Raw genomic sequence first — 402,500 nt, 5'->3', positions numbered from 1 at the left:
CGGACGAATTCCTTGGGGGGTAGAGCACTGGATGGATGCGGGGGTCGCGAGATCTACCAATTCTAACCAAACTCCGAATACCCAAGAGAACTATCCGGCAGACACACGGCGGGTGCTAACGTCCGTCGTGAAAAGGGAAACAACCCTAACCATCATCTAAGGCCCCCAAGTCACGGCTAAGTGGGAAACGATGTGGGATTGCTTTGACAACCAGGATGTTGGCTTAGAAGCAGCCATCATTTAAAGAAAGCGTAACAGCTCACTGGTCAAGCGATCCTGCGCGGAAAATGTAACGGGGCTCAAGCCGTGCGCCGAAGGTATGGGTTTGCAGTTTACTGCAAGCGGTAGCGGAGCGTTCCGTAAGCCTGTGAAGGTCAGCTGTGAGGCTGGCTGGAGGTATCGGAAGTGAGAATGCTGACATGAGTAGCGACAAAGAGTGTGAGAGACACTCTCGCCGAAAGTCCAAGGGTTCCTGCGTAAAGCTAATCTGCGCAGGGTTAGCCGGCCCCTAAGGCGAGGCCGAAAGGCGTAGTCGATGGGAACCAGGTGAATATTCCTGGGCCAGTTGGAAGTGACGAATCCCGTAAATTGTTAGGGCTTATTGGATTGCTCCTGGCAGTGAAGGGGTTCCTGGAAATAACTCCAACGGAGACCGTACCCGAAACCGACACAGGTGGACAGGTAGAGTATACCAAGGCGCTTGAGAGAACTATGCTGAAGGAACTCGGCAAATTGCACGCGTAACTTCGGGATAAGCGTGACTCACCTTGCGCAAGCAAGACTGAGTGGCACAGGCCAGGGGGTAGCGACTGTTTATCAAAAACACAGGGCTCTGCGAAGCCGCAAGGCGACGTATAGGGTCTGACGCCTGCCCGGTGCCGGAAGGTTAAAAGGAGGGGTGCAAGCTCCGAATTGAAGCCCCGGTAAACGGCGGCCGTAACTATAACGGTCCTAAGGTAGCGAAATTCCTTGTCGGGTAAGTTCCGACCTGCACGAATGGCGTAACGACTTCCCCGCTGTCTCCAGCATAGGCTCAGCGAAATTGAATTCCCCGTGAAGATGCGGGGTTCCCGCGGTCAGACGGAAAGACCCTATGAACCTTTACTACAGCTTCGCCTTGGCGTTAGTGACAACATGTGTAGGATAGGTGGGAGGCTATGAATCCGGGGCGCCAGCTTCGGGGGAGCCAACCTTGAAATACCACCCTTGTTGTTACTGACGTCTAACCGCGGTCCGTTATCCGGATCCGGGACATGGCGTGGCGGGTAGTTTGACTGGGGCGGTCGCCTCCCAAAGTGTAACGGAGGCGCGCGATGGTGGGCTCAGAGCGGTCGGAAATCGCTCGTCGAGTGCAATGGCATAAGCCCGCCTGACTGAGAGACTGACAAGTCGATCAGAGACGAAAGTCGGCCATAGTGATCCGGTGGTTCTGCGTGGAAGGGCCATCGCTCAACGAATAAAAGGTACTCTAGGGATAACAGGCTGATTTTGCCCAAGCGTCCACAGCGACGGCAAAGTTTGGCACCTCGATGTCGGCTCATCACATCCTGGGGCTGGAGCAGGTCCCAAGGGTTCGGCTGTTCGCCGATTAAAGTGGTACGTGAGCTGGGTTCAGAACGTCGTGAGACAGTTTGGTCCCTATCTGCCGTGGGTGTACGAAGCTTGAGAGGATCTGTCCCTAGTACGAGAGGACCGGGATGGACACACCTCTGGTGGACCTGTCGTGGCGCCAGCCGCGCAGCAGGGTAGCTAAGTGTGGAATAGATAACCGCTGAAAGCATCTAAGCGGGAAACTAACCTCAAAACAAGGCTTCGCCGAGAGCCGTGGTAGACCACCACGTTGATAGGCCAGGTGTGGAAGTGCCGCGAGGCATGGAGCTTACTGGTACTAATCGCTCGATCGGCTTGATCGTTCTTATCAAAACTCATGAACTTGAGCTTTGTCCTGCCAGACATCCTGCCCAACCGCAGGAGCCGATGTCTTCACAGCGTATCGTCTTCGTTGACCTGGTGGTTTTGCCGGGGGGTCCCCACCCGATCCCATTCCGAACTCGGTCGTTAAGCCCCTCTGGGCCGATGGTACTTCGTCTTAAGGCGCGGGAGAGTAGGTCGCCGCCAGGTCTACCAAGACGATACGCATGATCATCCAACCTTCTCATCACAATCCGACCCGGTATTGCCGCGGGGTGGAGCAGTCCGGTAGCTCGTCAGGCTCATAACCTGAAGGTCACAGGTTCAAATCCTGTCCCCGCACCCAAACTTCGAACGGCCCCGCGAGCGCAAGCTCCGGGGCCGTTTTCGCGTTCCGGCTTGCGCCCTCTGCCGCGCTCCGCTGGTCGGATGCGGAGAGACGCCGCTTCCTGCGCCATCTGCGGCCCTCTGACGGCCGATGAAGCTCGACCACCGTCACTTCATGCCGGCTCAGTTGCGGAAATGTCCGCCTCTCGGTCCTGCCGCAGTTACGCCGCGTTGGCGTCGCGGCTGACGTGGAGCATGGGGACCGACATGGTCGAGACGGTGGCGTTCATCCGCAGCGCTCAGCAGGCATGGTTCGGTCGCATACGGCCCTACCTGCTCGACGCGAACCTCAACGTCGGGAGCGGGCACGGCTTCTTCTCCGACGCCGCCAGGCGGGCCGGGATTGCGATGACGTCGCTCGAGGTGGCGGTACCCGAGGGGTCGATCGAGCCGGAGCAGGTGGTGCTCTATGACGGCGCGCACATGCCGTTCGGGGATCGGGCTTTCGACGCGGCCATCGCCATGTACGTGCTGCATCACACGCCCGATCCGGCGAAGGTGCTCGGCGAGATGAAGCGCGTGTCGCGCAAGCGGATCGTCCTCGTCGAGGAACTCTACCGGCATTGGCCTGGCAAGCTCGGCCTCGCCCTGCTGGACCTGTGGGTGAACGCGAGCGGCGGTTTACGGTCGCGTATCCGCTGGGGCAGCTATCTCACCCACAGGCGACTTCGCTCGCTGGCCGAGGACGGGGGCTGGAAGGTGAGCCACACCGAAAACCGCGCCCGTCCGGGCTTTGACGAGGTGCTTTGGATCATCGATCGGGGGTGACGTTGCCGCGCTCCACCTACGCCGTCGCTGGTTCGATTTTGACCGCAGGCCGCTCCCAAACCGGGTAACGGGGCATGCTCAGGATCAGCAGCCCGCTCAACAGCGAGCCGGCGATGCCGGCGATCAGGAACGCGGTGTAGTCGCCGGTGAAGTCGTGGATCCAGCCGGCCAGCCAGGGTCCGACTCCGCTGCCCAGGGCGATCAGCGCCGCCATGACGCCGAAGATCTTCCCGAAGTTCCGCATGCCGGCGAAGCGGGTGGTGAGGTAGCCGCAGATCTGCAGCTTCGTTCCCGAGGCGTAGCCGTTGACGATCATCGCAACCACGATCAGCCCGGGCGTGCGGAACGGCTCCAGGAGCAGCAGGAAGGCGATCGCCCCGGAGCCCAGGGTCAGGCCCCCGACCCAGTTCGGCGGATAGCGATCGAGCAGGGCGCCGGTGACCAGCTTGCCGACGATGCCGGCGACGCCGCCGAGGCTGGCGAGCCAGGCGGCGTGGCCGCGGGTGACGCCAGCTTCCACCAGGATCTGGAACACGTGGACCATCAGGCCGATGGTCAGCGCCATCATCAACAGGGTGGATATGCCGACCCGCCATAGCGCCAGATCGCGCCACGCCTCGGCGACGCTCAGGCCTGGCAGATCGGGCCGGGTCTGCGCATGACCCGCCGGGCCGGCGGGCTCAAGGTGGAAGTCGCGCAGGAACGGCAGGCAGACGAGCAGGGCGAAACCCGCCCAGCCGAAGCCCAGGCACATGAAGGCGATGCGCCAGCCGAACTGGTCGATCAGCCAGTTGGCCAGGGGCGGGGTGATCGTCTGGGCGACCGCCGTGCCGGCCAGGGTCAGGCCGAGCGCCAAGCCGCGCGCCGTGGAGAAGGCGCCGGCGACCGACGCCGACCAGACGGTCGACTTCACCGACATCGAGATCACGCCATAGAGGCACCAGAGGATGATCCACTGGGTGAATGAGCCGCTGACCAGGCCGAACGACGCCACCAGCGCCCCGGTCGCGACCAGGCCCGGCAGCGCCAGTCGGCGCGTACCCCAGCGGTCGATGAGGATGCCGAAGAACGGCGAGAGCGCGGCCGAGATCAGGCCGGCGATCGATATGCCAGAGGACAGCTGCGCGCGGTCCCAGCCGAACTCATGGCCCAACGGCTCCATGAACACCCCGGCGGCGGCGCTCATGACCGAGTGGAAGGAAAAGCCGATCGAGGCGGCGAGGACCAGCGTCCAACCCCGCCGCCATTCCTGCATCGCCGACGCTTGCCCCTGGTCCAACTCTATTCCCTCATTCGCTCGGTACGCCGCCCTGGAGCCATATGCGACCAGAGTTGCAAAGAGATGCCTCAATGACTTCCAAGTCGCACAAATTTATGTAGCATGGCAATTCAAGGGGGGTGAAGAGTACCCCCTACGTGCTGCGGGAGGTCCATATGCGATGCTACGTCGCGCCATCCGACATTCGCCGGCTTGACCGGCCGGTCGCGTTCGTCGGCGTGCAGACGGGCGGCGCGGTTCCCAATGCGAACCTGTCCTGCGACGTGCCGCGGCGACGCCGGCGCGCGTAGGGCAAGCCCCGCAGGCGTCGAGCATCCGCCTGCGGGGTCTCTCTGGATGCTTGGGAAACGCCACCGACAGAAAATAACGGGGCAGGGGAAGGCACATGATGAATCTTCGTTTCGCAACGCTGGCGAGCGTCAGCGTTCTGGCGCTCGGCGAACCGGCTTGGGCGCAGAGCAGCGCGGCTCCGCCGGTGGAGGATCGCGCTGCAGCGACGATCCCGGAGCTGGTCGTGACGGCCCGGCGGCGACAGGAGTCTCTGCAGGAGGCGCCCTTGTCGATGAACCTCGTGACGAGCGAGGATCTCGAGAAGCTGAACCTTCGGAATTTCACGGAGATCACGTCCGTGATCCCCGGCTTCCAGACGGTGCCTGGCGGCGCGACCGTCCGCGGCATTGCGTTCAGCCAGGGCGCCTCAGGCAACAACCCGACGATCGGCTTCTACCTGAACGACGCGCCGGTGCCGGCGAGCGATCTGTTCCAGACGATGTTCGACATCGGCCAGATCGAGTTGCTGAGAGGCCCCCAGGGTACGCTGCGCGGCCGGGCGTCGCCTTCGGGCGCGCTGACGCTGACCACGCGTCGACCGAGCCTCCTCAGGAGTGATGGCTACGCTGAAGTGACCGGGACAGACCGCGGCGGGGTCAACCTCAACGCGGCGGTGGGCGTGCCGATCATCAATGACGTGCTCGCCGTGCGCCTCGCCGGCCTCATTGACGAGGGCGAGGGCACGGGGATCAACAGCATCCACTCGGACATCGCGCCCTACAGCCGGTCGCAGGCGATCCGCGGCACGGTCGTGTTCGAGCCGATGGACGATCTTCAGTTCATCTTCACGGCGCAGAACTATCAGAGCGCTGCGCGCTCGTTCATCCAGGCCGAGTCGACCGCGACGATTCCCGGCTTCCCGTTCATCAAAGCCAGCGACCGCGTCGGGCTCCAGGACTTCCCTGAGCAGGCGCGCGCCGAGAACACCAACTACAACCTTCAGGCCCAGTACCGCGTCGCCGGCCAACTGCTGAACTATGTCGGCCAGCGCACCCGGGTCGACACCGAAACCCTGCTCAACACGGACCTCGGGGACATTTTCGGTCCCGGCACGCCGTCGGCGCTGCAGGGCTTCGGCATGTACACCGAGACGCCGGTACGGACGTGGGCGCACGAACTCCGGCTCTCGTCGGAAGATCGGGTGTTCGGGATCTTCGATTACATCGTCGGGGTCTTCTACAACGAGCTGAAGTCGACTTCGACGATCTACAACCCGTTCGGCATCAGCTTCACGCCGCCCTCGACCGCGGCCCTGACCGTCTCGACGAGCATCCGCGACAACAAGTCCGAGGAGACGTCGTTCTTCGGCAATCTGACCGCGCATCTGGGAGAGGACACCGAGCTGTCCGGCGGCGTCCGTCACATCAACTACCAGGTGGACGCCGGGCTGTGCGCCTACGCCGACGTGCCAGGCTTCACCACGCCGGTCCGCGGGCCGATCACGCCGGCCGGATCGTGCGTCCCGCGCGCCTCCTTCGACCAGCACGAGAAGTTCAACACCTGGATCTACACGGGATCCATCAAGCACGACTTCAGCCAGGATCTGATGGCCTATGCGACCATCGGCTCGTCGTGGCGCCCCGGCATTTTTGCGGGCGGCTTCCCGGGCGCGGTGCTGACCGATCGGCAGCGCTCGTTCCTGGTGCTGCCGCCGGAGAAGTCGACGTCGTACGAGATCGGCGTCAAGTCGAGCCTGCTCGATAAGCGGATGCGGCTGAACCTGGCGGCCTTCTACCAGGATTTCAGCAACTACCCCTTCCGCCCGACCTCGCCGCTGTTCTTCGTGGCGCAGACCGCTTCCGGCAGCCTGACCCGTTTCAACCAGTCGCTGTTTGTCGCCGCCGTGCCGGCGAAGGTGCATGGGGTCGAGCTCGAGTGGGCCTTCGCCGCAAACCAGAACTGGGAGATGAGCGCCAACGTCGCCTACGCCCACAGCAAGATCAGCGACGGCACGGTCCCCTGTAATGACTACTTCGCGCCGTTCGGCTCGGCGGATCCGGGCGACCGGGTGCCGACGGCGGCCGACATCATCGCCGCGACTGGGGGGCAGAACATCGGCCAGTGCCAGCTGAGCATGTCGGCTTCCACCGCGCCGGAATGGAGCGCCAACCTCCAGTCCGAGTATCACATCCCGCTCAGCGACAGCCGGGAGGCGTTCGTTCGCGGGCTCTTCACCTGGAACGGCCACAACAGCAACGACCCGCTGAATACGATCGACTCGGTGAAGAGCTACGGCCTGCTCAACCTCTATGCCGGCCTTCGGGACGACCAGGGCGGCTGGGAGGTCATGCTGTATGGCAAGAACATCACCAATACCGAGCGCGTGCTGAGGCGCGACAGCAGTCCGTTCACGGTCACCTACGTGTCGGGTCGGACGCCGGTGACCGCCGTTGCGCCCTACCGCCGCATCGGGGTGAACGATCCGCGGGAATTCGGCCTGAACGCCCGATACCGCTTCGGCGCTCGCTGAGCCGCCGGAGACCGACCAGCCGCCGCCGTCGAACAGCGTCCGCGCGGCTGGTCCTCGCTCCCGAAGCGATGCGACGCGGTCCTCGCCGCCTCTGACTCCGTCCGCAGCGCTGCAGGAGACGCCCCGCGCTTCACCGCGTCACAACAATCTTGGAGGCAAGATGCACGAGTTGCAGCCGCGGACCCTGGAAGCCGGCGACCATCCCGCGAACGCAGGTTGCAGGCGAAGGGCGGCCGCCGGGATGCGGCCGGTCCCGCGCTTGATCATGGCGCTCGCCGTCGCGTTCATGACGGCGCAGGCCGCAGCCTGCGCGACGCCGGCGGATCAGGACGCGGGCTGGTCCGTGACGGCGGGAACGGGCCCAGGGCCGGTGATGACCCGCACGATCCCTCCGGTGACGATCTACTATCGGGTGACCGTGGACGAGTACAACCTGTTCACCCCTACGCTCACGCTCACCGTCGCCGACTGCGGGGACAAGCCGTGGTCCAAGATGGAGAGCGTCGATCCGCAGGGCGACAGCCCGGCGGCCCGCGCGGCCGAGGTGCGCGAGCTGATCTCGAAGGAACTGGCCGACGCCGCCGACCACTGCCCGCTGCCGGGCGGGATCGCCGCGCGCCTGCTGGAAGGCTTCGAGGCGGCCTACGCCCAGTTCGAAGCCTCCAAGAAGTAGGCGCGGCCGCCGGACGCCGACTAGCGTGTCACGCGCCCTTTCGCCCAAAGAGATATCTGAATGGCTTCCATGCGGGCGGGATATCTGTATCTTTCGCTTGCCTGGGAGTTGAAGAGTACTCCCTTCAATGCGGGAAGGTGATTATGCGATCGGACATCGCGCCATTCGTCGTCGGCCGGCGGAGCCTGCCGTTCAAGCTCGTGGGCATCGTGGGCGGGGCCCTTGCAATCTCCGCCAGCTCGCCGCCCTCCGACCCCCTGTGCAGCGTGGCTGCGCTGCAAGTCACCGCCCCCGCCGACACCCAGATCGTCTCGGCCGAGACGCTGCAAACGCCGGTCCCGCACTGCAAGGTCGAGGGGTACGTCACCACCAACAATCCGGGACCGAACAGGAACAATTTCCGGCTCGAGCTGCCCGCCAAGGCGAAGTGGAACGGCCGGTTCTACTTCGCCAATCAGGGCGGTTCGGGGGGCTCGGTGCCGACCGAGGCGCAGCACCCGGCCGGCAACCCGATCACGGCGGGGTTCGCCTGGGCGGGAACCGATAAGGGCCACTCCAGCGCCGGCAACGTCGGCGTTTCCGGCAGCTGGGAAAAGGACCCGGCCAAGGTGCTCGACAACGCCCATCGCGGCGCGCACGTGGTGACCGTCGCCACGCAGCAGATGACCAAGGCCTATTACGGCGCGGACAAGATGTACCGCTACGCCGGCGGCTGCTCGGGCGGGGGCGGCATGGGCCAGGCCGCAATCCAGCACTATCCCGAGGACTACGACGGCGTGATCCTCGGCGGCCAGCCGCTCGGCGTGCCGCCGGACCCGCTCAAGCGCAGGCAGTTCGAGCACGCGATCATGGTCCAGGAGTCGCTGCGCGAGCCGGGCGCCTGGATCTCGCCGGCGAAGCGCGACTTCGTCGCGAAGAAGGTGCTGGAGGATTGCGACGCGACCGACGGCGCGGTCGACGGCGTGATCTGGGATCAGCGGCTCTGCCACTTCGATTTCAGGAAGCTGCAGTGCAAGGACGCCGACGGCCCTGAGTGCGTTACGCGCCCGGAAATCACCTCGTTCGAGAACATGCTCAAGTTCTCGTACATGCCGATCTCGAACATCGACCAATGGGGCTATGTCGGCCTGATCCCGCCCGAGCAGTGGAACGACAAGAGCGGCACCCGGGCCTTCGCCTACACCCTGACCAAGGGCTGGGTCGCCACCCATCTCGGCCAGCCCGACCGCGACCTGCGCAAGCAGCCGCTGACCCGGGACGAGATGTGGAAGATCATGGTCGGCCGGGCGGCGCCGTCGGGCGCGGGCCCCTACGGCAAGGTCGGCTACGAGGGCTTCGAGAAAGCGGGCGGGAAGCTGATCTTCTTCACCGGCGAGGGCGATCCCTGCTGCTCGGCGATCATGAACGAGCAGTACTTCCGCGACACCTGGAGACAGATGGGCGGCCGGGCCAAGGTCGACAAGTTCGCGAAACTCTACGTCATCCCCGGCTGGGGCCACTGCGGCGGCGTGAGCGGCCCGGCCGACGCCGACGACCGGCTATTCAGCGCTCTCATCGACTGGGTCGAGAAGGGCCAGGCGCCGGGTCCGGTCGTCGCCGGCCGCGGCTCGCCGGAACGGACCCGGTTCGAGTTCATGGGCTTCGACGAGCGGGTCGAGCGGATCAGAACGGGCGGCCGCCTGCTGGCGAAAGGCGTAGCGCCGCCGGTCCGCGATTTCCTCCTTTGCCCGTTCCCGCTGGTGTCGGTGTTCGACAAGTCGAAGGCGAACGTCCCGGGCGCGGTGGACGACGCCAAGAACTGGTCGTGCCGAGCGTCGCGCTCCTGACTCTCGGTTGATCTCAGGCCGACCGGCCGCGCAGCTACGGTTGCGCGGCCGTTCTTTTTTTGGCGAAGCGTCGACGTTTAACGTCAGTTGTCGGTGAGCGCGGCGGCGAGGCCGCCGTCCACCAGCAGGTCCGTGCCGGAGATGAAGGAGGCGCGGTCCGACGCCAGGAATTCGATCACGTCCGCGATCTCGAGCATCGTTCCCTCGCGCCGGAGCGGGGTCTGGGCAAAGAGCTTGATCTTGTTGGGGCTCTTCTCGAACTCGCGCGCGCCTTGAGGCGTGGCGATCAGGCCGGGCGAGAGCGAGACGATGCGGGCGCCGCGCTCGCCCCAGGTCCGGGCCTGGCGGCGGCAATAGGCCATCAGCGCGTATTTCGACAGGGCGTAGGCGCGCTGAGGAGTCGCCTCGGCGTCGCCGAGCAAGGCGGCGAGCTTTTCCGGCAATGCGCGATCCTCGGGACGCCGCAACAGCTCCTCGACGGCTTCCGGCGGGCGGAAGTTGTGGGCGGCCAGCGAGGCGATGAGGATGGCCGCGGCCCCGGTCGTTGCGCGCCGCCGTAACTCCTCCGTGACGGCGACGGCGCCGACGAGGTTCACGCGCATGACGGTGTGGAAGTCGCCCATCGACGGCGAGAGGCCGGCGACATGCGCCAGCACGCGGAATCCGCCCAGCATGTCGACGGCGGCGCCCAGCGCCTGCACCGCCGCGAGATCGGTGATGTCGCAGCCCATGCCCGTGGCGTCGCCGCCCTCGGCGCATAGCGTCGCCGCGGCCTGTTCGGCCCGCGCGGCGTCGAGATCGGCGATCAGGATGCGATGGCGTTGCGACAGGCGGCGGGCGGCCGCCATGCCCATGCCGCCAGCGCTGATCACGACGGCGAGCGGCCACTCAGGGCGCGCGCTGGAGCCAATCTTCTGCATGGGAGATGTCCTTGTTGTGGCGGCCTAGCTCTCCCGGCCGCCTTAGAGTGCCCTGTTTAACGGCGTGATGGCGTTGAGCAGCTAAGGGCCTAGGGACCGAGATAGAGGGCGCTGTGCGGAGGGCTGGCTGCCTCCGAAGCTGAAGGCGCCGCCGGCTGAGCGGGAGCTCGGCGAGGGCGCCGTCCCTGCGCGCCCCTTCAGTTGACGGAGGGTCGCCTCATGTGCGGCTCGGTCGTACCGGTACTGGAGCAGGATGCCGCCCATCAGGGCGAACAGGACCACCTTCACGGCCAGGTATAGGACGGCCATGTCGAGCAGCATGGCTGTCGGCACTTCGGAACGCTCGGCGCCTTGCGGGAAGGAGACCATCGCCAGGATCATGCCCGCGCCGAGCGTGCCGAGCCCCATCGTCGCTTTGCGAACGAGGCAGTTGGCCGCGAGCAGAAGGCCCTCCGCCCTGCGGCCGGTGCGCACCTCGGCGTCCTCCACCAGATCAGCGATCATCGACGAGAGGATGACTAGCACCATGACGATCGACGTCGGCGCGAGCAGGCTCTGCAGCATCACCAGGCCGAGCAGCGCCGGGCTCTTCGGCGAGACCAGGTCGAAGGCCCGGGCCAGGATCGGCGTCGCCACCGCCGCCACATAGACCCAGCACAATGCAATCGCCGCGTTGCGCTTGCCCAGCTTCGAGCTGAGCGCCGGTGCGGCGGCCGTCAGAACCATCCCCACCGCGAGCGGCGCCACCAGCAGGGTCATCTGGGCCTGCGAGAACTGGTAGTAGTACAGCAGCCAATAGGTGCTGAGGGCGTTGCCGATCCCCGAACCGATCGAGAGGCAAACCGCCGCCGCCGCCAGCACCGCCACGTTCCGATTGTTCAGGGTTGCGGCCATTTCCTTGAACAGGGTTCCCGGCGACAGCTTTCGCCGGGGCGGAAGGATGGGCCGCGCCAATCGCCGGTGTACGCCCACCGTGCAGAGCAGCATCGTGGCGAGGATTATCCCGCCCGTCACCCAGGCGAAGGTCGGGTAGCCGTCGCGAGAAAGCAGTCCGCCTGCGCCGTCGGGTTGCTCTTTCATGAAGACGTTGTAGGCGAGGCTGATGATCGCGATGCCGCCGGCGGTTTCGAACATACTCCTGATCGTGAAGAGGCGGGTGCGCTCATGATAATCGGAGCTCAGCTCCGGGATCAGGGCGACGTGCGGCAGATCAAAGAAGGTATCGGTTAGCCGCAGGCCGATGACGCAGACCGCCAGATAGGTCAGCACCGCCCACTGTGGCCAGTCGGCGGGCGGCGTCCACAAAAGGACGAAGAAGGCGGCGACCGGCAAGGCCGAGGCGTACATGAACGGAAGCCGGCGCCCCCAACGGGATCGGCAGTTGTCCGAGATCTGTCCGACGATCGGGTCAAACACCGCATCGAACAACAAGGCGATCATCAGGACCGAAGACACCGCCAGCGCGGGCAGTCCGATCACCTGGTTGTAGTAGAGCATCAGGAAGATGTTGACCGGCGCCGTTTTCGCCGCGCTGGCGATCGCGCCGACGCCGTAGGCGAACAGGCCTGCCCAGCCGATCCGCTGCTCCGCCGCGCCGGCCACGGTCACCGCTCGGCAGCCTGACCGCGGTCGCCGGGGGCCGGACGGTGGTCTCGCGCGGCGTCGAGGCGAGGCGTGCGCCGGTGATGGCTGCGCGGCTGGCGCACTGGTCCGCTCTCCCGAGTGTCGTTCTGCTGCGACGCTAAAGAGACTCCTCTATCATCGGCCTCGAGGGCGCTCTAGAGGGCACTGTAGAGGCGAGGATCGGCGGCTTTACTCCGCCGCCTCGGCGGTCGAGCTTTGCCGGTCTGCCTCGCGGCGGGTCCACAGATTGCGCGTATGCAGGCCGGCCATCATCGCCAGGGTGGCGTCGCCTTGTGCGATCGCCTCCAGCTCCATCAGCTTCGCCTTCTTCCAATTCTGGACGAAGGGCCGCCGGCTGGCGGGTTCGGAATCATCCGTCCTGCCGCCGAAGCGCTGCCGGGAGAATGCGGCGTTGATACGGAAAATGACGTCGATGTATTGGCCGTGGATCAGCTCGAGCATCTCCGCGCGGATCAGGTGTTCGAGTTTTGCGACGTCGCTGATCGTGGCTTCCGAATCCAGCTGTTCGACCTTCTCGGAGAGCCGGTCGGCGAGGGCGCGCGTCGCGGTTCGGTCGGCCCCGGCGATTTCCCTGAGCACCCCGCTCCAGAGCGCGGTCGTGACGACGCCGACATGCCGCGCGTCCATGCCCACGGTGTCGAGGTAGGCCACCACGACGGCCTCGACCATTTCAACGCTCGGGCGGGCCGCGAAATAGCCGCCGTTGTTGCCGCGGCGGACCCGCAGCACGCCGTCGCGCTCGAGCATTCGCGCGGCCTGCCGAACGGTGACGCGGGAGACCTGGAGTTGCTGGAGCAGGTCGTCTTCGCTGCCGAGCAGGGCCCCGTCCGGTGTGGCCAGGGCGATCTCGCGCAGCCGCGCGGCCGCTGCGTCGATCGAGGATTTGGATCTGCCGTTCTCCACGCGATCGACGTAACGCGATCCGGCGGGATCCGTCTAGGACGCGCGACCTTCCGGTGCCGAGCGGCCACCCGACTTCAACTCCTGGCGCGGAGGAGGCGCTATCCGTTGCCGATCCTTGTCCCGCTTTTCGCTGGCCAGATGTTGGCGCGACGATTAACCCGGTCGCATGATCGAACCCCATCCGTCAGGCGGCTACATCCTGGATGAGCTTTTTGTCGGCATGACCGCCGAGAAGCGCATCGCTGTAACAGAGCAGCGCATCGGTCACTTCGCGGAAGCCTCGGACGATTTCAATCCCTTGCATATGGACGAGGCTTTCGCGTCCAAGACAGCTTATCGGGGCCGAATAGCTCACGGCTTGCTGTCGGCATCGTTTGGCTCCGCTGTCGTCGGCACCATCCTGCCCGGTGCAGGCGCGATTTATCTTGGTCAGACGCTGAGCTTCTACAAGCCAGTTCGTATTGGCGACGTCGTGGTGGCCCGCGTTACGGTGGCGACGATCGACGAAGCGGCTGCACGCGTTGTCTTACGGTGCGAATGCTTAGTTGAGGGCGAGGTCATCATGGATGGCGATGCAACCGTTCGCGTTCCGCGTCGCCGGCGAGTTTCGAAAGCGCTCGGGTCCAACGACTGACGATGTGCGCAGGCGTCTCGGTTCCAGCAGCTCTACGCGGGCTGCTTCGTACCGAAGCGCTCGGCGGAGCGGGCCCTGGCCTTGGCGGCCTCTTCCTCGCGGTCCTTGGGCTGGGCGGTAGTTTCCAGGCTCTCGAACAGGCGGTGGGCGACGGCGGCGACCTCGTCGACGGCGATGTCAAACGCTTCGCGGTTAGCCTTCGAAGGGGCGTTGAAGCCGGACAGTTTGCGGACAAACTGGAGCGCGGCGTCGCGGATTTCCTCATCCGTGGCCGGCGGGTCGAAGTTGAACAGTGTCTTGATGTTGCGGCACATGGGCGGGCGTCTCCCTTGCTTGGTCCCTTAGATAGGGGGCCGGAGGGCGCGCGCGACCTTATGGGGCCGCTAAGGGGCGAGCGGCGGCGAAGCTGACCTTCTGAGCGTCGCGGCGGGGTGGAAGTCGGTCCTGCGCTGCGGCAACATCCCTGATGGCCACACTCCTCGATCGCGCGCGACATCGACGTTCGGCTCGGAAAGCTGCAGGGCTAGGCGTCCTGCGCCGTCGCGCGCCAGCCGTCGTTCTGCTCGCGGCGCTCGCCGCATCCGTGACGGCGCATGCGGAAGGGCGCGACCAGGCCGAAGCGCGCCGCCAGGTCGCGGATATGGAGTTTCACCACGGCCGCCTCCTCGACGTCTTCCCGGCGCTCCAGCCCGTCGATCAGGCCATTCGCGACGACTGCGCTGCCCGGGCGCCAGCGCGAGCCAGCTCCGAGCGCTTCTGCAAGTGCGCCGTGTCCGTCGTCTTCGGACGCTGGCGCGCGAACGTGGACCCGGCGGTTCTGAAAGGGCTGCAGGAGGTCGCGCTCAGGTCGGTTCGGCACGAGCCCGCCGAGTTCGTCGCCAAGCAAGGGCCGGAGATCTACGCGGACCTCTGCTCGATCGCCGGGCGTCGCTGACGCCCGCGCCATCCGGCGGCGCGATCATCGTCAGGCGTTTGAGGCTCCGCCATCCTCGTCGGGACCCAACGCGTCAACAGCCGCGTCATACTCGTCCTGCGCCTTGTAGTAGTCGAACTGGGCTGCGGCCCTTTCGTGCTCAGGTGCTTTCCTCAGGCGTTCCCGAGCTTCGGTCAGCGCGTCATTCGCCGCGCGCCACCGCGGGTAGCCAGGGTGTTTTTCGACAGGCATCGTCTCTCCGCATCACGTTTCACCGCGCTGGCGCGGCGCTTCAGATCAGTCGAGCCAGGCCGCGATCTTCTCCGCCAGCACGCGGTCGTCGTCACTCAGCCGCGTGGGCGCCGTTTCCTGCAGCGTGTCGAACCAGCGCTTTGCGCGTCTGAGATCGTCGCTCGAAAGGGCATGGCGGCGCTGCGGCGGTTCGACGGACGGGAAGAGGCGAGCCATCGCCAGCGGGCCGAGGCCCGGAACTTGCGAGATGGCCTCTCGTCCGAGCGATCTAGCGCGCTCTATCGACGTGATCCCCGCGCGCCTAAGGGCGTTCTGCGCGTGCACCGGAAGGCCATCGAAGTCGTCCATGGCGATGGTCTATCAAGTCGCGCGCTGCATTCAATCCGCCAACTTCCGGAGCCGTCGCCCGTGGCTTGGGTTGTCCCGACAGACGCGCTGGCCAGCATCCGCTTCTGGCGTCGTTAGGCGTGCGTCGTTTCAGCGGGCCGCACAGGCAGCTCCTGGGCGTCCTGGATGGGGGCCTTGGCCCGCGCGGCGGTGTTATCGTGAACTTCCAGGACGAGGAAGCGGGCGTCGGCGCCGACGTAGGACCGATACGGTCGTAGGACGAACTGGAAGGTGCGGCGCTCGCCACTGGGCGAGAGAACGTCGGACTCGTACTCGATGTACTGGCCGCGATGGCGCGTGATCGCAGTTTCGACCTTCGCGGCCTCCTGCGGGTTCTGGGCGAACCAGGGGCTTTCCCACAGGTGCTTGCCGATAAAGGCCTCGATCTGCACGCCGATCGCGCGCAACGCGGCCTGGTTGACGTCCAGGATGATGCCGTCGGTCGTGCAGATCGACATGGGGTTCAGGGCGGAATTGAACACCGCATGGTAGCGCGCCTCGGCTTCCTCGAGCGATCTTGAGCGCTGGGCAAGTTGCTGCCGGAGCGCGGCGACTTCTCGGGCGAGGTTGGCGTCCGTCATCCACTGCTCCTTGGGCGCACTAACACCATGCGTCGGCCTTCCATAGGCGTTGGCTGGCTTCGCCGCTACGCCTTCTCCCTGGACGAAGAGTTAGCCGTGAGACCGGCGACGCGGGCTTCCGGTTCCGCGGCGCCAACGCGGCGCACCGCCAGGCGCGATCATTTCCGACAGGGGTGTCGCAAGTTCGATGGTGCTGTCGTACAATAGCACCGCGCGGCTCGCGGAAACTGTGCGAAGAAAACTGGAGGACATCGTGGGGAAACGCCTGTTCGATTGCACCGGCAAGGTCACGATGGTGACCGGCGGCAATGGCGGTATTGGCCTCGGCTTCGCGATGGGCTGCGCGAAGATGGGCGGCGACATCGCGATCTGGGCGCGAAGCGAGGCCAAGAACGCCGCCGCCAAAGCCCGGCTTCTCGAGGCGGGCGCCGGGCGGGTCGAGACCTATGTCGTCGACGTCTCGACCGAGGAGGCGGTCCTCGCCGGGTATGACCAGCTGATCAGGGATTTCGGCCGGATCGACTGCGTCTTCGCCAATTCCGGCGCCTCGCCGAAGTACAATTCGGTGTTCGAGATGCCGACGTCGCATTGGCACGAGTTCCAGGCCGTCGCCCTGCATGGCGCATTCTTCACTTTGCGCGAGGGCGCACGTCACATGAAGGCGCGGGCGGTCGCCGGCGAACGGGGCGGCAGCCTGGTCGGCTGCGGCAGCCTTTCGCTGTTCCAGGGCCTGCCTGGGAAGATGGAGTACGCCGCCTCGAAATGCGCGGTGGCGGCGGTGATCCGCGCGCTAGCCGTGGAGCTCGGAGAGTTTGGGATCCGCGCCAACGTCGTCGCGCCCGGCCTGATCATCACGCCGATGATGGGCGATTCAGACGGGCCGGCGGTAAAGCATCTCGAAGGGGTCTATGGCCCCCAGATCCCGCTGAAGCGTCTGGGCGACCCGGAGGACTTCGAAGGCGTCGGCGCTTACCTGTGCAGTGACGCGTCTTCCTTCCTGACCGGGGAGACCATCACCATCGACGGCGGCTACATGGTGCGCCCCTGAGGGGGCTGGGCGGGCGTTGCTGGCGCAGCGCTCGTTCTGTCTGAGGCTCGGACCAAGCGAGACGTAGATGGATCTTTCTCAAGCAAGGCACGTGTTCATCACGGGCGGCGCCAGCGGGATCGGCCTGGCCATCGGCGATGCGCTGGCGAGGCGCGGCCTGCGAGCGACCCTGGCGGACATCGATCAGACCAGCCTGCGGGACGTCCTCGCCGGTCGCTCGGCGCATTATCGGGGACAAGTGCTCGACACCCGCGATCGCGAAGGCTGGGCCCGCTCCAAGGCGGAAGCCGAGGCGGCCTTTGGGCCGGTCGACGTGCTCGTCAACAACGCCGGCATCGGCCCAGACGGCCGCCCCTTCGCCGATATGGATCCGGTCTCGTTCGACCGCATACTCGCGATCAATCTGATCGGGGTCTTCAACGGCGTGTCGACCTTCGCCGCCGCCATGCGCGAACGAGGGCGGGGCCATATCGTCAATACCGCCTCGACCGCCGGATTGACCTTCAGCCCCCCGGGCGCCGGCGCCTACACCGTCGCGAAGCACGGCGTGGTGTCCATGAGCGAAACCCTGCGCTCTGAAATGGCGCCGCATGGCGTAGGTGTCTCTGTGCTCTGCCCTGGGCTTGTCGCCACCAACCTGCCGCGCTCGACCGCCAGGCTGAGCGGTGTTGGAGATCTCGACGCGTCTATGCCCGATATGTCCATCGACCCTGCCATTGTCGGTGAACTGGTGGCGGACGCGATCGGCAAGGACCTACCTTATATCCTCACCCACCCGGACTATTGGCCGGCGGTCAAACAGCGGCAAAGCGCCGTGGAAGCCGCCTTCCATACCGCCGACTGAACGCCCGCGCGCCACTTCCAGCGACCGCCCGAGGTTCCGCTTCCGGCGCTGTTAGCGGCAGGCGCGGATTTGGGCCGGGTGTGGGCGGGCGGCCGGTTTCGGCGCCTCGAAGACGGCGAGGTAGCCGATGCCGCCCTTCAGCTCGGTGAACCCCGTCTGCCTGTATCCGACCGCCTCGAACTCACAGCGCAGCAGAGCCGGCGGGGTCCCGTGCCGGTCGGGACGGCGATCAAGGTCCAACACGCCCACCTTGGCGCCGGGCTTCAGCGCCTCGATCAGGCGCCAGAGCAGGGCATAGGGCTGGGCCACCTCGTGGTACATGTGGACCAGGATGGCGCGGTCGACAGAGTTCGGCGGGAGGCCCGGGTCATCCGGGCGCCCGAGCACGAAGTCCACGTTCTTGAGCCCGCGCCGCGCCGTCTCGCGTCGGAGATCGTCTAAGTAGGCGGGGGTGATGTCCTGCGCGTACACCCGCCCCGACGGGCCCACGACAGGCGAGAGGCGGACGGTGTGATAGCCCGAGCCTGCGCCGATGTCGGCGACCGCCATACCCCTCCGGACGCCGAGCAGGCGCACCAGCTGTCCGGACTCGTCGGCGGCGTCGCGATCACGGCCGCTGGACCAGGTTGGGCTCACGACTTCTGCAACGGACCGGCCGGGCGGAGGGAAGCTCGCGCGTTCGGCCGCAGGCGCTGTCAGCGCAGCTTGCGGGAGGGTCAGCGTCGCGACGCCGATGGTAAGGAGGGCAAGGACCTTCATTGAAACCTTCGTCGCTGCGCGCGATACGCAGATACAGCAACAGCCGGTCGATCGGGAGCGGTGCTGCCAGCTTGACGTCCTTGCCGGCGTTCCGTCCTGATGTCGTGGTCGGGGAACCGAGAGGAAACGCCATGACAAATATAAGCCTGCGAGCCGTCAGTATTGGGTCGCTCGCCGCGATCGGCCTGGCTGTTTCGGCACTTCCCACATTCGCTCAGGAAGGCGGGCGTCCGCTGAAGGCTTCGCTTACGGGCGCCGCCGAAAAGCCCACGGCCGGGGACCCCGACGGGGCGGGCGTCGCCGCGTTGCAGGTCAACGTTGGAAAAACGCAGATTTGCTACGATCTACAGGTAAGCGATGTCGCGGTGGCCACCATGGCTCACATCCATAAGGCTCCCGCCACGGATGCAGGTCCAGTGGTGGTTCCACTGACCGCCCCCTCCGTGGACGGCAAGAGTTCAGCGTGTGTGACGGTCGCGCAGGATCTTGCGAAGGACATCCTCCAGAACCCCGACGCCTATTATGTGAACGTGCACAACGCCGAGTTTCCGGCCGGCGCAGTAAGGGGCCAACTCTCCAAATAGCTGGACGCTCGCGCATCGCTGACGGCCTGCGGGCGACCTGGCGCTGGGGGCGCGGCCAACGTCGATGTTCGCGGCGCTCTCGGTCATTTCCCCGGTGAGGCCGGCGCATCTGTGCCTGCTACGGCCGAGAGCAGGGTCTGGGCGGCGTCGACGCAGGGCGCCAGCCGTTCGCGCGGGCCGACGCCCTGGTCCGCCAGCGAGCGCATCGGGATCTCGAGGCTGATGGGGACATCGCGGGGCAGCCGCCGCACGAACTCGCGCAGCGGGAGCTCGCCGGCGCCCGGCGGCATTCGCTCGTAGAGCGCCTCTTCCAGGTAGGTGTCGAAGCGCGCGGCCCAGGGCGCGTCGCAGAGCTGCACATATCCGATCAGCTCGGGCGCAACCGCGGCGAGCTGTTCGATCGTGTTCCCCAGCCGGAAGAAGTGCATCGCATCGATCAGCAGCGAGAAGTTCGCCGCGCCGACGCCGCGGGCGAGGGCGAGCGCCGGCTCCACCTGGGCGATCGGTCCGAGCGAGCCCATTTCGGCGCTGACCTGCAGACCGCGCTGCGCCGCCATCCCGGCGAGGACGGCGAACCCCTCGATCGTCCGCTCCAGGTCCTTGTCCAGGCTGACGACGTTGATCCGGTCTCCGCCCAGCTCGCAAACGATGTCGAGGTCGCGGTCGTAGGCGCGCACGTCGTGGTTCGGCGCAAACGCGAAGCCTTCAACGATTGAGATGGCCACGCCGCGGTCGTGCAGCGCGGAGACCATTTCGCGCCGCAGCCCGGCGTCGTCGCGCAGCGACCAGTCCGGATAGTTGTGCGGATTGTAGCCCGGCGAGGGCGCGAGGCCGATGCCGACGCCGTCGCAGCCGAGGTCGGCGGCGAGCCGCACGAACTCCACCGGCGGCATCCCGAAGACGCAGAGGCGTTCGATCCCAAGCGCGTGCACGTCGGCGATCCTGGCCGGACATCGCTGCGCTCGCAAGCGGCGGTCGTTCAGCAAGCGCCTGGCGCTTTACCTAGGCAGGCACGCTCTCAGGCCGCCTGGCGCCAATCATCGCCACCATCGGAACGACCGGCCCGATCTCGGACATGTGGCTGGTCATGGGTTCGACCGGCTTGAAGCCGAGCATGCGGTACAGCACGAGCAGCTTGGGAATGTCGAACGCGACGATGAACAACTGCTGCGTGGCGCGTCCATCCGCATTCAGCCAAGCATGGCACGCGCGCAGCAGCATGACGACGGTGTTGTTGCCGCGATGCGCCGGATCGACCGCCAGCTTGCCGATCGCGGCGACCGTCGGCAGCGGGTCCGTCTCCGGCAACATGCAGGTCCGGCGGATGAACGGCGGGATGTCGGTCGTGGCGCCGTGGTGCACGCGCACCGTACCGACCAGGACGCCGTCGACGCGCGCGGCGAAGAAGACGCCGCTGGCGTCGTCGGCGCTACGATCGAGCCGGCGCTCGTGATCGGCGATCGTCGAGCACCTCTGCTGCTCTTCCACGTACACGCGGTAGCGCAACGCGCAGCACTCTTCGCGCTCGGCGTCGGACGTGGCGACGCAGATGATCAGGCCGGCGTCTCCGGCGCTGTCGACCTTCATGTGCGTATCCTCGCCGCGCTCCAGTTCAGCCATTGCTCGGGATGACGGCGCAACAGCTCTTCGACGTGGCCGACCACGGCGTCGATCGATCCGGTATCGCTCAGCGTCGTGGGATCCAGCGCAGGGCGTGGCGTTACGACCAGGCGATCGGCCTCCCATTCATGGGTGAACGGCGCCAGCGGGATGCCCAGCGCGTGGATCTTCGCCAGCAAGGTCGTCCGGATGCCCAGCGCCGGACTGACGCCCTCGAGCGCGCGGGTACCCGGGGCGCCCGGCGCCTGGGGGCCGTCGGCCAGGATCAGCAGCCTCCGGATGGAGCCCGTCTTCAGACCCGACATGAGCTGGCGCAGCCCAGAGGGATTGGTGTTCAGCACCTGCACGGCGTCGCCGACCCAACGGTTAGCGTCGAGGCGTAACCAGGCCATGTTGCGGCCGGCGACCAGCAGGTGCAGCGGACCGACGTGCATGTCGCGCCACACCGCGCCGATCAGCACGCAGACGAGCGGGAAAGCCGCCATGTGGAAGGCGGTGCTCACCACTTGCGGCCGCGACTCCAGCGCCGCCAGCGCCGCGCGCACCCGCTCGTAGGACCACGGCATGTGTTCGCGCACGGCGGCGAAGTCCCAGGTGGCGGCGCCGAGCGCAGACGGCAGGTACAGCTGCCAGAGCGCCATCGGCGAAAGACAGTCCTGCATGCGCCGTTCGGACATGGCCATGTGCGCGGCCATCGACTGGGCGCTTTCCAGCAGGAAGCGGGGCGTCTGCGGCGATTTCGCGTAGGCCGCCTGCTGCCGCCGGCGCGCCGTGTCGATCAGCGCCGCGAAGGCGGCGGCTTCGCGCGCTTGCGCCGTTGGGGCGGCGAACGTTTCAGCCATGGTGCGGCGCCCGATGCCGCAGGGCGAGCGCCTGGTCGACCGCGTCGGCGACCGCCGTCACCTCGGTGAAGCTGCGTTGCAGGCGTGCGGCCGCGGTGTCGAATGCGGCGCGGTCGCCTTCGATGCGCGCGAGCGCCGCTGTGAGGCTCTCGATCGACACCGCATCGCGCTCGATGACGACCGCGGCGCCGAGGTTGGCCGTCTGCCTGGCGACGAGATGCTGGTCTACCGCCTGCGGGATCACGATCATCGGCACGGCATGCGACAGGGCTTCCGACACGCTGTTCATGCCGCCGTGCGTGACGAAGAGCTGGGCTTGCGCCAGCACCCCGATCTGGTCGACGAAGGCGTGCACCTGGACATGCTCCGGCCACCGCTGCTGCTGCGCCGCGGCGGCGTCGCCAAGCGAGACGATCACCTGCCAGCCGCGCGCGGCCAGCACTTCACTGATGCGCAGCAGAAGCCCGTGGTCCCGATTGAAGATCGTCCCCAGCGAGACGTAGGCCAGCGGCCTGGCGCCCGCCGCCTGCGCGCAGGCGCCATCGCGCGGGCGTCGGTCGACCAGCGGCCCGAGGAAGAGATGGCTCTCGTCGAAGAACCGGCCCGTCGGCTGGAACGCGCGGGCGGTGTAGACGAATTTCAGATCGGCGACGGGCACGACCACGTCGAGATGGTCGCGGAAGTTCGCGCCATACTCGTCGTTCAAGCGTTTGAATGCGGGCCTTGACCAAGCCGCCGGCGGCGGCGCGCCGAGCATCTGCAGCATCGTGCGGTTCAGCGCGAAGGTCGTGATCGAGGCCACGCAGGGAAGTCCGAGCCGCCGCGCGAGAATGCCGCCCCACAGCGCCGAGGCGTCGAACAGCACGAGGTCGGGACGCGGCTCGAGCGCCGCGAGCAACGGCGGCAGCATGTTTTCGGCCGCCGTCAGGATGCCTGCGAGATGTTCAGCTGAATCGACCGGCGCGGTCAGGCGTTCGCAGCCGGCGGGATAGGCGACGAACCGGGCGCCTGCACCTTCAACGAGCCCTTTGAAGGCCGGCGTCGAGTGATAGTCGACCTCGACGCCGCGGCGCACCAGCTCCGCAACGATCGGCAGGCTCGGCGTCGTATGACCGCGCAGGGGGAAACCGAAATGGACGACGCGCACGGGCCCTCTCCGTCTCGCCGCTAGGTCACAGACCCGCGGCGCTGACGCTGTTGGCCGCGAGTTCGCCGACCGTGGGATTGCTGACGATCAGTTCGACGTCGAGTTCCTGGCCGAGAACCTGGTCGAGCCCGAACTTCAGTTCGACGACCTGAAGGGAGTCGATCGCGAGATCCGCAAGCCGGCACGACACGTCGACCGGCGTATCTGGATGCAGCGCGCGGATCGACGCCAACAGGTAGGCTTCGACGCGGCGCACGCGCTCGCTCGCAGGGGTGGCTGCAAGCTGGGCGTTGGTCAGCAGCGCGGGATCTTGTTCGCTCATGATGGTCTGTCGTCTCAGGCAATGATTGAAGAAATGGCGGGCAATGGATCGCCGTATTGGGCGAGCGGTTGCAGCGTTCCGTCCGACAGGCGTCGCGCCGACAGCCGCCGCTGCAGCTTGCCGCTCGTCGTGCGGCTCAGTTTCCGCGGCCGCACGAAGGCGATCGTGCCGACGGCCAGCGAGTAGGTGGAGAAGAGGCTCGAGCGTATCGACGAGGCGACCTGCTCGGCGCTCTCGAGCGCATTCGACGGCAGCTCGGCGAGGACGGCGATATGCGTCTTGGCCCCGACCTCGACGCCGACGGCGACGCAGCCGTCGGCGGACAGCAAGGCGTGGCTCGCGGCGGCCGTCAGCTCAAGGTCGTGGCAGGCGTAGTTCTGGCCGTTGGCGATGATCAGATCCTTGAGGCGATCGACGAAGACGAGCTCCCCCGCCGCGGTGAGGAAGCCGAGGTCGCCGGTGCGCAGCCAACGACGGCCGTCCGCGACGCCGAGTTGCGCGCCAAACGGATTGTGGTCTCCTTGCCGGTTCCAATAGCCGCGCGCGACCTGCGGTCCGGCGATCCACACTTCGCCGATGCGGCCGGGCGGCAAGGAGAGGCGCTGCTCCGGGTCGACGATGCGCAGCTCCGTGCCGGTCGCCGGATAGCCGCACCCCGTCAACACGAGCCCCATCTGGTCCTGGGCGGGTTCGGCGTGGCCGTGCTGAGCCGCCTCGCGCGCCAGCATATAGGTGGTCGGCGCTGCGCCGGCGGGCTTGCAGGTGACCAGCACGGTCGCCTCCGCCATGCCGTAGCAGGGCGTCAGCGCCGAGCGCGCGAAACCCTGGGCGTGGAAGCGGTCGGCGAAAGCCTCGAGCGTCGCCATGCGGATCGGCTCGGCGCCGGCGAAGGCGCTGCGCCAACAGCTCAGGTCCAGCGCGGCCTGCTCGCCCTTGTCCGCGGCGCGCGCACAGAGGTCGTAGGCGAAGTTGGGTGCGCCGCTAATCTGGGCGCGATGGTCGGAGATGACCTGCAGCCAGCGCAGCGGCCGAAGCAGGAAGGCCTGCGGCGACATGAGGATGGACTCGCCCCCGCAGCCCATGGGCCCCAGGATGCCGGCCATCAGCCCCATGTCGTGGAAGTGCGGCAGCCACGACACGATGCGGGCCGCCCCTTCCGGCTGGAAGGCTTCCGCCAGCATGTCGAGGTTGTAGGCGATGTTCGCCTGGCTCAGCGCGACACCCTTCGGATCGGACGTCGACCCGGATGTGTACTGCAGCAGCGCGATATCCGACGGCGCCACCGGCGCCGGTTCGAACGCCGGCTCCGGGCAGTCGGCGGCGTCGGTCGTCAGCCAGGTGCAGGCGTGCAGCGGGGAGTCGGCCGGCAGTTTTGCCAGGATCTTCGCCTGCAGCTCGCCGGTGGTGAGGATCGCGCCGGGCTGACAGTCGGCCACGATGCGGCCGAGCCGGTCGAACTGCGCGGCGAACTGTGGGACCGGCGCCGGCGCCGCGATGGCCCCGGCGAGCAGGGTCCCGAGGAACGCAGGCGCGAACGCAGGGCCGGCGGCATAGAGCAGCAGCACCGGCCGTTGGCGCAGCCCGCGCGCGTCGAGCACGGCGGCGAGCGCACAAGCCCGTCGCCAGGTCTCGTCACGCGTGAGGCGGACCGGCGGTTTGTCGTCGAACGAGAGGTGCGTGTAGAGCACCTTGCCAGGATCTTCGGCCGCCATGCGCCGCAGGCGCTCGCCGACCAGCGGCGGCGCACAATCGTCTTCGATAACGGCGGCCTCGATGACGGCGGCCGTGGAGGAAGCTGTCACGCCGCGGGCGCTCCATCGTAGCCGAAGCGTTGGAGAAACGGCGCGAAGGCGTCACGGCGCACTTCGTAGGCGGCAAGCACATCCGCCGCCACTTGGCGTTCACGCGGCGCCGGCGCCAGCGCCAGCGCCGGGGAGGGCGCCTCCACGTTGAGGAACTGCGCAATGCGCGCCAAGGCCGCGCCCTGGGCGGCGCACATGTCTTCGTAGCGCAGCGTCAGGACGTTGGCGCCCGGATTGGCGTCGAGCCACTGAATGAAGCCGAGATGCGCCCGCAGAATGCTGTCGGCGAGCCAGGCGACGCCCGCAGGCGAATGCAGGAACAGGCCCTGTTGCATGCGTCGCCGCGGATCGTTGAACAGATCGCGGTAGCCCCGCTCGAGCAGCAGCAGGTACCGGTTCTTGCGCAGCACCAGCTGGCGCCAGGCATCGACCTGCGATTGCAGGGTGCGCAGCGGATGCCGCTGGATGGCGACGAAGCGCGCCTCGGGCCAGGTTTCGGCCAGCAGCGGAAGGGCGGCCGGATAGTCCGGCGGCGACTTCAGCAGCAGCGGCCGCTCGCAGCCTTCGAGAAGCGCCTTCTTCGCGCAGAGTTCGCGCAGCCGCGGCAGGGTGCGCGGCGTGGTGTCCGGCTGGTCATAGCGAAGGTCGCCCTCGCCGATGACGAGGCCGTATTCCTCGGGCGTGTCGGCGCCCGCTGGGATCGCATCGATGCCACGGTCGCCATCGCCGCCGGCAAGGCTTGCTTCGAAAGCCGCCTGCGCTTCGGCGCCGAGACCGAGCCGATGATTGTGCACGAGCGCGCCGCTGGCGTTGGCGTAGACGTCGTAGGCGCTGAGGAAGCGGAACGCCCCGCTACGGGCGAGTTGCAGGTGCAGCCACGTCGTGCCCGAGCGCTGGCAGCCGACGAGGAACACCAACGGTCCCGCGTCGCGCTCGTAAGCGCGCCACTCGTCCCGGTAGGCCGCGTCGGCGACGAGCGGATGGTGCTGGAGGGTGACCGTCATGCCAGCGGCTTCAGCCGGACCATCACCGTGTCGCGCGGGTGCATGGAGAAGGCGCCGGTCAGCTCGATCGGCGCGTCGGACACCAGTTCGAGCTCGAAACGCGAAAGCGTCATGCAGGCCACGGCGCTGATCTCCATCAGGGCGAGCCCGCGTCCCACGCAGGCGCGCATGCCGGTCCCGAACGGGATCAAGGAACGAGGCGCCACGGGGTGGCTCGCGCCCGGCAGGAAACGTTCCGGCCGGTACTGGTCGCTGTCCGGCCACAGCGTCGGCGTGCGGTGCAGCACGTAGGGACTGCACATCACGCGCGTGCCCGCCGCGATGTCGATGTCGCCCACACGCACGTCCCGGCGTGCGACCCGGCCCAGGAACCAGACCGCTGGATACAGGCGCTGGCTCTCGTTGAAGGCCGCCATCAGGAAGGGTGGCGCGTCGAACGGCACGGCGCCGCTCATGGCGGTGGTGTTCGCGGCGATCTCCGCCCGGGCGCGCTGCTGCTGGGCTGGATGCTTGGCCAGCAGGTACAGCCCCCAGAAGAGGGTCTCGCCGGTGGTGACGTAGCCGGCCGTCAGCATCGTGGAGATCTGGTCGGTCAGGAAGGCGCGCTTGCGCTCGGGCGTGAAGGCGGCGAACGCCGCCGTCGCCATGACGCCGCCGACGAAATCGTCCGGCTGCGTGGCGCGGGCGAGCCGCTCGTCGGCGATGGCCGCCGCCAGGCGCTGCATGCGCTCGATGGCCTGGGCGTAGGAACTGCGCCCAAAGCCGCCCTGGCCGCCGCCGAAGCGCTTCAGGAGATAGTGGAGACGCACGGATTCGGTGCTGTCGAGCTCGACCAGGGTCTCAAACACGGCGTCGGCGACTGCGGGGTCGGTGATGCTGAGCATGCCGGTCGCCACGATGTCGAACACCAGCCGGTTGGTGGCGGCCAGGAGGTCGACCGGCTCGCCGGCGGGAAGGGCCGCCCACGTGTCGATCTGGCGCGTCACCAGATCGGCGATGACGGGTTCGAGCTGACGCATGCGCCGGCCGGCGAACTGCGGCGCGATCATCTTCTGCTGGTCGGTCCACTCGGGGACTTCGACCATGATGATCCCGTCGTGCAGGAAGGTGCGGGGGATTTCGACCATCGCCCCCTTCTCGAAGTCGTCGAACTTGCCGTTCAGCACGGCATGGACCGCCGCCGGATCGGACAGCACGAGGAAGGTCTCGTCGCCCATCCGGAAACGCGGGTCGGCCTTGAGCGCCGTATCCAGCAGGAACTGGTGCGGCGCCGCGCAGAACGGCATGAGGCTGTCGGGCAAGGCCGCGGTCGGGCGTGCGCCCGCACCGGGAGCGACAGTCGCCTCTTCCGGCGAAGCTTCGGCGGAGCGGACGGGGCAGGAGCTGACGTAGTGATCCACGCAGGGCTGTTCCTGTACGACATGGCGATAGCCGCCGTCAGGAATCGCCGTCCGGGGAACGAGTCACCGCGCCGCCGGCGCACGCCCCCACGTCGCCTGCGGCTGGCGCGTACACGGTTGCCGTCGCTACAGCAAGGCTTTCTACGACCGGTGTTATCTGCCGCGACTGGGCTATCGATAGTTGAGCAGAAACGCCAGGATTCGCTGGAGGAGCGCGCGCATGAGTTTTCCGCAAGTCCTGCTACTTGGCCTGGCGATCGCGAACTTCGCGTCGTTCATCTGGGCGGCCGTGCGGTTTTTCCGCATGAAGGGCGAACCGGGCGTCGGCCTGCAGGTCATCAAGCGCACGTCGCCGCCGGCCTACGCCATCCTGCTGTATGCGCTGTCCAGACCGAAGGCCGCGGACGGCGTGGGCCTCTATGTCGGGATCGCCGGGTTCGTCGTCTCGCTGGCCCTGTTCTTCGCGGCGCTACGGGCCAATCGCGCCCAGCCGCTGACGCTCGCCTACGACACGGACACGCCCGAGCATCTGAACCGCAAAGGGCCTTACGCGTGCGTGCGTCACCCCTTCTACCTGGCCTATCTGCTGGCCTTCACGTCCGGCTGGATCGGCTCGGGTGAACTCGTCCTGGGGCTCGTGCCGGCGTTCTTCTTCGCGCTTTACTGGGACGCCTCGAGCCGTGAGGAAGCAAAGTTCATGCAGAGCCCGCTCGCCGGCGAGTATCGCGCCTTTCAAGCGCAGGCCGGACGCTTCTGGCCGAAATTCAGGACCTGAGCGCGCGCCGCGGGCCGCGATGACCTTCGGACCGTTTCCAAGCGGCTGAGCTTGCAGTTTCAGGAGCCGCGCCGATTTCCGCTCCTGGCGCAGCTCCACCGCGAAGCTGGAAGGTTCAGAAGTCGAATTTAATGCCGTTCCTTGGTCATCGGGCGTACCCTACAGCGACCAGTGCCGAGCCTGGCCGCAAGGGAGGGCAGTCCGATGGCGCGTGTTGGCATTATCTCCGTCGATGGACATGTGAAGGCGCCTTGGGCGCGCTACCGGGAGTACCTCGATCCGCAGTGGCGCGGCCGGTACGACGACTGGGTGAAGCCTTTCGAGCGGACGCCCGACTTCGTGCACGCTGCGCACGGCGAGGAAGCGCAGTGGGACCCGCAACGCCGGGTCGCCGCCCTTGAGGCGCAAGGCGTGGTGGCCGAGGTCGTGTTTCCCAACGGCGCCACCCCCTTCAGCGACGGCGAGCGCGACGCCGAGGCGATCCGGGCGGGCCACCGGGCCTACAATCGCTGGCTCGCTGACATCTGTTCGCAGGTCCCGGGACGGATGTTTGCGCAGGCGCTGGTGCACTTCGGCGACGTCGACGCCGCGGTGGCGGAAATCCACGCCGCGAAGAAAAACGGGTTCGTCGGCATACTGATGCCGCCGCTGGTTCCCGAGGCGCCGGGCTCCCGCTACTTCTTCGACCCTGCGCTGGACCCGATTTGGGCGGCCTGCGTCGAAACCGGGCTGCCGATCAGCCAGCACGGCGGGGTCGGCGCGCCGCACTACCGGCCGAGCGGCCTGGCCGCCTTCCTGGTGCTCGCCACCGAGCACTCGTTCTTTTCCGGGCGCTCGCTGTGGCAGCTTATCCTGGGCGGGGTGTACGATCGCTTTCCTGACCTCAAGGTGGCCTATGTGGAGACCGAGGCCTGGTGGCTGCGGCCGGTGATGGACTTGCTGGACCGGCGGGACCTTGTCGGGGACGACTGGGCTGCTGCGGCGGGGCGGGGCGGCCAGACGCGCCCTTATCGTCGCCGACCGAGCGACTACCTGCGGACCAACATCTACATGGGCGTGTCGCCGTTCCCGTACCCCCAGGGCGTCGCCGCCGCCTTCGACGACGGTCAGGAGCGCGAGCTTGTCGCCACGGGCAATGCGATGATCGGGGTCGACTACCCCCACCCGGAGACCGCTCTCTCTTGGCTGCGCGCGGCGGTCGATCAGTTCACCGGCTTGCCGAACATTACCGAGGCGGGCGCGCGCAAGGTGATCTACGGCAACGCCGCCCAGCTCTACGGGATCGATCTCGCACCGCTGCGCCCAGCGGGCTGATCGCCGCCCCGGCGGACTACGGCTTCGGCGGCTTCGGCCAGGCGTGGGTCGGCCGCGTCAGCATGGTGATGTTGCGCTCGGCGTCGCAGACCTTCGCGGCGTCCTCGACCAGCTTGAGCATCGTGGGCGAGGTCAGCGCGCGCGCGGCGTCGGCGATGCTGGGGAACCAGCATTCCTCGATCGCTTCGAACGGGAAGTCGGTCGGCGGCGCGTCGAGGGTCGAGTTGAGCGCCCAGCGTTGGGCGCCAAGCGTGTCGGCCGCCTCTTTGCACAGCCGCGCAAATTCACCCTTCAGGTGCGCATCGAAGGCCTCGCGCGAGACGTCCGCCCTGCGGCGCAGGAAGCGGAAGACCGCCGCTTCGCCGACCGGGCCGTCGAGCACCCGGGTCTCGGTGCAATAGAAGCTGAACTCGGGCGTGTAGCGGTCGAAGACGCGCAGTTCGTCCTGGTCGATCAGCACCCGCTGCTCGGGCGAGAAGCCCTTGCCCTGAAAGGTCGCAAGTTCGGGCGCTTCCGCAACGCTGACGCCGTCGTGCGCGGTCGATACGGGCAGGTCGGCGAGCGCCGGATCGTCGACGCGGGTGGTGTAGCGCATCCAGTCGATCGTCCCCGCCATCGCCGGAAACTGGCTGGCGAAGATGGCGTGCGACTTCCAGGTGCGCGGCCAGTCTTCCCAGGCGACCGTCGGCGCGCGACGCGCCAAGTAGAGCAGCTTGTAGGGCATCGGGCGGTTCCTCTCAGGCGTCGGTCAGGTCAGCTTCCCTGAACACCGGAAGCGGCGCCATTGCTTCATCATCGCGAGCGGTGCCGAAGGTGTAGCCGCCGGCGCCGGTGATATCCATGATGTGGCGCTGGGTCCCGTCCGAGCGGAGATGGCGCCTGCGGTGTTCCTTAAGAAGGCGATGGACCATGGACCTGTCATCCCATTCCAATGAGATCGATGAGCGCCGTCGCCGCCTGCTCGGCGGCGCGACGATCGCCGCCGCCGCCGCCGCCGCCGCAGCGCTCGGCGTCGGCGCGGCCCAGGCGGCCCCGCCGGCGCAGCGTCCCGCCCCTCCGGCGGCCGGGACGCCAGGCGGCGGCGGATTCGCCCCGCTCAAGCAGGTCGACGCCGGCCCCCTCAGCGTGGCCTACGCCGAGCTGGGCCCGGCCGACGGCCCGGCCGTCCTGCTGCTGCACGGCTGGCCGTACGACATCCACAGTTTCGCCGAGGTCGCGCCGCTGCTGGCCAGCCGCGGCTACCGCGTGCTGGTGCCCTATCTGCGCGGCTACGGGCCCACGCGCTTCCGGTCGGCCGACGCCGTCCGCAACGGCCAGCCCGCGGCGCTGGCGGTCGACGCCGTCGACTTCATGGACGCCCTGAAGATCAAGACCGCGATCCTCGCCGGCTTCGACTGGGGCGCGCGCACCGCCGACATCGTCGCGGCGCTGTGGCCGGAGCGCTGCAAGGGGCTGGTCTCGGTCAGCGGCTACCTGATCGGCAGCCAGCAGGCCGGTCAGGCGCCGTTGCCGCCCGAGGCCGAACTGCAGTGGTGGTACCAGTTCTACTTCGCCACCGACCGCGGCCGCGCCGGCTACGACAAGAACCGTCATGACTTCGCCAAGCTGATCTGGCGGCTCGCCTCGCCGAAGTGGAATTTCGACGACGCCACCTTCGAGCGCTCGGCCGCGGCGCTGCAGAATCCCGACCACGTGGCGATCGTCATCCATAACTACCGCTGGCGCCTGGGCCTGGCCGAGGGCGAGGCGCGCTACGACGCCCTGGAACAGCGGCTGGCGGTTGCGCCGACGATCGGCGTCCCGACCATCACCCTGGAAGGCGACGCCAACGGCGCGCCGCACCCGCCGCCCGCCGCCTACGCTAAGAAGTTCACCGGCGCCTACGTCCACCGCGTGATCGGCGGCGGCGTCGGCCACAACCTGCCGCAGGAAGCGCCCGCCGCCTTCGCCCAGGCGGTCATCGACGTCGACCGTCTCTGACGCGGCGGACAACGGAAACGGCTGTCGCGACCGATCAGACCCTGTCCCCGCACCCGCCGTTCTGCTATGGCCCTCCTGCGTAAGCAGGGCGGCCATTTCGTTTCTACGCTTATCGCCGCCTGGCCGCGGTCTTCGAGCCGCGAGCCGCCCTTGCGGCCCCCGACCAAGAGACCGCCGTCACGGCGAGTCAAAGGGCGCCGCCCTACCTCCGGAGCAAAATGTCTTTCACGACTGTTATTCGCCCCCGCGGGCGACTTCCCGTTAGCCCGCCCAAGGCTCGGCCGCTCGCGTCGTCCGCAAGGACCGGGCCGCGTCCGATCCTACATCTCAAGCCGACGACGGCGGACGTGGCGCCAGAGTCCGCCGCTGCGCCTACGCAATCGCCCGAATAGGGCGAGACCTCCGATACATGCCGATGCGCGTTTCCGCGAGGAACCGCCGGAGCGGACTGGCCGCCGGGCGTGAGCAGTGCAAGGCGCTGAACTAAATTCCAGACGGAAGGAAAACCTATGGCTCGCAAGCCGAACTACCAGTTCGAGCGGATGGAGCGCGACCGCGCCAAGGCCGCCAAGGCCGCCGAGAAGGCCGCCGCCAAGCAGCGGGAGCGCGACGAGGCCGCAGCCGCCGAGCAGCCAGCCGCGCCGTCCACCAAAGAGGAGAACTGACCGTGCAAGTCGGCGCCAGCTACAACCACCAGACCGTATCGCTGGACGGAGAGACCTTCTCCGACTGCGAATTCGCATCCTGCCGCCTGGTCTATTCCGGCGGGAAACTGCCGCAGTTCGAAGGCTGTCGCTTCAACGACTGCGAATGGAAGTTCGAAGACGCTGCGGCGCAGACCCTCTCCTATCTGAAGCTGATGTGGAACGTCGGGGCCAAGCCCGCAGTCCAGACCATGATCAAAGAGATCACGGTCGTCGGACGCTAAATTGCTCTGCGGCTCGCCTACCCCTTAGGCGAGCTTGTGAGCTCCCGCGTCTTCGACGAGCGGCGAACGACATCGCCGCTCGTCGACGCGCCGGTCAGCGGCGGTCGGCCAGAAGCTTCCGCGCCGCTTCGAGCGGACGCTCGTCGATCCACTCGTCCAGCGAGAAGTCGCTGTCGCTGAAGCCGTGGATCCAGGTGAACTTCTTCTGCTGCTCGAACAGGGCGAGACGTTCGCCGTCGAGCGTCGGGTGCAGGCTGCGCAGGGCGTCGTCGGAATAGGCCTCGCCGACGGCTGCGGCGCTGCCGCGGGTCTCGCTCTCCAGCACCGCGCGCACGCCGCCCAGATTGTCCCGCGCCCAGTCGGCCGCGCGCAGCGTCTGATAGAGGAAGCGGACCAGGACGTCGAAGTGGTCCTCGATCAGGCTTTGATGGACGGTGATCGGCCGCGGCGTGCCGTTGTTCACCCGGAAGCGCCGCTCGGGCAGCTTGTCGAGGTTGATACCGACCACGAGGCCGAGCTGCCGGGCGGCGTCGACCGCCGCGGCGCCCTTGACGTAGACCGCGTCGACGTCGCCGTCGGCCAGGGCCTGCAGCGCCCAGAGGCCGGCGTCGACCTCGACGAAGCTGACGTCGTCGAACCCGAGGCCGGCGTAGCTGAGCGCGCCCTTGTAGCCGTGCAGCGACATTCCGCGGGCGATGCTGCTGCCGCGCTGATGGCTGGGGATCGGGTGGTCGATCCAGGTCGGCAAGCCGAGCTTGCGGCCCTTGAGGTCCTTCGGCTCCAGAATGCCGCTGTCCGGCCGCACCAGGATGGCCTGGTGCTCGTCGATCCAGGTCAGGCCGACCAGGCGGGTCGGCGCCCCTTGGGCGCGGGCGCCGATCGCCAGCAGGTTGCCGCCCTCGCGGATCAGCGACGGCAGCTGGTGATCATAGTGGTGCCGGCGCAGCTCCGAGCCGGCGCGCTCCTGCAGCGTCTGCACGGGGAGCTTGTCGGTCGCAAACTCCTGCTCCAGCCAGCCGAGCTTATAGGCCAGACCGGTCGCCGTCGGGACCGGGCAGCGGGTGAACCAGACCTGGTCCAGCGCCTGGGACGGCGCGCTGTCGCGGACGGCGGGTTTGGGAGAGGTCAGGGTCGTCAAGGCGAGGTCCTCCGGGGGCGGGCGACCCAGCAGTGGTGCGCCGCGAGTTCGCCGAATAGCCGGCGCCGCGGCGCTTCTGTCCAGGCGAGCTGACCCGCGCCGCGGCCCGCAAGTCGGCCAATCCGGCGAAAAAACATCAACTAAAACATGCAGATGCTGCGTCATTAAATCCTACTAATTAGGTGGACTTAAACGTCGATTGAGCGCTGCTGCTTTGTGCCGCCGGTGGCCCAGGCCCTAGCGTCCGGGCAGCAAAAAACGGCGCTGTCCACGGGTCGAGGTTGAGCAGAGTTCAACAGCTTTCCCATCCGGGCCGGACGCCGGCATCCGAGAACTTGGGGAACCAAATGTTGCGAACGACTTTGGCGGAACGGGCCGCGATCGGCCGGTCCGTCCGGGCCCGCCGTCAGGTGCTTGTGGCCGGCCTTTCGCTCTCGACCCTGATCGCGGCCAGCGCCGCGCACGCCGCCGACGCGACCGTCGTCGATGCGGGCGCCGTCGATGCGGCGGACGGCGCCGAGGCCCTGGTGCTGGAGGACGTGGTGGTCACCGCGCGGCGCCGCGCAGAGAACGTGCAGGACGTGCCGATCGCCATCACGGCGATCTCCGGCACGGCGATCGGCAAGAGCGACCAGATCCGGCTGGCGCAGGACATCGTCGCCTTCGCGCCGAACGTCAACGCCGCGGCCACCGACGGCCGGGAACGCCCGCGCTGGTTCATCCGCGGCGTCGGCACCAACAACACCGATCCGAACGGCGTCAGCCCGGTCGGCGTCTATCGCGACGACGTCTACATCGCCAACTTCTACGCCCAGGCTTTCCCGCTGTTCGACCTGGAGCGCGTCGAGATCCTGTCGGGGCCGCAGGGCACGCTGTGGGGCAAGAACACCACCGGCGGGGCGATCAGCTACGTCTCGAAGGCGCCCAGCTTCGACACCGGCGGCTATGCGCGCGCCCTGGCCGGCAGCTTCGGCGAGTGGGGCGTGGACGGCGCCGTCAGCGGCGCGATCGTCCCGGGCCTGCTGGCCGGGCGGCTGTCGGTCTATCACAACCAGGACGACGGCTGGCAGCGCAACGTCTACGCGGGCGACGCCTCCCCGCCCAGCTTCACCGCCTGGGACAAGCGCGACGCCAAGCGGATCGGCGAGAACGACGAGACGGCGCTGCGGGCGCAGCTGCTGTTCACGCCGAACGACAATCTCGAAGTCCTGCTCAACTACCACCTCCGTCGCTACGAGGGCGACCAGACGGCGTCCTACATCCTCCCGGACCTCTACATCGCGCCGGTCAACAACCCGGTGTTCAACCAGGGTTACACCAGCCCGTCGAACCCCTTGCCCTACGGCTACTCCTGGGCGGCGAGCGTCGGCCGCCAGAAGATCGACAACGACGGCGGCTTCCTGCGGATCAACTGGAAGCTCCCGCACGACCTCCAGCTCACTTCGATCACCGCCTACGAGGCGAACAAGCTGGTGCGCTGGGCCGACGGCAACACGGCGATCCCCCTGCGCAACAACGTCTCGCGCCAGCGCACGCCGGACCGCCAGTTCAGCCAGGAAATCCGCATCGCCTCGTCGGCGGAGAACCGCTTCAACTGGATCGCCGGCGGCTACTACTTCAAGGAAGAGACCACCTCGGAGTCCTGGGCCGGGAACCTCAACGTCTACACCGCGCCGGTCGCCAGCCGCAGCTATTCGGACAACTGGACCCACACCGACACCGAGAGCTTCGCGCTGTTCGGCAGCGCCACCTACGCCTTCACCGACCGCTTCAAGCTGACGGCCGGCGGCCGCTGGACGACCGAGAAAAAGGATTTCTCGCAGTCGTTCACCGTCGGCACGGGCGCGGTGACGTTCTCGAATCCGGAGGAGTGGTGGCGCCAGACCTCGGTGTCCTCGCCGCTGGTGACCAACTCGGTCGCCAGCACCGACAAGACCTACGACAGCTTCACCTGGGACATCACCCCGCAGTACCAGTTCACCGACCGGGCGCTGGGCTACTTCCACTACAGCTACGGCTACCTGTCCGGCGGGTTCGACAACCGGCGCAACAACTCGGTGTCGCCGAACATCGTCCAGATCTTCGAGTACCAGCCGGAGAAGATCCACACCTACGAACTGGGCCTGAAGACCAGCTGGTATGACGGGCGGCTGACCGCCAACTTCGCGGCCTTCTACTACGACTATCCCAGCATCCAGGTGCTGGTGATCCTGCCGACCAGCGGCACCAACACCAACAGCACCGCCACCGTCGGCAACGGCTATTCCAACGCCGCCGGCTGGGTGAAGGGGCTGGAGGCGACCTTCGAGGCCAATCCGATCGACCCGCTGCGGCTGCGCGTCGCGGCCGGCTACCTGAGCACCAAGTACACCGACTTCCCGATCCAGACCGGGATCAACTACCCGCGGCTCGGGCTGGTGAACGCCACCATCGATCCCAGCGGCAACACCTTCACCCGCGCGCCGGAGTTCACCTTCGCCGGCGGCGGCAGCTACACCTTCGATCTGGGCACGTGGGGCGCGCTCGAGCTGAACGCCGAGTACCGCTACCTGTCGAAGCAGTACTTCAGCCCGACGCTGGAGTTCGACCACACGCTCGAACAGGGCGGCTACAGCCTGGTGAATGCGGGCGCGGCGCTGACCTTCGGGCCTGAGCGGCAGCACCGGCTGTCGGCCTCGGTCCAGAACGCCTTCGACAAGGAATACCTGATCCACGCGATCGCGCCGTCGAACAACGGCTCGGCGGCCCGGCAGGGCCGGCCGCGCAGCTGGGTCGTCTCCCTGAGTACCACCTTCTGACGGAGCGAAGGCGATGAGCATCCTCCAGGTCGATCTGCGCGCAGCCCGGGGCGTCCCCTGGTTGCGCCGCCGAGGCCCAGCGCCGGCGGCGGCTGCGCCGGCGGCGTCGGCGCGCGGCGGACGCTGGACGCTGTTCCTGCCGCCGGTGATCATCCTGGCGACCTGGACGACGCTCAGCGCCAGCGGCCTGTTCCCGGCCGAGATCGTGGTCCCGCCGCAGGTCCTGTGGCGGACCTTCCTGGATCTCTGGGCGAGCGGCGAACTGCCGGATCACCTCGCCGGCAGCCTCAGCCGGCTGGGCGTCGGCTACGCCATCGGCGCGGCGATCGGCATCTCGCTGGGCGCGCTGATGGGCCTCTCGCGCCAGGCCGAGGCCTACATCCTGCCGAGCTTCCACATCATGCGGCAGCTGCCGACGATCGCGCTGATCCCGGCCTTCATCATGATCTTCGGCGTCGGCGAGACGGTGAAGATCGTGCTGGTCGCCAAGGCCACCGCCATGCCGGTGGCGCTGGCGACGCTGGAGGGCGTGCGCGGGATCCCGAAGGTCTATTTCGACGTCGGGCGGATCTTCCGCGTCGGTCCGGTCGCGCTGCTGCTGAAGGTCGTCGCCCCGGCGGTCGTGCCGCCGGTCGTCGCCGGCCTGCGCATCGCGCTCGCCCGCTCATGGATGGTGCTCGTCGGCGCCGAGCTGCTGGTGGCCGACAGCGGCCTCGGCCAGCTGATGGAGTGGGGCCGGCAGACCTTCCGCATCGACATCGTGCTGGTCGGGGTGGTGCTCACGGGCGTCATCGGCTTCGCGCTCGACAAGGCCTTCCGGGCCGGCGAGCGGGCGCTCACGCCCGCCCGTGCGCGGTGAGGAGCGGACGATGAGCGACGCTGTCATTCATACTCATAAGACCTGGCGCGAGCGCGCCGCGGGCCTGCGCGGCCTGGTGCTGCCGCTCTTGGCGCTGACCGCCTGGAACATCCTGGCGCACCGGGACGAGGTGCACTCCTACGTCTTCGTGCCGCTCGAACAGGTGGGGCAGGGGCTGGTCGAGGCGCTGGCCAGCGGCGAGCTCTGGAGCTCGTGGGTCGCCAGCCTCGGCCGCACCGGCGTCGGGCTGTTCGTGGGGGCGCTGGCGGGCATCGCGCTGGGCGCAGTGATGGCGGTCTGGAAGCTCGCCGACGCGCTGATCAATCCGATCTACCACGCGATCCGCCAGGTGCCGGTGCTCGGCTACATCCCGCTGATCAGCCTGTGGGTCGGCAACGGCGAGTCCTCGAAGCTGTTCGTCATCTCGCTGGCGGCCTTCTACCCGACGGTGCTGAACACCTACGAGGGCGTGAAGAACGCAGACGCGCGCCATCTGGCGGTCGGTCGGATCTTCCTCGCCAGCCGCTGGCAGACCCTTCGCTACATCACCCTGCCGGGGGCGCTGCCGTCGATCATCACCGGCGTGCTGCAGGCCGTGGCCTTCGCCTGGCTGAGCTCCATCGGCAGCGAGCTGTTCTTCAACCCCGGCCCCGGCCTGGGGAACCTAATGCTGAACGGCCAGGCCGCGTTCCGCATGGACGTCGTCGTGCTGGCCGTCGCCGTGATCGGCGTCACCGGCTTCCTGACCACCAAGGTCGTCAACCTGGCGGCCAACCGCCTGCTGCGCTGGCGCAGCGTCCGATGAGCTCTCGAGGAGGTCCCATGACCGCGCTGAACATCATCGATTTCCATCCGGCGCCTGCGCCGCCGCGGCAGGAGACGCTCGCGGTCCGCAACGTCTCCAAGAACTACGTCATCGACCGCAAGCCGCTGCGGGTGCTGCAGGACGTCAACCTCGGCTTCGCGCCGGGCGAGTTCGTCAGCATCGTCGGGCGCAGCGGCTGCGGGAAGTCGACGCTGCTGCGGCTGATCGCCGGCCTCGAAGGCGGCTTCAGCGGCGAGATCAGCCTCGACGGCGAGGCGATCCGCTCCACCAGCCTCGACCGCGGCCTGATCTTCCAGGACCCGTCGCTGCTGCCGTGGATGACGGTGCGCGAGAACGTCGCCTTCGCCCTGATCAACCACGACCTGACCCGTCAGGAGAAGGCCGCGCGGGTCGCCGAGCACATCGAGCTGGTCGGCCTCAGCGGCTTCGAACAGGCCTATCCGAAGGAGCTGTCCGGCGGCATGGCCCAGCGCGCGGCGATCGCCCGCGCCCTGGTCAGCAAGCCCAAGGTGCTGCTGCTCGACGAGCCGCTCGGCGCGCTCGACGCGCTGACCCGCGTGCATCTGCAGACCGAGCTGCAGCGCATCTGGCTGCAGCAGAAGGCGACCATGATCATGGTCACCCACGACGTCGAGGAGGCGGTCTACCTCGGCGACCGGGTGGTCATCATGGACGCCCATCCCGGCCGGATCCGGCGGATCGTCGACGTGCCGTTCGCCCACCCGCGCGACCGCGCCTCGCCCGCCCTGCACGCCGTCCGCGACGAGGTGCTGGCCGACCTGATGGACGGAGCTGTCCGATGAGCGTCACCTCTTCAGGCGGCCTGCTGCGCCGCAGCGTCCTGATCGGCGGCCTGGGCCTTGGCGTCGCCGCGTGCGGCGCCGGCAAGAAGGCGGGCGATCCGAGCGGCTCGACCCTGAAGATCGCGGTCGTCTCGTCCTACGTCGGCAACCAGGTCCGGCTGTCGGGCGTCGACTACGCGATCGAGAAGCAGGGCTGGCTGCGCGAGGAGCTGGCCAAGCGCAACGTGAAGCTGGAGTGGTTCCCGGCGCCGAACGCGGCGGTGGGCCCGATCGTCAACGAGGCGTTCGCCAACCATCAGCTGCAGTTCGCCAGCTACAGCGACCTGCCGTCGATCATCCTCAACGCCAGCAACACTTCGGGAAAGACCAAGCTCGTCGTCCCCGGCAACCCGAGCGAGTCCTATCTCGTGGCGCCGAAGGGCTCGTCGGCCCGCTCGATCGAGGACCTGAAGGGCAAGCGGCTGGCGATCCACCGCGGCCGGCCGTGGGAGCTGCCGCTGCTGCGCCTGCTGGAGTCCAAGGGCCTCAGCTACAAGGACTTCCAGATCTACAACATCAATCCGGAGGCGGGGTCGGCGGCGGTCGCCACCGGCGGCGTCGACGGCCTGTTCACGATCTCGCCCTTCAGCCTCGAGGACAAGGGCGTCGCCAAGGTCATCTGGTCGACCGCCGACCAGCCGCTGAGCTGGAAGAGCTGGGGCGGCTTCTGGGCGGCGCGCCGGCACCTGGAGCAGCAGCCGGAGATCGCCCAGCTGGTGGTCAACGCCTACGTCAAGGCGGCCCACTGGGTCTCCCAGCCCGAGAACAAGGAGGAGATCATCCTCCTGGGCACCCGCAACGGCACGCCGGAGCGGATCGTCCGACGCACCTACGACGAGACCAACATCAGCTGGAAGGACCGCTGGTCGCCGCTGTTCCCACAGGAGCTCTACCAGCACTACCGCGAGGCCGTCGCCTTCGCCCGCAAGAACGGGATCATCCAGGGCGACATCGACGTCGACGCGCTGCTCGACGACAGCCTCGTGCGCAACGCGCTGAAAGAGCTTGCGCTCAACGACTACTGGACCGGCCCGAAGAGCTTCGGCGGGCCGGTCAACAACGCCACCCGAACCTCTACGGAGTCACTGACATGAGCGTCGACGTCTACTGGCGTCTGCCCGCCGACGGCGACGGACGCAGCCCCCGCAAGGCCGACTGGAGCCGCGGCGAGCATCAAGGGGTGCCCGCCAAGCCCTTCCCGGTCGCCCGCCTCGACGGGCGCGACCGCCGCTTCACCTACTTCGACCACCTGGCGCAGGTCGCCCGGGCCGCCGAGCTCGCCGGCTTCGACGGGGTGGTGATCCCGCAGACCGCCGAAGGCGAGGAGCCGCTGATCGTCGCCGGCTCGCTGGCGCGGGAGCTGCGCCGGGTGCGGCTGGCGCCGCAGCTGCCGGCTTACTTCCTGTCCGCGGTCTACACGGCGAAGATCGCCACCAGCTTCCAGCGCCTGACCGGCGGCCGGCTGGTGCTGAACTTCGCGGTCGAGGAGCCCCCGGCCGGCGCCTGGCATGGCCACAGCTGGAGCGAGGCCGAGCAGATCGCCCGGCTCGACGAGTTCCTGACCGTGCTGAAGGGCGTCTGGACCGAGGGGCCGTTCACCTACGAAGGCCAGTACTACGAGGTGCTGAACGGCGGCTTCGCCCCGCCGCTCGCCGGCCAGCCGCTGCCGGAGATCCACTTCTCCGGCGACAGCGACCTGGCGATCGAACTCAGCGCGCGGCACGCGGAGGTGCACATCTTCCAGCCCGACAGCCCGCACACGCTGGCCCGCCGGGTCGCCCAGGCGCGGGAGGCGGCGGCCGACCATGGCCGCACCTTGCGGTTCGGCCTCGAGGCCGAGCTGGTCGCCCGCCACGACCGCGACGAGGCGCTCGCCGCCGGGCTCGAACGCTGGCCGGACGGGGCGCCGGATCCGGCCCTCGTCGGCAGCTTTGCCGAGGTCGCCGAACGGCTGGGCGAATACCACGCCGCTGGCTTCACGACCTTCCTGCTGAGCGCGCGGCCGCACCTCGAGGAGGCCTACCGCGTCGCCCAGAACATCCTGCCGCGCCTGCCGGGCCGCGGCGATCGCCAGCGCAAATCAGCCTGACGCAAGAGGAGGCTCGAATGGTTCAGTTTCACTGGCGTCTGCCGACCCACGGCGATCGCGCCGACGTCGCCCTGCCGAATGACACCCGCGGCGACTGGACGGCGCTCGCGCCCGGCCACCAGGCCCCGGGTGTGCTCGACCCGTCGCCCTATCACGAACACCTGCTGGAGATCGCCCGCGCCGCCGAGATCGCCGGCTTCGACGGGGCGCTGATCCCGTCCTTCCCGCACACCGACGATCCCTGGGTGATCGCTTCGGCGATCGCCCGCTACACCAAGACCTTCCGCTTCATGGTCGCGTTCCAGCCGCCGTGGATCAATCCGGTCTACGCCGCCAAGGCGGCGGCCAGCCTGCAGCGGCTGTCCGGCGGGCGGCTGCTGTTCAACATCATCACCGGCGGCGGCGGCCCGGCGCAGCTGTGGTGGGGCGACCGCATCGCCCACGACGACCGCTATCGGCGCACCACCGAGTTCCTCGACGTGTTCGAAGGCGTGTGGAACGGCGGCCCGTTCTCCTACGAGGGCAAGTTCTACAACGTCCACGACGCCGGTCTGCCGGCGCCGTTGGCCGGCCAGGTGCGGCCCGAGCTCTACTTCGCCGGCTCGTCGGACGCCGCGCTCGCCGCCCAGGCCAGGCACGCCGACTTCAACCTGACCCACATGGAGCCGCTGGAAAAGCTCAAGGTGAAGTTCGGCCGGGTGCAGGAGCTGGCCTCCAAGGACGGCCGCGACGTGAAGCCGGCGATCCGGCTCAACGTGCTGGCGCGCCGCACCGAGGAGGAGGCCTGGGCCGAGGTCCGCCGCGGCTGGGCCAACAACGACTGGGACGCCTACGAGAAGCGCACCGCCGGCGGTCGCCGCGGCGACGCGGTCGGCTCGCCGGTCCCCGAACACCTGCGGCCGTCGCGCGACAAGGACCCCAAGGACCTGCAGATCGACGGCTTCTTCTCGGGCCTGCAGGTGCTCGGCGCCAACGGCACGCCGCTCGGCATCGTCGGCTCCTACGAGACCGCCGCCGAGCGGATCGACACCCTGATCAACCTCGGGGTGGGCGGCCTGATCCTGGCTGGCGTGCCCCACCTCGAAGAAGCGCTGCGCGTCGGCGAGGAGGTCCTGCCTCTCGTCCGCGGCCGCCGCTCTCCCCTGTCCATCGCCGCCGAATAGGCGGCCCTCCCCGGAGACCTTCCATGTCGCAACCAGGCCTTTCCCCCGACGCCCTGGCCCACGTGCTTCAGGCGCAGAAGGACGCCCGCAAGGCGTTCCGCGTGCTGCGCGAAACCCGCACCATCTCGGCCAGCGGCACCCTGTCCTTCACCCACCGGATCCCCGGTGAGGAGAAGCTGATCAACCTCGGCTACACCGGCCCGTGGGGTGACGACCTCGACGAGGTGCGCACCTCGGTCGTGGGCTTCGACGGCACGGTCTATCTCGGCAAGGGCGGTCCTGGCGGCGAAGGCCGCTACACCAAGCTGTTCCGTGAGCATCCGGACGTCACCACCATCAGCCACATCCACACGCCCTACCTCGGGGCCTACGCGCAGGCGCACAGCACGCTGCCGTTCCTGTATGTGCCGGTGCAGCGCCATCGCTTCGTGCGTGAGCTGCCGGTCTACATCGACCGCCGCCAGCCCGAGGTGGAGTTCATCCTCGACCAGCTGAAGGTCGAGGCCGAGATCCCCGGCATCGTCGAGGCCAACGGCGGCGCCACCGTCTGGGGCAAGAAAGGGCTCTTGGCGCTCGCCGACAGCATCCTGCTGCTCGAGGAGGGCGCGCAGTTCCAGGTGCTGGCCGCGGGCCTTGGCGGCTCCAAGCCGCTCGGCCCGGGCGTGCTGCAGCAACAGTGGCGGATGAGCGGCCTGGTCCCGAAGGACGCCATCGTCGATCAGGACGGCCGCATCCACCACCCGGCGGCCGCTGAGTAGCGGCGCCTCGGTCGGACGGCGTCCTCCCCGTCGTCCGACCGCATCCTTCCTGTTCAGGCCGGCCGGAAGCAGGCCGAGCCTTCTTCGGAGTCGCGTACCGCGCACATGAGCAACATCTGGAAAGTCATCCAGCTGATCCCGGAGTATCGCGGGCGGATCCTGGCGCTGATCGCCTCGAGCGCGGTGCTGGGGCTCGGCGCGACGGCGACGCCCTACATCTTCCGGCACATCGTCGACACGGTGGCCGGCCTGCACGCCCACCGCGTCACGCCGGAGCAGGCGGTGAACGCGGCGCTGTGGGCGGTCGGCCTGTTCGCCCTGGTCCGGCTGTTCGTCACCCTCGGCGGCGTCTGGCAGGAGCATCAATCCGACCAGCTGTGGCTGCACTCGATCAGCACCCTGCGTCGCCGCGTGTTCGAGACCATGACCCGGCTCTCGCTGGACTTCTACGAGCGTACCCGCACGGGCGACGTGATGGACCGCTTCGGCAACTCCATCACCATCACCCAGTGGCTGTTCCAGCTGTCGGAGGGGGCGCTCGCCAGCATCCTGCAACTGCTGTTCGGGACCATCGTGCTGCTGGTGAAGGCGCCGGTCGTGGGCCTGCTGATGCTGGCGCTGATCCCCTTCAACCTGATCTCCTCGTTCTACTCAGTGAAGAAGACCAAGCCGCTGCGCCGCAAGTGGAACAGCCTGGTCGGCAAGATGAGCGGCCTCTTGAACGAGATGGTCAGCCAGATCACCACCGTGCGCAGCTTCGCCGGGGAGCGGGCGGTCCAGCGGCGCTATGACGACGTCCAGGCCGAGTGGTGGGACGTGCGCAGCGAGGAGACCGGAATCGAGCAACGCTCCGCCGGTCTGGTCAACCTGGTCAATTCGTTGGTCGTGGTCGGCGCGATCGCCTGGGTCACCCGCGGCGCCCTGAGCGGCCAGCACACGGTGGGCGACATTCTGCTGGTGTTCGTGCTGACCCAGCAGGTGATCAACGCCATCCAGCCGATCGCGCGGTTGGTGAACAGCGCCGGCGACACCGATGCGGCGGCCGAACGCCTGGTCGAACTGCTCGATGCGCGCACGACCGTGGTCGACCTTCCCGGCGCGGTCGACGCCGGGCCGATTTCGACCGTCGAGTTCCGCAATGTGAGCTTCACCTATCCGGGACAGCGGCGTTCGGCGCTGAACAACGTGTCCTTCGTCGCCGAGGCCGGCAAGACGCTGGCGCTGGTGGGCCCGAGCGGCTCGGGGAAATCGACGATCATCAAACTGGCGATGCGGTTCTACGACCCCGGCGAGGGCCAGATCCTGATCAACGGCCAGGACATCCGCGGCTTCACCCAGGACTCGCTGCGCGGCCAGATCGGCGCGGTGCTGCAGGACATCGCCCTGTTCAACGACTCGATCGGCGACAACATCAGCTTCGCCAAGGTCGGGGCGACGCCGGAGGAAGTGATCATCGCCTCGCGCGCCTCGCACGCCGACGCCTTCATCTCGCGCATGCCGGACGGCTACGACACTCTGGTGGGCGAGCGCGGCGTGCGGCTCTCCGGCGGCGAGAAGCAGCGGATCGCCATCGCCCGGGCCATGTTGCGCGCCCCCCACCTGATCATCCTCGACGAGGCGACCAGCGCGCTGGACACCGAATCCGAGGTGCTGGTGCAGGAGGGCCTGAAGCGGCTGATGGCCGGCCGGACCTCGCTGGTGATCGCCCATCGCTTCAGCACCATCGTCGGCGCCGACAAGATCGTCGTCATGCAGGAGGGCCAGGTCCGCGAGGAAGGCGACCACGCCAGCCTCGTCGGCAAGCGCGACGGTCTCTACGCGCGGCTGCATTCCTTGCAGTCCGGGCTGGCCGAGGTCGCCTGAGGCCGACGGCGCCGGGTCAGATCCCGGCGCCGTCGGCGACGTCGCCCAGCGCTTCGGCCTTCATCCAGGCGATGAAGGCGCGCACCGGCGGCAGCAGGGTGCGGCCGCGCGGCCAGACCAGCCAGTAGACGAACTTCACCGGGGTCACGTCCGGCAGCAAGGGCGTCAGGCGGCCGGCCCCGATGTCGCGGTCGGCCAGCGTCCGCTTGACCAGGGCCACGCCTTTCCCGGCGATCGCCTCGTCGATCACCAGGCTGGCGTCGCTGTAACGCGGACCGTCGAGGCTGCGCAGGTCGTCCACGCCGCGCGTGCGGAACCAGCTGCGCCACGACGGGCAGCTGGGATCGCCGTCGGAGCCGGTGTCGTGCAGCAGGCGCGCCTGCAGCAGGTCGGCCGGCGCGCGCACCGCCAGTTCCGCCGCCAGGTCCGGCGCGGCCATCGGCACGACCGCCTCGCTGAGGATCTGCTCGGCCACCAGCCCGTCATAGCCGCCAGGCCCATAGCGCACCGCCAGGTCGACGTCGGCGGTCGAGAAGTCGATCAGCTTCATGTCGGCGGCGACCCAGACCTCGATCTCGGGGTGCAGCGCGCGGAAGCGGTCGAGCCGCGGCAGCAGCCACTTCGAGGCGAACGCCGGCGTGGTCGAGATCGAGATCACCCGCCCCTTGCGGTCCGACCCCTTCAGCAGCTGCGCGCCCTCGATGATCCGGTCGAACCCCTCGCGCAGGCTCGGCATCGCCGCTTCGGCGGCGTCGGTGGGGATGATGTAGCGGCCGGTCCGCCGGAACAGCGGCGCCCCGACCCAGGTCTCCACCGCGCGGACATGCTGGGTGATCGCGCTCGGCGTGACGCCGAGCTCCTCGGCCGCGCGGGTCAGGCTCTTCAGCCGGACGCTCGCCTCGAACGCGCGTAGCGACTGCAGGGCGGGGATCCGCTCCGCCGGCGACCTCGTGTCGGTCATGCCGCGGCCGCCGTTCGCGGGCGCGCCGGCTCGGGTCTATGGCCACGATGATGACGACGCGGGTGCGGCACGAGGAAAACTCCAGAGGTAGTTTTCCTAGCGTGGCAATAGGAATTAGGAAGGCAGATTTTCTATCGGCCGTCGTAGCGCGAGGCGTGCGGCGCCAGGCTCCCGCTCAGCCCGCCGCCGCCGGCGTGAGCGAGATATCGACCATGATCTCGGCCGAGATTTCCTCCAGCGCGGCCTGAACCGCCTCCGCCTGCAGCGTCGGCGGCAGTCGCAGACGTGCTTCCATGTGGAACAGCGGGGCGCCGGAGTGGGGCTCCACGCTGATGCGCGTGTCGAAGGCCTCGATGTTCGCGTCGAGGCCGCTCAGGATTCCCGTCACCTGGTGCACGATCCCTGGCCGGTCCTGGCCGACCAGGCTGAACTGCACCACGTCGCCCGCGGCGCCCGGCCCTTGGACCGCCGGCGCGATGCGCACCTCGAGGCCCTGGGCGTCCACATCGCGCACCGCCGCACGCAGCTTCTCAAGGCTGTCGGCCTCAAGCTCGACCAGCACCGATCCGACGTAGAGACCGCCGAGCTGGCTGAGATGGCTTTCGAGCCAGTTGCCGCCGGCCGAGAGCACCGCGGCGGCGAGCGCCTGGGTGAGGCCCGGCCGGTCGCTGCCGATTACGCTCAAGATCAACGTGGCCATAGGCGACTCTCAAAAAGACGATGCGGGCAAAAGACCGATGTGGACGGGTCGCCGGGCGTGCTGACCGGCCACCGCCGCTTCGTTTGCAGGGCAGGGGCGCGCACCGCCCGGATAGATGGGAGCGAGCCACGCGCGCCGGCCACAGTCAATCCACGCGTCGCGGCCTCAAATAAGCGCTACCGCCGCTCGAACTGCGAACCCGCGCGTTGAGTCTTGCAAGCGTGGGAGGGCAGATGGTGCGGACAGCGGGGGATTGGCGTCTTTTCTTCGTCGTGCTCGCCGCCGTCGGCGTCTCGCTCGCCTCGGCTGAGGTCGCGGCGGAACCGGCGCTCGGCTCGGCGACCGTCCTGGCGGCCGCCGGGGCGCCGCGGGGCGTCGAGGTGGACGCCAGCAGGCTCAAGGCGGCGCTCGACGCCGCGCGCCGCCGCGATGTCTACGCGACGCGTCAGTTGCAGGCGGGCCTGGTCGACCCCGTGGCGCGCAAGCTGGTCGAGTGGGCGCTGATCGACGTCATGGGCGATCAGCTGCCGGAAGCGGAGTTGCGGGCTTCCGCCCGCCGGGTCGACGACTGGCCCCGGGCCGATGCTCGGCGCCGGGCGCTCGAACGGGCGCAGCTCGGCGGCCCAATCCCCTACACGGCGCTCGATCGCGAAGGCAATCTGCAGGCGTTCTTCCGAACCCGGCGACTGCAGATGAACGAGGCGCTCCGGCGCGGCGAGGCGCGCGCCGCTTATGCGGCGATCGCCCAGCACGGCCAGTCGCCAGGAACGGTGGAGTACGCCGAAGGCGAGGCCTTCGCCGGCTGGTTGGCGCTCAACAAGCTGCGCAATCCGACCCTCGCCGAGCAACATTTCGCGCGCCTTGATGCGGCGGTGAAGAGCCCGGTCAGCAAGGCCCGGGCGGCCTATTGGCGGGGCCGCGCCGCCCAAGCCGCCGGCGACGCGGCGCGGGCGCAGAGGTTCTATGAACAGGGCGCGGCGCATCCCTCCACCTTCTATGGCCAGCTTGCGGCGCAAAGCGCCGGCCAGCGGGAGATCGTCCTCGCCCCCGATCCCGCGCCCAGCGCGAGCGACCGGTCGAGCTTCGAGCGCGCCGAACTGACCCGGGTGATCCGCCTGCTCGCGGCCGCCAGCGAACGCGGCCTCCTGCGGGTGTTCGCCCTGCATTATGGCGGCGTCACGCAGACCCGGCCCGAGCTCGCGTTGCTGGTCGACGAGCTCCGGGCGCTGGGCGAGCAGGAGCTGTCGCTGCTGGCGTATCGACGCGGCGCCCAGCAGGGCCTGATCCTGTTCGAACGGGGCTACCCGATGGTCCGCTCGCCGGTCGTCCCGGGGGGCGCAGAATCTGCGCTGGTGTTGGCCATCACCCGCCAGGAAAGCCAGTTCGATCCGCGGGTGCGATCGGCCGCCGACGCCCGCGGCATGATGCAGATCTTGCCCTCGACCGGCCGGCTGGTGGCGCGCGACATCGGAACGAACTGGTCCGAAAGCCTGCTCTGGGACGCCGAGGCCAACATGCGTCTGGGCTCGCGCTACCTGGGGCAGCTCACCGAGGAATTCCGCGGCAGCTATGTGCTGGCGGCGGCAGGGTACAACGCCGGTCCGCGCCGTCTGCCCGGGTGGATCGCCATCTGCGGCGACCCGCGATCGCCGGCGGTCGATCCCGTCGATTTCATCGAGTGCATTCCGTTCGGCGAAACGCGCAACTACGTGATGAACGTCATGGCGAACTATCAGGTGTACCGGGCGCGGCTGAACGGCGGACGGTCGCCGCTGATCGCCGAGACCAGTCTCCGTGTCGTTCGTCGGCCGTCGTAATTTTCCGGATAATTCGGCGGGCCCCTAGGGACTTCTCGGCCGCGCTCTCCGGCGCACTCCCGACTTCAAACGATCGCGGCCCCGGTAAGCTCGCGAGGCGCCCCGTCGCGAACCCTGCCATCCGGTGGGGCGCGGGGCCTCGGAGTTCGTGCGTGCGGATCGTCAGGCGGGACATCCTGCTGGCCAGCGGCGGCATATTGGCCGCGCGGGGCGTTGCGGCCGCGGCTCCCCCGCCCGCGGCTCCCCCAGCCCCGCCAGCCGCGCCAGCCGCGGTCCCGCCGCTGGCGGCCTTCGGGCCAAGCGACTGGGCCCGCGTGCGCGCCCAGTTCGATCTCGCGCGGGATCGGGTCGACATGAGCGCCATGCTGATCACCGCCCACCCGCAACCGGTGCGCGACGCGATCAGCCGCTACCGCGCGGCGCTCGACACGACGCCCATCGAATATGTCGAGATGCACAACCGCCGGCTCCAGGACCAGGCGCGCGCCGCGGTCGGGGCCTACATGGGCGCGCCGACCCAGAACGTCGCCCTCACGGACTCGACGACCATGGGCGCAGGCCTGGTCTACAACGGCCTGAAGATCAGCCCCGGCCAGGAGGTGCTGACGACGGACCGGGACTACTACGTCACGCACGAGGCCATCCGGCTGGCCGCCGCCCGCGGCCGCGGGCTCGTGCGGCGGATCCCGCTTTACACCGACGGCGCCAGCGTGACCGCGGCCGGCCTCACCCAGGCGGTGGTCGCCGAGATCCGGCCCCACACCCGGGTGGTGGCGCTGACCTGGGTGCATTCGAGCACCGGCGTGAAGCTGCCGATCTCGCAGATCTCCGCGGCGATCGCGCGGATCAACGCTTCGCGGACCGACTACAACCGCATCCTGCTGTGCGTCGACGGGGTGCACGGCTTTGGCAATCAGCCGGAGAGTTTCGCCGAGCTCGGCTGTGACTTCTTCTTCGCCGGTTGCCACAAATGGCTGTTCGGGCCGCGCGGCACCGGCGTGGTGATCGGCAGCCCGGCCGGCTGGCGGGCGATGACGCCGACCATCCCGACCTTCCTCGACAGCGCGGCCTATTCGAACTGGATCGCCGGCACCCCGGCCCCGGACTGCACCGGGGCGATCTTCACGCCGGGCGGCTTCAAGGCGTTCGAGCACGTCTGGGCGATGAGCGACGCCTTCGTGCTGCACAACTGGATCGGCAAGCGCCAGGTCGCCGACCGGACCGCCGAACTCGCCGAGCAGTTGAAGGCCGGCCTGGCCGGGATGCGGCACGTCACCCTACACACGCCGCGCTCGCGCGCGCTGTCGGCGGGGATCGTCTCCTTCGACGTGGCCGGCCTGAGCGCCGATCAGACGGTCGCCCGGCTGCGGAACTGGCGCGTGCTGGCCACAGCGGCGCCCTACGCCCGGCCGCACGCCCGGCTCGCGCCCAGCATCCGCAACACGCCCCAGGAGGTCGACTTCGTCCTGAATGCGATCCGCGGCATGGCCTGACGCGTCGCCTTCCCATCCGGTGTTTTGCGCCCGCTGCGCTAGGTCCTAAGCTCGCCCGATGTCGCAGATCAACATCGGAAGCGCGCAGATCCGCTCGGTGCTGGAGATGGCGCTCACCCGCCGGCCGATCGCCTACCTGGCGGCCGAGCCGGCGCTGATCGAGGCCAACCGGTCGTGGCTCGCGCCCCATTTCCTGGAGGAGGGCGACACCTGGAGCCTGAACTTCCAGACCTGGGTGCTGCAGGTCGACAGCAAGGTGGTGGTGGTCGATCCCTGCACCGGCAACGGCCGGCCGCATCCGATTCCGCAGTTTGACAGGCTCGAGACGCCCTACATCGAGCGGTTCTGCGCCACCGGGGTGCGGCCGGAGGACGTCGACTACGTCTTCTGCACCCACATGCACCACGACCACTGCGGCTGGAACACCCAGCTGCGCGACGGCCGCTGGGTCCCGACCTTCCCGAACGCGCGCTACCTGTTCGTCCGGCGCGAGTACGAGCGCTGGGATCCGAACGGCGCGGACTACCGGGCAGTCGACTACAACGACGGCGTCTATGAGCGCAGCATCCAGCCGATCGTCGAGGCCGGGCTCGCCGACTTGGTGATGGACCGCCACCGGGTGACGCCAAGCCTGGAGATCGAGCCGGCCCACGGCCACACGCTCGGCCACGCCATGCTGAGCCTGCAGTCCGAGGCGCAGGAGGCCTACTTCACCGGCGACGTCTTCCATCACCCGCTGCAGCTGATCCGGCCCGAGCTGCAGTTCGGCGATTGCGACGACCTCGCCCAGGCGATCGAGACGCGCCGTCGGCTGGTCGCCCGCGGGCTGGAGCGCGAGGCGCTGATCATTCCCGCCCACCTGCCGTTTCCGCATGCCGGCCGCCTGCGGCGGGACGGCGAAACCCTGGTGTTCGCGCCGGCGACGGGCGCAACCGGCTCGCAGCCGGACTAACCCTCCGTCGCCGCGCGGTCGAGGCGGGTCAGCGGATGATTGCGGGATACTGGACGCGCGGCGCCACGCCGTGCGTGTCGCGGTAGGAACTCGGCTGACGGCCGCCCTCATCCTTGATCCCGTACTTCACGGCCATCTCGGCCCCGATGACGGTCTGGCCGCTGAGCTCCATCAGCTTGGGATCGTTGTAGAGCGCCCAGATGACCTGGCCGGTGAACTCCGGCGTCTCGGCCATGGTCTCCAGGTAGCCGTACTTTTCGGGGTCCGAGGCGATCACCATCCGCAGGCGGTCGGTCCACAGCGTGCCCATCCAGATCGAGACCGCGGCGACGCCGAACTCCTGGAAGTCGACGGCCATGTCGGCGGCGAACTTGTCCATGCCGGCCTTGTGCGCGCCGTAGGCCGGGCCGAACACGTAGTGCACCGCCCCGGAAGCCGAGGTGAAGACCACTAGGCCCTTCTTCTGCGCGACCATCAGCGGCGCGGCGTAGTAGCTGGCGACGTAGCCGCTGCGCAGGCCGACATCGAGCATGTCGACGATTCCCAGCGGCTTCTCCCAAAAGTTTCCGGGCGCGGTCAGCTGATCGTGCAGCGCGCAGGCGTTGTTGACCAGGATGTCGAGCCGGCCCTGCTCGCGCTGCACCTGTTCGAACAGCGCCTTCACCTGGGCGTCGTCGGCGTGGTCGACGCGCACGGCGACGCCCTGGCCGCCGGCGGCGGTGACCGCCTCGGCGGTCTCGTAGATGGTGCCCGGCAGGGCGGCGTCGCCGGCCTTTTCCGAGCGGCCGGTGACGTAGACCGTGCAGCCGTGGCCGCCGAGCGCCAGGGCGATGCCGCGGCCGGCGCCGCGACTGGCGCCGGTGACGACCGCGACAGGTGAGGTTTGCGGCATGCGGATCTCTCGTGGCCTCGACGTGCGCCTGCTTGTCGGGCCGCCAGCGCATGTTTGTCAAGGTGTTAGCGCGGGGGGCTCCGCCGTCCGTTGACCGCGCTCCGCGGCGGCGCTAACAATATGATCAGCAGCCGCCCTTCGCGCAACGAGCGGCCGGGAGGACACCGATGGCGACGCTGAAAACGGCGCTGGTCACAGGCGGCGGATCGGGCATGGGCGAAGCTGCCTGCCACCGGCTGGCGCGCGACGGCATGGCGGTCGGCGTGCTCGACATCGACGGCCCGGCGGCGGCGCGGGTGGCGGCGGCGATCGGCGAGGCCGGGGGCCGGGCGCTCGCGGTGACGGCGGACATCTCCGTGCGGCGGCAGGTCAAGGCGGCGGCCGACCAGGTCCGCCTGGCCTTTGGCCCGATCACCGTGCTGATCAACAATGCGGCGATCGAGAGCTTCACCGCGTTCGAGGACATCGACGAGGACAGCTGGGACCGGTTGATGAGCGTCAACCTGAAGGGCGCCTACATCGTCACCCAGACGGTCCTCGCAGACATGACGACGGCGGGCTGGGGCCGGATCGTCAACATCTCGGCCATCGGCGCGCAGTCGGGCGCCACGCACATGGCGCACTACACCGCCTCGAAAGGCGGGATGATCGCGATGACCAAGTCGCTGGCGATCGAGCTGGGCGCCCAGGGCGTCACCGTGAACTCGGTCTCCCCGGGCTTCATCCTGACGCCGATGAGCCGCCGCGCCATCGAAGCCAACCTGTTCCCGGTTCCGGCGGAGCAGATCTACGGCGGCTATCCCATCCCGCGGCTTGGCCAGCCGGAGGAGATCGCCGCCGCCTGCGCGTACTTCGTCTCCGAGGAGGCCGGCTACGTGACCGGCCAGGTCCTGGCGGTGAACGGCGGCGCCTACGTCTGAGGCCGGTTCAAGTCACCCACGCCGCGCGGGCGGGAGGAAACGCTGATGAAGTTCGGGATCATCGTCTCGCAGCGGATGGTCGATCGATCGGCCGCCGAGCCGTTCGCCAAGCTCTACGACTACGTCCAGGAGATGGAGGATCTCGGCTACGATCTCGCCTGGCTGGGACACCATCGGTTTGCGCCGACAACCGCCTTCGGCGGCGCCGCGGCGGGCGAGCCGTCAGCCCCGCTGATCGTGCTGTCGGCGCTGCTGGCGCGAACCCGGCGGATGCAGATGTGCACCAACATCTTCCTGCTGCCGGCCTATCACCCGCTAGAGATCGCCGAGGAGATCAACACCCTCAGCGAGCTGTCCGGCAACCGGTTCATCCTCGGCGCCGGGATCGGCTACAAGCCCGACGAGTTCGAGACCGTCGGCTGGGGCTTCAAGACCCGGGCGAAGCGCTTCGAGGAATGCCTGGAGATCCTGCGGCTGGCGCAGGCCGGCAAGCCGTTTTCCTACGCCGGAAGCCACTTTCAGATCGCCGACTGCACCGTCGTGCCGCCGCCGCTGGCCGGCAAGCCGACGCCGCTGTGGATCGGCGCGGTCAGCGAGCCGGCGATGCTGCGCGCCGGGCGCATGGGCGACGGCTGGCTGGTCAGCTTCGCCGAACACCTGGTCGAACTGCAGGACAAGGTCGCCCGCTACAAGGCGATCGCCGCCGAGCACGGCCGCGCCTCGACGATCTGCCTGATGCGGGACCTGCACATCGCGCCAACCCGCGCGGGGCTCGATCCGGACTGGCTGCCCAACGTGGTCAAGGTCTGGCGAAGCTATGCCAATCTCGGCGCGGAGCCGGATCGCGACGAGGTCTCCAAGGACGTGGTGTTCGGCGGGAAATCCGTCTCGCTGGAAAAGTTCACGCCCAACCGGGCGATCGTCGGCGACCCGGGCGACTGCATCCGCGAGCTCGAGCGCATCCGCGCGCTGATCAATCCGGAGTATCTGCTGCTCACCCCGACCGGCGTGCCCGACCTCGAGCGGCACAGGGCCGAACTGCGCCTGTTCGCCAAGGAGGTGATGCCGCAGTTCCGGTCGTGACGGCGGCGACCGCGGCGCACGCTTGACTCTTTTTGGCGTCGCTAACACCGTGACAAACGCACATCGGCCGACAGCGCCGATCAGAATGGACGCCGCCTGCGCGGACAGGCGGCGCAAGGGAGGACTGTCATGACGGATGCGACCGCTGCGGGCTTCGAGCCCGTCGCCCGCGGGCTCTACCTCGAGGGCCTCGCCGTCGACTATGAGCGCGACGTGGTCTGGTACAGCGACGTCATCGCCGGCGGCGTCCACGGCCTGGGGCGGGACGGCCGCACCCAGACCCTCAACCCCGAGCGGATGTGGACCGGCGGGGTCATGCTCAATGCCGACGGCGCCGTGCTGTCGTCCGGCGCCGGCGGGATCATGTGGAACAACCCGGCCAACGGCAAGTCGGGCTGGCTGATCCATGAGATCGACGGCCAGGTGATCAACGGGATCAACGAGATGATGCCGGACGGGACCGGCGGCATCCTGTTCGGGACCAACGACATCGAGATGGTCATTTGCGGCGGGACGCCGCGGCCCTCGTCGATCTACCGGCTGACGGTCGAGGGGAAGCTCATCAAGCTGGCCGAGGGGATCAACTTTAGCAACGGCATCATGCTGAGCGCCGACCGCAAACAGTTCTATTGCAACGACACATTCGTCTGCACCTACGCCTTCGACGTGCAGCCGGACCTGACCCTGGCCAACAAGCGGGTGCTGCTCGACAAGGAGGACGTCGACGGCATGGCGCTGGATGCGGACGGCGTCCTGTGGGTTACCGGGTTCCGCTCGAGCGAGCTCACCCGTGTGCGCCCGGACGGGACGCGGCTGGCGCCGGTGCCGATGCCGGGCGGGGCGATCACCCAGATCCGCTTCGGCGGCGCCGACATGCGCGACGTCTACATCAACACGGTGCCGGCCGACGCCGGCGACACGCTGAAGGACGGCGGCATGCCGACTGAGCAACGCTCGGTGCTGTACCGCGGCCGCTCGGAGGTCGCCGGCATGCCGATCCCGCCGGCCCGCTTCACGCTGGGCTGAGACCACATTTCAAGGAGAACGACTGTGAGCACATCCCGCAGGCTTGACGGCAAGGTCGCGATCATCACCGGCGCGGGGCAGGGGATCGGCGAGGCGATCGCCCGGGCCTACGCCCGCGAAGGCGCTAGGGTGGTCATCACCGGCCGCACCCTGAGCAAGCTCGAGGAGGTGGCCGGCAAGATCAAGGCCGACGGCGGCGAGGCGCGCGCGCTCGACGCGCTGGCCGGCAACCAGGCCGACGCCGAGCGCACCGTGGCCGACGCGATCGCGGCCTGGGGCCGGGTCGACGTGCTGGTCAACAACGCCCACACCTTCACCGACTACCTCCCGCTGGAAGATCCGAAGATGGCGGAAAACGTCCGCGTCGACATGGAGAGCGCCTTCATCGGCTCGCTGCAGCTGATGCAGCTCTGCTTCCCGCATATGCGCGAGCAGGGCGGCGGCTCGATCATCAACATGGGCTCGTCCTACGGCATCCGCTGCGAGCCCGGCTTCCTGGCCTACGCCGCCAGCAAGGAGGCGATCCGCACCCTGACCAAGACCGGGGCGAAGGAATGGGGCCGCTACAAGATCCGGGTGAACACGATCCTGCCCTCGGCCATGTCGCCGAAGGCGCTGTGGTACCTGGAGGAGAGCAAGTCCTACGACCAGGAGCTGGCGAAGGTCGCGCTCGGCGAGTTCGGCACGCCGGACGACATCGCGCCCAGCGCCGTCTTCCTGGCCAGCGACGAGTCCCGCTACGTCACCGGCCAGACGCTCGGCGTCGACGGCGGCTCGACCATGCTGTGACGGCCTGCCGGGACGAGGGCGCAGCCTTCGTCCCGGCGAGTCCCTAGTCGGCCGGGGTGAATTCGACGTGCAGGTCCGACAGGCTGCGGAAGGTGTAGGTCGGCTCGTAGCGGTAGCGGCGGCCGCCCGGCGGGCCGTAGTGCGCCTGCGAGATCCGAATGTCGGCCAGCCGGGCGAGCAGCCGCTCGATGGCGACCTTGGCTTCCAGCCGCGCCAGCGGCGCGCCGAGGCAGAAGTGCGCGCCGCGGCTGAAGGCCATGTGGTCGCGGACATTGGCGCGGTCGATGTCGAAGCGGTCGGGCTGTTCGAAGTGGCGCGGGTCGTTGTTGCCGCCGGTCAGGCAGACGGTGACGATGGTCCCGGCCGGCACGGCGACGCCAGCGACCTCGGTGTCGGTCAGCGCCAGCCGGTAGGTCACCTTCACCGGTCCGTCGTAGCGCAGCGTCTCCTCCAGGAAGTCCGGGATGCGATCGGGCTCGCGGCGCAGGCGGGCCTGCAGCTCGGGGTCGTCACCGAGCACACGGATCGCATGGGCGACCAGACGGGAGGTGGTGTCCTGGCCGGCGCCGAACAGGAAGCGGGCGAGCTCCGACAGCGCGTCGAGGTCGGGCGCGGAGCCGTCCTTGAAGCGCGACTGCACCAGCTCCGACATCAGGTCGGTCCCGGGCTTGTCCTGCCGCCCGCGCAGGTAGCCGTCGAAGCGTTCCTTCAGGAAGATCAGCGGATCCGGCCCGACTTTGTGCACCGCGTCGCCGTCGACCTGGCTGGGCGGCGCGCCCAGCAGGGTGACGAGCTCGGCCCGGTCGGCCTCGGGAATCCCCATCAGGTCGGAGATCGCATAGGTCGCCACCGCATGGGCGTACTCGCTGGCGGCGTCGCAGCGTCCGCGCGCGATGAAGCCGTCGATCACCCGGTCGGCCAGGCCGCGCAGATAGGTCTCATTCGCCACCAGCCGCTTGTAGGTGAGCAGCACCTGCAGCAGCGCCCGGTGCTCGGTGTGTTTGTGGCCGTCGAGGGTCGCGAGGTGCCGCGACCAGGGCAGCTCGTCGCGATGGGCTTCCAGCTGTTCGTGGATGTCGGGACCCGAAGGCGCGAACGGCAGCGGCGGGATCGGCCCGACCACGGCGACCGCCGAGGAGAAGACGCTGTCCGGCCGGCTCAGGACGTCCATCGCCTCGGCGAAGCCGGTGACCATCAGCGTGCCGTGATGCGGCTCGCGGTGCACCGGGCTCTTCCCGCGCACCAGGTCGAAATAGCTGCGGGCGTCGGCGATGACCTGCGGGTCGCTGAAGAAGTCCGGTTCCACGTCCGCCATTGGTCCTCGCTCCGGCCGCGTTGGGTGCGGCCCTTCCGCGGCGAGCCTAATCCTGGCTCCGACATTTGTCACCTTGTTAGCGCGCTCTTGGCGCCTGATACTGGGATCAAACGCCGCTGCCGCAGGCGGGCAAACAGAACCTCGGAGGAAGTATGGCCATCGCTGACGTCTCGACCCGGTCGGTCGCCGAACTCATTTCGCTCGCCGGCCGCACCGCGGTGGTCACCGGCGGCGCACAGGGCCTCGGGCGGGCGATCGCGCGGCGGTTGGCGGAGGCCGGGGCCGCGGTGGTGATCGGCGATCGCAACGTCGAACTGGCGCACACGGCGGCGGCGGAGCTCGGCCAATCCGGCGGGCAGGTCATCGCCACCGGCATGGACGTGTCGGACCCGCAGTCGGTCGCCGCGGCGGCGGCGCTCGCCGTCGAGCGGTTCGGCGGGCTCGACATCTGGGTCAACAACGCCGGCGTCTATCCCAACATCCCGCTGCTGGAGATGACCGAGCAGGTCTGGGACCAGGTGATGGACGTCAACCTCAAGGGCGTCTTTCTCGGCGCCCAGACGGCGGCCCGCAAGATGATCGCCGGCGGCCGCGGCGGGGTGATCGTCAACGTCGTCTCGACCGCCGGCTTCCGGGGCGTGGCGCCCGGGGTCTCCGCCTATGTCGCCTCCAAGCACGGCGTGCGCGGCGCGACCCGGCAGATGGCGCTCGAACTCGCCCCACACGACATCCGCGTGCTCGGGGTCGCCCCGACCTTCTGCGAGACCGAAGGCAACATGGCCGCCCTGGCGGCGCTGGCCGAGCGCGACGTCGGCGCCGAAATCCCGGCGACCCTGACCAGCCTGCTGGGCCGCGTCGGCGTGCCCGACGACATCGGCCGCGTGGTGCTGTTCTGCGCCTCCGACCTGTCGATCTTCATGACCGGCAGCACCCTGCTGGCCGACGCCGGGGAGACGATCTGAGGAAGCGCTTGTCGCCTTATTAGCACAGGTGCAAGGTGGTGACAGTCCGCGAAGACGGGCGTCGTTAAAATAGGGAGTGAAGCATGGCCACGCCGGTGACCGTGATCGGATCGAGCGCCTGTCCCGACGCCGACGGCCTGATGGAGTTGGCCTACCGCCGGACCGGACTCGGCGATTTTGGCGCGCCGGCGCGCAATGCCGGCCTCCACGCCTTCGCCGCCGGGCTTCGCGGTGAGCTTTGGCAAGCCATGCCGGAGGCGGCGCGCGAGCAGGTGGTGGAATACGCCGTCCACATGCTGGCCACGCGGCTGAAGCTGATCGACGACCGCAAGCGACATCCGCAGATCGCCGCCCAGCAGATCACCCGGCCGCTGATCGTCGTCGGGCCGCCGCGCTCCGGGTCGACCTTGCTGCACACCCTGCTCAGCCTCGACCCCGAGGCCATGGCGCCGGAGCACTGGATCTGCCTCGAACCGTCGCCGCCGCTGGCGCTCGGGCCCCCGTCGCAGGCGCGGCTGGATCAGGCGGGACGGCGGATGATGAGCCTGTTCGAGCGGATCCCCGATATCTTCGTCACCCACCCCTACATGATCGAGGAGGGCTCGGGCGCGCTGGCGGAGTGCGGCAGCGACATCCTCAACATGGTCTTCAGCTGTCAGCAGCTGTGGTGCCTCTATCGCGCGGAAACCTTCCGCCGTTATCTGCTGGACGCCGACCACACCGCGGCGCTCGGCTTCCACCACGACTTCCTGCAGCACATCCAGTGGGGCGGCGCGGGCAAGCACTGGGCGCTCAAGGGCTCCGACTACCTGCTGCGGCTGGAGGAGGTCGCGGCGCAGTATCCCGACGCGACCCTGATCTGGACCCACCGCGACCTGGCGCAGCAGCTCGGCTCGCTGGCGAACATCCAGGCGATCCTCACCGGCGTCGCCGGCGAGCCGGTGTCCGGCGCGGCGCGCGAGGCGGTCGGCCGCCTGGCGATCGAGCATCAGCGCGCCTCGTTCGAGAAGGGCATGCGGGCACGCGACCGGATCGGCGAGGACCGGTTCCTCGACATCTCCTACCACGACGTGATGGCCAACCCGGTGCGCACCGTCGAGCGTATCTACGCCCGCTGCGGCCGGCAGATGAGCGAGGCGCATCGCGCCGCCATCGACGAATGGCTGAGGCAGCACCCGCAGACCAAGCACGGCGTCCACAAGTACGCGATGGACGAGTTCGGCCTGGGCCGCGAGGCCACCAACCGGCAGTTCCAGGACTATGTCGAGCGCTTCGGCTTCGGCTACGGCCTCCGCCCGCCGCTGACGGAGTAGGGCGATGGGCGTCGATCTCACCGGCGGACTGGACCCGCAGTTCGAGTATTTCCTGCCCGAACAGCCGGCCGATCCCGAGATGCGGGATTCCGCGACCCTGTGGATCATGGACGCCAGCGGCGCGCTGGCCTTTCCGCGGGTCACCCTGGACGCGATCGGCGGCCATTGGGGCGCGCCCTGGACGCAGCTCAACATGGTGCTGGGCGACGGCCGCACCTTCCGCGTCTGGGAGCAGCTGCCCGGCTCGGCGGCCGGTCCCGGCGGCGAGGTTGCGATCCGTGGGGCCGGCGCGCTCAGCTTCCAGTGCCTCAAGCCCTTCCGCCGCTGGTCGCTGGCGTTCGACGGGGCGGCGGAGCAGTCCACCTCGGCGCGGCAGATGGCGGGCGTCGCCGGCGGCGAACCGGCCGGCCTCGCGTTCCGCTTCGAGGCCGAGATGGCCGAGCCGCCCTGGCTCATGGGCGGCATCACCGCGGAGGCGGCGAACGCCATGACCTCCACCGGCGCGGCGCTGATGGGCGGCCTGCGCTACGAGCAGCTGTGCCGCGTGACCGGCTGGGTCAGGTTCGCCGGCGAGGAGCGCCGTGTGGCCGGCGCGGGGATGCGGGTCCGTCGGCGCGGGGTGCGCAGGATGGGCGGGGCCCCGGGTCACTGCCAGCACTCGGCGCTCTTTCCGAGCGGGCGGGCGTTCGGCGTCAACGCCTTCTGGCCGGCGGCCGACGGGACGCAGGCCTTCAACGAGGGGTTCGTCATCACCGCGTCCGGCGAGCGGCTGCCGGCGCGCCTGGCCGAAGCGCCGTGGATGACCCGGCTGCAAGGCGCGGGCGACCAGCTCCCGCTGGTCTTCGACACCCCGGCGGGCCGGATCCGCATCGAGGGCCAGACGCTGCTCAAGACCTTCGATCACCACCATTTCGAGATGGCGGACACCTCGGTCCTGGAGCAGGGCGCGGCGCGCTACGTCTGGGACGGCGAAGACGCCATCGGCCTCTTTGAACGCTGCACCCTGCGCGAGCGGATCGAGAACGGAGCCCAGCGGTGAGCCAGGCCGAAGAGCTGCGCGCGCGCCGGGTGGCGCTCGTCACCGGCGGCGGGGCCGGGATCGGCGAGGCGACCTGCCTGCGATTGGCGCGGGAGGGCCATGCGGTCGGCGTGCTCGGGCGCGATCCGGCGAACATCGGCGCGGTGGCCCAGGCGATCGTCGAAGCCGGCGGCGCGGCAGTCGCGGTGACCGCCGACGTCGCCGACCGCGGCCAGGTCGACGCGGCCTTGGCGACGGTGCGCCGGACGCTCGGACCCGTCACCATCCTCGTCAACAACGCCGGCATCGAGGACTTCACCCCCTTCGCCGAGGTCGGTGAGGATCTCTGGGACCGGCTGATGGCGGTGAACCTCAAGGGCGTCTACCACGTCACCCAGGCGGTGCTGCCCGACATGCTGGCCGCGCACTGGGGCCGGATCGTCAACCTGACCGCGCTGGGCGCACAGAGCGGCGCGGCCAACATGGTCCATTACACCGCGACCAAGGGCGGGGTGGTCGCCATGACCCGCTCGCTGGCGGTCGAGCTCGGCGCGCAGGGCGTCACCGTCAACAACGTCTCGCCCGGCTTCGTCCTGACGCCGATGGCGCAGCGGGCGATCGACGGCGGCCTGTTCCCCGTCCCCCCGGAGCAGATCGTCGCGGCCTACCCGATCCCGCGCGTCGGCCGGCCGGAGGAGGTCGCGGCGGCGATCGCCTTCTTCGCCTCCGAGGACGCCGGCTACGTCACCGGCCAGACGCTCGGCGTGAACGGCGGCTGCTTCACCTGAACAGCACAACGAGGAGGGACGCGTGAAGAAGTTCACCAACCACATCGACCACGTCGCCTGGATCTCGCGGCCTGAGAACCTCGCGGCCAACATCGCCCAACTGGAGAAGCTGGCCGACGCCAAGCTGACCCGCTTCGAGCGCCAGGACATGGGCTTTGTGATGTACATCAACTGGGAGGCCGGCCTCGAAGTGGTCTCGCCGCTGCCGGAGCCGACTGAGTTCAATCAGTGGCTTCGCGACTGGCTCGACACGCGCGGCGAAGGGGTGATGTCCGTGGTCTTCGGCGTCCGCGACCTGGAGGCGCACAAGGCCCGCCTGGAAGCGTTGGGCTGCGAGGTCGGCCCGCTGATGGACGATCATCCGGACTCGCCGTGGCGCGCCAAGCTCACCCTGTGGGAACGCCAGGCCGGCGAGGTGATGAACACCGCCTTCATCCTCGGCGACATCGACTACGCGGACGGGGTCATTCCCTTTGGCGACGCCTAGCCGCGCTCTAAGCTCAAGCCATACGCGCCGCAGCTCGCGGCCCGAAGAACACCCAGGAGGAACCCATGTTCAGTCACATCGTGGTCGGCGCGAACGACCTTTCGGCGGCGAAGCGCTTCTATGACGCCGCGCTGGGGGCGCTCGGCTATGGCCCCGGCGCGGAGATGGGCGAGCGGATCGTCTATTCCGCCGACACCGGGATCCTGCTGGTGACCAAGCCGTTCGACGGCGCGCCGGCCAGCTTCGGCAACGGCGTCACCATCGGCCTGACGGCGCCGAACGTCGCCGCCGTCGACGCCTTCCACGCGGGCGGCGTCGCCGCCGGCGGCAGCGACGAAGGCGCGCCCGGACCGCGCGACGCGATCCCGAACTCCTATGCGGCGTATTTGCGCGATCCGACGGGCAACAAGCTCGTCGCCTGGTGCGTCAAGGCGGGCTGATCGCCGGGCGTCGGCGCCGTTTGCGTCCATCCGGATGTGCGTTAGCGTCGACCTCGCCGGATGCTGAAGGGCGAGGTCGCGATGCAGGCTAAAGCGGACATGCGCGGCAAGGCGGCGCTGGTCACCGGGGCGGGCGGCGCGATCGGCCGGGCGACCGCCTTGCGGCTGGCCCAGCTCGGGGCTGACCTCTGCCTGGTGGACGGCGAGGCCGCCGGCCTCGCGGCCACCGCCCAGGCGGCGCGGGCGGCCGGCGTCCGCGCCGAGGTCCACGCGATCGACATCACCTCGGCGGAAAGCTGCGCGGCGGTGGTGGCGGCGGCCGTGGCGGCGTTCGGCCGGCTGGACGGCCTGTGCAATGTGGCCAACGCCTTCCTGCCGGCGCGGGCGGGGAACATGCCGATCGCCGACTTCGACCTGACGCTGGCGATCAACCTGGCGGCGCCGTTCTACTTCTTCCAGGCGGCGATACCGCACCTGCTCGAGGCCCGGGGCGCGGTGGTCAACGTCACCTCCTGCGTCGCCTTCATCGCCCAGCCCTACACGGCGGCCTACGCGGCCAGCAAGGCCGGCGCCACCCACATGACCCGGGCGCTGGCGATGGAGTACATGGACGCGCCGGTGCGCATCAACGCGGTCGCGCCGGGCGCGGTCGCGATCGCCGCGGCACCGGGGACCCGGCTGCCGCCAGACGTGGATCCGAAATCGCTGCAGCTCGGATCGCCGGCCCGCGGCACGATCTCGGTCGACGAGGTCGCTGACCTGATCGCCTTCCTGCTGACCGACGACGCGCACGGCTACCACGGCGCCTGCATCTCGCTCGACAAGGGCATCAGTCTCGGCTGAGCCGCCGCTCACCTATCAAAAGCTAAGGCTCGCCGAGGAGGACTGCGCGAGACCGATCCCCGGATAGGGGAGGGGAAACCTTGGCGGAGATCATCAGCATCGCGCGCCGCGGGGCGCGATGGGCGATCAAGCACCGGGGCGGGTTCCTGGGCGACGTCGCCAGCGCCGACGAGGCCGAGCGCCTGGGCCGCGACCTCGTGGGCTGGCTGACCGCGCAGGGCCGCCACGCCAGCCTCCAATTCGAGAGCGCCGAGCCGTTGCCGCGCAGCCCCGCACCGCAGAGAGAGTCTGCCCCCGCCGGCTAAGGCGCGTATGCTCCGCCCCGAGGGACCGGCAAGACGTCCCCACGGAGGAGACCCAGGATGGGAAGCGGCGTGCTGAACGGCCAAACCGCGGTGGTCACCGGCGCCAGCAGCGGCATCGGCCTGGCCTGCGCGCGCCTGCTGGCGCAGGACGGGGCGGCGGTGCTGCTGATGGGCCGGCGCGAAGACGCGTTGCGCCAGGCGCGCGACGACATCCTGCAGACCGTGCCCGAAGCACGGCTCGAGATCCACGCCGGCGACGCCGCCGACGAAGCGGCGGTGAAAGAGGCGCTGAAGCGCGCCTACGCCATCTCCGGCCGGCTCGACATCCTGGTTCCGGCGGTCGGCGGGGACGACAACTACTATCCGTTCCTGATGGAGACGAAGGCGCACTTCCACTCCGTGCTCGATCGGAACCTGATCAGCGCCTTCCTGATCATGCGCTACGGCGCGCCGCTGATGCGCCCGCAGGGCGGCTCGATCGTCTGCATCTCCACGACGACGGTGACCCAGCAGGCCACGGGGCTGGCGGCCTACGTCGCCGCCAAGGCCGGCCTCGAGCGGCTGGTGAAGCTGGTGGCGCTGGAGCTCGGCGGCGCGAAGATCCGGGTGAATTCGGTGCGGCCCGGGCTGACCCGCTCCGCCGCCACCGAGTTCATGTTCGCCACCCCCGGCACCGAGGAGCGGTTCGCGGCCATCACCCCGCTGGGCCGGGTCGGCGAGCCCGAGGACCTCGCCCAGGCGGTGCGCTTCTTCGCCGGGCCGGAGTCCGCCTGGATTACCGGCCAGAACATCGCCTGCGACGGCGGCCAGGAGCTCAGCGGCGCCACGCCCGACTTCCTCGACGAGGCCTACGGCAAGGAAGTGATGGACCAGATCCGCGTCGGGGTCGTCCCGGCCGACGGCGCTTGAGCGGCGCGCGGAGGATCGCGATGGGCCTCGAGGCTTTTCCGCTGCATCCGCTGTTCGGCGCCGAGCTCCGCGGCGTCGATTTCGCCGAGCCGGACGCCGCGGTCTTCGAACGGGAGATCGGCCGCTGGGGGCTGGTGCTGGTCCGCGCCGCGGCGCTCGACGACGGCGGTCTGGCCCGCTTCGCCGGCCGCTTCGGGCCGCTGCAGAACATGTCCAGCCAGCCCGAAGTGCGCCGCGAGGTCATCCGCGTCAGCAACCTCGCCGACGACGGACAGCTGAAGTCGGCCGAGGACCCGACCCGCCGGCAGCATGACGCCAACCGCCTGTGGCACATGGACAGCAGCTTCCTGGCCCCGGGGGCGACCTATTCCTTTCTCCACGCTCGCATCGTTCCGGATCTCGGCGGCGACACCGAGTTCCTCGACGCCCGCGTCGGCTGGGAGGCGCTCGGCCCGGACCGGCAGCGCGAGTTGCTGGGCCTGACCACCGAGCATTCGATCCTGCACTCGCTGCGGCAGGTCGGAGTCGAGCCGCCGGATCAGTCCCCGACGCGGACCGCGCCGGTCGCCCGCAAGCTGGTCCGCCGCCACGCGCCGTCAGGCCGGCTGGCCTTGATCATCCCGTCGCACGTCGAACGGATCGCGGGCCTGGATTACGAAGCTGGGCAGGCCCTGCTCGCCGAACTGACGGCGATCGCCTCGACGCCCAGGCGGATCTACCGGCACCGCTGGAAGGCGGGGGACCTGCTGGTCTGGGACAACCGCTGCATGCTGCATCGCTCGACGCCCTACCGGGCGTTCGACGATCCTCGCGACCTGAACTCATGCCGGGTGGTCGACGTCGACGACGACGGGCTGGCGGATCAAGGCCTGGGCTCGGCCGCCAGCGGGGCGAGGTAGTCCGGGGCGCCGACCCGGTCGCGCCAGAAGCCGACCTCGTCCATCACCCCGCCGCCCTTGAACTTGATCTCGCTCGGCCGGCCGGCGCGGAAATTGACGAAGCTCAGCCCGTCCGGCCCGACGCCGAAGCTGTAGAGCGTCTCGGCGGGGATGGCGACGGCCGCGCCGGGGCCATAGAGCCGCGCGCCCAGCCGCATCTGCCCGGCGGTGACGAAGATCACCTCGTCCTCGGAATGCGAGTGCACGCCCTTTTCCCCGCCGGCGCCGGGCGGCTCGTCGTCGACGGGCGCCAGGCTGTTCTCGTGCAGCCAGACCTCGCAGGACGGACAGCCGGCGTCGGCGTGCAGCCCGCCGGCGGCCCCGCGCGTGCCGGTCAGCTCGGCGCGCGGCACCCGTTCGGCCGGCAGCAGGTGGACATGGCCGCCCGGCCGGGCCGCGGCCGAGGGTTGGGCGGCGCTGAAGGTCACCAGCAGCGAGGCCTCGTCGCGGCCCTGCAGGGCGATCGCCGCGCCGCGCTCGACGATCAGGCTCGAGGTCGCCGCCAGCGCCCGTCCGCCGGCCTCGACCGCGCCGCGCCAGACATAGACGACGCAGTCGGTGTCCTTCGGCCCGATCCGCACCGTCGCGTCGCGCTCAAGCTGAAGGACGTGGGTGTGGAGCGGATCCTTGGCCGCGGCGAGCAGGGCGTGGGTCTCGCACTCGCCGGCGAACCCGGCCGGCGGGTCGACGCGCGGCGCGTCCTGCAGGGTTGCGATGGAGATCTTGCCCATGCCGCACCTCGATCCGCCCGCGTCGGCGCCGACCGCAGCCTACGTCGGGCTGCGCGCGCGGGCGAGGCCGTTGTGCGGGCGACTTCAGGCCGTCCCGCTATCCGATCTTGAGCGTTACCGCTTCTCAGGGAGCGCACCGGCATGAAGTTCAGCGTCACCGCCGATCTGACCTACAGCTTCGCGTCGCCGTGTGAGGTGCTGTTACTGCTCGAAGCCGCAAATGGCGGCGACCAGCGGGTGAGCCAAGAGACGCTCGCTATTTCCAGCAACCCCCATGTCTCGCGGCTTGATGACGAGACATCGGGCGAGCGGCGTGTCGCCTTTCTCGCGACCGATACGGTCGAAATTCAATACCAGGCCCTGGTGGAGGTCGCCGAGCGGGACATCGTGCTCGCGGGCGCCGCCGCCTCGACCATCGAGAACTTGCCCCCCGGCGCTTTGAAGCACCTCCGGCCGAGCCGCTACTGTCCGTCGGACCGCTTCGAACGGTTCGTGAACCGCGAGTTCAACGGGACGGTGGGCGGCGACCGGGTGGAGGCGATCCTCGCCTGGATCGCCAAGCACCTCGACTATGCCGTTGGCGTCAGCGACGCCAGCACCACATCGTTGGACACCTTCGTCGATCGCGCGGGCGTCTGTCGCGATTTCACCCATCTTGCGATCAGCCTCTGCCGCGCCTCGCAAATTCCGGCCCGGGCGGTGAGCGGCTACGCCTGGCAGCTCGATCCTCCGGACATGCACGCGGTCTTGGAGGTCTATGTCGGCGACAGCTGGCGGCTGGCCGACCCCACGGGCAAGGTGCGGCCTGAAGGCCTGGTCCGCGTCGCGACCGGGTTGGACGCCACGGACATCGCCTTCATGTCCATCTTTGGGCAGGCCCAGTTGGTCACCCAGTCCTTCGCCATCGAGCAGGTGGACTGAGGCTCGCGCTTCCTCCGTCCCGGGACAGAGTCGAGGACTGGACGGCTGGAACAGCTGGGGTCCTGGGCGTGCGGGCAGACGGACGTCGTTGCGCAGGCACCGCTTGAGGCGACCGGGCATGATCCCAGCTGCGCGGGCTGAGCTAGGCCAGTTCGACGCAGTTGCGGCGTCGGGCTGTCACGGGGATTGAACTCCCCGCGGCCGAGGGATACCGCTCTCGACCATGACCAAGGGTGAAGAGTACCAGAAGCGCGCGCTGGCCGCGGAAGCGCACGCCGAGAAGTCGCTCGGCATTACGCGCGCCCATTTCCTCGAGTCCGCTAAACAGTGGCACGAGAAGGCCCGTGAGGCGGGATGGCTGCCGGCCGCCGAGACGGCGCGCCGTTCACGCTGACGGCGCTCCCATAGCATTGGGTTCGGGACCGCAGCGCGACGGACTCAAGCTCGGTCCGCCACGCGCCAGTTGCGGGAGCTGGCTCCCTTCCAGATCCCGCATTCGCCTGGGTGGCAGAACTCGCGGCTGTTGCGAACGTCCGCTTCCGGGAGCCGACCTGACCAGCGCTCCCGACCCTGAGCGGAACTCTGTCCGCGACAGAGATTGGGTCGAACGTTACCATTTCGTCTGTCGCCTAAGCGCGGTGCGAGATCATGAGATGGGCCGGCCAGGCTGCATTTTGCACCTGCTTCTACCTAGCGGTCTATGTCGGCCTGGGCAGTCGAGCGTGGCACTATGGATTGTCGATTTCCGATCCACTGACGGATTTTCTCTTCGCCGCCGCATCTTTGGGCGCTGTTTTTGTCTTCGGCGCTAGAGTCGGATCGCCAGCGCTGGTGTTGGTCTGCGCTGTTTTTGCAGGCATCATTCAAAAGGTGGCTGACCGCTTCTGGTGGTGGTCGCCTGGCTGGCCCGAGGCGGTCTACCTGATGACCAGCCTATCCATACTATGCTTGTCGCTAGGGTTCGCCGGTCGCGAACAAGATCGGCCCGCAGTTAACGCCAGCTCAATTTTAATTGTCGGTATCGCAATCAAAGCGCTGACGCGCGTGCGCGCCGACCTGTTTGGTCACGGGAATCTCTATCCCCTCCAGTTCATGCTGACTTGGGGGCTAATCTTGTTCGGTTTCATCATGCTGGCCGGTGAAGGCGCACGAACAATTACGCGCAAGACGAGAGCCTTGAGCACCCGCTGAAGAGCTGAGTACCGGCGGTAGGCCACATGCGAACGAGGATTGCCGTTCGTCGTTCCGGTCCACCCCTTGCGGCATCCGAAGGTCCGCTTCCGGGAGGTGGCCTGACCAGAGCTCACGACGCCTAGGCGAACTTGAGACGGGTCAGCGAGGTGCTACGGTGAAGGCGTGTCTCGCCTTCGTCGCGCCCTCGGTGCCATCCTGTTCTTCACTTCCGCCTCTTTTGGCGAACTCGCTCAGGCGGCTGGGTGTGGCCCCATTAGCGGGCTACGCGAGGTTCGCGTTGCTCGTCCAGACTTCCCGGCGTTGCCAGAGCGCGACCGTATTCCCTACCCAGACGCTGACGCTTTTGTCACATGCTTAGTCGGTGACGGCGGCGTTCTGTCGGGCTGCAGTTCGACCCTCCTCGATGAGCGCGGGTCGGTCCTATCTGAATACGTGGGCAAATGGCGGATCCTGAGCAAGACCGCGGGTGGATGCGACGTCCGCGGGAGGAAGTTCGTGATGCACTTCCGCCTTCGGAGCAGTAGCTAACTCGCTCTTGGTTGTTCCGCCTTCCACCCCTTTGCGGAAGTTCGGAATGTCCGCTTCTGGGGGCGGGCCGGACGCGCGAGGCTCGTCGCCGCAACCATCAAGCCGGGGCTTTGGGAGAGGCTTGAACCGATGCTGACGACTGGTCCCTTGCGCGAATACGAACAGACGTAGCCTTCTGCTTTCGCGGTCCGCCAAGCGTAGCCTCTGCTGCCCTTGGGGCGCACATGCGATTCCCGGCGAACCTGAGCATCGCCCAGGCCGGCAGCCTCTAGCTCCTCCATCGCAGCCTGTAAGCGCCGCGGCCGAAGTTCGGAACTCCCGCCTGCCGGCAGGCGATGCGCCCAGCCGCGGCCGCGGCCGCGGCGGCGGCGCCCGCCGCGACGATCTCCAACCCGGACATTCTCACGTCGGCCCGACCGCCGGTTTGCGGATTCGGCGTGGTGGGACCTAAGATAAAAGAAAACGGGAGGAGCGGCGCGTGATCATCCCCGACCGGACCGGCCGTGCGTTGCCGCGCTTCACCGGCGAGGCCGCCCCGCCCGTACGGCCGCCGCCGGGGCGAACGCTCGGGGCGGTGACCGGCGTCCAGGTCAGCGCCGACGGGCACATCTGGGTGCTGCATCTGGCCTCGATCATGGAATGGGGGCCGCCGGGCTCGCTCGACGATCCCGCCGCACGGCTGCCGGCGGTGGTGGAGTTCGACGCCGCGGGAAATTTCCTGCAGGCCTGGGGCGGTCCGGACCACCTGCCGCGGGTCGACGGCCAGCCGCAGTGGCCGAAGCAGGAAGAGACCATCGCCTTCGACGCCGAGGACACTCTGTGGGTGTTCGGGGCCAACACCGCCTACGACCACGCCGTGCAGCGCTTCACCCGCGACGGCCGGCTGCTGCTGCGGATCGGCCGGTTCGGCGAGACCGGCGGCGATCAGAGCGGCGAGTTGCTCGGCTGCCCGACCGACGCCTGGCACGACGTGGCGCGGCGCGAGGTCTACATCACCGACGGCTACGTCAATCATCGGGTGGCGGTGTTCAATTCCGACACCGGGGCCTTCCTGCGGGCCTTCGGCGCCGATGGCCAGTCGCCGCCGTTCGCGGCGAGCGGGCCGGCGACCTTCGCCAATCCGGTGCACGCCATCAGCCGGGGGCCGGACGGCCTGCTCTACGTCTGCGATCGCATCAACTGCCGGGTGCTGGCGTTCGACGCGGTCGGCCGGGCCGAGCCGCGGCTGGTGCGCGACATCGCGCTGAAGCTCGAGCGCCCGTTCGGCTCGACCTTCAACGTCGCCTTCACCGCGGACGGCGGCTTCATGCTGATCAACGACGGCAGCGACAGCCGGCTGTGGACCTTCGACCTCACCGCCGGGGAGATCGTCGACGCGTTCCGCGCGCCCAACTCCGAAGGCGCCGACCTGTCGGCCACCGTCCACAAGATCACCACCGACCGCGACGGCAATTTGATCCTCGGGCGGACCGGCCGGGCGGTCGAGCGGATGCGCTTCGAGGGGCTGAGGACGGCCTGAGCGGCCGGTCGCAAGGAGGCTTGAGCATGGAGGCGGAGCTGGAGCGGATGATCCGCGAGCTGCACGACAAGCAGGCGATCCGCGAGCTGATCTGCAACTTCGTCCGCGCCCTCGACCGGCAGGACCGCGAGCTGATGCTCCGCTGCTTCCATCCCGACGCGCTCGACGACCACGGCATGTTCGTCGGCGCCGGCGCGGACTTCTTCGACTGGACCGACCCCAGCCACCTGCACCTGTTCCGCAGCCACCAGCACCATGTGACCAACCACGTCTGCGCGCTGGACGGCGATGTCGCCCATTGCGAGACCTACTGGCTGTTCGCCGGCATGACGAAGGACGGCGACCACCTGGCGAACTACGGCGGGCGCTATGTCGACCGCCTCGAGCGCCGCGGCGGCGAATGGCGCATCGCGGCGCGCAAATGCCTCCTCGAATGGTGGGGCGAGGGGATGGTGTCGCAGGCGGCGGCCGCGGCCTACGCGGCGGTCGGCCAGGTCGCCCGCGACCGCTCGGACTGCTCCTACGACCGCCCGCTGGTGGTCGACCCGGCCCGGGTCGGCCTTCGGCTGAGCTTCTAGGCCGGGAGGAGAGGGCATGGCAGCCATCGCCCAAGGCCCATTGTCGGCGCGGGCGCCGCTGCTGGAGCGGACGCTGGACGTCGACGGCCACGAGTTCGCACCGCCGCACCTGTGGGGCGAGATCTTCGGTCCGACAGCGCAGCGCCTCGCCGAGGTCTGCGCGCCGTTCATCGCCGCCATGGGCGAGGACTACATCGCCCGCCCAGGACAGGCCGGCGACGACGCGCCGATGACCGCGGAGAATGTCTGGAGCCTGCGCCACACCGGGGCACCGGGCGCGTTCGACATGCGCCGCCGGCTGGAGGCGATGGACCTGATGGGCGTGCGCCGGCAGCTGATCTTCCCGAGCTTCGGGTTGTGGGGGCTGATCCTCGCCACCGGGCCGGACGGCGGCGGCTCGATCGCCCAGGCCATGCAGAACCTGCTCGGCCAGGGGCTGAGCGCGGAGGAGGCGCGGGCGCTCGGCTGCGCCGGCATCGACGAGCACAACGCCTGGGCGGTCCGCGCGACGGCGCTCGATCCCGACCGGCTGCGGGTGGTCGGGATGCTGAAGCCGGGCGGCGACGTCGTCGACCTGATCGGCCAGGCGACGGGCCTGATCGACTGCGGGCTGAGGGGGCTGTTGATCAACACCGGCTCGCCGCCGGCGGGGCTCTCGCCCGCCGCGCCGGAGCTCGATCCGTTCTGGGCGCTGCTGGCCGCACGCCAGGTGCCGGTGCTGGCCCATGTCGGCAGCGACCTTGGCTTCCTGGGCTCGTCGCAGTGGAGCGACGCGCCGGCGTTCGCGCCCAACAAGCTGGCGCTGGAGGTCGGGCTGGAGCCCTATTCGTTCAGCACCATCCACCTGGCGGTCGAACACTTCCTGACGGTGATGGTGCTGGGCGGCGTGTTTGAACGGCACCCGACCCTGCGGTTCGGCGCGATCGAGCTCGGCGCCCACTGGCTGGGGCCGCTGGCCGACAATCTCGACATGTGGGCCAGCAAGGTGTTCGCCCGCCGGCTCAAGTCCACCCTGTCGCTGCGCCCGTCGGAGTATCTCGCCCGCAACGTCCGGGTGACGCCGCACAACATGATCGAGCCGGTCGCCGAGTTCATCACCCGCTATCCGCGGCTGGCGAACTGCTACTGCTATTCGACCGACTATCCGCATCTCGAAGGCGGCGCCTACGTCAAGGACAAGGCCCACCAGATGCTGGCGCCGCTGGGGGAGGCGGTGCTGGAGCAGTATTTCGCGACCAATGGCGCCTGGCTCCTGCCCGAGCCCTGACGGCGCCTCGCTGGCGTCGCGGCGGATCCATGTGTATTGAATCTGACCTATTGCGATCTGGGGAGGCGGCTTGGTGACGACGGCTCGAGACACGCAGCTTGAGGGCCTGGCGACCGCGCCGCGGCCGAGCGTCGAGGCCGACCGCGCGGGGGCGGGGCGGGACCGCCGGCGGCGCAGCGCGGCGATCGTCCTGCTGACGCTGGTCGGCGTGCTCAACTATGTCGACCGGTTCCTGCCTGCGGTGCTGGCCGAGCCGATCAAGCGGGAGCTGCAGCTCACCGACACCACGCTGGGCCTGATCAACGGGTTCGGCTTCCTGGTCATCTATGCGGTGATCGGCATCCCGATCGCCCGGCTCGCCGATCGCGGCCGCTATGGCCTGGTGATCAGCGCCTCGCTGGCGCTGTGGAGCGTGATGACCATGGCCGGCGGGCTGGCGCAGAGCGGCCTGCACCTGGCGCTGACGCGGATGGGCGTCGCCGTCGGCGAGGCCGGCAGCACGCCCGCCGCCCACGCCTACATCTCGCGTAATTTTCCGCCCGATCGGAGGGCCGGGCCGTTGGCGGTGCTCAGCCTCTCGGTGCCGATCGCCAGCATGGCGGGGCTGCTCGGCGGCGGCCTGGTCGGCGAGGCGCTCGGCTGGCGCGGGGCCTTTCTCGCCATGGGCGGGCTGAGCCTGCTGGTGGCGCCGCTCGTCCTGCTGGTGCTCGGCCCAGGGGCCGGCCGCGCCCTGGCGACCGACGCCGCTCCGGGCCAGAGCGCCCCGCGGACCCCGCTAGCGGTCTTCAAGAAGCGGAGCTTCCTCACCATCCTCGCCGCCTCCGCCCTGGTCGGCGTCGGCGGCTACACCCTGACCGCGTTCGCGCCGGCCTTTCTGATCCGCACCCACGGCTTCAGCGTCGGCGAGGTCGGGACCTATTACGGGATCGCCTCGGGGCTGTTCGGGATCGTCGGCCTGGTGCTTACCGGCCGGCTGGCCGACCGGATGAGCCGGCGCGATCCGCGCTGGCTGCTGTGGATCGTCGCCGGCATGGCGCTGCTGCTGCTGCCGTGCCTGATCCTGGCGCTGCTGACGCCGGACCGCTGGGCGGCCGTCTGGCTGCTGGCCGCCGGCTACGTCGTCGGCACCGCCTATCTCGCGCCGGTGGTCGTGGCGATCCAGCGCCTGGTGCCGCCGGAGACCCGCGCGACCGCCTCGGCGGTGCTGCTGTTCTGCACCGCCCTGGCCGGCGGCGCTGGGCCGCTGATCGCCGGCATGGTCAGCGACGCGCTGCAGCCCCAGCTGGGGGCCGCCGCGCTGTCGCGCGCGATGCTGGTGGCTCCGGCGGCCTGGATCCTGGCGGTGATCGGCTTCGTCGCCGCGGCGCGAACCTTCCGGGCCGAGCTGGTGGCGGAGCCCGCGGCCTGAGCCGAGACCGCAAAGAGGCATATTGCAATAAGTGTGGCGCAATTCTCCGTTGACACGGCGGCGGCTTCCTTCGAACGATGCGGGGCTTGGCGGTGGCGGTCTTCCCCGGTTCCCGCGAGGTAGAGACAACCGACTTACCGGCGCGCGGGAACTCCCTTCGCCGCGCGCCGGCCTTTCAACTGTCGGTCGCGGCCGCGCGTCCAGGGCCACCGGCTCGTGCGCCCGTCCGCGCCGAGCAAGCTGGAGATGAGCGCAAATGGCTTCGCAGCCGGACCTGCAGAAGATGGCGGACGAGCTCGCAATTCGCGCAGTGCTCGCGGAATACTGTCTTCGCCTGGAGGTCAATCCGTTCGAGGAGTGGATGGACCTGTTCACCGACGACACCGTCTACGAGGTGTATCGGCGGACCCTGCGCGGGCGGGCGGAGGTCGCCGGCATGCTGTCCAAGGCCCCGCACGGCCTGCATCTCGGCGGCGCGCTGCGCATCGAGCTGGACGGCGACAAGGCTGAGACCATCCAGAACTACCTGTTTATCAACGCCGAGACCCGCGAGTGGAACATGGGCTGGTACTATCGGACCCTGGCGCGCGTCGGCGACGACTGGAAGATCGCCCACACCGTCGTGAAGATGCAGAAGTAGCGCGTCGGGCGGCCAAAAAAAGAGACCCGCCGGTCTGCCGGCGGGCCAGAGGGGAGAAAAGGAAGAACGCCCGTACTGGGCAATCCCACTTTACGAATGCAATTCGCATGTGGCAATACATGAAGCGGAAATGCAGGCGCGCGCGAGGCCGGAATCCGACGCCAGCCGCGGGTCGCGCAGGGTGCTGAGAAGGGGCCGCCGCAGCGACGGCCAGCTCACGCCGCGCATATGGGCGGCGGAGATCGGCTCGCGGGTGCGCGAGCGGCGCCGCAGGTCCTGCGGCGCCTCCGGCTGACTTAGGCGGCGGCCTTGGCGGTCCGGGTGCGCTTGCGCGACGCGTCGGCCGGGGCTTCTTCCTTCGCGGCCGGTTCCGGCGGCTTCGCCGCCGCCTTCGGAGCCTTGGCGGTGCGGGCGCGCTTGGCCACGGCGGCTCCGAAGCGGCCGGTGATGAAGAAGTCGACCTTGGCTTCCAGCTCGGATTCCGCCGGGTGCGACGAGGCCCAGCCGGCGTAGACCAGCAGCGGCGCGGTGCCGAGGATCAGGTCGACGAACAGCACGGCGGAGGTCGCCGAGTCGCTCTGCGGCGCCAGCTTGCGCGCCACCAGCTCGTCGAACATCGAGGCGACGGCCTGACGGAAGTGCGCGAACGTCTTCTGGGTCAGGTTCATCATGAAGTCGGGGAAACGCCGGCTTTCGGCGATCGTCAGCCGCATCAGGTCGACCGACCGCGGCCGGAACGAGACGTCGCAGATGTAGCGGGCGATCTGCATGATGCCGTCATGCAGGGTCTCGGCTTCGCCGACCGACGGCGGGCGGAAGACCGCGCCGCTCTCGCGGGCGGTGACCACCTCCATGAAGATGGCCTCCTTGTCGCCGAAGTGCTGATAGAGCGTGCGGGTGGCGACCCCGGCGGCCTTGGCGATGTCGACCAGCGAGGTCGCCGCATAGCCGTGCTGCACGAACAGATCCGTCGCGACCTGCATGACCTTGGCCTTGCGCCGCTCGAGTTCGACCAGCGTCGGGCGGCCGGCGCGCTGCGGCTTCGGCCGCGCAGGCTTGCGGGCGTAGGGCCCGGGGCGTCCGGCGGCGGCGCGTGCTTTCGGGGTCTGGGATTTCATCAACGATCCGTAGCAGCGGTGTTCAGAATCTATGCGCTGAGCTTATTGCACTTCGCACGCTGTGGAAAATTCCTTTAGCGGCCTGCAGCGGCTTTCGTCGAGCCTAGATTGCGCTGAGCGCCCGCCAAAGCTCGGCGGGTGAGCGGCGGCTGCTGAAATTTAGTCCAGTATTCTCGGGCGGATGCGGCGGCAGAAGCTGGACATACTGTCCATTCTGAGTTCCTGGCGTAAAAAGAAATGCCCGACGTGGCTTGCATTAAGCCGGCCTGCGGCGGAGTTTCGCCAGGGCCGTATTCCGGGCCCCGACGGCGCAGAAGGGGATCGCCTTGAACACCGTTCTTGTGGTCGGCGCGACCGGCGTGGTCGGCGAAGCCGCGCTGGCGCACTTCGCCGCGAGCCCGGGCTGGACGCCGATCGCCGTCTCCCGGCGCCGCCCGGCCGCTTTGGGCGCGCTCCGGCATCTGCCGCTCGACCTGGCCGACCCGGAGGCCTGCCGCGCCGCCTGCGCCGAGCTGGGCGCGGTCAGCCACGTGGTCTACGCGGCGGTCGCCGAGAAGCCGGGGCTGGTCGCGGGCTGGCGCGACGCGGCGCAGATGCAGCTCAACCTACGCATGCTGCAGAACCTGCTGGGGCCGCTCAGCGAGGCCGCCCCGGGCCTGGCGCATGTCACCCTGCTGCAGGGCGCCAAGGCCTACGGCGCCCATGTCGGTCATCTGGCGCCGGTGCCGGCCCGCGAAACCGCGCCGCGCGATCCGCATGAGAACTTCTACTGGCTGCAGGAGGACTATATCCGCGAGCTGGCGGCGCGGCGCGGGTTCGCCTGGACGATCTTCCGGCCGGCCATCGTCGTCGGGGCGGCCTGGGGCGCGGCGATGAATCCGCTGCTGCCGCTGGGGGCCTATGCGGCGCTGCGGCGCGAGGAAGGCCAACCCTTCAGCTATCCGGGCGGGGTGTTGCAGATCTCGGAGATCGTCGGCGCCGACCTGCTGGCTGAGGCGTTCGCATGGGCCGGGACGGCGGGCGCGGCGCGCCACGAGACCTTCAACATCACCAACGGCGACGTGTTCGCCTGGCGCGACGCCTGGCCGGCGCTGGCGGCGGCGTTCGGCGTCGAGGCCGGCCCGGACGAACCGATGCGGCTGTCCGAATACCTGTCGGCCCGGGCGGCGCTGTGGGACGGCGTGGTCCGCCGCGAGGGCCTGCAGTCGCTCGCGCTCGACGCCTTCCTGGGTGAGAGCCACCACTACGCCGACGTGCTGCTGCGCCGGGACGTGGAGACGATCGGCCGGCCGACCCTGCTCAGCACGATCAAGCTGCGGCAGGCCGGGTTCGCCGGCTGCCGCGACAGCGTCGACTCGGTGCGCCGCTGGATCGGCGAGTTGCAGGCGCGAAAGCTGCTGCCGAAGCCCTAGCCGGCGAACAGCGCGTCCGGCACGCCGCGGACCCCGGCGTGCACCGCGTAGAGCCCGCCGTTGCGCTCGGCGCCGGCGACGCCGGGCAGGGTGATCGGCAGCCGGGTGGTGGTGACGTAGATGACGTCCAGGTCCGCCCCGCCGAACACCGGCTTGGTCGGGTTGGAGAACGGCAGCTCGACGATGCGGTCGAGCTGGCGGTCGGGGCGGTAGCGCCGAAGCTGGCCCTTGCCGACGACCGCCAGCCAGTAGCCGCCGTCGGCGTCGACGGTCGCGCCGTCGACGAAGCCTTCGCCGTCGCCGAGCTGCAGGAAGAGCCGCCGGTTGGACACCGCGCCGGACGCAGGGTCGAGGTCGAAGGCGTCGACCCGCTTGGTCGGCGAGTCCGAGGCGTAGAGCGTCCGGCCGTCGGGGCTGACCGCCAGGCCGTTGGCGACGCTGATCTGCGGGATCGCCGGGGTCAGCACCTCGCCGTCGAGCCGCAGGAAGGCGGCGTTCTGCGAGTTGCGGTTGGCCGGCGACCAGTCGTGGTCGTAGGCCCCGGTCCAGAACCGGCCCTGGCGGTCGCACAGGCACTCGTGCAGCATGACCTGGGGCGCCAGCGGCGAGGCGACCCGCAAGGCCAGCGCCCCGGTCGCCGGATCGAAGTCATAGAGGCCGTCGGCCAGCACCACGAGCGGCCGGCCGTCGGTCTTCAGCACCAGGCCGCCGACCCGCCGCGGCATCGGCCAGACCTGGTGGGCGCCGTCGGTGGGCCGCCAGCGGTGCAGCTCCGCCGGCTTCTCGCAGTTGATCCAGTAGAGCGCCTGTTCGGCGACCGACCACACCGGCGTCTCGCCCAGATGGTTGTCGGCCTCGAGGACCAGCTCCACGCGGGCGTCCGTTGCGGTCGTCATCAGCCGTGTCTCCGAAGAAGGGTTAGAGCCGGGTCAGGGCGCCGCCGATGCGCACATTGCCCATCGGCCCGAGGCCGAACAGGGCGCGCGTCTCGGCGTCCATGCCATCCTGGACTTCCGCCGGCAGGCTGGCGGTCCAGTTGGCCTGCTGGCGGATGAAGTCGCTGGAGTAGTAGGCGAACAGCATCCGCCGCCGCTCATTGGCGGTGACGTTCTGGCCGGAGGTGTGCCAGAGCCGGCCCTCCATGGCGATGAACGAGCCGGCGGGGGCCTCGAAGGCGCGGGTCCGCTCCATGGCGTCGGGCGGCACCTCGTCGAAGTCGCGGTACCGGTGGCTGCCCGGCAGATAGCGGGTCGCGCCATTGGCCGCGTGGACGTCGTCCAGGCACCAGATGACGTTCATCGCCCAGGAGTGCTGCCACGGCGGTGGCACGACCAGGGCCTGGTCGGAATGGAGCTTCATCGAGCCGGAGCCGGGCAGGGCGATGTTGGCGGTGAAGTTCGACACCAGGGCGTGCGGCCCCAGCACCTCCTCCACCGCTTCCAGCGCGGTTTCGTGCTTCAGCAGGTCGATGAACACCGGGTCGGCGGCCGGCAGGTTGTAGGCGCGGATGTTCGCCGCGTTGGGATCCAGCCGGCCGTCATGCGCCGCGCCCATCGCCTGGCGGGTCAGCTCGACCGCCCGGTCGAGACCGGCGCGGGCGCGCATCAGCTCGTCGCGCGAAAGCACGTCCGGAACGACGCAGAAGCCCTCGTCCTTCAGCTGCTGGCGCAAATGGTCGTGCATCAGCGTCTCGCCTTCACGGATGGAGGATGGCCGGCGCCGGCGGCAGGCCTGGCGTGGTCAGCGGCTCGCCGTCGGCGACGACATAGGCGCCGCCGCGGTCGAGGTATTCGTCGAGCCGGGCGATCCGCCCGTCGCGAAGCGTCACGAAGATGACGATCGGCCAGGCCCGGCGCACGCCGTCGGCGGTGCGCGCCACCATCAGATGCCGCTGGACATAGCCGTCGGCCAGGGCCTCGCGGCGGACGTCGACGAAGGCCCGCTCGGCGAAGTTGGCGATCAACTCGCGCCAGCCGTGGCTGACCGCCTCCAGCCCCAGCGGCAGCCGGTCGAAGTTGTGCCAGACGACGACGTCGGCGGTGCAGCAGGCTTGGGCGCCAGCCAGGTCGCCCCGCGCCAGCGCATCGAACAGCTGGTCGATGACGCCGCCCGGGCGCTCGACCTGGAGTGTCGCGGCGGTGCTCATGGCGTCAGCCGCGCACCGAGGGCGGCTTGGCCTCGCGCCAGTGCTGCACATTGGCGGCGACTGTCGCGGCGGCCTTCTCGTAGAAGGCCGGGTTCTTGGTCAGGTTGCGGAAGTCGAAGGTCCCGGCGTGGCGGAACTCCAGCACCTCCACCCCGTCCGGGCCCGGCCGGTACTGATAGGCGGCGTTCGCCGGGACGAAGAACGAATCCCCCGCCGCCAGCTCCTCGACACCCATCTGCAGCGAGCCGGCCAGCACGTAGTAGAGGCAGTCTGAATCGTGGCTGTGCAGCAGCAGCGGATAGTCCCGCTTCAGCCAGGCATGGGTCAGGCTGAAGCCGGGCAGGTCGACCAGCAGCTTGACCTGGTCGCCTTCCAGGTAGCCGGCCTGGACCAGGGTGCTGAGGCCGGCGCGTTGCTCGGCGGTCATCTCCGCCATTTTCATCGCGCCGATTTCCATGAGGCCCTGGGCCTCTGCGCCGCGGAAGACCTCGATCTTCTGGTCGCTCGCCATCTCTCGTTCTCCAAAATCTAAGCGCGGCGGAGTCAGGCGGCCTTGCCGATCACCACGGGCAGGGTGTTCCAGCCCCATTGGAAGCTGGAGGGCGGGCGGACCGCGTTCTCCATGTCGAAGCTGAACTCCGGCACCCGCCGCAGAAAGGCGTCGACCAGGATGCGGATCTCCAGCCGCGCCAGGTGCGTGCCGATGCAGAAGTGGACCCCGTGGCCGAAGGCCAGGGTGCGCGGGATGTGCCGGTTCCAGCGGAACTCGTCGGGCGCGTCGAACTCGTTCTCGTCGCGCAGCGCCGAGCCGACCAGGAAGAAGACCCGTTGGCCGGGCTCGATCTTCTGGCCGGCGACGGTGAGCGGCTTCTGCGCGGTGCGCATGAACCACTGGGCCGGGGCGCAGAAGCGGATCATTTCCTCGCAGACCAGCGGGATGTTGGTCTCCAGGTCGGCGCGCACCGCCGCCAGCTGCTCCGGCCGCTGCGAGAGTTCCATCAGCCCGTGCGCGACGATCTTCGGCACCGTCTCGATGCCGCCGATGAAGGCGCAGACCAGCTGCTGGGCGACCTGAGGCGCGGTCAGCGCGCGGCCGTTGTGGCGGTACTGGATCATGCCGTCGACCATCGGCACGCTGCCGTCGGCGCCGGCGTCGATCCGCGCCTGGACGTAGGGCAGGTAGAACTGAATCGCCTCTCGGGCGACCGCGCCGGAATCGAAGCCGCCGCTCTCGGGATCGGTGCGGGTCCCGGAATTGATGATGTTCAGCGAGTGCTCGGCCAGCTTCAGCGGCATGCCCATGAGGTGCATGAGCACGCTCGAGCTGACGAAGCCGCCATAGTCCTTGGTCAGGTTGAACCGGCCGGTCGGCAAAAGGGCGTCGAGCCGCGTCTCCGCCAGCTCGCGGATGAAATCCTTCAGCTTGCCGAGGTCGCGCGGCATCATCGGCTTGATATGCGCCCGGCGCACTTCGCCGTAGACCGGCATGCCGAGCCGCTGGGCCATCGGGAAGGGGTCGTCCGGCGGGATCGGCAGCGCGCCCTGGTTCTTCACGCGCAGCACGGCGGGCGTCGGCAGCGAGCCTTCGCTTTCCATCAGGCTGTTGTCAGAAATGGCCAGCATCTCCACGCAGTCCGCGAACCGGGTGAAGAAGAATCCGTCGTATTCTTCGCTGTAGTAGATCGGGTGGTCGCGCCGCAGCACCTTGTAGTAGGGGTGCGGATTGTTCATCACGGCCGGCGAGAACGGGTCGTATTCGAACTGACGCTCGACGGTTTCGCTCATGCCCGCCTTCCTCCGACACAACTTTCGTCGACTAATGCAACGATTGACGTGCATTGACTAGGCCCGCGGGGCCGCGGTGTCAATCGGACAGGGAGCTTGGGCCGCGCGGCCTGCAATTGACAGCGCAGACCGCTTCTCCGCATATAATGCGTCAGGTACGTTGCATTTGTCGCCGTGCTCGCCGCCTGGGGCGCCGCCTCGGGGCGGGCGGGCCGCGAGAGGGTGGAGCTAGCATGGACAAGGTGCGCGAGGCGGTGGCCGCGGGACGGCCGTCGTTCGGAGTCTGGGTGACCTTGCCCGACCCGATCAGCGTCGAGGTGATCGGCCGCGCCGGCTACGACTGCGCGATCCTCGACACCCAGCACGGCGGGATCACCTGGGACAACCTCTTGCCGGCGATCCAGGCGCTGGACCTCAGCGCCACGCGGGCCGTGGTCCGGGTCGGCGGGACCGACCAGGTGCAGATCATGCGCGCGCTGGACCTCGGCGCGCTCGGCGTGATCGTGCCGATGGTGTCGACCGCCGCCCAGGCCCGCGTCGCCGCTGAGGCGATGCGCTATCCGCCCCATGGGATCCGTTCGTTCGGACCGGTGCGGAACTATTACGGGGTCCAGCCGGTCAGCTTCGAGCCGCTGTGCCTGGTGATGATCGAGACCGCGGAAGGCCTGGCCAACGTCGAGGCGATCGCCGCGACGCCGGGCGTCGACGGCCTGTTCGTCGGCCCGGTCGACCTGGCGCTCAGCCTCGGGCTCGGCCCGCAACTGCAGATGGGTCCGGAAGTGCTCGCGGCGATCGACCGGGTCGTCGCCGCCTGCCGCGCGCACGGCAAGATCAGCGGCAGCGCCAGCCTGGGGCTGGCCAACGCCGGCGACCTCGCCGCCCGCGGCGTGCAGTTCATCGCCCAGGGGGCTGACGTCGGCTTCATCCGCCGCGCGGCGGCCGAGGAGCTCGAGAAGCTGCGCGCGCTGCGGCTGGCCGAGTGACGGCGCGGCCGGCGCCGGGCGACCGGATCGAAACACCCGCTACGGAGACGGCCAGATGACTCAGGTGATGAAGGGCTTCCGGATCCTGGAGGTGGCGCAGTTCACCTTCGTGCCGGCGGCGGGCGCGGTGCTGGCCGACTGGGGCGCGGACGTCATCAAGATCGAGCATCCGGTGCGCGGCGACACCCAGCGCGGCTTCCTCCACGTCACCGGGCAGAAGACCAACCCGAACCGCTTCACCCTGATGGAGCACCCCAACCGCGGCAAGCGCAGCGTCGGCCTCGACGTGTCGAAACCGGAAGGCCAGGAACTGCTCTACGAGATCGCCAAGACCGCCGACGTCTTCCTGACCAACTATCTGCCGGCGGCCCGGCAGAAGCATAAGTTCGACATCGAGCACATCCGCGCGGCCAATCCGAACATCATCTACGCCCGCGGCAGCGCCTTCGGCGACAAGGGGGCCGAGCGCGAGGCCGGCGGCTTCGACGGCACGGCGTTCTGGACCCGCTCGGGCGTCGGACTGGCGTTCTCGCCGGCGGAGCTCGGCACGCCGATGAGCCAGGCGATTCCCGCGTTCGGCGACTCGATCGGCGGGATGAACATCGCCGGCGGCATCTGCGCGGCGCTGCTGCATCGCGAACGCACCGGCCAGGCCGTCGAACTCGACGTCTCGCTGCTCTCGACCGCCTGGTGGGCGGCCGGGGCCGGCATCGCCCAGGCCATGGAGACCGGGGTGCCGCCGCGCGCGCGGGCCGGCGTTGTGGGCGGCTCGCCGAACAATCCGTTCCTCGGCAACTTCACGACCTCGGACGGCGGCACGATCAATCTGTGCATCCTGACGCCTGGCCCCTACATCCGCGACACCTTCGCCCATCTCGGGCTTCCCGAGGCGGCCGAGGACCCGCGGTTCGCCACCGCCGAGGCCCTGATGGCCAACTGGGCCGATGCCAGCGGGTTGCTGGTGGCGGCGTTCGGCAAGCGGCCGTTCGCCTACTGGCGCGAGCACCTGAGGACCATGAAGGGCCAGTGGGCCCCGTTCCAGAGCCTGCTGGACTTCGCGTCCGACGCGCAGGCGCTGGCCAACGACATGATTGTCGAAGTCGACGCCGTCGACGGCAGCGGCCCGATCAAGCTGGTGCGGCCGCCGATCCAGTTCGATCACGCGCCGATCCACACCACCCGGATGCCCCAGGCCTCGGAGCATACCGAGACCTTCCTGCTCGAGGATCTCGGCCTGGAGTGGGCGCGGATCGAGAGCCTGAAAGCCGCCGGTGCGATCGCCTGATCGTCGCCCGCCTCATCGGAATGCACGTGAGGGATTGCATTTAGAACGGCGCGCTCTAGAACCAAATGGAAGTGAGTTGGTTCAAGGTTCGACATGCCCGACGATCTGATGGCGCGCAAAGCGGGTCCGGCGCTCCTCACGTTCACTCCGGAAGAGACGGAGATCATGAACGCCGCCGGCAGCCTGGCTTCGGAACTGCTGCCGCTGGCGCGGCTGCACGGGCCGGACGCGCTCGACCTGACCAGTGCGGCGCGCGACGCCCTGGGCGAGCTGGGCTGGTTCGGCCTGGCGCTGGCCGAGAACCTCGGCGGATCGGGCCTGTCGGCCGTCGAGCAGGCGGTGTTCTTCCGCGAAATGGGCCGGCAGTGCGCCCCGGTCGACATCCTCACCCAGTCGCTGGCCGCGCAGGTCGCGACCGACGACGCGCTGCGCGGGGCGATCCTCGCCGGCCGCGAGCCGGTGGCGCTCGCCGTCGCCGAGGCGGCGGGAGTGCGCCTGATCGGCGCGCCGGCCGCCCGGCTGGCGTTGCTGGCGGACTCCGCCCAGGCGACGCTGTTCGACATCGGCGAGGCGCCGACCGAGACCCGCAGCGGGCTCGATCCGGCGACCACGCTGCGCGTGGCCGGTCGCCTCGACAAGGTGGTCGCGCAGCGCGAGACCGAAGAGGTCTGGGACCTCGGCCAGCTCGGCGCGGCGGCCATGCTGGTCGGCATCGCCGAGGCGGCGCTCGACCTCACCGTCGAATACGCCAAGGTGCGCGAAACCTTCGGCAAGAAGATCGGCGCCTACCAGGCGGTGCGCCACCCTTGCGCCGACATGGCCGTCCGGGTCGAGGCGGCGCGCTCGCAGCTCTGGTTCGCCGCCGCGGCGCTGAAGGGCGCGCGGTCCGACGCCCGCGCCCACCTTATGGCGGCCAAGCACCTCGCCAACGAGGCGGCCCTGGCCAACGCCGACGTCAGCATCCAGCTGCACGGCGGCATCGGCGTCACCGACGAGCACAACGCCCACCTGCTGTTGAAGCGCTCCCTGCTGCTGGGCCGGCTGTTCGGCGCCAAGCGGTCGCTGCTGGAGCAGCTTCTGCACGCCAAGCTGGCGGACTAGGCTACGGCGAGAGAGTTGAACGTGGGCGCAGACCTTGAAGCCGCTCTGGCCGGCGTCGTCGGCCGCGACCAGCTCTTTGTCGGCGAGGCGATCGGCGAGCACTACCGCGTCGACATCTCCCGCCGCTACAGCTCGAAGCCAGCGTTCCTGGCGCGGCCGGCCTCGACCGAACAGGTGGCCGCGATCATCAAGCTCGCCGCGGCCCACGACCTGCCGGTCACCGTGGTCGGCGGGCAGACCGGCACGGTGGGCGGCGCGGTGCCCGCCGACGGCGGCCTGGCGCTGTCGCTCGAGCGCATGAACCGCATCGTCGAGATCGATCCGCTGTCGATGACCATGACGGTGGAGGCCGGCTGCATCCTGCAGCTCGCCCAGGAGGCGGCCGAGGCGCAGCAGACCTTCCTGCCGCTCGATCTCGGCTCGCGCGGTTCGGCCACCATCGGCGGGACGATCGCCGCCAACGCCGGCGGCAACCGGGTGCTGCGCTGGGGGATGATGCGCGACATGGTCCTCGGCCTCGAGGCGGTGCTGGCCGACGGGACCGTCGTGTCCTCGCTGTCGAAGATGCTGAAGGACAACGCCGGCTACAACTGGAAGCACCTGCTGATCGGCAGCGAGGGCACCCTGGGCGTGGTCACCCGCGCGGTGCTGCGCCTGCGTCCTGCGCCGTCCACCCGGCAGACCGCGCTGGTGGCGATGGGCTCGTTCGAGGACGCGGTCCGCGCCCTGCACCGGCTCGACGTCGGCCTGTCCGGGCGGCTGTCCTCGTTCGAGCTGATGTGGCGCGACTTCTTCGCGCGGATGACCGAAGCCCAGCTCGACCGCCGGCCGCGGCCGATGGCGCTCGACCACCCGATCTATGCGCTGGTCGAGGCGATGGGCGGCGATCCGGAGGGCGACGCGGCGCAGTTCGAACGCGTGCTCGCCGGCCTGCTGGAGGACGGGTTGCTGACCGACGCGGTGATCGCCCAGTCCGAGCGCGAAGCCGACGCGCTCTGGGCCCCGCGTGACGACATGCAGGGCGGGCTGGCGCCGCTCCGCCCGTTCGTCGCCTACGACGTCAGCATGGGCCTGGGCGACATGCCGCGGTTCGTGACCCAGGCGGAAAGCCAGCTGAAGGCGGCGTTCCCGCAGGCGGTGATCCTGTTCTACGGCCATGCCGGCGACAGCAACCTGCATGCGGTGCTCAGCGTCGGCGAGATGAACCCGCAGATCCAGCGGGCGCTCGACGAGATCGTCTACGGCGCGGTGCGCGAGGTGAACGGCTCGATCGCCGCCGAGCATGGCATCGGCGTGTCGCGCGCCCGTTTCCTGCCCTGGACGCGGACGCCCGCCGAGCTGGACCTGATGCGCACGCTGAAGGCGGCGCTGGACCCGCGCGACATCCTCAACCGCGGCAAGCTGCTCGACGCGCTCGACGCGCCGGCTGCGGCGGCGGACGGCGGCTAGCCGCCGAACCGCCTGTTGAGGTCTCCCAGGCCCTCGACGCCGGCCGCGAAGGCGGACGCCTCGCCGGTTTTCAGGAAGCTCGCGACCGCCTTGGCGACGGTGGCGTAGGCGGCCCTGAACGGCGCCGTGCCCGAGCTCACCCGCCGCACGCCCAGGGCCTGCAGCTTCGCCGCGTCCGGCAGGCCGGGCAGCAGCATGATGTTCAGCGGCAGTCTGATCGCCGCCGCCAGCCGGCCGATCAGGGTCTCGTCCTTCGGGCCGGGCACGAAGATCCCGTCGGCGCCGGCGGCGCGATAGAGGTCGGCGCGGCGGACGGCCTCGTCATAGGCCGCCTCGCCCTCGGCCAGGCGCAGCAGGAAGACGTCGGCGCGCGCGTTGATGAAGAGCCGTGCGCCCTCGGCGTCGGCGGCCTTGCGCGCGGCCTCGAGCTTGCGCGCGTGCAGGTCCGGCGCCCGCCGGCCGTCCTCCAGGTTGATGCCGACGGCGCCAGCGCCGATCACCATCCGGATGGTCTCGCCGAGTTCGCCCAGGTCGTCGGTGTAGCCGCCCTCGATGTCGGCGGTTACCGGCACGGGGGAGGCCCGGGCCACGGTGTCGATCGTCGCCAGCACCTTGGCGAGCGGCAGGGCGTCGCCGTCCGCATAGCCGTGCGCCCAAGCCACCGCGGCCGAGGAGGTGGCCACCGCCCGGGCGCCCGCGTCGGCCATGATCGCGGCGCTGGCCGCGTCCCACGCATTGGGCAGGATCAGGATGTCGTCGCCGGCGTGCAACGCGGCGAAGGCGTCGGCCTTGCTTCGTTGGTCCATGGTCTGTTCCTTCTGTCAGATCTGGGGGAGTCCCCCCGGCGACGAAGAGTTCAATGGCCTTGATGTAGCAGGCGGAAGCCGCCGTACCGCCTGCGTGGGCTTATCCTGCAGCCTCTCCGGCGGCCTTGGCCCGCTTGGCCGCCTGCTCGGCCAGATCGATGCAGGTCTGCAGCGCATGCGCCGGGTTCAGCTCCAGGATCCGGCTGGGCTCCTCATAGATCAGCACGTGGCCCGCCGGGAAGAAGCAGACCTCGCCGGTCTCGGCGATCTCGTCCGGCCAATTGGTGTTCGGGTAGCGCGCCCGAACCCGGCCTTCGAAGATGTAGAAGTAGTGCGGGCACTGGCAGACCCCGCCGGGATAGCCGCCGGTGAGGTACTGCTCGGTGCAGTCCAGCGGGTGATCGATCGAGGTGTAGCCGACCTCCATGTCGCCCCACTGCACGGACCGAAAGTGGCCCTTGGGAATTCCCGGCCAACGTTCGTTCCCGTCCGGAAGATCCTCGGGTCGGCAGTGTGGCATGGTCATCTCCTTGCATCGACGTTCGCCGGCGCGGCCGGCGTTCAGGACAGCGCCATCTCGCTGGCTGGGGCGGTCGCGCCCGCGGCGCTGCGGCCGCGGATCAGGTCGGCCGCCTTTTCCGCCAGCATCATCACCGGGGCGTTGGTGTTGGCCGAGTTGAGCAACGGCATGACCGAGGCGTCGCAGACCCGCAGGCCCTGCACGCCGCGCACCGCGAGGCCCAGGTCGACGACCGAGCCCTCGTCGGCGCCCATGCGGCAGGTGCCGACCGGATGGAAGCCGATGGTCGCGGTGCGCCGGACCAGCGCCTCCCATTCGGCGTCGTCGGCCGGCGATGTCTCCGGGTGGTTGAAGCCGACCAGGTGCTTGGCCATGGCCGGCGCGGCGAAGATCCGCTCGGCCTGTTTCAGCCCGTCGATCAGCCGGCGCAGATCGTCCTCGTGCCCGAACAGCCGGTGATCGATCACCGGCTTGTCGGCCGCCGCGGCGCTGCGGAGACGGATCTCACCGCGGCTCTGCGGCCGCGACAGCCCGGTGAACACCGAGAAGCCCGGCTGCTTGTGCATGCCGCGGGTCTTCAGGTCCGTGCAGAAGGGCGCGAACGACAGCTTGATGTCCGGCCGGTCGAGCTCTGGACGGCTGCGGATGAAGGCCATCGCCTGGACCGCCGCCGAGGTCATGATCCCGCGCCGGGCGAGCGCGAACTGGGCGAGGTGCAGGGCCAGCTGGCCGGGCCCGAGCATGGCGTTGTAGGTCGGCAGATCCACCAGCCGGCTGAGCGCGAAGCTCGGATGTTCCTGCAGGTTGCGGCCGACGCCGGGCGCATCGCGCAGCACCGGCAGCCCCATGTCCTGCAGATGTTGGCCGGGGCCGACGCCGGAGCGCAGCAGGATCGCCGGCGACATCACCGAGCCGGCCGCGAGGATCACCTCGCGCCGCGCCGACAAGGTCCGGGCCGCGCCGTCCACCAGGACGCGGACGCCGGTGGCGCGGCCGTTCTCGAACTCAACCCGGTCGGCCAGGGCGCCAGTGATCACCTTGAGGTTCCGTCGGCCCAGCGCCGGCTCGAGATAGCCGCGCGCCGCGCTCCAGCGCTCGCCGTTTTTCTGCGTCGCCAGCATGTCGAAGACGCCGTCCTGGTCGCCGGCGCAGTAGTCTTCGAGCCGGCGGACCCCGCTCTGCGCGCAGGCCTCGACGAACGCCCGGGTGATCGGATGGGTGATGCGCAGCGGCGAGACCGCCAGCGGCCCGCCGCGGCCGTGGCTGGCCATCGGCGAGCCCTGGAAGTCCTCCGACCGCTTGAAATAGGGCAGGACGTCGTCCCAGCCCCAGCCGGCGCAGCCGGCCTCGATCCAGGCGTCGAACTCGCGCCGTTCGCCGCGGACATAGACCATGCCGTTGATCGCCGAGCCGCCGCCGAGCGCCCGGCCGCCGTTCCACATCACCTGCCGTCCGCCGAGCGTCGGATCCGGCTCGGTCACGTGCATCCAGTCGGCCTGCGGCTTGCCCAGCATGGTGTAGGAGCCGGTCGGCATGCGGAACAGGAAGCCGTGGCTCGGGCCGCCGGCCTCGACCAGCAGCACCGTGCAGGCGGGGTCTTCCGACAGGCGGTTGGCGAGCACGCAGCCGGCGCTGCCGCCGCCGATGATGATGTAGTCGGCCGTTTCCATGGTGTCGCGGCTCAGCGAAGCCGGACCGGCACGGCGGTCATGCCGCGGCCTTCCAGGGCGCCGACCAGCTGCGGCGCCGGCGCGTCTGGATCCAGCCGCAGGTTGGGGAACTCGTCGAGGAAGGCGTTGAGCGACACCACCATCTCGGCCTTGGCGCCGTTCATGCCCAGGCACTGGTGCGGGCCGATGCTGAAGCCCAGGTGGCTCTGGAACGGCCGCAGCAGGTCGTAGTCGTCGGCATTGTCCCACCGCGCCGGGTCGCGGTTGGCCGCGCCCAGGCAGATGTCGAGGACCACGCCGGCCGGGACCTCGACCCCGTCCAGCACCGTGTCGCAGGTGACCAGCCGCGAGAAATAGGGGTCGGTCGGGTTCCAGCGGGCGGCCTCGTCGATCGCCGCCTCCATCAGCCCGCGGTCGGCGCGCAGCGCTTCGAGCTGCTGCGGCCGGCTGAGCAGCGCCCACAGGGTGATCCCCAGCTGCCGCCAGGTCGTGCCGCCGCCGGCCAGGATGATCAGCCGGCAGTTGGACATGATCTCCTGGTCGGTCAGCGGCCGCCGCGAGCCGTCCTCCTGCTCGAGCTCAGTGGCGATCAGCCCGGAGATCACGTCGTCGCCGGGGGTTTCGCGGCGGCGCCGCACGGTCGCGCCGAGCAGGTCGTCGATGGTCTTCGAGGCCTGCATCGCCGCTTCGGGCGTTGGACCGCCTTGGCCCATCATCGTCTGCAGGGCGGTGCGGAAGGCCAGCGCGTCCTCGCCCTCCAGGCCGACGCCGCGGGTGACGGTGTGCACCGGCATGCGCGCGCAGAACTGCAGGTTCAGATCGGCTCGCTCCTGGTCCTTGAGGCTCTGGATCAGGTTGCGGACGATGTCGTCGATCCAGCGTTCGCGCCACCAGCTGAACGCCTTCGGCTTGAGGAACATCGGCTGAAGCGTCGCGCGGTAGCGGCGATGCTCCGGGCCGACCATCTGCAGGATGGTCTTGCCGCCAAAGCCCGCCTGCACCCCGGGCATGTCCTCGTAGAGCCGCGAGGAGAAGGTCTCGTTGTCGCGGAAGGCGGTGTTGCAGGCCTCGAACGACAGCGCCGTGTAGCCGGCGCGCGGGGTGGCGAACTTCTTGTGGTGCTCGGGGATGTCGAGCAGTTCGCGCAGATAGCCCTTCTGCACCGGCGCTTCGCTGCGCAGCCGGTGGAAGTGCTGGTTCATGTCGTCTTCGAGGATGTAGCCGCCCTGCAGCGCCTCGGTCCGGACGTCGAACAGTTCCTTGTAGCGCGGATCGTCCGCGGTGACGGCGTCGGACATGGCGGCCTCCCAATCTCGTTGGGTGCAATTCGACATGCGATATGCATTTCTGCAATAGCGAATTTTGGCAGATGCGCTGCGGACCGATGCGGCGGTCGGGGCCACGGGCCCCGTTCCCGCTTTCGGGGTGGGGCGGGGGCGGACGCGCATCCGCGACGCGACCTCGGCGTTTGTTGATCGGCGGCTGCGGACCACGTCGATCCGCCCTGCGTTTGGCTCGGCGGTGTGAGTGAAGGAGTCTGCTCATGTACGGAGCTGTGCGGCGCTACGAAGGGATCACCGACAATGCCGAAGCCGGTCGTCTCGTGGGTGAGAGCTTCGTCGCCCTCCTCGAACACGTCCCCGGTTTCATCGGCTATTACTGGATCGACGGCGGCAACGGCGTGATGGCCTCTCTGAGCCTTTTCGAGAGCCAGGAGGGAGCGGACAAGTCGGTCGAGATCGCGCACGCGTGGGTGGCCGAGAACGCGCCGACGCTCTTTCCAAACCCACCGCGGGTCACAGAAGGGCCTGTGGTGGCGAGCGCCACGGCGTGAATTGTTTCTAGGCGCTGAGGCGAACGCCCCGCGTCCTCCGGACGATTGGTCACCTAAGGCGCAGCCCGCGCGGATAACGGTTCACCGTCGCGCGCCCTCAGCCCCGCGGCTTCAATGGCCGTAGACAGCCATCATGAACACGATCGCCGCGGCGGTGATCCAGATCACGGAGTTGACGAGCATCCGCAGCAAGCCCCGCTCGTGCTCGTCGGTCGTTCCGAGCCGGTCGGCGAGCACGTTGCCCGGAACGAGGAAGATGGCCTTCAGCACATGCATGTCCGCAGATCCCACGCCGCGCCTCCACTCGGGCAGCTTGTCGTCAGCGTGCGCCTCCTGTGGGCGGCGGGGTATTCCGGTACGCTACCTAGGCGGCGTGATCAGGTGGGGACGTAGGTCAACCTGATCGCGCCCTCGCCGATCAGGTCGTTGGCCACGAGGCGGAGGGGCGGCCTGGGCCCGGCGAAGAACGGCTTGCCGCGGCCGAGCACAACGGGATGGAGGTAGATTCGAAACTCATCAATGAGACCGAGGTCGGCCAGGCTTTGCGCAAGCTCGGGTCCGCCAACCTGGATCTCGCCGGCGAGTTCAGCCTTCAGCCCGCGTATCACCGCCTCGACGTCATCCCCGACGAGCGTGGCGTTGGGGCCGACCGACTTCAACGAGCGCGACACGACCCACTTCGGCTGGCGCCGCCACGCCGCCGCGAAGTCGCGTTCCGCCGCGTCCCACGCAGGATCGTCTTCGTCCCAGTAGCGCATGACCTCGTACAGGCGGCGGCCATACACACTGCCCGTCTGCTCGCGCGCCTGCTCGACGAAGTGCCGAAAAAGCGCGGGACCAGGCGCAAACTCCATGTGGTCGACGTAACCGTCCAAGGACTGGTTCATTCCAAAGACGAGCTTCGCCATGCTGCAAGTCTCCACCTCAGGTTCTGCAGAATAGCTTGGGCCGGCGCTGCGGGGAAATGAGGCCGGGCGCAATCTGCCCGCCAGGAGTCCGCCCCTCGGGCTCCTCCGCGCTACGGCATCTTCGACAGCACGTCGGCGGCGAACCGCTCGGCGGTGTCGCACCATTCCGAAAGATCCCGCCCGCCGAGGTTGGCGGCGACGACGGAGACGCCGAGCGCCTGCATCTTGCCGGCCCGCTCGAGCAGCATCTCGGGGCTGTCGCCCGGGCTGTTGAAGCTGCCGAGGATGACTTCCGGCGGCCGCTCGCGACCGAACTGCTCGGAGTAGGCGCGCAGGTAGGCGATGCCCTCGGCGAGGTCGCCTTCGTTGCTCATCTCGGCGGTGCGGCTGGTCGCCGCCAGCGTCGAGTTGGCGGTGTAGTAGGGGTTCCAGGCGTCGCCGAGCTCGACGGCCCGGCGGATCGCCCGCTTGGCGTTGCCGCCGATCAGCAGCGGCGGGTGCGGCTGCTGCAGCGGCCGCGGCAGGATGCGGTTGCCGAGCGCCTGGTAGCCGGAGCCCTCGAAGGTGAACTCGTCGGCGGTCCAGGCGGCCTTCAGCGCGCGCAGGTATTCGTCGGTCAGCTCGTTGCGCCGCTCGAAGTCGACGCCGAGCGCCTTGTACTCGCCCTTCATGTAGCCGGCGCCGATGCCTAAGCTGACCCGCCCGCCGGAGAAGACATCGAGGGTCGCCACCGAACGGGCGGTGATGAACGGGTTGCGGTAGGGCAGCACCAGGATGCCGGTCTGCAGCCGGATGGTCCGCGTCGCCGCGGCGATCAGCGAGAGGATGACGAACGGATCCTGGGCGTGGTGCCCGCCGGCGTCCAGCCAGCGGCCGGTCGGAACCGGGTGGTCGGTGACCAGGCAGCTGTGGAAGCCGAGGCGCTCGGCCAGGGTCGCGACCCTGATCACCGCGTCGAGCGTGATGAACTCGTTCCCGGCGTCGAGCCGGTCGAACGGCATCGTCACATTGACCTTCATGGGCGTTCCTTCCTGTCCGAGCGTCCCGCCGGCTGCGCGGCGTCAGTCCTGCTTCTTGCCGCCGATGCCGGCGACGTGGTCGGCCGAAAGCTTCTGGTAGGCCGGCAGCAGCATGAGGGCGCTGTTGGCCAGCCGCTCGATGTGGCGGCCCTGATCGCGGCCGACCTCGCTGGTCAGCTCGATGGCCAGCTTGGCCGTGCCCATCTGCTCGCCGTTCTGCTTCGTCAGGTGGCGGCAGAAGGCCATCACCTCATCTTCAAACGTCTCGTCCGGGTAGACCTTGTGGACCAGGCCCATGGTCAGCGCCTCCTGGGCGTCGGCCGGCAGGTTGGCCATCACCAGCAGCCGCGCCCAGTGCGGGCCGACGATCCGCGTGAGCCGGCTCACCCCGTTGGAGGCCGGCAGCACGCCGAACAGGCCTTCCGGGAAGGCGTAGCTGGCGCTCCTGGCCGCCAGCCGGAAGTCGCAGGACAGCGACATCTCCAGCCCGCCGCCGACGCAGGTCGCGTGGTGGGCGACGACGATCGGCTTCTCGATGTGCTCCATCTCGTCGTAGATCCGGTGCATGCCGCGGATCCCGAGGCGGTGCATCTCGCGGATGCCGCTGCCGCTGGTGGGGAAGGGCTCGCCCTTGGCCGCCGACTCCTTGAGGTCGGCGCCGGCGCAGAAATAGCGGCCGGTGGCGCGGATCAGCATCACCTTCAGCTCCGGCGTGTCGCGGAACTCGAGCAGGGCCTGTTCGAAGCGCTCCATCATCGGGTCGGTGATCGCGTTGAGCTTCTCCGGCCGGTTCAGGGTGGCGATCAGCACGCCGTCCTGGCGGTCGACGAGCAGGTGCGGGGCGTCGCTCATGGGGGATTCTCGCAAGTCGCGCCGGGGACGGCCCGGCTCGGCGGCGAAGTCTAGGGCGTGCGCGCGGGTAATTGCAATGATGTACGATCAATCTTATATGCGTAGGCGCTATCCGCGCCGCCGGGGCTGACCTAGGCTTCGCAACGCTGTCGACGGGCGCTTGCATCGTCCCGGCGGCCAGGGAGGAAAGATGGCCACCTACTATTATCTGGTGCTCGGCAAGGCGACGCCCGGCAACGAGGAAGCCTTCCAGCAATGGTACGACGACCAGCACCTGGCCGACTGCGTCGCGGTGCCAGGCGTGAAGTCGGCCAAGCGCTTCCGCATCGTCAACGGCGTCGGCCTGGGCACAGTGATCCAGGAGCCCGACTTCAACTCCTTCGCCATCTACGAGATGGAGACCGACGACCCGGTCGCCGTCGCCCGCGAGCTGCGCCTGCGGGCCGGCACCGAGGTGATGCCGCTGAGTGCGGCCTGCGACCGCGACGCCTCAGTCAAATACATCGCCCTGGCCGCCGGCGCGTGCGCCCGGGACGACCAGAACTAACTGCAAATAGCCGTCTGCGCGGCCGGAGGAGGCCTAGCCCATGCAAATGAACGACATGGTCATCGTCAGCGTCGACGACCACATCACCGAGCCGGGCGACGTGTTCGATCGCCAGCTGTCCGGCGACGCCCTGGCGACCGCGCCGAAGCTGCGGGAGCAGGCCGACGGCACCAACTACTGGGAATACCAGGGGATCAAGATCCCCTCGGTGGCGCTGAACGCCGTCGTCGGCCGGCCGCGTGAGGAATACGGCATGGAGCCGACCGCGCTCGAGCAGCTGCGGGCCGGCTGCTACGACGTGCACGCGCGGATCGACGACATGAACGTCAACGGCATCGCCGGCTCGCTGAACTTCCCGAGCTTCGCCGGCATCGACGGCGGCATGTTCGTCGGCGCGCCGGACAAGGATCAGGCGCTGGTCCACCTGCGCGCCTACAACGACTGGCACATCGACGAGTGGTGCGGCGCCCATCCGGGCCGCTTCATCCCCTGCGGCATTGTTCCGCTGTGGGACGCCGAAGCCGCCGCCGCCGAGGTCCGGCGGCTGGTCGCCAAGGGCTGCTACGCGATCAGCTTCAACGACAACCCGACCAAGCGCGGCCTGCCCAGCATCCACAGCGACAGCTGGGAGCCGCTGTGGAAGGCGGTGGCAGACACCGACGCGACGCTGTGTCTGCACATCGGCGTCGGCAATGTCTCGCCGCACCCGTCGATGGAGTCGCCGATCGAGGTGAACATCACCACCATGCCGATGGCGGTGGCGTTCGGCACAGCCGACTGGATGAACCTGGCGGCGCTGAACCGCTATCCGAACCTGAAGATCGCGCTGTCGGAATCCGGCATCGGCTGGATCCCCTATCTGCTGGAGCGGGCCGACTACAGCCACGAGCAGCACAAGGCCTGGACCCATTCCGAAAGCTATCTCAAGGGCCTGAAGCCCAGCGAGGTGTTCGCCCGGCACTTCTACAGCTGCTTCATCGATGACGCCTACGGCCTGCGCAACATCGACCTGATTGGCGAAGACCGGGTCTGCTACGAGGTCGACTATCCGCACTCCGACACGCCTTGGCCGCACGCGCCGGAGATCCTGTGGAAGTCGATCCAGCAGCTGAGCGACGCCCAGATCGACAAGGTCACCCACCTGAACGCGATGAAGCTGTTCAACTACGACCCCTTCAAGCACCACAGCCGTGCGGACCTCAGCGTCGCCGGCCTGCGCGCCCAGGCGGCAACCAAGGGCGTCGACACCTCGATCCGCTCGGGGGGCGGGGCCGCGCCGCTGGCCGCGGGCGAGAGCCGGCGGCCGGTCACCTCCGGCGACGTCATCGGCATGTTCAGCAAGCACGCGGACGCCGCCTAGGCTCTGAGACCATTGAGCCGCGCGGCGCCTGTGCGTCGCGCGGCCGCCTTACGGAACCCGGACCACCGCGCAGCCGTCGAGCCGCGCCCACGGGCTGCGGCCGCCGCGGATGGCGTCCTGGTGGCGGTCGATGGCCTGGTGCAGCTCGGCCAGCAGGCGGCCGGCCAGCGAGCCGCCGAGATCGCGCCGCCAGGCGAGGCTCAACGACAGCTCCATCTCGAACTTTGGCAGCGGACGGAAGACCAGCGCGCCGGCCGGCGTCGACAGCAGGGTCGAGGCCGGCGTCAGGCAGGCCCCGCCGCTGACCGTGGTCAGCTCGATCTGCTCCTCGTGGCTGTGCGTCAGCTGGGCGATCGCCGGCTCCAGCCCATGCAGCCGACATTGCTGCAGCAGCGCGTCGTGGCTGTCGCCGTTGTCGGACCGCGACAGCCAGACCAGCGGCTCGCCCGACAGCACGGCGAGGTCCGCCGCCCCGGGCTGCGCCAGCCGATGGCTGGGGTGCGCCGCCAGGACGTAGCGCTCGCGATGGATCAGGCGCTCGTCGAAGGCTTCGGCGCCGATGCGCCGCTCGAACAGCAGGGTCATGTCCAGCCGCCCCTCGACCAGCGCGTGGGCCAGTTCGGGGGAAAGGCCGCGGACGAAGGCCAGGCCGCCGGTCGGCTCGCCGGCGCGCCAGGCCGCCGTCGCCTCCTGCAGAAAGGCGTACTTGCGCGAGGTGTGGACGAGGCCGAGGCGGACGCCTTCCTCGTGCTCGCGGCCGATGCGCCGGGCGCGCTGCGCCGCCTCGTCGAGGCCGGCCAGCAGCGCCAGGGCGTCACGGTAGAAGGCGGCGCCGGCCGGCGTGGCGGTGACGCCGCGCACCCCGCGGGTGAGCAGCTCGCAGCCGAGGTCGGCTTCGAGGTCGCGGATGCGCCGCGACAGCGCCGGCTGGGCGACGTGCATCCGCTGCGCCGCGCCTTGCAGCGAGCCCTCCTCGACCGCGGCGGTGAAATAGCGCAGATGCCGGATATCCATGCCGATAGGATATGCCGATCCGGCATACCACCATCAACCCCATCGGCAATTGTGAGGGCCCGGCGCGAGGCGGATGCTTCTGCTGTCGTCGGACGAAGAGAAGCGCGCGAACGCGCGCCGGGCCGGCGGAGGAGACGCTCGGCATGGCGGCAGGGTTCCAGGTTTCGCCCTTGGGCGACGCGGCGTTCGGGGCGACGGTCAGCGGCCTGATGCTCGCCCAGCTGGGCGACGCCGAGGTCCGGCGGGCGCTGAACGCGCTGTGGGTCGACCGCGGCGTGCTGCTGTTTCGCGACGGCGAGGACTCGCCGGCCATGCAGGTCGAGCTCAGCAACTGCTTCGGGCCGCTGGAGCGCCACGTCTATCCGGAGACCTGGGCCGAGGGGCATCCGGAGCTGGTGAAGATCAAATACTACCCGGAGGACGGCACCTGCTACGAGGTCCATGGCGAGCGCCTCGGCGGCTGGCTCGGGTGGCATTCGGACCTCGTCTACACCGACACCATCAACCGCGGCGGAATCCTGCGGCCGATCCAGCTGCCGACGCGCGGCGGCCGCACCGGCTTCATCGACCAGATCCCCGCCTACGAGCGCCTGCCCGAGCAGCTGAAGGCCCGGATCGAAGGCCTGCACGTGGTCTACGAGATGGACCTCAACATGGCGAACCATAAGTTCGGCGCGCCCGAGGACCTCCGGTTCGTCCGCGGCGCGCAGTCGTTCCTGAAGATCATGCGCCGGCAGTACCAGTACCCGCGCACACTGCATCCGATGGTCTATGTGCAGCAGGAGACCGGCCGGAAGGTGCTGAACGTCTCGCCGAGCTTCGCGGTCGGGATCTACGAGCTCGGTGGGCCGGACGGCGACGCCTTGCTGGCCGAGGTGATCGCCTGCTGCACCGCGCCTGCGAACGCCTATTTCCATGACTGGCGCTACGGCGACATGGTGCTCTGGGACAACTGGCGCACCCTGCATTGCGCCACCGGCGTGCCGGCCGACGAGACCCGGGTCATGCACCGCACCACCATCGCCGGCGACTACGCCCTCGGTCGCAAGCTCGAGGGCGGCGAGGGGCTGCCGAAGATCGATGTCTGACGGCCGCAACCACGAGGTGAGATGATGTCAGAGCCGGCATTCGACCTGGTCGTCCGCAACGGCGCCGTGCTCGACGGCTCCGGCGACGAGGCCCGCGAGGTCGACGTCGGGGTGCGCGACGGCGTGATCGCCGCGGTCGGCCGCGGGCTCGGCCGCGGCGGCGAGGAGATCGACGCCGCCGGCCGACTCGTGACGCCCGGGTTCGTCGACATCCACACCCACTACGACGGCCAGGTCACCTGGGAGCAGCGCCTGCAGCCGTCCTCGGGCCATGGCGTCACCACCGTGGTGATGGGCAACTGCGGCGTCGGCTTCGCGCCGGCCCGGCCCGCCGACCACCACCTGATGATCAAGCTCATGGAGGGGGTGGAGGACATCCCCGAGGTGGTGATGGCCGATGGCGTGCCGTGGAACTGGGAGACCTTCCCGGAATATCTGGACGCGCTCGCCCAGCGCCGGGCCGACATCGATTTCGCCGCCCAGCTGCCGCACAACCCGCTGCGGGTCTATGTGATGGGCGAGCGCGGGGCCGCCTGCGAGCCGCCGACCGCGGCCGATCTGGCCGAGATGCGCCGGCTCACCGCCGAGGCGATCTCGGCGGGCGCGCTCGGGGTCTCGACGACGCGCAACCTCGCCCACCGCTTCCGCGACGGCCGGCTGGCGCCGACGGTCTCGACCGAGGAACAGGAGATCCTCGCCCTGGCCGAAGGGCTGCGCGACGCCGGCGCCGGCGTGTTCGAGATCCTCACCGACCAGCGCCGCACGGGCGCCGAGCAGATGGCGCTACTGCGGGCCATCGCCCAGACGTCGGGCAGGCCGGTTTCGTTCAGCCTGCTGCAGACCTCGGACAATCCTCAGGCCTGGCGCGACATCCTGCCGGAGCTCGAGGCGGCGCATCGCGACGGGCTGGCGATCCGCGGCCAGGTGATTCCCCGCCCGGTCGGCATGCTGATCGGCCTCGACCTGTCGCTGCACCCCTTCGCCTTCCACCCGAGCTTCCGGGCGATCGAGCACCTGTCGCTGGCCGGCAAGGTGGCGGCGTTGCGCGATCCCGACATTCGCCGGCGGCTGCTGGCCGAGCAGTCCGACGACCCGCATGCCTTCTTCAAGAGCGTCGTCGACGACCTCGACTGGCTGTTCCCGCTCGGCGATCCGCCCAACTACCACCCGGCCCGGGAGGACAGCATCGCCCAGCGCGCCCGCGCCGCCGGCCTGGATCCGCGCCAGGTGATCTACGACGAACTGCTGAAGGACGAGGGACGCGCCGTGCTCTACCGGCCCTCCGCCAACCGCGAAGGCGACCGTTTCGAGAGCGCCGGCGAGCACTTCCTGAAGCATCCGCACACCGTGCTGGGGCTTGGCGACGGCGGGGCGCACTACGGCATGATCTGCGACGCCGCCTTTCCGACCTATCTGCTGACCCACTGGACGCGCCATCCGGACCCGGCCAAGCGGCTGGCGCTGCCGGTGGCGATCCGGATGCTGACCTCCGACCCGGCCGAGGCGGTCGGCCTCGGCGATCGCGGGCGCATCGCCCCGGGCTTCAAGGCCGATCTCAACGTCATCGACATCGATCGCCTGCGGCTGCATGCGCCGCGCACCGCCTACGACCTGCCGGCCGGCGGCCGGCGGTTGACCCAGAGGGCCTGCGGCTACGACGCCACCATCGTCTCGGGCGAAGTCACCTACCGCCACGGCGAGGCGACGGCCGCGCTGCCGGGCCGGCTGGTGCGCGGCGCGCGCCCTGGTCGCGGCTGACCCGCACGCGCGGCCTTGCCTCGCGCCATATTCAACGCAATGATCCTGTTGCAATAATAACGGGAGGAGGGCCGCCGATGGGACAGGTCTTTGCAGCGCCGAAGTCGGCGGACTCGATGCTGGACGCCGTGCCGTTCAAGGTCACCAACCCGCAGCGGATCCCCGCCGAGCGATACTACGACCCGGCCTTCTTCGAGCTGGAGCGCGAACGGCTGTGGCCGCGGGTCTGGCAGATGGCCTGCCGGCTGGAGGAGATCCCCGAGGTCGGCGACTGGGTCGAGTACAAGATCCTCGACCAGTCGGTGATTGTCGTGCGCACCGCCGGCGGGGTGAAGGCCTTCCACAACGCCTGCCGCCACCGCGGCGTGAAGCTGGCCAACGGCCACGGCAACTGCGAGGTCCAGGGCTTCAACTGCCCGTTCCACGGCTGGCGCTGGAACATCGACGGCGAGAACACCTTCGTCTTCGCCCGGCAGGTGTTCGACGAGGAGAACCTCGATCCGGCCGAATTGAACCTGGTTCCCTGCCGCGTGGAGCTGTGGGGCGGCTGCGCCTTCATCAACTTCGACGACGACGCCCCGCCGCTGCTCGAGACCATCCAGCCGCTGGCCGACCGGCTCGACCCGCGCAAGGTCGAGAAGCTGCGCGTCGAGTGGTGGCACTCGGCCATCCTGCCGACCAACTGGAAGCTGGCGATGGAGGCCTTCATGGAAGGCTACCACGTCATGCGCACCCATCCGCAGTTGCAGGAGGCCAATCCGCCGCTGCCCGGCTACGACCGCTATGCGCCGACCCCGGCCGGCGGGCCCGCGCCGCTGCCGGCGTCGGTGACGGTGAAGAAGCTGATCGAGATGTCGATCAACTGGAACGCGGTGCTGAGCGAGGGCATGGCCGGCATGGTCCACGCCAACGACGTGGCGATCATGAACGACCTGAAGGACCGGATCGAGCTGCCGGACGATCCGATGGCGGCGATGGGGGTATGGCACCAGGCGCTGAACGCCGAGATCACCCAGCAGAACCGCGCGCGCGGGGTGGACTTCCCGGACCTCAACGACCTGCCGTACGCCTCGGCGGTGCAGTTCCTGTTCCCGCACTATTTCATGCTGCCGCTGTTCGGCAACATGTCGGCCTACCGCATCCGCCCCCTCGGCCCGGAGACCTGCCTGTTCGAGATCTGGTCGCTGGTGCTCTACCCCGAGGACGAGGTGCGCGAGCGGCCGGTGGCGCCGACGCCGATGCGCCACGACGACGAGCGCTTCCCGCCGATCCCGCAGCAGGACTACAGCAACCTGCCGCTGCAGCAGGAAGGCCTGCACGCCAAGGGCTTCGAGTACATGCGCCTGTCGAAGACCGTCGAAGGGATGATCAGCAACTACCAGCGGGTGATCGACGGCTTCCTCGGCGGGGTCGACGACGACAGGCTGGCGAAGGGCATCCAGGTCGCCTCCGGCGAACTCGACGACCCGATCAAGGACATCGGCTTCTGAAGCGAGCTTCGGCCGGCGCAGACGCCGCGCCGGCGAGGGGCCGTGGGACGACCACGGTAGCGGCGCAAATCGCTCTGGTTGCGCCGCTACCATTGCAGAGCTGCGCGCCCGTGCACATCTCCACAACCTGCGGAGGGTCACATGCGTCTGATCGGCAACCTTAATTCTCCCTACGTCCGACGGGTTGCGATCTCGCTGCGGCTCATGGGGCTTCCGTTCGAGCATGAGGCCGTCTCGGTCTTCCGGCAGTTTGACGCGTTCGCCGCGATCAACCCCGTGGTCAAGGCCCCCACCTTCGTCACTGACGAAGGGGTGAATGATGGACTCAGGCCTGATCCTCGAACATGCCGAACGTCTCGCCACCGCGGACCGCCGCCTGACCGAAGACGGAGGCGCCCGCCGCGCAGGCCGAGGGCGTCACCCGCGCTTCAAGATCGGCGCGCTCGACGCGCCGGAGCGGCGGTTTCGCTCTTCGGCGAGCAGGCGGAGGCCGCAAGCAGCGCCACAATGGCCGCGGTGATCTTGAGAACGGTCATGGCTCGGCGGCTCCGGCGACGCTTGCGGTGAGATAGGTTCTCGCCGTCCCCCGCGCCAGGGCGGCCGCCGCCCCCTCAGTTGAACAGCCGCCAGCCGTCGGCGTCGTTGCGGGTCCAGCCGCTGGAGGCCCACGTGCCGCCGTCGACGCTGAGGGTCACGCCGGTGACGTAGCCGGCCATCGCCGAGGCGAGGAACACCGCCGCGCCGGCGCAATCGTCGAGATTGCCGGCGCGACCGAGCGGGATGTAGCGGGCCTGGGCGGCGCGGCCTTCCGGGCTGACGATGCCGGGGGCGAAGCGCGCCATGGTCTCGGTCGGCACCAGGTCCGGCGCGATCGCGTTGACCCGGATGGCGTGCTCGCCGAGCTCCAGCGCCAGGGTGCGGGTGAAGTTGAGCATGCCGGCCTTGCAAGCGGCATAGACGGAATAGGTCGGCGCGGCGCGCAGGCCCTCGATGCTGGCGATGTTGATGATCGACCCGCCGGCGCCGCGGGCGATCATCGCCTTGGCCGCCGCCTGGGTGATCGCCACCAGCCCCTTGAGGTTGAGGTCGATCTGCCGGTCGATCTGGCGGTCGGTCATGTCGACCAGCTTGATCGGCCGGGTGCCGCCGGCGTTGTTGACCAGGATGTCGACCGCGCCCAGGCCTTCGAGCGCGGTGGCGACGGCGCCGCGCGCGGCGTCGCGGTCCATTACGTCGGCGACGATCACCAGCGCCTGTCGCCCTTTCTCGCGCACCAGCGCGGCGACCCGTTCGGCGGCCTCGCCGTCGATGTCGACGATCGCCACGTCGGCGCCGAACTCGGCGAGCCCCAGGGCGATGCCGCGGCCGATGCCGCCGCCGCCGCCGGTCACCAGGGCGACCTGGCCGGTGAGCAGGATGGCGTCGCGACTGAGGCTGGTGCGCGACAGGTCTTGGTCCATGGCGGCCTCCGGGTCTGTTCGCGGGATAATGCTATCCGCGTAATGCAATATTGCTGGCCCAGGTGGCCTGTGCAATCGTCGGCGTCCGGCGCGGAGGTTCGACATGGCTGATCAGTGGCGGCTGGCGTTCATGTTCGACGCCGCCGGCGGCGACCACGCGGGGCTGGAAGCGGCGCTCGTGCGCCAGGCGGACGCCATCCGCCGTGTGGCTGGGGCGGCGGATATCCGTCTCGGCGTCGCCGATCGGCACCCGGACCTCACCTCGGCCACCCAGACCGACTACGCCGTCGACCAGTGGCGCACCGTCGACGCCGCGGTGGAGATCACGGTCGGCGCCGCCCGGGCGGCGGATCTGCCGGCGCTGGCCGCGGCGCTGAGCGAGATTCTCGCGCCGCTCGCCGCGTCGGGCTCGGTGGAGGTGATGAGCGGGCCGATGTTCTCCATGGTTCCGGTGCGCGACGGCGGCGTCTTCCTGTCGCTCGCCTTCAAGCGCGATCCGGCGATCAGCTCGGCGCAGTTCCGCAGCTGGTGGCATGACCGGCATTCCGGCGTGGCCATTCCGGTGCTCGGGCCGGGCCTGCTGGCCTACGACCAGGTGCACTGCGACGCCGCGGCGACCGGGGCCGTGGCCCGCGGCTTCGGCGCCGCGCCGGTCGCCTACGACGCCTACGACAACCTCACCTGGGCCGACCGGCAGGGCTATCTGGCCTCGATCAGCGACCCGGCGGGCATGGCGCGGATCTTCGCCGACGAGATCGGCAACATCGACGACGGCACCCGCCGCCACGCCCTGATGCGCCGGATCGGCTAGCCGGGCGCGGGCGCCGTGTAGACCTCGGTCTCCAGCGCCGCGCGCAGTTCGTTCTGCGGATCCAGCCAGAGTTGCCCCATGCCGAGCGCGATCAGCCGCCGCCGCGGGTCGGCGAACCAGGCGGTGCTGTAGGCGCCGGGCCAGCCGTAGCTGCCAGGGGCTCGGCGATCTGCGGCCGCGCCGATCGCGACGGCCAGGCCCAGGCCGAAGCCCTGGCCGTGCAGATAGTCGGTCGTCGGGCTGAGCGGCCGGACCTGTTCAGGCGTCAGCTGGTTGGTGGTCAGCAGCGCGACCGAGGCCTCGCTCAGGATGCGCCGATCGCCAAACACGCCGCGGTCCAGCAGCATCCGCGCGAACCGCAGATAGTCGTCCGCCGTCGAGACCAGGCCGCCGCCCGCGGCGGGGAAGACCGGGGGCCGCGACCAGAAGCCGGAGGCCGGGTCGTCGTGCACGAGAAGTTCGCCCGTCGGGCTGCGCTGATAGCCGACCGCCAGGCGGTGGCGCTGTTCCGGCGTGACCCAGAACCCGGTGTCCGCCATGCCGAGCGGCTTGAAGATCTGGCTCTGCAGCAGGTCGGGTAGGGGGCGGCCGCTCGCCCGGGCGATCAGCACGCCGAGCAGGTCGGTCGCGACGCTGTAATACCAGCCGCGGCCGGGCTGCTGGATCAGCGGCAGCGCGCAGATCCGCGCGACGAAGGCGTCGGGCGCGCAACTGATCAACGGCCGCTGCTCGGCCGCCTGGGCGACGGCGCGGGTGACCGGGGCGTCCAGCCCGGCGGTCCAGGCGAAGCCAGCGGTATGGGTCATCAGGTCGAACAGCGTCGGTGGCCGCTCCAGCGGCGTGGTGTCGTCGAGTTCGGCGATCGGATGGCGCAGCACGCGGAGCGTCGCGGCTTCGGGCAGCCAGCGCGCGATCGGCGCGTCGAGTGCGAGCTGGCCGGCTTCGACCAACTGCAGCGCCGCGGCGCTGACCACCGGCTTGGTCATGGAGGCGATGCGAAAGAGAGTGTCCCGCGTCAGTGGCGTGCGCGCGGCCAGGTCGCGCCAGCCGGCCGCCTGGACGTGCACGACCTCGCCGTCTTGCCAGACCAGGGTCGAGACGCCGGCGAACCGGCCCTGGTCGACCAGTCCCTGCATCCGCCGCTGCAGCGGCGCGAAATTCCGGTGGGTCGGGTCAGCGTTCATGATCGGAATCCAACAGTCATTGCGGCAGGCTCGGCGTTGACCCCGGTCGGGAAATCATCAGACTTCCGGTCCCATCGCCCGACTGCGGACCTTGATGACCGGCAAAGAGATTTCGGGCGGAAGCCTTGAGCCGCCCGGCGCGGCGGGCGAGGTCGCGCCGGAGACCACGCGCCTGCTGGCCGCCGCGGCCGAGATCGCCGCCCTGTCGCCGGCGGAGGCGGACCGCCCCACGGCCCAGGCGGAGATCGCGACGTTCACGCGGCGCTACCGCGAATGGATCCTGCGCGAACGCGGGATGGCCGACGCGCCGGAGCGCTGGGCCGAACTTGGCCGCCTGCTGCTGCATTCGATGGTCGGCGCAGCGACCCTCAACGAAGCCGTGCAGATCATCGCCCGCTTCGCCCACACCCTCTACGGCGACCGGCTGCACGCCGAGCTGCAGGACGAGGGCGGCGCGACGGCGAGGCTGGTCTTCCAGGAGCCGCTGCGCGCCGGGGCCGAGGGGCTGATCAGCGCGATCTGGCCGCTGACCTTCACCCTCTGTCAGCTGGAGTTCCTGGTCGGCGGCCCGCTGCAGGGGGTGACCGGCCGGGTGCGCCATGCGCCCTGCCTGCCCGATGACGTCGCCGAACTGCTGTTCTCGCCGCCGCTGGCCTACCGCTCGGCGGAGACTGCGCTGGTGATTCCGAAGCGCGAGCTCAGCCGCGCGGTGGTCGCCCGCGCCGCCGAGATCCCGCAGTTCTTCGGTCAGGTGATGCGCGCGACCTTGGCGCTGGGCCGGCCGCAGACCGACACCCGCTCGGTGGTCGCGCATCTGCTGCGCAATGACCGGCTGCGCGACGCCACAACGGCGGCGGACCTGCCGCAGGTGGCGGCCCGGCTCGGCTGCAGTCCCGCGACGCTGCGGCGGCGGCTGACTGCGGAGGGCGCGAGCTTTCGCGCCCTCAAGGACGAGGTGTTCGACGCCCTGGCCAAGGGCTGGCTGAGCGAACCGCAGCTCACCATCGAGCAGATCGCCGAGCGGCTCGGCTACAGCGACAGCTTCGCCTTCCGCCGGGCCTTCCGGCGGCGCAACGGCGAGGCGCCGTTGGCCTACCGGCGCAGGGTCCTGGCGGACATCTCCTAGGCCGCGGCGCACGCCAGCTCGACCAGCGCCGGCCGCTCCACGAAGTGGTCCCAGTCCGGCGCCGCGAGCTGCGCCTGCAGTTCCGACAGGGTGGAGGGGTCGAGCGACGGGGTCCCGGTCTTGTCGAGATACCAGCTCTGGCAGCCGCCCGAGCCCCAGACCGACTGCCGCGCCCGCTCACGCACCTCCTCCAGCCAGGCGACCGCCGCCTCCTGCCGGGGAACTAGCTGCACCTTGCGCTCGGCGATGCGCTCGATGAGCTGCATTAGATAGTCCGCCTGGGCCTCGACGATGCCGACCACCGACGCGCTGCCGCCCGGCGAGTAGGGACCGTTGATGAAGAAGAAATTCGGCATCTGCGGCGCGGCGATCGCCCGATAGGTGAGCGGCACCTCGCGCCAGACCTCGTCGAGCGTCACGCCGCGCTCGCCGGTGACCTTGATCGGCCGCAGATAGGCGTGGGCGTCGAAGCCGGTGGCGAACACCAGCACGTCCAGTTCGTGCAGCTGACCGTCCCGGGTCACCACCCCGCGCGGTTCGATGCGCTCGACGCCCTCGACGACGACGTCGACCGACGGCTTCTGGACCGCGTCGTAGAAGGTCCCCGACATCACCAGCCGCTTGCAGCCGACCTCGTAGTCGGGGGTCAGCTTGGCCCGCAGCACGGGATCGCGCACCCGGGCCAGGGCGTCGAAGCATTGCTGGTCGCGGGCCGCGCGCGCGGTCCGGTCGCCGGTCGCCGCCTTGCCGCGCGCCTCGGTCTGGCTGCGCAGCGTGTAATAGTAGTTGCGCGCGTAGCGGGGCGAGAGGCGGAAGGCGAGCCGCTTCCACAAGGGCACCGGCGTGTCGGCGACCGGGAACACCCACTGGGCGGTGCGCTGGAACAGCTTCAGCTGACCGACCTCGTCGGCCAGCGCCGCGACGATCTGGGTGGCGGTCGAGCCGGTGCCGATCAGGCCGAGCCGCCGGTCCTTCAGCGGAACCGTCTCGTCCCACTGCGCAGTGTGGAACTTCGGGCCGGCGAAGCTCTCCGCGCCGGGGATGTCCGGCAGCATCGGGTGGTGCAGCCGCCCGGTCGCCGCCACCACGATGTCGGCCTGGTAGACGCCGCCGTCGCGCGTGGTCACCCGCCAGCCCGCGCCGTCGAACTCCGCTGCCTCGACTTCCTTGCCGTACTGGATGTAGGGCAGCACGCCGTAGCGGCGGGCCACGCGGCGATAGTAGTTCCAGATGTCCGGCCCCTTGGCGTAGCGCGAGCGCCAGGCCGGATTGGGCGCGAACGAATAGACGTAGAGGTGGGCGGCGACGTCGCAGGCCGCGCCCGGATAGCGGTTGTCGCGCCAGGTCCCGCCGAGCGTCTCGGCCTTCTCCAGGATCACGAAGTCGCGCCAGCCGCGCGCCAGCAGCTTGATCCCCATCAGGATGCCGGAGATGCCGGAGCCGATGATCACGACCCGCGGGCCGGCGTCCCCGCCCTTCGGCGGCGGCTGTCGTTCGCCCTTCATCGATCCTCCTGCTACGTGCGTCAGCAGGGTGGGCGCGCCGGGGGTTCGCAGCCAGAACCGGCGCGACGCCTGACCGATACAAATTCACTCATCAGACGTCGGCGCGATCTGAACCACGAAAAACACGAAAGACACGAAAGCGCCGGCGCTGAGAGCAAACGGCCGGCGCGGTCGCGGACCTGAAAGACCGGCCTTCGTGTCTTTCGTGGTTCCTAGGGCGGCGGCCGTAGGGCCGCTCGGGGAACGCAATACGCCACGCGCAGTCAGTTAGCCTGCGGACCAAATGCCTATTCACATGTGCAATACGCGTCACTATGGTCGCCGATACACCGGCGCGCGACCGAGCCGCATGGCTCGCGGCGACGCCTGGATCGGGGAGGGGTGTCTTGGCGCAGTTGCGGCGTGAGCGCGGGGGGCGGCGGCCGTGACGGCGGTCCCGACCACCCGGCTGGACATCATGGCGGCCGAGACCGCCGCCGATCCGTGGCCGTTGCTGCGCGAGCTGCAGGCGCAGGGGCCGGTCGTCTGGCACGAGGTCTACAAGCGCTGGCTGGTGACCACCGACCGCGAGGTCCGCGCCGTGGTCAGCGACTTCCAGCGGTTCACGCTGGAGGGGACGAGCTCGGCGGCGCTGTTCGGCGACGACGCCTTCATCTCCATCGACGACCGCAAGCGCCACGACGCGCTGCGGCTGGTCTGGGCCGAGGCCTTCCGCCTGCAGGGGCTGGAGGCGATCCGCGCGGACGTCGAGACGATCGCGGCCGGACTGCTCGATCCGGCGGCGCAGCGCCTGCGCGACGGCGAGCCGGTCGAGGTCGTCGGCGCGCTCTGCCGGCCGCTGCCGACGCTGGTGATCGCCCGGATGATGGGCGTGCCGCAGGACATGCTGCCCGACGTGATCCGTTGGAGCGACGAGATGGCCGGCGGCGGGCCGGCCTATCTGGCCGATGCGGCCGCGCGCGCTGCGGTCGCCCGGCGCGAGGCGGCGAAGGCCGACCTGGCGACCTACCTTGGCGAACTGCTGAAGGCCCGACGCGCCGCGCCGGCCGACGACCTGGTCAGCACGCTGGCGGCCTCCGAGGCCGCCAGCGACCTGCCGGACGACCAGCTGGTGCAGAACCTGCGCCAGCTGCTGTTCGCCGGCAACGAGACCACCGCCAAGTGGCTGGCCCACCTGTTCGTCACCTATGCGGAGGATGGGGGCGTCCGACGCGAGATCGCCGCCGACCGATCGCTGATCCGGGCGGCCAACGACGAGGTGATGCGCTGGCAGGGCGTCGTCGGCACCCTTGTGCGGCGGGTACGCGGCGGCCCGGTCGAGCTGGCCGGGATCGAGCTGGCCGACGGCGACGAGGTGACCTGCGTGCTCGCCGCCGCCAACCGCGATCCGCAGAGGTTCGCCGATCCCGACCGGTTCGACATCCACCGTCCGCCGCAGCCGAACCTCGGATTCGGCGTCGGCCTACATTTCTGCCTGGGCATCAACCTGGCGAAGCTGGAGGCGGAGATCGCCGTCGGCGGCCTGCTCGACCGGGTTCCCGGCTTCCGGGTAGCGGGGCCCTACACCTACAGCTCGCTGCCGCTGCGCGGGCCGCAGCCGGTGAGCCTGGTGGTCGCCTGACATGGCCTTCCAGCTGAAGCTCAGGGATCCGGCGCCGCCGGTCAGCGTCGAGGCTTGGCGCCGCCTGGCGCGGCGCCGGCTGCCGGACCTGGCCTGGGCCTATGTCGACGGCGGGGCGGACGACCACGTCACCTTGCGCGAGAACATCAGCGCGTTCGAGCGCTACCGGCTGCGCCAGCGGTGCCTGACCGGCGTCTCGACGCCGAAGCTGGCGACGACCATGGCGGCGGCCGCGGTGTCGCTGCCGGTCGCGCTGGCGCCGACCGGGGCCGCGGGCCTCAGCCACTGGACTGGCGACCTCGCCGCGACCCGGGCGGCGGAGCGGGCCGGGACCCGCGCCTGCCTCAGCACCGCGGCCTGCTACACCCTCGAGGAGGTGGCCGAGGCCACCGACGAGAACCACTGGTTCCAGCTCTACCCGTTCGGCAACCGCCAGATGGTCGGGGCGCTGATGGCCCGCGCGCGGGCGGCCGGCTACACGGCGATGTTCGTCACCGTCGACGTGCCGGTGGTCGGCAACCGCGAAGGCGAGCGGACCGCCGGCATGACCCGGCCCTGGACGCTGACGCCCGGCCGGGTGCTGAACATGCTGAGCCGGCCGGCCTGGCTGCACGACGTGATCCGCCGCAAGCGGATCGCCGCGGTCCACTACCTGGAGCGCGGCGCCGCCGCCCCGTCGCCCGGCGTGGTGCAGGGGATCCGCCGGGCGATCCAGGGCGGCGCCGATGACGCCGTCGCCTCGGCCGAGGCCCAGGCCCGCTACATGCAGGGCGACCTCTCCTGGGATGATCTGGCCTGGATGCGCGAGCAGTGGCAGGGCCCGCTCTACGTCAAGGGCGTGCTCGATCCCGACGACGCGGCGCGCGCGGTCGACCAGATCGGCGTCGACGGCGTGGTGGTCTCCAACCACGGGGCCCGCCAGCTGGACCGGACGCTGGCCAGCGTCGACGCCCTGCCGGCGATCGTCGCGCGGGTCGGCGACCGCGCCGAGGTCTATCTGGACGGCGGCGTGCGACGCGGCACGGACGTGATCACCGCGCTCTGCCTCGGCGCGCGCGGCGTCTTCATCGGCCGACCGTACCTCTACGGCCTGGCCGGCGGCGGCGAGGCCGGGGTCGGCGCCGTCCTGGAGATCTTCCGCGCCGAGATGGAGCGCGACCTGGTGCTGATGGGCTGCCCGAGCGTGCAGGCGCTCGATCGCAGCTGGCTGGCCGGCCGTCGCGACGACGGGCCGGCGGCGCCTTGCGCGGCGCATTCGATGGAAAGAGGTACTGCATGCCCCGCTGGCTGAAGCGACCGGAAGGCTCGAACTGGGGCGCGTTCGGCGACGAGGATCAGGTCGGCCGGATGAACCTGGTCACGCCGGAGCGGCGGCGCCGGGCGCTGGCGGAGGCGAAGGAGGGGCAATGCTTCTTCCTCGGCCTGCCGCTCGACTATCCGCAGGGCAAGATCTTCGCCGGCCGCAATCCGCCCAGGCTCGAGCCCACCCACGGCAGCGACGGGCGCGTGATGTACGACTGGACCTTCGCCGACGGCGGCTCGGACGTCATCAACGACGACCGGGTGGTGTTGGACCTGCAGTACTCGTCGCAGTGGGACGGCCTGAGCCACTATGGCTGCTGCTTCGACGCCGACAGCGACGGCGTCGCCGAGCACGTCTTCTACAACGGCTTCCGCTCCGACCGTGACTTCGTCCAGCCGGGCGAGGGGGTCGCGCCGCGGGCGCTGGCGCTTGGCATCGAGAACCTCGCCCGCACCTGCGTCCAGGGGCGCGGCGTGCTGGTCGATGTACGCCACGCGGGCGCGGGCCCGCATGCGCTGGTCGGCTACGAGGCGCTGATGAGGGCGATCGAGGCCCAGGGCGCTGAGGTGGAGGAGGGCGATTTCCTCTGCATCTACACCGGTTACGGCGATCTCCTGATGCGCGACGGCGAGCATGTCGACCGCGCCGCCCTGGCCGCCTGCCCGGGCCTCGACGGGACCGACCGGCGGCTGCTCGACTGGATCGACCGCTCCGGGCTGGCGGCGATCTGCGCCGACAATCCGATGGTCGAAAAGATGGAAGGCGTCGAGCGCTGCGTCGGGACCGCGCGCCTGCCGCTGCACGAGCACTGCCTAGTCAAGCTCGGCATTCATCTCGGCGAGTTCTGGTGGTTCGGCGCCATCGCGCCCTGGCTCGCCGCCCATCGCCGGGCGCACTTCCTGCTGACCGCGCCGCCGCTCAACCTGCCGGGCGCGGTGGGCTCGCCGGCGACCCCGGTCGGCACGGTCTGAGCCGGCCGCCGACGCGCGCCTAGCCGTCGGCGAGCGCAGCGGCGTCGGCGGCGCAGTCCGCATTGCCTGGCGCCGTCGTCCGCCGAAGCGCGTCGAGTTCGAGGCGCGCGGCCGCAAGGTCCGACTGAAACTCGGGGTTCGCGTGCAGCATCGCGACGGTCTCGGACGCGACCACGCGCCCTTCTTCGACATCGCTTAGCCAGTGCACGTTGCAGACGACCCGGCTCTGCCCGAACGCCCGCGCCCGCGACAGGACCGCGTCGGCGCGGTCGGGCGCCAGTTCGGCGAGGATCAGGCCCCAGCCCCAGCCGATCGCGCTGTGACCGGAGGGGTAGGATCCGTTGTGACGCAGGTGCGGGGCGTGGTCCGGGGTGCAGATCGGCGCGCCGTTCACCATGAACGGCCGCGGCCGCATGTACTTGGTCTTGGCGCCGTCGCTGGCGCGTCCCAGATCGCCGGTGCTCCGGGCGAGCAGCCGCATCAGGCGCGGAGCCTCGACCGAGCTGAGCTGCACGCCCAGCGCGCAGGAAAAGGCCTCGGCGCCCTTGGGCAGGCGCAGGTCGGCGTCGCGCGTAGCGATGTCCCATCGCGGGCCGTCCTTCAGTGCGAGCGCACGCTTCGACATCGCCTCGTCGCGCGCCTGAGCGGTCGACGCCGGGAGCGGCGCAGCCGGCACGAGGAGCACGCTGTCCGGACGCTGCTCCGCCTTGAGGTATCCGGCGGCGAGCCCCGTCACGGGCGGGGGGGCCGCTCGCTCAGGGGCCGCCGAGGCGCCGTGCAGCGCGGTCGCGGAAAGTAGCGTGGTCAGCGCAAGCGGGCGCAATCCGGCCTTCAGACGGCTCATATGTCTCTCCTGTGGGGGCGGACGCCAGGCGCCGGGCGAGGGCCATCCTCGCCCGGCGGGGCGCGCGGTTATCGCGAGCCGAAGGCGTAGCGGACGTTCAGCCCGACCTGCCGCGGCGGCGTGTAGCGCACGTTGTAGTAGCCGGTCGGCCCGAAGTAGTTGCCCAGACCGCCCTGCGACTGCACCTGCAGCGACTCCTGCGAAATCACCTGGCTGGTCTTGGTGACGTTCTTCGCGAACACCGCCACCTCCCAGCCGCCGCCCGCGTCACGGACGCCGGCGTAGAGGTTGAGCAGGCCGTAGGCGTCGATCGTGAAGGTCTCGTTGTCGCGCGGATTGTCCGGATAGTAGGTGAACAGGCCGCGGACATAGCCGTCGACGCGGTCGGAGATCGGGAACAGGTACTCCGACTGCAAGCTGAGGTTCCACTTCGGCGACTGCGACACCGAGCGGTTCGAGCGGCACAGGGCGATGCGTTCGCCAGCCGCCTGGAAGCCCGCCACGGTGGGCACGATCGCGTCGGGGACGCCGTCGAAGTTGCCGTCGTTGCAGGGGATGAAGTCGTTGTCGATCTTGCCGTCCGCGTAGCTGACGGCGCCGTTGATCCGCCAGCGCGAGGTCGCCTGGAACGAGGCGTCCAGATCGACGCCCTTCACCTTGGCGTCGGCGTTGCTGGTGAACTGGAAGGTCGAGACGGACGGGGCCGTAAAGCCGTTGTCCGATAGGTAGTAGGTCGGCAGCCCGCGGTAGATCAGCCCGTTGAACTTCTGCCGATAGAGGGCAAGGTTCACCTGGCCGCGGCGGTCGAGGAAGTTCGCCTTCAGCCCGATCTCGTAGGACTTCGACTTCTCGGGATCGAGCTCCATCAGGTCGCGCAGCACCGGATCGCCCGGGCCGCCGTCGCTGCCGGTCCCGCCGTTGGTGATGCCGACAACTGCCGGGCCGTCCCGCCACGAGGTGCCGAGGTTGGCGTAGGCCATCAGGTCGTTGCTGAAGCGGTGCGAGAGCTGCAGGTTGTAGATGAAGGGCGTACGCTTGCCGTTCTCCACCTGAGCGGCGCCCAGCGGCCCGGCGGCGACCGACGTGTCGCAGAACCCGGGGTGGAAGGTGCTCGGGGTCTGGTTGGCGGCGCAGCCGCCGGCGCCGGCCGCGGACAGGCTGAAGCCGCCGGCGCCGCGCAGGAACTGGGTGGTGTTGTCCTTCTTCGCCTCGATGTAGCGGCCGCCGCCGGTCAGCTCGGTGCGCTCGTCGAGGTGGGCGGTGACGCTGGCGAAGAACGAGGTCTCCTTCAGCCCGCGATCGCGGGTAATGATGGTGTGCGAACTGTAGCGCTCGTTGGCCGGCGCAAAGGCGTTCGGCGCGCCGAGCGGCGAGCCGAAGGCGCCGCGACCGAACGACGGACCGCGGTCGTTCCACACCGCCCCGGAGGTCTTCGAGTAGAAGACGCCCGCGACGTAGTCGAAGATCTCCGCGATCCGCTGGTCGGAGGCGATCCTGAGCTCGTGCGTCCAGTAGGTGCTTTCGGTGTCGTTCAGGACGTCGAAGTCATAGCCCAGGATCTGATTGCCCTCGTCGCCGGGCGCGCTGCTGGTGCGGACGCTCTTCGAATAGCTGCCGACGTAGGTCAGCCGCTGGTCCGCGATCCGCCAGTCGACCTCGGCGGTGACGAGATCCTGCTCTTCCGCGGTCCGACGGGCGAAGTCGGTGACGCCGAGCCGGTCGCCCGGCGCGATGGCGGGGCCGTTGTAGCCAGGGGCCAGGATGGCGGGCTGGGCGTAGCCGCTGTTCCGGAACGTGCCGCCCGGCGAGCCCAGGCCGGTGACCGGGTTGAAGCTTCGCAGTCGCTTGTCGCCATGCTGGTAGACGACGGTGGCCGACAGGTCGTCGGTCGGCTGGAAGCGCACGCTGCCGCGGACCGCCCAGGTCTTCTGGTGAGGATCGGAGTCATTGTTGATGCTCTCGACCTCGTCGTAGTCGTTCTGATCGATGATCGCGGCCAGCCGCACCGCCAGGACGTCCTTGACGATCGGCACATTGACCGCGCCGTGCAGGTTGACGTCCGCGTCGGTGGCCAGCGTCGCATTGGCGTAGCCGCCGTACTCATCCAGGTCTGGTGCGCGCGTCGTCACCGAGATCGCGCCGGACGGCGCCGCGCGGCCGCGCAGCGTGCCCTGCGGGCCGCGCAGCACTTCGATCTGGCCGATGTCGAACAGCGACTGGAAGACGAAGCTGGAGCTGACCGGCGCGTCGTTGATCGAGAACTCGACGGTCGGCGAGGCCGAGGTTTCGCTCGCATAGGTCACCCCGCGGATCGAAGCGGTGTTGCTGACCCCGCTGCTGCCGCTGGAGAGCGTCAAGCCCGGCACCAGCGCCTGGATATCCTCGAAGCGCTGGATGTTCAGGTTCTGCAGCGCGTCGCCGGTGACGACGTCGACCGTCTGCGGCACGTCCTGCAGGTTTTCCACGCGACGCCGGGCGGTGACGATGATCTCGCCGAGGGTCGGCGCCGGCTCCGCCTCGACGACGTCGGCGGCGGCCTCGGCGGGGTCCACGGACCCTCAGCCGGCGGGGCGCTCCAGTTCGCCCGCGTGAGCAGGAAGGTCCCGCTGGCGGTGGACTGCACCTGCAGGCCGGTGCCGGCGACCAGCCGCCGCAGCGCGTGGTCGGGCGCAAAGACGCCTTCGACCCGTTGCGCCCGTTGGCCGCGCGCCAGGTCGGGCGCGAACAGAAGCTGCTGCTTGGTCTGCCGGGAAAACTCGGCCAGCGCGTCGCCGAGGTTCTGGGCCGGGATGGAGACGCGCACGTCGGCCGCCCGCGCCACAGCCGGCAGCATCGTCGAACAAATGCTTGCAGTCGTCAGTAGAAGCGCTGCGCGCGCTCGCAATCCATGCGTGACCCGCATGTTTCCCCCCTCTATGCCGGGCTCGTTGTGAGCTCCCGGTCTGTCAGACGCAGGAAGGGGCGAAGGCCGAACCTGAACAGTGAGCAATTTTCTTCAAAACGTTGGGCGCGGGGCGCTTCAACCGCCCGCTGAGCTTTTCACGACGATCCGTTCGCCGGATTCGTCGGCCACGACGACCGGGAATGAGCGTTTCAGGGCGTCGACCAGGGCGGCGGTCTCGCCGATGCGGAAGGCGCCGCTGACCCGCAGCTGCCCGGCGGCGGCGTCGGCGATGACGAGCTTGCGTTCGCTGTAGCGGTTCATCTCCGCGGCGGCGTCCGCCAGCCTGGCGTCCTGGAAGATCAGCATGCCGTCGCGCCAGGCGGCAAGCAGGTCGACGCGACTGGCGTTCTGCACCGAGACGCTGTCGCCGCGGGCGGTCAGCACGTCGTCCGGCTGCAGCCGGACCTCGTCGTGCGCGCCGCGCTGGTCGCGGCCAACCGAGACCTTGCCCTCCAGCAGCGCGACCTGCAGCGCACGCTCGTCCAGGCGCACGTCGAACTCCGTGCCGTGGGCGACGATCGCCCGGTCGCCGGCGACGACGACGAACGGCCGCGTCGGCGCCTTCGCCACCTGGAAGAAGGCCTGGCCGGATTCCAGCACCAGGCGTCGCTCCGCGGCGGTATAGGCGTTGCGCAGTCGGCTGGCGGTGTTGAGCCGAACCGTCGAGCCGTCGCTCAGCCGGATGGTCATCTGCTCGCCGACGCCGGTGCTGTAGAGGGTCTGATGCGCCGCCCGCGGGAGCGGAGAAAGGCTCCGAGCGGCGTCCGATTGCAGCGCCAGCCAGCCTGCGCCGCCGACCATCACCGCCGCCAGGCCGGCGGCGATCGCCGCCCGCCGATTGGCCCGCGGCTTCGACAGGGTGGCGCGGGCGAGGGCCTGGTGGCGCAGCGCCAGGATCGCGGGCGCGTCCGCCGCCTCGCGGGCCAGCGCGAGCGTCGCCAACACCGCTTCGTAGGCGGAAGCGTTCGCCGGCGCGGCGTCCTTCCAGGCCTCGAATGCGGCGATGATCGGTTCGCCGGCGCCATCCGCGGTGACACGCTCATGCCAGGCGGCGGCTTCGGCGAGCAACTCCTGCGACGGCGAGCGCCCAGTCACGGCATCAGACATGTCGGTTGCTCCGCATAGCCGCGGTGACCGCGGCCATGCCCTTGGCGTAGTGCTTCTCCACGGCCCGCTGCGAGATCCCGAGCACAGCGGCGATATCTATCGTCTTCATCTCCTCGAACACCCGAAAGACGAACACATCGCGGGTCCGCGCCGGCAGGCCGGCGACCGCCGCGCGAAGCCGTTCGACGTCCTGCTTGCCAGCCAAGACGCGCTCCGGCGAGAAATCCGAAGCGCCATGCACCGCGTCGTCGAACTCTTCATGTGCGCGGCGCAGCCGAGAGATCTCGCGGCGCGCCTGGTCGCGCAGCGCCGATGAGGCGGTTTGGAAGACGTAGTGCTCGGGATGCCGGATGGCCGAGATGTCGCTCAGCTTGGACAGCCGCAGGAACACGTCCTGCACCATGTCCGGCACGTCGGCTTTGTTGGCGACCCGTCGCTGAAAGAAGTGGGTCAGAGCGGTCGAGTAGCGGCGCGCGACGGCCTCCAGCGACGGGGCCGGTTCGGGCGCGGGCGCAGCGTCGTCCTGCGCGATCTGATTCTTGCCCGCCACAGCCCTTTTCCCCCGAGCCAACGCGGCGCAGGAGGGCTGAAAAATTTTGAAATTTCAAGGGTTCGGAAATTCGCTGACGCTGCGTCTTTAATAGGTTTGGACCCCGGCTCCGGCGGGCGCCTGACCTGGACGAGGCCGGCGGGGCCATGGGGTCAAACGGCGGCGCTTGCCGGTCGAAAGGCCGTGCCCCTATCAGGCATCCCCCTCATTGTTCGGCGCGCGCGCCCTTAGCATTCTAGGTGCGGAGGGTCGCCGGCCCGGCCCGGCCGGCCCAGCGATCAGCCCGGCGGTCCGCGTCCCGAATTCCCTGCCGAACGCGACCGCGCTGCAGCGCCGGCTCCAATAACTCCCGGGCGCGTGGCCGATAGAGGAGTGAAATGAGATGCCGAAGTGGTTTGAGCCAATAAAGGCGACGTTTATCGCCGGCGTCATCTTCATGATCCCGCTGTTCATTGTCGGCTTTGTGCTGACCAAGCTGCTGGCGCTCTTCGGCGGCTTTGTGAATCCCGTCGCCGAATGGACCGGGCTGACGTCGTTCGGCGGCGTCACCGCGGTGACCAGCCTGACCGTGCTGTCGGTGGTCCTGGCCGCCTACTTCGGCGGGCTGTTTTCGCAGACCGAGGCCGGGCAGAGCTTCCTGAAGTGGATCGAGAGCGGCGTGATCTCGCTGATCCCGGCCTTCCACGTTCTCGAAGGCCTGGCCAAGAGCGTCGAGGGCGACGACTGCGACGTGCTGGTGGTGCTGGTGCCGACCGACGCCGGCTGGCAGATCGGCCTGGTGTTCGAGCCGCCGCAGGACGACTGGTACGCCGTCTATCTCCCCGGCTCGCCGCAGTGGACCTCGGGGTCGATGTCCTACGCCCACGCCCGGGATGTGAAGGTCCTCGACATCCCGATGACCAGCATCGTCATGATCCTGTCCCGCCGCGGCCCGGGCTCAGGGCCGATCTTCGATTACCTGGCGAAGGCGGAGGCGAGCGCCGACAAGCCGGTCGCGGTGTCGAGCGGCGCGGCCTAGGACGCCGGTGGGCCGTCAATCCTTGTACTCGCTGCGCGCGGCGAAGACCTCGCGACCGAGATCGATGAACGCCACGCCGAGGAACACCAGGGAGATTGTGAACAACAAGGGCAGGCCACGCTGCTCGATAACGCCGAACAGCGCATAGGCGAAGGACGCGATAATCAAAGTCGCCGCCATGGCTGCGCTAAGCAGGGCAAGCAGAGTTGCGCGGTTCACAAATCGCGCCCGACGGGTCAGGATCTTCCGTCGCTTTACGAGGATGGGATCTTCCTCGGTCGCGGGAATTGCATTCCTTTGGTCAATGATCCGATTGAACTTCAAGTTCAGGACCGAGAGGAAGCTCGCCACCGCGCCGAGCAGGAAGGCCGGGGCGACAGATTCTTGAATGACGTCAGCGTAGACCAAGGCCGCACCTCAAGAAGACACTTCGGATCGCCACGCGCTTCCGGCATCTCGGCGTCTGCGGCCGAGGTTCGGGCCTCTGTTATGCCGTCACTGAGGCCGGCGCGGCCACTTAAATAAGGCGCCTGGCTTGTGCGCGCGACCAAGCGGAGCGCCGGCGGCAAGACCCGTGGCATGCCGCGCCTGGTGCAACTGGCTGTTGCAAGGGCGGCTGGCGCCCTCGACGATCGCGGGAGGGATTCGTCGCTCCGAACTTGAGGCGATTCGATGATGTCTGCGCCGGGGGGCGGTTGATGAGCGAGCATGACGATCACCTTGAGGTCTTCAAGGAACGCTTTGGCCTGACCTACCAGGTCGATTTCCTGCGGCTGATCGATCAGGTCTGCCCGCTCGCCGGCAAGAAGGTCTTGGAGATCGGCGGCAGCAATCTTCCCCGGGAGCTGCTGTTCGACGGCGTCAAGGCGTCGCAATGGATCTGCGTCGACGACGTCACGACCTACCATGAGCACGACGTCCGCGAGGTTAACCCTCTTCTAAAAGATCACTATTCCGCCACCAGGACATTCAGGCATAGCGACGACGCCGCGGCGATCCTTGCCGAGGATCACGCGATCATCGACGGCGATGCCGCGGACCTGAACCTTACGGATCACTTCGATGTGGTGATCTCGATCGCGGCGTTCGAGCACGTCCACAAGTTCGCGCCGATGCTCGATCGCATCTACGATTCACTCAACGTCGGCGGGCAGTTGCTGTCGCTCTTTCAGCCGATATGGTCGTGCGTGAATGGGCATCATATCGTCGGTATAAGCGACGCGGCCGGAAACAAGATCGACTTCACGTCCAACCTGATGCCGCACTGGGGGCATCTTCTCTATACGCCGCCGCAAATGTACAAATATCTCTGCGAGCGGACCGACGCCAAGTGCGCGGCGGATATCGTCTACGAGGTCTACAATTCCACGCAGGTGAACCGGCTGTTCTTCGAGGACTACGTCGACTACGTCGAGAACTCGAAATTCCGGGCCAAGGTGGTGACGCCGCTCGGGCAGCGCGAGGTGCCGGAAGCGACGGCGCAGGCGCTGCGGGCCGCGCACCCGGGCCGGACCTGTTTCGACGCCAACACCGTCTTCATTCACGCGATCAAATAGCGCCTGCCGGGCTGCTCTAGCCGGCGGCCCGGAGCTCGGCCCGGGGCGCGCCGCGCGACAGGCCGCGGGCCCCGGCGACGGTCAGGGCGCCGATCCGCGCGTGCCGGTCGGCGGTGATCCGCTCCGACAGGCCGGAGACGCCGATCGAGGCGATCGGCTGCCCGTCGCTGTCAAAGATCGGCGCGGCGAGGATGGTCGAGCCCTGCATCACCTCGTCGGCGCTGAGGCCGTAGCCGCGCGCCCGCGTCGCCGCGAACTCGGCGGCGTCGGCCGGATCCGGCGTCTCGGCGCCGAGCATGGCCTTCAGCCGCTCCGGGGTCAGGAACGGCAGCACCGCGCGGGCCGTGGCGCTGCCGCGCACCGGGATCACCTCGCTGACCCGCAGCGGGGCGCGCAGCGCGTTCGGGCTCTCGGCGACGTCGATCACCACGAACCGGCCGATGTCCGGAATGGCCAGGAAGACGGTCTCGCTGAACTCGTCGCGCAGCGCCTCGAGCGTGCGCCGCGCTCGCTGGCGCAGATCGTTGGCGCTCTGCGGCAGGTGGGCGATGGTGAAGATGTGCGCGCTCAGCTCCCAGCGCACCGGCTGCTCCGGCGCCATGCGGATCCAGCCGGCGTCGGCCAGGGTCATCACCGCGCGCTGCACGGCGCTCTTGTCGTCCTGCAGCAGCCGGGCCAGCGCGCTCACCCCGATCGGCTGATGCGTGGCGATCAGCTCGACGATGGAAAGCACGCGCGAGGCGCTCTGGCTCCGCTTGACGGCCATGCTCAAATCCCCACTATGAGGTCACTTTTAAACCTCATCGTGTTTCTATGTGACACGATAGAGAAACACAAGCGCCTTGGCGGACGCCGCCGGGCGCAGAAGAACGGGAGCGGAGGACATGGGTTCGATCACGGTGCGGCCGCTGGATGACAGCCTCTCCTTCGGCGCGCGCATCTCCGGCGTGACCGAGGACATGCTGCAGGACCAGGCGGTGCGCGAACAGCTCAACGCGGTCTTCGAGGACCGCGGAATGATCATCTTCGAGGACGTCGAGCCGTCCGGCCAGATGCATGTGGCGCTGAGCAACGTCTTCGGGCCGCTGAAGGACCACCCGGTCAAGACCGTCGAGCGCGTCGACCAGGACGCCATGCCCGGCGTGATCGACATGAAGCACAATCAGGCCGACCCGATCCTGGTCGAGATCGAGGGCGTGACGCTGGCGCAGTGGCTGCCCTGGCACTTCGACCATTGCTACAACAACGAGCTGAACCGGGCCGGCGTGCTGCGGGCGATCGACATTCCGCCGGAGGGCGGGCTGACCGGCTTCTGCGACGGCGTCCAGCTTTATCGCGACTTCTCGCCGGAGCTGCTGAAGCAGATCGAGGACCGCGAGATCGTCTACACGCTGAACGTGGTCTACGACGAATGGAAGTTCGGCAAGCCGGCGACCTTCAAGTCGATCCACAGCCGCGCCGACGCGATCGAGATGAACCAGTACGCCAAGACCTTGCCGCGGGCCGTGCACCCGGCGGTGTGGACCCGGCAGGACGGACGCAAGGTGATGCACACCTCGCCGTGGATGGCCGAAGGGATCTCCGGCCAGGAGACGCCGGACGGCGACCAGTTGCTGGAGGCGGTCTGCCAGGAGGTCTTCGCCAAGGCCCAGGCGCAGGCCTACTTCCACCAGTGGAAGACCACCGACATGCTGATCTGGGACAACTGGCGGATGCTGCACTGCGTGAGCGGAGCCGACCCGCGCTACAACCGCCGCATGCAGCGCACGACCATCAAGGGCGACTACGGCCTGGGCCGGTTCGAAGAGGGCGCCCGCGGCGACGCCTTGCTCGAGCACACCATGGTCTGAACGGAGCAGCTGGGCGGCCCACTTGAGACCGTCCAGCGCTCCCCTCCCGAGCGCGCTTGAGGCGCGGCCTAAGTCCGGCGTCCGGCCGTCAATTCAGGTAGCGGCCGCCGTTCACACTGAGCGTGTGTCCGGTGATGTAATCGGCGTCGTCGGATGCGAGGAAAGCGACGGCGGCGGCGATGTTCTCGGGGCGGCCGGGGCGCTTCATCGGGGTGCGCGGAGCGAACCCTGCAACATCGACCGGCGACTCCTGGAGGCCCTCGGTGGCGACGAACCCAGGGGGCACGGTGTTCACCGTGATGCCGGCGTCGGCGAACTCCATGGCGAGCGACTTGGTGAAACCGATCACCCCGGCTTTTGTGGCGGCGTAGTGGGTCTGATGCGCCGAGCCGGTCTGGGCCGACGAGGACGAGATGTTGATGATGCGCCCCCAGCGGGCCTCAAGCATGTCCGGGATCACCGCCTGGCAGCACAGGAACGGTCCCTTCAGGTTGACCGCCATGAGGTCGTCCCAGACCTGTTCGGTGATGTCCTGGAACTTCATGAAGGGCGAGAGGGCCGCGTTGTTGACGAGGACGGCGATCTTCCCGAGGCCCGCGTGGGTCTCGGCGACCGCGCGGGCGATCTCGTCCGCCTTCGCCGAATTGCACTGAACGGCGATCACCTGGCCGCCGGCGGCCGCGATCAGCGCGGCAGTCTCGCGCACGCCTTCGCCGTTCAGGTCCCAGGCCGAAACCGCCGCGCCTTCCCTGGCGAGGCGCAGGGCGATCGCCCGCCCAAGGCCGCGCGCCGCGCCGGTCACGACGGCGGTTTTACCGGCAAGCGTCATCCGAGGTCCATCCACGTGCTCGCTCTGTGCTGTGGGTTCGCGACGATCGCTCACCAGCGCCCGCCGCCTTCGGTGGTGAGCGGCCGCGCGTAGGACAGATCGGTGTGGTCGCGACCGCCCCTCAGGTAGCCGGAACCTGGAAGCGGGGCGCCGCTGGGCAGGGTGGCCTTCCCCTCGATCGCGACCTCGACCGTCGCGCGCCGCAAGACGATGCGCCATTCGCCGTCCCGCTTCTCGAGCCGATCGATGTAGCGGCCCGCGAGAATGCGACCCGTCTCGGCGCCTTTATCCAGGAAGACGCCGAGGCTGTAGCTCTCGGCATGAGCGACGTCCCCGTCGACCTCGCAGCTGTGCATGGTGACGTTATGCAGGGTCGCATCGAACAGGGCGGCATGGGCGTGGTTGGCGTGTTCGCCATACTCCCGGCCGGAGATCTGCTTCTGCCCGAGTTCATGGACGCCGTCGACGTGATAGCTGCTCGTCACCAGCTCGACGTCGAACCGGTCGTTGCCGCGCGAATTGCGCTTGATGCAGTCGAAGATGGCCTGTCGATCGGCCGCATCCCGCATCTGGGCTTCAAGTGCGGCCAGCCGCTCTTCGGTGTTCATGTGGGGTCTCCTGTGAGCGTGGTCAGCCGGCGAACAGTGGTTCTGGGCGTCCGCGGGCGCCCAAACCCTCGATCACGAACAGCCAGCCCGCCTGCTCGTCGGCGCCGCCATGCTGGCCCTGGGCCGCCTGGACGACGTCGTGCGCGATGGTCGTGACGTAGAGCTGATCGAGGTGCGGCCCGCCGAAGGCGACGCTGGACGGCAGCTTGACGGGCATGTCGATCACCCGCTCGAGCTGGCCGTCAGGCCGGTAGGCGGCGACCTTGCCGGCGCGGAACACCGCCACCCAGTAGAGCCCGTCCTCGTCCACCGTGGCCCCGTCCGGCAGCCCGCCCAGTTCCTCGGTGCTGACGAAGGTGCGTCGGTTGCTGACCGCGCCTGTCGCCACGTCGTAGTCGTAGGCGTAGGCCGTGTTGATCCAGCTGTCCGAGAAATAGAGGGTCGCGCCGTCGGGCGACCAGCAGGGACCGTTCGAGAAATGGATCCCGGTGTCGAGCCTTGTCAGGCTCAGGTCCGGATCGAGGCGAAACAGTCCGCCGTCGGGCTGCGGCTCAGCGAAGTTGGCCGTGCAGGCGCCGATCAGGAACCGCCCGCGCCCGTCGACCTTGCCGTCGTTGAACACGTGCGGCGGCGGATCCGGCAGCGGATGGACCAGCTCGAGCGCGCCGGTGTCCAGGTCCAGCAGATGGATGCCGCTGCGCAAGGTCACGACCGCGCCGCCGCCTTGCCGGAGCACAAGCGTGGTGATCACCGCCGGCATGTCGAGCGTGCGCGACGTCCCGCTCGCCGGGTCGTAGGTGTGGACCTTCTGGCCGGTGTTATCGATGTAGTGCAGCGCCTGCCTGGCGGAATCCCAGATCGGGTTCTCGCCGCCGGCGCAGCGCGGCGCGTCCAGCTTGGTTATTCTCACGCGTCGTCCTCCCGTCGGATGTCGTGGCGCTGCGGTCAGACCGGGGCGAAGTGCACCGTCGGCTTGGCGCCCGTCGTGTAAGGCCGCACGATCTGGCGGAACGCCTCGTGCGCCGGCTCGGGCCGAGAGGCGAGATGGGCCTCGACCGAGTCCCACGCCGCCAGGAACATGACCGAGTTGACGTCCTCGACCCCGCGGAGGGCTTTGAAGGAGAGGCAGCCGGTGAACTGAGCCGTCAGCGGAATGGCCTTCGACTTCAGAACATCCAGGAACTCCTCCATCTTGCCCTCTTGGATGAAGACTTCCGCGCGCTCCAGAACCATCAATATCTCCCGGGGGCGGCGCTCTGCCGCCCGTTCAGTGCTGAGACCACGTCTGCGCGCGGCAGGTCAGTAGGCGGCGAGGGCGCCCTTGGTCGCGCTTGTCCGATCGCCTCGATCCCCTTCAGCGTGGTGCGATGCATCACCCGACCGGCGGTGTCGCTGTAGGGATAGGATCTGTGGAGCAGGCCGGGATTGTTGAAGATGACGAGGTCGCCGTCGCTCCACCTGTGCCGGTAGCAGAACCGGTCCTGCGTGCACCACGCGAGCAATTCGTTGAGCAGGGCGTCGCTCTCTTCGTCGCTCATGCCGACGACGTCGTTGGCGGTCGAGCCGATCAGCAGCGACGACCTGCCGTTCCACTGAGTCCACACCAGCGGATGCTCAAGACGGGGGAAGATCGCGTCCCAGCGGGCGAAGTCCTCGTCAGTCGGCGTATCGTACAGGCGCCGCAGACTGGCGGAGAGGCAGTGCCCCACGCGCAGGGGCTTTAGGCTCGCCTTCCGGTCTTCCGGCAACGCGTCCCACGCCGCGTGCAGGCTGGCGAATCCGGTGTCTCCGCCCTCGCGGGGCGCGTGCTGACACTTGAGCAGCGTCGCCTTCACCGGGACGGCGTAGGACATCCCGTCCATGTGCCAGAAGTCGTTGCCGAGGATGAACTCGCGCTGGGTCTTGTCGTCCTTATCGAGCGCGATCCGGAAGATGCCCTTGCTGCTGGCGTCAGAACCGTCCGCGGTGACCGTGTTCTCGTGCTTCTCCCCCATCGCCGCCGTGAGCTGCAGGAAGACGTCGTCGCTCATGTCGAGCTGGCGGAAGACCAGCACATTGTACCGGTTCAGCGCGTCGAGGAGTTCACCGGGCGCGCCGCCCTGGAGGGCGTCTTCGGGCGACAATCGCACGTAGGCGCCCAGCGCCGGCGTGATGGGTTGAAGATCGAGCGCCACGCCGGGCCCCTCTCGTTGCCGCCTTACTAAGCATGTGTTTAGTAGTGGGCGGGCTTGCCGTCAACATGCTGCTGCGGCAGGCAGCGAGCGGCGTGGCCGGGATGTGAGCTGGGAGAGCGACCGTTGACGACTGAGATCAGGAAGCGGGTCCGCAGAGATCCCGACACCACGCGCACGCTGATCCTCGACACGACCGAGCGCCTGATGATCGAGGAGGGCTACGCCGCGGTCAGTTCGCGTCGCGTGGCGCAGGAGCTCGGCCTGAACGCGGCGACCGTGCACTACTATTACCCGACGACCGACGACGTCTTCATCGCCCTCCACCGGCGCATGACGGATCGCCACCTGGAAGCGCTCGGCACGGTGTTGCGGTCGGAGAACCCGCTGGAGGGGTTCTGGAGGTTTCAGTCGGGCGGGGCGCAGACCGCCCTCGGCGTCGAATTCCTGGCGCTGTCCAATCACCGCAAGTCGATCCGCGACGTGCTGGCGGGCTCCACAGACGATGCGAGGGAGGCGCAGAGCGAGCGCCTGGAACATGCGTTGGGCCAGCACGCCGGTGACCCCGCCATTCTGCCGCCCGTCGCGCTGGCGACGATCCTGGTGGCGATCGGCCGACTGCTGGCGAACGAGGAGCGCGTGGGCATCACGCGGGGGCACGCTGAAGTGCGGACGTTCGTTGACTGGGCCCTGAAGAAGCTCGCTGCGCCGGCTCACGGCGAAAATCACCCCCCGGCGGGCTGAACCTCGGCCTCGCTCGGCAAAACCGCCCGCGGTCCTGCGGGGCAGCGGTCACGTCCGCAGCGTGGCCGGCAGCTCGGCATAGATCGCGCGCGAGACCGGGATCGGGTGCTCCAGGAGGATCTGGGCCATCGACTTGGCGATCGGGTCGATGCGGGGACAGACGCTGCCGCCGCCACCGAGCGCATCGTGGACCACGAAGTTCAGCGCGCCGACGCCGGGCACGAGGTAGCGGTCGATGCGCGGTTGCGCTGGCTCGGCGACCAGGTGGCGAAACCAGTCGCCGACCGCCTCGGCGCTGAGCGCCGCGGCGATGTAGGGGTAGAAGCGCGGCTCGCGGGCGATCGCCGCGACGTTGAACAGGTCGCCCTTGTCGCCGCTGCGGCCCCAGGCGAGCGCGACCAGCGGCACCGTCAGCCCCGGCTCGACGTCGGTCGGACGCGCGGGCTCCTGCGGGCGCACGCAGCTGGCCGGATCGCAGCTTTCGGCGTCGGCGGGGCCGAGCGCGACCTCGCGGCCGTCCACGAGAAGCCGCGGCGCGGCGACGGCCCTCGGCAGCAGGAAGTTGAACACCTTCATCAGCGGGGTGACGCCGCGGCCGAGATTGCCGGCCAGGCCGAGCGCGGTGCCGGGCGCCATGGCGGAGATCGCGCAGACCTGCTCCTTGAGGAACACCTGCACGCCCTCGGCCTGGTCGTGGTCGACGCTCATCATCGCGACGACCTCACGCGCGTCGCGGGCCCGCGAGCGCGGTCCGTAGCTGGTCTCGGCGCCGATCACCTCGACGTGGGCCGCCTTCAGCGGGCTGATGTTGCGCTCGCGCAGGATCCGGTCAGTCCGCTCGAACAGCGCCTGCGCCTGCCGCTCGGCCTTGGCCGCGGCGCGCATGCCGATGATCGGCTGGTACACCTGCGCCCGCCAGCCGTCGGTATAGGTGGCGCAGACCTTCCAGGCCGACGGCGCCGGCCGGCCGGTCGCGCCGCGCACCAGCACCCGGTCGGGGCCCTGCGGCTCCAGAGTGACGGCGCTGAAGTCGCAGGTCACGTCCGGCACGACGTAGGCCTGCGGATCGCTGACCTCGTAGAGCATCTGCTCGGCGACCGTGCCGATCGAGACCAGCCCGCCGGTGTCCGCAGGCTTGGTCAGCACGAACGCGCCGTCGGCGAAGCATTCGGCGATCGGATTGCCGATGTCGGCCGGGTCGGCAACCGCCTCCCAGTCGGTGAAGGTGCCGCCGGTCACCTGGGTGCTGCATTCCAGCAGGTGGCCGACCAGGGTCCCGGCCGCGAGCCGGTCCAGGTCGTCAGGTCGCCAGTCGAACTCGTGGATCAGCGCGCCGAGCGCCAGCGCGCTGTCGACCACCCGGCCGGTGATCACCACGTCGGCGCCGGCCGCCAGCCCCGCGGCGATCGGGAAGGCCCCGAAATAGGCGTTGGCGCTGCTGATCGGCCGGTCGGCCGGCAGCGGCTCGCCGCTGAACATCTCGCGTACGTCGCCAGCGCGAAGCGCGTGAAGCCTAGGCCTGAGGTCGTCGCCATCGACCACCGCGACCTTGCAGGCGCAGCCGAGCTCGCGGGCCAGCGCCCGCAGGGCGTCGGCCGCGCCGTGCGGATTGAGCCCGCCCCAGTTGGTGATGATCCTGGTTCCGGAGCCGAGGATCTCGCGCAGGAACGGCCGCACGTCGCGCAGGAAGTTGGGGCTGAAGCCGTCCGGGTTCCTGGCCGCGTTCGAGGCCAGGCTCGCCATGGTGAGCTCGGCCAGGAAATCATAGACCAGATAGTCGACCGCGGCCCGCAGCAGCGCCGGGTGGCCGTCCCAGCTGTCATCGAAGAAGGCTGTCCCGCCGCCGATGCGGACGGGCCGGGGCTCCTGCGTGGCGCTCATGGCCGCCTCCTCACTGAATTGCGCAACATGTATTGCATCATCTGGCGGGCCGATGTCATCAAGCTCGGCGACCTTTGGAGGAATTCGGATGGGCTTGCGGGGACTCGCGGGGAAGACCGCCATCGTCACCGGCGCGGCGGGCGGGATCGGCGCGGCCGTCGTTACGCGCCTGCTGGAGGAAGGCTGCCAGGTGGTGGCGGTCGATCTCCAGGCGGAGGCCCTGGGTCAGGCGCTGGGTGCGCGTGACCGGCTGCAGTTGGTGGGCGCCGACGTGGCGACGGAGGACGGGACGGCGGCCTATCTGCAGGCGGCGGTCGCGCGGTTCGGCGGCGTCGACCTATTCGTCAACAACGCCGGGGTGTTCGGCGAGCGCAAGCCGCTGGTCGAGATGCCGGTGGCGGCGTTCGACCAGGTGATGGCGGTCAACCTGCGCGGCGTCTTCCTCGGCCTGCAGGCGGTGCTTCGGCGGATGATCGCCCAGGGGCGCGGCGGGGCGATCGTCAACACCTCGTCGGTCGGCGCGCTGAGCTCGAGCCCCAACTGCTCGGTCTACAACGCCTCGAAGACCGGGGTGATCAGCCTGACCCAGGTCGCCGCCAACGAGAACGGCCGGCACGGGGTGCGGATCAACGCGGTCTGCCCGGGCCTTACCGACACGCCGATGCTGGCGCAGGCGACCAGCCGCGCGGCCGAGCTCTCCGCCGCCTTTCCGCTCGGCCGGATCGGCCGGCCGGAGGAGATCGCCAGCGTCATGGCCTTCCTGCTCAGCGACGAGGCGAGCTTCGTCACCGGCGGGGTATTCATCGCCGACGGCGGCCTGCTGCTGAGCTGAGGGGGCGGCGGACTGCGCCTCGGTGAGCGCGGATCAGGGGCGGAACTGCGCCGCTCACGAGCCGTTCTCGGTTGCTCCGCTTGCTGGAGAAGCACCCGCATGGCCGGCGTCCTGCCAAGTCCTTCCGAGCAGACGCGGTTCCGCCGCGAGCTGGCGCGCGCGCCTGTCGCGACATTGGTCGAACTCGTCTGCCGCCTTGGCTACGCTGCTCGAGGCGCCGTCTACGTCAGCATCGGCCTGATCGCCCTGCTGGCGGCGCTGGAGCTCACCCCCCATGCGGAGAGCCCGCTCGGCGCCCTCGAGGCCTGGGCGGCGTGGCCATTCGGGACCTTCCTGCTCTGGGTGATCGCCGTCGGCCTCTGCGGCTTCGCCCTCTGGCGTCTGCTGCAGTCGGTGTTCGACGCGGATCGCCAGGGCCGCAAACTGAAGGCGATCCTCAATCGGATCGGGCAAGGCGTCAGCGGAATCGTCTACAGCGCGCTGGCCCTGTCGCTGTTCGAGCTCCTCGACGCCCTAGAGGATTTCGGGGAAGTGGACGACGACGCCGAGACGCGGGAAGGTCTCGCCCAACTGCTCGCCGCGCCTGGCGGCGAACTTGCGATCATGGCGCTCGGCCTGTTCGTCGCCGGGGTTGGCGTCGGCAACATCGTCCAGGGTGTTCGCCGGAACTTCTGCAATGGCCTGTCCTGTGATCGCCGGATCGCCGGCTGGATCGGGCCGCTCGGTCGCGCCGGCTACATCGGCCGCGGCCTCGCCTTCCTGCCGGCGGGCCTCCTGGCCATCCAGGCCGGCTTGCGAGCCAGGGTGGGCGAGCAGGGACTGGGCGACGCCCTCGACCTCCTTGAGCGGCAGCCGTTCGGTTCCTGGATCCTGGCGTTGACCGCGCTCGGCCTGGTCGCATTCGGCCTGTTCGCGTTCGCGGAGGCGCGATACCGCACGATGTCGGTCGAGCAGGCCACGCAGGGCAAATGAGCCGCAGGGCCGCGAGACGCCGCTAGGCGGCCAGGCTGGTCTTCAGGGTCGCCAGGCTCATCTCCCTGAGCGGCCCGAGGTCCATCGCCGGGTCGACCAGCAGCTGCATCGACTGGCCGAACATCAGGCAGCCGATCATCAGCGCCGCGGCGTGCTCGTCGACCTCGGCGCGGATCGCGCCCTCGGCCTTGCCCTTGAGCGCCCAGGTGACCAGCCGGGCTTCGACCTCGGCGTGCGCCTGGCGAAAGCCGCTGCGTAGCTCGCTGGCCTCCGCCACCGAGGACGACAGCAGCATGAAGTAGGCGCGGGCCTCGTTGCGCTGGGCGAGGTCGCGCAGGCAGACGTCGACATAGGTCAGGATCGCCTCCAGGCCCGGTCGCTCGTCGAGCCGGTGCTCGCGCAACAGGGTTTCCTGCCGCTCGTGCAGGTGCGCCAGCACCGCCTCGATCAGCTTCTGCTTGGAGCCGAAGCGCTGGGTGGCGAGGCCGCGGCTGAAACCGCTGGCCCGTCCCAGCGTCTCGAAGGTCACCGCGCCGACGCCGGCGCTGGCGATCACGTCGATGGCCGCCTGCAGCAGGCTGCGCTCGGACTGGCTGCGGCGTTCGGCCTGGCTGCGACGAATGGATTGACTCATGCCCGTTTCGTAGTTCCTTGTTGGCCAACAATCAACACGCGACGGCCCGGCGACGCCGGCGCGCCGTCCTGGGAGCGCCCTGATGCACGCACCGTCTGATCTCGCCCAGACGATCGTCGATCCGACCGCCTACGCCGACGGGCGCATCCACGCGGCGTTCGCGCAGCTGCGCCGCGAGGCGCCTTTGGCGCAGGTTCAGGTCGACGGCTACAACCCGTTCTGGGCGGTCACCCGCCACGCCGACATCATGGAGGTCGAGCGCCGCAGCGCCGACTTCAGCAGCGGCGACAGTCCGGTGACCCTGATGAGCCGCGAGGCGGTCGCGCGGGCGGCGGCGAGCGGCTTCCAGGGCCCCCGCACCCTGGTGCAGCTCGACGGCGGCGAGCACCTGGCGCTGCGCCAGCTGACCCAAGGTTGGTTCATGCCGCAGAACCTGCGCAAGCTCGAGGCGCGGATCCGCGAACTTGCGCGCGGCTCGATCGACCGCATGGCGGCGCTCGGCGGCGAGTGCGACTTCGCCCGCGAGATCGCCCTCTACTATCCGCTGCGGGTGATCATGGAGATCCTCGGCGTCCCGGAGGCCGACGAGCCGCTGATGCTGAAGCTGACCCAGGAGATGTTCGCCGCCGAGGACAAGGAGCTCAACCGCTCCGGCGTCGAGGTCGACTCCGCCGCGGCGCTCGACGGCATCCGCGCGGCGGTGATGGAGTTCGCCGGCTACTTCAGCCAGATGATCCAGGATCGGCGGAGCCATCCGCGGGACGACCTGGCGAGCGTCATCGCCAACGGCGAGATCGACGGCCAGCCGCTCGGGTTTCCCGAGGCGATCGGCTACTACATGATCACCGCCACCGCCGGTCACGACACCACCTCGCACACCACGGCGATGGGGCTGTGGGCCCTGGCCGAGCGCCCGGAGCTGCTGCGCGCGCTGAAGGCCGACCCGTCGCTGATCCCGGCGCACGTCGATGAATCGGTCCGCTGGGCGACGGCGGTGAAGCACTTCATGCGGACCGCGACGGCGGACGTCGAACTGAACGGCCAGCAGATTGCCAAGGGCGATTGGCTGATGCTCTGCTACGCCTCGGGCAACCGCGACGAGACGGTGTTCGACCGGCCGTTCGAGTACGACATCCAGCGCGCGCCGAACCGGCACATCGCCTTCGGCTACGGCCCGCACGTCTGCATCGGCCAGCACCTCGGCAAGATGGAGATGCGGATCTTCTGGGAGGAGCTGCTGCCGCGGCTGGAAAGCCTCGAGCTCGCCGGCCAGCCGGCGCTGACCGCCGCGACCTTCGTCAGTGGTCCGAAGCACCTGCCGGTCCGCTACAAGCTCAGCTGAGCGGAGGGTAGCGCCGGTGAACCTCGAACCCGCCCGCATCGCCATCGGCCAGGACGTCCTGGACCGGATCGCCCGAAGGGTGGCCGACGCCGAGATCGGCTATGCGCCGGACGACGATGCGGACTGGCGCTACGGCGTCGACGCCGGCTGGCTGCGCGGACTGCGCGACCACTGGCGCGACGTCTACGACTGGCGCGCGGCCGAGGCGGCGTTCAACCAGCACGCCCAGTTCCGCTGCGAGATCGACGGGATCCCGATCCACCTGTTCCAGTTCCGTGCAACGGGAGGGCCGGGCTACCCGATCGTGCTGACCCACGGCTGGCCGGGCTCGCCGCTGGAGTTCATGGCCGCCGCGCCGCTGTTGGCGGAACAAGGCTTCGACGTCGTGGTCCCCTCCTTGCCGGGCTACGGCTTCTCCGGACGCCCGCCGCGGCCGATCTCACCGGCCCAGGTCGCCGGCATGTGGCGGCGGCTGATGGTCGATGGGCTCGGTTACAGTCGGTTCGGCGCGCAGGGCGGCGACTGGGGCTCGGTCGTCACCCGCGAGTTGGGCCGGGCGCATGGCGACGTCGTCGGCGCGATCCACCTCAACATGCTGCACACCGCGCCGCCGGCGAACCCGTCGCCGGAGTTCGACGCCTGGCAGCAGGGCGTCCGGACACTGATGATGCGGGAGGGCGCCTACAGCCTGCAGCACGCCACCAAGCCGCAGACCATCGGCCTGGCGCTGGCCGACAGCCCGCTCGGCTTCGCCGGCTGGGTGATCGAGAAATGCCGCGCCTGGTCGGACTGCGGCGGCGACGTCGAGCGCGTGTTCTCCAAGGACGCGCTGATCACCAACGTCATGACCTATCTGGTCAGCGGCAACGTCCAGTCGGGGATCTGGATGTATCGCGGCCTGGGCGGCGAGCCGTTCGCCCCGGCGCCGATCCGGCTCCCGACCGGCTTTGCGGAGTTTCCCGCGGAGTTCCTGCCGCCGCCGCCGCGCGCGGCGGTCGAGGAGAGCGTCAACCTGGTGCGCTGGGCGAAGATGCCGAAGGGCGGCCATTTCGCCGCCTGGGAGCAGCCGGAAGCGTTCGCGCGTGAGGTCGGCGCCTTCTTCCGCGACTACCAGTGACGGCGCGATCCGACGCGCGCGACGGCCGGGCGCGCCTGGGGCTCTGCTGGGGGCTGGCGGCGGTCTGCCTCGCCGCCGCCCCGGCCGGGCTGGTGGTCCGCGGCGAGCGCAGCTTCGTGACCGCCGACGTCTACGAGGCGGCGCTGATCGCCAGCCTGTTCACCCTGGTGTTCACCGGGCTGCTCGGCGTGATCCGGGTGCTGGCGCTGATGCGCCGGGCGTCGCCGCGAGCCTGACGCTCACACCTGCGCGAGCGCCTGAACTTCCCCTAGGGCAGGTCATCGAACTGCGCTATCTGGACATAGTGTCCACTTTGGAGGCGTCCCTGCAGATGGCTCCCGATCCACGGCCCGCCGCCCCGAGGCGTCGGACCTCGACGCGGCCGCGCCTCTGCGCTGCGGCGCGCGAACTGTTTTTCGTCCGCGGCTTCGAGGCCACGACCATGGAGCAGATCGCCGAGGCCGCCGGGTCCCCGCGTTCGACGCTCTACAACCACTTCCGCGACAAGGACGAGGTGCTCGCCGCGATCGTCGACGACTACGGGGCCGGCCTGATCGAGATCATCCAGCATTTGCCCGGACCGACGCCGACCCGCGCAGAGATCGACGCCTGGCTGCAGCGCGTGGTCGCCTTCGCCGCCCGCGAGCGCACGCCGACCATCCTGCTCACCCATCTCGGCGGCGCGCTCGAGGTGCCCTGGTCGATCGCCCAGCTCGGCCAGCGCCTTCTGGAGGCGCTCGCCGAGCGGCTGCCGGCCTTCCGGCGTGCGGTGGAGCCCGGGCCGGACCAGGGCCTGATCCTGGCGCGCGCCCTGGTGGTGATGAACCAGATCGGCCAGGCCTGCCTGCGCCGCGTGCGCGGCGACGCCGACCAGCTCGCCCCTTACGTGCTCACCGTCGCCGCGGAGCTTTTCGAGCGGTTCGTGCACGAGCCGCCGCCAGCCGCCGCCGACTAGCGATCAACCTGGCGCAGCCTCGGCGATCGGCCGGGCGCGCCGTGCAGAAGGGGCGCTTCGCCCGTGACCCTCGCCGTTCGCTATCCCGACCTCGACTTCGCCGACTGCTTCCCTAGGTGGGCCCCGCACCTGGAGTTCGCGATGTCGATGAACGCCTGGTCGATCACCCCGGCGTATCTGGAGCCCTACATCATTCGGGTCTTCACCGCGGCGCGGGAGCAGCTCGATCCGGCGCGCGACGCGGCGCTGATCGCCGAAGTCGACTGGTTCATCGCCCAGGAAGCGCAGCACTGTCGCCAGCACATCCGTTTCAACCGGGTCTTCGACGCCGCGCTATCCGCAGGTCGAGCCGCTCGGCGCCGCCTACGGCGCCGATCTGGCGGCGTTTCTCGACACCCGCTCACTGATCTTCAACCTGGCCTACACCGAGGGCTTCGAGTCCGGCGGCGGGGTGTTCTACCGCCTGTGGTTCGAGCGGATGGACAAGTACAAGACCGGCGCGCGGCCGGAGGCCGTCAAGCTCTACGACTGGCACTTCGCCGAGGAGTTCGAGCACCGCGAGGTGGCCTACAGGCTCTACATGGCGCTGGCCGCGCGCGGCAGCATCTGGCGCAAGATCTGGTACGGCTACTTCTACCGCATCTATGGCGTGATCAGGATGTCGCTGCACGGCGGCAAGGTCTCCAATGCGATCTTCGCGCACCTGCTGGAGGTGGAGCGGCGCGAGATGACCCCGGCCGAGGTGAAGGCGTCGCGGCGCCGCGAGCGCGCCTTCCAGCGCGACACCAGCATGCGGACGCTGCTTGGGCTGCTGGTGGTGCTCTCGCCCTTCTACAATCCGGCGCGCAAGCCGGCGCCGGCTGGCCTCGACGAGGTGCTGGCGCAGTTCGCTCCGGGCGGAGCCTACGCCAAGCCGGCGCGCCCGCGGCCCGCGGCCGCGCCGGCGGTCTAGGGACAGGCCGCTCCCGCGCATATCACTTCGTCGCAGTAATTATTGCACATCGCGTATTGCATCTAGCCGGCCGTTAGGCTGGAATCCGCCGCGGGCTGCGATCGGGCGAAGATCCGGGGCGGCGCCGCCTGAACACGGGAGGAGTTGCAGTATGGACGGCATCGCCGCCGGGATCCCAGGACGTTGACGCCGGACCCGCGCCAGATTGCGACGCCGGCGGCGGCTCATCACCTGCCGGACCGTACGTTGCCCCTGATCGAAGGCTCGGTCGGCGACGCCTTGCGCGCCGCCGCCAACACGTTTCCCGAACGACGCGCGCTGGCCTGGGCGAACGACGGCGAGGCGGCGTGGCTGGACTACGCCGGCCTGCTGGCGGAAGCCGAACAGGTCGCCGGCTGGCTGCTGGAGCGGGCAGAGCCCGGCGACCGGATCGCCATCTGGTCGCGCAACAGCGTCGAATGGGTGCTGCTCGAGCACGGCTGCGCGCTCGCCGGCATGGTGGTCGCCAGCTGGAACCCGGCCTGGACCGACTTCGAGTGCGAGCATGCCCGCGACCTGACGACGCCGGCGCTGCTGGTGGCCGGCTGCGACACGCGCGGCGTCTCGCTGCTGGAGCGCGCTCGCCAGCTCGGCGGCGCCGAGCGGGTCTTTCCGCTTGAGGACCTGCGCGGCCTCGCCAAAGACGCCGCGCCCCGCACCCTGCCGCGCCCGGCGGCGTCGGACCTGTTTCTGATCCAGTTCACCTCCGGGACCACCGGCCGGTCGAAGGGCGCGGCCCTGTCGCACCGCGCGGCGCTGAACAGCGCCCTGATCCGCGCCTGGGCCGCCGGCGCCGACGAGACCGACGTCTGGGTCAATTCGAGCCCGCTGAACCACGTCGGCGGCGCGATCACCATGGTGCTGACCGCGCTGGTGACCGCCGGCTGCTACGTGGTCATGAACCGCTTCGACGCCGGCGAGCAGTTGCGGCTGATGAAGCTGTTCGGCGCGACCCGCACCGGCGGGGTGCCGACGACGCTGCTGTCGATCCTCGAACACCCCGACTGGCAGGCGGGATCGCTGCGGCTGCGCTCGCTGGGCGCTGGCGGGGCCCAGGTGCCGCGGCAGCTGACCGAGCGGCTGATGCGCGAGTTCGGCGCGCCGGTGACCTCGATCTACGGCCAGTCCGAATGCCCGATCGTCGCCGCGCCTCATGGCGACGAAGATCCGGCCTTGCTGGGGGAGACGGTCGGCCGGCCGCTGCCGCACACCGAGCTGAAGATCTGCGCGCTCGGCACCGGCGAGACCCTGCGGCGCGGCGAGGTCGGCGAGATCTGTGTCCGCGGGCCGGTGGTCATGGACGGCTACTACCGGGCGCCCGAGGCCACGGCGGCGACGATCGACGCGGAGGGCTTCCTGCACACTGGCGACCTCGGCGCGCTCGACGACCAGGGCTACCTGCGGGTCCAGGGCCGGGCGCGCGAGGTGATCATCCGCGGCGGCGAGAACATCTATCCGGCTGAGGTCGAGGAGGCCCTGCTGCAGCATCCGCAGATCGGCGCAGTCGCCGTGGTCGGCGTGCCGGACGACCGCTGGGGCCAGCAGGTCGGCGCCGCGGTGCTGCCGCGCGCTGGCTGCGCGCCCAGCGCCGAAGAGCTCGAGGCGCATGCGGCGACGCGGCTGGCGCACTTCAAGGTGCCGCGGCGTTGGATCTTCGTCGACGCCCTGCCGCTGACGCCCTCGGGCAAGGTGCGCAAGGTCGACATCGAGAAGCTGTTCCTCGGAAGCGCCTCGTGAGCGTGCAGGAGTGCAGTCGGTTGGGCGAACTGGTGCTGACGGTAACCGATCGCGATGGCCGGGCGCGGGAGCTGTGCGGGCGCGGCGGCGAACGGCTGATGCCGGTGCTGCGCGATCAGGTCGACGTGACGATCGGGACCTGCGGCGGCCAGCTGTCGTGCGGCACCTGCCTGGTGCTGCTGGATGCGGCTTCGGCCGCCCATCTGGCGCCGCCCGGCGAAGATGAACTGGAAATGCTCGACGCACTGGGCGCCGAGCCGGGCGCGCGGCTGGCCTGCCAGCTGACGCTTCCGGACAGCGCCGCGCGGCTCGCGGTGACGATCGCGCCCGAGGCGTGACGGCCGATTGCGGAGGATGACGATGACCGACACGACTGGCGCTTCGAGCCGCGGCTACGAGCAGCTGCCGATCCCGTTCGGCTGGTTCGCGGTGGCGATGTCGGACGAGATCGCGCCGGGCCAGCTGAAGACGCTGCGCTACTTCGGCCAGGAGTTCGTCGTCTGGCGCAGCGAAGCCGGCGACCTGCGCGCCGTCGATCCCTATTGCCCGCACCTCGGCGCGCATCTCGGCGGCGGCGAGGTCGTTGGCGAGACCCTGCGCTGCCCGTTCCACCACTGGAGCTTCAACGGGGAAGGGGGCGTCGCCGACATTCCCTACGCCAAGCTGGTGCCGCCGAAGCTCAAGCGCGCCTGCCTGTCGACCTGGCCGATCCGCGAGGACCTCGGCGTGGTGTTCGTCTGGCGTCACCCGCGCAAGGTCGCGCCGAAGTGGGAGGTGGCCACCGCCGCGATCATCGCCGACGAAAGCTGGGTGCTGGCCGAGAAGCACGACTGGGTGGTCAAGACCCACGTGCAGGAGATCACCGAGAACGGCCAGGACTACGCCCACTTCCGCGCGGTGCACGGCACCCAGGGGCCGCCGGCCTCGGAGTTCAAGCTCGACGGCTGGAGCCGCTACAACGCCGTCGAGACCCAGATGGTCACCCCGCGCGGGCCGATGACCGGACGGATCGAGGTGCTGGCGGTCGGGCCCGGCCAGTCGTTCACCCGGTTCACCGACGTGACCGACGTCTACATGGTGCAGCAGACCACGCCGATCGACGCCGAGACCACCCACCTGCGCTGGCAGCTGTACCACCCGCCGGGGATCAGCGACGGCAAGATGCGGGTCAACGCCGCGCGGATGCGCGACCTGGTCAAGCAGATCAACCAGGACATCCCGATCTGGGAGCGCAAGCGCTACAATCCCGCCCCGCTGCTGGTCGACGGCGACGGCCCGGTGCTGGCCTACCGCCAGCAGTACGCCCGCTTCTACCAGTTCGACGACGCCGAGCCGGCGGTCGCGGCGGCCTGACCGTCCGATGGCGCTCGACCCCGCGATCCGTGCGCGCCTGACCCTGCCGGCGGTCTGTGCGCCGATGTTCCTGGTCAGCGGGCCGGCCCTGGTGCGCGAGGCCTGCAAGGCCGGGCTGATCGGGGCGATTCCGCGCCAGAACGCTCGCAGCCTCGAGGAATTCGACGGCTGGCTGGGCGAGATCCGCCGCGACCTCGACGCCTTCGCCGCAGCGCGCCCGGGTGCGCGGATCGGCCCGCTCGCGGTCAACCTGCCGACCCGGCTGGCCGACGACGAGCTGGCACGAAGCCTCGCGGTCTGTCGGCGGCATGGCGTCGACCTGATCATCTCGGCGGCGGGCGATCCAACCGAGTTGATCGCTCGGGTGCACGACATCGGCGGCCAGGTGTTCCACGACGTCGTCAACCTGCGGTTCGCCGAGAAGGCGATCGCCGCCGGGGCCGACGGCCTCACCTGCATCGGCGCGGGCGGCGGCGGCCACGCCGGCGCGATCAGCCACCTGACGCTGATCCCCAAGGTCCGGGCGATATTCGACGGGACCATCCTGATGGCCGGGGCGATCGGCAACGGCGCGGCGATCCGCGCCGCCGAGGTGCTGGGGGCGGATCTCGCCTATCTCGGCACCCGGTTCATCGCCACCCGGGAGGCCGCGGTCGACGCCGCCTACAAGGACCTGCTGGTGGCCGAGAGCTCGCGCGGCCTGCGCTACACCGACGCCGTGGGCGGCGCGCCGGCCAGCTGGATCCTGCAGTCGCTGCGCCGGGTCGGCCTCGACCCCGATAACCTGCCGCCGCCCGGCCGGCCGTTCACCTACGACCACCTGCCGGAGAACGCGCGGCCGTGGCGCGACTTCTGGAGCGCCGGCCAGGCGATCGACCTGATCGACGACGTTCCGAGCGTGGCCGACCTCTGCGGGCGGCTGCGGCGGGAGTACGTTGCGGCCTGCGCCACGCCGGACATGGCCGAGGTCGCGCGGCTCGCCGACGCCGCGCTCGAAGCCGCAGACTGACGTCTGGAAGGAATGGGAAGAGCACGATGAGCCAGGACAAGATCCAGATCTTCCGCGGCGCCGAAGCGCCCAGCCTGATGGAGGCCGCCTGCATGACGGTGGCCCCCGTCACCCCGATGCAGCGCGCTGGCATGGACAAGCTGATCGCCGCCGGCTTCCTGGAAGGCGACGAGCTGAAGGTGCTGGTCAACATGCCCGGCTTCAGCCTGACCTACGTCTGGTTCAAGAAGGACTATCCGCTGCCGCTGCACAGCCACGACGCGGACTGCCTCTACTACATCATCGCCGGCTCGCTGGAGTTCGGGACCGAGACCTTGGGCCCGCGGGACTCCTTCTTCCTGCCGGCCGGGTCGGCCTACGCCTACAAGCCCGGGCCCGACGGGGTGGAGGTGCTGGAGTTCCGTCACGCCACCCACTTCGACTTCAAGAACCTGGCGAAGAACGAGGCCTTCTACGAGAAGGCGGCCGCGACGCTCGAGGCCAATCGCGAGGCCTGGCGCAGCGCGGCGCGGCCCAGCGCCGGCTGACCCGCGGCATCCACAGAAACAAGGCCGCCGGCAGGGCGGCGAGGGAGGACGGCATGGCCAGACCCAGGGACATCGGGGTCATCGACACCCTGATCGGCTTCCGCGACGTGCGGCAGGTGGCCCATGTGGCGGCGGCGAAGGACCAGGGCGTGCGCCACCCCGCCGAGTACATGTTCAAGGAGATCCCCGACGAGCTGTCGGCGGAGGCTGACCGCTATGCAGCGATCGACGACACCGTGGCGGAGATGGACCGCCAGGGCGTGCGCCTCGGCGTGGTCAGCCTGATCGACGAGCGCACGCCCGAGGCGCTGCGCCGTCACCCGGACCGCTTTGTCCCGGTGGTGTCGATCGACGCCAACGAAGGCCTGATGGAGAGCGTCCGGCGCATTCAGCGCAGCGTCGAGGAATACGGCGTGCGCGGCGTCTCGATCTTCCCGGCCGGGGTGAAGCCGCAACTGCCGATCAACGACAAGCACTGGTACCCGGTCTACGCCAAGTGCGCCGAGCTCGGCCTGCCGCTGTTCACCACCACCGGCGTGCCGGGCCCGCGAGTGCCGATGATGGCCCAGTACGTCGGCCACCTCGACGAGGTCTGCTACGACTTCCCCGAGCTGAAGATCGTCATGCGCCACGGCGGCGAGCCCTGGGTCGACCTGGCGGTGAAGCTGCTGCTGAAGTGGCCCAACCTCTACTATTCCACGACGGCGATCGCGCCGAAGTACTGGTCGAAGGAGATCATCGATTTCGCCAACACCCGCGGAGCCGACAAGGTGATCTACGGCGGCTACTTCCCCTACGGCATCGAACTGGAGCGCACCTTCCGCGAAATGGACGACGTGCCGTTCAAGCCCGAGGTGTGGCCGAAATTCCTGCGCGACAACGCCGCGCGCGTGCTCGGCCTGGAGGTCGTCGGATGAGCCCGTCCTCGCTTTCCCCCGCGTCCGACGCGCCGCTGCTGGTCAGCGTCGAGGACGGCGTCGCCCGGATCATCCTGAACCGGCCGGAGCGCCAGAACGCCTGGAACCAGGCGCTCGGGCGGGCCTACTTCGAAGCGCTGGAGGCGCTGGCGCGCGACGAACGGGCCCGGGTCATCGTCGTCTCCGGGGCCGGCGGCGCCTTCTGCGTCGGCGGCGACCAGGAGGTGCTGAGCGGCATCGCCGCGACGGGCCAGCAGAGTGTGGCCGCCACGCCGGCCTTCTGGCGGCCGCTGACCATCGGCAAGCCGATCATCGCCGCGATCGCCGGTCCCTGCTTCGGCCTCGGCCTGCAGGCCGCGCTGACCTGCGACATCCGCTTCGCCGCCGAGAACGCCAAGCTGTCGACCGCCTATGTCCGCCGCGGCGTCAGCGCCGAGATGGGCATGAGCTGGCTGTTGCCGCGGATCGTCGGCGTCGGCTGCGCCACCGACCTGCTGCTGTCAGGCCGCGTCGTGCGGGCCCCCGAGGCGCTGCGGATCGGCCTGGTCAGCCAGGTGTTCGCCGACGCCGACCTGGAGGCCGAGGCGCTGGCCTATGCGCGGATCATGGCCAGTCAGTGCTCGCCCCGCGCGATGCGGACGATCAAAGGCCAGCTCTACACCGACCTGACCAGCGACCTGCCGTCGGCCTACGGCCGGGCGATCGCCCTGCTCGAGGAGGCCTTCGCCTCGGCCGACTTCGCCGAAGGGGTCACCAGTTGGCGCGACCGCCGCCCGCCGGCCTTCTCGCCGCTGCCGCGGGAACTGGCGGACCTGGATCTCGACCCGCCGCCGGGCGGCTCGAAGGTCGGGAACTCCTAAGGCGGGTCCCTTCGGAGCCAAGACCAGCCAGGAGCGGAGCGGCGCCCCGATCGGGTCTCCGCAACAGGTCGATCGCTTCCCGGCCCGGGTCCGCACCCTGCGAGTGTCCGCTTTCCGCGCTTGAACTGAGGTCCGCTGCCGACTCGTAGCGGAGCTTCCGCCGTGCTTCGGCGCGTCCGCTGACCTGGCTGACGCCCTCAGACCCGCACCGTCGGACGGCAATTAAGGCGCCTGGTGCAGCGTGTTCATGGGGCTTCAGATGGGCCGGCCCGCGCCAGAAAATGCAATTGTCTTGAAGTTTTATTTCAGTTCTTTTTCGTCAAAATCTCGCGTTTTTCGAAAGTTGGAGTTGCTTATATTTAGCTGCGATTGTGGGGGCGAGGGCGAAATATTCCAGTTTGTCTTGAGCAGTGATCAGGCATCTTATATTGAAGGTGTAGGGACGAGTACGCCTCGCCCCAAGGAGCTTTTCCAAAAATGCGAATTCAAACCCTGGTCGCCGGCGTCTGCGCCGCGGCCTTGCTTCCCACTGCGGCCTTCGCGCAGCAGACCTGCGAACAACGGCAGAACAACCGGGTGGCCGGCACAATCGCTGGCGCGGGGCTCGGCGCGCTCGCGGGCAGCGCCGTCGCGGGCCGTGGCGATCGAACCGAGGGGGCCGTCATCGGCGGCGTCGCCGGCGCGCTGCTCGGCAACCAGCTCACCAAGGGTCAGGCGGACTGTACCCGCGCCTACGGCTACTACGACAACAACGGCGCCTGGCATGCGAACGCTGTCGCCGGCAACACCGCGGCCGCCGGCTACTTCGACCGCAACGGCGTCTGGGTCGAAGGCGCCCCTCGGGGCCACTACGATCGCGACGGCCGATGGGTCCAGGCCAGCCAGGATGCGTCGGCCGCCGGCTATCACGACGCCAGGGGCCTGTGGGTTCCGGCGTCGGCCAGCGGCTATTACACAAACGACGGGCGCTGGGTCGCCGCCGCGGCGCCCGGCTACTACGACAGGTCGGGCCGGTGGGTCGCGGGCGCTGCAATCGGCCGCTACAACGCCGACGGCCAGTGGATCGCCGGCCAGGCGAGCGGCCGGCGCGACGCCGCCGGCGTGTGGGTGGCCGACCCACAACCGGGCTACTACGACAACGGCCGCTGGGTCCGCGGCGAGGCGATCGGCTACTACGACGCTCGCGGCCGCTGGATCTCCACGGATGGACGACACCCGCAGCGCGCCGACTACTCCGGCTCTCGTGGAGTCCGCAGCATCGACGAGCGGCAGGCGGACCTCGCCCAGCGCATCGATCGCGCCATGGAAACCGGCCGGCTGACCCCGGCGGAAGGCCAGCAGGCCATGCGCACCCTGGCGTCTATCAAGCGTGACGAACGCTCCCTGAGGAACCGGCAGGGCGTTCTCGGCCCGCGGGCCCAGGTGACGATCAATGCACGGTTGGACCGCCTGGACTCGAGCATCCGCGAGGATGTGCGTGATCACCGCAACGGGCGGTACAGCAGCCGCTAGGCCAAACGAACGACCCCGCGCCAGAGATGGCGCGGGGATGGCGGGCGGGGGCACGGCTCGAATGGGAGTGCTCCCGCCCACCTGCGGTATCCACTAACCGCAGACCGTCGACGGGTCGGGTTAGCGCCGACAGAGGTCAGGTTTCGCGCGCCTCGCTGCGCGAGATCTGATCGTCAAAGTCGGCAATGTTCTCTTTGAGCGTCTTGATCGCAGCGACGCTCACATTCTCGGTGTTCGAGTGGATGTGCAGCGCGCCACTCTCGAAACGGCTCAGCTGCTCGATGAGCAGATCGCGCAGATAGCGCCAGCGCTCTCTGACCTCGGCGGGAGTTTCCAACGTGCGCTACGCCGGCCGCCGGGACGCGCCTGTGCTGCGGCTATCATTGAGGATCGGCTTGCGGGGTTGCTGTGTGGCGCCGACGGACGACCGCGAGTCGGAAAGATCGCGGCGGACCGGCTGTTGTTCGCGGGGATTGTAGGTACGCATGAAAGGGTCCTTCAGGACGATGAAACAGGCCTAAGCGGCCGTCGCCGAGCGTATTCGCGTCAGGGCCGCGCACGGGGTGTCAGAGAAGCCGACGGCACGTCGCCGGGGACCTCCAGCACCTGGGCCGAGGCGCCTTGGGCTTCCATCGCCGCGGCTCCCAGCCGGGCGGCGGCGAGCGCCTGTCCACGGGTCAAGTAATCGCCGTAGTAGGCGTGGTCCTTAGTGACAAACCAGACGTCGTCCGAGCTCTGGCCGGTGCGAAAGGTGCAGGTCTTGGCGCGGCTGCGGGCGATGAGGCTCAAGCGCGGCCCTCCCGGCTGAGAAGGCGACCGCAGCGAGCGGTGAGGATTGACATGACGGGATCTCGGCGGCGCCGCGTCGAGATTGATCGACCGTCTTGGCGACGGCACACGCCCGACGGCGTCGTCCGTCACCATGGGCTCATCGGCAAGGATAAGCCAGCGTCCCAGTCATGCCTTCGGTCGCGGTGTCCCGCCCCGACCCCGGCTGAGAACGGCTCCGCCTTGACCTCAGCGGCCCTGCCAGGCCGCTTTTCGAGGAAGGCGCGCGGGCCGTGCTGGGGGCCTCGGCGCCCCGCAGGTGATCCTATGTCGCGCGCTCCCGGCTGACGCCGTACTGGTCTAGGTAGGCCGCGCAGGCCGCCTCGACCAAATCCTCGGTCAGGCCGAAGTCTTCGAGTTGGTAGCGATGCTTGACGCCCGCCTGGCTCTGGCCATGCCGGTTGACCTTGAGGAATGCTTCCATCCGCATCCTCGCCTTGGCGGTCAGATCGAGGCCGAAGGCGGCGTAGAGGCGCTCGACCTGGCCGATCGGGTCGGCGACGAGCTCCTGGTAGTGCACGTCGACGACCGCAGCCTGCGGGTTGGCGGCGCGCCAGGCGCTCATCGCCGCGACCGACGCCATCTGGCCGGCGAGCATTGGCGGGCCGAGATGCTTCGGATCCACTGCGCCGGTCGAGTTCAGGCCCTGGAAGGTGACATAGAGGCTGGCGATCGAGGCGACGACTTTGGCGGGGTCCCGGTGGTTTACGAAGATCATCGAGCCCGGATAGGTCGCGGTCAGCGTCTCAAGGTGGCTCATGTACTCGGGAGCCTTGAGCACCCAGCGCTTCTCGGACCGTTCGCCCTGGACGAGCTGCATCATGCCCTTCTGCCAGGCGTAGAACTCCGGCGCGCTCTCGGGGAGCAGAGCCGCGAAGCTTGGGACGTTGAAGAAGGCCTGGATCAGCGAGCCACAGGCGGCTTCCTGGAAGAGCACATCCTCGTCCTCCGCCTCGGGCGCAAAGGGGTGGATCGCGTTCACCTCCGGCGCGTCCAGGCCCTGGAACCTCAGCATCCGATCGACCAGCGCCATGCGCTCGGTCTCGTCGGCGAGTTCGCCCGGCGGCGGGACCGGGACCATGGCGTGGCCGGTGATCGGCACGAGGGTGTCTGGATCCTGGGCGAGCAGCGCCTGGAGGAAGCTGGTGCCGGAGCGCGGCAAGCCGGTGCCCACAAGCGGCGCGCGGATCTGCGGCTCCACAGTCCAGCCTCGACGGTGCTGAAGGACCCGCAAGCGCGAGATCAGCAAGGCGAGCACCCGCCCATGCGCCCGCGAGCGCCCGGTGGGCGTCAGATTGGCCTCGGTCTCCAGGGCGCGACACAGCACTTCGAGTCTGCGGCGGAAGCCAAATTCGTCCCACCGCTCGCCGCCCCAGTTGGAAAGGCCGGTCGCCTGCTCGGCCTCCGCCATGATCGTGAGTGCGGCGAGCGGGCCGGTGTAGGGCCGAAGGGCGGCGGCGTAGACGGACGCGAGGTCGCCTGCGCCGGGCGGCGCGGCGGCGATTTGCGATGACATTGATTGAACTCCGTACAGGGCGCGCGGTCACTGACCGTAGCGGCGCAGAGAAGCGCGGCGGCGAGCGTCGAGGGCGGCGCCGCGCGCCTCGGGCGTGACGACCGGGGTGTCTTTCGGCAGATGCTGCCGCACCTCGGCGAGCGGAACCTTGATGACGGTCGGCGTGACCGTCTCGTCCGCCTTGTAGAAGCGCAGCAGGCAGGTCCCGATCGGCAGCCCTGCGGGGTCGAGCCAGTTGGGCACGCCGGGGTCCTTGAGCGCGAGCACCGCGCGGAAGCGGCCGTCGCCGTCGACGTGCGCCTGCTTCCCGTTGATCGAGCTCTGGTGGTAGCTGTAGTCGGTTGTCTGGCCCCAGACGCTGCCGAGCTGGAAGCCCCAGTAGCGCGCCGGGACGACGGGCATTTCAACGATCAGCGCCTCGTCCGGCTTCAGGTCGTAGAGCATGGTGATCCAGTGCCCCAGCGGGTTGCCGCCCTGGGCCCGGCCGTCCGGATTCTCGACGAAGACGTTGCGTTCGCCCAGCAGTCGCTTGGCGCCCTGCATGGCGAATTCGAAGCTGGCGACGGACCACTTGGTGGCCTTGTCGATGCGCGCGGCGAGTTCGGCCTCATCGAAGTAGATCGGCGCGCCCGGATCGCGATCGAGGACCTCGATGTGGACCTCCATCGGCTCTTCCCTAGTCCAGTCGTAGGCGGTCTCGCGCATCGCCAGCATGGCGTTGCGGACCTCGGGGTCGAGCTTGAACCAATACTTGCCCTTGGGGTCAGCGGGGGGATTGGGCCCGAGGAAGATCTCGAAGCTGCCGTCCGGGTTCGTCGGTACGTCGTCGAAGTCGATGTTGCCCTGGTTGCCCTGGACCTCGTCGCCCCAGAAGCCGCGGAACACCTGGATCGTCGCCCACTCGTTGCCGCGCCGGTTGCCGTAGATCCGGTAGGTGTGACGCCCGTCGATGAAGCCGTTGTGGTTCAGGAAGTCGGGATTGGGCATCCCCCAGGACAGTTCCAGCGGCATGAACATCGATTGCACATAGAGCGCGGGATACTGCTGGCGCGGCGCCACATAGGTGTTGAAGGCTGAAACCTCCTGGCTTTGCAGGAAATAGAGGCCCTGGGCGCGAAGCTGCGGGTCGCTGACGAACTCGCTGGCGAGGAACCGCTCCCGATTCAGCCGCAAGGTTTCCTGATAGCGTAACCAGGCCGCCTGGGCCGGCGAATTGACGGCGGGTGCGGCCGAGCCCGAGCCCGCGTCGGCGGCGAGGACGGCCAGCGCGCCGGCGAATGCGGTCAGCGTCTTCATCTCGAACTCTCTTCAGGCGTGCGCGAGCAGGGTCGGCCAGACGTCGATCTGCATCCGGGTGGAGATCTGGCGCATGCCATCCATCCCGCCGCGCTCGGTCTGCCAGTCGAGGTAGCCGCGGTAGGCGGCTTCGCTGTCCCAGCGCTCGATGAAGAGCATGCGAGTCGGGTCGTCGCGGTGCTGGACGAGGCGGATGCGGCGGAATCCCGGGAAGGTGGCGACCGTCTCGAACATCGCCGTCGAGCCCATGAACGGCCCGACCATCTCCGGCTTCAGGTCGAGCTCAAAGGTGATCGAGACCCCTTCGGTCTCGGGGATCGGCTCCTGGCTATGCTTCTCGACGATCAGGTTGGGCCACAGGTTGGTTTGCGTCTCCGCCGCCACCTGCTGGAAGGCCTCGACGGCGCCGGTCTCTGTCCGCCAGGCGATGTAGGCCCTGTAGGCGTCCTCGCTGTCCCAGCGCTCGAGGAAGCGGACCCGCAAGGGGTCGTCCTTGTGTTGGACGATGCGGAGCTGCTGAAGGCCGGGATACCCCACGGTCCCCTGCAGCACCGCCTCGCCTGCGCCGATGAATCCGGCCGCCGCCTCGGGCCGCAGCCGAAGATCGAAGGTGACCGAAACGCCGTCACTCATCCACGCCTCCCTGGATCGTCCCGCGTCTGACGTGCGGGCGGTCCGAATGTGGCGGGAGACTGTTGCGAGGTCTAATGCTAGTTAGGCCATAATTGTTGCGCCAATCACATAGATCGTTGAGCTGCGATGCCTGAGCTGTCGCTCCTGAACCATTTCGTCGCCGTGGCGACGACCGGCAGCTTCACGAAAGCCGCGGCGGAGGTTCACGCCAGCCAATCCGTCGTCAGCCGCTCCATCAAGCGGCTCGAGGAGCAGGTCGGCGCACTGCTGTTCGAGCGCACCACCCGGCAGGTGAAGCTCACACCGGCCGGAACCGCCTTCCTGGAGGAGGCGCTGGCCATCGTGGACCGGCTGGCGGTCGCGACCGACAACGCCCGCCGGATCGGCGCAGGCGACCGCGCCCGGTTGAGGATCGGGGTCTGCGCTTCGGCGGATGCCGAGACCTCCCGCATCGCACGCGGCTTCGCGGCATTCCGCTCAGCCTGGCCTGACGTCGAGGTGCAGATCGTGGCGGTGATGCGCAACCGGCAGGCCGCGATGCTGCGCGCCTCGGAGATCGACATCGGCCTGATGCGGCTGTTCCGAACCGACGCCGAAGGGATCGATTGGCGCGTGATCGCTTGCGATCCGCTCGTGGTCGCGGTTCCCAGCGCCTGGAACCTGAACGCGCCCAGCATCCGGCTGGAGGAACTGCGCGACCGCCCCTGGCTGATGCCGCATCCCGACGTGGCGCCCGACATGTATCAGTTGCAGGTCGAACTCTGCCGCGGGGCCGGTTTCGAGCCGCAGGTCGTCGCCCACGCGGAGGACGCGTTGACCGGCAAGATGATGCTGGCCTGCGGCCTGGGCGCGAGTTTTGCGAACTTTTCCCTGCCGCATCACGACCCGGAGCTTCGGGTGCAGTTTCTGTCGGTGGAAGGCGTGTCCGATCACTTCAGTTCGCAGACCGTCGTCGCCTGGGCGGCCGGATCGACCTCGGTTCATATCGGCGCGTTCGTCCGGTGCATTGCCGAAGCCGGCGAAGCGGACGATCAGCCCACGGCCTGATCGGCGCGTCGTCGGCGACCCCAGGCGACGCGCAGGTTCAGCCGCCCTGCCAGACTGGCGGCCGCTTCTCCAGGAAGGCGCGCGGGCCTTCCTGGAAGTCCTCGGTGCCGCGCAGGCGGTCCATCGCCGCGTTGGCTCGCTGGCGGGCGTCCGCGTCGCTGAGGATCGACGCCTCCCGGGCGACGCCGAGCGCTTCGCAGACCGCCAGCGGCGCGTTGGCGGCGATCGCCCGCGCCAGGGCGACGGCCGTCTCCAGGACTTGTTCGCGCGGGACCACGCGGTTGACGAGGCCGATCTCATAGGCCCGCCGCGCGTCGATCGGATCGCCGGTGGCGATCAGCTCCAGGGCGAGCGCGCGGGGGATCGCCTTCATCAGGCGGGTGACCCCGCCTTCGGCCGCCACCAGCGAGCGCTTCACCTCCGGCAGGCCGAAGCGGCTGTCGTCGGCGGCGACGATCATGTCGCAGGCGAGGCAGAACTCCATGCCGCCGGCCAGCACCGCGCCCTTGGCCGCTGCGATCCAGGCCTTGCGCCGCGGCGCGCTGACGAAGCCGCCGAAGCCGCCGTCGGGGGTGTAGAGGTTCTGGCCGCCGTTCGCCGCCACCTCGGCCAGGTCGGCGCCGGCGCAGAAGGCGGCGTCGTTCGACGAGGTCAGGATCACCGCGCGGACGTCCGGATCGGCCTCGGCCCGCTTGACGCAGGCGTCCATCTGATTGGCCAGCGCGGCGTTGACCGCGTTGCGCTTCTCCGGGCGGTCGAGGGTGATGAGCGCCACGTGGTCGTCGACCATCGCGTAGCGCACGACTTCGGTGGCTGCGGCCTGGCTCATCCGGGCTCCTCCTGGCTCTTGGTTCGCGCGCGCCCGGCATTGCCTGCGCCGGGCAAGCCCAGTATTGCAATGATGGCTTGCCGTTTAAATAGATAAGATCGAGCGGGCGGAGGGAGCGAACGTCGATGAACACGCGCGGCGACGGCCTCGGCGGCTTCTTCCAGCCGCGCAACATCGCGCTCGTCGGGGCCTCGGACAAGTCCGCCTGGAGCCGGATGATCTTCAGCCGGTTCGCCGCCTACGGCCACGAAGGCGAGCTGTTCGCGGTCAACCGCAGCGGCGCGCCGGCCCACGGCCTGCCGGGCTTCACCAGCCTGGCGGACATCCCGGCGACGGTCGACATGGCCTACATCTACGTCCCCGCAGCGGCCGCAGCCGAGGCGATCCGCCTGACTGGGGCCGCCGGCATCCGCCACGCCGTCGTGCTGTCCTCAGGCTTCGCCGAGGCCGGCGAGGAGGGCGCGTGCCTGCAGGCCGAGCTGCTGGCCGCGGCGGAGGCGGCCGGCGTGCTGATGCTCGGACCGAACTCGTTGGGGTTCGCCAACATCGCCGACCGCTGCGTCTGCACCTCGATCCCGACCCGGCTGCCGGTGATCCCGGGACGGCTGGCGATCCTCTCGCAGTCCGGCGCGCTAGCCGCCGAGTTCGGCAAGTTCGCCCACGCCCAGGGGATCGGCCTCAGCTTCATGGGCGCGACCGGCAATGAGGCGCAGCTGGGCGTCGCCGACGTGCTGGAGTACCTGGTCGACGACCCGGCGACCGGGGCGATCGCGCTCTATGTCGAGTCGATCCAGGATCCCAACCGCTTCATCGCCGCGGCGGCGCGGGCGCGCGCGGCGGCCAAGCCGATCACCATCCTCAAGCTCGGCCGCAGTCCAGTCTCGGCCGCGGTGGCCCAGGCGCACACCGGATCCCTGGTCGGCGACGACAGGATCTTCGACGCCATGTGCCGCTGCTACGGGGTGCTGCGCACCAACTCGCTCGAAGAGCTGATCCTGACCGCCAGCTTCCTGGAGAAGGTCGGCCCGATCAATCCGCCGCGCGTCGGCATGGCGTCGATCTCCGGCGGGGCCTGCGGCCTCTATGCGGATCTCGCCGAGCTCCACGGGCTGGCGATGCCGCCGTTCGCCGAGCCGACCCAGGCGCGGCTGCGCGAGGTGCTGCCGGAGTTCGCCGCGACGCTCAATCCGCTCGACGTCACCGGCGTGGCGATCCAGGACCCGACGCTGTGGACCAGGACCCTTCCGGTGCTGACCGAGGATCCCGGCCTCGGCCTGATCGTCACCGCCACGGCGACGCCCAACACGCCGACTGAGGTCGCCGCGCTGCGCGCCGGGCTGGAGGCGGTCGTCGAAGGCTGCCGGATCGGCGGCCAGCCGGCCGTGGTCTGCGGCCTCTCGGTGCAGGACCAGAGCGAACTACAGCGCGAGCTCTTCCAGGAGATCGGCCTCGACATCGTCCTGCCGGACCTCGACTTCGGCGTCCGCGCGCTCGCCCATCTGCAGCGCTGGTCGGAGGGCGTGCTGGCCAGCGCGCCGCCGCCGGCGCCGGCCACGCGCGTCGAGGCGCGACCCCGCAGCGAGCGGCAGGTGCTGGAACATCTTTCGGCCTTCGGCGCGCCGGTCATCCCCGCCGTGCTGGCGCGCGACGCCGAGGCCGCCGCCGCCGCCGCCGAACGGTTCGGCGGACCGGTCGTGCTCAAGGTCGCCTCTGCGGACATCGTCCACAAAACCGAGGCTGGCGGCGTCCGGCTGAACGTCGTCGGCGCGGCCCAGGCCGCCGTGGTGTTCGCGGAAATCGTCAGCGCCGCCCGGGCCTATGCGCCAACCGCCCGCATCGACGGCGCCCTCGTCTCGCCGATGCGCGAGCCCGGCGTCGAGCTGATCGTCGGCGTGGCGCGCGACCCGCAATGGGGGCCGGCCATCGTCGTCGGCCTGGGCGGGGTGCTCACCGAGGTGCTGCAGGACACCCAGGTGCGGCTGCTGCCGGTCAGCGCCGCCGAGGCCCAGGCCATGCTGCAGGCGCTCAAGGGCGCCCGGCTGCTGCAAGGCTTCCGCGGCGCGCCGCCGGCGGATCTCGCGCGGCTGGCCGAGGTGATCGTGGCCATCGGCGACGCCGCCCTGGCGCTCGGCCCGGAGCTCGCCGCGCTGGAAGTGAACCCCCTGTGGGTCCGCGGCGAGGCGATCGAATGCCTCGACGGGCTCGCCGCCTATTCGACTTGAGCGCGCGGAGCGCCGCTGCGCATCCTCGCTACGGACACTCGGAGACCGCCATGCGTGAATACCTGAAGTTCCTGATCGACGGCCAATGGGTCGATCCCGTCGAGCTGCGCTCGCATGCGGTGATCAACCCGGCGACCGAGCAGGCGTGCGGCCACATCGCGCTGGGCGCCGCGGCGGACGTCGACAAGGCGGTGCGCGCCGCGCGCAAGGCGTTCGTCGGCTTCTCCAGGACCTCGCGCGAGGAGCGGATCGACCTGCTGCAGCGCATCGCCGCCGAGTACCAGAAGCGGTTCGGCGACCTGGCCGCGGCGATCACCGAGGAGATGGGCGCACCCGCCTCGCTGGCCCAGCGCGCCCAGGTTCCGATCGGCCTCGGCCACATCCTGGCCGCCGCCGAGGCGCTGAAGGCCTTCCCGTTCGCCGAGGACCGCGGCGCGACCCGTATCGTCAAGGAGCCGATCGGCGTCTGCGGCTTCATCACCCCGTGGAACTGGCCGCTGAACCAGATCGCCACCAAGGTCGCGCCGGCGATCGCCACCGGCTGCACCATGGTGCTGAAGCCGTCAGAGGTGGCCCCGTTCTCCGGCCAGATCTTCGCCGAGATCATGCAGGCGGCGGGCGTGCCGGCCGGCGTCTTCAACCTGGTGCACGGCGACGGCCCGGGCGTCGGCGTGGCGCTGTCCAGCCACCCGGGCGTCGACATGATCTCCTTCACCGGCTCGACCCGGGCCGGCATCGAGGTCGCCCGCAACGCCGCGCCGACGGTCAAGCGCGTTCACCAAGAACTGGGCGGCAAGAGCCCGAACATCGTCCTCGACGACGCCGCCTTCGCCGCCGGCGTCAGCCGCGGCGTCGGCTCGGTGATGACCAATTCCGGCCAGACCTGCAGCGCGCCGACCCGCATGCTGGTGCCGCAGGCGCGGATGGCCGAGGCCGCGGCGATCGCCAAGCAGGCGGCCGAGGAGCTGACGGTCGGTGATCCGAACGGCAACCATCGCATGGGCCCGGTGGTCTCGGCGCCGCAGTTCGACAAGATCCAGGGCTTGATCCAAGCGGGGATCGACGAAGGCGCGACCCTGGTCACCGGCGGCCCCGGCCGGCCGGAGGGGCTGGAGCGCGGCTTCTATGTGAAGCCGACGGTGTTCGCCGACGTGACCAACGAAATGACCATCTCCCGCCAGGAGATCTTCGGCCCGGTGCTGGCGATCCTCGGCTACGACAGCCTCGACCAGGCGATCGAGATCGCCAACGACACCGAGTATGGCCTGGCCGCCTATGTGCAGGCCGCCGACCTGGACGCCGCGCGGCGGGTGGCGGGCGAACTGCGCGCCGGCCAGGTGTCGATCAACGGCGCCTTCGACTCCAACGCGCCGTTCGGCGGCTACAAGATGAGCGGCAACGGCCGGGAGTGGGGCGACTACGCCTTCCATGAGTTCCTGGAGACCAAGGCCGTGCTCGGCTGGGCGCCGCCGGCATCGTAAGGCGCAAGTCCCTCGCTCACTGTCGTCGACAACCGGCCTCCGAAAAGGCCGCCAAAACCTGGGAGGAAATCATGGCGCAGGCAGATCCGCTGAGCGTGGGCGTGACCATTGTCACCGGCGCGGCCTCGGGCATGGGGGCGGCGGCCGCCCAGCTAATGAGCGGGGCTGGGCGGCGGCTGCTGCTCTGCGACCTCAACGCTGACCGGCTCGCCGAATCCGCCGGGCGGCTCGAGGGGCGGATCGACACCCTGGCCGGCGACATCGCCGACCCGGGCTTTCCCGGCCAGCTGGTCGCGGCGCTGGGCGACCAGCCGATCGCAGCCCTCATCCACTGCGCCGGCCTGTCGCCGACCATGGCCGAGCCGGCCCGCATCCTGGAGGTGAACCTCGCGGCGACGATGCGGCTGGTCGACGCGGTCCGCCCGCGGATGGCCGAGGGCGCCGCGGCGGTGCTGTTCGCCTCGATGGCGGCGCACCAGGTCGGCACGATGTTCGACGAGCCGCTGTCGAAGGCCACCACGCCGGAGGCGGTCGCGGCGCTGCTGGCCTGCTCGCCGAACTCCGGGATGGCCTACAGCGTCTCCAAGCGCGGCGTGCAACTGCTGGTCCAGCGCGAAGCGGGGGCGTTCGGCCAACGCGGCGCGCGGATCGTCTCGATCTCGCCCGGCGTCATCGACACGCCGATGGGGCGGCAAGAGATGGCCGAGCAGCCGATCATGCAGGCGCTGGTCGAGCGCTCGGGGCTGAAGCGTCCGGCCCTGCCGGAAGAGGTCGCGGCGATCGCCGCCTTCCTCTGCTCGCCGGCGACGAGCTTCGTCACCGGGACCGACGTCCTGGTCGACGGCGGGGCCGTCGCCGGCATGGCCGGCGCGGCGTAGGGTCCGCTAGACCGGGCCCTGGACGCGGGCGAGGTCCGCCTTCAGGGTCCGGGTCGCCAGCCAGAAGTGCAGGGCGGCCCAGAAGCCCAGCGCCGTGGTCAGGATGAGGGCGGCGCGCAGGCCGCCGCCGCCGAACTGCGCCGACCAGGCGTCGCTGACGAAGCCGGTCAGCACCGGCCCGAGGCCCACGCCGACCAGGCCGTTCACCAGCAGCATGATCGACGCCAGGGTCGCGCGCATCTGCGGCGGCGCGAGGTTCTGGGCGGTGGCGAAGGCCGGCCCCTGCCAGACGCCGGTGACCAGCACGTGCACCAGATAGAGCGCCAGCGCATAGGGCTGCGGCAGCAGGTAGGAGAGCATCACCGCCGGGGTGGCGACCAGCAGCACCGCCACGATCAGCCACAGCCGCAGGCCGGGGTCGCGCTTGGCCAGCCGGTCGGCGAGCATCCCGCTCGAGAGCAGGACGACGGTCAGGATGGCCGCAGAGGAGATGCCGAGCAGCGGACCCAGGGTCCGCAGGCTCATCCCGTGCTCGCGCATGAAGAAGGCGTAGCTGAACGCCCCCTGGCCGGAGATGATCGTGGTGACCAGCGCCACGCCGATGATCAGGTGGATCAGCGCCCGTTGGCGGCCGACGAAGCGCAGCGCCTCGCCGAAGCTCGGCGCCGCGGCGTCCGCGGCGGTCTTTGCGTGCTCGCTGCCTTCGCGGGGAATGTCGCGGCAGAACAGCAGCACAAGGCTCAGCAGCAGGCCGGGCAGGGCCGCGGCCACCATGGCCGCGCGCCAGCCGTGGGCGGCGGTCACCAGCCCGCCGACCGCGCCGGCCAGCAGCGCCGCTGCCGGCGCGTTCAGGTAATAGATCGAGATCGCCGTCGCCCGCCGCTCCGGCGGGAACAGGTCGCCCACCGACGACAGCGTGGCCGCATGCCCGCCGGCCTCGCCCGCGCCGACGCCCATCCGCGCCGCCAGCAGCTGGACGAAGTTCTGCGCCGCCCCGCACAGCAAGGTCAGCAGGCTCCAGGCGGCGAGCGCGGCGGCGATCAGCTTGCGCCGGTTGACCCGGTCGGCGAGCGCGCCCGCCGGCAGGATCACCAGGGTGTAGGTGCTGGCGAAGGCCAGGCCCGACAGCAGGCCGAGCTGGCCGTCGCTGAGGCCGAACTCCAGTTTCACCGGCTCGAGGACGGTGGTGATGATCGCCCGGTCGGTGGAGCTGCAGACCCCGACCAGCGTCAGGACGAACAGCATCCAGTTGCGCTGGCCGACGCTCAGCGGCAGGGCCGGGACGTAGCGTTGGACTGTTTGAGCCGCGACCAAGGCGCCGCCTCCCCGAAATGACGTGATGGCGCCGTTGGTCGGTCGCCGCTTGCCGCCACTCTCGCGGATCAGGCCGGCGAGGGGAAGCCCTCACGCAACGCCAAGCGCGCGTTGCATTGATGATCCCCGCTTGGCGCCGGCGATCAGGCGTCGTCGGCCATGAACCGGGTGAAGGCGTCCTGCCAGTCCGGGTGCCAGCGCGACAGCGCCGGCCGGTTCGCGATCAGGTCCTGGGCGGACCAGAGGATCCGCTTCTCGTCCTGCGCCCGGCTGGTCTCGTTGTCTTCGCACAGGATGTAGAACTCGCCGGCGGCCAGTCCCTGCAGCAGCCGCTCGACCAGCTGATCTGGCGTCCAGGCGCTGGGCGGCCGCTGCGGGACGCGGCGGGCGACCATGCCGGTGTAGGTGAAGCCGGGGAGCAGCAGGTGCGCCGAGACCCGGCAGTCGGGCAGGTTGCGCAGCGTGTGCGCCAGCCCTTCGGTCAAGGCCTTCACCGCCGACTTGCTGGCGTTGTAGGCGGTGTCGCCCGGCGGCTGGGTGATCCCCTGTTTCGAGCCGGTGTTGATCACCAGCCCAGGCGCGCCGCTGGCGGCCATCGCCGGCACGAAGGCCTGGACGCCGTGCAGCACGCCGAAGAGGTTGACGCCCATCACCCGCGCCCAGCCGTCCGGATTGGACAGCGCGTCGCCGCCGCCGCCGACGCCGGCGTTGTTCATCAGCAGCGAGACCGGGCCTAGTTCACGGGCCACCTGCGCGGCCAGCGCCTCGACGGCGGCGCGGTCGCTGACGTCCACGGCGAAGCTCGCATGGCCGCCGCCGGGCAGGGCGGCGAGCGCTTCGGCCAGCGCCGGCGCCTCGCTGTCGACCAGGCCGACGCGCATGCCGAGTTCCGCCAGCCGCACCGCCGTGGCGCGGCCGATGCCGCTCGCCGCGCCGGTGACGACCGCGACCTTCTGGGCGGCGATCGCCGGGTGAATCTGCGCCATCGGAGCCTCCACAGGTGTCGGCCGGCCATCAGACGGCGGCCGCCGGCGGGCCGCAAGCGCGTTGTTCGCGGCTCCGCTCGGCCGAGCGGCTCAGAACGCGTGACCTGACGACGCCGACGCGACAATACTCTGCGAGGAGGAACCGCCATGATCGTAAACGTCTGCTTCGGCGCCAATGACCTTGCCCGCGGGGCGAAGTTCTATGATGCGATCGCCGCCGAACTCGGCCTCGAACGCTACATGGACACCGGCAAGGCGATTGGCTGGCGCAATCCGGCGGTCGGCATCGGCCTCGCCATCACCCTGCCGTTCGATGGCCAACCGGCGACCGTCGGCAACGGGACCATGGCCACGATCGGCGCGGCGAACCGCGAGCAGGTGGACAAGATCTATGCGCTGGCGCTGGCCAATGGCGGCAGCGACGAGGGCCCGCCCGGCGTGCGCGCCAACGGCTTCTACGCCGCCTATTTCCGCGATCCGGACGGCAACAAGCTCAACGCCTTCGCGATGGCGTGACGCCGGCGAGGCCGTCCCTCCGACCGGTCTGACCGACAGGGTCTTGGCGCGGTTCAGCTGTTCAGACTATCCCTTTGTTTTTCTGCCGATAGATCGTGAACCGATAAAATAGGCGAGCGTTATGTCCTTGCTTCGCTGGACGCTGAAATTCGTTGCGATGGAGGGAGGATGGCCGTGGACAGGCCGAAAGATCCCCAACTTGAAGGCGACAACGACCCGGTCATGCAGGCGCTGCGCAAGCTGGTCGAGCAGATCGAACGGGCCAGCTATTTCGACCAGTACGGTCATGTTCTGGAGCTGAATCCAGACTTCATCGAGGCTCGAGACCTCGTCCACGGATATGAACTCTCGCGCATCTGAATCTGCCAGGCGCACCGCGATCAGGTCGGCAAGATCTATGCGCCGGCGCTGACCAATGGCGGCGGCGACGCGGGCGCTCCCGGCGCCCCAGCGGGCCGTTTCAATGGACGGGCGCCGGCGGGCGGCGTAAAACGAATGCAATAGAGGCGACGCGTTTCGTCGAGTGATCGCTCGGCGCGGCTCGCCGTGTCGGTTGATCGTCGGCGGGGTGGAACATGCTGGATGCAGGCGAGGGCGACCGGCGGAGCGGCGTCATGAAGCTCGGCTTCGACACCGCCTACAGCGGCGCGCGCATGGCGCTGCCGATGGAGCGCATCCGGCTGGCCGAGGAGCTGGGCTTCGACAGCGTCTGGACCGCCGAGGCCTACGGCTCCGACGCCTTCACCCCGCTCGCCTTCATCGCCGCCCGGACCCAGACGATCCGGCTGGCCACCGGCATCGCCCAGCTGGCGGCTCGCACGCCGGCCAACTGCGCCATGACCGCCCAGACGCTCGAGGCGCTGGCCGGCGAGGGCCGGGTGCTGGTCGGCCTGGGCGTCTCCGGGCCGCAGATCGTCGAGGGCTGGTACGGCCAGCCCTGGGGCAAGCCCGCCGACCGGATCCGCGACTACGTCGCGATCCTGCGCAAGATCTGGCGCCGCGAAGGCCCGGTGAGCCATGCGGGCGTCGAGATCAGCCTGCCTTACGCCGGCCCGGACGCGACCGGGCTGGGCAAGCCGCTGAAGAGCATCCTGCACGGCAATCCGAACATCCCGATCGGCCTCGGCACCTCGACGCCGGGCAACATCCGCCTGACCGGCGAGATCGCCGACGTCTGGATCACGATGCACCAGACGCCGCGCACGCTGCCGGAGGGCCTGAAACTGCTGGAGCAGGGGATCGCCCGGCGCACCGACGGCAAGACGCTGCGGGACTTCGAGGTCGTCATCAACGTCAGCGTGGCGGTGACCGACGACGTGCAGGCGGCGCTCGACGCCGCCAAGCCGAAGGTCGCCCTTTACGTCGGCGGCATGGGCGCCCAGGAGAAGAATTTCCACAAGGACGCGATGGTCGCCCGCGGCTTCGGCGCCGCGGCCGAGCGCATCCAGGAGCTGTTCCTGGCCGGCCGCAAGGACGAGGCCGCCGCCGCCGTGCCCGACGACTACATCGACGAGGGCGCGCTGATCGGGCCGGCCGGGCGGCTCGCCGAGCGCTTCGGGGCCTGGCGCGACGCCGGCTTCACCACGCTGCGGCTCAGCGATCCCGACGAGCAGGCGATGCGGGTGCTGGCCGACATCGCCCGACGCCAGGGATGAGTGCGCCGACGACGCCGCCGACCGCGCGGCTGCGCCCCGGCGAGGACGGGGAGCACGTCACCTTCTGCCGCCTGTGCGAGGCGCTGTGCGGGCTCAGCGTCGAGGTGCGTGACGGGCGCATCGCCAAGGTTGGTCCGGACCGCGCGCATCCGGTCTCCGAAGGGCATATCTGCGTCAAGGGCGCGCGAATGCTCGACGTGGTCCACGACCCCGACCGGGTGCTGCACCCGTTGCGCCGGACCGGCGGGGACGGGGAGTTCGAGCGGGTCAGCTGGGACGAGGCCCTGGACGACATCGCTGAGCGGCTCTCGGCGATCGTCGCGCGCCACGGCGGCGACAGCGTCGCGACCTATCTCGGCAATCCGGCGTCCTTCGCCAGCCTGCATCCGGCCTACATGAACGGCTTCCTGCGCGCGCTCGGCGGCGGCAAGCGGTTCAACTCGATGCACGCCGACACGGCGGCCAAGAACCTCGCCCTCGAGCTGACCTACGGCAATCCGTACCGCTACACCTTCCCCGATCTCGAAGACTGCGACTTCCTGATCATCATCGGCGGCAACCCGGCGGTGTCGCACATGTCGCTGATTTCAGAGCCGCGGGTGCTGCAGCGGCTCGACGCCATCGCTGCGCGGGGCGGGATCGTCGTCGTCGACCCGCGCCGGACGGAGACCGCCCGCCGCTACGAGCATCTGCCGGTGCGGCCGGACAGCGACGTCTGGCTGCTGGCGCTCTTGCTGCGCACGGTGTTCGACGAGGGTCTCTACGACCCGGCGGCGCTGGACGGCGCGGCCAACGGCTGGCGGGAGCTGCGCGCGGCGGTGTGCGCCGTCGATGCGGCCGAGGCTGCGGCGCGCTGCGGGGTGGAGCTCGCGGCGGCGCGCGATCTGGCCCGCCGGTTCGCCGGCGCCCGCACCGCCGCCTGCTACACCCGGCTGGGCACCGGCCGTGGCAGTTTCTCGACCCTGACCAATCTGCTGGTCGAGGCGCTGAACGTGGTCACCGGCCGGCTCGGCCAGCAGGGCGGCTGGGTGATCGGCCAGGGTCCGGTCGACCTGTTCAAGACCAACGCCAACCCGTACGGAACCCGGCGCTCGCGGATCGGCGGTCTGCCGCTGATCCTGGGCATCATGCCGGGCGGCTCGCTGGCCGACGAGATCACCACGCCGGGCGACGGCCAGGTGCGGGCGCTGTTTGTCGATTCCGGCAATCCGGTGCTGTCCTATCCGCGCGGCGACCGGCTGGAGGCGGCGCTGACCGAGCTGGAGCTGATGGTCTCGTTCGACCTCTACGTGACCGAGACCACCCGCTGGTCGCACTACATTCTGCCGTCGACCACCTTCCTCGAGCGGCCCGACCTGAACGAGCTCTGGGGCGCCAATGCGCCGCGGCCCTGGGTGCAGTACAGCGACGCCGTGCTCCCGCCGCAGGGCGAGGCGCGCAACGAGTACGACATCTATGCGGAGATCCTGACGCGGATGGGCCTGCCGTCGCCGCTGGCGATGCTGGGCAGCGCCGCCCGCCCGGATCCGCAACCGATCGAGGCGGCCGACGCCTTGCTGCGGGCGGGCCGCTGGGGCGACGCCTTAGGGGCCGCGGGTCTCAGCGTCGCGCGGCTGCGCGACGAACTCCCGCACGGCGTGCGCTTCGTCGAGCGCGTCGACGCGCCCGCCACGCGCGAGCTCGTGCACTACGCGGACCGCAAGGCGCGCCTGTGGGGGGAGCTCCAGGCCGCCGAGTTCGCGCGTCTGGGCCGGACGGGCGCCTCGGCGGTCGACGGCGAGCAGTTGCTGCTGTTCGGCCGGCGCCGGCTGCAGTCGCTGAACAGCTGGATGCACAACAGCGAGCGGCTGACCCGCGGCCACGCGCCGACCCTGCAGATCCACCCTGACGATGCGCGCCGGTGCGGCGTCGAGGATGGGCAGGCGGTGCGGGTGACGAGCGCGGCGCGCCATCTGCTGATGGTCGCCGAGGTGACCGACGAGGTGGTGCGGGGATCGGCCTGCTATCCGCACGGCTGGGGCCATCGCGGCGGCTGGCGCCGCGCCAACGGCATCGGCGGGGCCAACGTCAACCTGCTCGCGTCCGACGATCCCGCCGACTGGGAGCAGGTGTCCGGCGTCTGCCTGCTCGACGGCATCCCGGTCCGGGTCGAGCCGGCCTGACCGGGCCGGCCGCGGCGTCGATCATGCGGGCTTGAACAGACTCGCGTCGAAATAGTCGCGCCAGCCGGTGATCAGGCCGGCCTTCACGTCGAACGCCCCCATCACCGGGAAGGAGACGGCGCCGGCGGCATGGTGGATGGTGTCGGTGCGCTCGGTCATCACCACCCCGTCGGCGGTTTCGGCGATCGCGTGGATCACCGAGGTCAGCGGCGTGCCGGTGTCGATCAGCGAGGCCAGCGCCTGGCGCACCCCGGCGTGGCCGAAGGCGTCCGGATAACCGGTGTTCTTGTAAACGATGTCCGAGGACATCATCGGGAAGGCGGCGTCCAGGTCGAGCTTGTCCCAGGCGTGCAGGAAGGCGCGCACAGTTTCGATGTTGGACACGGAAATCCGCCCCTTTGCCAGGTCGGCGCAATGCGCTTGTCGCCATCTATTCTGGCGCGGCATGGGGCCGTCAAGCGCGGCGAGTCCGCTCGATGGCGGCCAACCGGGACCGAGTTGCACCTCATCGTCACTCAATGCGTTTGTCGCATTGCATTTAGCTTGACGGGTGCGCAGGTTTTGCTGCTTTAGCTGCCGCAACGCGTGCTCGAAGCGCGCTCAGTAACAATCGCGACCGCCCCTCGAAGCGGACGGCGCAAGTCTTAGGGGGAAGCCGATGGCCAGCGGGCGTCGGGGCGTGAAACTCGTCCTCTTCTGTGGATCCGCCGTCGCGGCGCTGGCGCTCAGCGCCGCCGCCCAGGCCGCGGAGCAACCCGCCGGCGCAAGCGCCGAAGCGCCGACCGCGCTACAGGAAGTCGTGGTGACGGCGCAGCGCCGCACCGAACGGCTGGTCGACGTGCCGATGTCGGTGACGGCGCTGAGCGGCGACCAGATCGCCAAGGCTGGCGTGGTCAGCATGCACGACCTAGCCAACGTCACGGCCGGCGTGCAGGTGAACTTCGCCGGCTGCTGCACCCAACCGGCGATCCGCGGCATCAGCACCCTGACCACCGGGATCGGCTACGAGAACAACGTCGCGACCTACGTCGACGGCTTCTACACGCCGGACAACGTCACGGTGAACGGCGACCTGGCCAACATCTCCAGCATCGAGGTGCTGAAGGGGCCGCAAGGCACGCTGTGGGGCCGCAACGCCACCGGCGGGGCGATCCTGATCAACACGCTGGCGCCGTCCGACATCTTCACCGGCAAGGTCAAGGCGAGCTACGCCACCTACGACGACATCAGCCTCAGCGCCTATGTCTCCGGGCCGATCAACGACCGGGTGCGGTTCGGCGTCGCCGCCTACGGGCGCAGGAGCGACGGCTACAACAAGCTGCTCGGCCCGGACGGTGTGCGGATCGGCGACGCCACGCCGCTGCGGCAGGTGTCGATCCGCAACAAGCTCGAGGCCGACCTCACCGACAAGCTGACGGCGACGCTGGCCTACAACTACGGCCTGTCCAGCGACGGTCGCGGCAACCTGTTCACGGTGATGGCCTTCCCGAACTATCCGGCCTCGCCGCTGACCTCGGCGCCGCCGCGCGCCAGTCGGCCCTACACCTCCTCGACCAACCGCGAGACGGTGCTGCTGGGGATCACCGACGAGGGCACGCTGAAGCTGGTCTATCAGACCCCGGTCGGCACGCTGACGTCCTACACCGGCATGGCCCACCGCCGCACCAAGCTCGGCTACGACTTCGACTCGAGCTGGGCCGACCTGACCTATTCCGACCAGCGCTGGCGGCAGGACACCTTCCAGCAGGGCCTCGACTTCAACATCGACGCGATCGAGAACCTCGACCTGATCGTCGGCGCCACCTATTACAACGACCGCCTGAAGACGACGGCGCAGAACGCCTATGCGCTGAACCGCCTGACCAGCACCTTCTCGACGACGCTGAAGTCGGAGGCCTGGGCCGGCTACGTCGACGGCACCTACCATTTCAGCGAGAAACTCGCCCTCAACCTCGGCGTCCGCTACACCTACGAGGAGAAGCGCGGCCACTACGTCACGGTGCTGCCGACCGGCGCGCCGCTGGGCCTGCCGGGCGAGAACGACGCCGACTTCGACGCGATCACGCCGCGCGCCTCGATCCGCTACGAGGTCGCGCCGCGCTCGAACGTCTACGCCTCCTACGCCAAGGGCTTCCGCAGCGGCGGCTTCCAGCCGGCCGGCGCCGCCGATCCGACGCTCTACCTGCCGTACGATCCGGAGAAGATCTCGGCCTACGAAGTGGGCTTCAAGACCGCCGGCGGCTGGTACCGTTTCGACATCGCCGGCTTCTTCTACGACTACCAGGACCTGCAGGTGGGGGTCACCGTGCCCAACCCGAACGGCACCGGCAGCCTGATCAACACGGTCATCAACGCCAAGAAGGCCGAGGTCTACGGGATCGACGCGGACGTCACCGTCCAGCCGATCGACAACCTGAACGTCCATGGCGGCTTCGCCTGGCTGCACGGCCGCTACAAGGACTTCGCCAACGCGACCGGCACCGGCCTGAACCTGGCGACCAACCGCAACGTGCCGAACCAGCTGCAGGACTGGAGCGGCAAGCAGATGACCCGCTCGCCGAACTTCTCGGCGATCCTCGGGGTCGACTACACCTTCCAGGAGGTGGCCGGCGGCGAGCTGCAGCTCGGGACCAACATCCGCTACACCGACAGCTACATCACCAACGCCGCGTCGCTGTACGGGCCGCTGGCCGGCGCGCTCGCCGACAAGCAGCGCTACCGGCAGGGCGGCTACACCCTGGTCAACGCCCAGGCCACCTGGCGCGACCGCGAGGAGCGCTACGAGCTCGGCGTCTTCGCCAACAACCTGACCGACAAGGAATACCGGCTGACCTACAGCGGCGGGACCTTCGGCGACTACAGCAGCTGGGCCTCGCCGCGGACCATCGGTGTTCGACTCGGCTACAACTTCTGACGGGCGAACTCCGGCGTCGCGGCGCGGCGCCGGGCTTCGGCGAGAAAGGACGACGCGATGGCTGGGTTCCGCTTTGACGCCGAGGCCCGCCAGGAATGGCGCCGCCACTGGCCGGTCGTCCTCGCCGGGGCCGGCGGCATGGCGCTGGCCAGCGCGCCGGTCTACACCACCGCGATCATGCTGCGGCCGCTCGAGCAGGAGTTCGGCTGGAGCCGCGCCACCATCGCGTCGGGCCAGATGATCCCGGCGGTGGCGGCGGTGCTGATGGGCCCGTTCATCGGCCTGGCGGTGGACCGGTTCGGGCCGCGCCGGCTGGGGGTCGTCGGCGTGATCGCCGCCTGCATCACCCTGGCGCTGCTCTCGACCGCCCAGGCGGCGGTCTGGACCTGGTGGGCGCTCTGGGGCGCGATGGCCCTCTCGGCGATGTTCATCAAGCCGACGATCTGGGCGGCCGGCGTCTCCAGCCTGTTCTCGACGAGCCGCGGCCTGGCGCTGGCGCTGATGCTCTCGGGCACAGCCCTGTGTTCCAGCCTCACCCCGCCGCTGGCGAACTACCTGGTGGACAGCTACGGCTGGCGGACCGCCTACCTGGCCCTGGGCGCCGTCTGGGCGGTGCTGGTGATCCCGCCGGTGCTGTTCTTCTTTAACAGCGCCGCCGACCAGCACCGCGCCCGCAAGGCGGCGAAGGCGGACGTCGGCGCCGCGGCCGACCTGCCCGGCTGCACCGCGCGCGAGGGGCTGCTCTCCTGGCGCTACGTGCGGCTGGTGCTCGGCGCGATGACCATGACCATCGGCACGGTGACCTGCGTCGTCAGCCTGGTGCCGATCCTGGTCTCGCTGGGCCACGGCCGCAGCACGGCGGCCGGGGTCGCCGGCTTCATCGGCCTGACGACGATCGTCGGTCGGCTGACCGGCGGCTATCTGCTCGACCGGCTGAACGGCAATCTGGTCGCCGCCAGCAGCCTGCTGCTGACGGTGATCGCCTGCGCCCTGCTGCTCGGCTTCCCGCCGTCGGTGCCGGTGGCGATCGCCGCGGTGCTGCTGCTTGGCTTCTCGATGGGCGCGGAGCTCGACGCGGTGGCCTACCTGATGACCCGGCACTTCGGGCTGAAGAGCTTCGGCGTGCTGTTCGGCACGCTCGGCGGCCTGCAGGCGCTGGCGACCGGATCGGGGCCGTTCCTGGTGAACAGCATCTACGACGCGACCGGCTCCTACCGCCTGGCGGTCTGGCTGTTCATCCCGATCTGCCTGGCGGGCGCCGGCCTCTTCCTGTCGCTCGGCCGCTATCCGGACCTGGAGCGGTCGCGCGCGCCCGCGGCGCCGGCGAAAGCCGCCGCGACGAGTCCGGGCGAGATCGTTGTTTCGGCTTCGAAATAGGGCTACCAAACCCTGAAATGCCGTGACAGAGTGCCATTACAATAAGAACACGACGTGAGTCATTGGGAGGTTAGATGGTCCGCGCGCTTGCATCAGCCGGCCATGTCCGGTCCGCCGCCGCCCGGTCCTTCACGGGCCTGAGCTTCGTCATCCTGCTAAGCGTCGGCTTCTGGTCCGGCGTGCTCTGGCTGAGCCAGATGGTGGCCCACGCCGCTGCGGGCGGCTGAGACCGGCCTATAGCTCTTGCGAGCGAACGACCCGCGACCCGCTGGGCAGTTCGCCGACGTGGTTGCCTTCCGCCATCGGCGATGCAACCTCCTCGAATGGCTTCGCTCTCTCAGGTGCACGACGGGTGCTGGTCTTTGGAGATGGCGGTCGAAGATCTTGATCGCCTCTCAGCGATCATTCTCGCCTGTTTCGGTCGGCCGAAACTCAAGAAGTACCCCATGGCGACGGTTTACGTCCGGCAGAACGAGCCTGACGTTTCAGAACGAGTGGGATGACCCTTGCCTCATCGCGAGCACCCCTGAGGGCGTGGCGATGCTGAAGGCGCTCGCGGACGACCTCGCGCAATCTGACGCTTAACGCGTCGCCGCTGCGGCTTCCGCGCCGTTCTTTGCGTGTCATCCCGGAAGCCGCGCAGCGGCTGTCCGGGACCCATGAACACAGTGGCGGCAGGTTTGCGCTCACCGATTTCGGCCGTGTTCCTGGGTCCCGGTCTTCGCTTCGCGAAACCGGGATGACACTGAGTGAGGGGCCGCGTCTACACCGTGCCGACGCCGGTGACCGGCGAGCCGACCGCGCCGGGCAGGCGCAGCGGCGGGGCGGTGAACAGGAACCGCGAGCGGCCGTTGGCCCGCAGCCAGTCGGCCAGGTCGCTGAGCAGGAACAGCTCGCCGAGCGGAATGCCCAGCTTGAACAGGCAGAGGTTGTGCAGCGGGATCCGCGTGCCGTGGCCGTGGATCGCGCCGGCCTCGGGCAGCAGCTCGACGGCCTCGTTGTCGGAGACCAGGGCCGCGGCGCCGCTGGCGTCGACCCACTTGAGGATCTTCGGGTCGGTCCCGTCGAGGCCGGAGCAGCGGTGCTGGTCGAACGGCGCCGCGGCGTCGTGGTAGCGCGCCAGCAGGGCGCGATCGAAGCCGGTGCGGAAGCAGAGCACGTCGCCCGGCTCGACCTCGACCTTGTCGGCCTCGAGGATGCGCATCAGCCGGTCGTAGCCGACCGCGACCTTCTCCAGCCCAACGTGGGCGAACAGGTCGATCATCACCCCGCGCGCCTGCAGGCCGGTCTCGGACAGCCGGTCGATCCCCAGCGGTCCTGCACCGTAGGGTCCGGGCTGGGCTGCGCGGTCGTGCAGGTAGTCGAACGGCCCGCGCACGTGCCGATGGGCGCAGTAGCCGTTGTAGTAGGTGGCTTCGAGCTCGCCGCTCCCGTGGGCGTCGAACAGCTCGCCGATGTGGCAGAGGCTGTCCCACTGGGTCGAATACTGCAGGCTGAGCGTCGCCCGGTCGTCGCAGACCACGTCGGTCTGCTCGGGGTTCAGCTTGTGCATCGGCCAGTTGATGGCCGGGTCCTCGCCGCGCATGGAGAAGTCCAGCGCCGGCGCGAAGCGCCGCGGATTGAGCTGCACGTTCGGGCAGTCGAGCGGCAGTGACAGGCAGAAGGCGAGGCCCTCGCGGACCTCTTCAGCCGCCTTCTTCCGCCGCGCCGGGGTGATCAGGTTCAGCCGGCCGAGCTGGTCGTCGGGGCCGAAATCGCCCCAGTTCGAGCCGTCGGGGCGCACCGACCAGCGTTGGTTCGACATCGCGGGGCTCCGCTGCGTGGGTTAGCTATCGGCCTTCGGCGGCCGTCCGGGAATGGTCGCCAGGCCGGGCGCATTGGTCGGATCCATGCCCCAGCCGTACACCCGGAAATTCTGGGTGTGGCACAGGTGGTGGAGCGAAAAGGCCGCGTCGATCGCGTTGGCCTGGCCCTGGATGTCGAGGGTCTTGTTGATCGCTTCCTTGGCCAGCTTCAGCGCGAAGGCCGGCTTGGCGGCGATCTTCTGGGCCATCGCCAGGGTGAAGTCGTCCAGGGCGTCGCGCTCGACCACGTGGTTGACCATGCCGAGCCGCCAGGCCTCCTCGGCGCTCCAGGTGTCGGAGGTGAACAGGAACTCCTTGGCCTTGCGCGCGCCCAGCTCCCACGGGTGCGCCAGCCACTCGACGCCGGACACGCCGAAGGTCACCACCGGATCGGAGAACACCGCGTCCTTGGAGGCGACGATCAGGTCGCAGACCCAGGGGAAGATCAGCGCGCCGGCGATGCACTTGCCCTGCACCGCGCAGATCGTCGGCTTGGCGAGGTTGCGCCAGCGCCGGGCGGTCTCGAGGTAGCCTTCCTTCTCGGCGGCGTACCAGCCGTGGGTCGCCTCTTCCGTAAAGCCGCTCCAGTGGCCGACCTTGCGCGGATGGGCCTGCATGGCCTCCATGTACTCTTCGACGGTGCCGGCGATGTCGTGGCCGGCGGAGAAGTTGCGCCCGTCGGCGGCCAGGATGATCACCTTCACCGCGTCGTCGTAGAGCGCCCGGTTGAAGGCGTCGTTCACCTCGAACAGCATCTGCGGATGGATCGCATTGTGCTTGTCGGCGCGCGCCAGGACGATGCGGGCGATGTTATCCGTCGGCATCTCGTAGCGGACGGTCGGTTCAGCGGTCTCGGTCATGACAGTTCTTTTTCGGCCAGGTCGCGCGCCATCCGGCGCAGTTCGTCTTTGCGCACCTTGCCCGAGGGCACACGCGGCAGGTCGTCGACGACCACCAGACGTTCGGGGAACTTCTGCTTGGCGAGCCCCGCCTCGGTGAGGAAGCGGCGCATCTCGGCCAGATCGATCGTCGCCCCCGGGCGGGCGATGACGAAGGCGCAGCCGGCCTCGCCGGTCACCGGGCTGGGCATGGCGACGATCGCCGTCTCGGCCACCGCCGGGTGGTTGAACAGGACGTCCTCGACCTCCTTGGGGCTGATGTTCTCCCCGGAGCGGATGATGATGTCCTTCTTGCGCCCGGTGATCACCAGGTAGTTCCCGTGCACCCGCCGGCCGAGGTCGCCGCTGCGGAAGAACCCCTCGGCGTCGAAGCTGGGCTCGTTGTCCTCGGGATGCAGGTAGCCGAAGAACAGCTCGGGTCCGCGGCCGACGATCTCGCCTTCCTCGCCGTCGGCGACCGGCGCGCCGGTGACCGGGTCGACGATGCGGATCTCGGTCGGCGGGACGATCTCGCCGTCGGTCTCGGCCCCCATCTGCGCCTGGGCGCGGCTGCGGATGCCGGTGGTCGCCGTGGTGTGCTCGGTCGAGCCGTAGGCGCGGAAGAACAGGCCGTTCGGAAACGCTTCGGAGGCGGCGCGCACCAGGTCCGGCGACACGGTCGTGCCGCCGCAGAAGAACAGCCGGAGCGAGGCTAGCGCCTCGGGCTGCGCCTTGCCGAGGTTGAGCAGCTGCTGGAGGAACGGGGTCGCCCCGCCGCTCACCGTGCAGCCCTGGCGCTGGATCAGGCCGACCGCCTCGTCCGGCGACCAGATGTCGACCAGCACGCTCGCCGAACCGCGCACCCAGGGCATGTCGAAGGCCCAGAAGGCGCCGGTGATGTGGGTCACCGGCGAGGGCATGAAGACCACGTCTTCCGGCCCGATGGCCCAGGCCTCGCCCATGCCGCGGACCCGGTAGTCGAAGCTGTAGTGGGTGTGCAGCACGCCTTTCGGCCGCCCGGTCGTGCCGGAGGTGTACATCACCATCATCACCGCGGCGGGGTCGACCTTCGGCAGCGCGGATTCGGCCGCCGGCGCGAAGGCCAGGGCGTTGGCGAAGCTCAGGCCGCCGCCCGCGTCGCCGCGCACCACGACCACGTCGGCCAGCGCCGGCAGCTCTGCCCGCAGCCCCTGCAGCATCGCCAGGTGGTCGTGCTTGCGGAAGACCTGGGGCACGAAGATCAGCTTCGCGCCGCAGTCCTTGAGGATGTAGCCGAGCTCGGATTCCCGGTAGATCGGCGGGATCGGATTGATCACCAAGCCGGCCATGCGGGCCGCCAGGGCGATCACCGCGGTCTCGACCCAGTTGGGCAGCTGGAAGGCGACGACGTCGCCGGGCGTGAGCCCGCGGGAGGCGAAGAAGGCCGCCAGCCGCAGCGCCTGGTCCCAGACTTCGGCGCGGGTGACCCGCTGCTCGCCTTCGATCAGCAGCAGCCGGTTCGGATCCTCGCGCAGCGCGGCGCGGGCGGCGTCGACCAGGGTCGTCTCGCGCCAATGGCCGGCGGCCCGGTATTGCGCCGCGACCTCTTCCGACCAACGGATCGCAAACCCGCTAGGATCTGTCCGCAGACTCCAGCCCATCCGGTCCTCTCACTCTACAGTCCAGGCGTCTCGAGGCGCCCGGAAGTCGCCGGACTCTATGCGGCCACGCCCGATAATGGCAACCGCGCATTTCATTAATTGGCGGCTGGAATCAGCGCCTCGCGGCGTCAGGGCCGGGCGCGGTCGAGGGCGTCGCCCAGCCAGGCGATGGCGCGCTTGAGGCCGGCGTCGCGGCCCTCGGCTTCGAGCCGCGGGCCGATGATCTCCAGGTCGAACGGCCCGCGATAGCCGGTGGCCAGGATCAGTCCGATCAACCGGTCGAGCTGGGCGGCCCCGTCGCCCGGCACGGCGCGGCAGGGCAGGCCGCGATCGCCGAGCACATAGTCGCTGACCTGGACGAAGGCGCAGAGCGGCCCGGCCGCGGCGATCGCCGCCTCGATGTCGGCGTCCATCCAGCAGGGGAACAGGTCGATGCCGACGCCCACCCCGGCCTGGCGGGCGAGCGTCACGACGTCGGCCAGCCGATGGACGATCGAGGCGTCGGCGTAGAGGTGCGAGGTCGGCTCGATCCCCAGTGTCACCCCCGCGGCGCGCGCCCGCTCGGCGCAGGGGGCGATCTCGGCGACGAAGCGGGCGGCGGCCGCCGGCCAGGAAAGCTCGCCGCGCCCGCCGGTGGTCATGCAGATCGAGGGTGCGCCGATCGCGTGGGCCAGCTCGAGGGTGCGGTCGAGGCGTTCGCGCTGTGCCGCCGCCAGCTCCGGGCTGGCGAAGCCGAAGGCGCGATGGGTGAGGGTGGCGACCTGCAGCCCGGCGTCGGCCAGCAGCCGCGCGGCCTGCAGGGGACTGCAAGCTGTGAAGTCCTGCAGGTCCGGGCTGATCCCCGCCGCGCCGAGCCGGACGACCGTCTCGACGTGTTGCGCCAGCGCGCCCGGCGCGAGGCTGAGGGTGTTGACGGCGATCAGCGGCAAGGGGCTCGACATGTGCATGCTCCTCAAAGCGGCGGACCCGAAGACCCATCCCGCAGGCTGGGCCGTCGCGCCCTAAACGCCCCCTGGTTCAGAAGCGGTACTCCGCCCGCACGCCGTAGGTGCGCGGTGCGGCGAGCGCGATCCCGTCCGCCAGGCTCGAGGGCAGGGCGCTGGCGATGTACTTCTGGTCCGTCAGGTTGCGGCCCCAGGCCACCAGCCGCAGGCCCTCGGCCGCGGTCGGCGCGAACGATAGCTCGGCGTCGAGCGTGGTGTACTTCTTCTGCGGGATCTTGCCGGCCAGCTCCAGCTTGTAGCCGCTGTTGTAGTAGAAGCCGGCGTAGGCGCCGAAGTCGCCGATGCTGGTCGGGTGCTCGTAGTTCGCGGCCAGGGTGCCGGTGAACTTCGGCGCCCGGCTCATCCGCTCGCCGGAGAGGTCCTGCGAGACCGTCTGGTTGCCGCCCGAGGGCAGCGAGACGAAGACCGCGGCGTCTGGGAAGCTCTTGTACTTGCCGTCGAGGAAGGAGCCGCCGGCGGTCACCGTCAGCCCTTCGGTGACCAGCACGGTGGCGTCGAAGTCGATCCCCCGGATCCGCGCCTTGGCGGCGTTCTCGAGCAGCGAGTTCGGCGGCTCGTAGCGGAAGACCTGCAGGTCCTTGTAGTCGTAGTGGTAGGCCGAGACGTTGAGCTGCAGCCGGTCGAGCGGGCGGCCCTTGTAGCCGATCTCGTAGGCCGTCAGGATCTCGGGCTTGGCTGGAGGGGCGTTCATCTGCACCACGCCGCTTTTGAAGCCCTGCGAGATGCTGGCGTAGAGGTTGTCGCGCGAGGTCAGCGCGTAGCGCAGCGTGACCCGGGGGACGAACTTGTTGAACGTCTCCTCTTCCCGCAGCACCAGCACGCCGTTGCCGACGGTGACCAGCCCGTTGTCCATGAAGCCGCGGGCGTGCTCGGAGCTGTAGCGTCCGCCGGCGGTTAGGTGTAGATCGTCGGTGATGCGGTAGGCGACCTCCACGTAGCCGGCCCAGATCTCCTTATCGACCCGCAGGTTCTGCCCGGCCTGGAACACCGTCGCGCCCGGCGCCGCCGGCGGCAGCGTGGGCACGCGCAGATTGATCGCGCTGGGGACCAGCGAGCTGTAGCCGTCGAGGTAGAACAGGCCGGCGGTGACCGTGGTGCGGCCGATCTCGCGCGAGGCGAAATTGACCTCCTGGATGAAGGTGATCGTCTTCATCACCGACGGCTGGTTCTGTTCGCCGGCGGTCAGCGCGTACTGCACCGGGCTGTAGTCCGGGTCGGCCAGGAACTGGTACTTGGTCCGGCCGTAGCTGGTGATGGTCGACAGTTCGCCGAGCTCGGTGTGGATCAGGCTGCTCAGGCTCGTGCCGTCGGCCTTCATGATCGTATCAACGACCGGATCGGCCTCGTACTGCTTGGATGACGCCCGCGGGAAGTTCGGGAAGAAGGCGCGGGTGACGCTGTTGCCGTTGTAGGTCTGGCCGGCGTAGGGGCTGGCGTCGCCGCGGCGGGCCAGATAGCCGGTGAGCGTCAGCTCGACGTTCTCGTCCGGCGTGAACAGCAGCTTGCCGCGGACCAGCTTCGAGCGCAGGCCCTTGTCGCGCTCGTCGGTGATGACGTGCCGGCGGAAGCCGTCGCGGTCCTCGTACTGGCCGGACAGGCTGAAGGCGAGCTTGTCGTCGATGATCGGCCCGCTGACGTAGCCGTTGGCCAGGACGTCGTCGAAGTTGCCGTAGCTGGCCTTGAGCGTGCCTTCCCAGTCGAAGCTCGGCCGCTTGGTGGTGATGATGATCGCGCCGCCGGTGGCGTTCTGGCCGTAGAGCGTGCCCTGCGGGCCCTTCAGCACCTCGATCTGCTGGGCGTCGGCCAGGTCGAAGATGTTGCCCAGCGGGTTCGGCTGGTAGACGCCGTCCAGGTAGATCGCGACGTTCGAGGCGTCGCCGACGTTGCCGCCCTGGGACGACACCCCGCGCAGCGCCGGCTGAATGCCGCCGCCATAGTAGGGCAGCACGAGGCCCGGGGTGACCCGGGCCAGGTCCGCGGTCTGGCTGATCCCGGCCTGGGACAGCGCCTGCTCGGAAAGCGCGGTCACCGCCATCGGCACGTCCTGCAGCCGCTCCGAACGGCGCTGGGCGGTGACGATGACCTCGCCGACCTGGGCTGCGGCCTCGTCGACAGGCTGGGCGTTCGCCGCCGCGCCGCCCGCGAGGGCCGCGGCCATGGCGGCGGAAATCAGCAATCCGGTCTTGCAGAACATCACGAGAGCCTCCCCATTCGCCGTGCGCGCCTTGGGGCGGCCGGGCCCGTTCTCAGTGATCCGGAACGGGTTCTTGTGTTCGCCGCCCAGCGGCCGCGCGCTGCGACTTAATGCAACGAACGTGGCGTATTGTGCGATTCAACCGGGCCGTGTCAATCCATCGCGCGACAGAGGCCGGCGCGCACGATCCCGAGACCCGCATTGACAGCTCGCCCGGCCTCTATTGTATTGCACATGGTGATGTGCAAAGAGCCGGATCTGGCGGTCGGACAGCGATCCTGTCGCCCAGACAGCGGTCTCGCGGGCGACCCGCCCGACGCCCAGGCGTCTGCGCCCGGGGTCAGGTGAGCGCCAAATGACGATGGAAGAGATGACGGCGAAGCAGGAAATCGTTCCCCCGGCGCAGTTGCCGGAACATCGGACGGGCGTGTTGCAGGCGCTGCTTCAGGACGAGGCCGGCCTCCTGGCTCACCTGCGCCAGGTTCACGTGGTGCCGCTCTTGCTGGTGCACACCCATCTCAGCGGCGACGAAGGCTGGCTCGAGCGGTTCGCCCCGCACATCAAGGGCCCCTGGACCTTCGACGAGTACGCGCCGGAGGCGCTGAAGGAAGAGCTGCGGCAGGCGCTCGTCGGCGTGCTGCGGAACTATCGCGAGAGCGGCCAGCAGCTGCCGCCGCGGCCGCCGGAGGCCCGGCTGCGGCGCATGCTCGACGTCGCCGTCGGACAGCCGGTGACGGAAGAATATTTCGCGCTCGTGCTCGAGGAGATGAACTTCGAGGACGACGACCCGAAGGCCATCCACTGGCGCCAGAAGCCCGCCGACAGCGTCCTGGACAAGTTCAAGGTCCTGGTGATCGGCGCCGGTTTCTCCGGCCTCGACATGGCGGCCAAGCTCAAGGAAGCCGGGATCGACTTCGTTCTGATCGAGAAGAACGAGGAAGTCGGCGGCACCTGGTTCGAGAACAGCTATCCCGGCTGCGCCGTCGATACGCCGAACCACTTCTATTCCTACTCGTTCCGGCTGAACCCGGAGTGGGACTACTACTTCGCCCGGCGCAACGAGATCTTCCGCTACATCAAGACTTGCTACGCCGAGCTGAACATCGCCGAGCACGTCCGCTTCCGCGAGGAAGTCGTCTCGACGATCTGGGACGCGCAGCGCGCGCTGTGGAACGTCCGGGTGCGGCGGGCCGACGGCTCGGAGTACACGCTGCAGGCCAACGCCGTGGTCAGCGCCACCGGGCTGCTGAACCGGCCGGCCTACCCGAACATCCCGGGCATGCAGGACTTCAAGGGGCCGATGTTCCACTCGGCCCGCTGGGACCACAGCGTCGACCTTGCGGGCAAGCGGGTGGTGATGGTCGGCACCGGCGCCAGCGGCCTGCAGATCGGCCCGAACATCGCGCCGATCGTCGACAAGCTGACGATCTTCCAGCGTTCGCCGCCCTGGGCGATCGAGAACAAGCTGCTGTTCGAGCCGGTCAACGACGCGGTGAAGTGGGCGCTGAGCAACATCCCCTTCTACGCCAAGTGGTTCCGGCTGCTGCTGATCTGGGCCTCGTCGGACGCCTTCTACCACACGCTGAAGATCGACCCGGACTGGACCGAGCCGGAGAGCTCGCTGAATGCCGAGAACAAGGCGACCCGCGAGCGGCTGGTCGCCCACATCACCAAACAGGTGAACGGCGATCCCGAGCTGCTGAAGAAGGTGATCCCGTCCTATCCGCCCTACGGCAAGCGGATGCTGCGTGACGCCAACTGGTACAAGACGCTGACCCGCGACAACGTCGAGCTGGTGGACAAACGGATCGGCGAGATCACGCCGACCGGCGTGGTCGACAGCGACGGCGTGGAGCACCCGGCCGACGTCATCATCCTGGCCACCGGCTTTACGGCCCAGCAGCCGCTCCATCCGATGGAGGTGGTCGGAACCAATGGCAGCATCCGCGACCACTGGGGCGAGGACAACCCGCGCGCCCACCTGGGCGTCACGGTGCCCGACTTCCCGAACTTCTTCATCCTCTACGGCCCCAACACCAACGGCGGCCACGGCGGCAGCGCGGTGTTCCACAGCGAATGCCAGGTCCGCTACACCATGCAGGCGCTGCGCGAGATGCTGGAGCGCGGGGCCGACACGGTGGCGGTCCGGCGCGACGCGTTCGAGGACTACAACGCCAGGGTCGACGCCATGCACCGGCAGATGGTCTGGTCGCACCCCGGAGTGAACAACTGGTACCGCAACAAGTCCGGCCGGGTGGTCACCAACTCGCCGTGGCGGCTGGTCGACTACCGCAATCTCACCGCCGAGTTCGACCCGGCCGAGTACGAGTTCCAGCGCGTGAAGAGTGAAGTGGCATGACCTCGTCGTCGCTGGCGCCGCTGCTCGCGGCCAAGTCGATCGCCATCATCGGCGCTTCGGACAATCCCAAGCGGATCGGCGGGATCCCGCTGGAGCTGCTGATCCGCGCCGGGTTCGACCGGGTCTATCCGATCAATCCGCGCTATCCTGAGATCCAGGGGCGGAAGGGCTATCCGGACATCGAGTCCGTGCCGGAAGCCGTCGATCTCGCCATCCTCGCGGTTAGCGCCCAGGACACCTTGGCCCAACTCGAGCGCTGCCATGCGCGCGGGGCGAAGGCGGCGATCGTCTTCGCCTCGGGCTACAGCGAGGAAGGCACCGAGGAGGGCGAGCGCCGCCAGGCCGAGCTCGCCGCCTTCGCGCGGCGCACCGGCATGCCGGTGGCCGGGCCCAACTGCATGGGCAACGCCCACTTCCAGCAGGGCGTGTTCACCACCTTCGGCACCTCGTTCCAGCCGGGCGATGCGCCCGGGCGGACGGCGCTGGTGACCCAGAGCGGCAACATGTGCGCGACCATCTATCGGATCGCCCGCCGCTTCGGCGTCAACTTCAACCACGTGATCAACACCGGCAACGAAGCCGCGGTCGAGCTGACCGACTACCTGCGCTTCCTGGCCGAAGACCCGGAGACTGACTCCGCGCTCTGCTACGTCGAAGGCTTGCGCGACGGCGCGGCCTTCTTCGAGGCGGCGGAGGCGTTCCGCAGCCAGGGCAAGCTGCTGGCGCTCTACAAGGTCGGCGCCTCGGAGAAGGGCGCCGCCGCCACCCAGTCGCACACCGCGGCCCTGGCCGGCGATCGTCACGCCTACGAAGCGGCGGTGAAGAGGGTCGGCGCGGTGGCTGCGGGCTCGCTCGCCGAACTGGCCGACGTCGCCTACCTGCACCGCTTCCGCGACCGCCAGTTCAGCCGGCGCGCGGCGGTGCTCAGCATCTCCGGCGCCGCCGGGGCGATCATGGCCGACGCCCTGGCCAGCGCCGGCGCCGACATGCCGAGCCTGCCCGAGGCGCTGCAGGCCCGGCTGCAGGCGGCCATTCCTGGCCACAGCATGGTCTCGAACCCGATCGACCTGACCGGCAATATCGCCAACGACAACGAGTTCCTGCTGAACGTCATGTCGGTCGTCGCCGAGGCCGACGAGATCGACGTGATCATCCTCTACCTGCCCGGCCACTTCCTGACCCGCGCCATGGACCAGGTCGCAGCCCTGGCCGCGCGGACCGACAAGGCCGTGGTGGTGATCGACACCTTCGCGCTCGCCGACCGCGCGGCGGTGGAGGCCGCCGGCTGCGCCCTGTTCGACGACTTCGACCGCGCCGCGCGCGCGATCGGCCAGTACGGCGCCTGGCGCGAGGCCCTGGGCGCGCCGCGCCCCGCCAAGCCGGCGCGCGCGACCGGCAAGGCCTGGCCGGCGGCGGACTTCCGCGGCGCGGCCTTGAGCGAGGTCGAAGCCAAGGCCGAGCTCGCCCGGTTCGGCGTGCCGGTCGCCGGCGGCAAGCTCGCCCGCAGCGAGGCCGAGGCGCGCGCCGCGGCCGCGGCGATCGGCGGCCAGCTGGTGCTGAAGCTCGTCAGCCCCGACGTGCAGCACAAGAGCGAGCACGGCTTCGTCAAACTTAGGATCGAAGGCGCTGACTCGGTTGCGGAAATCTACCGCGACATGACCAGCCGCGCCGGCGCCATGCCGGGCGTGCGGGTCGAGGGCGTCACCGTCGAGCCGATGCTGACCGGCGGGGTCGAGCTGCTGTGCGGCTGCACCCGCGACCCGGTGTTCGGCTGGATGATGACCGTCGGTCTGGGCGGGGTCTTCACCGAGGTGATGGCCGACGTCAGCCACCGGCTGCTGCCGGTCGACGCCGCTGAGGCCGAGACCATGCTGCGCGAGCTGAAGGGCTTCCGCCTGCTGACCGGCTACCGCGGCGCGCCGCCGGCCGACGTCGCTGCGGCGGCCCGGGCGATCGCCGCCCTGTCCGACGCCGTGACGCAGGCCGACGCGCGGGTGCGCGAGGTCGAGATCAATCCGCTGATCGTCCTGCCGGAGGGCCGCGGGGCCTTCGCCGCGGACGGCCTGGTGTTGTTGGATGCGGCCGTGGAACCGGCCGAGAAGGTGGTCGCCTGATGAACGACGTCCCGAATGCCGCCAACCCCGTCTACGAGACGGACGAGCCGGTCACCTACAGCGTGGAGGGCGCGACCGCCTGGATCATGCTGAACCGGCCGCGCTTCAACAACGCCCAGAACGGCCAGATGCTCTACGCGCTGGACGCCGCCTTCCGCCGCGCGGTCGACGACGCGAACGTCCGGGTCATCGTGCTGGGCGGCGAGGGCAAGCACTTCTCCGCCGGCCACGACATCGGCACGCCGGGCCGCGACGTCGCGGTCAGCCACGACCGCACGCATCTGTTCCCGGACCACGTGAACAAGCCGAACGCGGAGTTCCTCTACACCCGCGAACAGGAGGTCTACCTCGGCCTCTGCCGCCGCTGGCGCGAGATCGCCAAGCCGACCATCGCCATGGTGCAGGGCGGCTGCATCGCCGGCGGCCTGATGCTGGCCTGGATCTGCGACCTGATCGTCGCCTCCGAGGACGCCTATTTCCAGGACCCGGTGCTGCTGATGGGCATCCCTGGCGTCGAGTACTGGGCCCACCCCTTCGAGCTGCCGCCGCGGGTCGCCGCCGAGTTCCTGATGCTCGGCGAGCGGATGCCGGCGCAACGGGCGCAGCAGTACGGCATGGTCAACAAGGTCGTGCCACGCGACGAACTGCGCGCGGCCTGCGCCGGCATGGCGGCGAAGCTGGCGGAGAAGCCGGCGCTCGGCCTGTGGCTGACCAAGCAGGCGATCAGCCAGGCCGAGGACCTGCGCGGCAAGCGCTCGGCGATGGACGCCATGTTCCACATGCACCACTTCGCCCACGCCCAGAACGACCTGGTGATGGGCAATTCGATCGCCAAGATGGACGCCAAGGCCATGGCCGCCGCGAACAAGAAGCAGGCCGGCGAGGGCTGAACGGGATGAAACTGGAGTACACGCCGGCGCAGCAGGCGCTGCGCGCCGAGGCGCGCGCCTGGCTCGAAGCGCACGTCCCGCGCGGGCCGCTGCCGTCCTTCGACCTCACCCGCGAAGGGTTCGAGGCGCACCGCGACTGGGAGCGCACCCTCGACAGCGGCAAGTGGGGGATGGTCACCTGGCCGGCCGAATACGGCGGCCGGGGCATGAGCCTGATCGAGTGGCTGATCTTCGAAGAGGAATACTACCGCGCCAAGGCCCCGGTGCGGGTCAACCAGAACGGCATCTTCCTGCTCGGCCCGACGCTGATGGAGTTCGGCACGCCGGAGCAGAAGGCCCGCTTCCTGCCGGCGATGGCGCGCGGCGACGAGGTCTGGGCCCAGGCCTGGTCGGAGCCGCAGGCCGGCAGCGATCTGGCCGGCGTGCGCTCGACCGCCATCAGAGATGGCGATGATTACGTATTAAACGGCCAGAAGATCTGGTCGTCGCGCGCCACCTTCGCCGACTGGGCGTTCGGCCTGTTCCGCGCGCCCGGCAGCAGCCGCCACCAGGGCATGTCGCTGGTCTTCTTCCCGCTCACCGCGCCGGGCGTCACCGTGCGGCCGATCGAGCGGATGGACGGCAAGAAGGTGTTCGCCGAGATCTTCCTCGACGAGGTCCGGGTGCCGGCCTTCAACCGCCTCGGCGAGGAAGGCCAGGGCTGGGAAGTCTGCATGTCGACGGCCGGCTTCGAGCGCGGCCTGATGCTCCGCAGCCCGGCCCGCTACCAGCAAGCGGCGAAGCGGCTGGTCCGGCTCTACCAGGAGCGCGGCCAGGCGCTGGGGCAGGGGATGCGCGACGCCGTGGTCCAGCACTGGATGGACGCCGACGCCTATGCGCTGGCGATCTACGAGATGGCCAGCCGGCTGGATGTGGGCGGCAAGATCGGCCCGGAAAGCAGCACCAACAAGATCTTCTGGTCAGAACTCGACATCGCGCTGCAGCGGACCGCGCTCGATATCCTGGGCCCGGTCGCCGAGCTCGACGCGCACGACGATCCGCTGCTGGCCGACTGGCTGGAGGACTACATCTTCGCGCTCGCCGGCCCGATCTACGCCGGGTCGAACGAGATCCAGCGCAACATCATCGCCGAGCGGATGCTCGGCCTGCCGAGGCGCTAGCCATGGATTTCAACCTCGACGAAGAGACCCTGATGCTCGCCGAGACGGTCGAGCGGATGCTGGTCGAGACCTGCACGCCGGCGCACCTGCGCGCGCTGGCGACTTCGCGCGAGCCGCTCGACCCGCAGCGCTGGCGGCAGATCGTCGAGATGGGCCTGCCCGGCATGACTGCGCCGGTCGAGCTTGGCGGCAGCGGCCTCGACGAGGTCACAGCGGTCTTGATCGCCGAGGCCTGCGGCCGCGTGGCGCTGCCCGAGCCGCTGGTCGAGCACGCCGGCGTGGCGGTTCCGCTGCTGGCCGCGGCCGACGGCGCACACGAGCTGCTGAGCGCGGCGGTCCAGGGCGACCAGCTGCTCGCGGTCGGTCATCCGGCGAACCCGTTCGTGGCCAACGCCGACGTCGCCGCGGCCCTGCTGTTGGAGCATCAGGGCGAGGTCCACCTCGTGCCGGCCTCCGCCGTGGAGCTGCGCCGCCGCGAGAGCTTCGACGAATTCCGCCGGCTGTTCGAAGTCGCCTGGACGCCCAGCGCGGCGACGCGGATCGCCGACGCCGAGCGCGGCCGCCGGCTCTGGGCCCAGGCCTTCGAGCGCGGCGCCCTGCTGGCCGCGGCCGAGGCGCTCGGGCTGGCCAAGGGCGCGATCGACCAGGCGGTGGAGTACGCCAAGGTGCGCGAGCAGTTCGGCAAGCCGATCGGCGTCAACCAGGCGGTGAAGCACATCCTCGCCGACCAGCAGGTGAAGCTGAGCTTCGCCCGGCCGGTCGTGCTGGCCGCGGCGGCCGACTTCGCCGCCGGCGATCTGGTGTCGGCCGGGCGGGTCAGCCACGCCAAGCTGGCCGCGACGGCGGCGGCGGAAAGCGCCAGCCGCGCGGCGGTGCAGGTGTTCGGCGCGATCGGCATGACCTTCGAGGCCGGCGTCCACTACTACGTCAAGCGCGCCCTGGCGCTGACCGCCGCCTGGGGCGGCAAGCCGCTGCATCGCGACCGGGTCGCCGCTCGCGTCTTCGAGGCCCCGATCGGCCCCGACAACACCTTCGCCCGCGAAGGGATCGCCGCATGAGCCCGCAGGATCTGGTGCGCGAGGCCGAGGCGGCGCGCAGCGCCGCGATGCTGGCCGGCGACGTCCAGGGGCTGGAGGGCCTGCTTTCGGACCGCCTGACCTTCGTGCACGCCACCGGCGCGGTCGACGACAAGCCGGCGCTGCTGAAAAAGATGGCGGCCGGCGGCATCGTCTATCACGCGATCGCCTGGAGCGAGCCGCAGGTCGACCTCCACGCCGGCGTCGCCGCCATGCACGGGGTGATGACGCTGGAGGTGACGGTCGGCGGCGTCGCCAAGACGCTGCACAACCGCGCGGTCCTGCTGTGGGAGGAGGTCGAGGGCCGCTGGCGGCTGTTCTACTTCCAGTCCACGCCGATCGCGCAAGGCCGCTGACGATGGGCCTCGCCGGCAACGCGCGACCCCGCGCCGAGGCGGGCAAGGCGGTGTACGCCCGCCGCCTGGTGCAGGTGCTGGAATTCTTCGACGCCTATCGGCAGCCGGCGACCGTCAACCTGATCGCCGCGCAGCACCACTGGCCGCAGTCGAGCACCTCGGACCTGCTGGCGGTGCTGGTCGAGTGCGGCCTGCTCTACAAGGACGAGGAGACGGGCGCCTTCCGGCCGAGCCCGCGCGCGGCGCTGCTGGCCGCGCCGGCGCAGCCGCCGATGCTGCGCGAAGGGCGGCTCGCCAGCCTGATGGACCATCTCGCGGTGGAGACGGGGCTCAGCGTCGCCCTGGTCGGCCGGGTCGGGCGCGACGCCCAGATCTTCGGCTGGAGCGAAGCCGCCGGGCCGACGCCCGCGCCTTGGCCGGGGCGGCTGTCGCCCGGCCGCAAGTGCCCCCTCCACGAGAGCGCCGCCGGATGGCTGCTGCTGTCGACGCTCGGCCCATCCCGCTCGGACGCCATCCTGCACCGGCTGCGCGGCGAGGCGCCGGCGGAGCAGAAGTTCAATCCGTCGGCGATCGGCGCCCGGGTCCAGGCCTGCGCCCGACAACGCCATGTCCTGGGGCCGGCCGGGTTCGGCGCGCTCCTCGATTTCTGCGGCGTGCTCACCCCCGGCGCGCCGGACGACCAGCCGCTGGTGATCGGCGTTGCGTTCGACAAGTCCAGCGTCTCGCCGACCGTTCTACTGCCGGTGCTGCAGAGCGCGGTGCACGATTGGCTGGACGACGAAGGCGCCGGGCTGAACGCGGTCCGCGCCGCGGCGCGGTTCGCCGCCTGAACGAGGCAGCGCCCGCCGTCGTCGCAGCTTTCCGAGCGTGGGAGGCCTAAGCTTCGCCGAAAGCGCGCTGCAGGGCAGCCGTGACCTGAGCCCGGTAGGCGGCCGCCGCCTCGGGGATCAGCGCAGCCATGTTCTGCGACCCGTGGAATTGGCCTTCCCAGCAGCGGTATTCCACCGGAACTCCGGCCGCCCTGAGGCGGTCGGCATAGGCTTCGCCTTCCGGACGAAGCGGGTCGTACTCCGCGCACATGACCAGGGCTGGGGGCAGGTCGCTCAAGCTCGGCGCGAGCAGCGGCGAGGCGTAAGGGTTCGTCGCGTCCGCCGGATCGGCCAGGTAATAGCCGCCGTACACGTCCTTGCCCATCTCGACGACCAGGTCCTCCTCCGGGATGCGGAGCGGCTCGAGGCGCGTCATGTCGGTGACGGGGATCTCCAGCAGCTGCAGCACCGGCCGCGGCCCGCCGCGGTCGCGCGCTATCAGCGAAACCACGGCGGCGAGGTTGCCGCCGGCGCTGCCGCCGCCTACGGCGATGCGGGCTGCGTCGACGCCCAGCTCGGCGGCATGGGCCGCCACCCACAGAAGCGCGGCGTAGCCGTCTTCCGCGGCGGTCGGGAACTTGTGTTCCGGGGCCAACCGGTAATCGACCGAGGCGACGACGCAGTCGGCGTCGACGGCGATCGTGCGGCAGAGCGCGTTGGACTGATCCAGTGTCCCCAGCCAGAAGCCGCCGCCGTGCAGATAGAGGTAGCAAGGTCTCGCCCGGCCGCCTGCGCCCTGACTGTAAACGCGGACGGTGATCTCGCCGCCGGCCGCCGGGACCTGGTGATCCCGTTCGGAGGGGAGCGGCGGCGGCTGGCGGCTCAAGGCGGAAAAGTTCTGCTCGATCATCGCATGCATGGCCGCGCGGGCCTCTGCGGGTGGGACGTCGCTCCGTGGCGCCGGCGCATTCATGGCGTCGAAGATCGGCTTGATCGGCGGCAGAACAGGCATCAGCGGTTCCTTCAGACGTCCCAGACCAGATCCAGGCTGTCGACGCCGATCACGTGGCCGCCGTGGAAGGTCGGCGGCTTGGCCGGGTCGAGCCGGAACTCCGGCAGGCGGGCCAGCAGCTCTTCATACAGGATCTGCAGCTCGACCCGGGCCAGGTGCGAGCCCAGGCAGCGATGCGGCCCGGTGGCGAAGGCGATGTGCACCTTGTCCTCGCGATCGAGGTCGAAGCGGTCCGGATCCTGGAACCGCGCGGCGTCGAGGTCGGCGCCGGGCAGGAAGATGCACATCCGCTCGCCTTCCTTCATCTCGACGCCTTCGAACACCAGGTCCTTGGCGACCCGGCGGCTCGGCACGGTGAAGGTGTAGCGGCGCAGCAGTTCCTCGACCGCGTCGGCGATGTCCGCCGGATTGTCGCGCAGCCGCTGCTGCAGCGCCGGGTCGCCCGCGAGGTGCCGCGCGCCGAAGCCCATGCCGTTCATTACCGTGTCGAGCCCGGCGATGAACAGCAGGACGCAGTAGTTCTCCATGTCGCCGAGGGTCATCGGCTGGCCGTCGATCTCGGTCCGCCAGAGCAGGCTGATCAGATCGTTCTGCGGGGCGTCGCGCCGCTCGAGCACGGTGTCGCGCATCGAGGCGGCGATCGCCTGCATGGCGCGCATGGCCTCTTCCGCGCCGGCGCCGATGCCGGCCAGCTGCTCCTCGACCAGCTTGCGGTACTCCGCCTGCCGCTCCAGCGGCAGGCCCATCATCTTGAGAAAGACCTGCACCGGCATCGGCTCGGCGATCGCGCTCATGAACTCGCAGCGGCCGCGGCCCGCCACCTCGTCGATCAGCTGGGCGGCCAGCGCGCGGATGTCGTCCTTCATCACCGCCATCGCCTTCGGCGAGAAGGCGCCGTTGAGCGGAATGCGGAACTTGCCGTGGTTCGGCGGGTCGACGTTGATCGGGATCGGCTGCGGGATGTGCGGCGCGCCCGGCGGCAGCATCGCCAGCATCGCCTGGATGTGCGCCTGCGGAATCATCTCGCTGGAGAAGAGCTCCCAGTTGCGGGAGGCCTCGAAGGTCGCGTCGTGACCGATCGCGAACCATTGGCCGCCGTGCCGTGGCGACCAGAAGACCGGCGGCGCGGTGCGCACCAGCTCCAGGATGCGCGCGTGCGGATCGGCCAGCAGGCCGGGATCCTGGAAGTGGTCGAAGTCGACGACGAGGGCGTCCGGCACATGCGCCGGCTTGGCCGCCAGCGCGCTGTGCGCGGCCTGGGCGGTGGCGATGTCGGCCATGGGAGTCTCCGGAGCTAGAGCGCTAAGCGGCGCTGAGGGTCGGCGCGCCTCAGCGGCCGCGCGGCAGGTTCAGCAGGCGGTCGGCGGTGATCTCGCGCTGGATTTCCGAGGTGCCGCCGGAGATGGTGAAGACCCAGCTCCACAGGTAGTCGTAGGTCCAGGGGTGGCGGCCGCGGTCGCCGTCGAACTCCAGGAACTCCCAGCCCAGCACCTCGGCCACCAGCTGCATCAGCGCCTTGTGCACGCCGGTGACCATAAGCTTGGTCAGCGAGCCCTTCGGCCCGGGCACCCCGGTCAGGTCGGTCTCGCTGATGTCGGCCAGGGTCATCGCGCGAATGGCCATGGTCTCGGCCTTGAGGCTGGCGAGCCGACGCGCCACCTCGCTGTCGCTGATCGCCAGTTGGCCGTTCTCGAGCTTCACCCGCTGGGCCACCTCGATCGCCCGCTGGACGCGCTCGAACAGCTCAAGCTGGTCGGCGATGAAGCCGAGGCCGCGTTCGAAAGCCAGGGTCGACAGCGCCGTCGACCAGCCGCCGCCGATCTCGCCGACCACGTTGGCGCGCGGGATCCGCACGTTGTCGTAGAACACCGTGTTGACGTGCTCGTCGTTGGTCATGGTGCGGATCGGGTGGATCTCGATGCCCGGCGTGCGCATGTCGCAGATCACCCAGGTCAGCCCCTTGTGCCGCTCCGAGCCCGGGTCGGTGCGGATCAAGAGTTCCTGGTAGTCGGCGTACTTGGCGTCGGTGGTCCACATCTTCGCGCCGTTGACGACGATCCAGTCGCCGTCGACCTCGCCGCGGGTGGTCAGGGCCGCGAGGTCCGACCCGGCGCCGGGCTCGGAGAAGCCCTGGCACCACAGGCTGTCGCCGCGCAGGATCTTGGCCAGGTGCTCGGCCTTCTGCGCCTCGGTGCCCCGGGCGATCAGCGTCGGGCCGGCGTGCATCAGCGCGACGTAGGTGGTGTTGATGTGGTGCGGCGCGTGGGCCCGGGCGAGCTCCTCGTACCAGATCACCTGCTGCAGGCCGCTCAGCCCCAGCCCGCCATATTCCTTCGGCCAGGCCACGCCGGCCCAGCCGTGGTCGTGCAGCTTGCGCTGCCAGTCGCGGTCGAACTGCGACGCGCCCGGCCCATCGGCCGGGCGCGGCTCGGTTGGAATGTTGCGGCTGAGCCAGTCCCGGGCGCGGGCGCGAAATTCCCGATCCTCGTCAGAATAATCCAGATCCAAAACGCGTCCCCGAAGATCAGTACAGCGCCGGCGGTCGCGTCGAAGCCTGTCTCCGCGGGGCAGGGGCGGGGGCCGGCGCCGATGGCGCGGAGCCTCGCAGTTTTGCCGCGCGGGCGGGCCGCAACGGCCGCCTGGCTTCGCCGGCGCGCGCACCAGCTCACTCGCCGTCGATACTAGTGCTGCAAACATGTAATGCAAGTAGGGAGTTTCATTCTGGACTCCGCTCCGGGCGTGATGTTTCCCTCGCCGTTGCACACAGGGGCGAGCAGCCGATCCGGGAGGGCGCGGCGGGGCTGGTCGCGACGCGCAGAGAATGACACAGATGAGTTGTGATAACGGCGGCGGGAGGCGCGGATGAGTTCGGCGAAGTCAGAGGGAACGGCGCGCGTGCTGACCGTCCATCGCTACTACCAGGCAATTCTCGACCGCTACGCCGAGGCCGCGCGGCCCTACTTCCATCAGGTCAGCGCGCCGGCGGCGCGCGAGATGCTGCGCGCCGGCTCGGCGGCGGCGCCCCCGCCGCGCGACCTGCCGGAGCTGGATAGCGTGACAGACGCGACGGTCGCGGGGCCGGGCGGTCCGATCCCGATCCGCCGCTATCGGCCGACGGGCCCGGTGGCGGGGCTTTGCGTCTATCTGCATGCCGGCGGCTGGATCATGGGCGACCTCGATTTCGCCGACGCGACCTGCCGCCGACTGGCTGCCGGCACGGGCTGCGAGGTGGTCAGCGTCGACTACCGGCTGGCGCCCGAGCATCCCTTTCCGGCTGCGCTCGACGACGCCTGGGCGGTCCTCGAATGGGCGGCGACGCAAGGCCCCGGGCCGCTGCTGCTGGTCGGCGAGAGCGCCGGCGGCAACATCGCCGCGGCCTGTGCGCTGCGCGCGCGCGACGCTGGCGGCCCGCCGATCGCCGGCCAGTTCCTGGCCTATCCGGTGACCGACCACGGCCTGGACACCGCCTCGCACCGCGAGGTCGGCGGGCGCAACTGGCTGCTGTCGACCGCCGACATGCGGTGCTTCTGGGATCATTATTGCCCGCCGGGCGTGAACCGTGATGATCCGCTGGTCTCGCCGCTGCGCCTGGCCGACGCGGCCGGGTTGCCGCCGACGCTGGTCTTCGTCGCCGAGCTGGATCCGCTGCGCGACGAGGGGCTGGCCTATGCGGCGCGGCTGGCGGCGGCCGGCGTGCCGGTGGACACGCGAACCGACGCCGGCATGCTGCATGGCTATCTGGGTGCGGCGGAAGTCGTGCCGATCGCCGCCGAGGCGCTGGCGCAAGCGACGGCGTGGCTGCGGTCGCGGATCAAGGACGGGGAGGGCTGAACATGGCGGGCCGGATGCAAGGACGACGCTTGATCGTCACCGGGGCGGCGAGCGGCATGGGCAAGGCGATCGCCGAGCTGTTCGCCGCGGAAGGCGCGGCGCTGGCGCTGCTCGACCGCGACGAGCTGCGCGTCCGCGAGGTCGCCCAGCAGCTCGGCGCGACGGCGCAGGTCTGCGACGTGGCCGAGGCCCAGTCGGTGGACGCCGCGGTCGGCGCGGCTGTGACCGCGCTCGGCGGGCTCGACGGGGTGGTGAACGCCGCCGGCGTGCTGGTCGCCAAGCCGTTCGCTGAGTTCGACCGCGCGACCTGGGACCGGCTGATCGCGGTGAACCTGACCGGCCCGTTCAACGTCGTCCACGCCGCCCTGCCGGCGTTGCAGGCCGCGGTGCAGGCGACGATCGTCAACATCGCCTCGGTCAGCGGCGTGATGCCGATGGCCGGCACCGCGGGCTACTCGGCGAGCAAGGCCGGGCTGATCATGTTCACCAAATGCCTGGCGTTCGACCTCGGCCCGACGATCCGCGCCAACTGCATCTGTCCCGGCGTGATCCGCACCGAGATGACCCGCTACCTGTGGGAGAACCCGGAGCACAGCCAGCGCGCGGCCGACCGCGTCGCGCTGAAGACGCTCGGCGCGCCCGAGGACATCGCCCGCGCCGCCCTCTACCTGAGCAGCGAGGACTCGGCGTTCACCACCGGCAGCGAGATCGTCGTCGACGGCGGCTTCAGCTGGCGCTGAGCGCTCACGATTCGGAGCCGACCTGTCCGAGGATCCGGCGAAGTCGGCCGCCAATGTCCTTCGAGGCGGGCGAGAAGGTTCGCTCCCGCAACGAATAGATCATCACCTCGAAGCGGTGCGCCTCCCGGCCGTCCCGGCGGTCCAGCCTGACGAGTTCGCCGCTGGCGAGCTCGTCCGCCGCCGACATCGTCGACGACATCCAGATGGCGTCGGAATCCACGGCGACCTTGGCCAGCGCTTCGGTGCTTTCGACGGTGATCCGCGGCTGCAGGTCGTAGAGGCCGACCAGACCTCCCCGCGTCTTGTCGGCCCCTTGAAACGGTCCCGTCGTAATGATCGGAAACTCGGAAACCTTCAGCGTGTCATCGCTCAGAATGGGATGTCCCGCTCGCACCAGGAGGCAGGCGGAGAAGGATCCCAAGGGCTCCGACTTCAGGCCGGGGTTGGGCGCGATGTCGTTCTTCGGGCAGACCAGGAATTCGATGTCTTCGGACATCAACAGCGGCACCAAGGCGCTGGTCCGGCGAACGGCGACGCTCACGTTGAGAGCCGGCCGTTCCGCCGCCAGCTCACGTAGCAATCTGGGCAGGCAGGCGCGGGCCGCGCTGGGCGAAACGCCGAAGGCCACCAAACCCTCCTCGGCGCCCGCGTAGCGGTGCACCGTACGCTCGAAGTCCGCCGCCTCGCGGATCAGGATCTCGGCGCGATCGACGAACAGGCGGCCAACGGCGGTGAGGTGAACGCCGCCGCGATTGCGGTCGAACAGCCGCGCGCCGTACCGCTCTTCGGTGACTTGGATGCTGCGCGAGAGCGCCGGCTGGGTCAGCCCAAGCTCATCGGCGGCCTTCTTGTAGTTCAGATGCCGCGCGAGCGCGGCCACGTGGCGAAGCGGCCGAAGCTCCACTGATTACCTCAATTTATCAAAATGCCGCTCATAATGCATTGGATTTGTTATCGCGCCGAATCCAAAACCTCCCCAACCGGCCAAGCTGGACAAGAATTCGGGGGGATCGATCATGCGCTCAGGAACGCGAAGCGGCGTGCGCGGCAGACTGCTGAACGCCCGCCGGCTGGGGCCCGCTGCGGGTCTCGCCGTCGCGCTCGGCCTTGCCGCACCGGCCTGGGCGGAGGTGACGGCGGTGTCGGTCGAGCGGATCGCCGCCGACCGCGTGCTGGTCACCTGGCGCGCTTCCGGTCCGGTCGACCTGTATGAAGCGGAGCACCCCGGCGCGGAGGTCGGCCAGTCCCGGCTGATCGCCGAACAGGACCGTGACGGCCGTTACGAGGTCCGCGTCGCGGCGACCGCCCGCCCGTACTTCCTGCTGCGTGACGTGCGCGACGGCACGACCCTGAGGGTCGCCGAACGGCTGCTGCCGCTCGAGCGCGGCTCCAACTTCCGCGACGTCGGCGGCTATCCGGCGGCGGGCGGCAAGCATGTGCGATGGGGGATGATCTTCCGCTCCGGCGCGACGCCACTGCTCAGCGACAGCGACCTGCAGCAGATCAAGGCGCTGGGGCTGGCCGAGATGGTCGACCTGCGCTCGCGCGAGGAGCGGTCGCTGGCCCCGACGCGGATCCAGGGCGTGAAATACGTCACGGTCGACTATTCCATGGTGCAGGCGGCCGCCGCCAACGGCGCGACGGCGCACGGGACGACGCCGCACTCGATGGCGGCGGCCTACAAACTGTTCCCGAACGGCCTGGCCGAACAGGTGCGGCTCACCTTCGACGCCCTGGTTTCCGAGAACAGCCCGATCGTCTTCAACTGCTCCGCCGGCCAAGACCGCACCGGCTTCGTGACGGCGATGATCCTCAGCGCCCTGGGCACGCCGCGCGACGTCATCCTGCAGGATTTCCACCTATCGACCGCCTATCGGCGTCCGCAGTTCGAGATGCCGCCCATCGACCCGGCGGCCCATCCCGGCAATCCGATCGCCCAGCATTTCGCGCGCGCGCAAAGCACGCCGGAGGCCGCCAAGCCGGCCCCGCTGTACGCCGCCGAACAGCCGTCGAAGTCGCTGCTCGAGATCACCTTCGAGGAGATCGATGCGACCTACGGCTCGGTGGACGCCTACCTGCAGCAAAAGGTCGGGGTGACGCCGGCCGAGCTCGCCAAGCTGCGGGCGCTCTATCTCGAATAGCCGCCGCCGGGCGGAGGGCGCCGCGGCGCGAAGACGTCAACGACCGCAGGCCGCGCGGCCGGGCGCCGTCGTGCGCGGATCCAAACCACAAGAAATCAAGACCTCAGGGGGGGGAATTAAACCATGCAAGTCCGTTTTGGCGCCTTAGCGCGCCGTCTCGCCGCCGGCACATCGGTGGCGGCGCTGTTGCCGACGATCGCGCTGGCGCAAGCCGCCGCGCCCACCACCGGCGCGAGCGCCCAGACACTCGATGAGGTCGTCGTCACCGGCACCCTGATCCGCGGGATCGCGCCGGCCGGCTCGAACGTGATCGGGCTCGGCGCCCAGACCGTCGAGACGGTCGGCGGCAACAGCACCAACCAGATCCTCAACAGCCTTCCGCAGGTCGGCAACTACTTCAACGCCTTGCCGGTCGGCGTTTCCGCCGTCTCCGGCTCCAACGGCAGCAACCCGATCAGCCGGCCGAACCTGCGCAACCTGCCGGCGGCCAACACCAGCGGCGGCGCGCAGACGCTGGTGCTGCTCGACGGCCACCGGGTGGTCGGCGCCGGCACCCAGCAGGTCGCCGTCGATCCCGACATCATCGCGCCGGGCGTCATCGAGCGCGTCGAGGCGATGACCGACGGCGGCTCGGCGGTCTACGGCTCCGACGCCCTCGGCGGCGTGCTGAACTTCATCACCCGGCGCCGCTTCGACGGCCTGCAGCTCAACAGCCGCGTCGGCTTCGCGGACAACTACAGCACCTTCGCGATCAACGGCATGGCCGGCAAGGACTGGGGCAGCGGCTCCGGCTATCTCGCCTATGGCTACAAGGAGAACGATGCGATCTTCGGCGCCGACCGCGACTACGTGAAGCGCATCGACTGGAACACCGGCGTGCCGACCGGCCGCAACTGCGCCACGCCGACCGCGTCCATCGGCGCCCAGACCTTCCTGGTGTCCGGATCGTCCCTGGTGGCCGGCGGCCCCGCCACCTGCGACCTGTCCCAGGACTCGGCGATCTATCCGAAGATCCGCCAGCACAACGTCTTCGGGCGGGTGACCCAGGACCTCAGCGAGACCCTGGTCTTCGACATGACCGCGCTCTACGCCAACCGCGTGGTCACCGGCAACGGCGGCACCCTGGGCGCGGTCGGCAGCACCACCGGCACCGTCAACATCGGCCCGACGAACCCGCGGTACATCAGCACCGGCGGGGCCACCGCCACCGCGACGCAGACCGTCCGCTTCAACTACGGGCCGGTGGCGGGCTTCCGCTCCAACACCCAGCGCACCGAGCTGGAGACCTGGAACGTCGCGCCGGCGCTGAGCTGGGACTTCGCCCCCGACTGGCAGGCGCGGGGGCTGGTGAACTACGGCGAGTCGGAAATCTCCTACCGCAACAACGTCCTCGATCCGGCGGCGCAATCCGCCGCCCTGGCGGCCGGCCGGCTCAATCCCTACGACATCGCCGCCTCGGATCCGGCGGCGCTGCAGGCGATCCTCGGCGGTCTGGAACGGGGCAACGGCAAGAACGAATTCGTTCAGGCCCGGGCCATCGTCGACGGGCCGGTGGCGCACCTTCCCGGCGGCGACATCCATGTCGCGTTCGGCGCCGAATACCAGGAGACCAAGTTCAAGCGTCGGCAGACCAACGCAGCGCTCGTGCTGTCGCCCTTCGCGTCCTACACCCAGGACGTCCAGTCGCTGTTTGGCGAGGTGCAGGTTCCGCTGGTCGGCGTCGATAACGCCATCACCGGCGTGCAGGAGCTGACCCTCCAGGTCTCGGGCCGCTACGACAAGTACAACGACTTCGGCGACACCTTTAATCCGAAGGTCGGCGTGACCTTCAAGCCGGTGGACTGGGTCAGTTTCCGCGGCAACTGGGGCAAGTCGTTCAACGCGCCGAGCCCGGCGGATCAGCTTGGCCCGCTCACGGCGACGGCCAACCTGGTGCCGGGGGCCTTCCTCGCCCCGCCTCCGGGCCAGAGCTTCGCCACCGGCGAAACCGGCGTCTACCTCGGCGGCGGCTCGGTGAGCGGACTGGAGCCGCAAACCGCGAAGAACTGGTCGATCGGCGCGGACATCACCCCGCCGATCGTCGAGGGGCTGAAGATCAGCGCCAGCTACTACGCGATCGACCTGAAGGGGACGATCGGGCGGCCGGTCAGCGGCACCAGCCTGACGTCGTTCTACAACAACTTCCCGGGGCTCTGGACCTACCGGCCGACGGGGCAACAGGTCGCCGCGGTTCTTGCGAACATGCAGAACCCGGCCAATGTCGGCTTCACCCTGCTCAACCCGACCGCCACGACGCAGGCGCTGGTCTCCTCCGGCGGCAGCGGCGCGCAGCCGGTCGGCGTGATCCTCGACACCCTGGTGCGGAACCTCGGGCAGACTGATCTTTCGGGCATCGACTTCCAGGTCAGCTACGCCCGCGAGGTCGGCTTCGGTTCGATCGATGCGAGCGTCGCGGGCAATTACCGGCTGACGGAGAAGACCAAGATCAGCCCGGTCGCCCCGGCCACCAACCAGCTCGCCACCGAGAACTCCAAGCTCATGCTGCAGACGACGCTCGGGGCCACCGCCGGCAATCTGCGTAGCCAGGTGACCTGGAACCACACTTCCGGCTACCGCCGCGGCGACGCCGGCACGCCGGGCGCGTTCGGCCAGGACCGGGTCAAGGCGTTCAACGCGGTGAACCTGTTCTTCAAGTACGACGTCAACGGCTCGGGCCTGTATTCCGACCTCGCCTTCACGCTTAACGTCGACAACGTCTTCGACGAGGACCCGCCGCTGTACAAGAACTCCGGCCAGCCGGGCTACGACCCCAGCCACACCTTTACCCTGGGGCGCTATGTGCAGTTCGGCATCGAGAAGAAGTTCTAACTCCTGACGGACCGGCCAGCAGTTCTGCTGCTGGCCTGCATTGCACGGCCGCGGTCGGCTCGGCACAGTCGAGCCCGACCGCCGCAGGCCTCAACGCGGCGCCAGGGAAGGACTGCGATGTCCTACGAGAGCAAAGCCGCGCCCATCAAGCTGGGCTATCTGTTCGATTTCGTGCTGCCGGAGGGTTATCCGCAGGCGCAGAAGGACGACCTGTTCCGGCCCTTCGAGCTGGTCTTCGCCGAGGGACGCCGGCGCGGGATCATCGACCGCCCGGTGGAGATTGTCTTCAAGGAGGTCGAGGGGCTGCCGAAGGGCACGGTCAAGGCGGTGATCGACGCCTACGGCGAGCTGGTCGACGAAGGCTGCCTGGCGGTCTTCGGCCCGGCGATCTCCGACAACGCCGTGCCGGTGCGCGAGGCCATCGAACAGCGCTTCAAGGTGCCCGCGCTCACCGTCACGGGGACCGAGGACTGGCTGGGGGAGTGGACCTTCGCCTTGCCGCAGGGCTCGCTGACCGACGAGCCGATCTTTTGGGCCCAGCTGATCGCCCGGCGCGGCTGCGCGACCGTCGGCGTGCTGGTCGAGCAGTCGCTCGTCGGCGAAACCTATTTCAAGAACTTCCAGAAGGCCTGTCGCGAGCAGGGCCTGCGGATCGTCGCCGACGAGCGGATCGCCCAAACCGCGCAGGACGTCCGCGAGGCGGTCGGCCGCTTGCACGAGGCGAAGCCGGACGCTCTGGTGCACTGCGGCTTCGGCTTCGGCGTCCTCGGCGTCAACCCGGCGCTGGAGGCGCTCGGCTGGGACCCGCCGCGGTTCATGGGCACGGCCTTCCAGAACGCCTGGATCAACCCGGTCCTGTGGAAGGGGATCCTGGGGTGGACCGGGCTCGACCAGTACGACGAGGCCAATCCCGTTGGTCAAAGCTTCCTCGACGACTACCAGACGGCCTATGGCCGCCGGCCGGAATACTGCGTGCCGGTCGTCAACCGCGACCTGGCCACCGTCCTGCTGCACGCCTTCGCCGACGCCCACCCCTTGTCGCCGCGCGGGGTGAAGGAGGCGCTCGAACGGGTGAAGATGCTGCCCGCGGCGTCCGGCGCCCCGGGAACCCGGCTGTCGTTCGGCAAGTGGATGCGGCGCGGCTGGGTCGGCGCCGGCTACCTCGTGGCGCGTGAGCTCGACGCCGACGGCGTGAACTCGCACCTGGTCGAGCGCTTCGGCCAGGCCTGACTGCCTGGGGCCTCATCTCGGCCCGCCCTAGGCAAGGCAACGATTTGAGTTACCTCCCACGTCGCCGCTGATAGCGCCGAGCTGACCCGAAACTGCATACAAGCAATGACCGCAATGGGTCGTTCGCGCCAGTTCGGGCGCTTCCCGGATGCGGAACCTGGCGGGCGACGGCTTGTGGCGGGTTAGCGAGTTGTGCGCGGTCCCAAAAACGGTGGTTAGCGGACCTTGCGTCGCTTTTCCTTCAGCAGAGACAGGGTGAGCGTGCATGCCAACGCGGCTGCAATGGTGGCTCCAGAGACAAGCGTGATCGCCTTTCTCAATGGGATGAAGTCGTTGGAAAGCGTTGAAAACGCCATTGCCCCGACGGCGACAGCGCAGACCACCCCAAGAAAGAACCGTATGGTAGAGGGAGGGCCTTCAAGCTCATCCCTTGGCAGTTTGGCGCTCAATCTCGCTTCGAAAAAGGTGAGGAGCGAGAACGATAAGATAGCGGCGCTCATCAGAGCTTTGCCAAACAACACGTGCGCGCCGTCTGTGCCCCAAGCTGCGAAACCTGCTCCCACGAAAGCTGCAACCAGACCAGTCGTGTTCGCCACTCGCTCGCGCAGGATCATCTGTCCGCCTCGGCTGTCGAAAAATTTGTGGCCCAGTATGCGGTCCCAAGCAAGTGACGCTCGGCGGTCCATCGCCCGCCGTCTTGTAGGCGGCTGCAAGTGTCTGCAAGGGTCGTCACGCCCCTAGGCTGGGCACCCGCAAGTGGAAGGTCAGCGACTGCCAGTCTGCGCAGACGCTTGTCGATGGCTGAGCCAACGGCTCCGCAGTTCATCCACGATTGCCTCAATGGGCAGACCGAAGTCATTGGGCAGGTTCACCTCATAGCCGGTGAATCCCATCTGGTAAGCTCGCGTGCCAGGATCCGGAAAGGGCGACTTGGCGGCGACGAGGTTCAATCCGATCTCTGGCTCACTCAAGCGCCGGATCTCGCTACGGCGCATACCCGTCAACGCCCTCGGCAACGGCGCGTCCCAGCCTTCCATGCCCTTCGGCCGTGCGACGCCAATCTCCTCGACGTCGGACCACCCAAAGAATTGAGTCTTCGCGCCGCGCCTCCAACGAATTCCCTCTTGGTCTGCGACGAGAGTCGTAGGCGTCATCGCGTGGACCAAGCCGAAGCCGGCGATCGCCAGCATCACGGCGGCGAACACGATCGTTCCCGGCGAGACTCGTCCTCCGATCCAAGCCTCGACCCACAGGGAGAACGCGGCGACGCCCATCGGCGGCAGAACAAGGAGATGGACCATGCGCCCTTTGTGGGTCTGCGCATGGAAGGGTGGGTCAATCGGTCCTGCCAATGCGAGAGGTCCTGGATATGGCCGTCATCAACCGGGCGCTGTCAGCGCCCGCACCGGAACCGCGGTCGCCATAAGGGCGACGTGCGCCGGGCGCGGCGTAGAGACAGCGAGTTCTGAGCAGCGCGCTGCATGCAGCTCACGACCCGTCGCGGACCTACATTTGAAGGGGTTCGCCTAGCGGGTATGCGCCGAGCGCGGACGTCGAAACACCCCCTCCTCAATGCCCGCTTTTGGCCTCTAGCGAGCGTGGCGACAGGCATTCAGAGGGAACCCCGCGGTTGGAGCAAAAGGTTGAACGGGTTTGGATTGGGAGAAAGAGTCGTGCCCGACGGTTCCGCCCTGCAACCTGCTGCCGCCATCGCGCGCAAGAGCCGCGCCCGCCAGCCGAATGAGAGCGCGGCGTACCGCCAGGCCCGCCAAGCCCTGTTGGTCGAGGAGATCGAACTCAACCGCCACATCGCGCGCGTCGCCGCGCAGCGCCGCGCCCTGCCGCCCGGCGGCGAGGTGAAGGGCGACTACCAGTTTCGCGAGGCCAGCAGCGTAAAGGGCGCCAATCCCGTCGGACTCGAAGAGCTCTTCGGCGATCACGACACGCTGTTCGTCTACAACTGGATGTACGGCCCCAAGCGCCAGCGCCCCTGTCCCATGTGCACGGCGCTTTTGAGCAGCGTGAACGGCAACGCGGACCACATCCGCCAACGGATCGCCATGGCCGTCGTCGGCCTTTCGCCGATCGAACGCCAGATCGCCTTCAAGGTTGAACGCGGCTGGAAGAGCCTTCCGATGTACGCCGACGTGAACGGCGAGTTCAGCCAGGACTACCACGCCATCATGGACGACGGGACGGACACCGCCGCCTACAACGTCTTCACCCGCAAGGATGGGACCATCCGACACTTCTGGGGCGCGGAACTGGGGTTTGAGTCGGGCGATCCGGGCAAGGACCCGGTCACCGAGCCGGACCTGATGGTGCTGTGGAATCTCCTGGACCTGAGGCACGCCGGGTGGCCGCGGGACCGACTGGTACCCGAGCATCACCTATTAGAACGCCTATCCAGAGCCTTTGGCCTTACGCTGGCGCGGCCTCGAGGCGCTGTCGCCGGCCGGTGCTTGAGGCGGTGTCGATGGCGTGGAGCAGGCGGGTGAGTCGGACCGCATGGTCGAAGCCGGCGACGCTGCGCTGCTCGGCGGCGATGTCGGCGGCGAGCCGGGCGTAGGCCTCGGCGACGTTGGCGGGCGGCCCCTTCAGTTCGGCGGCGACCGGCGCCAGCGGGCGCGCGTCCGGCAGACTGGTCTCCAGGGTCAGGTTGGCGACCTGGAAGCCGCCGGGCTGGTGGCCGGCGATCTTCAGCCATCCGGCCTCGCCGACGACCTCCAGCGAGAACGGCCGGTCCGCCACCCCGCCGATCACCTCCAGCGTCGAAACGCAGCCGCTGGCGTGTTCGCCAAGCACCAGCATGTGGTCGGCGCAGGTGCGTTCGACCGTCTCGCCGGTGTCGCTGACCCGGACGGCCTTCAGGCGGGTGCTGTTGCGCGCATCGACCTCGCGGTAGGCGCCGACGATCGCCTCGATCACCGCCAGGGTGTGGCCGCCGGCGATGGTCTCCAGGGTCGCGCCGTTCCGCCGGTCCTGTAGGTAGGCGTAGTGCGGCGGCGCAGCCGGGCCCCAGCCGGCGGTCGGCGAGAACACGCGGGCGACCAGCGGCCGGCCGAGCGCGCCCTCGCGCACCAGCCGCGCGGCTTCCCGCACCGCCGGGGCGGCCAGCCCCTGCAGTCCGATCGCCACATGCGACCCGGCGGTGACGGCGGCGGCCATCTCCTCGGCCTCGGCGAGGTCGCGGCCCAGCGGCCATTCGCAATAGACGTGCTTGCCGGCGGCCAGGGCGGCCAGGACGATGGCGCGATGCTCGGGCACCTTGACGGTGACGGCGACCAGGTCGATCTCCGGGGCGCGCACCAGCGCCAGGGAGTCGCCGAACGCCCGCTCGGCGCCGAAGGCCGCGCGGGCCGCCTCGGCCAAGGCCGCGTCGCGCGCCGAGACCGCCGTCAGCTCGTAGTCTAGCAGTTGCGCCAGCGCGGCGACGTGGGCGTCGTGCGCCCAGCCGCGCTGGGCGTTGGCGCCGACCACGCCCACCCGGATCCGTTCGCTCATCGTAGGTCCTCCGCGGCGCCACGCTACAATGCACATATGTCGAGTCAATGAGGTCGCGCTGCAAATGCATCACGCGGACGTCATTGCGCCGCGCCGCGGACGTCTGTTACATCGCGTAAACAACGCCGCGACAGGACGGTGGGAGGAAGCCATGGAATTCAACATCCTCATCAGGAACGGCACCGTCGTGGACGGTTCGGGCCAGCCGGCGTTCGCCGCCGACGTCCGCGTGCGCGGCGGCCGGATCGTCGAGGTCGGCCCCGGCCTGACCGCGGCGGCGGGCGAGCGGACGATCGACGCCACCGACTGCTATGTCGCCCCGGGCTTCATCGAGACCCACAACCATTGGGACGGCGGGGTCTGGTGGTCGCCGAACATGGAGCCGCTGCCGGCCTACGGGGTCACCACCTCGATCAACGGCAACTGCGGGTTCTCGATGGCCCCCGCCCGGCCGGAGATCCGCGCCGACATCATCGACATCTTCAACTTCTTCGAGGACATCCCGACCCCGCCGATGGAGAAGCTGGTGCCCTGGGACTGGCGGACCTGGAGCGAGTACAAGGCCTCGGTGCAGCGCAACGTGAAGACGCCGGTGCACTTCGCGGCCTTCTGCGGCCACATCCCGATGCGGCTCTACGTGATGGGCCAGGACGCCTGGACCCGGACCGCCCGGCCGGATGAGATCGAGCAAATGTGCGGCTTGCTGGACGACGCCCTGCGCGCTGGCGCGATGGGCCTGTCGTCGAACTGGCTCGACTACGACAAGCACGAGCGCCCGCTGCCGTCGCAACTGGCCGACGACGCCGAGTTCGCGGCGCTGCTGGGCGTGCTCGGCCGCTATCCCGGCGCGACCTTCCAGATCATCGTCGACCACTTCATGCGGATGACCGGACCCGACACCGTCGAGCGGATGGGCCGGCTCGCCAAGGCGGCGGGCGTGCGCATGCAGTGGGCCGGCCTGCCGACCCTGGAGTACCAGGCCAAGGTGCGCGCTCGCTCCGAGGTGCTCCACGAGCAGTTCAAGGCCGAGGGCCTGGATTTCTGGACCGGCTTCCACCACGTCTCGCCGACCTCGGTGATCAACTTCGGCCGCTCGCTGGTGTTCGCCCAGAACGGCAACCCGGTCTGGCAGGAGGTGGTCAACGCCGAGACCTGGGCGGAGAAGCGCGCCATGCTCGCCGATCCGGACTGGCGCGACCGGGCGCGGGAGGCCTGGAACAACCAGTTCGCCCACTCCTACCTGAACGACCCGGCCGCCATGACCCTGCGCGAGAGCGAGAGCGGCTATGGGCCGACCGGACTCACCCTGGCCGACTACATGGCGCAGACCGGGATCAACCACCCGTCCGACGCCATGGCCCAGTGGGTGCTGAACAACGGCGCGGAATCGGTGATCCACAAGAAGTCGTGGGAGCGCGACGAGGCCGTCGTCCTGCAACTGCTGAACGACCCGCGCTCGGTCGGCAACATCTCGGACGCCGGCGCCCACGGGAAGATGTTCTGCGGGGCCGGCGACAACGTCTATCTGCTCACCGACTACGTCCGTGACCGCCAGCTGCTGAGCATCGAGCAGGGCGTCCACGTCCTGACCGGCAAGCTCGCCGACTTCTTCGGCCTGCACGACCGTGGCCTGATCGAGGTCGGCAAGGTCGCCGACATCACCGTCTTCAACCTCGCCGAGATCGAGCGGCGGCCGGAAGAGAAGATCTGGGACGTCTGGGACGGGGAGGGCGGCCGCACCTACCGCTACAGCCGCGGCGCGGCGCCGATGCGGCTGACCCTGGTCGCCGGCGTGCCGACCTTCGACAACGGCGCCTTCACCGGCCGCTTCCCCGGCCGGTTCGTCGGCCCCGAAGTCACCGCCTCCCAGGCGATGGCGGCGGAGTAGGCGCATGCCGCGAGCTGGCGAGATCAGGTCCCAGGCCCCGGAAGCCGCCCCTGCTGCGGATCCGCGTCTCGCCGGCCTCGCGGACTTTGCCCGGCGGCGCAAGCAGGACTGCCGCGAGCGGCTGATCGCCGCCGCCGTCTCGCAGTTCTGCGCGGCGGGCTACCTCTCGGTGTCGGTGGAGGACATCGCCGCCGCCGCCGGGGTCAGCCGGGTCACCTTCTACCGGCACTTCAGCGGCAAGGCGGCGCTGGCGGTGGAGGTCTTCCGCGAGGCCTCGGCCGCGGCGATGCCGCGGTTCCTGTCGCTCGCCGCGGTCGACGTCGGCGCGCCGGGGGCGGTGCGCCGCTGGATCGGCGAGTTGTTCGCCCTCGACCGGCTGAACCGTCGCCTGCTACGGGTGTTCACTCAGGCGGCGGGGGCCGAGCCGGACTTCACCGCGCGCGCCCAGGAGCTGATTGGCGAGATCATCGCCGCGCTCGGCCAGCGGATCCCGGCCTTCGCCGTGCGTCCGGACATCCCCGCCGAGCGCCGACGCTGGCTCGAGGCCTGGCTGCTGATCTTCGAGATCCTCGACCAGAGCAATCACGCGGCGCTGGAGTCCGGCGTCGCCAGCGACCCGCTGGTGATCGACATCCTGACCGCGCGCTTCGAGGCCTTCATTCAATCGGCGGAACGGACCCCGGCATGAGCGATCCTTTCGGCTACGCCGGCCGGCGCGTGATCGTCAGCGGCTGCGCCTCCGGCATCGGCCGGGCGACCGCGCTCAGCCTCGTGGAACTGGGGGCGGAGGTTCACGGCCTGGACGTCCGGGAGGGCGACGTCCCGCTGCGCTCGTTCAGGCGAACCGACCTGCGCGAGCCCGCGGCGATCGAGGCGGCGGTGGCCGGGATCGACGGCGATCTCGACGCCCTGTTCAACTGCGCGGGTATTCCCCCGGGCGGCGACCCGCTGGACGTCATGAAGGTGAACTTCATCGGCGCGCGGCGCCTCGCCGAGCTGGCGAGCGCGCGGATGCCGGCCGGCGGGGCGATCGCCAACGTCGGCTCGACCGGCGGCGCCGGCTGGCGCGCGCACCTGCCGGAGTTGCTGGAGCTGGCCGAGACCGGCTCGGCGGCGGCCGCGGGCGCCTGGTGCGAAGCCCGTCCGCAGTTGGTGGCCGAAGGCTATCGGTTCTCGAAGGCGGCGATCCAGGTCTGGACCCTGCTGTCGGCCACCCGGCTGATCGGCCGCGGCGTGCGGGTGAACTGCACCATCCCGGGCTCGGTGCAGACGCCGATGCTGGTCGAGATCGAGAAGACCACGCCGAGCGCGGTGATCGACGCCATCGCCCAGCCGGCCGGGCGGCGCTGCACGCCGCAGGAGCAGGCCGCCGCGCTGCTGTTCCTGAACTCGCCGGCGGCCAGCTACGTCAACGGCGTGGCGCTGCCGGTCGACGGCGGCTTCACCGCGAGCCGGCTGATCGGCTGACGGCAGGACTGGCTCAGGCCGCGCCCGGCCGCCAGTAGAGCGCGTCGCTGCGTCGCCGGGTGGTCCCGACCGCGCCGACCGGCTCGCGCCGGCCGTCGGTGAGCCAGGCGACCAGGCCAGCGTCCTCGACATCCGCCCGCGCCAGCACCCGCTCGCCGCGGGGATTGCGCGAGATGACCACGCCAGCGGCCGGCGCGCCCTGGGCGTCGTAGCTGAGCGCATAGGTCTCGACCGTGACTGGGCCTTCGTAGGCGTCGGTGACTGGCGGGATCGGCCCACGCAGCCGGTCGGCCTCGGCCTGGAAGTCGTAGCCCTGCGGCAAGGCGGCCGCGGCGTCGGCGTCGCGCGTCAGCACCAGGGCGTGGTTGTGCGTGCAGTGGCCGCCGTTGGCGAACAGCAGCCCGTTGCGCCCGCCGGCGCGCAGCCGCCGGACCATGGCGGCGGCGGCGTGGGTCATGTAGTTGCCGATCGGGCCGCCGCCGAAGGTCAGGCCGCCGTGCACCGTCACCGGCCGCTCGAGCGGCCAGCCGAGCACCCGGCGGGCCATCTTCGGCACGCAGGGGAAGCAGGAGTAGAGCTCGGCCATGTCGAGCGCCTCGGGCGCGAGCCCGTTCAGCGCCAGCGCCCGGGTGATCGCCACCGTCAGGCCCGGCGGCATGCCCCAGTCGGCGCGGGCCAGCGGCTCGTCCGGCTCGTGCGCCGCGGCCCCGGCGCCGATGAAGACCATCCGCGCCTCGGCGATCCCCGCAGCCCGGGCCGCGGCCAGGCTGGTCACCACCAGCGCCGCGCCCTGGTTGACCGACGGGTTGGCGACCATCAGCTTGCTGTAGGGGAAGGCGACCGGGCGGTTCGCCGGCCCGACCTCGAGGATCTCCGCCGGCGAGCGCGGCTGTTTCAGCCAGGCGCCGGACGCCTGCCCGGCGACCTCCGACATCCGCGACCAGATCTGCGCCGTCTCGGCCTGGGCCTCGGCGAGCGTCTGGCCCCAGGCGGCGCGGGTGGCGTTCTCGAACAGCGGATAGATCTCCGCCGGGGTGACCAGGCCGTACTTGCGGCGCAGCTCCGGGGCGCTTTGGCGCGAGCCCTGGAACAGCTCGGCGCCGCCCGCCGCGCGGGCCCGGGCGGCGGCGGTCCGCAGGGCCTCGCCGCCGGTCACCAGGCAGACCTCGGCCTCGCCCGAGGCGATGGCGTTGGCCGCGTCGTTGAGGTGGCGGATCGGCGTGTCGCCCGACGCCTGCTCGGCCTGGCGGATGCGTTCCGGCGGCAACCCGAGCGCGCGCGCCAGCAGTTCCGCCGGATCGAGCTGGCGGAACGAGATCTGCGGCACGACGTAGAGCCGGTCGCAGCGCGCCAGGAACCCGCCGCCGGCGTCGGCGTCGGCCGCCTGCAGGGCGGCCAGCATCAACTGCACGGAGTCCAGGCCCTGTTCCGGCGCGGCCGGCCGGTCGTTGATCTCGCCGACGCCGACGATGACCGGGGTGCGGGTGGGATCCTGGCGCATCCGTGGCCTAGCGGGTCGGTCGGCCGGTTTTCTTCGCCCAGTCGGCGATCAGCTCGTCGTAGAGCCCCTGTTCGATCAGGTCGTTCTTTTCCGGGAAGCTGAGGTCGGCGGTGACCTGGCCGGTCTCGAACAGCTCCTTGGCGCGCTCCAGGTGCAGCTTGGCCGCGCCGAGCATCCCCCAGCCGGTGTGCAGGGTGCAGGCGGTTCCGGGGATTGGCGCGCCCAACACGACGAGCGGCTTGGAGAGCGCCGCGCCCAGTTCGGCGGTGGCTTCCGGCGACGCTAGCGGGAACACCAAGGCGTCGGCGCCGGCCTCGATGTAGGCGCGGCCGCGCTTGATCGCCTCCTCCAGAGAGCCCGTGCCGCCGCCGCGGTAGGCGTCGGGATAGAGCTCGTCGCAGCGGGCGATGATCACCAGATCGCTGTCGCCGCGGCCCTTCACCGAGGCCTCGAGGCGCGCCTGCATGTCGCCGATCGAGGCCAGGCCGTTGGAGTAGGTCGAGTGCTTCGGATTGACCTCGTCCTCGACGTGAATGCCGGCGATCCCGGCGCGGGCGTAGCGACGGCTGAAGTGAAAGGCGTCGGCGACCGTCTCGCCGAGGGTGTCGGCGTCGGCGATCAGCGGGATCTCGATGGCCGCGGCGATCCGCGAGGCCTGTTCGATCTGCTCGACCTGGCTGAAAATTCCGTTGTCCGGCACCGCATAGTGGAAGGCGCTGCAGGCGTGGCCGCCAAGGTAGGCCGCCTTGAAGCCGACGCGCTCGACGATCCGCGCGGTCAGCGCGCTGTAGGCGTCGGCAGCGATGAAATGCTCGCCGCTGTTGAACAGGTCTCGAAGCTTCTGCGCCTGGGTCGCCATGGGATCCTCGGTCTGGGTCTGCCGCACCATGAATGCAATACGTCGTACGCAATGTCGAGGTTCGCCGGCGTTTGGTGCGCCCGCAAACGGGCGCCTCGCCTTGACGACCGGGCGCCGGACGGCAATATGCAACAGGGGATGCGCAATCGGTCGACGCCCGAGCCCGGGGGGCGGTCAAGGCCGGCCTCGCCGGCGGGCGAGGCGCCGGCGCCCTACCCAAGTGACGCTTCAGGAGACGCCATGATCGACGCGCTTAAAGGTGGCCTGGAGGGGATCGAGCCGCCTCTGGACGCCACGGACGCCGAGATCTCCGCCGCGATCGCCGAGGCGGGGCTGCTGCCGCTGGTCATGTCCGCAGCGCACATCACCGGCCGGCTGGACCTGCTGCGCAGCCTGCCGCGGACACTGCGGCCGCAGTTTTCCGGCGACGCCAGCGGCTCAGTGCCGGAAGGCCAGGCGGCGGCGATCCGGGCGCGCGTGGTCGAGGTCGTCCAGGCCTGGCGCGACCAGGGATGCCCGACGCCCTACCGGCCGTCCGCCGCCGAGATCCGCGAGATGATCGACGTGCTGGCGGGCAAGCCCCTCGACGCCCGTTACGGCCCGCTGCTGACCGAGGAACTCGGGATGGAGGGCGACGCGCGCCGCTTCGCCTGGGACCGTCCGCCGTCGGCGGAGCAGAAGGCCCGCTATCCGGTGCTGATCATCGGCGCGGGGCTGTCCGGCCTGGTGATGGGCTACCGCCTCAAGCAGGCCGGCATTCCCTTTACCATCGTCGAGAAGAACGCCGGGCCAGGCGGCACCTGGTTCGAGAACCGCTATCCGGGCGCGCGGGTCGACGTGCCCAGCCACTGCTACTCGTTCTCCTTCCTGCGCCGCCAACAGTGGCCGGAGCTGTTCTCGCCCGCCCCGGTGCTGCGGCGCTATTTCGAGACCTGCGTCGATGGCCTGGGCCTGCGCGCGCACGTCCGCTTCGGCGTCGAAGTCGTGCGCGCCGACTATGACGAGGAGGGCCGCGCCTGGGAGGCGGTGCTGAAGTCGGCGGCCGGCGAGGAGGTGGTGCGCGCCCGCGCCGTCGTCAGCGCCGTCGGCCAGCTCAACCGCCCGCTGATCCCGGAGATCGCCGGCGCGGAGGATTACCGCGGGGTCCAGACCCACACCTCGCGCTGGCCGGAGGGGCTGGACGTGAAGGGTAAGCGGGTGGCGGTGATCGGCACGGCGGCGACCGCCCTGCAGCTGATCCCGGAACTCGCCGAGGCGGCCGAGCAACTGGTAGTGTTCCAGCGCTCGCCGACCTGGGTGTTCGTGCATCCGGACTATCGCCGCAAGATCCGCCCGGGCGAGCAGTGGGCGATGGACCATCTGCCCGGCTACGCCGACTGGTATCGCGTGCTGCTGTACAACTGGGCCGGCGACGGCGCGGCGGACACCATGCGGATCGATCCGAACTGGAAGCAGGAAGGCTCGGTCAGCGAAGCCAACGCGGCCTACCGCCAGCGGCTGACGGCCAGCATCCTGCGCGAGATCAACCACGATCCCGCGCTGGCGGCCAAGGTCATCCCGACCTATCCGCCGGGGGTGAAGCGTCCCAACCTCGGCGACGGCGGCTTCTACCGCGCGCTTACCCGCGAGAACGTCGAGCTGGTCACCGACGGGGTCGAACGGTTCACCGAGACCGGGCTGGTGGACGGCGCCGGGCGGCATCACGAGGTCGACGTCGTGGTCTACGCCACCGGCTTCCGGGCGCTCGAATACCTGGCGCCGATGGAGATCGTCGGGCGTGGCGGCCAGCGCCTCAACGAGTTCTGGCAGGACGACCCGGGCGCCTACCTCGGCGTCACCGTTCCGCAGTTCCCGAACCTGTTCCTGATGTACGGCCCGGGCACCAACCTCGGCTACAACGGCAACCTGTTCTTCAACGCCGAGTGCCAGGCGCGCTACATCTCCGGCTGCCTGCGCTGGATGATCGAGGACCATCTCGACGCCGTCGAGGTGAAGGCCTCAGTCTACACCGACTACGGCGAGCGGATGCAGGCGGCGCTGGCGAACTACACCTGGTCGCATGGCGGCGCGACCAGCTGGTACAAGAATAAGGCCGGCAAGGTGATCGCCAACTCGCCCTGGCCGCTGGTCGACTACTGGGAATGGACGCAGGCGCCAGATCCGGCCGATTTTGACGTCGCGCCGGCGGCGTCGCATGTTGCGGCCGCGCGCATGGCGGAGGCCACTGGCGCCAAGGGATGAGGCGCGTCGCATGAGATTTCGTCGGCTGGGCGGTTCAGGACTTCTGGTCAGCGAGGTCGGCCTCGGCTGCAACAACTTCGGCGGCCGGCTCGACGCCGGCCGGACCGAGCAGGTGGTGAAGGCCGCGCTGGACGCCGGCGTGAACCTGTTCGACACCGCCGACGTCTACGGCGAGACCCGCTCCGAGGAATTCCTCGGCCAGGCGCTCGGCGCCCGCCGGCGCGAGGCGATCATCGCCACCAAGTTCGGTCTGCAGATGGGCGACCGCTGGAAGCAGGGCGGTTCGCGGCGGTGGATCCTGCAGGCGGTGGAAGACAGCCTGAAGCGCCTCGGCACCGACTACATCGATCTCTACCAGCTCCACCGCTTCGATCCGGCGACGCCGCTCGAAGAGACCCTGCGGGCGCTGGACGACCTGGTGACCGCCGGTAAGGTCCGCTACGTCGGCTGCTCCAACTTCGCGGCCTGGCAGCTGGCCGACGCCGCCTGGACGGCGAAGGTCGGAGGCTGCTCCGGCTTCGTGTCCGTGCAGAACGAGTTCTCCCTGCTGGTGCGCGGCGCCGAGCCGGAGCTGCTGCCGGCCTGCGCCCGCTTCGGCGTCGGCTTCTTGCCCTATTTCCCGCTCGCCTCGGGGATGCTGTCGGGCAAGTACCGCCGCGGCCAGGCGCCGGGCGAGGGGACCCGGCTGGCCGGCTGGGGCCCGCGCGCCGACCGCGTGCTCAACGAATCCAACTTCGACACGGTGGAGCGGCTCGCCGGCTGGGCCGAGGCCCGCGGCCACAGTCTGCTGGAGCTGGCCTTCGCCTGGCTGCTCGGCCACGCCGAAGTGCCGTCGGTGATCGCCGGGGCGACGTCGCCCGAGCAGGTCCGCGCCAACGTCGCCGCCGCCGACTGGCGGCTGACGCCGGCGGAGGTCGCCGAGGTCTCAGCCCTCGCGGAATGACGCGCGTCTGGCAGGCGCGCGTTTGTCCGTAAGCCTGAGAAAGGCGTTCACGTGATCGCCAAGGCGACGATCTGCTGGCCTTCGAGCCGGAACGAGAAGGTCAGGAGGGCAGGACTGCCCGGGAACTGGCCGGTCAGCCTGGGGCGCACCTTGGTGACATCGCCTTCCTGGGTCATGCCCAGCGGCTTGGTTTTGGCTTCACGCCACCACGCGCCGATCGCCGGTCGGCCCGCATAGGACTGCGCCCTATACCGCTGGCAGTTCGAGAAAGACGGCCAGACGGCGCAGATCGAGGTGGGCGGACCGATCACCTTGGATGAGGCGGGCGTAGCGCGGACCGCCGTGCTGGGAGGTGTCGGGCTCGGCTTCTTCATCGAAGCCAACGTTCGGGAGGATATCGCGGCGCGGCGTCTCGTGCGCGTGCTGGAGGACTGGACGCCGCCGCTTGCCGGGCTGTGCCTCTATTACCCTGGGAGGCGCAACCCCTCGGCCGCTCTCAAGGCCTTCATCGGTCTGGCTCGTGAAGTCAGTGCGAAATCGCGCGCCTGATCGACCGCCGCGCAGCAGCGAGGTCGGCTGGAGGGCGGTAGCGCCAGGTCGGCGAAGACGCGGGCCGGAGGGACCGGCCCGCGCCCGCGTCATGCCCTAGTAGTTGAAGTTCACGTCGATCCCGTAGGTCCGCGCCCGTTCGAAGGTGGCGGAGTACAGGAACGCCGGGTTTGCGAAGCCCAGCGGGAACGTCGTCCGCTTGTTGTCCGTCAGGTTGCGGCCCCAGAGGGCCACTTCGACGTCGCTGCGATTGCCGAGCTTGATGTTGGTGAGCGCCACTCGGGCGTTCCAGATCCAGCCGGCCGGCGAGAACTCAGCCGCGTCGAACACCGGCGCCAGAGTGAGGGACGGCGAGGTGCGCATCTTGGCGCGCCAGTTGGCGTCGGTCCGCAGGACGAGGCGGGCGTCGTCGAACAGCGGCTCGGTCTCGTACTGGGCCACGAGGTTGGTGGTCCACTTCGGCTGCAGGGTGAAGTCGTTGGTCACCGGGCCGAGGACCGGGTTCTGGCCGAGGAAGTGGCCGTCGGTGTAGCCGACGCCGAGGTTCAGGGTCAGACCCTCCATCGGCAGCGCGGTGGCTTCAAATTCGAAGCCGTGGGCCTTGGCGTCGCCGTTGTCGATCACCACGGTGCTGAACGCCGGGAAGCCGGCGTTGGTGCCGGATTGCGCCGACTGCAGGTTGAAGTACTTGACCTTCCAGACGGCGAGGTTGGTCCGTAGCCGGTTGTCCAGCAGGTCCGCCTTCACGCCGCCTTCCCAGGAATGGGCGCTTTCCGGTTGGAACGCGGCCGGGCCGACGGAGCCGCCCGACACGAAAGCCGAGGCGTACTTGCCGTAGACCAGGATGTCGCTGGTCGGCCGGTAGTTGATGCCGGCGGTGTAGGCGGGCTTGGTCTTCTTGTAGGTGAAGCTCGACGTGATCGGCACCCCATTGAGCGTGCTCAGGTAGTCGCCGCGCTTGTTGTCCTTGGTGAGACGGTAGCCGGCGACCAGGTCGATCTGCTCAGTGACGTGGAATTCCGCCTGGGCGTAGCCGGCCAGCGATTCGGCCCAGTTGTAGGCGGTCGCTCGGCCGGCCGGGATGATCCCGCCGGGGATCGGCGTGAAGTTCGCTGTGCTGATCAGCCCCGGAGGCGCGCCGGCCGAGGTCATCAGGTGGAAGTACATTCCTCCCATCGTCAGGGTGACGAACTTGGAGTCGTAGTTGACCTGGAGTTCGTCGCTCCACTGTTTGGCGACGCTCTGCGACTGCGAGCCGACGACGGCGAAGGGCTGGCCGACCAGCGGCGCGAGCGCCTGGGCGGTCTGGCCGATCAGGGCCGGAAGTTGGGCTTGCGTGATCACACCCGCCCGCAGGCCCGCCTGCACAGCCGGGTTGGAGAGGGTGGCGAACGCCGCGTAGGACGGCAGGGCCTGGGCGGTGAGCGTCAGGCCGCTCATGCCGTCGATCGGGCTGTTGCCGTAGTTGAACGATTCCCGGTAGGCGAGGATGTTCTTCACCGACCAGTTGTCGTTCACCCGCACCGTGCTGGTGATGTTGTGGCCGAACACCTTCTGGTAGCTGCGGGTCGCCCAGCTGTTGTTCACTTCCTTCGGACGCTTGCCGTCGGGGGCGAACACCACGCCGCCCGGCTGGCTCGTGGTCAGCGCCTGCAGGAACGGCCCGATCAGCGGATAGGTCGCGTCGATCGCGATCGGCGCCTGGGCGGTCGGCGTGTCGTGGTTCACCGAGTGGTCGAACTTGTAGATGGTGCTGAAGTTGTCGGTCGGGTCGAAGCGGACAGACGCGAACCACTGCTCCAATCTCTTGTTGCCTAGCCACTTCGGCGACACCTGGACGCCCTGACGGCTGATCGAGGAGTTGGTCCCGCGGTCCCAGACTGTGCCGGCGCCGAGGTTCTTCGTCTCGCCGCGGCGCTCTTCGTACAGGTAGTTGATCGACCCGCTGAACGGGCCCCACTGCGGCGTGTCGATCCGCGTCCGCGTGCGGAACTGATCGTAGTTGCCGTAGGTGAGTTCCTGGCGCACGCCGAAATCGCCGGTCGGGTTGCGGGTGATGATGCTGATCGCGCCGGCCGTGGCGTTACGGCCGAACAGCGTCCCTTGCGGGCCGCGCAGCACTTCGATCCGCTCGACGTCCGGCAGGTCGAAGATCGAGCCGGTGGCGCTGCCGATGTAGACGCCGTCGATGTACAGCGAGACCGACTTGTCGGAGCCGGGGACCACGCCGTAGCTGGTCACGCCGCGCATCGAGAAGGACGGGATGTTCGAGCCGCCGGCGGCCGGGCGCGCGGTCAGGCCGGGCGAGATCGCCGCCAGTTCGCCGACGTTGGTGATGCGGTTGGCCTGCAGCGTCTCCTGGCCGACGGCCGAGATCGAGATCGGCACGTCCTGGATGCTTTGCTCGCGCTTTTGCGCCGTCACGACGATCTCGCCGAGCGTCGCCGCGGGTTCGCCCGCGTCCTGGGCCCAGGCGCCGGTGGCTGCCGCGGCCATGACCATAGCGCTGCAAGCGAACAGGGCGATCCGACGCGTGCCGCGCCCCTTGTGTAGATCTCTCATTATTCCCTCCCGACCCTTTTTGATTACGCCGCTCGAGGCCGTGGTCGGTACCACCCTGATCCGGCGCCGCCGCGGTCGCCAGATCCCCCCTGGCCGCGACGGTAATGCAATAGTGCCATTGCTATCTTGGTTGCGCTTCAAGTCAAGCTTGTGGGCGTCCGCCGAACGCTACTGAAGCGGATTGAACGCTAGGACGATGCCGACGCGCCGAGCCGGGCCCGCAGGGCGAAGACGTCGGGCTGGCCGGTGTGGGCGGTCATGCCCCCGTCCACGGCGATGTTCTGCCCCGTCAGATAGGAGGCGCGGTCGCTGGCCAGGAATGCAATGACCTCGGCGATTTCTTCCGGCTCGGCGGCGCGGCGCATCGGCACGGCGTCGATGAAGGCGGCTTTCACTTCGGGCCGCGAGGGCGCGGTCAGCGGGGTGCGGGTGTAGCCGGGGCTGACCGCATTCACCCGCACGCCGTCGGCGGCGTAGTCGACCGCCAGGTTGCGGACCAGGCCGATCAGGCCGGCCTTGGCGGCGTTGTAGGCGGTGAACCGATAGTCGCCGGCCATGCCGGAAATGGAGGCGGTGCAGACGATCGCGCCGCGCCGCTCGATCAGCGTCGGCAGCGCCGCGCGCGAAGCGAGGAACACCGCGTCGAGGTCGATCGCCATCACCTTGCGCCATTCGGCCGGGTCGAGCTCAGTCGCCCGGGCGAGCGAGCCGATCCCGGCGTTGTTGATCAGGATGTCGAGCCCCCCCAGCGCCGCGATCGCGGCGTGGACCACCGGTTCGACGGCGGCGGGGTCGGCCAGGTCGACGACGCAGGTCTGCACGGCCGGGCCCAGCTCCGCCGCCAGGGTCGCGAGCTTACCGGCCTCGAGGTCGGCGGCCATCACCCGCGCGCCGCCGCGGACCAGCAGCCGCGTCACCGCCAAGCCGATGCCGCTCGCCGCGCCGGTGACCAGCGCCAGCTTGCCTGCAAATTCCATCGTCCCTCCGGTTATCCGTCTTGGTATTGGACCAGCACCTTGGCGGCGTGGTCGGGCTGCTGCGCGGTCGCGAAAGCGGCCAGGAAGTCGGGGCCCGCGAAGCGGTGGCTGACAACGGGCCCAAGGTCGACCGCGCCGTGCTCCAGCAGCTCCAGCGCCTCGGCCAGTTCGGTCGGGTAGCCGATCGCCGCGGTGAGGGTGAGCTCCTTCGCCAGCACCCGCTGGAAGTCCACCGGGACCGCCTTCTTCTGCACCGAGGCCACGCAGACCACCGCGCCGGCGCGGGCGAACGCGACGATCTCCGGGATCAGCGGCGCGCCGGAAGCCTCGAGGACGTGGCTGGTCTGCGGCGCTTCGGCCGAATAGACGCGGACCGCGCCGTGCAGCGCCTTGAGCGTCTCGGCGGGCGGGCGCTCCCGCGGATCGAGCGCGGCGCGGGCCCCGAGCGCCAGCGCGCGTTCGCGGCGGAAGGCGGAGAGGTCGAACACTACGACGTCGTCGACGCCGCGGTGGCGCAGGGCGACCAGCGCCATCAGCCCGATCGGACCGGCGCCGAAGACCGCCACCTTGTCGCCGGGCGTGGCCCCGAGCCGCTTGACCGCGTGCAGGCCGACCGCGAGCGGTTCGACCAGGGCGCCGGTCTCGAACGACAGCGCCACCGGCAGCGGCAGCAGGGATCCGGGCTGGCCGGCGACGTCGCGCACCAGCAGCAGCTCGCCAAACCCGCCCTCCGGGCCGCCGTTGCCGACCAGATTGACCAGCGGGTTGAGGATCACCCGGTCGCCGACGCCTACGGTGCAGACCTCGGCGCCGGCCTCGACCACCGTGCCGGCCAATTCGTGCCCGAGCGGGAAGGGCTGGGCCGCCGGTCCGGCGACGCCGCCCGCCGCGACATAGCCGAGATCGCTGCCGCAGATGCCGGTCGCGGCGACCCGCAGCACCACGTCCCGGGGCCCCGGGCGCGGGGGCGCCACGTCGCACAGCCGCAGATCGCCTGGGCCGTAGACGAACGGGACCTGCATTGGGCTTCCTCCCCGCGGGCTCGTGCTCGGTCGACGCCGACGATGTCCTCGCGGGCTTGATCCCATCGCAACCCGCGGCAAGATGCAATACACGACGTGCAATCTATGCGGCGAGCCGCCGTGAATGTGCTGGAGAAGCCACATGAAAGTCGCCGCAGTGAAGGCTCCCGGCGGGCTCGGGCGAATCGCCATCGAGACCCGCGCCGACCCTCAGCCCGCCGCCGGTGAGGTGGTGGTCCGGGTGCGCGCGAGTTCGCTGAACTACCACGACTACGCCGTGGTGATGGGCAAGATCCCGACGCCTGACGGCCGCATCCCGATGTCCGATGGGGCCGGCGAGGTCGTGGCGGTCGGCGACGGCGTCACCGCGTGGCGGCCGGACGACCGGGTGATGTCGCTGTTCCATCCGCGCTGGGCGGCTGGCGGACCCACGGCCGAGGGGCTGGCCGGCGTGCCCGGCGAGCAATGCGACGGCTTCGCCGCCGAGCTGGTCGCCGTTTGCGCCTCGGCGCTGACGCGGATTCCGGCCGGCTGGAGCTTCGCCGAGGCGGCGACCCTGCCGTGCGCGGCGCTCACCGCCTGGCGGGCGTTGACGGTCGAGGCCCGGATCCGGCCGGGCGACGTGGTGCTGACCCAGGGGACCGGCGGGGTCTCCGTCTTCGCGCTGCAGTTCGCCAAGATGGCCGGCGCGCGGGTCATCGCCACGTCGTCTTCGGACGAGAAGCTCGAGCGGCTGGCCGCGCTGGGGGCCGATCACCTGATCAACTATCGCCGCACCCCGGACTGGGGGCGCGCCGCGCTCGAACTGACCGACGGGCGCGGGGTCGACGCGATCGTCGACGTCGGCGGGACCGGCACGCTCGGCCAGGGGCTGCAGGCGGTGCGCATCGGCGGGCTGATCGCGATGATCGGCGTGCTCGGCGGCTGGTCGGGCGAGATCCCGCTGGTGCTGGCGACGCTGAAGAACGTGCGGCTGCAGGGCCTCACCGTCGGCTCGCGGCATGAGCAGGAGGCGATGGTCGCCGCGCTCGAAGCCAGCGGCGTTCGGCCGGTGATCGACAGCCGCTTTGCGCTGGACGAGATCGCCGCCGCCTTCGGGCATCAGGAGTCACAGAAGCACTTCGGCAAGATCTGCCTGGAGTTCTGAGGGCGGGGGCCGCCCTGGCGTCACCTTATTCGAAGAAGGCGAACACCCGGGTCTCGATGCTGGCCCGGGGCGTCGCGCCCGGCGGCGGCGCGGGCTGTTTGAAGGCGCCATGCAGGCAGCCCATCGAGACCCGGGGGTCGCTGTCCCAGCCCTTGAAGACGACGGCCTCGTTCGGCGTCACATCGGAGAAGTACCACCAGCGTTGAGCCGGGTTGAACACCGAGGTGACGTAGGGCACGCCGTCGGGAAAGTTCGGCTCGACGGTGCGGCCGAACACCCCGTCGGCCTCGTCGCAGGTGCGCTGGTCGCACAGCGCCAGCGGCACGTCCTGCGGCGGCGGGGTGATCGGCCGCCAGATGTTGAACACCATGATCCGATCATACCTGTCGCGGACGTCGGCATCCGCGGCCATCTGCAGGAACGGCAGGGCGGACTCGCGGCTGTTGTCGAGGTGGACGAACTCCGCCGCCGGGGCTCGCCGGGCATCGCCCGTGTCGCGGATCAGCGCGCCCTTGTAGTAGGGCCGCGTAAGCGCCGCGCCGGTCAGGTCGCGGACCAGTTCCAGGCACAGTGGCACATAGACCCCGGTGACCCACTGCTCGTCGGTCCAGGCCGGAGCGGCGATCGGGCTGGGCTGGACCGTGAAGCCCTCGCGCTCAAGCGTCGCCGGCGTCGCAAGCCGGCGGGCGTCGCGGATCTCGACCTCGTGCGCCTGCAGCGCCTGGGTGATCAGCCCGCGGTTGGAGTTGCTCCAGATCCCGCCGTTGCCGCGGTCGGCGGCGAAGTTCAGCGGGGCGTTCACCGTTGCGGGGGCTCGGACCTGCTCGTGCATTTGAATCACCTGCTCGCGTCGCGGATGCGCTGTTGCGCAATGCCCACCAACTATTTCATTGTGTGCGGGAGCTTGTAAACCTCGCCGCCCGACGTGCGAACGGAGACCTGACCGTGAACGACCAGCTGAAGGAGCTCGGCTACTACACCCTGGCCGGGCACAGCGACACGCCGCGCGACCTGATCGCCGACACCCGCGCCGCCGAACAGCTGGGGATCGGCGCGACCTTCCTGTCGGAACGCTTCAACAGCAAGGACGCGGCGGTGATCTGCGGCGCGGTCGGCGCGGTCAGCGAGTGGCTCGGCGTGGCCACCGGCGTCACCAACCACAACACCCGCCATCCGCTGGTCACCGCCACCGTCGCCACCACCATGCACCGGCTGACCGGCGGCCGGTTCGCGCTGGGGCTGGGCCGCGGCTTCGACGCGCAGTTCCGCGGCATGGGGCTCGCCCCGATCACCAACGCCCAGATCGAGGACTTCGCCGGGCTGATGCGCCGGCTGTGGCGCGGCGAGCGGATCGAGGGCCACGACGGCCCGGCCGGCAAGTTCCCGCTGCTGCACCAGGACGCCGGATTCGACGAGAAGATCCCGATCATGCTGGCGGCGCTGGGCCCGCGGACGCTGGAGTTCGCCGGCCGGGTCATGGACGGGGTGATCCTCCACACCTTCTTCTCCGAGGCGGCGGTGCGCGCCGCGGTGGCGGCCGTCCGGCGCGGGGCCGAACAGGCCGGCCGCGATCCGGACAGCGTCAGGGTCTGGTCGGTGCTCGCGGTCGTTCCGGACGAGGTTCCTGAGGAGCTTCGCCTGCGCAAGCTGGTCGGGCGGCTGGGCAGCTATCTGCGCGGCTACGGCGACCTGCTGGTCCAGGCTAACGCCTGGGAGCCGGAGGTGCTGGCGCGGTTCCGGGCCGATGAGTTCGTCCGCAGCTTCCGCGGCGCCATCGACGGCCACGCCTCGGTCGAGCAGCTGCAGCACGTGGCGACGCTGATCCCGGAGGACTGGCTGCGGGCCAGCGCGACCGGCACGCCTGAGCAGTGCGCCCAGGCGATCGCCCGGGAGTTCGACTTCGGCGTCTCCGGCGTGATCATGCACGGCGCGACGCCGCAGGAGTTGGCGCGGGTGGTCGAGGCCTACCGCCAGATCCGCCCGGCGCAAATGGCCCGCCAATCGGCGGCGCCGAGCAATCCGGGCTGGGCCCCGTGAGCGGCGCCGGAGAGTTCCGGCCGGTCGTCGAAGACCCGGCTGAGGTCACGCCTGCGTGGATGACGACGGCCTTGCGCGGCGGGGGCGAGGCGCTCTCGGTCAGCGCGCTGGCCTACGAGCAGATCGGCACGGGCCAGACCGGCGCCTGCTATCGCTTTCACCTGCAAGGCGAGGGCGCGGGACCGAGGACCGTCATCCTGAAGACCGCGGCCGGCACGCTCGAGCAACGGGCGCGGGTGCGGCGGGGCTATCGGGCGGAGGTCTACTTCTACCAGGCCCTCGCCGACACGGCGCGGATCCGCACGCCGCGCTGCTGGCACGCGGCGATGACCGACGACGCACAGGCGTTCACCCTGGTGCTGGAAGACGCCAGTCCGGCCACGCCGGGGGCGCAGGAACGCGGCTGCAGCAGCGGCCAGGCCGCCGAAGCGCTGCGTAATCTGGTGGGGTTGCATGCGCCGTTCTGGAACAGCGCCATCCTCGACGAAGGCCCGAGCTGGCTGGCGACGGACGCGGCGCGGGCGGCGATGCTGGCGCAAATCCACGCCACGGCGACCGACCGGTTCATCGCCCGCTTCGAACAGCAGCTCGACGCCGCCGAAACCAACGTCCTGCGCCGGGTGGCGGAGGTGGTGCCCCGCTGGCTGCTCGACCCCCAGGGGCCGCGCTCCTTGCTGCACGGCGACTACCGGCTGGACAACCTGCTCTTCCCGACCGCGGCCGATGGGCCGGTGATGGCCGTCGACTGGCAGACCCTCGACATCGGCCTGCCGGGGCGGGATCTCGCCTATTTCATCGTCACCGCGCTCGACACCGAGCAGCGCCGCGCCAGCGAGGCCGCGCTGGTGCAGACCTATCACGACCAGCTGCGCGCCAGCGGCGTGCGCGACTACGGCCTCGACGCCTGCCGGGACGACTACCGCCGCGGCATGCTGCAGGCGCCGTTCATCACTGTCATCGGCTGCGCCTTGGCCACCGGCGAGCGGAGCGAAAGCGCTGATCGGATGTTCCTGTCCATGGCGCGTCGGGCGATCCACGCCATCAAGGACCTCGAGGTCCTGCAACTGTTCAGCGCGGGAGCCTAGCCATGGAGACGATTGCCATCGCCAGCCTGCACGGCTGCTGGGACCTCGCCAGCTGGCGGCGGATCGGGCCCGACGGCGGCGAGACCTACCCTTACACGCGCTCGGCCCGCGGCCGACTGATCTACGAACCGGGCGGCCGGATGGCGGTCTTCCTGATGCGGCCCGACTGGGGCGAGGCCAGCGTGGCCGACGGATTCATCGCCTACAGCGGCCGGTTCGAAACCCGCCCGGGCGAGATCCACCACCTGATCGACCTGGCGAGCCAGAAGCCGCTGGTGGACCTGCCGCAGGTCCGGCAAGCGAGCTTCGTCGACGGCGTCCTACGGCTGGCGGCGCCCGGGCGCGACGACCCGACCGCGCGACACGAGCTGGACTGGCGGCGCGCGGACGGGTGATGCTGGGGCCAAGCCGCGGACTGACCGCCGACCAAATCCGTCCTACGCCCTGTCCGGCCCGGGGTGATCAGGCGGCGCCCAGCGTCCGCTTTACAATGCGCCGACATCGTTGCAAATCTTGTCAGACGCCCATCTCGCGGCGTTTCGCGGAGAGGGAACAGCCATGTCGATGCCGAGCAGCCACAAGAGCCGGAAGCTCTTCCTGCACGAGAAGACGCACCTGCGGGCCGGCTGCACCGACCGCTACGTTGCGGAGTTCTCCGGCCACTACCAGCCGAGCATGGAGCGGAAGGGCGCGCGCCTGTACGGCATGTGGGAGAGCTCGCCGATCAACGCCAAATGGCCGGAGATCACCACCATCTGGGAGATCGACGGCTATCCGCACCTCGCCCAGATCGGCACGGCGCGCCATCGCGATCCGGAGGCCCGCAAGAGCTTCGAGCAGTGGAACGGCCTGCTCGGCGAGCTCGACGCCAAGGGCGAGGGCCGGCTGACCTACGGCAACCCGGGGATCAAGACCGTCGAGGAGCACCGGGCCGCAGGCCTTCAGACCACCGTCATGATCGAAGAGATCATGAAGACCAAGCCGAACCGCCAGTCGGCTTACGTCGAGGAGCTGGAATACCTCTACGTCCCGTGGTCGGAGCGCACCGGCAAGAAGTGGATGGGCTCCTTCACCACGGTGTTCCGCTACGACGAGGTGATCCACTACTGGGCGGTCGAGGGCGGCTGGGACGGCTTCGGCAAGCACTTCCCGAGCTGGGGCGACAAGCCCGATCCGGCCATCCGTTCCTGGATGAACACCGCGCCGGCCCTGCGCGACGGCTGGGACGACTCCTTCCTGCAGTCGCTGCCGCCGAACCCGCTCGGCTGACCAGCCGCAGGCGGCTTTAGCTAAAGCGGGATGGTGTCGGCCTCGTCGGTCAGCCGTTGGCTTGTCTTGAAGTCCCGGCGTCGGAACGCCGCCTCGGCGGCTTTCCGCAGAAGCTGATGCGCCGCGGCGGGTTGTCGGATCCGCAGCTTGGCCGCCCAGAGCTCGACCTGCTCGTCGCTGAACTCGATGTCGGCGGCGCGGTCCCGGATCATCTGGGCGGCCTCCACCAGCGCCGGCCATTCCATCAGGAAGCTCAAACCCGCGCGGAAATCCGGGTGCGTCGCGGCGTAGGCGAACGCGCGGTGCTCGGCTTCGACGTCGTCGAAGTCATCCAGCCGGCTGGTGAAGGCCTTGGCGCGCTCGACCGCGACGGTGCGCTCGAACGACGCCCATCGCGCCGTCTGCGCCGCCGGCGCCTGGCCGGCGCGGTCCAGATAGTCGATCCAGGCGGTCTCCCACGCATAGTCGGGATCGAAGGTGTCCGAGGCAACGTGGCGCTTTCGAAGCTTGTCGGCCGCCCGTTCGAGGATGGCTCCCGCCTCGTCCAGACGTTCGGCCGCCATCAGCCGCTGGGCGACCTCGGCGGCCACCGACGGCGTCGTCAGCGCTTCGTCCGTGAAGCTGGCCCGGAAGGCGTCGACGTCGCCGGCCACGTCCGCCAGCAGCCGGATGAGCGGCAGCCAGGTCAGGGTCGCGCCGGGGCGATGGCTGATTTCGTGAAGCGCCGTCTTCGCCAGCTCGGCCGGGGCCTGGTCGAGCAGGCCCGGCAGCCACGCCGCCCACGCCGCGGGGTTCTGCGCGAGCGCGTCCACCAGGGTCGAGGCGGCCTCATCAGGATGCTGGTCGCTGATCAAGCCGCCGATATCGGCGGCGGCCCGGGCGAAGACGCGGTTGAGTTCGCCGTCGCGGTCACGCATGCGCGCATTCACCCGCCGCGAGGCGCTGAGGAAGGCCCAGAGCCGGCTGAGCGCCCCCGGACGATCGAGCTCCGCCAGGCGGTCGGAGATCAGCCCCCGCAGCGTGTCGAGGTCGCGGATGAAGTTAGGGCGGAGCCGCCAGGAGATCTTTCCGCGGCTGGCCTCCAACGTCGCCAGCCGTTTGTCGATCTCCGTCGAGAGATGCTCGGCACCCTGCTCGGCGGCCAGCTCCATGCGCAGGCGCCGCTTCACGTCCGGTCGGCTTTCGGCGACCGAGACGAGGATCTCGGCGAGGCGATCTGCGCCGAGAGCCGCGAGGTTCTCGGCCGTCACCTTCTTCAGGCTGGCGACAGTGGGTCGTTTCATAGGCTGCGCATAGCATGGCGCAGTCGGTCTGCCGCCGCCACCGACTGTCGGCCCGCGAGCTTGACCGCGGGAGTGCGAACCCGCATCGCTTCCGCCGACGTGGGCGACGAGTGAGGATTTTGCGTGAGCCGCTATTGGTCGGAGCTGGCCCGAGGTCTGTCGCCCTATGTGCCCGGCGAACAGCCGCAGATCCCGAGCCTGGTGAAGCTGAACACCAACGAAAGCCCGTTCGGCCCGTCCCCGCGGGCGCTGGAAGCCGTGCAAGCCGCGGCCGCGGACACGCTGCGCCTCTACCCGGACCCGCAGTCGACGCGCCTGCGCGAGGTGCTGGCCGACTATCACCGGGTCGCGCCCGAGCAGGTGTTCGTCGGCAACGGCTCCGACGAGGTGCTGGCCCACGCCTTCGCGGGGCTGCTGAAGCAACCCAGGCCGCTGCTGTTTCCGGACGTCACCTACAGCTTCTATCCGGTCTACTGCCGGCTGCTGGGCATCGCGCATGAGACGGTGCCGCTCGACGCCGAGATGCGGGTTCGCCCCGCCGACTATCTCGGCCGGGGCGGGGCCATCATCATCGCCAACCCGAACGCGCCGACCGGGATCGCCCTGTCGCGCGCCGAGATCGAGCGGCTGGTCAGCGAGCGGGCCGACGCGCCGGTGGTGATCGACGAGGCCTATGTCGACTTCGGCGCGGAGACCGCCATCCCGCTGATCCACGACCATCCGAACCTGCTGGTCGTGCAGACCTTGTCGAAGTCGCGCGCGCTCGCCGGTCTGCGGGTCGGCTACGCGATCGGCGACCAAGGCCTGATCGAAGGCCTGACGCGGGTGAAGGACAGCTTCAACTCCTATCCGCTTGGCCGGCCGGCCCAGGCCGGCGCCATCGCCGCCATCCAGGATGAGGCCTATTTCCAGCAGACCCGCGCGACCATCATCGACAACCGGGAGCGGCTGACCGCGAGCTTGATCCGGCTGGGCTTCGAGGTGCTGCCGTCCAGCGCCAACTTCGTCTTCGCCCGCCACCCGGACCATGCCGGTCAGGCGCTGTCGGCGGCGCTGCGCGAGCGCGCGGTGCTTGTGCGGCATTTCTCCGCTCCACGGGTGTCGGAGTTCCTCCGGATCACCATCGGCTCGCAACCGGAGCTCGACCGTCTGACAGAGGCTTTGGCGGAGATCCTGGCGACGCGAGCGCCCGGCTAGAGCGGGCGTTCCATATAGGCCGCGCCATCGCCGTAGGCGCCGAGCTTGGCGGCGAGTTGAGCGCCGCCGCCCGGCGTAAAGCCCTGCCGTCGCCAGTAGGCCAGAGCCTGACCCAGCGCCACCAGGGCGAGGACGCGGAACCCGCGATCCCGGGCGAGATCGGCGACCTGGTCAAGGATCTTCAGCGCCGCGCCGCCGCCCCGGGCGCGCGGGTCGACCGCCACGTCGTGGACGAGCCAGCAGTCCGGGTCGGCGGGCAGGGCGCCCAGCAAGGCGTCGAGCTTCGGCGGATCGAAGCGCCGCCACGGATGGCTCACCAGGTAGCCGAGCACGTCCGCGCCCTCGGCCAGCACATGGCAACCCTCCGGGCACAGCCGGATCCGCTCTTCGAACACCGCGTCGCGCTCGGGGAAGGCGCTGAGCAGGGCGCGCGAGAGGCGGCCGATCTCGCCGGCGTCGGCAGGGCGGGCGGGTCTCCAGGCCGACATCGCACAGCTCCGGATCATGGGTCCGACCGCGCTAGCTCTAGCCCAACACGGTTAGCGGCGTGATTCCCATTCTGCGTAGCTCGGCCTTAAGCGCGGCGACGCCAGGTTGACGTGCGCCAGGAAGTGCTCCGGCGCGATTGGCAAATCGGGCTATCCCGCCGCCGCCCTCCCGGTCCTCCGAAGGCGGCGGGATAGTTCCCGCCCGGCTCTCGCCCTAGAAGATGTAGTGGTCGCCCGAGGCCCGCACGGTGATGTCGCTGATCGACACGCCCCACGGCTGGTCGATCACGTGGACGATGGCGTCGGCCAGGTGCTCCGGCGCCAGCGAGGCGTATTCGATGCTCTCCTGGTCGACCCACTCGCGCGGCGCGTCGCCGGCCTTGATCCGCCCATAGGCCTCGTAGAAGGCGGCGACGTTCTGGCCGAGGATGCCGCCGCCGGCGGCCGGATTTACCACCGTGGCCGCCAGCCCGGTGGCGATCACCCCGGTCGGCTTGACCACGGTGACCTTGATCTTGCCGCGCGCTTCCTGGCGCAGCGCGTGGGAGAAGTAGTCGACCGCCGCCTTGGTCGCGCCGTAGACCGCCGCGCCGGCCGCAGGGCTGTTGCCGTAGATCGATGACAGGTTGACCACGTGGCCGTGGCCCTGGGCCATCATCTGGTCGTAGACCGCGGCGACGCCGTTCATCATCCCCTTGAAGTTGATGTCGATGCAGCGGCTCCAGGCGTCGAGCGCCGCCGCATGCTCGGCGATGAAGGCCAGCGGCATGACGCCGGCGTTGTTGACCATCACGTCGATGGCGCCGTGCGCCTCGAGCGCCGCTGCCGCCAGGGCCCGCATCTCGGCGATGTCCGAGACGTCGACCTTGACGGCGATGGCCACGCCGCCGGCCGCGCGGATGCCCGCGGCGACCTGTTCGGCGGCCTCGAGCTTGATGTCGGCGCAGACCAGCCGCCCGCCCAGCGCGGCGAGCCGTTCCGAGGCCAGCCGGCCGAAGCCGTTGCCGGCGCCGGTGACGATGATCGATTTTCCTTCGACGTGATTGGCCAAGGCCGCCTCCGAATTCAGTTCTGTGATGTCGGGATCCGGCCGCCGCGGGTCACGGCTGGCGCCGGCCGCTGGTGGGGATCTGGTTGAACGGCACGGCCTTATCGACGCGGATGTCGCCGGGCAGGCCGAGCACCCGCTCGGCGATGATGTTGCGCAGGATCTCGTCGGAGCCGCCTTCGATGCGCGAGGCCGGCGCGCGCAGCAGCACGCCCTGGAAGAAGGCGTTGCGCGCCGCCAGCGCCGGGTCGGCGAGGATCCCCGCCTGCGCCTGCAGGTCGAGGGCGAACATGGCGATGTCCTGCTTCATCGAGGCGGCGACCAGCTTGCCGATCGAGTTCTCCGGCCCCGGCGTCTCGCCGCGCGAGAGCGCCGAAATCGTCCGCAGGCTGGCGTACTTCAGGCCGCTGGCGCGGACCGCCCAGGCGGCGAGCTTCGAGCGCACCGCGCGGTCCTCGATCGCCAGCCCGTCCGGGGTCTCGAGCCGGCAGGCCAGCTCGAAGGCCTCTTCGAATCCGGTGGAGATCGAGCCGCCGATCGCCGCGCGCTCGTTCATCAGGGTGGTCAGCGAGACCTCCCAGCCCTGGCCGACCGCGCCGAGCCGCTGGGCGTCGGGAATGCGGACGTCGGTGAAATAGACCTCGTTGAACGTGGCGTGGCCGTTGGCCTGCTTGATCGGCCGGATCTCGACGCCGGGGCTCTTCATGTCGAGGAAGAAGCCGGTCAGCCCCTTGTGCTTCGGCACGGTCGGATCGGTGCGGGCGATCAGCAGCCCCCAGTCGGCGATATTGGCGTGGCTGGTCCAGATCTTCTGGCCGTTGACGATCCAGTCGCCGGAGCCGTCGTCCGCCGGCTCGGCGCGGGTGCGCAGGCCGGCCAGGTCGGAGCCCGCGGCCGGCTCGGAGAACAGCTGGCACCAGATCTCCGCGCCGGTGATCATCGGCGGCAGGCGCGCGCGCTTCGCCTCCTCGCCGGCCCAGGCCATCAAGGTCGGGCCGCACATGCCGTGGCCGATGGAGAACAGCAGGCTGAGCTGGCCGTAAGCGCCTTCCTCCTGCTGCCAGATCACCCGTTCGATCGGCGAGAATCCGCCGCCGCCGTAGGCCTTCGGCCAGGAGGGGCAGGCGTAGCCGGCGGCGGCCTTGGTCCGCTGCCAGGCCCGGCAGGCGGCGGTCGGATCCTCGCTCTCGATCGCCAGCAGGCCGGAGCCTAAGCCGCGGCGCAGCTCGGGCTCGAGGTGCTTCGGCGCATTGGCGTCCAGCCAGCCGCGGACCTGGGCGCGGAAAGCGGCTTCGTCGGGGCTGTCTTCGAAGTCCATAGGTCGGCTCCCTCAGGCAGCTTGGGCGCGGAGGCGGTCGATCAGCTTGTCCTCCCACTCCGAGAGGCTCCCCAGGCTGAGGGCCAGGAGGTTGGAGCGGCGGTAGTAGAGGTGGCAGTCGAAGGCCCAGGTGAAGCCCATGCCGCCGTGGACCTGGATGTTGTTCTTCGCGCAGTGCTGGAAGGCCTGGGAGGCCGAGACCCGCGCCGTGGCCGCCGCGGCCGGCAGTTCGGCTGCGCCGCGGGCGAGCGCCCAGGCGCCGTAGTAGGCGTTGGAGCGCGCCAGGGTGGCGACGACATACATGTCCGCCAGCATGTGCTTGATCGCTTGGAAGGAGCCGATCTGCCGGCCGAACGCCATCCGCTCCAGCGCGTAGTCGCGGGCCATCTCCAGCGCCTTGTCCGCCCCGCCGACCTGCTCGAAGGCGGTCAGCACGGCGGCGGCGTCGAACACCTGCTGGGTTAGGGCCCAGCCTTGGCCGGGGCGGCCGAGCGGTTCGGCGGCGGCGCCGGCGAAGTCGAGGCGCGCGTGGCTGCGGGTGGGGTCCAGCGTCGCGACCGGCGTGCGCGTGACCTCGGACTGGGCGAGGTCGACCAGGAACAGCGACAGCCCCTCGTCGCCTTGCGCGGCGACCACGGCGAAGTCGGCGACGTCGCCGTCGGGAACCGGCAGCTTGGCGCCCCAGAGGCCGCCGCCGCGCGCCGCGGTCGTGATCGTCTCCGGCGCGACCCGGCCGGCGGTCTCGGCGAAGGCGAAGGTGCCGATTGCTTCGCCCCCGGCGAGGCGCGGCAGCCAGCGCGCCTGCTGCGCGGGATCGCCGGCCGCCAGCAGGAATTCCGTCGCCATATAGACCGACGAGGAGACGGGCAGCGGCGCCAGCGCCCGGCCGAGCTCTTCGGCGATCACGCACAGCTCCAAAAACCCCAGCCCCAGGCCGCCATGCTCTTCCGGGATGCGGACGCCGAGGAAGCCCATCTCGGCGACCCCGGCCCACAGCGCCTGGTCGTAGGGGGCCGGGCCCTCCAGGACGGCGCGGACCGCGGCCGGCGGACAGCGGGCCGCGAGGAACCGGCGGGCCTCGTTCCGCAGCTGGATCTGCTCCGGCGAGAAGTCGAAGTTCATCGCGGCTCCCTGTGGTTCTGGTTGGCCGCCGGCGGCCGGCCGTCGACGACGCCGGCGCGCCGCAGCGCCGCGATCCGCGCGGGTGCATAGCCGGCGTCGCGCAGCACGGCGTCAGTGTCGGCCCCCGGGGCGGAGAGGGTCGGCGGGCGGGGCGTGGACTCGGAGTATCGTGGCGCCGGCGCCGGCTGGACCAGGCCGAAGGCCTCGATGAAGGTTCCGCGCGCGCGATTGTGCGGATGCGTCGGGGCCTCCTGGATCGACAGCACCGGGGCGAAACAGGCGTCGCCGCCCTCCAGCAGCGCGCACCACTGCGCCCGCGTCCGGGTCCTGAAGACCGCCGTGAGCTTGGCCTTGGCGGCCGGCCAGGCGTCGCGGTCGGTCTGGTCCTGAAAGTCGGGATCGTCGGCCAGGCCGGTCAGCCGCAGCAGCTCGGCGTAGAACTGCGGCTCGATCGCCGCGACCGCGACGAAGCCTGCGTCGGCGGTTTCGTAGGTGTCGTAGAAGGGCGCGGCGCCGCCCAGCACGTTGCCGCCCCGCGGGGCCTGCGCCCCGGCCAGCTCGCCGTTGTTGAAGAACATGCTCATCAGGAGCGCCGCGCCCTCGGTCATGGCGGCGTCGACGACCTGGCCGCGGCCGCTCGACCGGGCGGCCAGGATCGCGCTCAGCATGCCGAAGGCCAGCAGCATGCCGCCGCCGCCGAAATCGCCGATCAGGTTGAGCGGCACGGGCGGCTTCTCGCCGGCCTTGCCCAGGGCGTAGAGCGCGCCGCTGAGCGCGATGTAGTTCAGGTCGTGGCCGGCGGCCTGGGCGAGCGGCCCGTCCTGGCCCCAGCCGGTGACGCGGCCATAGACCAGGCGCGGGTTCGCCTTCAGCAGCACGTCGGGGCCGAGGCCGAGTCGTTCGGCGACCCCGGGGCGCAGGCCCTCGATGAAGCCGTCGGCCTCGCGGCTCAGGGCGGCCACCACCTCGACGCCCTCGGGCCGCTTCAGGTCGACGACGATCGATCGCCGCGAGCGGTGCAGCACGTCCTGCGCGAAGCTGGCGGGCGGACCCGGGCGCTCGACCCGGATCACCTCCGCGCCGTGATCGGCCAGCATCATGCCGGCGAACGGGCCGGGGCCGATGCCGGCCAGCTCGACGATGCGCAGCCCCTGCAGGGGACCGGTCACGCGCGTTCCGCAGCCCCGGAGGAGACCGGCAGGGTCTGCATGAACCTGCCGGCGTCGATGATCGTCATCTCGGGCGGCAGCTGCTCGATCAGGCCGGGCGCGACGCGGGCGACGTGCTCAGGCGTCCAGACGCCGCCCTCGGCGCGGAGGCCGGCGACCGGCCGGGCCGGGTCGACCGCGACCAGGGCGTCGCCGCCCAGTTCGAAAATGCGCCCGGTGACCGCGCTAGCCTGCGGACCGACCAGATAGACCACCAGCGGCGACACCCGGGTCGGATCGAACCGCTCCTTCGCCGCGTCGCTCATCACCGAGTCGGTCAGGCGGGTGGCGGCGACCGGGGCGATGGCGTTGACCCGCACCCCGTAGCGGGCGAGCTCGCGCGCGGCGACGACCGTCAGGGCGGCGACGCCGGCCTTGGCCGCGGCGTAGTTGCCCTGGCCGGCGTTGGCGTAGAGCCCCGAGGCCGAGGTGGTGTTGACCACCGCCGCTTGCACCGGCATGCCGGTTTGCTTGCTGAGGTCCCGCCAGTAGCGGGCGGCGTGGTGCAGCGGCGCGGCGGTCCCCTTCAGGTTCACGCCGACGACCAGGTCCCAGTCCTCTTCGGTGAAGTTGGCGACCGTGCGGTCCCGCAGACAGCCGGCGTTGTTCACCAGGGCGTCGAGCCGGCCGAAGGTGGCGACCGCCTTGTCGATCAGCTGGCCGGCGGCCTGCCAGTTGGCGACGTCCGAGCCGTCGGCGACCGCGCGACCGCCCCAGGCCTCGATCTCCGCCACCACCTGCGCCGCCGGGGTGGCGTCGGCGCCGCGACCGTCGCCTGCGCCGCCAAGGTCATTGACCACCACGGCGTAGCCGGCCCGCGCCAGCGCCAGGGCGTGCTCGCGCCCGAGGCCGCGGCCGGCGCCGGTGACGATCGCGACGGGCTGATCTGACTGGGACATGTGTTTCCTCCTGGGCGCGCCTGCGCGCCTCAAGCGCTGACGAGGCAGCGGCCGCTGTTGATCGAGGTGACGCCGCGCGCCGGGATGCGGCAACGGAACGAGACCACGTCGCCGTCCACCCAGATGTCGGTCTCGATGGTCTCGCCCGGGAACACCGGCGAGGTGAACCGCACGTCGAAGCTCTTCATCCGCGTCGGGTCGTAGTCGCAGATCGAGGCCAGCACCGCGCGGCAGGCGATCCCGTAGCTGCACAGGCCGTGCAGGATCGGCGCGGGAAAGCCCGCCCGTTCGGCGAAGCCCGGCTCGGCGTGCAGCGGGTTGCGGTCGCCGTTAAGCCGGTAGAGCAGGGCCTGGTCCGGCCGGGTCGCGAACACATGGACGATGTCGGGGGCGCGGTCCGGCAGGACGTGCGGCGTGGCCTTTGACTGCGAGGGGCCGCCGAAGCCGCCGTTGGCGCGGGCGAAGATCACGTTCTCACTGACGTAGAGCGGCTCGCCGCTGGCCAGCCGCACCTCGTTGACGATGGTGATGGTCGCGCCCTTGTCGGCGCCCTTGTCGGTGACTTCGGCGACGTAGGTGGCGCCCCGCAGCTCCGCGGCGGGCGGAAACGGCCGGTGGAACCTGATCCGCTGTTCGCCGTGCAGCACCTTGTTCCAGTCGATCTCGACGCCGCCCAGGATGTTCGAGCTGCCGCCGCCGAGCACGCTGGCGAAGGTCGGCACGGCCCGCAGTTCGGGGTGCTCGAAGACGAACGGCAGCTCCTTCGGGTCGAGCGCATCGCGACCCATGCCGACGCTCAGATTGTAGAGCAGCACCTGGGCGTCGGTGTAGCTGAACGCCTTGCCCTCGACGCGGCGGGAGATCAGGTCGTCGTAGTTGATCGGCATCTGCGGGCCTCGGATCAGCTGCGGGCGGCGAGGCTGGTCAGGGGCGAGCTGTCGCCCCAATACCGGTCGCGCACGGCCTTCTTGTAGAGCTTGCCGGTGGGCAGCCGCGGCAGCTGCTCCACGAAGTCGACGGAGCGCGGCGTCAGCTGGCGGCCGAGCTTGGCGCGGACGAACTCCATGATCTCCTGGGCCAGCGCCTCGGAGGGCGCGACGCCCGGCGCCGGCTCGACCACGGCCTTCACCTCTTCGCCGAGCTCGGCGTTGGGCACGCCGATCACCGCGACGTCGGCGACCTTCGGATGCAGGGCCAGCGCATCCTCGATCTGCTGCGGGTAGATGTTCACCCCGCCGGAGATGATCATGAAGGCCTTGCGGTCGGTGAGGTAGAGGTAGCCGTCGTCGTCCAGGTAGCCGACGTCGCCGACCGTCACCCAGTCCGGGTTGGTGGGATGGGTGGCGCCGAGGGTCTTCTCGGTGTCCTTGTGGTAGGCGAAGCGGACGCCGGTCGGCGCCTCGCCGTAGATCAACCCCGGTTCGCCGGCCGGCAACTCGTCGCCGGCGTCGTTGCAGATGTGGAAGGGCTTGCCGCGGGCCCGTCCGACCGAGCCCGGGTGCGCCAGCCAATCCCGGCTGCCGATGGTGGCGAGGCCGGCGGTCTCGGTGGAGGCGTAGTACTCCTCCAGGATCGGGCCCCACCACTCGATCATCTGCCGCTTGACGTCGACGGGGCAGGGGGCGGCGGCGTGGATGGCGCAGGTGAGGCTGGACAGGTCGTGGGCGGTGCGCACCGCCGGATCCAGCTTCAGCAGGCGGATGAACATCGCCGGCACCCACTGGCTGTGGGTCACCCGGTAGCGCTCGATCAGTTGCAGCGCGGTCTCGGCGTCGAACCGGTCCATGATCACAGCCGTGCCGCCGGCCTGGATCACCCCGGCGGTGAAGCCGACCGGCGCGCTGTGGTACAGCGGCGCGGGGGTGAGATAGACCGTCGCGGCGTCGACCCCGAACAGGTCGCCCATGAACTTCATCGCCGGATTGCCGCCTTCGGGCGAGGCGTCGGGCAGGGGGCGCAGGATGCCCTTCGGCCGTCCCGTCGTGCCCGACGAGTAGAGCATGAAGGCGCCGAGCCATTCTGTGGCGAGCCGCTCGGCCGGCTGGGCGGCCAGGGCCGCTTCGTAGTCGGCGAAGCCTTCGATTCCGCCGCCCACCGCCAGCTTGATCTCGCAGCGCGTCGCCAGTCGGCCCAGTTCGGCCGAGGCGTCGAGCGCCGCCGAGGCGATCAGCGCCTTGGCGTCACAATCGTCGACGATGTAGGCGGCCTCGGCCGCCGGCAGATAGCGGTTGATCGGCGTGAGGTAGAGGCCCGAACGCATGCAGGCCCAGATCACGTCGAAGTAGGCGAGGTGGTTCTCGAGGAACAGGGCGACGTGGTCGCCGCGCCGCAGGCCCTGGGCGTGGAAGAGCTGGGCCAGCTGGTTGGAGCGCGCGTCGAGCTGGCGATAGCTGACCGTCTCGCCGGTCGCCGGCCGGATGGCCGCCAGCTTGTCGGGCTGGGTGAGGGCGTAGGAGCCTAGGTACACGTCCCGCTTCCTTCCTGTCGGAGGCCCTGACTGCGCGGGGCTCGCCGGTTCTGTTCTGTCGGCCCTCGGCCGAGCCCGCGGCTCAGGCCTGGTTGGTGAAGATGATGGTGCCGGCGGCGCTGAACATGTTGCCGACCCCGTGGCAGACGGAGATCTTCGCGTCGGCGACCTGGGCGGCCGCAATTCCGCGCATCTGCCGCACGCTCTCCTGCAGGGCGTACATGCCGTACATGCCTGAATGCATGTAGGAGAGCCCGCCGCCGTTGGTGTTCATCGGCAGTTGGCCGCCCGGTGCGGTGCGTCGCTCGCGGAAGAAGTCCTTCGCCTCGCCCTTCTGGCAGAAGCCGAGGTCCTCGAGCCCGTAGAGCGGCAGGTGGGCGAAGGCGTCGTAGATCATCAGGTGGTCGACGTCGGCGTGGCTGACGCCGGCGGATTCAAATGCCGCCTGGCCGGAGACGCGGAACGCCTTCGACGTCGTGAAGTCCTCCATCATGCTGATGATCGGGCATTCCACGCTCTCGCCGCTGCCCATGATGTAGACCGGCTTGGTAGGGAAATCCTTCGCCCGCTCGGCGCTGGTGACGATCAGCGCCCCGCCGCCGTCGGTCACCAGGCAGCACATCAGCTTGCGGAACGGGTAGGCGATCATCGACGAGTTCAGCACGTCGTCGACCGTGATCGGGTCCCTGGCGAAGGCCCGCGGGTTCATCGCCGCCCACTCGCGCTGCACGACCGCGACCCGGGCGAGGTCCTCCGCCGTCGCCCCGGTTTCCTTGAGGTAGCGCAGCACCGGTACGGTGAACATCGTCGCCGGAATGCTCACCCCATAGGGGACTTCGAACTGGCCGAGCAGGCTGGCGGGCTGGGCGGCGTAGCGCGGCGCAGCCACCTGGGAGCGCCCCGACTCGCCGTGGGTGATCAGCACCGTGGTGCAGTAGCCGGCGGCGATGGCGGCGGCGGCATGCCGGACGTGCAGCATGAAGGAGCAGCCGCCGACGTGGGTCCCGTCGATCCACTTGGGCGTGATGCCGAGCATGGCGGCCGTGCTCCAGGGGCTCTCGCCGGCGGCGCAGACGCCGTCGATGTCCTGGGGCTTGAGACCCGCGTCGGCCATGGCGTTGAGCGCCGCGTCGAGATGCAGGCCGAGGTTGGAGAGGTCCGGTATGACGCCGAGCTTGGTGGTCTCGGCGGCGCCGACGATGGCGATGGCGTTGGGCTTCATGATCTCAGCGCTCCGCCGGCTGGAAGAGCGGCAGCGAGATCTCGTCGCTCTCCGCCTGGAAGGTGACCTCGAGCGGCATGTCGAGCAGCAAGGCCTCCGGGGTCTGCGGGCAGCCGATGATGTTGGTCATCATCCGCGGGCCTTCGGCCAGGGCGACGACCGCGATCGAGTGCGGCTCGGTCCCCATGTCCGGGCGCGGCCGGTGGTTGATGATGTAGGAGTAGAGGGTCGCCTTGCCGCTGGCCCGGTAGACCTCGACGTCGCGGCTGGCGCAGCGGGGACAGAACGGGCGCGGCGGGAAGTAGGATTCCGCGCAGGCGCGGCAGCGCTGCAGGCGCAGCTCGCCCGCCCGGCAGCCGTCCCAGAAGTGCTGGGTCTCGGGAGTCGGCATCGGCAGGGCCCTGGGCATGGTCTTTCGCGTCCTTCCTTCGCCTCGCGTCCGTTCGACGGGCGCGGGGCCAGCTTGGCATGCCTGAGCCGCGCCGGCAGCCCTGCTCGATCGGCAACAAAGCAATGCTCCGAACGAATAGCAATAGCGGCGGCGGAAAAATAATTGTTGAGCGTATAGCGAATGCGCCGCCGCCCGGCGCCGCGCTCAGGCCGGGGCGGGCGCCGCCGCTGCGCGCGGGCGGATCAGGACTGCCTCGTAGGCGGCGCGCAGCGACGCCGGGATTTCAGCTGGGCCGTCCGCATTGGTCATGACCAGGACGGTTTCGCCGTAGAGCGTGGCGCGGCCGTCCTGGCGGGCCAGCTGGCCGACCAGCACCGAGCTGCGCCCGATCGCCAGCACCCCGGTGCTCACCTCGACCGGCGCGTGATGGTGCATCTCGCCGGCGTATTCGATGCTGAGCGCGGCCACGACCGGCCGCAGCCCCTCGCGGATCTCCGAAAAGCCCGCCGTGCGGTTGAGGCCGACCCGCGCCTCCTGCAGGATCACGGCGGCCGCCGCATTGTTGATGTGGCCCTGCATGTCCACGTCGCTGAAGCGGGTCTGGATCGTGCTCGTCACGGGGAAGGCCGCGCCGTCCAGGCGCAGGCGGTCGATACGCGCCAACTCGGAAACTCCTCTACACAAACCAGGCGAAGCCTTCCGCCCGCCGCTAACGTTATGACGCCTAGGCATTTCGCATCAAGACGCAGCTGGACGCCTCGGGGGCGACGGCGAACGGACGGCGCTTGCGCGCAAGGAGCCCGCAATGGGTCCCTTATGGCCAAAACCCAATGACAGCGTGGCTATGCAATATGTCAAATCCGTAATAGGCCTTCGTGCGGGGCGGCGAATCCGCCCCTCCGAGGGCCGCTATGCATAGCTTCCGTCGCATTGCGTATGGCGCCCGCCCGGCGAGGGGCGGTCCGCGGCAGGTCGCCGTTGGATGGCGCAAGTGCCTGCCGGACAATGTTTAGTCGCTTGTAATCAAACGCATTTTGCCGGCGCACCTCGCCGCTGTTCGGCAAGTGTCGGCCGCGTTCAGCGAGGTGAACTCGCAAATATCACTAAACCGAAAACCAAATAATACGCGCTGGGAGGAACTATAGTGACCAACAACAGGCCGGAATGGCTGAAGGCTGCGCTTTGGTGCGGGTGCGCGCTGTCGGCGCTTGCCGCGTCGGAATCGGCGTACGCGCAGTCTGCGCAATCCGCGACCCTCGGCGAAATCGTCGTCACCGCCCAGCGGCGGGCCGAGCGGCTCGAAGACGTGCCGATGGCGATCACCGCCATCACCCCGGAAGCCGCGGAGGCCCGCGGCATCCGCAACGTCCAGGACCTCGGCCAGGCCGTCGCCGGCGTTCAGGTCAATTTCCAGGGGTCGTTCACCTATCCGGCGGTGCGCGGGATCACCTCGCTGACGACCGGCATCGGCTTCGAGAACAACGTCGCGCTCTACATCGACGGCTTCTACCAGCCGGACTCGATCGCGGTGAATGCGGACTTCGCGAACATCGAAGGCCTACAGGTGCTGAAAGGTCCGCAAGGCGCGCTCTACGGCCGTAACGCCACCGGCGGCGCCCTGCTGCTGACCACCCTGCGGCCGTCCGCCACCCTCGAGGGCAAGCTCGACGCGCGCTACGGCAACTTCAACGACGGCTCGATCAGCGGCTACGTCTCCGGCCCAATCACCGAACGCGTGCGGGCCAGCGTCGCCGGCTATGCGCGCAAGACCGACGGCTACTACGACTTCCTCGACGCGAGCGGGCAGAAGACCGGCGACGCCGCCCCGCTCAAGTCGGCGGCGGTCCGCGCCAAGGTGGAGGCGGAACTGACCGACGACCTCGTCGCGACCCTCGCCTACAACTACATCGACCATGAAGACGCCCGCGGCTCGATGTTCACCAACGAGCAGTTCCGTTCCGCGCTTCTGCCGCCGAAGGTCGGGCGGCTCTACGAGCCGCGGACCTTCGCCTCGAACCGCGGCCGGCCGGCGACCGACGCGATCGTCAAGGAGGGCACGCTGACCCTGGCCTGGCAGACGCCAGTCGGCGCCCTGAAGTCCTACACGGGCTACGCCAACCGCCAGATGAAGACGATCTTCGACTTCGACGGCAGCTGGGCGGACCTGAGCTTCAGCAACTCCCGCTACTTCGCCGACACCTTCCAACAGGGCGTCGACTTCAACCTCACGTCCATCGAGAACCTCGATCTGATCGTGGGCGGCAGCTACTACTCCGACCGGACCAAGACGGCCTTCAGCGACGGTTTCTCCGGCAACCGGCTGCTGGCGCGTCAGACCAACACCTTCCAGAGCGAGGCGTGGGCGGCGTTCGCCGACGGAACCTACCATTTCAACGAGAAGCTCTCGTTCAACCTCGGCGGCCGCTACACCGTCGAGGAGCGCAAGGTCCGCTTCGCGGCGACCAGCTTCCCGTCGCTGCTCGTCTCGCAGACGCCGGAGAATCCGAGCAAGACCTACCGGAACTTCAGCCCGCGCGCCTCAATCCGCTACGAGATCGAGCCCGGCACGAACGTCTACGCCCAGATCTCCCGCGGCTTCCGCACCGGCTTCCAGCAGGTGATCGCGCTCAGCCCGACCGTCGCCCAGGCTTTCGACATCAAGCCGGAGAAGATCACCGCCTACGAGATCGGCTTCAAGACGGCGCGGTCGAACCTGCGCTTCGACGCGGCGGCCTTCTACTATGACTACAAGGACCTGCAGGTCGGCATCACGGTGCCCAATCCGCTGACGCCGGCGGTGCCGATCAACCTGACCTCGAACGCCGACAAGGCCGAGGTGTACGGCGTCGAGGCGCAGACCACCTGGGCGCCCATCGAGCACCTGGAGATCAGCGTGAGCGCCGCCTGGCTGCACGCGCGCTACGAGGACTTCGCCAACGCCACGGCGAACGGCTTCAACGCCACGACCCGGCTGAACGTGCCGAACCAGCGGCAGGATTGGAGCGGCCACGAAATGGCCCGCGCGCCGGAATTCTCGGCGACGCTCGGCCTGACCTACACCATTCCAGAGGTGTTCGACGGCGACCTCGAGGCCACCGCCAACGTCAAGTACACGGACGGCTACGTCCTCAATAACCCGTCGCTGTTCGGTCCGCTCGCCGGGCCGGCGCTGGCTGACGAGCAACGCTACCGTCAGGGCGCCTACACTCTGATGAACGCGGCGCTCAACTGGACCGACCAGAGCGACAAGTATGTCCTCGGCGTGTGGGTCAACAACCTGACCGACGAGGACTACCGGCTGTCGCGCAACGGCTCGACCTTCGGCGACTACGGGGTCTGGGCTTCGCCGCGGACCTATGGCGTGCGCGTCGGCTACCGCTACTAGCGCCGGCTTCGCGTCCTCTGGCGCGTCGGCGACGACGCGCCAGAGGAAAGCGGACGCCGGGTCTATTCGCCGAAGCTGTAGCGGAGACGGACGCCCCACATCCGCGGCGGGCCGATCAGCAGGTCGGCGATGCCGAAGGTCCGCCAGCCGCCGCCGAGGTTCACCGGATAGATCTCGTTGGTGACGTTGGTCACGAACAAGGCCAGGTCGACCGGGCTGTCGAGGACCTGGTCCCAGTTGGCGTTGAGGTTGAGCAGGTCGGTCGCCGGCAGGGTGCCGTAGATCGGCGTGTCGCGGTTGGCGAGCTGCTTGTCGGTGTGGGTGTAGGTGGCGCCGAAGTAGACCTTCCCGACGTCCTCATCCAACGGCAGCGTGTAGGTGGCGGTGAGGGTGAGGCGGTTCTTCGGCGACAGCGGCAGCGGGTCGCCTTCGGCGGCGGCCGGCGTGAAGGCCAGGAACGGACTGTCGGGCGGCAGGGTCGGCGTCGTGAGGTCGAGCACCTTGGTGTTCAGGTAGGTGTAGCCGAGGTCGAGCCGCAGGCCCTCCAGCGGAATGACCGTCGCGTCGATCTCGATGCCCCAGATGCGCGACTTGCCGACGTTGGCGATGCCGGCCCCGCCGGTGATGATCCGCTGGTCCTTCGAGCTGAGGCCGCCGAAGATCTGCTGGCCGGAGAAGTCGTTGTAGAAGGCGGCGAAGTTGAAGAAGCCGCTGATGTCGCCCTGGTAGCTGGCCTTGGCGCCGACTTCGTAGGAGTCGACCTTTTCCGGGTCCCAGGTCTCGACGCCGACGTTGGTCAGGTTGATCCCGCCCTGGCGGTAGCCGCGCGCGTACTTGGCGTACATCAGCACGTCGTCGGTCGGCTTGTAGTCGAAGTTGATCAGCCAGGTCGGCTTGTCGGACTTGTTCTTGATCTCGTTGTGGCACTGCTGGGGCGCGGTCACCGGCAGGTTGGTGCGCGCGCCGGTGGCCGGGTTGATCGCGAAGAACCGGGTGATGTCGTTGCAGGTGCGGAAGAACTGACCGTTCAGCGGGTTGAACTGCAGCCGGGTGCTCTCGCTGGCGGCGACGATCTTGTCGAACGTCCAGCGGCCGCCCAGCGTCAGGGCGAATTGATCGGTGAAGTTATAGGTGCCCTGGGCGAAGACCCCGTGGTTGTCGAAATCGAACTGGGTCCGCGACAGCGAGTAGCTGCCGAAGCCGGGCAGCGGATTGGCGCAGTTGAGCCGCTGCGGGTAGTCGCAGTCGAGGAAGGCCGAGGTGGTCTGCGAGTTCCAGCCGAGCGGCCGGCTGAACTCCAGGTAGCCGCCGATCACCCAGGTCAGGCGGTCCTCGAAGTTGTTGCCCTGGAACTGCAGTTCCTCGGTGTAGGTCTTCTGGGCGGCGGTGTAGCCCTCGTCCGAGAAGTCGAGATAGGTGAGTTGGATCGGCTGTCCGCGCCCTGAGGGAATGGGGAAGTCCCCGGGCACGAAGGAGTTGTCGCTCCAGAGATTGAACCGCGAGTTCTCGCGGAACTCGCCGTAGCTGGCGATATTCTTGATCGTCAGATTTTCACTGACGTTCCAGGTCGTGGTGTTGATGATCTGCCACTGCTTGAGGCTGATCTTCGGATCGAGCGCATTCACTTCGACGTCGCGCAGGCCGTCGCCGCGGGCGTTCTGCCGGTCGACCTGGGCGCAGCCCACCCGGGCGCCGAACGCGCGGCCGAAGTTATCGAACGGCGCGGCGATGCTGTACGGCTGGGTGGCCGCCGCCCGGTCGCAGTCGACCCACTTCGAGGCGAACCCACGCCCGAACGAGTTGCTGTATTGGCCGATCGTGTAGTTCTCGAGCTCCGGCGTGATCTCCGCCAGGACGCCGAGCCGCGCGGCGAAGTAGTTGACGTCGTTGTAGTTGTCGGGGCCGATCCCCGAGTGATTGCGCATGTAGCCTTCGCGCTTGTTGCGGTCGACCGACAGGCGGACCCGCAGCGCCTCGGCGAATGGCAGGTTGAGCATGCCCTGGAAGCGCTTCATGTCGAAGTTGCCGGCTGAGCCCTCGACCCAGCCTTCGAAGCGATCGACCGGCCGGTTGGGCACCAGCAGGATGGCGCCGCCGGTGGTGTTGCGGCCGAACAGCGTGCCTTGCGGTCCCTTCAGCACCTGGACGCTCTGCAGGTCCATGAAGGCCCCGGAGCCGACGGTGTTGCCCGAGGTGGTGCCGCCCTGGGCGCGCAGGCCGACCACGTCGGCGAAGTAGACGCCGACCGTCGGCGCGGTGCTGATTTCCTGGTTGAAGCCGCGGATCGCGAAGGAGGCCTTTTCTGGCCCGAAGCGCTGGTTGGCCGACAGCGACGGCGTGTAGGTCGCCAGATCGGTCGGCAGGACGATGTTGCGCTGGTCGATCTGCTGCTGGTTGTAGACGGTGATCGAGATCGGCACGTCCTGCAGCCGTTCCTCGACCCGCCGCGCCGTGACGATCACGTCGCCCAGCACCGTCGGCTGGGACGCGGGCGCGGGCCCGTCCTGCGCCTGCGCCTGCGCGGCGGCCGCGCTCAGGCTGATGGTGAGCGCGCTGCCGAGATAGAGCGCGGCCTTGTTCCACTTGCTGGGCATCTTCCCCCCGTTCCCTGGGTGGGGAGCTCTGGCGCTGAGATCGCTGATCGACCCTTCGCCGCTTCCCACCGCTCTATTCTTTGAGCGTTCGGTCAGATATCGTGGGTACGTCGCAAGCTGTTGTCAAGCTGGCCACAGCGCCCACGCGGCAGGCTTTATATTGTGCAACCGAATAACTTAGCGCGCGGTCGTGGCGGGCCGCGGGCGATAAGGCGGGCGAAGGCCTCGCCTACCGAATGCGCGGAGCATTGACGCAGAAGGGTTCGGCGATCGTTGACAGGCGTCGGACTCGAATTTAAGCATTTGCTCCGATAACTAGACGCAAGCGGCCGGCGCGAACCGGAACGCCGGCGCGACATCAAGGGGACGGGATCGGGTACCGCCGGCCGCCCCCGCAGACAGGGAGCGAGCCATGAACGCAGCGGCAGACCTCGATTCGGAAACGGACCGGCTCGTCAGCCTGGTCGATGCGGAGAACCCGTTCGACTACGATTACGCCGAGATGCTGCCGCGGCAGCTCGCGGCGATCGACGAGCGGTTCCAGGACCGGGTCCAGAAGATCAAGCTGCTGCAAAACCGCGCCGAGACGGGCGCGATCACCGAGGTCCGCCAGCTGGCCGACGTCGTGCCGCTGCTGTTCGCGCACACCGCCTACAAGAGCTATCCCGAAGGCTGGCTGAGCGAGCAGAAGTGGGACCGGATGGGCCGGTGGCTGGACACGGTCTCGACCAACCGCGTCGCGCCGATGGACACCAACGGCGTCCAGGGGCTCGACGATTGGCTGCAGCGGCTGGAGGGGCAGGGCCATTACGTCTCCTGCTCCAGCGGCACGACCGGCAAGTGCGCGATGATGAACGCGGTGATGTCGGACCTGCAGTTCTCCGGCCACAGCCTGCTGCAGGGCCTGGTCTGGCAGGGGCTCGGGCCCAATCACGACCGCAAGATGATCAGCCTGGGCCAGGTCGCCGCGACGCCGCGCAACCAGGCGACCGGGCGGCCGATGTTCGAGGCGATCAGCCGGCCGGACGCGCCGCCGTTCACGCCGAAGGCCCCGCCGATCACCATCGGCGGCATCACCGAGATGGTGGTGCTGCGCAAGAAGATGGCCGAAGGCACGGCCAAGCCGGGCGAGATCGCCTACTACGAGGCGCAGGCCGCGGAGCGCGAGAAGGCGATGGAGTCCTGCGTCGAGCAGGCCGCCGACGCGCTGATCGAAAGCCGCGAGATGAAGCTGCACATCATGGGGCTGTTCGCGCCGCTGTACCGGGTCGCCGAACTGGTCCGCGCTCGCGGCTACAGCGGCAAGGACTTCCACCCGGAGAACAGCTGCTTCATCAGCGGCGGGCTGAAGCGCGCGGTGCTGCCGGCCGACTATCGCGAATTCGTCTTTGGGACCTTCAACCTGTCCGGCCACCGCATTTGCCAGAGCTACGGCATGCAGGAGCTCAACACCAACGCCGTGCGCTGCAAGTGCGACCGCTACCACATGGCGCCGTGGACCGTGCTGCTGCCGCTGGACGAGGCCGGCGAGACGCTGGTCGAGCGGCCGGCGTCGGGCGAGTTCGAGGCCCGGGCCGCGTTCTTCGACCTGTCGCTCGAAGGCCGCTGGGGCGGGGTGATCTCCGGCGACAAGATCCGCATCAGCTACGACCCATGCGCCTGCGGGGCCCGCAGCCCGTCGATCCATGAGGACATCCAGCGTTATGCAGACATGGCCGGCGGCGACAAGATCGCCTGCGCCGGCACCATCGACGCCTACGTGCGCGGCGTCGCCTGAGATGGGCGAGGCCGGGCAGGAGAGGAGCTGACCATGCCGACCCTCGATGACCTCGAACTGGAGCAGCTGGCGGTCGGGACGCCGGAGTTCGCCGCCGACCCGTTGCCGCAGCTGGCCGCGGCCCGCGCCAAGCATCCGTGGCTGGCGCGCTCGGAAGCGGGCTACGTCGTCACCGACTATGCGGCGATGAAGGAGATCCTCAGCCTCGACGACAAGCTCGCGATGTCGGTCGAACAGATCGTCGACATCATGGGCGCCCACGGGACCGGCTGGGGCCGGTTCACCCTGGAGATGATGCTGGCGCGCTCTGGGCCTGAGCATCAGCGGCTGCGGGGCAGCGTGGCCGAGGCCTTCACGCCGCGCAGCGTCAACCGCCTGCGGCCGCTGATGCGCAGCGTCGTGAGCGAGTTGCTGGACGAGTGGGCGCCGAAGGGCGAATTCGACTTCTGCGAGTTCGCCGCCAACTTCCCCGTGGCGGTGATGTTCCGGCTGATCGGCGCCTCGCCCGCGGCGATCCCGCGCATCCGGTCGTCCCTGGAGGTCCAGGGCTCCAGCTACGCCCTGATCCCGGAGATGATGCCGACGATCGAGGCGCACTATCAGACGCTCTGGCGCTTCGTCGACGAGCTGATCGTCGAGCGCGGGCCGGCCGGCGGTCACGGCGACCTGCTCGACGACCTGATCGCGGCCAACGTCGCGGGCGCGCTGACCGACGTCGAACTGCGGCAGATGCTGATCTTCCTGTTCGGCGCCGGCTACGACACCTCGAAAAACCAGCTCACCCTCATCATGCAGCGGATGCTCGATCATCCGGAGATCTGGCGCCGCTGCGCGGAAGACCGGCCGTTCTGCGACAAGGTGGTGGAGGAAGGCCTGCGCTTCGCCAGCCCCTCCAACATCTACCGCAGCGTGACCGAGGCGTTCGAGTATCGCGGCGTCACGTTGCCGGCCGGCGCCATGCTGTTCTTCCCGACCACGCTCGCAGCCCGCGACGCCCAGCACGTCCCGCGGCCGGACGTCTTTGATCCCGAGCGCACCCATACCAACCGGCACCTGGCCTTTGGCCGGGGCATGCACATCTGCCTCGGCCAGTTCATGGCCCGGGCGCAGATCGAGGAAGGCGTCCACCTGATCGCCCAGCGCCTCGCCAACCCGCGGCTCGCGGGCGAGGTGACCTGGCGGCCGTTCCCCGGCGTGTGGGGCATCAAGTCCCTGCCGATCGTCTTCGAGCCCGCTCCGCCGCGCTCCGCCCCGGCGGAGCTGGCGGACGCGCAGCCGTAACCGCATTTGAGTCAGGGGTTGTCCGTGAACCAGATCACCGAACCGAACGCCGCCGCCCGCGAGTCCGGCGCCGCCGCGCCCGCGCCCTTCTTCGTCCGCGGCAAGCTGGTCGAGGGGGCCGAGGTGCGGCACAAATCGCGCGACCTCGGCGTGGATTTCGTCACGCCGGCGATCGATCTCGACGCGCTGGTCACGCCGCGCACCGAGCCCGGGCCGTTGTTCGACGTACCGCTGGACGAGATCCTCGACTTCCTGGTCGCCTCCGGCGAGGCGATGAAGCGCGACGAGAAGGGCTATCTGCGCGAGGCGATCGAGCGGATCTCGGCGACCAACGTGCTGCCGCGGTCGGTGATCGAGGCCAATGTCCGGATGTCGGCGGAGTATCTGAACAAGTCGATGCTGCTGGAGTACGCCCAGCAGAACCTGGGCGACGTGAAGCTGCTCGACGGCTGGGTGCCGCGGGTGGACAGCGCCGGCCGCCGCAGCTTCACCCGGGCCTTCCCCTCGCGGCTGATCCACGTGCTGCCGGGCAACTCGCCGATCGTCTCGGTACAGTCGATCGCCCTGGGCGCGATGACCAAGGGCGTGAACCTGTTCAAGATGGGCTCGAGCGACCCGTTCATGGCGGTCGCCATCCTGCGGACCATGAGCGAGGTGGACCCGAACCACCCGCTGCCGCGCTCGATGTCGGCGGTCTACTGGCGCGGCGGCGACGAGGCGGTGGAGCGGGCGCTCTATCGGCCGCAGTACTTCGACAAGATCGTCGCCTGGGGCGGCGGCGACGCCATCAACAACGTCATCAAATATCTCGGCCCCGGCTTCCAGCTGGTCTCCTTCGATCCGAAGACCTCGATCTCCATGATCGGCCGCGAGGCCTTCGGGTCCGAGGCGGTGCTCGACGAGGTCGCCACGCGGGCGTCGAGCGACGTCGGCATGCTCAACCAGGAAGCCTGCGTCTGCAGCCGGGTGCTGTTCGTCGAAGGCGACCGCCAGCAGGTCGACAGCTTCAGCGCGCGGCTGCAGAAGAAGCTCGTCGAACGCAACGCCATGGGCGGCAAGGCCCCGCCGCTGCCGCGCGACCTGGCCGAGGAGATCGAAGGCCTGCGGAGCATGACCGACGACTTCGGGGTCTGGGGCGCGCCGGACGGCAGCGGCCTGGTCATCCGCTCGGACGAGCCGGTCGACTTCCACCCGATCCAGAAGACCGCCAACGTCGTCCAGGTGAACGACCTCAAGGACGCGCTGAAGTGGGTCAACGTCGCCACCCAGACGGTGGGCGTCTATCCGCCGGCCCGCCAGGCGGAACTGCGCAACGGGCTGGCCAGCGGCGGCGCCCAGCGGATCGTCAGGCTCGGCGACGCCGGCGGCCAGTCGATCGGCGCGCCGCACGACGCGATGTACATCATGCACCGCTTCGTCCACTGGATCGTGCACGAGGACGGCTTGGCGTCCGCCTAAAGGCGCGGTGCGCAAGGCCCCTGACGCCGGCCGGCGTCAGGCCCAGCGAGAGGATTGACGTTGGCGCGGCGGAGCATTGAGGACACGGCGGCCACCCGGGAGGCCATCCTTGACGCCACCGAGGCGGTCATGGTCGACGAGGGCTATGCGGCGGTGACCTCGCGGCGCGTGGCCGAGCGGGCCGGCCTCAAGTCGCAGCTCGTCCACTATCACTTCGGCACGATGGATGACCTGTTCGTCGCCGTCTATGAGCGCTCGGAGCGGGAGTTCCTGCGCCGCCACCTGCAGGCGGTGACCTCGGCCAATCCGCTGCGGGCGCTGTGGGAGCTGAGCATCCATCCGCAAAGGACGCGGCTCGCGCAGGAGCTGACCGCGCTGTCGAACCACAAGAAGGCGATCCGCAAGATCACCGCCCGGGTCATCGAGCAGATGCACTCGATCAACTCGGCCTTCATCACCAAGTACCTGGAGGAGGCCGGCGTGGATCAGGCGAGGTATTCGCCGATGGTCATCTCCTACATCATCAACGGCGTCTCCCGCTCGCTGGTCAGCGAGGAGGCGCTGGGCGTCGAGGTCGGCCGCTCCGAGGTGCTCGCCTGCGTCGAATCCCTGCTGACGGAAGTCGAGGCGCAGCACCGGGCGAGGGCGCTGACGCCCGCCTGATGGCGCGCGGCGGCCGCCGTCAGAGCGCGGCCTCGGCCATCACCGGCGTGCTCAAGGTCCTGGCGACATGCGCGCCGAGCCGCAGCGCCAGGGCGCTGATGGTCAGCGAGGGGTTGGTCCCGCCGGCCGTCGGGAAGACCGATCCATCGCAAACGAACAGGTTGCTGGACCCGAACACCCGCAGGTTGGGATCGACGACCCCGCGGCGCGGCGTGGCGGCCATGCGGGCGGTGCCCAGATGGTGCGCCGCCGACGACAGCACCTGTGGCCATTCCTCGGCGGCGTCGAGACGCAGCGACGCGACCCGTTCGTCCGCTCCCAGGCCCTTGGCGATCAGCGAAAAATACCGGTCGAAATGATCCCATTCGTCCTGCGGCATCTGCCAGTCGACCTGGGCGATCGGATAGCCGAACCGGTCGCGGTTGCGGTCCGACAGCACGACCTTGCTGGCGTGGTTCGGCGCCTGTTCGGCCATGACGTAGATGTCGCCGTAGCGCGTCGCCGTGCCGACGCCCAGGCGTTCACGCACGACGCGTTGCAGGATGTATCGGTTGGTCAGCAGCGGCAGCAGCTGCCGCGGCGAAAGGTCGGTGACCTTGCGAACCCCGAGGAAGCTCCTGAGCAGGTCGTTCGGCACCCGGGCCGGACCGGTGCCTGGCCGGACGAACACATAGTGGTTGGGAAGGCCAAAGCGCTTCTGCAGCTCGGGCGTCAGCGCAAAGCCGGTGAGGCTGCGCACGTCGGTCACCGGCGGCCCCAACGCACCGGTCTGGTGTTTGTGGAACACGATCTGACTGAAGTAGCCGACCGGATGGTCCATGAGATATCGGCCGGTCGCGGCGGCTCCGGTCCCGAAGCCCTGGCCCGATCCCCGGCCCGAGTTCAGCAGCAGACGCGGCGTCTCCAGCGCCCCGGCGGCGATGATGAAGGTGTCGGCCCGGACTTCGATGGTGCGGTCGCCGCAGCCGACGACCAGGCTGCGCACGGTTCCCTCGGCGTCGGCGCGAAGCTGAAGCGCGACGGCGTGGGTCAGGCAGCGCGCCTTGCCCGCCCGGGTCCAGCCGAGGACGACATCCTTCATCCGGGCTGGCGTGCGGCAGCTCCAGAACGCCTTCGGCGCGAGGATTTCATCGCCGCTCGTCGCGGGCTCGTTCGCCGCTGGCGCGGGGGCTCCCTCGATGCCGAGCCAGCTCAGAGCTTCAGTGTAATGCGGCGCGAGATCGCGGTGGCCGATCGGCCAGCCGCTGTCGGCGATCCAGTCGCGGGTTTCGAAGTCGATCGGATCGAACGGCGCGCAGAGGCCGTGCCACAGGTTGGTGCTGCCGCCGATCTCCACGGCGCGGGTCATCGGCACGCCGAAGCTTCGGCCGGCGATCTCGTGCTGGATGGGCGGATCGCCGCCGCCGGGGCCGGTCCCGCCGGCCTCGATGAACAGCACGTCGATGCCGGCTTCGATCAGCTTCTTCGCGATGGACGCCCCGCCCATCCCTGAGCCGATGATGCAGACCCTGGCCTCGAGCCGGGGCTCGAGCAGTCGCCTTGCGTCGATAATCACTGCTCGCCTCCCGTCATCGAGGTCCTCGCGGCTGATCGAGATCTGGCGGCGCGCTGCGCAATCTCTGTTTTCGCCAGATCGACGATGCGCCGGGCGTTGCCGGCCCAGGTCATGTCGCGCGCCACGATCTCGGCCTGGGCCGCGGCGCCGAGCCGGGCCCGCAGGGCGGAATCCTGGACGAGACGCAGCACAGCCTCCCACATCGCCTCACCGGCCGGCTGGCGGGCGGGATCGAAGAGCAGCGCGGTGCGGCCGTCTTCGAGCAACTCGCGCAGGTTGGGCTGGTCCGGCGCGACGATGGCGCGGCCGGCGGCCATGTACTCCAGGACCTTCAGCGGAGAGGCGTAGGGCACCGCGGCCGGTTGCAGCGCGATGTCGAAGTCGCCGATCAGGCCGGGGATGGCGTGCCGTTCGGCGAGGCCGGTGAAGCGCACGCGCTCGGTCACCCCAAGCTCAGCGGCGAGCCTTTCCAGCTCCGGCCGGGCCGATCCCTCTCCGACCACCACGAGGGACAGCCGTGGGAGGCCGCGCCAGGCGGCGATCGCGCGCACCACCGCGTCCACACCGTGCCAAGGGCGCACGAAGCCGACGAAGCCGAGCACGAGTTCCTGCTTCTTTGCGGCCGGCGGCGGGTCGATCGGCGGCTCCGGGAATTCCTCCGGATCGATGCCGTTCGGCACCACGACGATGCGCTCGGGCGACACCCCCGCCGCGGCGACGTGCTCGGCCAGCACCTCGGTGACGGGCAGCACGTGGCTGGCGGCGCGCCAGACGAAGGCCTCCGACCAGCGGGCGAGCCGGCGCAGGCGAAGATTGTTGAAGCGCGCCCGCTCATCGGCGAGCGGCGCGTTCACCTCGACCAGGAGCGGCAGGCCGCGCCGGCGCGCCAGCAGTGCGCCGGCGACGTAGAACAGATTGTAGCGCTCGTAAATGACGTCCGGGCGAAAGGCGTCGGCCGCGCGGGCGAGGCGCCAATAGGCCGGCGCGCTGTAGGCGAGTTCCGCCAACTCCATGACGACCGCAGGCATCCAGCGGCGCAGCAGGTTGAGGAAGCGGCTCTCGCCGCCGAGGCTGGTCCGGTCGTAGGCGGCGGGACCGACGACCAGCACCTCGTGGCCGGCCGCCCGCAGCGCCGCGACCATCGCATCGAGGTGCACGCCCTGGCCGTCTTTCGACAGGATGCGGTGACTGTAGAGGATCCGCAGACGGCGGCCGTTCTCGGGGGTTCGTGCAACGACGCCGGCCTTGGCGCGCACGCCATTTGGCGGGTCGGCGCCAATGACTTGGCCGGGGTCAGTAGATCGGCAAGCGCCCCGATCCGCTGGCGTTTTGTACTGGTCCAGAGACGCCTGAGCGCGGCGCCCCAGGACGGAAATCGAACTGTCGCGCCCCATCGTTTTCGATGAGCCTCCGGATCAACATGATGATCAACGCGATACCTTGGGTTGTCAGACGGCGCCCCAGGAAATGATGGTCCCGAGCTCTGCTATATGGCTTGCGCGCACAGCGCCGCGAGGTCGGGCCTCGCGGAAGGCTTCCTACCTGGAGATGTGTGCCGAGCGCGCGCTAGATCACTTGACGACGGTGACGAGCGGCTTGCCTTTCTCGACGATATAGGTGGCGAGTTCCGAGGCGCTGTCGGCGCCGACATTGCGCGCGGCGTGGATCGTCCCCGCGGGGACGAACAGGACGTCGCCAGCCTTCAGGGTCACCGGCGGCTGGCCCTGGACCTGGTATTCGATCGAGCCTTTCAGGACGTAGACGATCTCTTCGCCCGGGTGGGTGTGGCCGGGCGCCACCGCGCCGGGCGGGAAGTCGACGCGAACCTGGATCGCCTCGCGTCCCGGGATCGAGAGGTCATGCCGCTGCAGGTCGGTGCGCGAGGTTGCAGGGGCCGTCTGCGCCTGGGCGGTGGTTGCGCAGAGGCAGACGCTCATCAGGCCCGCGACCAGGGCCGACGCGCGGCGGGAGATGGGCGGAGCGAACCTGGGCATGAGGCCCTCCAGCAGGCGATCACATGAACTCTGCGCGTCCGGCGCGGGGTTGGTCAACGACGCGGCAGGCCACCATCCGGCCTTCCCGGCGTTCCCGGAGATTGACGTCGCCGCACTGAACTTCCCGCAACCAAGGAACCCCCGATGAAGATCCTGATGGTCCTGACTTCGCACGACCAGCTCGGCGACACCGGGCGCAAGACCGGCTTTTGGCTAGAGGAGCTCGCCGCGCCCTATTACGTCTTCAAGGACGCCGGCGCGCAGATCGTGCTGGCCTCGCCGAAGGGCGGCCAGCCGCCGCTCGACCCGAAGAGCAGCGAGCCGGACTCCCAGACCGACGCCACCCGGCGGTTCGAGGCCGATCCCGAGGCGATGGCGGCGCTGGCCGCGACGGTTCCCCTGAGTTCGGTCTCGCAGGCCGAGTTCGACACGGTGTTCTATCCCGGCGGACACGGACCGCTGTGGGATCTGGCCGAGGATCCGCAGTCGATCCGGCTGATCGAGAGCACGCTGGCCGCCGGCAAGCCGCTCGCCCTGGTCTGCCACGCGCCCGGCGTCCTGCATCGCGCCCGCACGCCGGAGGGCCGGCCGCTGGTCGAGGGGCGGGAGGTGACCGGCTTCACCAACAGCGAGGAGGCGGCGGTGGGCCTGACGCAGGTGGTCCCGTTCCTGGTCGAGGACGAACTGCAGCGGCTCGGCGGTCTCTTCTCCAAGGCGGCGGATTGGCAGCCCTATGTGGTGACCGACGGCCTACTGATCACCGGGCAGAATCCGGCCTCGTCCGGGCCGGCCGCGACGGTCCTGCTCGAACGCCTGGCCGGCGTGTCCAAGTAGCTCCGCAAGGCGGACGCCGACGCGGGCACCATTGGCGCAGCTGCCGCGTTCTCGCCTGGCGAGGAGGCTCCACACATGCGGGTTCTGATCGTCTTCGGCACCACGGAGGGGCACACCCGTGAGATCTGCCATTTCGCCGCCGATGTGCTGCGCAAGGCGGGCCACACGGCGACCACCGAGGAAGCCGCCCGGGACAGCGCCGACGTGCAGATCGGGGCCTATGACGTGGTGCTGCTGGCGGGCTCGCTGCACATCGGCCGCTACCAGCCGGGGCTGGTGCGTTTCGCCCAGGCCCGCGCGGATGAGCTGAACGCCAAGCCCAGCGCCTTCATCTCGGTGTCGCTGTCGGCGGCCGGGGAGAACCCGGACGATTGGGAATGCCTGGAGGACTGTCTCGCCCGCTTCGAGCACGAGACCGGCTGGACGCCGCATCAGGTCCACAAGGCCGAGGGGGCGATCAAGTACAGCCAGTACGACTTCTTCAAGCGGCTGGCGCTCAAGCACATCGCCGCCAAGCGCGGGCAGGCGACGGTGACCTCCCGCGACTACGACCTGACCGACTACGACGCCGTGCGGGCGTTCGTGCTCGACTTCGTGCGGGCGGATAGGGGACCAGCCGTGCTCAGCGACCCGCGCTGATGCGCGCCCGTCACGGAGCGGGTTTGGATCTGGCGCCGCGGGGCGACAGCCGACCGTCCCCCGCCAGGCGCAGGATCCGCTGAAACTTCGGGCACTCCAGATGACTGGGGGCGGCGCACTCGGCGGCGTGCCGCAGGCCGTCGCGCATCGCCTGCAGTCGGCGAATTCGGCCGTCCAGTTCGTTCGCCTTGGCCTGCAGGCGATCGCGGCCGATGCGGGGGCGTCCGTCGGGTGCGAACATCTGGGCGATCTCGTCGAGCGAGAAGCCCGCCGCCCGGCCGAGCGCGATCAACGCCAGGCGCTGGAGGATCTCTGGATCGAACAGCCTGCGCGCGCCGCGTCGGCCGATCGAGGCCACCAGGCCCTTCTCCTCGTAGAACCGGATCGTGGACGCCGGGACGCCCGAGCGACGGGCGACCTCGGCGATGTCCAGATCATTCATCGCTTGACCTCAAGTTCACTTGAACTTGCAGACTGCGGGGCATCCTCGAGAACAGCAAGCGAGCAAGCGCCATGCCTGATCCCAACCGTCAGCAGTTCGAGCACTGGAACGCCTCGGCGGGACGCACCTGGGTCGAGATGCAGGAACTGCTCGACAAGGTCCTGGCGCCGATCGCCGCCGCGGTCGTGAGGGAAGGGTTTCCCGGGCCGGGCGGCCGAGTGCTCGACCTGGGCTGCGGCGCCGGCGCGACGACGCTCGAGATGGCGCGGGAGCTCGGCGTGGCTGGGCTCTGCCTCGGGATCGACATCTCGAAGGCTCTGGTGGACGCCGCCGAGCGTCGGAGCCGCGAGGCCGGACTGTCGTCCGCCGCCTTCGTCGCCGGCGACGCTCAGACCTTCCGCTTCGAGCCGGCCGACTTCGACGCCGCGATCTCCCGCTTCGGCGTGATGTTCTTCGAGGATCCGACGGCCGCGTTCGCCAACATCCGTCGGGCTTTGCGACCGGGCGGCAAACTGGTGTTCGCGGCCTGGCGCGACCCGGCCGAGAATCCCTTCATGACGACCGCGGCGCGCGCCGCCGCCGTCCTGCTGCCGGACCTGCCCGTCGTCGATCCGGACGCTCCGGGCCAGTTCGCCTTTGCGCGGGTGGAACGAATGCGACAGATCCTCGCCGACTCTGGCTGGACGGACATCGACATCCGGCCCTTGGACGTCGCGGCCACGCTTCGAGAAGCTGAGCTGGTCAGCTACGTCACCCGGATGGGGCCGGTCGGCCAGGCGCTGCAGGCGCTCGAAGACGCGGAACGCGCGCCGATCATCGACGCCGTGCTGAGGGCTTATGAGCCCTTCGTGCACAACGGCGTCGCCGCCTTTGATCTCGCCTGTTGGCTGGTCACAGCGCGCGGCTAGGGCGCGGCGGACAGGGCCGCAGCGTTCAGCTCGCCCGGGTGAGCTTCACGTGGACGCGCGGGATGGGGCCGTGGATGGTCTGCAGCTCGGTCGCGCCGGCGTCCACCAGGATGCCCAGGCTGGCGGCCGCGGAGATCGCCGTGTTCAGCGCCTGCTCGGCTTTGCGGACCGCATCCGCCGCGGCTTGGATCTGGTCTTCGGTGGCGACGAACGCAGGCATCCGGTCCTCGGGGGCTGGGCTGGCCCGGACGACTGTCCGCCGTCGCTCCCCGCACTGCAAGGGCGCAGGCGGGTCACCTGTCTCGGAGCGGCGGATTCCTCCGGGAGGGTCAATCCGCGACGCCGGCCAGGAGGGCGCGGCGCCAGCTGAACCCCGCCTCGGCGATGCGCTCGGCGGGCGGGCGACGGTCCGGGCCCCAGTCGTCGGCGCTGAGCGCCAGGCCCGCGCCGTCGTGGGGGAAGATCTCCGGCCGCTGGTCGCGGCTGTAGACCCGCCCGGTGGGCGCGAAGACATGGCTGGCGCGCACGCCTTCGCCGACAATCACCACCGGACAGTTCCAGGCCGCCGCGAGGCTTGCGAACAGCGTCCGGTTGCGCGGGGTGTCCCAGGCGTCCGGCCGGCCCGGGGCCGGGCAGACCTTCACCGCCGTCGGCCAGGCGGGGGAGGGATCGAGCTCCACCAGGAAGCCGCAGTCGGGCGGAAAGAGCTCGGGCGGCAAGAGGTCGTCGGAGCCGCGCCAGAGGCAGGCGAAGCTCTTGCAGGAGGCCGGATGCTCGCCCCAGACGCTGCAGCCGGCGCCCGCGCCGGCCAGCTTCGCGCAGGGCGTGAAGGCCGGCTTCTGCAGTTCGCGCACGCCCATGATGCTGCAGCACAGATCGCAGCCGTTGCAGCGGCGGCGTGTGGTGTGCGCGGCGAGCGCGGAGCGCCAGACGGAGACCTCGGTCATGGCGCGCCAAGCTGGGCTGACCCCCGCGGCCGGGCAACGGCCTCGGCGGGCCGAAGCGGTCATATTCCCGCCCACGGCGCAGTCGATCTCTTCAAGCCAGCACTTCCGAAGGGACGAGCCGGGTGAGCGAGCCGAACGCCAACGAGCAGTATCTGCTGGAGCTGATCAACGCCGAGCGCGCAGGCGCGGGCGTCCAGCCGCTGGCCGGCAACGGCCAACTCAACGTGGCCGCCGAAAACCACAGCCAGTGGATGATCGACGCCGACGTCTTTTCGCACACCGGGGCGAACGGCTCCTCGGCGACCGCGCGGATGCAGGCGGCCGGCTACCAGTTCAGCGGCTCATGGTCGAACGGCGAGAACATCGCCTGGATGAGCCTGCGCGCGCCGACCGGCTACGCCGACGAGGTGCAGCAACTGCACGTCAACCTGATGAACTCCGCCGGCCACCGGGCGAACCTGCTCAACGGGAGCTTCACCGAGGTCGGGCTGGGCTTCCAGGTCGGCGAGTACCAGGGCTGGCAGGGCGCCTTCGTCACCGAGGACTTCGCGCGCGTCGGCTCGCAGCATTTCCTGACCGGCGTCGCCTACGCCGACGGCGACGGGGACCGCTTCTACGATCCCGGTGAAGGGCTGGGCGGTCTCACCGTGACGGCGGTCAGCGCTGGTGGGGCCACCTACGTCGCCCAGAGCTACGGCTCGGGCGGCTACGATCTCGCCCTGTCGACCGGCAGCTACACGGTGACCTTCTCGGGCGCGAACATCGCCACCAGCACGCAGCACGTCGAGGTGGGCGCGCTCAACGTGAAGCTCGACCTGGTCAACCCGGCTTCCGGGGTGCAGCCGGGAAATCTGATCGGCGGCGCAGACGCGGACAATCTGGTCGGCGTGCTGGGCGCGGCCAACTACATCCGTGGCAACGACGGCGGCGACACGATCACCGGGGGTGATCGGTACAACGACGTCAACGGCAACAAGGGCGCCGACAGCATCGTCGGCCGATCCCAGAGCGGCGATTGGCTGCTCGGCGGACAGGGCGACGACCGGATCGACGCCAGCGCCTCGAGCGGCCACAACATCCTCAACGGCAACCTGGGGATCGACGTCGTCATCGGCGGAAGCGGCGGCGACACGCTGCGCGGCGGGCAGGGCGACGACCTGGTCCAGGGGGGCGCGGGCGCCGACCTGATCTTCGGCGACCTCGGCGTCAACACCATCACCGGCGGCGCGGGCGCTGACACCTTCCGCAACGGCGCCGGCGTCGCGCGCGACCTCGTCACCGACTTCCACCAGGCCGAAGGCGACCGCGTCCAGATCGACGCCAGCCTGACCTACGCCGTCGCCCAGGCGAGCGGCGACGTGGAGATCGCGGTCTCGAACGGCGACGTGATCGTCCTGCAGAACACCAGCCTCACGTCGCTGACGCAGGGCTGGCTCATCCAGGCCTAGCGCGGCGCGCGGCGATCAGGCCTTCGCGCCGTCCCGCGCCGCGAACCAGTCGACCGCATCCCGCACGGTGTCCTTCACCGGCCGCGGGGTCCAGTTCAGGTCGCGCCGCGCCTTGCTGTTGTCCAGCTCCTTGAAGACGTCGGAGAGGTACACGGCGTCGGTGCTGACGATGAAGTCCTTGCGGCCCATCAGCTTCGCGATCCGCTCGGCGATCCAGGCCACCCCGTAGGCGACCGGCAACGGGATCAGCTTCGGCGTCTTGCTCCCGCCGTGGGCCGCCGCCATCGCGTAGAAGTCGCGATTGCGGACGTATTCGTTGGCGATGATGTAGCGCTCGCCCAACCGGCCGGAGGTCTCCGCCGCCACCGCGGCCTCGGCCACGTCGCGGATGTCGACGATCGGCTGGCCGACGTCGACGCCGACTGGGGTCTTGCCGTTGGCGACGTTCCACAGGGCGCCGTTGTGCGGCGTCGGCTGGTAGTCGTCCGGCCCGTAGGTGTTGGCGACGCAGAGCGCGACGCCCGGCAGCCCCTTCTCGTGGCAGTAGGCGAGGAACTGGGTCTCGGCCTCCAGCCGGGCGCGGATGTAGGGCGGCGCCCGGTCCAGCCAGTTGAAGGCGATGTCCTCGCTGACCGGGCCGTTCGGGTTCACGCCCAGCGTGCCCATGCTGCTGGTGAAGATGAAGCGCTCGACCCGGCAGGCCAGCGCCGCCTCCATGGCGTTGACCAGCCCTTCGACATTGTTGCGGTAGATCGGCGTCTGGTCGGTCAGCCAGAACCGCGGGTCGACCACGCTGTAGAAGACCGAGCTGCAGCCCTGCATCGCGGCTTTCAGGCTGGCCGGTTCGAGGACGTCGCCATAGACGATCTCGACGGGCAGGCCCTTCAGCGCCTCCTGGTTGCTGCTCTTGCGTAGCAGCACGCGCACCTTGCGCCCGCGCTGGACCAGGAGCCGGGCGGTGTGGCTGCCGACGAAGCCGCTGGCGCCGGCGACCAGAACCGGCTTTTCGCTATGAGTGTCCATCGTGCCTTCGCCTGCAGAGCATGTGTCGCCGCTGCGGCGGTTGATCGCCGCGGCCGAGGCCTTATGCGGCCGGCCGGCGAGCGTAGCAATGGAACAGTGGTGGGCGAAAGCTGCGGCCGCGGCCGCAGCGCGCTGATCTGCCGACGGAGCATTTGTCACTTATTGACATAGCGCTGGTAAATTCACCCCGGCGCCACTCTGGGCTGTTTTCGGAGCGGCGATACCGGTAAAGCCGGTAGCGGGTGGGTTGGGCGATGAACGACATCTCCGATACGGGGCGAATGGCTGCGGGCGTGGTCGGCGAGTGGCGCGGCCGCCGCCCGGCGGTCTCCTACGCCGCGCTGACGGCGGAGCGCGTGCTGGCTTCGATTCGCCAGCCGGCGGCGATCGTCGAAGATCCGGCCAGCGGTCGGCGGGGCCTGGCGCTGGGCCGGCCGGCCGAGACCGGCGAGGCGGCGCTTCCGCTCCTCGGCCTGCTCGCGCCCCTTTATCCGGAATGGCTGGGCGACCGGCGCTTCACCGACAGCCATGGCCTGCGCTTCGCCTATGTCGGCGGCTCGATGGCGCGCGGGATCGCCTCGGCGGACCTGGCGATCGCCCTGGCCGGCATCGGCGCGCTCGGCATGTTCGGCGCCGCCGGCCTGCGGCTCGACGCGGTCGAAGCCGCCATCGACAAGATCTCCGCGGCGCTCGATCCGCAGGGCCAGCCCTGGGGCTGCAACCTGATCCACTCTCCCGGCGAGGCGGGACTCGAGGCCGAGCTGGTCGAGCTCTACCTCCGCCGCAAGGTGCGGCGGGTCGAGGCCTCGGCCTTCATGCGGCTGAGCAAGCCGGTGGTGCGCTACGCCTGCACGGGCCTGAGCCGCGGTCCCGGCGGCGAGGTGGTCCGGGCGAACCGTCTGTTCGCCAAGGTCTCGCGCGAGGAAGTGGCCGAGCAGTTCCTCTCGCCGGCGCCGGAGGCCATGCTGGCCGAGCTGCGGGCCGAGGGGGCGCTGACCGCCGAGGAGGCCGAGCTCGCCCGCCGCATCCCGCTGGCCGACAATGTGATCGTCGAATCCGACTCCGGCGGGCACACTGACAATCGGCCGCTCGGCGCCCTGTTCCCGGTGATCGCCCGCCTGCGCGACAGCCTCGCGGCGCGCTTCGGCTACGAGGCCTGCCAGGTGCACGTCGGCGCCGCCGGCGGGATGGGAACGCCAGATGCGATCGCCGCCGCCTACGCCATGGGCGCGGCCTTTGTGGTCCTCGGCTCGGTGCACCAGGCCGCGGTGGAGTCCGGCGTCAGCGAGGACGCCCGCCGGCTGCTGGCCCAGGCCGGCCCGGCGGACGTCGGCATGACGGTGTCGGCCGACATGTTCGAGATGGGCGTGAAGGTCCAGGTGCTGACGCGCGGCACGATGATGGCGGCGCGGGGCAACCAGCTCCACCAGCTCTACCGGGCGCACCCGGGGCTCGAGCAGATCCCGCAGGCCGTTCGCGCGAAGCTCGAGGCCGACATCTTCCGCATGCCGCTGGACGAGGTCTGGGCGCAAACCAAGGCCTTCTTCGCCGCCGACCCGGCGCAGATCGCCCGCGCCAAGGCCGATCCGAAACACCGGATGGCGCTGGTCTTCCGCTGGTACCTCGGCAACTCCAGCCGCTGGCCGATCGTCGGCGAGCAGGCGCGGCGGCTCGACTACCAGGTGTGGTGCGGCCCGGCGATGGGCGCCTTCAACCGCTGGGCGGCGGGCAGTTTCCTCGAACCGCCGGAAGCCCGTCAGGTCCAGCAGATCGCGCTCAATCTTCTCGAAGGCGCCGCCGTCGCAACCCGCGCTCAACAGTTGCGCACCTATGGTCTCGACGTGCCCGGCTCGGCCTTCGACTACCGGCCTCAACGGCTGAGGATCTAGTTCGGACGGACGAGTAGAGGCGCATGCCTGCGGGGGCGGGCATTTTCAGGGGTTTGAGGGGGCAGCATGAAGACGGAGCGGAACCGCCGCGTGGATCTCGCGGTGGTGGGCGCGAGCGCGCTCTTCCCGGGCTCGATCGGCGGGCAGGCCTTCTGGCGCAACATTCTCGACGGCCGGGACTTCATGACCGAAGTGCCGCCGGAGAACTGGCTGGTCGACGACTACTACGACCCCGATCCGTCCAAGCCGGGCAAGATCTACGCCCGCCGTGGCGCCTTCCTGCCGAAGGTCGATTTCGACCCGATCGCCCAGGGGCTGCCGCCGAACCAGCTCAGCACCACCGACACCGCCCAGCTGCTGGCGCTGATCGTCGCCCAGAAGGTGCTGGACGACGCCGCCAGCGTGCAGTTCGGCAAGGTCAATAAGCGCGACATCAGCGTGATCCTCGGCGTCGCCTCGGCGACCGAGCTGGTCGGCCAGATGTCCGCCCGGATCCAGCGCCCGCACTGGGTGAAGGCGCTGCGCGAAATGGGCATGCCGGAATCCCAGGTGCAGGAGGCCTGCGCGCGGATCGAGGCCACCTATCCGGAGTGGGACGAGAGCACCTTCCCGGGGCTGCTCGGCAATGTCGTGGCCGGCCGGATCGCCAACCGGCTGGACCTGGGCGGGGCCAACTGCGTGGTCGACGCGGCCTGCGCCAGCAGCCTGGGGGCGGTGGCGATGGCCGCTCAGGAATTGCAACTCGGCCATTCCGATCTGGTGATCACCGGCGGCGTCGACGCGCTGAACGACGTCTTCATGTACATGTGCTTTTCGAAGACGCCCGCGCTGTCGCCGACCGGCGACTGCCGGCCGTTCGCCGAAGGCGCCGACGGCACCATGCTGGGCGAGGGCGTCGGCATGGTGGCGCTGCGCAGGCTCGAGGACGCCGAGCGCGACGGCGACAAGATCTACGCCGTGCTGCGCGGCATTGGTTCGTCCTCGGACGGTCGCGCCAAGAGCATCTACGCCCCGCGCTCGGAGGGCCAGGAGATCGCCATCCGTCGCGCCTACGAGCGCGCTGGCTACGGGCCCGAAGAGGTGGGGCTGGTCGAGGCGCACGGCACGGCGACCAAGGCCGGCGACCTGGCGGAGTTCGACGGGCTGCGCCGCGCCTTTTCCGACGTCGAGGCCCGCCAGACGATCGCCCTGGGCTCGGTGAAATCGCAGATCGGCCACACCAAGTCGGCGGCTGGCGCGGCCTCGCTGTTCAAGATGGTCATGGCCCTGCACCACAAGGTGCTGCCGCCGACCCTCAAGGTCGACCAGCCGAACAGCAGGCTGAAGATCGACGAGAGCCCCTTCTACCTCAACACCGAGACGCGGCCCTGGGTGCAGTCGCCGGGCGCGACGCGGAAAGCCTCCGTCAGCTCCTTCGGTTTCGGCGGCAGCAACTTCCACGTCACCCTGGAGGAGTATGCCGGCGAGGCCCGCGCGCCGCGGGTCTCGGGCCTGTCGACCCATTTGCTGCTGCTCGCCGCCGACGACGCCCAGGCGCTGATGGCGGCCACCCGCGCACTCAGCGAGAGCCTCGCGACGCGGCCGCTGGCGGCGCTCGCCCGGGAGAGCCAGCTGGCCTTCTCCGCCACGGCCCGCGTGCGGCTCGCGGTGGTGGCGGGCGATGAGGCGGCGGCGCGCGCCAACCTCGCCGCCGCGGCGGAGCAGATCGGCCGCCAGCCGGACCAGGCCTTCTCCTATCCGAACCGCCTGCACTACGCCGTGGGCGCCGAGCGGCCGAAGCTCGGCTTCCTGTTCCCGGGCCAGGGCAGCCAGTACGTGAACATGGGCCGGGCGCTGGCGATCGAGTTCGACGCCGCGCGCCAGGTCTGGGACGCGGCCGCAGGCCTTCAGCTCGATCCCGAGCGCGCCCTGCACCAGGCGGTCTTCCCGGTGCCGGTGTTCAGCGACGAGGCGCGCGAGGCCCAGGCCGCGCTGCTGACGCGCACCGACTGGGCCCAGCCGGCGATCGGCGGGGCGAGCCTGGCGCTGCTCGGCGTGCTGGAGCAGGCCGGCGTCAGGCCGGACGCCGTCGCCGGCCACAGCTATGGCGAGATCGTCGCTCTGCACGCGGCCGGCGCAATTCCGAGCGCGGCCGACATGCTGGCGATCTCGCGCCGCCGCGGCGAGCTGATGCGCGCGGCCGACGCCGAGCCCGGGGCCATGCTGGCGGTCCGCGCCAGCCAGGCCGAGGTCCAGGCGCTGATCGCCGAACATGGCGCGGACGTCTCGATCGCCAACGTCAACAGCCCGCAGCAGGTGGTGGTCGCCGGCGCCCGCGACGCCGTCGCGGCCTTCCAGCGCATCCTGCAGCAGGCGGGGAGGGCCTGCGCCAACCTGCCGGTGGCGACCGCCTTCCATACGGCCGCGGTCGCCGGCTCCGCCGAACCGTTCGGCGATTTCCTGGCCGAGCGGGCCATCGCCTCGCCGCGGATTGCCGTCTATGGCAACACCCGCGCCGAACCCTATGGCGTGGCCCCCGAAGAGATCCGCGCGACGCTCGCCCGCCAGCTCGCCGAGCCGGTGCGCTTCGCCGACATGGTCGAGCGGATGTACGCCGACGGCTGCCGCCTCTTCCTGGAGGTCGGGCCCGGCGCGGTGCTGACCGGCATGGTCGCCGACTGCCTGGCCGGGCGGCCGCACGTCGCCGTCGCCACCGACCATCGCAAGCTCGACGGCCGGGCGGCGCTGTTCAATGCGTTGGGCGTGCTCAGCGTCAACGGCGTGGCGGTGGACTACGCCGCGCTCTGGGCGCCGTACGCGCCGATCGAAGCCGAGCGGCCCGAAAAGCTGTCGCCTGCGGCGGTGAAGCTCGGCGGCGCCAACTACGGCAAGCCCTATCCGGCTGGCGGGAGCGCCGCCCGGCCCGGGCCCAACCCGGAGCCGGTTGTCGTCCCCCCGGCGGCGATCGCGCCGCAGCCGGCGGCCGCTGCCCCCGCGCTCGTGCAGCCCGCCGCTCCGGCGACGGGGCTGAGCCCTGACGGTTGGGCCGCCTTCCAGGCGATGCAGCAGAACCTGCTCGAAGCCCAGAAGACCTTCACCGAGACCATGGCGGCCTCGCACCAAGCCTTCCTACGCGCCTCCGAGGCCAGCATGCTGCAGCTCGGCGGCGCGCTGGGCCTCAACCCGCCCTCGCAGGCCTTCGTCCCGACGCCTGCCGTAGTTGCGTCCGTCCCCGCGCCCGCCGCCGCGGTGGCGCAGCCGGTCGCCCCGGCGCCGGTTGCGACGCCTGCGCCGGCCGCTGCGCCGGCGTCTGACGTCACCGGACTGCTGCTGGAGGTGGTGGCGGAGAAGACCGGCTACCCGGTCGAGATGCTCAGCCTGGAGATGGAGCTGGAGGCCGGTCTCGGCATCGACTCCATCAAGCGGGTGCAGATCCTTTCGGCGCTGCAGGAGCGCTTGCCGGAGCTGGCGTCGGTCGACGCCAACGCGCTGGCGGCGCTGAACACCCTGGGCGAGATCGTCGCCTTCGCCGGCCAGTCCGCACCCTCGCAGCCCGCGGCGACCCCGACTGCGGCGCCGAGCGCGCCGCCGCAGGACGTCACGCGCCTGCTGCTGGAGGTGGTGGCGGAGAAGACCGGCTATCCGGTCGAGATGCTCAGCCTCGACATGGAGCTGGAGGCCGGTCTCGGCATCGACTCCATCAAGCGGGTGCAGATCCTCTCGGCGCTGCAGGAGCGCGTGCCGGAGTTGGCGTCCGTCGACGCCAATGCGCTGGCCGCGCTGAACACCCTGGGCGAGATCGTCGTCTTCGCCGGGCAGTCGGCGCCGTCACAGCCCGTGGCGACTCCGAGCGCGCCGAGCCAGGACGTCACCCGCCTGCTGCTGGAGGTGGTGGCCGATAAGACTGGTTATCCGGTCGAGATGCTCAGCCTCGACATGGAGCTGGAGGCCGGTCTCGGCATCGACTCCATCAAGCGGGTGCAGATCCTCTCGGCGCTGCAGGAGCGCGTGCCGGAGCTGGGGTCGGTCGACGCCAATGCGCTGGCCGCGCTGAACACCCTGGGCGAGATCGTCGCCTTCGCAGGGAAGGACGGCGGCGCAGGGCCGGCGACGCAAGCTGCGGCGCCGGTCAAGGCGGCGAAGCCTGGGCTGCAACGCCTGGAGGTCGAGATCGCGGAGACGCCGGCGCCCGGCCTGGTGACCCCGGCCCTGCTCGGCAATGAGACCGTCTGGCTGGTGGGCGGCCCGTCGGACGTCGCCGGGGCCCTGGCCGAGGCGCTCGGCGAGGCCGGGATCACGGCCACGCCGGTGGCGACCGCGCCGGCCGACGCGCGCGCCCTGATCCTGCTGTCGGCGCTCGAACCGGCGGCTTCCGAAGCCGCGCAGCTGGCCTTGAACGAGGCCGTGTTCGCCCAGCTCCAGGCCTGCGCCGGCTCGATGGCCGAGCGCGGCCGCCTGCTGGTCTCGGTGCAGTCGACGAGTGGGGACTTCGGGCTCGCCGGCGCCGGCGCCGCGGCCTGGTCCGCCGGCGTCGCCGCCGCCGCCAAGACCGCGGCGCTGGAGTGGCCGCACGTGTCGGTGAAGGCGATCGACCTGGCGGCCGGCCCGGCCGAGGTGCTGGCCCGGCGGCTGACTGACGAGCTGCTGCTCGGCGGCGCGCAGCTGGAAGTCGGGCTCGCCGCGGACGGCCGCCGGCTCGCCCCGGCGGCGACGCTGAAGGCGGCCACGGCCGTGGTCGCGCCTTTCCCCGCGGGCGGCGTGCTGCTGGTGTCCGGCGGTGCGCGCGGGGTGACCGCGGCCTGCCTGGAGGCGCTGCTCAAGCGCCAGCCCGGCAAGGTCGCCATCCTCGGCCGCACCGCGCTGCGCGACGAGCCCGCGGAGCTCGCCGGCCTGACCGGCGACGCCGAGCTGAAGCGCGCGCTCTTGCAGTACGCGGCCGCCGAGGGCCGCAAGCTGACGCCGCAGGCGCTCGGAGCCGAGGTCCGCGAGATCCTGGCGGTCCGCGAGCTGAAGGCCAACCTCGCCCGGCTGAGCGCGACCTGCGCCGAAGTGCGCTACCTGCCGGTGGACGTCTCCGACGCCCAGGCGGTGACGGCGGCGCTCGCCGAGATCCGCAACAGCTTCGGGCCGATCCGCGGCCTGGTTCACGCCGCCGGCGTGCTGGCGGACAAGGAGATCCGGCACAAGACGCTGGAACAGTTCCGCCGGGTGCTGGCGGCCAAGGCCGATGGTTTCCGCCACCTGCTGGACGCTACGCGCGACGACGCGCTGACCCACATCGTCTGCTTCTCCTCGGTCGCCGCCTGGCGCGGCAACATCGGCCAGGTGGACTACGCCATGGCCAACGAGGTGCTGAACCGGGTCTGCCGGGCGGAGCGCGAACGCCGCGGCGGCGGCTGTCTGGTCAAGGCGATCGGCTGGGGCCCATGGGCTGGCGGCATGGTCGACGCCGGCCTGGAGGCGCATTTCGCCACCATGGGCGTGGCGCTGATCCCGCTGGACGCCGGGGCGGAGTTCTTCGCCGACGAGTTCCTGGGACTGGGCGGCGATGCGCCGGAGGTGCTGTTCGGCGGCGGGCTCGCGGCGTTCGGCGGCGGGCCGCGGGAGCCGGCGGAGAGCTGCGCCTTCGAGGCCCGCTTTCACCGCAGCACCCATCCCTACGTCGCCAGCCATGTGATCCGCGGCAAGCCGGTGGTCCCGCTGGTCGCCGCGCACGACCTCGCCCTGCAGGCGGTGCGCCAGTGGCTGCCGGAGGCCGAGGTGGCCGGCGGCGGCGGCATCGAGGTCGGCCAGGGCATGGTGCTGGACGGCTTCGACACGACCGGCGACGTCTTCCGCTTCGAGTGTGCGCGCACTGCCGATCACGACCGGATCGCCGTGCGGGTCCTGAACGCGGCCGGGGCGGTGGCCTATCGGCTGCAGGTGCGCCTCGGTGCGCCGGAGCCTGCGAGTGAAGACGCTGCGCCGCTGAACGGTCTGGCGCCGTGGCCGGCGGACAAGCCGATCTATGACGGCCGGCTGTTCCATGGCGAGGCGCTGCACGTCATCGAGTGCATCGAGGGCATGTCGGCGGCGGGGATCTCGGCGGTGCTGCGGACCCGCAGCCCGGCGCCGCTCGGGGTCAACGCGCCGATCGACCTATTGGACGGCGGGCTGCAGCTGACCTCGCTGTGGGGCCATGAGCACCTGGGCCAGGAGAGCCTGCCGACCGCGGTCGAGCGGGTGCGCCTGCTGAGCGCCTGGCCGCACGGCGAGCCGGTGCGCTGCGAGGCCATCTGCCGCCAGCGCAGTCCGCTGGCGACCGAGTGGACGGTGCGGTTCCGCGACATGGCGGGGACGCCGTTGGCGGTGATCGAGGGCGTGAAGATGCACCTGCTGCCGGCCCGCAGCGAGGCGGCTGCAGGCGCGTGATGTCCGCACCCTTCCGTCCCATCGCCGTCGTCGGCTACGGCTGCATCGTCCCTGGCTGCGACACGGCCGAGGCGCTGTGGCGCACGGTCGAGGACGGCGGCTGCCGGATCACCGGCGCGCCTGACGGCGACTGGCGGGTCACCATGGCGCGGGTGATGGGGGCGGGACCGGGCGGCGGCTACCTTCCTGACCACGCCTGGTCGGACCGCGGCGGCTACGTCGGCGATCTCGCGATCGGGCTCGACCCGTCGGCGGACCTCGACCCGGCGCTCGCGGCCGAGCTGGACCCGGTGTTCCGCTGGACGCTGCACGCCGCCGGCCAGGCGCTGCAGGGTGTCAGCCGGAAAGCGGCCGACCGCGGCGGGCTGGTGCTCGGCAATCTGTCCTATCCGACGCGGCTGCACGGGCGGCTGGTCGAGCGGCAGTGGGCAGCCCGCGCGCTCGGACGTGCGGTCGGCCCGGAGGTGCATCCGCTCAACCGCTTCATGTCGGGCGCCCCGGCCATGCTGACGGCGCGGGCGTTCGGCCTGCAGGCCGGTTCGCTGGCGCTCGATGCGGCCTGCGCCTCGGGCCTCTATGCGATCAAGGTCGCCTGCGACCGGCTGCAGGACGGGACCGCGGACCTGATGCTCGCCGGCGGGGTGAACGCCGCCGACCAGCTGTTCCTGCACGTCGGCTTCAGCGCGCTCAATGCGCTGAGCCGCTCAGGACTCAGCCGGCCGTTCCACCGCGACGCCGACGGCCTGATCCCGGCCGAGGGCGCCGGCTTCGTCGCGCTCAAACGGCTGGACGACGCGCTGGAGGCCAGCGACCGCATCCTCGGCGTGATCCGCGGGGTCGGCCTCGCCAACGACGGCCGCAGCGGCGGATTCCTCTCGCCCTCCCGCGACGGACAGATGCAGGCGATGCGTTCAGCATTGGCCCAGTCCGGCCTGGACGCCGGTGAGGTACAGTACGTCGAGTGCCACGCCACCGGCACCCAGGTCGGCGACGCGACCGAGATCGCCAGCCTGGCGGGCGTCTACGGCGCGGCGCCGCTCGCGCTCGGATCGCTGAAGGCCAACCTCGGCCACCTGATCACCGCCTCCGGCGTGGTCGGCCTGATCAAGACGCTGAAGGCGATGGAGCAGGGCGTCCTGCCGGCGACGCCAGGGGCCCGGCCGCTGGCCGAAAGCTTCGCCAGGACCGCCTTCACCGTCCTGGACGCCGCGACGCCCTGGGCGCCGCGCGACGGCCAACGCACCGCCGCGGTCAGCGCCTTCGGCTTCGGCGGCAACAACGCCCACCTGCTGGTGCAGCAGCACGCGGTTGAGCCGCCGCGGAGCCGCCGCCGTGCCCGGCCGTCCCCTGAAGCTGCTCCGGTGGAGGTGGCGGTCGTCGGCCTGGCGGTTCGTACCCACCTCGACGCCGACGCGACCAGCATGGCGCGACGGCTGCTCGGCGGGCAGGGCGGGGACGCCGGCTTCGACGCCGCGGTGCTCGCCCTTGGCGCGCGCCAACTGGCCTTCCCGCCGGCGGAGCTGAAGAAGGCGCTGGGGCAGCAGCTGGTACTGCTCGAGGTCGCGCGCCAGGCGCTGGAGCAAGCCAGGCCCGCCGATCCCGCCGAGGCCGGCGTCTACATCGGCATGCAGACGGACTCGCGGGTCTGCCGGCACGCGGTGCGGATCCGCTGGGACGACCTGATGGCCGAGGCCGGCGTCGAGGCCGATCCGGCGTGGACGGACGCGGTGGCCGATCTAGCCGCCGAGGCGCTCGATAGCGCCACGGTGATCGGCAAGATGCCGAACATCACCGCCAATCGGCTGTCCAACCAGCTCGATTTCAAGGGGCCCGGGTTCGCGGTTTCGCGCGAGGAGCTGTCGGGCGACGTGGCGCTCGAGCTGGCGATCAGCGCGCTGCGGCGCGGCGAGATCGAGACCGCCCTGGTCGGCGCCGTCGACCTTGCCTGCGAGCCGCTGCAGGAAGCGGTCGGCCGCGAACTGCTGGGCGCCGCCGGCGAGCGGCCGGCCGACGCCGCCGTCATGCTGGTGCTGAAATCCGCGGCGAAAGCCCGCGAGGATGGCGACACCGTCCTGGCGCTGATCCGGCCGGGCGCCGAGCCGGACAACGTCGAGCTGCTCGCGACCGCGCCGTCGAGCCCGGTGTTCCGCGGGCTCGGCCACGCCCACGCCGCGGCCGGCCTGCTGACCCTAGCCTTCGGGGTGCAGATGCTGGGCGCCCGGGCCCAGATCGATGCTGGCGAGGTCCAGCCGCTGCTGGGCGAGGGCGCGCCCCTCCGCCTGGCGGTCAGCAACGCCTCGTTCCAGGGCGAGCAGGCGGCCTGGACGCTGGAGGCGTCGGCCGCGCCCGCGCTGCGCATCCAGCCGCCGCTGAGAATGCTGCGTTACGCCGCCGCTGATCGCGCGAGCCTGGCTGCGGCTGTGCGTGCGGACGCCGCAGGCGGCGAGGGACCCTGTCGGCTGGCGATCGTCGGCCGCGCCGACCAGCTGCCCACCTTGCGCGAGACGGCGCTGCGCGGCCTCGCCGCCCAGCCGACCAGCGCGGCCTGGACGCTCGACGGCATCAGTTTCCGGGCGCAGCCGCTGCAAGGCGAGCTGGCGTTCGCCTTCACCGGCGCCGCCTCGGCCTACGCCGGCATGGGCCGCAACCTGTTGCTGGCGATGCCCGAGCTGGCGGACCGGCTTTCGGCGCGGCTGCCGGGCGCGACCGCCGCGGCGGACTGGATCTACCGGGCCGACGATCCGCGCGCAGCCGAACCGTTCCACCAACTCGCCGGCTCGTCCTTCCTCTGCCAGCTGCACGCGACCCTCAGCCTGGAGGTGCTCGGCCTGAAGCCGCAGGCCTCGCTCGGCCTGTCGTCCGGCGAGACCAACGGCATGTTCGCCTGGGGGCTGTGGCGGGATTTCCAGGGCCTGCTGTCCGACGTGGCGGCGAGCGGCCTCTACAGCCATGCGCTGGCCGCCGACTTCGACGCGGTGCGAACCCACTGGGGCCTGCCGGACGGCGCGCCGGTGCAGTGGGACAACTTCCGGGTCCGCGCGCCGCTCGCCGCGGTGAAGGCGGCGGTGGCGGCCACGCCGCGCTGCTATCTGACGATCGTCAACAGCCTGGAAGACTGCGTCATCGGCGGCGACGCCACCGCTTGCCGGCAGCTGCTCGCTAACCTGGGCGATCCCCCGGCGACCCCGCTCGGCCACGACCTGGCGGTGCACTGCGAGGCGGTGCTGCCGTTCGAACCCGCCTGGCGCGCCGCCCACACCCGCGAGACCTGGCCGCCGCCGCCGGGCGTGCGCTTCTATTCAAATGCGCTGGGCGGGGTGTTCGCGCCCGACCGCGACAGCGTCGCCGAGGCGCTCACCGGCCAGGCGCTGCGCACCGTCGATTTCCCGATGATCGTCGAGCGGGCCTATGCCGACGGCGTGCGGATCTTCGTCGAGCACGGCCCCCGCGGCAGCCTGTCGACCGCGATTAGCGAAATCCTTGGCGAGCGCGAGCACCTGGTGGCGCCATTCGACCGGTTCGGCGCGCCGGCCGACGTGCAGGCCTGGCGCGCGGCGGCCCAGCTGTGGTGCGCCGGCGTCGCCGTCGATGTCGACGCGCTCGAGGCGGCCTGCGCGCCCAGCGCCGCGTCATCGCCGCCCCAGCCCCCGGTGCTCGGCTTCCGGCTGAAGCCTGAGCACGGCGACCTGCCGGAGCTTCCGCCGTTGCTCAGCAGGGCGGACCCCGCCGCGGATCCTGAGGGGCGGCCGTTGCCGAAGCCCCCGGCGTTGCCGCGGCTCGCCGAGCCGCCAGGCGTCGTCGCGACGCCGACCACGATCGCCGCGCCGCCGCCGGTCGTGGTCGCCCCAGCTGTCGTCGCCGATAGCGCTGCGCTGGTGCAGGCCCATCAGCGGATGAGCGAAGCGCACGCGCTCTATCTGCGGACTCAGGCGGAGGCCATGCAGGCCTACACCGAGACCATGGCGCGGCTGCAGCGCGCCTTCCTGGCCGGCTCCCCGCCCGAGCCGGTCGCGCTGCAAAGCCTGCCCGCCGTCGCTGTCTTGCCTCCGCCTCCAGCGCCGACCGCGCCCTCCGCGCCGCAACGCGCGCTGCCAGGCCCGAAGTTCGATCGCGCCCAGCTCGAGGTGCTCGCCGGCGGGCGCATCTCCGACGTCTTTGGCCAGAGCTTCGCCGGCCAGGACGGCTACGCGGTGCAGGTCCGCATGCCGGAGCCGCCGTTGCTGCTCTGCGACCGGGTGCTCGGCATCGAGGGCGAGGCCCACAGCATGGGCCGCGGGACGATCTGGACCGCGACCGACGTCGCGGCCGACAGCTGGTACCTGCACCACGGCCGCATGCCGCCCGGAGTGTTCATCGAGTGCGGCCAGGCCGACCTCTTGCTGATCTCCTGGCTCGGCGTCGACGCGTTCAACAAGGGCGAGCGCGCCTATCGTCTGCTCGGCTGCGAACTGGTGTTCAACGGCGACCTGCCGCAGCCCGGCGAGACGCTGGAGTACGAGATCCGCATCGACGCCCACGCCCGGCAGGGCGACGTGCGGCTGTTCTTCTTCAACTACGACTGCCGGGTCGGCGGCGAGCTGCGGATCTCGGTGCGCAACGGCCAGGCCGGCTTCTTCACCCGCGAGGAGCTCGAGAACTCCAGCGGCGTGATCTGGTCGCCGGACACCGCCAACTACACGCCGTCAGGCGCGATCGCTCCGGCGCCGCAGCCGACCGCCAGGACTCGTTTCTCCAGCGCGGAAGTGCAGGCCTATCTCGATGGCGACCTGACCGCCTGTTTCGGACCGGAGTTCTCCTGGGCCGACACCCACACCCGCACGCCGGCCACGCCCGCCGACCACCGCAACTTCATGGGCGAGGTGACCGAGCTCGACTTCGCCGGCGGCCCCGCCGGCCGCGGCTACATGCGCGTCGAGAAAGAGGTGCGCGGCGACGAGTGGTTCTTCGACGGCCACTTCAAGAACGACCCCTGCATGCCCGGCACGCTGATGGCCGACGCCTGCCTGCAGGCGATGGCCTTCTACCTGGTCGGCACGGGACGCACGCTGCAGCGCGACGGCTGGCGCTTCCAGCCGGTCCGCGGCGAGCCCTACACCTTCCTCTGCCGCGGCCAGGTCACGCCGAGCTCGCAGCGCATCGTCTACGAGATCTTCGTCGACGAACTGCTGGACGGCGACATGCCGATCCTGCGGGCGCATGTGCTGTGCACCGTCGACGGGCGCAAGGCCTTCCTCTGCGAGCGGCTGGCGCTGCAACTAGCGCCCGATTGGCCGCTCTCCAGCATGCCCGCGGCGCTGGCGGACTGCGATCGGCCCGACCCGCGGCCGCTGGCGCGGATCGGCGACTTCCCGCTGGACTACCGTTCGCTGATCAACTGCGCCTGGGGCCGGCCGACCGAGGCCTTCGGGCCGGGCTTCGCCCACTACGAAGGGCCGGGCCGCTCGCCGCGGCTGCCCGGGCCGCCCTACCACTTCATGACCCGCATCACCGCGCTCGCCGGCGAGATGGGCCAGATGAAGGCCGGCGGCCGGGTGACGGCGCTCTACGACCTGCCGGCGGACGCCTGGTATTTCGCCGAGAACGGCGCGGCCACCATGCCCAATGCGGTGCTGATGGAGGTCGCGTTGCAGCCCTGCGGCTGGCTCGCCTCCTATACGCTGAAGCGGGCGGCCGGCGAGCCGGAGCTCCTGTTCCGCAACCTCGACGGCGACGCGGTGCAGCATCGCGAGGTGCGCCCCGGCGACCAGACCATCTGCACCGAGGTCGAGATGCTGTCGCTCGACCGGGTGGGCGACCTGATCATCGAGAAGTTCCGCGTCCGCTGCACCGTCGACGGCGAGGCCTTGCTGGACTGCGAGACGGTGTTCGGCTTTTTCCCGACCGAAGCCATGGCCGACCAGAAGGGCTTCCGCGTCGAGGCCGAGGACCGCGCCCGGCTGGAAGCCGCGAGCCCGACGGTCATCGAGCTGGCCGAGCGTCCGCCGGAGCTGTTCGTCGGCTCGGCGCGGTTGCCGGACTCCAAGCTGCTGATGATCGACCGAATCTCCGGCCTGTGGCGCGACGGCGGCGCCCAGGGCCTGGGCCGGATCCGCGCGGAGAAGGACGTCGTCTCCACGGACTGGTTCTTCAAGGCGCATTTCTTCCAGGACCCGGTTCAGCCCGGCTCGCTCGGCGTCGAGGCGATGCTGCAGGCCATGCAGGCCTTCATGCTGCTGGACGGGATGGCCGAGGGCCTGGCGCATCCGCGCTTCGAGCCGCTGGCGCTCGGCGAGCGCGCCGTCTGGCACTACCGCGGTCAGGTCACCCCGGATTGCGCGCGGGTGGTGGTCGACGTCGAGATGGATGAGCGCGGGCGCGACGCGCGCGGTCCGTTCGTCATCTGCCGGGCTACGCTGTGGGTCGATGGCCTGCAGATCTACCGGGCGCCCCGGCTCGGCATGCGGCTGGTCGAGGGCGCGCCGCCGGTGGGTGATCGCGAGCGCCTCGTTCGCTGGAGCCTCGACCTGGAAGGCGAGGCCGGCTGGGCGAGGGACCATCGTCCGACCCATACGACGCCGACCCTGCCGCTGACCTATGAGCTGGAGATGATGGCGGCCGCCGCGGCGCCGCTCTTCCCGGGCCGGCGGCTGGTGGAGATCGAGTCCGCGGAGGCGCTGCGCTGGGTCGCCTTCCACGCCGCGGCGATCGACGGGACGACGGAGGTCGAGACGCTCGGCCCCGACCGCGCCCGGGTCACGCTGCACCTCGGCGCTGAGGATCCGACCAAGGTCGCCGTGGCCGAGCTGAGGTTCGGCGCGCAAGGTTCTGCGGAGCCGATCGAACCGCTGGAGCCGCTCACGGACGTTCGCCGCGTGCCCGATCCCTACGCGGCCGGCAGCCTGTTCCATGGGCCGGCCCTGCAGTTGATGCGCGACCTCGAGCTCGGCGCCAACGGCGCTGCGGCGGTGATCGACGCCGACGCCAGCGGCCTGCCGCGCGGCCTGCTGCATCCCGGCCTGCTGGACGCCGCGGTGCACTGCATTCCGCACGACGAGCCTGGGCTGTGGCGCCCGGAGCTGGGGGGCGGGCTGGCCGCCTATCCGATCCGCGTCGAAGGCTTGCGGATCTTCGGCGACCTCGCCGCGCCCGGTGCGGTGCGGGTCGAGGCGCGGTTCCGCGGGGTGGTCGGCGAGCGGCTGATGCGCAGCCACCTGCGCCTGTCGCGCGATGGACAGCTGCTGGCGATGTTCGACCTAGTCGAGGTGCTGATGCCGACTGGCCGGCTCGGGCTCGCCGCGGCGGCCGACCGCCGCGCCTTCCTCGGCGAGCGGCGGTTCGTCGCCGGCGTGGCCTTGTCGGACACCGGCGGCGAGTTGACCCGGCTGACGCGCCAGGCCTGCCGCGACAGCGACTGGCTGCCCGGCACCCTGGCCGCAGCCTATGATCTGCCGCCGGCGGCGGACGTCGCGCGCAGCATCGCGCTCGGCGACCACGCTGCCCAGACGCTGCGGCTGCACCCCGCGGCGGCGCGCTTAGACGCCGACGGGGTGTGCCGCAACCTGCCGCTCAATCCCTGGCGGCTCAGCGTCAGCGAAAGCGGCGACGAGCTGCAGGTGCGCTCGGCGGCGCCGGCGCCCCTCGACTGGTCGCGGCTGCAGGCCGACTGGTCGGCGCGGATGCAAGGGCGCCACGCCTTCGTCCAGGACCTGGGGATCGCCGCGCTGCAGCGGTTCGTGCGCCGGCTGGTGCTGGAGGATCCCGACGGCTTCGCCGCGCTGAAAGGGCGGCCGGTCCTCTACCTCGGCAATCACCAGACAGGGGTCGAGTCGCTGCTGTTCCTGATCATGGTCGCCTCGCTGGCCGAGCTGCCGGCCGGCGCGATCGCTAAGAAGGAGCACGCCGACAGCTGGGTGGGGCAGATCCAGCGCCTCGCCGACGAGGCGATGGGGGCGGCGAACCCGCTGAAGCTCTGGCTGTTCGACCGCGCCCAGCCGGCCGATCTGCTGCGGCTGCTGAAGAGCTACGGCGACGGCCTGAGTGAGCGGCCGTCCTCGCTGCTGGTGCACACCGACGGCACCCGCGCGCGGACCGCCGGGGCCCCGGTGGGGGCGGTCAGCTCGGTGCTGATCGATCTGGCGCTGGCCCACGACCTGCCGATCGTGCCGGTGCGCTTCGCCGGCGGCCTGCCGCTGGCCGAAGCCGACGAGCGCGCGGAGTTCCCGGTGGGCGGCGGACAGCAGGACTATTTCATCGGCCGCGCGGTCGAACCCGGCGAGCTGCGCAGCCTCGGCCTGGCCGAGCGCAGCCGCCTGGTGCGCGACCGGATCAACGCCCTGGGGCCGGCCGGCGCGGCCGACCAGCCCTTGCCGGGGGACCCTGCCTTCACGGCCGCGGTCGAGGCGGCGCGCACGACCGGGCAAGGTGTCCTGCAGGCGCACCTGCGCGCGGCGCTCGAGCTGTTCCCGGGGCTGGGCGAGGAGAGCCGCCGGCTGCTGCGCGATCCAGCGAGCGCAGGCTCGGCGCTCGCAGCCAGCCTCGCGCCCGCGCTGATCGGGTCGGAGCTGATCGGAGCGGCGGAATGAGGCTGGGAAGAGACGAGATCGCGCTATGGACGCTCGACCTCGCGGGCTGCGCCGCGCCGGAGTGCCTTTCGCCCGAGGAGCGCGCCCGCGCTGACGCGACCCTGGCTCCCGAGCCGCGCCGCCGGCGTATCGGCGCGCGCGTCGCGCTGCGGCGGGTGCTGGGCGGCTATCTCGGCGTCGCGCCGGCCGAGGTTCCGATCCTCACCGATCCGCTCGGCAAGCCGCGGCTGGAGCGGGGGCCGGCGTTCAACCTCTCGCACAGCGAGGACGTGATGCTGCTCGCGGTCGGCGACGCGGCCGCGATCGGCGTCGACCTCGACCTGCGCGGCCGGCTGGACGGCGACTGGCGCGGCGTCGCGCGGACCGCCTTCTCCGAGGACGAGCAACGCCAGCTGGAGGCCATGCCCGAGGGTGCGCGCGCCGAGGCGGCCGTGCGTTGCTGGGTGCGCAAGGAGGCCTACGCCAAGGCGCGCGGGGCCGGCTTCGCCTACGGGTTCAAATCCTTCACGGTCCGGACCGCGGAGGCCGGGGCCGGCTCGTTGCTGATCGAAGACCTCCAGGATCCAGGCGCGACCGGCGCCTGGCGACTGCGGGACATCGACGCGCCGTCCTCATTCGTCGCCAGCCTCGCCCATTCGCGGGACGCGGCGCGGATCCAGCACCGACAGTTGAGTGAGCTGAACCCATGAGCACCCAGACCGAGACGTCAACTGACGACGTGGTCAAGCTCGACAACGGCCCTCTGGTCCGCCTCGAGCAATGGATGGGGCGGACCGGCGCGCGCCTGGTGCCGGCGGCGATGACCGCCAACCAGGTGACGGCGATCAGCGGCGTCTTCGGCCTGCTGGCCGGCGCCTGCTTCGCGCTCGCCGCCTTCGACCGGCTGTGGTTCGCCGCCGGCGCGTTGCTGCTGCTGCTGCACTGGGCCGGCGACAACATCGACGGACACGTGGCGCGGACCCGTAACCAGTGCTCCGCGGCCGGCCGCTTCCTCGACATCTTTGCCGACGCGCTGACCTTTACGGCGGTGGGCCTGGGCTTCGCCCTGTCGTCCTACGGGCGCTTCGAGATCGTCGCGACCGCCACGCTGCTGTGCCTGGTGCAGTACGTGCTGACGGTGCTCTGGATCGCGCTCGCCCGCGTCTGGCCGTTCCCGGCGTTCGGCCCGGCCGAGGCCCTGCTGAGCGGCATCGTCATCGCCCTGCTGTCGATCGTGCTGCCGCGCGAGCTGCTGAGCGTCGCGGGCCAGAGCTACAGCCTGATCGACCTCGCCTTCGCCCTGACCATTCCGGGCAGCCTGCTGACGTTGGTCACGTCGGGACTTGGCTTGTACCGGCGGCTGCAGCAGCAGGACGCGACAGGCTGAAGACCAGCGCGGCGGCGCCGACGCCGGCCACGAGCAGTAGCGTCGCGGCCACGGTCCCGGACTGCGCCGAGCCGACCGGGCGGCCGGTCATCAGCGCGGCGGCCAGCATCGGCGCCGCGGCGGCCACCAGGTCGCGCAGCAGCGACAGCCCGGCGTAGGCGCGCGCGTCCGCTCGGCCCGCGCCGCGCGGCCAGGCTGACAGCGCCTCGGCCACGCTGGCCCAGCTCAGCACCGTGGCCGCGCCCAAGCCCAGGCCCAGGCAGGCCGCGGCGGCATAGGGCGCGACGGCGCCTTGCCACAGGCCCGCGCCGACACACCAGAGCAGGGCCGCAAGCGCCAGCACGCGCCGCGGCGGCCAGCGGCGCACCCCGGCCGACGTCAGTCCGGCCGCCAGGATGATGGCGACCTGCAGGTCCAGCAGCACCAGGGCGTCCGCGGCGCCGGCGGCGGCGCAGAGGAAGACGGTCAGCACCATCGTCGTCTGGGCCATGAACCAGACGGCGAGATTGCCGGCGACGGCGGTGCGCAGCGGCCGGGCGGCGGCCAGGCTGCTCCAGGATGCGGGGCGGTCGGCGGCGCTCTCCGGCGCGTGGTCGCGCAGCAGCGGCCTAAGGCCCAGCCCGCAGACCAGGCTTCCCAGCGCGCCGCAGCCGGCGACCACGCCGGCCAGCAGCAGCAGCCGCGCCGAAAGGTCGAGCCGGCCGGCGGTGGCGCCGTGCAGCGCCAGCACCAGGACGGTCAGCAGCATGGTCCCGGCGAAGCGGTAGCTGCTCAGATCGACGCGCTGCTGTTCGGAGGCCCCGAGCTGGGCCGAGAGCGACAGATAGGCGAGGTAGGCCAGGGCGAAGACCAGGTGGAAGGCCCAGGACAGGCCGAGATACCAGGCCGCCCGCCACGGCGCGGGCGGCAGCACCCAGAGCAGGGCGAAGAGCGCCGCCATCGCCACGCCGAGGCCGGCGATCAGCTGGCAGCGGCGGCGCAGCGAGGCGAACCGCCGGTCGAGCACCCGGCCGGCCCAGAGGTTGGCCGCCGCGCTCAGCCCATAGCCGCTGGCGTGGATGACGCCGGCCTGCAGCGGACTGAGGCCGGCGACCTGGATCAGGAAGTACAGCCAATAGAAGGCGAGGCAGGCCGACGCCAGCGAACTGCCGACGTCGCCGAGGGCGTAGAAGACGGCGACGCGGGGCGTGATCGGCACGCCGTCGGATCGGCTCATTCGGCTCGCTCACGATCTAAGGGGCCGCTGGCCGCGCACGGCGCGGCCAAGCCTCACCTACGGTGATTTGCGAAGCCTGCGCCAGTCGCCGGCCGGCCCATGGACGCCCCCAGCGGCAGCGCTCATAAGACGCGGGGGCAGGGGGATCGCCGGCAGTGGAGACGGGGACAGCGCAAGCGCCGCGCGCGGCGGCCTTCTTCGACGTCGACGGCACCCTGTGCGCCACCCGCAGCACCACCAGCCTGGTCTGGTTGCGGGCGCGGCAGCACGGCGCCTGGCGCCACCGCCTGTGGCTCGCCAGCCTGATCTGGGGCGCGCCGGTGGTCTGGCTCGCCGACAAGCTCAGCCGCAACCTCGCCGACCGCCTGGTCTACCGCCAGTTCGCCGGCCTCTCCGAACGGGTGCTGCGACGCGACGCCCAGAGCTGCTGCCGCGAGCTGCTGCTTCCGGCCTGCTTTCCGCCGGCGCTGGCGGAGATCGCCGCGCACAAGGCCGCCGGGCGCCGCATCGTGCTGGTGACCGGCGGAGTCGAGCACGTGCTGGCGCCGTTCGCCGAGGCGCTCGGCGCCGAGCTCATCGCCCAGCGGCTGCTGGCGGCCGGCGATCGGCTGACCGGCGGCTACCAGGGCTACGCCTTGCTGGCGGCGGCGCCCGGCGGCCGTAGCCAGGCCGAGAACAAGGCCGAGGCCGTGCGCCGCTACGCGGACCAGTCCCGGCTCGATCTCGCCGCCTGCTACGCCTACGGCGACAGCGTCAACGACGCCGGCATGCTGGCTGCGGTGGGCTTCCCGGTCGCGGTCAATCCCGACCCCGCCCTTCGGCGGATCGCCGACCGCAGCGGCTGGCTGATCCAGCAATGGGCGCGATCACCCCGCTGAGCCGCACAGCCGCCGAAATCCGTATCGAACCTTTATGCCGGAGGGCGCTAGCTTCCGGCCATCGACCTCAACGTCAGGAGCTTGGCCATGTCCGGCGAAGCCTTGGGTTTCCAAAGCGCCCCGCGCCTCGCGCCGGCCGCCCTTCGCAAACCGAAAACCAGCGCCGGCGTGCTGGGCGCCTATGCCGCCGCCCTCGGGCTCGTGGCGGTCGCGAGCCTGATCGGCTTCCTGGTCCAGCACCTGATCGCCAGCCCGGATGTGACGCTGGTGTTCGTGTTGCCGGTGGTGATCGCGGCGACCACCTTCGGCTTCGGCCCCGCGCTGGCCGCCGCCGTGTCGGGCGTGCTGGCCTTCGACTTTTTCTTCACCGCGCCGTTCTTTTCGTTCCGCATCCACAGCGCCGACGACCTGTGGGCCGCCGCCCTGCTGCTGGTGATCGCGGCGATCGTCAGCACCCTCGCGGCCGAGGCGCGCGGGCGGGCGCTGGAGGCGCGACGCGAGGCGGGACGCGCCGGCGCGCTGCATGACCTGGCGCATCTCGTCGTGCAGTCGGCGCCCGCCGCGGAGGTGGCGCGATCCAGCGCCGAGGCGCTGGCGAAGATCTTTCAGGCCCCCGCCGCGGTGCTGATCGCCGACGGCGGCATGTTGAAGCCGGCGGCGCTCACCGAAGGCGCCAGCCTGTCGCCGGCCGACCTGGAGGCCGCCAATTGGACGCTGGCCAGCCAGACACCATCGCACGGCGACAACTACCCGTTCGCGGCGTCGACCTTCGACTTTTGGCCGATCCGCCGCGACGACTCGCCGGACCTGGTGCTCGGCGTGCGCTGCGGCGACACGGATGCCCGGCCCGAGCATCCCGCGAAGTATGTCGAGCTGGCGGGCGCCTATCTTGCCGCCAGCCTCACGGCTCCGGCTCATCGGCGATGAAGCGGTAGCCGACGCCCGGCTCGGTCAGGATCATCTTCGGCTCCGACGGCGCCTCTTCGATCTTCTGCCGCAGCTGGCCGATGAACACCCGCAGGTACTGGGTGTCGGCGACGTGCGCCGGCCCCCACACCGAGGTCAGCAGCTCGCGGTGCTGCAGCACCTTGCCGGCGCTCTGCGCCAGCTTGGCGAGCAGGTCGTACTCCCGGGGCGAGAGGTGCACCGGCTCGCCGCCGCGGGTGACCAGACGGCGCGGGAAGTCGATCGTCAGACGCCCGGCCTTGACGATCTCCGGCGGCGGCTTTCCCGAGTGGGAGCGCTGGCGCAGCGCCGCGCGCAGCCGCGCCAGCAGTTCGCCGACGCCGAACGGCTTTTCGACATAGTCGTTCGCGCCGAGGTCGAGGCCCTCGATCTTCTCGGTCTCGCGATCGCGCGCCGAGAGGATGAGGATCGGCTCCTGGTAGAACTCGCGGGCGCGGGTCAGCACCTGTTTGCCGTCCATGTCCGGCAGGCCGAGGTCGAGCACGACCGCCGCCGGGGCCGCACGGGCGATCTCGCGCAGCCCTTCGGCGCCGGTCTCGGCCCGCAGCGGCTCGAACCCGGCCGCCTCCAGCGCCGCGCGGAGGAAGCGATGAATCTGCGGCTCGTCGTCGATCACCAGGATCTTGGGGCGAAGGCTCACGCGGCGACCTCGATCTGGCGCGGCGACTTCGGCAGGCTGATCAGCACGCGCGTGCCGTGATCCCCATGGATCGGGCTGGCCGCCGCGATCCGTCCCCCCATCGCCTCGACGAAGCCCTTGGAGATCGACAGGCCGAGGCCTGCGCCCTTGCTGCGGTCGCTGGGCTCCTCCATCCGATGGAACTTCTCGAACACCCGGGCGAGCTCGGCGGTCGGGATCCCCTTGCCCTCGTCTTCGATGCTGATCACCACGTTCGACCGGTCCTCATAGGCCGCCAGCTCGATGACGGTGTCGTCCGGGCTGTAGGCGATGGCGTTTTCCAGGATGTTGACCACGGCCTGCTCCAGCAGGTTCGGGTCCAGCCGCGCCAGCGACAGCTCGCTCGGGAAGTCGCGCTCGATGCGGCGCTTGTCCAGCCGGCGGGCGACGCGCTCGGCGGCCGCCATCAGCACGTCGCGGACGTCGACCCAGTCGGTGCGCATGTTCAGCCGGCCGCCTTCCAGGCGGGTCATGTCGAGCAGATTGCCGACATAGCGGTTCAGCCGCTCGGCCTCCTCGCGGATCGAGACCAGCAGGTCTTCGCGCACGTCCGGCGACAGCGCGCCGCCATAGTCGATCAGGGTGGTGGCCGACCCCAGTACGGTCGAGAGCGGCGTCCGCAGGTCGTGGCTGACCGAGTTCAGCAGCGCCGCGCGCAGCTGGTCGGTGCGGCGCAGGGCCTCGGCGTCCGCCGCGACGGCCGCCAGTTCGGCCCGCTCCAGCGCCACCGCGCCCTGGTCCAGCAGCGCCGCGACGAAACGCTCGCCGTCCTCCGTGGCCACCGCCGCCGGATCGACGCCGACCACGCCCGATCGCGCCTGCACGCCCTGCAGCGGGCGGAAGGTCCAGCCGACCATCGGCATGGTGCCGGTGCCGGCCCCGGCCGGCTCGCCCCGCTCCCAGCACCAGCGCGCCGCCGCCATGTCGCCGGCCGACAGCATGTCGAGCTCCGGCGAGGCGGCCATGATCTTCAGGTCGCCGTCGAGCGGCCCCAGCACCACGGCCCGGCCGCCGGTCGCCGCGGCGAGTTGTTCGGTCAGCGCCGTTGCCGCGTCCCCGGCCTTGGCTGCGCCCGACAGCCGGCGGGTCGCGGACAGCACCGCCGCGATCCCCGAGGCCCGCCGCGAGGTCGCCCGCGCCTGGTCGCGCACCCGGCCGGTCAGCCAGCCGGTCGCCAGCGCGACGGCGAAGAAGACGGCGAAGGTCAGGACGTCGGCGGCGTGGCCGATGAACAGCGTCAGCCGCGGCTCGAGGAAGAAGAAGTTGTAGACGAAGGCCGCGGCGGCAGCGGCGGTCACCGCCGGCCAGAGGCCGGACGCCAGGCCCGACACGAGCACGCTCAGCATGAACACCATCGCGAGGTTGGCGCTCTCCGAGTAGAGGTCGAACAGATAGGCGCCGCCGGCCGCCAAGACGACGCTCGCCAGCGCCCCGAGGTGCCCGGCCCAGGGGATGTCGCGCAGCGTCGGTCGCGGGCGTCGTTCCGGCGGGCTGGCCTCCGTCGCCTCGGTGATCACGTGCACCGCCGCGCCGGTGGTCTCCTCCAGCAGCGCATGGACCAGGTTGCGCGCAAACGGATGCCGTCGGCGGGTCTTGCCGGCGACGATCTGGGTGACGTTGTTGCGCCGGGCGTAGTCGAGGACGCAGCCGACCAGGTCGTCGCCGGTCAGGGTCACCGCCGCGCCGCCCAGCTGGCTGGCGAGCTTCATCGCGTCGCGCAGCTGCTGCGCGCCGAACGCGGTCGGATCGCGCGCGTTCGGCCGCTCGACGTGGGCCACGGTCCAGGGCGCGTCCATCATCATGTCGGACAGCCGCCGCCCCGCCCGCACCAGCGGGCTGGCCATGGCGTCGGAGGCGACCAGCACCAGGATCCGCTCGCCGGCCGCCCAGGGCCCCTCGACGCCGGCGCGCCGCATGGCCCCGATCAGCTGGTCGTCGACTGTCTGGGCCGCGCGCCGCAGCGCCAGTTCACGCAGCGCGGTGAGGTTCTCGACCTTGAAGAAGCGCGTCGCCGCGACCTCGGCGGTCTCGCCCAGGTAGACCTTCCCCTCGGCCATGCGCTCCCGCAGCTCGGCGGGGGTGATGTCGATCAGCTCGATCTCGTCGGCGCGCGACAGCGCCAGGTCCGGGACCGTCTCGCGCTGGCGGGCGCCGGTGATCTTCCAGATCACCTCCAACAGGCTCTCGATGTGCTGGACGTTGAGCGTGGTCCAGACGTCGACGCCGGCGGCGAGCAGTTCCTCGACGTCCTGCCAGCGCTTGGGATGGCGCGACCCGGGGGCGTTGGAATGGGCGTATTCGTCGACCAGCAGCAGCTGGGGCTTGCGCTGCAGCGCCGCATCCAGGTCGAATTCCAACAGCGTCCGCTCGCGGTACTCGATCGGCTTGCGCGGCAGCACGTCGAGCCCGCGCAGCAGCGCCTGGGTCTCCTTGCGGCCGTGGGTCTCGACCACGCCGACGACGACGTCGCCGCCCTCCGCCTTTCGGCGGCGAGCGGCGCGCAGCATCTCGTAGGTCTTGCCGACCCCGGGGGCCATCCCGAGGAAGACCTTCAGGCGGCCCTGGCCCGGATGGGTCGCGGCGAGCAGCGCGTCCGGGTCGGGTCTGCGGGGCTCGTCCTGGGTCATCTCGAGGAAGGCTGAGGCGAACCGAAGGCGGAGTCGAGCGCCAGGTTGGCCTCCAGCACGTTGACGGTCGGCTGGCCGAGGATCCCGAGCGCCGGCGGCGTGACGTGCGCATCGAGGAGCCGTTCGACTTGGGCCAGGGGGACGCCGCGCGCGGCGGCGATGCGGGCGGCCTGCATCCGGGCGTTCGCCGGGCTGACGTGCGGATCCAGGCCGGAGCCGGAGGCGGTCACCGCGTCGGCCGGGATCGGCGCGCCGCCGGCCCGCAGCGGCTCGGCGGTTCCCTTCACCCGATCGATCAGCGTCGGGTTCAGCGGGCCGAGGTTGGAGCCGGACGAGGCCGAGGCGTCGTAGCCGTCCGCGCCGGCCGCCGAGGGGCGGGGATGCAGGTACTGCGGGGCGCTGAAGCTCTGCGCGATCAGCCGCGAGCCGATCACCGTGCCAGAGCGGTCGCGGATCAGGCTGCCGCCGGCCTGGGCCGGGAAGGCGAGCTGGGCGACCCCGGTGACCAGCAGCGGATAAGCCACCCCGAGCAGCAGGGTGAAGAAGAGCGTCGCGACGATCGCGGCGCGGGCCTGGGCCAGCATCGAAGTGCTCCGTGGAGAATGGGTCGCGGCGGCGGGTTGGGGCGAGGTGTCGAGGAGCATCAGGCGAGCCCCAGGCCGGCGACTGCGAGGTCGATGAGCTTGATGCCGACGAATGGCGCGAGGATCCCGCCCAGCCCGTAGACCAGCAGGTTGCGCTGCAGCAGCCGCGCGGCGCCGATCGCCCGGTAGCGAACCCCGCGCAGCGCCAGCGGGATCAGCATGACGATAATCAGGGCGTTGAAGATCACCGCCGAGAGGATCGCGCTCTGTGGGCTGGTCAGCCCCATGACGTTGAGCGCGCCCAGCGCCGGCAGGCCGGCGACGAAGATCGCCGGAATGATGGCGAAGTACTTCGCCACGTCGTTGGCGATCGAGAAGGTGGTCAACGCGCCGCGAGTAATCAGCATCTGTTTGCCGACCTCGACGATCTCGATGAGCTTGGTCGGGTCGCTGTCCAGGTCGACCATGTTGCCCGCTTCGCGCGCCGCCTGGGCGCCGGTCTGCATGGCGACGCCGACGTCCGACTGGGCGAGCGCCGGGGCGTCATTGGCCCCGTCGCCGCACATCGCGACCAACCGGCCCTTGGCCTGTTCGGTGCGGATCAGGCGCAGCTTGTCCTCGGGCGTGGCCTCCGCGAGGAAGTCGTCGACCCCGGCCTCCGAGGCGATGGCGGCGGCGGTGATCGGGTTGTCGCCGGTGATCATCACCGTGCGCAGCCCCATGCGGCGCAGGTCGGCGAACCGCTCCTTCACCCCTGGCTTCACTACGTCCTTCAGGTGGATCACGCCGACCAGAACGCCGTCCTCGCTGACCGCCAGCGGCGTGCCGCCGGAGCGGGCGATCCGGTCCACCGCCGCGGTCAGTTCCTCGGGCATGTCCGCACCGGTGAGGTTCAGGCTGCGCAGCACGGCATCCACCGCCCCCTTGCGCCACGAGCGGCCGTCGGCGTTGAGGCCGGACTGCCGGGTGGTCGCCGAGAACGGGATGATCTCCGCCCCGGCCGGGGCCACGGCGGCCTGGCCATGGTTGTGCGCCAGCTCGACGATCGAGCGGCCTTCCGGGGTCTCGTCGCCCAGCGAGGCCATCAGCGCCGCGGCCATCGCCCGCTCGGCGCGCACGCCAGGGGCGGCGATGACCTCGGTGGCCATGCGGTTGCCGAAGGTGATGGTGCCGGTCTTGTCGAGCAGCAGGGTGTCGACGTCGCCGGCCGCCTCCACCGCCCGGCCGGAGGTCGCCAGCACGTTGACCTTCAAGAGCCGGTCCATGCCGGCGATGCCGATCGCCGACAGCAGGCCGCCGATGGTGGTCGGGATCAGGCAGACGAACAGCGCGCCCAGCACCAGCGGCGGCAGCTGCACCCCCGAATAGGCGCCAAGGCCCAGCAGCGTCACGACCGCGATCAGGAAGATCAGCGTCAGGCCGGCCAGCAGCACCGCCAGCGCGATCTCGTTGGGGGTCTTCCGGCGATCGGCGCCTTCGACCATGGCGATCATCCGGTCGAGGAAGGTGTTCCCGGGCTCCGAGGTGATGCGCACCTTGAGCCAGTCGGAGACCACGGTCGTGCCGCCGGTGACGGCCGAGCGGTCGCCGCCGCTCTCGCGGATCACCGGCGCGGACTCGCCGGTGATCGCCGCCTCGTTGACCGAGGCGACGCCCTCGATGATCTCGCCGTCCGCCGGGATCACGTCGCCGGCCTCGACGAGGACGATCTGGCCGACCGCCAGCTGGTGGGCCGGCGTCAGCGCGATGGTGCCCTTCACCGGATCGGCGACCAGCTTGGCCTTCGTGGTGACGCGGGTGGCGCGCAGGCTGTCGGCGGCGGCCTTGCCGCGGCCTTCGGCGACGCTCTCGGCGAAGTTGGCGAACAGCACCGTCGCCCAGAGCCAGAGGGCGACCTGCAGGGCGAAGCCCCAGGCGCCGCCCTGGACCACCAGGAGGAGGGTGGAGACGGTGACGAGGATGGCGACCACCTCGGTCGCCAGGATCACCGGATTGCCGAGCAGCTTGCGCGGATCGAGCTTGAGGACGGCGTCCCGCGCGGCGCGCGCCACGATCGGCGCGGAGAAGCTGTCGGCGAGCACGTTCGCCTGGCGCCGCGAGGCGCCGAGGGGATGGGTGAGGGTGTCCATTCTTGGATTTCCGATCAGGTCAGCGCGCCGCGACCGCCTGGAGCACCTGGAAGTGCTCCACGATCGGGCCGAGCGCGAGCGCCGGGAAGAATTGCAGGCCGCCCATGATCAGGATCACCCCGATCAAGAGGCCGATGAACAGCGGGCCGTCGGTCGGGAAGGTGCCCGAGGTCGAGGCGAGCTTGGGCTTGGCGGCCAGCGAGCCGGCGATCGCCAGCACCGGCACGACGTAGGCGAAGCGGCCGAGCAGCATGGCCAGGCCGAGCGTGGTGTTCCACCACGGGCTGTTGGCGGTCAGGCCGGCGAAGGCCGAGCCGTTGTTCCCGGTCGCCGAGGAGTAGGCGTAGAGGATTTCCGACAGCCCGTGCGGGCCCGGATTGGCCAGGCCCTTCAGCGCCATCGGCAGCACGGCGGCGACCGCGGCGAAGCCGAGGATCGACAGCGGCAGGATCAGCACCGCCAGCATGGCGTACTTGATCTCGCGCGCCTCGACCTTCTTGCCGAGGTACTCGGGCGTGCGCCCGACCATCAGGCCGGCGACGAAGACGGCGATCAGCGCCAGCACCAGCATGCCGTAGAGGCCGGAGCCCCCGCCGCCGGGCAGGATCTCGCCGAGCTGGATCATGAACATCGCCACCCCGCCGCCAAGCGGCATCAGGCTGCCGTGCATGCCGTTGACGCCGCCGTCGGAGGCCCCGGTGGTCGCCGCGGCCCAGACCGCGGTCGAGGGCGCGCCGAAGCGGACCTCCTTGCCTTCCATGTTCACGCCGGGGTCGGCGCCGGCGGCGACCTGGGCCGGCGGGGCCTGGGTTTCGGCGGCGTAGATCGCGGCCGAGGCCCCGAGCACGAACAGCGCCATCACCGTCACCAGCGCGCGGGCTTCCTTGCGCGCCATGACGATGCGCCCGAAGGCCACCACGCAGGCGTAGCTCAGCACGTTCATCGAGACGATCTCGATGAGGTTGGTCCAGGCGTTGGGGTTCTCGAACGGATGGGCGGAATTGGCGTTGAACACGCCGCCGCCATTGGTGCCGAGCTGCTTGATCGCTTCCTGGCTGGCGGTCGGATAGAGGGCGATGGTCTGCCGGCCGCCTTCGACGGTGTGGGCGGTGACGTTGGCCAGCAGGCTCTGCGGCTCGCCGAGCGCCACATAGGTGAGCGCGATGATGATCGCGCCCGGCAGCAGGACGTAGAGGCTGATCCGGGTCAGATCGACCCAGAAGTTGCCGAGCCCCTCGCCACGGTTGGCGGCGAAGGCCCGCGCCATCGCCGCGGCGACGGCCATCCCGGCGGCGGCCGAGAGGAAGTTCTGCGAGGTCAGCCCGGTCATCTGCGCGAAGGTCGAGACGGTCGCCTCAGGCGCATAGGACTGCCAGTTGGTGTTGGTCACGAAGCTGACGGCGGTGTTGAAGGCCAGGTGCGGGCTGAGGCCGGCGAACCCCTGCGGGTTCAGCGGCAGCAGGTTCTGGAACCGCAGGATCAGGTACAGGCCGACGAAGCTGGCCATCGAGAAGGCCAACAGACTGGCCGCGTAACCGACCCAGCCCTGGCTCCGCTCGGCGCGCACGCCGCAGCCGGCGTAGACCAGCCGCTCGACCGGCCTGAAGACCGGATCCAACCAGGTGCGTTCGCCCTGCCAGACCCGCGCGATGTAGGCGCCCAGCGGCCATGCAAGCACGACCGCGACGCCGACGGTGAAGGCGATCTCCGCCCAGCCCGCGCCGTTCATCAGAACCGCTCCGGACGCAGCAGGGCGGCGATCATGTAGCCGCCGATGACGAGGGCGCCCGCGCCCCAGATGATGAGTTCGAGCATTAGAGGCGCCTCAGGGCGGTCGCGTAGGCGCCGAACAGCGCCAGCGCGCCGACGCCGAGCAAGAGGAAGACGAGGTCGAGCAAGGTCTGCTCCTAGGTCTAGGGAGCCTCGGACCTATCGCGCGGCGACATCAGGGTTCCATTCGGAAGCCGGGCCGCTCGCATAAGGGAGTCATCAAGGTCGCGCGTCTTCGCGGCCGCGCCGGTGGGGGCGGGCCGTCGGGCGTGCGCGGCGCGCGGCTTCAACCTTGGCCGATTGGCGCGGCTCAGCCGCCCCTCAAAGACCCGAGCGCGAGGTCAGGAAGTCGATGACCTCGCCGACACCCTGCTGCCGGGTGAGGTCGGTGAAGACGTAGGGCCGGCCGTCGCGAGCGCGGGCGGCGTCGCGGTCCATCACCGCAAGGTCGGCGCCGACGTGGGGCGCGAGATCGGTCTTGTTGATGATCAGCAGGTCCGAGCGGGTGATCGCCGGGCCGCCCTTGCGGGGGATCTTCTCGCCCTGGCAGACGGAGACGACGTAGAGCGTCAGGTCCGCCAGGTCCGGCGAGAAGGTGGCCGCCAGGTTGTCGCCGCCGCTCTCGATGAAGATCAGGTCCAGGTCGGGGATGCGCCGGTTCATCTCGGCGATGGCCGCCAGATTCAGCGAGGCGTCCTCGCGGATCGCCGTATGCGGACAGCCGCCGGTCTCGACGCCGAGGATCCGCTCCTCCGGCAGGGCCTGCAGCCGGTTGAGGATCAACGCGTCCTCCTGGGTGTAGATGTCGTTGGTGACGACGGCGAGGCTCCAGCGATCGCGCATCGCCTTGCAGAGCTTCTCCACCAGGGTGGTCTTGCCGGCGCCGACCGGGCCGCCGACGCCCACCCGCAGGGGACCGTTTCGCGAGCTCATGAGATGAACAGCCTCCCGGGCAGGGTCTCGTGCCGCATGGCGGCGATGTCAGACAGGATGGCGCAGGCGCCGAGGTCGTCGAGCTCGGCCGTCGCGGCGCGGGCGGCGGTCTGGGCCAGGAACGGCTCGAGCTTCGCCATCACCGCGACGCCGGCGACATGGCCGAGCGGCACGGCGCGGATCGCCACGCTGACCAGGTTGGCGGCGAAGGCGTGAAGGAAGGCGGCCAGCGCCGGCGCGAGCGGGATGGCGGCGGCGGCGCAGGCCCAGCCGGCGACGACGGGGTAGGGGGCCAGATCGGCGCTGACCGCCCCCTCAGTCGGCTTCGCCGACAGCTCCCCCGCTAAAGCGGTGGAGCATCTTCGGCCCAGATCCTCCACCGCAACGCGGGGGAGGTGGATCGGCGCGGAGCGCCGAGACGGAGGGGGCGTTTCGCCGAGCCACGGCCCAACCGCCGTCAGGAACGCAGTCCCGAGCTGCAACGTCTCGCGGCGGCGCTCCAAGGACGGCGCGAACGCCGCGGCCAGCTCCGCCAGCTCGGCGAGCTCATCGCCCGACGCGGCCCAGGCCAGCTTGAACAGCACCGCGTCGGTCCAGCCCGAACCCACCTCCAGCAGGCCGGCGATCCAGCCGGCCAGGCTGTCGGCGTCGTCGACCCGGCGGTCGCGGATCGCGGTCTCCAGGCCGTGCGAGAAGCCGAACGCGCCGACCGGGAAGGCCGGCGAGAACCAGGTCATCAGCCGCAGCAGGACGGCCGCGTCGTCGCCGGTCCGGGACGGCGCGCTAATGGTCGTGGCCATGTCCGTGGACGTGATAGGCGCCCGCCTCGGGATCGAAGACCGCCATGACCTCGGCGACGACCGCCCCCTGATGCTCGAGCATGTGGGCGATGACGTGATCGCGGCGGATCAGGATGTGGTCGGCGCGGATGGCGGCGGCCAGGTGGCGGTTGCCGAGGTGCCAGGCCAGCCGCAGCAGGTCCGGCGTGGTGGCCGCGCGGATCTCCAGCAGCGGCTCGGCCAGCGCGGCGACCTCGACGATCGCGCCCTCGGTCGATCGCAGGCCGTCGCCGTTCTTCAGGTGCGTGGCTTCGGGCAGGTCGAGCAGGTATTGGCCGCCGGCGGCGCCGGTCAGCACCACCCGACGGCGGTGCCGGCCGTCGTAGTCCAGGACCACGCGATCGGCCGGCGCGCCGGTCCAGGATCCGGCCGGCAGCACTTCGGTCAGCCGGGCCATGTCGATGGTGGTGCTCAACGGAGTCTCCTCAGAACAGGAAATAGCGCTGCGCCATCGGCAGGACGTCGGCGGGTTCGCAGGTCAGCAGTTCGCCGTCCGCGCGGACCTCGTAGGTCTCGGGATCGACTTCGATCACAGGCGTTGCGGCGTTGTGGATCATCGAGGCCTTGCCGATCCCGCCGCGGACGTTGCCGACCGGCACCAGCTCCTTTTGCAGGCCCAGCCGCTCGCTCAGCCCCCGTTCCAGCGACAGCTGCGAGACGAAGGTCACCGCCGAGCGGGTCACCGCGCGGCCGAAGGCGGCGAACATCGGCCGGTAGTGCACCGGCTGCGGCGTCGGGATCGAGGCGTTGGGATCGCCCATCGGCGCCGCGGCGATCATGCCGCCGAGCAGCACCAGGTCCGGCTTCACGCCGAAGAAGGCCGGCGACCACAGCACGAGGTCGGCGCGCTTGCCGACCTCGACGCTGCCGATATGCGCCGACAGGCCGTGGGCGATCGCCGGATTGATCGTGTACTTGGCGATGTAGCGCTTCACCCGGGCGTTGTCGGCCGCCCCGTCGCCGGGTAGGCCCCCGCGCTGCCGCTTCATCTTGTCGGCGGTCTGCCAGGTGCGGATCAGCACCTCGCCGACCCGGCCCATGGCCTGGCTGTCCGAGGAGATGATCGAGAAGGCGCCGAGGTCGTGCAGGATGTCCTCGGCGGCGATCGTCTCCTTGCGGATCCGGCTTTCGGCGAAGGCCACGTCCTCGGGAATCGACGGGTCGAGGTGGTGGCAGACCATCAGCATGTCGAGATGCTCGGCCAGGGTGTTGCGGGTGTAGGGCCGGGTCGGATTGGTCGACGAGGGGATGACGTTGGCGAAGCCGGCGACCTTGATGATGTCCGGCGCGTGGCCGCCGCCGGCGCCTTCGGTGTGGAAGGCGTGGATGGTGCGGCCCTTGAGGGCGGCGATCGTGTCCTCGACGAAGCCGCTCTCGTTCAGCGTGTCGGTGTGGATCATCACCTGGACGTCGTGCTGGTCGGCGACGTCGAGGCAGCAGTCGATGGCGGCCGGCGTGGTGCCCCAGTCCTCGTGAAGCTTGAGCGCGCAGGCGCCGGCGGCGACCTGTTCGACCAGGGCTTCGGGCAAGCTGGCGTTGCCCTTGCCGGCGAACGCCAGGTTCATCGGGAAGGCCTCGGCCGCCTCGATCATCCGCTGCAGATGCCAGGGGCCGGGGGTGCAGGTGGTGGCGTTGGTGCCGGTCGCCGGGCCGGTGCCGCCGCCGAGCATGCAGGTGACCCCGCTCATCAGCGCCTCTTCGATCTGCTGCGGGCAGATGAAGTGGATGTGCGCGTCCATCGCCCCGGCGGTGAGGATCTTGCCCTCGCCGGCGATCACCTCGGTCCCCGGCCCGACGATGATGTCGACCCCGGGCTGGGTGTCGGGATTGCCGGCCTTGCCGATCGCATGGATGCGGCCGTCCCGCAGACCCACATCGGCCTTCACGATCCCCCAGTGGTCGATGATCAGGGCGTTGGTGATGACGGTGTCGACGGCGCCGCCGGCGCGGGAGACCTGGCTCTGGCCCATGCCGTCGCGGATCACCTTGCCGCCGCCGAACTTCACCTCCTCGCCATAGGTGGTGAAGTCGCGCTCGACCTCGACGAAGAGCTCGGTGTCGGCCAGCCGCACGCGGTCGCCGACCGTCGGGCCGAACATGTCGGCGTAGGCGCTCCTGGAGATACTCGCCGGCATCAGAGCTTGCCCATCACGGCCTGACGGAAGCCGAACACCCGCCGGGCGCCGCCGAACGGTACGAGGGCGACCTCGCGGGTCTGTCCCGGCTCGAACCGCGTCGCGGTGCCGGCGGCGATGTCCAGCCGCAGGCCGCGCGCCGCGGCGCGGTCGAACGCCAGCGCCGGATTGGTCTCGGCGAAGTGGTAGTGGCTGCCGACCTGGATCGGCCGGTCGCCGGTGTTGGCGACCTCCAGCACGACGACCGGCTCGCCGGCGTTGAGTTCGATCTCGCCGGCGGCGGCGATCACCTCGCCCGGGATCATCGGCGCGCTCGCACCCGCGCGCGGACCAGGCGCACGCCGCCGCCGGCCAGGGCGATCAGCAGCAGGGCGCCGGCGGCCAGCAGGTGGTCGGGCTGGGTGGCCAGGTGCCGGAGGTTGTCGAGCAGGCCGGCGTCCTCATGGTGGCCGGGGTGGGCCAGGGCGACCGCAGGCGACAGCAGCAAGGCGGCCGTCGCCAGGACGAGCGTGCTTCGGGGCATCTGTCGGGTCCTCATCGGATCGGGTGGTGGACGGTCACCAGCTTGGTGCCGTCGGGAAAGGTCGCCTCGACCTGGACGTCGTGGATCATCTCGGCCACGCCCTCCATGACCTGGGCGCGGGTGATCACGTGGGCCCCGGCCTCCATCAGGTCCGGCACGGTGGCGCCGTCGCGGGCGCCTTCGACGACGAAGTCGGTGATCAGGGCGATCGCTTCGGGGTGGTTGAGCTTCACGCCGCGCTCGAGCCGCTTGCGCGCCACCACGGCGGCCATCGCGACCAACAGCTTGTCTTTTTCACGAGGGGTCAGGTTCATCGGAGTCCTCAGAGCCGCCAGACGCGGGGCAGCGGCTCGCCGTCGCGCAGGATCTCGAGCGTCGGGATCAGCGCCCGCCGCAGGGCCAGGCCGTCGGCGGCGGCGATGCGGGCGAACAGCTTGCCGTCGAAGGCGCTGGCGCCCCCCGCCGGGCCGATCGCCGCGCGCACGGCCGCGAGCCGCTGGTCGGCGTCGTCGGCCACCAGCAACAGGGAGGCGAAGGCGCAGGCCCCGGCCAGGATCGGCGCGCCGGCGGCGATCTCGAACACCGGCCCCTCGAAGCGCAACTCGTCGGCGAACACCAGCCGGCCCTCGCGACGGACGCGCCAGCGATCGCGCAGCGCGCCGTGGGTGACGCGCTCGCCCATGGCGGTGCGGCCGAGCACGACGGATTCCATCGCCAGCAGCCGCGCGCCGGCGGCGAGGTCGGCGTCGAGCCGCCGCGCATAGGCCCCGCCGTTGAACAGGATGGTCTCCTGCGGCAGCCAGTCGAGCCGCGCCTGGGCGCCGAGCGAGAGCTCGGTGACCGTTTCCGCCTGATCGTCGGCGGCGCGGTAGACCTTCTCGCAGGCCTGGGTGGTCAGCGTCAGGGCGGCCTGGGGGCCGACCTCGGCGGTCCAGCGCAGCCGGTCGCCGCCGGTCAGGCCGCCGGCGGTGTTGATCAGCACCGCTTCGAGGCTGCGTGCGGCGGCGTCGCGCGGCAGGCGGATCTTGGCGCACCCTTCCTGATAGAGCCGCGCCAGCCGCGTTTCGCCTGAGGCCCCGGCGCGGACCGCGATGCGGCCGGCGCCGCTGGCGCGTTGCAGGCTCGGAGAGGACGCGGAACTGGGTGCCTGGTACACGCGGCCAGCCTGGGAAGCCGCCCACCCACTGTCCAGCTGGGCGGCCGAGCCCTTAACAGTCACCTGTGGGTTGCCTGGTTTTTGGGCGCCCGACCGCACGGAGGCGGCGATCAGGCCGGCGTAGCCTGCGGAACGCGAGCTCGCGCGACCGGTCAGGAGCGGCCGGCCTTGGCCGGACGGCGCGACGGGTGGGCGTAGCCCGGATCGACCTTTTCGGCCTTGCCGTCGCGTTCGCCTTTAAGTCCGGCCTCGGGTTGCAAGTGCTCGGTCGTCAGTTCGCTGAGGAAGCCCGGCTGGGTGACGCCCTTCTTGCGCATCGCCACCCCGGTCAGGCAGGCGTGCATAATGAAGTTGGCGTTCAGCGCCGTGCGGTAGGTGGGATCGAGCTGCGGCGCCACTTCGAGGATCTCGAAGCCGACCAGCTGGTTCTCGGCGCACAGCCGGCGGACGATCGGCAGCGCCTCGCGCATGGTCAGGCCGCCGGGGACCGGCGTGCCGGTGCCGGGGATGAAGGCCGGGTCGAGCACGTCGACGTCGAAGCTGACGAAGATCTTCTTGCCGCTCTCGCGCGCCTCCTTCAGCGCGCGCTCCATGGTGGCGTCCCAGCCGCGCTTCTCGACCTCCGGCATGGCGTGGTAGCGCACGCCGTTGTTGCGCATCCACTCGAAGCCTTCCTGGCCCGGCCAGGCGCCGCGCAGGCCGACCTGGATGTAGTTCTTGCCCAGCACATGGCCTTCCTTCACCGCCCGGTAGACCGGCGCGCCGTGGGTGATGAAGTGGACGCCGCCCATGCCGGCGTCGAAGTGGGAATCGAAGTGCACGACGCCGAAGCTGCCCTTGCCGTGCACGTCGGCGAGCCCCGCGACATCGGCGTACTCCAGGCTGTGGTCGCCGCCGACGATGAACGGGATGGCGCCGGTGCGGGCGATCTCGGCGATGCGCTCGCGCACGTGGTGGACGGTGCGCTCGGTGCTCATGTTGTCGACGGCGATGTCGCCGTAGTCGACGATGTTCAGCTCCTTCGACGGGTTGACCATGGTGTACATGTCGACCCCGGCCGCGCCGCTCATGCTGCGCAGCGCCTGCGGTCCGAGCTTGGCCCCGCGATAGCCCGAGCCCATGTCCAGCGGCGCGCCGACGATCGCCACGTCGACCTTCCCGGCGACCAGATCCTCCGGATAGATCGCCACCGGCGCGTTGGCGAAGGTGGCGATGCCGCTGCGGCCGCTCATGTAGTAGCTGAGGTTGATCGGGCCGGGCTCGCGCTGGGCGTTGAGCGCCTGCGGCCGCATCAGCTTCCAGGTGTTGAACTGCTTGACCGTCGTGTCGAGCGGGATCGCCGCCATGTCGGTCTCGGGATGGAACTTGGCGGCGTCCGTCACCGCCATCATGCCGTCGACGTAGGCCTCGATCTCGCGCGGCGTCTTGTTCCGCAGACGGAGGAACAGCTTCTCGTAGGAGCCGGCGAGGCCCTCGGCGTCCTCGGAGAGCAGGAACTCGCGCTTGGCCTTCGGCAGGTCGGCGATCTTCGGCTTCAGCCAGTCGGGAACGGCGACCTTCTCCGGCGCGGCGACGACGGCGGTGGCCAGCGCGGCGCCGGCGATCAGCGCACCTACGACCATGGCTTTGAGCTTCATGAGATTTCCCCGTCCCTACTGGGGCGGCATGAAGACCGAAGCCGTGTCGGGGCGGTATGCGGCGAACGACGTAGGAAACCTACTAGCTCCCCCGCTTTGCGGGGGCGGTAGGCGACTGCTGCTCAGCGCTTGCCGTAGAGCAGCAGGTCCTTGGGCGCGCCGCAGGAGCGGACGAGCTTTCTGACGACCTTGTCGCGCTCCTGCTTCAGGTTGGCGCCGGTCAGCGGCGTCTTGCGCAGGCGGTGGATCTCCTCGCCGGTGAAGGGCTTCGCGCCCTTCGGCGTCTTGCCCTCGCCGAGCCCGAAGGCGACGTAGTTCATCACCTCGGCGAGGTCTGCGTCGGAGAGCTGGGTCTTCGACACGTTCGGCAGCCGGATCAGGTATTCCCGGCTTTCCGGCGTGCACAGGAAGTAGCCCGCCGAGCCGCGGAGGTTCGGCACCTGGCTCGGCGGCGAGCGTCCCGTCACCCCGTGGCAGCCGCCGCAGCGCAGGGTGAACTGCGTCTGGGCGTGGTTGAAGGTCGGCGCGGTCAGTTCGGGCGCCGCGGCGGCGGCGGCCGGCTGGGCCATGGCGAGCAGCAGGGCGAACAGGCTGTGGATCACGGGATCTGTTTGGCTTCGAGCAGCCGGACGCGGCTGGCGGACACGGCGGTCGAGCTCAGCTGGTCGGCGCGGGCGGCCTTGAGCTCGGCGGCGGTGAAGGCCGCCGGCGCCTTGCCGCCGCCGAGCCGCGAGACATAGGTCAGGGCCTGGGCCAGATCGGGGTCGGAGAGCCGCCCAAAGGCCGGCATCACGCCGATGATGGTCTTGCCATCGACGACGATCCGACCGGAGCTGCCGAACAGCACGGCGTGCATCAGGAACTTGCGGCCCTCGGGCGTGGCGGCGATCTGGTTGGCCCGGCCGTTCAGGCGCGGGAACTGGCCGGGCAGGCCCTTGGCGTCGGCCTGGTGGCAGGCCTGGCAGTTGCTGCGGTAGGCGGGCGGCGCGGTCTGGGCCAGCGCCGGCCCGGCGGCGGCGAGCAGGCCGGCGGCGAGCAGGAGGCTGCGGATCATGTCGCCACCCCGACCAGGGCCGCGGTCGAGCAGTGATACTGCATGCTCGAGGTGCCGAAGCACCAGATGATCTCGTTGTTGCCCTGTGGCCGGTAGGTCGGCATGGCGGCCTCGGTGTTGTCGCACCGGCATTGGCCGCAGGACGAGCTGCCGCAGCAGTCGTGGTAGGCGATCAGATAGGACCGCTTGTCGTCCGGGTTGTAGCAGGTGCCGACCCAGGAGGTCAGCGACGGCGAGGTGCCCGGCGGGCAGGTGTGCACTCCGCCGCCGCAGCAGGTGCAGAGCGAGCCGTCGATGGCGCAGTAGCGCCAGTAGTTGCACTCCTTGTCGTCCTTGCTCTGCGCCTTCTTCTGGAACTCGGTCAGCTCCGCGGCCTGCGCCTTGCGCTCGATCGGCAGCAGCGGGAAGGCCGGGGCGGCGACCAGGATGACGCCCAGCCGGGCCAGCATGCTGCGCCGCGAGGTGCGGTTGGCGAGCCCGCGGGAGAAGCGGTCGCCGAACTTGTCGAATTCAAAACGAGCCATTGCTCAGTCCTCGAAGATGATCGGGGCGGACGGTCAGGCGGCCGCCGGGGGCTGGCTGGTGGCGCGGAGGTAGGCCTGGGCCGACGGGAAGCCGGTCTCCTTGGCCACCACCAGGCTCTCCAGATGTTCGCGGGTGTTCACGAGGCCCTTGGCGGCGAGCACGCCGTCGGCCCGGATCAGCACGCCGTAGGGCAGCTTGCCGACGTGGAAGGCGAGGCCGATCTCCGGGCTGTTGGCGAACGGATAGTCCTGCAGCCCATGGCGCAGCACCATCTTGCGCTGCTCGTCGAGGTCGCCGTCGCCGATGAAGATCAGGTCGAGGTCGTCGCTGGCGGCGACGGCCTTGGCGATCGGGATCAGCTTCTTGCAGACCGGGCAGGAGGGGGCGACGAACAGCAGCAGCGTCGGCCTCGGGCCAATGTGGCCGGGGCCGAGCGCCAGCGGCCGGCCGTCCAGCGTCCGGGTGTGCAGGTGCGGCGCGAGGTCGCCGGCCTTTGGGCCGTTGTCGGCCACCAGGGCGCCCATCGGGGCGATCCGTTCGTGCAGCACGCCGATCTGACGCGCGAGCGCCAGCACCGTGATGACGAGCAGGGCCACGACGACCCAAAGCAGGAACTGGGAAACGATCAACATGTCAGCGGACTCCGCTGGCGCCGACGGGCCGCGGCGCGGCGACGGACCAGAGCTGGTGCAAGGCGAGGTAGAGACAGAAGGCGAGGGCGGCGGTGGCGGCCGCCGCGGCCCAGACCGCCGGCGCGACGGGGCGAGCCGGGGCGAGGGTGAAGGCGAGCAGCGCGGTCAGGCCGAGGTTGCGCGCCACCAACCGCCAGGAGATCGGCTGGCCGCGCCCGGACAGGTCGCAACCGCAGTCGATGGCGCGCCGGCCGCGGGCCAGGTTGACGCCGATGGCCAGCGCGAACAGCAGGAGCAGAGCTCCAGCGAGAACGGCGCCCTGCTGGCAAAAGGGGTCAACCAGCAGGGCGCCTCCCGCGAGCGCCTCGGCGATGGGGAGGAGCATCGCCGATGGGATGGTGAGGCGCTCAGGTAGCAAACGGTAGTTGCGGACGGCCTCGACGACGTCCGGCAGGCGGCGCGCCTTGCCCCAGGCGCTGGTCAGGAAGATCAGCGCGACGGCCACCCGGATGGCGACCTGCAGGGCGGCGGCTTCGGCGGGCAGCAAGGTCAGAACCCGACCACGGCGGCGAGCGCCGTGCGCCCCAGCTTGTCGAGGCTCCGCAGAACCTTGCCGTTCTCCGGATCCATGACCGAGAGCGCGCCCTCCTCGGAGGTGACGTAGAGCAGCGGCTGCGCGTCCTGGGAGACGGAGACGATGTAGCCGTTGGTTGGCAGGTCGATGCGCCGGACGATCTCCTGGGTCTTGGCGTCGAGCACCCAGACCTGCGATCCGGCCTGCTTCTGGGTCCAGTGCCGGCCCTCGTGCATCAGCACATAGAGCCGGCCGCTGCCGGGGTGGTAGGCGAAGGGCCGACGGCCGCCGGGCCGCCAGGTCTTATGGTCGGGGGCGGTCGTCGCCGGGCCCTGGCCTGCCGCCCGCAGGATCGACCAGGCCGGCTGGAAGCTCGGCGCCGCGCCGAGCTGCACCTGGTGAACCAGGCCAGTGTAGGTGACGAAGATGGCCTGGCCGGTGGCGCGGTCGACCAGGCTTTCCTCGAACACCGGATCGTTCTCGGAGTCGAAGAAGACTGGCGAGGCGGTCGCCTGGGCGCGGCCGCGAGCGTCGAGCGTGACGCTCAGCAGCGAGCCGTCGGCGCAGAGCGAGGCGAAGCCTTCGTCGCGGAACGGAAACACCAGACCGCAGCCCGGGGTCGGCGTCTCCGACAGCACCTTGCGCTTCACCAGGTCGACGGTGATCACCGAGGGCGCGGGCTCGAAGTTGTAGACGTAGCCGCGCGCGCCGTTGTGGCTGATGTTGAAATAGGGCGTGCGGCCCGAGGCGATCAGCCGACCCGGCAGCTCGACCTCGTGCAGCAGCTCCAGGGTCGTGCCGTCGTAGATCGACAGCAGGTCCTGGCGCTTGCCGCGGTTCTGCTTCGACCAGATGGTCTCGGAAATGTAGAAGCGGCTCTGGTCGGGGGCGACGGCGAAGCCGAACGAGCCGGAGCCGTTCACCGTGCCTTCGATCTTGGCGGTGTCGCCGTTGATGATCGTCACCCCGCCGCCGCGGGCGGACAGGAAGTACCGGTGCGGCGTGGCTGGCGGCAGCAGACCCGTTCCCAGCGTCTCCGACGGCAGCGGGGGCGGCGTGGCGGCAGGCGGCGCGGCCTGCGCCGGCTCCTGCGCGGCGGCCGGGAGCGCCGAAAGGGCGACTGCGGCCACGGCGGTGGAGGCCAGAGCGGCGCGCCAAGTCGTCGAACCCATCAGTCGGATGTCCCTTGCCTCGAACCGGGCGCAGCTGCACCGGCCTCGCAATGGTCAAGATCGGGGTGCGCCGCGCCATAAGGCGTTTGACGTAGGGTCCTCCGCACCCGCTCGGGCGCATGATCCGCCTCGTGGGCTGGGCGACTTACGATCCTGAGTGGTGCTGGACGCGCTCGTCGCAGGCGCTGCGAGCGCCTGCGCTATTTGCATTTGTTAAGCGCTGTGACCGGAAAGACGGCGCCGCAACAAAGACCCTTGTTCGATACGCCTTGTTTCGGCCGGGTGACGGCCGGCGCGGTCAATATGCGCCCATGAGTAGAGTAACGGGGGGCGCGGACTTGTTCCGGCGCGACGGGCCATGACCGTGCACCCACGCCAGAGCATTTTCCGGGAACGGCGGCAGTACAACAAGTGGGCCGCCAGCCAGACGCTGGAAGACTTCGCCCTGCGCTACACCGCCAGCACGGCCCGGCGCTGGTCGCCGTTCCGCGTGGCGAGCGCGGCGATCGGCGCCGCCTCGTTCCTGGCCTGCGAGGCGATCGGCGGGTCGATCACCCTGGCCTACGGCTTCTCGAACGCCTGGGCGGCGATCGCCACGGCCATGGCGCTGATGTTCTTCGTCGGCCTGCCGATCGCCTACTACGCCTCGCGCGACGGCCTGGACGTCGACCTGCTGACCCGCGGCGCCGGCTTCGGCTACCTGGGCTCGACCATCACCTCGCTGATCTACGCCTCCTTCACCTTCCTGCTGTTCGCCATCGAGGCCAGCATCATGTCGGTGGCGCTGGAGCTGGTGCTGGGGATCCCGTTGTGGCTGGCGCACATGATCAGCTCGCTGGTGGTGATCCCGATCGCCATCTACGGCATGAGCCTGATCAGCCGGATGCAGATGCTGACCCAGCCGATCTGGATCGCGCTGCAGCTGACGCCGATCGGCTTCATCCTGCTGTTCCGCCGCGAGGAGCTGGGCGACTGGAGCCGGTTCATGGGCACGTCCGGCGCGCCGGACGGGTCGGTCGACCTGCTGCGGTTCGGGCTGGCGCTCTCGACGCTCTTGTCGCTGCTGCCGCAGATCGGCGAGCAGGCCGACTATCTGCGCTTCATGCCGCCGCAACGCCGGGTCGGCCGCTTCGCCTGGTGGACCGCGATGCTGGCCAGCGGACCGGGCTGGGTGCTGATCGGCGGGGTCAAGCTGATGCTCGGCTCGTTCCTGGTGTTCCTCGCCATGGAGCACGGGATGAGCGCCGAGCAGGCGGTCAACCCGGCCCACATGTTCCTGTCGGTCTTCCAGGATATGGGCGGCTCGCCGGCCGCGGCGCTGGTGGCCACCGGCGTCCTGGTGATCGTCTGTCAGCTGAAGATCAACGTCACCAACGCCTACGCCGGCTCGATCGCCTGGTCGAACTTCTTCTCCCGGCTGACCCATGCGCACCCCGGCCGCGTGGTCTGGCTGGTGTTCAACGTGCTGCTGGCGCTGCTGCTGATGCAGATCGGCATCTTCCGGATGGTCGAGGGCATCCTGATCCTGTTCGCCAACCTGGCGGCCGGCTGGATCGGCGCGCTGTCGGCGGACCTGATGATCGCCAAGCCGCTGGGACTCTCCCCGAAGCACGTCGAGTTCAAGCGCGCCCACCTCTACGACATCAACCCGGTCGGGGTCGGGGCGATGGGGCTGTCGATCATCGTCTCGACCCTGTGCCTGATCGGCGCCTTCGGGCCGACGATGCACGCCTTCGCGCCGGTGCTCGGCCTGACCGTCGCCTTCGTCGCCGCGCCGGCGCTGGCGCTGGCCACCCGCAGCCGGTTCTACCTGGCCCGCCAGCCGGACGAGCTGCCGCGCCAGCCGGCCCACGTCTGCGTCATCTGCGAGAACAGCTTCGAGCGTGCCGACATGGCCTTCTGCCCGGTCTACGCCGGGGCGATCTGCTCGCTGTGCTGCACGCTGGAGACCCGCTGCCACGACGCCTGCAAGACCGACAGCCGGATCGGCGACCAGGTGCTGGGCGTCCTGCGCCGGGTGCTGCCCCCGAACCTCGTCGCCCTGGCCCAGAGCACCATGGCCCGGTTCCTCGGGATGATGTTGCTGTTCAACCTGATCATCGGCGGGATCCTCTACGGGATCTTCCTGCAGTACGCGATCACCTCGCAGGCGGTCGCCGCGGAGGTCAGCCTGACCCTGTGGAGCGTGTTCTTCTGCCTGCTGCTGGTCTCCGGCGTCGCCGCCTGGCTGCTGGTGCTGGCCAACGAGAGCCGGCACGCGGCCGAGGTCGAGATGCTGCGCCAGAACGCGCTGCTGTCGGAGGAGATCGAAGCGCACGAGCGCACCGACGCGGCGCTGCAGCGGGCCAAGGAGGCGGCCGACGCCGCCAACGCCGCCAAGAGCCGCTATCTGCAGGGCGTCAGCCATGAGATCCGCTCGCCGCTGAACGCCATCTACGGCTACGCCCAGTTGCTCGACCGCGACCACGCCGTCCCCTCGCAGGACGCCGCCCGGGTGATCCGCCGCAGCTCGGAGCACCTGATCAACCTGGTCGAGGGCCTGCTCGACATTTCGCGGATCGAGAGCGGCGTGCTGCGGCTCAGCCGCGACAAGCTCGCCTTCCCGGAGTTCCTCAACCAGATCGTCGACATGTTCCGCCTGCAGGCCGAGGCCAAGGGGCTGGAATTCCGGTTCGACTACACCGGCCGGCTGCCCAGCTACGTCCACGCCGACCAGAAGCGCCTGCGCCAGGTGCTGATCAATCTGCTGTCGAATGCGGTGAAATACACCGCCAGCGGTCACGCCCAGCTGAGCGTGCGCTACCGCGGCCCCTCGGTCGAATTCGAGGTGTCCGACAGCGGCATGGGCATTCCCAAGGAGGACCTCGAGCGGATCTTCGAGCCGTTCGAGCGCGGCTCCTCGGCCAACGCCAAGATCGCCCCGGGCACCGGCCTGGGGCTGGCCATCAGCCGGGTGCTCGCGCAGATCATGGGCGGCGATCTGTCGGTGAAGAGCACGGTGGGCGAGGGCTCGCGGTTCACCTTGCGGATGGTGCTGCCGGAGCCGCTGGCGACCGGCGTCGAGGCGGTGCCGGCGGTCAAGATCAAGGGCTACAGGGGCGAGCGGAAGACCCTGCTGCTGGTCGACGACGACCCCGCCCACCTGGAGATCCTGCAGCGGCTGCTGCGGCCGCTCGGCTTCCAGCTCTTCACCGCCTCCGACAGCCAGACGGCGGTCGATCTGGCGGCGGTCGTCGACCCCGACCTGGCGATGCTCGACATCCAGATGCCCGGCGAGAACGGCTGGCAGGTCGCCGCCCGACTGCGCGCGCTGCCGCGCGGCCCGCGGCTCAGGATCATGATGGTCTCGGCCAACGCCCACGAGCACAGCCCGGGCGGCGACGGCCGCGCGCTGCACGACGCCTTCGTCGCCAAGCCCTGGGAGATGCACGTCCTGCTGGAGCACGTCCGCGACCTGCTGCGGCTGGCCTGGATCGAGGACGCCCTGGAGCCGGAGACGCGGACAGGCGAGCTGGCCGCGCGCGCGCCGGCGACGGCCAAGCCGTTCATCGACAGCCTCAGCCAGCTCGCCTCCATCGGCCACGTCCGCGCCATCGAGGCCCGGCTGTCCGACATGGAGGCCGCCGACGAGGCCAACCGCCCCTTCGCCGAGCACTTGCGACAGATGGTCAAGCGCCTCGACCTGAAATCCTTCGAAAAGGCCCTGAGAGCATGAACCACATGGCTGAGCTGCCGGAGCCGCGCGGCACCGTGCTGGTCGTCGACGACGAGCCGGACTCGCTGAACTTCCTGCTCGACACCCTCGACCAGACCGGGATGACGGTGCTGGTCGCCGGCGACGGGCAGCGCGCGCTCGACCTGCTGCAGCAGGTCACCCCGGACCTAATGCTGATGGACGCGGTGATGCCGGTGATGGACGGCTTCGAGGCCTGCCGGCGGCTCAAGCGCGACAAGCGGTTCGAGCATTTGCCAGTGATCTTCATGACCGGGCTCAGCGAGACCGAGCACGTGGTCGAGGGGCTCAACGCCGGCGGGGTCGACTATCTGGCCAAACCGATCGTCGTCGAGGAGTTGTTGGCGCGGATCCGCGTGCACCTGACCAATGCGCGGATCACCCACCGCAGCCAGGCGGCGCTGGACACCTCCGGCCGTTACCTGCTGTCGACCGACGCCGGCGGCCGGATGCTGTGGTGCACGCCGAAGGTCGACGCCCTGCTCGGCGAGCTGTTTCCCGGCTGGGACGGCGTGCAGACGCCGGTCGCGGTGGAGCAGCGGCTGGCGCGGCTGCGCAAGGCCGGGCCGACCGACGCGCAGAGCGCGCCGTTCGAGGTCGGCGAGCGCCGGCTCGAACTCACCCTGCTCAGCCGCGTCGGCCCGGGCGAGTTCCTGTTCCGGCTGAGCGAGACCCAGTCCGGCGCCGAGGCCGGCCTGCTGCAGGACCGGCTGGGGGTGACGGTGCGCGAAGCCGAGGTGCTGCTCTGGCTCAGCCGCGGCAAGCCCAACCGCGAGATCAGCGAGATCCTCGGGATCTCGCCGCGCACGGTGAACAAGCACCTCGAGCAGGTCTTCCAGAAGCTCGGCACCGAGAACCGGGCCTCGGCCGCGGTGTTGGCGGTGCGCACGCTCACCCAGTGGCGGTAGCGTCCCTGGATGAACGGTCCCGCTAATTCCCGCCCTCGCGGATCAGCACCGAATATTCGCGCTTCGCGAATTTCCAGGCCCCGTTCTCGCGCACCAGTTGGTCGCTATAACTCCCGACGAGCTTCATGATCGAGCCGTCCTTGGCGAGGAAGACCTCGCGGATATAGGCGCGCGATGTGGCGCGGTCGCCGTCGACGTCGATCCCGCCCATCACCGGGAAAAAGCCGAGTGCGTCGAAACTCGCGAAGATCTGGTCCCACGTGGCTTTCAGCTGCTCCTTGCCGCGCATCTCGCCGTAGGGATTGATGCAGGTGCAGTCCTCGATGAAGCAGCCGAGCCGTTGCTCCATGTCGCCGCGAAAGCTGGCGTCGGCATATGTGTCGTGCAGTTCGCGGATCGCGATGCGGTTTTCGAGTGGTCCGGTGAAAGCCATGGGTTCCTCACGCTTTCGGAACGCAGAGATGGTGAGGCCGGATCAGCACCTGCGCCAGAAGCGCTCCTCGTCCTAGTCGTCGTGGACACACCAGCAGGTTGGGGCCGGCTCAACGTCCGCAATCGGACCCAAAGCGGAAGTTCGAACTTCCGCGAAGGAAAGCGGCTCCGTGCAAGCTCAGCTTAGTCGTCCAGCTCAATGCGGCAGCGGCGGGGGAGGCGAGGGTGTTTCGGCCGCGTCACCCCGCAGGTCTGGCTCGAGGCCGCGAGCTGGTGCAGGCAGGTCGGTCGACGCAGTCGGTTGAACCTGCAGCGCGAATTCGCCGATCATCTGATTGTAGAGGTCGGCGCGTTCCATCGGGCCCATGTGATTGACGCCTTCAACCACCCGCAGCGTGGCGAGATCGCTCTCGTCAACGATGGCGCGGCTCGCCTCGAGCTTGGTGACGACGTCCCGGTCTCCGCCGATGACCAGCGCGGGCGCCCGCAGCCGGTTCAGGACGCCCGTGGCGTCCCAATGGAACATGGCCAGGTCGCCGCGCGCGACGACGCCGGGCGGGTTGCGCGTCGACAGCAATGTCGTGTGTTCAAGCTGGCTGCGAGTGACGAACTTCCCGAAGCCGAACCGCTGGGCGAGGTGCGAAGAGCCGCTGAGGTAGCTTTGCCACCTGGAAAGCCACACCAGCGGCTGCAGCGCCGTGATCAGCTTCATCGCCGGTTCCAGCACCGGCCGTTGGAGCACCTGGAGCGGGCCGCTGAAAATCATCGTCTTCAGCGGGTTGGTGTAGGTGGTGTTGAGCAGAACCACGCCGGCGATCCGGCGCTGGAGCTGAGGGTAGTCTCGGACAAGGGTCTGAATGGTCATGCCGCCGATGCTGTGGCCCACCAGGACGACGGACTGGCCGCCGGCGTGGTCGATGACGGTCGCAAGGTCCGTGGCGAAGGCGTCGAGGCTGATCGCCTGCCTGCCGGCCGCCTTCGACTTGCCGAGGCCCGGGAGATCCCACAGGACCAGCCGAAACCGGTCCCCAAGATCCAGCTTGGCGTAGTGCCAGAACGTGCTGTCCATGCCCCAGCCATGCGTAAAGATGATCGGGGGCGCGCCTGCCGGGCCATGGCTCTCGACATAGAGCGAGGAGCCAGTTGGGCTGGCGATCATCTGTCCTGCGCCGTGTGTCGCGCGGGTGGCGCGCACGTCGCGCTTGGCGAGCAGCAGCGGCAGAATGCTCCGCCCAAGGAGGGACCAGGCCAGAAGCCCCGCTCCGGTCCATAGCCGCCAGGCTTCCCGCTCGCGGTGCAGCACGCCAGCGGTGTCGCGGAGGAGGTAGCCATCATACCAGCTCCACAGCAGGTAGCCCGCTGCTGCTAGGATGGCGAGAGACAGCAGGGTCGTGAAAAATCGGATCAAGCCGAGAAGCGGCATGGGGGCGGACCTCGGAGATTGGGCCTGCCGCAACTCGTCGGCGATCCGGGTGTTCCGCGAAACTGTCGGATTTCTCCTTTTTCTCCAATCGGTTGAGCTGCTGGAGCCAACCCAAACGGAGTCGCCGATCGATCGCCGCGCGCAACGTATCTGCTGTCGGATGGCTGGCGGCGCGCTCGGCCCCAGGGGGCGGATAAGCCGCGTAAGCCACCGAGATTCCATGGTTTTTCGTTCCCCCGGCCCCCGATTCCGCCGTCCGGCGCCCATTTAAGCGTCACATTCGGAACGGAACGGGCGGCGGGACGCTGTGTGCGCTCTTTGGCGGGAGAATTCGATCATGCGAAGGATCAATGTGGCCGTGCTTGCGAGCATGGTGATGGCGGTAGGAGCGCTGGGGGCCTGCTCCAAACCAGCCTCGGAAACCGCGTCCAGGACGGAAGCTTCCGCCAGTGACGCTGCAACGACCGCGGCCGACGCCACGGCCAGCACTGCAGGCGGTATGGCGGACGCTGGAGGCGCCGTGTCCCCGGCCAGTTCGCCTCAGAACGACCCCATCAATACGGACACGAACAAGACAGAAGCGGCCCAGACGCCCGGCTCCTCCTCGTTCACCGAGGCTCAGGCCAAAGGGCACATGGAGAATGCTGGTTACACGGACGTCTCCGGTCTGACGAAGACCCCGGACGGGTTCTGGACCGCAAGCGCCAAGAAGGACGGCAAGTCGGTCCAGGTGTCCCTGGATTTCAAAGGCGCAGTTTCAGCGAAGTAACGCCAATAGCAGGACAGTAGAATTATGACGCGAACGATCACTCGGCTGTTTGACAGCCACACCGAAGCATTGCGCGCGGTGGACGACCTTGAGCGCGCGGGTGTGGATCATAACCGCATCAGCCTGGTCTCAAACAACACGGACAACTGGCACGAAGGCCACCGCCACGCCGGCTCCACGGGCGGGCCGCTAGGCGACCGCAACGGCGACGGAGAGAACGACACTGCCGACGGCGCGAAGAAGGGCGCCACGACGGGCGGGCTCATCGGCGGAGCGGCCGGCCTGCTTGCCGGCTTAGGGATGCTGGCGATCCCCGGTCTCGGGCCGGTCGTCGCGGCGGGTTGGCTCGCCTCGACGGCGCTTGGCGCCGCCGCCGGCGCGGCGGCCGGGGGCGCAGCGGGCGGATTGCTCGGCGCGCTCAAGGAGGCCGGCCATTCCGACGAGGAAGCTCACGTCTACTCGGAAGGCGTCCGACGGGGCGGGACCTTGGTGAGCGTGAAGGCCGAAGATCAGGAGGCCGGTCGGATTGAGGCCCTCCTGAATCAGCAACGCGGCGTCGAGGCGCGAGCCCGGGGCGAAGCCTATCGCGCGGAAGGATGGACGCGCTTCGATCCAGACGCTCAGCCCTACAGCCGCGACCAGATCGCGGCCGAGCGCCGACGTTATGGCGAGACCCGCTCGTTCGCGGCGGATGAAGCCGCCGGATACGCCGACGACGACATTCGGCCGGACCGGACGACAAGCGACCGCCCGGGCTCGCCCACGCCCAACCGTTAGTCTTCATGCCCCGCCGTCGTCCCGGCGGCGGGGCGCCTAGGAGTCACTATTGTCTGCGCAGGGCCCTGGCTCTCACGTTTGGCGCCCTGAACACCTCAGGCAAGCGATAGACGCCGCCCGCGTCGCGCTTTGGTCGTGGAATGTCGATACCGACCGCTTCACCATGGACGCTCGCGCCTTCGAAATGTGGGGCTTGCCCTGGTGTGCCGAAGTCTCCTTCGAGGAGCTTTCGGCCCATATCCACCCCGCCGATCGTGGCCGGGTTCGCGCGGCGTTCACGGCGACGCGCTCAGTGGCGGGTTCCTACGAAATCGACTTCCGCATCATGGTTGGCAAAGTTTGCTGGATCTCGGCGCGGGGCCAGGGCGCCGATGCGGGGATTGTCGGTCGTGTGCTGTTTGGAATTTCCTGGATGTGACGGGGCGTAAGCAGGCTGAGGAAGGACATGAGCTTCTTGCTGGCGAGATGAGCCACCGGGTGAAGAATCTGCTGGCGATCGCGACGGGCCTGACACGCATCTCCTGGCGCTCCGCCAACAGCCTCGAGGAGATGGCTACCAGTTTAATCCAACGGCTTACCGCGCTTGACCGGGCCCATGATCTCGTCCGTCCGCTTCCCGGGGGCCAAGGGAGCGCTGCGCTGCTCGGTGACCTGTTGACGGTGCTGCTCGCGCCCTATGACGATCAAGGCGCATTTGCCCGCCGCATTCGGGTAGCCGTACCGCGGATGGGCGTGGGCGAACGCGCAGCGACCACGATTGCGCTGGTGATCCATGAGCTGGCGACCAACTCCGTCAAGCACGGGGCGTTGTTCGCCACCGAGGGCACCTTGGATGTTTCCGCATTCAGCGACGAGTTGCATCTGACCCTCACCTGGGCCGAAGACGGCGGCCCTGTCGTCATGGGCGAGCCCGCTATGCAGGGTTTCGGAAGCAAGCTGATTTCGCGCAGCGTCGCCCAGCAACTAGACGGATCGCTGTCCTATGACTGGCAGCCGAGCGGGCTCGTCGCATGCTGCGCATGCGCAAGGATCGGCTGGCCGAGTGACCGTAGCGACATCGATGTACCGCCGCCCCCGCGACCATTCACTCGCCAGCCACCGTCACGACCGCCTGCGCCACTTTCATCCGTGCATGGGCGGCGCCCAATAGGTCAACAGCGGCCTGAAGGGCGACGCGCGCGTCCTCCATCATCAGTGCAAGCTGTTCGTCGCTGCCATCGCCCCGGGTCCTCGCGCGGCGCACGAGCCTGACTATTTCCGCCTTACTCATGCCGACGACCGCTGCCGCCGTAGCCGCGGCGGTCGCATGCCGTTCTAAAGCCTGCGCGAAATTCGCTGCCGTGATCGCGGCCACCTCCGTCGCTGGTTCGAAGTCGATGGCGGCGATCTGCGCGAGAGGGGCGACCTCGGGGTGGCGCTTTCGCCAGGCGGCAGTTTGCGTCATGGTGATCACGGGGGCGCGGCCTTTGCGCATAGGCTCCTCTCCACTCCAGCGCCGACCACAACGCCCAGCCGGCGGCCTGGGTTCGCGCCGCCGCCCCATGGTCGCGCGGATTAGCTGGCCCGGTCGAAGCCGCTCTCCGGCCACGGTTTGCGAACGAGCCCGAGGCGCGCGCTCGCCGCTCGATCCTCCGGCACGTAGCTGAGGAATCCCTGAGTGAGCCCCGCGCCTGTTCCGCTGGTCTCGATCTCGAATTCGGTCCCTTGCCCATTCCCTCTCGGGTGAACGCCTGATCGGTCATTGCGCCGCCGCGCCCCATGCTTCCGACCCGACGGGCCAATCGAGGAGCGACCCGATGTCTACTCAACCGACCCAGGCCGCGGACGCCGCAGTGGCCACCGTGAAGCGTTACATCGACGCCTTCAACGTGGGCGACGCCGAGGCGATGGCGGCCTGCTTCGCCGTTCCGGGCACGATCCTGGACGGGATGGCTCCGCACCTGTGGCAGGGGCCGACAGCCGCCAAGGACTGGTACCGGGACGTGCTAGCGGAAGGTGAGCACGCGGGGGCCAGCGACTACCACGTGACCATTGCGCTCACTCTACACGCCGACGTCACAGGCGATGCCGCCTATGTGGTCTCGCCCGCGACCATGACCTTCAAACTCAAGGGCAAGCAGGTCACGCAGTCCGGAGCGACCTTCACGACGGCGCTCCGGAAAGTCGCTGACGACTGGCGCATCGCGGCTTGGGCGTGGGGCAAAGGGCAGTCGGCGTTATAGGCAGGAGGCCTCTCTTCCAACCTTAGCTGAAGTTCCGAACTTCTGCTTTCGGCCGTGGCGGGCTCGACGCCCAGGATCGCTGAGGGGCCCGAGCGAGCCCGCTTCTCGTGCACGACGGGACGCTCAGTGCCGCAACCCGTGACCTCCCTGGGCGTCGACCTCGGCCATGTCCAGCCGGGCGACGTCGAGGGCGAGCTGGAGGCCCGCCGCGAGCTCGTCGTGGCTGCTGTCGGGGAACATCCTCAGCATCGCGAACTCGAGCGGAACGGCGTCGCACTTGCGGCCGGAGCCGAGGAAGGCGACCAGCCGCGGCGCCCCTTCGACCTCGAGCAGAGCCGCGGCGATCTCAACCGAATTCATCGGCCTGGCCTTTGCGCCGGCGTTCGAGCGCCAGGCGCTTGAACTGCCGAAAAAGTCAAAAACGCCGGAGAAATCGGCGAATGAGTCAGAAAAAGGCGAAATCGCAAAAATCACAATGACCTGGAGGCGGCCGGCGTTCACATCTTTGCGGCCGCTAGATCGACACCAGGCTGGCGACGTCGGCGGCGCTTTCGGCGCGGGTGCTGCCTTGGCGGATGATGCGGCCGCGCTGCATCACCCAGTAGTTGTCGGCGAAGCTCCAGGCGAAATCGAGGTACTGCTCGACGATGACGATGGTCACGCCGAGCTCGCGGCGGACCCGCTGGAGGGCCGCCTCGATCTGCTGCACGACGTTCGGCTGGACGCCCTCGGTCGGCTCGTCCAGCAGCAGCAGCCGCGGCATGCCGGCCAGCGCCCGGCCGATCGCCAGCTGCTGCTGCTCGCCGCCGCTCAGGAAGCCGCCCTTGCGCCGGCGGATCTGCGCCAGCTTGGGGAACATGTCGAACACATGGTCCGGGACCTTGCCGCCGCCGCGTCCGGCCGCGGCCGAGAGGCCGGCGGCGAGGTTCTCTTCGACCGTCAGGTGCGGGAAGATGTGCCGCCCCTGCGGGACGTAGCCGATGCCGGCGCGGGCGCGCTGGTGCGAGGGCATGCGGCTGACGTCCTGGCCGTCGAACATCATCTGCCCGCCGGTCAGCGGCTGGGCCCCCATGATGGTGCGCAGCAGGGTGGTCTTGCCGACCCCGTTGCGGCCGATCAGGGCGGTGACGCCGCCGGCTGGCGCGTTCAGGCAGACGTCCCAGAGGATCTGGCTCTGGCCGTAACCGGCGCAGGCGCCGTCGAGCTTAAGCAGCGGCGTCATGCTTGGTCCGTCCCAGATAGACTGCGGCGACCTCGGCGTCGGCGCGGATCGCGGCCACGCTGCCTTCTTTCAGCAGCTTGCCCTGGTGCATCACCGTCACCGGCGCGGCGAGCTGTTCGACGAAGGCCATGTCGTGGTCGATCACCACCACCGTGTGGCGACCGGCGAGCGACTTGATCAGGTCGGCGGTGCGGGCGGTTTCCGCCGGGCCCATGCCGGCGGTCGGCTCGTCCAGCAGCAGCAGGTCCGGGTCGGTGGCGATCACCATGCCGATCTCCAGCCACTGCTTCTCGCCATGCGCCAGTTCGCCGGCGATCACGTCGCGCCGGTCGACGAGGCGGACCTGTTCGAGCACCGCTTCGGCCTGCGCCCGCTCCGCCGCGGGCAGCGCGCGGCCGAGGTTGCGCCACCAGCGACGATCCTGGCGCGCGGCGATAGCCAGGTTCTCGGCGACGGTCAGGCTGGGCAGCACGCCCGGGGCCTGGAACTTGCGGCAGATCCCCCGGCCGACGATCGCGTGCTCGGAAAGCCGGGTGATGTCTTGATCCTTGAAGAGGATCCGGCCAGAGGCGGCGGGGACCCGGCCGATGATGGTGTCACAGAAGGTCGACTTGCCGGCGCCGTTGGGGCCGATCAGCACGCGGATCTCGCCGGGCTGGAGCGTAAAGCTCATGCCGTTGATCGCCTTGAAGCCGCTGAAGTCGACGACCAGGTCGTGCACCTGAAGCAGGGCGGCGCTCATGCGGTCGCCTCCTTGCGCTCGAGGGCGGCCGGCCGCTGGAGTCGGGCGAAGAGGTCGCTGGCGGCGCCGGCGAGGCCGCGGGGCATCAGCGTCACCACTCCGATGAACAGGGCGCCCAGCACATAGAGCCACAGCTCCGGCAGGGCGCTGGAGATCCGGTCGCGGGCGAGGTTGACCAGCAGGGCGGCGAGGATCGCGCCGATCAGGCTCTGCCGGCCGCCGATCGCCACCCAGATGATCATCTCGATCGACGGCGTGACGCCGACCAGGGCCGGCGAGACCATGCCGGCGTGCAGGGTGAACAGCGCGCCCGCCAGGCCGGCCAGCATCGCCGAGAGGGTGAAGGCGGCGACCTTGTAGGGCGTCGGGTCGTAGCCCAGGAACCGCATGCGGTTCTCGCCGTCGCGCACCGCCCGCAGCAGCACGCCGAAGCGCGAGCTGCGCAGCGCCGCCAGCAGCAGGGCCGCGCCGATCACCGCCGCCAGGGTGACCCAGTAGAGCGTCCGGGTCGCGCCGAGGCTGTTCAGGTCGGCGCCGAACAGGGTCGAGAACTCGGTCAGGCCGTTGAAGCCGCCGGTCGCGCCCTGCTGGCTGACCAGCAGGGTGGCGAAGGCCAGCGCCAGGGCCTGGGTGATGAGGGCGAAATAGGTACCGCCGACCCGGCGGTGGAACACCATCCAGGAGAACAGCGCCGCGACCACGCCGGGGATGGCGACGACGCTGATCAGGGCGAAGGCTGGGTTCTCGAACGGCCGCCACCACCAGGGCAGCGCCTTGAGGCCGCTCCAGACCATGAAGTCGGGGATCTCGCCGGGCGCCAGGGCGGTCAGCTTCAGGTGCATCGCCAGCGCGTAGCCGCCGAGCCCGAAGTAGACGCCGTGGCCGAGGCTGAGGATGCCGGCCTCGCCCCAGATCAGCACGATGCCGAGCGCCAGCACGCCCATCGCCAGGAAGCGGGAGATCAGGTTGAGGTCGTAGGAGCCGATGACCAGCGGCGCCGCGGCGGCCGCCAGCGCCGTGACCAGCAAGGCCAGGGTCTTGGGGCTGAGGGTCTTGGGAAAACGCATGCCGCCCCCCTCAGGCGTCCAGCGCGCGGGAGCGCGGCGCGAGCACTCCCTGCGGCCGGAACTGGATGAAGATGATCACCAGGACGAGGACCAGGACCTGGGCGACGCTGACGTCGACGAAGACCTGGGCGTAGGCCGAGACCAGGCCGAGGATGACGGCGGCCACGGTCGAGCCGGCGATGCTGCCCAGCCCGCCCATCACCACCACCAGGAAGGCCGGCACGATGTAGCTCTGGCCGACGGTCGGGGTCACCGGGCCGAGCAGGCCGAACGCCACCCCGGCCAGGCCGGCGATGCCGGACCCCAGGGCGAACACCGCCAGGTCGATCCGGCGGACGTCGATGCCGGCGGCGGCGGCCATCATCCGGTCCTGGTTCACCGCCCGCACCAGCAGGCCCAGGCGCGTGCGGGTCAGCAGCAGCGCCAGGCCGGCGAGGGTGGCGGCCGCGAGCCCGAGGATCAGCAGCCGGGTCGCCGGGAAGGACAGCGGGCCGAAGGTCACCGCGGCGTTCATCCAGGCCGGCGCGCGCACCTCGACGCCGATCGGGCCGAAGATGGTGCGCGCGGCCTGCTGCAGGATCAGGCTGACGCCCCAGGTCGCCAGCAGGGTGTCGAGCGGCCGGCTGGAGAGCCTGCGGATCAGCGTCGTCTCCAGCACGGCGCCCAGCAAGGCCGAGCCGATGAAGGCGGCGGGCAGGGCGAGAGCCAAGCCCGCCGTGCCCGGGACCAGCTTCATCACCAGGTAGGCGATGTAGCCGCCGAACATCAGCAACTCGCCATGGGCCATGTTGATGACCCGCATCAAGCCGAACGAGAGCGCCAGCCCGAGCGCCGCCAGCAGGTAGAGCGAGGCCACGCTCAGTCCGTTGAAGCCCTGGCTCGCGGCGAGAAGGACGACACCCATTTGCTTGCCCCCGTCCTGCTCAGCTTCAGGCCGGCGCGCAGGTCTTGCCGGGGAAGGCCAGGCGGTCGTACGGCTCGGGGGCGATCGGGGCCGGCGACTTGGAGACGATCTTGAACTGCCCGGCCCCGTCGAGCTGGCCGATGTAGGCGGTCTGCACCAGGCTCTGGTTGGCGGCGAACTTCACCGGTCCCATCGGCGAGCCGCCCTCGGTCAGCGCGACCGCGGCCTTGCGCACGGCGGTCGGCTCGAAGGTGCCGGCCTTCTCCACCGCGGCCTTCCACTGGTAGACGTTGGCGTAGCCGTGGACCATCGGGTCGGTCACCGCCGCGTCCGCGCCGTACTTCTTCTTGTAGGCCGCGACGAAGGTCTTGTTCTCCGGGGTGTCGAGGCTCTGGAAGTAGTTCCAGGCGGCGTAGCTGCCCTGCACCAGCTGCGGCCCCATCGCCTGGGCCTCCTGCTCGCCGATGCTGAAGGACATCACCGGCAGCTGGCCGGTGGAGACGCCGGCGGCGGCCAACTGCTTGAAGAAGGCGACGTTGGAGTCGCCGTTCAGGGTGCTGAAGATGATGTCCGGCTTGGCCGCCTGGATCTTGGCGATCACCGTGGAGAAGTCGGCGCCGCCGAGCGGCACGTACTCCTCGCCTGCGGTGGCCAGCTTGCGGTCGCCGATGTGGGTCTTGAGGATCAGGTTGGCGGTGCGCGGGAAGACGTAGTCCGAGCCGACCAGGAAGTAGTTCTTGTAGCCCTGGGCGACGGCCCAATCGAGCGCCGGCAGGATCTGCTGGTTCGGCTGGGCGCCGGAATACATGATGTTCGGCGAGCACTCGTTGCCCTCGAACTGCACCGGGTACCAGAGCAGGTTGTTGGTGCGCTGGAACACCGGCAGCATCGACTTGCGGCTGGCCGAGGTCCAGCCGCCGAACACGGTGACGACCTTGTTGCTCTCGATCAGCTTGGCGGCCTTCTGCGAGAAGGTCACGGGGTCGGAGGCGCCGTCCTCGACCACCGCTTCGATCTGCCGGCCGAGCACGCCGCCGGCGGCGTTGATCTCCTCGATCGCCATCAGTTCGGCGTTCTTCACCGTGACCTCGCTGATGGCCATGGTGCCGGTCAGCGACTGCAGCACGCCGACCTTCACGGGGCCGGTCTCCTTGCTGCAACTGACCAGCGCGACCCCCGCCAGGAGCACCGCCATGCGCCGGCCCGCGCCCATCCGAAACTGCTGCATCGATCTCTCCTCGGGAGCCCCCGAAGCGCGCCGGCCGGGCCCCATCCGCTAGGTTTCAGCAGGGTATGGAGCGCCCTACGGCTCCGGTATGGGGCGTTTGACGTAGGCGGGTCTGGCGCGGCGGCCGCCTACGTCATTTGCCCCATACGGGCGCTCAGGGCCGGGACCTAGGGTGCGAACGGGCGTCGCCGCAGGCGGGCGTCCGAGGTCAACGGCGCGAGTACACCAGCATGCGATTGCCCCCGTTCCTGCGCGAGCCGCTGGTGGTGTTCGCCGCCCTCGGCGGCGCCTTCTTCGGGATCTATCACCTGTCCACCGCCGACCAGCGGGTGATCGAGGTGAGCAAGGCCGCGCAGGACAGCCTGGCGGACGACTACAAGGTGCTCACCGGCAAGCCCGCCGACGCCGCCGAACGCCGCCGGCTGGTCGACGAGTACGTCGCGGGCGAGGTGCTGTTCCGCGAGGCGATCGCGCGCGGCATGCACCTGACCGACAAGGAGACCAAGGAGCGGCTCACCGACAAGATGCGGTTCCTGATCACCGGCTCGCCGGCCGAGCCGACCGAAGAGCAGTTGATCGACTTCTACGCCGAGCACCTCGATCTCTACCGCTCGGAGCCGAAGGTCTCGTTCGACCACGTCTTCTTCCAGTCCGCCCCGGATGGCGCGCCCAGGCTGCTGAAGGTGCTCAACGCCGGCGGCCAGGTGGCCGGCGACGAGTTCTGGATGGGCCGGCAGATGGTCAGCTACGGCCAGAGCATGCTGCGCGGGATGTTCGGGCAGGCCTTCCTGGACGAGCTGGAGCATGCGCCGAAGGGCGCCTGGATCGGGCCGGTGACCTCGATCCGTGGCGTACACTTCGTGCGGCTCAACGGCCGGGACGAACCCCAGCTGATGGATTACGCCCAGGTCCGCGACCAGGTGATCCAGGACTGGAACGCCCAGCAGATCGAGACGGCGCTGGCCGTCCAGATCAAGCCCCTCAAGCAGAAGTACGACATCCATGTCGCGCGTTAGACGCCTGGCGCGGCTGGTCGCGGCGGTCTGCCTGACGGCGCTGTGGGTCTGGGCCGGCGCGGCGCAGGCCGACGTGTTCCGCGCGGTGCGGTTCGACTTCGTCCGCGGCGAAGCCCAGGGCGCCTATGAGCTGAGCGTCGCGCTGCCGCAGACCGCAGCCAACCTTGCAGCCCTGCAGTATCCCGAACAGTGCCGGCAGGTCGGCGCTGAACGGCAGGCCTCCGGCGGCCAGCTGCTGTTCGCCTTCGAGATCCAGTGCGACGGGCCGCTGAAGCCCACCGACACCATCCTGGTCCCCTGGTCGCTGGACGGCGCGCTGTTCGCCTCCGGCCTGACGGGATCGAACGACAGCATGGCGGTGGAGACCACCGACCAGGGCGCCGAGCTGCCGATCGGGCGCACGGCCGTGGTCGCCCGCAGCGTTTCGCAGGTCGCCGCCGACTACCTCTGGCAGGGCTTCGTCCACATCCTGATGGGCTGGGACCACTTGGCCTTCGTGCTGTCCCTGTGCCTGCTGACCCGCGGGAAGACCCTGCTGCTGCTGGTGACCACTTTCACGCTCGGCCACTCGCTGTCGCTGGCGCTGGCCTTCTTCGAGGTGTTGAAGATCCCGGTGCCGCCGGTCGAGGCGGTGATCGCCCTGTCGATCGCCTTCATGGCGCGCGAGGCGCTGATGCGCGAGGCGGGGAGCAGGGAGAGCGCGGCCGCCCGCGCCCGCTACGTGGCGGTCGTCGGCGCTTTCGGCCTGCTGCACGGCCTGGGGTTCGCCAGCGTGCTGGGCGACCTCGGCCTGGTGCAGGCCGAGCGGGTTCCCGGGCTGATCTTCTTCAACCTCGGCGTCGAGGCCGGCCAGCTGGCCTTCGTCGCCGTCGTCAGCGCGGTGATGTGGGCCGCAGCGCGGATCCGGATCGCCGAGCCGGCCCGGATCGCCGCCCTGCACGCCGCGGGCGTGGTCGGCGCCTTCTGGGTGTTCGAGCGCGTCACCGGCTTCCTGCCCGGACTGAGTTGAGTACCCCCCATGCGTCTGATCGCCATGCTTCTCTGCAGCGCCGCGCTGAGCGCGGTCGCGCCCGTCGCCGCGGCGGCGGAGAAGGAGGCCGAGGTCGAGGCGCTGACGGTCTGGGGGCGCGGCCTGGATCTGGTCGGGGTCGCCCGCTCCGGGTCCGAGGGGGTGGTCGGCTACCAGGACCTGCAGAACCGCCCGCTGCTGCGGGTCGGCGAGCTGCTGGAGAACGTCCCCGGCCTGATCGCCACCCAGCACTCCGGGACCGGCAAGGCCAACCAGTACTTCCTGCGCGGCTTCAACCTCGACCACGGGACCGACCTGTCCGCCGCGATCGACGGCGCGCCGATCAACATGCGCACCCACGCCCACGGTCAGGGCTACCTCGACCTGAACTTCATCATCCCCGAGCTGGTCGAGAAGATCGCCTACCGCAAGGGCCCCTATGCCGCCGACGTCGGCGACTTCTCGACCGCCGGCTCGGTCGCGCTGACGACCTATGACGCCCTGCCGGAAAGCTTCATGCAGGTCACGCTGGGGGAGTTCGGCTACGCCCGGGCGCTGGGCGCCGGCAGCTTCGCCGCGGCGGGCGGCGACCTGCTACTGGGCGTCGACGTGAACGCCTCCAACGGGCCCTGGCTGCTGGACGAGGACCTCCGCCGGGTCAGCGCGATGGCCAAGTACAGCGCCGACGTCGGAGCCGGCCGGCTGCGGATCGCGGCGAGCGGCTACAGCGCCGACTGGACCGCCACCGACCAGGCGCCGCTGCGCGCCGTCGAGTCCGGGCTGATCCCGCGCAACGGCTATATCGACCCGGACCTCGGCGGGCGCAGCCGCCGCTGGTCGCTGACGGCGAGCTACGACTCCGAGGCATGGCAGGCCACGGGCTACCTGATCGGCTCCGACTTCCGGCTGACCTCGAACTTCACCTACCTGCTCGAAGACCCCGACGCCGGCGACCAGTTCCAGCAGCGCGAGCGTCGCACCGTGGTGGGCGGCGCGCTGGTCCGCAACTGGCGCACCGACTGGGCGGGCCTGTCGGCCTTCGTGCGGGTCGGCGCTGAGGCGCGCTATGACGACATCGGCGCGATCGGCCTCTATCGCAGCGTCGCCGGCCAGGCGACGGCCCCGGTGCGGGCGGACGCGGTGGAGGAGTACAGCCTCGGCGCCTTCGTCGACGCCGAGCTGCGGCTGACCGAGGCGTTGCGGGCGACCGTCGGCCTGCGTGGCGACGCCTATGGCTACGACGTGCGGGCCGGCCTGCCGGCCAACAGCGGCGACGGCTCGGACGGCATCCTCTCGCCGAAGTTTTCGTTCGCCTGGCGCGCGGCCGAGCCACTCGAGGTCTACGCCAACTACGGCCGGAGCTTCCATTCCAACGACGTCCGTGGCGCGGCCATCCAGGTCGATCCGGTGAGCGGCGAGCCGGCGGCGCGCGTCGACCTGCTGGCCAAGGCCGAGGGCGCCGAGCTCGGCGCGCGGTTCAGCCGGGGCGAGCTGAACCTCAGTTTGGTGGGCTTCTGGCTGGATCTCGACTCCGAGCTGGTGTTCGTCGGCGACGCCGGCGGCACCGAGCCGAACGCGGCGTCGCGCCGCTTCGGGATGGAGTTCGCCGGCTTCTGGCGGCCGCTCGACGCGCTGACGCTAGACCTGTCGGCGGCCTACACCCACGCCCGGCTGCGCGGCGCCCCCGTAGGCGAAGACCGCATCCCGCAGTCGGTCGGCGCCGTGGTCGGGGCCGGTGCGGTGTGGCAGGTGACCGACGCGCTGAAGACCGCCGTGCGGGTCCGCCACCTGGGCCCCGCGCCGCTGGTCGAGGACGGCTCGGTGTTCTCCGAGTCGACCACCCTGGTGAGCCTCGGCGCCTACTACACTGTCGGGCGCGTCCAACTCGGGCTCGACGTCTTCAACCTGTTCGACGCCCGGGACGCGGACATCACCTATTTCTACGAGTCGCGGTTGCCGGGAGAGGCGACCGGCGTCGAGGACATCCACTTCCACCCGGTGGAGCCGCGGCAGGTCCGGGCCTCTCTGCGGATCAACTTCTGAGATGGCGGCCGGCGACATGACGGGGACCGAGTTCGCCGCCGCCCGACGCGCGGCGGTGGCGGCGTTGAACGGCCGCGACATGCTGCAGCTGGGACGCTCGGCCCAGGCGATGATCGCCGCCCGGCCGCAGGAGGCTGACGGCCACTTCTTCTTCGGCCTGGCCGCCGAGGCGATCGGCCGGGTGAGCCTGGCGTTGCAGGCGATCGAGGAGGCGGCGCGGCTGTCGCCGAAGCCCGAATATTTCGCACAGCGCGCCCGGCTGCTGCTGCTGCTCCGGCAGGACGCGGCGGCGCGGAAGTCCGCGCATGCGGCCGCAGCGCTGGCCCCGCGAGATGCGTCGACCCTCGACACCATCGGCTGCGTGTTCGCCCGGCTCGGCGACCATGCGGCGGCCTTGCCGCCGTTCGAGCGGGCGGCGGCCTTGCAGCCGAACAATCCACAGTTCCGCTTCAACCTGGCCAGCACCCTGGGCTTCCTGGGCCGGACCGCCGAGGCCGAGGGGCACTACGAGGCGATCCTCGCCGTCGATCCGGATTGCGGAAAGGCGCATCTCGCCCTGGCCACCGGCCGCCGGGCGCGGCCCGAGGCCAATCCGGTCGCGCGGCTGACCGCCGCGCTCGGCCGGGCGCGCAATCCCGAGGACGTGCTGCAGATCCGCTACGCCCTGGCCAAGGCCTACGAAGAGCTTGGCGAGCACCGCGCGGCCTTCGCCCAGTTGCACGAGGCCAACAGCCGCCGCCGCCGCGAGCTGGCGCACGACCCGACCTTTGACCGCGCTATCTTCGAGCGGCTTGAGCAGCGCTTCGCCGCGCCGGACTATTTCCAGGGGGCAGGCGCCGCCTCGGCCGCGCCGATCTTCGTGGTCGGACTGCCGCGCACCGGGACGACTCTCGTCGACCGCATCCTGTCGTCGCATCCGCAGGTGCGGTCGGCGGGCGAGCTGCAGGCGATGCCCCTGGCGGTGAAGCTGAGCGGCGGATCGCCGAGCCCGTTCGTCATCGACCCCGAGACGATCGATGCGGCGGCGGCGCTCGCCCCGGCGGCGGTGGCCGAGGCCTATCTGCAGCGCGCCAGCGCCCACCACGGCGCCGGCGGCCGCTTCGTCGACAAGCTGCCGCTGAACTTCCTCTATGTCGGCTACATCGCCCGCGCGTTTCCCAACGCCTCGATCGTCTGCCTGCGCCGCCATCCGCTGGACAGCGTCTGGAGCAACTACAAGCACCTCTTCTCGACCGAGTTCTCCTACTACAACTACTCCTACGACCTGCGCGACGCGGCGGACTACTACCTGCAGTTCGACCGGCTGATGGCCTTCTGGGCGCAGCAGTTCCCGGGCCGGGTGCTGCAGGTGAGCTACGAGGGCCTGGTGGACGCGCAGGAGGCCTGGACCCGCAAGATCCTGCAGCACTGCGCGCTACCCTGGGACGAGGCCTGCCTGCGCTTCCACGAGAACGTTGCGGCGGTCTCGACCCCCAGCGCGGCCCAGGTGCGCCGGCCGCTCTACCGCGACGCGGTCGCCCGCTGGCGCGCCTACGCCGAGGAGCTCGAACCGGCGCGTCGGATGTTCGAGGCCGCCGGCCTGGCGATCGACTGAGCGGGCCTTCCGGGGCGCGACCGCAACCCAGATGTGAGGAGGGAAGGGCGTTACATCCCTAGCGACAAAAGCGCGCCTTGCCAGGACTGGCGGTTCAGGCGAAATCCGGACGGTGAACCTTCACTATGGAGCCGCCGTGCCGCTTCCCGTGCTCGACGTGTTCATCGGCTACGATACGGATGAGATCGTCGCCTATCACGTGCTCTGCCAGAGCATCGCCGAGCGCGCCTCGATCCCCACGCGCTTCACCCCCTTGCACCTCCCCAGCCTCCGTCGCGTGTTCGCCCGCGAACGCCAGCCGGAGCAGTCCACCGACTTCGCCTTCTCGCGGTTCCTGACGCCCTACCTGTCGGGCTACGCGGGCTGGTCGCTGTTCATGGACTGCGACATGCTGCTGCGCGCCGACCTCGCCGAGCTGTTCGCCCTGCGCGACGAGCGTTTCGCGGTCATGGTCTGCAAGCACGACTACACGCCGAAGAGCGACGTGAAGTTCCTCAACAACCAGCAGACCCGCTACGCCAAGAAGAACTGGTCGAGCGTGATGCTGTTCAACAACGCTCGCTGCGCCGCCCTGACGCCGGACTACGTCGCGACGGCCAGCGGGCTGCAACTGCATCAGTTCAAATGGCTCGAGGACGAGGAACTGATCGGCGCCCTGCCGCTGGAGTGGAACTGGCTGGTCGGCGAATACGAGCACAATCCCGCGGCCAGGAACGCCCACTTCACCCTCGGCGGTCCGTACTTCCGCGACTACGCCGAGTGCGACTACGCGGATGAATGGCGGGCCGTCCGCGACCGCACGGTGTCCGCCCGGCAGGACTGAGCGAGCGCCCGCTCAGGCGACGACGATCCGGCGCATCTCGGCCGCCGCCGCGCCGAGCGCAGGCCTCCAGTCGCCGAAGCTGTCGGTCGCACAGAGGCGCGCGTCGGCGAACCACGGCGGCCGCGCTTCGCCGAGCTCGGCCCACGACCCCGGACCGGACACGAACACCACCGGCGCGCCGCAGGCGCCGGCCAGGACGCTGGTGGCGTTCTGGATGGCGACCACGGCGTCGAGCGCCGAACAGAGCGCGGCCAGATCGTCGAGGTCGTCCTTGATGTTCAGCTGCGGCGGCTGGCGGAGCTCGACGCCGCTGAGCTGCGCCAGGGCGGCGAGGTCGGCGGCGCTATCGCCGTACTGGATGTTGACGAACTGCACGCCCGGCGTTCGCAGCAGCTCGGCCCAGTCCTGCAGCGCCGGGGCGCGACGCTGGCTCTCGGCGGAGGTCTTGCCCCGTCGCCAGGTGAGGCCCACCGCCGGGCGATCGCCCAGCCACGCCTTCCAGTGCGCGACCCGGGCCGGGTCCGGCCTCAGGTAGGGCGCACGCGGGAAGTCGGTGACGGCGCGCCGATAGCGCTGCGCCAGCGAGGCCAGCGGCGTCCAGAGGTCGACGCGGCCCTTCACCGGGGCCTTGGTCTGGCGCAGCGGGCGCTTGCCGGCGCGCGGGGTGGCGTGCGCGCAGACCTCGGCCGCCGGGAAGCTCCGCTGCACCAGCTCGACCAGGCGGGCCTCCACCGCCAGGATCAGCCGTCCGTCCGGTCCCAGCTCGTCGATCAGGTCGGGCAGGGTGTTGGCGAACATGATCTCGTCGCCGACGCCCTGTTCGGCGAGCACCAGGATGCTGCGGCCGCTCAGCGAGTCCGCTGGGGCGAGGCGCCGGCCTAAGCCCTGGAAGGCCACGGATTTCGGCCAGTCGGGCGAGAGCCGTCGTTCATAAAGCGCCCAGCCCGCCGCCAGATCGCCGCGGGCGAGCACCAGGGTCGCCAGCGAGAATTCGATGGTCGCCCGCTCGGACGCCTTGCGGGTCAGCTTGCAGGCGGCCTGGAAGTCGTCTTCGGCCTCGCGCAGCCGGCTCAGATCGCACAGCGCCAGGCCGCGGTTGTACAAGGGGCCCGGCAGTTTCGGGTCCAGCCGGATCGCTTCGTCGAAGAAGGTCAGGGCGTCGGCCGCGCGGCCCGCATAGGTCAGGGCGAGCCCGAGCGTCGTCCAAAGCCGCGGCTCTTGCGGATGGATGGCCAGCGCCGCCTTCAGCACTTCGATGGCCTCGGCGAACCGCGCCGCGTCGACCAGGGCGCGGGCATGGCCGAGCAGGGTGGCGCAACCGCTCGGATCGACCAGGCTCAGATGCCCCCAGAGCCGGACCGCGTGGTCGAGCATGTCGAGCTGGCTGGCCAGTTCCGCGACCGCCGTCAGCACTTCAGGGTCCTGCGGGGCGAGCGCGAGCGCTTCCTGGTAGGCGTCGAAGGCGCCGGCGAGGTCACCCTCGCGCTCCAGGCGCGCCGCCTTCAGGCGTAGAGGCTTCGCGGCGAGCGAGGCTCGCGCACCCAGATCCAAGACCACGAGGTCACTCGCCTCCCATGCGTGGGGGCGACGAAATGACCTCCGCCCACTGGGCGGCGATCGTCGCCGGGGCGTACCGCTCGGCGATGTAGGCCTGGGCCTCGCCGACCAGGCCCGGGATCTCGCCGCAGTAGGCGTCCAGCCAGCGGCATCCGTCGGGCAGGCTGCCGCCGACCGGAGTCCAGCGGCCGAACGGCGCATAGGACGGCAACGGCTGGGCGACGACGGGCTTGCCGGCCCACAGGGCCTCGATCATTCGGTTAGCGGACTTCACCTGCTTGGTCGCGCCCTGCAGCGTCGGGATGATCACCGCGTCGCAATCGCCGAGCGCCCGCCACTGCGCCGCCAGCGACCATGTCTGCACCGCCAGCTGGAAATGCTGCCCGAAGTGGCTGTTGATCTGCTCGGCCAGCTCGATCAGCGCCGTCGTCGGCTGGGTCAGCACGGTGAGCGCCAGCGGACGTTCCTGGGCGTAGGCGACGAGGTCCGACAGGCTGGCGTGCAGGGTGTCGAGATTGCTCGGGTGGCCGTACCAGAGCAGTTGCAGCGTGGCCGACGGCGCGAACCGAGGTGCGCCCTTCGGCCCCTCGAACGGATCTTCGATGACGACCGGCGCGGACGCCGCGTGGCCGGCGGCGGCGGCGGCCATGTCCGCCGTGTTGCAGACCACCTGATCGGCGAGCGCCGACATCGCCCGGTAGTGCGGTCCGTACTGCGGGTGGTCGTAATGGTTGTCGCAGACATCGAACAGCACCCGCAGGCCACGGCTCTTGGCGCGCTCCGCCAGGGCCTCGTTCCGCGCCAGGAAGCTCTTGGAGAAGACGATGGCGTCGGCGTCCAGGGCGCGCTGGTCGTCGTCCGTGGGACTGGCCTGGGTGATCGAGAACAGCTGGTGTGACCAGCCGGTCCCTTGCATGGCCCGGGTCGGGATCAGGACCCGGTAGCGAACGCTCGCCAGATCGGACCCCAGGGTTCCGTCGGCGGCCTGCGTATGTGACCCAAAGGTTACCCAGCTAACTCTCATTGGCGCCCTTGGACGTCATCCGTGCGCGACCCGACGCGGTCAGCTGCAGCCTAGAGGTGTTCGAACCGCTCTCAAAAGGCCGTGCGTACAGGCGCGGTGAGCAAGTGCGGCGGGTGGCCCGTCGCTACTGCTTTTGCGGTTCCGGCGTCTTGGGATCGTGCTTCGCGTTCGACGCCAAGGCCTGTTCGCCAGCGGCGGCGGATCCCGTCCCCGAGCGTTGAGGGGAAGTCTCGCTGATCTTTGGCTTGTCCGGCTTCGGGAACGGAACCGGGCTGGCGCTCAAGGTGCTCAGGTACGCAATGACGTTGGCGCGGTCCTGCACCCTGCGCAGGCCGTTGAAGGCCATCTTGTTGCCCGGGACAGCCTTCGCCGGATTGGTCAGATAGGCGTCGAGCCGCTCGTAGGTCCAACTGCCGGCCTGCGCCTTCATGGCGCCGGAATAGGCAAACGCCCCGTGCCCGGCGACATCCCGCCCGACCACTCCCCAGAGGCCCGGACCCGTGCGGTCCTGGCCGCCTTGGTCGAAGGTGTGACAGGAGGCGCAGACCTTTGCGGTCTGCTGCCCTTTCGCTACGTCCGCCGCTGCGAGCGCGGTCGCCAGGTCGATCTGCGGGGCCGGCGCGGCGAGGCCTGGCGGCCCTTCGGGGCTCGCCGGAACCACGGCTTTCTCGATGTTGCCCATGTAGCCGCGAAGCGTCGCGCGGCCATCCGGCCCGCTCAAGCCGGCCGGCCAGCTCCGCTGGAGGGAGCCGAGATCGACGGGGGGTTCACTCACGCCGGCGACCTTGTAGGCGGGTTCGGCGAGGTAGGTCTCGGGATAGACGAGGCCGGTGAGCCCATGAAGCGCCCAGATCACGAGCGCGGTCCCCGTGAACGCCGCGCCGAATTTGAGTTTTTCCCAGCCGCCCATCACCCGCACCCGTTGTCTTCAGGCGTTGTCTGCTGTGCGTTCCTCGGTTTTCGAGCCGGGCCCATGCGATCCAGATCCGTCAAGGACCTTTGCCGAAGAAGATTATCCGCGTCCAGAACATGTAGTCGGATTCAAGGGCCATCAGCAGGACAAGGGTCCCCAAGCAGAGCGGCGGGACGAGGATGGCGTATATCAGGGCGAGGCGTTCCCAGGCCATGTGCATGAAGATGGCGACGATCAATCCCGCCTTCAAAATCATGAAGGTCAGGATGAGCACCCACCTGAGTACGCCCTCGACCTGAAAATAATCGACGAGGTAGGACATCGCGCTGAGGACGAACAGATAACCCCAGACCTTCAGGTAGAGGCTGATGGGATGCTGGCGCCCCGAGGCGTGATCAGCCGTCGATACCTTGACGGCGGCCGTCTCGTGCAACGACACCGGCTTGGGGGCGGCGTGGCCCGCCGGCGGGGCGATGCGTTCGGCGACGTTGTCCTTCTCGATCGTCATCCTTTTTCACCCTTACCAAAGGTAGAAAAATGCGAAGATGAACACCCACACGAGATCTACGAAGTGCCAATACAGCCCGGCGATCTCAACGACCTCGTAGTTTCCCTTCCGTTCGTAATGTCCGCGCGCGACCTTGGATGCGATGATCGCCAGGTAGATCACGCCGGCCGACACATGCAGGCCGTGAAAGCCGGTGATCATGAAGAAGCAGGAGCCGAACTGCGGGGCCCCCATGGGGTTGGCCCAAGGGCGCACGCCTTCAGATATCAACTTCGTCCATTCGAAGGCCTGCATGCCGACGAAGGTCGCGCCGAACACCACGGTCGCGAGCATCAGCAGCGTCGTCATCCGCCGATTGCGGCGATAGGCGAAGTTCACCGCCATCGCCATCGTCCCGCTGCTGCTGATCAGGACGAAGGTCATGATGGCGATCAGGATGAGCGGGATCGGCTGGCCGCCAATGTTCAGCGCGAAGACTTCGCTCGGGTTGGGCCACGTCGCCGTCGTCGACGCCCGCATCGTCATGTAGGAGGTCAGGAAGCACGAGAAGACGAAGGTGTCGCTGAGCAGGAAGATCCACATCATGGCCTTCCCCCAGTGGACCTGCTTGAAGACCTCCTGATCCGACGACCAGTCGGCGGCCAGGCTGCGCAAGCCCTGGGGGGCGGGGATGCTGTCTGCGGTCTCGGTCGATGTGGTCGGTGTCATCTTTGGTTCACCAACAAGATCCCGAACATCACCAGCCAGACCAGCAACAGGAAGTGCCAGTAGACCGCGCACAGGTCGACGCTCTGCCTGACCTCGGCCGTTTCGCTGCCCGCCAAGACCTTGGCGGTCGTTCGGCCCCATACCGCCAGGCCGCCCAGCAGATGCAGGCCGTGTAGCGCGGTGATCAGGTAGAAGAAGGCGCTCATGGTCGTGGCGGTCAGGCCGCAACCGGCGTCCTCGAGTTGCCGCCAGACGGTCAGTTGGCCCACCAGGAAGACCAAGGCGAGGCCGCCGCCGGCGATGAGGCCCGTCCGCAAACCCGCCATCTGTCCGCGGTGGCCGGCGGCGCGCGCCCATTCCCAGGCCGCGCTGCTGAGGATCAGGACGCCGGTGTTGAACCACAACAGCGGCGGCCAATACATCGGCTTCCAGTCGGCCGGCTGTCCCGTGCTCAGCCCATGATCGCCCATGCGCATGACCAGGGAGACTGCGATCAGCAGGAACATGACGGTGGCGACGCCGAAATAGACCCGCAGACCAACCGCCGCCGCGGGCAGGGACTGCAGCCCCCCGCCATCCTGTCCGGTCAGGGGATCCAGGCCCGGCGCCAGCCAGGGTTTCTCAGTCAGTCTACCTAGAACGCCCACAGCTCATCCTCCGAAGGGATTTCAGGTCGCGTGGCGAGAATTCACTTGGTCAGGCGGAACATTCTGCGGAATGAAATCTTGTGGCGCGCCTGGCACGCTGTAGTCGTAGGCCCAGCGATAGACGACGGGCAGCTTCGGCCCCCAGTTGCCGTGACCCGGCGGGGTCTGCGGCGTTTGCCATTCCAGCGTCGTCGCGCCCCAGGGATTGGGGTCGGCCTTGGGGCCTTTGAACAGGCTCCAGATCATATTGTAGAAGAACAGCAACTGGGCGACGCCGACGAGCAAGGCGGCGATGGTGATCCATTCGTTGGCCAGATGCGCCGAAGGCGGAATGAACGCCGTCTCGCCCAGCGCATAGTAGCGCCGCGGCACGCCGAGGAAGCCCAGGTAGTGCATCGGCAGGAAGATCGCGTAGGTGCCGAGGAAGGTGACCCAGAAGTGGATCTGGCCGAGGGCCACGTTCCACATCCGCCCGGTGATCTTGGGGTACCAGTGGTAGATCGCCCCGAAGATCACCAGCACCGGCGAGACGCCCATCACCATGTGGAAATGGCCGACCACGAAGAAGGTGTCGGACAGCGGCACATCCACGCTGACGTTGCCGAGGAACAGGCCGCTCAATCCGCCGTGGATGAAGGTGAAGATGAAGCCGATGGCGAACAGCATCGGCACTCTGAGGTGAATGTCGCCACGCCAGAGCGTCAGCAGCCAGTTGTAGACCTTGATCGCGGTGGGGACGGCGATGATCAGCGTCGAGGTCGCGAAGAAGAACCCGAAGTATGGGTTCATCCCGCTGACATACATGTGGTGCGCCCACACGAACATGCTCAGGGCGCCGATCACGACGATCGCCCACACCATCATCCTGTAGCCGAAGAGGTTCTTCCGGGCGTGGGTGCTGATGAGATCTGAGACGATGCCGAAGGCCGGCAACGCGACGATGTAGACCTCGGGGTGGCCGAAGAACCAGAACAGGTGCTGGAACAGGATCGGGCTGCCGCCGCTGAAGTTGGTCTGCTGGCCCATCGACACCAGCGACGGCATGAAGAAGCTGGTGCCGACAGCCCGGTCGAGCATCATCATGACGGCGGCGACGAACAGCGCCGGAAACGCCAACAGCCCGAGGATCGCCGCGACGAAGATCCCCCAGACCGAGCAGGGCATGCGCATCAACGTCATGCCGCGGGTGCGGGCCTGCAGCACGGTGGTGACATAGTTCAGGCCGCCCATGGTGAAGGCGACGACGAAGATCGCCAGGGAGGCCAGCATGAGGATGATGCCCCAGTCCCGGCCCGGGGTGCCCTCGAGAATGGCCTGGGGCGGATAGAGCGTCCAACCGGCGCCGGTCGGTCCGCCGGGCGCAAAGAAGCTCGCCACCAGCACCAGCACGGCCAGCAGGTAGACCCAGTAGCTGAGCATGTTGACGAACGGGAACACCATGTCTCGCGCGCCGATCATCAGCGGGATCAGGTAGTTGCCGAATCCCCCGAGCAGCAAAGCTGTCAGCAGATACACCACCATGATCATGCCGTGCATGGTGAGGAACTGCAGATAGGCGCTGGGGGTGATGAACTTGAAGGCGTCCGGGAAGCCCAGCTGCAGCCGCATCAGATCGGACAGCACCAAGGCGACCACGCCGATCGCGATCGCCGTCAGCGAATATTGCAGGGCGATGACCTTGTGATCCTGGCTCCAGACGTACTTCCCGACCCACGTCTTCGGGTGGTGCAACGGCCTGGTGTCGTCGGCGATCGTGGTGGAGGTCATTGCGCTCCTCAATTCGCTGATGGGGCCGTGGCGGCGACGTTTCCGGCCTGCGCGGCGTCAGCCGGAACCTCCGCCATCAGTTGCGCGAAGGTCGGCTGTTCGCTCAGCCAGGCGTCGAAGGCAGGCTTTTCGTCGACGATCATCGCGCCGCGCATCGTGTAGTGGCCGACCCCGCAGAGCTCGGCGCACAGAATGTCGTAGGTTCCGGTGTGGGTCGGCGTGAACCAGAAATAGGTGATCATGCCGGGCACCAGATCCATCTTGGCGCGGATCTGGGGCACGAAGAAATTGTGCAGCACGTCTTTCGACCGCAGGACGACTTTAACCGGCCGGCCAAGTGGAAGGTGGACTTCGTTGCTTTCGACCAGCACGTCGTCCCGTCCGAACGGATCGTCGGAATTGAGGCCGAAGGGATTGTCGGGGCTGACCTGTCGCGAATTGACCGTCCCCAGGACGCCGTCTTTGCCGGGGAACCGGAAGCTCCACTGCCATTGCTGGCCCACGGCTTCGACGACCGCCGCGTCCTTCGGCACCGTGACGAATTCCTTCCAGGCGATCAGGCCGGGCGCCAGCAGGGCGGCGATCCCGATCGCCGTCCAGATCGTGAGCCGCCGCTCGAGGGTCACGCTTTCGGGGTCGTAGTGGGCCCGATGGCCCTGGCGATGCCGGTAACGGTAGATCGAGTAGGCCAGGAACAGGTTCAAGATGACGAAGAAGAACCCGCAGACCCACAGGGTGACGTGAAGGGCGTTGTCGATCGATCGCCAGTTGGACGCCAACGGCGTCAGCCACCACGGCGACAGGATTTGAAACGCAATCGAGAGCAGGACCAGTACAACTATGACAATTGCTATAGCCATGAATTGTCTCGCCTAACGTCGCGCGCAGTGGCCTCGAGGTTCCGTGAGCGGTCGGAGATAGGGGCGATCAGCGTCGCGCAGTGTCGGGCTCAGTCCGGCGCTGGAGGCGCAATTCCGGGTGTGTTGGGTTGCGCGGGCGGCGCCGCTTGTCCGGGATCGCAACGGAGCCAGCGCAGATCGCCGCGTGCCCACTTCAACGCGGCCGCGAAGACCCCCGCCGATACGGCGTTGCTGAGCTTGTTCTTGTACCAATGCCGCCCGGGTCATCATCGACACCCTGCGCCAAGAGGAAGCTGCGCCGAGGTGCGCAGAACGTCACCATAACACGGTTCTCCGGCCAAGCGAGCGGGGTTTGGGCGGCGCTGCCGGGCGATTGCGGGCTTTACCCATGTTAACCGCCTGCGAGTGTCAGCCCGGCGATCGGCCAAACGAAAAGGGGCGCCTCTCGCGAGGCGCCCCCGTCCGTCCTGGGCGTCTGTGTTCTCTAGTAGTGGTAGCGCAGGTCCACCCCGACCGTGCGCGGCCGCAGCACGCCATGGGCGTAGTAGCGCTTGGTGACGCCGTCGATCTGGCCGACCGAACCGAAGTCGTTGCTGACCGCGACCACCGCGTACTCGTTGAAGAGGTTGTCGGCGAACAGCGTGGCTTCCCAGTTGTCGCGGGCGACCCCGATCGAGGCCTTGCTGACCCAGTAGTCCGGCAGCACCTCGCCGTCCCCGCGCAGGCCGATCTTGGAATAGATCTCGCCGGTGTAGATGGCCGAGTAGTTCGCGGTCAGGTTCATGCCGTTGTCGAGCGGCCGGTTGTAGGCGACCGTGAAGGCCCCGGAGTGCTTGGGCGTGCCGGGCAGGCGGTCGCCGGAGAAGACGTCGTCGGTGCCGTCGACCACGTCAGGCGCACCGGAGGTCAGCTTGGCGTCGTTGTAGCTGTAGTTGCCGCTCAAGGTGACGCCGTCGGTCACCCGGGCGTTGAACGACATCTCCAGGCCCTGCGACTTCGCCTTGGCGGCGTTGCCGGTGATGCCCACGGCGCCGTTCACCGTGCGGCTGGACACCTGCACGTCGTCCCAGTCGATGTGGTAGATCGAGCCGTTCACCGCCACGCGCCGGTCGAAGAACCGCGCCCGCAGGCCGAGTTCCTTGTTCAGCGTCTTGTCCGGGGTGAAGAACAGCTCGTTCGGCAGGGCGCAGACGTTCTGGCCGGCGGGCAGCGGGACCGGGCAGGGGGCCACCCGGTTCACGCCGCCGATGCGGTAGCCGTTGCTGACGGTCGCATAGACCATCAGGTCGTCGCTGAATTTGTACGAAGTGTTGAACTTGTAGACCATCCCATTGTCGGAGGTGTCGCCGCTGCGCACCCGGTAGTTGATCGCCGGATAGACGGTGCGGATCAGCGGCGTCGCCGTGCCGCCGGTGATGGTGGCGGTGTACTCGAAATAGCGGGCGCCGGCGGTCAGCTGCCAGGCGTCGGTCACCTGGTAGGTCGCCTCGCCGAACACCGCCTTTTCCTCGGTCTTCGACTTGGTGAACGAGGCGTACTCGATGTTGTCCGGCCGGAAGACGCCGAGGTACTCCGGCAGCCCCGGGGCGATTTCGAACGAGAAGGTGTCGGTCTTGAACTCGTTGTAGAAGCCGCCGACCGCCCAGTTCAGCGGGCCGCCGTGGGTCGAAACCAGGCGAAGTTCCTGGTTGAACTGTTTGTAATCGTTGCCGCCTAGCGTGTAGGCGTTGAAGTTCGGGAACAGCTGGTAGCCGTAGTCGAGGTCCAGCAGCAGGTCGGTCTGGTCGCCGGTCGTCCGGACCTTCTGCTTCGAGTAGGCCGTCGCCGACACCAGTTCGGCGACGTCGAATAGCCCGGCCTTCACCTCCATGCTGTAAAGGGTCGCCGTGCGCCGCGACGGCTCTTCGAAGCGCCAGGGGGCTTCGTACTTGCCGCTCCCCAGCACGCCGACGCCGTTGGCCTGGCGGCCGTGGGTCTGGGTGTCCTGGAACAGGTAGTTGAAGTTCACCTCGAAGTCGTCGTTGGCCCGCACCAACAGGCTCTGGCGGGTGGTGAAGGTCTCCTCGTCGTTGAGGTCCTTGCGCTTGCGCAGGTTGGCGTTGACCGCCGCCGGATCGCTGAAGTCCGGCTCGGGGTCGGACACGCCCGGCGTCCGCAGCAGATAGGGATAGTCCATGAAGCCGGGGTCGTCGAAGTAGCCGACCACGCTGCGCCAGGCGATGTGGTCCTTCACGATCGGGACGTTCAGCGCAAAGTCGCCGCTCCAGCCGAGGTTGGAGCTCTTCGACAGGCTGTAGCCGCGGGCGTGCACGTCGACGCTGAAGTCGTCGGTGTCCGGCCGCCGCGGCAGGTAGCGGACCGCGCCGGCCATCGTGCCCTGGCCGTAAAGCGTGCCTTGCGGGCCGAGCAGGATTTCGACCCGGTCGATGTCCAGCAGTTTGAAGTCGAGATAGAGCGGCACTTCGCCGAGGTAGGTGGCGACCGATTTCGACGTGTTCTCGCCGGTGACCGAGGTGTTGTTGGCGCTGAGGCCGCGCACGATCATCGTGCCGGTGCCGCGCGGGCCGGTGTCCTGCATGGTGACGCCCGGGGTGAAGGCGGCCAGCTCGCGCATGTTGTCGAGCCGCTGCGCCTCGATGGCGTCGGCGCTGACCGCCGTCATGTTGATGGACACGTCCTGCAGGTTCACCGCCCGCCGGGTGCCGGTGACCACCAGCTCTTCCATGACGGCCTGGTCTTCCTGCGCCAGACTCGGCGTGGCCAAGCCCAACCCGGTGAGGATACTCGCCGACAGCAAGTAGTGCTTAAGCCCCATGATAAACCCCTCTGCGCCTGGGAAGAGAACTTCCCTGCATCCGTTCGTGGAGGGGGCTCCTGGAGGCGGTCAGGCCCGTAACTCGCAGTAATTTCTGCGGGTTCTAAGGACGACTGTTCACGCCAACTGGCTGGTCCTGTGTCGGACCTTCGCCTGTGGAGCCTCCCGATGCTGACGACCTTAGGGAGCCCGCATCAGGGCTTGTATGCGCCGTTTGACGTAGGCCGGGCCGGCGGCCGGGCCGGGGCCGGCGACTACGTCAAACGGCGCATTCGCTGTCGGCTGCGCCCCTCCTAGCTTCGGCACGTTCCGCCCGACCTTCAGGCGGCCGGGGCGTGCGCGTACCGCGCCTTGAGTGATGAGGACGGCCTGCATGAGGATGGGGACGACGGCTTTGCGTAAGAGATCTCTTGCCCACGCCCTACTGGTGACGACCGCCGCCGGTCTGGCGCTCCTGGTCGCGCAATCGGCGTCGGGCCAGGGCGCCCCGGCCCGGGCGGGCCCCGCGGCGTCGCCCAGCGACCTCGAGCCGGTGGAGATCCCGGCCGACCTGCAGGCGAAGCTGAGCGTCCTGCCGAAGGAGAAGCTCGACTTCATCCGCAGCGGCAAGGGCTCGCGCTACGTGCGGCCGGAGCGGCTGTTCGAGAAGCTGCGGACCATCAACGGGCCGCAGCTGGTCGCCTATGTCGATGCGATCATCTCGGTGGCCGAGGCGGGCGAGTTCAAGGCTGGCCGCGACAAGGCGACGATCCCGCTGAACAAGAACTCGCCGACCTTCAACGCCTGGAAGGTCAAGCGGCCGCAGACGATGAACCCCAAGCGCGAGCCCGGCCCGATCGAGCTCGGCAAGTATGTCGGCGGCTTCGGCGGCGGCATCCCGACCTTCGCCAATGCGCCGGTGGCGATGACCCCGGAAGACCTGGTCGCCGGCAAGGTCGACGTCGCCATCGTCGGCGCGCCGCTGGACATGGGCTCAGGCTGGCGCGACGCCCTGCACGGCCCGGTGATGATCCGCGCCGCCGGCGGGGCCAACGGCAACGACATGTACTCCATGGTCAACCCGAGCCAGGAGCTGAAGATCGTCGACTACGGCGACGTCGCGGTCGACAACCTGTCGACCGAGCGCAGCATGCAGCATGTGCGCGAGACGGTCCGCGAGATCGCCAAGACCGGGGCGATCCCGATCGTCATCGGCGGCGACCACAGCCTCGAGTACCCCAACCTCGCCGGGATCACCGACGTGCTGGGGAAGGGCAACGTCGGGGTGGTGCACTTCGACTCCCACTACGACGCCGGCCGCGACCGGGTGCACCTGATCGACCACGGCCAGCCGGTCTACCGGGTGATCAACGAGGGCCACGTGCCGGGCAAGAACTACGTCCAGGTAGGCCTGCGCGCCCGCAGCCCGGACACCAAGACCTTCCAGTGGATGCGCGACCAGGGGATGCGCTACCACACCATGGTCGACGTCGAACGCCGCGGCTGGGAGGCGGTGATGAACGACGCCGTCGCCGAGGCCAAGCAGTCCGGCAAGAAGCTCTGGATCTCCTTCGACATCGACGTGCTCGACCCGGCCTTCATGCCCGGGACCGGCACCCCCGTGCCGGGCGGCCTGACGATGCGCGAGGCCCAGCCGATCGTTCGGCGGCTGTGCGCCGAGAACGACCTCGCGGGCATGGATATCGTCGAATACGCCCCGTACCTCGACCCCAGCTACAAGACCGCGCTGAACAGCAACTTCCTGCTGAACGCCTGCCTCTCCGGCATCGCCATGCGCAAGAAGGGCCTGACCCAGGAACACTACCTCAGCCCGATGTCGTCCATGGACCGACCGGCCGCAGCCGCGGCCGCGCCTGGCCCGAAGCCCGCTGCGAAGGCGGCTCCCGCTGCGAAAGGAACCCGCCGATGAGCGCCACGTCCCGCCGTCTCGGCGCGCTTGCGGTCTGCGCCGCCGCCCTGACCCTGGCGCTGAGCGCCCAGGCGGCCGCGCCCAGCGGCTTTGAGTATCCCGCCGCGCTGGCGCCCAAGCTCGCCGGGCTCAGCCCCCAGGAGCTGGACTTCATCAAGGACGCCAAGCGGCTCGAGCCGTTCGGCCTCACCCCCGAACGGCTGAGCTTCGAACTGGCCAAGCGTGATCCCGCCGCAGTGAAGGCCTATGTGGCGAGCCTGCTGGCGGTCGTCGAGGAGTCCAAGTTCCACGACGGCGACATGAGCGAGATCCCGCTCAATCCGGCTGCGATGTCGTTCAACGGCCCGACCGTGCTGCGCCCGCCGATCATGGACACCACACAGCGCGAGCCGGGGCCGTTCAGCCTGCAGCGCTATCTCCACCAGCGTACCGGCGTGCCGACCTACGCCAACGCGCCGGTCGCGATCCGCAAGGAGGACCTGGCGGCCGGGCAGGTCGAGGTGGCCTTCGTCGGCGTGCCGCTGGACATGAGCTCCGGCTACCGCGACGCCAAGCATGCGCCAACCACCCTGCGGCTGGCGGACGGTCTGCTCGGGTCGGAGGTCGACACGCTGGTCGATCCCTCGCTGGTGCTGCGCCTGGCCGACTACGGCAACCTCGCGGTCGACAACATGAGCTCGGAGCGCACCATCGAGCACGTCCGGGCGATGATCGGCGACATGGCCGCGGTGGGCGCCGCGCCGTTCATCATCGGCGGCGACCGCACGCTCAGCTATCCCGACATCGCGGCGATCGTCGACGTCTACGGCAAGGGCAAGGTCGGCGTGGTGGCGTTCGGCGCCCACGCCGATGCGGCCGCCGAGCATGACCACGAGATCGCCGACTCCATCGCGCTCGGTCGACTGCTGAAGGAAGGGCTGATCGAGGGCGGGAGCCTGGTGCAGATCGGCCTGCGCGGCCCGCAGGCCCGCGCCGACGACCTGCTGCGGCTGCGCGACCTGGGCGTCCGCTACCACACCATGGCCGAGGTCGAGCAGGACGGCTGGGAAGCGGTGATGAGCCGGACCTTGAAGGAGGTTCGCAACGGGCCGGAGAACATCTTCATCTCGTTCGACATCAGCGTGCTGGATCCGGCCGATGCGCCCGGGGCCGGCCGGCCGGTCGCCAACGGACCGACCTTGCGCGAGGTGGTCCCGCTGGTCCGCAGGCTGTGCGCCGAGACCAAGGTGGTGGGCTTCGAGATGCTCGACGTCGCCCCGATCCTGGACCCCACCTACAAGACCGCCCTGAACGCCAATCACGTCATGCACGCCTGCCTGACCGGCATCGCGATGCGCAAGCAAGGCCTGACCAAGCCTGGCTATCTGAACCCCCTCAGCGTCAGCTCCCGCCGCTAAGCGGACGATGGCGGCATGAGCAAGCCTGCTGATCCGGAGATCTCCCGACGCGATCTGCTGATCGTCGGGGCGGCGGCGACAGCGACCGCGACGGCGCCGTCGTCCGCCGGCGCACAGGGGGCGGCGGGAGCGCCCCCTGTGCTCGCCAAGGTCGCCTTCGAGGTGAACGGCGCCCGGCGCGAGCTGAAGCTGGACACGCGCACGACTTTGCTCGACGCGCTGCGCGAGCACCTCCAGTTCACCGGAACCAAGAAGGGCTGCGACCACGGCCAGTGCGGGGCCTGTACGGTCATCGTCGATGGCCGGCGCATCAACGCCTGCCTGAGCCTTGCGGTCATGCACCAGGGCGACCGGATCACCCCCATCGAAGGCCTGGGCGTCCCGGAACGCCTTCACCCGATGCAGACCGCCTTCATCCGCCACGACGGGTTCCAGTGCGGCTACTGCACGCCGGGGCAGATCTGCTCGGCCGTGGCGATGCTGGGCGAGATCCGGGCCGGGATCCCCAGCCATGTCACCGCCGACCTGACCGCGCCGCCGCAAGCCACCGTTGAGGAGACCCGCGAACGGATGAGCGGCAACCTCTGCCGCTGCGGGGCCTATGCGAACATCCAGCAGGCGATCGGCGAGTTCGCCGGGAGACCGGCGTGAAGGTCTTCTCCTACGAGCGGGCGACGTCACCGGCGGCTGCGGCCGCCGCGGCCGCGCGCGCCAAGGGGGCCAAGTTCATCGCCGGCGGCACCAACCTGCTTGACCTGATGAAGCTGGAGATCGAGACGCCGGCGCATCTGATCGACCTCAACGGCCTGGCGCTCGACCGGATCGAGCCGACGGCGCAGGGCGGCCTGCGGATCGGCGCGCTGGTGCGCAACACCGATCTTGCCGCCCACCCGCAGGTCCGGCGCGACTATGGGCTGCTCTCGCGGGCGCTGCTCGCCGGCGCCTCGGGCCAGTTGCGCAACAAGGCGACGACCGCCGGCAACCTGCTGCAGCGCACCCGCTGCCCCTACTTCTACGACCCCGACCAGCCCTGCAACAAACGCCGCCCGGGCGCCGGCTGCGCGGCGATCGGCGGCTTCAACCGCCCGCTGGCGGTTCTTGGCGGCGGCGACGCCTGCATCGCCACCCACCCGAGCGACATGGCGGTCGCGATGCGCGCGCTCGACGCGGTCGTCGAGACTGTCCAGCCGGACGGCCGGACCCGCCGCATTCCGATCGCCGACTTCCACCGGCTGCCCGGCGACACGCCGCACATCGAAACGGCGCTGGCCCCGGCCGAACTGATCACCGCGGTCACCTTGCCCAAGCCGCTCGGCGGCGTGCAGCTCTACCGCAAGGTCCGCGACCGGGCGTCCTACGCCTTCGCCCTGATCTCGGTGGCCGCGGTCGTGCAGCCGGACGGAAGCGGCCGGGTGGCGCTCGGCGGCGTGGCCCCGAAGCCCTGGCGGGTCGAGGCCGCCGAGGCCGAGCTGCCGCGCGGCGCCAAGGCGGTCGCGGCCGGCTTGCTGGCCGGCGCGAAGCCCACCGCCCAGAACGCATTCAAGCTGACGCTGGTCGAGCGCACGCTGGGCGCCGTGCTGGCGCAAGCCAAGGCCTGAACCGATGAAGTTCGACACCCCGGCCGGCGCCAACCCGATCGACCAGCTGAAGGTGGTGGGCCAGCCGACCGACCGCATCGACGGCGCGCTGAAGGTCGCCGGCGCGGCCGCCTACGCCTATGAGCGCAACGCCGTCGCGCCGAACCACGCCTACGGCTGCGTCGTCGGCGCGGGGATCGCCAAGGGGCGGGTCCGGGCGATCGACCTGAGCTGGGCGCGCCGGGCGCCGGGCGTCCGGGCCATCGTCACCGCTGAGACCGCGGGGCCGCTGGGCAAGGCGAACCGCAACACCGCGCGGCTGTTGGGCGGGCCGGAGGTCGAGCACTATCACCAGGCGCTGGCGCTGGTGGTCGCCGACACCTTCGAGCAGGCCCGCGCCGCCGCCGCGCTGGTCCGCGTCGAGTACGAGGTGGCGAAGGGCCGGTTCGATCTCGCGGCCGAGCAGGCCGCCGCGGTCAAGCCGGGCAGGGGCGCCCCCGACAGCGCGGTCGGCGATTTCGACGCCGCCTTCGCCGCCGCGCCGGTGCGGTTCGAGGCCACCTACACCACGCCCGACCATGCGCACGCGATGATGGAGCCGCATGCGACGATCGCCGCGTGGACCGGCGACGCCGTCGACCTCTGGACCTCGAACCAGATGGTCGACTGGGCGCGCAGCGACGTCGCCACGACGCTCGGCATCCCGAAGGAGAAGGTGCGGATCAGCTCGCCCTTCATCGGCGGCGGCTTCGGCGGCAAGCTCTACCTGCGCACCGACGCGGTGCTGGCGGCGCTCGGCGCGCGGGCGGCGGGCCGGCCGGTGAAGGTGGCGCTCCAGCGGCCGCTGATCTTCAACAACACCCCGCACCGCCCGGCGACCATCCAGCGCGTCCGCATCGGCGCCGGTCGCGACGGCAAGATCACCGCGATCGCGCACGAGAGCTGGTCCGGCGACCTGCCGGGAGGCAAGGCCGACGGGGCGGTCTACCAAACGCGGCTGCTCTACGCCGGCGCCCACCGGATGACCGCCACCCGGCTCGCCGCGCTCGACCTGGCCGAGGGCAACTCGATGCGCGCCCCTGGCGAGGCCACCGGCTTGATGGCGCTCGAGATCGCCATGGACGAGATGGCCGAGCAGCTGGGCCTCGATCCGGTGGAGTTCCGGATCCGCAACGACACCCAGGTCGACCCTGAGAAGCCGGAGCGGCCGTTCTCGCAGCGCCAACTGGTCGAGTGCCTGCGTCTCGGCGCCGAGCGGTTCGGCTGGCAAGCGCGCTCGGCGACCGCCGGGCGCCGCCGCGAAGGCCAATGGCTGGTCGGCCTCGGCGTCGCGGCGGCCTACCGCGGAGCGCCGGTGCTGAAGTCGGCCGCGCGGGTGCGGCTGGACGCCCGCGGCGTGGTCACCGTTGAGACCGACATGACCGACATCGGCACCGGCTCCTACACGATCATCGCCCAGACGGCGGCCGAGATGCTGGGCGTGGCCCTGCACAAGGTCGTGGTGCGGCTGGGGGATTCGACCTTCCCGGTCTCGGCCGGGTCGGGCGGGCAGTGGGGCGCGGCGAGCTCCACCGCCGGGGTCTACGCCGCCTGCATCAAGCTGCGCGAGGCGGTGACCGGGAAGCTCGGCTTCGACGCCGCCGAGGCGGTGTTCGCCGGCGGTCAGGTCCGGCAGCGGGACCGCAGCGTCGCGCTCGCCGAAGCGGCGGGGACCGACGGCCTGGTCGCCGAGGACGTCATGGAATACGGCGATCTCGCCCGGAAGTACCAGCAGGCGACGTTCGGCGCGCATTTCGCCGAGGTCGGGGTGGACGCCGACACCGGCGAGGTGCGGGTCCGACGGATGCTGGCGGTGTGCGCCGCCGGGCGCATCCTCAACCCCAAGACGGCGCGCAGCCAGGTGATCGGCGGGATGACCATGGGGCTCGGCGCCGCGCTGATGGAGGAGCTGGCGGTCGACAAGCGCCATGGCTTCTTCGTCAACCACGACCTGGCCGGCTACGAGGTCCCGGTGCATGCCGACATCCTGCAGCAGGACGTCATCTTCCTCGACGAAGCCGATCCGACCTCGTCGCCGATGAAGGCCAAGGGCGTCGGCGAACTGGGGATCTGCGGGGTCGCCGCGGCCGTGGCCAACGCGATCTACAACGCTGTTGGCGTACGGGTGCGGGACTATCCGGTCACCCTCGACAAGCTCCTGGCCGGCCTGCCGACCGCCGGTGACTAGCTGAAGAGGCCCCGGCCGCCCCAGGGAGCGGCCGGGCTTTTGAGACCTTAGGCCTGGGCGGAGAGGCCGGCCGCGGCGACGCCCGCCAGGGCGCAGGCCTCGTCGTTGTCGGAGGTGTCACCGGTGATCCCGACGGCGCCGATGATGCGATCGTCGGAGCTGCGGATCAGCACCCCGCCGGCCACCGGGACGATCGCCGTCGCCGCGCCGGCGCCCAGGGCGGCCAGCGCGCCCACGAAGTGCGGCCGCTCCTGCGCCATGGCGCCGATCTGCCGCGACGACACGCCCAGCGCCAGCGCGCCGGCCGCCTTCGCTGTCGCGATCTGCGGCCGCAGGTTGGAGGCCCCGTCCTGCCGTTGCAGGGCGACCGTGTGGCCGCCGGCGTCCAGCACCGCCACCGTCAGCGGCTTCAGCTTGAGGCGCGCGCCTTCCTTGAGGGCGGCCTCGACGATGGTGTTGGCCTGGGCAAGCGTCAGCTCGTTCGCCGGCATGGGGTACCTCATTTCCTGGTCGTGATGTGTTGCGGCCGTCGGCCGGCGGATTGCGTCACCGGAAGATCGGTCAGCCGGTCCGAAAAATCTGTTCGATTCTCGGCCGTCAAGGCCCGCCCGTCGCAAGGGCGATACACGGCCCAGCATCAGCGCGCATAATTTCCGCGTGCACCAGCTGGCGGACCGGCGCTTGGCCGCTCTACGCCCGGTCGCCGCTGCGGGCTGCGCGCAACGCCTTCTTGTCGATCTTTCCGGTGGCGCCGAGCGGGATGTCATCGACGAAGGTCACGGCGTCGGGCATCCACCACCTGGCGATCTTGCCGTCCAGAAAGCTGAGGAAATCCTCGGCCGTGGCGGTCTCGCCCGAGCGGAGCTTGACGATCAGCACCGGCCGCTCGTCCCACTTCGGGTGCGGCGCGCCGATCACCGCGCAGAGCTCCGCCTTGGGATGGCCCATCGCCAGGTTCTCGATTTCGATCGACGAGATCCATTCGCCGCCGGACTTGATGACGTCCTTCGCCCGGTCGGTGATCTGCATGAAGCCATGCTCGTCGATGGTGGCGACGTCCCCGGTGTCGAAGTAGCCGTCGTCATCGAGCATCTCGTCGTCGCGCTTGAAGTAGCGGCGCGCGACGAAGGGCCCCTTCACCTTGAGGTGGCCGAAGGCCTGGCCGTCGTGCGGCAGGCGCCGGTCCTCGTCGTCGGCGAGCTTCATCTCCACCATCAACGGCGGACGGCCCTGCTTCAGGAGGCAGCGCATCTGCGCGTCTGGCTGCAGGGCGGCGATCCGGGGCGTCGGCGAGGCGATCGCGCCGAGCGGCGAGGTCTCGGTCATGCCCCAGGCGTGGACCACCTCGACGCCGTAGTCGTCGCGGAAGGCGCGCACCAGCGCTTCGGGCGCCGCCGAGCCGCCGATCACCACCCGCTCCAGCGTGCTCAGCTTGCCACCGGTCTCGCGCAGGTGGGTGAGCAGGCCCTGCCAGACGGTCGGCACCGCGGCCGAGAAGGTGACGCGCTCCCGCTCCAGCAGCTCGTGCACCGAGCGGCCGTCGAGCCGCGCGCCCGGCAGCACCAGCTTGGCGCCGACGGCGGGCGCGGCGAAGGTCAGCCCCCAGGCGTTGGCGTGGAACATCGGCACGATCGGCAGGATCACGTCGCGCGCGCCCAGGCCGAACACGTCCGGGCCGAGGGTCGCCAGGGTGTGCAGGAAGCTCGAGCGGTGGGAGTAGAGCACGCCCTTCGGGTCGCCGGTCGTGCCGGAGGTGTAGCAGAGGCCCGCCGCGGCGGTCTCCTCGAAGCCGCCCCAGGCGCAGTCCTCCGGGCTCTCCCGCACCAGGGTCTCGAAGCAGAGCGCGCCGGGGAAGTCGACCTCGGCCATGTGCGCCTCGTCGGTCATGACGATGACGTGCTCGACGCTCGGCATCCTGGCCCGCTGGGTCAGCAGCGTCGGCAGGAAGCTGAGATCGGCGAAGATCACCCGGTCTTCGGCGTGGTTGATGATGTAGCAGAGCTGCTCGACGAAGAGCCGCGGGTTGAGCGTGTGGCAGACCGCGCCCATGCCCATGATGGCGTACCAGGCCTCCATGTGGCGGGCGGTGTTCCAGGCGAGCGTCGCGACCCGGTCGCCGGGCCGCACACCGAGCGCCTTCAGCGCGTTGGTCAGCCGCCGCGCCCGGCCGTGCAACTCGGCATAGCTGGTGCGGGCGATCGGACCTTCGACCGTGCGGGTGACGATCTCGGTCTGCGGGTGCTGCGCCTTGGCGTAGTCGAGGATCTTGTCGACCGTGAGCGGCCAGTCCTGCATCAGGCCGGGAAGGATGGTCATGCCGTTGCTCGCTGCGGTGTGGGGGTCAGGCCGCCAGGGCGTCGGCGGGGGTCTCCGCCAGTTCGGCCCAGCCTTCGGTGAGGCTGATCACCTGGCCTGGCGCCTGGGTCAGGATCTGGCTCGCGTACAGGCGCGCGAGCGCGACCTTGCTGCGCAGCCAGGCCTCGGTTGACCCGGCCGCCGCCAGCGCCTGGCGGGCCAGCACCCAGCCGCCGATCACGTCGCCGGCCAGTTGCAGGTACGGCGTCGCGGCGGCCTGGGCGGGCGCGCCGGCGTTCTGCAGCATCCACTCGCTGGCCTGGTCCAGGGCCGCCACCGCGCTCGCCAGACGCGCGGCGACGCTCCGGAGCTCGGGGATCTCGATCAGCTGCTCGGCGCACAGCAGCATCTCGTCGCAGAGCTCGGCCATGACGCCGCCGTTCGCCATCGGCAGCTTGCGGCCGACGAGGTCGAGCGCCTGGACGCCGTTGGTCCCTTCGTAGATCGGCGCGATCCGGGCGTCGCGGTAGTGTTGCGCCGCGCCGGTCTCCTCAATGTAGCCCATGCCGCCGTGCACCTGCAGGCCGGCCGAGGCGGCGAGCACGCCGGCGTCGGTCGACCAGGCCTTGGCGATCGGGGTCAGCAGCTCCTCGCGGGCGCGGGCGGCGGCGCGCTCGGCGGCGCTGCCGGCCAGGCGCGCCCGGTCAGCGCAGATCGCCGTGGTCAGGCAGATGCCGCGCGCAGCCTCGATCCGCGCCTTGGTCAGCAGCAGGGTGCGGCGCACGTCGGGATGGTCGTAGATCACCGCCGAGGGCTCGGCCGACCAGACGGCGCGGCCCTGACGCCGCTCCTGGGCGTAGGCCAGCGCGCGCTGGAACGCCCGCTCGGCCACGCCGACGCCTTGCGTCCCGACCTGCAGGCGCGCGGCGTTCATCATGACGAACATATGCGCCACGCCCTGGTTCGGCTCGCCGACCAGCTCGGCCTTCGCCCCCTCGAACAGCATCACGCAGGTCGGCGAGGCGTGGATGCCCAGCTTGTGCTCGATCCCGCCGGGTCGCAGTGCGTTGGTCGGTCCCAGCGAGCCGTCGTCGTTCACCAGATACTTCGTGGCGAGGAACAGGCTGAGGCCCTTCACGCCCGGCGGCGCATCCGGCAGGCGGGCCAAGACCAGGTGACAGATGTTGTCCGCCGCATCGTGGTCGCCCCAGCTGATGAAGATCTTCTGGCCGGTGAGCCGGTAGCCGCCTTCGCCGTCTGGCTCGGCCTTGGTGGTCAGCGCGGCCAGGTCGGTGCCGGCCTGCGGCTCGGTCAGGTTCATGGTCCCGGTCCAGTCTCCGGAGACCAGCTTCGGCAGCACCAGGCGCTGCTGGCGCTTGGTGCCGTGACGGCTCAGCGCCTCGATGGCGCCCAGCGAGAGCGTCGGGCACAGGCCGAAGCTCATGTTGGCGGCGTGCACCATCTCCATCACCGCCACCTCGAGGGCCTTCGGCAGCCCCTGGCCGCCGAACTCGAGATCGGCGGAGAGCCCGGTCCAGCCGCCCGCGGCGAAGCGGCGGTAGGCGTCGGCGAAGCCCGGCGGCAGCACCACGCGGCCGTCGTCGAACCGCGCGCCGACGCGGTCGCCGGACTGGTTGAGCGGCGCCAGCACGTCCTCGGCGAAGGCTGCAGCCGCCTCCAGCACCGCCTGTAGGGTGGCGGCGTCGAGGTCGGGGAAGGCGGTTTCCAGCAGGGCGTCGTGGCCGGCGGCGCTGAGCGCAAACGCCAGGTCCCGCATGGGAGCGCGGAAGGTCATGGAGAACTCCGGGGAAGTGGGGGCCGGCGCCCGGGAAGGGCGCCGGCGCCGGATCAGAAGGTCTTCGAGGCGCGCACGCCGAAGGTTCGCGGCGTGTTCATGAAGCCGCGCATCAGCGTCGAGCCGGTGGTCGGATCACGCACCCCGAACACCGCATCGAGGATCTGCGGGAACTTGGTGGTGAAGACGTGCTCGTCGGTGAGGTTGTCGACGAACAGGTCGACGTTGAGGCTCTGATCCGGGCTGGCGACGCCCAGCCGGGCGTTCCACAACGTCACGCCCTTCACCCAGCTCTGCGGGTTCAGGTCGTTCGAGGTGTACATCCCCGAGGTGTAGTTCATGTCGCCGCGGAGCGTGGCCGTGTAGCCGCCGAGGAACGGCGAGGTCCTGTACTGGCCGCCGAGGTTCACCTGCCACTTGGGCGCGAAGGTGTTCGGCCGGTCGGTCAGGTCCTGCACCGTCGGGCAAGAGGTCGCCGCTCCGGTGCAGCCCGGCAGGCCGGGCGCGTTCTGGTTGTCGGTGAATTTGGAGTCCAGATAGGCGACGCCCCAGTCGAGCGCGAAGTGTTCGTCCGGCCGCGCCTGGCCTTCCAGCTCGAAGCCCTGGGCCCGCACGCTGCCGGCGTTGCGCACGGTGAAGGTTGAGCCGTCGAACGAGCGGTCCTGGAAGTTGTCGAGGTCGGTTCGGTAGAGGGTGAAGTTCAGCTGCATGCGCCGGTCGAGCAGCATCGACTTCACGCCCACTTCCCAGTCCTTCGAGGTCTCCGAGTTGAACACCCGCTTCTGGCCGAGCACCACTGTGCTGCGGGCCGAATTGAAGCCGCCGGACTTGTAGCCCGTCGAGTAGTTGACGAAACCCATGATGTCGGGCCGCACGCGCCAGGTCAGGTTCGCCCGCCAGGACGGCCGGGTGTCCTTGAACGTCATCCGGGTGGTTTCCGGCACCGCCAGCAGCGCCGCGGTCGGATTGGTGATCGCCTGCTGGAAGAACCCCGACTTGCGGTCTTGGGTCTCGCGCGCGCCAAGGATCAGGTCGAGGTCGGGCGTGATGGCGTAGGTGGTCTGCACATAGGCCGCCAGGCTCGAGGCGCCCTGGCTGAACTGGCCCTGGGTCGCGTGGAACTTCGGCGCGGCGTTGCAGGGGCCGACCAGACCCGGGGCGGCGGCGGCGATGACGAAGCTGCACCACTGGCCGCCGAGATTGAAGAACTCGCCCGTCCGGTAGTCCTCGTCGAAGTAGTAGAGGCCGGCGACGAAATCGAGCTTGCCGTTCAGCAGCGCGCCCTTCGGCGAGATGAACTGCAGCTCGTGGCTCTGGCTCTGGCTGGAGAACGAGCCGTCGCGGGTCAGAAGGTCCGCCGTGGTGAAGACCACGTCGCCGTCGCTCTGCCTGTTCTTCCAGTCGCGGTAGGCGTTGATCAGCCGCACCGTGTAGTCGCCGCCCGGGTTCCAGGTAAGATCGCTGGTGATCCCCGTCTGGGTGTCCGACAGATTGAGGTTGGTGAAGCGCTGGTTGGTCTTGAAGCTCGGCGGATCGCTGAGCGTCGTCGGATTGCCGCCGAGGCGGGCCGTGTAGCGGGCCAGCTGGGTCGGCGATGCGGTGGCGACGTCGACCTGGTTGATCGCCACGCCGTCGCCGCTGGTGCGGGCATAGTCGAGCCGGCCGATCCAGGTGAGGTCGTCAGTCGGCGCCCACTTGGCCGAGAGCCGGCCCTCGGCCAGCGAGTTCTGGCCGTAGGTCTGGCCATCGCTGTTCTTGACGAAGCCGTCGGTGGTGTTGGCGAGACCGGCGAACCGGATGGCGAGCTGGTCGTTGACCGGCACGTTGATCATCGCCTCGCCCTGATAGGCGCCGTACTTCGCCACCTGGCCGCCGACCTTGGCGGCGAAGCCGGCGGTGGACGGCGCGTTGGTCCGCACCGAGATCGCCCCGACCGTGGCGTTGCGCCCGAACAGCGTGCCCTGCGGCCCGCGCAGCACTTCGACGCTCTCCACGTCGAGGAAGGTTTTAAGGATCGCGCCAGGACGGGGAATGAAGGCGCCGTCGATGTAGGGCGCGACGCTCGGGTCGATCGCGAAGTTGGAGGCCGCGCCGAAGCCGCGGATGCGCAGCGAGATCCCCGCCTGCTGGGCGGTGGCGTCGAGGCGCAGGTTCGGCACGGCGCGCGTCAGGTCGACAGCGTCGTCGATGCCCTTGGCGGCCATCGCCTTCTCCGAGACGGCGATGATCGACAGCGGCACGTCCTGGACGTTCTCGGCCCGCTTCTGGGCGGTGACGACGACCTCCTCGATGACCGCGGGGTCGTCCCCGGCCAGGGCCGGCGTGGCCGCCGCGGCAAGGACGAACGCGGACGCGCCCAACAGGCATAGCTTGCGATAATGCATGGTGTTTCCCCCGAACGAGTTTTTTGCGGTTGGATCTGGACGCCGCGCGTCAGCTGGAGCTGGCGCGGTCGGCCTCGCGGATGCGGCCGACGAGCGCGAAGCCCACGGCGGACAGCAGGGCGGCGCAGCCGGCGATCTGCAGCGCGGCCTTGAGCCCGAGCGAGTCGGCGAGCAGGCCGGTGACGGCCGGCCCCGGCGCGAGGCCGAGCAGGTTGTTGGAGAGCGTCAGCACGGCGAGCGCTGCGCCGTGCACCGCCGGCGGCGTGCCGTCGCCGACGATCGCTCCGGCGGGACCGGTGGTCGCCCCGGCGCAGAACAGGCCGACCAGGGCGCAGGCGATCTGCGCCGGCCCCGCCGGCAGGATGAGCGCCAGCTGCAGGAAGACGAAGGTGGTCAGCGCATAGGCCGCGGCCAGCTGCGGTCGCCGCCCGGGCCGCGCCGCGCAGGTGCGGTCGGTGACCACGCCCCAGACGATCATTCCCAGGCCGCTGGAGAGCAGCAGGACCGCCGCCGCCGCCGCCGCGGTCGCCGGCTCTAGGCCGTAGGCGCGGTTGAGATAGCTCGGCGTCCAGGCCATCAGCGACCCCAGGACGAAGAGCTGCACGCCGCTGGCCAGGTAGGTCAGCACCAGCTTGCGCGAGCCGAACAGTGCCGCGGCGACGCCGCGCGCACCGAGCTTCTCCACGACCGCGGGCGCGCCGTCCTCGGGCGTGGCGGTGCGAGTGCGCACCACGGCGGCGTAGACCGCCACTAGGCCGAAGCCGATCACGGCCATCATCTGGAAGGCGCCGCGCCAGCCGAAGTGGGCGGCGATGGCCCCGCCCAGCGTCAGGCCGAGGAAGGAGCCGAACAGCCCGCCGGCCATGAAGGCCGAGGTGATGGTCGCTCGCAGGCTGCGCGGGAAATAGGTGAAGACGACCGCCAGGCCGACGCTGCCGTAGGCGGCCTCGCCGACCCCGAGCAGCAGTCGCGCAGCCAGCATCTGGCCGTAGTTCGCGGCTAGGCCGCAGGCGAGGCTGGCGACGCTCCAGGTCAGCGCCATGGCCGCGACGCTGCGGACGCGGCCGATCCGGTCGGCCACCAGCGACAGCGGGAAGGTCAGCAGGCCGACCATCAGCGCGACCACGCCGCCCAGGGCGCCCAGTTGGCCGTCGGTGAGCGCCCACTCCGCCTTGAGCTGGGGAAAGACCGCCGACAGCACCTGGCGCGACATGTAGTCGGACAGCAGCAGGGCGAAGGAGACGGCGAACACCAGCCAGGCGCGCCGGCGATCGGCGACGGGCGTCTCGGCGGCGTCGGAGGTTTCGAGGACGGCGTTCATTGCGACACCAACACTGCGGCGAGCACCAGGGCTGCAATCCAGGCGGTCTCCAGCACGATCAGCAGCACCGGCCGCCAGCCGACCTTCACCAGGGCGCCGAACGAGGTCTTCATGCCCAGCGCGCCGACCGCGGCGACCAGGCACCAGCGGGAGACGGTCGAGGCGCCCTCGACCGCCGGCTTCGGCAGCCAGCCGAGGCTGCCGGCGACGACCAGGGCGGCGAAGGCCAGCAGGAAGAGCGGCACCGGCAGCGGCGCACGGGCGCCGGGTTGGGCCGCGCCGCGCCGCCAGGCGAGGCTGAGGACCACCACCACCGGCAGCAGCAGCGCCACCCGCAGCAGCTTCACATAGGTCGCCACGTCGCCGGTCTGCGGCGAGACGGTGTAGCCGGCGCCGACCACCTGGGCGACGTCGTGGATGGTGCCGCCGAGGAAGATCCCGGCGTGGGTGTGATCGAGGCCGGCGGCGGCGGCGATCAGCGGATAGGTGATCATCGCCACGGTCGACAGCGCCGTCACGGTGACCACGGTGAGGATGGTGTCGCGCTCGCTGTCGTCCGTGCGCGGCAGCACCGAGGCGATCGCCAGCGCCGCCGAGGCGCCGCAGATGCCGACCGCGCCGCCGGACAGCACGCCGAAGGCCCGGCTCTGGCCGAGCAGCCGCGAGACGAGGAAGCCCAGGCCGAGCGTCGTGGCGACGCCGGCGATCACCGTCAGGATCGGCATCACCCCGAGGCTGAGGATCTGGCCGGCGGTGATCTTGGCGCCCAGCAGGGCCACGCCCAGGCGGAGCACCGCCTTGGAGGAGAACTCGATGCCCGCGACGCAGCGGCCTTCCTCGTGCAGGAAATGGAAGGCCATGCCGAACAGCAGGGCGAACAGCATCACCGGCGCGCCGTAGTGCTGCGACAGCCAGGTGGCGGCCAGGGCGATGGTCGAGGCGACCAGGACGCCGGGATAGACGGCCACGAACCGCGCCCGGACCTTGCGCCAGCCGCGCGCCTGCGGCTGCGCCGGGCCGACCCGCGTCGTCAGCCCCTCCATGCCCTCGAGGGACTGGAACAGCCCCCGCGCTGACTGGGTGTCGGTCAGGTAGTCGTTAGCCATGGGCGGCCGCCTCCAGGGCTTTGATCAGCCCCTTGCCGGCCGGCCAGGCGCCGTAGCCGGCGGCTGGGTTGAGGTGGCCGACCTCGCCCAGGCGGGCGATCTCGCCGCCCCAGGCCTCGGCCAGCGCCTCGGAGCGGGTCTCGCCAGCCAGCGGGTCGTTGCTGCTGACCCCGACGACGGCGCGGAACGGCAAGGGCCGGCGCGGCATCGGCAGCCAGCCGTTCGCCTGCAGTTCGTCCAGCGTCGGATAACCCGCCGGCAACGGTGTCTCCGCATCGACCGGGCAGGCCAGCAGGGCGGCGGCGATCGGCCGGCGATGGCGCTCGGCCCAGTGCGCGACCATCAGGCAGCCGGCGCTGTGCGCCACCAGGATCACCGGCCCGTCGATCTCGGCGACCGCCTGGTCCAAGGCCTCGACCCGGGCCGCGCAGCTCAGCTTGTCGTGGGTCAGCGGCTCGACGGTGCGCGAGCCCGGCAGCTCCTGCGCTAGCAGGGTCTGCCAGTGTTCAGGCACGTGATCCCGCAGGCCGGGAACGAACAGGATGGTCGATCGCACTTGCGCGCGCTCCTTGGCGCGGCCCGTCAGGGCCGGTGAAGAGAGGAGGGGAAGGCGGCGGCCAGCGCCGCCGGGCCGGGTCAGGCGTGGTGCAGGAAGCCCTTCTGACCGGGCTGGCGGTTCGGCGCGTAGCCGTTCCTGGCCAGGGTCTCGTCAGTGCTCTGGTAGAACTCGCCGATCCGGTAGATGCGCTTGGCTTCCTGGCCCGTGGCGATCTCGCGGCCGAACTCGCGGGAGATCCGCACCAGCTGCTCGATCTGCTTGACCGAGGTCATCTTGGCGCTGCGGTCCTGGGTCCAGAGGTTGTCCTCGTTGCCGCAGCGGACGTGCAGGCCCATTGGGATGGCCATCATGTTCAGCGGCAGCACATTGCGCATCGAGGCTTCGAGGGTCAGCACCGCGCCGTCCGGCACCGCCCGGATGAAGTTCATCATCGTGTAGGGGTTCGGCGCGTCGAAGCCGCCGCCGATCGCCACCCAGGTGAGGATCAGCGGGCCGTAGAACTTCCCGCGGCGCATCATCCGCTCGAGCGTGTCGAGCTGCGAGATGTGGCCGAGCTGGAAGTGCGACTGGATGCCGGCGGCGCTGAGCCGGCGGACGTGCTCCTCGCACCAGCCGGGGCCGGCCGGGACGATCATCTCGCGGTAGGCTTCGAACATCGCCGGCTCGCCCAGCGAGGTGCCGTCGAGGTCGCCCGGCTGCATCAGCTCGACGACGTTGAACTGGCTGGTGTTGACCGCGACGGTCACCTGATCCGGCCGCGGGCTAAGCTCGGCCAGCATGTGCCGGGCGTCGTCGGACAGCCACTTGGCTTCCTGGCCCTCGTCCTCCGGCGCGAACGAGATCGACCCCCCGACCTGCAGGATCATGTCCGGCACCGCCTCGCGCAGGCGGCCGATCAGTTCGTTGAACTTCGACAGCCGCTTGGAGCCGTGGCCGTCCTCCTCACGGACGTGGAGGTGCAGCACGGTGGCGCCGGCGTTGTAGCAGTCGACCGCCATCTGGACGTGCTCGTCCATCGACACCGGCAGGTCCTCGGGGAAGTCGCGCGGCAGCCACTCCGGCCCGTAGGGGGCGACCGTGATGACCAGGTTTTCCTGGTTCTCGGGCAGCAGGGAGTCGTCGAGGAAGTTCATCCAACTGGTTCCTGGGCTTGGATTTTTTGTGGGAGCGCTGAGGCGAGGGCCGTTCAGTACGGCGCGTCGCCGACGACGCCGGCGCGCTCCATCTTGCGGACGGCGGGCCAGTAGTCCTGGACCGCGTAGTGCTGGGTGCAGCGATTGTCCCAGATCGCCACGCTGTTCGGCCGCCAGCGCCAGCGCACCTGGTATTCGGGGATCGCCGCGCGGCCGATCAGGTAGTTCAGCAGCTCCGAGGCGCCCGGGGCGAAATCCTGGCCGTAGCGGACGTTGGCCGGGGTATGGAAGTTGACGAAGTGGGTGGTGAAGCCGCTGACGTAGAGGACCTTTTCGCCGGTCTCCGGGTGGGTGCGGACCACCGGGTGCTCCGCGTCCGGATACTGCGCCTTCAGGGCGTGGCGCCGCTCCGTCGGCATTACCGCGCCGAAGGTCGCCTCGATCGAGTGGCGCGCACGCAGCGGAGCGATCTGCGCCTTGATGTGCTCCGGGAGGTCCTCGTAGGCCTTCGCCATATTGGCCCAGACGGTGTCGCCGCCGACCTCCGGCCCCTCGATGCAACGCAGCACCGCGCCCATCGGCGGGGTGGCGCGCCAGGTGCCGTCGCAGTGCCAGCCGTTCTCGTAGTGCTCCGGCGGGCTCGACAGGTCCTTGTAGATCCTGACCAGTCCCGGGGTGTCCGGATCGCTGCCCAGCGCCGGATGGTCCTCCAGCGGACCGAGCCGGCGGGCGAAGGCGACGTGCTCGGCGCGGGTGAAGTCCTGGTCGCGCAGGAACAGCACCTTGTGCGTCAGCAGCAGCGCCTTGATCTCGGCGAACAGCGCGTCGTCGCGCGCCGCCGCGCCCAGGTTGACGTTGGACAGCAGCGCGCCGATCGAGCAGGTCAGCGGCTCGACCTGCACCGAGCCCAGCGAACCTGTCTTCAGCACCGCCGGGCCTTTGGCCTCTTCGGTCGCCATGGTTTCCTCCCTTGTCCACGAGGCCGGTCCCGGCCTCGCCTTGCGCCTAGATCACGAAGATCGAGGAGCCGGTCGTGCGCCGGCCTTCGAGCTCGCGGTGGGCGCGCACGGCGTCCTCCAGGCGGTAGTGCTGGTTGATCTCGATCCGGATGCGGCCGGAGGCGACGTGGTCGAACAGCTCGGCGGCGAGCTGCCCCCGCTCGGTCGGGTCGGCGATGTAGTCGGCCAGCGCCGGGCGGGTGACGTAGAGCGAGCCGTGCAGCGCCAGCTGCAGCAGGTCGAACGCCGGGATCGGACCGGACGCGGTGCCGAAGTTGACCAGCAGGCCGCGCCGCATCAGCGCGCCCATCGAGCCGAGATAGGTGTCCTTGCCGACGCTGTCGTAGGCCACCGGCACGCCGACGCCGCCGGTCAGTTCGCGCACCCGCTTAGCCACGTCTTCCCGGCCGTAGAGGATCACGTGGTCGCAGCCGTGGGCGCGGGCGACTTCGGCCTTGGCCTCGCTGCCGACGGTGCCGATCACGGTCAGGCCGAGCAGCTTCGCCCACTGAGTGACGATCAGGCCGACGCCGCCGGCGGCGGCGTGCAGAAGGATCGGGTCGCCGGCCTTCAGCGGCCAGATGCGGCGCATCAGATAGGCCGAGGTCAGGCCGCGCATCATCATCGCCGCGGCGGTCTCGAAGGCGATCGCCTCGGGCAGCTTCACCAGGAAGGCGGCCGGCATCACCCGGGCGGTGGAATAGGCGCCGAGCGGGCTGCCGGTGTAGGCGACGCGGTCGCCGGGGGCGACCTGGGTGACGCCGGGGCCGACGGCCTCGACGACGCCGGCGGCTTCGACGCCGATCCCGGCCGGCAGCTGCGCCGGATAGAGGCCGGTGCGGAAATAGGTGTCGGCGAAGTTCAGCCCGACGGCGACGTGGCGCACGCGCGCCTCGCCCGGCCCGGGCTCGCCGACCTCAACGTCCTCGAGGCGCATGACCTCGGGACCGCCGACTTCGTAGAAACGCACCGCCTTATGCACTCGCCGCTCCCTCGCTCTGGCGGCTCGCGGCCGCCCTCAGGCCAGGGCAAATTAGGACGTCCGGCGAGGCCGGTTTTTCCTTTGACGACACCCATTTTTCGGTTCACGACAGCGTTCTGCGACACGTGGGCTAAGCCGATGACCTTCAATGTGCGAGGCGCCTCCCTGTCGAATTACGTCGAGGTGGCCGCGCGGCTAGGCCTCGATCCCACCGCCATGCTGCGCCGGGTCGGCATCGACCGGCGGGCGCTGACTGACCGCGACGTGCGGTTGCCGGGCGCCATGGTTTCGGCCCTGCTGGAGGCGACGGCGGGGGAGGGGAACTGCGAGACGGTCGGCCTGCAGATGGCCGAGTCCCGTCGCCTGTCGGACTTCGGGCCGCTCAGTCTCTTGATCACCCACCAGCCGACGATGGGCGACGCGCTGCAGACCATCGTCGACTACCAGCTGCTGCTCAACGAGTCCCTGGTGCTGCGGGTCGAGGAGCACGGCGACGTGGTGATCGTCCGGGAGGAGTTGCTGGTCGGCGCCGAGACGCCGCTGCGCCAGGCCTACGAACTGGCGGTGGGCGTGATGTACCGGGTGTTCCGCACCATGCTGGGCAGCCGCTGGCGGGCTCAAACTGTGAACTTCACCCACGCCGCGCCGGCCAGCCTCGTCGCCCACAACCGGGTGTTCGGGCCGATCGTCGAGTTCAACAGCGACTTCAATGGCCTGACCTGCCGGCGCGAGGACCTCGCCGCGCCGAATCCGGCGGCCGATCCGGCGCTGGCCGCGTTCGCCGAGCGCTACGTCCGCAGCCTCCCCCAGGCCGAGCGCCGCGCGGTCGCCCAGGACGTGCAGAAGGCGATCTACCTGCTGCTGCCGAGCGGCGGGGCCTCGATCACCCGGGTGAGCGAGAGCCTCGGGCTCAACGAGCGGACGCTGCAGCGCCGGCTGGCGCGCGAGGGCGCGGACTTCAGCCGCCTGCTCAACGACGTTCGCCGCGAAGCGACGCTGCGCTACGTCGCCAACCCCGGACTTCCCCTCGGGCGCGTCGCCGCGATGGTCGGCTTTTCACGGCAGAGTTCGTTCAGCCGCTGGTTCGCCGAGGAATTCGGCTGCTCGGCGAGCCGCCGCCGGGCTCAGGTCCGCTCGATCTAAAGCTCGCGGTCGGGCGCTGCTGCGGCTTGCGTCGCCGTCGGGAACGCCGTCTGGATAGCGATCGCTATCTATCCACCCCGTGAGGCCACGGCTCTGCTGGGCGGCGAGAGAAAAGTGACAGATGCGGGGAGGGCCTATGCCGGCGGTTTGGAACTTTCACGACAAAGTCGTCCTCGTCACCGGCGCGAGCCAAGGCATCGGGGCGGTCACGGCGCAGATGTTCGCCGAGAACGGCGCCGACGTGGTGATCGCCGCGCGTCGGCCGGACGAACTGGAGCGCCGCGCCGAACTCATCCGAAGCACGACGGGGCGGCGTTGCCTGGCCGTGGTCGCCGACGTCACCGATCCGGAACAGGTCAAGACGATGGTCGATCGCGCGCTGGAGGCGTTCGGCGGCATCGACATCCTGATCAACAACGCCGGAAACTCGGTGCGGTCGTCGCTGCGGAAGCTGACGCCGGAGGTCTGGCAATGGGGACGCGCGCTCAATCTCGACAGCGCCGCCTACTGCACGATGGAGGTCGGCAAGCACTTCCTGGAGCGGAAGGCGGGGGTGATCGTCAACATCTCGTCGGTGGCCGGGATCAGCGGCACGATGGGGGAGGTGCCCTATTCGGCCGGCAAGGCGGGCATTCAGATGCTCACCCGGGTGGCGGCCGCCGAATGGGGCCCGCATGGGATCCGCGTCAATTGCGTCGCGCCCGGCATGACGGCGACCGAGAAGATGAAGGGCCGCCTGGAAGCCGGCGTCTATAATCTGGAGGAGGTCAGCGCCCGCTTCCCGCTCCGCCGGCCGGGCACCTGCGAGGAGGTGGCCTACGCCATCCTGTTCTTCGCCAGCGACTACGCCTCCTACATCACCGGGCAGACGCTCGCCGTCGACGGCGGGCCGACTATCGCCGGCTTCACGGATTGAACGCGGGCTGGACGCTCACCGGAGCGCGATCAAGGCGGCGCGCGCGAGATCAATGGCCATCGTCTTGTGCTGGCCGCGGAGCTGGGGGTTAGCCGGGTTGAACCCGACGCGCAGGACCGTTCCGTCGTCGGCTTCCACCTGCAGCGCATGGTCGGCGGGATACCAGAGGGCCTGGCGGCCCACGCCGGCCACGGGCTCGGGCTGCGAGGTCCGGAATTCGGCGCGGATCGCCTCCCAGTCGCCGGCCAGGTGCGAGACGACGATGCTCGGGCCGTCTCGGGTCAGCGAGTAGACGCAGCTGCGGCTGCCCACGTCGGTGTCGGGTTCCGCCAGCGCGACGGGCGTCCGAAGAATTTCCGCCACCTGCGCGCGGCTCAGGCGCGCACAGAGGTCCAGCCCGGTCGCAGGCGCCGGCGCCTCGGTCCGTTGGCCTGCGTCTGCGCCGCCGGCGACGGCGAGCGCGGCCAGGACGCCGGCCAAGGCCCTAATTTTCGCAGTGCTGCCGAACATCCGCGTCTCCTTCTGTTGGATCCGCCGGTCCGCAGGCGCGTGATCCACTTCGCCGGCTCCGGCGCCGGCGGTTTGCGCGGAGCAGGGTATGCCGATCGGAGGCGTCGCCGCCCGATCATGGGTTCGGTTCGACTGGGGCGTGCTGGGAAGAGCCGGATCTCCTAGTCCGCCCGCGCGAACCGCCCGGCTTGGCCGCTGCTCAGCGTCTGGACCATGCCGGTGATCCGGCCCGCGGCGTCGCGGTCGAAAGTGACCCGGGTCGGAACCGCCGCCCCCTCGACGGCGAAGGTGTCCGGGGCCAGCGGCTTGAGCCACTGCGGCGGGCGGCGGCTCTGGACGATCTGCAGCCGGCCGTCCTGCACGACCACCGAGCGCGCGCCGTAGGCGCCGGCGTAATCCGACAACGCCTTCACCGGCGCAGCCGGCCCCAGGGCTTCGAGCGCCCAGCGCGCCTCGGTCTTCGCCAGCGGGTCGCCCGGGCTCTCCAGCACCTTCGCCAGGGCCAGCTGTTCGGCCTTCACCAGGGCGTTCCCGGCCGGGACCGCCACGTCAGGGATCACGCCAGTCCCCTCCCAGTTCTTGCCGGTGATGGGATTGACCGGGCTGCCGTCCGAGACGAACACGGCGAACCCGTCGCCCACGGGAAAGATGTCGCCGGGGTTGGCGCCGCCTGCGCTGGCCTCGCCGACGACGACGGCGCGCTTCGCCGCCTGCAGGGTGTAGCTGAAGCTCTCGGCCGCCGAGGCGGTGCGGCCGCTGACCAGCACATAGACCGGCTGCTGAAGCCGCCGGCCGCTCTTCGGCGGCGCGGTCGGACGCTCGTCGACGTCGGGGCCGCGGAGCTTGAAGGTGTTGTAGACGTTCGCGCCCTCCGGCACGAAGTGGCCGACGAGATAGCCGACCATGGCGGGCGAACCGCCCCCGTTGTCACGCAGATCGAAGATCACCGCGTCTGCGCGGGCCGTCAGCGCCATGGCCGCGTCGGCCGCCTGCTTCGCCGGCGCATCGGAACTCTCGAAGTCGGCGAAAGAGCTGATCCGCACGACGGCGAGGTTGCCGGGCCGGATCTCGATCGCGCGGAAGCCGTAGTTCTGCCGGCGCTCGGCCTCCGCCGCCGCAGGAGCAGCGCTGGGTGGCCGCGGGCCGGCCGGTGCAGGCGCCGGCGCCGACCAGACGACCTGGAAGTGCGAATCCTCGGGCTTCAGTCGAACCGTGAGCGCCTGAGCCAGGTCGAGCGGCGCCGCATAGCGGTCGTAGTCGCCGCGGGCGGCCTCGGCCCTGAGGTCGGCGGCGATCTTCGCCCCCCGAGCCTCGTCGAAGTAGCGCGCCGCGATCTGATCGGCGACCTGGTCGACCACGGCCCGCGGCGCGGCCGCCTGCGCTGTCCCCGCCAGCAGGCAGGCGAGCACGCCGCCGAGCAGCACCTTACGCATCTGGATCTCCCGTTCTGTCGCCAGACCACGAGAAATCCTGATTCAGCCTAGCCAAGGCAAGGACGGCGAAAGAACCCAGCTCGTCAGTGAGCGGCGAGCACGACCCCCAGCAGCACCGCGGCCCAGTGCGCGGCGGCCCCGGCGACGACGTGTCCATGCCAGATCGCGCGGGCGAACTTCAGCTGCTTGTTCACGTAGAAGATGACGCCGGTGGAATAGACGACGCCGCCGGCCAGCAGCAGCGCCAGCGCGTACCACGCCAGGTGATCGATCATCGGCTTCAGGGCCACGACCACCAGCCAGCCGAGGGCGAGGTAGACGGCCACCCAAAACTTCCGGTCGACCTGCTTCAGGAACAGCTTTCCGAGCGCGCCCAAGGTGGCGATCGACCAGACCGCCGTGGTCATGCCCCAGGCCCACGGCCCTGGCAGGCTCAGGGTGAAGGGCGTGTAGGAGCCGGCGATCATCAGGAAGATGCCGGCATGATCCAGCCGTCGCAGAGCGGGCCGATAGCGGGCCCGGGCGAAATTGTACGCGGTCGAGAAGCTGAGCATCGCGAGCAGGCCGGCGGCGTAAATCGAGGCCCCCACCACGCGATCGATCGAACCGGCCCTGACCGCCAGGCTGAGCAGCACGACGCCGCCGAGCAGGGCGAGGGTCAGGCCGACGATGTGCACGACCAGATCGGCGCATTTCGCAGCCGAGGTCGGGTAGTGGCGCGGGGGTTTGGTCGCAGGCGGGATCATGAGAGCACCTTGTGCCCGATCATCATGTCACGCTTGAGGCTCAGCGACAGCTCAGGGTCGTCGAACTCGCGTCCCCGTCGCCCTCACAACTGCCCGAGCTTGGCCACCAGCTCCGCCTGGCGGCTGACGCCGAGCTTGGCGCAGGCCGCCCGCAGCTGGGTGCGGACCGTCCATAGCGAGGTGGCGCGCTCCTGGGCGATCTCCTCGAGGCTGAGACCCTGGGCCAGGCCCAGCGCGATGCCGGCTTCGGCCGTGGTCAGGCCGTAGCCCCCCTGCAGCAGCGGGGTCAGCTTCGTCGGATCGCGGGGCGTGCGCACCACCACCATGACGGCGGCGTCGAAGCCGAACGCGAACTCGTTCACCGGCAGGCTGGCGACCTGGCAGACGACCAGGGCCCCGTCGTCGGGCGAACGCAGCAGCAGTTCCGTCGGCGCGGCCGCCGGGAGCATCCGGTCGGCCGCGCGCAGCAGGGCGGCGGAGAAGTCCGGGCCGTGCGGCGCATGGGCCGGGCGCAGCACCTTGTCCTTGAGCACGAGATGCGCGCCTTGGGCGACCAGCCGCTCGGCCTCGGCGGTCATCGCCGACACCCGACCGGCGCCGTCGCAGATGAAGGCGGCGGCGCCCAGGTTCTCCAGGCTTCCGCGCAGGACGTCGGCTCCGCGGCCCTCGAGGGTAAGTTGCAACCGTACCGCCTCCTGGGCCAACGGACTGATCAGATCAAAGACCTGGCGCTCGTCCGCGTTGGCGACGCCGCGGCGTTCCGAATGGATCACGGTGAAGCCGATCACCCCGGTCGGGGAGCGCATCAGCGTCGCCTGGATGTTGTAGAAGATGTCGTAGGGCCGGAAGTGATTGACGTAGAGGTCCGAGCGCAGCACGGCCTCCACCTCGCCGAAATCCGCCTCGGTCAGCGAGCGCAGAATGGGCGCCTTCAGGCCCGCGCGGACGCGGGCGTTGCGCGCCGGATCCGCGCCATGCTGCTCGATGAAGGGGGCGTAACCGGCCGGATCGATGTTGACCGAGCGGTTGAACGGCATCGTCGCCGTCGGCCCGATGCCGATCAGCTCGGCGGCATGGCCGCCGCACAGCTCGGCAGCGCCGCTCAGCGCCTGCTCCCATGACCCGTCGAAAGCCGCCCGCCGGAATCCCTCGGCGGCCGCCAGCAGCTGCGCTTCTGCGACCATGGTTCCCCCAAACCACGCCCAGCTTGGTCGGAAATTTCTTCACGACCGGTGAAATTCGAGGCGTCGCGTCGCCATAGATAAGCCACATACCTCATTCGCGCGATGCGGCGGATTGGGCGCCCTTCGTAAAGCTTTCGTTTACGCAGACCGCGGCGCCCGAAGGGGGCGTCGCGGTGGACCGGGGGGCTCCGCGTGGCGCAATTTGTTGGAACGAGCGGCGACGACACTCTGGCCGGGGCGGTCGAGAATGACTCCCTCACCGGCGCGGAGGGCAACGATCAGCTGATGGGCGGCCAGGGCGCGGACACGCTGCAGGGGAGCCTGGGCAACGACGTCCTGGGCGGCGGCGCCGGCGCAGACCTGGTGCAAGGTGACGACGGCGACGATATCCTGCGGACCTTCGGCCAGGAGCCCGGGGCGGACACCCTGGAGGGCGGCGGCGGCGCCGACACCCTCAGCGGCATCAACCTGAACATCAACGGCGCACTGGTGGCCAGCGACTTCGCTGGCAGCGTCTTCGACGGCGGCGCTGGGATCGATTACCTGGGCGTCGGCGGGCCGGTGACCTTCCGAGGCTCGCTGGAGGACATGGAGGGCATCGCCTTCGTGGCGCCGTTCAGCGCCCCGCCCGTCGCCGCCGGCCCGCCCGTGCTGCGGATGCGCGCCAGCGACTTCGACTTCAATTTCAACGGCGACGGGGTGACGGTCCGCGGGACCGGCGCGGTGGTCCTCGAGGTCGACCCCGCGGACAACGAAGCCGTCGACCTGAGCGGCGTGGTGTTCGAGCCCGGCGCCAACGTCAGCTTCGAGATCGCCGGCTCGGACGCCAACGACACCATCACCGGCACCTCGGCGGGCGACGACCTCGACGGCGAAGACGGCGACGACGTGCTGACCGGCGGCGGCGGCGCGGACGTCTTCGAGATCTCCGAGGGCCACGACGAGATCACCGACTTCGCCAAGGGAACCGACAAGTTCGACCTGTCGGACTACGGCTTCGACACCTTCGCCAACCTGCAGCCCTATCTCTCGGAGACGGCTGGCGACACGGTCCTGGCCCTGACCTATGGCGGGATCACCAACACGACGACCTTTGTCGGCGTGACGGGGATGTCGGCGGACGACTTCCTGTTCGCCACGGAGGCGGTGGACGACGGCCTCGGCACCCCGAGCGCCGACCTGCTTCCGGGCGGCGCGGGCGACGACAGCCTGTCGGGCCTCGCCGGAAACGACACCGTGGCGGGCTTCGGTGGCGACGACACCCTTCTGGGCGGCCAGGGGAACGACCTGCTGACCGGCGGCGACGGGGCGGACTCCCTCGGCGGCGACGATGGCGCCGACACGTTGCAGGGGGGCGCGGAGAACGACACCCTGGGCGGCGGCAACGGCGCGGACCTGGTGCAGGGCGAGGGCGGCGACGACGTCCTGCGGGCCAACAGCCACGAGCCCGGAGCGGACACGCTGCAGGGCGGCGAGGGGGCCGACACCCTGACCGCCATGAGGCTGACGGTGAACGGAAACCTGCTGCCCGGCGACTTCACCGGCAGCGTCTTCGACGGCGGCGCCGGGGTCGACTACCTCGGCGTCGGCGGTCCGGTGACCTTCCGCGGCGAACTGGAGGACATGGAGGGCATCGCCTTCGTGCCGCCGTTCAGCACCCTGGCGGGGCCCAACACCATCGCCGCCGGCCAGCCGGTGCTGACGATGCGCGCCAGCGACTTCGACTTCAATTTCAACGGCGACGGGGTGACGCTCCGCGGGATCGGCGCGGTGATCCTCGAGGTCGACGCCGCCGACGACGAGGCCGTCGACCTCAGCGGCGTGGTGTTCGAGGGCGGCGCCAACGTCAGCTTCGAGGTCGCCGGCTCTGACGGCGACGACACGATCACCGGCACCTCGCGCGGCGACGACCTCGACGGCGAGGACGGCGACGACGTGCTGACTGGCGGCGGCGGAGCGGACACCTTCGAGCTCTCCGAGGGCCAGGACGAGATCACCGACTTCGCCAAGGGAACAGACAAGTTCGACCTGTCGGACTACGGCTTCGACACGTTCGCCAACCTGCAGCCCTACCTGTCGGAGACCGGCGGTAACACGGTCCTCACCCTGACCTTCGGCGGGATCACCAACACGACGACCTTTGTCGCTGTGACCGGGATGTCGGCGGACGACTTCCTGTTCGCGACGGAGGCGGTGGACAACGAAGGCAGCGAGACTGCGGACCTGCTGCCGGGCGGTCCGGTCGCGGACCTGCTCCAAGGCCTCGGCGGCAATGACACCCTGCTGGGCTTCGCCGGCGATGACACGCTGCGCGGCGGCGACGGCGCTGATCAGCTGCAGGGCGGCGACGGCGCGGATTCGCTGAGCGGCGACTTCGGTTCAGACACCCTCGCCGGGGGCGTTGGCAACGACACCCTAATGGGCGCCGCCGGCGACGACCTGCTGCAGGGCGAGGGCGGCAATGACCTCCTACAGCACGCAGGCCAGAGCGGGGCGGACACCCTGCGGGGCGGGGACGGCAACGACACGCTCACCGCCAACAACCTGATCGTCAACGGTGCCCCGATGTACGGCGACTTCGCCGGCAGCGTGTTCGACGGCGGCGACGGCGTCGACTACCTGCAGGTCGCCGGCCCCGTGACCTTCCACGGCACGGTGACGAACGTCGAAGGGCTGGCGTTCCTGCCGGCGTTCAGCACGACAGCGAACGGCGCAAACGTGGTCGCCCAGCCGGCGTCGCTGACGATGCGCGCTGCAGCCTTCGACTTCACCACGGTTCGCGGGCCGGGCGGCCAGGTGACCCTGGAGGTCGACGCCTCTGACCACGAGGCGGTCGACCTGTCGGGCGTGGCGTTCGAGAACGGCGCGCCGATCGTCTTCACGGTCACCGGCTCGGACGAGAACGACACGATCATCGGCACGTCCCGTGGCGACGACCTCAGCGGCGAGGACGGCGACGACGTGCTGACCGGCGGCGGCGGCGCGGACACCTTCGAGCTGTCGGGGGGGCATGACCGGATCACCGACTTCGCCAAGGGAACCGACAAGTTCGACCTGTCGGACTACGGCTTTGACGGCTTCGCCAGCCTGCAGCCCTATCTCTTGGAGACGGGCGGCGACACGGTGCTGACCATCACCTATGGCGGGGCGACGCACACGACGACCCTCGTCGGCGTCACCGGTCTGACGGCCGGCGACTTCCTGTTCCCGACCGAGCCGGTCGACAACGAAGGCAGCGAGACTGCGGACCTGCTGCCGGGCGGTCCGGTCGCGGACCTGCTCCAAGGCCTCGGTGGCAATGACACCCTGCTGGGCTTCGCCGGCGATGACACGCTGCGCGGCGGCGACGGCGCCGATCAGCTGCAGGGCGGCGACGGTGCGGATTCGCTGAGCGGTGACGCCGGCGCCGACACCATCACCGCTGGGAGCGGCGCGGACCGCGTCGAGACCGCGGGCGGCGGCGACCTGGTCAGCCTGGGCGACGGGGCCGACGTCATCGCGCCCACTGCGAGCTTCGCCGGCGACCTCGTCGTCACCGACTTCACCGCGGGCGTCGGCGGTGACCGGTTCGATCTGGCGGCGTTCCTGGCTGCGAAGGCCGGCGGCCTAGCTCCGGGGGGCAATCCGTTTACGACCGGCCACCTGCGCCTGCTGCAGAACGGCGCTGACACTCAGCTGCAGTTCGACGCCGACGGTGGGGGCAACGGTTTCGTCACCCTGGCGACGCTGCCGAACACCACGGCCGCCCAGCTCACGGCCGACAACTTCGGCGGCTTCGCCCCCACCACCTTCAACCCGAACGCCAACAACCTGCTGACCGGCACGGTCGGCGCCGACACGCTGGACGGCCAGGGCGGCGCCGACACCCTGTCGGGCGGCCAGGGCGACGACCTGCTGCTGGGCGGCGAGGGCGCTGACTCGCTGATGGGCGAGCTAGGCCACGACATCTTGCAAGGCGGCGGCGGCGACGACACACTGCAAGGCGCGGTCGGCAACGACCTGCTGGAGGGCGGGGACGGCAACGACCTGCTGCAGCATAGTGGCTTGTCGGGCGTCGACACACTGCGGGGCGGCGACGGCGCCGACACGCTGACCGCCAACAACCTGATCCTGAACGGCAGTCAGCTGTATGGCGACTTCGCCGGGAGCGTGTTCGACGGCGGCGCCGGGGTCGACTACCTGCAGTTCGCAGGCCCGGTGACCTTCCGCGGCGAGCTGACGAGCGTCGAAGGCCTGGCCTTCCTGCCGGCGTTCAGTACGACGGCGGGCGGCAACACCGTGGTGGCGCAGCCGGCGGCGCTGACGATGCGCGCCAGCGCCTTCGACTTCACCACCGTGCGTGGGCCGGGGGGCCAGGTGACCCTGGAGGTTGACGCGTCTGACCACGAGGCGGTCGACCTGTCGGGTGTGGCCTTCGAGGGCGGTGCGCCGATCAACTTCGCGATCACCGGGTCCGACGCCAACGACACCATCATCGGCACCTCGCGCGCCGATGACCTCGACGGCGAGGACGGCGACGACGTGCTGACCGGCGGGGCCGGAGCGGACACCTTCGAGCTGTCGGAGGGCCACGACCGGATCACCGACTTCGTCAAAGGGACCGACAAGCTCGATCTGTCGGACTACGGCTTCGACGGCTTCGCCAGCCTGCAGCCCTACCTCTCGGTGGTCGGCGGCGACACGGTGCTCAGCATCCCGTACGGCGGGACGACGCACACCACGACCCTGGTCGGCGTCACCGGCCTGACGGCGGGCGACTTCCTGTTCCCGACCGAGCCGGTCGAGAACGAAGGCACCGAGGTGGCCGACCTGCTGCCGGGCGGAGTCGGCGACGACCTGCTCGACGGGCTGGGCGGCGATGACACGCTCAGCGGCTTCGCCGGGGCGGACACCCTGCGCGGCGGCGGCGGTGATGACCTGCTGACGCCCGGCGCGGGCGCGGACGTGGTGGACGGCGGCGCGGGCGTTGACCGGCTCGTCTTCACTGGCGCGACCCCGGTCAACGTCAACCTCGGGCTCTCCGGCGCGCAGAACACCGGCGCCGGGTCGAAGACGATCAGCAACGTCGAGTACCTCACCGGCACGGCCGGCTCGGACACCCTGACCGGCGACGCCGCGGCCAACTGGCTGTGGGGCGCCGGCGGCGCGGCGGACTCGCTGAACGGCGCCGCCGGCGACGACCTGCTGACGGTCGGCGCGGGCGCCCACACCCTGGTCGGCGGCGCCGGCGAGGACGCCGTGGCGCTGACGGCGGCCGGGGCGGTCAATGTCTCGCTCGCGGTGCTGGGCGCGCAGACCACCGGCCAGGGCCTGATGACCTTCAGCGGGGTCGAGCGGCTGTCGGGGACGCTGCTTGGCGACAGCCTGAGCGGCAACGCCGCGGCCAACGTGCTGGCGGGCGCCGCCGGCGGCGACAGCCTGGCTGGCGGCGGCGGCAACGACCTGCTGCTGGGCGACGGGGCCATCGACGTGGCGCGGCCGGGCGACGGCGGCGCGATCACCGTCACCAACGACACCGGCGTCTCCGGCAATGACAGCCTGAGCGGCGGCGACGGGGGCGACACCCTGATCGGCGGCGGCGGGAACGATCTGCTGACCGGCGGGCTTGGCGGCGACTCCCTGGTCGGCGGTGCGGGGGCCGACATCGCGGCCTATGACGCCGCGTCCGTCGGCGTCACGGGTGATCTGCTGGCGGGGACCGCCACGGGCGACGGCGCGGACACCCTTTCGGGCGTCGAACATCTCTCGGGCTCGGCGTTCAACGACACGCTGCGCGGCGACAGCGGGGCCAACAGCCTCGCGGGCGGGGCCGGCGCGGACAGCCTGGACGGCCGTGAGGGGAATGACGCGCTGACCGGCGGAGCCGGTCGCGACCTGCTTAACGGCGGCGACGGCGACGACGCCTTGTCGGGCGGGGCGGACGACGACCGGCTGACCGGCGGGGCGGGCGACGACCGGCTCGACGGCGGCGCCGGCTTCGACACCGCGGACTTTAGCGGCTCGGCGGCCATCACCGTCGACCTGGGCGTGACCACCGCCCAGACCACCGGCCAGGGCCTCGACACCCTGCTCAACATCGAGCACGTGATCGGCGGTACGGCCGGCGACCGGCTGACCGGCGACGCCAATGGCAACTGGCTGGCTGGCGGCGGCGGCGGCGACACCCTGTCGGGCGCTGGCGGCGACGACCTCATCGAGCTCGGCTCGGGGGCGAACTCGCTCGATGGCGGCGCGGGCGTCGATACGCTCTCGTTCCGCGGGGCGGCGGGCGGCGTCGAGGTTTCGCTGCTCGACCAGGGCGTCGGCCGCGACACGCTGCAGGGCGTGATGACCTTCAGCGGCTTCGAGAACCTGTCCGGCTCGACGCACAACGACACCCTGACCGCGACCGCGGACGGCGATCTGCTGGCCGGCGACCTCGGCGACGACTCCCTGGTCGGCGGCGCCGGCGCTGACCTGCTGAGCGGCGACGGCCGAATGGCCGTGGCCGACGGCGGCTCCGGCCCGATCGCGCTGGTCGAAGTCGCCGGCGGCGGCGACGACACCATCGACGCCGGCTCCGGTTCCGACACCGTCAGCGGCGGCGGCGGCGGCGACCTGGTCCTGCTCAACACCCAGGCGGGCCAGTCCGCCCGGGTGAGCCTCGGCGAAGGGGCCGACGTGCTGCGGCTGAACGCGGCGATGCGCGGCGGCCTGGTCGTGACCGACTTCCAGGGCGGTCCGAACGGCGACGTGCTCGACATGGAGGCCATGCTCGCCGCCCGGCTGGACGGCTGGGACAGCGCCGCCGACGGGAATCCGTTCGAGACTGGCCACCTGCGGCTGGTGCAGGACGGCGCGGCCACCGTCATCGAGTTCGACGCCGACGGCGGCGGCGACGCCTGGTCGACGCTGGTGCGGCTGGAGAACACCAGCAGCCTGCAGCTCAGCGCGCACAACCTGGGCTTCCTGCCGCTGCCGATGATCGTCGGCGGCGCGGGCGGCGACGAGTTCGCCTGGGATCCGGACAGCCCGGCCGACACGGTCGACGGCGGCGCCGGCGTCGACGTCGTCAACGTGACCACCCCGGCCGTGCTGGTCGGCACGCCGACGGTCAAAGCAAGCCCCGACGGTTCGGCGCTCATCCTGGACGTCGATGGCGACGGGAATACCGACCTCACCATCACCGGCGTCGAGGACCTGTTCATCAACGGCGAGCGGGTGGTGATCAGCGGCGACCTGTCGGGGACCGGCCTGGCGGGCGACACCGTCCACTATGTCGGCTCGGGGCTGGCCAACACCTTCGACGCCAGCGGCGTGACCTCGATCGAGTCGGTCGACGCACAGGGGCTGGGCGGCGCTGACACCTTGCTCGGCGGCCTGGCCGACGACCTGCTGGACGGCGGCGACGGCGACGACACGCTGGCGGGCGGGGCGGACAACGACGTCCTGATCGGCGGCCTGGGCAATGACACCCTGGACGGCGGCGCGGGGACGGCGGACGTCGCCCGGTTCTCGGGCGACAGCACCGACTATGTCGTCAGCGACCTGGGCGGCGGCGTGCTGCAGGTCTCCGGGGCCGACGGCGTCGATCGCCTGACCGGGATCGAGGTGCTGACCTTCGCCAATGGCTCGTTCGGCCAGAACCTGGCCCCCTCCGGCGCCGACGCCACCCGGACGATCACCGCCGGCGTGGCGCAGGTTCTCGCGGCCAGCCATTTCGGCTTCAGCGACAGCCAGGGCGACGCCTTCGACGCGGTCAGGATCACCACCCTGCCGACGACCGGCGAGCTCACCCTCGACCAGGTCCCGGTGACCGCCGGCCAGGTGGTCAGCGCCGAGGACATCGCCGCGGGCCTCCTGGTGTTCCTGCCGGACGGCGTCGGCTCGAGCGCCTTCACCTTCCAGGTGCGCGATGACGGCGTCGTCGGCTGGGGCTCCAACCAGGACGCCACCGCCAACACCCTGACCTTCACCGTGACCGACGGCTCCAGCAGCGGCGGCGGGACCGGCGGCGCGGGAACCGGCGGCGGCGGCGGCTCCTCGATCATCACCAGCGGCACCAGCGGCACCGCCGCCGCCGACGTGGCCAATCTCGGCGGCTCGGCTGACCACTTCGCGGCCGGCGAGGGCGGCGACACGGTGACCAGCGGCGCCGGCGACGACTGGGTGCACGGCAACGCCGGCGCCGACAGCCTCTCCGGCGGAGCGGGGGCCGACACCCTGCTCGGCGGCCGCGACAATGACCGCGTTTTCGGCGACGACGGGGCCGACCAGCTGTTCGGCGACGCCGGCGACGACACCGTCATGGGCGGCCTGGGCGACGACCGGGTCGAGGGCGGCGAGGGCGCCAACTACCTGCGCGGCGAGGACGGAAACGACCTCGTGCTCGGCGGCTCCGGCTTCGACAACGCCCACGGCAATGTCGGCGACGACACGGTCCGCGGCGGCGCCGGCGACGACTGGGTGCTCGGCGGCAAGGACCAGGACCAGCTGTTCGGCGACGCCGGCGGCGACATCCTGAACGGCAACATGGGGGCGGACACCGTCTCCGGCGGCGACGGCGCGGATTTCGTCCGCGGCGGCCAGGCCGACGACGTCCTCGACGGCGGCGCCGGGAACGACTGGCTGTCCGGCGACCGCGGCAACGACACCCTCACCGGCGGGCAGGGCGTGGACACCTTCCACGTCTTCGCCGGCGCCGGGGAGGACCGCGTGCTGGACTTCCGTATCGCCGACGGCGACCGGGTGCAGCTCCAGACGGGTCAGGCCTACAGCACGAGCCAGGTCGGCGGCGACACGGTCGTCGACCTCTCCGGCGGCGATCGGCTGGTGCTGGTCAACGTCCAGCTGTCGAGCCTGTCCGACGGCTGGATCTTCGCGGGCTAAGCCCGGGGCCCGTGCGCGCGACGACCAGCAACGCGCTGGTCGTCGCCTGCCGGGCGGCGAGGGCCGAACCTCGGCGGAATCTGCGGGTCTGCGCCGATATTCAGGTTACCGCGCAAACTTCACCGGCCATATTGCGTCCCGATCACTGCGCAGGAGCGGCTCCATGCCCAAGACTGTCGACGAGCTCCTGGCCGAAGCGGCGATCAAGGATGTGCACATCCGCTATTGCCGGGCCAACGATCGCCGCGATGAGGAGCTGATGCGCAGCTGCTTTCATCCGGACGCGGTGATCGAGCTGCACGAGCCGCTCGACGTCGAGGCCTTCATCGCCCTCGGTCGCTCGATCCTCGGCCAGTTCACGGTGACCTGGCACAACACCGGCAATCAGTTGGTCGAGGTCGAGGGCGACCTCGCCTGGGCCGAGCACTACACGACCTCTTCGCACCGCATCGCCGCCGATGAGCTCGGGCCGGAACGCGATTTCGTGGCGTCGGGCCGCTACATCGACCGCATGGAGCGGCGCGATGGCGAGTGGCGGATCGCCAAGCGCATCATGCTGCTCGATTTCAGCCGGACCGATCCGGTCGCTCCCAGCCCGCCGGGCTTGGGCGGCCGCGGCGGCGCCCGCGACCGCAGCGATCCGTCCTACGCGATGCGCCTGCGCGGCTGAAGCGCTTAGGACTCCGGCTCTTCCCTGCGGAAGGGCGCGATCATCTCAGCTCCTCGTCGGGCCCCGATCGGACGAATTCGTCGGAAAGCTCGCGGACTCGCCCGACGATCGTCGCCTCCATCTTGCGATAGAAGGAGGCGAGGTAGCGCAGGCGCCGCAGCGTCTCGTCCTCCGCGACGCCGGCGGCCCGGCCCTCGATCAACCGGCCGAGGTCGCCCATCAGCGTCGCCTGCGCGACGAGGAAGCCCGAGTAGCTGTCCGACGCGCCGTAGCGCACGCGCTTGCTGCCACGTTCGCCGTGCCGGCGCGCGAGGCCATAGGTCTCCAGCGTGCGGGCGGCGACGCTGGCGCTGCTCTTGGCCATGCCCAGGTCGGCGACGATGGTGTCGAGCCCGACCGGCTCCGGGTTGAGCAGCAGGTAGGCGTAGAGATTGGCGAGCGTAGGCTGCATGCCCCACGGCACGAGGATGGCCGAGACGTCGTCGATGAAGCGTCTCTGTTCGTCCGCCGCCGCGGGCTTTGACATGTTCGACATTTTCCGAATATAGCGGAATATAGATTGAGCGACAAGCCGCAGGCCGCCCGCAAGCCGACGGCGAAACACCAGGGAGAACGTCATGCTGGACGCCGCAGCCATCATCGCCGAAGCCGAAGCCAAGGTCGGCGTCGCCGACACCGACGCCGGCGTGCGCGGCAACCTCGAGCGGCTGATCGCCTCGCTCAACCGCGACTTTCCGGCCTCGCCGGAAGGCGCGGAGATGATCCGCACCATGCTGCAGAACGACACGGTCAATCGGCTGGAAGGCTTGAAGTGGCTGCGCGACCATCCCGAGATCGCCGACGAGCCGATCGCGGCGCCGGTGTTCCTGATGGGCCTGCCGCGGTCCGGCACGACCTACTTTCAGTACCTGTTCGACCGCGACCGCCGGTTCCGGCTGATCCGCACCTGGGAGTCGATGATGCCGTCGCCGCCGCCGGGCTTCGATCCGGCGTCGGTCGAGGCGCGGCGCGAGGCGTGGCGGGAGATCCAGAAGAAGCGCGGCCACTTCGAGGGCTTCGAGGCGCTGCACCTCTACGACGAGGACGGCTCCGACGAATGCCACGCCTTCATGGAGCAGAGCTTCGGCGCGGCGGGGCTGCACAACCTCTACCGCGTGCCGGAATACTTCGACTACCTGCTGGACGAGCTCGACCTGGCGCAGACCTACCGCATCCACAAGCGGCAGCTGCAGTTGCTGCAATGGCGTTCGGAGCCGAGGCCCTGGGCGCTGAAATACCCGAACCACGTGATCGGGATGAACGAGATCCTGCAGGTCTATCCCGACGCGCGGTTCGTGATGACCCACCGCGATCCGCTGCAGACCCTGGCCTCGATCTCGAAGATGACCTTCAACCTGCGCGGCATGCGCGCCGCAGGCCCCGTCGACATGCACCAGGTCGGGCGCGACATGCTGCACTTCGTCAGCCGCCACATCGACCGCATCATGGCCTTCGACGCCCAACCCGAGGGACGCCGGGTGGTGCATGTCGACTATTATGCGCTGGTGGCCGACCCGGTCGGCGAGATGCGGAAGATCCACCAGGGCCTCGGCATCGGGACGCCCGACGACGTCGCCAAGACCGTCGGCGACTGGCACGCCGCGAACCCGAAGAACGCCCGCGGCCGCAATGAATACTCGCTCGAGCAGTACGGCCTCGACGCCAGCGTGGTGGCCGAGCAGTTCGGCGACTACATCCGCCGCTTCGCGATCCCCAGCGAGCGCGACGGCCTGGCGCGGATCGGAGCCGCGGGATGACCGGCTGGGAGGGGTTGAACGCCGCCGTCGCCGAAGCGCGTACGCTGGTCTGCGCCCAGGCGCCGGACGCCGCGACCGCCGCCGAGGGCGAGGCCTATGTCGCCCGCGTGCTCGCCGCCGGGCTCGGCGGGGCGGTGTTGGGCCACCAGTTCCGCAGCCACGGACTGGCGCGCGCCCTGCCGGTCTATGGCGGGCCCAATCCCGACTACCTGATGTTCCACGCCCCGGTCGATCCGGCCGGCCGCTATCGGCTGGAGGGGCGGCTGAACGGCTCGGAGCGGGTCGGCGTCGGGCTCTACACGGTGGGGCCGAACGGCGCGCCGCTGATCGCCGGCTACGCCGCCTTCGAGCCGGGCGACTGCGGGGCCGACGGCGGCTTCGGGCTCGAGATCGCGGCGGACGCCGGGCCGGGCGGCCTGGCGCTGACGCCGGAGACCCGGATCCAGCTGATCCGGGTGCTGCACCGTGACGACAGCCCGCCCGCCAGCCTGTCGCTGACCGGCGGGCCGCCGGCGCGGGGCCTGGCCTTGATGGGCGGCGGCGCCGACGCGGCGCTGCAGTTCGTCGCGCGCTCGCTCGGCAATGCGGTGCGCGAGTATCTGAAGTGGACGGCGGCGGCCCGCGCGCTGGCCAACCGGCTCGATGTCGCCCCGCCCGAACTGACCGAGACGGTGCAGGGCGACGCCGACACCCGCTATTTCCTCGGCGGCTTCGACCTGGCCGAGGACGAATGGCTGGAAGTGACGATGCCGGAGGACATCGGCGGCTACTGGTCGCTGCACGCCTACAACTACTGGTACGAGCACCTGCAGACGCCGGGCGCGCACGACCGCAACGCCCGGCGCGACGCCGACGGCCGCATCCGCATCGCCGTCGGGCCATCCACGCCGGACGACGCGCTCAACCGGATTGACACCCTGGGCCGCCGGCGCGGGGCCTTCGTCTGCCGGATCATCGGCCCGGGCGGCTGCCCGAGCGCGCAGCTTCGCAAGCGCGACTGAGGCTCAGCCCGTGATCAGAAGTAGAGCTCGAACTTGCCGCCCGTCCGGTCATACTCCGCGCGAACTCGCCCGCACCGCGGCCGAGCCGTACAGACAGGAGACGTCGCATGTTGGTTGAGCGCTCTGAGATCACGATCCGCGAAGGGCAGGCGGAAGGGTTCATCGCGGCGATGAACGAACGCGGACTGCCGATGCTCGCCAGCTTCCCGGGCGTTGAATCGGTCCGCTTCGGTCGGGGCGTGGAAAATCCCGACAAGTTCATCCTGCTGGTCGAGTGGACGAAGATGGAGGCGCACGTCGCCTTCAGCCAGAGCGAGGTTATCGGCCCCTTCCGCGAGCTGTTCGCCCCCTTCTCGACGGGCGGCGTCATGGAGCACTTCGAGATCGATTGAGCACCGGCGCGCAGCTCCGGACGTCCGGCATCGGGATCTGAAAATGGGTTTCTACTCGCGCTTCATCCTCCCGACGGTGATCAGCTGCGGCTGCGGCATGAGGCCGATCACCGAGCTGCGCCGTGCGGTCGTGCCGCGGGCCGAGGGCGTGGTGCTCGAACTCGGTCTCGGGTCGGGCCTGAACCTGCCGCTCTACGATGCCGGCAAGGTCAGCAAGGTCTATGGCCTGGAGCCGGAGGCGGCCATGCGGGCCAAGGCGCGCCGGCGCGCGGACCAGTCGCCGATCCCGGTGGCCGTGCTGGCGGAATCCGCCGAGGCCGTCTCGCTCGCCGATCGCAGCGTGGACACGGTCGTGGTCACCTTCACGCTGTGCACCATCCCTGACGTGGCCGGAGCCTTGCGCGAGGCGCACCGGGTGCTGCGGCCCGAAGGACGGCTGCTGTTCTGCGAGCACGGCCGCTCGCCCGACCCGGTGCTGTTCCAGCGGCAGGCGCGCATCGAGCCGACCTGGAAGCGGCTGTTCGGCGGCTGCCATCTGACCCGCGACATTCCCGCCCTGGTCGAGGCGGCCGGCTTCGCGGTCGACCAGCTCCACGCCGATTACATGGGCCCGCGGCCGAGCCTGGGCGGCTACATCTATCGCGGCTCGGCCACGCCATGCGGATCGCGAGTCACCGGTGGCGCTCCGGCGGCGCGAGCCGCAGCGACCTGATCGCGGCTCCTGACGGCAGCCTTGACCTTCAGTCGCGCCGCGGCCTAGGGCTAATTCCGTCATCGAGGTTTGGAAGCGCGAGCTTCCGGGAATGCGGTGCGGTCCATTCGGGCCAATTCCGCAGCTGCCCCCGCAACTGTGATCGTCCAACGATCGTCGCAGCATGACGCCACTGGGATTTCGGTCCTGGGAAGGCGCTGCGACGTAGGGCGAAAGCCAGGAGACCGACCTCGACGGCGACGACGCAACGGCGCGGTGGGCGCCAGCGCGGCTCGATGGCGGACGCCCCATTTTCCGCGGGCGGCTACGCTCGCGCGCCGTCATGCCCTCCGCCCTGCAGAGGCGAGAGACCATGGCCAGAATACCCACCACCGTCGTCACCGGCTTCCTCGGTACGGGCAAGACCACGCTGATCCGCCACCTGCTGCAGAACGCCGGCGGCCAGCGGCTGGCGGTCGTGGTCAACGAGTTCGGCGATGTCGGGATCGACGGCGAGATCCTGCGCGGCTGCGGGGTCGAGGGCTGCGAGGACGACGACATCCTCGAGCTGGCCAACGGCTGCATCTGCTGCACGGTAGCGGACGACTTCCTGCCGACGCTGCAGAAGCTGATCGATCGGCCGAACCCGCCGCAGCACATCCTGATCGAGACCTCGGGGCTCGCCCTGCCGAAGCCGCTGGTGAAGGCCTTCACCTGGCCGGAGGTGCGGACCCGTTCGACGGTCGACGGGGTGATCGCCATGGTCGACGCCGAGGCGGTCGCCAAGGGCCGGTTCGCGCCGGACCCGGCGGCGCTGGCCAAGGCCCGCGAGGCCGATCCGACGCTGGATCACGACACGCCGCTCGAGGAGCTGTTCGAGGACCAGCTGGGCTGCGCCGACCTGGTGATCCTCAACAAGACCGACCTCGTCGATCGGCCGACGCTCGCCCGGGTGGAAGACAGCCTGCGTGAGCACCTGCGGCCGGGGGTGAAGATCATCCACGCCAGCCAGGCGCAGATCGATCCGGCGATCCTGCTGGGCCTCGGCGTCGGCGCCGAGGACGATCTCGACTCGCGCCACTCCCATCACGAGAGCGAGGCCGATCACGATCACGACGACTTCGACAGCTTCGTGGTCCGGGGCGGCGCGGTCGCCGATGTCGAGGCCTTGACCGCCGACCTGCGCACGACCCTCGAAGCCCACGACGTCCTGCGGCTCAAGGGGGTCGTGGCCGTCGCCGGCAAGGCCGCCCGGCTGATCGTCCAGGCCGTGGGGCCGCGCATCCAGACCTATTACGACCGGCCGTGGCGCGCCGACGAGGCTCGCGCCTCGTCGCTGGTGGTGATCGGCGAGAAGGGGCTGGATCGCGCAGCGGTCGGCCCCCTGGTCCTCGCGGCGCTTGGCTGATGCACCTGCTGGCGGTCCAGCCGGGCGCGGTCCTCGACGGCGAGGAGGCGGTCGACCTGGGGCAGAGCCCCGGGGAGATCGTCATCCTGTCGTCCGCCGACAGCGACCTCGCCTGCCTGTCGCAGGCGGCGGCGGACCTTCCGGCGGCGGCCGGCCGGGTCCGGCTGGCCAATCTGCTGCGCCTGAAGCATCCGCTGTCGGTCGACCTCTACGTCGAGGCGGTCGTCGCCAAGGCGAAATTCGTCTGCGTGCGGCTGCTGGGCGGGCGGGCTTACTGGCCCTACGGCCTCGACGAGATCCAGGCGGCCTGCCGGCAGTCGGGCGCGATCTTCGTGGCGCTGCTGGACGACGGCGACAACGCCGAGGGCGCCGACATGTCGCTGGCCCCGCCGGGGGTCCACGCACGCGCGCTGGACTATCTGCGGCAGGGCGGCGTCGGCAACGCCCGCAACTTCCTGCTCTACGCCGCCGGCCTGATCGGTCGGCAGGCGGGGCCCTGGGCCGAGCCGGCGCCTTTGCTGGACGCCGGCCTCTATTGGCCCGGCGAGCGGGTCACCGACCTCGCCAGCCTGACCGCGCGCTGGTCGCCGGACCGGCCGAAGGCGGCGCTGACCTTCTACCGGGCGCTGGTGGTCTCGGGCGCCACCCAGGCGGTGGACGCGCACATCGCCGCCCTGGTCGCGCGCGGCTTCGACGTGGCCCCGATCTTCGTCCAGAGCCTGAAGAACGACTTCGCCGCGGCCCTGATCGGCCAGGTCTTCGCGCTCGCCCGGCCGGACGTGGTGCTCAACGCCACCTCGTTCGCGGTGTCGTCACCAGGCGACCAGCGCCGGCCGAGCGCGCTGGAGGCCGCCGACGCCGTGGTGCTGCAGGTCGTCTTCGGGGCCACCGACCGGGCGGCGTGGCAGGCCAGCCTGCGCGGGCTGGGCGCGCGGGACCTGGCCATGAACGTGGCGCTGCCCGAAGTCGACGGCCGGGTCCTGGCCGGGGTGACGGCGTTCAAGTCGTCGTCGAAGTTCGATCCGCGCACCGAATGCGACGTCATCGTCCATGAGCCGGCGCCAGACCGCATCGCCTTCGCCGCCGACCTCGCCAAGGGCTGGGCGGAGCTGCGGCGGACGCCGGCCGGCGCGCGCCGGGTGGCGCTGGTACTGGCCAACTACCCCAACCGGGATTCACGGCTGGGCAACGGCGTCGGCCTCGACACCCCGCAGAGCGTGATGACGATCCTGCAGGCGATGGCGGCCGAGGGCTATGCGGTGGGCGAACTGCCGCCGGACTCCGCGGCGCTGATGGATCGCCTGCGGGCGGGGGTGACCAATGCGCGCCGCAGCGGCGAGGGCGGCGAGCCGGTCCTGGCCCTGGCCGACTATCTGGCGGCGTTCGCGGCCCTGGCCCCGGAGGTGCGCGAGGCGACGGTCGAGCGCTGGGGGTCGCCGGAGCGCGACCCGATGTTCGCCGCCGACGCCGGCGGGTTCCGGCTGCCGCTGCACCGCTTCGGCGAGGCGGTCGTCGGGGTGCAGCCGGCGCGCGGCTACAACATCAACCCGAAGGCCAGCTATCACGACCCGGACCTCGTCCCGCCGCACGGCTACCTGGCCTTCTACATCTGGCTGCGGCGCGCGTTCGCCGCCCACGCCATCATCCACGTCGGCAAGCACGGCAATCTGGAGTGGCTGCCGGGCAAGGCCCTGGCGCTGTCCGAGGCCTGTTTCCCGCAGGCGATCGCCGGTGCGACGCCGCAGCTCTACCCCTTCATCGTCAACGATCCCGGCGAAGGGACCCAGGCCAAGCGGCGGATCGGCGCGGTGATCCTCGATCATCTGACGCCGCCGCTGACCCGGGCCGAGACCTATGGGCCGCTGAAGACCCTCGAAGCCCTGGTCGACGAATACTACGAGGCCGCCGGCCTCGACCCGCGCCGGCTGAAGCCGCTGCGCGGCGAGATCCTGGCGCTGGCCGCCAGTCAGGGCCTGGACGTGGATTGCGGCATGGACCTGGGCGACGAGGACCAGGCGCTGTCGGCGCTGGACAACTACCTCTGCGAGCTCAAGGAACTGCAGATCCGCGACGGCCTGCACGTCTTCGGCCGCGCCCCGGAAGGCCGGTTGCGCGACGACCTCGTGCTGGCCCTGGCCCGCTCGCCGCGGGGCGTCGACGGCGCCTCGTTGCTGCGGGCGATGGCGCAGGACCTGGGGCTGGCGTTCGACCCCCTCGACTGCCAGCTGGGGGATCGGTGGACCCAGGCCCGTCCCAGCCTGCTGACCGCAGCGGACGACGCCCCCTGGCGCACCGTCGGCGACACGGTCGAGCGGCTGGAGCAGCTCGCCGCGCGCCTGGTCGCGGGCGAGGCGGTCCCGGCGGGCATGCCCGCCACCGCCCAGGTCATGGCCCAGGTGGCGGAGGATCTGGGGCCGCGCGTGGACCGTTGCGGCGCGGCCGAGATCGACGCCCTGCTGCGCGGACTGGACGGGCGTTTCGTGACGCCTGGGCCCTCCGGCGCGCCGACCCGCGGCCGTCCGGACGTGCTGCCCACCGGCCGCAACTTCTACTCGATCGACAGCCGCTCGGCGCCGACCCCCACCGCCTGGCGGCTCGGCTGGGCCTCGGCCCAGCTGTTGGTCGAGGACCACCTGCAGCGCTTCGGCGACTATCCGAAGGCCGTGGTGCTGTCGGCCTGGGGCACCGCCAACATGCGCACCGGCGGCGACGACATCGCCCAGGCCCTGGCGCTGATGGGCGCGCGGCCGACCTGGGAACCGGCGACCGGTCGGGTGACCGGCTTCGAGGTCCTGCCGCTGGTGATGCTCGGGCGGCCGCGGGTCGACGTGACCCTGCGCATCTCCGGCTTCTTCCGCGACGCCTTTCCGGCGCAGATCGACCTGCTGGATTCCGCCGCCCGCGCCGTCATGGCCCTGGACGAGGAGCCGACCGAGAACCCGGCGGCGGCGCGCTTTTTGGCCGAGGGCGCGACCGAGGCGGCCGGCGCCCGGGTGTTCGGCTCCAAGCCCGGCACCTATGGCGCGGGCCTGCAGGCGATGTTCGACGAAAAGCTCTGGCGCGACCGCGGCGACCTCGCCGAGGCCTTCTTGGTCTGGGGCGGCTACGCCTATGGGGCGGGGACGGAAGGCGAGGCGGCCCGGCCCTTGCTGGAGCGCCGCCTGACCCAGGTGGACGCGGTGATCCACAACCAGGACAACCGCGAGCACGACCTGCTCGACAGCGACGACTACTACCAGTTCGAGGGCGGGCTGGCGGCGACGGTGACCGAGCTGAAAGGCGAGGCGCCCGCCGTCTACCACAACGACCATTCACGTCCCGAACGGCCGGTGATCCGCACCCTGGAGGACGAGATCGCCCGGGTCGTCCGCGCCCGGCTGGTGAACCCCAAGTGGATCGCCGGGGTCATGCGCCACGGCTACAAGGGCGCGTTCGAGATCGCCGCCAGTATCGACTATTTGTTCGCCTTCGCAGCGACCACCGGTGCGGTCCGCGACCACCACTTCGACCTGGCCTACGACGCCTTCGTCGCCGACGCGGCGGTCGCCGACTTCATGCGCGCCGCCAACCCCGACGCCCAGCGGGAGATGGCCGAGCGCCTGCTCGAAGCCATCGATCGCAATCTCTGGCGGCCGCGCTCCAACAGCGCCGCCGACGCCCTGCGCCAACTTATCTTGGGAGACCTCGCATGACCGAAACCTCCACGCCCGATCAGCCGGGGCCCGACGAGGCCGAGCTGAACGCCAGGCACAACGCCAAGATGGCGAAGATCAAGGCCGCCCGGGACAAGATGATGGCCGAGCGGCAGGACGAAAAGGGCCTGCTGATCGTTCACACCGGCTCCGGCAAGGGCAAGACGACCGCCGCGCTCGGCATGGTCTGCCGGATGGTCGGCCACGGCCGTCGGGTCAGCGTCATCCAGTTCGTCAAAGGCGCGCTGCAGACCGGCGAGAAGGTGGTGTTCGACGCCTTTCCGGAGCAGGTGGAGTTCCGGCCGATGGGCGAGGGCTTCACCTGGGACACCCAGGACCGCGCCCGCGACATCGCCGTCGCCCGCGAGGCCTGGGAGGCCTGCAAGGCCCGCATACTCGATCCCGATTGGGACATGGTGGTCTGCGACGAGCTGAACATCGTCCTGCGCTACGACTACCTGCCGCTGGACGAGGTGCTGGAGGTGCTGCGCGCCAAGCCGGAGGGCAAGCATGTGGTGGTCACCGGCCGCAACGCGCCGCCGGCGCTGATCGAGCTGGCGGACCTCGCCACCGAGATGACCCTGCTGAAGCATCCCTTCCGCAGCGGCGTGAAGGCCCAGGCCGGGGTCGAGTTTTGAGCCTGCTCAAGCCCGCCGCGGACGGCCCCAGCCTGGTGGTCTGCAGCACCTGCCGGTTCTCGGCCGAGGCGCGGGAGGACGTCGACGGCGTGCGCGGCGGCGCACTGCTGGCGGCCGCCGTGCGCGCGGCGGCGGAGGGCGACGCGCGGGTGGCGGGCATGGCGATCGAGGCGATGCCCTGCCTGTTCAACTGCAGCCAGCACTGCTCCGTGCATGTCCGCTCGCCGGGGAAGATCGGCTATGTGCTCGGCCGCTTCGAGCCAACCGCCGACGCCGCCCAGGCCCTCGTCGACTACATGGCGGAATACCTGCAGAGCGAGGAGGGCGTCGTGCCCTATCGGCGCTGGCCCGAGGGCGTGAAGGGCCACTTCATCGTCCGGGTTCCGCCGGCCGGCCAGATCGTCGGCGAGTGAGATGACCGCCGCGATCAGTCGCCGGACGGCGTCCGCCGCCCTGTTCGGGCTCGGCCTGGCGGGCCCGGCAGCCGCCGGCGTCGCCCCACGCCGGGTGGTCTCGCTCGGCCAATGCCTCGACACCGTCCTGATGCACGTGGCTGACCGCGGGCAGATCGCGGCGATCACCTATCGCTCGCGCGACCCGCTCAATTCGCCGGCCTGGGAGATCGCCCGCACCCTGCCGGTGACCTATGAGACCGCCGAGGAAGTGGTCGGCCTGCAGCCCGACCTGGTGCTCGCCAGCAAGCGCTCGGCGCTGGCCGCCCGAACCACGTTGAAGGGGCTGGGGTACCGGGTCGAGGAATTCCCGGTTCCGGACAGCGTCTCCAGCAGCATCGCCCAGATCCGGGAGATCGGCCGGCTGGTCGGTCGCCAGCCCCGCGCCGAAGCGCTCGTCGCCCGGATCGAGGCGGCCTTGGCCGCGGCCGCCCCGTCGGCCGGCGCGCCGCCGGTTCCGGCGCTGATCTATCAGCGCGGCGGCCTGGTCGCCGGCGAGAAAACCCTGATCGGGGAGATGATGGAGCGCTGCGGCCTCGAGAATGTCGCCGCGCGCTACGGCGTAAAGAAATGGGCGAAGGTCCCCCTGGAGCGGCTGCTCGCCGACCCGCCGAAAATCCTCCTGCTGGGTGAAGCGCGGGTCGGCGTCGCGGGCGGGGGCGAGCGCATCCTGGCGCATCCGGCGCTGGCCGCGCTGGAGCCGCGGATGCATCGCGTCATCTTCCCCGTCGAACTGCTCTACTGCGGCGGCCCCTTGCTGATCCGGACGGCGGCCGCCCTGACCCACGCCCGGCAGGCAACCGAGCGGCGGCTCGCGGCCTGACTTCGGGGGGCCGCTCCGAACTGGCGCGAACGACCCTTCTCCGACGTCGAGCTGGTCTGCTCCTGCAGCCTAAGAGAACAGGAAGTCGCCGGAGGTGAGGCTGCTCATCGGCACCCCGGTGAGCACGATCGTCTGGCCGTCCAGAGTAATCACCGTGTTCGCGCCGACCATGGCCATCTTGCTGGAAAGGACCTGGAAATCCGCCGCCTGGGTTATCGACAGCAGGATGTGATCGCCCTCCGCGTGGCTGAAGTCCGTGATGACGTCGCGGCCCGCCCCGCCGATGAAATTGAAGGTGTCCGCGCCCGCGCCTCCGGTCAGGGCGTCATCGCCCAGGTCGCCGGAAAGGTGGTCGGCCCCGTCGCCGCCGAAGATGACGTCATTGCCCTGGCCGCCCAAAACGACATCCTCGCCGAGGTCGCCCAGGAGCACATCGTCGCCCTGGTTGCCCCGGACGAAATCGTCGCCCTGGCCACCGGCGACGCTGTCATTGCCAAGGTCGCCGAAAAGCTGGTCGTTGCCCTGGTTGCCATTGACGAAATCATTCCCCTGACCGCCGCGCACTACGTCTGCGCCTATGCCCGAGAAGATGCGGTCGCTCCCGGTATTGCCCTGCAAGACGTCGTTGTTCGGTCCGCCGCTCACCCTGTCGTCGCCGGCTCCGCCCACGATCGTGTCAGCGCCGGCGCCGCTCCAGTTGATGACGTTGTTGGTGGCGTCGCCGGTCAGTAGGGAGCCGGTCGGCTTAACGACGGTAACCACCGATGGCGGCGGCGTGACCGGAGGCGAGGCGGCCTGGATGGTGACTTCCAGGCCCGCGCTCGGGGCCGAGGTATTTCCCGCCAGATCCGTCGCCGCAACCGAGACGGTGTGTTGGCCGTAGGCCAGGGCGCTCGACGTGATCGACCAGTTCCCCGACCCGTCAGCGGTCGTGGTTCCCAGCACGGTTGTCCCATCGGTGTCGAACAGCGAAACGGCGGCATTCGCCTCGCTCGTGCCGGTAAAGACCGGCGTCACGTCGCTGGTAAGATTATCGGTGCTCGACGCCCCGGTGTCAGACGCCGCGCTCAGGTCCGGCGTGGCGGGTGCGGCGGGCGCCGCCGTGTTGATCACATACGACTGCGAGAGGACGCTTTCGTTGCCGGCGAGGTCGGTGACCCGAAACTTCAGGACGTCGCTGCCGGTCAGCGTGGCGGCATAGGAGAAGGCGTTTCCCACCGGGGCGACTGTGTCCCAGGTGACCCCGTTGTCGGTGGAAATCTCCGCGTGGTCGCCTGCCGCCAGGGGGCCGGCCAGCACGCCGCTGATAGTCTGCGCAGACGTGTTGGTGATGAAGTCGCCGGCGGAGGCGCCTGTGTCGGCGGACAGGCCGATGCTGCTGGCGCCGGATGGCGCGAGCATGTCGAGCTCGTAGGCCTGGGCGGAGATGGCGCCCGAATTGCCAGCCGTGTCGACGACCCGGACGTTCAGCGTGTCGTTCTGGGTGATGGTGGTGGCGTAGGACCAGCTGGTGTCACCCGGCGCGGTGGCTACCGTGTGCCAGGTCCCGCCGTTGTCGGTCGAGACCTGGACCCCTTCGCCCGCCGTTAGAGAAGCGGACAGGGTGCCGCTGATGGTCTGCGCGGCGGTCCTCGTGATGAAGTCGGAGGCGGAGGCCCCGGTGTCTGCGGAAAAGGCAACTGAGGCGACGGTGGTTGTCGGCGCCGTGGTGTCGAGCACGTAGGCCTGGGCGGAGGCCGCACCCATGTTGCCAGCCGCATCGACGACCCGCACTTTCAGGGTATCGCTGCCTGTGAGGGTGGCGTTGTACGACCAGGTGACGTCACCCGACGTGGCGGTGGCCGTGTGCCAGGACGCGCCGTTGTCGGTCGAGACCTCAACCGCGTCCCCCGCCGCCAGATTGCTTGCCAGGCTGCCGCTGATGGTCTGCGCGGCGGTCGTTGTGATGAAGTCGGAGGCGGAGGCCCCGGTATCGGCTGAGAAGGCCGCTGAGGCGGAGGTGTTCGTGGGCGCCGTGGTGTCGAGCACGTAGGCCTGGGCGAAGGGGTCGCCCGCATTGCCGGCCGCATCGACAACCCGCACTTGCAGCGTGTCGCTGCTGGTGAGGGTGATGGGGACGGGGGAGGCCCAGGCGCTCCCTGCGGCGACGACCGTCAGCCAGGTTGCGCCATTGTCGGTCGAGACCTCAACCGCTTCCCCCGCCGCCAGAGGACTTGCCAGGCTGCCGCTGATGGTCTGCAGCGCGTTGGCGGTGATGAAGTCGGTGGCGGAGGTCCCGGTATCTGCCGAAAAGGCCGCTGAGGCGGGGGTGTTTGAAGGCGCCGTGGTGTCGATGACAATGTTCGTGTTGGCGCCCAGCGAGCCGGCCGTACCCGGCGACGGCAGGGTGAGGACGGCGCTGGTCGCGGTTCCGCTTTGGGTGATCGCGGCCCCGTTCAGGCTCAGGGCCAAGGTCGAGGCGTAATCCAGGTCGGCGCTCGTTTGGCCGGCCCCCACCGTGTAGGAGAAGGTCAGGGTCGAGCCGCCGCTTCCGGAGGCGTAGGTGGCGGTCCCGCCGCTGTCCAGCGACAGTGTCGGTGTGCCGCCCGTGGTGTCGACGTCTACGGCAGTGCTGAACTGAACGCTCAATGCCACCGTGTCGCCGGCCCTGTAACTGCCGTTGGCGGCGCCTGAGGTGACCGAGACAATGCTAGTCATGCTGAGCTTTCACTGACCCGAAGCCGTTTCACCAGAAGAATCGGGATCCGCTAACCGTCAGCTTGACTACAACTTTTCCGGGCGCTTGCCAAAATGCAGCCCCAGGTGATCGAGGCCTGCGGCCTCGATCAGTGGATCGGCAAGGCGCCGCAGCGCCAGTGTCCGTTCCCACCCTTGGCCGAAGCTCGGAACATCCGCTTGCCGGCAGGCCAATCGCCTGACGGCGGCGCGCTCAGCCCGGGTCGCGCTTGTCGGGGCGGATCGCCTGCAGCCGCCAGACGCCGTTGAACGACAAGGTCACCGCCGAGAGCGGCGCAATGTCGATCCGCAAGGTGGCGGGCGCCGGCAGGTCGAGCGCCGTGGCGATCGCCGCGCGGATCACCATCGGATGGGTGATGGCGACGAGGGGCGAAGAGCCCTGCGCGCGGGCCGCCAGCCAGGGCGCGAGTCGCTGGCGCACGTCGTCGAGACGCTCGCCGCCCGGAGTCCCGGCGGCAGGGTCGCGGATCCAGGCGGTAAGGCCCGCGGGGTCGCTCGCCTGGATCTCGGCGAAGCTGCGGCCGGCCCAGGCTGCGTGGTCGATGTCGCGCAACGCCTCGTCGACCTGGGCCTCGACGGCCAGGACCGCGGCGGTTCGCCGGGCGGCGCGGGCCGGGCTCGTCAGCCAGGCCGCGGCTCTCGGCGGCGCGACCGTCGGGCCCTTGAGGCCGCCCGCGTCGAGGTCGTCGTCCCGCGCCGGAAACGCGCCGAGCCGCATCGCAGCCGTCGCCGCATGGCACAAGAGGATCAGGGTCGTGGCCAGGCCGGCCTCCGTTGTCGTTGACGGCCCAGCTGTATCGGGCTTAGTGCGAAGCTGCAGATCGAGGAAGAAGCCGGTGAGAGCCCGGCACGGTCGCGCCACTGTAATCGACGCCGCCCCGGCGGTGTCGAGAGTCAGACCTTCCTCGGATCGGTTTTTCACGACGGGACGCGAAATCCCGGAAGGAGCGCTTATGACGGCTACGGCCCTCTTCCCCGACGACGTTTTCATTCCGGCCGGCGAGACCCAGGCGATCCCGCTGGGCGACATCGCGCCCTGGGCGGTCTTCGGCATGCTGCTGGCGATGATCTTCCTCTATTTCGTCAGCACCGAGCAGGGCGCGCTGGCGCTGTTCGACGGCATGTACATCCACGAGTTCGTCCACGACGGCCGCCACCTGCTGGGCTTCCCCTGCCACTGAGGCAGGGCGTCTTCCATGACACGCGACCTTCTGGTTCGCGGGATGCTGGCCGGGCTCCTGGCCGCCATCCTGGCCGTTCTGTTCGCTCGCGCCTTCGGCGAGCCGCAGGTGGATCTCGCCATCAGTTTTGAGGAGGCCGGGGCCCACGCTCACGCCATGAGCATGGGTGCGGGCCAAGAGGCTGAGCTGGTCAGCCGGACGGTGCAGAAGAGCTTCGGCCTGCTGACCGCGCTGGCGCTCTACGGCGCCGCCGTCGGCGGGATCTTCGCCATCGTCTTCGCCCTGACCTACGGCCGCCTCGCCAAGATCGGCCCGCGGGCCTTCGCCTTGCTGTTGGCGCTGGCGGCCTTCGTCGCCGTCAGCCTCACGCCGGTGCTGAAGTATCCGCCGACGCCGCCGGGCGTCGGCCTGCATGAGACGGTCGCGTTCCGCACCGGCGCCTACTTCCTGATGATCGCCCTTTCGCTCGCCGGGCTGGCGATGGCGACCCAACTGGGCGGTTGGATCGGGCGACGGCGCGGGGCTTTCAACGGCCTGCTGGCGGGCGGCGGCGCCTATCTGCTGTTCGCCGCCGGCCTGATGCGGCTGATGCCGGCGATCAACGAGGTGCCGGCGGGATTTCCGGCGATCGTCCTGTGGAACTTCCGCCTCGCCGCCCTTGGCACCCAGGCGGTGCTGTGGATCGTCCTGGGCGTCGCCTTCGGCGCCTTGGCCGAACGCGTGCTGCGGGCGGCCGGAACGCCCAGGCCTATTGCCTTACAGTAGAGCTTCCCGTAGGCGGGGCCGTCTCGGTGCCCTCAAAGGGATCGAGAAGATTTCGCGCTGGCGCCCGAGAGGGCTGAACGGGAACACGGTGAGGATGCCGCCACTGGCGGCGCCGAATCCGAGGCTGTCCCTGCAACTGTAAGTGGCGAGTGCGGCATGCACGTGGTCCGGTTTTTCCGGGCTGCAGCCACTGGGATCTCGATCCTGGGAAGGCGCATGTCACGCGATGACCCGTGAGCCAGGAGACCGGCTAGCGCGGGTCGCTCTTGCCCGACCCAGGGGGTGGTCAGGCACGGAACTCCGTCTGAGCGACGAACGAGCGGTGAGAGCCGTATCGTGCGGTCCGGGCCGGCGCGGGGGCGTCCGCCCGCCCGGCCGTCGACCGTGCGCGGGGTCTCGCCACGGAAGCTCTTGCCTGTGTCGCATCGGCGCTTCGCGGAGGGCTTTTCATGCCCCACCTCACCAAGCGGTCCATGCTGGCCGCAATCTGTCTCGTCCCGCTCGGGTTCGCAGCCTCGCCCGCCTCGGCCGCTACTAAAGACGGGGCGGTAGCCACGGCGAGCGCCGACGCCGCGGTCGCCGAAGTCGTCGTGTTCGGGCGCGGGGAGTCGAAGATCGGCGTCGCCCACGCCGCCAGCGAAGGGACCATCGCCGGCTCTGATCTGCTGGTGCGCCCGCTGCTCCGGACGGCGGAACTGCTGGAGGCGGTGCCTGGGCTGATCGCCGCCCAGCACTCGGGTTCAGGCAAGGCCAACCAATACTTCCTGCGTGGCTTCAACCTCGACCACGGGACCGATTTCACCACCTACATCGACGACGTGCAGATGAACCTCCGCACGCACGGCCACGGGCAGGGCTATCTGGATCTCAATGGTCTGATCCCCGAGGTCATCGTCCGCGAGGACTTCCGCAAAGGCCCCTACCGGGCCGATGGCGGCGACTTCGCCTTGGCCGGCGCCGCGTACATGACCACGGTCGACTCCTTCGCCCGACCCTGGGTGGCGGTCGAGGCAGGCTCCTACGCCTATGCGCGCCTGGCCGCGGGCGGGACGCTGGCCGATGTCGCCGGCGGCAGCCTCACGCTCGTCGGGGAGGGCAAGATCTATGATGGGCCGTGGCAGGAGGCGGAGCGCCTGCGCCACTGCGCGGCCTTCGCCAAGTACGAGCGCGACACCCCGGCCGGCCTGCTCGAGCTTAGCGGCCAAGCCTACCGCGGGACCTGGCGGCCGACCGAGCAGATCCCCGAGCGGATCATCGGCTCGCCGGTCTGCGCCGACGTGTTCTGCTCGCCGGATCCGACCGCGACGGGCGAGACGACCCGCTTCATCGCCAATGCGCGGCTGAGCGGCGAGGGCTGGAAGGGCAACGTCTACGCCCAGTCCTACGACTGGAACATGTTCTCGAACCCGACCTACGCCAACGCCGACGGTTCGAGCGCGCAGATCCACCAGTTCGACCGGCGCTGGATCTTCGGGCTCAAGGCCGAAAAGACCTGGGATCTCTCGCCGCAGTTCGCCTTCCGGGCGGGGACCGAGAACCGGTACGACGACATCGACAAGGTGGGCCTCTATCAGACCGCGGATCGGGCCGTCGTCGCCTCCTTGGGGCTCTATGCAGTCAAGGAGCTGTCGGCCGCGGCGTTCGGCGAACTCACCTGGCGGCCCATCGAGGGCCTGCGTGTGACCGGCGGCCTGCGCGGCGACTACTACCACGCCGACGTCGGCGCCATCGACGCGGCGGCCGCCGGGCTCGGTACGGGCAGGGCGCATGACAGCATCCTGTCGCCGAAGCTCGACGTCGCCTACGCCGTCAACGACAGCATCGAGCTCTACGCCGACTGGGGCCGGGGCTTCCACTCGAACGACGTCCGCGGCGCCTTTCAGACGCCGGCGGTGCCGATCCTCGTGAGAGGGACCGGCAAGGAACTCGGCGCCAGGTTCCAGGCCGGCAGGTTCACGCTCACGACGGCCTACTGGTGGCTGAACATCGGCAGCGAGCTGCGCTTCGTCGGCGACTCCAACGCCGTTGAACCGACGGGGGCGAGCAAGCGCCACGGCTACGAGCTCGTCGGCTTCTGGCGACCGCTGTCCTGGCTGGCCATCGACGGCGCCTACACCCGCAGCCACGCGCGCTACGACAACGGCGACCACATTCCCAACGCCTTCGAGAACTCCGCGTCACTCGGCGTCTCGGCGGTCTCAGACACGTGGGAGGGCGCCATCCGCCTGCGCCACCTGGGTCCGTCGCCGTTGGTCGAGGACAACTCCGTCCGCGACCAGGGCAGCACCGTCGTCAACATGCGCGGCGCGAGGAAATTCGCGGATTTCGAGGTCTACGGCGAGCTCTTGAACGTGTTCAACAGCCGCGACAAGGACATCGCCTACTTCTACGAATCCTACATTACGGCCTTCGATCCGGAGCCTGTCGAAGGGCGGATGAGCCGCGTCGTCGAGCCGCGCACCGTTCGCCTCGGCATGACCTATCGCTTCTAGCCAGCAACTCGCTGCAACGGCGCGCAGGCCCGGTTCAGTACGGCGGCGGCGCGCCGCGACCGCTTGGAGACCGCGGGAAGCCGCCCCGCCATCGCGGGCGGGGCGGCTTGATGATCAGGCTACTTCGCGCGGGGCTTGCGAACCGTGGGGGCTTTCGCCGCCGCCACTGCCTTTGCGGGCGCTCTGCCGCCTTGGCCAAGGCCCATGCTCTTCGCCAGCGCCGACCGCGAGGCGGCGTAGTTGGGGGCGACCATCGGGTAGTCTTTCGGCAGGCCCCACTTCGCCCGGTAATCCTCGGGGCTCATGTCGTACTTGGTCCGAAGGTGACGCTTCAGGGATTTGAACTTCCGACCGTCCTCGAGGCAGATCAGGAAGTCAGGGCTGATCGACTTCCGCACCGACACCGCCGGCGCCTGGGGCGCGGCGGGAGCTTCGGAAACACCCGTGCTCACACCCTTCAGGGCGTCGTGAACCTGTCTGATGAGGTTCGGCAGGTCATTGGCCGAGACGCTGTTGTTGGCGACGTAGGCGGACACGATGTCAGTCGCCATCCCGATCACGTTGTTCTCTTCTTCGGTCATACGGGCTTCCTTGTGAAATCTGAGATGTGAGCCTTAGCTGCTCCAAGCGTCTCAGACGACCGGTATCTACAGCGCTGACATTTCATAAGTCCGCTTCCGAAGGACTTGTCGGCGGGTGTCCGGGGTTTTGCGTCTGGCGCGATCTCCGGTCCGGAGAACGCCAGGGGCACTACTTCGTGCCGTACATGCGGTCGCCGGCGTCCCCCAGGCCAGGGAGGATGTAGCCATGCTCGTTCAACCGCTGGTCAATCGCCGCCACCCAGACCCGCACGTCCGGGTGATGCCCGTGGAAGTTCGATAGCCCCTCGGGCGCGGCGACCAGGCAGGCCATCCGGATCTGTTTGGCGCCGGCTTCCTTCAGCCGGTCGGCGGCGGCGATGGCGGTGTTGCCGGTCGCCAGCATCGGGTCGATCACCACCACCAGCCGCTCGGCCAGGTCCGTCGGGGCCTTGAAGTAATATTCCACGCAGGCGAGCGTCGCCGGATCGCGATAGAGGCCGACGTGGGCGACGCGGGCGGCGGGGACCAGCTCCAGCATGCCTTCCAGCATGCCCATGCCGGAGCGCAGGACGGGCGCAAACACCAACTTTTTGCCGGCCAGAACCGGCGCCTGGATGGTCGCCAGCGGCGTCTCGACTTCGACGTCCGCCAGCGGCAGGTCGCGGGTGACCTCGTAGCAGATCAGGCCGCCGATCTCCTTCAGCATCTGGCGGAAGCTCTTGGTGGAGGTCTGCTTCCGCCGCATCAGGCTGAGCTTGTGCCTGACGAGCGGGTGATCCACGACCGTGACGTCCTGCATGAGACCTCCTGGCTAAAAGACGGTGCCGTCGCTGATCACCGCAAGGGGCGGGCCGCCGTCGCGCCGTCGCTCCCGCGCGATCCGCCGCCCGGCCGCCCAGGAGCCGCCTTCCAGCATGCAGGCCAGGGGAAAGTCGGACGCCTCGACGCCGAGGCGCGCCCGTACCAGCGGCGCCAGCCGGTCGAGCAGGGCCACGGTCATGGCTCGCCAGCTCACCACCAGCGGGCTGTCCACCGCGTGCATGCGATCCGCGTCACCCGGGTCGGCCAGGACCAGGACGCCCATGTCCACGAACAGTCCGCCGTTGCGGTATTCCGCCAGGCCGGTGAGGCCGTCGATGTCGACGACCTCGACGCCGGCCGCTTGCAACGGCTCGATCAGCGAATAGGCGCACCACTGCGAAAGCTTGTGCAGCGGCAGGAGGCCGTCGGTCGCGTCAGCGCGGCGGATCGCGGCATGCCGCCAACAGTCGCCGAGCGGGACTCCGTCGATCTCGATCCGTCCGGGCCAGATCGGGCCCAGCCGCGCGAGCAGGGTTTCGAGGATGGTCGCCGCGGGAAGCCGGCCGGCCTCTGCACGGGCCGCCATCTCGTCGAACAGCACGCCGGGCCGGCCCACCACCTTGCCCAGGCGGCGAAGCAGCGCCGCGCGCCCCTCGAGGCCGAGCAGTGGATTGTCGGGCGCGGCCTGGAAGCCGAGCGCCAGGCGCTCGGCGCTCAGCCGGCGCAGCCCGTCGGCCTGCAGTGGCTGGGCCGGGTCGGTGGAGAAGTCGCCGGCTTCGAACATGCGCAGCGAGGCGACCGCCAATCCCTCGGAGCGGCCGAGGTCGGCGCCGGTTTCGCGGTCGCGGTAGCGCCACGCCGCCCCGGCCCCCGCGTCCAGCAGGACGGAGACGATCGCCAGATCGAACTCCGCCCGCGCCCGTTCCGCCGTGCCGGGCCAGGCCTCGTGAGCGGCGCGCTCCGCCCAGAGGTCGCGCCCGCCGTTCACGAAGTGACGCCAGCGGGCATGCAGCGGGACGCGCAGATCCGGATAGTTGCTGCGGACCACCTCGGCGGTGAGGTCCGCCGCCGCCTCGAGGCGCTCCAGGTCCACGCGCCATTCAGCCAGTCCGCCGTCGACCGCTATGTCGAGCAGTTCGTGCGCACGCTCCCGCACGGCGACCGAGCTCAGCAGCGGAAGGGCGGCCTTGGCGCTCATGCGGGCGATCAGAACTCCGTCAGGTCACGTCCCACGGTACGCTGCAGGTCGGCCGGGCTCGGCGCCGGTTCCGGGGTGAAATAGCCCGCCGCCTTCTTCGCCTCGATCTCGACCGCAGCGTCAGGCGGCACCAGTTCGGGAGGAATCGGCACGCGCTCGCCGATCTCGATCCCGCCTTCGACCAGCGCCTCGTACTTCATGTTCGACATGGAGACGAAGCGATCGATGCGTCGCACGCCCAGCCAGTGAATCACGTCAGGCATCAGCTGCTGGAAGCGCGCGTCCTGCACGCCGGCGACGCATTCGGTCCGCGCGAAATAGGTCGCCGCCTGATCCCCGCCCGGCTGCCGCTTGCGGGCGTTGTAGACCAGGAACTTGGTGACCTCGCCGAGCGCGCGGCCTTCCTTGCGATTGTAGACGATGAGGCCAGCCCCGCCGGTCTGGGCCTGTCGGACGCACTCCTCGATCCCGTGGGTGAGATAGGGGCGGCAGGTGCAGATGTCCGAGCCGAACACGTCGGAGCCGTTGCATTCGTCGTGCACGCGGCAGGCAAGGGGGAAGCGCGGGTCGCCGAGCCGGCTCGGATCGCCGAAGATGTAGACCGTGATCCCGCCGATCGGCGGCAGGAACACCGAAAGGTCCGGCCGGGTCACCAGTTCCGGATACATGCCGCCGGTCTGTTCGAAGAGGGTGCGGCGCAGCTGCTGCTCGTCGACGTCGAAGCGGCTCGCCACCCCTGGGAGATGCCAGACCGGGTCGATCGCGACCTTGGTCACCGCCACGTCGCCCGCCGCGTGAACCACCTGGCCGTCCACCGTGAGGCGTCCTGCCGCCAGGCCGGCGCGGATCTCCGGCAGGTCGATGCGCGCCTTGGTGACGGCGATGGTAGGCCGGATATCGACGCCCTCGGCCATCGCCTCGGCGAAGTCGCTCGCCACCCGGGCGCCCCACGGATCGAGCGAGACGATGCGCCCCGGCGTGCTCCATTGAGGATGCGGCCCGATCGCCACGACCGGATAGGTGTCGGCGAGCTCCGGCCGTACGGCGGGGTCGAGCGCCCCTGCGGAGATCGCGAGCGCGCGATAGATCGAATAGGCGCCGCCATGCGCGCCGATGGCGTTACGGTCGGCGCCGGCGTTAGCGGACACGATGACCGGGCCGCGTGTTTGTGCAGTCGGAGCATCCCACCGCACCGGGAAGCGAACTCCCGCCCCCGTTCGCGGGTGCGAGGTCAGCCGGATATGTGATGTCCTGTTGCCGGACATGGTTTTTGTCCGCCCTCCGAAGAGAAAAGGCCCCACGCCTCGCCGGCGAAGGGCCTTTGAGAAGGAACTCTGCTGCCGGGTTTGCCGGTTGGCAAGTCGCGACCGTCGCTTTTGCGGGTCGCCCGCGTAGCTGCCGCCTCCGTGCTCAACGCTGGAAAAAATCCGGACCGGCTGTCGTGCGGTCGGCCGCTCGTTCGTCCTCGGGGTAAGAAGAGCCTGGAGAGAGCCAATGCGGAAGATCATCGCCATGGGCCACGTCGCGCTGGACGGCATGCAGTCATCGCCGGGAGCCTCCCGATGAGCCCGACGATCACCGCCTTTGCACAGTCGCCCGATCGCGGCCGAGGCCTGGCGCGCGACATGCGCGTTCGCTGGGCGTTCGAGGAAGTGGGCCAGCCCTACGACGTCCGCCTCGTCTCGTTCCTCGAGTTGAAGCAAGCCGCGCATCGCGCGCTGCATCCGTTCGGGCAGATCCCGACCTATCAAGACGGCGACCTCGCCCTGTTCGAGTCGGGCGCGATCGTCTTCCACATCGCCGAGCGTCATGCGGGCCTGCTGCCACACGACGCGGACGCCCGGGCGCGCGCGATCACCTGGATGTTCGCCGCGCTCAACACGGTGGAGCCGCCGATCGTCGAGCGCGAAATGGCCGGCTACGCCGAGCGCGACAAGCCCTGGTACGCGGAGCGGCTGCCGATCCTCGAGGGGCGCATCCGTGACCGCCTGGACGAGCTTGCGGCCCGGCTCGGCGACGCCGACTGGCTCGACGGCGAGTTCAGCGCCGGCGACCTGCTGATGGTGCTGGTGCTGCGCAGGCTGGAGGGATCAGGTCTGCTGGAGGAATATCCAACCCTGTCCGCCTATGTCGCCCGCGGCCAGGCGCGGCCGGCTTACCAACGCGCTTTCGACGCTCAGTTGGCGGTTTTCACCGCCGCATCGCGCGGCTGAAAGACCTAGCGCAGCGGTCTCTCAGGCGACCCTCATTCGCCGCCCTTGGGCGGTCGAGCCTCGGCCCTGGCCAGCGCCAGAAGCGTGCTCACCTGGTCGTCGACGGCGCCGACGAAGGCGTCCAGGTCGATCGTCGGTCGCGCCTTCAGGTCGTAGTGGCCCGCCAGCCGGTCGACGAGGCCCGGCGTGCGCCGTTCTCCTTCGGAAACCAGGCGGCGTATGATCACCTCGAGTGCGGCGATCCGGACGTTCAATTCCTGGTCCCGGCCCTGAGTGTCGCTCATCGCAGCCTCCCAGCCCTCACACCTAGAACTCGATTCTGCGGCGGCTGCACCGCACGACCAAATGGCGCGCCGCTGTAGATTCCCGCCGCGCACGCTGATTAGCTGGAGGGAACCGCGGGCGACGCGCGGGCCGCCAGGGAGGCGTGAGATCCGATGCTGCTGACGTTGAGCGCCGACCAGGAGTACTTCCGCGAGACCACGGCGCGGTTTCTCGCCGACCGGGTCCCGACGAGCCGCCTGCGCCAGCTGCGCGATGATCCCGCCGGATTTGACGCCGACTATTGGTCGAAGGGCGCCGAGCTCGGCTGGACATCCCTGCTGGTGAGCGAGGCGAACGGCGGCGGCAGCCTCAGCGGCGCCGGCGCGGTCGACCTCAGCCTCGTGGCCCACGAGTTCGGCCGCCACGCCGCGCCGGGGCCGCTGGTGGACTGCAACGTGGCGGCCCTGGCCTTGAGCGAGGCCGGCGGCGAGGCCCATCGCGCGGCCCTCGACGGCCTGCTCTCGGGCGCGGCGATCGCCGCCTGCTGCATCGGGACCGCGCCGTGGCGGCTGCGCGTCGGCGTCGGCGTGGAGATCCGCAAAGAGGGAAACGAGGTCGTTGTCGACGGCTTCGCCCGCCCGGTGGAATCCGCCGGGCAGGCGCAGCACCTGCTGGTCACCGGATCGACCGACGGCCGGCTGACCCAGGTCCTCGTGCCCGCGACGGCCCTGGGCGTGCGGGTGAAACCGCTCAAGGCGCTCGACGTCACCCGCCGGTTCTCGGCGGTGAGCTTCGCGGGCGTGCGGCTGCCGGCCTCGGCCGTGCTGGGCGAGATCGGCGGGGCGGACGCGGCCTTCGGCCGTCAGGCGCAGGCGGCCGGCGTCGTCCTGGCCGCGGAGTCGGTCGGCGCCATGGAGGCGGCCTTCGAGATGACGCTGGAGTGGGCCTTCAACCGCTACACCTTCGGCCGGCCGCTGGCGTCCTACCAGGCGCTGAAGCACCGCTTCGCGGACATGAAATCCTGGCTGGAGGCGGCGCATGCGATCACCGACCGGGCTGCGGCGGCGGTCGCGGCGGAGTCGGAGGATGCGGCCGAGCTGGTCAGCGCCGCCCGCGCCTTCGTCGGGCGCTACGGGGTCGAGCTGGCGCAGGACTGCGTCCAGCTGCACGGCGGCATCGGCGTGACCTACGAGTACGACCTGCATTTCTTCCTGCGGCGGGTGACGCTCGACCGGATGCTCTATGGCGCGCCGGACGACCACCACCGGCTGATCGCCGAGCTCGAAATCCAGCGTGAGGAGGCCGCATGAGCGCGTCGGACATCGAGGACGTCGAGAGCTTCCGGCTGCGGGCGCGCGCCTGGATTAGCGAGCACCTGGGGCCGGCCGGGTACGCCGACCTCCACCCCTTCGCCGACACCGACGAAGAGGAGCTGGCGAACGCGAACCGCGACCGCGCCCTGCAGCGGCGGCTGTTCGATGGCGGTTTCGCCGGGATTTGCTTTCCCCGCGAGTACGGCGGGCTCGGCCTGACGCCGGCGCACCAGCGGGCGTTCAACGAGGAGCTGGCGGGCTGGGAGTATCCCTCGCGCCTCGCCGTGCCGACCTTCTCGCCCTGCACGGCGGTGCTGCTCGACTTCGGCACGGACGAGCAGAAGCGCCGGCACATCCCGCGGATCCTGAAGGGCGAGGAGGTCTGGTGTCAGTTCCTCTCCGAGCCGAGCGGCGGTTCGGACGTGGCCGGGGCCCTGACCTCCGCGGTGCGCGACGGCGACGGCTGGATTCTCAACGGCTCCAAGGTCTGGACCTCGACCGCCTGGTGGGGCGACTGGGCGCTGTGCCTGGCGCGGACCAATTGGGACGTCCCCAAGCACCAGGGGCTGACGGTCTTCATGCTGCCGATCCAGCAGTCGGGGATCGAGATCCGCCGGATCGAGCGGCTGAACGGCTCGACGGAGTCCTGCGAGGAGTTCCTGACCGACGTCCGCGTCCCGGACAGCGATCGGATCGGCGCGGTCGACGACGGCTGGACCGTCGGCTCGCGCTGGATGTACCACGAGCGGGTCGGCCACAATTCGCCCTATGTCACGCGGCCGGTGACGGCGTTCGGCGCCGCCCGGCGCGGCTCGCCGGCGGTGCGGGTGGCGCGCGAGGCCGGCCTCATCGCCGATTCCGCCGCACGCGGCCTGATCGGCGAGTCACGCATGCTGCAGCTGGTGACCGAATCCCTGTTGCACCGGCTGGCGAGCGCCGGCCCCGGCAGTAATCTGGGCGAGCACGCGGCCGCGGTCGGCAGGCTGTTCTCCGGCGTCTCCAGCGTGCGACGCACCAGCATCGCCTTCGAACTCGCCGGCGACATCGGCGCCGCCTGGGACGAGGACGAGGACGGCGCGGCGGCCGAGTGCGGCATGAACTTCCTGATGCGGCAGACGACCTGCATCGGCGGCGGGACGACCGAGATCTCGCGCAACGTTATCGCCGAGCGCCTGCTCGGCATGCCGCGGGAGCCTGCGCCGGACCGCGGCGTGCCGTTCCGCGAAGTGCCGCGCGGCCCGCGCCAGCGCTGACCCCCAACTTGACCAATGACCCCTACTTGCGCGCAGAAGGACTAAGATGAGCGACTACGATCACCTCATCGGCAAGGAACTGGTCAACGGCCATTGGAGCTGGGACTCGGACCGGGCGCTGCTCTACGCCGTCGGCGTCGGCGCGGGTCTGGACGACCCGCTGCGCGAGCTTCAGTTCACCACGGAGAATGCGCCGGGCGTCGCCCAGCAAGTGATCCCGTCCTTCTTGGCCATCATGGGCCTGCCCAGCGCCTGGGTCGAGTTGTTAGGCTGGAAGAGCGAGGGGCTCAGTCCGGTCGGCATGGTGCATGGCGAGCAGAGCGTGACGCTGGCCCGGCCGATACCGGTGAGCGGCAAGGCGCACCTCTCCACCGTGCTGCGCGGGGTCTACGACAAGGGTTCGGGCGCGCTGGTCGTCAAGGAGACCCGGATCACGCTGGCGGACACCGGCGAGCATCTGGGGTCGACCTGCATGCGGCTGTTCGCGCAAGGGAAGGGCGGCTTTGGCGGCCCGCGCGGCCCTGCCGGGGAGCCGGCTTGGAGCCAGCCGGACAGGCGCCCTGATCAGACCGTCTCCTTGCCGGTCGGTCTCAACCAATCGCTGATCTATCGACTGTCCGGCGACCGTCACCCGCATGGCACCGACCCGGGCAGGGCCCGGGCCGATGGATTTGAGCGGCCTGTCTTCTACGGCCTGGGTTCCTATGGCGTCGCTTGCCGGGCGTTGGTCTCGGCGCTCTGCGACGGCGACGTCGCCCGGTTCGGCCACATGGAGGGGCGGTTCTCCAAGCCCGTCTATCCCGGCGACAGGCTCGATACGCGCGTCTGGCGGACGGACGACGGAGCTGCGTTCCAGATGTGGGCGAACGGCGAAAGACTGGTGCTCGACCGCGGCGTCTTTCGCTTCCGTACCGCCCCGCCAACCAGCTAGGAGGAGATGGGTTCACCCGCAGGAACCGTGGCCGGAAGTCGCATCGGGAAGGTGACCGTGCACTGGACACCTTCCGGCGGGAACTCCAGCACCACTGTTCCTTGCAGCTCGCGGCCCAGACCGCGCTCGAGAAGGCGACTGCCAAACCCACGACGTTTCGGTGGCGAGACTGACGGACCGCCATGCTCTTCCCAGCGGAGCCGTACAAGCTCGCCGCTCCCGCTGCTTACGCGAGTCCAGCGAATGAGCACCTTGCCGACGACCTTGGAAAGCGCGCCGTACTTCGCCGCATTAGTGGCTAGCTCGTGCAGGGCCATCGAGATGCTCACCGCCTGCGGGGGATCCAACCACACGTCGCCGCCCTGGGCGTCGATCCGCTCGCCGCGCCAGGGCGCCACGGCGCGGGCCACGAGGTCGCCCAATCTCGCTCCGCCCCAACTGGATGCGGTGTGTAGGTCGTGGGCCTGCGCCAGGCTGATGAGCCGGTCCTCAAAGCCCTCCTGGAAGTGCTCGGGGCTTGGGGACGCTCGGAGGATTTGCGAGGCAAGGCCCTGCACCGTGGCCAGGGTGTTCTTCACGCGGTGATTCAGCTCGTTGATGAGCAACGCCTGGCGTTCCTCGGCGCCCTTGAGATCATGGATGTCGATGGAGGTTCCGATCCAGGCCTCGATCGCGCCGCTGGCCGTGTGCATTGGATCGGCGCGGACCATGTACCAGCGATACACGCCGTCTCGCCGCCGGAAGCGGCATTCCATCTGATAGCCTTCGCCCCGCGCCCGGGTGTCGTCCCAGGCCGCAATGACCGCATCGACGTCCTCCGGATGGACCGTCTCGGCCCATCCGTTCGGGAGCGCCTCCTGCGCCGTCTGGCCGCTGTACTCGTACCAACGGTCATTCAGATAATGCAGGTCGCCGTCCGGGCTCGCGAACCAGACGAAGGCGGGCACGCAATTGGTCAGGGCTCGAAAGCGAGCCTCCGTTACCTGTCGATCATGGATGTCTACGACCGATCCGACATGTCCGAGGAAGGCGCCGTCTTCCGCGAACCGTGGATTACCAGCGGCGATCGCCCAGCGGTAATCGCCTGACATCGAGCGCAACCGGTATTCAGATTGGAATGGCGCCCGCGCGGCGTTGGCGTCGAGATAGGTCTTCAGGGTTCCTGCGCGGTCATCAGGATGGATGGCGTCGAGCCAGCCAAACCCGAGCGCCTCGGCCTCGCTCAGGCCGGTCAAACGAAAGCAAGCGCGATTGACGTAGGTGCACTGACCGTCAGGCGTCGTGACCCAGATCATTGCCGGCGCATGATCCAGGATTTCGCGCATCGGATCGGAGACGGCAGCCTTCGGCTTTGGCTTAACGGCGGTCATGGGCGCCCTCCGCTGTCGGCATATAATGTGCCAGCGGCGGTTCCGGGTCCCTCGGCCTCGCCGCTGATCAGCCCCGGCGTCTTTCGCTTCCGCGCCGCCGCGCCGGCCAGCTAGGAGAGCCCCGCCTCCCATATGGGAGGTCAGCTTGGCCCCTATGCGTGATAGCCCTAGCCACCAGAGGCTCAGCGGTCGCCGCCGATCGGTGACGCACAATAAGGGAGTAGGGAGTGGATCTTCAGCTGGAAGGACGCCGCGCGCTCGTCACGGGCAGCAGCAGCGGCATCGGCACGGGCATCGCGCGGATGCTGGCGCAGGAAGGCTGTGCGGTCGTCGTACACGGCCGTAATCGCGAGCGGACCGAAGCCGTCGCCCGAGACATCAAGGCGGCCGGGATCGCGCTGGGCGATCTCGGGACGGACGAGGGCGCCGCCGCGGCGTACGAGCAGGCGCGCGCAGCGCTGGGCGGCAACATCGAAATCCTGGTGAACAACGCCGGCGGAAGCGCGACCGACAGCACGACCCGCCCGCCGCTCGACGTGAAAATCTCGGAGTGGGTGACGAACTACCACGGCAACACGCTGGCCGCGGTGCGGCTGATCCAGATGGCCGTGCCGGACATGGTGGCCGCCAAGTGGGGCCGGGTCATCCAGATCTCCAGCGCCGTCGCGTTGCAGCCCAACTATCTTGGCCCCGACTACACCGGCGCAAAGGCGGCCCTGAACAACTTCACGGTCACCTTGGCCGGCTCGCTGCACAGCTCCGGGATCACCGTGAACACGGTCTCGCCGGGCGTGATCATGACCGACGGGCTGATGCGGTTCGCCCGCGAGCAATATGGCAACCCGGAGATGACGGTCGAGGAAATCACCAAGCAGATGGTGAGTGACAAGATCTTCGAACTGCCGCCGTCCGGCCGGCTGGGCATCGACGAAGACATCGGCCTCGCGGTCTGCATGCTTGCCAGCCCGCGGGCGGGCTTCGTCACGGGCTCGAACTACCGGGTCGACGGCGGACAGGTCCGCGCGGTCATCTGAATTTCCCCAATCAGCAAGGTCTCCGAGCCATCAGGACTCGGAGCCTTCGTCGAGGAGCGCATTGCGTGTCTCAGAAAAGCTATCGCGTCATTCAGTGGGCGACCGGAACGGTCGGCAAGGTCTCACTGCGTCACTTTATTGAAAACCCGGCCTTCGAGCTCGTCGGCGTGCTCGTCACGAACCCGGAGAAGGTCGGCAAGGACGCCGGCGAACTGGTCGACCTGCCGCCGACTGGCGTGCTCGCCACCAACGACGTCGAGGCGATCATCGCGCTCGACGCCGATTGCGTCCTGTTCGCGCCGATGCTGCAGGACATCGACATGGTCTGCCGGCTGCTGAGCTCCGGCAAGAACGTCGTCTCGACCATCGGCCCCTTCTTCACCACCGATTTCAGCAAGGCCGAGGTCGAGCAACTGGAGGCGGCCGCCCAGGAGGGCGGGGTCTCCTTCCACGGCTGCGGCATCCATCCGGGCTTCATCGGCGACATCATGCCGATGACGCTGACCCGGCTGATGGACCGGATCGACCGGATCCAGGTGTTCGAGATCGCCAACAAGCTCGTCAGCCCCTCGGTCTACATCGAGTTCATGGGGTTCGGGCTGACGCCGGAGGAGCTGAGCGCGCGTCCGAACTGCATGGAATACGCGATGCCGACGTTCGGCGAGTCGATGGCGATGGTGCTCGCCGGGCTCGGCAAGCAGGTGGAGAACCTCACCGAGAAGCATGAGATCGCGCTCGCCCGCAACGACATCGCCTATCCAGGCGGCGTGATCCGAGCCGGGACCGTCGCCGGCCAGCATTGGGAATGGACGATGTGGACCGAGGGCAAGCCGTTGCTGCTCTACCACCTCTACTATGTCATGGGCGAAGACATGGAGCCCAACTGGGGACTTGGCGCGACGAGCCGGCATCGGATCGTCTTCGAGGGCAACCCCGAATTCGAGATGACCCTGACGGCGAGCCCCGACGCCGAGGGCAAGCATCCCTTCCTGGGGATCATTTGGACCGCCCTGCTTGGCGCGACCGCGATTCCGCAAGTCTGTGACGCAAAGCCCGGCGTGCTCACCCACTTCGACCTTGGCGTCGTCCGGCCTCAAGGTCTTATTCGGTGAATTAGCTGGCGGGGCGGGCCGGGATCGTGAGCTTCCAGTTCGAGGAAGCGCTCCAAGGTCCGCCCCTGCGCAGCTTCGACATCGCGGCCCGGCAAGGGGTCAGTGCAGCGGACGTTTCCGCCGCAGCTGCTAGGATAGCTAGCCGCCGCGGACTGGCAGGCCCATAGAGTGGGTCCACGGCGACCCGCCGATAGAGCCCGCGCGATGCGAAAGCCCCCGACTTGATCGAACAATATGGATGGTCCGATCTGCTGGCGCGGGCCTTTAGGCCGCACGCGCGCGCAGGCCACGCCCCCGGGCGCATCGTCGTCCAGCAACGCGACGGCTATCTGGTCGCCACCGATAAGGGGGAGCTGCGGGCCAAGGTCTCCGGCCGCCTGCTGCACGAGGCCCGGGAGGCCGGCCACCCGGCCGTCGGCGACTGGGTGGCGCTTTCGCAGAACCTGACGGAACGCACCTCCACGATCCACGCGATCTTGCCGCGCCGCACGGCTTTCGTCCGCCGGGCCGCCGACAGCCTGCAGAAGCTGCAGGTCATCGCCGCCAATATCGACGTCGCCTTCGTTGTCACCTCGCTGAACGCCGACCTCAATCCTCGCCGGATCGAGCGTTATCTCGCCGCCGCATGGCAGAGCGGGGCCCGGCCCGTGGTGGTGCTGACGAAGTCCGACCTCTGCGGAGATCCGCAAGAGCAGGCCGCCCAGATCGCCGCCCTGGCGGCCGGCTGCCCGGTGCTGTCGATCTCGGCGCGGCAAGGCCTGGGCCTCGACGCCCTCCTCGCCGAGGTGAGGCCGGGAGAAACCTGCGTGCTGATCGGCTCATCCGGCGTCGGCAAATCCACCCTGGTCAACGCGCTCCTGGGCGAGGACCGAATGGCGGTCCAGGCGATCCGCGAGGACGACGACCAGGGCCGGCACACCACCAGCCATCGCCAGCTGGTCCTGCTGCCGGGCGGCGCGATGATCCTCGACACGCCTGGCATCCGCGAAGTCGGCCTGATCGACGCCGACCAAGGCGTGAGCGTCGTGTTCGACGACATCGAGCGTTTGGCCCAGGACTGCCGGTTCAACGACTGCGGTCACGAGCACGAACCAGGCTGCGCCGTGCGCGGCGCGCTGCAGAGCGGAGCGCTGGACCCGGGCCGCTGGGCGAACTTCCAGAAGCTTGGGCTTGAACTGGCGGCGGTCGAAGAGAAGGCGGACCGGGCGGCCAAGGACGCCGAGCGCCGGCGCCTCGCCGGGCTTCAGAAGGTCTACCGCGCCACCAAGAGAGACGCCCGGGGCGGCGACTGATCGCCGGGCCGCACGCCGTCGCTTCCCCGCTGCCGGGAAGGTTTTTTGCAGAATGTGGCCCGCTCCCGCCGGCAAACGGGTTAGGTGAGGGGATCCGGACACACGAGAGATGACCATGCCCGCGTACACCATCGTCACCACCAGTGCGACCCAAGGCAGCGACGCGGCGGAGGTGAGCACGCTTACGAACGAGTTCACCAACGAAAGCGAGAGCTTGGGGTACTCGCGTCGCATGGCCGAAGAGATGCTGGACCTCGCCCATCAACTCTCCCTGGACTTCGACTACAGCAATGTCGGCCTCTATGACGGCGACCTGGTCGACGAGGAACTCGATCCGGAGCATCCCGCCTTCATCGGCATGTGGGTGCTGGACGATGAAGGCGCCTCGTTCGTCCCCGCCGACGAATTCCGCGACGGCGCAACTGAGGACGGCGCAACTGAGTCTGACCTCCCCCAATAGTGGGCGCGATGCGTGACCAACGCGTCGGCGCTCGGCCATTTGGCTGCCGCCTGCAAGGCCCCGGACGAGTTCGGGTGGCTTGCGGGCGGCTGCCGGGATAACTCCCTCGCATGACACAGAACAAGCGCAGCCTTGAGGTCGCCATCGAAGTCGATGGCGAGCCCTATGTCTGGCGTATTCAACGGCAGCCGCAGTGGTCCAGCGACGTCGCGGGTTGGCGCGGCATGGCGATCGCCGTGCGTCACCAGGAAGGGCAGCGCGAAGCCGTGCTGGAGTTTCCGCCCGCGCCGGCGCCTAGACGGGGGACGCCGCTGATAAAGCCCCCGCAAGTCCCGCCTCAGGTCGTGGCGAAGGCTATCGCGGCCGCCATCGTGGCGGGATGGGATCCGCATTCCCGGGGCAAGACTGTCGCCATCCTCTTGGATGAGACTGGCGGCTGACGCCGCCAGACCGCACGACGGCCGCCGCCCAGGCCCGGGCTGGGTCGAAGCCTCGCGGCCGTGCTCCTGCCGGAGCTAGGGTCTGATCACCATCGCCGCCACGTACGCCAGCACCAAGGCTCCAAGGCCAAGCAGCAGCAGACGCGCGCGCAGCTTAGCGCCCGGAGTGGGCTCGGGAGAGCGGTTTTCGGGGGGCTTAGCGCTCATGGACGGCTCCAATTCGTCTGCTCGCTAAGCCGGATCGAGCGCGGGCGCTATTGGAAACCGGTCGCGTGGACGCCACGGTCCTGGTTCTCGATGCGCGCGATCCCGCCGCGCCCCAAGTCCAGACCTATCGGATATATCGGTTGGTCGTATCATAAAATGGGCCCTGATCCGAAAGCTCTCCGGCGGATATGAGAACGGCGCGATGTCGCCGGCTCTGACGCCGCCAGGAGGAACGGATGAACCCGAAACTGCAGACCAGATCCGCGCTTAGCCCAGCCGCGGGCCTGAAGGTGATCGACGCCGACACTCACCTGACCGAGCCCCACGATCTGTGGGTGAAGCGGGCGCCGGCCTCGATCCGCGACCGCGTGCCCCAGGTGAAGATGCTCGACGGACGGCGCTGCTGGGTGATCGATGGCGACAAGTCGATCGGCACCGGGGCCCACCCGAACAGCGCGATCCTGAAGGACGGCGGCAAGGTCCGCGACCTGGAATCCTTCCTGAAGCTGCAGTTCGAAGACGTGCACGCCGGCTCCTCGTCGGTGCGCGAGCGCCTGGCGGTGATGGACGAGGCCGGGATCTACGCCCAGATCGTCTACCCGAACATCCTCGGCTTCGGCGGCCAGGCGGCGGCCAAGGTCGACGCCGACCTGCGCCTCGCCTGCGTCAGGATCTACAACGACGCCATGGCCGAGCTGCAGGCCGACTCCGGCCAGCGGCTGTTCCCGATGGCGCTGCTGCCGTGGTGGGACGTGGCCGAGGCGGTGCGCGAGACCGAGCGCTGCGCGGCGATGGGCCTGCGCGGCATCAACATCAACTCCGACCCGCACGTCCATCAGGACGCCAACGGCGACCCGATCCCCGACCTCGGCCATCCGCATTGGGATCCGCTGTGGGAGGTCTGCGTCGACAAGCAGTTGCCGGTAAACTTCCACATCGGCGCCTCGGAGACGGCGATCGACTGGATGGGCCAGCAGGGCTGGCCGTCGCTGCCGCGCGATCTGCGCTCGGGGATCTCCGGCGCGATGATCTTCTTCAACAACGGCAAGGTGGTCTCGAACCTGATCTACAGCGGCATGCTCGACCGCTTCCCGGACATCAAATTCGTCTCGGTCGAGAGTGGCGTCGGCTGGGTGCCGTTCCTGATGGAGGCGCTCGACTACCAGCTCAAGGAGATTGCCGAGACCCGGCGCTTCCAGATGACGCCGTCGGAGTACTTCCGGCGAAACTTCTACGCCTGCTTCTGGTTCGAGGCCGAGGACATCTCGCACACCCTGCACCGCGTCGGGATCGACAACGTCCTGTTCGAGACGGACTTCCCGCACCCGACTTCGCTGCATCCGATCGACAATCTCGAGGCGCGGCTGGGCGCCCTGAGCACGGAGGACCGCGCCAAGGTACTGAGCCTGAACGCGGCCCGGCTCTACAACATCGCCGTCTAAGACGATCCCGGCGGGCCGAGCGCAGCGATTGGCGCTCGGCCCGCTTTCGCTATCATCGCCGAATGAAAGTATCGCTGCGCCAGCTGCAGGTATTCGACGCCGTGGCGACGCTCGGCAGCGTCACGCGCGCCGCCGCCAAGCTGAACATGAGCCAAAGCGCGGCGAGCAGCGCGCTGACCGATCTCCAGATCATCCTCGGGCGGCCGCTGTTCGCCCACGCCAAGGGACGGCCGCTGCAGATCACCGACGAGGGCAAGCGCCTGCGGCCGATGGTGCGCTCGATCCTCGGCGAGATGCAGGAGATCGAGACCGCGAAGTCGGAGGCGCCGCTGAGCGGCCGGCTGGTGGTCGGCGCGACGGCCATGATCGCCGAGACCGTGCTGCCGAGGCTGTGCGTCGAGTTCATGCGCCGGCATCCCGACGTGCGGATCATGGTCCAGGCCGAATCCGTGGGCGACCTGTTCGCGCGGCTCGAACGGTTCGAACTCGAGACCGCCCTGATCGAGATCTTTCCGGACGTCGAGGGGATCGAGCTGACCAAGTGGCGCACCGACGAACTCATCCTGGTCGTCGCGCCTGAACACCCGCTCGCCGGCCGCGACGGCCTGACCATCCAGGACCTGGCGGGCTTCGCCTGGTGCGCGCGTGAGCAGTATTCGTCGACCAGCGCGCGGCTGCGCTACATGCTGCACGAGGAGCTCGGCCAGCTGCCGATCGCCTTCGAGTCGACCAGCAACTGGGCCGTCCGCCACGCCGTGATCGCCGGCGGCGGCATCGGCTGCCTCTCCAGGGCGCTCGTGCAGTTCGACCTCGACAACGGCCGCCTCCGCCAGCTGCACGTCGCCGGCTTCAGCTACACCCGCGCGCTCAGCCTGGCCCGGCCGAAGAACATCACGCGCGGCCGGCTGGCGCGGGCGTTCGATGCCTTCCTGCTCGAGCATAACGAGGCCGCCGATGAGCGACCCATCGGCTGAGGCGGTGGGTGGTATCTTGCTTTTGACGGTATTCCGAATGCTCGGCCTTACCTAGCTTCTGGTTCCAGAACGAACGAAGCCGGATCGCACCGGCTCGTCCCGGAGGAACGGACATGACCTTCGTCTTCAGCGCAGACGGTCACTTCGTCGAGCCATCAGACCTGTTCAGCGAGGGGCTGCCGCCGTCGCTGCGGCGGTTCGGCCTGCGCTCGGAGATGCAGGACGAGTTCATCCTCTCGCTCGCCGGCGACAAGGTGCTCAGCAAGACCCCGGTTCATCGCGGCGCGCCGAGGATGGGGCCGGACGGCGAGCCGTTCGGGCGGCCGGACCGCCGTGGCAATCGCGAGGTGGAGTGGCGGCTGAAGGACATGGCGCTCGACGGGGTCGACGCCGAGATCGTCTTCCCCAGCCTCGGCCTGACCACCTACATGATCGAGAACGCCGAGGCCGAGCTCGCTTCGGCGCGGGTCTACAACGACTGGCTGCACGGCCTCTTGAAGGACCACACCCAGCACTTCGTGCGCTGCGGCATCCTGCCGGTGCGCGACTTCCGCAACACCGTTGAGGAGATGGAGCGGCTGGCGAAGCTCGGCTTCACCTCGGCGATGATCCCGAGCCTGATCGAGCCGCAGTCGAGTTTGCCGTCCTACACCAGCGACGCCTGGGATCCGGTGTTCGCGGCGGCCGAGCGGCTGGGCGTCGTCTTCGCCCTGCACACCGGCACCGGGCGCACCGACGTGCGCAGCTTCCGCGGCCCCGGCGGGGCGGTGATGAACTACATGATCCAGTCCTGCGACGGGATGGTCACGATCGGCGCGCTGGTGTCGGGCGGCCTGCTCGACCGTTTCCCTGGCGCCAAGGTCTGTGTGATCGAGGGCGGCGCAAGCTGGCTGGCGGCGCTCGCCGAGCGGATGGACGAGGTCTACGAGGCGCACGAGCCGTTCGTCCGCCCGAAGCTGTCGCTGACGCCGCGCGAGATCATCGCCCGCCAGGTGGCCTGCTCGTTCCAGACCGACCGCGCCTGCATCATGTCGCGCTCGGTCACCGGGGTGCAGGCGCTGATGTGGGGCGCCGACTATCCGCACCACGAAGGCACCTTCCCCAGGTCGCGCGAGGTGATTGTCCGTCTCTTCGACGGCATCGAGATCAGCGAGCAGGACAAGGCGGCGATCGTCGGCGGCAACGCCGCCCGGCTGTTCCGTCTGAACCGCCCCGAATTCGCGGCCGCCTGACGGCGGATCGAGCTGGGCGTTCGCGCCCGTCCTGCAAGGCAAGTTAAGGGGCGAAGCCATGGCGAGGAGATCGCCGGCCGCGATCGTTGGGGTAGGGGCCACGCCCTACTACTTCCGCGGCGAGTCATATCCGCAGACGATCTATGAGCTGATCGGCAAGGCCGTGTTCGCGGGCCTCGCCGAGGCCGGCCTCGAGATCGACGACGTCGACGGCCTGGCCTTCTTCGCCTTCGGCTTCGACACCGGCATGGTCGTCGAGCAGCTCGGCGCCCGGAACGTGACCTTCTCGCACTGCGTCTCGGGCTTCGGCGGCGGGATGGCCGGCGTGCTCGACCTCGCCGCCATGGCGATCGAGACGGGACGCGCCAAGACCGTGGTCTGCATCGGCGCCACCCAGCAGATCGGGCGCCGGGTGGGCCAGGCGCTCAGCAACTTCGCCGCGACGCCGGACAACATCTTCCACCGCATCGCCGGCCTCGGCGGCCCCGGCCAGGCGCTGGCGCTCTCGGCGCGACGCCACATGCACCGCTACGGCACCCGCCGCGAGGCGTTCGGCGAAGTCGTCCTGGCCTCGCGCGCCGCCGCGGCGAACCGCGAGACGGCGCTCCGCCGCAAGCCGCTCACCCTCGACGACTACCTGGCCGCGCCGATGCTGGCCGATCCGCTGTGCCGGCTCGACTTCTGCCTGGAGACCGACGGGGCGCTGGCCTTCGTGGTCACCAGCGCCGAACGCGCGGCCGACCTGGCGCAGAAGCCGGTCTACATCTCCGCCGTCGCCCAGGTCGCCGATCCCGACTGGGGGCGGGCCTTCTTCTGGCTGAACCAGACCGACGCGGCCTTCACCACGGCCGGCGCCTCAGCGGTGGCGCGCCGCCTCTACCAGCAGGCCGGCCTGCGGCCGCAGGACATCGACGTAGCCCTGCTCTACGACCACTTCTCGCCGTTGGTCGTCATGCAGCTGGAGGACTACGGCTTCTGCGCGCCGGGCGAGGGCGGTCCGTTCGTCGAGAGCGGCGCGATCCGCCTGGACGGCGCGATCCCGGTCAACCCGCACGGCGGCCACCTGTCCGAAGCCTACGTCGTCGGCATGACCCATATCCGCGAAGCGGTCGAGCAGCTGCGCGGCACGGCGGTCAACCAGGTCGGCAGCGCCGCGACGGCCCTGGTCGCCGGCGGTCCCGCTCCGGTCCCGATGACCGGCGCCATCCTGAGCAATCAGCCATGACCGCGCGGAGCATCACCCCCGACTTCTCGGCGCTGGAGATCCCGACCGACGTCTGGAGCGCGCCCTTCTGGGAGGCCGCCGCAGAAGGCCGGCTGGCCATGCCGCGCTGCTCAGCCTGCGGGACGTTCCGGTGGCCCGTTGGCCCGTTCTGTCCGAACTGCCACGCTCAACCCGTCGCGTGGCGGCCGCCAGGCGCCGCGCGGATCTATTCCTACACCGTCTTGCCGGCGCCCGGGCTGGAAGGCGATCCGTCGCGCGCCCGGATCCCCGTGCTGGCGGAGTTCGACGACGCACCCGGCGTGCGTCTCGTCACCGTGCTGATCGACACCCCCGTCACGGCCGTCTCGATCGGCGCGCGCCTGCAGGTCGATTGGCTGCCCGCCGCCAACGCCACGGTCCCGGTTTTCCGCCTGGCGAACCCCGAGGAGAATGCAGAATGACCGCGGCCACCTCCGAACGCGCGACGACGAGCGCGTGGATCCGGGCCGACGAGGCCGCCAGGCGCGAGCTCGCCGAGGCGCGCGCCCGCACCCTCTGGCAGACCCTCAGCGACGCGGCGGCGCTCGACCCCGAACGCCTGGCCCTCGTCGCGGCCGACGACGAGGGCGTCGTGCAGCGCCTGACCTACGCCCGGCTGCTCGAGCGCATCGCGGCCTTCTCCGCCGGCCTCGCGAGCATCGGCGTCCAGCGCGGCGACCGGGTCGCGCTGTGGATGACCAACCGGCTGGAATGGGTGATCTCGTGCTACGCCGCGGTCCGGCTCGGCGCGACCGTCGTGCCGGTCAACACCTTCCTGAAGCCGCGCGAGATCGGCTACTGCCTCACCCAGTCCGGCGCGCGGCACCTGATCATGCTCGATCGGTTCCGCAAGCTCGACATGCGCGAGATGCTCGCCGAGATCGCGCCGGCGTTCGCCCGCGCGCAGGCGCCGGGCGGGTTGTTCGCGCCCGAGGCGCCGGACCTGCGCAATGTGGTGATGTTCGCGCGCGAGGCCGGCCGCCATCCTGGCGCCTACGACTGGGACGCGCTCGAAGCGGTCGGCGCGGACGCGGACGGCGCCTGGGTCGCCGCGGCCGACCGCATGGCTGAGCGGGTCTCCGCTGAAGACATCATCATGATCAAGTACACCTCGGGCAGCACCGGCTTCCCGAAAGGGGTGATGCTGCGGCAGGGCGGCTTCATCGCCAGCGGCCTCCTGCACGGTCGTCGCACCGGCATGCGGCGCGACGACGTCTACTTCAGCATGATGCCGATGTTCCACGCCGGCGGCAGCGTCTACGGCCTGATGAGCATGCTGCCGATCGGCGGGACCCTGGTGTTCACCGAGGCCTTCAGCGTCGAGCTCGCCGTGCGGCTGATCGCCGATGAGCAGGCGAGCATCTTCATCAGCGTGCTGGGCAAGGAAGTGGCGATGGAGGCCTACGAGCGGGGCGTCCGCTTCCCGTCGGTGCGCTTGGGGCATGTGCATAACGAGGCTGCGCGGGAGGTTATGCCGAACGCGACCTTCGCCTTCTCGCCCTACGGCCTCACCGAGACCTACGGGCCGGCCGCGATCACCGGCCCGGACGACCCCGCGGAAAAGCAAGCGACCACGGGCGGCCGCCCGCTGCCCGGCAACGAGATCCGGGTGGTCGATCCCTCGACCGGGGTCGACGTCGGTCCCGGCGAGATCGGCGAGGCCTGGATCCGCGGCAACGTCATGGCCGGCTACTGGAACAAGCCCGAGGAGACCGCGCGCATGCTCGACGCGGCCGGCTGGATCCACAGCGAGGATCTGGTCAGCGTCGATGCCGAGGGCTTCGTCAAATACTGCGGGCGCATCAAGCTGATGGCCAAGGTCGGCGGCGAGAACGTCTCCCTGGAGGAGGTCGAGGGCGTCGTGACCATGCACGAGGCCGTGACCCATTGCGCGGCGGTCTGCGTCGCCGACGCCCGCAAGGTCGAGGCCGTGCGGATCTACGTCGTCTGTCGCGCCGACCTGCAGGTCGGCGGGGACGCGCTGCGCGAGTGGCTGAAGCCGCGTCTCGCCCACTTCAAGTTGCCGCGCGAGATCGTCTTCGTGGACGACCTGCCGCGCCTTGGCAGCGGCAAGCTCGACCGGGTCGCGCTGGCCGGGTGGGCCAGCCAGAGCGTGGATGGATGGGGCGGGCTGACCGCTGACGCCGGGGCAGGTCGGCCGCCTAAGCTATTGAAATAAATAATTACCGAGTAATCTGGTAGGGGAGAAAACAGTGTCCACATTCCGCAAGCTCGCCCTGGCGAGCGTCAGCGTCCTGTCGCTCGCCGCGCCGGCCGTCGCCCAGGAAGCGCCGAGCGCCGCCGAGCAGCAATTGCTCGCGCCGGGCGTGATCGATGAGGTCGTCGTCACGGCGCGACGGCGGGATGAAAGCCAGCAGGACGTGCCGCTGGCCGTCCAGGCGGTGACGGCGCAGGAACTGGCGAAGCTCAATGTCCGGGAATTCAGGGACGTGCAGACGCTCGTTCCGGGCCTGACCCTGGCGCAGGACACCAACGGCATCGGCAACCGCGCGACGCTGCGCGGCATCGCCTACGACGTGAACGCCAGCGGCAATAACGGCACCATCGAGTTCTATTTCAACGAGGCGCCGATCTCGGCGGGGCTGCTGTTCCAGTCGATGTTCGACGTCGGCCAGATCGAGGTGCTGCGCGGCCCTGGCGGTGGGCGTTCCGGCGAAGGTCAACGGAGCGGAAGCGGAGATCGGCTACAAGCCGCTGCCCAACTGGGACATCACGGCGACCCTGGCCTACTCAAAGGGCAAGATCAGCAACGCCACCATCCCCTGCAACAACTATGGCGGCGGCGTCCCGACGCCCGCGCAGCTTCTGGCCGCGACCGGCGGCGAGCAGATCGCAACCTGCCAGGTCGACTCGCTGAGAGCGGGAACCGGCTCGCCCTTCGTCGCCACGCTGCAGTCGGAATACACCCAGCCCGTCTCCGGCGAGCTCGACGGCTATGTCCGCGGACTGGTGAACTACTACAGCAAGTCGCTGAACGACCCGACCAACATCTTCGACGACATACCGAGCTACGCGCTCGTCAATCTGTTCGCGGGCGTCCGCGATCAGGGCGGCGGCTGGGAGATCGGCGCCTACGTCAAGAACCTGTTCGACGTCGAGCGGGTGCTGACGCGTAACGCCACCCAGGCGCCGAGCCTGGCCTCGGTCGCCGGCGGGGTTCCGCCGGTCAGCACCTACCGGGTCATCAGCATGACCGCGCCACGGGAGATTGGCGTGACCGCGCGTTTTCAGTTCAATCCCCTCTGAGACCTAAGGGCGGAGCGTCCAATTCCCTGCCAGCACCCCGAGGGGCGCTCCGCTTTTTTTTGACGGTCGAGAGATCAGAGGATCAGACAGAGGTGACGACATGAGCCCGGGCGAGCCGCTCAGCGACCGCGAGGTCTTCGATGTCTATCCGGACACCCAGATCGATCGCGACAACATCGACCATTACCGCGGCCTGGCCGAGCGCCGACTGCTGATCAATCGCTGCCGGGACTGCGGCCGCTGGGTCTATCCGCACCGGCCGATGTGCCCGGAGTGCTGGTCCTGGGACGTGGAGGCGACCGAGGTCAGCGGCGAGGGACGGGTGTTCAGCTTCACCCTGCTGCAGCAGCTGCGCGACCCGAAGGCCTTCATCGCCGAGCCGCTCGTCGCCGCGGCGGTGGAGCTGAACGAGCAGGCCGGGCTTCGCTACCTCGCCCGGATCGTCAACTGCCCGCAGGCGCAGATCGCCCTCGACATGCCCGTGCGGCTGACCTGGATCACGGAGAAGGGCCGCGCCTGGCCGGCCTTCGAACCCGCCGCGCCGCAAGGAGGCGAGGCCCATGGCTAGGAACCCTCTCAAGGACAAGCTTGCGGTCGTCGGCGTCGGCTCGACGCCCTACGGGCGCGATCTCCAGCGCTCGGAGCTGTCGCTGGGCCTGGAGGCCGCCGTGCGCGCGATCACCGACGCCGGGATCGACAAGCAGCAGATCGACGGCATCTGCGGCTCGGGCATGACGCCGCTGGCCATGGGCGGCGCCGGCTTCCTCAGCCTGCAGGGCGCGCTCGGGATCGACGAGGTCACCTGGGTGAAGAACGGCTGGCTGGGCTCGGCCTTCGTCTATGCCGCGGAGGCGGTCTTCTCCGGCCTCTGCGACACGGTGCTGGTCGTCCAGACCTACATGCGCAACCCGGGCATGTCGCGCTCGGCGGCGGCGGACCCGTTCCGCGCCCGCGCGGCGCAGTTCGGCGACGTCGGCGGCGATGTCGGCATCGAGGACTTCGCCCGCCGCTGGCTGCACTCGGGCGAGCCCTACGCCGGCTGGATGCGCCGCTACATGGCCGACTTCGGCGTCGGCCCGGACGCCTTCGCCCGGATGGCGGTGAACAACCGCTCGCACGCCGCCCGCAACCCGGCCGCGGTCATGCGCGAGCCGATCAGCCTGGAGGACTATCACCAGAGCCGGCTGATCTGGGATCCGATGCGGATGCTGGACATGGACGTGCCCGTCGACTGCGGCGAGGCGCTGGTGATCACCACCGCCGAGCGGGCCCGCGACCTGCCGGTGAAGCCGGTCTACATCCACGCCATGTCGCTCGGCGGGACGCGGGTCGGCGAGTTCTACGAGAACACCCTGGGGTGGACCGAGAACGCCTTCTGGGTGGCGATGAAGGGCTTGTGGGCGCGCAGCGACCTGAAGGTCGACGACCTCGATCTCTTCTATCCCTACGACGGCTACACCATCGACGCCGTGGCGCAGACCGAGGCGGCGGGATTCTGCAAGCCCGGCGAGGCCGGCGACCTCTTCCGCGTGAGCTGGGACCCGTCGGCCGACATCCTGCGGCTCAACGGCCGCACACTGGTGACGACCCATGGCGGCGGCCTGGGCCAGGGGCGTGCGGGCGGCGCCAACTTCTACGCCGAAGCCGTGCGCCAGCTGCGAGGGCAGGAAGGCGAACGGCAGATCCCTGGCGCGGCGACGGCGCTCGTCGGGATCGGCAGCTTCTTCCACGATCCCTCAGCGGTGCTGCTCCGCACCGAGGGCTGAGCGGGCAGTGACCTGTTCAAGACCGACCAGGATGGCCGAAGGCGGACGCGCCGACCCGCGCCGCCCTCTTAGCCCGGCTTGCGGAACTTATAGACGAATTGGTCCGTCTTCCCGCGGATCGCCGGATCGAAGACCCGGGCCGTATGGTCGTCGGCCGGATTGCGCAACACCGCGCTCTCGCCTTCGAACCGGAAGCCAGCGGCCTCGACCTCCTGTCGAACGATCGCCGGATCTATGCGGTGCAGGCTGTCGGCGACGGTGAGCGGCGCCCCCGGCGCGGCGGCGTGGTCGACGACGATGAATAATCCGCCGGGTTTCAAGGCCTGGAATATGGCGCGGTTCACCGCCGCGACGTCCGTCTTGGACCGCGCCAGGTGTAGGTCGTGATAGTTCTGAGACGTCCAGACCAGGTCGGCCTGTCTGGGCAGAGTGAGGGCGGCGAAGTCCGCCGCGACCACCTCCACGTTGGGGTAGGCCGGATCGGCGGCGATCGACGTCACCGGGGCCGCCCGCGCGCTGTCGCTAGCCTGGCTTTGAGAAATGATCGCGTAGACCTGCCCCTTCGGCCCGACCGCCGCCGAGAAGATGCGGGTGAAGTAGCCGCGGCCCGGCAGCAGTTCGCCGACGACCTGACGGGGCGCCACCTCGGCGAAGGCCAGCATCTCCGCCGGCTTGCGGTCGACGTCGCGCGCCCTGTCCTCGGCGGGTCGGCTCGGCGCGGCTATGGCCGCAGCGATCGCCGGATCGGCCGGCGCTGCAGGCGCAGCCCCGGCGCCTGTGCTCGCCGCCGTCAGCAACATCGCCGTAAGGCAAAGAAGCTTCCGCGCCATGGCTCACCCTCCTGTTTGGGCGAACGCTACGGCCAGGCTCCGCTCGACGCAACGGCGGAGCCCTGAAGCCGCGCGCGATTTCAGCGGTCCTCCTGGCCGCCTGGGATCACCGCGCCGACGACGGCGCCGGCTCCCTTGGCGGCGGCGCCTACCGCGCTTCCCGCGACGCCAACGACCGCGCCTGTGGCCGCAACCGCGAGGCAGCCCGTGAGCGCGCAGCCGGCGACGCATAACAGGGCGGCCGCGAGGGCGGATTTCAACGTCATGATTGCGGGCTCCTGGACGCTACAAATGAGCCTGTGTTGCGCGGCGGAAGAAAGCCCGCTCGGCCGCGGCCTATCGCAGCGGCTCAGACGCCCCAGTTCGGGGTATCGCGCCGGCTGCGGATGACTAGGATCATCCGGGCCGCGGCGCGCGCGGCGGCGCCTTTCCGGTGGAAGATCGTCCATGAATCCGGCCCTGCTCAGCGCCCTGGCCGCCCTCGCCGGAGCCCTGATCGGCGGGTTGGCGTCGTTGGGGAGTTCCTGGCTGACGCAGTCGATCCAGCAGCAGGCGCGGAACCGCGAGCACGACCGGGCGCGCCGCGAGGCGCTGTTCACCGATTTCATCAACGAGGCCTCGCGGCTCTATGGCGACGCGCTCAGCCACGAGAAGGATGATGTCCGCGACATCATCCAGCTCTATGCGATCGTCGGGCGCATCCGCCTGATTTCCTGCGAGCGGGTCGTGACCTCGGCGGAGAAGACGATGGACTCGATCGTCGACACCTACCTGGCCCCCAACAAGGCCCTGCACGAGCTGCGGGCCATGATGGTCGAGGGCGAGATGGACTTCCTTGCCGAGTTCAGCGAGGCCGCCCGTTACGAGCTGGACGCCTTCCCGCGGATGCCGCCGCCGACGGGCTAGGCGACGGAACGCGGGCGGGCGCTGTTCATACAGTCGCCGTGTCCATCGGTTGCAGCTCGGACAGCATGGTCGGGACGAGCTCCGAGACCGTCGGATGAATGTGCATGGCGCGACGGATCACCGTCCAGGGCGCCTTGGCGTACATCACGTCGAGGATCGAGTGGATCACCTCGTCGCCGCCCGTGCCGAGGATCGCGGCGCCGAGGATGGCGCCGGTTTCTGCGTCGACGGCGATCTTCATGAAGCCTTGCGTCTCGCCCTTTTCGACCGCGCGCCCGACGCGCGTCATCGGTCGCTTGCCGACAAGCGTCTTGCGCCCGCTCTGGCGGATCTCTTCCTCCGTCATTCCGGCCCGACCGAGCGGCGGATCGACGTACAGGGCATACGCCGTGATCCGATCGCTCACACGGCGCGGATCGTTCTCCAGGAGGTTCGCGATGACGATCTCGCCGTCGTTGTGCGCCGTGTGCGTGAAGGCGCCCATGCCGTTGCAGTCGCCGAGCGCCCAGATGCCCGGGACGCTCGTGCGGAGCTGGTCGTCGACCACGATGTAGCCGCGCGCGTCGACGGCGACGCCGGCTTTGTCGAGCCCGAGATCGTCAGTGTTGGGACGCCGGCCGACGGCCAGCAGCACGTGCGAGCCGTGCACGCGCGGCGCACCGGAGACGCAGTCGACGTCGGCTATGATCTCGTCGCCGCGCTTGGCGAAGCCGATGCACCTTGCGTTCAGGCGCACCGCGACGCCCTCGCTCTCGACGATCTCCCGGATCGCGGTCGACACGTCTTCGTCCTCGCGGGCGATCAGCCGCGGCCCCATTTCGAGGATGGTGACCTCGGCGCCGAAGCGCCGAAACATCTGCGCGAATTCGAGACCGATGTAACTGCCGCCGACGACGATCAGGTGCTTCGGCAGGAAATCCACCGCCATCATCGAGCTGTTGGTGAGGACGTCGATCTCGCGAACGCCCGGCATGTCCGGCACGACCGCCCGCCCGCCGACGTTCAGGAAGATCTTGTCGGCCTGCAGGCGTTCTTCGCCGACGCGCAGTTCGTGTGCGGATTCAAATCGGGCGTGGCCCCGGTAGACGGTGCAGTTCTCCATGTTCTGCAGCCAGTCTTCGAGCCCGGTGCGCGACTGCCCGGAGACCGCGTCCTTCCGCGCCTTCACACGCTTCATGTCGACCAGGAACGAGCCGACGTCGACGCCGTACTCGGCGGCGCGGGCGGCCATGCGCGCCGCGTAGGCGCTGGCCACCATCGTCTTCGTCGGAATGCAGCCGGTGTTGACGCAGGTCCCGCCGATCAGGTTCCGCTCGACGACCGCGACCTTCATGCCGGCGCCCGCGAGACGGGAGGTCACGTAGGGACCGGCCTGACCGGCGCCGACGACGATCGCGTCGTAGCGGGTCACTTCGGCAGGTCCGCACCCGACTGCTCGGCCGCCATGTAGGCGGCGTACCAGTCGGGCCAGTCCTCATCCCTGTGACCGAGGCTCGCCTCGTAGGCGCCGTGCGCCTGCTCCGCGCGGCGAAAGGCGCTCGCCAGATCGTTCGCTGACGCGAAGGTCGTCGCGGTGGATTCTATGCGACCCGCCAGGCGCGTCGTGACCTCCTGGAACAGCCAGCCGTTGCCGTCCGGATCGCGGAACGAGGCGAAGGAGCGGTAGCTGCCGTGCTCGGGATCCGGGCCGCTGACGCGAACGCGCCCGAACAGATAGGGCTCGTCGGGACCGGCGTACACGCCGGCGCTGTGGAACACCTCACTGACCGCGATCCCACGGTCGAGCAGTTCTTGGCGGGCGGCCGCGATGTCGGAGACGATGAGGTACAGGCCCTGGGCGGAGCCGGGCGCCGCCGCGGTGACGTCCTTGCCGAAGATGACCGAACACCCGGAGCCAGGCGGCGTGAACTGGAGCACGCGGAAGGCTTTCCCGTCGTCGAAGTCGGCGTCGAGCCGCCACCCGAGGCGCGCGTAGAACGCCTTCGCGCGGTCGACATCCGACACGGGGATGACGACGATCTCGAACTTCATGTCGTTGTTGGCCTTCGTCGCGCTCACCCCGGCCTCCTGGGTTGTGGGCGAGGTTGGTCGGCCTCGACCAGATGCGTCGAACGCGTCCTACAACTGCCGAACGCCCCGATGCGTCAAGCGAACGTTGCTCGGTGAACTCGGCATCATCGCGGCTGCGCCTTTCGTTGGACGGCTAGCGATACGGCGGGGAACCGGAGCCGGGCGTGACAATTCACTCCGGCACGGAGGACGACATGGCAGATAACAAGCAGCACATCGGCGAGCCTGACCGTGGCCGCGTCTCGGGCTCCGAGGACTACGAGGTGCGCTACTTCGCTGAGGCGATCGGACTGGACGTCGAGAAGGTCCGCGAGCTGATCCGAAGGCATGGCGACGATCGGGAGATGCTCGAACGCGAAGCCCGGAAGCTGAAAGGCCATTGACCGACGACCGCGCCTGCCCAGAGAGCCTTCGGACAACGCGGGCGGGGGACCGCACGGCGGGCGGGCGCGGGGCGCGCAGAGCCCTACCGCCGAGCCGGCACTCAGACGTCTAGCTGCGATCTTCGCTTCGAGCGCGCCGAGAACCGGAGCTTCCGACCTTCGCTTCGGGGTGGAAGGCGCGCCGACGTCCGCTCCAAGCCTTAGCCGGCGCCCGCACGCGCCTCGTCCGCCGCCGCGAAGTCCGCCAGTTGGTCGGCGTGGGCCTTCTTGAACGCTGGCCGCCCGGTGAGCCGCGCCAAGTACGCCCGGCATGCCGGATAGGCCGCAAGCCCCTCGAACCGGTCCACCGGCCGCAGCACGTCAGCCATCAGCAGGTCGGCCACGGAGAAGCGGCCGCCGGCCAGCCACTCGCGGCTGGCCAGCACCGCTTCTATCCGCTCGAGCCGCACCTTCAGGAAGCCATCCACGAACCCGGCCTCGGGCGCATTGCCGGGAAAGCCCATGAAGCGGAACATCGACCAGGGCAGGCTCGCCATTTCGACCGAGTTGAGCGCTGCGAACACCCACTCCATCGCCTCCGCCCGCCCGCGCGGATCGGTGGGCATCAGCGCCGCGCTCTTATCGCCGAGGTACAACAAAATCGCCCCGCTCTCGAAGACGGTGATGTCCCCGTCCGTGAGCCACGGCACCTGTCCGAACGGCTGCTGAGCGAAATGCACGGCCTCGCGCTCTTCGAAAGGGGTCGTCGCCACGCGATAAGCAAGCCCCGCCTCCTCCAGCGCCCAGCGTACGCGGAGGTCGCGCACAAAGCCCCTCGGCGGCGCAGGAACCCAGTCGAAAGTCGTCAGCACCAGATCGCCCATCGGCATCTCCTCTCAGGCTCTTCGCGCGCCCCGTGGACCTAAGGACGCGGCAGCCTGTCCGCCGCCGACATCGGATTCTGAACCGCGGCCCAGCGGCCTACCTTAGCCGCCGCGGCGGCCGCAGCGTGCTGCTTGTCGCCC

The 402,500-nt window shown here is 69.8% G+C and carries 360 protein-coding genes, 1 tRNA gene, 2 rRNA genes, 4 pseudogenes and 2 riboswitches (1 of these 369 running past the window's edge); of the genes and pseudogenes, 193 read left to right on the top strand and 174 right to left on the bottom strand.

What is annotated here, in order from left to right:
- From ACSQ14_RS19905 to ACSQ14_RS19890, 4 genes are all read left to right on the top strand, one after another.
- Positions 1 to 1,913: ribosomal RNA gene (locus ACSQ14_RS19905) — 23S ribosomal RNA — on the top strand; it begins 877 nt to the left of the window's first position.
- Positions 1,914 to 2,006: 93 nt separating this feature from the next.
- Positions 2,007 to 2,121, top strand: a 5S ribosomal RNA gene (gene rrf / locus ACSQ14_RS19900).
- A gap of 59 nt (positions 2,122 to 2,180) precedes the next feature.
- Positions 2,181 to 2,257: transfer RNA gene (locus tag ACSQ14_RS19895), tRNA-Met, on the top strand.
- 248 nt (positions 2,258 to 2,505) lie between these two features.
- Entirely contained in the window at positions 2,506 to 3,066 is a 561-nt protein-coding gene (locus ACSQ14_RS19890) for a class I SAM-dependent methyltransferase (protein ID WP_436015978.1), read from the top strand.
- 16 nt (positions 3,067 to 3,082) lie between these two features.
- Here the strand turns inward: ACSQ14_RS19890 and ACSQ14_RS19885 are convergent, their stop codons facing one another.
- On the bottom strand, positions 3,083 to 4,345 hold the full coding sequence (locus tag ACSQ14_RS19885; RefSeq protein ID WP_436015977.1) for an MFS transporter: 1,263 nt from the start codon (positions 4,343 to 4,345) through the stop codon (positions 3,083 to 3,085).
- 385 nt (positions 4,346 to 4,730) lie between these two features.
- On the opposite strand from ACSQ14_RS19885, the gene ACSQ14_RS19880 reads away from it, so the two are divergent.
- The 3 genes from ACSQ14_RS19880 (at position 4,731) to ACSQ14_RS19870 (ending at position 9,644) form a co-directional block, all read left to right on the top strand.
- Complete coding sequence (locus tag ACSQ14_RS19880; RefSeq protein WP_436015976.1) at positions 4,731 to 7,145, top strand: TonB-dependent receptor; 2,415 nt, start codon at positions 4,731 to 4,733, stop codon at positions 7,143 to 7,145.
- Positions 7,146 to 7,410: 265 nt separating this feature from the next.
- Positions 7,411 to 7,818, top strand: coding sequence for a hypothetical protein (locus tag ACSQ14_RS19875; RefSeq protein WP_436015975.1), 408 nt, complete (start codon positions 7,411 to 7,413; stop codon positions 7,816 to 7,818).
- 143 nt (positions 7,819 to 7,961) lie between these two features.
- Positions 7,962 to 9,644, top strand: a complete 1,683-nt coding sequence (locus tag ACSQ14_RS19870) for a tannase/feruloyl esterase family alpha/beta hydrolase (RefSeq protein ID WP_436015974.1) — start codon at positions 7,962 to 7,964, stop codon at positions 9,642 to 9,644.
- A gap of 83 nt (positions 9,645 to 9,727) precedes the next feature.
- On the opposite strand, the gene ACSQ14_RS19865 is transcribed toward ACSQ14_RS19870, so the two are convergent.
- From ACSQ14_RS19865 to ACSQ14_RS19855, 3 genes are all read right to left on the bottom strand, one after another.
- Positions 9,728 to 10,564 carry an SDR family oxidoreductase gene (locus tag ACSQ14_RS19865; RefSeq protein ID WP_436015973.1) on the bottom strand — a complete coding sequence of 279 codons (837 nt, stop codon included), beginning with the start codon at positions 10,562 to 10,564 and terminating at the stop codon, positions 9,728 to 9,730.
- Positions 10,565 to 10,645: 81 nt separating this feature from the next.
- A complete protein-coding gene (locus ACSQ14_RS19860; protein WP_436015972.1) occupies positions 10,646 to 12,172 on the bottom strand; it encodes an MFS transporter in 1,527 nt (508 codons plus the stop codon).
- A 204-nt stretch (positions 12,173 to 12,376) separates the two neighbouring features.
- On the bottom strand, positions 12,377 to 13,111 hold the full coding sequence (locus ACSQ14_RS19855; protein ID WP_436015971.1) for a GntR family transcriptional regulator: 735 nt from the start codon (positions 13,109 to 13,111) through the stop codon (positions 12,377 to 12,379).
- 166 nt (positions 13,112 to 13,277) lie between these two features.
- Here ACSQ14_RS19855 and ACSQ14_RS19850 point away from each other — a divergent pair, with 166 nt between their 5' ends.
- The gene (locus ACSQ14_RS19850) at positions 13,278 to 13,745 is read left to right on the top strand and encodes a MaoC family dehydratase (RefSeq protein ID WP_436015970.1); all 468 of its coding nucleotides are present in this window, start codon (positions 13,278 to 13,280) and stop codon (positions 13,743 to 13,745) included.
- A 32-nt stretch (positions 13,746 to 13,777) separates the two neighbouring features.
- On the opposite strand, the gene ACSQ14_RS19845 is transcribed toward ACSQ14_RS19850, so the two are convergent.
- From ACSQ14_RS19845 to ACSQ14_RS19825, 5 genes are all read right to left on the bottom strand, one after another.
- Positions 13,778 to 14,059 (bottom strand): DUF2277 domain-containing protein, encoded by a 282-nt coding sequence (locus ACSQ14_RS19845; RefSeq protein WP_436015969.1) that lies wholly within the window; start codon positions 14,057 to 14,059, stop codon positions 13,778 to 13,780.
- A 209-nt stretch (positions 14,060 to 14,268) separates the two neighbouring features.
- On the bottom strand, positions 14,269 to 14,631 hold the full coding sequence (locus ACSQ14_RS19840; protein WP_436015968.1) for a hypothetical protein: 363 nt from the start codon (positions 14,629 to 14,631) through the stop codon (positions 14,269 to 14,271).
- Positions 14,632 to 14,709: 78 nt separating this feature from the next.
- A complete protein-coding gene (locus tag ACSQ14_RS19835) occupies positions 14,710 to 14,910 on the bottom strand; it encodes a hypothetical protein (RefSeq protein WP_436015967.1) in 201 nt (66 codons plus the stop codon).
- Between the two features lie 45 nt (positions 14,911 to 14,955).
- Positions 14,956 to 15,258, bottom strand: a complete 303-nt coding sequence (locus ACSQ14_RS19830; RefSeq protein ID WP_436015966.1) for a hypothetical protein — start codon at positions 15,256 to 15,258, stop codon at positions 14,956 to 14,958.
- A gap of 113 nt (positions 15,259 to 15,371) precedes the next feature.
- Positions 15,372 to 15,878 (bottom strand): PAS domain S-box protein, encoded by a 507-nt coding sequence (locus ACSQ14_RS19825; RefSeq protein WP_436015965.1) that lies wholly within the window; start codon positions 15,876 to 15,878, stop codon positions 15,372 to 15,374.
- A 187-nt stretch (positions 15,879 to 16,065) separates the two neighbouring features.
- Between ACSQ14_RS19825 and ACSQ14_RS19820 the strand changes: the two genes are divergently transcribed.
- Complete coding sequence (locus tag ACSQ14_RS19820; RefSeq protein WP_436015964.1) at positions 16,066 to 16,926, top strand: SDR family NAD(P)-dependent oxidoreductase; 861 nt, start codon at positions 16,066 to 16,068, stop codon at positions 16,924 to 16,926.
- 67 nt (positions 16,927 to 16,993) lie between these two features.
- Positions 16,994 to 17,770, top strand: a complete 777-nt coding sequence (locus ACSQ14_RS19815; protein WP_436015963.1) for an SDR family oxidoreductase — start codon at positions 16,994 to 16,996, stop codon at positions 17,768 to 17,770.
- 51 nt (positions 17,771 to 17,821) lie between these two features.
- Here ACSQ14_RS19815 and ACSQ14_RS19810 read toward each other — a convergent pair whose 3' ends face one another.
- Positions 17,822 to 18,529 (bottom strand): methyltransferase domain-containing protein, encoded by a 708-nt coding sequence (locus ACSQ14_RS19810; RefSeq protein ID WP_436015962.1) that lies wholly within the window; start codon positions 18,527 to 18,529, stop codon positions 17,822 to 17,824.
- A gap of 131 nt (positions 18,530 to 18,660) precedes the next feature.
- Between ACSQ14_RS19810 and ACSQ14_RS19805 the strand changes: the two genes are divergently transcribed.
- Positions 18,661 to 19,113, top strand: a complete 453-nt coding sequence (locus ACSQ14_RS19805) for a CHRD domain-containing protein (RefSeq protein WP_436015961.1) — start codon at positions 18,661 to 18,663, stop codon at positions 19,111 to 19,113.
- 83 nt (positions 19,114 to 19,196) lie between these two features.
- On the opposite strand, the gene ACSQ14_RS19800 is transcribed toward ACSQ14_RS19805, so the two are convergent.
- The 8 genes from ACSQ14_RS19800 to ACSQ14_RS19765 all read right to left on the bottom strand — a co-directional run bounded on the left by ACSQ14_RS19800 (position 19,197) and on the right by ACSQ14_RS19765 (position 27,151).
- The gene (locus ACSQ14_RS19800; RefSeq protein ID WP_436015960.1) at positions 19,197 to 20,045 is read right to left on the bottom strand and encodes a sugar phosphate isomerase/epimerase family protein; all 849 of its coding nucleotides are present in this window, start codon (positions 20,043 to 20,045) and stop codon (positions 19,197 to 19,199) included.
- A gap of 70 nt (positions 20,046 to 20,115) precedes the next feature.
- Positions 20,116 to 20,700 (bottom strand): GNAT family N-acetyltransferase, encoded by a 585-nt coding sequence (locus tag ACSQ14_RS19795; RefSeq protein WP_436015959.1) that lies wholly within the window; start codon positions 20,698 to 20,700, stop codon positions 20,116 to 20,118.
- On the bottom strand, positions 20,697 to 21,575 hold the full coding sequence (locus ACSQ14_RS19790) for a hypothetical protein (RefSeq protein ID WP_436015958.1): 879 nt from the start codon (positions 21,573 to 21,575) through the stop codon (positions 20,697 to 20,699). Before ACSQ14_RS19790 ends, ACSQ14_RS19795 begins: the two co-directional genes overlap by 4 nt.
- Complete coding sequence (locus ACSQ14_RS19785) at positions 21,568 to 22,722, bottom strand: macrolide family glycosyltransferase (protein WP_436015957.1); 1,155 nt, start codon at positions 22,720 to 22,722, stop codon at positions 21,568 to 21,570. Before ACSQ14_RS19785 ends, ACSQ14_RS19790 begins: the two co-directional genes overlap by 8 nt.
- A gap of 25 nt (positions 22,723 to 22,747) precedes the next feature.
- A complete protein-coding gene (locus tag ACSQ14_RS19780; protein ID WP_436015956.1) occupies positions 22,748 to 23,044 on the bottom strand; it encodes an acyl carrier protein in 297 nt (98 codons plus the stop codon).
- A 14-nt stretch (positions 23,045 to 23,058) separates the two neighbouring features.
- Positions 23,059 to 24,846 carry a fatty acyl-AMP ligase gene (locus ACSQ14_RS19775; RefSeq protein WP_436015955.1) on the bottom strand — a complete coding sequence of 596 codons (1,788 nt, stop codon included), beginning with the start codon at positions 24,844 to 24,846 and terminating at the stop codon, positions 23,059 to 23,061.
- Positions 24,843 to 25,850 (bottom strand): sulfotransferase, encoded by a 1,008-nt coding sequence (locus ACSQ14_RS19770; RefSeq protein ID WP_436015954.1) that lies wholly within the window; start codon positions 25,848 to 25,850, stop codon positions 24,843 to 24,845. The genes ACSQ14_RS19775 and ACSQ14_RS19770 overlap by 4 nt, the downstream gene beginning before the upstream one ends.
- The gene (locus tag ACSQ14_RS19765) at positions 25,847 to 27,151 is read right to left on the bottom strand and encodes a cytochrome P450 (RefSeq protein WP_436015953.1); all 1,305 of its coding nucleotides are present in this window, start codon (positions 27,149 to 27,151) and stop codon (positions 25,847 to 25,849) included. Before ACSQ14_RS19765 ends, ACSQ14_RS19770 begins: the two co-directional genes overlap by 4 nt.
- Before the next feature lie 280 nt (positions 27,152 to 27,431).
- On the opposite strand from ACSQ14_RS19765, the gene ACSQ14_RS19760 reads away from it, so the two are divergent.
- Both ACSQ14_RS19760 and ACSQ14_RS19755 read left to right on the top strand, forming a co-directional pair.
- Positions 27,432 to 28,025, top strand: a complete 594-nt coding sequence (locus ACSQ14_RS19760) for a methyltransferase family protein (protein ID WP_436015952.1) — start codon at positions 27,432 to 27,434, stop codon at positions 28,023 to 28,025.
- 204 nt (positions 28,026 to 28,229) lie between these two features.
- Positions 28,230 to 29,339, top strand: a complete 1,110-nt coding sequence (locus ACSQ14_RS19755; RefSeq protein ID WP_436015951.1) for an amidohydrolase family protein — start codon at positions 28,230 to 28,232, stop codon at positions 29,337 to 29,339.
- 16 nt (positions 29,340 to 29,355) lie between these two features.
- Here ACSQ14_RS19755 and ACSQ14_RS19750 read toward each other — a convergent pair whose 3' ends face one another.
- Both ACSQ14_RS19750 and ACSQ14_RS19745 read right to left on the bottom strand, forming a co-directional pair.
- Complete coding sequence (locus ACSQ14_RS19750; RefSeq protein ID WP_436015950.1) at positions 29,356 to 30,063, bottom strand: EthD domain-containing protein; 708 nt, start codon at positions 30,061 to 30,063, stop codon at positions 29,356 to 29,358.
- Positions 30,064 to 30,076: 13 nt separating this feature from the next.
- Complete coding sequence (locus ACSQ14_RS19745; protein WP_436015949.1) at positions 30,077 to 30,250, bottom strand: hypothetical protein; 174 nt, start codon at positions 30,248 to 30,250, stop codon at positions 30,077 to 30,079.
- Here ACSQ14_RS19745 and ACSQ14_RS19740 point away from each other — a divergent pair.
- The 3 genes from ACSQ14_RS19740 to ACSQ14_RS19730 all read left to right on the top strand — a co-directional run bounded on the left by ACSQ14_RS19740 (position 30,249) and on the right by ACSQ14_RS19730 (position 32,247).
- Positions 30,249 to 31,319, top strand: a complete 1,071-nt coding sequence (locus tag ACSQ14_RS19740) for an alpha/beta fold hydrolase (RefSeq protein WP_436015948.1) — start codon at positions 30,249 to 30,251, stop codon at positions 31,317 to 31,319. The two genes, ACSQ14_RS19745 and ACSQ14_RS19740, sit on opposite strands and share 2 nt — an antisense overlap.
- A 509-nt stretch (positions 31,320 to 31,828) precedes the next feature.
- On the top strand, positions 31,829 to 31,984 hold the full coding sequence (locus ACSQ14_RS19735; protein WP_436015947.1) for a hypothetical protein: 156 nt from the start codon (positions 31,829 to 31,831) through the stop codon (positions 31,982 to 31,984).
- A 2-nt stretch (positions 31,985 to 31,986) separates the two neighbouring features.
- Positions 31,987 to 32,247, top strand: a complete 261-nt coding sequence (locus ACSQ14_RS19730; RefSeq protein ID WP_436015946.1) for a hypothetical protein — start codon at positions 31,987 to 31,989, stop codon at positions 32,245 to 32,247.
- Between the two features lie 94 nt (positions 32,248 to 32,341).
- Here ACSQ14_RS19730 and ACSQ14_RS19725 read toward each other — a convergent pair whose 3' ends face one another.
- Positions 32,342 to 33,385, bottom strand: coding sequence for an ABC transporter substrate-binding protein (locus tag ACSQ14_RS19725; RefSeq protein ID WP_436015945.1), 1,044 nt, complete (start codon positions 33,383 to 33,385; stop codon positions 32,342 to 32,344).
- Positions 33,386 to 33,801: 416 nt separating this feature from the next.
- Here ACSQ14_RS19725 and ACSQ14_RS19720 point away from each other — a divergent pair, with 416 nt between their 5' ends.
- The 9 genes from ACSQ14_RS19720 (at position 33,802) to ACSQ14_RS19680 (ending at position 44,583) form a co-directional block, all read left to right on the top strand.
- On the top strand, positions 33,802 to 36,183 hold the full coding sequence (locus ACSQ14_RS19720; protein ID WP_436015944.1) for a TonB-dependent receptor: 2,382 nt from the start codon (positions 33,802 to 33,804) through the stop codon (positions 36,181 to 36,183).
- Between the two features lie 13 nt (positions 36,184 to 36,196).
- Entirely contained in the window at positions 36,197 to 37,042 is an 846-nt protein-coding gene (locus ACSQ14_RS19715) for an ABC transporter permease (RefSeq protein WP_436015943.1), read from the top strand.
- Between the two features lie 10 nt (positions 37,043 to 37,052).
- Positions 37,053 to 37,847, top strand: a complete 795-nt coding sequence (locus tag ACSQ14_RS19710; protein WP_436015942.1) for an ABC transporter permease — start codon at positions 37,053 to 37,055, stop codon at positions 37,845 to 37,847.
- Positions 37,848 to 37,864: 17 nt separating this feature from the next.
- Entirely contained in the window at positions 37,865 to 38,671 is an 807-nt protein-coding gene (locus ACSQ14_RS19705; protein ID WP_436015941.1) for an ABC transporter ATP-binding protein, read from the top strand.
- Positions 38,668 to 39,804 (top strand): ABC transporter substrate-binding protein, encoded by a 1,137-nt coding sequence (locus tag ACSQ14_RS19700; RefSeq protein ID WP_436015940.1) that lies wholly within the window; start codon positions 38,668 to 38,670, stop codon positions 39,802 to 39,804. Before ACSQ14_RS19705 ends, ACSQ14_RS19700 begins: the two co-directional genes overlap by 4 nt.
- On the top strand, positions 39,801 to 40,799 hold the full coding sequence (locus ACSQ14_RS19695; RefSeq protein WP_436015939.1) for an LLM class flavin-dependent oxidoreductase: 999 nt from the start codon (positions 39,801 to 39,803) through the stop codon (positions 40,797 to 40,799). The genes ACSQ14_RS19700 and ACSQ14_RS19695 overlap by 4 nt, the downstream gene beginning before the upstream one ends.
- Positions 40,800 to 40,816: 17 nt before the next feature.
- Complete coding sequence (locus ACSQ14_RS19690; RefSeq protein WP_436015938.1) at positions 40,817 to 41,962, top strand: LLM class flavin-dependent oxidoreductase; 1,146 nt, start codon at positions 40,817 to 40,819, stop codon at positions 41,960 to 41,962.
- A 23-nt stretch (positions 41,963 to 41,985) separates the two neighbouring features.
- Positions 41,986 to 42,720: a class II aldolase/adducin family protein gene (locus ACSQ14_RS19685; RefSeq protein ID WP_436015937.1), complete on the top strand. Its 735-nt coding sequence runs from the start codon at positions 41,986 to 41,988 to the stop codon at positions 42,718 to 42,720.
- Positions 42,721 to 42,825: 105 nt separating this feature from the next.
- The gene (locus ACSQ14_RS19680; protein ID WP_436015936.1) at positions 42,826 to 44,583 is read left to right on the top strand and encodes an ABC transporter ATP-binding protein; all 1,758 of its coding nucleotides are present in this window, start codon (positions 42,826 to 42,828) and stop codon (positions 44,581 to 44,583) included.
- Positions 44,584 to 44,599: 16 nt separating this feature from the next.
- Here the strand turns inward: ACSQ14_RS19680 and ACSQ14_RS19675 are convergent, their stop codons facing one another.
- Both ACSQ14_RS19675 and ACSQ14_RS19670 read right to left on the bottom strand, forming a co-directional pair.
- Positions 44,600 to 45,544 (bottom strand): LysR substrate-binding domain-containing protein, encoded by a 945-nt coding sequence (locus ACSQ14_RS19675; protein WP_436015935.1) that lies wholly within the window; start codon positions 45,542 to 45,544, stop codon positions 44,600 to 44,602.
- Positions 45,545 to 45,719: 175 nt separating this feature from the next.
- Positions 45,720 to 46,244: a glycine cleavage system protein R gene (locus tag ACSQ14_RS19670; protein ID WP_436015934.1), complete on the bottom strand. Its 525-nt coding sequence runs from the start codon at positions 46,242 to 46,244 to the stop codon at positions 45,720 to 45,722.
- 233 nt (positions 46,245 to 46,477) lie between these two features.
- Between ACSQ14_RS19670 and ACSQ14_RS19665 the strand changes: the two genes are divergently transcribed.
- The 3 genes from ACSQ14_RS19665 (at position 46,478) to ACSQ14_RS19655 (ending at position 50,506) form a co-directional block, all read left to right on the top strand.
- The gene (locus ACSQ14_RS19665) at positions 46,478 to 48,061 is read left to right on the top strand and encodes a lytic transglycosylase domain-containing protein (protein WP_436015933.1); all 1,584 of its coding nucleotides are present in this window, start codon (positions 46,478 to 46,480) and stop codon (positions 48,059 to 48,061) included.
- Positions 48,062 to 48,414: 353 nt separating this feature from the next.
- The gene (locus tag ACSQ14_RS19660; protein WP_436015932.1) at positions 48,415 to 49,554 is read left to right on the top strand and encodes an aminotransferase class V-fold PLP-dependent enzyme; all 1,140 of its coding nucleotides are present in this window, start codon (positions 48,415 to 48,417) and stop codon (positions 49,552 to 49,554) included.
- A 58-nt stretch (positions 49,555 to 49,612) separates the two neighbouring features.
- Entirely contained in the window at positions 49,613 to 50,506 is an 894-nt protein-coding gene (locus tag ACSQ14_RS19655) for an MBL fold metallo-hydrolase (RefSeq protein ID WP_436015931.1), read from the top strand.
- Positions 50,507 to 50,534: 28 nt separating this feature from the next.
- Here ACSQ14_RS19655 and ACSQ14_RS19650 read toward each other — a convergent pair whose 3' ends face one another.
- Positions 50,535 to 51,398: an SDR family NAD(P)-dependent oxidoreductase gene (locus ACSQ14_RS19650; protein ID WP_436015930.1), complete on the bottom strand. Its 864-nt coding sequence runs from the start codon at positions 51,396 to 51,398 to the stop codon at positions 50,535 to 50,537.
- A gap of 167 nt (positions 51,399 to 51,565) precedes the next feature.
- On the opposite strand from ACSQ14_RS19650, the gene ACSQ14_RS19645 reads away from it, so the two are divergent.
- The 4 genes from ACSQ14_RS19645 to ACSQ14_RS19630 all read left to right on the top strand — a co-directional run bounded on the left by ACSQ14_RS19645 (position 51,566) and on the right by ACSQ14_RS19630 (position 55,216).
- Positions 51,566 to 52,318: an SDR family NAD(P)-dependent oxidoreductase gene (locus ACSQ14_RS19645; RefSeq protein ID WP_436015929.1), complete on the top strand. Its 753-nt coding sequence runs from the start codon at positions 51,566 to 51,568 to the stop codon at positions 52,316 to 52,318.
- A 45-nt stretch (positions 52,319 to 52,363) separates the two neighbouring features.
- Entirely contained in the window at positions 52,364 to 53,401 is a 1,038-nt protein-coding gene (locus ACSQ14_RS19640) for an LLM class flavin-dependent oxidoreductase (RefSeq protein ID WP_436015928.1), read from the top strand.
- Between the two features lie 129 nt (positions 53,402 to 53,530).
- Positions 53,531 to 54,427 (top strand): SMP-30/gluconolactonase/LRE family protein, encoded by an 897-nt coding sequence (locus tag ACSQ14_RS19635; protein WP_436015927.1) that lies wholly within the window; start codon positions 53,531 to 53,533, stop codon positions 54,425 to 54,427.
- 24 nt (positions 54,428 to 54,451) lie between these two features.
- Positions 54,452 to 55,216: an SDR family NAD(P)-dependent oxidoreductase gene (locus tag ACSQ14_RS19630; protein WP_436015926.1), complete on the top strand. Its 765-nt coding sequence runs from the start codon at positions 54,452 to 54,454 to the stop codon at positions 55,214 to 55,216.
- A 43-nt stretch (positions 55,217 to 55,259) separates the two neighbouring features.
- Here the strand turns inward: ACSQ14_RS19630 and ACSQ14_RS19625 are convergent, their stop codons facing one another.
- On the bottom strand, positions 55,260 to 56,531 hold the full coding sequence (locus ACSQ14_RS19625; RefSeq protein WP_436015925.1) for a cytochrome P450: 1,272 nt from the start codon (positions 56,529 to 56,531) through the stop codon (positions 55,260 to 55,262).
- Positions 56,532 to 56,683: 152 nt separating this feature from the next.
- On the opposite strand from ACSQ14_RS19625, the gene ACSQ14_RS19620 reads away from it, so the two are divergent.
- The 10 genes from ACSQ14_RS19620 (at position 56,684) to ACSQ14_RS19575 (ending at position 64,495) form a co-directional block, all read left to right on the top strand.
- Positions 56,684 to 57,493 (top strand): SDR family NAD(P)-dependent oxidoreductase, encoded by an 810-nt coding sequence (locus ACSQ14_RS19620; protein WP_436015924.1) that lies wholly within the window; start codon positions 56,684 to 56,686, stop codon positions 57,491 to 57,493.
- A gap of 83 nt (positions 57,494 to 57,576) precedes the next feature.
- Positions 57,577 to 58,806: a sulfotransferase family protein gene (locus ACSQ14_RS19615; RefSeq protein ID WP_436015923.1), complete on the top strand. Its 1,230-nt coding sequence runs from the start codon at positions 57,577 to 57,579 to the stop codon at positions 58,804 to 58,806.
- Positions 58,807 to 58,810: 4 nt separating this feature from the next.
- Positions 58,811 to 59,845 (top strand): hypothetical protein, encoded by a 1,035-nt coding sequence (locus tag ACSQ14_RS19610; protein WP_436015922.1) that lies wholly within the window; start codon positions 58,811 to 58,813, stop codon positions 59,843 to 59,845.
- Positions 59,842 to 60,612 (top strand): SDR family NAD(P)-dependent oxidoreductase, encoded by a 771-nt coding sequence (locus ACSQ14_RS19605; RefSeq protein ID WP_436015921.1) that lies wholly within the window; start codon positions 59,842 to 59,844, stop codon positions 60,610 to 60,612. The genes ACSQ14_RS19610 and ACSQ14_RS19605 overlap by 4 nt, the downstream gene beginning before the upstream one ends.
- 22 nt (positions 60,613 to 60,634) lie before the next feature.
- A complete protein-coding gene (locus tag ACSQ14_RS19600; RefSeq protein WP_436015920.1) occupies positions 60,635 to 61,099 on the top strand; it encodes a hypothetical protein in 465 nt (154 codons plus the stop codon).
- 65 nt (positions 61,100 to 61,164) lie between these two features.
- The gene (locus tag ACSQ14_RS19595; RefSeq protein WP_436015919.1) at positions 61,165 to 61,539 is read left to right on the top strand and encodes a VOC family protein; all 375 of its coding nucleotides are present in this window, start codon (positions 61,165 to 61,167) and stop codon (positions 61,537 to 61,539) included.
- Between the two features lie 81 nt (positions 61,540 to 61,620).
- Positions 61,621 to 62,382 (top strand): SDR family NAD(P)-dependent oxidoreductase, encoded by a 762-nt coding sequence (locus ACSQ14_RS19590; protein ID WP_436015918.1) that lies wholly within the window; start codon positions 61,621 to 61,623, stop codon positions 62,380 to 62,382.
- An 80-nt stretch (positions 62,383 to 62,462) separates the two neighbouring features.
- On the top strand, positions 62,463 to 62,687 hold the full coding sequence (locus ACSQ14_RS19585) for a hypothetical protein (protein ID WP_436015917.1): 225 nt from the start codon (positions 62,463 to 62,465) through the stop codon (positions 62,685 to 62,687).
- A gap of 57 nt (positions 62,688 to 62,744) precedes the next feature.
- Positions 62,745 to 63,596 (top strand): SDR family NAD(P)-dependent oxidoreductase, encoded by an 852-nt coding sequence (locus tag ACSQ14_RS19580; protein WP_436015916.1) that lies wholly within the window; start codon positions 62,745 to 62,747, stop codon positions 63,594 to 63,596.
- Between the two features lie 20 nt (positions 63,597 to 63,616).
- On the top strand, positions 63,617 to 64,495 hold the full coding sequence (locus tag ACSQ14_RS19575) for a TauD/TfdA dioxygenase family protein (RefSeq protein ID WP_436015915.1): 879 nt from the start codon (positions 63,617 to 63,619) through the stop codon (positions 64,493 to 64,495).
- Here ACSQ14_RS19575 and ACSQ14_RS19570 read toward each other — a convergent pair.
- Positions 64,459 to 65,265, bottom strand: a complete 807-nt coding sequence (locus ACSQ14_RS19570) for a hypothetical protein (protein WP_436015914.1) — start codon at positions 65,263 to 65,265, stop codon at positions 64,459 to 64,461. The genes ACSQ14_RS19575 and ACSQ14_RS19570 overlap by 37 nt on opposite strands.
- A gap of 141 nt (positions 65,266 to 65,406) precedes the next feature.
- On the opposite strand from ACSQ14_RS19570, the gene ACSQ14_RS19565 reads away from it, so the two are divergent.
- The 8 genes from ACSQ14_RS19565 (at position 65,407) to ACSQ14_RS19530 (ending at position 73,320) form a co-directional block, all read left to right on the top strand.
- The gene (locus tag ACSQ14_RS19565; protein WP_436015913.1) at positions 65,407 to 66,186 is read left to right on the top strand and encodes a transglutaminase-like domain-containing protein; all 780 of its coding nucleotides are present in this window, start codon (positions 65,407 to 65,409) and stop codon (positions 66,184 to 66,186) included.
- Positions 66,187 to 66,409: 223 nt separating this feature from the next.
- Positions 66,410 to 66,580, top strand: a complete 171-nt coding sequence (locus ACSQ14_RS19560; RefSeq protein WP_436015912.1) for a hypothetical protein — start codon at positions 66,410 to 66,412, stop codon at positions 66,578 to 66,580.
- 254 nt (positions 66,581 to 66,834) lie between these two features.
- Complete coding sequence (locus tag ACSQ14_RS19555; RefSeq protein ID WP_436015911.1) at positions 66,835 to 67,377, top strand: hypothetical protein; 543 nt, start codon at positions 66,835 to 66,837, stop codon at positions 67,375 to 67,377.
- 1,009 nt (positions 67,378 to 68,386) lie between these two features.
- Entirely contained in the window at positions 68,387 to 69,427 is a 1,041-nt protein-coding gene (locus ACSQ14_RS19550; protein WP_436015910.1) for a hypothetical protein, read from the top strand.
- 26 nt (positions 69,428 to 69,453) lie between these two features.
- Positions 69,454 to 70,005: a nuclear transport factor 2 family protein gene (locus tag ACSQ14_RS19545; RefSeq protein ID WP_436015909.1), complete on the top strand. Its 552-nt coding sequence runs from the start codon at positions 69,454 to 69,456 to the stop codon at positions 70,003 to 70,005.
- A gap of 16 nt (positions 70,006 to 70,021) precedes the next feature.
- Positions 70,022 to 71,272, top strand: coding sequence for an amidohydrolase family protein (locus ACSQ14_RS19540; protein WP_436015908.1), 1,251 nt, complete (start codon positions 70,022 to 70,024; stop codon positions 71,270 to 71,272).
- Between the two features lie 73 nt (positions 71,273 to 71,345).
- Positions 71,346 to 72,680, top strand: a complete 1,335-nt coding sequence (locus tag ACSQ14_RS19535) for a spinster family MFS transporter (protein ID WP_436015907.1) — start codon at positions 71,346 to 71,348, stop codon at positions 72,678 to 72,680.
- Positions 72,681 to 72,936: 256 nt separating this feature from the next.
- On the top strand, positions 72,937 to 73,320 hold the full coding sequence (locus ACSQ14_RS19530; RefSeq protein ID WP_436015906.1) for a nuclear transport factor 2 family protein: 384 nt from the start codon (positions 72,937 to 72,939) through the stop codon (positions 73,318 to 73,320).
- 296 nt (positions 73,321 to 73,616) lie between these two features.
- Here the strand turns inward: ACSQ14_RS19530 and ACSQ14_RS19525 are convergent, their stop codons facing one another.
- Complete coding sequence (locus tag ACSQ14_RS19525; RefSeq protein ID WP_436015905.1) at positions 73,617 to 74,438, bottom strand: TetR/AcrR family transcriptional regulator; 822 nt, start codon at positions 74,436 to 74,438, stop codon at positions 73,617 to 73,619.
- Positions 74,439 to 74,764: 326 nt separating this feature from the next.
- On the opposite strand from ACSQ14_RS19525, the gene ACSQ14_RS19520 reads away from it, so the two are divergent.
- Positions 74,765 to 75,850 (top strand): SDR family oxidoreductase, encoded by a 1,086-nt coding sequence (locus ACSQ14_RS19520; RefSeq protein WP_436015904.1) that lies wholly within the window; start codon positions 74,765 to 74,767, stop codon positions 75,848 to 75,850.
- Here the strand turns inward: ACSQ14_RS19520 and ACSQ14_RS19515 are convergent.
- Genes ACSQ14_RS19515 through ACSQ14_RS19495 form a run of 5 tightly spaced genes read right to left on the bottom strand, consistent with a single transcriptional unit; the run spans position 75,847 to position 79,781 of the window.
- Positions 75,847 to 76,746 (bottom strand): SMP-30/gluconolactonase/LRE family protein, encoded by a 900-nt coding sequence (locus tag ACSQ14_RS19515; protein ID WP_436015903.1) that lies wholly within the window; start codon positions 76,744 to 76,746, stop codon positions 75,847 to 75,849. The genes ACSQ14_RS19520 and ACSQ14_RS19515 overlap by 4 nt on opposite strands.
- Positions 76,747 to 76,768: 22 nt before the next feature.
- A complete protein-coding gene (locus ACSQ14_RS19510) occupies positions 76,769 to 77,533 on the bottom strand; it encodes a phytanoyl-CoA dioxygenase family protein (protein WP_436015902.1) in 765 nt (254 codons plus the stop codon).
- A gap of 13 nt (positions 77,534 to 77,546) precedes the next feature.
- Positions 77,547 to 77,996 carry a nuclear transport factor 2 family protein gene (locus ACSQ14_RS19505; RefSeq protein ID WP_436015901.1) on the bottom strand — a complete coding sequence of 150 codons (450 nt, stop codon included), beginning with the start codon at positions 77,994 to 77,996 and terminating at the stop codon, positions 77,547 to 77,549.
- 4 nt (positions 77,997 to 78,000) lie between these two features.
- Positions 78,001 to 78,507 carry a cupin domain-containing protein gene (locus tag ACSQ14_RS19500; protein ID WP_436015900.1) on the bottom strand — a complete coding sequence of 169 codons (507 nt, stop codon included), beginning with the start codon at positions 78,505 to 78,507 and terminating at the stop codon, positions 78,001 to 78,003.
- 32 nt (positions 78,508 to 78,539) lie between these two features.
- Positions 78,540 to 79,781 (bottom strand): cytochrome P450, encoded by a 1,242-nt coding sequence (locus ACSQ14_RS19495; protein ID WP_436015899.1) that lies wholly within the window; start codon positions 79,779 to 79,781, stop codon positions 78,540 to 78,542.
- Positions 79,782 to 80,014: 233 nt separating this feature from the next.
- Here ACSQ14_RS19495 and ACSQ14_RS19490 point away from each other — a divergent pair, with 233 nt between their 5' ends.
- From ACSQ14_RS19490 to ACSQ14_RS19475, 4 genes are all read left to right on the top strand, one after another.
- Entirely contained in the window at positions 80,015 to 80,764 is a 750-nt protein-coding gene (locus ACSQ14_RS19490; protein ID WP_436015898.1) for an HpcH/HpaI aldolase family protein, read from the top strand.
- A gap of 55 nt (positions 80,765 to 80,819) precedes the next feature.
- Entirely contained in the window at positions 80,820 to 82,049 is a 1,230-nt protein-coding gene (locus ACSQ14_RS19485) for a CaiB/BaiF CoA transferase family protein (RefSeq protein WP_436015897.1), read from the top strand.
- A gap of 93 nt (positions 82,050 to 82,142) precedes the next feature.
- On the top strand, positions 82,143 to 83,150 hold the full coding sequence (locus ACSQ14_RS19480; RefSeq protein WP_436015896.1) for an acyl-CoA dehydrogenase family protein: 1,008 nt from the start codon (positions 82,143 to 82,145) through the stop codon (positions 83,148 to 83,150).
- Between the two features lie 21 nt (positions 83,151 to 83,171).
- Positions 83,172 to 84,599: an FAD-binding oxidoreductase gene (locus tag ACSQ14_RS19475; RefSeq protein ID WP_436015895.1), complete on the top strand. Its 1,428-nt coding sequence runs from the start codon at positions 83,172 to 83,174 to the stop codon at positions 84,597 to 84,599.
- Here ACSQ14_RS19475 and ACSQ14_RS19470 read toward each other — a convergent pair.
- From ACSQ14_RS19470 to ACSQ14_RS19455, 4 genes are all read right to left on the bottom strand, one after another.
- Positions 84,596 to 85,405 (bottom strand): isocitrate lyase/PEP mutase family protein, encoded by an 810-nt coding sequence (locus tag ACSQ14_RS19470; protein ID WP_436015894.1) that lies wholly within the window; start codon positions 85,403 to 85,405, stop codon positions 84,596 to 84,598. The genes ACSQ14_RS19475 and ACSQ14_RS19470 overlap by 4 nt on opposite strands.
- A gap of 100 nt (positions 85,406 to 85,505) precedes the next feature.
- The gene (locus ACSQ14_RS19465; RefSeq protein ID WP_436015893.1) at positions 85,506 to 85,925 is read right to left on the bottom strand and encodes a hypothetical protein; all 420 of its coding nucleotides are present in this window, start codon (positions 85,923 to 85,925) and stop codon (positions 85,506 to 85,508) included.
- A gap of 41 nt (positions 85,926 to 85,966) precedes the next feature.
- Complete coding sequence (locus tag ACSQ14_RS19460; RefSeq protein ID WP_436015892.1) at positions 85,967 to 87,595, bottom strand: GMC family oxidoreductase; 1,629 nt, start codon at positions 87,593 to 87,595, stop codon at positions 85,967 to 85,969.
- Positions 87,596 to 87,606: 11 nt separating this feature from the next.
- Positions 87,607 to 88,893, bottom strand: coding sequence for a cytochrome P450 (locus tag ACSQ14_RS19455; RefSeq protein WP_436015891.1), 1,287 nt, complete (start codon positions 88,891 to 88,893; stop codon positions 87,607 to 87,609).
- A gap of 245 nt (positions 88,894 to 89,138) precedes the next feature.
- On the opposite strand from ACSQ14_RS19455, the gene ACSQ14_RS19450 reads away from it, so the two are divergent.
- Positions 89,139 to 89,429 (top strand): hypothetical protein, encoded by a 291-nt coding sequence (locus ACSQ14_RS19450; protein ID WP_436015890.1) that lies wholly within the window; start codon positions 89,139 to 89,141, stop codon positions 89,427 to 89,429.
- A 111-nt stretch (positions 89,430 to 89,540) separates the two neighbouring features.
- On the opposite strand, the gene ACSQ14_RS19445 is transcribed toward ACSQ14_RS19450, so the two are convergent.
- From ACSQ14_RS19445 to ACSQ14_RS19430, 4 genes are all read right to left on the bottom strand, one after another.
- A complete protein-coding gene (locus ACSQ14_RS19445) occupies positions 89,541 to 89,720 on the bottom strand; it encodes a hypothetical protein (protein ID WP_436015889.1) in 180 nt (59 codons plus the stop codon).
- Between the two features lie 86 nt (positions 89,721 to 89,806).
- Entirely contained in the window at positions 89,807 to 90,337 is a 531-nt protein-coding gene (locus ACSQ14_RS19440) for a dihydrofolate reductase family protein (RefSeq protein WP_436015888.1), read from the bottom strand.
- A gap of 110 nt (positions 90,338 to 90,447) precedes the next feature.
- Entirely contained in the window at positions 90,448 to 91,356 is a 909-nt protein-coding gene (locus ACSQ14_RS19435) for an LLM class F420-dependent oxidoreductase (RefSeq protein WP_436015887.1), read from the bottom strand.
- Positions 91,357 to 91,398: 42 nt separating this feature from the next.
- Complete coding sequence (locus tag ACSQ14_RS19430; protein ID WP_436015886.1) at positions 91,399 to 92,208, bottom strand: enoyl-CoA hydratase/isomerase family protein; 810 nt, start codon at positions 92,206 to 92,208, stop codon at positions 91,399 to 91,401.
- A gap of 190 nt (positions 92,209 to 92,398) precedes the next feature.
- Here ACSQ14_RS19430 and ACSQ14_RS19425 point away from each other — a divergent pair, with 190 nt between their 5' ends.
- Positions 92,399 to 92,755: a hypothetical protein gene (locus ACSQ14_RS19425; RefSeq protein WP_436015885.1), complete on the top strand. Its 357-nt coding sequence runs from the start codon at positions 92,399 to 92,401 to the stop codon at positions 92,753 to 92,755.
- A 40-nt stretch (positions 92,756 to 92,795) separates the two neighbouring features.
- On the top strand, positions 92,796 to 94,115 hold the full coding sequence (locus ACSQ14_RS19420) for an amidohydrolase family protein (RefSeq protein WP_436015884.1): 1,320 nt from the start codon (positions 92,796 to 92,798) through the stop codon (positions 94,113 to 94,115).
- A gap of 48 nt (positions 94,116 to 94,163) precedes the next feature.
- Here the strand turns inward: ACSQ14_RS19420 and ACSQ14_RS19415 are convergent, their stop codons facing one another.
- On the bottom strand, positions 94,164 to 95,129 hold the full coding sequence (locus ACSQ14_RS19415; protein ID WP_436015883.1) for a LysR family transcriptional regulator: 966 nt from the start codon (positions 95,127 to 95,129) through the stop codon (positions 94,164 to 94,166).
- Between the two features lie 143 nt (positions 95,130 to 95,272).
- On the opposite strand from ACSQ14_RS19415, the gene ACSQ14_RS19410 reads away from it, so the two are divergent.
- The 4 genes from ACSQ14_RS19410 to ACSQ14_RS19395 all read left to right on the top strand — a co-directional run bounded on the left by ACSQ14_RS19410 (position 95,273) and on the right by ACSQ14_RS19395 (position 100,032).
- Complete coding sequence (locus ACSQ14_RS19410; protein ID WP_436015882.1) at positions 95,273 to 96,217, top strand: TauD/TfdA dioxygenase family protein; 945 nt, start codon at positions 95,273 to 95,275, stop codon at positions 96,215 to 96,217.
- 24 nt (positions 96,218 to 96,241) lie between these two features.
- Entirely contained in the window at positions 96,242 to 97,975 is a 1,734-nt protein-coding gene (locus ACSQ14_RS19405) for an N-acyl-D-amino-acid deacylase family protein (RefSeq protein ID WP_436015881.1), read from the top strand.
- A gap of 77 nt (positions 97,976 to 98,052) precedes the next feature.
- Complete coding sequence (locus tag ACSQ14_RS19400; RefSeq protein WP_436015880.1) at positions 98,053 to 99,465, top strand: aromatic ring-hydroxylating oxygenase subunit alpha; 1,413 nt, start codon at positions 98,053 to 98,055, stop codon at positions 99,463 to 99,465.
- Positions 99,466 to 99,606: 141 nt separating this feature from the next.
- Positions 99,607 to 100,032 (top strand): glutathione S-transferase N-terminal domain-containing protein, encoded by a 426-nt coding sequence (locus ACSQ14_RS19395; RefSeq protein ID WP_436015879.1) that lies wholly within the window; start codon positions 99,607 to 99,609, stop codon positions 100,030 to 100,032.
- Positions 100,033 to 100,076: 44 nt separating this feature from the next.
- Here ACSQ14_RS19395 and ACSQ14_RS19390 read toward each other — a convergent pair whose 3' ends face one another.
- Positions 100,077 to 100,925, bottom strand: coding sequence for an SDR family NAD(P)-dependent oxidoreductase (locus tag ACSQ14_RS19390; protein WP_436015878.1), 849 nt, complete (start codon positions 100,923 to 100,925; stop codon positions 100,077 to 100,079).
- 103 nt (positions 100,926 to 101,028) lie between these two features.
- Here ACSQ14_RS19390 and ACSQ14_RS19385 point away from each other — a divergent pair, with 103 nt between their 5' ends.
- On the top strand, positions 101,029 to 101,736 hold the full coding sequence (locus ACSQ14_RS19385) for an EthD domain-containing protein (RefSeq protein ID WP_436015877.1): 708 nt from the start codon (positions 101,029 to 101,031) through the stop codon (positions 101,734 to 101,736).
- Here ACSQ14_RS19385 and ACSQ14_RS19380 read toward each other — a convergent pair.
- Positions 101,733 to 102,920, bottom strand: coding sequence for a serine hydrolase domain-containing protein (locus ACSQ14_RS19380; protein WP_436015876.1), 1,188 nt, complete (start codon positions 102,918 to 102,920; stop codon positions 101,733 to 101,735). The genes ACSQ14_RS19385 and ACSQ14_RS19380 overlap by 4 nt on opposite strands.
- A 94-nt stretch (positions 102,921 to 103,014) precedes the next feature.
- Between ACSQ14_RS19380 and ACSQ14_RS19375 the strand changes: the two genes are divergently transcribed.
- Positions 103,015 to 104,046, top strand: a complete 1,032-nt coding sequence (locus ACSQ14_RS19375) for a helix-turn-helix domain-containing protein (protein WP_436015875.1) — start codon at positions 103,015 to 103,017, stop codon at positions 104,044 to 104,046.
- Here ACSQ14_RS19375 and ACSQ14_RS19370 read toward each other — a convergent pair.
- Complete coding sequence (locus tag ACSQ14_RS19370; RefSeq protein WP_436015874.1) at positions 104,043 to 105,551, bottom strand: flavin-containing monooxygenase; 1,509 nt, start codon at positions 105,549 to 105,551, stop codon at positions 104,043 to 104,045. The two genes, ACSQ14_RS19375 and ACSQ14_RS19370, sit on opposite strands and share 4 nt — an antisense overlap.
- Before the next feature lie 424 nt (positions 105,552 to 105,975).
- Here ACSQ14_RS19370 and ACSQ14_RS19365 point away from each other — a divergent pair, with 424 nt between their 5' ends.
- From ACSQ14_RS19365 to ACSQ14_RS19355, 3 genes are read left to right on the top strand one after another with little or no spacing between them, the layout of a single operon-like run.
- Complete coding sequence (locus tag ACSQ14_RS19365) at positions 105,976 to 107,172, top strand: cytochrome P450 (protein WP_436015873.1); 1,197 nt, start codon at positions 105,976 to 105,978, stop codon at positions 107,170 to 107,172.
- Between the two features lies 1 nt (position 107,173).
- Positions 107,174 to 108,463 (top strand): alpha-hydroxy acid oxidase, encoded by a 1,290-nt coding sequence (locus ACSQ14_RS19360; protein ID WP_436015872.1) that lies wholly within the window; start codon positions 107,174 to 107,176, stop codon positions 108,461 to 108,463.
- Positions 108,448 to 109,446, top strand: a complete 999-nt coding sequence (locus ACSQ14_RS19355; protein ID WP_436015871.1) for a cyclase family protein — start codon at positions 108,448 to 108,450, stop codon at positions 109,444 to 109,446. Before ACSQ14_RS19360 ends, ACSQ14_RS19355 begins: the two co-directional genes overlap by 16 nt.
- A 19-nt stretch (positions 109,447 to 109,465) precedes the next feature.
- Here ACSQ14_RS19355 and ACSQ14_RS19350 read toward each other — a convergent pair whose 3' ends face one another.
- From ACSQ14_RS19350 to ACSQ14_RS19335, 4 genes are all read right to left on the bottom strand, one after another.
- Positions 109,466 to 110,290, bottom strand: a complete 825-nt coding sequence (locus ACSQ14_RS19350) for an acid phosphatase (RefSeq protein ID WP_436015870.1) — start codon at positions 110,288 to 110,290, stop codon at positions 109,466 to 109,468.
- A gap of 68 nt (positions 110,291 to 110,358) precedes the next feature.
- The gene (locus ACSQ14_RS19345; RefSeq protein ID WP_436015869.1) at positions 110,359 to 112,842 is read right to left on the bottom strand and encodes a TonB-dependent receptor; all 2,484 of its coding nucleotides are present in this window, start codon (positions 112,840 to 112,842) and stop codon (positions 110,359 to 110,361) included.
- Between the two features lie 467 nt (positions 112,843 to 113,309).
- On the bottom strand, positions 113,310 to 114,341 hold the full coding sequence (locus tag ACSQ14_RS19340) for a FecR family protein (protein ID WP_436015868.1): 1,032 nt from the start codon (positions 114,339 to 114,341) through the stop codon (positions 113,310 to 113,312).
- Positions 114,334 to 114,891 (bottom strand): RNA polymerase sigma factor, encoded by a 558-nt coding sequence (locus ACSQ14_RS19335; protein WP_436015867.1) that lies wholly within the window; start codon positions 114,889 to 114,891, stop codon positions 114,334 to 114,336. Before ACSQ14_RS19335 ends, ACSQ14_RS19340 begins: the two co-directional genes overlap by 8 nt.
- 382 nt (positions 114,892 to 115,273) lie before the next feature.
- Between ACSQ14_RS19335 and ACSQ14_RS19330 the strand changes: the two genes are divergently transcribed.
- Positions 115,274 to 115,909 (top strand): hypothetical protein, encoded by a 636-nt coding sequence (locus ACSQ14_RS19330; protein WP_436015866.1) that lies wholly within the window; start codon positions 115,274 to 115,276, stop codon positions 115,907 to 115,909.
- Between the two features lie 15 nt (positions 115,910 to 115,924).
- On the opposite strand, the gene ACSQ14_RS19325 is transcribed toward ACSQ14_RS19330, so the two are convergent.
- Entirely contained in the window at positions 115,925 to 116,317 is a 393-nt protein-coding gene (locus tag ACSQ14_RS19325; RefSeq protein ID WP_436015865.1) for a DUF2721 domain-containing protein, read from the bottom strand.
- A 290-nt stretch (positions 116,318 to 116,607) separates the two neighbouring features.
- Here ACSQ14_RS19325 and ACSQ14_RS19320 point away from each other — a divergent pair, with 290 nt between their 5' ends.
- Positions 116,608 to 117,465, top strand: coding sequence for a class I SAM-dependent methyltransferase (locus tag ACSQ14_RS19320; protein ID WP_436015864.1), 858 nt, complete (start codon positions 116,608 to 116,610; stop codon positions 117,463 to 117,465).
- 16 nt (positions 117,466 to 117,481) lie between these two features.
- Here ACSQ14_RS19320 and ACSQ14_RS19315 read toward each other — a convergent pair whose 3' ends face one another.
- Complete coding sequence (locus ACSQ14_RS19315) at positions 117,482 to 118,231, bottom strand: IclR family transcriptional regulator (protein WP_436015863.1); 750 nt, start codon at positions 118,229 to 118,231, stop codon at positions 117,482 to 117,484.
- A 118-nt stretch (positions 118,232 to 118,349) separates the two neighbouring features.
- Between ACSQ14_RS19315 and ACSQ14_RS19310 the strand changes: the two genes are divergently transcribed.
- Positions 118,350 to 119,315 carry a TauD/TfdA dioxygenase family protein gene (locus ACSQ14_RS19310; protein WP_436015862.1) on the top strand — a complete coding sequence of 322 codons (966 nt, stop codon included), beginning with the start codon at positions 118,350 to 118,352 and terminating at the stop codon, positions 119,313 to 119,315.
- Positions 119,316 to 119,403: 88 nt separating this feature from the next.
- Here ACSQ14_RS19310 and ACSQ14_RS19305 read toward each other — a convergent pair whose 3' ends face one another.
- From ACSQ14_RS19305 to ACSQ14_RS19285, 5 genes are read right to left on the bottom strand one after another with little or no spacing between them, the layout of a single operon-like run.
- Entirely contained in the window at positions 119,404 to 120,144 is a 741-nt protein-coding gene (locus tag ACSQ14_RS19305; RefSeq protein ID WP_436015861.1) for an SDR family NAD(P)-dependent oxidoreductase, read from the bottom strand.
- Between the two features lie 50 nt (positions 120,145 to 120,194).
- Positions 120,195 to 120,752 carry a nuclear transport factor 2 family protein gene (locus ACSQ14_RS19300; protein WP_436015860.1) on the bottom strand — a complete coding sequence of 186 codons (558 nt, stop codon included), beginning with the start codon at positions 120,750 to 120,752 and terminating at the stop codon, positions 120,195 to 120,197.
- A gap of 22 nt (positions 120,753 to 120,774) precedes the next feature.
- Positions 120,775 to 121,662 (bottom strand): SMP-30/gluconolactonase/LRE family protein, encoded by an 888-nt coding sequence (locus ACSQ14_RS19295; protein WP_436015859.1) that lies wholly within the window; start codon positions 121,660 to 121,662, stop codon positions 120,775 to 120,777.
- A 35-nt stretch (positions 121,663 to 121,697) separates the two neighbouring features.
- The gene (locus tag ACSQ14_RS19290; protein ID WP_436015858.1) at positions 121,698 to 121,985 is read right to left on the bottom strand and encodes a putative quinol monooxygenase; all 288 of its coding nucleotides are present in this window, start codon (positions 121,983 to 121,985) and stop codon (positions 121,698 to 121,700) included.
- The gene (locus ACSQ14_RS19285) at positions 121,985 to 122,926 is read right to left on the bottom strand and encodes a TauD/TfdA dioxygenase family protein (RefSeq protein WP_436015857.1); all 942 of its coding nucleotides are present in this window, start codon (positions 122,924 to 122,926) and stop codon (positions 121,985 to 121,987) included. Before ACSQ14_RS19285 ends, ACSQ14_RS19290 begins: the two co-directional genes overlap by 1 nt.
- 123 nt (positions 122,927 to 123,049) lie before the next feature.
- Here ACSQ14_RS19285 and ACSQ14_RS19280 point away from each other — a divergent pair, with 123 nt between their 5' ends.
- Entirely contained in the window at positions 123,050 to 123,667 is a 618-nt protein-coding gene (locus ACSQ14_RS19280) for a TetR/AcrR family transcriptional regulator (protein WP_436015856.1), read from the top strand.
- Between the two features lie 48 nt (positions 123,668 to 123,715).
- Here ACSQ14_RS19280 and ACSQ14_RS19275 read toward each other — a convergent pair whose 3' ends face one another.
- A complete protein-coding gene (locus tag ACSQ14_RS19275; RefSeq protein ID WP_436015855.1) occupies positions 123,716 to 125,548 on the bottom strand; it encodes an acyclic terpene utilization AtuA family protein in 1,833 nt (610 codons plus the stop codon).
- An 88-nt stretch (positions 125,549 to 125,636) separates the two neighbouring features.
- Between ACSQ14_RS19275 and ACSQ14_RS19270 the strand changes: the two genes are divergently transcribed.
- Together ACSQ14_RS19270 and ACSQ14_RS19265 are read left to right on the top strand one after the other, a co-directional pair.
- Positions 125,637 to 126,380, top strand: coding sequence for an SDR family NAD(P)-dependent oxidoreductase (locus ACSQ14_RS19270; RefSeq protein ID WP_436015854.1), 744 nt, complete (start codon positions 125,637 to 125,639; stop codon positions 126,378 to 126,380).
- 99 nt (positions 126,381 to 126,479) lie between these two features.
- Positions 126,480 to 127,352: a DUF1206 domain-containing protein gene (locus ACSQ14_RS19265; RefSeq protein WP_436015853.1), complete on the top strand. Its 873-nt coding sequence runs from the start codon at positions 126,480 to 126,482 to the stop codon at positions 127,350 to 127,352.
- Positions 127,353 to 127,374: 22 nt separating this feature from the next.
- Here ACSQ14_RS19265 and ACSQ14_RS19260 read toward each other — a convergent pair whose 3' ends face one another.
- Complete coding sequence (locus ACSQ14_RS19260) at positions 127,375 to 127,986, bottom strand: TetR/AcrR family transcriptional regulator (protein WP_436015852.1); 612 nt, start codon at positions 127,984 to 127,986, stop codon at positions 127,375 to 127,377.
- 82 nt (positions 127,987 to 128,068) lie between these two features.
- Between ACSQ14_RS19260 and ACSQ14_RS19255 the strand changes: the two genes are divergently transcribed.
- The 14 genes and pseudogenes from ACSQ14_RS19255 (at position 128,069) to ACSQ14_RS19190 (ending at position 140,306) form a co-directional block, all read left to right on the top strand.
- The gene (locus ACSQ14_RS19255; protein WP_436015851.1) at positions 128,069 to 129,328 is read left to right on the top strand and encodes a cytochrome P450; all 1,260 of its coding nucleotides are present in this window, start codon (positions 128,069 to 128,071) and stop codon (positions 129,326 to 129,328) included.
- A 16-nt stretch (positions 129,329 to 129,344) separates the two neighbouring features.
- A complete protein-coding gene (locus ACSQ14_RS19250; protein ID WP_436015850.1) occupies positions 129,345 to 130,445 on the top strand; it encodes an epoxide hydrolase family protein in 1,101 nt (366 codons plus the stop codon).
- Positions 130,442 to 130,681, top strand: a complete 240-nt coding sequence (locus ACSQ14_RS19245; protein WP_436015849.1) for a hypothetical protein — start codon at positions 130,442 to 130,444, stop codon at positions 130,679 to 130,681. The genes ACSQ14_RS19250 and ACSQ14_RS19245 overlap by 4 nt, the downstream gene beginning before the upstream one ends.
- A 95-nt stretch (positions 130,682 to 130,776) precedes the next feature.
- Positions 130,777 to 131,400: a TetR/AcrR family transcriptional regulator gene (locus ACSQ14_RS19240; protein WP_436015848.1), complete on the top strand. Its 624-nt coding sequence runs from the start codon at positions 130,777 to 130,779 to the stop codon at positions 131,398 to 131,400.
- Positions 131,401 to 131,463: 63 nt separating this feature from the next.
- Positions 131,464 to 131,760, top strand: a pseudogene (locus ACSQ14_RS19235) (metal-dependent hydrolase); the annotation flags it as partial.
- 16 nt (positions 131,761 to 131,776) lie between these two features.
- Positions 131,777 to 132,352, top strand: coding sequence for a metal-dependent hydrolase (locus tag ACSQ14_RS19230; protein WP_436017584.1), 576 nt, complete (start codon positions 131,777 to 131,779; stop codon positions 132,350 to 132,352).
- A gap of 246 nt (positions 132,353 to 132,598) precedes the next feature.
- The gene (locus ACSQ14_RS19225; RefSeq protein WP_436015847.1) at positions 132,599 to 134,128 is read left to right on the top strand and encodes a class I adenylate-forming enzyme family protein; all 1,530 of its coding nucleotides are present in this window, start codon (positions 132,599 to 132,601) and stop codon (positions 134,126 to 134,128) included.
- A gap of 20 nt (positions 134,129 to 134,148) precedes the next feature.
- Positions 134,149 to 134,466 (top strand): 2Fe-2S iron-sulfur cluster-binding protein, encoded by a 318-nt coding sequence (locus ACSQ14_RS19220; RefSeq protein ID WP_436015846.1) that lies wholly within the window; start codon positions 134,149 to 134,151, stop codon positions 134,464 to 134,466.
- Between the two features lie 22 nt (positions 134,467 to 134,488).
- Positions 134,489 to 135,481 (top strand): aromatic ring-hydroxylating oxygenase subunit alpha, encoded by a 993-nt coding sequence (locus ACSQ14_RS19215; protein WP_436015845.1) that lies wholly within the window; start codon positions 134,489 to 134,491, stop codon positions 135,479 to 135,481.
- Positions 135,482 to 135,488: 7 nt separating this feature from the next.
- Positions 135,489 to 136,490 (top strand): NAD(P)H-dependent flavin oxidoreductase, encoded by a 1,002-nt coding sequence (locus tag ACSQ14_RS19210; protein WP_436015844.1) that lies wholly within the window; start codon positions 135,489 to 135,491, stop codon positions 136,488 to 136,490.
- Positions 136,491 to 136,516: 26 nt separating this feature from the next.
- Entirely contained in the window at positions 136,517 to 137,017 is a 501-nt protein-coding gene (locus ACSQ14_RS19205) for a cupin domain-containing protein (protein ID WP_436015843.1), read from the top strand.
- A gap of 53 nt (positions 137,018 to 137,070) precedes the next feature.
- Complete coding sequence (locus ACSQ14_RS19200; RefSeq protein ID WP_436015842.1) at positions 137,071 to 137,934, top strand: amidohydrolase family protein; 864 nt, start codon at positions 137,071 to 137,073, stop codon at positions 137,932 to 137,934.
- The gene (locus ACSQ14_RS19195) at positions 137,931 to 138,794 is read left to right on the top strand and encodes an enoyl-CoA hydratase-related protein (protein WP_436015841.1); all 864 of its coding nucleotides are present in this window, start codon (positions 137,931 to 137,933) and stop codon (positions 138,792 to 138,794) included. Before ACSQ14_RS19200 ends, ACSQ14_RS19195 begins: the two co-directional genes overlap by 4 nt.
- 477 nt (positions 138,795 to 139,271) lie before the next feature.
- Positions 139,272 to 140,306, top strand: coding sequence for a glycine zipper 2TM domain-containing protein (locus tag ACSQ14_RS19190; RefSeq protein ID WP_436015840.1), 1,035 nt, complete (start codon positions 139,272 to 139,274; stop codon positions 140,304 to 140,306).
- Between the two features lie 136 nt (positions 140,307 to 140,442).
- Here ACSQ14_RS19190 and ACSQ14_RS19185 read toward each other — a convergent pair whose 3' ends face one another.
- The 5 genes from ACSQ14_RS19185 to ACSQ14_RS19165 all read right to left on the bottom strand — a co-directional run bounded on the left by ACSQ14_RS19185 (position 140,443) and on the right by ACSQ14_RS19165 (position 144,579).
- Positions 140,443 to 140,643 (bottom strand): hypothetical protein, encoded by a 201-nt coding sequence (locus ACSQ14_RS19185; RefSeq protein WP_436015839.1) that lies wholly within the window; start codon positions 140,641 to 140,643, stop codon positions 140,443 to 140,445.
- A 209-nt stretch (positions 140,644 to 140,852) separates the two neighbouring features.
- Positions 140,853 to 141,095, bottom strand: coding sequence for a hypothetical protein (locus ACSQ14_RS19180; RefSeq protein ID WP_436015838.1), 243 nt, complete (start codon positions 141,093 to 141,095; stop codon positions 140,853 to 140,855).
- A 304-nt stretch (positions 141,096 to 141,399) separates the two neighbouring features.
- Positions 141,400 to 142,650, bottom strand: a complete 1,251-nt coding sequence (locus ACSQ14_RS19175; protein WP_436015837.1) for a sulfotransferase family protein — start codon at positions 142,648 to 142,650, stop codon at positions 141,400 to 141,402.
- Positions 142,651 to 142,677: 27 nt separating this feature from the next.
- Positions 142,678 to 143,946 (bottom strand): hypothetical protein, encoded by a 1,269-nt coding sequence (locus tag ACSQ14_RS19170; RefSeq protein WP_436015836.1) that lies wholly within the window; start codon positions 143,944 to 143,946, stop codon positions 142,678 to 142,680.
- Positions 143,947 to 143,958: 12 nt separating this feature from the next.
- Positions 143,959 to 144,579, bottom strand: a complete 621-nt coding sequence (locus tag ACSQ14_RS19165; protein WP_436015835.1) for an antibiotic biosynthesis monooxygenase — start codon at positions 144,577 to 144,579, stop codon at positions 143,959 to 143,961.
- Between the two features lie 126 nt (positions 144,580 to 144,705).
- Between ACSQ14_RS19165 and ACSQ14_RS19160 the strand changes: the two genes are divergently transcribed.
- Positions 144,706 to 145,626 carry a LysR substrate-binding domain-containing protein gene (locus ACSQ14_RS19160; RefSeq protein ID WP_436015834.1) on the top strand — a complete coding sequence of 307 codons (921 nt, stop codon included), beginning with the start codon at positions 144,706 to 144,708 and terminating at the stop codon, positions 145,624 to 145,626.
- A gap of 37 nt (positions 145,627 to 145,663) precedes the next feature.
- On the opposite strand, the gene ACSQ14_RS19155 is transcribed toward ACSQ14_RS19160, so the two are convergent.
- Positions 145,664 to 146,455, bottom strand: coding sequence for an enoyl-CoA hydratase-related protein (locus tag ACSQ14_RS19155; RefSeq protein ID WP_436015833.1), 792 nt, complete (start codon positions 146,453 to 146,455; stop codon positions 145,664 to 145,666).
- A gap of 125 nt (positions 146,456 to 146,580) precedes the next feature.
- On the opposite strand from ACSQ14_RS19155, the gene ACSQ14_RS19150 reads away from it, so the two are divergent.
- The 3 genes from ACSQ14_RS19150 (at position 146,581) to ACSQ14_RS19140 (ending at position 151,036) form a co-directional block, all read left to right on the top strand.
- A complete protein-coding gene (locus ACSQ14_RS19150) occupies positions 146,581 to 148,677 on the top strand; it encodes an acetate--CoA ligase family protein (protein ID WP_436015832.1) in 2,097 nt (698 codons plus the stop codon).
- Between the two features lie 50 nt (positions 148,678 to 148,727).
- Complete coding sequence (locus ACSQ14_RS19145; RefSeq protein ID WP_436015831.1) at positions 148,728 to 150,158, top strand: aldehyde dehydrogenase family protein; 1,431 nt, start codon at positions 148,728 to 148,730, stop codon at positions 150,156 to 150,158.
- A 71-nt stretch (positions 150,159 to 150,229) separates the two neighbouring features.
- Positions 150,230 to 151,036 carry an SDR family oxidoreductase gene (locus ACSQ14_RS19140; protein WP_436015830.1) on the top strand — a complete coding sequence of 269 codons (807 nt, stop codon included), beginning with the start codon at positions 150,230 to 150,232 and terminating at the stop codon, positions 151,034 to 151,036.
- Positions 151,037 to 151,042: 6 nt separating this feature from the next.
- Here the strand turns inward: ACSQ14_RS19140 and ACSQ14_RS19135 are convergent, their stop codons facing one another.
- Complete coding sequence (locus ACSQ14_RS19135) at positions 151,043 to 152,350, bottom strand: MFS transporter (protein ID WP_436015829.1); 1,308 nt, start codon at positions 152,348 to 152,350, stop codon at positions 151,043 to 151,045.
- Between the two features lie 143 nt (positions 152,351 to 152,493).
- Complete coding sequence (locus tag ACSQ14_RS19130) at positions 152,494 to 153,336, bottom strand: SDR family NAD(P)-dependent oxidoreductase (RefSeq protein WP_436015828.1); 843 nt, start codon at positions 153,334 to 153,336, stop codon at positions 152,494 to 152,496.
- A gap of 147 nt (positions 153,337 to 153,483) precedes the next feature.
- On the opposite strand from ACSQ14_RS19130, the gene ACSQ14_RS19125 reads away from it, so the two are divergent.
- The 4 genes from ACSQ14_RS19125 (at position 153,484) to ACSQ14_RS19110 (ending at position 157,669) form a co-directional block, all read left to right on the top strand.
- Positions 153,484 to 153,852, top strand: a complete 369-nt coding sequence (locus tag ACSQ14_RS19125; protein ID WP_436015827.1) for a VOC family protein — start codon at positions 153,484 to 153,486, stop codon at positions 153,850 to 153,852.
- Between the two features lie 174 nt (positions 153,853 to 154,026).
- On the top strand, positions 154,027 to 154,212 hold the full coding sequence (locus ACSQ14_RS19120) for a hypothetical protein (RefSeq protein ID WP_436015826.1): 186 nt from the start codon (positions 154,027 to 154,029) through the stop codon (positions 154,210 to 154,212).
- Between the two features lie 254 nt (positions 154,213 to 154,466).
- Complete coding sequence (locus ACSQ14_RS19115; RefSeq protein ID WP_436015825.1) at positions 154,467 to 155,507, top strand: LLM class F420-dependent oxidoreductase; 1,041 nt, start codon at positions 154,467 to 154,469, stop codon at positions 155,505 to 155,507.
- Complete coding sequence (locus tag ACSQ14_RS19110; RefSeq protein WP_436015824.1) at positions 155,504 to 157,669, top strand: molybdopterin-containing oxidoreductase family protein; 2,166 nt, start codon at positions 155,504 to 155,506, stop codon at positions 157,667 to 157,669. The genes ACSQ14_RS19115 and ACSQ14_RS19110 overlap by 4 nt, the downstream gene beginning before the upstream one ends.
- A gap of 21 nt (positions 157,670 to 157,690) precedes the next feature.
- Here ACSQ14_RS19110 and ACSQ14_RS19105 read toward each other — a convergent pair whose 3' ends face one another.
- On the bottom strand, positions 157,691 to 158,053 hold the full coding sequence (locus tag ACSQ14_RS19105) for a limonene-1,2-epoxide hydrolase family protein (protein WP_436015823.1): 363 nt from the start codon (positions 158,051 to 158,053) through the stop codon (positions 157,691 to 157,693).
- Between the two features lie 295 nt (positions 158,054 to 158,348).
- Here ACSQ14_RS19105 and ACSQ14_RS19100 point away from each other — a divergent pair, with 295 nt between their 5' ends.
- The 3 genes from ACSQ14_RS19100 (at position 158,349) to ACSQ14_RS19090 (ending at position 162,187) form a co-directional block, all read left to right on the top strand.
- The gene (locus ACSQ14_RS19100) at positions 158,349 to 160,583 is read left to right on the top strand and encodes a TonB-dependent receptor (RefSeq protein ID WP_436015822.1); all 2,235 of its coding nucleotides are present in this window, start codon (positions 158,349 to 158,351) and stop codon (positions 160,581 to 160,583) included.
- 57 nt (positions 160,584 to 160,640) lie between these two features.
- On the top strand, positions 160,641 to 161,960 hold the full coding sequence (locus tag ACSQ14_RS19095; protein ID WP_436015821.1) for an MFS transporter: 1,320 nt from the start codon (positions 160,641 to 160,643) through the stop codon (positions 161,958 to 161,960).
- Between the two features lie 74 nt (positions 161,961 to 162,034).
- Positions 162,035 to 162,187, top strand: coding sequence for a hypothetical protein (locus ACSQ14_RS19090; protein WP_436015820.1), 153 nt, complete (start codon positions 162,035 to 162,037; stop codon positions 162,185 to 162,187).
- Positions 162,188 to 162,723: 536 nt separating this feature from the next.
- Here the strand turns inward: ACSQ14_RS19090 and ACSQ14_RS19085 are convergent.
- The 5 genes from ACSQ14_RS19085 to ACSQ14_RS19065 all read right to left on the bottom strand — a co-directional run bounded on the left by ACSQ14_RS19085 (position 162,724) and on the right by ACSQ14_RS19065 (position 169,520).
- Positions 162,724 to 163,764, bottom strand: coding sequence for a cyclase family protein (locus ACSQ14_RS19085; RefSeq protein ID WP_436015819.1), 1,041 nt, complete (start codon positions 163,762 to 163,764; stop codon positions 162,724 to 162,726).
- 21 nt (positions 163,765 to 163,785) lie between these two features.
- Positions 163,786 to 164,664, bottom strand: a complete 879-nt coding sequence (locus tag ACSQ14_RS19080) for an enoyl-CoA hydratase (protein ID WP_436015818.1) — start codon at positions 164,662 to 164,664, stop codon at positions 163,786 to 163,788.
- Positions 164,661 to 166,322, bottom strand: coding sequence for an AMP-binding protein (locus ACSQ14_RS19075; RefSeq protein WP_436015817.1), 1,662 nt, complete (start codon positions 166,320 to 166,322; stop codon positions 164,661 to 164,663). The genes ACSQ14_RS19080 and ACSQ14_RS19075 overlap by 4 nt, the downstream gene beginning before the upstream one ends.
- Positions 166,323 to 166,450: 128 nt before the next feature.
- A complete protein-coding gene (locus ACSQ14_RS19070) occupies positions 166,451 to 167,263 on the bottom strand; it encodes a sugar phosphate isomerase/epimerase family protein (RefSeq protein ID WP_436015816.1) in 813 nt (270 codons plus the stop codon).
- 76 nt (positions 167,264 to 167,339) lie between these two features.
- Complete coding sequence (locus tag ACSQ14_RS19065; protein WP_436015815.1) at positions 167,340 to 169,520, bottom strand: TonB-dependent receptor; 2,181 nt, start codon at positions 169,518 to 169,520, stop codon at positions 167,340 to 167,342.
- Between the two features lie 355 nt (positions 169,521 to 169,875).
- Between ACSQ14_RS19065 and ACSQ14_RS19060 the strand changes: the two genes are divergently transcribed.
- From ACSQ14_RS19060 to ACSQ14_RS19030, 7 genes are read left to right on the top strand one after another with little or no spacing between them, the layout of a single operon-like run.
- Complete coding sequence (locus ACSQ14_RS19060) at positions 169,876 to 171,879, top strand: flavin-containing monooxygenase (protein ID WP_436015814.1); 2,004 nt, start codon at positions 169,876 to 169,878, stop codon at positions 171,877 to 171,879.
- Positions 171,876 to 173,993, top strand: a complete 2,118-nt coding sequence (locus tag ACSQ14_RS19055; protein WP_436015813.1) for an acetate--CoA ligase family protein — start codon at positions 171,876 to 171,878, stop codon at positions 173,991 to 173,993. The genes ACSQ14_RS19060 and ACSQ14_RS19055 overlap by 4 nt, the downstream gene beginning before the upstream one ends.
- Positions 173,993 to 174,883, top strand: a complete 891-nt coding sequence (locus tag ACSQ14_RS19050) for an enoyl-CoA hydratase (protein ID WP_436015812.1) — start codon at positions 173,993 to 173,995, stop codon at positions 174,881 to 174,883. The genes ACSQ14_RS19055 and ACSQ14_RS19050 overlap by 1 nt, the downstream gene beginning before the upstream one ends.
- Before the next feature lie 5 nt (positions 174,884 to 174,888).
- Positions 174,889 to 176,043: an acyl-CoA dehydrogenase family protein gene (locus tag ACSQ14_RS19045; RefSeq protein ID WP_436015811.1), complete on the top strand. Its 1,155-nt coding sequence runs from the start codon at positions 174,889 to 174,891 to the stop codon at positions 176,041 to 176,043.
- Between the two features lie 2 nt (positions 176,044 to 176,045).
- Positions 176,046 to 177,101, top strand: a complete 1,056-nt coding sequence (locus tag ACSQ14_RS19040; protein WP_436015810.1) for an acyl-CoA dehydrogenase family protein — start codon at positions 176,046 to 176,048, stop codon at positions 177,099 to 177,101.
- Complete coding sequence (locus ACSQ14_RS19035; protein WP_436015809.1) at positions 177,098 to 177,475, top strand: nuclear transport factor 2 family protein; 378 nt, start codon at positions 177,098 to 177,100, stop codon at positions 177,473 to 177,475. Before ACSQ14_RS19040 ends, ACSQ14_RS19035 begins: the two co-directional genes overlap by 4 nt.
- Positions 177,476 to 177,477: 2 nt before the next feature.
- Positions 177,478 to 178,305 carry a helix-turn-helix domain-containing protein gene (locus tag ACSQ14_RS19030; protein WP_436015808.1) on the top strand — a complete coding sequence of 276 codons (828 nt, stop codon included), beginning with the start codon at positions 177,478 to 177,480 and terminating at the stop codon, positions 178,303 to 178,305.
- Positions 178,306 to 178,351: 46 nt separating this feature from the next.
- Here the strand turns inward: ACSQ14_RS19030 and ACSQ14_RS19025 are convergent, their stop codons facing one another.
- Genes ACSQ14_RS19025 through ACSQ14_RS19015 form a run of 3 tightly spaced genes read right to left on the bottom strand, consistent with a single transcriptional unit; the run spans position 178,352 to position 181,804 of the window.
- Entirely contained in the window at positions 178,352 to 179,296 is a 945-nt protein-coding gene (locus ACSQ14_RS19025) for an alpha/beta hydrolase (protein WP_436015807.1), read from the bottom strand.
- 11 nt (positions 179,297 to 179,307) lie between these two features.
- Positions 179,308 to 180,576 carry a cytochrome P450 gene (locus ACSQ14_RS19020; RefSeq protein WP_436015806.1) on the bottom strand — a complete coding sequence of 423 codons (1,269 nt, stop codon included), beginning with the start codon at positions 180,574 to 180,576 and terminating at the stop codon, positions 179,308 to 179,310.
- Between the two features lie 49 nt (positions 180,577 to 180,625).
- Positions 180,626 to 181,804 carry an acyl-CoA dehydrogenase family protein gene (locus ACSQ14_RS19015; protein ID WP_436015805.1) on the bottom strand — a complete coding sequence of 393 codons (1,179 nt, stop codon included), beginning with the start codon at positions 181,802 to 181,804 and terminating at the stop codon, positions 180,626 to 180,628.
- Positions 181,805 to 182,158: 354 nt separating this feature from the next.
- Here ACSQ14_RS19015 and ACSQ14_RS19010 point away from each other — a divergent pair, with 354 nt between their 5' ends.
- Positions 182,159 to 183,127 carry an alpha/beta hydrolase gene (locus ACSQ14_RS19010; RefSeq protein ID WP_436015804.1) on the top strand — a complete coding sequence of 323 codons (969 nt, stop codon included), beginning with the start codon at positions 182,159 to 182,161 and terminating at the stop codon, positions 183,125 to 183,127.
- Between the two features lie 2 nt (positions 183,128 to 183,129).
- Positions 183,130 to 183,867, top strand: coding sequence for an SDR family NAD(P)-dependent oxidoreductase (locus ACSQ14_RS19005; protein WP_436015803.1), 738 nt, complete (start codon positions 183,130 to 183,132; stop codon positions 183,865 to 183,867).
- Between the two features lie 4 nt (positions 183,868 to 183,871).
- Here the strand turns inward: ACSQ14_RS19005 and ACSQ14_RS19000 are convergent, their stop codons facing one another.
- Complete coding sequence (locus ACSQ14_RS19000; RefSeq protein WP_436015802.1) at positions 183,872 to 184,771, bottom strand: LysR family transcriptional regulator; 900 nt, start codon at positions 184,769 to 184,771, stop codon at positions 183,872 to 183,874.
- Positions 184,772 to 184,907: 136 nt separating this feature from the next.
- On the opposite strand from ACSQ14_RS19000, the gene ACSQ14_RS18995 reads away from it, so the two are divergent.
- The 3 genes from ACSQ14_RS18995 (at position 184,908) to ACSQ14_RS18985 (ending at position 190,106) form a co-directional block, all read left to right on the top strand.
- Positions 184,908 to 186,008: a tyrosine-protein phosphatase gene (locus tag ACSQ14_RS18995; protein WP_436015801.1), complete on the top strand. Its 1,101-nt coding sequence runs from the start codon at positions 184,908 to 184,910 to the stop codon at positions 186,006 to 186,008.
- A gap of 123 nt (positions 186,009 to 186,131) precedes the next feature.
- A complete protein-coding gene (locus ACSQ14_RS18990; protein ID WP_436015800.1) occupies positions 186,132 to 188,876 on the top strand; it encodes a TonB-dependent receptor plug domain-containing protein in 2,745 nt (914 codons plus the stop codon).
- A 117-nt stretch (positions 188,877 to 188,993) separates the two neighbouring features.
- Complete coding sequence (locus tag ACSQ14_RS18985) at positions 188,994 to 190,106, top strand: ABC transporter substrate-binding protein (RefSeq protein ID WP_436015799.1); 1,113 nt, start codon at positions 188,994 to 188,996, stop codon at positions 190,104 to 190,106.
- Positions 190,107 to 190,321: 215 nt separating this feature from the next.
- On the opposite strand, the gene ACSQ14_RS18980 is transcribed toward ACSQ14_RS18985, so the two are convergent.
- Positions 190,322 to 190,720 (bottom strand): hypothetical protein, encoded by a 399-nt coding sequence (locus tag ACSQ14_RS18980; protein WP_436015798.1) that lies wholly within the window; start codon positions 190,718 to 190,720, stop codon positions 190,322 to 190,324.
- 150 nt (positions 190,721 to 190,870) lie between these two features.
- Positions 190,871 to 191,407: a hypothetical protein gene (locus tag ACSQ14_RS18975; protein WP_436015797.1), complete on the bottom strand. Its 537-nt coding sequence runs from the start codon at positions 191,405 to 191,407 to the stop codon at positions 190,871 to 190,873.
- Between the two features lie 372 nt (positions 191,408 to 191,779).
- On the opposite strand from ACSQ14_RS18975, the gene ACSQ14_RS18970 reads away from it, so the two are divergent.
- The gene (locus ACSQ14_RS18970) at positions 191,780 to 192,604 is read left to right on the top strand and encodes a DUF899 family protein (protein ID WP_436015796.1); all 825 of its coding nucleotides are present in this window, start codon (positions 191,780 to 191,782) and stop codon (positions 192,602 to 192,604) included.
- Here ACSQ14_RS18970 and ACSQ14_RS18965 read toward each other — a convergent pair.
- Positions 192,528 to 193,610 (bottom strand): Gfo/Idh/MocA family protein, encoded by a 1,083-nt coding sequence (locus ACSQ14_RS18965; RefSeq protein WP_436015795.1) that lies wholly within the window; start codon positions 193,608 to 193,610, stop codon positions 192,528 to 192,530. The genes ACSQ14_RS18970 and ACSQ14_RS18965 overlap by 77 nt on opposite strands.
- Positions 193,611 to 193,761: 151 nt before the next feature.
- Here ACSQ14_RS18965 and ACSQ14_RS18960 point away from each other — a divergent pair, with 151 nt between their 5' ends.
- From ACSQ14_RS18960 to ACSQ14_RS18950, 3 genes are read left to right on the top strand one after another with little or no spacing between them, the layout of a single operon-like run.
- On the top strand, positions 193,762 to 195,498 hold the full coding sequence (locus ACSQ14_RS18960) for an N-acyl-D-amino-acid deacylase family protein (RefSeq protein ID WP_436015794.1): 1,737 nt from the start codon (positions 193,762 to 193,764) through the stop codon (positions 195,496 to 195,498).
- A gap of 4 nt (positions 195,499 to 195,502) precedes the next feature.
- Positions 195,503 to 196,186 (top strand): TetR/AcrR family transcriptional regulator, encoded by a 684-nt coding sequence (locus ACSQ14_RS18955; RefSeq protein WP_436015793.1) that lies wholly within the window; start codon positions 195,503 to 195,505, stop codon positions 196,184 to 196,186.
- Complete coding sequence (locus tag ACSQ14_RS18950; RefSeq protein WP_436015792.1) at positions 196,183 to 196,965, top strand: coniferyl-alcohol dehydrogenase; 783 nt, start codon at positions 196,183 to 196,185, stop codon at positions 196,963 to 196,965. The genes ACSQ14_RS18955 and ACSQ14_RS18950 overlap by 4 nt, the downstream gene beginning before the upstream one ends.
- A 13-nt stretch (positions 196,966 to 196,978) precedes the next feature.
- On the opposite strand, the gene ACSQ14_RS18945 is transcribed toward ACSQ14_RS18950, so the two are convergent.
- A complete protein-coding gene (locus ACSQ14_RS18945) occupies positions 196,979 to 198,466 on the bottom strand; it encodes an acetyl-CoA acetyltransferase (RefSeq protein WP_436015791.1) in 1,488 nt (495 codons plus the stop codon).
- 7 nt (positions 198,467 to 198,473) lie between these two features.
- Positions 198,474 to 199,355 carry an isocitrate lyase/PEP mutase family protein gene (locus tag ACSQ14_RS18940; protein ID WP_436015790.1) on the bottom strand — a complete coding sequence of 294 codons (882 nt, stop codon included), beginning with the start codon at positions 199,353 to 199,355 and terminating at the stop codon, positions 198,474 to 198,476.
- A 210-nt stretch (positions 199,356 to 199,565) separates the two neighbouring features.
- On the opposite strand from ACSQ14_RS18940, the gene ACSQ14_RS18935 reads away from it, so the two are divergent.
- Together ACSQ14_RS18935 and ACSQ14_RS18930 are read left to right on the top strand one after the other, a co-directional pair.
- Positions 199,566 to 201,566 (top strand): flavin-containing monooxygenase, encoded by a 2,001-nt coding sequence (locus tag ACSQ14_RS18935; protein WP_436015789.1) that lies wholly within the window; start codon positions 199,566 to 199,568, stop codon positions 201,564 to 201,566.
- 10 nt (positions 201,567 to 201,576) lie between these two features.
- Positions 201,577 to 202,509, top strand: coding sequence for an aldo/keto reductase (locus tag ACSQ14_RS18930; RefSeq protein ID WP_436015788.1), 933 nt, complete (start codon positions 201,577 to 201,579; stop codon positions 202,507 to 202,509).
- A 47-nt stretch (positions 202,510 to 202,556) separates the two neighbouring features.
- On the opposite strand, the gene ACSQ14_RS18925 is transcribed toward ACSQ14_RS18930, so the two are convergent.
- Positions 202,557 to 202,685: a hypothetical protein gene (locus tag ACSQ14_RS18925; RefSeq protein ID WP_436015787.1), complete on the bottom strand. Its 129-nt coding sequence runs from the start codon at positions 202,683 to 202,685 to the stop codon at positions 202,557 to 202,559.
- Positions 202,686 to 202,770: 85 nt separating this feature from the next.
- On the opposite strand from ACSQ14_RS18925, the pseudogene ACSQ14_RS18920 reads away from it, so the two are divergent.
- Positions 202,771 to 203,058, top strand: a pseudogene (locus ACSQ14_RS18920) (LysR substrate-binding domain-containing protein); the annotation flags it as partial.
- Between the two features lie 96 nt (positions 203,059 to 203,154).
- Here the strand turns inward: ACSQ14_RS18920 and ACSQ14_RS18915 are convergent.
- The 3 genes from ACSQ14_RS18915 to ACSQ14_RS18905 form a co-directional block, all read right to left on the bottom strand.
- On the bottom strand, positions 203,155 to 205,620 hold the full coding sequence (locus ACSQ14_RS18915) for a TonB-dependent receptor (protein ID WP_436015786.1): 2,466 nt from the start codon (positions 205,618 to 205,620) through the stop codon (positions 203,155 to 203,157).
- A 188-nt stretch (positions 205,621 to 205,808) separates the two neighbouring features.
- Positions 205,809 to 206,597 (bottom strand): SDR family NAD(P)-dependent oxidoreductase, encoded by a 789-nt coding sequence (locus ACSQ14_RS18910; RefSeq protein WP_436015785.1) that lies wholly within the window; start codon positions 206,595 to 206,597, stop codon positions 205,809 to 205,811.
- Between the two features lie 11 nt (positions 206,598 to 206,608).
- Complete coding sequence (locus ACSQ14_RS18905; RefSeq protein ID WP_436015784.1) at positions 206,609 to 207,619, bottom strand: zinc-dependent alcohol dehydrogenase; 1,011 nt, start codon at positions 207,617 to 207,619, stop codon at positions 206,609 to 206,611.
- Positions 207,620 to 207,761: 142 nt separating this feature from the next.
- On the opposite strand from ACSQ14_RS18905, the gene ACSQ14_RS18900 reads away from it, so the two are divergent.
- Positions 207,762 to 208,766 (top strand): zinc-dependent alcohol dehydrogenase family protein, encoded by a 1,005-nt coding sequence (locus tag ACSQ14_RS18900; protein ID WP_436015783.1) that lies wholly within the window; start codon positions 207,762 to 207,764, stop codon positions 208,764 to 208,766.
- 25 nt (positions 208,767 to 208,791) lie between these two features.
- Here the strand turns inward: ACSQ14_RS18900 and ACSQ14_RS18895 are convergent, their stop codons facing one another.
- Positions 208,792 to 209,598, bottom strand: a complete 807-nt coding sequence (locus tag ACSQ14_RS18895; RefSeq protein ID WP_436015782.1) for a CmcJ/NvfI family oxidoreductase — start codon at positions 209,596 to 209,598, stop codon at positions 208,792 to 208,794.
- Positions 209,599 to 209,711: 113 nt separating this feature from the next.
- On the opposite strand from ACSQ14_RS18895, the gene ACSQ14_RS18890 reads away from it, so the two are divergent.
- The 4 genes from ACSQ14_RS18890 (at position 209,712) to ACSQ14_RS18875 (ending at position 213,157) form a co-directional block, all read left to right on the top strand.
- Complete coding sequence (locus ACSQ14_RS18890) at positions 209,712 to 210,803, top strand: TIGR03857 family LLM class F420-dependent oxidoreductase (protein ID WP_436015781.1); 1,092 nt, start codon at positions 209,712 to 209,714, stop codon at positions 210,801 to 210,803.
- Positions 210,800 to 211,888: a phosphotransferase family protein gene (locus ACSQ14_RS18885; RefSeq protein ID WP_436015780.1), complete on the top strand. Its 1,089-nt coding sequence runs from the start codon at positions 210,800 to 210,802 to the stop codon at positions 211,886 to 211,888. Before ACSQ14_RS18890 ends, ACSQ14_RS18885 begins: the two co-directional genes overlap by 4 nt.
- 2 nt (positions 211,889 to 211,890) lie before the next feature.
- A complete protein-coding gene (locus tag ACSQ14_RS18880; RefSeq protein ID WP_436015779.1) occupies positions 211,891 to 212,283 on the top strand; it encodes a lipocalin-like domain-containing protein in 393 nt (130 codons plus the stop codon).
- A 163-nt stretch (positions 212,284 to 212,446) separates the two neighbouring features.
- Complete coding sequence (locus ACSQ14_RS18875; protein WP_436015778.1) at positions 212,447 to 213,157, top strand: hypothetical protein; 711 nt, start codon at positions 212,447 to 212,449, stop codon at positions 213,155 to 213,157.
- A gap of 20 nt (positions 213,158 to 213,177) precedes the next feature.
- On the opposite strand, the gene ACSQ14_RS18870 is transcribed toward ACSQ14_RS18875, so the two are convergent.
- Entirely contained in the window at positions 213,178 to 214,440 is a 1,263-nt protein-coding gene (locus ACSQ14_RS18870) for a DUF6880 family protein (RefSeq protein WP_436015777.1), read from the bottom strand.
- A gap of 123 nt (positions 214,441 to 214,563) precedes the next feature.
- On the opposite strand from ACSQ14_RS18870, the gene hisC reads away from it, so the two are divergent.
- The gene (hisC, locus tag ACSQ14_RS18865; protein WP_436015776.1) at positions 214,564 to 215,637 is read left to right on the top strand and encodes a histidinol-phosphate transaminase; all 1,074 of its coding nucleotides are present in this window, start codon (positions 214,564 to 214,566) and stop codon (positions 215,635 to 215,637) included.
- Here the strand turns inward: hisC and ACSQ14_RS18860 are convergent.
- The 11 genes from ACSQ14_RS18860 to ACSQ14_RS18810 form a co-directional block, all read right to left on the bottom strand.
- Positions 215,634 to 216,125 (bottom strand): GNAT family N-acetyltransferase, encoded by a 492-nt coding sequence (locus tag ACSQ14_RS18860; protein ID WP_436015775.1) that lies wholly within the window; start codon positions 216,123 to 216,125, stop codon positions 215,634 to 215,636. The two genes, hisC and ACSQ14_RS18860, sit on opposite strands and share 4 nt — an antisense overlap.
- A 214-nt stretch (positions 216,126 to 216,339) precedes the next feature.
- Positions 216,340 to 217,176: an SDR family oxidoreductase gene (locus ACSQ14_RS18855; protein ID WP_436015773.1), complete on the bottom strand. Its 837-nt coding sequence runs from the start codon at positions 217,174 to 217,176 to the stop codon at positions 216,340 to 216,342.
- 49 nt (positions 217,177 to 217,225) lie between these two features.
- Positions 217,226 to 218,491 carry an acyl-CoA dehydrogenase family protein gene (locus ACSQ14_RS18850; protein WP_436015771.1) on the bottom strand — a complete coding sequence of 422 codons (1,266 nt, stop codon included), beginning with the start codon at positions 218,489 to 218,491 and terminating at the stop codon, positions 217,226 to 217,228.
- A gap of 12 nt (positions 218,492 to 218,503) precedes the next feature.
- A complete protein-coding gene (locus ACSQ14_RS18845; protein WP_436015769.1) occupies positions 218,504 to 219,613 on the bottom strand; it encodes an acyl-CoA dehydrogenase family protein in 1,110 nt (369 codons plus the stop codon).
- Positions 219,610 to 220,782: a CaiB/BaiF CoA transferase family protein gene (locus tag ACSQ14_RS18840; protein WP_436015767.1), complete on the bottom strand. Its 1,173-nt coding sequence runs from the start codon at positions 220,780 to 220,782 to the stop codon at positions 219,610 to 219,612. Before ACSQ14_RS18840 ends, ACSQ14_RS18845 begins: the two co-directional genes overlap by 4 nt.
- Positions 220,779 to 221,720 carry an SDR family NAD(P)-dependent oxidoreductase gene (locus tag ACSQ14_RS18835; RefSeq protein WP_436015765.1) on the bottom strand — a complete coding sequence of 314 codons (942 nt, stop codon included), beginning with the start codon at positions 221,718 to 221,720 and terminating at the stop codon, positions 220,779 to 220,781. Before ACSQ14_RS18835 ends, ACSQ14_RS18840 begins: the two co-directional genes overlap by 4 nt.
- 29 nt (positions 221,721 to 221,749) lie before the next feature.
- Positions 221,750 to 222,607 carry a MaoC/PaaZ C-terminal domain-containing protein gene (locus ACSQ14_RS18830; protein ID WP_436015763.1) on the bottom strand — a complete coding sequence of 286 codons (858 nt, stop codon included), beginning with the start codon at positions 222,605 to 222,607 and terminating at the stop codon, positions 221,750 to 221,752.
- A 14-nt stretch (positions 222,608 to 222,621) separates the two neighbouring features.
- Positions 222,622 to 224,187 (bottom strand): acyl-CoA synthetase, encoded by a 1,566-nt coding sequence (locus ACSQ14_RS18825; protein WP_436015761.1) that lies wholly within the window; start codon positions 224,185 to 224,187, stop codon positions 222,622 to 222,624.
- 82 nt (positions 224,188 to 224,269) lie between these two features.
- On the bottom strand, positions 224,270 to 225,409 hold the full coding sequence (locus ACSQ14_RS18820; protein WP_436015759.1) for a thiolase C-terminal domain-containing protein: 1,140 nt from the start codon (positions 225,407 to 225,409) through the stop codon (positions 224,270 to 224,272).
- A gap of 4 nt (positions 225,410 to 225,413) precedes the next feature.
- On the bottom strand, positions 225,414 to 225,818 hold the full coding sequence (locus ACSQ14_RS18815; RefSeq protein ID WP_436015757.1) for a Zn-ribbon domain-containing OB-fold protein: 405 nt from the start codon (positions 225,816 to 225,818) through the stop codon (positions 225,414 to 225,416).
- 186 nt (positions 225,819 to 226,004) lie between these two features.
- Positions 226,005 to 226,463 carry an acyl-CoA thioesterase gene (locus ACSQ14_RS18810; protein ID WP_436015755.1) on the bottom strand — a complete coding sequence of 153 codons (459 nt, stop codon included), beginning with the start codon at positions 226,461 to 226,463 and terminating at the stop codon, positions 226,005 to 226,007.
- Between the two features lie 481 nt (positions 226,464 to 226,944).
- Between ACSQ14_RS18810 and ACSQ14_RS18805 the strand changes: the two genes are divergently transcribed.
- Complete coding sequence (locus ACSQ14_RS18805; RefSeq protein ID WP_436015753.1) at positions 226,945 to 229,185, top strand: TonB-dependent receptor; 2,241 nt, start codon at positions 226,945 to 226,947, stop codon at positions 229,183 to 229,185.
- Between the two features lie 62 nt (positions 229,186 to 229,247).
- Here the strand turns inward: ACSQ14_RS18805 and ACSQ14_RS18800 are convergent, their stop codons facing one another.
- On the bottom strand, positions 229,248 to 231,779 hold the full coding sequence (locus ACSQ14_RS18800) for a TonB-dependent receptor (RefSeq protein ID WP_436015751.1): 2,532 nt from the start codon (positions 231,777 to 231,779) through the stop codon (positions 229,248 to 229,250).
- Positions 231,780 to 232,191: 412 nt separating this feature from the next.
- Between ACSQ14_RS18800 and ACSQ14_RS18795 the strand changes: the two genes are divergently transcribed.
- Genes ACSQ14_RS18795 through ACSQ14_RS18780 form a run of 4 tightly spaced genes read left to right on the top strand, consistent with a single transcriptional unit; the run spans position 232,192 to position 236,958 of the window.
- A complete protein-coding gene (locus ACSQ14_RS18795) occupies positions 232,192 to 233,556 on the top strand; it encodes a hypothetical protein (RefSeq protein ID WP_436015749.1) in 1,365 nt (454 codons plus the stop codon).
- Between the two features lie 33 nt (positions 233,557 to 233,589).
- Positions 233,590 to 234,837, top strand: a complete 1,248-nt coding sequence (locus tag ACSQ14_RS18790; protein ID WP_436015747.1) for a cytochrome P450 — start codon at positions 233,590 to 233,592, stop codon at positions 234,835 to 234,837.
- A gap of 24 nt (positions 234,838 to 234,861) precedes the next feature.
- The gene (locus ACSQ14_RS18785) at positions 234,862 to 236,295 is read left to right on the top strand and encodes an acyl-CoA reductase (RefSeq protein WP_436015745.1); all 1,434 of its coding nucleotides are present in this window, start codon (positions 234,862 to 234,864) and stop codon (positions 236,293 to 236,295) included.
- A gap of 60 nt (positions 236,296 to 236,355) precedes the next feature.
- Positions 236,356 to 236,958: a TetR/AcrR family transcriptional regulator gene (locus ACSQ14_RS18780; protein ID WP_436015743.1), complete on the top strand. Its 603-nt coding sequence runs from the start codon at positions 236,356 to 236,358 to the stop codon at positions 236,956 to 236,958.
- Between the two features lie 19 nt (positions 236,959 to 236,977).
- Here ACSQ14_RS18780 and ACSQ14_RS18775 read toward each other — a convergent pair whose 3' ends face one another.
- The 3 genes from ACSQ14_RS18775 to ACSQ14_RS18765 all read right to left on the bottom strand — a co-directional run bounded on the left by ACSQ14_RS18775 (position 236,978) and on the right by ACSQ14_RS18765 (position 240,507).
- The gene (locus ACSQ14_RS18775) at positions 236,978 to 238,513 is read right to left on the bottom strand and encodes a GMC oxidoreductase (RefSeq protein ID WP_436015741.1); all 1,536 of its coding nucleotides are present in this window, start codon (positions 238,511 to 238,513) and stop codon (positions 236,978 to 236,980) included.
- The gene (locus tag ACSQ14_RS18770) at positions 238,510 to 239,769 is read right to left on the bottom strand and encodes a glycosyltransferase family 4 protein (protein WP_436015739.1); all 1,260 of its coding nucleotides are present in this window, start codon (positions 239,767 to 239,769) and stop codon (positions 238,510 to 238,512) included. Before ACSQ14_RS18770 ends, ACSQ14_RS18775 begins: the two co-directional genes overlap by 4 nt.
- 315 nt (positions 239,770 to 240,084) lie before the next feature.
- On the bottom strand, positions 240,085 to 240,507 hold the full coding sequence (locus tag ACSQ14_RS18765; protein WP_436015738.1) for a cupin domain-containing protein: 423 nt from the start codon (positions 240,505 to 240,507) through the stop codon (positions 240,085 to 240,087).
- A 144-nt stretch (positions 240,508 to 240,651) separates the two neighbouring features.
- On the opposite strand from ACSQ14_RS18765, the gene ACSQ14_RS18760 reads away from it, so the two are divergent.
- Positions 240,652 to 241,341, top strand: a complete 690-nt coding sequence (locus tag ACSQ14_RS18760; protein WP_436015736.1) for a type 1 glutamine amidotransferase domain-containing protein — start codon at positions 240,652 to 240,654, stop codon at positions 241,339 to 241,341.
- A gap of 75 nt (positions 241,342 to 241,416) precedes the next feature.
- The gene (locus tag ACSQ14_RS18755; RefSeq protein WP_436015734.1) at positions 241,417 to 241,980 is read left to right on the top strand and encodes a flavodoxin domain-containing protein; all 564 of its coding nucleotides are present in this window, start codon (positions 241,417 to 241,419) and stop codon (positions 241,978 to 241,980) included.
- A gap of 10 nt (positions 241,981 to 241,990) precedes the next feature.
- Here the strand turns inward: ACSQ14_RS18755 and ACSQ14_RS18750 are convergent, their stop codons facing one another.
- Entirely contained in the window at positions 241,991 to 242,422 is a 432-nt protein-coding gene (locus ACSQ14_RS18750) for a helix-turn-helix domain-containing protein (RefSeq protein ID WP_436015732.1), read from the bottom strand.
- A 71-nt stretch (positions 242,423 to 242,493) separates the two neighbouring features.
- Here ACSQ14_RS18750 and ACSQ14_RS18745 point away from each other — a divergent pair, with 71 nt between their 5' ends.
- Positions 242,494 to 243,330 carry a class I SAM-dependent methyltransferase gene (locus ACSQ14_RS18745; RefSeq protein WP_436015730.1) on the top strand — a complete coding sequence of 279 codons (837 nt, stop codon included), beginning with the start codon at positions 242,494 to 242,496 and terminating at the stop codon, positions 243,328 to 243,330.
- A gap of 25 nt (positions 243,331 to 243,355) precedes the next feature.
- On the opposite strand, the gene ACSQ14_RS18740 is transcribed toward ACSQ14_RS18745, so the two are convergent.
- Together ACSQ14_RS18740 and ACSQ14_RS18735 are read right to left on the bottom strand one after the other, a co-directional pair.
- The gene (locus ACSQ14_RS18740) at positions 243,356 to 243,550 is read right to left on the bottom strand and encodes a hypothetical protein (protein ID WP_436015728.1); all 195 of its coding nucleotides are present in this window, start codon (positions 243,548 to 243,550) and stop codon (positions 243,356 to 243,358) included.
- A gap of 109 nt (positions 243,551 to 243,659) precedes the next feature.
- Positions 243,660 to 244,277 (bottom strand): hypothetical protein, encoded by a 618-nt coding sequence (locus ACSQ14_RS18735; protein ID WP_436015726.1) that lies wholly within the window; start codon positions 244,275 to 244,277, stop codon positions 243,660 to 243,662.
- Between the two features lie 122 nt (positions 244,278 to 244,399).
- Here ACSQ14_RS18735 and ACSQ14_RS18730 point away from each other — a divergent pair, with 122 nt between their 5' ends.
- On the top strand, positions 244,400 to 245,725 hold the full coding sequence (locus ACSQ14_RS18730) for a CAP domain-containing protein (protein ID WP_436015724.1): 1,326 nt from the start codon (positions 244,400 to 244,402) through the stop codon (positions 245,723 to 245,725).
- Between the two features lie 15 nt (positions 245,726 to 245,740).
- Here the strand turns inward: ACSQ14_RS18730 and ACSQ14_RS18725 are convergent, their stop codons facing one another.
- Positions 245,741 to 246,748 (bottom strand): NAD-dependent epimerase/dehydratase family protein, encoded by a 1,008-nt coding sequence (locus ACSQ14_RS18725; RefSeq protein WP_436015722.1) that lies wholly within the window; start codon positions 246,746 to 246,748, stop codon positions 245,741 to 245,743.
- Between the two features lie 254 nt (positions 246,749 to 247,002).
- Here ACSQ14_RS18725 and ACSQ14_RS18720 point away from each other — a divergent pair, with 254 nt between their 5' ends.
- The 5 genes from ACSQ14_RS18720 to ACSQ14_RS18700 all read left to right on the top strand — a co-directional run bounded on the left by ACSQ14_RS18720 (position 247,003) and on the right by ACSQ14_RS18700 (position 264,954).
- Complete coding sequence (locus ACSQ14_RS18720) at positions 247,003 to 248,637, top strand: PfaD family polyunsaturated fatty acid/polyketide biosynthesis protein (RefSeq protein WP_436015720.1); 1,635 nt, start codon at positions 247,003 to 247,005, stop codon at positions 248,635 to 248,637.
- A gap of 66 nt (positions 248,638 to 248,703) precedes the next feature.
- Positions 248,704 to 255,027, top strand: a complete 6,324-nt coding sequence (locus ACSQ14_RS18715; protein WP_436015718.1) for an SDR family oxidoreductase — start codon at positions 248,704 to 248,706, stop codon at positions 255,025 to 255,027.
- Complete coding sequence (locus ACSQ14_RS18710; protein WP_436015716.1) at positions 255,027 to 263,588, top strand: beta-ketoacyl synthase N-terminal-like domain-containing protein; 8,562 nt, start codon at positions 255,027 to 255,029, stop codon at positions 263,586 to 263,588. Before ACSQ14_RS18715 ends, ACSQ14_RS18710 begins: the two co-directional genes overlap by 1 nt.
- Positions 263,585 to 264,277: a 4'-phosphopantetheinyl transferase family protein gene (locus ACSQ14_RS18705; protein WP_436015714.1), complete on the top strand. Its 693-nt coding sequence runs from the start codon at positions 263,585 to 263,587 to the stop codon at positions 264,275 to 264,277. Before ACSQ14_RS18710 ends, ACSQ14_RS18705 begins: the two co-directional genes overlap by 4 nt.
- Positions 264,274 to 264,954 (top strand): CDP-alcohol phosphatidyltransferase family protein, encoded by a 681-nt coding sequence (locus ACSQ14_RS18700; protein ID WP_436015712.1) that lies wholly within the window; start codon positions 264,274 to 264,276, stop codon positions 264,952 to 264,954. The genes ACSQ14_RS18705 and ACSQ14_RS18700 overlap by 4 nt, the downstream gene beginning before the upstream one ends.
- Here ACSQ14_RS18700 and ACSQ14_RS18695 read toward each other — a convergent pair.
- Positions 264,899 to 266,170, bottom strand: a complete 1,272-nt coding sequence (locus ACSQ14_RS18695) for an MFS transporter (RefSeq protein ID WP_436015710.1) — start codon at positions 266,168 to 266,170, stop codon at positions 264,899 to 264,901. The genes ACSQ14_RS18700 and ACSQ14_RS18695 overlap by 56 nt on opposite strands.
- Positions 266,171 to 266,325: 155 nt before the next feature.
- Between ACSQ14_RS18695 and ACSQ14_RS18690 the strand changes: the two genes are divergently transcribed.
- Together ACSQ14_RS18690 and ACSQ14_RS18685 are read left to right on the top strand one after the other, a co-directional pair.
- Positions 266,326 to 267,048: an HAD family hydrolase gene (locus ACSQ14_RS18690; protein WP_436015708.1), complete on the top strand. Its 723-nt coding sequence runs from the start codon at positions 266,326 to 266,328 to the stop codon at positions 267,046 to 267,048.
- Between the two features lie 87 nt (positions 267,049 to 267,135).
- Positions 267,136 to 267,975: a DUF4118 domain-containing protein gene (locus tag ACSQ14_RS18685; protein ID WP_436015706.1), complete on the top strand. Its 840-nt coding sequence runs from the start codon at positions 267,136 to 267,138 to the stop codon at positions 267,973 to 267,975.
- On the opposite strand, the gene ACSQ14_RS18680 is transcribed toward ACSQ14_RS18685, so the two are convergent.
- The 21 genes from ACSQ14_RS18680 to ACSQ14_RS18580 form a co-directional block, all read right to left on the bottom strand.
- The gene (locus ACSQ14_RS18680; RefSeq protein ID WP_436015704.1) at positions 267,950 to 268,654 is read right to left on the bottom strand and encodes a winged helix-turn-helix domain-containing protein; all 705 of its coding nucleotides are present in this window, start codon (positions 268,652 to 268,654) and stop codon (positions 267,950 to 267,952) included. The two genes, ACSQ14_RS18685 and ACSQ14_RS18680, sit on opposite strands and share 26 nt — an antisense overlap.
- Positions 268,651 to 271,320, bottom strand: a complete 2,670-nt coding sequence (locus ACSQ14_RS18675; RefSeq protein WP_436015702.1) for a DUF4118 domain-containing protein — start codon at positions 271,318 to 271,320, stop codon at positions 268,651 to 268,653. The genes ACSQ14_RS18680 and ACSQ14_RS18675 overlap by 4 nt, the downstream gene beginning before the upstream one ends.
- Positions 271,317 to 271,904, bottom strand: a complete 588-nt coding sequence (gene kdpC, locus ACSQ14_RS18670) for a potassium-transporting ATPase subunit KdpC (RefSeq protein ID WP_436015700.1) — start codon at positions 271,902 to 271,904, stop codon at positions 271,317 to 271,319. The genes ACSQ14_RS18675 and kdpC overlap by 4 nt, the downstream gene beginning before the upstream one ends.
- A gap of 59 nt (positions 271,905 to 271,963) precedes the next feature.
- Positions 271,964 to 274,033, bottom strand: coding sequence for a potassium-transporting ATPase subunit KdpB (gene kdpB / locus ACSQ14_RS18665; protein WP_436015698.1), 2,070 nt, complete (start codon positions 274,031 to 274,033; stop codon positions 271,964 to 271,966).
- Positions 274,034 to 274,052: 19 nt separating this feature from the next.
- Positions 274,053 to 275,762 carry a potassium-transporting ATPase subunit KdpA gene (kdpA, locus tag ACSQ14_RS18660; RefSeq protein WP_436015696.1) on the bottom strand — a complete coding sequence of 570 codons (1,710 nt, stop codon included), beginning with the start codon at positions 275,760 to 275,762 and terminating at the stop codon, positions 274,053 to 274,055.
- Positions 275,762 to 275,848, bottom strand: a complete 87-nt coding sequence (locus ACSQ14_RS18655) for a potassium-transporting ATPase subunit F (protein WP_436017582.1) — start codon at positions 275,846 to 275,848, stop codon at positions 275,762 to 275,764. Before ACSQ14_RS18655 ends, kdpA begins: the two co-directional genes overlap by 1 nt.
- Before the next feature lie 276 nt (positions 275,849 to 276,124).
- Positions 276,125 to 276,736 (bottom strand): urease accessory protein UreG, encoded by a 612-nt coding sequence (gene ureG / locus ACSQ14_RS18650; RefSeq protein ID WP_436015694.1) that lies wholly within the window; start codon positions 276,734 to 276,736, stop codon positions 276,125 to 276,127.
- On the bottom strand, positions 276,733 to 277,536 hold the full coding sequence (locus ACSQ14_RS18645; protein ID WP_436015692.1) for an urease accessory protein UreF: 804 nt from the start codon (positions 277,534 to 277,536) through the stop codon (positions 276,733 to 276,735). The genes ureG and ACSQ14_RS18645 overlap by 4 nt, the downstream gene beginning before the upstream one ends.
- Entirely contained in the window at positions 277,520 to 277,990 is a 471-nt protein-coding gene (locus ACSQ14_RS18640) for an urease accessory protein UreE (protein ID WP_436015690.1), read from the bottom strand. The genes ACSQ14_RS18645 and ACSQ14_RS18640 overlap by 17 nt, the downstream gene beginning before the upstream one ends.
- A 10-nt stretch (positions 277,991 to 278,000) precedes the next feature.
- Positions 278,001 to 279,710, bottom strand: coding sequence for an urease subunit alpha (ureC, locus tag ACSQ14_RS18635; protein ID WP_436015688.1), 1,710 nt, complete (start codon positions 279,708 to 279,710; stop codon positions 278,001 to 278,003).
- Positions 279,710 to 280,015 (bottom strand): urease subunit beta, encoded by a 306-nt coding sequence (locus tag ACSQ14_RS18630; RefSeq protein WP_436015686.1) that lies wholly within the window; start codon positions 280,013 to 280,015, stop codon positions 279,710 to 279,712. Before ACSQ14_RS18630 ends, ureC begins: the two co-directional genes overlap by 1 nt.
- A complete protein-coding gene (locus ACSQ14_RS18625) occupies positions 280,012 to 280,233 on the bottom strand; it encodes a HupE/UreJ family protein (protein WP_436015684.1) in 222 nt (73 codons plus the stop codon). Before ACSQ14_RS18625 ends, ACSQ14_RS18630 begins: the two co-directional genes overlap by 4 nt.
- 11 nt (positions 280,234 to 280,244) lie before the next feature.
- Complete coding sequence (locus ACSQ14_RS18620) at positions 280,245 to 280,547, bottom strand: urease subunit gamma (RefSeq protein WP_436015682.1); 303 nt, start codon at positions 280,545 to 280,547, stop codon at positions 280,245 to 280,247.
- A gap of 8 nt (positions 280,548 to 280,555) precedes the next feature.
- The gene (locus tag ACSQ14_RS18615) at positions 280,556 to 281,389 is read right to left on the bottom strand and encodes an urease accessory protein UreD (RefSeq protein ID WP_436015680.1); all 834 of its coding nucleotides are present in this window, start codon (positions 281,387 to 281,389) and stop codon (positions 280,556 to 280,558) included.
- Positions 281,390 to 281,541: 152 nt separating this feature from the next.
- Positions 281,542 to 283,026 (bottom strand): agmatinase family protein, encoded by a 1,485-nt coding sequence (locus tag ACSQ14_RS18610; protein ID WP_436015678.1) that lies wholly within the window; start codon positions 283,024 to 283,026, stop codon positions 281,542 to 281,544.
- A 122-nt stretch (positions 283,027 to 283,148) separates the two neighbouring features.
- Positions 283,149 to 283,628 (bottom strand): c-type cytochrome, encoded by a 480-nt coding sequence (locus tag ACSQ14_RS18605; protein ID WP_436015676.1) that lies wholly within the window; start codon positions 283,626 to 283,628, stop codon positions 283,149 to 283,151.
- Complete coding sequence (locus ACSQ14_RS18600; RefSeq protein ID WP_436015674.1) at positions 283,625 to 284,080, bottom strand: c-type cytochrome; 456 nt, start codon at positions 284,078 to 284,080, stop codon at positions 283,625 to 283,627. The genes ACSQ14_RS18605 and ACSQ14_RS18600 overlap by 4 nt, the downstream gene beginning before the upstream one ends.
- The gene (mauA, locus tag ACSQ14_RS18595; RefSeq protein WP_436015672.1) at positions 284,077 to 284,604 is read right to left on the bottom strand and encodes a methylamine dehydrogenase (amicyanin) small subunit; all 528 of its coding nucleotides are present in this window, start codon (positions 284,602 to 284,604) and stop codon (positions 284,077 to 284,079) included. The genes ACSQ14_RS18600 and mauA overlap by 4 nt, the downstream gene beginning before the upstream one ends.
- A 33-nt stretch (positions 284,605 to 284,637) precedes the next feature.
- A complete protein-coding gene (mauD, locus tag ACSQ14_RS18590; protein ID WP_436015670.1) occupies positions 284,638 to 285,237 on the bottom strand; it encodes a methylamine dehydrogenase accessory protein MauD in 600 nt (199 codons plus the stop codon).
- Position 285,238: 1 nt separating this feature from the next.
- A complete protein-coding gene (locus ACSQ14_RS18585; RefSeq protein ID WP_436015668.1) occupies positions 285,239 to 285,784 on the bottom strand; it encodes a MauE/DoxX family redox-associated membrane protein in 546 nt (181 codons plus the stop codon).
- 2 nt (positions 285,785 to 285,786) lie between these two features.
- A complete protein-coding gene (locus tag ACSQ14_RS18580) occupies positions 285,787 to 286,983 on the bottom strand; it encodes an amine dehydrogenase large subunit (protein WP_436015666.1) in 1,197 nt (398 codons plus the stop codon).
- A gap of 358 nt (positions 286,984 to 287,341) precedes the next feature.
- Here ACSQ14_RS18580 and ACSQ14_RS18575 point away from each other — a divergent pair, with 358 nt between their 5' ends.
- Both ACSQ14_RS18575 and ACSQ14_RS18570 read left to right on the top strand, forming a co-directional pair.
- Positions 287,342 to 290,698, top strand: coding sequence for a hybrid sensor histidine kinase/response regulator (locus ACSQ14_RS18575; protein ID WP_436015664.1), 3,357 nt, complete (start codon positions 287,342 to 287,344; stop codon positions 290,696 to 290,698).
- Positions 290,699 to 290,703: 5 nt separating this feature from the next.
- Entirely contained in the window at positions 290,704 to 291,624 is a 921-nt protein-coding gene (locus ACSQ14_RS18570) for a response regulator (protein ID WP_436015662.1), read from the top strand.
- 22 nt (positions 291,625 to 291,646) lie between these two features.
- On the opposite strand, the gene ACSQ14_RS18565 is transcribed toward ACSQ14_RS18570, so the two are convergent.
- Positions 291,647 to 292,057, bottom strand: a complete 411-nt coding sequence (locus ACSQ14_RS18565) for a nuclear transport factor 2 family protein (protein ID WP_436015660.1) — start codon at positions 292,055 to 292,057, stop codon at positions 291,647 to 291,649.
- Between the two features lie 195 nt (positions 292,058 to 292,252).
- Entirely contained in the window at positions 292,253 to 293,479 is a 1,227-nt protein-coding gene (locus ACSQ14_RS18560) for an alpha/beta fold hydrolase (protein ID WP_436015658.1), read from the bottom strand.
- A 337-nt stretch (positions 293,480 to 293,816) separates the two neighbouring features.
- Here ACSQ14_RS18560 and ACSQ14_RS18555 point away from each other — a divergent pair, with 337 nt between their 5' ends.
- From ACSQ14_RS18555 to ACSQ14_RS18540, 4 genes and pseudogenes are all read left to right on the top strand, one after another.
- Positions 293,817 to 294,248, top strand: a complete 432-nt coding sequence (locus ACSQ14_RS18555) for a hypothetical protein (protein ID WP_436015656.1) — start codon at positions 293,817 to 293,819, stop codon at positions 294,246 to 294,248.
- 24 nt (positions 294,249 to 294,272) lie between these two features.
- The gene (locus ACSQ14_RS18550) at positions 294,273 to 295,025 is read left to right on the top strand and encodes a hypothetical protein (RefSeq protein ID WP_436015654.1); all 753 of its coding nucleotides are present in this window, start codon (positions 294,273 to 294,275) and stop codon (positions 295,023 to 295,025) included.
- Between the two features lie 49 nt (positions 295,026 to 295,074).
- A complete protein-coding gene (locus tag ACSQ14_RS18545) occupies positions 295,075 to 295,443 on the top strand; it encodes a PAS domain-containing protein (protein ID WP_436015652.1) in 369 nt (122 codons plus the stop codon).
- A 47-nt stretch (positions 295,444 to 295,490) separates the two neighbouring features.
- Positions 295,491 to 295,676, top strand: a pseudogene (locus ACSQ14_RS18540) (HWE histidine kinase domain-containing protein); the annotation flags it as partial.
- On the opposite strand, the gene ACSQ14_RS18535 reads toward ACSQ14_RS18540, so the two are convergent.
- Together ACSQ14_RS18535 and ACSQ14_RS18530 are read right to left on the bottom strand one after the other, a co-directional pair.
- Positions 295,587 to 295,886 carry a hypothetical protein gene (locus tag ACSQ14_RS18535; RefSeq protein WP_436017620.1) on the bottom strand — a complete coding sequence of 100 codons (300 nt, stop codon included), beginning with the start codon at positions 295,884 to 295,886 and terminating at the stop codon, positions 295,587 to 295,589. The pseudogene ACSQ14_RS18540 and the gene ACSQ14_RS18535 sit on opposite strands and share 90 nt — an antisense overlap.
- 223 nt (positions 295,887 to 296,109) lie before the next feature.
- Positions 296,110 to 296,499 (bottom strand): hypothetical protein, encoded by a 390-nt coding sequence (locus ACSQ14_RS18530; protein ID WP_436017618.1) that lies wholly within the window; start codon positions 296,497 to 296,499, stop codon positions 296,110 to 296,112.
- A 322-nt stretch (positions 296,500 to 296,821) separates the two neighbouring features.
- On the opposite strand from ACSQ14_RS18530, the gene ACSQ14_RS18525 reads away from it, so the two are divergent.
- Positions 296,822 to 297,247: a YybH family protein gene (locus tag ACSQ14_RS18525; RefSeq protein ID WP_436015650.1), complete on the top strand. Its 426-nt coding sequence runs from the start codon at positions 296,822 to 296,824 to the stop codon at positions 297,245 to 297,247.
- A 123-nt stretch (positions 297,248 to 297,370) separates the two neighbouring features.
- Here ACSQ14_RS18525 and ACSQ14_RS18520 read toward each other — a convergent pair whose 3' ends face one another.
- From ACSQ14_RS18520 to urtA, 6 genes are all read right to left on the bottom strand, one after another.
- Positions 297,371 to 297,607 carry a hypothetical protein gene (locus ACSQ14_RS18520; protein WP_436015648.1) on the bottom strand — a complete coding sequence of 79 codons (237 nt, stop codon included), beginning with the start codon at positions 297,605 to 297,607 and terminating at the stop codon, positions 297,371 to 297,373.
- A gap of 154 nt (positions 297,608 to 297,761) precedes the next feature.
- Positions 297,762 to 298,469: an urea ABC transporter ATP-binding subunit UrtE gene (gene urtE, locus ACSQ14_RS18515; protein WP_436015646.1), complete on the bottom strand. Its 708-nt coding sequence runs from the start codon at positions 298,467 to 298,469 to the stop codon at positions 297,762 to 297,764.
- Positions 298,453 to 299,211 (bottom strand): urea ABC transporter ATP-binding protein UrtD, encoded by a 759-nt coding sequence (gene urtD, locus ACSQ14_RS18510; protein ID WP_436015644.1) that lies wholly within the window; start codon positions 299,209 to 299,211, stop codon positions 298,453 to 298,455. The genes urtE and urtD overlap by 17 nt, the downstream gene beginning before the upstream one ends.
- A complete protein-coding gene (urtC, locus tag ACSQ14_RS18505) occupies positions 299,208 to 300,278 on the bottom strand; it encodes an urea ABC transporter permease subunit UrtC (RefSeq protein ID WP_436015642.1) in 1,071 nt (356 codons plus the stop codon). Before urtC ends, urtD begins: the two co-directional genes overlap by 4 nt.
- A 10-nt stretch (positions 300,279 to 300,288) precedes the next feature.
- Positions 300,289 to 301,182 (bottom strand): urea ABC transporter permease subunit UrtB, encoded by an 894-nt coding sequence (gene urtB, locus ACSQ14_RS18500; protein WP_436015640.1) that lies wholly within the window; start codon positions 301,180 to 301,182, stop codon positions 300,289 to 300,291.
- 25 nt (positions 301,183 to 301,207) lie between these two features.
- Complete coding sequence (gene urtA / locus ACSQ14_RS18495) at positions 301,208 to 302,410, bottom strand: urea ABC transporter substrate-binding protein (RefSeq protein WP_436015638.1); 1,203 nt, start codon at positions 302,408 to 302,410, stop codon at positions 301,208 to 301,210.
- Positions 302,411 to 302,640: 230 nt separating this feature from the next.
- Between urtA and ACSQ14_RS18490 the strand changes: the two genes are divergently transcribed.
- The 5 genes from ACSQ14_RS18490 (at position 302,641) to ACSQ14_RS18470 (ending at position 308,895) form a co-directional block, all read left to right on the top strand.
- Positions 302,641 to 303,426 (top strand): peptidyl-prolyl cis-trans isomerase, encoded by a 786-nt coding sequence (locus ACSQ14_RS18490; RefSeq protein ID WP_436015636.1) that lies wholly within the window; start codon positions 302,641 to 302,643, stop codon positions 303,424 to 303,426.
- Complete coding sequence (locus ACSQ14_RS18485; RefSeq protein WP_436015634.1) at positions 303,413 to 304,435, top strand: HupE/UreJ family protein; 1,023 nt, start codon at positions 303,413 to 303,415, stop codon at positions 304,433 to 304,435. The genes ACSQ14_RS18490 and ACSQ14_RS18485 overlap by 14 nt, the downstream gene beginning before the upstream one ends.
- 9 nt (positions 304,436 to 304,444) lie before the next feature.
- A complete protein-coding gene (locus tag ACSQ14_RS18480; RefSeq protein WP_436015632.1) occupies positions 304,445 to 306,478 on the top strand; it encodes a TonB-dependent receptor in 2,034 nt (677 codons plus the stop codon).
- Positions 306,479 to 306,494: 16 nt separating this feature from the next.
- Entirely contained in the window at positions 306,495 to 308,072 is a 1,578-nt protein-coding gene (locus ACSQ14_RS18475; RefSeq protein ID WP_436015630.1) for a sulfotransferase, read from the top strand.
- A 136-nt stretch (positions 308,073 to 308,208) separates the two neighbouring features.
- Positions 308,209 to 308,895, top strand: a complete 687-nt coding sequence (locus ACSQ14_RS18470; RefSeq protein WP_436015628.1) for a hypothetical protein — start codon at positions 308,209 to 308,211, stop codon at positions 308,893 to 308,895.
- Positions 308,896 to 308,907: 12 nt separating this feature from the next.
- Here ACSQ14_RS18470 and ACSQ14_RS18465 read toward each other — a convergent pair whose 3' ends face one another.
- The 9 genes from ACSQ14_RS18465 to ACSQ14_RS18425 all read right to left on the bottom strand — a co-directional run bounded on the left by ACSQ14_RS18465 (position 308,908) and on the right by ACSQ14_RS18425 (position 319,694).
- Positions 308,908 to 310,452, bottom strand: coding sequence for a tetratricopeptide repeat protein (locus tag ACSQ14_RS18465; RefSeq protein ID WP_436015626.1), 1,545 nt, complete (start codon positions 310,450 to 310,452; stop codon positions 308,908 to 308,910).
- A 4-nt stretch (positions 310,453 to 310,456) separates the two neighbouring features.
- Positions 310,457 to 311,368: a hypothetical protein gene (locus ACSQ14_RS18460; protein WP_436015624.1), complete on the bottom strand. Its 912-nt coding sequence runs from the start codon at positions 311,366 to 311,368 to the stop codon at positions 310,457 to 310,459.
- 232 nt (positions 311,369 to 311,600) lie between these two features.
- A complete protein-coding gene (locus ACSQ14_RS18455; protein WP_436015622.1) occupies positions 311,601 to 312,386 on the bottom strand; it encodes a c-type cytochrome in 786 nt (261 codons plus the stop codon).
- A gap of 79 nt (positions 312,387 to 312,465) precedes the next feature.
- On the bottom strand, positions 312,466 to 312,897 hold the full coding sequence (locus ACSQ14_RS18450; protein ID WP_436015620.1) for a cytochrome C oxidase subunit IV family protein: 432 nt from the start codon (positions 312,895 to 312,897) through the stop codon (positions 312,466 to 312,468).
- A gap of 12 nt (positions 312,898 to 312,909) precedes the next feature.
- A complete protein-coding gene (locus tag ACSQ14_RS18445; protein WP_436015618.1) occupies positions 312,910 to 313,605 on the bottom strand; it encodes a heme-copper oxidase subunit III family protein in 696 nt (231 codons plus the stop codon).
- Positions 313,602 to 314,111, bottom strand: a complete 510-nt coding sequence (locus ACSQ14_RS18440; protein WP_436015616.1) for a cytochrome c oxidase subunit 3 — start codon at positions 314,109 to 314,111, stop codon at positions 313,602 to 313,604. The genes ACSQ14_RS18445 and ACSQ14_RS18440 overlap by 4 nt, the downstream gene beginning before the upstream one ends.
- Before the next feature lie 162 nt (positions 314,112 to 314,273).
- Positions 314,274 to 316,019 (bottom strand): cytochrome c oxidase subunit I, encoded by a 1,746-nt coding sequence (locus ACSQ14_RS18435; RefSeq protein WP_436015614.1) that lies wholly within the window; start codon positions 316,017 to 316,019, stop codon positions 314,274 to 314,276.
- An 8-nt stretch (positions 316,020 to 316,027) separates the two neighbouring features.
- Positions 316,028 to 316,879 carry a cytochrome c oxidase subunit II gene (locus ACSQ14_RS18430; protein WP_436015612.1) on the bottom strand — a complete coding sequence of 284 codons (852 nt, stop codon included), beginning with the start codon at positions 316,877 to 316,879 and terminating at the stop codon, positions 316,028 to 316,030.
- A 484-nt stretch (positions 316,880 to 317,363) separates the two neighbouring features.
- Entirely contained in the window at positions 317,364 to 319,694 is a 2,331-nt protein-coding gene (locus ACSQ14_RS18425) for a TonB-dependent receptor (RefSeq protein WP_436015610.1), read from the bottom strand.
- A 394-nt stretch (positions 319,695 to 320,088) separates the two neighbouring features.
- Between ACSQ14_RS18425 and ACSQ14_RS18420 the strand changes: the two genes are divergently transcribed.
- Genes ACSQ14_RS18420 through paoC form a run of 5 tightly spaced genes read left to right on the top strand, consistent with a single transcriptional unit; the run spans position 320,089 to position 326,804 of the window.
- On the top strand, positions 320,089 to 321,603 hold the full coding sequence (locus ACSQ14_RS18420) for an agmatinase family protein (protein WP_436015608.1): 1,515 nt from the start codon (positions 320,089 to 320,091) through the stop codon (positions 321,601 to 321,603).
- Positions 321,600 to 323,000, top strand: coding sequence for an agmatinase family protein (locus ACSQ14_RS18415; RefSeq protein ID WP_436015606.1), 1,401 nt, complete (start codon positions 321,600 to 321,602; stop codon positions 322,998 to 323,000). Before ACSQ14_RS18420 ends, ACSQ14_RS18415 begins: the two co-directional genes overlap by 4 nt.
- Before the next feature lie 15 nt (positions 323,001 to 323,015).
- A complete protein-coding gene (paoA, locus tag ACSQ14_RS18410; protein WP_436015604.1) occupies positions 323,016 to 323,651 on the top strand; it encodes an aldehyde dehydrogenase iron-sulfur subunit PaoA in 636 nt (211 codons plus the stop codon).
- Complete coding sequence (locus ACSQ14_RS18405) at positions 323,648 to 324,598, top strand: FAD binding domain-containing protein (RefSeq protein WP_436015602.1); 951 nt, start codon at positions 323,648 to 323,650, stop codon at positions 324,596 to 324,598. Before paoA ends, ACSQ14_RS18405 begins: the two co-directional genes overlap by 4 nt.
- A 4-nt stretch (positions 324,599 to 324,602) precedes the next feature.
- On the top strand, positions 324,603 to 326,804 hold the full coding sequence (paoC, locus tag ACSQ14_RS18400; RefSeq protein ID WP_436015600.1) for an aldehyde oxidoreductase molybdenum-binding subunit PaoC: 2,202 nt from the start codon (positions 324,603 to 324,605) through the stop codon (positions 326,802 to 326,804).
- Positions 326,805 to 326,851: 47 nt separating this feature from the next.
- Here the strand turns inward: paoC and ACSQ14_RS18395 are convergent, their stop codons facing one another.
- From ACSQ14_RS18395 to ACSQ14_RS18350, 10 genes are all read right to left on the bottom strand, one after another.
- Entirely contained in the window at positions 326,852 to 327,295 is a 444-nt protein-coding gene (locus ACSQ14_RS18395) for a GlcG/HbpS family heme-binding protein (RefSeq protein WP_436015598.1), read from the bottom strand.
- Between the two features lie 199 nt (positions 327,296 to 327,494).
- The gene (locus tag ACSQ14_RS18390) at positions 327,495 to 329,120 is read right to left on the bottom strand and encodes a long-chain-fatty-acid--CoA ligase (RefSeq protein ID WP_436015596.1); all 1,626 of its coding nucleotides are present in this window, start codon (positions 329,118 to 329,120) and stop codon (positions 327,495 to 327,497) included.
- Between the two features lie 25 nt (positions 329,121 to 329,145).
- Complete coding sequence (locus tag ACSQ14_RS18385; RefSeq protein ID WP_436015594.1) at positions 329,146 to 330,894, bottom strand: acyl-CoA dehydrogenase; 1,749 nt, start codon at positions 330,892 to 330,894, stop codon at positions 329,146 to 329,148.
- A gap of 53 nt (positions 330,895 to 330,947) precedes the next feature.
- Positions 330,948 to 333,278 carry a TonB-dependent receptor gene (locus ACSQ14_RS18380; protein WP_436015592.1) on the bottom strand — a complete coding sequence of 777 codons (2,331 nt, stop codon included), beginning with the start codon at positions 333,276 to 333,278 and terminating at the stop codon, positions 330,948 to 330,950.
- A 49-nt stretch (positions 333,279 to 333,327) separates the two neighbouring features.
- Complete coding sequence (locus ACSQ14_RS18375) at positions 333,328 to 334,599, bottom strand: MFS transporter (protein ID WP_436015590.1); 1,272 nt, start codon at positions 334,597 to 334,599, stop codon at positions 333,328 to 333,330.
- A complete protein-coding gene (locus tag ACSQ14_RS18370) occupies positions 334,596 to 335,705 on the bottom strand; it encodes a YeiH family protein (RefSeq protein ID WP_436015588.1) in 1,110 nt (369 codons plus the stop codon). Before ACSQ14_RS18370 ends, ACSQ14_RS18375 begins: the two co-directional genes overlap by 4 nt.
- Positions 335,698 to 336,261: an RBBP9/YdeN family alpha/beta hydrolase gene (locus tag ACSQ14_RS18365; protein WP_436015586.1), complete on the bottom strand. Its 564-nt coding sequence runs from the start codon at positions 336,259 to 336,261 to the stop codon at positions 335,698 to 335,700. The genes ACSQ14_RS18370 and ACSQ14_RS18365 overlap by 8 nt, the downstream gene beginning before the upstream one ends.
- A gap of 80 nt (positions 336,262 to 336,341) precedes the next feature.
- Positions 336,342 to 337,397, bottom strand: a complete 1,056-nt coding sequence (locus ACSQ14_RS18360) for a 3-keto-5-aminohexanoate cleavage protein (RefSeq protein WP_436015584.1) — start codon at positions 337,395 to 337,397, stop codon at positions 336,342 to 336,344.
- Between the two features lie 53 nt (positions 337,398 to 337,450).
- The gene (locus tag ACSQ14_RS18355) at positions 337,451 to 338,356 is read right to left on the bottom strand and encodes a TauD/TfdA dioxygenase family protein (protein WP_436015582.1); all 906 of its coding nucleotides are present in this window, start codon (positions 338,354 to 338,356) and stop codon (positions 337,451 to 337,453) included.
- A gap of 46 nt (positions 338,357 to 338,402) precedes the next feature.
- Complete coding sequence (locus ACSQ14_RS18350; RefSeq protein WP_436015580.1) at positions 338,403 to 339,365, bottom strand: quinone oxidoreductase family protein; 963 nt, start codon at positions 339,363 to 339,365, stop codon at positions 338,403 to 338,405.
- Positions 339,366 to 339,515: 150 nt separating this feature from the next.
- Here ACSQ14_RS18350 and ACSQ14_RS18345 point away from each other — a divergent pair, with 150 nt between their 5' ends.
- Positions 339,516 to 340,520: an AraC family transcriptional regulator gene (locus ACSQ14_RS18345; RefSeq protein WP_436015578.1), complete on the top strand. Its 1,005-nt coding sequence runs from the start codon at positions 339,516 to 339,518 to the stop codon at positions 340,518 to 340,520.
- A gap of 136 nt (positions 340,521 to 340,656) precedes the next feature.
- Positions 340,657 to 341,436, top strand: a complete 780-nt coding sequence (locus ACSQ14_RS18340) for an SDR family NAD(P)-dependent oxidoreductase (protein ID WP_436015576.1) — start codon at positions 340,657 to 340,659, stop codon at positions 341,434 to 341,436.
- Positions 341,437 to 341,451: 15 nt separating this feature from the next.
- Here ACSQ14_RS18340 and ACSQ14_RS18335 read toward each other — a convergent pair whose 3' ends face one another.
- From ACSQ14_RS18335 to ACSQ14_RS18320, 4 genes are all read right to left on the bottom strand, one after another.
- Positions 341,452 to 341,946, bottom strand: coding sequence for a DUF3558 family protein (locus tag ACSQ14_RS18335; protein WP_436015574.1), 495 nt, complete (start codon positions 341,944 to 341,946; stop codon positions 341,452 to 341,454).
- A 161-nt stretch (positions 341,947 to 342,107) separates the two neighbouring features.
- Positions 342,108 to 343,379, bottom strand: a complete 1,272-nt coding sequence (locus tag ACSQ14_RS18330) for a S41 family peptidase (protein WP_436015572.1) — start codon at positions 343,377 to 343,379, stop codon at positions 342,108 to 342,110.
- An 83-nt stretch (positions 343,380 to 343,462) separates the two neighbouring features.
- Positions 343,463 to 344,125: a PAQR family membrane homeostasis protein TrhA gene (gene trhA / locus ACSQ14_RS18325; RefSeq protein ID WP_436015570.1), complete on the bottom strand. Its 663-nt coding sequence runs from the start codon at positions 344,123 to 344,125 to the stop codon at positions 343,463 to 343,465.
- A gap of 83 nt (positions 344,126 to 344,208) precedes the next feature.
- On the bottom strand, positions 344,209 to 345,309 hold the full coding sequence (locus ACSQ14_RS18320; protein ID WP_436015568.1) for a helix-turn-helix transcriptional regulator: 1,101 nt from the start codon (positions 345,307 to 345,309) through the stop codon (positions 344,209 to 344,211).
- Positions 345,310 to 345,501: 192 nt separating this feature from the next.
- Here ACSQ14_RS18320 and ACSQ14_RS18315 point away from each other — a divergent pair, with 192 nt between their 5' ends.
- Positions 345,502 to 354,177 (top strand): hypothetical protein, encoded by an 8,676-nt coding sequence (locus ACSQ14_RS18315; protein ID WP_436015566.1) that lies wholly within the window; start codon positions 345,502 to 345,504, stop codon positions 354,175 to 354,177.
- Between the two features lie 163 nt (positions 354,178 to 354,340).
- Entirely contained in the window at positions 354,341 to 354,847 is a 507-nt protein-coding gene (locus ACSQ14_RS18310) for a nuclear transport factor 2 family protein (RefSeq protein ID WP_436015564.1), read from the top strand.
- Between the two features lie 40 nt (positions 354,848 to 354,887).
- Here ACSQ14_RS18310 and ACSQ14_RS18305 read toward each other — a convergent pair whose 3' ends face one another.
- On the bottom strand, positions 354,888 to 355,466 hold the full coding sequence (locus tag ACSQ14_RS18305) for a hypothetical protein (protein ID WP_436015562.1): 579 nt from the start codon (positions 355,464 to 355,466) through the stop codon (positions 354,888 to 354,890).
- Between ACSQ14_RS18305 and ACSQ14_RS18300 the strand changes: the two genes are divergently transcribed.
- The 9 genes from ACSQ14_RS18300 to ACSQ14_RS18260 all read left to right on the top strand — a co-directional run bounded on the left by ACSQ14_RS18300 (position 355,465) and on the right by ACSQ14_RS18260 (position 365,740).
- Positions 355,465 to 356,643, top strand: coding sequence for a sulfotransferase family protein (locus ACSQ14_RS18300; RefSeq protein WP_436015560.1), 1,179 nt, complete (start codon positions 355,465 to 355,467; stop codon positions 356,641 to 356,643). The genes ACSQ14_RS18305 and ACSQ14_RS18300 overlap by 2 nt on opposite strands.
- Complete coding sequence (locus tag ACSQ14_RS18295) at positions 356,640 to 357,644, top strand: DUF1254 domain-containing protein (protein ID WP_436015558.1); 1,005 nt, start codon at positions 356,640 to 356,642, stop codon at positions 357,642 to 357,644. Before ACSQ14_RS18300 ends, ACSQ14_RS18295 begins: the two co-directional genes overlap by 4 nt.
- A gap of 107 nt (positions 357,645 to 357,751) precedes the next feature.
- Positions 357,752 to 358,036 (top strand): antibiotic biosynthesis monooxygenase family protein, encoded by a 285-nt coding sequence (locus tag ACSQ14_RS18290; protein ID WP_436015556.1) that lies wholly within the window; start codon positions 357,752 to 357,754, stop codon positions 358,034 to 358,036.
- A gap of 43 nt (positions 358,037 to 358,079) precedes the next feature.
- Complete coding sequence (locus ACSQ14_RS18285; protein ID WP_436015554.1) at positions 358,080 to 358,748, top strand: class I SAM-dependent methyltransferase; 669 nt, start codon at positions 358,080 to 358,082, stop codon at positions 358,746 to 358,748.
- A gap of 48 nt (positions 358,749 to 358,796) precedes the next feature.
- Positions 358,797 to 358,995, top strand: a riboswitch (cobalamin riboswitch).
- A 105-nt stretch (positions 358,996 to 359,100) separates the two neighbouring features.
- On the top strand, positions 359,101 to 360,135 hold the full coding sequence (cobW, locus tag ACSQ14_RS18280) for a cobalamin biosynthesis protein CobW (protein WP_436015552.1): 1,035 nt from the start codon (positions 359,101 to 359,103) through the stop codon (positions 360,133 to 360,135).
- Positions 360,135 to 363,827, top strand: a complete 3,693-nt coding sequence (cobN, locus tag ACSQ14_RS18275; protein ID WP_436015550.1) for a cobaltochelatase subunit CobN — start codon at positions 360,135 to 360,137, stop codon at positions 363,825 to 363,827. Before cobW ends, cobN begins: the two co-directional genes overlap by 1 nt.
- The gene (gene cobO / locus ACSQ14_RS18270) at positions 363,824 to 364,465 is read left to right on the top strand and encodes a cob(I)yrinic acid a,c-diamide adenosyltransferase (protein ID WP_436015549.1); all 642 of its coding nucleotides are present in this window, start codon (positions 363,824 to 363,826) and stop codon (positions 364,463 to 364,465) included. The genes cobN and cobO overlap by 4 nt, the downstream gene beginning before the upstream one ends.
- Positions 364,462 to 364,878 (top strand): DUF1636 domain-containing protein, encoded by a 417-nt coding sequence (locus tag ACSQ14_RS18265; RefSeq protein ID WP_436015548.1) that lies wholly within the window; start codon positions 364,462 to 364,464, stop codon positions 364,876 to 364,878. Before cobO ends, ACSQ14_RS18265 begins: the two co-directional genes overlap by 4 nt.
- Before the next feature lies 1 nt (position 364,879).
- Positions 364,880 to 365,740 carry an ABC transporter substrate-binding protein gene (locus tag ACSQ14_RS18260; protein WP_436015547.1) on the top strand — a complete coding sequence of 287 codons (861 nt, stop codon included), beginning with the start codon at positions 364,880 to 364,882 and terminating at the stop codon, positions 365,738 to 365,740.
- A 69-nt stretch (positions 365,741 to 365,809) separates the two neighbouring features.
- Here ACSQ14_RS18260 and ACSQ14_RS18255 read toward each other — a convergent pair whose 3' ends face one another.
- Both ACSQ14_RS18255 and ACSQ14_RS18250 read right to left on the bottom strand, forming a co-directional pair.
- Complete coding sequence (locus ACSQ14_RS18255; protein WP_436015546.1) at positions 365,810 to 368,437, bottom strand: beta strand repeat-containing protein; 2,628 nt, start codon at positions 368,435 to 368,437, stop codon at positions 365,810 to 365,812.
- Between the two features lie 232 nt (positions 368,438 to 368,669).
- Positions 368,670 to 369,194 (bottom strand): histidine phosphatase family protein, encoded by a 525-nt coding sequence (locus tag ACSQ14_RS18250; RefSeq protein WP_436015545.1) that lies wholly within the window; start codon positions 369,192 to 369,194, stop codon positions 368,670 to 368,672.
- A 235-nt stretch (positions 369,195 to 369,429) separates the two neighbouring features.
- Here ACSQ14_RS18250 and ACSQ14_RS18245 point away from each other — a divergent pair, with 235 nt between their 5' ends.
- The 3 genes from ACSQ14_RS18245 (at position 369,430) to ACSQ14_RS18235 (ending at position 372,914) form a co-directional block, all read left to right on the top strand.
- A complete protein-coding gene (locus ACSQ14_RS18245) occupies positions 369,430 to 369,657 on the top strand; it encodes a CbtB domain-containing protein (RefSeq protein WP_436015544.1) in 228 nt (75 codons plus the stop codon).
- Positions 369,658 to 369,672: 15 nt separating this feature from the next.
- Positions 369,673 to 370,422 carry a CbtA family protein gene (locus ACSQ14_RS18240; protein WP_436015543.1) on the top strand — a complete coding sequence of 250 codons (750 nt, stop codon included), beginning with the start codon at positions 369,673 to 369,675 and terminating at the stop codon, positions 370,420 to 370,422.
- A gap of 41 nt (positions 370,423 to 370,463) precedes the next feature.
- Positions 370,464 to 370,691: riboswitch (cobalamin riboswitch) on the top strand.
- A 180-nt stretch (positions 370,692 to 370,871) separates the two neighbouring features.
- Complete coding sequence (locus tag ACSQ14_RS18235) at positions 370,872 to 372,914, top strand: TonB-dependent receptor (RefSeq protein WP_436015542.1); 2,043 nt, start codon at positions 370,872 to 370,874, stop codon at positions 372,912 to 372,914.
- A 119-nt stretch (positions 372,915 to 373,033) separates the two neighbouring features.
- Here the strand turns inward: ACSQ14_RS18235 and ACSQ14_RS18230 are convergent, their stop codons facing one another.
- The 4 genes from ACSQ14_RS18230 to ACSQ14_RS18215 form a co-directional block, all read right to left on the bottom strand.
- Positions 373,034 to 373,495, bottom strand: a complete 462-nt coding sequence (locus ACSQ14_RS18230) for a MucR family transcriptional regulator (protein WP_436015541.1) — start codon at positions 373,493 to 373,495, stop codon at positions 373,034 to 373,036.
- Between the two features lie 169 nt (positions 373,496 to 373,664).
- Positions 373,665 to 374,294, bottom strand: a complete 630-nt coding sequence (gene upp / locus ACSQ14_RS18225) for a uracil phosphoribosyltransferase (RefSeq protein ID WP_436015540.1) — start codon at positions 374,292 to 374,294, stop codon at positions 373,665 to 373,667.
- Between the two features lie 12 nt (positions 374,295 to 374,306).
- Positions 374,307 to 375,494 carry a DUF1688 family protein gene (locus tag ACSQ14_RS18220; protein WP_436015539.1) on the bottom strand — a complete coding sequence of 396 codons (1,188 nt, stop codon included), beginning with the start codon at positions 375,492 to 375,494 and terminating at the stop codon, positions 374,307 to 374,309.
- 8 nt (positions 375,495 to 375,502) lie between these two features.
- Positions 375,503 to 376,759, bottom strand: coding sequence for a GTP cyclohydrolase II (locus ACSQ14_RS18215; RefSeq protein ID WP_436017580.1), 1,257 nt, complete (start codon positions 376,757 to 376,759; stop codon positions 375,503 to 375,505).
- Positions 376,760 to 377,056: 297 nt separating this feature from the next.
- On the opposite strand from ACSQ14_RS18215, the gene ACSQ14_RS18210 reads away from it, so the two are divergent.
- Positions 377,057 to 377,707: a glutathione S-transferase family protein gene (locus tag ACSQ14_RS18210; protein ID WP_436015538.1), complete on the top strand. Its 651-nt coding sequence runs from the start codon at positions 377,057 to 377,059 to the stop codon at positions 377,705 to 377,707.
- A gap of 32 nt (positions 377,708 to 377,739) precedes the next feature.
- Here the strand turns inward: ACSQ14_RS18210 and ACSQ14_RS18205 are convergent, their stop codons facing one another.
- Positions 377,740 to 377,991: a hypothetical protein gene (locus tag ACSQ14_RS18205; RefSeq protein ID WP_436015537.1), complete on the bottom strand. Its 252-nt coding sequence runs from the start codon at positions 377,989 to 377,991 to the stop codon at positions 377,740 to 377,742.
- A gap of 153 nt (positions 377,992 to 378,144) precedes the next feature.
- On the opposite strand from ACSQ14_RS18205, the gene ACSQ14_RS18200 reads away from it, so the two are divergent.
- From ACSQ14_RS18200 to ACSQ14_RS18190, 3 genes are read left to right on the top strand one after another with little or no spacing between them, the layout of a single operon-like run.
- Positions 378,145 to 379,281 (top strand): acyl-CoA dehydrogenase family protein, encoded by a 1,137-nt coding sequence (locus ACSQ14_RS18200; RefSeq protein WP_436015536.1) that lies wholly within the window; start codon positions 378,145 to 378,147, stop codon positions 379,279 to 379,281.
- Positions 379,278 to 380,537 (top strand): acyl-CoA dehydrogenase family protein, encoded by a 1,260-nt coding sequence (locus ACSQ14_RS18195; protein WP_436015535.1) that lies wholly within the window; start codon positions 379,278 to 379,280, stop codon positions 380,535 to 380,537. Before ACSQ14_RS18200 ends, ACSQ14_RS18195 begins: the two co-directional genes overlap by 4 nt.
- A gap of 46 nt (positions 380,538 to 380,583) precedes the next feature.
- Positions 380,584 to 381,468 (top strand): MaoC/PaaZ C-terminal domain-containing protein, encoded by an 885-nt coding sequence (locus ACSQ14_RS18190; protein ID WP_436015534.1) that lies wholly within the window; start codon positions 380,584 to 380,586, stop codon positions 381,466 to 381,468.
- Here the strand turns inward: ACSQ14_RS18190 and ACSQ14_RS18185 are convergent.
- Positions 381,465 to 382,838: a sensor histidine kinase gene (locus ACSQ14_RS18185; RefSeq protein ID WP_436015533.1), complete on the bottom strand. Its 1,374-nt coding sequence runs from the start codon at positions 382,836 to 382,838 to the stop codon at positions 381,465 to 381,467. The two genes, ACSQ14_RS18190 and ACSQ14_RS18185, sit on opposite strands and share 4 nt — an antisense overlap.
- Before the next feature lie 227 nt (positions 382,839 to 383,065).
- On the opposite strand from ACSQ14_RS18185, the gene ACSQ14_RS18180 reads away from it, so the two are divergent.
- From ACSQ14_RS18180 to ACSQ14_RS18110, 15 genes and pseudogenes are all read left to right on the top strand, one after another.
- Positions 383,066 to 383,872, top strand: a complete 807-nt coding sequence (locus ACSQ14_RS18180; protein WP_436015532.1) for an SDR family NAD(P)-dependent oxidoreductase — start codon at positions 383,066 to 383,068, stop codon at positions 383,870 to 383,872.
- A gap of 65 nt (positions 383,873 to 383,937) precedes the next feature.
- Positions 383,938 to 384,984, top strand: coding sequence for an NAD(P)H-dependent amine dehydrogenase family protein (locus tag ACSQ14_RS18175; protein ID WP_436015531.1), 1,047 nt, complete (start codon positions 383,938 to 383,940; stop codon positions 384,982 to 384,984).
- Between the two features lie 221 nt (positions 384,985 to 385,205).
- Positions 385,206 to 386,276: a ribosome small subunit-dependent GTPase A gene (rsgA, locus tag ACSQ14_RS18170; protein WP_436015530.1), complete on the top strand. Its 1,071-nt coding sequence runs from the start codon at positions 385,206 to 385,208 to the stop codon at positions 386,274 to 386,276.
- 115 nt (positions 386,277 to 386,391) lie between these two features.
- Positions 386,392 to 386,736, top strand: a complete 345-nt coding sequence (locus ACSQ14_RS18165; RefSeq protein ID WP_436015529.1) for a hypothetical protein — start codon at positions 386,392 to 386,394, stop codon at positions 386,734 to 386,736.
- Positions 386,737 to 386,846: 110 nt separating this feature from the next.
- Positions 386,847 to 387,176: a hypothetical protein gene (locus ACSQ14_RS18160; RefSeq protein WP_436015528.1), complete on the top strand. Its 330-nt coding sequence runs from the start codon at positions 386,847 to 386,849 to the stop codon at positions 387,174 to 387,176.
- A gap of 443 nt (positions 387,177 to 387,619) precedes the next feature.
- Positions 387,620 to 388,825 (top strand): amidohydrolase family protein, encoded by a 1,206-nt coding sequence (locus ACSQ14_RS18155; protein WP_436015527.1) that lies wholly within the window; start codon positions 387,620 to 387,622, stop codon positions 388,823 to 388,825.
- Between the two features lie 62 nt (positions 388,826 to 388,887).
- Positions 388,888 to 389,799 (top strand): LysR family transcriptional regulator, encoded by a 912-nt coding sequence (locus ACSQ14_RS18150; RefSeq protein ID WP_436015525.1) that lies wholly within the window; start codon positions 388,888 to 388,890, stop codon positions 389,797 to 389,799.
- A 113-nt stretch (positions 389,800 to 389,912) separates the two neighbouring features.
- Entirely contained in the window at positions 389,913 to 391,031 is a 1,119-nt protein-coding gene (locus ACSQ14_RS18145) for an amidohydrolase family protein (protein ID WP_436015523.1), read from the top strand.
- Between the two features lie 58 nt (positions 391,032 to 391,089).
- Positions 391,090 to 392,256: a thiolase C-terminal domain-containing protein gene (locus ACSQ14_RS18140; protein ID WP_436015521.1), complete on the top strand. Its 1,167-nt coding sequence runs from the start codon at positions 391,090 to 391,092 to the stop codon at positions 392,254 to 392,256.
- A complete protein-coding gene (locus ACSQ14_RS18135; protein ID WP_436015519.1) occupies positions 392,253 to 392,696 on the top strand; it encodes a Zn-ribbon domain-containing OB-fold protein in 444 nt (147 codons plus the stop codon). Before ACSQ14_RS18140 ends, ACSQ14_RS18135 begins: the two co-directional genes overlap by 4 nt.
- Positions 392,693 to 394,453, top strand: coding sequence for a class I adenylate-forming enzyme family protein (locus tag ACSQ14_RS18130; RefSeq protein WP_436015517.1), 1,761 nt, complete (start codon positions 392,693 to 392,695; stop codon positions 394,451 to 394,453). Before ACSQ14_RS18135 ends, ACSQ14_RS18130 begins: the two co-directional genes overlap by 4 nt.
- Before the next feature lie 34 nt (positions 394,454 to 394,487).
- Positions 394,488 to 394,907, top strand: a pseudogene (locus ACSQ14_RS18125) (TonB-dependent receptor plug domain-containing protein); the annotation flags it as partial.
- A 28-nt stretch (positions 394,908 to 394,935) separates the two neighbouring features.
- Positions 394,936 to 395,541 (top strand): TonB-dependent receptor domain-containing protein, encoded by a 606-nt coding sequence (locus tag ACSQ14_RS18120; protein WP_436015515.1) that lies wholly within the window; start codon positions 394,936 to 394,938, stop codon positions 395,539 to 395,541.
- Between the two features lie 100 nt (positions 395,542 to 395,641).
- Positions 395,642 to 396,109, top strand: coding sequence for a Zn-ribbon domain-containing OB-fold protein (locus tag ACSQ14_RS18115; RefSeq protein ID WP_436015513.1), 468 nt, complete (start codon positions 395,642 to 395,644; stop codon positions 396,107 to 396,109).
- Positions 396,102 to 397,307, top strand: coding sequence for a thiolase family protein (locus ACSQ14_RS18110; protein ID WP_436015511.1), 1,206 nt, complete (start codon positions 396,102 to 396,104; stop codon positions 397,305 to 397,307). The genes ACSQ14_RS18115 and ACSQ14_RS18110 overlap by 8 nt, the downstream gene beginning before the upstream one ends.
- 68 nt (positions 397,308 to 397,375) lie before the next feature.
- On the opposite strand, the gene ACSQ14_RS18105 is transcribed toward ACSQ14_RS18110, so the two are convergent.
- Both ACSQ14_RS18105 and ACSQ14_RS18100 read right to left on the bottom strand, forming a co-directional pair.
- Positions 397,376 to 398,137 (bottom strand): class I SAM-dependent methyltransferase, encoded by a 762-nt coding sequence (locus ACSQ14_RS18105; RefSeq protein ID WP_436015509.1) that lies wholly within the window; start codon positions 398,135 to 398,137, stop codon positions 397,376 to 397,378.
- Positions 398,138 to 398,217: 80 nt separating this feature from the next.
- Positions 398,218 to 398,403 (bottom strand): hypothetical protein, encoded by a 186-nt coding sequence (locus tag ACSQ14_RS18100; protein WP_436015507.1) that lies wholly within the window; start codon positions 398,401 to 398,403, stop codon positions 398,218 to 398,220.
- Positions 398,404 to 398,584: 181 nt separating this feature from the next.
- Here ACSQ14_RS18100 and ACSQ14_RS18095 point away from each other — a divergent pair, with 181 nt between their 5' ends.
- Positions 398,585 to 399,043: a hypothetical protein gene (locus ACSQ14_RS18095; protein ID WP_436015505.1), complete on the top strand. Its 459-nt coding sequence runs from the start codon at positions 398,585 to 398,587 to the stop codon at positions 399,041 to 399,043.
- Between the two features lie 25 nt (positions 399,044 to 399,068).
- Here ACSQ14_RS18095 and ACSQ14_RS18090 read toward each other — a convergent pair whose 3' ends face one another.
- Entirely contained in the window at positions 399,069 to 400,454 is a 1,386-nt protein-coding gene (locus ACSQ14_RS18090) for an FAD-containing oxidoreductase (protein WP_436015503.1), read from the bottom strand.
- Positions 400,451 to 401,074 carry a VOC family protein gene (locus ACSQ14_RS18085; RefSeq protein ID WP_436015501.1) on the bottom strand — a complete coding sequence of 208 codons (624 nt, stop codon included), beginning with the start codon at positions 401,072 to 401,074 and terminating at the stop codon, positions 400,451 to 400,453. Before ACSQ14_RS18085 ends, ACSQ14_RS18090 begins: the two co-directional genes overlap by 4 nt.
- Positions 401,075 to 401,307: 233 nt before the next feature.
- On the opposite strand from ACSQ14_RS18085, the gene ACSQ14_RS18080 reads away from it, so the two are divergent.
- Positions 401,308 to 401,496, top strand: coding sequence for a DUF3606 domain-containing protein (locus ACSQ14_RS18080; RefSeq protein WP_436015499.1), 189 nt, complete (start codon positions 401,308 to 401,310; stop codon positions 401,494 to 401,496).
- Positions 401,497 to 401,696: 200 nt separating this feature from the next.
- Here ACSQ14_RS18080 and ACSQ14_RS18075 read toward each other — a convergent pair whose 3' ends face one another.
- A complete protein-coding gene (locus tag ACSQ14_RS18075; RefSeq protein WP_436015497.1) occupies positions 401,697 to 402,359 on the bottom strand; it encodes a glutathione S-transferase family protein in 663 nt (220 codons plus the stop codon).
- Positions 402,360 to 402,500 lie beyond the last annotated feature (141 nt).

Source organism: Phenylobacterium sp. LjRoot219 (assembly GCF_964252995.1).
Lineage (GTDB): Bacteria > Pseudomonadota > Alphaproteobacteria > Caulobacterales > Caulobacteraceae > Phenylobacterium.
Note: the sequence above shows the minus strand (reverse complement) of the source record. Positions and strands in the feature narration are given on the sequence as shown.

What these genes read in the sequence shown, in the direction of transcription:
- urtB (WP_436015640.1), bottom strand. Translation starts at nt 301,182, where the DNA reads ATGGGTGTCGTCCTTCTCGCCGCGAGCCAGGGCTTCAACGGACTGAGC.
- ACSQ14_RS18570 (WP_436015662.1), top strand. Translation starts at nt 290,704, where the DNA reads ATGGCTGAGCTGCCGGAGCCGCGCGGCACCGTGCTGGTCGTCGACGAC.
- ACSQ14_RS18305 (WP_436015562.1), bottom strand. Translation starts at nt 355,466, where the DNA reads ATGACGTTCTCCCTGGTGTTTCGCCGTCGGCTTGCGGGCGGCCTGCGG.
- ACSQ14_RS19850 (WP_436015970.1), top strand. Translation starts at nt 13,278, where the DNA reads ATGATCGAACCCCATCCGTCAGGCGGCTACATCCTGGATGAGCTTTTT.
- ACSQ14_RS19455 (WP_436015891.1), bottom strand. Translation starts at nt 88,893, where the DNA reads ATGTCCGACGCCGTCACCGCGGACGATCCGCGCTACAAGGAACTGTTC.
- ACSQ14_RS19370 (WP_436015874.1), bottom strand. Translation starts at nt 105,551, where the DNA reads ATGAAGGGCGAACGACAGCCGCCGCCGAAGGGCGGGGACGCCGGCCCG.
- kdpC (WP_436015700.1), bottom strand. Translation starts at nt 271,904, where the DNA reads ATGCTGGCCCAGGCCCGCGCCGCGATCGTCGCGACGCTCTTCTTCACC.
- ACSQ14_RS18485 (WP_436015634.1), top strand. Translation starts at nt 303,413, where the DNA reads ATGTCGCGCGTTAGACGCCTGGCGCGGCTGGTCGCGGCGGTCTGCCTG.
- ACSQ14_RS18760 (WP_436015736.1), top strand. Translation starts at nt 240,652, where the DNA reads ATGAAGATCCTGATGGTCCTGACTTCGCACGACCAGCTCGGCGACACC.
- ACSQ14_RS18910 (WP_436015785.1), bottom strand. Translation starts at nt 206,597, where the DNA reads ATGGAATTTGCAGGCAAGCTGGCGCTGGTCACCGGCGCGGCGAGCGGC.
- ACSQ14_RS18235 (WP_436015542.1), top strand. Translation starts at nt 370,872, where the DNA reads ATGCCCCACCTCACCAAGCGGTCCATGCTGGCCGCAATCTGTCTCGTC.
- ACSQ14_RS19715 (WP_436015943.1), top strand. Translation starts at nt 36,197, where the DNA reads ATGAGCATCCTCCAGGTCGATCTGCGCGCAGCCCGGGGCGTCCCCTGG.
- ACSQ14_RS19750 (WP_436015950.1), bottom strand. Translation starts at nt 30,063, where the DNA reads ATGCCCTACAAGCTGCTCTACTTGGCGCGTCGCGCGCCGACGGTCGCC.
- urtD (WP_436015644.1), bottom strand. Translation starts at nt 299,211, where the DNA reads ATGAGCGCCGCCCTGCTTCAGGTGCACGACCTGGTCGTCGACTTCAGC.
- cobW (WP_436015552.1), top strand. Translation starts at nt 359,101, where the DNA reads ATGGCCAGAATACCCACCACCGTCGTCACCGGCTTCCTCGGTACGGGC.
- ACSQ14_RS18475 (WP_436015630.1), top strand. Translation starts at nt 306,495, where the DNA reads ATGACGGGGACCGAGTTCGCCGCCGCCCGACGCGCGGCGGTGGCGGCG.
- ACSQ14_RS18385 (WP_436015594.1), bottom strand. Translation starts at nt 330,894, where the DNA reads ATGACCTTCCGCGCTCCCATGCGGGACCTGGCGTTTGCGCTCAGCGCC.
- ACSQ14_RS18755 (WP_436015734.1), top strand. Translation starts at nt 241,417, where the DNA reads ATGCGGGTTCTGATCGTCTTCGGCACCACGGAGGGGCACACCCGTGAG.
- ACSQ14_RS19110 (WP_436015824.1), top strand. Translation starts at nt 155,504, where the DNA reads ATGAGTGCGCCGACGACGCCGCCGACCGCGCGGCTGCGCCCCGGCGAG.
- ACSQ14_RS19465 (WP_436015893.1), bottom strand. Translation starts at nt 85,925, where the DNA reads ATGCCACACTGCCGACCCGAGGATCTTCCGGACGGGAACGAACGTTGG.
- paoA (WP_436015604.1), top strand. Translation starts at nt 323,016, where the DNA reads ATGAGCAAGCCTGCTGATCCGGAGATCTCCCGACGCGATCTGCTGATC.
- ACSQ14_RS19640 (WP_436015928.1), top strand. Translation starts at nt 52,364, where the DNA reads ATGAAGTTCGGGATCATCGTCTCGCAGCGGATGGTCGATCGATCGGCC.
- ACSQ14_RS18150 (WP_436015525.1), top strand. Translation starts at nt 388,888, where the DNA reads ATGAAAGTATCGCTGCGCCAGCTGCAGGTATTCGACGCCGTGGCGACG.
- ACSQ14_RS19425 (WP_436015885.1), top strand. Translation starts at nt 92,399, where the DNA reads ATGGCCACCTACTATTATCTGGTGCTCGGCAAGGCGACGCCCGGCAAC.
- ACSQ14_RS18525 (WP_436015650.1), top strand. Translation starts at nt 296,822, where the DNA reads ATGTCTACTCAACCGACCCAGGCCGCGGACGCCGCAGTGGCCACCGTG.
- ACSQ14_RS19745 (WP_436015949.1), bottom strand. Translation starts at nt 30,250, where the DNA reads ATGGTCCATCGCCTTCTTAAGGAACACCGCAGGCGCCATCTCCGCTCG.
- ACSQ14_RS19375 (WP_436015875.1), top strand. Translation starts at nt 103,015, where the DNA reads ATGACCGGCAAAGAGATTTCGGGCGGAAGCCTTGAGCCGCCCGGCGCG.
- ACSQ14_RS18580 (WP_436015666.1), bottom strand. Translation starts at nt 286,983, where the DNA reads ATGGGTTCGACGACTTGGCGCGCCGCTCTGGCCTCCACCGCCGTGGCC.
- ACSQ14_RS18345 (WP_436015578.1), top strand. Translation starts at nt 339,516, where the DNA reads ATGACCTTCAATGTGCGAGGCGCCTCCCTGTCGAATTACGTCGAGGTG.
- ACSQ14_RS18215 (WP_436017580.1), bottom strand. Translation starts at nt 376,759, where the DNA reads ATGTCCGGCAACAGGACATCACATATCCGGCTGACCTCGCACCCGCGA.
- ACSQ14_RS18655 (WP_436017582.1), bottom strand. Translation starts at nt 275,848, where the DNA reads ATGCTCGAACTCATCATCTGGGGCGCGGGCGCCCTCGTCATCGGCGGC.
- ACSQ14_RS18975 (WP_436015797.1), bottom strand. Translation starts at nt 191,407, where the DNA reads ATGGTCCATCTCCTTGTTCTGCCGCCGATGGGCGTCGCCGCGTTCTCC.
- ACSQ14_RS19645 (WP_436015929.1), top strand. Translation starts at nt 51,566, where the DNA reads ATGGCGACGCTGAAAACGGCGCTGGTCACAGGCGGCGGATCGGGCATG.
- ACSQ14_RS19880 (WP_436015976.1), top strand. Translation starts at nt 4,731, where the DNA reads ATGATGAATCTTCGTTTCGCAACGCTGGCGAGCGTCAGCGTTCTGGCG.
- ACSQ14_RS18380 (WP_436015592.1), bottom strand. Translation starts at nt 333,278, where the DNA reads ATGCATTATCGCAAGCTATGCCTGTTGGGCGCGTCCGCGTTCGTCCTT.
- ACSQ14_RS18820 (WP_436015759.1), bottom strand. Translation starts at nt 225,409, where the DNA reads ATGAAGCCCAACGCCATCGCCATCGTCGGCGCCGCCGAGACCACCAAG.
- mauA (WP_436015672.1), bottom strand. Translation starts at nt 284,604, where the DNA reads ATGGCTCGTTTTGAATTCGACAAGTTCGGCGACCGCTTCTCCCGCGGG.
- ACSQ14_RS18555 (WP_436015656.1), top strand. Translation starts at nt 293,817, where the DNA reads ATGCGAAGGATCAATGTGGCCGTGCTTGCGAGCATGGTGATGGCGGTA.
- ACSQ14_RS19340 (WP_436015868.1), bottom strand. Translation starts at nt 114,341, where the DNA reads ATGTCTGATGCCGTGACTGGGCGCTCGCCGTCGCAGGAGTTGCTCGCC.
- ACSQ14_RS19200 (WP_436015842.1), top strand. Translation starts at nt 137,071, where the DNA reads ATGGCCAGACCCAGGGACATCGGGGTCATCGACACCCTGATCGGCTTC.
- ACSQ14_RS18480 (WP_436015632.1), top strand. Translation starts at nt 304,445, where the DNA reads ATGCGTCTGATCGCCATGCTTCTCTGCAGCGCCGCGCTGAGCGCGGTC.
- ACSQ14_RS19825 (WP_436015965.1), bottom strand. Translation starts at nt 15,878, where the DNA reads ATGACGGACGCCAACCTCGCCCGAGAAGTCGCCGCGCTCCGGCAGCAA.
- ACSQ14_RS19320 (WP_436015864.1), top strand. Translation starts at nt 116,608, where the DNA reads ATGAGCGAGCATGACGATCACCTTGAGGTCTTCAAGGAACGCTTTGGC.
- ACSQ14_RS18930 (WP_436015788.1), top strand. Translation starts at nt 201,577, where the DNA reads ATGAGATTTCGTCGGCTGGGCGGTTCAGGACTTCTGGTCAGCGAGGTC.
- ACSQ14_RS18430 (WP_436015612.1), bottom strand. Translation starts at nt 316,879, where the DNA reads ATGGCTATAGCAATTGTCATAGTTGTACTGGTCCTGCTCTCGATTGCG.
- ACSQ14_RS18245 (WP_436015544.1), top strand. Translation starts at nt 369,430, where the DNA reads ATGACGGCTACGGCCCTCTTCCCCGACGACGTTTTCATTCCGGCCGGC.
- ACSQ14_RS18210 (WP_436015538.1), top strand. Translation starts at nt 377,057, where the DNA reads ATGAGCCCGACGATCACCGCCTTTGCACAGTCGCCCGATCGCGGCCGA.
- ACSQ14_RS19305 (WP_436015861.1), bottom strand. Translation starts at nt 120,144, where the DNA reads ATGACGCTTGCCGGTAAAACCGCCGTCGTGACCGGCGCGGCGCGCGGC.
- ACSQ14_RS19160 (WP_436015834.1), top strand. Translation starts at nt 144,706, where the DNA reads ATGCCTGAGCTGTCGCTCCTGAACCATTTCGTCGCCGTGGCGACGACC.
- ACSQ14_RS18575 (WP_436015664.1), top strand. Translation starts at nt 287,342, where the DNA reads ATGACCGTGCACCCACGCCAGAGCATTTTCCGGGAACGGCGGCAGTAC.
- ACSQ14_RS19845 (WP_436015969.1), bottom strand. Translation starts at nt 14,059, where the DNA reads ATGTGCCGCAACATCAAGACACTGTTCAACTTCGACCCGCCGGCCACG.
- ACSQ14_RS18195 (WP_436015535.1), top strand. Translation starts at nt 379,278, where the DNA reads ATGAGCGCGTCGGACATCGAGGACGTCGAGAGCTTCCGGCTGCGGGCG.
- ACSQ14_RS18985 (WP_436015799.1), top strand. Translation starts at nt 188,994, where the DNA reads ATGTCCTACGAGAGCAAAGCCGCGCCCATCAAGCTGGGCTATCTGTTC.
- ACSQ14_RS18765 (WP_436015738.1), bottom strand. Translation starts at nt 240,507, where the DNA reads ATGCCCAGGTTCGCTCCGCCCATCTCCCGCCGCGCGTCGGCCCTGGTC.
- ACSQ14_RS19485 (WP_436015897.1), top strand. Translation starts at nt 80,820, where the DNA reads ATGACTCAGGTGATGAAGGGCTTCCGGATCCTGGAGGTGGCGCAGTTC.
- ACSQ14_RS18100 (WP_436015507.1), bottom strand. Translation starts at nt 398,403, where the DNA reads ATGACGTTGAAATCCGCCCTCGCGGCCGCCCTGTTATGCGTCGCCGGC.
- ACSQ14_RS18240 (WP_436015543.1), top strand. Translation starts at nt 369,673, where the DNA reads ATGACACGCGACCTTCTGGTTCGCGGGATGCTGGCCGGGCTCCTGGCC.
- urtC (WP_436015642.1), bottom strand. Translation starts at nt 300,278, where the DNA reads ATGCGTTTTCCCAAGACCCTCAGCCCCAAGACCCTGGCCTTGCTGGTC.
- ACSQ14_RS18845 (WP_436015769.1), bottom strand. Translation starts at nt 219,613, where the DNA reads ATGAACTTCGACTTCTCGCCGGAGCAGATCCAGCTGCGGAACGAGGCC.
- ACSQ14_RS19155 (WP_436015833.1), bottom strand. Translation starts at nt 146,455, where the DNA reads ATGAGCCAGGCCGCAGCCACCGAAGTCGTGCGCTACGCGATGGTCGAC.
- ACSQ14_RS19080 (WP_436015818.1), bottom strand. Translation starts at nt 164,664, where the DNA reads ATGACCGAGACCGCTGAACCGACCGTCCGCTACGAGATGCCGACGGAT.
- ACSQ14_RS18155 (WP_436015527.1), top strand. Translation starts at nt 387,620, where the DNA reads ATGAACCCGAAACTGCAGACCAGATCCGCGCTTAGCCCAGCCGCGGGC.
- ACSQ14_RS18185 (WP_436015533.1), bottom strand. Translation starts at nt 382,838, where the DNA reads ATGACCGCCGTTAAGCCAAAGCCGAAGGCTGCCGTCTCCGATCCGATG.
- ACSQ14_RS19085 (WP_436015819.1), bottom strand. Translation starts at nt 163,764, where the DNA reads ATGTCGAACCAACGCTGGTCGGTGCGCCCCGACGGCTCGAACTGGGGC.
- ACSQ14_RS18130 (WP_436015517.1), top strand. Translation starts at nt 392,693, where the DNA reads ATGACCGCGGCCACCTCCGAACGCGCGACGACGAGCGCGTGGATCCGG.
- ACSQ14_RS18375 (WP_436015590.1), bottom strand. Translation starts at nt 334,599, where the DNA reads ATGAACGCCGTCCTCGAAACCTCCGACGCCGCCGAGACGCCCGTCGCC.
- urtA (WP_436015638.1), bottom strand. Translation starts at nt 302,410, where the DNA reads ATGCAGCAGTTTCGGATGGGCGCGGGCCGGCGCATGGCGGTGCTCCTG.
- ACSQ14_RS19430 (WP_436015886.1), bottom strand. Translation starts at nt 92,208, where the DNA reads ATGAGCGACGCCCCGCACCTGCTCGTCGACCGCCAGGACGGCGTGCTG.
- ACSQ14_RS18115 (WP_436015513.1), top strand. Translation starts at nt 395,642, where the DNA reads ATGAGCCCGGGCGAGCCGCTCAGCGACCGCGAGGTCTTCGATGTCTAT.
- ACSQ14_RS18905 (WP_436015784.1), bottom strand. Translation starts at nt 207,619, where the DNA reads ATGCAGGTCCCGTTCGTCTACGGCCCAGGCGATCTGCGGCTGTGCGAC.
- ACSQ14_RS18835 (WP_436015765.1), bottom strand. Translation starts at nt 221,720, where the DNA reads ATGTCCCAGTCAGATCAGCCCGTCGCGATCGTCACCGGCGCCGGCCGC.
- ACSQ14_RS18740 (WP_436015728.1), bottom strand. Translation starts at nt 243,550, where the DNA reads ATGCCTGCGTTCGTCGCCACCGAAGACCAGATCCAAGCCGCGGCGGAT.
- ACSQ14_RS19300 (WP_436015860.1), bottom strand. Translation starts at nt 120,752, where the DNA reads ATGAACACCGAAGAGCGGCTGGCCGCACTTGAAGCCCAGATGCGGGAT.
- ACSQ14_RS19755 (WP_436015951.1), top strand. Translation starts at nt 28,230, where the DNA reads ATGGCGCGTGTTGGCATTATCTCCGTCGATGGACATGTGAAGGCGCCT.
- ACSQ14_RS19580 (WP_436015916.1), top strand. Translation starts at nt 62,745, where the DNA reads ATGGGAAGCGGCGTGCTGAACGGCCAAACCGCGGTGGTCACCGGCGCC.
- ACSQ14_RS18965 (WP_436015795.1), bottom strand. Translation starts at nt 193,610, where the DNA reads ATGAGCGAACGGATCCGGGTGGGCGTGGTCGGCGCCAACGCCCAGCGC.
- ACSQ14_RS19735 (WP_436015947.1), top strand. Translation starts at nt 31,829, where the DNA reads ATGGCTCGCAAGCCGAACTACCAGTTCGAGCGGATGGAGCGCGACCGC.
- ACSQ14_RS19205 (WP_436015843.1), top strand. Translation starts at nt 136,517, where the DNA reads ATGAGCCAGGACAAGATCCAGATCTTCCGCGGCGCCGAAGCGCCCAGC.
- ACSQ14_RS19390 (WP_436015878.1), bottom strand. Translation starts at nt 100,925, where the DNA reads ATGGACCAAGACCTGTCGCGCACCAGCCTCAGTCGCGACGCCATCCTG.
- ACSQ14_RS18860 (WP_436015775.1), bottom strand. Translation starts at nt 216,125, where the DNA reads ATGTCGGCCTGGAGACCCGCCCGCCCTGCCGACGCCGGCGAGATCGGC.
- ACSQ14_RS19405 (WP_436015881.1), top strand. Translation starts at nt 96,242, where the DNA reads ATGTCAGAGCCGGCATTCGACCTGGTCGTCCGCAACGGCGCCGTGCTC.
- ACSQ14_RS18260 (WP_436015547.1), top strand. Translation starts at nt 364,880, where the DNA reads ATGACCGCCGCGATCAGTCGCCGGACGGCGTCCGCCGCCCTGTTCGGG.
- ACSQ14_RS19210 (WP_436015844.1), top strand. Translation starts at nt 135,489, where the DNA reads ATGGCGCTCGACCCCGCGATCCGTGCGCGCCTGACCCTGCCGGCGGTC.
- ACSQ14_RS18815 (WP_436015757.1), bottom strand. Translation starts at nt 225,818, where the DNA reads ATGCCCAGGGCCCTGCCGATGCCGACTCCCGAGACCCAGCACTTCTGG.
- ACSQ14_RS19440 (WP_436015888.1), bottom strand. Translation starts at nt 90,337, where the DNA reads ATGGCGAAGCTCGTCTTTGGAATGAACCAGTCCTTGGACGGTTACGTC.
- ACSQ14_RS18620 (WP_436015682.1), bottom strand. Translation starts at nt 280,547, where the DNA reads ATGAACCTGACCCCTCGTGAAAAAGACAAGCTGTTGGTCGCGATGGCC.
- ACSQ14_RS18625 (WP_436015684.1), bottom strand. Translation starts at nt 280,233, where the DNA reads ATGCCCCGAAGCACGCTCGTCCTGGCGACGGCCGCCTTGCTGCTGTCG.
- ACSQ14_RS19560 (WP_436015912.1), top strand. Translation starts at nt 66,410, where the DNA reads ATGACCAAGGGTGAAGAGTACCAGAAGCGCGCGCTGGCCGCGGAAGCG.
- ACSQ14_RS18945 (WP_436015791.1), bottom strand. Translation starts at nt 198,466, where the DNA reads ATGCGCCAGGATCCCACCCGCACCCCGGTCATCGTCGGCGTCGGCGAG.
- urtE (WP_436015646.1), bottom strand. Translation starts at nt 298,469, where the DNA reads ATGACGCCGCTGCTTAAGCTCGACGGCGCCTGCGCCGGTTACGGCCAG.
- ACSQ14_RS19410 (WP_436015882.1), top strand. Translation starts at nt 95,273, where the DNA reads ATGGCGGCAGGGTTCCAGGTTTCGCCCTTGGGCGACGCGGCGTTCGGG.
- ACSQ14_RS19590 (WP_436015918.1), top strand. Translation starts at nt 61,621, where the DNA reads ATGCAGGCTAAAGCGGACATGCGCGGCAAGGCGGCGCTGGTCACCGGG.
- ACSQ14_RS19045 (WP_436015811.1), top strand. Translation starts at nt 174,889, where the DNA reads ATGAAACTGGAGTACACGCCGGCGCAGCAGGCGCTGCGCGCCGAGGCG.
- ACSQ14_RS18165 (WP_436015529.1), top strand. Translation starts at nt 386,392, where the DNA reads ATGCCCGCGTACACCATCGTCACCACCAGTGCGACCCAAGGCAGCGAC.
- ACSQ14_RS19195 (WP_436015841.1), top strand. Translation starts at nt 137,931, where the DNA reads ATGAGCCCGTCCTCGCTTTCCCCCGCGTCCGACGCGCCGCTGCTGGTC.
- ACSQ14_RS18645 (WP_436015692.1), bottom strand. Translation starts at nt 277,536, where the DNA reads ATGGCCACGACCATTAGCGCGCCGTCCCGGACCGGCGACGACGCGGCC.
- ACSQ14_RS18220 (WP_436015539.1), bottom strand. Translation starts at nt 375,494, where the DNA reads ATGAGCGCCAAGGCCGCCCTTCCGCTGCTGAGCTCGGTCGCCGTGCGG.
- ACSQ14_RS18935 (WP_436015789.1), top strand. Translation starts at nt 199,566, where the DNA reads ATGATCGACGCGCTTAAAGGTGGCCTGGAGGGGATCGAGCCGCCTCTG.
- ACSQ14_RS18950 (WP_436015792.1), top strand. Translation starts at nt 196,183, where the DNA reads ATGAGCGATCCTTTCGGCTACGCCGGCCGGCGCGTGATCGTCAGCGGC.
- ACSQ14_RS19620 (WP_436015924.1), top strand. Translation starts at nt 56,684, where the DNA reads ATGGCCATCGCTGACGTCTCGACCCGGTCGGTCGCCGAACTCATTTCG.
- ACSQ14_RS19070 (WP_436015816.1), bottom strand. Translation starts at nt 167,263, where the DNA reads ATGTCGAGCCCCTTGCCGCTGATCGCCGTCAACACCCTCAGCCTCGCG.
- ACSQ14_RS19420 (WP_436015884.1), top strand. Translation starts at nt 92,796, where the DNA reads ATGCAAATGAACGACATGGTCATCGTCAGCGTCGACGACCACATCACC.
- ACSQ14_RS18330 (WP_436015572.1), bottom strand. Translation starts at nt 343,379, where the DNA reads ATGCGTAAGGTGCTGCTCGGCGGCGTGCTCGCCTGCCTGCTGGCGGGG.
- ACSQ14_RS19175 (WP_436015837.1), bottom strand. Translation starts at nt 142,650, where the DNA reads ATGTCATCGCAAATCGCCGCCGCGCCGCCCGGCGCAGGCGACCTCGCG.
- ACSQ14_RS19510 (WP_436015902.1), bottom strand. Translation starts at nt 77,533, where the DNA reads ATGCACGACCATTTGCGCCAGCAGCTGAAGGACGAGGGCTTCTGCGTC.
- ACSQ14_RS19865 (WP_436015973.1), bottom strand. Translation starts at nt 10,564, where the DNA reads ATGCAGAAGATTGGCTCCAGCGCGCGCCCTGAGTGGCCGCTCGCCGTC.
- ACSQ14_RS19350 (WP_436015870.1), bottom strand. Translation starts at nt 110,290, where the DNA reads ATGAGCCGTCTGAAGGCCGGATTGCGCCCGCTTGCGCTGACCACGCTA.
- ACSQ14_RS19395 (WP_436015879.1), top strand. Translation starts at nt 99,607, where the DNA reads ATGCGTCTGATCGGCAACCTTAATTCTCCCTACGTCCGACGGGTTGCG.
- ACSQ14_RS18370 (WP_436015588.1), bottom strand. Translation starts at nt 335,705, where the DNA reads ATGGCTAACGACTACCTGACCGACACCCAGTCAGCGCGGGGGCTGTTC.
- ACSQ14_RS18390 (WP_436015596.1), bottom strand. Translation starts at nt 329,120, where the DNA reads ATGACCATCCTTCCCGGCCTGATGCAGGACTGGCCGCTCACGGTCGAC.
- ACSQ14_RS19820 (WP_436015964.1), top strand. Translation starts at nt 16,066, where the DNA reads ATGGTGCTGTCGTACAATAGCACCGCGCGGCTCGCGGAAACTGTGCGA.
- ACSQ14_RS19890 (WP_436015978.1), top strand. Translation starts at nt 2,506, where the DNA reads ATGGTCGAGACGGTGGCGTTCATCCGCAGCGCTCAGCAGGCATGGTTC.
- ACSQ14_RS18880 (WP_436015779.1), top strand. Translation starts at nt 211,891, where the DNA reads ATGGAGACGATTGCCATCGCCAGCCTGCACGGCTGCTGGGACCTCGCC.
- ACSQ14_RS19145 (WP_436015831.1), top strand. Translation starts at nt 148,728, where the DNA reads ATGCGTGAATACCTGAAGTTCCTGATCGACGGCCAATGGGTCGATCCC.
- ACSQ14_RS18520 (WP_436015648.1), bottom strand. Translation starts at nt 297,607, where the DNA reads ATGAATTCGGTTGAGATCGCCGCGGCTCTGCTCGAGGTCGAAGGGGCG.
- ACSQ14_RS18705 (WP_436015714.1), top strand. Translation starts at nt 263,585, where the DNA reads ATGAGGCTGGGAAGAGACGAGATCGCGCTATGGACGCTCGACCTCGCG.
- ACSQ14_RS19255 (WP_436015851.1), top strand. Translation starts at nt 128,069, where the DNA reads ATGCACGCACCGTCTGATCTCGCCCAGACGATCGTCGATCCGACCGCC.
- ACSQ14_RS19270 (WP_436015854.1), top strand. Translation starts at nt 125,637, where the DNA reads ATGGGCTTGCGGGGACTCGCGGGGAAGACCGCCATCGTCACCGGCGCG.
- ACSQ14_RS19150 (WP_436015832.1), top strand. Translation starts at nt 146,581, where the DNA reads ATGAACACGCGCGGCGACGGCCTCGGCGGCTTCTTCCAGCCGCGCAAC.
- ACSQ14_RS18715 (WP_436015718.1), top strand. Translation starts at nt 248,704, where the DNA reads ATGAAGACGGAGCGGAACCGCCGCGTGGATCTCGCGGTGGTGGGCGCG.
- ACSQ14_RS19355 (WP_436015871.1), top strand. Translation starts at nt 108,448, where the DNA reads ATGCCCCGCTGGCTGAAGCGACCGGAAGGCTCGAACTGGGGCGCGTTC.
- ACSQ14_RS19660 (WP_436015932.1), top strand. Translation starts at nt 48,415, where the DNA reads ATGAGCGCCATGCTGATCACCGCCCACCCGCAACCGGTGCGCGACGCG.
- kdpB (WP_436015698.1), bottom strand. Translation starts at nt 274,033, where the DNA reads ATGGACACCCTCACCCATCCCCTCGGCGCCTCGCGGCGCCAGGCGAAC.
- ACSQ14_RS19315 (WP_436015863.1), bottom strand. Translation starts at nt 118,231, where the DNA reads ATGGCCGTCAAGCGGAGCCAGAGCGCCTCGCGCGTGCTTTCCATCGTC.
- ACSQ14_RS19240 (WP_436015848.1), top strand. Translation starts at nt 130,777, where the DNA reads ATGGCTCCCGATCCACGGCCCGCCGCCCCGAGGCGTCGGACCTCGACG.
- ACSQ14_RS19010 (WP_436015804.1), top strand. Translation starts at nt 182,159, where the DNA reads ATGAGTTCGGCGAAGTCAGAGGGAACGGCGCGCGTGCTGACCGTCCAT.
- upp (WP_436015540.1), bottom strand. Translation starts at nt 374,294, where the DNA reads ATGCAGGACGTCACGGTCGTGGATCACCCGCTCGTCAGGCACAAGCTC.
- ACSQ14_RS19090 (WP_436015820.1), top strand. Translation starts at nt 162,035, where the DNA reads ATGGTCCGCGCGCTTGCATCAGCCGGCCATGTCCGGTCCGCCGCCGCC.
- ACSQ14_RS19875 (WP_436015975.1), top strand. Translation starts at nt 7,411, where the DNA reads ATGGCGCTCGCCGTCGCGTTCATGACGGCGCAGGCCGCAGCCTGCGCG.
- ACSQ14_RS18710 (WP_436015716.1), top strand. Translation starts at nt 255,027, where the DNA reads ATGTCCGCACCCTTCCGTCCCATCGCCGTCGTCGGCTACGGCTGCATC.
- ACSQ14_RS18105 (WP_436015509.1), bottom strand. Translation starts at nt 398,137, where the DNA reads ATGGCGCGGAAGCTTCTTTGCCTTACGGCGATGTTGCTGACGGCGGCG.
- ACSQ14_RS18535 (WP_436017620.1), bottom strand. Translation starts at nt 295,886, where the DNA reads ATGCAACTCGTCGCTGAATGCGGAAACATCCAAGGTGCCCTCGGTGGC.
- ACSQ14_RS19565 (WP_436015913.1), top strand. Translation starts at nt 65,407, where the DNA reads ATGAAGTTCAGCGTCACCGCCGATCTGACCTACAGCTTCGCGTCGCCG.
- ACSQ14_RS19055 (WP_436015813.1), top strand. Translation starts at nt 171,876, where the DNA reads ATGACCTCGTCGTCGCTGGCGCCGCTGCTCGCGGCCAAGTCGATCGCC.
- ACSQ14_RS19330 (WP_436015866.1), top strand. Translation starts at nt 115,274, where the DNA reads ATGCCGAAGTGGTTTGAGCCAATAAAGGCGACGTTTATCGCCGGCGTC.
- ACSQ14_RS18720 (WP_436015720.1), top strand. Translation starts at nt 247,003, where the DNA reads ATGAACGACATCTCCGATACGGGGCGAATGGCTGCGGGCGTGGTCGGC.
- ACSQ14_RS18940 (WP_436015790.1), bottom strand. Translation starts at nt 199,355, where the DNA reads ATGGTGCGGCAGACCCAGACCGAGGATCCCATGGCGACCCAGGCGCAG.
- ACSQ14_RS19415 (WP_436015883.1), bottom strand. Translation starts at nt 95,129, where the DNA reads ATGGATATCCGGCATCTGCGCTATTTCACCGCCGCGGTCGAGGAGGGC.
- ACSQ14_RS18205 (WP_436015537.1), bottom strand. Translation starts at nt 377,991, where the DNA reads ATGAGCGACACTCAGGGCCGGGACCAGGAATTGAACGTCCGGATCGCC.
- ACSQ14_RS18990 (WP_436015800.1), top strand. Translation starts at nt 186,132, where the DNA reads ATGCAAGTCCGTTTTGGCGCCTTAGCGCGCCGTCTCGCCGCCGGCACA.
- ACSQ14_RS19450 (WP_436015890.1), top strand. Translation starts at nt 89,139, where the DNA reads ATGTACGGAGCTGTGCGGCGCTACGAAGGGATCACCGACAATGCCGAA.
- ACSQ14_RS19060 (WP_436015814.1), top strand. Translation starts at nt 169,876, where the DNA reads ATGACGATGGAAGAGATGACGGCGAAGCAGGAAATCGTTCCCCCGGCG.
- ACSQ14_RS18415 (WP_436015606.1), top strand. Translation starts at nt 321,600, where the DNA reads ATGAGCGCCACGTCCCGCCGTCTCGGCGCGCTTGCGGTCTGCGCCGCC.
- ACSQ14_RS18800 (WP_436015751.1), bottom strand. Translation starts at nt 231,779, where the DNA reads ATGCCCAGCAAGTGGAACAAGGCCGCGCTCTATCTCGGCAGCGCGCTC.
- ACSQ14_RS19685 (WP_436015937.1), top strand. Translation starts at nt 41,986, where the DNA reads ATGTCGCAACCAGGCCTTTCCCCCGACGCCCTGGCCCACGTGCTTCAG.
- ACSQ14_RS18490 (WP_436015636.1), top strand. Translation starts at nt 302,641, where the DNA reads ATGCGATTGCCCCCGTTCCTGCGCGAGCCGCTGGTGGTGTTCGCCGCC.
- ACSQ14_RS19095 (WP_436015821.1), top strand. Translation starts at nt 160,641, where the DNA reads ATGGCTGGGTTCCGCTTTGACGCCGAGGCCCGCCAGGAATGGCGCCGC.
- ACSQ14_RS19065 (WP_436015815.1), bottom strand. Translation starts at nt 169,520, where the DNA reads ATGTTCTGCAAGACCGGATTGCTGATTTCCGCCGCCATGGCCGCGGCC.
- ACSQ14_RS18255 (WP_436015546.1), bottom strand. Translation starts at nt 368,437, where the DNA reads ATGACTAGCATTGTCTCGGTCACCTCAGGCGCCGCCAACGGCAGTTAC.
- ACSQ14_RS18160 (WP_436015528.1), top strand. Translation starts at nt 386,847, where the DNA reads ATGACACAGAACAAGCGCAGCCTTGAGGTCGCCATCGAAGTCGATGGC.
- ACSQ14_RS18925 (WP_436015787.1), bottom strand. Translation starts at nt 202,685, where the DNA reads ATGACCCAGGAAGGCGATGTCACCAAGGTGCGCCCCAGGCTGACCGGC.
- ACSQ14_RS18360 (WP_436015584.1), bottom strand. Translation starts at nt 337,397, where the DNA reads ATGAACTTCCTCGACGACTCCCTGCTGCCCGAGAACCAGGAAAACCTG.
- ACSQ14_RS19835 (WP_436015967.1), bottom strand. Translation starts at nt 14,910, where the DNA reads ATGCCTGTCGAAAAACACCCTGGCTACCCGCGGTGGCGCGCGGCGAAT.
- ACSQ14_RS19635 (WP_436015927.1), top strand. Translation starts at nt 53,531, where the DNA reads ATGACGGATGCGACCGCTGCGGGCTTCGAGCCCGTCGCCCGCGGGCTC.
- ACSQ14_RS18610 (WP_436015678.1), bottom strand. Translation starts at nt 283,026, where the DNA reads ATGAAGCTCAAAGCCATGGTCGTAGGTGCGCTGATCGCCGGCGCCGCG.
- ACSQ14_RS19035 (WP_436015809.1), top strand. Translation starts at nt 177,098, where the DNA reads ATGAGCCCGCAGGATCTGGTGCGCGAGGCCGAGGCGGCGCGCAGCGCC.
- ACSQ14_RS18425 (WP_436015610.1), bottom strand. Translation starts at nt 319,694, where the DNA reads ATGGGGCTTAAGCACTACTTGCTGTCGGCGAGTATCCTCACCGGGTTG.
- ACSQ14_RS18870 (WP_436015777.1), bottom strand. Translation starts at nt 214,440, where the DNA reads ATGAAACGACCCACTGTCGCCAGCCTGAAGAAGGTGACGGCCGAGAAC.
- ACSQ14_RS18955 (WP_436015793.1), top strand. Translation starts at nt 195,503, where the DNA reads ATGCCGCGAGCTGGCGAGATCAGGTCCCAGGCCCCGGAAGCCGCCCCT.
- ACSQ14_RS18790 (WP_436015747.1), top strand. Translation starts at nt 233,590, where the DNA reads ATGCCGACCCTCGATGACCTCGAACTGGAGCAGCTGGCGGTCGGGACG.
- ACSQ14_RS19495 (WP_436015899.1), bottom strand. Translation starts at nt 79,781, where the DNA reads ATGAGCGAAACCGTCGAGCGTCAGTTCGAATACGACCCGTTCTCGCCG.
- ureC (WP_436015688.1), bottom strand. Translation starts at nt 279,710, where the DNA reads ATGCCGGCGAGTATCTCCAGGAGCGCCTACGCCGACATGTTCGGCCCG.
- ACSQ14_RS18900 (WP_436015783.1), top strand. Translation starts at nt 207,762, where the DNA reads ATGAAAGTCGCCGCAGTGAAGGCTCCCGGCGGGCTCGGGCGAATCGCC.
- ACSQ14_RS19515 (WP_436015903.1), bottom strand. Translation starts at nt 76,746, where the DNA reads ATGACGACCGCAACGGACGCCCGCGTGGAGCTGGTCCTCGAGGCCGAC.
- ACSQ14_RS19680 (WP_436015936.1), top strand. Translation starts at nt 42,826, where the DNA reads ATGAGCAACATCTGGAAAGTCATCCAGCTGATCCCGGAGTATCGCGGG.
- ACSQ14_RS19275 (WP_436015855.1), bottom strand. Translation starts at nt 125,548, where the DNA reads ATGAGCGCCACGCAGGAGCCCCGGCCCGTCCGCATCGGCGGCGGGACA.
- ACSQ14_RS19470 (WP_436015894.1), bottom strand. Translation starts at nt 85,405, where the DNA reads ATGGACCAACGAAGCAAGGCCGACGCCTTCGCCGCGTTGCACGCCGGC.
- ACSQ14_RS18190 (WP_436015534.1), top strand. Translation starts at nt 380,584, where the DNA reads ATGAGCGACTACGATCACCTCATCGGCAAGGAACTGGTCAACGGCCAT.
- ACSQ14_RS19780 (WP_436015956.1), bottom strand. Translation starts at nt 23,044, where the DNA reads ATGAGCGAACAAGATCCCGCGCTGCTGACCAACGCCCAGCTTGCAGCC.
- trhA (WP_436015570.1), bottom strand. Translation starts at nt 344,125, where the DNA reads ATGATCCCGCCTGCGACCAAACCCCCGCGCCACTACCCGACCTCGGCT.
- ACSQ14_RS18075 (WP_436015497.1), bottom strand. Translation starts at nt 402,359, where the DNA reads ATGGGCGATCTGGTGCTGACGACTTTCGACTGGGTTCCTGCGCCGCCG.
- ACSQ14_RS18460 (WP_436015624.1), bottom strand. Translation starts at nt 311,368, where the DNA reads ATGCAAGGGACCGGCTGGTCACACCAGCTGTTCTCGATCACCCAGGCC.
- ACSQ14_RS19575 (WP_436015915.1), top strand. Translation starts at nt 63,617, where the DNA reads ATGGGCCTCGAGGCTTTTCCGCTGCATCCGCTGTTCGGCGCCGAGCTC.
- ACSQ14_RS19005 (WP_436015803.1), top strand. Translation starts at nt 183,130, where the DNA reads ATGGCGGGCCGGATGCAAGGACGACGCTTGATCGTCACCGGGGCGGCG.
- ACSQ14_RS18725 (WP_436015722.1), bottom strand. Translation starts at nt 246,748, where the DNA reads ATGGACACTCATAGCGAAAAGCCGGTTCTGGTCGCCGGCGCCAGCGGC.
- ACSQ14_RS19675 (WP_436015935.1), bottom strand. Translation starts at nt 45,544, where the DNA reads ATGACCGACACGAGGTCGCCGGCGGAGCGGATCCCCGCCCTGCAGTCG.
- ACSQ14_RS19695 (WP_436015939.1), top strand. Translation starts at nt 39,801, where the DNA reads ATGAGCGTCGACGTCTACTGGCGTCTGCCCGCCGACGGCGACGGACGC.
- ACSQ14_RS18140 (WP_436015521.1), top strand. Translation starts at nt 391,090, where the DNA reads ATGGCGAGGAGATCGCCGGCCGCGATCGTTGGGGTAGGGGCCACGCCC.
- cobO (WP_436015549.1), top strand. Translation starts at nt 363,824, where the DNA reads ATGACCGAAACCTCCACGCCCGATCAGCCGGGGCCCGACGAGGCCGAG.
- ACSQ14_RS19830 (WP_436015966.1), bottom strand. Translation starts at nt 15,258, where the DNA reads ATGGACGACTTCGATGGCCTTCCGGTGCACGCGCAGAACGCCCTTAGG.
- ACSQ14_RS18530 (WP_436017618.1), bottom strand. Translation starts at nt 296,499, where the DNA reads ATGCGCAAAGGCCGCGCCCCCGTGATCACCATGACGCAAACTGCCGCC.
- ACSQ14_RS19710 (WP_436015942.1), top strand. Translation starts at nt 37,053, where the DNA reads ATGAGCGACGCTGTCATTCATACTCATAAGACCTGGCGCGAGCGCGCC.
- ACSQ14_RS18875 (WP_436015778.1), top strand. Translation starts at nt 212,447, where the DNA reads ATGTCGATGCCGAGCAGCCACAAGAGCCGGAAGCTCTTCCTGCACGAG.
- ACSQ14_RS19165 (WP_436015835.1), bottom strand. Translation starts at nt 144,579, where the DNA reads ATGAGTGACGGCGTTTCGGTCACCTTCGATCTTCGGCTGCGGCCCGAG.
- ACSQ14_RS19700 (WP_436015940.1), top strand. Translation starts at nt 38,668, where the DNA reads ATGAGCGTCACCTCTTCAGGCGGCCTGCTGCGCCGCAGCGTCCTGATC.
- mauD (WP_436015670.1), bottom strand. Translation starts at nt 285,237, where the DNA reads ATGTTGATCGTTTCCCAGTTCCTGCTTTGGGTCGTCGTGGCCCTGCTC.
- ACSQ14_RS19545 (WP_436015909.1), top strand. Translation starts at nt 69,454, where the DNA reads ATGGAGGCGGAGCTGGAGCGGATGATCCGCGAGCTGCACGACAAGCAG.
- ACSQ14_RS19805 (WP_436015961.1), top strand. Translation starts at nt 18,661, where the DNA reads ATGACAAATATAAGCCTGCGAGCCGTCAGTATTGGGTCGCTCGCCGCG.
- ACSQ14_RS18085 (WP_436015501.1), bottom strand. Translation starts at nt 401,074, where the DNA reads ATGAAGTTCGAGATCGTCGTCATCCCCGTGTCGGATGTCGACCGCGCG.
- ureG (WP_436015694.1), bottom strand. Translation starts at nt 276,736, where the DNA reads ATGAGCTCGCGAAACGGTCCCCTGCGGGTGGGCGTCGGCGGCCCGGTC.
- ACSQ14_RS19435 (WP_436015887.1), bottom strand. Translation starts at nt 91,356, where the DNA reads ATGAAGGTCAATGTGACGATGCCGTTCGACCGGCTCGACGCCGGGAAC.
- ACSQ14_RS19810 (WP_436015962.1), bottom strand. Translation starts at nt 18,529, where the DNA reads ATGAAGGTCCTTGCCCTCCTTACCATCGGCGTCGCGACGCTGACCCTC.
- ACSQ14_RS19650 (WP_436015930.1), bottom strand. Translation starts at nt 51,398, where the DNA reads ATGCCGCAAACCTCACCTGTCGCGGTCGTCACCGGCGCCAGTCGCGGC.
- ACSQ14_RS18310 (WP_436015564.1), top strand. Translation starts at nt 354,341, where the DNA reads ATGCCCAAGACTGTCGACGAGCTCCTGGCCGAAGCGGCGATCAAGGAT.
- ACSQ14_RS19795 (WP_436015959.1), bottom strand. Translation starts at nt 20,700, where the DNA reads ATGAAGGTCGACAGCGCCGGAGACGCCGGCCTGATCATCTGCGTCGCC.
- ACSQ14_RS19310 (WP_436015862.1), top strand. Translation starts at nt 118,350, where the DNA reads ATGGGTTCGATCACGGTGCGGCCGCTGGATGACAGCCTCTCCTTCGGC.
- ACSQ14_RS18795 (WP_436015749.1), top strand. Translation starts at nt 232,192, where the DNA reads ATGAACGCAGCGGCAGACCTCGATTCGGAAACGGACCGGCTCGTCAGC.
- ACSQ14_RS19490 (WP_436015898.1), top strand. Translation starts at nt 80,015, where the DNA reads ATGGACAAGGTGCGCGAGGCGGTGGCCGCGGGACGGCCGTCGTTCGGA.
- ACSQ14_RS18895 (WP_436015782.1), bottom strand. Translation starts at nt 209,598, where the DNA reads ATGCACGAGCAGGTCCGAGCCCCCGCAACGGTGAACGCCCCGCTGAAC.
- ACSQ14_RS19030 (WP_436015808.1), top strand. Translation starts at nt 177,478, where the DNA reads ATGGGCCTCGCCGGCAACGCGCGACCCCGCGCCGAGGCGGGCAAGGCG.
- ACSQ14_RS18560 (WP_436015658.1), bottom strand. Translation starts at nt 293,479, where the DNA reads ATGCCGCTTCTCGGCTTGATCCGATTTTTCACGACCCTGCTGTCTCTC.
- ACSQ14_RS19770 (WP_436015954.1), bottom strand. Translation starts at nt 25,850, where the DNA reads ATGACGGTCACCCTCCAGCACCATCCGCTCGTCGCCGACGCGGCCTAC.
- ACSQ14_RS18675 (WP_436015702.1), bottom strand. Translation starts at nt 271,320, where the DNA reads ATGACCCAGGACGAGCCCCGCAGACCCGACCCGGACGCGCTGCTCGCC.
- ACSQ14_RS19140 (WP_436015830.1), top strand. Translation starts at nt 150,230, where the DNA reads ATGGCGCAGGCAGATCCGCTGAGCGTGGGCGTGACCATTGTCACCGGC.
- ACSQ14_RS19570 (WP_436015914.1), bottom strand. Translation starts at nt 65,265, where the DNA reads ATGGGCAAGATCTCCATCGCAACCCTGCAGGACGCGCCGCGCGTCGAC.
- ACSQ14_RS19460 (WP_436015892.1), bottom strand. Translation starts at nt 87,595, where the DNA reads ATGGAAACGGCCGACTACATCATCATCGGCGGCGGCAGCGCCGGCTGC.
- ACSQ14_RS18300 (WP_436015560.1), top strand. Translation starts at nt 355,465, where the DNA reads ATGCTGGACGCCGCAGCCATCATCGCCGAAGCCGAAGCCAAGGTCGGC.
- ACSQ14_RS18960 (WP_436015794.1), top strand. Translation starts at nt 193,762, where the DNA reads ATGGAATTCAACATCCTCATCAGGAACGGCACCGTCGTGGACGGTTCG.
- ACSQ14_RS19170 (WP_436015836.1), bottom strand. Translation starts at nt 143,946, where the DNA reads ATGAAGACGCTGACCGCATTCGCCGGCGCGCTGGCCGTCCTCGCCGCC.
- ACSQ14_RS19625 (WP_436015925.1), bottom strand. Translation starts at nt 56,531, where the DNA reads ATGGCGGACGTGGAACCGGACTTCTTCAGCGACCCGCAGGTCATCGCC.
- ACSQ14_RS18095 (WP_436015505.1), top strand. Translation starts at nt 398,585, where the DNA reads ATGAATCCGGCCCTGCTCAGCGCCCTGGCCGCCCTCGCCGGAGCCCTG.
- ACSQ14_RS18745 (WP_436015730.1), top strand. Translation starts at nt 242,494, where the DNA reads ATGCCTGATCCCAACCGTCAGCAGTTCGAGCACTGGAACGCCTCGGCG.
- ACSQ14_RS19500 (WP_436015900.1), bottom strand. Translation starts at nt 78,507, where the DNA reads ATGGCGAGCGACCAGAAGATCGAGGTCTTCCGCGGCGCAGAGGCCCAG.
- ACSQ14_RS19615 (WP_436015923.1), top strand. Translation starts at nt 57,577, where the DNA reads ATGGCCACGCCGGTGACCGTGATCGGATCGAGCGCCTGTCCCGACGCC.
- ACSQ14_RS19380 (WP_436015876.1), bottom strand. Translation starts at nt 102,920, where the DNA reads ATGAACGCTGACCCGACCCACCGGAATTTCGCGCCGCTGCAGCGGCGG.
- ACSQ14_RS19690 (WP_436015938.1), top strand. Translation starts at nt 40,817, where the DNA reads ATGGTTCAGTTTCACTGGCGTCTGCCGACCCACGGCGATCGCGCCGAC.
- ACSQ14_RS18320 (WP_436015568.1), bottom strand. Translation starts at nt 345,309, where the DNA reads ATGGTCGCAGAAGCGCAGCTGCTGGCGGCCGCCGAGGGATTCCGGCGG.
- ACSQ14_RS18600 (WP_436015674.1), bottom strand. Translation starts at nt 284,080, where the DNA reads ATGATCCGCAGCCTCCTGCTCGCCGCCGGCCTGCTCGCCGCCGCCGGG.
- kdpA (WP_436015696.1), bottom strand. Translation starts at nt 275,762, where the DNA reads ATGAACGGCGCGGGCTGGGCGGAGATCGCCTTCACCGTCGGCGTCGCG.
- ACSQ14_RS19595 (WP_436015919.1), top strand. Translation starts at nt 61,165, where the DNA reads ATGTTCAGTCACATCGTGGTCGGCGCGAACGACCTTTCGGCGGCGAAG.
- ACSQ14_RS18450 (WP_436015620.1), bottom strand. Translation starts at nt 312,897, where the DNA reads ATGACGATCGAGAAGGACAACGTCGCCGAACGCATCGCCCCGCCGGCG.
- ACSQ14_RS19530 (WP_436015906.1), top strand. Translation starts at nt 72,937, where the DNA reads ATGGCTTCGCAGCCGGACCTGCAGAAGATGGCGGACGAGCTCGCAATT.
- ACSQ14_RS18550 (WP_436015654.1), top strand. Translation starts at nt 294,273, where the DNA reads ATGACGCGAACGATCACTCGGCTGTTTGACAGCCACACCGAAGCATTG.
- ACSQ14_RS18335 (WP_436015574.1), bottom strand. Translation starts at nt 341,946, where the DNA reads ATGTTCGGCAGCACTGCGAAAATTAGGGCCTTGGCCGGCGTCCTGGCC.
- ACSQ14_RS19655 (WP_436015931.1), top strand. Translation starts at nt 49,613, where the DNA reads ATGTCGCAGATCAACATCGGAAGCGCGCAGATCCGCTCGGTGCTGGAG.
- ACSQ14_RS19790 (WP_436015958.1), bottom strand. Translation starts at nt 21,575, where the DNA reads ATGGCTGAAACGTTCGCCGCCCCAACGGCGCAAGCGCGCGAAGCCGCC.
- ACSQ14_RS19125 (WP_436015827.1), top strand. Translation starts at nt 153,484, where the DNA reads ATGATCGTAAACGTCTGCTTCGGCGCCAATGACCTTGCCCGCGGGGCG.
- ACSQ14_RS19870 (WP_436015974.1), top strand. Translation starts at nt 7,962, where the DNA reads ATGCGATCGGACATCGCGCCATTCGTCGTCGGCCGGCGGAGCCTGCCG.
- ACSQ14_RS19265 (WP_436015853.1), top strand. Translation starts at nt 126,480, where the DNA reads ATGGCCGGCGTCCTGCCAAGTCCTTCCGAGCAGACGCGGTTCCGCCGC.
- ACSQ14_RS18440 (WP_436015616.1), bottom strand. Translation starts at nt 314,111, where the DNA reads ATGTTCCTGCTGATCGCAGTCTCCCTGGTCATGCGCATGGGCGATCAT.
- ACSQ14_RS18110 (WP_436015511.1), top strand. Translation starts at nt 396,102, where the DNA reads ATGGCTAGGAACCCTCTCAAGGACAAGCTTGCGGTCGTCGGCGTCGGC.
- ACSQ14_RS18230 (WP_436015541.1), bottom strand. Translation starts at nt 373,495, where the DNA reads ATGACCGAAGAAGAGAACAACGTGATCGGGATGGCGACTGACATCGTG.
- ACSQ14_RS19190 (WP_436015840.1), top strand. Translation starts at nt 139,272, where the DNA reads ATGCGAATTCAAACCCTGGTCGCCGGCGTCTGCGCCGCGGCCTTGCTT.
- ACSQ14_RS18200 (WP_436015536.1), top strand. Translation starts at nt 378,145, where the DNA reads ATGCTGCTGACGTTGAGCGCCGACCAGGAGTACTTCCGCGAGACCACG.
- ACSQ14_RS19610 (WP_436015922.1), top strand. Translation starts at nt 58,811, where the DNA reads ATGGGCGTCGATCTCACCGGCGGACTGGACCCGCAGTTCGAGTATTTC.
- ACSQ14_RS18700 (WP_436015712.1), top strand. Translation starts at nt 264,274, where the DNA reads ATGAGCACCCAGACCGAGACGTCAACTGACGACGTGGTCAAGCTCGAC.
- ACSQ14_RS18355 (WP_436015582.1), bottom strand. Translation starts at nt 338,356, where the DNA reads ATGGCGACCGAAGAGGCCAAAGGCCCGGCGGTGCTGAAGACAGGTTCG.
- ACSQ14_RS19360 (WP_436015872.1), top strand. Translation starts at nt 107,174, where the DNA reads ATGGCCTTCCAGCTGAAGCTCAGGGATCCGGCGCCGCCGGTCAGCGTC.
- ACSQ14_RS19025 (WP_436015807.1), bottom strand. Translation starts at nt 179,296, where the DNA reads ATGCCTGTTCTGCCGCCGATCAAGCCGATCTTCGACGCCATGAATGCG.
- ACSQ14_RS19480 (WP_436015896.1), top strand. Translation starts at nt 82,143, where the DNA reads ATGCCCGACGATCTGATGGCGCGCAAAGCGGGTCCGGCGCTCCTCACG.
- ACSQ14_RS18750 (WP_436015732.1), bottom strand. Translation starts at nt 242,422, where the DNA reads ATGAATGATCTGGACATCGCCGAGGTCGCCCGTCGCTCGGGCGTCCCG.
- ACSQ14_RS18290 (WP_436015556.1), top strand. Translation starts at nt 357,752, where the DNA reads ATGTTGGTTGAGCGCTCTGAGATCACGATCCGCGAAGGGCAGGCGGAA.
- ACSQ14_RS19400 (WP_436015880.1), top strand. Translation starts at nt 98,053, where the DNA reads ATGGGACAGGTCTTTGCAGCGCCGAAGTCGGCGGACTCGATGCTGGAC.
- ACSQ14_RS19540 (WP_436015908.1), top strand. Translation starts at nt 70,022, where the DNA reads ATGGCAGCCATCGCCCAAGGCCCATTGTCGGCGCGGGCGCCGCTGCTG.
- ACSQ14_RS19215 (WP_436015845.1), top strand. Translation starts at nt 134,489, where the DNA reads ATGACCGACACGACTGGCGCTTCGAGCCGCGGCTACGAGCAGCTGCCG.
- ACSQ14_RS18695 (WP_436015710.1), bottom strand. Translation starts at nt 266,170, where the DNA reads ATGAGCCGATCCGACGGCGTGCCGATCACGCCCCGCGTCGCCGTCTTC.
- ACSQ14_RS19525 (WP_436015905.1), bottom strand. Translation starts at nt 74,438, where the DNA reads ATGAAATCCCAGACCCCGAAAGCACGCGCCGCCGCCGGACGCCCCGGG.
- ACSQ14_RS18980 (WP_436015798.1), bottom strand. Translation starts at nt 190,720, where the DNA reads ATGATCCTGCGCGAGCGAGTGGCGAACACGACTGGTCTGGTTGCAGCT.
- ACSQ14_RS18285 (WP_436015554.1), top strand. Translation starts at nt 358,080, where the DNA reads ATGGGTTTCTACTCGCGCTTCATCCTCCCGACGGTGATCAGCTGCGGC.
- ACSQ14_RS18340 (WP_436015576.1), top strand. Translation starts at nt 340,657, where the DNA reads ATGCCGGCGGTTTGGAACTTTCACGACAAAGTCGTCCTCGTCACCGGC.
- ACSQ14_RS18445 (WP_436015618.1), bottom strand. Translation starts at nt 313,605, where the DNA reads ATGACACCGACCACATCGACCGAGACCGCAGACAGCATCCCCGCCCCC.
- ACSQ14_RS18830 (WP_436015763.1), bottom strand. Translation starts at nt 222,607, where the DNA reads ATGCCGATCAACTACGACGACCTGATCTCCCGCCGCGTCGAGGGCAAG.
- ACSQ14_RS19385 (WP_436015877.1), top strand. Translation starts at nt 101,029, where the DNA reads ATGGCTGATCAGTGGCGGCTGGCGTTCATGTTCGACGCCGCCGGCGGC.
- ACSQ14_RS18395 (WP_436015598.1), bottom strand. Translation starts at nt 327,295, where the DNA reads ATGCCGGCGAACGAGCTGACGCTTGCCCAGGCCAACACCATCGTCGAG.
- ACSQ14_RS18915 (WP_436015786.1), bottom strand. Translation starts at nt 205,620, where the DNA reads ATGAGAGATCTACACAAGGGGCGCGGCACGCGTCGGATCGCCCTGTTC.
- ACSQ14_RS19290 (WP_436015858.1), bottom strand. Translation starts at nt 121,985, where the DNA reads ATGGTTCTGGAGCGCGCGGAAGTCTTCATCCAAGAGGGCAAGATGGAG.
- ACSQ14_RS18735 (WP_436015726.1), bottom strand. Translation starts at nt 244,277, where the DNA reads ATGACCGAGGTCTCCGTCTGGCGCTCCGCGCTCGCCGCGCACACCACA.
- ACSQ14_RS18135 (WP_436015519.1), top strand. Translation starts at nt 392,253, where the DNA reads ATGACCGCGCGGAGCATCACCCCCGACTTCTCGGCGCTGGAGATCCCG.
- ACSQ14_RS19815 (WP_436015963.1), top strand. Translation starts at nt 16,994, where the DNA reads ATGGATCTTTCTCAAGCAAGGCACGTGTTCATCACGGGCGGCGCCAGC.
- ACSQ14_RS19130 (WP_436015828.1), bottom strand. Translation starts at nt 153,336, where the DNA reads ATGGCGCAGATTCACCCGGCGATCGCCGCCCAGAAGGTCGCGGTCGTC.
- ACSQ14_RS19670 (WP_436015934.1), bottom strand. Translation starts at nt 46,244, where the DNA reads ATGGCCACGTTGATCTTGAGCGTAATCGGCAGCGACCGGCCGGGCCTC.
- ACSQ14_RS19075 (WP_436015817.1), bottom strand. Translation starts at nt 166,322, where the DNA reads ATGGGCTGGAGTCTGCGGACAGATCCTAGCGGGTTTGCGATCCGTTGG.
- ACSQ14_RS19260 (WP_436015852.1), bottom strand. Translation starts at nt 127,986, where the DNA reads ATGAGTCAATCCATTCGTCGCAGCCAGGCCGAACGCCGCAGCCAGTCC.
- ACSQ14_RS19020 (WP_436015806.1), bottom strand. Translation starts at nt 180,576, where the DNA reads ATGGCCGACATCGCCACCGCCCAGGCCGCGCACAGCGCGCTGGCGGCC.
- ACSQ14_RS19705 (WP_436015941.1), top strand. Translation starts at nt 37,865, where the DNA reads ATGACCGCGCTGAACATCATCGATTTCCATCCGGCGCCTGCGCCGCCG.
- ACSQ14_RS18295 (WP_436015558.1), top strand. Translation starts at nt 356,640, where the DNA reads ATGACCGGCTGGGAGGGGTTGAACGCCGCCGTCGCCGAAGCGCGTACG.
- ACSQ14_RS19505 (WP_436015901.1), bottom strand. Translation starts at nt 77,996, where the DNA reads ATGAGCACCGCCGCGACACTCCAGGTCGAGCGCCCGGGCGGCGTCATC.
- cobN (WP_436015550.1), top strand. Translation starts at nt 360,135, where the DNA reads ATGCACCTGCTGGCGGTCCAGCCGGGCGCGGTCCTCGACGGCGAGGAG.
- ACSQ14_RS19115 (WP_436015825.1), top strand. Translation starts at nt 154,467, where the DNA reads ATGAAGCTCGGCTTCGACACCGCCTACAGCGGCGCGCGCATGGCGCTG.
- ACSQ14_RS18850 (WP_436015771.1), bottom strand. Translation starts at nt 218,491, where the DNA reads ATGGACTTCGAAGACAGCCCCGACGAAGCCGCTTTCCGCGCCCAGGTC.
- ACSQ14_RS18145 (WP_436015523.1), top strand. Translation starts at nt 389,913, where the DNA reads ATGACCTTCGTCTTCAGCGCAGACGGTCACTTCGTCGAGCCATCAGAC.
- ACSQ14_RS18435 (WP_436015614.1), bottom strand. Translation starts at nt 316,019, where the DNA reads ATGACCTCCACCACGATCGCCGACGACACCAGGCCGTTGCACCACCCG.
- ACSQ14_RS19040 (WP_436015810.1), top strand. Translation starts at nt 176,046, where the DNA reads ATGGATTTCAACCTCGACGAAGAGACCCTGATGCTCGCCGAGACGGTC.
- ACSQ14_RS18685 (WP_436015706.1), top strand. Translation starts at nt 267,136, where the DNA reads ATGTCCGGCGAAGCCTTGGGTTTCCAAAGCGCCCCGCGCCTCGCGCCG.
- ACSQ14_RS19665 (WP_436015933.1), top strand. Translation starts at nt 46,478, where the DNA reads ATGGTGCGGACAGCGGGGGATTGGCGTCTTTTCTTCGTCGTGCTCGCC.
- ACSQ14_RS18565 (WP_436015660.1), bottom strand. Translation starts at nt 292,057, where the DNA reads ATGGCTTTCACCGGACCACTCGAAAACCGCATCGCGATCCGCGAACTG.
- ACSQ14_RS18250 (WP_436015545.1), bottom strand. Translation starts at nt 369,194, where the DNA reads ATGCGGCTCGGCGCGTTTCCGGCGCGGGACGACGACCTCGACGCGGGC.
- paoC (WP_436015600.1), top strand. Translation starts at nt 324,603, where the DNA reads ATGAAGTTCGACACCCCGGCCGGCGCCAACCCGATCGACCAGCTGAAG.
- ACSQ14_RS18630 (WP_436015686.1), bottom strand. Translation starts at nt 280,015, where the DNA reads ATGATCCCGGGCGAGGTGATCGCCGCCGCCGGCGAGATCGAACTCAAC.
- ACSQ14_RS19740 (WP_436015948.1), top strand. Translation starts at nt 30,249, where the DNA reads ATGGACCTGTCATCCCATTCCAATGAGATCGATGAGCGCCGTCGCCGC.
- ACSQ14_RS19555 (WP_436015911.1), top strand. Translation starts at nt 66,835, where the DNA reads ATGAGATGGGCCGGCCAGGCTGCATTTTGCACCTGCTTCTACCTAGCG.
- ACSQ14_RS19050 (WP_436015812.1), top strand. Translation starts at nt 173,993, where the DNA reads ATGAACGACGTCCCGAATGCCGCCAACCCCGTCTACGAGACGGACGAG.
- ACSQ14_RS18080 (WP_436015499.1), top strand. Translation starts at nt 401,308, where the DNA reads ATGGCAGATAACAAGCAGCACATCGGCGAGCCTGACCGTGGCCGCGTC.
- ACSQ14_RS18455 (WP_436015622.1), bottom strand. Translation starts at nt 312,386, where the DNA reads ATGGGCGGCTGGGAAAAACTCAAATTCGGCGCGGCGTTCACGGGGACC.